377 protein-coding genes and 6 pseudogenes (1 of these 383 cut by a window edge) are annotated in these 461373 nt (G+C 61.4%); 217 read left to right on the top strand and 166 right to left on the bottom strand.

The window, feature by feature from the left end; genetic code table 11:
• The 7 genes from PQR53_RS02685 to PQR53_RS02655 form a co-directional block, all read right to left on the bottom strand.
• Nucleotides 1–1337, bottom strand: partial view of an isoxanthopterin deaminase gene (locus tag PQR53_RS02685; RefSeq protein ID WP_408451164.1) — the 5' portion only. Its footprint begins 43 nt before the window's first position; only the first 1337 of its 1380 coding nucleotides appear in the window; its start codon is at nt 1335–1337; its stop codon lies off the left edge, out of view.
• Between the two features lie 91 nt (nt 1338–1428).
• Nucleotides 1429–2772, bottom strand: a complete 1344-nt coding sequence (locus PQR53_RS02680) for a nucleobase:cation symporter-2 family protein (RefSeq protein WP_408451012.1) — start codon at nt 2770–2772, stop codon at nt 1429–1431.
• A gap of 115 nt (nt 2773–2887) precedes the next feature.
• Entirely contained in the window at nt 2888–4015 is a 1128-nt protein-coding gene (locus tag PQR53_RS02675; RefSeq protein ID WP_408451011.1) for a CobW family GTP-binding protein, read from the bottom strand.
• A 67-nt stretch (nt 4016–4082) separates the two neighbouring features.
• The gene (locus tag PQR53_RS02670) at nt 4083–4679 is read right to left on the bottom strand and encodes a UbiX family flavin prenyltransferase (protein WP_408451010.1); all 597 of its coding nucleotides are present in this window, start codon (nt 4677–4679) and stop codon (nt 4083–4085) included.
• Nucleotides 4676–6073 (bottom strand): UbiD family decarboxylase, encoded by a 1398-nt coding sequence (locus PQR53_RS02665; protein ID WP_408451009.1) that lies wholly within the window; start codon nt 6071–6073, stop codon nt 4676–4678. The genes PQR53_RS02670 and PQR53_RS02665 overlap by 4 nt, the downstream gene beginning before the upstream one ends.
• 113 nt (nt 6074–6186) lie before the next feature.
• Nucleotides 6187–7113 (bottom strand): amidohydrolase family protein, encoded by a 927-nt coding sequence (locus PQR53_RS02660; RefSeq protein ID WP_408426184.1) that lies wholly within the window; start codon nt 7111–7113, stop codon nt 6187–6189.
• Nucleotides 7113–8069, bottom strand: coding sequence for an amidohydrolase family protein (locus tag PQR53_RS02655; protein ID WP_408451008.1), 957 nt, complete (start codon nt 8067–8069; stop codon nt 7113–7115). Before PQR53_RS02655 ends, PQR53_RS02660 begins: the two co-directional genes overlap by 1 nt.
• Nucleotides 8070–8310: 241 nt before the next feature.
• Here PQR53_RS02655 and PQR53_RS02650 point away from each other — a divergent pair, with 241 nt between their 5' ends.
• The gene (locus tag PQR53_RS02650) at nt 8311–9216 is read left to right on the top strand and encodes a LysR substrate-binding domain-containing protein (RefSeq protein ID WP_408451007.1); all 906 of its coding nucleotides are present in this window, start codon (nt 8311–8313) and stop codon (nt 9214–9216) included.
• A 3-nt stretch (nt 9217–9219) separates the two neighbouring features.
• Here the strand turns inward: PQR53_RS02650 and PQR53_RS02645 are convergent, their stop codons facing one another.
• Nucleotides 9220–10116: a LysR family transcriptional regulator gene (locus PQR53_RS02645; protein ID WP_408451006.1), complete on the bottom strand. Its 897-nt coding sequence runs from the start codon at nt 10114–10116 to the stop codon at nt 9220–9222.
• A gap of 136 nt (nt 10117–10252) precedes the next feature.
• Here PQR53_RS02645 and PQR53_RS02640 point away from each other — a divergent pair, with 136 nt between their 5' ends.
• From PQR53_RS02640 to PQR53_RS02630, 3 genes are all read left to right on the top strand, one after another.
• A complete protein-coding gene (locus PQR53_RS02640; protein ID WP_408451005.1) occupies nt 10253–10771 on the top strand; it encodes a (2Fe-2S)-binding protein in 519 nt (172 codons plus the stop codon).
• Nucleotides 10772–13069, top strand: coding sequence for a xanthine dehydrogenase family protein molybdopterin-binding subunit (locus PQR53_RS02635; protein ID WP_408451004.1), 2298 nt, complete (start codon nt 10772–10774; stop codon nt 13067–13069).
• 118 nt (nt 13070–13187) lie between these two features.
• Complete coding sequence (locus PQR53_RS02630; RefSeq protein ID WP_408451003.1) at nt 13188–14132, top strand: cupin domain-containing protein; 945 nt, start codon at nt 13188–13190, stop codon at nt 14130–14132.
• Here the strand turns inward: PQR53_RS02630 and PQR53_RS02625 are convergent.
• Both PQR53_RS02625 and PQR53_RS02620 read right to left on the bottom strand, forming a co-directional pair.
• On the bottom strand, nt 14129–15082 hold the full coding sequence (locus PQR53_RS02625) for a LysR family transcriptional regulator (RefSeq protein ID WP_408451002.1): 954 nt from the start codon (nt 15080–15082) through the stop codon (nt 14129–14131). The genes PQR53_RS02630 and PQR53_RS02625 overlap by 4 nt on opposite strands.
• 110 nt (nt 15083–15192) lie before the next feature.
• Complete coding sequence (locus PQR53_RS02620; RefSeq protein ID WP_408451001.1) at nt 15193–16248, bottom strand: cache domain-containing protein; 1056 nt, start codon at nt 16246–16248, stop codon at nt 15193–15195.
• A gap of 516 nt (nt 16249–16764) precedes the next feature.
• On the opposite strand from PQR53_RS02620, the pseudogene PQR53_RS02615 reads away from it, so the two are divergent.
• Nucleotides 16765–17361, top strand: a pseudogene (locus PQR53_RS02615) (methyl-accepting chemotaxis protein); the annotation flags it as partial.
• Nucleotides 17362–17412: 51 nt separating this feature from the next.
• A complete protein-coding gene (locus PQR53_RS02610) occupies nt 17413–18543 on the top strand; it encodes an EAL domain-containing protein (RefSeq protein WP_408451000.1) in 1131 nt (376 codons plus the stop codon).
• Nucleotides 18544–18545: 2 nt separating this feature from the next.
• Here the strand turns inward: PQR53_RS02610 and PQR53_RS02605 are convergent, their stop codons facing one another.
• Nucleotides 18546–19637 carry a LacI family DNA-binding transcriptional regulator gene (locus PQR53_RS02605; RefSeq protein ID WP_408450999.1) on the bottom strand — a complete coding sequence of 364 codons (1092 nt, stop codon included), beginning with the start codon at nt 19635–19637 and terminating at the stop codon, nt 18546–18548.
• Between the two features lie 271 nt (nt 19638–19908).
• Between PQR53_RS02605 and PQR53_RS02600 the strand changes: the two genes are divergently transcribed.
• The 11 genes from PQR53_RS02600 (at nt 19909) to PQR53_RS02550 (ending at nt 34974) form a co-directional block, all read left to right on the top strand.
• Entirely contained in the window at nt 19909–21213 is a 1305-nt protein-coding gene (locus tag PQR53_RS02600) for an MFS transporter (RefSeq protein WP_408450998.1), read from the top strand.
• Between the two features lie 30 nt (nt 21214–21243).
• Entirely contained in the window at nt 21244–22407 is a 1164-nt protein-coding gene (locus PQR53_RS02595) for a mandelate racemase/muconate lactonizing enzyme family protein (RefSeq protein ID WP_408450997.1), read from the top strand.
• 255 nt (nt 22408–22662) lie between these two features.
• Entirely contained in the window at nt 22663–24219 is a 1557-nt protein-coding gene (locus PQR53_RS02590; protein WP_408450996.1) for a methyl-accepting chemotaxis protein, read from the top strand.
• A gap of 645 nt (nt 24220–24864) precedes the next feature.
• Nucleotides 24865–25971 carry an ABC transporter ATP-binding protein gene (locus PQR53_RS02585; RefSeq protein ID WP_408450995.1) on the top strand — a complete coding sequence of 369 codons (1107 nt, stop codon included), beginning with the start codon at nt 24865–24867 and terminating at the stop codon, nt 25969–25971.
• Nucleotides 25958–27046 (top strand): ABC transporter ATP-binding protein, encoded by a 1089-nt coding sequence (locus PQR53_RS02580; RefSeq protein ID WP_408450994.1) that lies wholly within the window; start codon nt 25958–25960, stop codon nt 27044–27046. The genes PQR53_RS02585 and PQR53_RS02580 overlap by 14 nt, the downstream gene beginning before the upstream one ends.
• On the top strand, nt 27043–27921 hold the full coding sequence (locus tag PQR53_RS02575; RefSeq protein ID WP_408340400.1) for a carbohydrate ABC transporter permease: 879 nt from the start codon (nt 27043–27045) through the stop codon (nt 27919–27921). Before PQR53_RS02580 ends, PQR53_RS02575 begins: the two co-directional genes overlap by 4 nt.
• The gene (locus PQR53_RS02570) at nt 27911–28720 is read left to right on the top strand and encodes a carbohydrate ABC transporter permease (protein WP_408450993.1); all 810 of its coding nucleotides are present in this window, start codon (nt 27911–27913) and stop codon (nt 28718–28720) included. The genes PQR53_RS02575 and PQR53_RS02570 overlap by 11 nt, the downstream gene beginning before the upstream one ends.
• Entirely contained in the window at nt 28720–29001 is a 282-nt protein-coding gene (locus tag PQR53_RS02565; protein ID WP_106313162.1) for a DUF2160 domain-containing protein, read from the top strand. Before PQR53_RS02570 ends, PQR53_RS02565 begins: the two co-directional genes overlap by 1 nt.
• Before the next feature lie 108 nt (nt 29002–29109).
• Nucleotides 29110–30852 carry an ABC transporter substrate-binding protein gene (locus PQR53_RS02560; RefSeq protein ID WP_408450992.1) on the top strand — a complete coding sequence of 581 codons (1743 nt, stop codon included), beginning with the start codon at nt 29110–29112 and terminating at the stop codon, nt 30850–30852.
• Nucleotides 30853–31318: 466 nt separating this feature from the next.
• Entirely contained in the window at nt 31319–31762 is a 444-nt protein-coding gene (locus PQR53_RS02555) for a hypothetical protein (protein WP_408450991.1), read from the top strand.
• Nucleotides 31763–32415: 653 nt separating this feature from the next.
• Nucleotides 32416–34974, top strand: a complete 2559-nt coding sequence (locus PQR53_RS02550; RefSeq protein WP_408450990.1) for a glucose/quinate/shikimate family membrane-bound PQQ-dependent dehydrogenase — start codon at nt 32416–32418, stop codon at nt 34972–34974.
• Nucleotides 34975–35010: 36 nt separating this feature from the next.
• On the opposite strand, the gene PQR53_RS02545 is transcribed toward PQR53_RS02550, so the two are convergent.
• From PQR53_RS02545 to PQR53_RS02535, 3 genes are all read right to left on the bottom strand, one after another.
• Nucleotides 35011–36021 carry a CobW family GTP-binding protein gene (locus PQR53_RS02545; protein ID WP_408450989.1) on the bottom strand — a complete coding sequence of 337 codons (1011 nt, stop codon included), beginning with the start codon at nt 36019–36021 and terminating at the stop codon, nt 35011–35013.
• 18 nt (nt 36022–36039) lie between these two features.
• Nucleotides 36040–37008 (bottom strand): MBL fold metallo-hydrolase, encoded by a 969-nt coding sequence (locus tag PQR53_RS02540; protein ID WP_408451163.1) that lies wholly within the window; start codon nt 37006–37008, stop codon nt 36040–36042.
• 281 nt (nt 37009–37289) lie between these two features.
• On the bottom strand, nt 37290–37841 hold the full coding sequence (locus tag PQR53_RS02535) for a recombinase family protein (RefSeq protein WP_179740153.1): 552 nt from the start codon (nt 37839–37841) through the stop codon (nt 37290–37292).
• 383 nt (nt 37842–38224) lie between these two features.
• Between PQR53_RS02535 and PQR53_RS02530 the strand changes: the two genes are divergently transcribed.
• Together PQR53_RS02530 and PQR53_RS02525 are read left to right on the top strand one after the other, a co-directional pair.
• The gene (locus tag PQR53_RS02530) at nt 38225–38974 is read left to right on the top strand and encodes an EAL domain-containing protein (RefSeq protein ID WP_408450988.1); all 750 of its coding nucleotides are present in this window, start codon (nt 38225–38227) and stop codon (nt 38972–38974) included.
• A 266-nt stretch (nt 38975–39240) separates the two neighbouring features.
• Nucleotides 39241–40578 carry an EAL domain-containing protein gene (locus PQR53_RS02525; RefSeq protein WP_408450987.1) on the top strand — a complete coding sequence of 446 codons (1338 nt, stop codon included), beginning with the start codon at nt 39241–39243 and terminating at the stop codon, nt 40576–40578.
• 111 nt (nt 40579–40689) lie between these two features.
• Here the strand turns inward: PQR53_RS02525 and PQR53_RS02520 are convergent, their stop codons facing one another.
• From PQR53_RS02520 to PQR53_RS02495, 6 genes are all read right to left on the bottom strand, one after another.
• Nucleotides 40690–41874, bottom strand: a complete 1185-nt coding sequence (locus PQR53_RS02520; RefSeq protein WP_408450986.1) for a porin — start codon at nt 41872–41874, stop codon at nt 40690–40692.
• 106 nt (nt 41875–41980) lie between these two features.
• On the bottom strand, nt 41981–42763 hold the full coding sequence (locus tag PQR53_RS02515) for an ABC transporter ATP-binding protein (RefSeq protein WP_408450985.1): 783 nt from the start codon (nt 42761–42763) through the stop codon (nt 41981–41983).
• Nucleotides 42764–42774: 11 nt separating this feature from the next.
• Nucleotides 42775–43500 (bottom strand): ABC transporter permease, encoded by a 726-nt coding sequence (locus tag PQR53_RS02510; RefSeq protein ID WP_408450984.1) that lies wholly within the window; start codon nt 43498–43500, stop codon nt 42775–42777.
• The gene (locus PQR53_RS02505) at nt 43497–44186 is read right to left on the bottom strand and encodes an ABC transporter permease (protein ID WP_408450983.1); all 690 of its coding nucleotides are present in this window, start codon (nt 44184–44186) and stop codon (nt 43497–43499) included. Before PQR53_RS02505 ends, PQR53_RS02510 begins: the two co-directional genes overlap by 4 nt.
• Nucleotides 44187–44246: 60 nt before the next feature.
• The gene (locus tag PQR53_RS02500; protein ID WP_408450982.1) at nt 44247–45035 is read right to left on the bottom strand and encodes an ABC transporter substrate-binding protein; all 789 of its coding nucleotides are present in this window, start codon (nt 45033–45035) and stop codon (nt 44247–44249) included.
• 50 nt (nt 45036–45085) lie between these two features.
• A complete protein-coding gene (locus PQR53_RS02495; protein ID WP_408450981.1) occupies nt 45086–46255 on the bottom strand; it encodes a M20 aminoacylase family protein in 1170 nt (389 codons plus the stop codon).
• 160 nt (nt 46256–46415) lie between these two features.
• Between PQR53_RS02495 and PQR53_RS02490 the strand changes: the two genes are divergently transcribed.
• From PQR53_RS02490 to PQR53_RS02480, 3 genes are all read left to right on the top strand, one after another.
• The gene (locus tag PQR53_RS02490; protein WP_408450980.1) at nt 46416–47369 is read left to right on the top strand and encodes a LysR substrate-binding domain-containing protein; all 954 of its coding nucleotides are present in this window, start codon (nt 46416–46418) and stop codon (nt 47367–47369) included.
• 203 nt (nt 47370–47572) lie between these two features.
• Nucleotides 47573–48733, top strand: coding sequence for a helix-turn-helix transcriptional regulator (locus PQR53_RS02485; protein ID WP_408450979.1), 1161 nt, complete (start codon nt 47573–47575; stop codon nt 48731–48733).
• Nucleotides 48734–49009: 276 nt separating this feature from the next.
• The gene (locus PQR53_RS02480) at nt 49010–49450 is read left to right on the top strand and encodes a hypothetical protein (protein WP_408450978.1); all 441 of its coding nucleotides are present in this window, start codon (nt 49010–49012) and stop codon (nt 49448–49450) included.
• A 56-nt stretch (nt 49451–49506) separates the two neighbouring features.
• Here PQR53_RS02480 and PQR53_RS02475 read toward each other — a convergent pair whose 3' ends face one another.
• Nucleotides 49507–50457, bottom strand: coding sequence for a LysR family transcriptional regulator (locus tag PQR53_RS02475; protein ID WP_408450977.1), 951 nt, complete (start codon nt 50455–50457; stop codon nt 49507–49509).
• Nucleotides 50458–50554: 97 nt separating this feature from the next.
• Here PQR53_RS02475 and PQR53_RS02470 point away from each other — a divergent pair, with 97 nt between their 5' ends.
• Both PQR53_RS02470 and PQR53_RS02465 read left to right on the top strand, forming a co-directional pair.
• A complete protein-coding gene (locus tag PQR53_RS02470) occupies nt 50555–51844 on the top strand; it encodes an MFS transporter (protein ID WP_408450976.1) in 1290 nt (429 codons plus the stop codon).
• A gap of 99 nt (nt 51845–51943) precedes the next feature.
• The gene (locus PQR53_RS02465; protein WP_408450975.1) at nt 51944–52969 is read left to right on the top strand and encodes an SGNH/GDSL hydrolase family protein; all 1026 of its coding nucleotides are present in this window, start codon (nt 51944–51946) and stop codon (nt 52967–52969) included.
• 18 nt (nt 52970–52987) lie between these two features.
• Here the strand turns inward: PQR53_RS02465 and PQR53_RS02460 are convergent, their stop codons facing one another.
• The 8 genes from PQR53_RS02460 to PQR53_RS02425 are packed head-to-tail and all read right to left on the bottom strand — an operon-like array spanning nt 52988 to nt 62508.
• Nucleotides 52988–54205, bottom strand: a complete 1218-nt coding sequence (locus tag PQR53_RS02460; RefSeq protein WP_408450974.1) for an acyl-CoA dehydrogenase family protein — start codon at nt 54203–54205, stop codon at nt 52988–52990.
• A 21-nt stretch (nt 54206–54226) separates the two neighbouring features.
• A complete protein-coding gene (locus PQR53_RS02455) occupies nt 54227–55618 on the bottom strand; it encodes an LLM class flavin-dependent oxidoreductase (protein WP_408450973.1) in 1392 nt (463 codons plus the stop codon).
• 45 nt (nt 55619–55663) lie between these two features.
• The gene (locus tag PQR53_RS02450) at nt 55664–57082 is read right to left on the bottom strand and encodes an LLM class flavin-dependent oxidoreductase (RefSeq protein WP_408450972.1); all 1419 of its coding nucleotides are present in this window, start codon (nt 57080–57082) and stop codon (nt 55664–55666) included.
• A gap of 11 nt (nt 57083–57093) precedes the next feature.
• Nucleotides 57094–58095 carry an oligopeptide/dipeptide ABC transporter ATP-binding protein gene (locus tag PQR53_RS02445; protein ID WP_408450971.1) on the bottom strand — a complete coding sequence of 334 codons (1002 nt, stop codon included), beginning with the start codon at nt 58093–58095 and terminating at the stop codon, nt 57094–57096.
• A complete protein-coding gene (locus PQR53_RS02440; RefSeq protein ID WP_408450970.1) occupies nt 58092–59132 on the bottom strand; it encodes an ABC transporter ATP-binding protein in 1041 nt (346 codons plus the stop codon). Before PQR53_RS02440 ends, PQR53_RS02445 begins: the two co-directional genes overlap by 4 nt.
• Nucleotides 59129–60019 (bottom strand): ABC transporter permease, encoded by an 891-nt coding sequence (locus PQR53_RS02435; RefSeq protein WP_408450969.1) that lies wholly within the window; start codon nt 60017–60019, stop codon nt 59129–59131. Before PQR53_RS02435 ends, PQR53_RS02440 begins: the two co-directional genes overlap by 4 nt.
• Complete coding sequence (locus tag PQR53_RS02430) at nt 60016–60936, bottom strand: ABC transporter permease (protein ID WP_408450968.1); 921 nt, start codon at nt 60934–60936, stop codon at nt 60016–60018. The genes PQR53_RS02435 and PQR53_RS02430 overlap by 4 nt, the downstream gene beginning before the upstream one ends.
• Before the next feature lie 3 nt (nt 60937–60939).
• Entirely contained in the window at nt 60940–62508 is a 1569-nt protein-coding gene (locus PQR53_RS02425; protein WP_408450967.1) for an ABC transporter substrate-binding protein, read from the bottom strand.
• A 219-nt stretch (nt 62509–62727) separates the two neighbouring features.
• Here PQR53_RS02425 and PQR53_RS02420 point away from each other — a divergent pair, with 219 nt between their 5' ends.
• Nucleotides 62728–63060, top strand: coding sequence for a hypothetical protein (locus tag PQR53_RS02420; RefSeq protein ID WP_408450966.1), 333 nt, complete (start codon nt 62728–62730; stop codon nt 63058–63060).
• 100 nt (nt 63061–63160) lie between these two features.
• On the opposite strand, the gene PQR53_RS02415 is transcribed toward PQR53_RS02420, so the two are convergent.
• The 3 genes from PQR53_RS02415 to PQR53_RS02405 form a co-directional block, all read right to left on the bottom strand.
• Nucleotides 63161–63763 carry a cysteine hydrolase family protein gene (locus PQR53_RS02415; RefSeq protein ID WP_408450965.1) on the bottom strand — a complete coding sequence of 201 codons (603 nt, stop codon included), beginning with the start codon at nt 63761–63763 and terminating at the stop codon, nt 63161–63163.
• Between the two features lie 86 nt (nt 63764–63849).
• Nucleotides 63850–64059: a DUF1059 domain-containing protein gene (locus tag PQR53_RS02410; protein WP_408450964.1), complete on the bottom strand. Its 210-nt coding sequence runs from the start codon at nt 64057–64059 to the stop codon at nt 63850–63852.
• A 275-nt stretch (nt 64060–64334) separates the two neighbouring features.
• Nucleotides 64335–65747: a spinster family MFS transporter gene (locus PQR53_RS02405; protein ID WP_408450963.1), complete on the bottom strand. Its 1413-nt coding sequence runs from the start codon at nt 65745–65747 to the stop codon at nt 64335–64337.
• Between the two features lie 438 nt (nt 65748–66185).
• On the opposite strand from PQR53_RS02405, the gene PQR53_RS02400 reads away from it, so the two are divergent.
• Entirely contained in the window at nt 66186–67280 is a 1095-nt protein-coding gene (locus PQR53_RS02400) for a porin (RefSeq protein ID WP_408450962.1), read from the top strand.
• Nucleotides 67281–67320: 40 nt separating this feature from the next.
• Here the strand turns inward: PQR53_RS02400 and PQR53_RS02395 are convergent, their stop codons facing one another.
• A complete protein-coding gene (locus PQR53_RS02395) occupies nt 67321–68373 on the bottom strand; it encodes a LysR family transcriptional regulator (RefSeq protein WP_408450961.1) in 1053 nt (350 codons plus the stop codon).
• 9 nt (nt 68374–68382) lie between these two features.
• Nucleotides 68383–69366: an AraC family transcriptional regulator gene (locus PQR53_RS02390; RefSeq protein ID WP_408450960.1), complete on the bottom strand. Its 984-nt coding sequence runs from the start codon at nt 69364–69366 to the stop codon at nt 68383–68385.
• A gap of 210 nt (nt 69367–69576) precedes the next feature.
• On the opposite strand from PQR53_RS02390, the gene PQR53_RS02385 reads away from it, so the two are divergent.
• From PQR53_RS02385 to PQR53_RS02365, 5 genes are all read left to right on the top strand, one after another.
• The gene (locus tag PQR53_RS02385; RefSeq protein ID WP_408450959.1) at nt 69577–70683 is read left to right on the top strand and encodes an NAD/NADP-dependent octopine/nopaline dehydrogenase family protein; all 1107 of its coding nucleotides are present in this window, start codon (nt 69577–69579) and stop codon (nt 70681–70683) included.
• Entirely contained in the window at nt 70680–71681 is a 1002-nt protein-coding gene (locus PQR53_RS02380; protein ID WP_408450958.1) for a 3-hydroxybutyryl-CoA dehydrogenase, read from the top strand. The genes PQR53_RS02385 and PQR53_RS02380 overlap by 4 nt, the downstream gene beginning before the upstream one ends.
• Before the next feature lie 146 nt (nt 71682–71827).
• Nucleotides 71828–72280 carry a DUF2000 domain-containing protein gene (locus tag PQR53_RS02375; RefSeq protein WP_408450957.1) on the top strand — a complete coding sequence of 151 codons (453 nt, stop codon included), beginning with the start codon at nt 71828–71830 and terminating at the stop codon, nt 72278–72280.
• A 401-nt stretch (nt 72281–72681) separates the two neighbouring features.
• Nucleotides 72682–73515, top strand: coding sequence for an AraC family transcriptional regulator (locus PQR53_RS02370; RefSeq protein WP_408450956.1), 834 nt, complete (start codon nt 72682–72684; stop codon nt 73513–73515).
• 215 nt (nt 73516–73730) lie between these two features.
• On the top strand, nt 73731–74525 hold the full coding sequence (locus PQR53_RS02365; RefSeq protein WP_408450955.1) for a DUF899 domain-containing protein: 795 nt from the start codon (nt 73731–73733) through the stop codon (nt 74523–74525).
• A 157-nt stretch (nt 74526–74682) separates the two neighbouring features.
• Here the strand turns inward: PQR53_RS02365 and PQR53_RS02360 are convergent, their stop codons facing one another.
• Nucleotides 74683–75375 (bottom strand): NnrU family protein, encoded by a 693-nt coding sequence (locus PQR53_RS02360; RefSeq protein WP_408450954.1) that lies wholly within the window; start codon nt 75373–75375, stop codon nt 74683–74685.
• Between the two features lie 264 nt (nt 75376–75639).
• Between PQR53_RS02360 and PQR53_RS02355 the strand changes: the two genes are divergently transcribed.
• Nucleotides 75640–76020 (top strand): DUF1090 domain-containing protein, encoded by a 381-nt coding sequence (locus tag PQR53_RS02355; RefSeq protein WP_408450953.1) that lies wholly within the window; start codon nt 75640–75642, stop codon nt 76018–76020.
• Between the two features lie 93 nt (nt 76021–76113).
• On the top strand, nt 76114–76626 hold the full coding sequence (locus PQR53_RS02350) for a CPBP family intramembrane glutamic endopeptidase (protein ID WP_408450952.1): 513 nt from the start codon (nt 76114–76116) through the stop codon (nt 76624–76626).
• Nucleotides 76627–76763: 137 nt separating this feature from the next.
• Here PQR53_RS02350 and PQR53_RS02345 read toward each other — a convergent pair whose 3' ends face one another.
• On the bottom strand, nt 76764–77681 hold the full coding sequence (locus tag PQR53_RS02345) for an AraC family transcriptional regulator (RefSeq protein ID WP_408450951.1): 918 nt from the start codon (nt 77679–77681) through the stop codon (nt 76764–76766).
• 105 nt (nt 77682–77786) lie between these two features.
• Between PQR53_RS02345 and PQR53_RS02340 the strand changes: the two genes are divergently transcribed.
• The gene (locus PQR53_RS02340; RefSeq protein ID WP_408450950.1) at nt 77787–78536 is read left to right on the top strand and encodes an SDR family oxidoreductase; all 750 of its coding nucleotides are present in this window, start codon (nt 77787–77789) and stop codon (nt 78534–78536) included.
• A 14-nt stretch (nt 78537–78550) separates the two neighbouring features.
• Here PQR53_RS02340 and PQR53_RS02335 read toward each other — a convergent pair whose 3' ends face one another.
• Complete coding sequence (locus PQR53_RS02335; RefSeq protein WP_408450949.1) at nt 78551–79033, bottom strand: YybH family protein; 483 nt, start codon at nt 79031–79033, stop codon at nt 78551–78553.
• A 127-nt stretch (nt 79034–79160) separates the two neighbouring features.
• Nucleotides 79161–80609: a tannase/feruloyl esterase family alpha/beta hydrolase gene (locus PQR53_RS02330; RefSeq protein WP_408450948.1), complete on the bottom strand. Its 1449-nt coding sequence runs from the start codon at nt 80607–80609 to the stop codon at nt 79161–79163.
• 537 nt (nt 80610–81146) lie between these two features.
• On the opposite strand from PQR53_RS02330, the gene PQR53_RS02325 reads away from it, so the two are divergent.
• Nucleotides 81147–82574 carry a methyl-accepting chemotaxis protein gene (locus tag PQR53_RS02325; protein WP_408450947.1) on the top strand — a complete coding sequence of 476 codons (1428 nt, stop codon included), beginning with the start codon at nt 81147–81149 and terminating at the stop codon, nt 82572–82574.
• Between the two features lie 46 nt (nt 82575–82620).
• On the opposite strand, the gene PQR53_RS02320 is transcribed toward PQR53_RS02325, so the two are convergent.
• Nucleotides 82621–83520 carry a LysR family transcriptional regulator gene (locus PQR53_RS02320; protein WP_408450946.1) on the bottom strand — a complete coding sequence of 300 codons (900 nt, stop codon included), beginning with the start codon at nt 83518–83520 and terminating at the stop codon, nt 82621–82623.
• Nucleotides 83521–83675: 155 nt separating this feature from the next.
• On the opposite strand from PQR53_RS02320, the gene dld reads away from it, so the two are divergent.
• On the top strand, nt 83676–85415 hold the full coding sequence (dld, locus tag PQR53_RS02315; protein ID WP_408450945.1) for a D-lactate dehydrogenase: 1740 nt from the start codon (nt 83676–83678) through the stop codon (nt 85413–85415).
• Between the two features lie 252 nt (nt 85416–85667).
• Nucleotides 85668–86648, top strand: a complete 981-nt coding sequence (locus PQR53_RS02310; RefSeq protein WP_408450944.1) for a hypothetical protein — start codon at nt 85668–85670, stop codon at nt 86646–86648.
• A 13-nt stretch (nt 86649–86661) separates the two neighbouring features.
• Here the strand turns inward: PQR53_RS02310 and PQR53_RS02305 are convergent, their stop codons facing one another.
• The 13 genes from PQR53_RS02305 to PQR53_RS02245 all read right to left on the bottom strand — a co-directional run bounded on the left by PQR53_RS02305 (nt 86662) and on the right by PQR53_RS02245 (nt 100447).
• Complete coding sequence (locus tag PQR53_RS02305; protein WP_408450943.1) at nt 86662–87495, bottom strand: AraC family transcriptional regulator; 834 nt, start codon at nt 87493–87495, stop codon at nt 86662–86664.
• Between the two features lie 172 nt (nt 87496–87667).
• Entirely contained in the window at nt 87668–89170 is a 1503-nt protein-coding gene (locus PQR53_RS02300) for a DHA2 family efflux MFS transporter permease subunit (RefSeq protein WP_408450942.1), read from the bottom strand.
• 191 nt (nt 89171–89361) lie between these two features.
• Nucleotides 89362–90039, bottom strand: coding sequence for a glutathione S-transferase (locus PQR53_RS02295; RefSeq protein WP_408450941.1), 678 nt, complete (start codon nt 90037–90039; stop codon nt 89362–89364).
• Between the two features lie 107 nt (nt 90040–90146).
• A complete protein-coding gene (locus PQR53_RS02290; protein ID WP_408450940.1) occupies nt 90147–91370 on the bottom strand; it encodes a dienelactone hydrolase family protein in 1224 nt (407 codons plus the stop codon).
• 38 nt (nt 91371–91408) lie between these two features.
• On the bottom strand, nt 91409–93049 hold the full coding sequence (locus PQR53_RS02285) for an AMP-binding protein (protein ID WP_408450939.1): 1641 nt from the start codon (nt 93047–93049) through the stop codon (nt 91409–91411).
• 76 nt (nt 93050–93125) lie between these two features.
• Nucleotides 93126–93521, bottom strand: coding sequence for a RidA family protein (locus PQR53_RS02280; protein ID WP_408450938.1), 396 nt, complete (start codon nt 93519–93521; stop codon nt 93126–93128).
• Complete coding sequence (locus tag PQR53_RS02275; protein WP_408450937.1) at nt 93518–93961, bottom strand: acyl-CoA thioesterase; 444 nt, start codon at nt 93959–93961, stop codon at nt 93518–93520. Before PQR53_RS02275 ends, PQR53_RS02280 begins: the two co-directional genes overlap by 4 nt.
• Nucleotides 93958–95148 (bottom strand): acyl-CoA dehydrogenase family protein, encoded by a 1191-nt coding sequence (locus PQR53_RS02270; protein WP_408451162.1) that lies wholly within the window; start codon nt 95146–95148, stop codon nt 93958–93960. Before PQR53_RS02270 ends, PQR53_RS02275 begins: the two co-directional genes overlap by 4 nt.
• A 28-nt stretch (nt 95149–95176) precedes the next feature.
• Complete coding sequence (locus tag PQR53_RS02265; protein WP_408450936.1) at nt 95177–96028, bottom strand: enoyl-CoA hydratase family protein; 852 nt, start codon at nt 96026–96028, stop codon at nt 95177–95179.
• A gap of 34 nt (nt 96029–96062) precedes the next feature.
• Nucleotides 96063–96620, bottom strand: a complete 558-nt coding sequence (locus tag PQR53_RS02260) for a MarR family winged helix-turn-helix transcriptional regulator (RefSeq protein WP_408450935.1) — start codon at nt 96618–96620, stop codon at nt 96063–96065.
• Nucleotides 96617–97390: an SDR family NAD(P)-dependent oxidoreductase gene (locus PQR53_RS02255; RefSeq protein WP_408450934.1), complete on the bottom strand. Its 774-nt coding sequence runs from the start codon at nt 97388–97390 to the stop codon at nt 96617–96619. The genes PQR53_RS02260 and PQR53_RS02255 overlap by 4 nt, the downstream gene beginning before the upstream one ends.
• Nucleotides 97387–99759 carry a bifunctional salicylyl-CoA 5-hydroxylase/oxidoreductase gene (locus PQR53_RS02250; RefSeq protein ID WP_408450933.1) on the bottom strand — a complete coding sequence of 791 codons (2373 nt, stop codon included), beginning with the start codon at nt 99757–99759 and terminating at the stop codon, nt 97387–97389. The genes PQR53_RS02255 and PQR53_RS02250 overlap by 4 nt, the downstream gene beginning before the upstream one ends.
• Before the next feature lie 148 nt (nt 99760–99907).
• Nucleotides 99908–100447 carry a carbonic anhydrase gene (locus PQR53_RS02245; RefSeq protein WP_408450932.1) on the bottom strand — a complete coding sequence of 180 codons (540 nt, stop codon included), beginning with the start codon at nt 100445–100447 and terminating at the stop codon, nt 99908–99910.
• Nucleotides 100448–100941: 494 nt separating this feature from the next.
• On the opposite strand from PQR53_RS02245, the gene PQR53_RS02240 reads away from it, so the two are divergent.
• The 5 genes from PQR53_RS02240 to PQR53_RS02220 all read left to right on the top strand — a co-directional run bounded on the left by PQR53_RS02240 (nt 100942) and on the right by PQR53_RS02220 (nt 107022).
• Nucleotides 100942–101841 (top strand): LysR family transcriptional regulator, encoded by a 900-nt coding sequence (locus tag PQR53_RS02240; RefSeq protein WP_408450931.1) that lies wholly within the window; start codon nt 100942–100944, stop codon nt 101839–101841.
• A gap of 289 nt (nt 101842–102130) precedes the next feature.
• Nucleotides 102131–102937, top strand: a complete 807-nt coding sequence (locus PQR53_RS02235) for a hypothetical protein (RefSeq protein WP_408450930.1) — start codon at nt 102131–102133, stop codon at nt 102935–102937.
• Nucleotides 102938–103327: 390 nt separating this feature from the next.
• Nucleotides 103328–104395: an alanine racemase gene (alr, locus tag PQR53_RS02230; RefSeq protein ID WP_408450929.1), complete on the top strand. Its 1068-nt coding sequence runs from the start codon at nt 103328–103330 to the stop codon at nt 104393–104395.
• Between the two features lie 209 nt (nt 104396–104604).
• A complete protein-coding gene (locus tag PQR53_RS02225; protein WP_408450928.1) occupies nt 104605–106539 on the top strand; it encodes a putative bifunctional diguanylate cyclase/phosphodiesterase in 1935 nt (644 codons plus the stop codon).
• 63 nt (nt 106540–106602) lie between these two features.
• Nucleotides 106603–107022: a hypothetical protein gene (locus tag PQR53_RS02220; RefSeq protein WP_408450927.1), complete on the top strand. Its 420-nt coding sequence runs from the start codon at nt 106603–106605 to the stop codon at nt 107020–107022.
• 278 nt (nt 107023–107300) lie between these two features.
• On the opposite strand, the gene PQR53_RS02215 is transcribed toward PQR53_RS02220, so the two are convergent.
• Genes PQR53_RS02215 through PQR53_RS02200 form a run of 4 tightly spaced genes read right to left on the bottom strand, consistent with a single transcriptional unit; the run spans nt 107301 to nt 111744 of the window.
• Nucleotides 107301–107948 (bottom strand): DUF2894 domain-containing protein, encoded by a 648-nt coding sequence (locus PQR53_RS02215; RefSeq protein ID WP_408450926.1) that lies wholly within the window; start codon nt 107946–107948, stop codon nt 107301–107303.
• Nucleotides 107949–107970: 22 nt separating this feature from the next.
• A complete protein-coding gene (locus tag PQR53_RS02210; RefSeq protein ID WP_408450925.1) occupies nt 107971–108618 on the bottom strand; it encodes an OmpA family protein in 648 nt (215 codons plus the stop codon).
• Nucleotides 108615–110969 carry a DUF802 domain-containing protein gene (locus PQR53_RS02205; protein ID WP_408450924.1) on the bottom strand — a complete coding sequence of 785 codons (2355 nt, stop codon included), beginning with the start codon at nt 110967–110969 and terminating at the stop codon, nt 108615–108617. Before PQR53_RS02205 ends, PQR53_RS02210 begins: the two co-directional genes overlap by 4 nt.
• Before the next feature lie 10 nt (nt 110970–110979).
• Nucleotides 110980–111744 (bottom strand): DUF3348 domain-containing protein, encoded by a 765-nt coding sequence (locus tag PQR53_RS02200; RefSeq protein ID WP_408450923.1) that lies wholly within the window; start codon nt 111742–111744, stop codon nt 110980–110982.
• 360 nt (nt 111745–112104) lie between these two features.
• On the opposite strand from PQR53_RS02200, the gene PQR53_RS02195 reads away from it, so the two are divergent.
• Together PQR53_RS02195 and PQR53_RS02190 are read left to right on the top strand one after the other, a co-directional pair.
• Nucleotides 112105–113808: a purple acid phosphatase family protein gene (locus tag PQR53_RS02195; RefSeq protein ID WP_408450922.1), complete on the top strand. Its 1704-nt coding sequence runs from the start codon at nt 112105–112107 to the stop codon at nt 113806–113808.
• A gap of 440 nt (nt 113809–114248) precedes the next feature.
• Nucleotides 114249–115205 carry a PTS sugar transporter subunit IIA gene (locus PQR53_RS02190; RefSeq protein ID WP_408450921.1) on the top strand — a complete coding sequence of 319 codons (957 nt, stop codon included), beginning with the start codon at nt 114249–114251 and terminating at the stop codon, nt 115203–115205.
• 36 nt (nt 115206–115241) lie between these two features.
• Here PQR53_RS02190 and gcvA read toward each other — a convergent pair whose 3' ends face one another.
• Entirely contained in the window at nt 115242–116159 is a 918-nt protein-coding gene (gene gcvA / locus PQR53_RS02185; RefSeq protein ID WP_408450920.1) for a transcriptional regulator GcvA, read from the bottom strand.
• A gap of 109 nt (nt 116160–116268) precedes the next feature.
• On the opposite strand from gcvA, the gene PQR53_RS02180 reads away from it, so the two are divergent.
• The 8 genes from PQR53_RS02180 (at nt 116269) to PQR53_RS02145 (ending at nt 126457) form a co-directional block, all read left to right on the top strand.
• Complete coding sequence (locus tag PQR53_RS02180; protein ID WP_408450919.1) at nt 116269–117114, top strand: transketolase; 846 nt, start codon at nt 116269–116271, stop codon at nt 117112–117114.
• Entirely contained in the window at nt 117111–118109 is a 999-nt protein-coding gene (locus PQR53_RS02175; RefSeq protein WP_408450918.1) for a transketolase family protein, read from the top strand. Before PQR53_RS02180 ends, PQR53_RS02175 begins: the two co-directional genes overlap by 4 nt.
• A 117-nt stretch (nt 118110–118226) precedes the next feature.
• A complete protein-coding gene (locus PQR53_RS02170) occupies nt 118227–118991 on the top strand; it encodes an SDR family NAD(P)-dependent oxidoreductase (RefSeq protein WP_408450917.1) in 765 nt (254 codons plus the stop codon).
• 198 nt (nt 118992–119189) lie between these two features.
• Nucleotides 119190–120233, top strand: a complete 1044-nt coding sequence (locus PQR53_RS02165; protein ID WP_323043415.1) for a TRAP transporter substrate-binding protein — start codon at nt 119190–119192, stop codon at nt 120231–120233.
• A gap of 4 nt (nt 120234–120237) precedes the next feature.
• Entirely contained in the window at nt 120238–122097 is a 1860-nt protein-coding gene (locus PQR53_RS02160) for a TRAP transporter large permease (protein ID WP_408450916.1), read from the top strand.
• A 118-nt stretch (nt 122098–122215) separates the two neighbouring features.
• Entirely contained in the window at nt 122216–124297 is a 2082-nt protein-coding gene (gene tkt / locus PQR53_RS02155) for a transketolase (protein WP_408450915.1), read from the top strand.
• A gap of 40 nt (nt 124298–124337) precedes the next feature.
• A complete protein-coding gene (locus PQR53_RS02150; RefSeq protein ID WP_408450914.1) occupies nt 124338–125306 on the top strand; it encodes a D-2-hydroxyacid dehydrogenase in 969 nt (322 codons plus the stop codon).
• Nucleotides 125307–125782: 476 nt separating this feature from the next.
• A complete protein-coding gene (locus PQR53_RS02145) occupies nt 125783–126457 on the top strand; it encodes a hypothetical protein (RefSeq protein WP_408450913.1) in 675 nt (224 codons plus the stop codon).
• Nucleotides 126458–126481: 24 nt separating this feature from the next.
• Here the strand turns inward: PQR53_RS02145 and PQR53_RS02140 are convergent, their stop codons facing one another.
• Complete coding sequence (locus PQR53_RS02140; RefSeq protein ID WP_408450912.1) at nt 126482–126994, bottom strand: DUF3455 domain-containing protein; 513 nt, start codon at nt 126992–126994, stop codon at nt 126482–126484.
• On the opposite strand from PQR53_RS02140, the gene PQR53_RS02135 reads away from it, so the two are divergent.
• Both PQR53_RS02135 and PQR53_RS02130 read left to right on the top strand, forming a co-directional pair.
• Nucleotides 126906–127109: a hypothetical protein gene (locus PQR53_RS02135; protein WP_408451174.1), complete on the top strand. Its 204-nt coding sequence runs from the start codon at nt 126906–126908 to the stop codon at nt 127107–127109. The genes PQR53_RS02140 and PQR53_RS02135 overlap by 89 nt on opposite strands.
• Nucleotides 127106–128257, top strand: a complete 1152-nt coding sequence (locus PQR53_RS02130; protein WP_408450911.1) for a peptidyl-alpha-hydroxyglycine alpha-amidating lyase family protein — start codon at nt 127106–127108, stop codon at nt 128255–128257. The genes PQR53_RS02135 and PQR53_RS02130 overlap by 4 nt, the downstream gene beginning before the upstream one ends.
• 31 nt (nt 128258–128288) lie before the next feature.
• Here the strand turns inward: PQR53_RS02130 and PQR53_RS02125 are convergent, their stop codons facing one another.
• The 4 genes from PQR53_RS02125 to PQR53_RS02110 form a co-directional block, all read right to left on the bottom strand.
• On the bottom strand, nt 128289–129590 hold the full coding sequence (locus tag PQR53_RS02125; RefSeq protein ID WP_408450910.1) for a TAXI family TRAP transporter solute-binding subunit: 1302 nt from the start codon (nt 129588–129590) through the stop codon (nt 128289–128291).
• Between the two features lie 188 nt (nt 129591–129778).
• Nucleotides 129779–131011: an NAD(P)/FAD-dependent oxidoreductase gene (locus tag PQR53_RS02120; protein WP_408451161.1), complete on the bottom strand. Its 1233-nt coding sequence runs from the start codon at nt 131009–131011 to the stop codon at nt 129779–129781.
• Nucleotides 131012–131148: 137 nt separating this feature from the next.
• Nucleotides 131149–131820 (bottom strand): Vgb family protein, encoded by a 672-nt coding sequence (locus PQR53_RS02115; protein WP_408450909.1) that lies wholly within the window; start codon nt 131818–131820, stop codon nt 131149–131151.
• Between the two features lie 13 nt (nt 131821–131833).
• Nucleotides 131834–133051 (bottom strand): helix-turn-helix domain-containing protein, encoded by a 1218-nt coding sequence (locus tag PQR53_RS02110; protein ID WP_408450908.1) that lies wholly within the window; start codon nt 133049–133051, stop codon nt 131834–131836.
• Between the two features lie 132 nt (nt 133052–133183).
• Here PQR53_RS02110 and PQR53_RS02105 point away from each other — a divergent pair, with 132 nt between their 5' ends.
• Both PQR53_RS02105 and PQR53_RS02100 read left to right on the top strand, forming a co-directional pair.
• Entirely contained in the window at nt 133184–133948 is a 765-nt protein-coding gene (locus PQR53_RS02105) for a DUF899 domain-containing protein (protein ID WP_408450907.1), read from the top strand.
• A gap of 41 nt (nt 133949–133989) precedes the next feature.
• Complete coding sequence (locus PQR53_RS02100) at nt 133990–134841, top strand: DUF2182 domain-containing protein (RefSeq protein ID WP_408450906.1); 852 nt, start codon at nt 133990–133992, stop codon at nt 134839–134841.
• A 26-nt stretch (nt 134842–134867) separates the two neighbouring features.
• Here PQR53_RS02100 and PQR53_RS02095 read toward each other — a convergent pair whose 3' ends face one another.
• Together PQR53_RS02095 and PQR53_RS02090 are read right to left on the bottom strand one after the other, a co-directional pair.
• Nucleotides 134868–135191, bottom strand: a complete 324-nt coding sequence (locus PQR53_RS02095; protein ID WP_408451160.1) for a TFIIB-type zinc ribbon-containing protein — start codon at nt 135189–135191, stop codon at nt 134868–134870.
• A 136-nt stretch (nt 135192–135327) separates the two neighbouring features.
• Nucleotides 135328–136080 (bottom strand): TerC family protein, encoded by a 753-nt coding sequence (locus PQR53_RS02090; RefSeq protein ID WP_408450905.1) that lies wholly within the window; start codon nt 136078–136080, stop codon nt 135328–135330.
• 121 nt (nt 136081–136201) lie between these two features.
• Between PQR53_RS02090 and PQR53_RS02085 the strand changes: the two genes are divergently transcribed.
• A complete protein-coding gene (locus PQR53_RS02085) occupies nt 136202–137083 on the top strand; it encodes a LysR family transcriptional regulator (protein WP_408450904.1) in 882 nt (293 codons plus the stop codon).
• On the opposite strand, the gene PQR53_RS02080 is transcribed toward PQR53_RS02085, so the two are convergent.
• Entirely contained in the window at nt 137056–137517 is a 462-nt protein-coding gene (locus PQR53_RS02080; RefSeq protein ID WP_408450903.1) for a TerB family tellurite resistance protein, read from the bottom strand. The two genes, PQR53_RS02085 and PQR53_RS02080, sit on opposite strands and share 28 nt — an antisense overlap.
• Nucleotides 137518–137738: 221 nt before the next feature.
• Between PQR53_RS02080 and PQR53_RS02075 the strand changes: the two genes are divergently transcribed.
• Nucleotides 137739–138071, top strand: a complete 333-nt coding sequence (locus PQR53_RS02075) for a DUF2322 family protein (RefSeq protein WP_408450902.1) — start codon at nt 137739–137741, stop codon at nt 138069–138071.
• Here the strand turns inward: PQR53_RS02075 and PQR53_RS02070 are convergent.
• Nucleotides 138068–138955 carry a LysR family transcriptional regulator gene (locus PQR53_RS02070; RefSeq protein WP_408450901.1) on the bottom strand — a complete coding sequence of 296 codons (888 nt, stop codon included), beginning with the start codon at nt 138953–138955 and terminating at the stop codon, nt 138068–138070. The genes PQR53_RS02075 and PQR53_RS02070 overlap by 4 nt on opposite strands.
• 112 nt (nt 138956–139067) lie before the next feature.
• On the opposite strand from PQR53_RS02070, the gene PQR53_RS02065 reads away from it, so the two are divergent.
• Complete coding sequence (locus tag PQR53_RS02065) at nt 139068–140090, top strand: aldo/keto reductase (protein ID WP_408451159.1); 1023 nt, start codon at nt 139068–139070, stop codon at nt 140088–140090.
• A 48-nt stretch (nt 140091–140138) separates the two neighbouring features.
• Here the strand turns inward: PQR53_RS02065 and PQR53_RS02060 are convergent, their stop codons facing one another.
• Nucleotides 140139–140495 (bottom strand): DUF934 domain-containing protein, encoded by a 357-nt coding sequence (locus PQR53_RS02060; RefSeq protein ID WP_408450900.1) that lies wholly within the window; start codon nt 140493–140495, stop codon nt 140139–140141.
• The gene (locus PQR53_RS02055) at nt 140492–142279 is read right to left on the bottom strand and encodes a nitrite/sulfite reductase (RefSeq protein ID WP_408450899.1); all 1788 of its coding nucleotides are present in this window, start codon (nt 142277–142279) and stop codon (nt 140492–140494) included. Before PQR53_RS02055 ends, PQR53_RS02060 begins: the two co-directional genes overlap by 4 nt.
• A 292-nt stretch (nt 142280–142571) precedes the next feature.
• Between PQR53_RS02055 and PQR53_RS02050 the strand changes: the two genes are divergently transcribed.
• On the top strand, nt 142572–142760 hold the full coding sequence (locus PQR53_RS02050; RefSeq protein ID WP_408450898.1) for a DUF2970 domain-containing protein: 189 nt from the start codon (nt 142572–142574) through the stop codon (nt 142758–142760).
• Nucleotides 142761–142829: 69 nt separating this feature from the next.
• Here the strand turns inward: PQR53_RS02050 and PQR53_RS02045 are convergent, their stop codons facing one another.
• The 8 genes from PQR53_RS02045 to oxlT form a co-directional block, all read right to left on the bottom strand.
• Complete coding sequence (locus PQR53_RS02045; RefSeq protein ID WP_408450897.1) at nt 142830–144245, bottom strand: aminotransferase-like domain-containing protein; 1416 nt, start codon at nt 144243–144245, stop codon at nt 142830–142832.
• Between the two features lie 186 nt (nt 144246–144431).
• Complete coding sequence (locus PQR53_RS02040; RefSeq protein WP_408450896.1) at nt 144432–146222, bottom strand: chloride channel protein; 1791 nt, start codon at nt 146220–146222, stop codon at nt 144432–144434.
• Nucleotides 146223–146228: 6 nt separating this feature from the next.
• Nucleotides 146229–146642, bottom strand: coding sequence for a MarR family winged helix-turn-helix transcriptional regulator (locus PQR53_RS02035; RefSeq protein WP_179740310.1), 414 nt, complete (start codon nt 146640–146642; stop codon nt 146229–146231).
• A gap of 88 nt (nt 146643–146730) precedes the next feature.
• The gene (locus tag PQR53_RS02030) at nt 146731–147897 is read right to left on the bottom strand and encodes an HPP family protein (RefSeq protein WP_408450895.1); all 1167 of its coding nucleotides are present in this window, start codon (nt 147895–147897) and stop codon (nt 146731–146733) included.
• A gap of 172 nt (nt 147898–148069) precedes the next feature.
• The gene (locus PQR53_RS02025) at nt 148070–148501 is read right to left on the bottom strand and encodes a PAS domain-containing protein (RefSeq protein ID WP_408450894.1); all 432 of its coding nucleotides are present in this window, start codon (nt 148499–148501) and stop codon (nt 148070–148072) included.
• A gap of 106 nt (nt 148502–148607) precedes the next feature.
• Nucleotides 148608–149858, bottom strand: coding sequence for a formyl-CoA transferase (gene frc, locus PQR53_RS02020; protein ID WP_408340583.1), 1251 nt, complete (start codon nt 149856–149858; stop codon nt 148608–148610).
• Between the two features lie 25 nt (nt 149859–149883).
• Complete coding sequence (gene oxc / locus PQR53_RS02015; RefSeq protein ID WP_408450893.1) at nt 149884–151626, bottom strand: oxalyl-CoA decarboxylase; 1743 nt, start codon at nt 151624–151626, stop codon at nt 149884–149886.
• A gap of 66 nt (nt 151627–151692) precedes the next feature.
• Nucleotides 151693–153024 carry an oxalate/formate MFS antiporter gene (oxlT, locus tag PQR53_RS02010; RefSeq protein ID WP_408450892.1) on the bottom strand — a complete coding sequence of 444 codons (1332 nt, stop codon included), beginning with the start codon at nt 153022–153024 and terminating at the stop codon, nt 151693–151695.
• A 580-nt stretch (nt 153025–153604) separates the two neighbouring features.
• Here oxlT and PQR53_RS02005 point away from each other — a divergent pair.
• Nucleotides 153605–154003 (top strand): hypothetical protein, encoded by a 399-nt coding sequence (locus PQR53_RS02005; RefSeq protein ID WP_408450891.1) that lies wholly within the window; start codon nt 153605–153607, stop codon nt 154001–154003.
• A 44-nt stretch (nt 154004–154047) separates the two neighbouring features.
• On the opposite strand, the gene PQR53_RS02000 is transcribed toward PQR53_RS02005, so the two are convergent.
• Nucleotides 154048–154905 (bottom strand): oxidoreductase, encoded by an 858-nt coding sequence (locus PQR53_RS02000; protein WP_408450890.1) that lies wholly within the window; start codon nt 154903–154905, stop codon nt 154048–154050.
• A 116-nt stretch (nt 154906–155021) separates the two neighbouring features.
• Between PQR53_RS02000 and PQR53_RS01995 the strand changes: the two genes are divergently transcribed.
• Both PQR53_RS01995 and PQR53_RS01990 read left to right on the top strand, forming a co-directional pair.
• Nucleotides 155022–155957 carry a LysR family transcriptional regulator gene (locus PQR53_RS01995; RefSeq protein ID WP_408450889.1) on the top strand — a complete coding sequence of 312 codons (936 nt, stop codon included), beginning with the start codon at nt 155022–155024 and terminating at the stop codon, nt 155955–155957.
• A 203-nt stretch (nt 155958–156160) separates the two neighbouring features.
• The gene (locus PQR53_RS01990) at nt 156161–156934 is read left to right on the top strand and encodes a glucose 1-dehydrogenase (RefSeq protein ID WP_408450888.1); all 774 of its coding nucleotides are present in this window, start codon (nt 156161–156163) and stop codon (nt 156932–156934) included.
• Nucleotides 156935–157042: 108 nt separating this feature from the next.
• On the opposite strand, the gene PQR53_RS01985 is transcribed toward PQR53_RS01990, so the two are convergent.
• Nucleotides 157043–157960, bottom strand: coding sequence for a LysR family transcriptional regulator (locus PQR53_RS01985; RefSeq protein ID WP_408450887.1), 918 nt, complete (start codon nt 157958–157960; stop codon nt 157043–157045).
• A gap of 139 nt (nt 157961–158099) precedes the next feature.
• On the opposite strand from PQR53_RS01985, the gene PQR53_RS01980 reads away from it, so the two are divergent.
• Nucleotides 158100–158864, top strand: a complete 765-nt coding sequence (locus tag PQR53_RS01980; RefSeq protein ID WP_408450886.1) for an SDR family oxidoreductase — start codon at nt 158100–158102, stop codon at nt 158862–158864.
• A gap of 129 nt (nt 158865–158993) precedes the next feature.
• On the opposite strand, the gene PQR53_RS01975 is transcribed toward PQR53_RS01980, so the two are convergent.
• Nucleotides 158994–159575, bottom strand: coding sequence for a thioredoxin family protein (locus tag PQR53_RS01975; RefSeq protein WP_408450885.1), 582 nt, complete (start codon nt 159573–159575; stop codon nt 158994–158996).
• A gap of 228 nt (nt 159576–159803) precedes the next feature.
• Here PQR53_RS01975 and PQR53_RS01970 point away from each other — a divergent pair, with 228 nt between their 5' ends.
• The 4 genes from PQR53_RS01970 (at nt 159804) to PQR53_RS01955 (ending at nt 163702) form a co-directional block, all read left to right on the top strand.
• Nucleotides 159804–160175: a GFA family protein gene (locus PQR53_RS01970; protein ID WP_408450884.1), complete on the top strand. Its 372-nt coding sequence runs from the start codon at nt 159804–159806 to the stop codon at nt 160173–160175.
• A 126-nt stretch (nt 160176–160301) separates the two neighbouring features.
• Nucleotides 160302–161042 (top strand): response regulator, encoded by a 741-nt coding sequence (locus PQR53_RS01965; protein WP_179740336.1) that lies wholly within the window; start codon nt 160302–160304, stop codon nt 161040–161042.
• Nucleotides 161039–162358, top strand: coding sequence for an ATP-binding protein (locus PQR53_RS01960; protein WP_408450883.1), 1320 nt, complete (start codon nt 161039–161041; stop codon nt 162356–162358). Before PQR53_RS01965 ends, PQR53_RS01960 begins: the two co-directional genes overlap by 4 nt.
• A 300-nt stretch (nt 162359–162658) precedes the next feature.
• On the top strand, nt 162659–163702 hold the full coding sequence (locus tag PQR53_RS01955) for an alpha/beta fold hydrolase (RefSeq protein WP_408450882.1): 1044 nt from the start codon (nt 162659–162661) through the stop codon (nt 163700–163702).
• A gap of 159 nt (nt 163703–163861) precedes the next feature.
• Here the strand turns inward: PQR53_RS01955 and PQR53_RS01950 are convergent, their stop codons facing one another.
• The gene (locus PQR53_RS01950; protein WP_408450881.1) at nt 163862–164248 is read right to left on the bottom strand and encodes a hypothetical protein; all 387 of its coding nucleotides are present in this window, start codon (nt 164246–164248) and stop codon (nt 163862–163864) included.
• A gap of 202 nt (nt 164249–164450) precedes the next feature.
• Between PQR53_RS01950 and PQR53_RS01945 the strand changes: the two genes are divergently transcribed.
• On the top strand, nt 164451–166652 hold the full coding sequence (locus tag PQR53_RS01945) for a DNA-binding protein (RefSeq protein ID WP_408450880.1): 2202 nt from the start codon (nt 164451–164453) through the stop codon (nt 166650–166652).
• A gap of 63 nt (nt 166653–166715) precedes the next feature.
• Here the strand turns inward: PQR53_RS01945 and PQR53_RS01940 are convergent, their stop codons facing one another.
• From PQR53_RS01940 to PQR53_RS01925, 4 genes are all read right to left on the bottom strand, one after another.
• Nucleotides 166716–167525 carry an alpha/beta fold hydrolase gene (locus tag PQR53_RS01940; protein WP_408451158.1) on the bottom strand — a complete coding sequence of 270 codons (810 nt, stop codon included), beginning with the start codon at nt 167523–167525 and terminating at the stop codon, nt 166716–166718.
• A 149-nt stretch (nt 167526–167674) separates the two neighbouring features.
• A complete protein-coding gene (locus tag PQR53_RS01935; protein WP_408450879.1) occupies nt 167675–167812 on the bottom strand; it encodes a DUF3563 family protein in 138 nt (45 codons plus the stop codon).
• Between the two features lie 540 nt (nt 167813–168352).
• Nucleotides 168353–169186: a class I SAM-dependent methyltransferase gene (locus PQR53_RS01930; RefSeq protein WP_408450878.1), complete on the bottom strand. Its 834-nt coding sequence runs from the start codon at nt 169184–169186 to the stop codon at nt 168353–168355.
• A gap of 142 nt (nt 169187–169328) precedes the next feature.
• Nucleotides 169329–169763, bottom strand: coding sequence for a GFA family protein (locus tag PQR53_RS01925; RefSeq protein ID WP_459251623.1), 435 nt, complete (start codon nt 169761–169763; stop codon nt 169329–169331).
• Between the two features lie 149 nt (nt 169764–169912).
• Here PQR53_RS01925 and PQR53_RS01920 point away from each other — a divergent pair, with 149 nt between their 5' ends.
• From PQR53_RS01920 to PQR53_RS01905, 4 genes are all read left to right on the top strand, one after another.
• A complete protein-coding gene (locus tag PQR53_RS01920) occupies nt 169913–170995 on the top strand; it encodes an AraC family transcriptional regulator (protein ID WP_408450876.1) in 1083 nt (360 codons plus the stop codon).
• Nucleotides 170996–171235: 240 nt separating this feature from the next.
• Nucleotides 171236–171790 (top strand): (2Fe-2S)-binding protein, encoded by a 555-nt coding sequence (locus PQR53_RS01915; protein WP_408450875.1) that lies wholly within the window; start codon nt 171236–171238, stop codon nt 171788–171790.
• Between the two features lie 11 nt (nt 171791–171801).
• The gene (locus tag PQR53_RS01910) at nt 171802–172806 is read left to right on the top strand and encodes an FAD binding domain-containing protein (RefSeq protein ID WP_408450874.1); all 1005 of its coding nucleotides are present in this window, start codon (nt 171802–171804) and stop codon (nt 172804–172806) included.
• Nucleotides 172807–172830: 24 nt separating this feature from the next.
• Entirely contained in the window at nt 172831–175068 is a 2238-nt protein-coding gene (locus PQR53_RS01905) for a xanthine dehydrogenase family protein molybdopterin-binding subunit (RefSeq protein WP_408450873.1), read from the top strand.
• 55 nt (nt 175069–175123) lie between these two features.
• Here PQR53_RS01905 and PQR53_RS01900 read toward each other — a convergent pair whose 3' ends face one another.
• Together PQR53_RS01900 and PQR53_RS01895 are read right to left on the bottom strand one after the other, a co-directional pair.
• Entirely contained in the window at nt 175124–175573 is a 450-nt protein-coding gene (locus PQR53_RS01900) for a type II 3-dehydroquinate dehydratase (protein ID WP_408450872.1), read from the bottom strand.
• Nucleotides 175574–175589: 16 nt separating this feature from the next.
• A complete protein-coding gene (locus tag PQR53_RS01895) occupies nt 175590–176957 on the bottom strand; it encodes an MFS transporter (protein ID WP_408450871.1) in 1368 nt (455 codons plus the stop codon).
• A gap of 229 nt (nt 176958–177186) precedes the next feature.
• Here PQR53_RS01895 and PQR53_RS01890 point away from each other — a divergent pair, with 229 nt between their 5' ends.
• Both PQR53_RS01890 and PQR53_RS01885 read left to right on the top strand, forming a co-directional pair.
• Complete coding sequence (locus PQR53_RS01890) at nt 177187–177969, top strand: IclR family transcriptional regulator (RefSeq protein ID WP_408450870.1); 783 nt, start codon at nt 177187–177189, stop codon at nt 177967–177969.
• 85 nt (nt 177970–178054) lie between these two features.
• A complete protein-coding gene (locus PQR53_RS01885; RefSeq protein WP_408450869.1) occupies nt 178055–178945 on the top strand; it encodes a 2OG-Fe(II) oxygenase in 891 nt (296 codons plus the stop codon).
• Nucleotides 178946–179034: 89 nt separating this feature from the next.
• On the opposite strand, the gene PQR53_RS01880 is transcribed toward PQR53_RS01885, so the two are convergent.
• From PQR53_RS01880 to PQR53_RS01855, 6 genes are all read right to left on the bottom strand, one after another.
• The gene (locus PQR53_RS01880; protein ID WP_408450868.1) at nt 179035–179709 is read right to left on the bottom strand and encodes an SEN1982 family lipoprotein; all 675 of its coding nucleotides are present in this window, start codon (nt 179707–179709) and stop codon (nt 179035–179037) included.
• A 94-nt stretch (nt 179710–179803) separates the two neighbouring features.
• Entirely contained in the window at nt 179804–181261 is a 1458-nt protein-coding gene (locus tag PQR53_RS01875; RefSeq protein WP_408450867.1) for a cytochrome-c peroxidase, read from the bottom strand.
• 188 nt (nt 181262–181449) lie between these two features.
• Nucleotides 181450–183786: an alkaline phosphatase family protein gene (locus PQR53_RS01870; protein WP_408450866.1), complete on the bottom strand. Its 2337-nt coding sequence runs from the start codon at nt 183784–183786 to the stop codon at nt 181450–181452.
• Nucleotides 183787–184222: 436 nt separating this feature from the next.
• Complete coding sequence (locus PQR53_RS01865; RefSeq protein ID WP_408450865.1) at nt 184223–185776, bottom strand: hypothetical protein; 1554 nt, start codon at nt 185774–185776, stop codon at nt 184223–184225.
• A gap of 91 nt (nt 185777–185867) precedes the next feature.
• The gene (locus tag PQR53_RS01860) at nt 185868–186413 is read right to left on the bottom strand and encodes a DinB family protein (RefSeq protein ID WP_408450864.1); all 546 of its coding nucleotides are present in this window, start codon (nt 186411–186413) and stop codon (nt 185868–185870) included.
• A gap of 15 nt (nt 186414–186428) precedes the next feature.
• Nucleotides 186429–187214: a GntR family transcriptional regulator gene (locus tag PQR53_RS01855; RefSeq protein ID WP_408450863.1), complete on the bottom strand. Its 786-nt coding sequence runs from the start codon at nt 187212–187214 to the stop codon at nt 186429–186431.
• A 72-nt stretch (nt 187215–187286) separates the two neighbouring features.
• On the opposite strand from PQR53_RS01855, the gene PQR53_RS01850 reads away from it, so the two are divergent.
• The 3 genes from PQR53_RS01850 (at nt 187287) to PQR53_RS01840 (ending at nt 191068) form a co-directional block, all read left to right on the top strand.
• Nucleotides 187287–188024 carry an enoyl-CoA hydratase/isomerase family protein gene (locus PQR53_RS01850; protein WP_408450862.1) on the top strand — a complete coding sequence of 246 codons (738 nt, stop codon included), beginning with the start codon at nt 187287–187289 and terminating at the stop codon, nt 188022–188024.
• Between the two features lie 108 nt (nt 188025–188132).
• Nucleotides 188133–189536, top strand: coding sequence for an MFS transporter (locus PQR53_RS01845; protein WP_408450861.1), 1404 nt, complete (start codon nt 188133–188135; stop codon nt 189534–189536).
• Between the two features lie 20 nt (nt 189537–189556).
• Complete coding sequence (locus PQR53_RS01840) at nt 189557–191068, top strand: aldehyde dehydrogenase (protein WP_408450860.1); 1512 nt, start codon at nt 189557–189559, stop codon at nt 191066–191068.
• Between the two features lie 127 nt (nt 191069–191195).
• Here PQR53_RS01840 and PQR53_RS01835 read toward each other — a convergent pair whose 3' ends face one another.
• The gene (locus tag PQR53_RS01835) at nt 191196–191873 is read right to left on the bottom strand and encodes a FadR/GntR family transcriptional regulator (RefSeq protein ID WP_408451157.1); all 678 of its coding nucleotides are present in this window, start codon (nt 191871–191873) and stop codon (nt 191196–191198) included.
• Between the two features lie 248 nt (nt 191874–192121).
• Here PQR53_RS01835 and PQR53_RS01830 point away from each other — a divergent pair, with 248 nt between their 5' ends.
• The 4 genes from PQR53_RS01830 to PQR53_RS01815 are packed head-to-tail and all read left to right on the top strand — an operon-like array spanning nt 192122 to nt 197230.
• The gene (locus tag PQR53_RS01830) at nt 192122–193906 is read left to right on the top strand and encodes a gamma-glutamyltransferase family protein (protein WP_408450859.1); all 1785 of its coding nucleotides are present in this window, start codon (nt 192122–192124) and stop codon (nt 193904–193906) included.
• A gap of 48 nt (nt 193907–193954) precedes the next feature.
• On the top strand, nt 193955–195373 hold the full coding sequence (locus PQR53_RS01825) for an MFS transporter (RefSeq protein WP_408450858.1): 1419 nt from the start codon (nt 193955–193957) through the stop codon (nt 195371–195373).
• A gap of 32 nt (nt 195374–195405) precedes the next feature.
• Nucleotides 195406–195960 carry a GAF domain-containing protein gene (locus tag PQR53_RS01820; RefSeq protein WP_408450857.1) on the top strand — a complete coding sequence of 185 codons (555 nt, stop codon included), beginning with the start codon at nt 195406–195408 and terminating at the stop codon, nt 195958–195960.
• 1 nt (nt 195961) lies between these two features.
• A complete protein-coding gene (locus PQR53_RS01815; protein WP_408450856.1) occupies nt 195962–197230 on the top strand; it encodes an MFS transporter in 1269 nt (422 codons plus the stop codon).
• Nucleotides 197231–197260: 30 nt separating this feature from the next.
• On the opposite strand, the gene PQR53_RS01810 is transcribed toward PQR53_RS01815, so the two are convergent.
• Nucleotides 197261–198190, bottom strand: coding sequence for a LysR family transcriptional regulator (locus PQR53_RS01810; protein WP_408450855.1), 930 nt, complete (start codon nt 198188–198190; stop codon nt 197261–197263).
• A 157-nt stretch (nt 198191–198347) separates the two neighbouring features.
• Between PQR53_RS01810 and PQR53_RS01805 the strand changes: the two genes are divergently transcribed.
• From PQR53_RS01805 to PQR53_RS01770, 8 genes are all read left to right on the top strand, one after another.
• Nucleotides 198348–199763 carry an MmgE/PrpD family protein gene (locus PQR53_RS01805; protein ID WP_408450854.1) on the top strand — a complete coding sequence of 472 codons (1416 nt, stop codon included), beginning with the start codon at nt 198348–198350 and terminating at the stop codon, nt 199761–199763.
• Between the two features lie 9 nt (nt 199764–199772).
• Nucleotides 199773–201128 carry an MFS transporter gene (locus PQR53_RS01800; RefSeq protein ID WP_408450853.1) on the top strand — a complete coding sequence of 452 codons (1356 nt, stop codon included), beginning with the start codon at nt 199773–199775 and terminating at the stop codon, nt 201126–201128.
• Nucleotides 201129–201141: 13 nt separating this feature from the next.
• Nucleotides 201142–202665, top strand: a complete 1524-nt coding sequence (locus PQR53_RS01795; RefSeq protein ID WP_408450852.1) for an MmgE/PrpD family protein — start codon at nt 201142–201144, stop codon at nt 202663–202665.
• Nucleotides 202662–204029 (top strand): MmgE/PrpD family protein, encoded by a 1368-nt coding sequence (locus PQR53_RS01790; RefSeq protein WP_408450851.1) that lies wholly within the window; start codon nt 202662–202664, stop codon nt 204027–204029. Before PQR53_RS01795 ends, PQR53_RS01790 begins: the two co-directional genes overlap by 4 nt.
• A gap of 63 nt (nt 204030–204092) precedes the next feature.
• A complete protein-coding gene (locus PQR53_RS01785) occupies nt 204093–205484 on the top strand; it encodes an MFS transporter (protein ID WP_408450850.1) in 1392 nt (463 codons plus the stop codon).
• Nucleotides 205485–205511: 27 nt separating this feature from the next.
• Complete coding sequence (gene tcuA, locus PQR53_RS01780; protein WP_408450849.1) at nt 205512–207011, top strand: FAD-dependent tricarballylate dehydrogenase TcuA; 1500 nt, start codon at nt 205512–205514, stop codon at nt 207009–207011.
• 89 nt (nt 207012–207100) lie between these two features.
• Nucleotides 207101–208204 carry an ornithine cyclodeaminase family protein gene (locus PQR53_RS01775; protein WP_408450848.1) on the top strand — a complete coding sequence of 368 codons (1104 nt, stop codon included), beginning with the start codon at nt 207101–207103 and terminating at the stop codon, nt 208202–208204.
• A 197-nt stretch (nt 208205–208401) separates the two neighbouring features.
• Nucleotides 208402–208989, top strand: a complete 588-nt coding sequence (locus tag PQR53_RS01770; RefSeq protein WP_408450847.1) for a hypothetical protein — start codon at nt 208402–208404, stop codon at nt 208987–208989.
• 9 nt (nt 208990–208998) lie between these two features.
• On the opposite strand, the gene PQR53_RS01765 is transcribed toward PQR53_RS01770, so the two are convergent.
• From PQR53_RS01765 to PQR53_RS01740, 6 genes are all read right to left on the bottom strand, one after another.
• Entirely contained in the window at nt 208999–209535 is a 537-nt protein-coding gene (locus PQR53_RS01765; RefSeq protein WP_408450846.1) for a cytochrome b, read from the bottom strand.
• Nucleotides 209532–210593 carry a catalase family peroxidase gene (locus tag PQR53_RS01760; protein ID WP_408450845.1) on the bottom strand — a complete coding sequence of 354 codons (1062 nt, stop codon included), beginning with the start codon at nt 210591–210593 and terminating at the stop codon, nt 209532–209534. Before PQR53_RS01760 ends, PQR53_RS01765 begins: the two co-directional genes overlap by 4 nt.
• A gap of 271 nt (nt 210594–210864) precedes the next feature.
• Nucleotides 210865–211653: a P-loop NTPase family protein gene (locus tag PQR53_RS01755; RefSeq protein WP_408450844.1), complete on the bottom strand. Its 789-nt coding sequence runs from the start codon at nt 211651–211653 to the stop codon at nt 210865–210867.
• 96 nt (nt 211654–211749) lie between these two features.
• Nucleotides 211750–212985: a chromate efflux transporter gene (chrA, locus tag PQR53_RS01750; RefSeq protein WP_408450843.1), complete on the bottom strand. Its 1236-nt coding sequence runs from the start codon at nt 212983–212985 to the stop codon at nt 211750–211752.
• Nucleotides 212986–213131: 146 nt separating this feature from the next.
• Nucleotides 213132–213677 carry a c-type cytochrome gene (locus PQR53_RS01745; RefSeq protein WP_408450842.1) on the bottom strand — a complete coding sequence of 182 codons (546 nt, stop codon included), beginning with the start codon at nt 213675–213677 and terminating at the stop codon, nt 213132–213134.
• Between the two features lie 346 nt (nt 213678–214023).
• A complete protein-coding gene (locus PQR53_RS01740) occupies nt 214024–215124 on the bottom strand; it encodes a helix-turn-helix transcriptional regulator (protein ID WP_408450841.1) in 1101 nt (366 codons plus the stop codon).
• Nucleotides 215125–215510: 386 nt separating this feature from the next.
• Here PQR53_RS01740 and PQR53_RS01735 point away from each other — a divergent pair, with 386 nt between their 5' ends.
• From PQR53_RS01735 to PQR53_RS01725, 3 genes are all read left to right on the top strand, one after another.
• Entirely contained in the window at nt 215511–220016 is a 4506-nt protein-coding gene (locus PQR53_RS01735; protein WP_408450840.1) for a putative Ig domain-containing protein, read from the top strand.
• A 145-nt stretch (nt 220017–220161) separates the two neighbouring features.
• Nucleotides 220162–223095: a hypothetical protein gene (locus PQR53_RS01730; RefSeq protein WP_408450839.1), complete on the top strand. Its 2934-nt coding sequence runs from the start codon at nt 220162–220164 to the stop codon at nt 223093–223095.
• Between the two features lie 51 nt (nt 223096–223146).
• Nucleotides 223147–224469 carry an HNH endonuclease gene (locus PQR53_RS01725; protein WP_408451156.1) on the top strand — a complete coding sequence of 441 codons (1323 nt, stop codon included), beginning with the start codon at nt 223147–223149 and terminating at the stop codon, nt 224467–224469.
• 55 nt (nt 224470–224524) lie between these two features.
• Here the strand turns inward: PQR53_RS01725 and PQR53_RS01720 are convergent, their stop codons facing one another.
• Nucleotides 224525–225271, bottom strand: coding sequence for an SDR family NAD(P)-dependent oxidoreductase (locus tag PQR53_RS01720; RefSeq protein WP_408450838.1), 747 nt, complete (start codon nt 225269–225271; stop codon nt 224525–224527).
• A gap of 185 nt (nt 225272–225456) precedes the next feature.
• On the opposite strand from PQR53_RS01720, the gene PQR53_RS01715 reads away from it, so the two are divergent.
• The gene (locus PQR53_RS01715) at nt 225457–226380 is read left to right on the top strand and encodes a LysR family transcriptional regulator (RefSeq protein ID WP_408450837.1); all 924 of its coding nucleotides are present in this window, start codon (nt 225457–225459) and stop codon (nt 226378–226380) included.
• Between the two features lie 170 nt (nt 226381–226550).
• Here PQR53_RS01715 and PQR53_RS01710 read toward each other — a convergent pair whose 3' ends face one another.
• A complete protein-coding gene (locus PQR53_RS01710) occupies nt 226551–227291 on the bottom strand; it encodes an SDR family NAD(P)-dependent oxidoreductase (protein ID WP_408450836.1) in 741 nt (246 codons plus the stop codon).
• A 358-nt stretch (nt 227292–227649) separates the two neighbouring features.
• Here PQR53_RS01710 and PQR53_RS01705 point away from each other — a divergent pair.
• Both PQR53_RS01705 and PQR53_RS01700 read left to right on the top strand, forming a co-directional pair.
• Nucleotides 227650–227901: pseudogene (locus PQR53_RS01705) on the top strand (helix-turn-helix domain-containing protein); the annotation flags it as partial.
• A gap of 95 nt (nt 227902–227996) precedes the next feature.
• Nucleotides 227997–228323 carry a hypothetical protein gene (locus PQR53_RS01700; RefSeq protein WP_408450835.1) on the top strand — a complete coding sequence of 109 codons (327 nt, stop codon included), beginning with the start codon at nt 227997–227999 and terminating at the stop codon, nt 228321–228323.
• A gap of 157 nt (nt 228324–228480) precedes the next feature.
• Here the strand turns inward: PQR53_RS01700 and PQR53_RS01695 are convergent, their stop codons facing one another.
• Nucleotides 228481–229332, bottom strand: a complete 852-nt coding sequence (locus PQR53_RS01695; RefSeq protein WP_408450834.1) for an alpha/beta fold hydrolase — start codon at nt 229330–229332, stop codon at nt 228481–228483.
• 126 nt (nt 229333–229458) lie between these two features.
• On the opposite strand from PQR53_RS01695, the gene PQR53_RS01690 reads away from it, so the two are divergent.
• From PQR53_RS01690 to PQR53_RS01670, 5 genes are all read left to right on the top strand, one after another.
• Nucleotides 229459–230280 (top strand): LysR substrate-binding domain-containing protein, encoded by an 822-nt coding sequence (locus tag PQR53_RS01690; protein ID WP_408451155.1) that lies wholly within the window; start codon nt 229459–229461, stop codon nt 230278–230280.
• 627 nt (nt 230281–230907) lie between these two features.
• Complete coding sequence (locus PQR53_RS01685; protein WP_408450833.1) at nt 230908–232188, top strand: efflux RND transporter periplasmic adaptor subunit; 1281 nt, start codon at nt 230908–230910, stop codon at nt 232186–232188.
• Nucleotides 232189–232203: 15 nt separating this feature from the next.
• Nucleotides 232204–235335, top strand: a complete 3132-nt coding sequence (locus tag PQR53_RS01680; protein WP_408450832.1) for an efflux RND transporter permease subunit — start codon at nt 232204–232206, stop codon at nt 235333–235335.
• Nucleotides 235332–238655 (top strand): efflux RND transporter permease subunit, encoded by a 3324-nt coding sequence (locus tag PQR53_RS01675; RefSeq protein WP_408450831.1) that lies wholly within the window; start codon nt 235332–235334, stop codon nt 238653–238655. The genes PQR53_RS01680 and PQR53_RS01675 overlap by 4 nt, the downstream gene beginning before the upstream one ends.
• A complete protein-coding gene (locus tag PQR53_RS01670) occupies nt 238655–240178 on the top strand; it encodes an efflux transporter outer membrane subunit (RefSeq protein ID WP_408450830.1) in 1524 nt (507 codons plus the stop codon). The genes PQR53_RS01675 and PQR53_RS01670 overlap by 1 nt, the downstream gene beginning before the upstream one ends.
• A gap of 86 nt (nt 240179–240264) precedes the next feature.
• Here PQR53_RS01670 and PQR53_RS01665 read toward each other — a convergent pair whose 3' ends face one another.
• A complete protein-coding gene (locus PQR53_RS01665) occupies nt 240265–240840 on the bottom strand; it encodes a cytochrome b (RefSeq protein ID WP_408450829.1) in 576 nt (191 codons plus the stop codon).
• A 435-nt stretch (nt 240841–241275) separates the two neighbouring features.
• Between PQR53_RS01665 and PQR53_RS01660 the strand changes: the two genes are divergently transcribed.
• Nucleotides 241276–241509, top strand: a complete 234-nt coding sequence (locus tag PQR53_RS01660) for a hypothetical protein (RefSeq protein ID WP_408450828.1) — start codon at nt 241276–241278, stop codon at nt 241507–241509.
• 180 nt (nt 241510–241689) lie between these two features.
• Here PQR53_RS01660 and PQR53_RS01655 read toward each other — a convergent pair.
• Nucleotides 241690–241896: pseudogene (locus tag PQR53_RS01655) on the bottom strand (alpha/beta hydrolase fold domain-containing protein); the annotation flags it as partial.
• A 30-nt stretch (nt 241897–241926) separates the two neighbouring features.
• On the opposite strand from PQR53_RS01655, the gene PQR53_RS01650 reads away from it, so the two are divergent.
• On the top strand, nt 241927–242181 hold the full coding sequence (locus tag PQR53_RS01650) for an ANTAR domain-containing protein (protein ID WP_408450827.1): 255 nt from the start codon (nt 241927–241929) through the stop codon (nt 242179–242181).
• Nucleotides 242182–242351: 170 nt separating this feature from the next.
• Complete coding sequence (locus tag PQR53_RS01645; protein WP_408450826.1) at nt 242352–242924, top strand: hypothetical protein; 573 nt, start codon at nt 242352–242354, stop codon at nt 242922–242924.
• Nucleotides 242925–243118: 194 nt separating this feature from the next.
• On the opposite strand, the gene PQR53_RS01640 is transcribed toward PQR53_RS01645, so the two are convergent.
• The gene (locus PQR53_RS01640) at nt 243119–243589 is read right to left on the bottom strand and encodes a hypothetical protein (RefSeq protein ID WP_408450825.1); all 471 of its coding nucleotides are present in this window, start codon (nt 243587–243589) and stop codon (nt 243119–243121) included.
• A gap of 943 nt (nt 243590–244532) precedes the next feature.
• On the opposite strand from PQR53_RS01640, the pseudogene PQR53_RS01635 reads away from it, so the two are divergent.
• The 5 genes and pseudogenes from PQR53_RS01635 to PQR53_RS01615 all read left to right on the top strand — a co-directional run.
• A pseudogene (locus tag PQR53_RS01635) lies at nt 244533–244604 on the top strand (SEC-C metal-binding domain-containing protein); the annotation flags it as partial.
• A 153-nt stretch (nt 244605–244757) separates the two neighbouring features.
• Entirely contained in the window at nt 244758–245669 is a 912-nt protein-coding gene (locus tag PQR53_RS01630) for a hypothetical protein (protein ID WP_408451173.1), read from the top strand.
• A 178-nt stretch (nt 245670–245847) separates the two neighbouring features.
• Entirely contained in the window at nt 245848–246636 is a 789-nt protein-coding gene (locus tag PQR53_RS01625) for a hypothetical protein (RefSeq protein WP_408450824.1), read from the top strand.
• 858 nt (nt 246637–247494) lie between these two features.
• Nucleotides 247495–248664 carry a reverse transcriptase family protein gene (locus PQR53_RS01620; protein WP_408451154.1) on the top strand — a complete coding sequence of 390 codons (1170 nt, stop codon included), beginning with the start codon at nt 247495–247497 and terminating at the stop codon, nt 248662–248664.
• Nucleotides 248651–248866, top strand: coding sequence for a cold shock domain-containing protein (locus PQR53_RS01615; RefSeq protein ID WP_408450823.1), 216 nt, complete (start codon nt 248651–248653; stop codon nt 248864–248866). Before PQR53_RS01620 ends, PQR53_RS01615 begins: the two co-directional genes overlap by 14 nt.
• Before the next feature lie 888 nt (nt 248867–249754).
• Here the strand turns inward: PQR53_RS01615 and PQR53_RS01610 are convergent.
• The 3 genes from PQR53_RS01610 to PQR53_RS01600 all read right to left on the bottom strand — a co-directional run bounded on the left by PQR53_RS01610 (nt 249755) and on the right by PQR53_RS01600 (nt 252908).
• Nucleotides 249755–250606 (bottom strand): carbohydrate ABC transporter permease, encoded by an 852-nt coding sequence (locus tag PQR53_RS01610; protein WP_408450822.1) that lies wholly within the window; start codon nt 250604–250606, stop codon nt 249755–249757.
• On the bottom strand, nt 250603–251493 hold the full coding sequence (locus PQR53_RS01605) for a carbohydrate ABC transporter permease (RefSeq protein ID WP_179740425.1): 891 nt from the start codon (nt 251491–251493) through the stop codon (nt 250603–250605). The genes PQR53_RS01610 and PQR53_RS01605 overlap by 4 nt, the downstream gene beginning before the upstream one ends.
• A gap of 182 nt (nt 251494–251675) precedes the next feature.
• A complete protein-coding gene (locus tag PQR53_RS01600; protein WP_408450821.1) occupies nt 251676–252908 on the bottom strand; it encodes an ABC transporter substrate-binding protein in 1233 nt (410 codons plus the stop codon).
• 337 nt (nt 252909–253245) lie between these two features.
• Here PQR53_RS01600 and PQR53_RS01595 point away from each other — a divergent pair, with 337 nt between their 5' ends.
• From PQR53_RS01595 to PQR53_RS01585, 3 genes are all read left to right on the top strand, one after another.
• Complete coding sequence (locus PQR53_RS01595; protein WP_408450820.1) at nt 253246–254019, top strand: SDR family oxidoreductase; 774 nt, start codon at nt 253246–253248, stop codon at nt 254017–254019.
• 97 nt (nt 254020–254116) lie between these two features.
• The gene (locus PQR53_RS01590; RefSeq protein ID WP_408450819.1) at nt 254117–255199 is read left to right on the top strand and encodes an ABC transporter ATP-binding protein; all 1083 of its coding nucleotides are present in this window, start codon (nt 254117–254119) and stop codon (nt 255197–255199) included.
• Nucleotides 255200–255292: 93 nt separating this feature from the next.
• Entirely contained in the window at nt 255293–256156 is an 864-nt protein-coding gene (locus PQR53_RS01585) for a MurR/RpiR family transcriptional regulator (protein WP_179740429.1), read from the top strand.
• A 59-nt stretch (nt 256157–256215) separates the two neighbouring features.
• Here PQR53_RS01585 and PQR53_RS01580 read toward each other — a convergent pair whose 3' ends face one another.
• Entirely contained in the window at nt 256216–257247 is a 1032-nt protein-coding gene (locus tag PQR53_RS01580; protein ID WP_408450818.1) for a MerR family transcriptional regulator, read from the bottom strand.
• A gap of 192 nt (nt 257248–257439) precedes the next feature.
• On the opposite strand from PQR53_RS01580, the gene PQR53_RS01575 reads away from it, so the two are divergent.
• Entirely contained in the window at nt 257440–258192 is a 753-nt protein-coding gene (locus PQR53_RS01575) for a PA3715 family protein (protein WP_408450817.1), read from the top strand.
• 76 nt (nt 258193–258268) lie between these two features.
• Here the strand turns inward: PQR53_RS01575 and PQR53_RS01570 are convergent, their stop codons facing one another.
• From PQR53_RS01570 to PQR53_RS01550, 5 genes are all read right to left on the bottom strand, one after another.
• Nucleotides 258269–259363: a type VI secretion system protein TssA gene (locus tag PQR53_RS01570; RefSeq protein ID WP_408450816.1), complete on the bottom strand. Its 1095-nt coding sequence runs from the start codon at nt 259361–259363 to the stop codon at nt 258269–258271.
• On the bottom strand, nt 259360–260421 hold the full coding sequence (gene tssG, locus PQR53_RS01565; protein ID WP_408450815.1) for a type VI secretion system baseplate subunit TssG: 1062 nt from the start codon (nt 260419–260421) through the stop codon (nt 259360–259362). The genes PQR53_RS01570 and tssG overlap by 4 nt, the downstream gene beginning before the upstream one ends.
• Entirely contained in the window at nt 260421–262301 is a 1881-nt protein-coding gene (gene tssF, locus PQR53_RS01560; protein ID WP_408450814.1) for a type VI secretion system baseplate subunit TssF, read from the bottom strand. Before tssF ends, tssG begins: the two co-directional genes overlap by 1 nt.
• Before the next feature lie 51 nt (nt 262302–262352).
• Nucleotides 262353–262859 carry a type VI secretion system baseplate subunit TssE gene (gene tssE / locus PQR53_RS01555; RefSeq protein WP_408451153.1) on the bottom strand — a complete coding sequence of 169 codons (507 nt, stop codon included), beginning with the start codon at nt 262857–262859 and terminating at the stop codon, nt 262353–262355.
• 82 nt (nt 262860–262941) lie between these two features.
• Nucleotides 262942–263577 carry a TagK domain-containing protein gene (locus PQR53_RS01550; protein WP_408450813.1) on the bottom strand — a complete coding sequence of 212 codons (636 nt, stop codon included), beginning with the start codon at nt 263575–263577 and terminating at the stop codon, nt 262942–262944.
• A 304-nt stretch (nt 263578–263881) separates the two neighbouring features.
• Between PQR53_RS01550 and tssH the strand changes: the two genes are divergently transcribed.
• The 17 genes from tssH (at nt 263882) to PQR53_RS01465 (ending at nt 286075) form a co-directional block, all read left to right on the top strand.
• Nucleotides 263882–266581: a type VI secretion system ATPase TssH gene (gene tssH, locus PQR53_RS01545; RefSeq protein ID WP_408450812.1), complete on the top strand. Its 2700-nt coding sequence runs from the start codon at nt 263882–263884 to the stop codon at nt 266579–266581.
• A gap of 79 nt (nt 266582–266660) precedes the next feature.
• Nucleotides 266661–267197, top strand: a complete 537-nt coding sequence (gene tssB / locus PQR53_RS01540; protein WP_408450811.1) for a type VI secretion system contractile sheath small subunit — start codon at nt 266661–266663, stop codon at nt 267195–267197.
• A gap of 38 nt (nt 267198–267235) precedes the next feature.
• Nucleotides 267236–268729: a type VI secretion system contractile sheath large subunit gene (tssC, locus tag PQR53_RS01535; protein WP_408450810.1), complete on the top strand. Its 1494-nt coding sequence runs from the start codon at nt 267236–267238 to the stop codon at nt 268727–268729.
• Between the two features lie 126 nt (nt 268730–268855).
• Complete coding sequence (locus PQR53_RS01530; protein WP_408450809.1) at nt 268856–269215, top strand: tlde1 domain-containing protein; 360 nt, start codon at nt 268856–268858, stop codon at nt 269213–269215.
• Nucleotides 269212–269715, top strand: a complete 504-nt coding sequence (locus tag PQR53_RS01525; protein WP_408450808.1) for a hypothetical protein — start codon at nt 269212–269214, stop codon at nt 269713–269715. Before PQR53_RS01530 ends, PQR53_RS01525 begins: the two co-directional genes overlap by 4 nt.
• A gap of 92 nt (nt 269716–269807) precedes the next feature.
• Nucleotides 269808–270290, top strand: a complete 483-nt coding sequence (locus PQR53_RS01520) for an Hcp family type VI secretion system effector (RefSeq protein ID WP_323045403.1) — start codon at nt 269808–269810, stop codon at nt 270288–270290.
• A gap of 85 nt (nt 270291–270375) precedes the next feature.
• The gene (gene tssJ, locus PQR53_RS01515; protein ID WP_408450807.1) at nt 270376–270891 is read left to right on the top strand and encodes a type VI secretion system lipoprotein TssJ; all 516 of its coding nucleotides are present in this window, start codon (nt 270376–270378) and stop codon (nt 270889–270891) included.
• A gap of 15 nt (nt 270892–270906) precedes the next feature.
• On the top strand, nt 270907–272253 hold the full coding sequence (tssK, locus tag PQR53_RS01510) for a type VI secretion system baseplate subunit TssK (protein WP_408450806.1): 1347 nt from the start codon (nt 270907–270909) through the stop codon (nt 272251–272253).
• A 69-nt stretch (nt 272254–272322) separates the two neighbouring features.
• Entirely contained in the window at nt 272323–273558 is a 1236-nt protein-coding gene (tssL, locus tag PQR53_RS01505; RefSeq protein WP_408450805.1) for a type VI secretion system protein TssL, long form, read from the top strand.
• Between the two features lie 38 nt (nt 273559–273596).
• On the top strand, nt 273597–277640 hold the full coding sequence (gene tssM / locus PQR53_RS01500; protein WP_408450804.1) for a type VI secretion system membrane subunit TssM: 4044 nt from the start codon (nt 273597–273599) through the stop codon (nt 277638–277640).
• Between the two features lie 196 nt (nt 277641–277836).
• On the top strand, nt 277837–280014 hold the full coding sequence (locus PQR53_RS01495; RefSeq protein ID WP_408450803.1) for a type VI secretion system Vgr family protein: 2178 nt from the start codon (nt 277837–277839) through the stop codon (nt 280012–280014).
• Between the two features lie 54 nt (nt 280015–280068).
• Nucleotides 280069–282564, top strand: a complete 2496-nt coding sequence (locus tag PQR53_RS01490; RefSeq protein ID WP_408450802.1) for a hypothetical protein — start codon at nt 280069–280071, stop codon at nt 282562–282564.
• 124 nt (nt 282565–282688) lie between these two features.
• Nucleotides 282689–283549 (top strand): hypothetical protein, encoded by an 861-nt coding sequence (locus PQR53_RS01485; RefSeq protein WP_408450801.1) that lies wholly within the window; start codon nt 282689–282691, stop codon nt 283547–283549.
• A complete protein-coding gene (locus PQR53_RS01480; protein WP_408450800.1) occupies nt 283527–284306 on the top strand; it encodes an RHS repeat-associated core domain-containing protein in 780 nt (259 codons plus the stop codon). The genes PQR53_RS01485 and PQR53_RS01480 overlap by 23 nt, the downstream gene beginning before the upstream one ends.
• A 10-nt stretch (nt 284307–284316) precedes the next feature.
• Nucleotides 284317–284634: a hypothetical protein gene (locus PQR53_RS01475; protein WP_408450799.1), complete on the top strand. Its 318-nt coding sequence runs from the start codon at nt 284317–284319 to the stop codon at nt 284632–284634.
• A 147-nt stretch (nt 284635–284781) separates the two neighbouring features.
• Entirely contained in the window at nt 284782–285633 is an 852-nt protein-coding gene (locus PQR53_RS01470; RefSeq protein ID WP_408450798.1) for a hypothetical protein, read from the top strand.
• The gene (locus PQR53_RS01465) at nt 285569–286075 is read left to right on the top strand and encodes a hypothetical protein (protein WP_408450797.1); all 507 of its coding nucleotides are present in this window, start codon (nt 285569–285571) and stop codon (nt 286073–286075) included. The genes PQR53_RS01470 and PQR53_RS01465 overlap by 65 nt, the downstream gene beginning before the upstream one ends.
• Before the next feature lie 340 nt (nt 286076–286415).
• On the opposite strand, the gene PQR53_RS01460 is transcribed toward PQR53_RS01465, so the two are convergent.
• Both PQR53_RS01460 and PQR53_RS01455 read right to left on the bottom strand, forming a co-directional pair.
• Nucleotides 286416–287255 carry an IclR family transcriptional regulator gene (locus PQR53_RS01460; protein WP_408451152.1) on the bottom strand — a complete coding sequence of 280 codons (840 nt, stop codon included), beginning with the start codon at nt 287253–287255 and terminating at the stop codon, nt 286416–286418.
• A gap of 101 nt (nt 287256–287356) precedes the next feature.
• A complete protein-coding gene (locus PQR53_RS01455) occupies nt 287357–288214 on the bottom strand; it encodes an IclR family transcriptional regulator (RefSeq protein ID WP_408450796.1) in 858 nt (285 codons plus the stop codon).
• Between the two features lie 279 nt (nt 288215–288493).
• Between PQR53_RS01455 and PQR53_RS01450 the strand changes: the two genes are divergently transcribed.
• From PQR53_RS01450 to PQR53_RS01435, 4 genes are all read left to right on the top strand, one after another.
• A complete protein-coding gene (locus tag PQR53_RS01450) occupies nt 288494–289453 on the top strand; it encodes an MBL fold metallo-hydrolase (RefSeq protein ID WP_408340945.1) in 960 nt (319 codons plus the stop codon).
• Nucleotides 289454–289511: 58 nt separating this feature from the next.
• Nucleotides 289512–291221 (top strand): FAD-dependent oxidoreductase, encoded by a 1710-nt coding sequence (locus PQR53_RS01445; RefSeq protein ID WP_408450795.1) that lies wholly within the window; start codon nt 289512–289514, stop codon nt 291219–291221.
• Between the two features lie 51 nt (nt 291222–291272).
• Entirely contained in the window at nt 291273–291497 is a 225-nt protein-coding gene (locus tag PQR53_RS01440; protein WP_408450794.1) for a DUF2783 domain-containing protein, read from the top strand.
• Between the two features lie 83 nt (nt 291498–291580).
• On the top strand, nt 291581–292291 hold the full coding sequence (locus tag PQR53_RS01435; RefSeq protein WP_408450793.1) for a 4'-phosphopantetheinyl transferase family protein: 711 nt from the start codon (nt 291581–291583) through the stop codon (nt 292289–292291).
• A 95-nt stretch (nt 292292–292386) separates the two neighbouring features.
• Here the strand turns inward: PQR53_RS01435 and PQR53_RS01430 are convergent, their stop codons facing one another.
• Nucleotides 292387–293214: a 4'-phosphopantetheinyl transferase family protein gene (locus PQR53_RS01430; protein WP_408450792.1), complete on the bottom strand. Its 828-nt coding sequence runs from the start codon at nt 293212–293214 to the stop codon at nt 292387–292389.
• A 12-nt stretch (nt 293215–293226) separates the two neighbouring features.
• Nucleotides 293227–293706 carry a hypothetical protein gene (locus PQR53_RS01425; RefSeq protein ID WP_408450791.1) on the bottom strand — a complete coding sequence of 160 codons (480 nt, stop codon included), beginning with the start codon at nt 293704–293706 and terminating at the stop codon, nt 293227–293229.
• A 334-nt stretch (nt 293707–294040) separates the two neighbouring features.
• Between PQR53_RS01425 and PQR53_RS01420 the strand changes: the two genes are divergently transcribed.
• Nucleotides 294041–295288, top strand: a complete 1248-nt coding sequence (locus PQR53_RS01420; RefSeq protein WP_408450790.1) for a YbfB/YjiJ family MFS transporter — start codon at nt 294041–294043, stop codon at nt 295286–295288.
• A 118-nt stretch (nt 295289–295406) separates the two neighbouring features.
• Nucleotides 295407–296552, top strand: coding sequence for an alpha-hydroxy acid oxidase (locus PQR53_RS01415; protein WP_408450789.1), 1146 nt, complete (start codon nt 295407–295409; stop codon nt 296550–296552).
• A gap of 129 nt (nt 296553–296681) precedes the next feature.
• Here the strand turns inward: PQR53_RS01415 and PQR53_RS01410 are convergent, their stop codons facing one another.
• Nucleotides 296682–297155 carry an Lrp/AsnC family transcriptional regulator gene (locus PQR53_RS01410; RefSeq protein WP_179740439.1) on the bottom strand — a complete coding sequence of 158 codons (474 nt, stop codon included), beginning with the start codon at nt 297153–297155 and terminating at the stop codon, nt 296682–296684.
• A 693-nt stretch (nt 297156–297848) separates the two neighbouring features.
• On the bottom strand, nt 297849–298904 hold the full coding sequence (locus PQR53_RS01405; protein ID WP_408450788.1) for a LacI family DNA-binding transcriptional regulator: 1056 nt from the start codon (nt 298902–298904) through the stop codon (nt 297849–297851).
• Between the two features lie 197 nt (nt 298905–299101).
• Here PQR53_RS01405 and PQR53_RS01400 point away from each other — a divergent pair, with 197 nt between their 5' ends.
• From PQR53_RS01400 to PQR53_RS01380, 5 genes are all read left to right on the top strand, one after another.
• Nucleotides 299102–300127 carry a TRAP transporter substrate-binding protein gene (locus PQR53_RS01400; protein ID WP_408450787.1) on the top strand — a complete coding sequence of 342 codons (1026 nt, stop codon included), beginning with the start codon at nt 299102–299104 and terminating at the stop codon, nt 300125–300127.
• 131 nt (nt 300128–300258) lie between these two features.
• The gene (locus PQR53_RS01395) at nt 300259–302145 is read left to right on the top strand and encodes a TRAP transporter large permease (protein WP_408450786.1); all 1887 of its coding nucleotides are present in this window, start codon (nt 300259–300261) and stop codon (nt 302143–302145) included.
• Nucleotides 302146–302247: 102 nt separating this feature from the next.
• Nucleotides 302248–302787: a VOC family protein gene (locus PQR53_RS01390; protein WP_408450785.1), complete on the top strand. Its 540-nt coding sequence runs from the start codon at nt 302248–302250 to the stop codon at nt 302785–302787.
• The gene (locus tag PQR53_RS01385; RefSeq protein ID WP_408450784.1) at nt 302784–304082 is read left to right on the top strand and encodes a ribulose-bisphosphate carboxylase large subunit family protein; all 1299 of its coding nucleotides are present in this window, start codon (nt 302784–302786) and stop codon (nt 304080–304082) included. Before PQR53_RS01390 ends, PQR53_RS01385 begins: the two co-directional genes overlap by 4 nt.
• Before the next feature lie 23 nt (nt 304083–304105).
• On the top strand, nt 304106–305509 hold the full coding sequence (locus PQR53_RS01380) for a four-carbon acid sugar kinase family protein (RefSeq protein ID WP_408450783.1): 1404 nt from the start codon (nt 304106–304108) through the stop codon (nt 305507–305509).
• On the opposite strand, the gene PQR53_RS01375 is transcribed toward PQR53_RS01380, so the two are convergent.
• On the bottom strand, nt 305506–306306 hold the full coding sequence (locus PQR53_RS01375; RefSeq protein WP_408450782.1) for an SDR family oxidoreductase: 801 nt from the start codon (nt 306304–306306) through the stop codon (nt 305506–305508). The genes PQR53_RS01380 and PQR53_RS01375 overlap by 4 nt on opposite strands.
• Before the next feature lie 157 nt (nt 306307–306463).
• On the bottom strand, nt 306464–306619 hold the full coding sequence (locus tag PQR53_RS01370; protein ID WP_201073954.1) for a DUF3309 family protein: 156 nt from the start codon (nt 306617–306619) through the stop codon (nt 306464–306466).
• 747 nt (nt 306620–307366) lie between these two features.
• On the opposite strand from PQR53_RS01370, the gene PQR53_RS01365 reads away from it, so the two are divergent.
• The 14 genes from PQR53_RS01365 to PQR53_RS01300 all read left to right on the top strand — a co-directional run bounded on the left by PQR53_RS01365 (nt 307367) and on the right by PQR53_RS01300 (nt 326138).
• Complete coding sequence (locus tag PQR53_RS01365; RefSeq protein ID WP_408451151.1) at nt 307367–308746, top strand: undecaprenyl-phosphate glucose phosphotransferase; 1380 nt, start codon at nt 307367–307369, stop codon at nt 308744–308746.
• A 23-nt stretch (nt 308747–308769) separates the two neighbouring features.
• Complete coding sequence (locus PQR53_RS01360) at nt 308770–311148, top strand: YjbH domain-containing protein (protein WP_408450781.1); 2379 nt, start codon at nt 308770–308772, stop codon at nt 311146–311148.
• A 19-nt stretch (nt 311149–311167) separates the two neighbouring features.
• The gene (locus tag PQR53_RS01355; RefSeq protein ID WP_408450780.1) at nt 311168–311902 is read left to right on the top strand and encodes a carboxypeptidase regulatory-like domain-containing protein; all 735 of its coding nucleotides are present in this window, start codon (nt 311168–311170) and stop codon (nt 311900–311902) included.
• Nucleotides 311903–312016: 114 nt separating this feature from the next.
• Nucleotides 312017–313189: a polysaccharide biosynthesis/export family protein gene (locus PQR53_RS01350; protein WP_408451150.1), complete on the top strand. Its 1173-nt coding sequence runs from the start codon at nt 312017–312019 to the stop codon at nt 313187–313189.
• Nucleotides 313186–313632, top strand: coding sequence for a low molecular weight protein-tyrosine-phosphatase (locus PQR53_RS01345; protein ID WP_408450779.1), 447 nt, complete (start codon nt 313186–313188; stop codon nt 313630–313632). The genes PQR53_RS01350 and PQR53_RS01345 overlap by 4 nt, the downstream gene beginning before the upstream one ends.
• Nucleotides 313629–315839 carry a polysaccharide biosynthesis tyrosine autokinase gene (locus tag PQR53_RS01340; protein ID WP_408450778.1) on the top strand — a complete coding sequence of 737 codons (2211 nt, stop codon included), beginning with the start codon at nt 313629–313631 and terminating at the stop codon, nt 315837–315839. The genes PQR53_RS01345 and PQR53_RS01340 overlap by 4 nt, the downstream gene beginning before the upstream one ends.
• A 64-nt stretch (nt 315840–315903) precedes the next feature.
• Nucleotides 315904–317109: a glycosyltransferase family 4 protein gene (locus PQR53_RS01335; RefSeq protein WP_408450777.1), complete on the top strand. Its 1206-nt coding sequence runs from the start codon at nt 315904–315906 to the stop codon at nt 317107–317109.
• Nucleotides 317106–318413 (top strand): hypothetical protein, encoded by a 1308-nt coding sequence (locus PQR53_RS01330; protein ID WP_408450776.1) that lies wholly within the window; start codon nt 317106–317108, stop codon nt 318411–318413. The genes PQR53_RS01335 and PQR53_RS01330 overlap by 4 nt, the downstream gene beginning before the upstream one ends.
• Complete coding sequence (locus tag PQR53_RS01325; RefSeq protein ID WP_408450775.1) at nt 318406–319749, top strand: glycosyl hydrolase family 28-related protein; 1344 nt, start codon at nt 318406–318408, stop codon at nt 319747–319749. Before PQR53_RS01330 ends, PQR53_RS01325 begins: the two co-directional genes overlap by 8 nt.
• A gap of 67 nt (nt 319750–319816) precedes the next feature.
• Nucleotides 319817–320809 carry a glycosyltransferase family 4 protein gene (locus PQR53_RS01320; RefSeq protein WP_408450774.1) on the top strand — a complete coding sequence of 331 codons (993 nt, stop codon included), beginning with the start codon at nt 319817–319819 and terminating at the stop codon, nt 320807–320809.
• A 36-nt stretch (nt 320810–320845) separates the two neighbouring features.
• The gene (locus tag PQR53_RS01315) at nt 320846–321676 is read left to right on the top strand and encodes a glycosyltransferase family 2 protein (RefSeq protein ID WP_408450773.1); all 831 of its coding nucleotides are present in this window, start codon (nt 320846–320848) and stop codon (nt 321674–321676) included.
• 947 nt (nt 321677–322623) lie between these two features.
• Complete coding sequence (locus PQR53_RS01310; RefSeq protein WP_408450772.1) at nt 322624–324183, top strand: lipopolysaccharide biosynthesis protein; 1560 nt, start codon at nt 322624–322626, stop codon at nt 324181–324183.
• 4 nt (nt 324184–324187) lie between these two features.
• Nucleotides 324188–325168, top strand: coding sequence for a glycosyltransferase family 2 protein (locus tag PQR53_RS01305; RefSeq protein ID WP_408450771.1), 981 nt, complete (start codon nt 324188–324190; stop codon nt 325166–325168).
• A gap of 331 nt (nt 325169–325499) precedes the next feature.
• Nucleotides 325500–326138: a hypothetical protein gene (locus PQR53_RS01300; protein WP_408450770.1), complete on the top strand. Its 639-nt coding sequence runs from the start codon at nt 325500–325502 to the stop codon at nt 326136–326138.
• 211 nt (nt 326139–326349) lie between these two features.
• On the opposite strand, the gene PQR53_RS01295 is transcribed toward PQR53_RS01300, so the two are convergent.
• The 6 genes from PQR53_RS01295 to PQR53_RS01270 form a co-directional block, all read right to left on the bottom strand.
• On the bottom strand, nt 326350–326637 hold the full coding sequence (locus PQR53_RS01295; RefSeq protein WP_408450769.1) for a hypothetical protein: 288 nt from the start codon (nt 326635–326637) through the stop codon (nt 326350–326352).
• A 298-nt stretch (nt 326638–326935) separates the two neighbouring features.
• On the bottom strand, nt 326936–328546 hold the full coding sequence (locus PQR53_RS01290; protein WP_408450768.1) for an MFS transporter: 1611 nt from the start codon (nt 328544–328546) through the stop codon (nt 326936–326938).
• Nucleotides 328547–328577: 31 nt separating this feature from the next.
• On the bottom strand, nt 328578–328862 hold the full coding sequence (locus tag PQR53_RS01285) for a DUF3303 domain-containing protein (RefSeq protein ID WP_408450767.1): 285 nt from the start codon (nt 328860–328862) through the stop codon (nt 328578–328580).
• A gap of 516 nt (nt 328863–329378) precedes the next feature.
• On the bottom strand, nt 329379–329609 hold the full coding sequence (locus PQR53_RS01280) for a hypothetical protein (protein WP_408450766.1): 231 nt from the start codon (nt 329607–329609) through the stop codon (nt 329379–329381).
• Nucleotides 329610–329792: 183 nt separating this feature from the next.
• A complete protein-coding gene (locus tag PQR53_RS01275) occupies nt 329793–330095 on the bottom strand; it encodes a hypothetical protein (RefSeq protein WP_408450765.1) in 303 nt (100 codons plus the stop codon).
• A 97-nt stretch (nt 330096–330192) separates the two neighbouring features.
• On the bottom strand, nt 330193–330468 hold the full coding sequence (locus PQR53_RS01270; RefSeq protein WP_179740463.1) for a hypothetical protein: 276 nt from the start codon (nt 330466–330468) through the stop codon (nt 330193–330195).
• A gap of 415 nt (nt 330469–330883) precedes the next feature.
• On the opposite strand from PQR53_RS01270, the gene PQR53_RS01265 reads away from it, so the two are divergent.
• On the top strand, nt 330884–333067 hold the full coding sequence (locus tag PQR53_RS01265; protein ID WP_408450764.1) for a serine/threonine protein kinase: 2184 nt from the start codon (nt 330884–330886) through the stop codon (nt 333065–333067).
• 17 nt (nt 333068–333084) lie between these two features.
• Here the strand turns inward: PQR53_RS01265 and PQR53_RS01260 are convergent, their stop codons facing one another.
• Entirely contained in the window at nt 333085–335106 is a 2022-nt protein-coding gene (locus PQR53_RS01260; RefSeq protein WP_408450763.1) for an SUMF1/EgtB/PvdO family nonheme iron enzyme, read from the bottom strand.
• A 523-nt stretch (nt 335107–335629) separates the two neighbouring features.
• Here PQR53_RS01260 and PQR53_RS01255 point away from each other — a divergent pair.
• The 9 genes from PQR53_RS01255 (at nt 335630) to PQR53_RS01215 (ending at nt 348272) form a co-directional block, all read left to right on the top strand.
• Nucleotides 335630–336022, top strand: coding sequence for a DUF4399 domain-containing protein (locus tag PQR53_RS01255; protein ID WP_408451149.1), 393 nt, complete (start codon nt 335630–335632; stop codon nt 336020–336022).
• Nucleotides 336023–336068: 46 nt separating this feature from the next.
• Nucleotides 336069–336503, top strand: a complete 435-nt coding sequence (locus tag PQR53_RS01250; protein WP_408450762.1) for a DUF4399 domain-containing protein — start codon at nt 336069–336071, stop codon at nt 336501–336503.
• Between the two features lie 283 nt (nt 336504–336786).
• Nucleotides 336787–337065, top strand: coding sequence for a hypothetical protein (locus PQR53_RS01245; RefSeq protein ID WP_408450761.1), 279 nt, complete (start codon nt 336787–336789; stop codon nt 337063–337065).
• Nucleotides 337066–337230: 165 nt separating this feature from the next.
• On the top strand, nt 337231–338796 hold the full coding sequence (locus PQR53_RS01240; protein WP_408451148.1) for an efflux transporter outer membrane subunit: 1566 nt from the start codon (nt 337231–337233) through the stop codon (nt 338794–338796).
• A gap of 226 nt (nt 338797–339022) precedes the next feature.
• Entirely contained in the window at nt 339023–341632 is a 2610-nt protein-coding gene (locus PQR53_RS01235; protein WP_408450760.1) for an FHA domain-containing protein, read from the top strand.
• Nucleotides 341610–342983 (top strand): beta-barrel domain-containing protein, encoded by a 1374-nt coding sequence (locus PQR53_RS01230; protein WP_408450758.1) that lies wholly within the window; start codon nt 341610–341612, stop codon nt 342981–342983. The genes PQR53_RS01235 and PQR53_RS01230 overlap by 23 nt, the downstream gene beginning before the upstream one ends.
• Before the next feature lie 37 nt (nt 342984–343020).
• Nucleotides 343021–343773 carry a peptidylprolyl isomerase gene (locus PQR53_RS01225; protein ID WP_408450756.1) on the top strand — a complete coding sequence of 251 codons (753 nt, stop codon included), beginning with the start codon at nt 343021–343023 and terminating at the stop codon, nt 343771–343773.
• Nucleotides 343774–343860: 87 nt separating this feature from the next.
• Nucleotides 343861–346917: a peptidase domain-containing ABC transporter gene (locus tag PQR53_RS01220; RefSeq protein WP_408450754.1), complete on the top strand. Its 3057-nt coding sequence runs from the start codon at nt 343861–343863 to the stop codon at nt 346915–346917.
• On the top strand, nt 346914–348272 hold the full coding sequence (locus PQR53_RS01215) for a sigma-54 interaction domain-containing protein (RefSeq protein WP_179740474.1): 1359 nt from the start codon (nt 346914–346916) through the stop codon (nt 348270–348272). Before PQR53_RS01220 ends, PQR53_RS01215 begins: the two co-directional genes overlap by 4 nt.
• A gap of 9 nt (nt 348273–348281) precedes the next feature.
• Here PQR53_RS01215 and PQR53_RS01210 read toward each other — a convergent pair whose 3' ends face one another.
• On the bottom strand, nt 348282–349052 hold the full coding sequence (locus tag PQR53_RS01210; RefSeq protein ID WP_408450752.1) for a PP2C family protein-serine/threonine phosphatase: 771 nt from the start codon (nt 349050–349052) through the stop codon (nt 348282–348284).
• Between the two features lie 5 nt (nt 349053–349057).
• The gene (locus tag PQR53_RS01205) at nt 349058–349345 is read right to left on the bottom strand and encodes a hypothetical protein (RefSeq protein WP_093637794.1); all 288 of its coding nucleotides are present in this window, start codon (nt 349343–349345) and stop codon (nt 349058–349060) included.
• 459 nt (nt 349346–349804) lie between these two features.
• On the opposite strand from PQR53_RS01205, the gene PQR53_RS01200 reads away from it, so the two are divergent.
• Nucleotides 349805–350320, top strand: coding sequence for a lecithin retinol acyltransferase family protein (locus tag PQR53_RS01200; protein ID WP_408450750.1), 516 nt, complete (start codon nt 349805–349807; stop codon nt 350318–350320).
• Nucleotides 350321–350381: 61 nt separating this feature from the next.
• A complete protein-coding gene (locus tag PQR53_RS01195; protein WP_323046269.1) occupies nt 350382–350636 on the top strand; it encodes a hypothetical protein in 255 nt (84 codons plus the stop codon).
• Here the strand turns inward: PQR53_RS01195 and PQR53_RS01190 are convergent.
• Nucleotides 350633–351511 (bottom strand): LysR family transcriptional regulator, encoded by an 879-nt coding sequence (locus PQR53_RS01190; RefSeq protein ID WP_408450748.1) that lies wholly within the window; start codon nt 351509–351511, stop codon nt 350633–350635. The two genes, PQR53_RS01195 and PQR53_RS01190, sit on opposite strands and share 4 nt — an antisense overlap.
• 541 nt (nt 351512–352052) lie before the next feature.
• On the opposite strand from PQR53_RS01190, the gene PQR53_RS01185 reads away from it, so the two are divergent.
• Together PQR53_RS01185 and PQR53_RS01180 are read left to right on the top strand one after the other, a co-directional pair.
• The gene (locus PQR53_RS01185) at nt 352053–352517 is read left to right on the top strand and encodes a DUF4126 family protein (protein ID WP_408450746.1); all 465 of its coding nucleotides are present in this window, start codon (nt 352053–352055) and stop codon (nt 352515–352517) included.
• A 96-nt stretch (nt 352518–352613) separates the two neighbouring features.
• Nucleotides 352614–353378: an IclR family transcriptional regulator gene (locus PQR53_RS01180; protein WP_179740482.1), complete on the top strand. Its 765-nt coding sequence runs from the start codon at nt 352614–352616 to the stop codon at nt 353376–353378.
• Here the strand turns inward: PQR53_RS01180 and PQR53_RS01175 are convergent.
• From PQR53_RS01175 to PQR53_RS01155, 5 genes are all read right to left on the bottom strand, one after another.
• Nucleotides 353366–354190 carry a citryl-CoA lyase gene (locus PQR53_RS01175; RefSeq protein WP_408450744.1) on the bottom strand — a complete coding sequence of 275 codons (825 nt, stop codon included), beginning with the start codon at nt 354188–354190 and terminating at the stop codon, nt 353366–353368. The two genes, PQR53_RS01180 and PQR53_RS01175, sit on opposite strands and share 13 nt — an antisense overlap.
• 2 nt (nt 354191–354192) lie before the next feature.
• On the bottom strand, nt 354193–355392 hold the full coding sequence (locus tag PQR53_RS01170) for a CaiB/BaiF CoA transferase family protein (RefSeq protein ID WP_408450742.1): 1200 nt from the start codon (nt 355390–355392) through the stop codon (nt 354193–354195).
• Between the two features lie 16 nt (nt 355393–355408).
• On the bottom strand, nt 355409–356842 hold the full coding sequence (locus PQR53_RS01165) for an MFS transporter (RefSeq protein WP_408450740.1): 1434 nt from the start codon (nt 356840–356842) through the stop codon (nt 355409–355411).
• A gap of 125 nt (nt 356843–356967) precedes the next feature.
• Nucleotides 356968–357318 carry a response regulator gene (locus tag PQR53_RS01160; RefSeq protein ID WP_408450738.1) on the bottom strand — a complete coding sequence of 117 codons (351 nt, stop codon included), beginning with the start codon at nt 357316–357318 and terminating at the stop codon, nt 356968–356970.
• A gap of 6 nt (nt 357319–357324) precedes the next feature.
• The gene (locus PQR53_RS01155; RefSeq protein WP_408450736.1) at nt 357325–358800 is read right to left on the bottom strand and encodes an ATPase domain-containing protein; all 1476 of its coding nucleotides are present in this window, start codon (nt 358798–358800) and stop codon (nt 357325–357327) included.
• Nucleotides 358801–359183: 383 nt separating this feature from the next.
• On the opposite strand from PQR53_RS01155, the gene PQR53_RS01150 reads away from it, so the two are divergent.
• From PQR53_RS01150 to PQR53_RS01140, 3 genes are all read left to right on the top strand, one after another.
• Nucleotides 359184–360230: a phytoene/squalene synthase family protein gene (locus PQR53_RS01150; RefSeq protein WP_408450734.1), complete on the top strand. Its 1047-nt coding sequence runs from the start codon at nt 359184–359186 to the stop codon at nt 360228–360230.
• Nucleotides 360231–360455: 225 nt separating this feature from the next.
• Entirely contained in the window at nt 360456–361610 is a 1155-nt protein-coding gene (locus PQR53_RS01145; protein ID WP_408450732.1) for an acyltransferase family protein, read from the top strand.
• Between the two features lie 116 nt (nt 361611–361726).
• Nucleotides 361727–361975 carry a hypothetical protein gene (locus tag PQR53_RS01140; protein ID WP_408450730.1) on the top strand — a complete coding sequence of 83 codons (249 nt, stop codon included), beginning with the start codon at nt 361727–361729 and terminating at the stop codon, nt 361973–361975.
• Nucleotides 361976–362220: 245 nt separating this feature from the next.
• Here the strand turns inward: PQR53_RS01140 and PQR53_RS01135 are convergent, their stop codons facing one another.
• The 4 genes from PQR53_RS01135 to PQR53_RS01120 form a co-directional block, all read right to left on the bottom strand.
• Nucleotides 362221–362496 (bottom strand): DUF4148 domain-containing protein, encoded by a 276-nt coding sequence (locus PQR53_RS01135; RefSeq protein WP_408450728.1) that lies wholly within the window; start codon nt 362494–362496, stop codon nt 362221–362223.
• A gap of 271 nt (nt 362497–362767) precedes the next feature.
• Nucleotides 362768–363631: an ABC transporter permease gene (locus PQR53_RS01130; RefSeq protein ID WP_408450726.1), complete on the bottom strand. Its 864-nt coding sequence runs from the start codon at nt 363629–363631 to the stop codon at nt 362768–362770.
• A gap of 16 nt (nt 363632–363647) precedes the next feature.
• The gene (locus PQR53_RS01125; RefSeq protein ID WP_179740497.1) at nt 363648–364442 is read right to left on the bottom strand and encodes an ABC transporter ATP-binding protein; all 795 of its coding nucleotides are present in this window, start codon (nt 364440–364442) and stop codon (nt 363648–363650) included.
• A gap of 53 nt (nt 364443–364495) precedes the next feature.
• Nucleotides 364496–365515 (bottom strand): ABC transporter substrate-binding protein, encoded by a 1020-nt coding sequence (locus PQR53_RS01120; protein WP_408450724.1) that lies wholly within the window; start codon nt 365513–365515, stop codon nt 364496–364498.
• A 292-nt stretch (nt 365516–365807) separates the two neighbouring features.
• Between PQR53_RS01120 and PQR53_RS01115 the strand changes: the two genes are divergently transcribed.
• Together PQR53_RS01115 and PQR53_RS01110 are read left to right on the top strand one after the other, a co-directional pair.
• The gene (locus PQR53_RS01115; protein ID WP_408450722.1) at nt 365808–366485 is read left to right on the top strand and encodes a response regulator; all 678 of its coding nucleotides are present in this window, start codon (nt 365808–365810) and stop codon (nt 366483–366485) included.
• The gene (locus PQR53_RS01110; RefSeq protein ID WP_408450720.1) at nt 366475–367869 is read left to right on the top strand and encodes a sensor histidine kinase; all 1395 of its coding nucleotides are present in this window, start codon (nt 366475–366477) and stop codon (nt 367867–367869) included. Before PQR53_RS01115 ends, PQR53_RS01110 begins: the two co-directional genes overlap by 11 nt.
• A 160-nt stretch (nt 367870–368029) precedes the next feature.
• Here the strand turns inward: PQR53_RS01110 and PQR53_RS01105 are convergent, their stop codons facing one another.
• Nucleotides 368030–368308 carry a transposase gene (locus PQR53_RS01105; RefSeq protein WP_408450718.1) on the bottom strand — a complete coding sequence of 93 codons (279 nt, stop codon included), beginning with the start codon at nt 368306–368308 and terminating at the stop codon, nt 368030–368032.
• A 535-nt stretch (nt 368309–368843) separates the two neighbouring features.
• On the opposite strand from PQR53_RS01105, the gene PQR53_RS01100 reads away from it, so the two are divergent.
• Nucleotides 368844–369617: an EAL domain-containing protein gene (locus PQR53_RS01100; RefSeq protein WP_408450716.1), complete on the top strand. Its 774-nt coding sequence runs from the start codon at nt 368844–368846 to the stop codon at nt 369615–369617.
• A 116-nt stretch (nt 369618–369733) separates the two neighbouring features.
• On the opposite strand, the gene PQR53_RS01095 is transcribed toward PQR53_RS01100, so the two are convergent.
• From PQR53_RS01095 to PQR53_RS01080, 4 genes are all read right to left on the bottom strand, one after another.
• Nucleotides 369734–371002, bottom strand: a complete 1269-nt coding sequence (locus tag PQR53_RS01095; RefSeq protein WP_408450714.1) for an isoprenylcysteine carboxylmethyltransferase family protein — start codon at nt 371000–371002, stop codon at nt 369734–369736.
• A gap of 302 nt (nt 371003–371304) precedes the next feature.
• Entirely contained in the window at nt 371305–373194 is a 1890-nt protein-coding gene (locus PQR53_RS01090; RefSeq protein WP_408450712.1) for a collagen-like triple helix repeat-containing protein, read from the bottom strand.
• A 269-nt stretch (nt 373195–373463) separates the two neighbouring features.
• Nucleotides 373464–374624 carry an iron-containing alcohol dehydrogenase gene (locus tag PQR53_RS01085; RefSeq protein ID WP_408451147.1) on the bottom strand — a complete coding sequence of 387 codons (1161 nt, stop codon included), beginning with the start codon at nt 374622–374624 and terminating at the stop codon, nt 373464–373466.
• Nucleotides 374624–374932, bottom strand: a complete 309-nt coding sequence (locus tag PQR53_RS01080; RefSeq protein ID WP_408451146.1) for a putative quinol monooxygenase — start codon at nt 374930–374932, stop codon at nt 374624–374626. Before PQR53_RS01080 ends, PQR53_RS01085 begins: the two co-directional genes overlap by 1 nt.
• 371 nt (nt 374933–375303) lie before the next feature.
• On the opposite strand from PQR53_RS01080, the gene PQR53_RS01075 reads away from it, so the two are divergent.
• The 7 genes from PQR53_RS01075 (at nt 375304) to PQR53_RS01045 (ending at nt 382438) form a co-directional block, all read left to right on the top strand.
• Complete coding sequence (locus tag PQR53_RS01075; RefSeq protein ID WP_408450710.1) at nt 375304–375975, top strand: RNA polymerase factor sigma-70; 672 nt, start codon at nt 375304–375306, stop codon at nt 375973–375975.
• 130 nt (nt 375976–376105) lie between these two features.
• On the top strand, nt 376106–376363 hold the full coding sequence (locus PQR53_RS01070; RefSeq protein ID WP_408450708.1) for an MbtH family protein: 258 nt from the start codon (nt 376106–376108) through the stop codon (nt 376361–376363).
• A 55-nt stretch (nt 376364–376418) separates the two neighbouring features.
• Nucleotides 376419–377501: a TauD/TfdA family dioxygenase gene (locus tag PQR53_RS01065; RefSeq protein ID WP_408450706.1), complete on the top strand. Its 1083-nt coding sequence runs from the start codon at nt 376419–376421 to the stop codon at nt 377499–377501.
• Complete coding sequence (locus PQR53_RS01060) at nt 377498–378376, top strand: ABC transporter ATP-binding protein (RefSeq protein WP_408450704.1); 879 nt, start codon at nt 377498–377500, stop codon at nt 378374–378376. The genes PQR53_RS01065 and PQR53_RS01060 overlap by 4 nt, the downstream gene beginning before the upstream one ends.
• Nucleotides 378373–380481 (top strand): Fe(3+)-hydroxamate ABC transporter permease FhuB, encoded by a 2109-nt coding sequence (gene fhuB / locus PQR53_RS01055; protein ID WP_408450702.1) that lies wholly within the window; start codon nt 378373–378375, stop codon nt 380479–380481. The genes PQR53_RS01060 and fhuB overlap by 4 nt, the downstream gene beginning before the upstream one ends.
• Nucleotides 380481–381320, top strand: coding sequence for a siderophore-iron reductase FhuF (gene fhuF, locus PQR53_RS01050; protein WP_408450700.1), 840 nt, complete (start codon nt 380481–380483; stop codon nt 381318–381320). Before fhuB ends, fhuF begins: the two co-directional genes overlap by 1 nt.
• A gap of 53 nt (nt 381321–381373) precedes the next feature.
• Nucleotides 381374–382438, top strand: coding sequence for an ABC transporter substrate-binding protein (locus PQR53_RS01045; protein WP_408450698.1), 1065 nt, complete (start codon nt 381374–381376; stop codon nt 382436–382438).
• A 77-nt stretch (nt 382439–382515) separates the two neighbouring features.
• On the opposite strand, the gene PQR53_RS01040 is transcribed toward PQR53_RS01045, so the two are convergent.
• The gene (locus PQR53_RS01040) at nt 382516–384300 is read right to left on the bottom strand and encodes a cyclic peptide export ABC transporter (RefSeq protein WP_408450696.1); all 1785 of its coding nucleotides are present in this window, start codon (nt 384298–384300) and stop codon (nt 382516–382518) included.
• Between the two features lie 293 nt (nt 384301–384593).
• Here PQR53_RS01040 and PQR53_RS01035 point away from each other — a divergent pair, with 293 nt between their 5' ends.
• From PQR53_RS01035 to PQR53_RS01015, 5 genes are all read left to right on the top strand, one after another.
• Entirely contained in the window at nt 384594–394625 is a 10032-nt protein-coding gene (locus PQR53_RS01035; RefSeq protein ID WP_408450694.1) for a non-ribosomal peptide synthetase, read from the top strand.
• 62 nt (nt 394626–394687) lie between these two features.
• Entirely contained in the window at nt 394688–399826 is a 5139-nt protein-coding gene (locus tag PQR53_RS01030; RefSeq protein ID WP_408450692.1) for a non-ribosomal peptide synthetase, read from the top strand.
• 78 nt (nt 399827–399904) lie between these two features.
• Nucleotides 399905–401281 carry a lysine N(6)-hydroxylase/L-ornithine N(5)-oxygenase family protein gene (locus PQR53_RS01025; protein ID WP_408450690.1) on the top strand — a complete coding sequence of 459 codons (1377 nt, stop codon included), beginning with the start codon at nt 399905–399907 and terminating at the stop codon, nt 401279–401281.
• A 45-nt stretch (nt 401282–401326) separates the two neighbouring features.
• The gene (locus tag PQR53_RS01020) at nt 401327–401461 is read left to right on the top strand and encodes a hypothetical protein (RefSeq protein ID WP_408450688.1); all 135 of its coding nucleotides are present in this window, start codon (nt 401327–401329) and stop codon (nt 401459–401461) included.
• Nucleotides 401462–401481: 20 nt separating this feature from the next.
• Nucleotides 401482–402324 (top strand): formyl transferase, encoded by an 843-nt coding sequence (locus tag PQR53_RS01015; RefSeq protein ID WP_408450686.1) that lies wholly within the window; start codon nt 401482–401484, stop codon nt 402322–402324.
• Nucleotides 402325–402570: 246 nt separating this feature from the next.
• Here PQR53_RS01015 and PQR53_RS01010 read toward each other — a convergent pair whose 3' ends face one another.
• On the bottom strand, nt 402571–404130 hold the full coding sequence (locus PQR53_RS01010; protein ID WP_408450684.1) for an MFS transporter: 1560 nt from the start codon (nt 404128–404130) through the stop codon (nt 402571–402573).
• A gap of 292 nt (nt 404131–404422) precedes the next feature.
• On the opposite strand from PQR53_RS01010, the gene PQR53_RS01005 reads away from it, so the two are divergent.
• Nucleotides 404423–405355 (top strand): LysR family transcriptional regulator, encoded by a 933-nt coding sequence (locus PQR53_RS01005; RefSeq protein WP_408450682.1) that lies wholly within the window; start codon nt 404423–404425, stop codon nt 405353–405355.
• Nucleotides 405356–405358: 3 nt separating this feature from the next.
• Here the strand turns inward: PQR53_RS01005 and PQR53_RS01000 are convergent, their stop codons facing one another.
• On the bottom strand, nt 405359–407548 hold the full coding sequence (locus PQR53_RS01000) for a TonB-dependent siderophore receptor (protein ID WP_408450680.1): 2190 nt from the start codon (nt 407546–407548) through the stop codon (nt 405359–405361).
• Nucleotides 407549–407967: 419 nt separating this feature from the next.
• Between PQR53_RS01000 and PQR53_RS00995 the strand changes: the two genes are divergently transcribed.
• Nucleotides 407968–410196: an NADP-dependent isocitrate dehydrogenase gene (locus PQR53_RS00995; protein WP_408450678.1), complete on the top strand. Its 2229-nt coding sequence runs from the start codon at nt 407968–407970 to the stop codon at nt 410194–410196.
• A gap of 169 nt (nt 410197–410365) precedes the next feature.
• Here the strand turns inward: PQR53_RS00995 and PQR53_RS00990 are convergent, their stop codons facing one another.
• A complete protein-coding gene (locus tag PQR53_RS00990) occupies nt 410366–410593 on the bottom strand; it encodes a hypothetical protein (RefSeq protein ID WP_179740520.1) in 228 nt (75 codons plus the stop codon).
• Nucleotides 410594–410990: 397 nt separating this feature from the next.
• On the bottom strand, nt 410991–411797 hold the full coding sequence (locus PQR53_RS00985) for an alpha/beta fold hydrolase (protein ID WP_408450676.1): 807 nt from the start codon (nt 411795–411797) through the stop codon (nt 410991–410993).
• A 1274-nt stretch (nt 411798–413071) separates the two neighbouring features.
• Here PQR53_RS00985 and PQR53_RS00980 point away from each other — a divergent pair.
• Nucleotides 413072–414181 carry an alkene reductase gene (locus tag PQR53_RS00980; protein ID WP_408450674.1) on the top strand — a complete coding sequence of 370 codons (1110 nt, stop codon included), beginning with the start codon at nt 413072–413074 and terminating at the stop codon, nt 414179–414181.
• A 24-nt stretch (nt 414182–414205) separates the two neighbouring features.
• On the opposite strand, the gene PQR53_RS00975 is transcribed toward PQR53_RS00980, so the two are convergent.
• The 4 genes from PQR53_RS00975 to PQR53_RS00960 all read right to left on the bottom strand — a co-directional run bounded on the left by PQR53_RS00975 (nt 414206) and on the right by PQR53_RS00960 (nt 417636).
• Entirely contained in the window at nt 414206–415219 is a 1014-nt protein-coding gene (locus PQR53_RS00975; RefSeq protein WP_408450672.1) for a LysR family transcriptional regulator, read from the bottom strand.
• Nucleotides 415220–415232: 13 nt separating this feature from the next.
• Nucleotides 415233–415409, bottom strand: a complete 177-nt coding sequence (locus PQR53_RS00970) for a TetR family transcriptional regulator C-terminal domain-containing protein (RefSeq protein ID WP_408450670.1) — start codon at nt 415407–415409, stop codon at nt 415233–415235.
• Between the two features lie 8 nt (nt 415410–415417).
• A complete protein-coding gene (locus tag PQR53_RS00965; protein WP_179740523.1) occupies nt 415418–416128 on the bottom strand; it encodes a FadR/GntR family transcriptional regulator in 711 nt (236 codons plus the stop codon).
• Nucleotides 416129–416313: 185 nt separating this feature from the next.
• On the bottom strand, nt 416314–417636 hold the full coding sequence (locus tag PQR53_RS00960; RefSeq protein ID WP_408450667.1) for an MFS transporter: 1323 nt from the start codon (nt 417634–417636) through the stop codon (nt 416314–416316).
• A 265-nt stretch (nt 417637–417901) separates the two neighbouring features.
• Here PQR53_RS00960 and PQR53_RS00955 point away from each other — a divergent pair, with 265 nt between their 5' ends.
• The 3 genes from PQR53_RS00955 to kdgD all read left to right on the top strand — a co-directional run bounded on the left by PQR53_RS00955 (nt 417902) and on the right by kdgD (nt 421703).
• Nucleotides 417902–419233, top strand: coding sequence for an MFS transporter (locus PQR53_RS00955; RefSeq protein ID WP_408450665.1), 1332 nt, complete (start codon nt 417902–417904; stop codon nt 419231–419233).
• 125 nt (nt 419234–419358) lie between these two features.
• Nucleotides 419359–420708: a glucarate dehydratase gene (gene gudD, locus PQR53_RS00950; protein ID WP_408450663.1), complete on the top strand. Its 1350-nt coding sequence runs from the start codon at nt 419359–419361 to the stop codon at nt 420706–420708.
• A 77-nt stretch (nt 420709–420785) separates the two neighbouring features.
• On the top strand, nt 420786–421703 hold the full coding sequence (kdgD, locus tag PQR53_RS00945; protein ID WP_408450661.1) for a 5-dehydro-4-deoxyglucarate dehydratase: 918 nt from the start codon (nt 420786–420788) through the stop codon (nt 421701–421703).
• A gap of 15 nt (nt 421704–421718) precedes the next feature.
• Here kdgD and PQR53_RS00940 read toward each other — a convergent pair whose 3' ends face one another.
• Together PQR53_RS00940 and PQR53_RS00935 are read right to left on the bottom strand one after the other, a co-directional pair.
• A complete protein-coding gene (locus PQR53_RS00940; RefSeq protein WP_408451145.1) occupies nt 421719–423227 on the bottom strand; it encodes an MFS transporter in 1509 nt (502 codons plus the stop codon).
• 264 nt (nt 423228–423491) lie between these two features.
• Complete coding sequence (locus tag PQR53_RS00935) at nt 423492–425312, bottom strand: ABC transporter ATP-binding protein (protein ID WP_408450659.1); 1821 nt, start codon at nt 425310–425312, stop codon at nt 423492–423494.
• A 494-nt stretch (nt 425313–425806) separates the two neighbouring features.
• On the opposite strand from PQR53_RS00935, the gene PQR53_RS00930 reads away from it, so the two are divergent.
• The 5 genes from PQR53_RS00930 (at nt 425807) to PQR53_RS00910 (ending at nt 431252) form a co-directional block, all read left to right on the top strand.
• Complete coding sequence (locus tag PQR53_RS00930; protein WP_408450657.1) at nt 425807–426925, top strand: sensor histidine kinase; 1119 nt, start codon at nt 425807–425809, stop codon at nt 426923–426925.
• A 171-nt stretch (nt 426926–427096) separates the two neighbouring features.
• A complete protein-coding gene (locus PQR53_RS00925) occupies nt 427097–428077 on the top strand; it encodes an ABC transporter substrate-binding protein (protein ID WP_408450656.1) in 981 nt (326 codons plus the stop codon).
• An 83-nt stretch (nt 428078–428160) separates the two neighbouring features.
• Nucleotides 428161–429135 carry an ABC transporter permease subunit gene (locus PQR53_RS00920; RefSeq protein ID WP_408450654.1) on the top strand — a complete coding sequence of 325 codons (975 nt, stop codon included), beginning with the start codon at nt 428161–428163 and terminating at the stop codon, nt 429133–429135.
• A complete protein-coding gene (locus PQR53_RS00915; protein ID WP_408450652.1) occupies nt 429132–429917 on the top strand; it encodes an ATP-binding cassette domain-containing protein in 786 nt (261 codons plus the stop codon). Before PQR53_RS00920 ends, PQR53_RS00915 begins: the two co-directional genes overlap by 4 nt.
• Before the next feature lie 168 nt (nt 429918–430085).
• Nucleotides 430086–431252, top strand: coding sequence for a mandelate racemase/muconate lactonizing enzyme family protein (locus PQR53_RS00910; protein ID WP_408450650.1), 1167 nt, complete (start codon nt 430086–430088; stop codon nt 431250–431252).
• A 140-nt stretch (nt 431253–431392) separates the two neighbouring features.
• On the opposite strand, the gene PQR53_RS00905 is transcribed toward PQR53_RS00910, so the two are convergent.
• Nucleotides 431393–432541 carry an acyltransferase family protein gene (locus PQR53_RS00905; RefSeq protein WP_408450648.1) on the bottom strand — a complete coding sequence of 383 codons (1149 nt, stop codon included), beginning with the start codon at nt 432539–432541 and terminating at the stop codon, nt 431393–431395.
• A gap of 309 nt (nt 432542–432850) precedes the next feature.
• On the opposite strand from PQR53_RS00905, the gene PQR53_RS00900 reads away from it, so the two are divergent.
• From PQR53_RS00900 to PQR53_RS00880, 5 genes are all read left to right on the top strand, one after another.
• The gene (locus PQR53_RS00900) at nt 432851–433993 is read left to right on the top strand and encodes a sigma-54-dependent Fis family transcriptional regulator (protein ID WP_408450646.1); all 1143 of its coding nucleotides are present in this window, start codon (nt 432851–432853) and stop codon (nt 433991–433993) included.
• 81 nt (nt 433994–434074) lie between these two features.
• Entirely contained in the window at nt 434075–435877 is a 1803-nt protein-coding gene (locus tag PQR53_RS00895) for an NAD(P)/FAD-dependent oxidoreductase (protein WP_408450644.1), read from the top strand.
• A gap of 242 nt (nt 435878–436119) precedes the next feature.
• Entirely contained in the window at nt 436120–437136 is a 1017-nt protein-coding gene (locus PQR53_RS00890) for a porin (RefSeq protein WP_408451144.1), read from the top strand.
• Between the two features lie 134 nt (nt 437137–437270).
• Nucleotides 437271–437696 carry a hypothetical protein gene (locus tag PQR53_RS00885; RefSeq protein ID WP_408450642.1) on the top strand — a complete coding sequence of 142 codons (426 nt, stop codon included), beginning with the start codon at nt 437271–437273 and terminating at the stop codon, nt 437694–437696.
• Between the two features lie 54 nt (nt 437697–437750).
• On the top strand, nt 437751–437897 hold the full coding sequence (locus tag PQR53_RS00880) for a DUF3096 domain-containing protein (RefSeq protein ID WP_179740537.1): 147 nt from the start codon (nt 437751–437753) through the stop codon (nt 437895–437897).
• 30 nt (nt 437898–437927) lie between these two features.
• On the opposite strand, the gene PQR53_RS00875 is transcribed toward PQR53_RS00880, so the two are convergent.
• Nucleotides 437928–438806, bottom strand: a complete 879-nt coding sequence (locus PQR53_RS00875) for an NmrA/HSCARG family protein (RefSeq protein ID WP_408450640.1) — start codon at nt 438804–438806, stop codon at nt 437928–437930.
• A 115-nt stretch (nt 438807–438921) separates the two neighbouring features.
• On the opposite strand from PQR53_RS00875, the gene PQR53_RS00870 reads away from it, so the two are divergent.
• On the top strand, nt 438922–439803 hold the full coding sequence (locus PQR53_RS00870; protein ID WP_408450638.1) for a LysR family transcriptional regulator: 882 nt from the start codon (nt 438922–438924) through the stop codon (nt 439801–439803).
• 263 nt (nt 439804–440066) lie between these two features.
• Nucleotides 440067–441983, top strand: a complete 1917-nt coding sequence (locus tag PQR53_RS00865; RefSeq protein WP_408450636.1) for an SMP-30/gluconolactonase/LRE family protein — start codon at nt 440067–440069, stop codon at nt 441981–441983.
• A gap of 1459 nt (nt 441984–443442) precedes the next feature.
• Here the strand turns inward: PQR53_RS00865 and PQR53_RS00860 are convergent.
• A complete protein-coding gene (locus tag PQR53_RS00860) occupies nt 443443–443646 on the bottom strand; it encodes a hypothetical protein (RefSeq protein ID WP_408450634.1) in 204 nt (67 codons plus the stop codon).
• Between the two features lie 41 nt (nt 443647–443687).
• On the opposite strand from PQR53_RS00860, the gene PQR53_RS00855 reads away from it, so the two are divergent.
• Nucleotides 443688–445409 carry a hypothetical protein gene (locus tag PQR53_RS00855; protein WP_408450632.1) on the top strand — a complete coding sequence of 574 codons (1722 nt, stop codon included), beginning with the start codon at nt 443688–443690 and terminating at the stop codon, nt 445407–445409.
• Between the two features lie 167 nt (nt 445410–445576).
• Here the strand turns inward: PQR53_RS00855 and PQR53_RS00850 are convergent.
• Nucleotides 445577–445841: pseudogene (locus tag PQR53_RS00850) on the bottom strand (helix-turn-helix domain-containing protein); the annotation flags it as partial.
• A gap of 4 nt (nt 445842–445845) precedes the next feature.
• Here PQR53_RS00850 and PQR53_RS00845 point away from each other — a divergent pair.
• From PQR53_RS00845 to PQR53_RS00825, 5 genes and pseudogenes are all read left to right on the top strand, one after another.
• A pseudogene (locus tag PQR53_RS00845) lies at nt 445846–445983 on the top strand (amino acid dehydrogenase); the annotation flags it as partial.
• Nucleotides 445980–447110, top strand: a complete 1131-nt coding sequence (locus PQR53_RS00840; RefSeq protein WP_408450630.1) for an aminotransferase — start codon at nt 445980–445982, stop codon at nt 447108–447110. The pseudogene PQR53_RS00845 and the gene PQR53_RS00840, both read left to right, overlap by 4 nt.
• Nucleotides 447111–447802: 692 nt before the next feature.
• Nucleotides 447803–448510 (top strand): dienelactone hydrolase family protein, encoded by a 708-nt coding sequence (locus PQR53_RS00835; RefSeq protein WP_408450628.1) that lies wholly within the window; start codon nt 447803–447805, stop codon nt 448508–448510.
• Nucleotides 448511–448827: 317 nt separating this feature from the next.
• Nucleotides 448828–450414: an alpha/beta hydrolase family protein gene (locus tag PQR53_RS00830; RefSeq protein WP_408450626.1), complete on the top strand. Its 1587-nt coding sequence runs from the start codon at nt 448828–448830 to the stop codon at nt 450412–450414.
• Between the two features lie 177 nt (nt 450415–450591).
• Nucleotides 450592–451833, top strand: coding sequence for a Zn-dependent hydrolase (locus PQR53_RS00825; RefSeq protein WP_408450624.1), 1242 nt, complete (start codon nt 450592–450594; stop codon nt 451831–451833).
• Nucleotides 451834–451922: 89 nt separating this feature from the next.
• On the opposite strand, the gene PQR53_RS00820 is transcribed toward PQR53_RS00825, so the two are convergent.
• Nucleotides 451923–452555: a methylated-DNA--[protein]-cysteine S-methyltransferase gene (locus PQR53_RS00820; RefSeq protein ID WP_408450622.1), complete on the bottom strand. Its 633-nt coding sequence runs from the start codon at nt 452553–452555 to the stop codon at nt 451923–451925.
• Nucleotides 452556–452768: 213 nt separating this feature from the next.
• On the opposite strand from PQR53_RS00820, the gene PQR53_RS00815 reads away from it, so the two are divergent.
• Nucleotides 452769–454139, top strand: a complete 1371-nt coding sequence (locus PQR53_RS00815; protein WP_408450620.1) for a leucine-rich repeat-containing protein kinase family protein — start codon at nt 452769–452771, stop codon at nt 454137–454139.
• A 61-nt stretch (nt 454140–454200) separates the two neighbouring features.
• The gene (locus PQR53_RS00810; RefSeq protein ID WP_408450618.1) at nt 454201–455163 is read left to right on the top strand and encodes a substrate-binding domain-containing protein; all 963 of its coding nucleotides are present in this window, start codon (nt 454201–454203) and stop codon (nt 455161–455163) included.
• 13 nt (nt 455164–455176) lie between these two features.
• Here PQR53_RS00810 and PQR53_RS00805 read toward each other — a convergent pair whose 3' ends face one another.
• A complete protein-coding gene (locus PQR53_RS00805) occupies nt 455177–456079 on the bottom strand; it encodes a LysR substrate-binding domain-containing protein (RefSeq protein ID WP_408450616.1) in 903 nt (300 codons plus the stop codon).
• 137 nt (nt 456080–456216) lie between these two features.
• On the opposite strand from PQR53_RS00805, the gene PQR53_RS00800 reads away from it, so the two are divergent.
• From PQR53_RS00800 to PQR53_RS00785, 4 genes are all read left to right on the top strand, one after another.
• Nucleotides 456217–457344, top strand: a complete 1128-nt coding sequence (locus PQR53_RS00800) for an NAD(P)/FAD-dependent oxidoreductase (RefSeq protein WP_408450614.1) — start codon at nt 456217–456219, stop codon at nt 457342–457344.
• Nucleotides 457337–457630: a (2Fe-2S)-binding protein gene (locus tag PQR53_RS00795; RefSeq protein ID WP_408450612.1), complete on the top strand. Its 294-nt coding sequence runs from the start codon at nt 457337–457339 to the stop codon at nt 457628–457630. Before PQR53_RS00800 ends, PQR53_RS00795 begins: the two co-directional genes overlap by 8 nt.
• Before the next feature lie 5 nt (nt 457631–457635).
• Nucleotides 457636–459072: an FAD-dependent oxidoreductase gene (locus PQR53_RS00790; protein ID WP_408451143.1), complete on the top strand. Its 1437-nt coding sequence runs from the start codon at nt 457636–457638 to the stop codon at nt 459070–459072.
• A gap of 158 nt (nt 459073–459230) precedes the next feature.
• Nucleotides 459231–460004 (top strand): ABC transporter substrate-binding protein, encoded by a 774-nt coding sequence (locus tag PQR53_RS00785; RefSeq protein WP_408451142.1) that lies wholly within the window; start codon nt 459231–459233, stop codon nt 460002–460004.
• Between the two features lie 86 nt (nt 460005–460090).
• On the opposite strand, the gene PQR53_RS00780 is transcribed toward PQR53_RS00785, so the two are convergent.
• Both PQR53_RS00780 and PQR53_RS00775 read right to left on the bottom strand, forming a co-directional pair.
• Nucleotides 460091–460522 (bottom strand): PRC-barrel domain-containing protein, encoded by a 432-nt coding sequence (locus tag PQR53_RS00780; protein WP_408450610.1) that lies wholly within the window; start codon nt 460520–460522, stop codon nt 460091–460093.
• Nucleotides 460523–460677: 155 nt separating this feature from the next.
• Nucleotides 460678–460950: a DUF4148 domain-containing protein gene (locus tag PQR53_RS00775; protein WP_408450608.1), complete on the bottom strand. Its 273-nt coding sequence runs from the start codon at nt 460948–460950 to the stop codon at nt 460678–460680.
• Nucleotides 460951–461373 lie beyond the last annotated feature (423 nt).

Here is a 461373-nt window from a genome sequence, read left to right as displayed (position 1 = left end):
CGAAGCTGTTCCAGATCGAGGCCCGGAATCACACCGTTATCCACCACCACGCGGCCATTCACCACGTTGTAGCGAACCCGAGCCGGTTCACCCGCCGCCACCGGTGCCACTGCCACATCATGGAAGCCGTTGAAGCGCAGATCGCTGATGTCGTACAGCACGAAGTCCGCGGCCTTGCCGACTTCCAGTGTGCCGACCGCGTCCAGACCGAGCACGCCTGCGCCGCCCGCGCTGCCCCAATGAATCGTCTCTTCGACGGTGGTCGCCGACGCGCCTTGCGCCGCGCGATGCACGAGCCACGCAAAGTGCGCCTCATTGGTCATGCTGCCGGATTCGTTCGAAGCCACGCCGTCTACGGCCAGCGACATCGGCACGCCCGCTGCTGCCATCTGCGGGGCGGGCGCAATGCCGCTGCCGAGGCGTGCGTTGCTCACTGGGCAGTGCGAACAGCCGCTGCCGGTTTCCGCCAGCATCGCGATTTCGCTCGGCTGCAGATGCACCAGATGAGCGAACCAGACATCCGGCCCGAGCCATTCGTGATCGGCGACAAACTCGACCGGCAGTTGATTGAAACGCTCTTTGCAGAAGTCGACGTAACGCGTTGTTTCGGAAAGGTGCGTGTGCAACCTCAATCCCATGCGACGGGCCGCGCGTGCGACTTCGGGCAGCAGTTCAGGTGGCAGCGAAAACGTCGGCGTAGTCGGAGCAACCACCACGCGGCGCATCGCAGCCGCACCCGCGTCGTGATAGCGCGACTTGAGTCGTTCGATATCGGCGAGCATCTGATCGAGCGTTTCGGGTTTCAATGCAACTTTGGAAAACCCCGGATGATCGCCCGCCGCCTGCAATGCACCGCCGCGGCACAGCACGAAACGCAGGCCGAACGAAGCCGCTTCGTCGAAGAGCAGATCGCCAGTTTCAGTGCCGCCGTCAGCGTGATACAAGTAGTGGTGATCGGCGCAGGTCGTCACGCCGGATAGCAGGAGCTCGGCCATCCCGAGCCGTGCGGCGACTCGCGCCAGGTCCGGCGTAAACCGCGCCAGACGCGGATACGGCACAGCGGCCAGCCATTCCTGCAAATCGGAATTGATGCCGGACGGTACCGCTTTCAGCAGATTCTGGAACAGATGATGGTGTGTGTTCACCCAGCCCGGATAGACAACGCATGAACGCGCATCGATGACACGTTCATCGGCGCGCGGCTCCAGGTTGGGCGCAATCGTCTCGATACGGCCGTGGCGAATTCGCAGATCGACCTGGCCCAGTCGCGCGTTATCGCCGCTTCGGCCGCTCATCACGGCGACCGGGTTCTTGATCAGCAACGCTTCAGTTTGCATGCTCACGATTCAATGTCCTTTCAGTTGCTGAGAAGCGGCCGCCGGTCTAAAAGAGGGGCGACGGCCGCGCTCGTTCTACTGCGTCACCCGCTTATTCGCGTACCAGGTTGTGCGCCTCGACGACCTTTTCATCTTCATGCGCGCCGTTCAATACCGCGTTCAGCACGACCGACACCAGACACGCCAGCACCACACCGCTATGCAGGAACGGCTGCGTCCAGTCGGGCATGTGCTTGAAGACTTGCGGCGCCATCACCGGAATCAGCGCGGTGGCAATCGTGAAGCCGACAATCAGCACGTTGTAGCGATTGCGCTCGAAGTCCACCTTCGCCAGCGTTTGCACGCCGGCGGCCACCACCACACCGAACATTGCGATACCGGCGCCGCCGAGCGCTGCTGCGGGCGTCGAGGCGACCACCGCGCCGATCTTCGGCACCAGCGCCACCACGCACATCAGCACGCCGCTGATCGCCACCACCCAGCGGCTGCGCACGCCGGTCAGAATCACAAGGCCGACGTTCTCCATGAAGGCGATGAACGGGAAGGCCGCAAACATGCCGGCAATCGCGCTCGCCAGACCGTTCGCACGCATGCCGCGCACCACGTCATCCTCGCTCACGTCCTTGTCGACGATGTCACCAATGGCGACGAACAGACCCATCGACTCGACCATCTGCACCACCATCACGACGATCATCGTCAGTACCGGCACCACCGAAAACACCGGTGTGCCGAAGTGGAACGGCACCGGCAGCGTGAACCACGGCGCTGCGCTCACGCTCGAGAAGTTACCCATGCCGAGCGAGCACGCCAGAATGCCGCCCGCGATCAAGCCGAGCAGCACCGAGAGATTACGCAGGAACGGGCCGGCAAAGCGGTTGATCGCGAGAATCACCAGCGCGACGAACAGCGTGACGCTCAGGAAGGGCAGCGCACCGAACTGCTGCTGCGCCGCCTCGCCGCCACCGGCCCATTGATACGCGACAGGGAACAGTTGCAAACCGATCACGGTCACGATGCAGCCGGTCACCACCGGTGGGAAGAATCTTCGCAAGCGGCCGACGAGCGGCGCCGCGAACATCGTGAAAAGACCGGCGCCAATCACCGCGCCGCACACGCCGGCGAAGCCGACACCCGGACTCATGCCGATCGCGATGACCGGCCCGACGCTGCTGAAGGCCACGCCTTGCAGAATCGGCAGACGCACACCGAACTTCCAGATGCCGACGGTCTGCAGGATCGTCGAGATGCCCGAGCAAAACAGCGCGGTGCTGATGAGCACGGTAGTGTCTGCCGGCGGCATCTTCAGTGCCGACGCGACGATCAACGGAACGGCAATCGCGCCGATATAAGCCACTAGCATGTGCTGCAAACCGAGCGTGATCATCTGGCGCTTCGGCAGAATCCGATCGACGGGATGTATGGCGGTGTTCATGACGTGTCTCCTCCTGTCCCACTCAAGATGGGTACTGCGATTGTCGTGGTCGATCGGAGCGCGCCGCACCAACCTCGCCGTGCGGCATCACATCGCGCGCCGACCGGATCACCCGTCAGGCCGCTACCGGCACGGCAAGACAGGCATGGAAGCGGTCGGTCAGCGCGGCGCGATCGAGATCGCGTCCGATGAATACAATGCGGCACGAGCGAGGTTCACTGCCCCACACCTGCGCCGCGCGTAGTTCGATCACGTTGTGCACGCCTTGCAGCACGTAGCGGTGCGACTGGCCCTGCACGGCGAGAATGCCCTTCATGCGGAACAGGTTGGTGGCATCGGACTCGCGCAGTTCGGTGAGCCAGGCTTGCAGTGCGTCGAGGTCGATGTCGGCGTCGACTTCGATGCCGACCGAGGACACGCTTTCGTCGTGCTGGTGGTCGGCGTGGTCGTCGTCGTGGTGGTCGTGAGCGTGGTGCGCTCCGGGCTCGCCGTCGTGATGGTCGTGCTGGTGTCCGTGTTCGCTTGCATGCTTGTGCGAGTGCTCATCTTCTTCGCGCAAGCCGTCCGTCTCAACCAGAATCTGCGAAAACTCGTTCGCACCCACGCCGAGAATCTTGTCGAGATCGATCTGGGCATAGCTCGATTCGACGATATCCGCCGTGGCATTCAAGCCGCGGATGCGCTGCGTCAGCGAAGCGATATCGTCCGCGGTCACCAGATCGACCTTGTTGATCACGATACGATCCGCGCAGACGATCTGATCGACCGCCTGATTGTCGCTGCCGTCCAGCACCAGATCGTCCAGATGCGCGGCGATATGCTTCGCGTCCACCATCGTCACCACGGCATCCAGCGTGACCTGTTTTGCAATCGGATCGTCGAGAAAAAATGTCTGCGCAACCGGATACGGATCGGCTAGCCCGCTGGTTTCGACGATGATGTGATCGAGGCGGTCCGGTCTTTCCACCAGCATTCTCACGATCCGCACCAGATCCTCACGAACGGCGCCAACGCAGCAAACACAGCCGTTGGTCATTTCATAGATCTCTTCGGTCGATTCGAGCACAAGGCCACCGTCGATGCCGATCTCGCCGAACTCGTTCTCGATCACCGCGATCTTGCGACCATGCTTCTCGCGCAGGATGTAGTTGAGCAGCGTCGTTTTGCCGGCGCCGAGGAAACCGGTCAGCACCGTGACGGGGATTTTCTCGATTTCGTTGTGGGTGGTGTGAATGTGATTCATGGCTCGTCTCCGTTTCTTCGTTCGTGATGCGGTTCGTGCAGTTATTGCAGCTGTTACGATTCGGCTATCAGGCGATATGCGGTGCTTGTGCTGCTATTTCACTTTCTCTCCAGCGTTTGACGGTGCCCGCTTCGAGACCGAACAGATCGAGTACACGGCCTAGCGTGTGGTCGATCATCTGGTCTAGCGAAACAGGGCGCGCGTAAAACGCCGGTACGGGTGGCGCGACAATGGCGCCCATTTCAGTGACGGCGATCATATTGCGCAGATGCGCCAACGTGTATGGCGTTTCACGCGCCAGTAGCACCAGCGGACGACGCTCCTTCAACGTGACATCGGCAGCGCGCGAGATGAGGCTCGACGACATGCCGCTGGCAATCTCGGCAAGCGTCTTCATCGAACACGGCGCGACGATCATCCCCAGCGAGCGGAACGAGCCGCTGGAAATGGCTGCGGCCATGTCGTCGCAGCGGTAGGTGAAACTCGCGAGGGCGCTGACTTCGGCGAACTTGTAGTCGGTTTCGTGCGTCATCGTCAGCAGGGCGCTGCGCGAAACGGTCAGATGCGTTTCGATATCGAGCTGACGCAGCAGTTGCAGCAGCCGCACGCCATACGTGAAGCCGGATGCGCCACTGATGCCGACGACGAGCCGCCGCGGGTTCATCGCTGGGCTCCGGCGGCGGCGCGTGCCAGAATCTCGGCTGCCTGCCGCGATGCCCGCTCGCTGATCTGCGCGCGGATGCCGTCGAAGTTCGAACCGCGTGTTGCATCGATGCCCATGCGCGAGGTCGTGCCCGCTGCGGATGAAGAGGGATCGAGCGGGCTGCCCGGCAAGCCGTCGACGATAAACACGTCCTGATGCGGCTGGAAATGCGTAGCGATGGCCCACAGCACTTGCGAATCGTTGGTGATGTCGATGTCGCTATCCACCACCACCACGTTCTTCAGATACGGATCCCAGCCGAGCAACGCGAGCATGATCTGGCGTGCTTCGCCGTCGCGGGTCTGATTCAGCGCGACGTAGCAGTGGAAATGCGTGCCGGAGTTCGGATAGTGCAAAGCCGTGACCGAAGGAAAGCGCGCTTTCAACTTCTCGCTCATCTCGGCTTCGCGCGGCAAACGGGCGAGCGTCAGATGCTCGGCGTACGGACCGCCGACCACGTCGACGAGCCACGCATCGTTACGGCGCATCATGGTGTCGACGCGCAGCACGTTGTTGGTCGAGCGATCCGATGAATAGCCGGTGAATTCGCCGAACGGGCCTTCTTCAGCGTGGGCGTCCGGGTCGATCGTGCCTTCCAGAACGAATTCGGCCGAGGCCGGCACGCCGATGCCGTAACGGGGCGTGCGCACCAACTCCAATGGCGCGCCGAATAATCCGCCTGCAATCGCACGTTCGTCGGTGCCGAACGGCACGCGCGCCGCAGCGGCCAGCATGAACAGCGGGTGGGCGCCGATCACCATCGCAACCTTGAGCGCGTCGCCGCGTGCCTTCGCGGTTTGCAGCATGCGCCACAGATGTCCACGCGAATGCAGGCTCGTCGCCAACGCATTGCGGGCATGCCGCATCGAACGGTGATAGCTGAGATTCGCGACACCCGTCACCGGATCTTCAGCGACGATGACCGCATTGGTGATGTACGGGCCACGGTCGGTATCGAAGTGGCGGATCATCGGCAATTGTGCGAGATCGATGGCATCGCCTTCGATAACCTGATCCAGAACCGGACCGTGAGAAACGAAAACAGGCGCGATCGGTGTGTTCGCGCGCTGCTGATAAGCGTCGAATAAACCGGCTGCATCGACATCGAACAGGCGGCCGATCCGCGTGCGTGAGGCAAAGAAATTGGTGACCAGCGGCGTGGCAATGCCATCGACCTTTTCGCAGATCAACATCTCATGCCGTCCGCGCGCCGCTAATTCGGCCACGACGGCGGTGACATCCTGGTCGGCGGATACAGGCTGGGTCAGCGTCAATACGTCGTCGGGAAACTGCTCGCGATACGCTTGCGCAAAGCGATGAAAATCCTGCGTGGCGCGGAAAAGGTTATCCGCCATAGTGAACTCCGTCGAAAGCCATAACGAATGCGTGAGCGAAAGCGAACCGGCATAAGCCGAACAAGCGGCAGACGCGGCGCGAACCGCGCCTGCCGTGCAGCGGCTAACGGGCGTTAAGCCGGCTGCGTTACGTCATTGACGTAAGTGGCCTTCAAACGCTTTTCCGCTTCCGCCAGATCCTTCGGCGGCCTGGTCGGCTCGATGCCGACCAGGCGGGCGATGTTGTTGCCCATGTAGTCTTCGAGACCGTCTTCATCCAGATCCATGCCTTGCGGCGCCGGACCACACAGCATTTCCAGCTCTCGCAGCCACATGCCCGGCTCGTTCGGCGGCGAGTCCGTGCCGAACACGATCTTGTTGCGCGGCAATTCGCGAGCGAACTCGACGATGCGCGACTGATAGCACCAGCCCGATTCGCAATACACGTTCGGCGTATCCATCGCCATCCAGAACGATTCGAACGAATAGTTGCCGCCAGTCTGAATCCCGAAGTGACCGATGATGAAATTCACCATCGGGAATTCGCGGATGATCGGATAGAACTGCGTCGGAATCGTGTACGGTCCGTCGCCGGTGTGAATCAGCACCACCACGCCGAGCTCCGCGCACTTCTTCATTGCGGGACGCAACCAGTCGAGTGCACGGTCCGGACGATAACCATGCATGTTCGCGTGCAGCTTGAGCATCTTGAAGCCGTACTCCTTCACGTGGAATTCGAGTTCGGCTGCGCCGTTTTCCGGACCCCAACGCGGGTTGTACGTGAAGTTGCCGATAAAGCGATCCGGGTACTTCTGTGTGAGTTCGGCGATATACGACATGTAATCGCGAATGCCTTCACGGCCGCGGCGATTGCCGTCGCGATAGCCGGTGTTGCCCGGCGGCGGTTGAATAAAACCCATGTCGATGCGGCGCGGCTTGCCGTTGATGATGTACGGACCGTCCATCATCTTCAGCAGGCGTTCGCCCGTGAACGGTTCGCCGGTATGGCGCCACGCTTCGTCGACGAGATTGGTCGGGTGCAGATGGGTATCGATGATCATCAGCGGGCTCCTGCGTAATCAGCCTGGCCGGCGTGTTTGTTCGCGGCTCCGGCATGTTGTTTCAGATAGGCTTGGGCTTCTTCGACGCTTCTCGGCGGCGCGCTCGGCTCGACACCGATCATTCGCGCGAGGTTGTTGCCGAGGTAATCTTCGAGTGTGTCTTCGTCGAGATTCAGCCCTTGCGGCGGCTCGTGGCACAACACTTCGAGCAAACGCAGCCACATGCCGGGTTCGTTCGGCGGCGTGTCGGAGCCGTAGAGAATCTTGTGCGTCGGCAAGACCTTCGCGAATTCGACGATCCGCGATTGCAGGCACCAGCTCGATTCGCAATACACGTTCGGCGTATCGAGCGCCATTTGATACGGCTCGAAGCAATACACGCCACCCGTCTGCACACCGAAGTGCGCCATGATGAAATTCACCGACGGGAATTCCCGGATCAGTGGATACCATTCGCTCGGAATGCTGTACGGGCCGTCGCCAGTGTGCAGCTTTACGAGCAGGCCGAGGTCCGCGCATTTACGCAAAGCAGGACGCAGCCAGTCGAGCGCGCGGTCGGGCCGATACGCATGCATGTTGGCCTGCAACTGCACCATCTTGAAGCCGTGTTCCTTCGCGTAAAACTCGATGGCTTCGGCGCCGTTCTCAGGACCGCAACGCGGGTTGTAGACGAAGCAACCGAGCAGACGGTCCGGATGCTTCTGAACGCATTCCACGGTGTACGCCATGTAGTCGTCGATCGACTCGCGGCCCGAGCGGCTGCCATCCGTCCACGTATAGATGGTGTTGCCTTGCGGCGGCTGAATGAATGCCTTGTCGATGCGGCGCGGCTTGCCGTTGATGATGTAGGGGCCGTCCATCGTCCTGATCAGACGCTCGCCGGTAAACGGCTCGCCGTCATGGCGCCACGCGAGGTCGACCAGATTGGTCGGGTAACAGCTAGTGTCGATGATCATGTACTCGATCTCCTTGAGAGGAACTGGTGTATCCAGTTGCCGGATCGCGGGCAGGCGCATCGATGGAACTCAGCCCGTTGGGCTTGCCCATGCGGCCTTTTGCAAGACGCAGTACTAACGCGCCTTCCCCTCGCCGGCATCGAGTGTCACACTGATGTGCACTGCTGCTTGCGATGCAGTCTCACAAGTTAAAAACGCTCTGTACAATATTTTTTAACCACGATCTTGATACGTTTGCGATATGGACATCCGGCTGTTGCGTTACTTCGCGGTACTTGCCGACGAACTGCATTTCGGCCGGGCAGCCGTACGGCTGCACATTTCGCAGCCCCCTCTCAGTCAGCAGATTCGCATCCTTGAAGAGGAGATGGGAACGGCTTTGTTCATGCGCTCGCAACACCGTGTCGAGCTCACGGATGCAGGGAAAACACTTAAGGAGCAAGTGCCGTTGATTTTCGCGCAGTTCGAACGCGCGATCGATCTGACGCGTTGCGCGGGGCGTGGCGAGGTGGGAAGTCTCGAGATTGGGATCATTAGCTCGGCGATGGTCGAGCCAATTCCGCGCGCACTCAGGGTATTCGCGGGGAAGCATCCGCAAGTGCAGTGGACACTGCATGAGATGACGCCGGCCGCGCAGATTCTTGCGCTCAAGGAGCGTCGGTTGGACGTGTGTTTCTTCCGGGTTTCGCATGAGGACCCGGAGATTCGTAGTGAAGTGGTGATGCGCGAATCGGCGGTGGTGGCGTTGCCGTTAGGGCATCGGCTTGCGGCGCGCGAGGAGATTATGTTGCGCGAGTTGGAGGCGGAGCGTTTTGTGTCGTTTGGTTTGCGGCAGTCGCAGCTTGCGCGCTTTCTGCAGGACTGTTGTGTCGAGGCAGGGTTTACACCGCAGATCGATCAGGAGGTGGTCGAGGTGCATACGCTGTTGTGCCTGGTGCGTGAAGGCTTGGGCGTGGCGTTGCTGCCTTCGTCGGCGCGGCAGCTGTCGACGGGCGGCGTCGCGTTCGTGCAGGTGGCTGCGCCGCGTCCGGAGGTATCGTTGTATGCGCGTTATCGTGCTGAGGAACCGTCGCCGGTGCTTTCGTTGTTTCTCGATACCTTGCGGGAGGTGGCTGCTAGCGTGGACTCGAAGGCCGGAGAACGCTAACGACTAACGCGTGCCGACTGTCTGCGCGACCAGTTCGCGAATCACTTCGATCAACGGCGCCACGCGCGCCGCTTTCTCCCGAGGCCACACCGCGTACAGGTTGTAATGCGTGGGGATTTCCACTTGCGTGAGTTCAACCAGACACCCCTCGCGCCGCCCATCCGCGGCGAGCAGGCCGCGCGCCAAACCCGCGCCTACGCCTGCGCTTGCTGCTGCGATCAACCCGGCGGCGTTATCGAACACGGCCACTGCATCCGGTTCGATGGCAGGTAGGCCAGCCGCGGTGAGCCACGGAATCCACGAGCGTTTCGTATAGCCAAGCAGCGGTAGATCGAGCACCTGTTCCGGCGTAAGGGGGAGGCTCAGCCCGCGCGCCTCAAGAAGCGTGGGCGAACCCACGGCAGTCAGTCGATCGCCGCAAATCAGCGCGTTCTCGAAGCCGTCCCATTCTCCATACCCATACCGCAGTGCAATATCCACGCGCTCGAACGCGCTGCGGTCGTGGCGCGGCGTGGACAGTACCGTCAACGACGTGCCAGTCAACGCGCCGAGCAACGCAGGCAAGCGCGCCGCCATCCAGCTCTGCGCGAGTTCAGGATCGACATCGAGCGTCATCGACTGCTTGACCGTGCGCTCTTTCACCGACGACAACGCCCGATCGATCTGCTCGAAGCCATCGGCCAACTGATTCGCAAACAGCACGCCGGCATCGGTCAGCACGACGCGGCCGCCTTCACGCACGAACAGCGGCTGGCCGACGAACTCTTCGAGCGTGCGGATCTGCTGGCTGATCGCGCTATGCGTGAGCGACAACTGCCGCGCCGCACTCGAAAAGCTGCCGACGCGCGCCGCCTGCAGAAAAGCCTGCATCGACTGGATCGAAGGGTAGCGCTTCAACATAGGTGTTAGCCGGACTTACGGGTGATGGAAGAAATCGTCGCTGGCGTTGTGCTTAACGGTTTTCAATAATGACCGCAAGCACGCGGACCCTTTGAATGACGCGCCGCGCTGCACAACACCAATCAGGAGACAGCGCATGATCGAGATCGTGGTCAACGACACGCGGCACTCGCTCGACAATGTACCGGAAGACATGCCCCTGTTGTGGGTGTTGCGCGACCGGCTCAAATTGACCGGCACGAAATTCGGCTGCGGCGGCGGATTTTGCGGCGCGTGTACCGTGCATCTGGAAGGCGAGGCGGTGCGCTCCTGTTTGCTGCCGATTGCCGCGGTGGCCGGAAAACACATCACGACGATCGAGGGTTTGTCGAAAGACGGCAAGCATCCGTTGCAACTCGCGTGGGTCGCTGAAGACGTGCCGCAGTGCGGCTACTGTCAATCGGGACAGTTGATGCAGGCGGCCTCGTTCTTGAAGGGCAAGCCGACCGTCAACGATGAAACGATTACCACCGCCATGTCGGGCAATATCTGCCGCTGCGGGACTTATTCGCGGATTCGGAAGGCGATCAAGCGCGCGGCGTCGGGCGATGCTTCCTTGGCCGCGGTGATGCCAGTTTGCGCTTCGGTCTGCACCTCTGCCGACGAGGAGGCTTGAATGCATAACGACAAGCAAGCACTGAAAGACGCACGCGGCTCCGCGCGTCGACGGTTCATCAAGCAGAGCTCGGCATTGTTGGCATCGGGTCTCGCGATCGGCTTTCAATTACCCGAAGCATTGGCGGGTAATAAGAACACTAGCGGCGATCCTGAACCGCAAGCCGGCGAGTTCGAACCGAACGCCTGGGTGCGCGTGCTCCCCGACGATACGATCAAGCTGGTCGTCCATAAACACGACTCCGGCACAGGCACGCGCACCGCGCTGGCTGCTGTTGTTGCCGAGGAGCTCGATGTCGATCCGTTTCGCGTCGATGTGATCACGCCGGAGAATCCGTTCTACGCCGACTATATTCATCCGCTGTGGAAGGTGTTTTCGACAGGCGGCAGCACGAGTGTGTCGCTCGAATATGAGCGCTTGCGGCGTGCAGGCGCGACCGCGCGTGCGATGTTGATGGCTGCTGCTGCGAAACAATGGAACGTGTCGCCGTCCGCGCTTACGACAGAAAATGGTTTCGTTATCGACAAGGCTAGCGGCAAGCGTGCGAATTACGGATCGCTGGCGAGTGTGGCGGCGCAATTGCCCGCACCGAAAGATGTCGCGTTGAAAGACTCGTCGCAGTTCAAATACATCGGTAAGTTACAGAAGAAGCGGGGTGCCGATCTAAAAGCGAGGGGCGCGTTTCCGTACAGCATCGACGTGTCGTTGCCTGGGATGCTGGTGGCTGTCGTCACGCGCGCGCCGGTGATCGATGCGCGCGTGCGTAGCGTCGATGCCAAAGCTGCGTTAGCGGTGCCGGGCGTGCGGCAGGTGTTGCAGATTCCTGGCCGTCCTGACATTCTCGGCGGCAATCAGGCGGGCGTCGCGGTGCTGGCAGATGATTATTGGTCGGCGCATCAAGGCCGGGCGGCGCTGAAGGTCGAGTGGGAAGACAGTCCGCTGGAAAACTTCGACAGCAGTACGCTCGCCGCACGTCAGGCCGCATGGCTCGACGATCCCACTGCGCGGGTTGTGCCGACGATTCATACTGGCGACGCGAAGACGGCGTGGCCACATGACGCGCGAGTGATCGAGGCGTCGTATTCGATGCCCTATAAGGCGGCAAATGCGCTTGAACCGATCAATGTCACCGCTTGGGCGAAAGACGGGCGCATTGAATATTGGGGTGGTTTGCAAGTGCCCTCCACGGTGCAGGAAGCGGCCGAGGTGATCGGCGGTATTCCTGCTGAGCGTGTGGTGCTCCATGAGCTTGTTTCGGGTGGCAGCTTTGGCTCGCGGGAAACGAAGTATTGGTTATTTGAGGTGACGTGGCTCGCGTTGAAAGCCGCTAAGCCGGTCAAGTTGATGAATAGCCGCGAAGATGAAATGCGTGCGCTTTTCTATCACTCGGCGAGTTATCACCGTGCCAAAGCTGCGCTCGATGCGCGTGGCAATCTCACTACGCTGCAGTTGCGCGCTGTGATGCCCGCTTCGCCGGAACAATGGGAGCCGGGGTATTTTGATCGTCCGGACCGGATGGACTACAGCACCACTGAAGCTATTAGCAAATACGAGTTTGCTTATGATGCGCCGCATGTCGATATTGGTTGGGTGCGGCATGAAACTGGGGTGCCGACGGGTTGGTATCGGGCGGTGAGTTATATCCCGAATGTGTTTGCGGTGGAGTCCTTTATGGATGAGGCTGCGCATGCTGCGCGGCGTGATCCGGTTGACTTTCGGCTTGCGCATATGAAGGACCCGCGGCATAAGGCTGTGTTGCGTGAGGCGGCGGCGCGGGCTGGGTGGGGGAAGGCGTTGCCCGCCGGTACGGCGTTGGGCGTGGCGACGAATCAGGCGTATAGCAGCTATGTCGCGGTGGTGGCGCGGGTTGTGCGGAAGGGCGATGCGGTTGTGGTTGAGAAGCTGACGTGTGTGGCGGATTGTGGGTTGGCTGTTTCGCCGGGTGGGGTTGAGGAACAACTGTATGGCGGGCTGATGTGGGGGTTAGGGCATGCGACGGCGGATCGTATCGATATTCGGCATGGGCAGGTTGAGCAGACGAACTTTGATACGTATCGGGTGATGCGGATGAGTGATATGCCGGAGGTTGATATTTGGATTGTGCAAGGCGATCCGAATAAACCGGGCGGGGTGGGGGAGTTGTCGAGTCCCTCGGTGGCGCCGGCGGTGGGGAATGCGGTGTTCAGGCTGACGGGGCGGAGGGTGAGGGAGACGCCGTTTGAGTTGGAGAAGGTGGGGGCGCGGGGGAAGGTTGACGAGAAAGCTGCACGCACGGTGCACCCATTTGCGCAAAGGTGATTTCGATGTCCGGCACTTCTGAGGCCGGCGGCCCGCACCTATAGTCGGCTCAGCTTTCGGACGCTAACCCCGACTTCCGGGGTCCACACGAAAGCTTCCCAAAGTTAAGGAGCTGACTATGTTGACCAGGACGTCCCCGACGCCTCTCGCCGAATCCGCCGACGCCACCCTCGACGCGCAATACTTCGAATATACGTCGTCAGCCAATCCGATCGGCGCGAAGCTCATCTCGCGCGTGCCGTTCCGCAATTTCTCGCCTTCGCTCTACGCAACCGGCGCAACCCGCGTCGTACCCCTTGACCTCTCCGCGGAGTTGGGTTGCCCGAGTCCCGCGACCGGTCCCGGCCTGTGCGCCAATTTTCTGCGCATCAACGCGGGGGATGCGTTGACGCTCGCCCCGAACGCAACCTCGCAGCTTTGCTACGTCATCAGCGGGACCGGCAACCTGACGCAGGGCGAGACCGGCTTCCCGTTTGCGCAGGGCGATTTCTTCACGATGCCAGGCGGCGCTGCCGCCGTGCTATCCGCCGACGCGACGGCCACGCTCTACTACGTCAACGACGCGCCGCTGCTCACCTATCTCGGCACGACCGGCGTCGAGGCGCGCTTTGCACCGACGCTCTATCCGGCCGCCCGGGCGCAGGCGGAACTGCGCAAGGTCGCGGAAGAAGCCAATGCGGGTCGCCGCAACCGCATCAGCGTGCTGATGGGCAATGCCAACTTCCCCCAAACGCGAACGGTCACGCATGTCTTGTGGGCCATGTTCGGCATTGTGCCGCCCAACTCAATCCAGAAGCCGCACCGCCACCAGTCGATCGCACTCGACTTCATCGCCGGGGGCCAGCCGGGTGTCTATACGCTGGTCGGTACCGAGCTGGACGACAACGGCGATATCGCGAACCCGACGCGTGTCGATTGGGAAGCCGGGATGGCGTTCGTTACACCGCCGGGATACTGGCACGCGCACTTCAATGAAACGAACGAGAACGCTTATGTGATTCCTATCCAGGATGCCGGTTTGCAGACCTGGCTGCGCACGCTCGATATCCGCTTCGCCCGTTAAGGCTGTAGCGTCAGCGCGAGTCCGTCGTCCCAGTACGGCGGCTCGCCAAATACCCCGGCGTAGAAATCCACGAATGCGCGCACCTTCGACGAGACGATTTTCTTTGGCGGGTAGACCGCCCAGACCGCTGGTTCGGCTCGCCCCGTGCGTGCCTCCCATTCAGGCAGCACGTGCTGCAGTCGGCCTTCGCGCAGGGCCGTGGCCGCGAGCCATGTCGGCAGAAGAGCAAGCCCGCAGCCGGCCACGGCGAGTTCCAGCACCGCTTCAGAGTCGTCTGCGCGCAAGCGCCCTTGCAATTCCACCACCACCGGGTCCGACGTCGCGTGACTATCCGCGGCGTGAGTGAAAGACCATTTGTCGTCGGGCAGCAGGGACAAACGAAGCGCATCGTGCGCGGCCAGATCTTCAGGGACACGAGGCATCCCGCTTCGCTCGAAATACGCCGGGCTGCCGCAGACGATACGACGATGCGGCGCAATGCGTCTGGCCATCAATGACGAATCGGGCAGCACGCCGATGCGGATCGCCACATCGATCCCAGCTTCGATCATATTGAGCGTTTCGTCGGTCGACACGATGTCGAGGCCGATGGCAGGGTAGCGCGTCATGAACGCCGGCAGATGCGGCACGATATGCTGGCGCCCGAATGCCGACGGCATCGTGACGCGTAGCACGCCTTGTGGCGTGAGATTCAGGGAGGACGTGACCTGGCGCGCATCGTCGAGCGCCTGCAGGGCAACCATGGCGTGTTCACGAAATAGCCTGCCGCCCTCTGTCAGGACGAGCCCCCGCGTTGACCGGTTGAACAGGGCAATGCCCAGATCCTTTTCCAACTCGCTCACGTAGCGCGAGACGGTCGAGGTCTTGACCGCCAATTCGCGGGCCGTCTTGCTGAAGCTCTGCAGTTCAGCCGCGCAAACGAAGGCCCTTACCGCCGCAAAATAATCCATGGTATGTCCGACGCGAATTGCGCGTCCTGCAAGAAAACCTCTTTCCGAATCGTGGCTAGGGCCACCGGTGCGGATGACTTAACCCGCGAAGGTACATGCCCATGATACGGTTAGTGGGTTTGATCCGGCTGTTGCTCGATCACGCCAAACCACCCCATACCGCGATACGTTTCATAGCCGGGCGTTAGCGCATATCCTACAAGCGATCCGTTTGCCGTGCGGTAAGTTCCGATATCAGCAGGGTTCGGTGGCAGGTCGAAGTGCATCTCGTCGCGGCCCGCTGTGGCGGAGGAGGCGATCACCCGACCCGTTGCGTCAACGATCATGCAGCGCGTGCGCTCCCGTTCGCCACGGGTCAACCGGACGCCATTGACGACGGTCGACGCCTGCTTGGCCCAATCGAAGAACACGGCCAGCACGCCGACGACCTTTCCGTCGCTCGCACCGTTCCGACGGATCGCCGTCGCGTAGGTGGCAACCTGCGCGCCTTTCAATTCCGCGGCCGTGTCAACGTTAGCGGTTGCGTACTCATCGCCGGAGCGCGTCGCGAGCGCCGCGGCGAACCAGTCATGCTGGGCTGCGTTCACTGTGCCGACGACGGGAAACAGCGCAGGTCTTCCATTCGCAACGACGCGACCCTCGGTATCCAGCACCCAGATGTCGAGGTAAACCGTGTAGCTATCCAGGATGACCGACAGCCGCTTTGCCGCATGCGCGGCAGCCGGCGCCGAGCCATCCGTCATGCAATCGACAACCGCTGCATCGGTTGCCCACCAGCGCACATCGCATGATCGTTCGTAAAGGTTGCGGTCAACCACGTCGATCATGTTCAACGCAAGGTCGGTCAGGCGCTGGCCCTGTTGTCGCTCGAGCTCCATCACCATACGTTCGCTGATGCTGGCCAATTCCTTACCGAGCTCGCCGGTGAGTTGCCCGATCCGGCCGGACACATTCTTGACCTGGTTTGCGACGACCGCAAAGCCGCGGCCTGCTTCTCCAGCACGCGCAGCTTCGATCAACGCGTTGATCGCCAGATAGGTTGCCTCGCGATTGATCAGGTCGATATCGGCGATCTTATCCCGGGATATCTTGCGTACTTCGCGGGTCAACCCGGCGATGATCGCGCCTTCGGACGACTGAGGAGGTTTTGCCTGCTCTATGGACATCTCGTATATCCCAGTGGCGTGCGGGGTGGGGAGCCGGTGGCTCCTCGCCTGTTCGGAGAATTACTCGGGATTAACGGCACTCTGAAGCGGAGACTTAAGGAAAAACGACCGATATATCAATGCTTTAATGCGCCATTTTTGTGCGCACCGACGCTGTGCATTTTTTGTCGTTCAGGGTGCGTGGCGACTTGCGCGCGTCGCCAAGCATTTCTTGCGCCGAGATTATCAGCCGCGCAGCGACAAATAGCCGCAGAGGCCACCATCCGCTCAAGTGGGGCGAACTCGAGCCGATATCCCTGTGATGACTGGGCGATGTATCTTGAATGCAATCTGCATGCTCGTGACATGACAAACGTAAGGAATCCATAGAAATGAAATTGTCTTTCGTCCAGAAGCTTTGGCTGCCACTGATTCTGAGCCTGGTGTGTCTCGCTGGAATATCGATCTACAACGCCTACCAGACTCGAGAAATGCGTCTGGACGAGCGCAGGACGGATCTCAAACACACAGCGGAGATTCCAGACCAATATCCTCGCGCTGAATGCGGCTGTCGAAGCGGCGCGGGCGGGTGAGCAGGGGCGGGGTTTTGCGGTGGTGGCCTCGGAAGTCCGTTCGCTGGCGCAACGCTCGTCGGCGTCGTCCAAGGAAATCAAGGAGCTGATCCACGATTCCGCGGTGCGCGTGCAGGCAGGCGCCGGCCATGTCCGGGAAGCGGGTGCGAAGATGCGCGAGATCACTCACGAGATCAGGCGCGTGGCGGACATCATTGGCGAAATAACCGCCGCCTCACAGGAACAGAGCAAGGGTATCGGCCAGGTCAACCAGGCCGTCACGCAGATGGACGAAGTCACGCAACAGAACGCGGCGCTGGTCGAACAGGCGGCGGCCGCCGCCAGCTCGCTCGAGTCGCAGGCGAGCGATCTGAAAGCGTCCGTTTCGATGTTCAGGCTGAACGTTGTTCGCGAGGCCGGGATCACACGTCCTGCCGCGCAGGCACCCAAGGTGGCTCCAGTGCGCGCGAGAGCGCCGGCCACGTCAGTGCTGAAGCGGCCCGCATCGCAACCCGTTCGGGTGACGCAACCCGCCCGGGCTGAGGAATGGGACAGCTTTTAACGGGTACTGAGCCATTGCCCGCGCGCTACACCGGGCGCGAGCATTCAGGCCATGCTTACCCGAGACGACAGGCTTGCCCAGTACGTTCGCAATGCGTTCTTCGTCAAGAACGATCGCATCTACTGCTCGACCGTATTTGGGAACGAGGACCTCCCGTTGCAGGCGTACCTGATGTCTCCGGGCGCCCCAACCCGGATCGTGATGCATGGCGGTACGCCACATCGTCCACACTGGCGGGCGATGGTGATATACGAGCGCCTGTCGAAACAGAGTGGTATCGGCCTCGTCGTTCCAGGCGCTTACGTCCAGGACATCCTTGCGAGCGTACAGGCGGCTGGCGCGCTATCAGCGGCTGCCATCGGCTCCGACGGCAGCGCGCTCACCAGCGATGGGCGTTTTGTGACCTCTATCCCGCCTGAGGGTGGCTGGGCGAGTTACACCGCTCCCCACGCGATTTTCTCCGTATTGGTAAAAGGAAGCGCCGCATGGCGGCTGCAAGCCCTGATTGATGGCGAAGGCCTGGCTTTGCTGATCGAACTCGTGCTGGGCCTGGCGACTGCCGCCGGCTATCTCGCTCGCAACGGCCCGAGGCAGCGTCTGATCCGTCAGGTCCGTCGAGGTCTCGCACGCGGAGAATTCGCTGTCTTCTATCAGCCTATCGTCGACATGGCGACCGGACAATGGGTGGGCGCCGAGGCATTGGTGCGCTGGCAGCACCCCCGCTGGGGCCTGGTGATGCCGGGCCACTTCATCGGCGAGGTGGAGCGCAGCCCGTTGATCGCGGACTTGACGCAATTCGTCCTCCGGCGGGCGCTCAGCGAACTGGGTGCGATGGATTTGCCAGACGGGTTCAGCCTCACCGTCAATCTCGCGGCGTTCCATGCAGGCCTGCGCGGCTTTCCCAATGACCTGAGCGATATCCTCGCTGCCAGCCAGACCAGACTGCAGGTGGTTCTCGAAATCACCGAACGAGGCTTGCTCGCGGGCGTCGACGGCGTGACGCTGGCGCAAGGCTTTCTGTTCGCGAGGCCGGCTCCGGCCACGGAATTCGCACAAGGCTATACAGCGGCGTCGCATGGTGAGTGCAATCGGCCCGGAAGGGACAGCCGTCATGTCTCGCCGGATGGCGGGTCGTCACCCCATAGCGGCCGTTTGCATGCCAACATAACGCCGCAAAAATGACCTCAGCCCTGCGGGACTTTCATTTTGCGAGCCGTACGTTTTCGATTGGTATCCGAAGTATCCGTTGCTCTCGGAGCGCAACTTGCGCGCGGCTCGAACCATGTTGGAAGAAAGACGGGCTCGTTCACGCCCGGCGTTCCTGGTTGCGCGAGCAACAATTCCGCCGCGCGCTTGCCGAGCAGCGCCGAATCGCGCATGACGGTCGCGATAGGCGGCTGGTGGAAGCGGCCAAGCGGAACATCGTCGCAGCACACAAGAGACAGGTCTTTCCCAAGTTCCAAACCGCGACGATGCACCACGCGCAGCGCACCCTCGAGCAACTGATTGCCCCCAAGAATCACCGCGCTAGGCGGGACGGCGCCAGAAAGCATCTCCTCCAACGCCTGTTCCCCATGCTCTGGCGACAGGGTTCCGCGGTGAACCAGCAGATCACGCGCAATACCCAACCCGTCATAGGCGTCTTCTACGGCACGGACCCGTTCCCTTGTTGGCCGCACGTCGCGCCCCACAACAAGTCCTATCCGCCGATGTCCCGCCGCCAATAAATATCGGCCGGCATCGCCGACGCCACGGTAATGGTCCGACAGCACGTAATGCGCGGGAATGTCCGCGGGCAAGGTGCGATCGATCAGCACGATCGGCGTCTGGGTATGACGCAGCGCGGCGAGTGTGCCGGGATCGTCTTCGAGGGCAGGCAGGACGATCAGTCCATCGACCTGACGCTGCAACAGCAGTTCGATGCGCTCCGCGTCCACGCTCGGAATGCCGCCTGAATTGGTCAGAAGAACCGAAAAACCCGCCAGACTCAGCACGCTTTCCGCCCCGCTCACGATTGAGGCAATCAGTGGATTGGTAATGTCCGATCCGACGAAGCCGATAGAGCGTGTAGTACGGCGGCGCAGGCCTTGCGCGAGCGCGTTGGGTGCATAACCGAGCTGCCGCGCAGCATCGAGCACGCGCTTCGTCAACTGCGGGCTCGATCCGGGCTGTCCAGATAGCACGCGTGAAACGGATGCAATGCCGACGCCGGCAAGCTCTGCCACCGCCTTGATACCCGATCGTCCGCGCGTAGTGCCCGTCGTGTCCTTGCTCATCGTTTCCTCTTGGATCTTGACAGCTCAGTTTACATCATCTATCTTTGGGAAACGTTTCCGGAAACGTTTCCCAATTTGGGTAGCAGGGAAGAGACAGCGCGCTATCGGTGTTGATGGCTGCGAGAGAAGACGGGTTCGCGGTCCTTGTCAAAGGGGTGGATCATTGATGCGCAAGCGCGTGCGGCCCGTCCAATAAATAGAACAGAGGTGACCTTTGCAAAGTGCAGTCCATCAGACGTCCGAAGTCAGGCGCGCCATCCGAAACGCAATCTTGAGCGCGATAGTCGGCACCGCCATGGAGTGGTACGACTATTACCTCTACGCGACCGCCGCAGCGACGCTGTTCAATAAACTTTTCTTTCCGTCCTACGATCACCTCACAGGCACGTTGCTGGCCTATGCGAGCTTTGCGATCGGCTTCTTCGTCCGGCCCGCCGGCAGCCTGCTGTTCGGGCGGATGGGGGATCGCCTTGGTCGCAAGAAGGTGCTGATCATGACGCTGCTGCTGATGGGCGGCTCGACCACGCTAATGGGATTGTTGCCCACCTACGCCGTGATCGGCGCCTGGGCGCCGCTGTTGCTCTGTGTGCTGCGGGCGCTGCAGGGGCTGGGCTCTGGCGCCGAATATGCGGGCGCCGTGCTGATGGTGATCGAAAATGCGCCGCCCAAGCGGCGCGGGCTGTATGGCTCGATGCCGTATATCGGCGTCGCGCTCGGGTTGCTCATGTCGCTTGCGACGTTTCACCTTTCCTCGAGTCTTGCCAAGGGCGCATTCGAAGAGTGGGGCTGGCGTATTCCGTTCCTGTTGAGCGCCGTGGTGGTGGCCCTGGGTCTCATACTGCGCAGCTCGCTCAAAGAGACGCCCGTGTTCCTGCAGATGCAGAAGAAGAATGCGACCGTCAAAGCGCCCGTCACGGAAGTCTTCAAAACGTCGATGAGGCCCATGCTGTGCGCCTGGGGCGCGCGTCTGGGCGACAACTCGCTCGCCTACATTTACGAGTCGTTCGTGATTGTCTACTTCACGCAGCAACTGCACATGGCGCGCGACGTGATCGTGACAGCGCTCATGGTCAGTACGGCACTGCAGTTCGTCACCGTACCGTTGTTCGGCTGGGTGTCGGACAAGGTCGGCCGCAAACCTGTTTACATGGGCGGCGCACTGATCTCGGGTCTATCCATTTTTCCGTTCTTCAGCATGCTCCAAACCGGCGAGCTGGTCTGGATCTATGCGGGATTGTTCCTCGTCTCTTCCATCGCGAAGACGATGATGACCTCGGCGCAAAGTCCGTGGCTCGCCGAAATGTTCCCCTCGCGAGTGCGTTACACCGGCTTTTCGCTCGCACGCGAAGTGACCTCGCCTATCTCGGGCGGCATCGCGCCGATGATCGCAGTCGCATTGCTCGCGGCCGGGCATGGGTCGCCTCGGTATGTAGCCTGGTATGTAGTCGGACTCGGCGTGATCACTGCGTTCTCGGTCTTCATGGGACCCGAGACACGCGGCCGGCCTCTCGATGACGATCCTGCCAGCGTTAAAGATGCATCGACTCGCGCAGAAAGCATTCAGGCCACGCATTAGAACCATTTGTTTTATCAGTCAGGAGTATCAATGAAAATCACCAAGGTGGAACCGCTGCACGTCGGCCAGTTCATGTTTGTCCGGGTGGACACAGATGAAGGCATCACAGGATACGGTGAGGCCGGCGCCTGGGGACATATTGAAGCATCCGGCGCGGCAATCCGACGTTTCGGCGAATACCTTGTCGGTAAGAACGCGTTTGAGATCGAGCATCACTGGAACGTGATGCATCGCTTCAGCTACTTCCAGGGGCTCGCGATCAACGCGGCCATTTCGGCCATTGACATCGCCTTGTGGGACATCAAGGGCCGCGCGTTGAACACGCCGATCTACGAGTTGCTGGGTGGGCCGGTCCGCACAAAAGCGCGCATCTATGGGCATATTTACGAGAACAACATCGAAAAGATGCTCGTGGAATGCAAGGCGAAAATGGAAGCGGGTTTCACTGCATTCGGTCACCTGAACCCGTTCCTCGACGAAGGCAACGATCAGGTCTATTTCAAAACGCATATCAAGAAGATGCGCGATGCCATCGACAACGTGCATCGCATGCGCGAAGTCGTAGGCGATCGTGTGGATCTTCTGATCGAGTTGCATCGGCGGTTGACGCCGGCCGAGGCAATCGTGTTTGCACGCGGCATTGAAGATACGCATCCGATGTTTATCGAAGATCCGATTCGCCCCGAAGGTCCGGACGCAATGGCGCGCGTGGCCGAGAAGATCCATATCCCGATCGCTACGGGTGAGCGCTTCTCGACCATTTACGAATTTCAGGCATTGATGGCTCGCGGTGGCATGGAATACGCGCGCGTGGACCTGTGTCTGTGCGGCGGCATCACCGGCGCACGCAAGGTGGCCGCGATGGCTGAGGCACATCATGTCCAGGTGGTGCCGCACAATCCGTTGTCGCCAATTGGCCTCGCCGCCTGCCTTCAACTGGATGCAGCCATTCCGAACTTTGCAATTCAGGAATACGCGACCGGGTTCGAAGCGGGGATCTTCGAATCGCGCCCAGAGCATTTGGGAACGAACATTGTCGACAAGGTGCCGTTGCCCAAGGATGGTTTCGTCGATATTCCGACGGGACCGGGTCTCGGCATGGCGCTGTTGCCCGACGCTCAGCGTATTCGGCCACCGTTGTCCAAGCCTATCTCCATGCGGCCGCATTTCGACGGGTTCGTTGTCGATCAATAAGGCGAGATTTAATCCGACGGGGCGCGTTGATTGACGAACGGCGCCCCGCCGCGAGATCCCGGCGCGCGGCCAATGCAACAACAAGCAAGCGACACATTAGATGTCGCTGCTGGCGTTCGTCCGTTACCCTCACATAGCCGATGCAGCAACGTCCAATTCTTCTTTCAAAGCAGTGAAGAGTACGAATAGTTATTAAGTTTTCCCATAAGACGGCCGTTAATACACGAGCGGGAAAACTCACTAGGGGATAAGAAGATGGGTCGGCTGGGAATTGCGGGAAAACTATGGACTGCATTAGTCATCATGTGGCTCGGGCTGTTCGTGCTGGGCGGCTGGGCAGCGCTGCAAAGCCGCCGCTCGATGCTGGAAGAGCGACAGGTCGGTGTAAGAAACGTCGTTGAAAGCGCGCTCAGTGTTGTGCAGGTTTACGGTGCAAAGGTCACCGATCACTCCATGTCACTTGAACAGGCGCAAAGCGCGGCCCTAGCGGAACTGGCATCGATCAGATATGGAAAGGACGGTTATCTGTTCGTGTTTGATTCCCGCCCGGTCGTGCTGGCAATCGGTAATGCATCGGTCAAGTCGCTGATTGGCCAGAACGTTGGCGAGCGCGCCGATCCTACCGGCAAGAAGTATTACCTCGAGTTAGCCAAGGCCGCGGCCGCCGGCGGCGGTTACGTGGACTATTTCGGCGTAGCGCCCGATACGGGCGCGCGCGTTCCAAAAGTAAGCTATGCAGGCGCTTATCAGCCGTGGGGCTGGTACGTTGGATCAGGGGTCTTTCTAACGGATATCGACGCTGCGTTCAGGGCAGATCTGCTCGGTTATCTTTTGATCCTCGCGTGCGTGGGCGGGGTTGTTACCACGGTGATGCTGGTGATCATTCGCAACATCAAGCGTAGCCTTGGCGGCGAACCGGCTTATGCAGCAGGAATTGTCGAGCAGATCGCCGCGGGCGATCTGTCGGTTCACGTGGGCGGTTCGCTGATTCACGACGATAGTCTGCTCGCGGGTATGAATCGAATGCAGCAGAGCCTCGCCACGGCAGTGGGATTGGTGCGGCAGAGCGCGAATGCAATCGATGTCGCTTCGCGTGAGCTGGCAACCGGCAATAACAATCTATCTGCACGTACTGAAGAACAGGCGGCCTCGCTGGAGGAAACCGCATCCAGCATGGAACAACTGACTGCCACGGTGAGACAGAATGCGGAGCACGCGCATGAGGCAAGCAAGCTGGCGCAGAATGCCTCCGAACTCACGGACCGCAGTAGCACCTTTGTGGCCGACCTCGTCGCGAGCATGCATACAATCGGCGAGCAATCGAAGCATGTCGGCGACATTGTCGGCACAATCGAAAGCATCGCGTTCCAGACCAACATTCTGGCTTTGAATGCGGCGGTGGAGGCGGCCCGTGCGGGTGAGCAAGGGCGCGGCTTCGCGGTGGTGGCAAGTGAAGTACGGATGCTCGCTCAGCGCTGCGCAGCCGCTGCCAAAGAGACGCGCACCATCATCGACGCGTCCGCGGGCACGGCTTTGAGCGGCTCGAGCACGGCAGACCGTGCGGGACACTCCATGGCTGAAGTGGTTGACGCAATCCGGCGTGTGACCGCTGTGATCACTGAAATATCGGCCGCATCCAGCGAACAGAGCGCGGGCATTGAGCAGGTGCGCCTCGCGATCGATCAGATGGACGAGGTCACGCAGCAAAACGCCGCACTGGTGGAGCAGGCGACCGCGGCGACCAATTCATTGGCGGATCAGACCGGACAACTACAGGCCGCGGTGTCGGTGTTCAAGGTCGTCAACGCGTGACACGAGTCCGTTCCATTGCAGGACTATTTGGTTAGCCCGTTACGGGTGAGCATGGATATATCGGGAATGACCCGATGGCCGATGATGCCCAGGTAACCGTTGCGTTGCTCCGAAGCAAGCAACGGCCTCGATGCAGGGTGACCCGTCACGCCTGGCCCTGAGCTCACCCCGCATAACGCCGCCAGAACTAAAAGAGCCCAGCGTGCTGGCAGCGAAGCATCGCTCGTCACTACGCCTCACGGCGGCATCGCGATGCACCGATCTGAACCGCCAATCCCTGTCCGCACAGCGCCCGCGGGCAATTCGTCAGACTCATTCCCCCATTCTGTTACGCTGACACGCGGATTACGATAAGCGTCAGATAGCCGACTAATAGAAAGCAATCGTTTTCAATTGGGTAAGCTATAAGGAGACTAATTGTCGTCAGATTGTATGGTTAACACCGATTTATACGTAAACGAACAAAAAGGAACATCGAATCCGTTGTTTTGATTTCCTTTTAGAAAAAAGGGCGCGCTTCTCCGTTGGCTCAAAAACACAGAAGAGCGACCGGAAACACTAACACCGTACCCATCAGCATCACCGCCCAATTGCAGCGCCAGGGCCCTGCAGCACCGAAAACGCACTAGAACGAAGGAGAGCGATTTGGTCTTGGAACTGGAGCGGGTGACAGTCGTTTCGGGCGCTCAGACGCATCTGTACGGCGTCGATCTGCGGCTCGTCCCCGGCGCGATCAACGTGCTGCTTGGGCCGACGCAAGCCGGCAAGACCACCCTGATGCGCGTGATGGCCGGCCTCGACCGCCCGGCGTCGGGCCGCGTGCTTGCCAACGGCAACGACGTGACCGGCGTCAGCGTCAGGCAGCGCAACCTCGCGATGGTCTATCAGCAGTTCATCAACTATCCGGCGATGACGGTGTTCGACAACATCGCGTCACCGCTGAAGCTGCAAAAAACGCCCGCCGACGAAGTCAAAAAGCGCGTGCACGAAGTTGCCGCCAAACTCCATATCGATCATCTGTTGCACCGGCGTCCGGCCGAACTGTCCGGCGGCCAGCAGCAACGTTGCGCGCTGGCGCGGGCGCTGGTCAAGCGCTCGTCGCTGGTGCTGCTCGACGAACCGCTAGTCAATCTCGACTACAAGCTGCGCGAAGAATTGCGCGTCGAACTGTCGTCGCTGTTCGCGGACGGCAAGACCACCGTCGTCTACGCCACGACCGAACCGCTCGAAGCACTGCTGCTCGGCGGCTACACGGCGATCGTCGACAAGGGGCGTGTGCTGCAACATGGCCCGACGCTCGACGTCTACAACGCGCCCGCCAATGTCGACGTCGCAGCCGTGTTCAACGATCCGCCGATGAACATGCTCGCCAGCGAACTCACCGCGAACGGCACCGCGCGCCTGCCGATCGGCATCGACGTGCCGCTCGAACGGACGAGCGCGCGCGCTGTCGGCGGCAACGAGACGTTCCGCATCGGCATCCGTCCAGGCCATCTCCGGCTCGCGCCACGCACCCCGCGCTCCGTTGCGGTGCCGTGCCGGCTCGAACTGGCCGAATTGAGCGGCTCCGAAACCTACCTGCATCTGCACACGCGGCAAGGCGGCGTCGATCTGGTCGCGCAACTGCAAGGCGTGCATCAGATCGATCTCGGCACGGAACTCGACGTGTACATCGATCCCGACGAACTGTTCGTGTTCGGTGCGGACACAACCTTGCTGTCCGGCCCGGAGGGCGCTCATGGCGCGCATTGAGTTTCAGAATCTCGCGCATGCGTATGCACCCAATCCCGCCACGCTCGACGATTACGCATTGCAACCCATGAGCATGGTCTGGGAAGACGGCGGCGCGTATGCGTTGCTCGGGCCGTCTGGTTGCGGCAAGTCCACGTTGCTCAACATCGTATCGGGCCTCGTGAGGCCGTCGGAAGGCAAGGTGCTGTTCGACGGGCATGACATCACCGAGATGAGTCCGCGCGAGCGCAACATCGCGCAAGTGTTCCAGTTCCCCGTGATCTACGACACGATGAGCGTGTTCGACAACCTCGCGTTTCCCCTGCGCAACCGGAAAATGACGGCGCGTGACGTGACACACCGCGTTCACGAAGTGGCGGAGATTCTCGACATGACACGTGAGTTGCCGCGCAAGGCGAACAATCTGTCGGCGGATGCGAAGCAGAAAATTTCACTTGGGCGCGGCCTCGTTCGCAAGGACGTCGCTGCGATCCTGTTCGATGAACCCTTGACCGTGATCGATCCGCATATGAAGTGGATCCTGCGCCGTCAATTGAAAAAGATTCATCAGCAATTGAAGCTGACGCTGATCTACGTGACGCACGATCAGGTCGAGGCGCTGACTTTCGCGGACGAAGTCGTTGTGATGACGAACGGCCGCGTGGTGCAGAAGGGCGGTCCGGACGCACTGTTTTTGCGGCCCGATCACGCGTTTGTCGGCTATTTCATCGGCAGTCCGGGGATGAATCTCTGTCCGGTCGATCTGGACGCCGACGGCATCAGGATCGGCACCCAGCATCTGCAACTCGACTCGCATACGCTCGATACGCTGAAGCACGCAAACGGCACGCTGACGCTCGGCGTTCGCCCGGAGTTCGTGCGTGTTGTGAGCGACGGCGAACCCGGCGCGGTGAAAGCCCATCTGCTGCGCGTGCAGCAACTCGGCAACTACCAGCTGGTCACCGCGCAATGCGACGGCCACGTCTTCACGGCCAAGGTCGAACCGCATCTGCGTGTCGGCGAAGGCGCCGTCTGGTTGAAGCTCGCCGCGGCGGAAACCGTGTTCTTCAGCAACGACGAAAGGATCGCGCAATGAACAAGCCCGTCAACCAGAAGGCTTGGCTGCTGGTCGTGCCGGTGTTCATCTGCGTTGCGTTTTCCGCCATTTTGCCGCTGATGACGGTGGTCAATTATTCGGTGCAGGACATCATCAGCCCAACGCAACATGTGTTCGTCGGCACCGAGTGGTTCCGCGCCATCATCAACGACGACGATCTGCGCGGCGCGCTCGGGCGGCAAATTGTCTTCTCCGCCTGCGTGCTGCTGTTCGAAATTCCACTCGGTGTTGGCCTTGCGCTGGCGATGCCCGCGTCCGGCTGGCGTGCGTCGGCGTCGCTCGTCGTGCTCGCCATGCCGCTACTGATTCCGTGGAACGTGGTCGGTACGATCTGGCAAATTTTTGGGCGGCCGGATATTGGCCTGCTCGGTTATGCACTCAATCACGCGGGCATTGAATACAACTACACGGCCAGTCCCAGCGCTGCATGGATCACGGTACTCGTGATGGACATCTGGCATTGGACGCCGCTCGTCGCGCTGCTCTGCTATGCCGGCTTGCGCGCGATTCCCGACGCGTTCTATCAGGCCGCCGAAATCGACGGCGCCAGCCGCTTTGCGGTGTTCCGATATATCGAACTACCGAAGATGCGCGGCGTGTTGATGATCGCCGTGCTGCTGCGCTTCATGGACAGCTTCATGATCTATACCGAGCCGTTCGTGCTGACGGGTGGCGGCCCGGGCGATTCGACCACGTTCCTGTCGCAGTACCTGACGCAAAAAGCAGTGGGCCAGTTCGACCTCGGTCCGGCGGCGGCGTTTTCGCTGATCTACTTTTTGATCATCCTGTTGCTGTGCTTCATCCTGTACAACTGGATGGAGCGTGTGGGCAAAGGAGACGACCATGCGCAATAACCGCTGGATGCGCGTTGTCGTGCTGACGCTGTACATCCTGTTCGCGCTGATCCCGCTCTACTGGATGCTGTCGATCTCGCTGCGCACGAACGAAGAGACGATGTCGGCGTTCGCGATCTGGCCGCATCACGTGACCTTCGACAATTACAAGGTCATCTTCACCGACCCGTCCTGGTACTGGGGCTACATCAACTCGATCATCTATGTGCTGATGAACACGGTGATGTCGGTGCTGGTGGCGCTGCCGGCCGCGTATGCGTTCTCGCGCTATCGTTTTCTCGGTGACAAGCATATGTTCTTCTGGCTGCTCACCAACCGGATGACGCCGCCTGCCGTGTTCCTGCTGCCGTTCTTTCAACTGTATTCGAGCGTCGGTCTGATGGACACGTATATCGCGGTCGCGCTTGCGCACATGCTGTTCAATGTGCCGCTCGCGGTGTGGATTCTCGAAGGCTTCATGTCGGGCGTGCCGCGCGAAATCGATGAAACCGCCTACATCGACGGCTATACGTTCCCCGCGTTCTTCGCGAAGATTTTCCTGCCGCTGATCAAGTCGGGCGTTGGCGTGACCGCGTTCTTCTGCTTCATGTTCAGCTGGGTCGAACTGCTGCTCGCGCGCACGCTCACCACCGTCAACGCCAAGCCGATTGCCGCCGTGATGACGCGCACGGTATCGGCGGCGGGGATGGATTGGGGCGTGCTGTCCGCGGCAGGCGTGCTGACCATCGTGCCGGGCGCGCTCGTCATTTACTTCGTGAGGAATTACATCGCGAAGGGCTTTGCGATGGGGAGAGTCTGATGCTGACGTGGATGTACTGGACAGCCGAAGTCGCGATTTTTTTCGGCTGCATCGTGGTGATGCTGGCGGGCATGACCGTGTGGGAGATCCGCTCGCCAACCGTCGAACGCAAAGGCTTCCTGCCGATCGGAACCACGCGTGGAGACCGGCTCTTTATCGGGCTGCTGATTGCCGCGTACATCAATCTCGCGTGGATCGGCATCAGCGCGGAACACGCGAGCGCGTGGCCCGGTTTCGCGGCGTCGATGCTCGTGCTGCTGATTGTCATGTGGAAGGGATGAATAGCGTTGCGTCCTGAAGGTTTGCGTATCTGGACAGACCGGTTCCGTTGATACCCCGGGCGGACCTCGGCAGTTGCTCCAAGGGGTGCGGAGACACAGGAGAAAGCCATGCAACAGAGGAGACGAATCGTCACGCTCGCCGTGGCGTGCGCTATCGCGACAGGCTTGACGAGCCATGCCGCGATCGCCGGTACGCCCGAAGCGCAGAAGTGGGTCGACAGCGAGTTTCAGCCGAGTACGCTGTCGAAACAGCAGCAGATGGACGAGATGAAGTGGTTCATCGAGACCGCTGCGACGCTGAAATCAGCGGGTGTCAAAGAGGTGCATGTGGTGTCCGAAACGCTCGACACGCATATGTACGAATCGAAAACGCTGGCTAAGGCATTCACCGAAATCACGGGCATTTCAGTCAAGCACGACATCATCCAGGAAGGCGACGTCGTCGAAAAACTGCAGACTTCGATGCAATCCGGTCAGAGTATTTACGACGGCTGGATTTCGGATTCCGACCTGATCGGCACGCACTATCGCTATGGCGTGATCATGCCGCTATCCGACTATATGGCCGGCGAAGGCAAGAAATACACGAATCCCGGTCTCGACATCAAGGACTTTATCGGCACGAGCTTCACGACCGCGCCGGACAAGAAGCTCTATCAGTTGCCCGACCAGCAGTTCGCGAATCTTTACTGGTTCCGTGCCGACTGGTTCGCGCGCAAGGACCTGCAGGACAAGTTCAAGGCGAAGTACGGCTACGATCTCGGCGTGCCGGTGAACTGGTCCGCGTATGAGGACATTGCCGAATTCTTCACGAACGACGTCAAGAATATCGACGGCGAGAAAGTCTATGGCCATATGGATTACGGCAAGAAAGATCCGTCGCTCGGCTGGCGGTTTACCGATGCATGGCTCTCGATGGCGGGTGAAGCCGACAAGGGCATCCCGAACGGCATGCCGGTCGACGAATGGGGTATCCGCGTCACGCCGGACGGCTGTCATGCGGTGGGCGCGTCGGTGTCCCGCGGCGGCGGGACGAACAGTCCGGCCGCGGTTTTCGCGACCACCAAGTACATCGACTGGCTGAAGAAATATGCGCCGCCCGAAGCCTCGGGGATGACCTTCAACGAAGCGGGACCGGTGCCGGCGCAAGGCAAGATCGCCCAGCAGATCTTCTGGTACAGCGCGTTCACCGCCTCGATGCTGAAACCCGGCAACGTGACCAACGCGGACGGCACGCCAAAGTGGCGGATGGCGCCGTCGCCGCACGGGCCATATTGGAAGGACGGCATGCAGAACGGCTATCAGGACGTCGGTTCATGGACTTTTTTCAAGTCGACGCCGCCGAATCAGCGCGCCGCCGCGTGGCTCTACGCGCAGTTCGTTACGTCCAAAACCGTTTCGTTGAAGAAATCGATTACGGGTCTCACGTTCATTCGCGATTCTGATATTCATAGCGATTACTTCACGAAGAACGCGGACAAATATGGTGGCCTGATCGAGTTCTATCGAAGCCCTGCACGCGTTGCGTGGACGCCGACCGGTAACAACGTGCCTGATTATCCGAAGATGGCGCAACTCTGGTGGAAGAACGTCGCGACGGCCGTCGCCGGCGAAAAGCCGCCGCAAGCCGCAATGGACAACCTGGCGAAGGAAATGGACCAGGTGCTGGCCCGTTTGCAGCGCGCGGGAATGAAGGTTTGCGCGCCGGAGTTGAATGCGGAAAGCGACCCGGCGAAGTGGTTGTCGGATCAGCACGCGCCGTGGAAGAAGCTTGCGAATGAGAAACCGAAAGGGGAGACGGTTAAGTATGAGCAACTGCTGACTGCGTGGAAGGAGGGGAAGGTGCGGTAGGGGAGTCGATGCGGTTGTGACCCGTTGGGTGACCGCGCCGCCGATCAGCGTGATTGGTTTCGGCGGCGTGGTCGTCACGCCTGGATGGAGTCAGCTTCGGCTGACTCTTTTTTATGGCTGTTTGCCAGGACGATTGTGTTGCCTCTACTCGCCTTATCCGATTGGCCAAATCGAACCTTTGGCCTACAACGTTGGACGCAATGTGGGCGGTCTCCCTTATAATTACCAAGTCGTCGGGAAACACTCTTCGACCAGGTTTAGCAGCCTGTTGCTTGAAACCGCACTCCCGCTCAGGCGGGACGTGCGTCTACCTCTGCACGTCAATATTTCAATGGGCGGGCCGTGGTGGGGAGCCGCAAGGCTCGCCGGTTTGTTTCAAGCCCGGTCTGCTAACCTGCTACGTGCCCGCTCGCCCCCTTTGCAAGCGAGTGTCGGGCGATCCAAGAAGTAACAGGGAGATCGCACCATGAGCAAATCCATCAAAAATCAACCCGACTCACGTCCGCCTGTCGACGCACTCCAGTACGAGAAGCTTGCGCTGTCGGCATTCCGTTTATCCGACCGGCACCTGGATCAACTGGATACTTGGATCACACTTGCGTCCTCGATATGTAGGAATCCTTCTATCACGATCGATGAAAGACGGCGTCGTCAGACGCTTCTTGAATTGCTGGTGGATACGATGGAGCAGTATCAGCAGGAACTCGAATGCGACCGCGAGTTGTACCAGGTGATCGCGCTTGATGCGAAGGGCGTGGCGCAAGGCCGCATCACGGCGCGGCAGGCGGCGAACCTGCTGGCTGAGGCGGCGCGGAGAGCGAAAGAACCGGTAGCCGACGCGAATGCGCTTGAGCGCAAAAGCCCGTCATCGGAAATCGCCGGAGCGCTAAAAGCCGACGCCGTCCAGTGATCGGTTGTCGCGGCACACCAGGCACTGTACTTCGTCATGGAAAACACCCCAACGGTTGGATCGGTGTTCGACTTTTGGGGTGCAGTTCAAAGCGTTGAGATTGCGGCAAGTGCCCAAGCGAAGCGCGGTAGCCTTCTACCACAAATATGTCGTATCGGGCGGCCACTACGCCGACTAATATGGATAGTCAAAGTGCATTCCCGCGTCCCGGAGCATCATGCCGCGACCACGGCCGACAGCGCCGAGCACTACTGGCTGGGCGCCACGTATCAGGTCACGCCGCGGTGGACCCCGACGGCGGCGGCCTTTCATATCCGTATAAGCGAACCCGCCAGAGACGCATCACACAACGCATGCCAGCCATGCCTTGCCATATGCACTGGGAACGACCTATAACCCTAGACGCGCGCACGCTCCTCCAAAGGACCGCCGCCCATATGAACAACAGCAGGAACGGTACGTGCACAGTGTTCGCGCCGCCGCATGATTCGTTCTCGTCGACGAGCCCACAAACCGGCGGATCGCAAGCCGGCGTACACACGGCATGACGCACACGTTCTGCTATCCTTTTCACCGTGCTCCGGCGTATAGCGCATGAATTCGGCGTCGGTCCCACTGGCAGGCGGTATCCACTCAAGAGGGTTGAGATCATCATGACCAGTCAGTCGAATTCGCGTGGCGTCATCGGCATCATCACATTCCTCTTTACGCTGCTGAGCGCGCTCTATCTGCTGATCGGCGGCGCATGGCTGCTCGCGGTCGGCGGTTCGGCGTATTACGTCGTCACAGGCATCGTGCTGTTGGGCGTGGCCTGGCTGCTCTGGCGGCGCAGTCCTGCCGCGCTTCTGCTTTACGCTGTTGTGCTTATCGGCACGGCGATCTGGGCGCTCATGGAGTCGGGTCCCGACTTCTGGGCCCTCGCGCCGCGCTCCGGGGTGCTTGTCATCTTCGGCGTGTGGTTGCTGCTGCTCATGAGCTGGCGGTTGGAAGGCGAGCGTAAGCTGGGTGTCGCCTCGCTCGTCATCGCGCTCGTCGCATGGGCCGGCGTGCTCGTGTACGCGAACTTCAACGATCCGCAGCAGGTCAACGGCACACTCAACGCTGCCGCGCCCGCAAGCGGCGGCACCAGCAACGCGATCGACCCCGCCGACTGGCCCGCCTATGGGCGCACTCAGGAGGGCACTCGCTACTCGCCATTGCAGCAGATCACGCCTGAGAACGCGAAGAATCTCCAGGTGGCCTGGACCTTCCGCACAGGCGACATGAAAGGGCCCAACGATCCCGTCGAGATTACCGACGAAGTCACGCCGATCAAGATCGGCGACCTGCTTTACCTGTGTTCGCCGCATCAGATCCTGTTCGCGCTCGACGCGAAGACGGGCGCGCTCAAGTGGAAGTTCGATCCGAAACTACAGGCGGATCCATCATTCCAGCACGTGACTTGCCGCGGCGTGTCGTACGTCGATCTGTCGGCCAGCACCACGACGGCCGCACCCGCGACTACGCCGGCGAGTGATGCGCCCGCAGCGGCCGCTGCGCCAGCAAGCGGTGCAGCCGCAATCGCCGCAGCTACAGACATCTCAGGCGCAACTGTCAGCGCCGCCCCTGACGCCGCAGCCGCAACTACCCCAGCCGCCGCCGCCTCAGGTCCCGCAACCCCAACCGCCTCGGCCACCGCAACCCCATCCGCCTGCACCCGCCGCATCTACCTCCCAGTCAACGACGGCCACCTCTACGCCCTCGACGCACTAACGGGCCAACGTTGCGCGGACTTCGGCAACAACGGCGACCTCGATCTTCAACACGCCCAACCGGTCACGACGGCGGGCATGTACGAGCCCACCTCACCGTCGATCGTCACCAGCAAGGTGATCGTCGTGGCGGGCTCGGTCGAGGACAACTTTTCGAACCGCGAGCCGTCGGGTGTCATCCGCGGCTTCGACGTGCGCACGGGCGAATTGCTCTGGGCGTTCGACCCAGGCGCGCAGGACCCGAATCACATTCCGGGCCCGGGCGAGCATTACACATGGAATTCGCCCAACTCGTGGGCTCCCGCCGCCTACGACGCGAAGCTCGACATTGTCTATCTCCCGATGGGTGTGACCACGCCAGACATCTGGGGCGGCCACCGCACGCCGGAACAGGAACGCTACGCCAGCGGGCTGCTCGCACTGCACGCTTCGACCGGCAAGCTCGCCTGGTTCTACCAGTCCGTGCACCACGATCTATGGGACATGGACCAGCCGTCGCAACCCACGGTTGCCGACATCACCGACAAGGATGGCAAGACGGTGCCGGTCGTGTATGCGCCGGCCAAGACCGGCAACCTGTTCGTGCTCGACCGCCGCACTGGCGAGCCGGTTGTGCCGGCGCCCGAAACGCCCGTGCCGCAGGGCGCCGCTCCCGGCGACCACGTCATGCCGACACAGCCGTTCTCGCAGCTCACGTATCGTCCATCGAAGAAGCTGACCGACGCCGACATGTGGGGCGCGACGATGTACGACCAGCTCGTATGCCGCGTGATGTTCCACAAGCTGCATTACGAAGGCACGTTCACGCCGCCGTCGCTGCAGGGCACACTCGTGTTCCCGGGCAACCTGGGCATGTTCGAGTGGGGCGGTATTGCCGTCGACACCGACCGCCAGATCGCCATCGCGAACCCGATCGCGTTGCCGTTCGTCTCGCGTCTGATTCCGCGCGGCCCGGGCAACCCGCTGGAGCCGGAGCCGGGTGCCAAAGGTAGCGGCACGGAGTCAGGCATCCAGCCGCAGTACGGCCTGCCGTTCGGCGTCACGATTAACGCGTTCCTCTCGCCGCTGGGCTTGCCGTGCAAGCAACCGGCATGGGGCTACATCTCCGCGATCGATCTCAAGACCAATGAGATTGTGTGGAAGAAGCGCATCGGCACCGTGCGCGACAGTTCGCCGATTCCGCTGCCGTTCAAGATGGGCATGCCGATGCTGGGCGGTCCGATCGTCACGGCGGGCGGGGTCGCGTTCATTGGCGCGACGGCGGACAACTACATCCGCGGCTTCAACGTGAACAATGGCGATCAGGTGTGGGAGGCGCGGCTACCCGCTGGCGGTCAGGCGACGCCAATGAGCTATTCGATCGACGGCCGTCAGTACGTCGTGATCGCGGCGGGCGGACATGGTTCGTTCGGCACAAAGCTCGGCGACTATGTGATCGCCTACGCACTGCCGCAGCAGTAAGCGGCATGCGTCGCTTAGCCGTCGCTTAGGTGTCGCTTAAGCTGCCTCGCGCAGAAAATGCGCGAGCGTTTCCTCGATCACTGACCGCGCGAGACCTTGGACGATGAACACGAGCCGTGTCGTGTGATCGTCGTCGGGCCATGCTTCGAGCCGCAACGGTTCATGCAGCAACTGCTGCACGCCATGGAACACAACCGGCCGCTGTTCGCCGATGAAATTGCCGATCCCCTTAACCCGCAGAATGCGTTCGCCGTGATAGCCGAGCAGGACCGTCAGTGCGGTTTCAAATGCCTGCATCGGCAATGCTTGCGAGTAAGTCAGGCAGAAGCTGTCGATGTCCGGATGGGCCGCGCGTGACGCCGTCGCGCCACGCATCAGCAACTTTCGCGGCGCGGGCTCCGCGCGCAACCAGGGCCGCAAGGCACGCGGTGTCAGGATGTCGAGCAGCTGTTGTGCGTCAATCTCGCCGTTACGCACCGCGATGCGCGGCGCACCCGGATTCAACGCCTCAAGCGCAGTCTCGAGGTCGGCAAGCGCGGGCCCATCGACCAGTTCGGCCTTGGTCAGCAACAGCCGGTCCGCGACGGCCACCTGTTGACGCGATTCCTCATGTCGGGCAAGTTGCGCGGCGCCGTGTTTCGCATCCACGGTCGTCACGATGCCATCGAGTTGCAAACGGCCCTCAAGCGCCGGGTCACCCAGCAGCAACGAGATCACCGGTCCAGGTCGCGCAAGCCCCGTGGTTTCGATCAGAATCCGCTCGAAGGCGGGAATCTCGCCGCGCGCGCGGCGCTCCAGCAAATCGGCCACGGTCGCAGCCAATTCGTCGCGCACGCCGCAACACAGGCAGCCGTTTTCCAGCAACGCGACGGTCTCGTCGCGCGAGGTGCTGACGAACAGATGATCGAGACCGATCGCGCCCAGTTCGTTGATCACCACCGCACAACGGCCCAGCGCCGGTTGCGGCAACAGGCGATTCAGCAACGTGGTCTTGCCCGAACCGAGAAAGCCCGTCAGCAACGTGAGGGGAATCGCAGCGGCTTGCATGGTGGTGTGTCCTGACACTCAGATAACCTGCAGATCTTTGCCGACGATCACCTGTCCGTTGAAATGCTGGCGCGCACCGGCGGCCCACATCTCGTCGGTAATCGCGGGATCGCCGCCCGGCACGAAATGGCTCAGCACCAGCGTCTTGACACCGGCCGCCGCGGCGATCTTGCCGACCTGCTCCGTGGTGGTGTGGCTCTTCATGAGGTGATCGAGCAATGTGGGTGCGTTGTCGACGGTCTTCATGAGCTTTTCGAGCGCGGGCAGGTACATCACTTCGTGCACCAGGACGTCAGCGCCTTTCGCGAACTCGGCCAGCGCCGGGTAGTAGGTCGTGTCGCCGGAGAAGACGACGGTGCGGTCCCGGGTCTCGAAGCGGTACGCGAATGCCGGCTTGATCGTGTAGTGGTCCACCAGGGTCGAGGTGACGCGCACGCGGTCGTCTTCCATCACGAGGCGCGGGCCGTCGAATTCATGGATGTTGAACAGTGGCCGGAACGGCGGACGGCCTTCTTCGCGCATACGCACGTCGAGGTCGATCGCGTTCATGTCGACGAAGTCGTCGATCATCTTTGTCATGCGCGGCGGCCCATACAGGTTGACGGGCGTGCGCAGGCCGGTGGCCCAGGCGAGGAACACGAGGTTGCCGAGGTCGGCGTTGTGATCCGAATGATGGTGAGTCAGGAAAATGTCACGGATGTCCGGCAGCTTGATGCCCGCTTTGGTCAGCTGCAGCGCGACGCCGTTGCCGCAATCGACCACGTACGGCTGACCGTCGACCACCAGCACGTTCGCGGGTGCCGCGCGCAGCTCAGACGGCGTTGGGCCACCCTTGGTACCGAGCAGGATCAGCTGGGTGCCTTTTGTGGGGTGTCCGGTGACGGGTGCAGGGGCTGCGGTGGTGGCGGAGCCGGCTGGCGACTGCGCGTGGGCGTCCTGCATCCACGGCAGCGCCGCGGTGGTGCCTGCCGTCACGGCAATACGCATGAAATCACGACGGGAGCGTCCAAATGGCTGATCACTCATGGATCTGTGTCTCCTGATATTTTTGGTTGGGGTGTGTGCTCGCGCTTCCTGCGTAGCCACGCGCAAAAGCGTGGACTCAAAAACGCGGACTCAAAGGCGCGAACTCAAAAGCGAATGAATTTTAGCGATTTCATGGGCCGGCGGGTCGAACGGATTTTTCGATAGGCAGGGAGCGGATGGTCGCCCCCTGCCTACCCACGGACCGAACTATTCCTGAGATTTAACTGACCGGCCCTGCGGACTTACACGCCGGCCGCCTTCAGACGCAGCATCGTTCTCGGATGAACATTGAACCGGGTTGCCACCTCGGAGGCCGACTGGACGCGAAGTAATTCGAGTGCCTGCGACCGCTGCGTCGGCGAAAGCGCCCGGCGTCTGCCTAACTTACTGCCCCGCGCACGTGCCGCTGCCAGGCCCGCACGGGTTCGCTCGCTGATCAGGTTCCGTTCAAACTCGGCAAGCGCCGCCATCATGTGAAAGATCAGCACGCCGCCGGATGAACTCGTATTGATGGATTCATTTAGCGAGACAAACTCGACGCCTCGCCGCTCGAGGTGGGTGATGAGATCGACCAGTTTGCTTAAGGACCGCCCGAGTCGGTCCAGTCGCCACACGACGAGCGTGTCGCCTTCGCTTGCGGCGGACAGGGCGGCGTCCAGCCCGCGCCGGCAAAACTCCGTGCCTGATACCCCGTGATCAGTGAAGAACTCGTTGCACCCCGCCACGCGCAATGCGTCGAGCTGAAGTGCAAGGCTTTGTTCGTGCGTCGAAACGCGTGCATAACCGATTTTCATAGTGTGTTCCGGTAAAGGATGGCCTCTGCTAACTGGTGGGTGAAGGAGGCGGCATGTTGTGTAGTTCTCCCGGCAGCGCCGACACCATCCAGTTGACAAAAACGGTCCTTTTTGTCTCCCGGCAAATTCACTGGCTCGGGCCATGGCCTTGGGCCGCCCCGCCGTGATTATTTATTCATCTGATGATATTGGCAAAAAGGACCAATTTTGCCCCCCGGAGTTTTGGCAACGATCTGAAGGAATTGTAAAAATTTGTATGCAACGCACCGGGTGACCGTGCGCTTTTGCCCGTCCCCGGAGTCGAAATGTCAGCGATCCAAAGCGCGACCGCGGAAGCCCTGCGGCATACGGGGCTTGCCGGAATGCCTGGTTGCGGAGCAGTCATGCGAGCGTCCCCCGACTGGAAAGTAGTCCGCGAGGTTTACCGGGCTATCGCCGAAGACCGGCTGTTTTTCCAGCAGGAAGCGGTTTGCGCAGTCGACGACCCGACCGACATCCTCTATCGCGAGACGCTGGTGCGCATGAAGGTCGGCGACCGGATTCTGTTGCCTGGCAGCTTCATTCCGGCGGTGGAACGGCTTTCGCTGATGCGATCGTTCGATTGCTTCGTCGTGCGGTGCACCCTTGGAGCGATCAAGGCCACACCTGGCGCGACGCTTGGCTGTAACGTCTCGGCGCAAAGTGCCCGGGACGACCCCTGGTGGCAGCGGATCTTCGTTGAACTGGAAAACAATCCCGATGTTGCGGTCCGACTGGTCGTGGAAATCACGGAGTCCGCGGCTATCTCACCGATCGAGGGGCCCGCGTTTGTCCGGCGTTTGCGAGGCATGGGCGTCCGAGTCGCGGTCGATGACTTCGGCGCGGGTTTTTCCGCCAGCACGGCGAACGCGTGTGAGACCGACATCATCAAGATCGACCGTTCATTTCTCCGGCGTGTGCGGCAAGGCACCCTTCGCGTCGCCGAGCTCAACCGTCTGGTCGGGATAGCTCGAGGTTTGGCCCCACTCGTAGTGATCGAAGGTGTCGAAACGCCCGACGATATCCGGATCGCCCGGGATACCGGTGTCCGCTGGATTCAAGGCTATTACCTCAATGCTCCCGATGCACCGGCCCCACAACCGGCTGGCTTCTGACGTTGCCTTTTCTCAGGTCTCGGTCACGTCCTCGGACGTGACCGGAACCTTTGGCCGGTTCACGCCGGCCTTTTTTATACGTGAGATGCACTCCTCGCGACGCGTGAGAAGTCGTCCCGCAACTAGGGATCGTGATCGATATGAAACCTGGAACAAGGTATGTCGTCGCGGGTCTCCTTTGCTGTTTATGGGGGGTCTGCTACGCCGATAACGAAGTCAGTTTCTTCTTTGTGATCCCGCCACCGATGCGAGTTGGAGATTCAAGCATGGCGAAGCCGGCCGTCTTTCCCGGCGGCCCGTGTGCGCAAGCGGGTGCGTTCCTGCTGCCAGCACCATTTGGCGATGCGGGAATGAGGGAGTTTGCTCACGCTGACGGTACACGCGGCACTTGTGCATTCCACCTCGCGAGCCTGCACACGTCGAGCGCGGGTGTCGCGGTCATAAGCGAGGAACAGCATGACGCCGGAACAGGCCAGATGCAGTTGAATGGATCCCGAGAGAACGCATTGCCCGCTATTTCGGCCAAAGCAGATCCCCTGACGAATGAAGCGGCCCCTCAGACAGCGAAGTTAGTCGCCGCCACTCCGAAGCCGGCGGAGCCTCCCTCCGGAATGTTTGTACCGCGCCCATCGAATCGGGCTCCCGCAGTCAGCGGATCCCACGTGGTGGAGCGGCGCGCCTCGCCTGATCGCTATATCGTGCCCATGGCCGACTACCATTTGTTTCTAGTCATATCCGTCGTGGTTCTGGTACTCGCCCTGCTGGCGCTGCTCGGCGCCGCTGCGGCGTTTCTTTACCTCCGGTGGTTCAGCGAACGCGCGATTCTTGCTCGTGCGATAAGGCGCGGATTGCGACGCAACGAGTTCTCCCTGGAATATCAGCCGGTCTTTTACACGAGGACCCGGAAATGCATCGGTCTCGAGGTGGTGCTGCGGTGGAGAAACGTGGTTTATGGACTTCGGGGCGAGGCCTGGTACATGGACAAACTTGCCGATCGCCGCGCCACCACGAAGATTGTCGCGTTTATTCTGTCGACTGCCGAGAGGGAATTGGGCATTCTCGCCAATGGTCGCAACCTGTATCTGATGGTCAACTTGTGGGCCTCGTGCCTCGGCAATGAAGACTGCCTTTCCCTGATCGTGGCCAAAGCGAAGTCCTTCACGTCCACCCGGTTGGTCTTCCAGATCAAAGCCGACGACCTGCCCGAGCGATTCAGCAGCATGGTGCGCTTGCGTCGTGACAAAGTGCGCGTTGCCCTCTCCGGGGTTCGGACGTCGGCGGCCATCGCTGCCTCGATGCTGCCCGCCGGCTTTGAATTCATCAAGGTAGATCGGGACGTCATGGGGCTGGAGGATTCAGATCGTCTCCAGACGCTGCAGGCAATTGCCGCCATGGGACGACAGCTTGACGTCGCGGTTATCGCGGACGGCATCGAAGGAGTCGCTCAGAACCACGCCGTGGGGCGCGCCCAAATCGAGTTGGCGCAAGGTTTTTTCCTCGGCAAGGCGATTTCGGTCGTTCAGCTTCCGATGCTTTTCGAGAAGCTGGACTGGTGGCAAGGCGTCCACGTTCCACCCCCCAGCGTAATCAGTCTCTCTCGATGACGAATACGGCGTCTTCGCGAATGCGGGTGCCATCAACTTCGGGCTCGCGATACTCACGCCCCGGGTCGGCGGCTCGCTTGCCGTCGCCGCAGCCCGGACAGCGTGACATCGTCAGAAGCTATGACGAAGCGCGGCGCGGACGAGCACCTGACGGGACGTCGATGACAGGTCCTGTGCACCCGGCACGTAGGCGCGATCCAGCGATGAACCGGTCTGATCGCCGGCTATCAGCTGATACACGCCTTGCAGATAGACATCCGTTCGCTTCGACAGGTTGTAGTCGGCCATCAGCCCAATAGTGTGAATGCCTGGCTTCGCGCGGCCTGTCGTCGCGTCGAAGTGTTCGATCGTGTAAACGTACTCTCCACCAACAAAGAACGCCGGCGTGAATTGATACTTGCCGTTGAGTTCGAAGTTCTGGAATTTAAGCGACGTCAGCGTGCCGCCGACTAGCACCCCGGCGACGGGCTGGATCGTTTCCGCGCCGCTCAGGTACGCGACGTTCGCAGTCGGCTGGTCGATGCTGGTATTGGTGTAGGCAAAGCCGATCGTGGCCGCCCCCGCCGTATAGTTGACCCCGGCACCGAATATCCGCAGCTTCGACGAAACGAAATTTCCATCGGCGCCGAGTGACCCGCCTGCACCGGCGATGGCGCCGCCAGACGTCGTACCCGGATTGTCCGCGTTAAGGTAAGACGCGGCAAAAAGCCAGTCGCCGATCGTATATTGGGCGCCCACGCTTATCTGCCGATTGTTGGCGAAGCCGGTGTCGTTGCTGAAGCTATAGGTTCCGCCGAACGCGAAACCGCCAAAGCTGGGGCTCGCGTATTTGATCGTATTGTTCAGGCGAAATGTATTATCGGTGTTGTCGTTGTCGTAGGGATGCGAAAACATATAGCCGCCCCAGTTTCCGTTAGCGGTGGTCAGTGCCAGATAATCGACGACAGCATCGTATTGGCGACCGAGCGTGACCGTCCCGAAGCGCTCGCTGGACAAGCCGACGAACGCCTGACGCCCGAACTCGCGGCCCCCTTGTGCAAGCGCTCCATTATTGACATTGAAGCCGTTCTCCAACTGGAATACCGCGCTCAAGCCGCCGCCGAGATCTTCGGTTCCCTTCACGCCCCACCGGCTCCCTTGCGCATATCCGCTCGTCATCTCGACGACGTGGTGACCGCCCGCGTTGTTCGTGAAGTCGACACCTTCATCGATCAGACCGTACAGCGTCACACTGCTCTGGGCGAATGCGGGGAGGGCGACGCCGCACATCACGGCAGCCGAAAAGATTTTCTTCATGGGTTTTCCAGTTTTTATAAGTGATGCGAAATAATGTTATGAAAAGATGAAGTGCCTGATTTTTCATTGCGAGACTCATACCGCCCGCCTCCCCTGGCGCGCCTCCCTACTTCAAATTGCCCGACAGGAACTGCGCGAGGCGCGTGCTCGTCGGCCGCACAAGTACCTGTGCCGGATGGCCTTCTTCTTCGACCTTGCCCTGATGGAGGAACATCACGCGATTCGAGACTTCCCGTGCGAAACCCATCTCATGCGTAACGACCACCATCGTGCGACCCTCTTCGGCGAGCACCTTCATCACGCGTAGCACCTCGCCGACCAGTTCCGGGTCGAGCGCCGAGGTGGGCTCGTCGAAGAGCAACACATCGGGCTCCATGGCCAGCGCCCGCGCAATCGCGACGCGTTGTTGCTGACCGCCCGAAAGATGGGCCGGATAGCTTGCGTGCGTCCGGACATCCAACCCCACCTTGTCGAGGTAGTGACGCGCCCGCTCGCGCGCCTCGATGCGATTCACGCCGAGCACGCTGGACGGCGCTTCTGCGACGTTTTCGAGCACCGTCATGTGGGCCCAGAGATTGAAGTGCTGGAAGACCATCGCGAGCCGGGTGCGCATGGTGCGCAGCTGTCTCTCGCTCGCCACGCGTAAAGCGCCAGAAGCATCCGCGACGGTATGCAAATACTCTCCGTCCACCGCGATCGAGCCGGACGTTGGCCGTTCAAGGAAATTGATGCATCGTAGAAAGGTGCTCTTGCCCGAGCCGCTCGATCCGATGATGCTGATGACATCGCCCGCCCGCGCGTGCAGCGACACGCCCTTGAGTACTTCATGCTCGCCGAACCGCTTGTGCACGTTCTCGACGGCGAGCTTGTAAAGAATCGATGTGGCCATGCTTGCCTGTGTCAATGCTGGCGGCCAGCGGCCGCGGGTTTCAGAAAGGACAGCCCGCGCGCTTCCAGCTTGCGGAACGCCCAGACGAGCGTGAAAGCCATCGTGGCGTAAAGGCCGGCGGCGATACCGAATGCGGAGAACGAAGCGTACGTCGCCGAATTGACGTCACGGGTCACTTTCATCAGGTCCGGAATCGTTGCGGTGAAGGCGAGCGTCGTCGAGTGCAGCATGAGAATCACCTCGTTGCCGCACATCGGCAGGGCGCGGCGCAGCGCCGATGGCATCACGACGCGCCGGTACAGCGTCAAGCGTGACATGCCCATCGCTTGTGCCGCCTCCACTTCGCCATATGGCACTGCGCGGATCGCGCCCGCGAGAATCTCGGTCATGTACGCCCCCTCGTTCAGGGCGAAAGCGAGGAGGGTGCAATTCATTGCGCTGCGGAAGAAGTCGGCAAGCAGAGCATGCGTCTGGACGATCTGCAGCGCATAGAGCCCGCTATAGCACAGCAGCAGTTGCACATAGAGCGGCGTGCCCCTGAAGACATAGGTATAGAGCCCAATGCCGTACGACAGCCAACGGTTCGACGACGCGCGTGCAACGGAAAGCGGAAGCGCCAGCAAGAAGCCGGATGCGATCGACGCTGCGAGCAGCCATAGCGTCACGACGAGTCCGGTGTACTGATAGCCGTCCGTGAAAAGGTAGTTGCGCCAGTATTGCTGAACGATGTCGATCATGCCGTCGCTCTCCGCGTGCCCGCCGAAAAGCGCACTTCCAGCCACGCGAGCAGCACGTGCGAGGCAGTCGTCATACACAGGTAGACGCCGCCTGCGACAATCGTGAAGAAGAAAAAGCGTTGACTCGACCGGCCCGCATCCTGCGTTGCCTTCACGATATCGGAGAGACCGATGATGGACACGAGCGCCGTCGCCTTGACGATCACTTGCCAGTTGTTGCCGATGCCCGGCAACGCCAGGCGCATCATCTGCGGGAACAGGATGCGGCGAAATATCCGCCACCGGGACATGCCGAATGCCGCGCCCGCTTCCAGTTGACCGTGCGGCACGCCTAGAAACGCCCCGCGGAATGTCTCGGTGAAGTACGCGCCGTAAATAAAGCCGATCGTCAACACGCCTGCGGCAAACGGATCTATATCGATCTGGGCGACGCCGAGAGCGTCCGTCATTTCATTGAGTAGCATCTGGATGCTGAAAAAGAGCAACAGCATCAGCACGAGATCCGGCACGGACCGTATCAACGTTGTATAAGCCATGCCGATCGCGCGTGGCAGCAAGTGCTGGGAAAGCCTGGCCGAAGCGCCGGCGAGTCCCATAACGAACGCCAACCCCAGCGCTAACGCGGCGAGCTTTACCGTCGCCCATGCTCCATCGAGCAGGCTGGGCCCGAATCCTCCAAAATCCATCACGTCTCCTTTCATGTCGGACGTCGCCAGTACGCCTCGTTGGCGAAGTGAAAATGCCGCTTACTTTGCGCCGTAGATGTCGAAATCGAAGTACTTGCCGTTGATGCGCGCGTAGGTGCCATTCGCCAGGATCGCGGCGAGCGCCTCATTGAAGGCATTGCGCAACGCGACGTCCTGTTTGCGCATTCCGAGGCCGTCGCCCAGGCCGAAATATTTCGGGTCGCCGATCGAAGGACCTGCGAACGCGAAGTCCTTGCCTTCAGGCTTCTTCAGGAAACCGTCGCTTGCTTCGATGGATGCCTGAAACGCCGCATCGAGGCGCCCCGAAGTCAGATCCGCGTAGACCTGATCCTGGTTCTGGTATGCCACGACTTCCACTCCCGCCGGTTGCCACTTCGCCCGCGCATAGTCTTCCTGACTCGAACCCTGCTCGACGCCAACGCGCTTACCCTTCAGGGACGCCGCATCCGGCAGCAACGGCGAACCACGCCGTGCCACGAGGCGCGCAGGGGCGTTCGAAATCTTGCTGGAGAACGCGATCTGTTCCATGCGCTTCGGCGTAATCGTCATTGACGACGAAATCACGTCGAATTTGCGCGCAAGCAGACCCGGAATCATGCCGTCGAAGCTCGTCTCTACCCAAACGCACTTTGCATGCATCTGCGCGCAAAGCGCGTTCGCGATATCCACGCCAAAACCTGCGAGCTTGCCGTCCGCCGTCTTGTACTCGAGTGGTGGATAAGTCGGGTCGACTGCGAGCCGGATCTCCCTGCCGGCCCAGTCCGTTGCGTGCGCCATGCCCGACATGGCCGCGCAGGCGAGCGAAAACGCGATCGTCCACTTGTTCATTTGTCTATCTCCTTCCGTTGGATTGATGGTGCTGCCGGCACGTGTGCGCGTCACTGCAGAATCCGCTCGGCGAGCATGACCCAATAGTTGGCGCCGATCGCGAGGCAATCGTCGTTGAAATCGTATTCGGGGTGATGAAGCGAGCAGCCGCGGGCGCCGTCGCCGTTACCGATCGACAGATAACTGCCCGGACAACGCTCGAGCATGTACGCAAAATCTTCGCTGGCCATGAGCGGGTGCAAGTCGTCGATCAACGCGTCCGGGCCGCCCCAATCCAGCGCCACTTGACGGGCGAACTCGGTCTCCTCCGGATGATTGACCAGTACCGGGTAGTCACGGCGATAGTCGATCTCCGTGTGAGCACCATAGGCCGCTGCCTGACCTTGCACGATCTCGCGAATCCGTTTTTCGAGCAGCGCGCGCACTTCTGGCGAGAGTGCCCGCACGCTTAGCGACAGGTCCGCGTGCGACGGGATTACGTTGGAGGCGGTTCCCGCATGCATCGCTCCAACGGTGACGATGGCCGGATGCCGAGGATCGATGTTGCGCGCCACGATGCTCTGCAATGCCATGACGATCGACGCACAGACGACGACGGGGTCGATCGTATGCTGCGGCGACGCGCCATGCCCGCCGCGGCCGACGACGCGAATCCTCACTTCATCGGCCGACGCCATGAAGGGGCCGCTATGAAAGCCAAGGCGTCCGGTGGGGAAACCCGGCACGTTGTGCATCGCATACACGGCATCGCACGGGAAGCGCTCGAATAGTCCGTCTTCGATCATTTTGCGGGCGCCGCCTAACCCTTCTTCGGCGGGCTGGAAAATGAGGTTCAGCGTACCCCGCCATTGCGCTCGTTCCGCGAGGCATTTCGCGGCGGCCAGAAGCATCGCCGTATGACCGTCGTGCCCGCATGCGTGCATCACACCGTCGATACAGCTTGCATGCGGCAGTTGCGTTGCCTCCTCGATCGGCAGCGCGTCCATGTCGGCGCGCAAGCCTAGACTGAAGCCACGATCGCGCGTGAGCGTGCCGATCACACCCGTTTCACCCACGCCGCGCGTAACGCGATATCCCCATTCGGCGAGCAACGTCGCGACGAGTTCGCTCGTAGCATGTTCCTCAAAGCCGAGCTCTGGATGTGCATGCAGTCTGCGGCGTATCGCGATCATCTCGCTTTCGATCGCTGTGATCTGCGGTAACACACGTTCTCTCTTCATTACTTCCCTTGGCATGGAATCGTCGTTTGGCGTCCCAATCCGCTTTCGCGGGCCCGTGCCGGCGACGCATCGTGAAGCGGATCGTATGCAGCGAAAATACGTGGAACCAGCCAGCGGTTTGTTATGATGACAACCTCTCGTTGTCACCCCGTCCCCTGCCATGAAGTTGCATCAACTGGAAGCGCTCGTTGCGAGCGCCGACGCTGGCAGCATCCGCGCTGCGGCGCGAACTCTCGGGTTGTCGCAAGCAGCCGTCACGCGGGCCCTTCGCGAACTGGAGGCAAGCGAGCGCTTGCCCCTCCTGATTCGCGCGCCGGAGGGCATCGGTTTCACCGAACATGGCAGAGTCCTGCTTACGCATGCGAGGCTTGTGCTGAACCAGCTGGAGCATGCGCAAAGCGATCTCGAGCGGTTGCGTGGGCGCGTTGAAGGACGCCTCATGGTCGGCGTGACGCCATGGGTCACGCTAACTTTCCTCGCGGAAGCCGTCCTGCTGTTTCGCAAGCAGATGCCTGAAATTCGCCTTGAACTCTTTGAGGGACTGATGGCCGTCGCCCAACCGCTGCTGCGTGAGGGCAGCATGGATTTCGCGATTGGGCAGTTGCAACCGGCTGCCGGCGCTCAGGAATTCGCCTGCGAGCCCGTGCTTACCTATGAGTCGTCGGTCATGGTGCGCGCAGGTCATCGGCATGAACGAGCGCGGTCGATTCACGAGCTCCTCGAGAATGACTGGGTGCTGAACTTTCCACTCGATGGACAGGCTGGATTGGTCGACTATCTATTCGCACGACATGGCGCGCAGATCGACGAACGCCGTATTGTGCGTGCCCAGTCGGTGGCCATGTTGCAGACCATGGTCGAGCAGGCCGACATGTGCACCTGGAGCCCTACCATCCTGAGCCGTGTGCCGCCATTCGGCGGGCGGCTGCGCCCACTCGCGTTGCGCGAGGATTTCGAACCCCGACAACTCAGCATCGTCACGCGCCGCAACAGCACGCTGAGTAATGCGGCGGTGTGTTTCGTCGAATGTTTCCTGAAGGTGATCCGCCGGCATGCACGGTCTGCGAGGAAAGAGGATCTCGCGTTGTTCGAGACGCTGGCCCTGTTGATATAGGGATGCGAATCGCGATTACCTTTGCTGGATCGGGATCCTTACAACGAAGTTTCAGAGGTTGTGTACGGTAGCGCACATATAGGAATGCGCACTAAAAAATTCTGGGAGGACAATTGCTCAACCTCAAACAATAGATGGAGCGGACGGCCTTCCCTACACGCCAGGCGGTCCTGAACTCCCAACCCAGACGCGATGCAAAGACCATGAACGCAGCGGGCAATGCGGGACGACTCGAGGAGAAGCTCGGTTCGGTGGTCGACCTGCTGTACGACGCCGCGCTCGATGAACTCAGATGGCAAGGGTTCGCCACAGCCGTCGCCGACGCGTTTGCCTCTACCAGCGCGGTGCTCAAGACCTGCGGCGGCCCGCTTGGCCCCCAACTCGAAAGCGTGACCGATAACCTGCGGATATCTGCGCAGGAGCAATCGTGGGCCGACCACTGGCATCGCAACGACCTATGGGTCGAGCGTTCCGCGCAACTCGAACTGGGCCACGTGTTCACCAGCCAGAGCCTGATGCCGGATGCGCAGTTCGAGCGCACGGGCTTCTATCAGGACTGGACACGGCGACTCGACATCTATCACATGGTTGGCGTGCTGTTTCCCACTGGCCACGGTGAGACCGGCGTGCTGGGCGTGCACCGGGCACGTGCCGCCGGTCCCTATGGCGAGGCTGATCGCCGTGCGCTGGAGGCGCTATGCCCACATGTGCGCCGCGCGCTCACCCTGCGCGACCGGTTGGGTAAATCCGCGCTGGCACAGAGCGCCGCTCTGGCAGCGCTTGAGCGCATCGAGACCGGGGTCCTGGTGGTCGATGCGTGCTGCACGGTGCTCTATGCCAACCGGGCCGCCGAACGGGTGCTCCAATCGTCGGGCGAAATCCGCACTCAGGCGCAACGGCTGCGCATTGACGATTCCGGGGTGAACAACCGGCTGGCGCGGCTCGTCCGGGAGGCGGTAGAGACCGCTGCTGGCGAGATTCACCTGCCGGGCACGGCAATCGCAGTGGCGCGCCCGGGGCGGTTGCCGGTCACGCTGCTGGTTTCGCCGTGGCGTGCCACCTTGGCACCCGCCGATATCGCGCAACCTGCGGCGATGATTTTTATCCGTGATCCGGAGGCTTCGGGGTCGGCCACCGGCCAGACACTGCGCGAGCTGTTCGGACTGACACGTGCGGAAGCCGCGATTGCCGTGGCTATCGGCGAAGGCCAGTCGCTGGAGCACATTGCCACTGCGTTGGGCGTAGGCCTTGGCACCGTGCGTACGCATCTGAAAAAAGCGCTGGCCAAGACCGGTACCAGCCGGCAGGCCGCGCTCGCCGCTCTGGTGGCGCGCAGCGTGGCCGGCATTTCAACCCACCTTTAATTTCTATCCTATCTGGGAGACGACCGTGCGATGGCCCGGTCGTAAATTGAAATTGTCTTGCCCTCCAATGACTGAATTGTCCGGTGGTGCAGGTGCCACAAGCGAGCGTTGCAAGCGAGCGTCGAAACACCACAGTGAGGGGTGTCTGCGATGGACAGGCGAAAGAAGGTGTGTGTTTCGGCCGATACGCATCCGCGTGGCCATTCCATGAGGACGTCTGCAACGTGGCGCCATCTCCGTGTAGCGGCTTTATTCTGCGCGATCGCCGCGACGTGCATGCACGCCGATGCCGAGGCGCCGGTTAAGATTCCACTCACCCAGGATCAGATCGACAAGGGTGCGAAGGCTTACTACGACAACTGCGCAATCCACACGACCTATCTTCGAAATCTGCACGATTGCAATTGTCTGACCGAAGGCTACAAGCAGGCCGCGACCGCGAGACGCAGTACGCAGCTTTCAACCGAGGACCAATACCGGATCGGGCAGACCTGTCCTGCGCCTAAGGCGACGACGTATGCGTGGGTCTACAAGACCTGTGACGACTACATGCAGCATGTCCGGACGGATCACGCAGAGTTTTGCGGGTGCACCGCTGAGCGGTTTTCCAGCACGTTTCAGAGCCAGCCGAATTCGAATTTGCGCAAGGTCGAAGCCTTGAGAGCGGAATCGATGAAAGCGTGCGGGCTGGCTGATCGATCGCACAACCTGCATTGAATGGTGCGACGCGCGGTGCTGGGTGTCGCCGTCGCTTTTTCCCGCACCACGCTCGCCTACGTCTCCCCCCTCATAGCCGCAGAATCCACCCCCTCCCCATACATCGCCATTCCGCTTTCAGCCAGCACCTCAATCAGCGACCGACGCAACAGCTCAACAGGCCGCATAAGCCGCCCAGGAAGCGCCCCATGAATGAACCACACATCGATGCTTGCGCGAAAGTCCGAGGTCTCGACGATCCTCAATTCAGGGCGATGGACCGAACGTTCCAGCAGATCCGGCGTGACGAGTCCAATGCCGATGCCGCGCGCAACCAGCGAGAGCTGCAGCTCGGAGCCAAACGCCTCGACGGCCACATTGAAGGGAAGTCCCGCTGCCCCTAGCGCCAGTCTCAGCGCCGAGCGCATTCCACAGCCATCCTGATTGAGGATCCACTCTCGCTGGGACAGATCCGCGAGCGTCATCGGTTTATCGGGTAGGCCGAGCGAACGCGCAGCGACGATCACAGTCGGCAGGAACGCGAGCGGCGTAGCGTGCAACGTTTGAGGTGGCGAGAAGCTCGACGGCATCAGCACGATCGACGCGTCGAGCGACGCCCGCTCGACACTCTGCACGAGACCCGGCGACCAACCCGCCGTGACGCGCAGCGTCAGCCGCGGAAAAGCACTGCGCAGAAGATCGACGGGTTGTTCCAGCGCCACCTCCGCAAGAAACGGTGGCATGCCGATTCTCAACTCGCCGGCAGGCTCGCTCCCCGGCGACGCAACCGACAACAGATCGTCCACCGCGCGCAACACGGTGCGCGCGAGCGCATAGACCTCATTGCCCGCCGCGGTCGGCTTGAGCGGCTTGCTCTGGCGATCGAGCAGCTCGTTACCCAACGTGCTCTCAAGGTTTTGCACCCGACGTGTCAGCCCAGGCTGCGTGAGATGAAGCTTTTCGGCGGCGCGCACCATCGAACCGCTTTCGACGACGGCAACAAACGCCTCCAGATCGCGCGTATTCAAAGTGAACTCGCATAATCATTATCAACATATTTCAATTGTCGCATATTGAGCGGCTCGTTAGGATGGCTTTTTACATCCGTCCTGAGAGCACCGTTCGATGAACTCATCCGCCGAAAACCCCGCCAGCGTCGCGACGCAGGAGGCTGACAGCCCGCAGCAACTCACCCCGCTGCTAACCCTCTTTTTCGCCATGGCCGTTGGCGTGATTGTGATGAACCTGTTCGCCGCGCAGCCATTGACTGGTGCGATCGGCCGCAGTCTGCACCTTGCTCCCGAGTTGGCGGGTCTCGTTGCCATGCTTCCGCAACTCGGCTATGCGACCGGGCTCGTGCTCCTCGTGCCCTTGTGTGATTTGCTGGAGAACCGCCGCCTGATCGTTCGGACACTGGCGTGCTGCGCCGTCTTTCTCGCCGTCGCGATGTTCACCGATTCGCGATGGGCGTTTCTGCTCGCCCTATTCCTGGCCGGCGCGGCATCCAGCGTGATTCAGATGCTGGTGCCAATGGCGGCTTCGATGGCATCGGAAAGCCATCGCGGAAGAGCCGTCGGCAACGTGATGAGCGGTCTGATGTTCGGCATCCTGTTGTCGCGTCCGGCTGCGAGCGTGATCGCGGGGGCGATCGGCTGGCGTGCTTTCTACGGTCTTGCCGCGTTAATCGATGCATTACTCGCCGTGGTTCTTTACGTGAAGCTGCCCGCTCGCCTGCCGGTTGTCGCCACGCGCTATCCGGCGCTGCTGCGCTCGCTGTGGACCTTGCTGCGCACTGAGCCGGTATTGCAACGCAACGCTGCATCAGCTGCGTTGGTGATGGGTGCATTCAGCGCGTTCTGGACCGCCATCGGCTTACGGCTTGCACAGCCGCCGTTCAGCTTCGATATGAACGGCGTTGCGCTGTTCGCACTCGCCGGCGCGGCGGGTGCGATCGTTACGCCGCTTGCGGGGCGCGCGGGCGACCGCGGGATGGGGCGCAAGGCACTGATTGCGGGCCATCTGATCATGCTCGTCGCCCTCGTGGCAATGGGCGTGGCAGGCGCCGGCTGGGGCGGCTTTTCAGCAAGTACCCATCCGACGCTGGCGGTTGCGTTGCTGGTCGCGGGCGCGGCCGCACTCGATGCCGGTGTGGTCACGGACCAGACGTTAGGCCGGCGCGCGATCAACCTGATGGATCCCGCCGCGCGCGGAAGGCTCAATGGACTGTTCGTCGGGGTGTTTTTTATCGGCGGTGCATTGGGTGCGATGTTTTCGGGGGCGGCGTGGTCGTTGGCCGGTTGGACCGGCGTCTGTGCGGTGGGCTTTGCGTTCACCGGCGTCGCGTTGGTTCTCATGCTGATTGGATTGGTTCGCGGCACATCGCACGCGGCACGCCGGCCTTCCCCAACGCGATAACGCATAGTTTTTGCTTAAGGACAGTGCTTGTCGGGAGCGCACCGCGCGATAAAGCCGCAACGTGGCCGCAGATCCCCAGTCGGTCCTCGAGGAGTCGCCATGCGTAGAATAAATGACACGGTACGCGCTGCAATTTTTGCCGTTGCAATCTCAGTGTTTTCAGGTTGCGGCGGGGGCGGAGGCGGAAGCTCCTCGAACAATGGCAGCACAGCCACACCGGCAGGCGGCATCAATCTGCAAATTGTCTCGTTCGGCGACAGCCTTTCAGACGTCGGCACCTATGCGCCGCTCGCGAGTGCGGTGGGCGGCGGACGCTTCACGACCAATCCCGGGCAAGTGTGGACTCAGGATGTCGCGCAATATTACGGCGATACGTTGAGCGCCGCGTTTACGATCGACATCACGCACAAACTCTCTGCGCAGAGCGGCCTCGGTTATGCGGAAGGGGGCGCCACAGTGGCGACGCCTGCAAACCAGTCCGCTTTTCTGACCGACGTGATCGGCGACGTCGAAATGCCCGTCAATCAGCAGATTTCAAGCTATCTGAGCGCTCACGGGAGCTTTAAATCCAATCAACTGGTGCTCGTGTGGGCCGGTGCGAACGACGTACTGCGCGCCGGGGCGCCGCCGGCCGCAACGCAGATCGTGCAGACGGCGGCCACCACGCTCGCTCAACTCGTTGGGCAGATCGTCCAGAACGGCGGTACGCATGTCGTAGTAGTCAATCTTCCGAACATCGGCCTTTCGCCGGACGGCCTCGCCTCGTCCGACGGCGGGGCAAACTTCACCCAGCTATCGGAGCTCTTCAATAGCACGCTGACTGCGGCTTTGCAGACCGATGGTCTGCAATCCAAGGTCATCCAGGTTGATGCGTATACGTGGTTGAACCAGATCATCGCGAACTTTCAGGCCAATGGCTTCGCGGTGTCGAATACGGGTCAGGCGTGCGACCCCAAGAAAACGCCCGATAACACGTCATTGCTATGCTCGCCTGCAACCTACGTGAGCGCTAATGCGGACCAGACGTACATGTTCGCCGACGATCTTCATCCGACGACGCACCTGCATACGCTGTTCGCCCGATTCGTGGAGCAGCAGATCGCCAAAAGTGGTCTGGGCCATTGAGTCCCGAGCAAGCCCAGCCTAGAACGTGCGTCCCTCGACCAGATGGGTCTTGACGTCGTTGAGCACATAATCGCCGACCACCCTCGCTTTGTGACTAAGCGGGTTGTGGCTGAAAATGGTGCGCAGGTTGCGCCAGTGCCGGTCGAAGTTGTATTTGCGCGAGGTAGCCGAAGCGCCGCCCGCATCGAACAGCCGCTCGCCCGCCTGCAACGCGAGCTTGCCCACAACAATCTGCGTGCGCGCCGTCGCGAGCGCACTCTCCAGCACCAGTTGGTCCGCTGCCGGGTCCGCATGGAGGATTGCATCGGACGAACGGCCGAGCGTGCGCGCGTTTTCGCGCACCAGCACGTCGATCGTGTGGCTCAGCGCGGAGAGTTCGCCCACCACCTGCTGGATGAAAGCGTCGTCACGCGCGCTCGGTGCCGCCGAATGCAATACCGGGCGGCCATGCGCTGTCACGTACGATCGCGCATCCACGACGATATTGCGCACGATACCGGCCGCCACCGCCACCAGATGGAGCTGACGATAGGCGCCGCCATGCCGGCCGATCAGAGACGGATAGCCCTTTTCCACCACTTCGTTCGGATCGACCTTCACGTCCTCGAACACCACGCTGCCGCTCGCCGTCATGCGCTGGCCCATGCCGTCCCAGTCGTCCAGCACGGTCAGTCCTTCGGACCGGACGGGAATGATCGCGGTCACGCCTTTGCCCTGCTCGTTCACGAGATTGGTTCGCACGAAGTCCGCATAGGCGGTGCCGGTCGTGTAGTACTTCTTGCCGGTAACGCGAAAGTGGTCGCCCTCTCGGCGCAGTACCGTCTCGATCTCGCCTGCGCGCGCCGTGCCCTGTTCGCCGGATGCGCCGCCATACAGCGCGCCTTCGACAATTCGGCTCACCTGGCGGTCATGGAAGGGCGTGCGTGGCGCGAGTCGCATCGATTCGACCACATCGAAATGCACGCGCAGTGCGTGGGCGACGTTCGACTCGGCGGCGGCCAGCGTCGTAATGACGTGGATCGCGTCTTCGAGCGAGCCGCCAAGTCCGCCGCGTTCGACGGGAAGGCGCAGCGCACCCAGGCCGGCGCGCCGGAACGCCTCGAAGGCCGGAAACGGCAGCTCCCGGCGTATCTCGCGTTGTGCGGCGTCGACGCCGATTTCGTCCGCCAATGCGGGCAGTGCGGCCAGCGCATCGCTCAGGCGCGTGGCGGCGTGTTCGTACAGGGCAGTGCTCATGCTGTGCTTTCCATTAAAAATTCAGGGCCGGCGGCGAAAGGCCGCGCCGGGATGGCGCTCGTCGAGTCCGCTGCCGCGCCCGCCCAGCTTCTCTCGCAAGGTGCCCGGCGCGTAGCGCGTCTTGTAACGGCCACGCGCCTGCAGTTCGGGGACGATCAGTTCCGCGAAGTCTTCGTAGGCTTCGGGGGTCACGGCATAGCTCAGATTGAAGCCGTCGATGTCGGTCTCGTCCATCCACGCTTCGAGCGCGTCGGCCACTTCGCCGGGTGCGCCGATGAAGACGGGCCCCCGGCCGCCGATGGCGTTGTGCAGTGCCAGTTCACGCACCGTCCAGACACGCTCCGGATCGAGGCGCGTAAAACCCTCCAGCGCGGAGGACGTGCCCGCGTCGAGCTGCATGTAACGGATCGGCTCGTCAGGGTCGTAGGTCGAGAAATCGATGCCGGTCCATCCCGAGAACATCGCGAGCGCGGCTTCGGGCGTCACGTAGCGGCGGTAGTCCTCGTACTTGTCGCGCGCCTCGCGGGTCGTGCGGCCGGTGATGATGGTGGCCATGGTGAAGAACTTGATGTCGCGTCCGTCGCGGCCGGCCTTCAGCGCTTCTGCACGCGTGCCGGCCACCACCGGCGTCAGTACTTTTTTGCTCGGTCCGCTCAGATAGATTCCCTCGGCGTGCCGGCCGGCAAAGCGCTGGCCGCGCGCCGACGAGCCCGCCTGAAACAGCACCGGCGTGCGTTGCGGCGAAGGCTCGGTCATGTGAATGCCCTGCACCTTGAAGTACTTGCCCTCGTGGTCCACGCGGTGCACCTTCGACGGATCGACGAACACACCGGTGGCCGCATCGCGCACCGGCGCGCCGTCTTCCCAGCTGCCTTCCCAGAGCTTGTAGACGACGTCCATGTATTCGTCCGCGATGTCGTAGCGTTCGTCGCGCGACGCGATCGCGTCCTTGCCCAGCACCTTGACGCTGCTCTGCGCGAAGCCGGTGACGATGTTCCAGCCGATGCGCCCGCGCGTCAGATGATCGAGCGTCGACATGCGGCGCGCGAACACATAGGGCGGCTCGTGATTGGCGTTGCTCGTCACGCACAGGCCGAGATCACGCGTGGCGTACGCCATCGCGGAAAGCGACATGACCGGATCCTGCTTGGGCACCTGCGCGCCATGACGCAAGGCGGTGTCGATGCTGCCGCCGTAGACGTCGTTGACACCGATGCTGTCCGCCATGAAGAGCGAATCGATCAGGCCACGCTCCAGCGTTTTCGCGAGATCCACCCAGTAGTCGAGTGTGTTGTAGTGCCGCGAGCGGTCGCGCGGATGCCGCCACATCCCCGGCGAATGATGCACCGGACTATGCAGCGCGAACGCGTTCACGCGGATTTCCTTCTTGGGATGCGCTGATTCGGATGTCATGAGTAAGACCTGAGCGGTGGCACGGTGAGGGACTGCAAGTCAGCTTCAGACATGGGTTGCGGTATCGATAGGCAGGCCCGGTTGAGCCGCGGGTGAGTGGGCGGCACGGTGCCGGGCTGCGGGATGCGGATGCGCAATGAGGGCGGCGCCTTCGCCATAGAGCTTCTCGCGCAACGTGCCTGGCCGGTATGCCGGCTTATAGATGCCGCGGCGGCGCAACTCCGGCACCACGAGGTCGACGAAATCCTCATGCGTGCCGGGCAGCAGCGCGTGGCTGAGATTGAAGCCGTCCACGTCCGTTTGCGCTTGCCACGTTTCGAGCGCGTCGGCCACTTCAGTCGGCGAGCCGATGAACACCGGCCCCTTGCCGCCGATGGCATTGAAGATCGCCAGCTCGCCGATCGTCCAGACGCGGTTCGGGTCGGCCGTGGTGAAGCCTTCGATGGTCGACTGCATGCCCTCGGTCTGAACATAGCGCAATGGATCGTCAGGGCTGTACTTCGACAGGTCGATGCCGCTCCAGCGCGAGAACAGCGCAAGCGCGCCTTCGAGGTTCACGTGCCGGCGGATGTCTTCCCACTTGGCGTGTGCCTCGGCCGAGGTCGGCGCGACGATCACCGTCGCCAGCGAGAAGAACAGCACCGAGGCCGGATCGCGCCCGAGCGCGGCGGCGCGGCTGCGGACGTCGGCCACGTCCTTTGCGATCACCTGCGCGCTCGGCGCGCTCAGGAACACGCATTCGGCGTGGCGCGCAGCGAACTCCTTGCCGCGCTTCGACGTGCCTGCCTGGTAGAGCAGTGGCGTGCGCTGCGGCGAAGGCTCGGCATAGTGCGTGCCTTGCATCGAGAAATACGGGCCTTCGTGGCGGATTTCGTGCACACGCCGCGGGTCGGCAAACGTCACCGTCTCACGGTCGCGCACCGCGGCGCCGGCCTCCCAACTTTCTTCCCACAGACGGTAGACGATCTCCATGTACTCGTCGGCGAGGTCGTAGCGTTCGTCGTGCGGGCGCGCGCCCTGATGACCGATCGCACGCGAGCCGCTTTCGCCGAAGCTCGTCACGATGTTCCAGCCGATCCGTCCGCGCGTCAGATGATCGAGTGTCGACATGCGCCGGGCGAACAGGAATGGCGCTTCGTAACTCACGCTGCTGGTGACCGCGAAGCCCAGATGCTCGGTGACCTGGGCCATCGCGGAGACGAGCAGCAGCGGATCGAGTCGCGGAAACTGCAACCCGAGGCGCACGCCGGTGGCGTTGGAGCCGCCGTAGACGTCGTATTGGCTGATGCCGTCGGCGAAGAACAGCGCGTCGTAGCCGCCGCGTTCCGCCGTGCGGGCAAGCTCGGTCCAGACGGACAGCGTGTTGTAGTCGAGCGAGCGGTCGCGCGGATGGGCCCACAGACCCGGCGAAAGATGCGTCGGCGCGAAGGCCAGAAACGCGTTGATGCGGATTTCTCTCGACATGGCAAAAGCCTCTAGGTCTCGATGGGTTGAACGGCTGATACGATCGGAAAATGGCACGTCACGCGGTGCGTCGTGGAGAGCGCGTGCTGGGGCGGCGCGTGCGTGCGGCATACGTCGCGGGCAGCCGGACAGCGCGTATGGAAGACACACCCGGCTGGCGGCGCCAAAGGCGAAGGCATTTCTCCGCCGATCGGCTGAACCTGAAGCGCGCCGGGCTCGGATGCGGCGATCAGCGCGTGCGTGTACGGATGCGCCGCGCGCTCGACGATGTCCTCGCGCGTGCCCTGTTCCATGAAGCGGCCAAGATAGAGCACGCCGATGTGGCTGCTCATGAACGCGACGACCGCCAGGTCGTGCGAGATCAGCAGATAGCTCAGACCGAGCGTGTCCTGCAGGTCTTTCAGGAGATTGAGCACCTGTGCCTGAATCGATACGTCGAGCGCGGAGACCGGTTCGTCGAGCACCAGAATCTCCGGCTCCAGCACGAGCGCGCGGGCGATGACGACACGCTGACGCTGTCCGCCGCTCAGCTCGCCGGGCCGGCGATGCTTGAAACTGGCAGGCAGGCCGACCTGCGCGAGCAGCGCGTCGAGGCGCTGCTCCAGCACATCGCGCGCGAACTTGCTGCGCTGAATGCGCAACGGTTCCAGCACGAGCTCGCTGACTTTCATCTGCGGGTCGAGCGAAGCGGACGGATCCTGAAGTACGGCTTGCACCGCGCGCTGGCGCCAACGGGTGTCCTCCGGGCGGGCATGCTTGCCGAACGGCCGGCCGTCGATGCGAACTTCGCCCCGGCTCGCGGTCTCGGCGCCCAGCACGATCTTCGCGAGCGTGGATTTACCGGAGCCCGATTCGCCGACCAGCCCGAACGTTGCGCCGCGCGGCACCACGAATGAGGCGTCGGTGACGGCGTGCAGATCGCGTGCTCGTGAAAAGACGCCGTTGCGCACGGCAAACGTTCGTCCCACGTTCGACACCTGAATGGCTGCTTCCGCTGATACGCGTCCACTCATGATGCGACCGCCACAGGACGAGATTCACCGTGAACCGGCGCCGGGACAGGGACAGGTTCCGGATGCCAGCAGGCGACACCGCGTCCGGGATGAAGCTCCCGCGCCGTCGGATAGCTCGTCAGGCAATCGGCCTGCGCGCGCGGGCAACGCGGCGCGTAACGGCATCCTCGTTCGATGCTGCCAGGCGACGGCGGCTGCCCTGCGATCACCGTGAGCCGCCGCTGCGTATCGCGCAGGCGCGGCACGGCGCCGAGCAAGCCCTTCGTATAGGGATGGCGCGGCTCTCTGAAGACCGCTTCGACGGGGCCGTTCTCCACGATGCGCCCGGCGTACATGACCGCGACGTCGTCGCAATAGCGGCGCACCAGATGCAGGTCATGCGTGACAAGTACGATCGCGGTTCCGCGCTCGGCTTGCACTTCGCGCAACAGGTCGAGGATCTGCAGACGCACGGTGATGTCGAGCGCGGTGGTCGGCTCGTCCGCGATCAGAAGCCCCGGGTTGCAGGCGAGATTCATCGCGATGGCCACGCGCTGGCGCATACCGCCGCTGAACTGATGCGGATAGCTCTTCAGCCGGCTCTCGGGCGCGGGAATCCGCACCCGCCGCAGCAGCTCGATTGCGCACGCCTCACGCTCGCTGCGGCTTTTGACGCCGTCGCGATAGCGGAACATCTCGGTGATCTGCCGGCCGATCGTCAGCAGCGGATTGAGCGAGCTCATCGGGTCCTGGAGAATCATGCCGATCTCGCGGCCGCGCAGCGCATTCAATTCAGCGGATGTCTTCTCTCGCAGGTCGGCGCCGTGGAGCAGAATGCGGCCTCCCGTGACGCGCACGCCGCGTGGCGGCAAGCCCAGTAGAGAGAGACACGTCACGCTTTTTCCGGAGCCGGATTCGCCGACGAGTCCCAAGGTGCGCCCTGCACGCACCGAAAAGCTCACGCCGTCGACGAGCCGCGTCGCGCCATCCGGCGAGTCCGCTTCCGCCACGAGATTGTCGACTGCGAGCACCGGCGCCTTTTCCGTCAAGCCGTTCATCGCCGTTCTCCTTGCGTGCGTTCGCCGCGCTGGAGCGATTCGCCAATCCGGTTGCCGCACAGCACGGTGGCGATGAGCACGAGCCCGGGCAGCGCGGACAGCCACCATGCGGTATCGAGGTAATTGCGGCCGTCGGCGATCATGCCGCCCCACGACGGATCGGGTGGCTGCACGCCGAGTCCGACGAAGCTCAAAGCCGCTTCCATGAAAATGACGAGACCGATGTCGAGCGTCAGCAGCACCACGAACGTGTTGCGTACGTTGGGCAGCAGGTGATGCAAGGCCACATGCAGCGGCGAGGCGCCAGCGAGCCTGGCAAGCAGAATGAAGTCACGCTCGCGCAGACTCAACGCTTCAGCACGGATGATGCGGGCGAAGCGCCCCCAGTTCGCGAGCGTCACGACGACGATGATGTTCGTCATGCTCGGCCCGCAGATGCCAACGATCAGCATGGCGAGGAACACGGGCGGCAGCGCGTATTGCGCATCGACGAGACGCATCAGCGTCGCATCGAAACGTCCGCCGATATACGCTGACAGCAGCCCTGCCAGCGCGCCGAAAAAGCCGGCCAGCAGCACGGCGCAAAAAGCGATCAGGAGCGAGATGCGGCCACCGTACAACGTACGTGTGAAGACGTCGCGGCCCATCTGGTCGGTGCCGAACCAGTGATGCAGGCCGGGTGACTGAAACGTCGACGAGAGATCGATCCCATTCGGATCGATGCGGGTAAGCCAGGGCGCCAACGCCGAGGCGCAGACAATCAGCACGAACACCGCGACGTAGGGCGCGACGTCCCGTCGCCGCCACGCTGCATTGGCGAACGCGCGCAGACGCGCGCCGTGCGTTGCTGCCTGCGCGGCATCCAGGGAGGGAAGGCGGGCGCTCATGAGCGGTACCTGATGCGCGGATCGACCAGCGCACACAGCACGTCGACCACGAGATGGATGGCGGCGAACAGCACCACGGACACGATGACGGCCGCCTGCACGACGGTGAAGTCGAGTGTGCTGATCGCCTCGACCATGAGACTGCCGAAGCCGGGCCACGAGAACACCGTTTCGATCGATACGGCGCCGCCGATGAGCACGCCGAACTGCGAGGCCGTGTAGGCGACGATAGGCAGGGCCGCGTTCCTGAGTGCGTGCGTGCCGATCACCACGTGTTCGGGCAGCCCCTTGATGCGCGCCATGCGGACGTAATCGGTATCGAGCACGCTCAGCAGATTGGTGCGGGTGAGGCGCGCGATGCCCGCTGCCGAATACCACGCGAGCGAGGCCACCGGCAGGATCAGGTGACGCCAGCTGCCATGGCCGCCCGTGGGTAACCAGCCCCATTGAACGGAGAACAGACGGATCAGTAGCAGGGCGACGAAGAACGGCGGCGCAGCCTGGCCCAGCACCGCGAAGATCGACGCGAAGCGGTCAATCCACGAGCCTCGCGCTACCGCCGACGCCACGCCGAGCAGCAGTCCCACGGCAAGCGCGAGCGCGAGCGAGATGCCGACCAGAACGAGACTCGACCCGAGGCGCCCGAGCGCCATGTCGAGCGCGGGCACGCCGAAGTGAAACGAATTGCCCATGTCGCCGCGCAGAATACCCGCCAGAAAGCGCGCATATTGCACGGGAACCGGATCGGCAAGACCGAGCTGCTCGCGAAAGAGCTGGCGGTCCGCCTCGGTGGCCTCCGGCGGCATCAGCAGATAAGCGGGATCGCCCACCATCCGCACCAGCACGAAGATCAGGATCGACATCAGCCACACCGTGACCAGTGCCGATCCTACGCGGCGAAGAACATAGGCAGGCATGGGCTATTTTCCGGCCACCGTCTGCGGCGCCCATTGAATCGTGCGGAAGTTCAGGAACCCGCTGCCTTGCTGCGGCTGCCACTCCAGCGTCTTTTTCTTCGCGTACACATACGTGAACTCGGAAATGAAGAAGGCCGCCGCATCGTCATGCAATTCCCGGCCGATGTGCTGGAACACTTCACCGCGTTGCGTCGTGTCGCTTATCTTCGAGACGTCCGCGAGCAGCGCATCCACCTTGGGGTTTGAATAGTCCGACCAACTGCCGTTTGACGCGAACGCACCGGAAACCGGATGAACCGGATCGTACAGCGCATTGGTGAACTGACTCAGCGCGAGCGGCCCGGACGTATGCGTGTTGTTCAGACGCTGGAAGGTTGCGTAAGTCAGGCGATTGAGTTTGACCTTTACACCGACCTGCCCCCAGTAGGCCGCAATCGCTTCGGCCACGCCTTGCGGTATATCGCCCTGAATATTGAGCGTGGTGTCGAAGCCCTTCGGATAGCCGGCCTCGGCGAGTAGCGTTTTTGCCTTGGCGGGGTCGTACGGATAAGGCTTGATCGAGTGGTCCGCGCCATACGGGTAGTAGTTCGAAATCATGGTCCCGAGCGGTTCGCCCACGCCGTACAGCACGCTTTTGATAATGGCGTTCGTATCGAGCGCGTAACTCAACGCCTGGCGGACCTTGACGTTGGCAAAGGGCGAGTCCTTCGTGGTGGTGTACACGCGGACATAGACCGGCGAGGCCACCCGGCTCTGTATCACGTCGAGCCCGCTTTCTTTCTGGAGCCGTGCATAGTCGGAGAAGGGTAGCGCTACTGACAGATCGACCTCGCCGCGTAACACCGCGTTGACGCGGCTCGACGGATCGGTAATGACGCGGAAGATGAGTGTCTTCACGCGGGGTTTCTCGCCCCAGTAGTCGTCGAAGCGTTCCAGCACGAGTTCATTGCCGCCAGGCGAGAGCGACTTGAATTTGTACGGCCCGAGCGAAATCGGTTTTTGTGCGAAGGCGTCCGGGTTGGGCAGGCTCGCGAGATAGTCGGCCGGGATGATGTACAGATAGCCCGCAATCTTGTTGGCAAAGGCGCCGTCAGGCACTTTCAACTTGAACACGACCGTGAGATTGTCCGGCGTCTCGACAGATTCCACGACCGGCGCGAAGAACGGACGGCGTGTGCTCTTGCTGCGCGGATCCAGAATGTGTTCGAGGGAGGCTTTTACATCGCGCGAGGTGAGCGTCGCGCCATTGTGGAATTTGACGTTGGGACGGAGCTTGTAGGTGAAGGTCCGGGCATCTTCCGATGCCGTCATGCTCGTTGCAAGTCGCGCAACGAGATTGCCTTTGAGGTCGAAGCCGTAGAGGGTGTCGTAGATCTGCCAGCCGTAGCGCAGTGAGTCGCCGCTCACGGCGACGAGACCGTCGAGGTTATAGAACTCCTTTTCGACGCCGATCACGACCGTGTCGCGGTCGACCGCGGGGGCGGTGCTCGTTGCGTAAGAGGGTTCGACGAAGGCGGCCAACAATGTCGTGGCCAATACCAGGCCGCGAACGACTGACGAAATTTTGTACATGGGCGGGATGTTGTGACGAGTGAGGCAGCGCCTCGGCCAGCCAGAGGAACTGTGAACAGGAGCACTCGATCATGACGTCGTCCATTGCGAATCGACAACGACTTAAATCGCATATCGATATCAATGCGGAAGTCAGGAGGTTTTCAGCGAGGGTGCTGAAGGAAGCAGGGAAGAGGCGGGAGTATGATTCGTCAACCTCACTCGAGCAGGAGTCACTCCATGGCACTGCGTGCTCAGCTTCTCTTCATTACCGCATTCGCTGGTCTATTGTTGAGCGCTTGCGCGCAGACCGGCCCCGTCGAGTTTTCCGCGTCGGGTGCCAATGCGCCGATGCTCAATCAGGCGAGCGATATGGACTTCGGTCCGATGGACAGGACGATCGCACAATGCAAGGTAGTCTCGAAGAACGCGGGTCCGGATCAATGCTCGAAAGTTCGTGCGTATGAGTCGTGTATGAAGAGCAAAGGCTACATCACCGTACTCGGGCCGGAGAACCCGAAAGGTTGCGGCGATCCGGAGTGGGAGAAAGACGTGAGGAAGTGGCTTCAATGACGGATACGTCGCAGCGGCCAGGAGCGATCAATGATCAACTCGCACTGCGCGCAGTGCAGCGGCTGCGTTGCTCCGAAAACCGCCAGAATGTCAGCCCAGGCTAGCCAAGCAACAGCAGGGCATCAGCGAGCGTGAGCACCGTTGTGCGCGAATCGAACGCCGTTGAAAAAAGATGATCGTGCACGACCGGGTCCGGGTCGTAGCAGCAATCCCTGACCGTGAATAAGCGGTAGTCCGCATCGCTCGCATACGCAACCGACGACAGCACGACACCGGTTGACGCTATGCCCACCATGAGCAACGTATCGATCCCCCGCGCGGAAAGCTGTGCCTGCAGATCGGTACCAAAGAACACGCTAGCACGATGCGCGATGATGAGCGGTTCAGTGGCCTGCTGGCCGAGTTCCGGCGCGATCTTGTCGTCGACGAAAAGACCAAGTTGCTTGATTCCCTGCCCGTTTCTGTTCAACGGACTGACTTCCGGATAGCCTGGACTAAACTGGATCTGGGCGAAATAGACGCTGACACCTTTGGCTCGCGCGGCGTCACACAGCTTGCGCGTATTGGCGAGCAACGTGGGCGCGACCGATGGAAATAACCTCAGGATGTCAGTCTGATAATGCATGACCACTAGAGCGGTTTGCGCCGGGACGATTGCTGGAATCTGCATGTTCACGTTTTGCGCCGCGGCGGCGCGTCCCATGCCCTGTTGATGATCCGCCGGATCGACGGGTCCAGTTTCAATGCGTGGCGACGTACGGCAAACTCACCGCGCAAACCGGCGAACGCTCAGAGTTCAGGCGTTGCGTCCCATTTGGGTTTCATTTCTTTACCCCATTTGTGCGGATCTTGTTTGTACATCTCTTCCATTTCCTTGGCAACATCCGGATGCTTGTCCATGACATGTTTCGTCATGGCTTTCACCATGTCGTCCCATGATTCAGCCGACAATTTTTGATCACATTTGCCGGCGAGCTCTTTGCACGTCATGGTTTTCATCTGGAATCTCCTTCCAACTATCTAAAGATAGCATGGGCGCGAGATGACACACCTCGGACACGCGACGGCAGGCATGTTCCCGGAACCAGCGACGCATGCTGGATGCGTCGTTGAATCTCGCAGCAATTACTGGACCTGCGAATCTTCGGGATCGAGCGCAAGTGAACCTTAGCGAAAGGTGGCCAGGCGTTGAACCGATGTCGGAGTCGCCCAGACACCGGTCATTCAGATCACGCGGCCGAAGGGCGGCTCTGGATCGACCGAGTCAAACCTCGTCATCGTTCCACTTGTTCCGGCACGAGCGCTGCCACGGTAACCTCCAAAGTCCGCGCATCGTTCATGCTCTTGCGAGCCTCCTCGCGCTCAAGACTCAGTCGGTACTGCTTGCAGCCAAACCAGAGCAGTCCCACCGCCAACGCCGTTGCGACCAGGTTGACGAGCGACATCGAATTGCCTACCGCCTTGGGAGAACCGAACACCTTGTCGGTCAGAAGCGCGACGAGTGTCGTACCGATACCCAACGCGATCAGATTCGAAATTAGCAGGAACACGGCGGAAATTTGTGCGCGCATCTGATTCGGCGCCAAGGTCTGCATGGCGGCCGTGGAAGTGGGCATCGGGAACGAGGCGAAGAACATGGCAACCACCAGCAACGTGAGCGACAGGCCAAGGCTGCCGACCTGCGTGAAAGCGACCGCCGGTACCAGAAGACCGGCCGCACCGATGAAGCCCGCGAGCATGGGGCCGTCCGTGCGGCCTTTCTTCAACAGCCAGTCGTTGAGCCAGCCGCCGCAAAACACCCCGGCGGTATTCGCGACGAGAAGTATCGCGCCGAGCGTATAGCCCGCCTCGACCGGTGTGAGCCCGAAACGACGAATATAGAACGCGGGCGTCCAGCTCATCAGGCAGAAGAGCGTCATCGCGTAGAACGAAAAGCCGAGGTAATGGCAGAAGAACGTCTTGCCGTGCGTGCCGATGAAGCGCAGCGAATCGGCCATCGACACGCGCTTTGCGTTGCCGGCAACATCCTGCTCGAGTCCTTTGCGTTGCGGATCGCGCACGGTCAGAATGAACAGCAGCGCGACGAGGAAGCCGGGCAACCCGACGATGAAGAACGTCAGTTGCCACGAGCGAACGTCGCCGATGAACGGCAAGGAGAAGGTCGTCATCTGTTTGAGCAGGGCGATCACGTAGCCGCCAATCAGGAATGCGATCCCGCCGCCGATGAACGAGCCCAGCGAATAGACGCCCGCTGCGCGGCCAAGCCTGTCCTTCGGAAAGTAATCGCTCAACATCGAATAGGTGCCGGGAGAGAGTGCGGCCTCGCCCACGCCAACGCTCATCCGCGCAAGAAACATGTGGATGAAGCTTTGGCTAAGACCGCAAGCAGCGGTGGCGAAGCTCCACAGCGCGATGCCGGTCGCGATGATGCGTGGACGAGCGAAGCGATCGGCGAGATAGGCAAGGGGCATCCCCATCACCGCGTAGAACAGAGAAAACGCGAATCCGTGCAACAGGCTGAACTGCGTGTCGGTCAGATGCAGGTCTTGCTTGATCGGCTCGATCATGAGCGCGAGGACCTGTCTGTCCACAAATGAAAGCACATACGCAAGCATGCAAATCACAACCACGTACCACTCGTACCTGTAGCTCTTGTCCTCAGGCTTACTGCTCGTCGATGCGGCCATCTCGGTTCTCCAATTGGTCGGTATTCAGCGCTGCACGTTTGCGATGCTCGCGATATGCGTCGTCTGGCATGAGAAAAGATCGCCATGCGGTGTTCCGGAAATGCAGGGTACGTAAACAAATTTCCGAAACATATGCGCAAATCCGGTCGCGACGTTGCGGCATTCACCTGGTCAGCTAAAGATTTTCCCAGGGTGCGGGCATTGGAGCGGCGTCACATAAGGCGTGCCGAAGCGTAGCGTGCTGTTCGAATGCGCGTCATGCGCACTGTCTATAAGTGTTATACCGGCGCGTTGATCGACGCTGGATATTGATCTTCCTAGACTCGCTTCGTTTTCTGCATCGTTCGGCGCAGTTCGTGAACGACGGGGAAAAAATGTGCCGTGTGGTTTCGTATCGCACGGCTGAGGAAAGATCAATCTCTGGCTGGAACGATAAGAATGAATAACTGGAAGTGGTGCGCGTCACTGCTGAGCCTGGCAGTGGCGCCTGCGTTCGCGCAGTCGGGTGTGACCTTGTACGGACGCATCGATACATCGATCGAATACACGAACTTCGGTCCCAATCATGGGGTGCGCATGGGCAGCGGCGATATCTTCGCGAGCCAGTGGGGATTGAAAGGCGCCGAAGATCTGGGCGGCGGATATCGCGCGATCTTCAAACTGGAAAATGGCTTCAGCTCTGCCAATGGCGCGCTCGGCAACAATGGCGCGTTATTCGGGCGGGAGTCGTGGGTCGGGCTGTCGGGGCCGTTTGGCGCATTGCAGGCGGGCGTGAATTACACGGTCCTGCACACCTCGTTCGTCACCTACAGTCTGCCGGGATACGGTGCGGGCCTGGCGTGGGGAAATGCGGCGAACAATTTCGTTGGACCGGCGTTTCTGCGTGTCAACAACTCGGTGCGTTACTCGTCGCCGCGCTTGGCCGGTGTGCTGCTGAGGGCGATCGTGGCCCGTGGCGCGAACGGCGCAACGAATGTGCCGTCAACGCTCGGCGACACCTACGGTGCGTCGCTCAACTATGTGGCCGGCAGTCTTTCGGTCGATGTCGACTATCTGCAGCAAACCTTCAGCCCGGCGAGTGCCGCCGCGCTGAACGCGAATAGCCAGACGGCTCCGGGCAACTACGCGCTCGGCGCGGTTTCCTACGATTTCGGTTTCATCAAACCAGCGTTCATCTATATGCGCCACCGTGGCGGTCCGGACGTGGCCACCGGTGTGAACGCCGCGGTTTCGAATCCGCATAGCGATCTGTTTGAACTGGACGCGACAGTGCCCGTGGGCAATGCGCTGGTTCTGTTGAGTTACGGTCACTACCGCAAGGTTGCCGACAGCGAAGGCAATGCCGACTCGTTCGCCGTGCGCTACGACTACCCGTTATCAAAGCGTACCGTCTTGTACACGGGCGCGGCGATGATCCGCAACGGCGCACACGCGTCCTTCACGGTCAATGGCGCGGCCGGCGGTGGTGTAGCGGTGGCGAAGCCGGGCGCGACCGCGAGTTCGGTGGTCGCGGGCATCATGACCGCATTCTAGGCGGCGCGCGGCCTGAGATTCGCGTCGTCGCCGGCTTGCGTCACGCATCCTGAGCGCGCTCAGGATGAAGGTCGAGTGGCTCCGCGAGCCAGCTTTCAAAGGGTTCGCGCGTGCCGATGCGGAATAGCTCCATCAGCAAGCCGCGCAGCCAGCGATGTCCTGGATCGGCATCGAAGCGCCGGTGCCAATAGGCATTCACGGGCCACGTGGCGGCGTCATCGATCTCGAAGGCGGCGGAGTCGCCGAGTGTCAGAAAAGCTCGTGCCACGGTACGCGGCAGAATCAACGCATAATCGCAACGGCTCAGAATGGCAGGCACCACCATGAAGTCGGGCACTGCAATTCGCACACGGGAGGTGAGTCCGTACCGTCGAAGCAGTTCGCCCGCTTGCGGATGCGAAGTCACCGCGATGAAATGCAGTCCGGCGGGGACGGGCTTGCTGCCCAACGTGAAGTCCGCTTCCAGTTCGAACTGTTGTGCCGCGCGCCGTGCCATCAATAGGACATAGCGCTCCTGAAGCAGTTCACTGTGGTGAAAGTGGCTCGATGCATGGGGGAAATGCCCGAGCGCGAAGTCGATCCGGCCGGATTCGAGCTCGACGTTGAACTGGCTCTCGTCGATATGATGTGTTTCGATCACCACGCCGGGCGCACGTGTGTCGAGTTCGCGCATGAGGGTGGGCAGAAACGCGCTTTCCGCAAAGTCGCTCATATGCAGACGGAACACTCGGCGCGACGTTGCGGGACCGAACTGCGACCCTTCATCAAGCGCTTCCTGAAGCAGACTCAGGACACGATCGATCGATCCCGCCAGCCTTTCCGCACGCGGCGTCGCTTCCACGCCGCGTGCGGTGCGCACGAACAGCGCGTCATGAAACACCAGCCTCAGCCGGCTCAACGCGTGGCTCACCGACGGCTGTGTCATACCCAGGCGGAGCGCGGCGCGGCCGACATTTTTCTCCACATGCACGGCGTGAAACGCCTTCAGCAGATTCAGATCGAGATCCTGGACGCGCGGCGCGCCGTCCGCGTGAGGAATGGGCAGGATCTCATGCGTATGCTCGTTCGCCGTGGCGGTCGTGTCGCTGTGCATGGCGCTGTATCAGTGGCGTGCGGAGCGCTTGCCGGTTGCCGACGGCAGGTAGCCGAAGCGCCGCGCGTAGGCCTTCGCAAAATGGCCGAAGCTTTGAATGCCATGCGCAACGAGGATGTCGGTGACCGAACGTTCAGCGTCTGCCTGCAGGGCGCGATGTACCGCTTCCAGACGCCGCTCGCGAATGTAACCGCCGGGCGACGTGGCAAGAAATTGCGCGAAGCCGTTTTGCAGCGTGCGCGTCGACACGCCGGCGGCGCGGGCGAGATCGTCGATGCGCAGGGCTTCGTCGAGGTGGGCGTCGATATAGTCGCGCGCGCGGCGCACGTGAACCGGCAGCGGCGAAGGCGAGGCTTTCGCCAGCGTCAGGCTGTATGAATGCGGCAGTTGGCTCAGCAGTACCGTCATCAGCCATTGCGTGAGGTCAGGGCCGAAGATTCTGTGTTGCGCGGGTTCATCGAACTGGTCGCACAGATTGCATAGGTAGCGCAGTGTCGACAGAAAGATGGTCGTGCCGGTGTGCATGCCGTCGACAGACATGTCGAACACCAGGGGTTGCCGCACGCTGTCGTTCAGCATGTCGGCAAGTTTGACTTCCAGCGCGGCGCGATCGATGCGCAGCAGCAGGTTGCGGCACTCGCGATCCGTATCGATGCGGCTCGTACGCGTGGGCGACGATACGCTCAGACTGCCCGCACGCAGCGAAACACGCTCATTCCCAGATTCAAGCGCGCACTGCCCGGAGAGCGTGGTGCGAAACAGATAGTGATCGCTGAGATCTCCGGCGTCGATGTGCGTTTCGCGGCCATAGTGGAGTTCGAGAAGCGATGCCTGGTGCAGCGCAATGCCATACAGTTCGGCGTTCAACGGTCCTCGACCGGCCACTTCCATCCGGTGCGGGCAGAGCGCGCGCGAGACTTCCCGTTCGATCTCCTCGCACGCATGCGATGCGAGAAGACGGTTACGGTATTTGCGGGAAATCGCAATATCCATTCATGGACCTCGAAGCATGAAACAGGTGACATCCGCATCATGCGGCGGTCAAATTTAGCGTGCAAGACGGATCGACCCGTACGGCGCAATGAGAGACGCTGACTATCACGCGTCGTGCAGTTGCCGGATTTGAATGCGGATTGCGCGCCATGAAGCGCTCTTGCCGTGTCGTCCGCGTAGCCTGAGCGGTATCCAATCAGGAGAACTGCGATGAATGTGAGCGTATTGGGCGGCGGCCATGGTTGCTATGCGGCGGTAGTCGACATGCTGGAAAAAGGTCATCGCGTGACGTGGTGGCGCCGCGATACGACAGCCTCCGCGCAACTGCGCGAAGGCGGCTCGTTGAAAGTGAAGGATTTCCGCGGCGAGCGGCGGCTGCCGTTGGGAGAGGCTGCGGGAGCCGTGCGGATCGTCGACGACCTCGCGGACGCTGTCACGGGCGCGCGGCTGATCGTGATTCCATTGCCTTCGACCACGCACACGGCGCTGGCGACACAACTCGCGCCGCTGCTTCGCGATGATCAGGTGGTGTTCCTGCCGCCAGGCACATTCGGCAGCTATGTATTCGCCAAGGCCATGCATGACGTGGGCAACACTCACCGGGTCGCATTTGCCGAGACCGGTACGTTGCCGTATCTGGCGCGTAAGCACGCTGACGACACCGTCGTGGTGAGCGCGTATGCGACCCGTTTGCCGACCGGCGTTTTTCCCGCGCAACACGCCACGTGGGCGGTTGGCATCCTGAAGGAAGGCTACCCGTCGGTCGAGCCGATCGAAGATGCGTTGAGCGGCGCCTTGATGAATGCGGGACCGGTGATCCACCCGCCGCTGATCATGATGAACGCGGGGCCACTCGAGCACTTCGACGCATGGGATATCCATAACGAGGGCACCCAGCCGTCCATCCGCAGGGTGACGAGCGCACTCGACGCCGAGCGCATCGCAATTCGGGAGGGGCTTGGCTACGGCGCTCCGCACTTCCCGCTCGCGGACCATTACGCCAGCGACGGCGACGAATGGATGTATGGGCGAGGGGCGCACGGCAAGCTGACGGACAGCGGCGACTGGCGCGAGGACATCGACCTGAAGACGCATCGCTACATGCTGGAGGACACTCGCCTCGGCTTGTCGTTTCTGGTGTCTGCGGGCCGCTGGGCTGGTGTCCCCACGCCGATTGCCGAAGGCCTGCTGAGCGTGGCAAGCGCGGTGTCCGAGCGCGATCTGTATCGTGAAGGCCGAACGCTTGAACAGCTGGGTCTCGCCTCGCTTTCGCGCGATGAGATGACCGCGTTGCTCCAGCGGGGTTTTGACCAATGAGCACGAGCGCGGCGATTGAGCGGGTTCATATCCTCGGTGCGGGTCGCATGGGCCAGGGCATCGCACTTGCCTTCGCATACGCGGGCCTGAACGTCACGATGATCGACTTCAAGGAGCGCGACGCGCAGGCCCGCGTCCAGTTCGAGAAGACTGCGCGCGGCGAAATACTGCGGCAGTTGCAGTCCCAGGTGGCATTTGGGCGGATTACCGATGCTCAGGCAGCCGAGACGATCGGGCGCGTCCTGATCGTGGATCGCGCGGACGCGCGGTTGAATCTGGCTGCGGCGGAGATCGTGTTCGAGGCTGTTCCCGAGGTGATGCAGGCGAAACAGACGGCGTTTGCCTGGCTGTGTGAGCATGTCAGCGCTCAGGCGTTGATCGCGTCGACCACGTCGACGTTTCTCGTCACGGAGTTACAGCGAATCGTCCCGCACCCGCAACGGCTGCTCAACGCGCACTGGTTGAATCCCGCTCATCTCATGCCGCTTGTCGAGGTGAGCCGTAGCGACCTGACTGCTGAGACGGCGGTGCAAAGCGTGGTTCAGTTGTTGCGTCGGATCGGTAAGGTACCCGTGGTGTGCGCACCGTCGGCGGGTTACATCGTGCCGCGCATCCAGGCGCTCGCGATGAACGAAGCAGCCCGGATGGTCGAGGAGGGGGTCGCCAGTGCGGAAGATATCGACATCGCGATTCGTACCGGTTTCGGACTACGCTTCTCAGTGCTGGGATTGCTCGAATTCATCGATTGGGGAGGCTGCGACATTTTGTACTACGCGTCGCACTATCTCGCGAACCAGATCGATCCGCGGTTTTTGCCGGCGCAGATCGTCAGTGACAACATGCGCGAAGGCCGGGATGGACTGCGCGATGCGCGTGGATTTTATGACTATGCGCATGTCGATGTGCCGGCGTATTTGCATCGACGGCTTGGCGAGTTCGGGCGTTTGCTCGACAGTTCGGGACTGTTTCCCGCGTTCAATGCTGCGTTGAAAGATTGAATGATTGAATGCGGGCTAAGTGGGGTACTTGTTCGACTGTTTCATCGCCGCCGACACACCACCTCGGCTCGCTGCAAAATCGTCCAATACTTTCGGCCTGAATCTACCTAGCATCTCCCCATCGATTGTTTTCCTGGAGAGATGCTTTGTTATTACAGAACGAACCGGGCGACGCTATCGCCATTGAAGCCCCGCTCGAGCCGCAGCGTTGCGTCATCGTCGTAGACGAATCGCTCCCGCCCGGCAAAGCCTCGAACGCCGCGGCCGTGGTGGCGTTCACGCTGGGCCAGCGCCACGGCCATCTCGTCGGAGAGCCCTTGCGAGAGCAGGACGGCACGGCGCACCCGGGTCTCATTCCTATCGGCATCCCGATTCTCAAAGCCACGGCTGATCAATTGCACGCGCTGCGGCAGAAATCGTTGGCGTATTGCGACGTGGTCGATTTTCCGGTGCAAGGGCAGGCCACCGTCGACTACGGCGCCTTCCTGGACGCGGTGCATGCGCTGCCGGGCGAGTCGCTCCAGTATCTGGCAGTCGGGCTGGTCGGGCCTAAGAAGCGGGTCGGCAAACTGGTCGGCGGCTTTTCGCTGTTTGCGTGATGAGTGCAACACTCACCGCGGAGCTGCACGGCCAGGTCTGGTCCGTGGGCATAGACCCGCCGAGGCACCGACAGCGCTGCAACGTATGCGATCTCTGCTGCTGGAAGGCGCTACGCTGTCCGCCGGCGAAGCTATCCAGCGTAAGCTTGCGCATCTGAATCACTTCATTCCCGCCGTTACCTGGCGCTCGATCCCTCATGTATAAAGTTCACGTCGTCCATGCCCACCCGGAGCCGCGCTCCTTCTGCACGGCCATGGCCCATGAAGCCCAGCGCCTGCTGGAATTGCGCGGCGACGATGTGAGCTCTTCCGATCCGCCTCGACGAGCAGCCGCGCATGCCGATGCCGCGGCTAGAGGACTATGATGAGATTTTTCAGCCCCTTCCAGGAGCAGCCTCGTCATGAACACCCATGGAGCGACGCGCTCGATCAAGCTCTGGCACGCGCCGGACGTCATGGACGCCGTCATGCTCAAGGGCCGCTTCGTCGGCCATCGTTATCCGCCGCACGCGCACGACACGCATTGCCTTGCGGTGATTACGGGCGGGGCGCTGGCGGTCGAGGTTCAGGACCGGCGGCACGTGTGCCGCCGTGGCGACGTGATCGTGATCGACGCCGACATAGTGCATGCCGGGTCGGCCGCGGGCGACGGGCAATGGAAGATGCGCGTGGCCCATGTGCAACCGGCAGCACTCGCCGCCTATTGCGAGAGGCTTGGCATTCCCCGGCGCGAGCGGTTCGACATGCCGAGTCCGTTCGTCGTCGACGCTGAACTTTCGCAGCAGCTTTACGGTGTGAACTGGTGTTCCGAAGTAGACCACGACGGCTTCAAGCGCAGTGAAACGCTGGCCGGCGCCGTGATCGGCTTGCATACACGGCATGCGGGCCGGGCTGCCGCGCTGCCGGTAGTGCGCCCCGAGCCTGCGCTGGTGCGCGCGGTCAAGTCTCGCCTGCGCGACGACCTGCACGCACGCCTGACGTTGTCGACGCTGGCGGGCGAGTTTGGCGTAACGCCTTTCGTGCTTCTGCGAGCCTTCGTGCGCGAAGCGGGCCTGAGCCCGCATGCCTTCCAGCAACAGGAACGCGTGCGCGGTGCCATGCCGTTGTTGCGAGTCGGCAGGCCAATTGTCGAGGTGGGCACGCGAATGGGTTTTGCCGATCAATCGCACTTCACGCGCGTGTTCAAACAGCAGACCGGCGTGACGCCGAAGGTCTATCAGGCCGCCTTCCAATGATGCGGCGTTTCTGCCACCACCGGCGACGCCCCGGGCACATGCATTGCAGCGACGACCGGAAACCGCATCGGAATACCGCCACACTTGTTACTCCCAACGTTCGATCTCCGGTGCAAAACTGTCTCATAGCCAACGATGAGCGTTGCGCAACGAATGGGGTCGCGTTTCATCCATGAGGCGCGGCAATTCACCCGAACCAGGAGATAGCAAAGATCATGACTACCGCAACCAGCAACGGACAGAAAGACGGACAGCCTGCCATGCAGACACCACCGGTCGTCTCGGCCGAGGCGTGGGAGGCGGCCCGCGAGCAGATGCTCGTGAAGGAGAAAGCCCATAGCCGCGCCCGTGACGCGCTGGCCGCCGAGCGCCGGCGCATGCCGTGGATCGCGGTGGAGAAGGCGTACGCATTCGAAGGGCCCGCAGGCAAGGCCAGTCTGCTCGACCTGTTCGAAGGCCGGCGTCAACTGATCGTGTACCGCGCGTTCTTCGAACCGGGCGTGTTTGGCTGGCCCGATCACGCCTGCCGGGGCTGTTCCATGGTGGCCGACCAGGTCGCGCACCTCGCTCATCTGAACGCCCGCGATACCACGCTCGTGTTCGTCTCGCGAGCGCCTCAGGCGGATATCGCGCGGCTGAAGGCGCAGATGGGCTGGGAGATACCGTGGTTCACCGTCACGGACAGCTTCGACGCCGACTTCGGCGTCGCGGAATGGCACGGCACGAACGTGTTCTACCGGGACGGCGACCGCGTGTTCCGCACGTACTTCATCAACAACCGTGGCGACGAACAGATGGGCGGTACCTGGAACTACCTCGACATCACGCCGCTGGGGCGGCAGGAGGCTTGGGAGGACTCGCCCGCAGGCTATCCGCAGACACCGACCTACAAGTGGTGGAACTGGCACGACAGCTATGCCGCGGACGCCGAACCCGACAAGAAGTGGGTTGAGGTGTCGGATGCCGGAGAGGCGGCGTTCCGGAACCAGGAAGGAAACGCGAAACCGTGAGCCAGAGGCCGGTTCCAACGGAGCGGGCGGACGGCGCCGGCGACGGCCGGTCTGAGGTGGCTGCGACAGGAGGCTATGGCGCGATAGGCCGAGATCGGCCATCGCGCGAAGGTCCGCGATGAAGAGCGGTCGCTAAGGCCAGGCGCCCGGAATAGAGCTACAGCCAGCGCCAGATGCCCGCGGCCCAACCGGTAAGCGGCCTATGAGCCCAAGTCGCGACGAGCCAGACGACGAGGCCGCCCAACAGCGCGTGCAAACCGAATCCGCCCAGCCGCGCCCGGCCAGCGGCGATCGCCGCGAACGGCAAGTAGCTCGTCTTCGACTCCCACGCGGGCCAGAGATCGGGCTGGAGCTGCTCCTTCTTCCGGTCCTGCAATGCGGCGCCGACCAGCGCGAGAATGACAATCGCCGCTGCGAGGATGATGCTCCTGGCCACCGGAAATACCGCGACGTGACATAGCCCCCAAAGCGCGAACGACCACATCATCGGGTGGCGCGTCACGGCGAACACGCCGAGCGCGATTTCCGGGAACGGGCCGGGTCGGCCGCCGGTGGGCAGCGCCGGATTGCGGATCAGCGACCCCATCAGGAGGATCGACGCGATCAGCATGACCACGGTCACTAATGCCCAGAGCGCGTCTCCTACCGGCCATAACGGCGCCGTCAGCGGTGCTTTCAGGTAGGCCCAGATCAGCCAGCCGAACGTCAGGATCGCGACCAGCGAATACACGCCCAGAAACCCCACTTCGCCAAGTGCGCGGGCCAAGGGCCTGCGCAGCGGATGGGACAAGACAAAGTGACTGCCCACGAAGACGACTGCCGCCGCCACAACCGCATTGGTGCTTCCCATAGGTCGGGCTCCTCAAGTTATATTGTCGGCTGACCGCGTTGCCCTTATTGACGAAGCTATCTGACAGGCCCGACTCGATGTAGCCGGCCTAGCCGCGCTCCGGTATTAAAGGGGCATTCAATTGGACATTCCGTCATTGCAATTCACGCCGCTATAGCGGGGCGGGAATTTGGCATGGTTCGATATCCAGTACTGAAGATTACTACTTTGCGTGCAGTACAACGCGCGATGAACGAACGATACTCCACTACTTTGAGGTCTCTCATGAATACGGCGATCAAGGCAGTCCTGTTCGGCATGATGGTCTATCCGATGGTGTGTTCCGCGCAAACAAACGGTTGCGATGCGAAGCGCAGTTCGATCGAGGCAGAAATCGCCTACGCGCAAGCGCACGGCAATGCAAAACGCGTCGATGGCCTTGAAACCGCGCTCGCTCAAATGAACGCAAATTGCACGGATGCGGTGCTGCGCAACGAGGCGCAACGCAAGGTGGCCGCCGCGCAAAAGAAACTCTCTGAACGCCAGCACGATTTGCAGGAAGCGAAGGCCAACGGCAAGAGCGCGAAGAAAATCGCCGAGCGGCAACACAAGGTCGACGAGGCCCATGCGGAGCTTGAAAAAGCGCAGATGGAAGCGTCGCAGTGATCGGTCTTCGCGCTGATCCGCGCTGACGGTTTGTCCCGTCAGCAGCAGCGAGCGGATGGGCCAGCGCCATAATTAGAAAAGACCGGAGAGAACATGCAATCATCAAACGCGGGGATGTCGTCAACTTTAAACGGCCCGTTATTCGGGCTCGGGCTTAATACACCGCCATGGCTGATGATTCCTTTGGCGTTGCTGGCCAGCGAGCTGTTGCCGCTGCCGCTCGACTATGCCGCCGATCTATTCTTTCCGCACCAGAAGATGGGCGGCCCGGAACTGCACTCACATGGCATTGTCATTGCGTTGATTGTCGGCTGTCTGATCGGACCGCTGGCGGAAACCGCATTCCATCAGTGGGGATGTATTACGTTGCTCCGCAGGAAATTGGGTGTAGGTCCCTGGGCGGCGGTCGTGTTGTCTGCGGCGCTGTTTGCGTCGATGCATTTTTACAGCTGGAAATACGTGCTCACTACGTTTCCTGTGGGCCTTGTGCTGGGTTACGTATTCGTAGTCGAACAAACGCGCCGGGGCCGAGCGTTCGGGATGGTTACCTTGGTTCATTCGTTGCGAAATGCCATTTCTATCGCGCTTATTTTTTTCCTGACGTGAAATTAGCGTGAGCACAGATGTGTGCCGCTTGCGCTTATCGATCCGCGAGCGGTGGATGTCAATGAGGTTGTCGTCAGCTCGACGGTCATGCGGTGACCTTTTTCAAGCGCTGTGCGCGGCGGCTCGTCTGCGCCGTCCTACGCGCCATTCACGGCCGCCTGCTCCTCGCGGGCATACTGCGTAGGCGGCCGGCCAACGTGCCGCGTGAAGGCCACGCTGAAGGTGCTGGCGGAGCTATAGCCGACGCGCCGCGCAATCTCGGCGATACGGCCTTCATTGCGACGCAGCAGGTCCTTCGCGAGTGCCATGCGCCAGGTGAGCAGATATTCCATCGGCGCAACGCCGACCGCGCGGCTGAAGCGCTCGAAAAAGCTCGAGCGCGACAGCGCGGCCTCTTTCGCGAGTTCGGCCACTGTCCATGTGCGCGTCGGGTCTTCGTGCATGCCGCGGATCGCGGCCGCGAGACGGCCGTCCGAGAGTCCACGCACGAGACCCGGCGACGCGCTTGTTCCTGCCGTGGACCGCAGCGCTTCGATGAGCAGCACTTCGAGCAGTCGCGAGAGCACGACCTCGCGCGCGGGCCGCTGCTCGCGTGATTCCTCTCGCACGAGTTGCACGAGCGTGGCCAGTCGCTGTTCGCCGCGGACATGCACGAGTTGCGGTAGCAACGAAACGAGCAGGGATGCATCCGATGAGCCGAAGCTGCAGTGGCCCGCCATCATTCGCGTGTCGACGGGACTATCCGGGGCGCCGATTCTGAATTCCCCGTTGCCGAGCGCGATCGGCGCCGCCGTCTCGACACCCGGTGGCGGCGGCTCGAGGCTGGACATCGCGACGCCGTAGGCCGCGGGAATCAGCACGAAGTCGCCCGAGAGAAGCTCGATGGGCTCGTGTCCGTCGATCGCGATGCGGCACCCGCCCTCGAGGATCACGCAATAGAACGGCTGGCCGGCATCAGAACGGCTGATGCGCCACGGGCTGGCGCCGAGGACGAGTTTGGAGAACCGGGCACCCGGCTGCAACAGCGTCACGACTTCGGCCAGCGGATCGATCATCGCCGGACTCCTGCAAATGAAATTCGGATGATTGATTGTAGCGAGTACGGGCGCGGCGATCTATCGTAGTGGCACACGAAAACCACTTCACAGGAAAGCATTCCCATGAAAACCGTCATGATCACCGGCTGCTCTTCCGGATTCGGCCTTGAGACCGCTCGCTACTTCCTCGCCCGCGACTGGCAGGTCGTCGCCACCATGCGCACGCCGCGCGCCGACGTGCTGCCGCCGTCAGACCGCCTGCACGTGCTGGCGCTCGACGTCACGAATCCGGAGAGCATTCGCCAGGCTGTCGAGGCTGCGGGCCCGATCGACGTCCTCGTCAACAACGCGGGCTTCGGTGCGGCTTCACCGGCCGAACTCGTGCCGATGGCGACGGTGCGCGAGGTCTTCGAGACCAACACCTTCGGCACGATCGCATTGACGCAAGCGGTGCTGCCGCAGTTTCGGGAGCGTCGGGCCGGCGTCGTCGTGAACGTCACGTCGAGCGTAACGCTGAAGGCGTTGCCACTGCTCGCCGCTTACCGCGCAAGCAAGGCAGCCGTGAACGCCTTCACCGAGTCGATGGCGCTGGAGCTCGAGCAGTTCGGCGTGCGGGCGCGCCTGGTATTGCCCGGCCGTGCGCCCGGAACCCGCTTCGGCGAGAACGCGCGCGCCCATATGCACGGCTTCGACCATGAGGCCTATGCCGGTCTCGTCAAGAAGGTCGTTGCGGAGTTGGGGGACACGTCTTCCCCGATCACCCAGGCGCAGGACGTCGCTGAAGCTGTGTGGCGCGCGGCGACCGACCCGTCATCCCCGCTGCGTATTCCGGCCGGCGCCGACGCCGAGGCATGGGCGGCCGAGGTTCGCTGATCCTGACGGCCGAATTACTCGAGGACCTGATTCGGCGCGGTGCTAAATGACATGAACCGGGCGATGGACCATTTGCCGTCCGCTTGTCGTTTGAAAATGTCTATCCCTGCTTCATGGGTCACGCTCTGCTCGGCACCCTTGCGGGCGGAGAGCGTCCAGAACAGCCGCACGACGGCGATATCCCCGGACACGATGATTTCGCGGATGTCCGGGTGGTCGTAATGGAGGTTCAAATCCGGTTTCGCCAGCAGGGTAGCGAGTCTTTTGCAGAGCGTGTGCCGATTGCCGTCGAGCACTTCAGGAACGGTTGAGACCAGATCGGCTGCGAACACATCGCAGACGCCTTTGGCATCGCGAGCGTTGAACGCATCCGCCCACCGCGACAGCCGTTCCGTGATGGCGGCCTTGTCCGAGTCCACGTCGGCGCGAGCAGGAGTGGGCGTCGCCATCACGACGCCCGCTGACACCACAGCAATCGTAAGCAGCCGTCTGATCATGGAGATTCTCCCAGTCGAAAGAATCCATCATAAGCTTCGGAGTTCCAACGGACGCAAGAAGCCTCCTGTGTTGGACGAGCGACAACTCGTGGTCGTCTCTCGTCCGCGTCACGGGCCGTTGCGCTTTTTAACTGCTTGCGCAGCTATAGCTGGCCGCCTGATTGATGTTTCCTGAGCCGTTGTAGTGCGGCACCGTCGGATACGGGCAGTCAGGAAGCGTGGCTGTCACGTTGCCATTGGTGTCGAATTTGGTCATCGTCAATTGACCAGGCGCGACGCCTTGCTCGACCCACGCGATCATGGGACCCACGTAGTCGAACTGATCCGGTCCATTGCCGCCGGTGACGTGACCCACCCCGGCCTCGCGGTAGAACCGCGCGTTACTGGCCGCGGATCCTGCGAGTTGCGTCATGGCCAGCCAGTTGCGGAGATGGTCGCGAGGCGACAGCAGCGGATCAGCACCGCCGTGGAACGAGATCAGTTTTTTGCCCGCGACCAGATACTGTGCGATGGCCTGCAGGCTGTGGTCCGCACCGGCGCTTTGCAAACCTGCGGCGATGACCGGATAGGCGGTGTCGACGTTAAAGGTCGCTTGCAAACTTCCTGGTGCGGTTGCCGGCAAGAGCCAATTGGCATTACCTGTCGCGATGCCGGCAAATCCGCCTCCCAGTACCGTATATCCACCGACGCCTAACGGACTGCCGAAGTCGGCCCAATCGTAGCCGGAATAAAGCAGGGCTCCGCCGCTCGTGTCCAGCGCGCCAATCTCTTGCCGGACGGTTTGCAATTGTGCGGGCGTGAGGCATGTCGCTGCCGGCGCGCCTGCGGTTCCGCATTGCAGCGGCGCGGGATCGTAGGTGCAGGCCTCGGGGTTCAGGATCACCCCGTTTGCGTTCCCGCACTGCTGCACGGCGGCCTGATAGGCGGCCGTCCATTGGGCGGGGCTGGGCATGGCGGGTGTTCCGGCCTTGGCAGCCATGTTGAGCCATGCCATGGTTTGCGTTGCCATGTTCATGGTTTCCGAACCGGCGATGATGCCGTCGTAATCGCCCGGCCAATCCTGTGCGACGAGGTAAGCGTTTCGGCCGCCGTTCGACGCGCCCTGGAAGTAGGTGTACTTGGGTGCCTGACCGTAGAAGGCTGCAATCACCGCTTTGGCAAAATGGACAGTGGTGCCGAGTGCTGCGTAGGAGTAGTCCTGTTTCTGGGTCGCGTTGTTAATGAAATCGACAGGATTACCGTCCCGGTTGCCACCGTTTGAAGCGGTGAATGCCATACCGCGTTGCAGCGGCTGGGTGAGAGGAAGTTGCTGGTTGATCGATTCGACCGTCGGAATGGTGCCGTCGAAGCCGCCGCCGCCCGCATGCAACAAGCGGTTCGCGTAGTTGTCCGGAAGGTCGACCTCGATGTCGAGCGTGGTGCTGTGGACGCCGGTCGCGCTCACCTTGCAGTAGGCCGGAAGTCCACCGCTCGCCTCGGTGCGCTTCGTGGCTGTAATCAGGATGCCGCCGACGGTCTGGCCGTTAAGCGTCGTGCATCTGGAGGCATTGCTCACGGGCGGCGTGCCGCCTGCCACGTCATCCCCGCCGCACGCGGTGACCAATACGCTACAGAGACCAACAACCCCCCACACCATGCACGACTGGACGATCCGCCAGCGCGCGCCGCTAGAACTGATCTGCACATCCTCATTTGCCATTTCGCATCTCCTGGGTGACCACATAAGGTTCTTTTATTAATTAACCGACCGGTCGGTCTAATCGGCAAGATGGAGGATAGTTGGTCAGTAATCGCGCGGATACCAACGTTAACCCTGCAGGGAGTGTGTCGAACGGAGGCACCGAAGAAGTCGAAAACCTGAGCTTCGCTAGCCGGGACTGCACCACTTTTATTTGTCTAAAGAATCGCTCACGCGTGCCGTTATGCATCTGCGTCATGCGTGGACAAGGCCCACGGTCGGCAATCCGGGGCACTCGCGACGTGTCCCAAAGTATGCGAGTGAACCCGGCCGCGATTCTCATCTGTGCCTGCGGACCTTATGCAACACTGCCTCCGGAAAGCAGGCATGGCGCACCGGTACCCAACCTATAAAGAACAATTCCTGAGAGACCCCATGAAACAGCCGGACGAGTTGCTGCACACGGTCTATGTGAAAGCCGACCGGCTCATGATCGCGGTCGTATGGGGCTTGTTTGCGATCTCTTGCCTATTGGCGATACGCGACTACAACATGCGCGCCGTGCTGTGGGTTGGCTTGCCTACCGTCGCCGTTGCGTCGACGCTGACTTACTGGCGCTCAGGCGCACTCGTGACGCGTCTCTTCCTCGCTGCCAGCCTGATGACCCTCGCTGCGTTGCAGATTCATCAGGAACGCGGCCTGACGGAGTTGCACTTTGGCATCTTCGTGCTGATGTCGTTCCTGCTGGCCTATCGGGATTGGCGCCCGATCCTCTGTGCCGCCTGCGTCATTGCAGTGCATCACTTCACGTTCAATTATCTGCAGCTTGCCGGCCTGGAGGCCTATTGCTTCACCGAGCCCGCGTGGTCGACCGTGTTGATCCATGCGGCCTACGTCGTCGTGCAGGCCGGCTTGCTGATTTTCATTGCGCGGCATATGAAGGCCGATGCGCAAACGGGCCGGGAACTCGCGGTACTTGGCGAAAACCTGTCGCGGCAAGCGGGTCAATTCGATTTGCGCCTCCCGGCCATGAAGCTCGAAGGTGCCAGCAGCCGCACCTTCAAGGACACACTCAACGCCATTCATGACGCGATGCGCGAAATCACCGCGACGATCGACCAGATGGCGGTCTCATCGGACAGTATCGCTGCCGAAAATCACACCTTGTCGCAGGAATTCGCCACCCAAGCCGAAACGCTCAACGCGACCAACACGGCAATGGAGCAGATCGCGCAACGGGTCAGGGAGAGCGCGGAACATGCGGCCTCGGCAGACAGCCTCGCGCGGCAAACCTCAACCGCGGTGCGGCAAAGCGAACAGGTTGTCAGCGAGGTCGTCGCCAAGATGACCGAGATCGATCAGGCCGTGCATCGGATGGGCGACATGATCGCGATGATCGAGAGCATCGCGTTCCAGACCAACCTCCTCGCGCTCAACGCATCGGTCGAGGCGGCCCGTGCCGGTAGTCACGGACGGGGCTTTTCGGTGGTCGCCGAGGAGGTCCGTACGCTCGCCCATCGGAGCGCGAGCGCCGCGCGCGAAATCAAAGGCCTGATCGGCGATTCGTTGCAGCGCGTCGAGCACGGCTCGACGCTCGCGACCCGCGCCGGCGAGGCCATGCGGCGCGTTGTCGGCGATGTGGCGGACGTCGCCAGATTGATCGAGCATATCAGCGCATCGAGCGATGCCCAGAGCCACGACGTCGACCGGTTCAGTCAGGGCATGGGCAAGATGGACGCGATGCTGGAGCGCGATGTCCAGCACGTGAAGGGCGTCGCTTCAGCGTCGGCAGGCTTGCGGGAGAAAGCGCGCAGTTTGCGTGAGGCGACGTCGATTTTTCTCGTCGAGCACGATGTGAAGTGAACCCGGCGGTGGGCGCAAGAAGAGGTCTTTAGTCAAGGCGCCACCGTCACCTCGCACGGGCAGCGACTCTTTGCTGCCGCAGAATCCTGACAAAGTTCTGTACGGTCGGCGATTTCTCGCGCTGCCGATGAACTAATGCGATCCCCGTCGAAAGCGGATTGCCCCGCAGCTCGTGATACGACACGCTTTCGACCTGGATCTGCCGGATCGACGCGGGAACCACCGCAACGCCGAATCCGGCCGCCACCAGATTCGCCGCCGACGAAATCTGCGGCGACTCCATGCCGATCGAGGGCGCGAAGCCGGCTTCGCGACAGGCGCCAATGATCGAGTCGTATAGATCCGGGCCAATGGGGCGTGGAAAGAGAATGAACGGATCGTCCGCCAGGTCCGCCAGATCGATACGCCGCCGCCGGTTCAAGCGATGGTTCGCAGGCAACACCGCCAACATGTCTTCGTCGACGAGCGGTTCGACGATCAGCTCCCGGCAGTTCAGCGGCATGCGCACCAGCGCGGCGTCGAGCTGCCGCTCGGCGACTTTGTCCAGCAGCAGCGAGCTGTTGCTCTCCTCGCAACTGATCGACACGCGTTCATAGGCGTGCCGGTAGCGCTGCATTGTCATCGCGACTTCTGGATGAAACACCGTTGAACCCGCGAAACCGAGCGACAGCCGCCCAGTCTCTCCGCGTCCCGCGTTCTGTACCTCGACGAGTGCCTGCTGCGCGTCCTCGACAATGCGCAGCGCGCGTTCACGAAAGAGCCGGCCTGCTTCAGTCAATTCGACGCGACGTGGATGCCGGATGAACAGCGGCGTGCCGATTTCGCGCTCGAGCTTCAGGATCTGCTGGCTCAATGGCGGCTGGGCGATTCCCAGATGGGTCGCGGCTTCGGTGAAGTGCAGATGCTCGGCGACGGCGAGGAAGTAACGCAACTGGCGAAATTCCATATGTTTTTCGTCTCCAAATAGCGACTTCAAGATATTGGACTAATGACCGGACTGATTTTAACCTTCGTGTCAACCTGATGCGCTCAAAGGTCGCAGTCGAAATGACCTGACGAAGTCGATGCGCGTCACGCTCAACATTTCCTGAGGAGAATTCGATGTCAGCAACGCGCACCCCCGTGGCAGCCCTTCCGGGCAACCGCGCTCACACGTTGATTGCGGATTTACGCAGCATCGTCGGTACGAGGCACACCCTGACCGATGAAGGCGCGACCCGCCGTTACCGCACGGGTTTTCGTTTCGGTGCGGGCAACGCGCTCGCGGTGGTATGCCCGGGCACGATCGTCGAACAATGGAAAGTGCTACAGGCGTGCATCGCGGCGAACGTGATTGTGATCACGCAGGCGTCGAACACAGGTCTCACCGGAGGCTCGACACCGGACGGCAACGACTATGATCGCGACATCGTGATCGTTAGCACGAGCCGCATGAAGAAGGTGTTTGTGATTGACGACGGCAAGCAGGTCGTCTGTCTTCCCGGCGCGACACTGGACCAGCTGGAACAAACGCTGAAACCCCTTGGCCGCGAACCGCATTCGGTGATTGGCTCGAGCTGCATCGGCGCGTCGGTATTCGGCGGCGTTTGCAACAACTCGGGCGGCGCGCTGGTGCATCGTGGTCCGGCGTACACGGAAATGGCGGCATTCGCGCAGGTGGATGCAAGCGGCGGACTGAGTCTCGTCAACCATCTCGGGATCGAGCTCGGCGAGACGCCCGAGGATATCCTGGGCCGGCTCGAGCGCGGAGAGTTCACGGATACCGATGTCCGCCACAACGCGGGCGCCGGATCTGACCATGGCTACGCGAGCCACGTGCGCGAGATCGATGCCGATACGCCGGCGCGTTTCAACGCCGATCCGCAGCGCCTTTATGAAGCGTCTGGCTCGGCTGGCAAGCTGATGGTGTTTGCAGTGAGGCTCGACACGTTTCCGATCGAGCAGGACGCCAAGGTGTTCTATATCGGCACGAACCGGCCCGAAGAGCTCACCGAGATTCGCCGTCATGCGCTGCACGACTTCAAACACCTGCCGATCTCCGGCGAATATCTGCATCGCGACGCCTTCGACATTGCTGAGGAGTACGGTAAGGACACCTTCCTCGCGATCAACTATCTCGGCACGTCCCGCATGCCCGTGCTGTTCGGACTGAAAAGCCGGTTCGACGCCTTGTTCGATCGACTCGGCTTTTTTCCCTCGCATTTGACCGACCGCGTCATGCAGGCCGCGAGCCGGCTGTTCCCTAGCCATCTGCCGCCGCGAATGAAGCAGTATCGCGACAAGTACGAGCATCACCTGATGCTGAAGGTGGCGGCCGACAGTGTCGAAGAAACGCGTGCCTTCCTCTCGGGCTACTTCGAAACCGCCAGCGGCGGTTATTTCGAATGCACCGACGAAGAAGGCAGGAAAGCGTTCCTGCATCGCTTTGCCGCCGCCGGTGCCGCGGTTCGCTATCGCGCCGTGCATCCCCGCGAAGTGGAGAACATCGTCGCGCTCGACATCGCGCTGCGCCGCAATGATCGCGACTGGATCGAAACGCTGCCGCCCGATATCGAGGAGACGATCTCCATCAAGCTGTACTACGGACACTTCCTGTGTCATGTGTTTCACCAGGACTACATCGTCAGGAAAGGCAACGACTGCCTCGAGGTCGAACACAAGATGTGGACGCTGCTGGATCGCCGCGGCGCCGAATATCCGGCGGAACACAACGTAGGTCATCTTTACCGCGCGAAGCCACAGCTTGCGGCGTTCTACCAGCAACTCGATCCTTGCAATTGCTTCAACCCGGGAATCGGACAGACCTCGAAATTCGCGAACTACCGGGAAGCGGCGGTCTAGTCGGCCGCTATTGCCGATAGATCGAGCTGCCGGTCGCTATTTAGCCGGCCTATTCCATTCGCATAAGGAGTGTCTGCGACTAACTGCCCTAAGCTTGACGGATGTCATCGCAGTAAACTGAAGAAATACACCCGGTCGCCTTTCAAGAGTTGTTTTACGCGAAATCCTGTCACAATGGCCGCGAGCAACTGCCAGAACGTCGCGTCACGAGGCTCGCGCGCTTTCCGTCACGACCGAAGATCTCAGATAACAATGAAAGGTAACTGGACTCTCGCGTTAGCTGCCGCAACGCTTTGCATCTGGACCGCCCCTGCGTCGGCCCAGGAATTCGCGCTATACACCGGGCCGTTGACTGGCGAACATAGCCATTCCTACGCGTGGTCGATGGACTATACGGAAGGATTCGGCCAGTACCTTGCCGGCAGCATTACCTGGCTCAACGAAGGGCATATTCCCAATCATCACCGCGATGGCCAGCTCGTGCAGGTGTGGGGAAGACTTCCGCTTGCACAACGGCGCTTCGTGTTCGCACTGGGTGTGGGCCCCTATCGTTACTTCGATACGGAAGCAGCCGCGCAGTCCGAGGGCTATTCGAATACGCATGGCTGGGGCGTCGTCTACAGCGCGCGCGCCACATGGTATTCGTCCCACCGCTGGACCGCGAATCTGCAGCTCAACCATGTGCAGGTGGCGAGGGGGCCGTCGACCACGGCGATCATGCTTGGCATCGGCTATCAACTGGACGCACCCGGCACGCCCGGGGCGCGTGATTTTGCACTGCCGCGCACGCAAAAGGTCACGAACAATGAAATTACGCTGATGTCCGGCGTCACGATCCTGAACAGCCTCGAGTCGCAAACGTCAGTGGCGGAGGCGATCGAATATAGGCGTGGGCTGACGAACTATCTCGACGCGACGCTCGGCTACCTGCACGAAGGCAATGGCCTGACCGCTCGGCGTGATGGTGCGACCGCGCAACTCTGGCTCACGCGGGCCTTTTTCGACGAACGCCTGACACTGGGCATTGGTGCCGGCGCGTACGCAGCCATTCATCACGGCGATTCGAACGAAGATCGCGACACGGGCGACGGCGTTCTGTCCGGCCTCGTGTCGGTATCGGCTTCGTATCGCGTCACGCAGCACTGGTCAGCGCGCGTGACGTGGAACCGCGTGGTCACACGCTACAGCCGCGACACGGACGTGATCCTCGGCGGTATTGGTTATCGGTTCTAGAGGCCGAATCGAATCAGGCCTTCAACGGTAACCAGATTTCGAGCCCGCCCATGCCGCTGACCGGATCGAACTGCTCGCTGTAGCGCTCGAAATTCGGCGCGTCCGCAGGCACGTGCCCCGACGCCGGCAGCCATTGATTCCAGATCGTGTTCAGGGTGCGCCGGATCGTCGAGATATGCTCATGATGGCTGAATACCGCATACCGCTGCGCGGCAATGCGTACGCGGCTTAACTCCGCGGGAAGCGCCGGGAACTCGCTGACTTCAACGCCACACAGGTAGTCGAAATTGCCTGCGTCGTCGGCGTTGTAGCAAACGCCGTAGGCCACGCCGCCCACTTGTCCCGGCACCTTGCCGTAGTAAGCGCCAAAGCGCTGCCATTGCGACGGAATGGCCGTGCCGGTGTCGCAGGTATAGCGCTCGCTCAGCCCCGCGACGAGAAACGGTTTGCCGTCTTCAAAGCGCGGCGGTTCCAGATGGGTGAGAAGGGTTTCGTCCATTTTGATCGGCTCCACGATGGCAATATTGTCGAGATGGCCCCGCGCGCGCAGCGCTTCGGGCGTGAGTCCGAATTGCTCGCGAAAGGCGCGCGTGAATGCTTCGTGAGAACCGTAACCGGCGTCGATGGCGACCGTCAGGATATCAGGCGCGCCGCCGGCGAGGCGCCGTGCCGCTTCGCTCAGGCGGCGCGCGCGAACGTAGCGCATCACCGGAAGCCCGGTGGCCGCTTCGAACGCACGCGCCAGGTGAAAGCGCGACACGCATCCGCGGTTGGCGATCTCGTCGAGCGTCAACTCCTGGGCAAAATGGCTTTCGATAAACCAGAGCGCTTTTCCAACCGGGTTCATATCGGCTCTCATGTCTGCATGAAGCCAGCATAGCCAGGCGCGCTCCGGCGTATTTGATCGCGCTTGCGGTTTTTGCAGCAGCGCGCGCGGTGTATGGCAAGCGGCCTGTGGCGTGCGGGGTGCGTTCACGTGGGCGAGACGTCCTCGGCAGGCGAATCGACTCACCCCTGGATCAATAGTTTTCCGTTGCTGCCGCGTTGCCGGTGGGGCGAGCGTGTTCCGATGCCGATGTGCCATGACCGTGCGCGTCCGCCGGAGCATCGGCACCGCCCGGCTGCCCCGGGCGCAACAGCAAGCCCCCTAAAATGCCTGCCGCCGCCGCGAAGATCGCGCCGAACAGGAACGCCACGTGATAGCCGCTATTGAGCGCGGCCACCGCGTTCTCAGTGGCCTGCACCGTGCTGCTGCGCGCGGCAGCGAGACTCGCGAGCACGGCGAGACCCAGTGCGCCGCCCATCATGAACGACGTATTGACGATACCTGACGCGAGGCCCGAATCGCTCGGATCGACGTCGCTCATGGCAGCCAGCAACATGGGATTGAACGCGATGCCCGCACCGAAGCCGAGCAGGAGCATGCCCGGCAGCACGTCGAGCACGAAGCTGCCGTTGACCGGCGCGCGCGCGAACAGCGCAAGGCCACACGCGGCGACCAGCAGCCCGACAGCAAGCGGCACGCGCAGACCGAAGCGCATCACCACGCGCGCCGACAGGCCCAATGAAAAGAACGCCATGATCAGATTGGCCGGCAAAAACGCGAGCCCGACCTGCAAGGGCCGGTAGCCGAGCACGCGTTGCAAATACAGCGCGGAGATAAAGAACCACGCGAACATTGCCGCCGCCCACAGCACGCCGACCACATTGGCGGTCGCGACATTGCGCAAGCGGAACAGACCGAGCGGCATCAACGGATGCTGTACGCGTGCTTCGATGATGAGAAATACGGCCAGCAGCGCCAGCGCGGCGAACAACATGCCAAGCGTCTGCGCGGAGGTCCAGCCGGCTTCGTTGCCGTTCACGACCGCGTACACCGCGAGCATCAGCGAAGCAGTCACCGTCACAGCACCGGCCACGTCGAGCCGTTCGCCATGAGCATGACCGCGTGCCGACGGCAACAGCGCGACGCACAGCCCGTAGACGGCGATACCGATAGGCAGGTTGACGAGAAAGATCCAGTGCCAGCTCAGCAGGTTGGTCAGCAGACCGCCGAGCAACACGCCGATGCTGCCGCCGCCCGCACAGACGAAGCCATAGACGCCCATCGCTTTCGCGCGTTCGCCGGTCTCGGTGAACAGATTCATGATCAGCGACAGCGAAACCGCCGAGACGACCGCGCCGCCCAAACCCTGCACGGCACGCGCGCATACCAGCAGCACTTGCGAATTCGCCATGCCGCACGCGAGCGACGCCAGCGTGAACAGCGTGATGCCGCCGAGGAACAGCTTGCGATGGCCGTACAGGTCACCGAGCCGGCCGCCCAACAGCAGACAGCCGCCGAAGGTCAGCATGTACGCATTGACCACCCACACCAGCGAGGTCTCGGTAAAGCCGAGGTCCGCGGCGATCGACGGCAATGCAACGTTCACGATCGTCGTATCGAGCACGATCATGAGCACGCCGAGGCACAGAACGATCAGCGCCAGCCAGCGTTTGTTGCCGTGGATGGAATGGGTCATGCAGGGGCTCCTTCGCCGTGGTCAAGCGGATGCAAGCGGTGTACCAGCGCGATACAAGCGGATGCCGGACGTGCCGCCGCTCCGCGCGAAAATAGCAACCCGTTCGACAACCCGTTGATGGCAATGGGAAATTGAGTCTAGCACCCGCGGCTTTTGGCCCACAACTACGAATTCCTGGGCGGCGTTTGCCGTCAATCGCCAGTCAGTAATTCGTACTTGCCGCCGCGTTCCAGCGCCCGCTGATAGGCCGGCCGCGCGTGAATGCGCTTCAGGAAATCGACCACGGCTGGAATCTGCCCTTCCATGCCGCCGCGCGCGGTGGCGGCTTCGAGTGGGAAGCTCATCTGGACGTCGGCCGCCGTGAAATCATGGCCGACAAACCAGCCGGTCGCGGTCAATTGCTGATTGATGTAGCCAAGGTGCAGTTTCAACTGCGGATCGACGAAACTCGATTGCAGCGTCGAGGCGATCTTACGGGCAATCGGCCTGGCGAAAAACGGCATCGGCGCACTGGCGATGCGCAGCGCGACCAGTTTCAGCAGCAGCGGCGGCATCGCGGAGCCTTCCGCATAGTGCATCCAGTAGGTGTAACGCAGACGCTCGGGCGTACCCGCTGCGGGCGCGAAACGGCCTTGACCGTACTTGTCGACCAGATATTCGATGATCGCACCGGATTCGGCGAGCGTCTGGCCGTCGTCGGTAATGACGGGCGATTTGCCGAGCGGATGCACGGCACGCAACTCGGGCGGCGCCAGCATCGTCTTCGGGTCGCGCTCGTAGCGCTTGAGCTCGTACGGAACGCCGAGTTCTTCGAGCAGCCACAACACGCGTTGCGAGCGGGAGTTGTTCAGATGATGGACGGTCAGCATGGGGCGAGGGACGTTGGCCTGTGAAGTGTCACATCATAGGGATGTTGTGCCGAGGTGTGGCTCTAGTCGCGAGTCGCCAGGGCCCGGCTTGCGTCCCTCGCCGCGGCTCATACCCGGGACTTGCCGCCCATCAGCTGATTCGACGGCAGCGTTTCGTCGAGCAGCTTGCGCGCGCTCTCGATACCGGCCACCGGCAGGCCCTCGGGATTCAGCAAGCCGACCTGCACCAGCAGCGACGCCTGATCCCAATAGATGTGTTCGTTGTACAGCTTGTCGCCACGGAAACACACTACCGCCAGCATCGGCACTTCGAAATATTTACCGGTTGGCGCGACACCGGGTAGCAGCCAGTCGATCTCGCAGCTATGCGTGCAACTAAAAATGAATTCGTCGACGATGCGATCCGCGCCGATCGTGCGCGAAATCGGAATCAGCTTCGTATCGGCAGGATTCGAATTGACGAAGTGATGCGTGTAGAACCGCTTGAGGTTGTCATGGCCCACACCGCCTGTCATGGTGGGCACATGATTCACATAAGGTTGGGCGACCATGGTCGGCATCACGGCCTCCACGTCGCGCGTGGCGAACTCGTAGTAGCAATGGGCTTCCCACAGCGCGTTCAGATCGTAGACCGGCCCCAGCACCTTGCGCAGCATGGCGAGCGTGCGCGAATAGGCCATCATCGTGGCGGGTTTGTCGTACTGCGGGCGCGACGGTGCGGCGAATGCGTGATCGCAACCGAGGTACACGTATTGCTCGATTTGCGGACACGTGCGCAATGCCGCGCTGATTCGTTCGCGTGTTTCGGGCGGACAGTGCGCGTCGTTTTCGGGGAAATGGAACACCATCGGGCAGCGCACGGCCCGCACTTCATCCAGATACGATTCGAGACCGACGCCGTAATAGCTGACGGCGCAGTCCACGTCGGTGCGCGCCGCGGCGAGAAACGCCAGCTTGCCGCCGAGACAATAACCGACTGCGCCCACCTTGCCGGCCTGCTCGGGCAACGTGCGCAAGGTCGCGACCGTTGCCGCGATATCGTCGACGGCGAGATCGACATTGAAGTGCTCGAGGTGGTCGAGCGCCTGTTTCATGTCGGCTTCGCCATAGCCGAGCGAAATGCCCGGTTTGATCCGCCAGAACAGATCCGGCACCAGCACCACATAACCTTCTTCCGCGAAGCGATCGGCCATCGACTTCATGGTCTCGTTGATGCCGAAAATCTCCTGCAGCAGCACGAGCCCCGGGCCCGAGCCTTGCGCCGGACGCGCGACGTAGGCGTTGAAACGGCCGCCATCCTGGGCGACGACTTCGATGAAAGAGGCGGCCATGCGGTGTGTCTCCGACGGAAAGAGGCTACATGAAGGGCTTATCTGAGCGTGCGCAATTCAAAGCGTTTGAGCTTGCCGGTTTCGGTGCGCGGCAGCGAGTCGATGAAAGCGATGACGCGTGGGTACTTATACGGCGCCACGCTATTTTTCACGAAATCCTGCAGTTGCGCGACCAGTTTGTCATCCGCCGTATAACCCGGGTTCAGCACCACGAAGGCCTTGACGATCTGCCCGCGCGTTTCGTCCGGTTCGCCGATCACGCCGCATTCGGCCACCGCGTCGTGTTGCATCAGCACGCTTTCCACTTCCGGGCCGGAGATGTTGTAGCCGGCGGAGACGATCATGTCGTCGGCGCGGGCCTGATAGAACACGTAGCCGTCTTCGTCGAGATAGACCGAGTCGCCGGGAAGATTCCAGCCGTCGCGGACGAACTTCGCCTGCCTGTCGTCGGCGAGATAGCGGCAGCCGGTCGGCCCGCGTACCGCAAGTTTGCCGATCGTGCCGGGCGCGACGGGTTGCATGGCGTCATCCACGGCTTGCACCACGTAGCCCGGCACCGCGCGGCCAATGGCGTGCGGGCGGATCGCGTCGCCTTGTGCCGAGATGAAGATATGGATCAGCTCGGTGCCACCGATTCCGTCGATCATGTCGATGCCGCTTGCGTCGCGCCATAGACGGCGCGTCGAATCCGGTAACGCTTCACCCGCCGAGACTGTTTTCGTCAGGGTCGAAACGTCGTGATGCGCGATGAGCGGCGCCATTTGCCGGTAGAACGTCGGCGCGGTGAACATGATCGTCGCGTGAAAGCGCTCGACGGCTTGCAGCAAGGTCTCGGGCGTGAGCCGCTCGATCAGCACCGTCGACGCACCCACTCGCAGCGGAAAGCACAGCATGCCGCCAAGGCCGAACGTGAACGCGAGCGGCGGCGTGCCGCAAAAGATATCGCTCGATGAAGGCTTGAGAACGTGACGCGGAAACAGATCGCACATCGCCAGTACGTCGCGATGAAAGTGCATGCAGCCTTTCGGGGCGCCCGTCGTGCCGCTGGTGAAGGCGATCAGGCAGACGTCGTCCGCGGCGGTGTCGCAGGCGGTGAAGCGGTCCGGTTTGTTGATCGCGAGCGTGTCGAGCGAAGCGGCGGAATCGTCGTGAAACAGGAGCGTTTGCTTAAGGCCCGCGCAGTAGAACTCATCCTGAGGATCGTTGCAGCGCGCGAGCTCATCGGTCAGGCGTGCATCGCATAGCGCCGCGCTGACTTGCGCTTTCTCGATGATCTGCTTGAGTTCCTTGGCACGCAGCAGCGGCATGGTGGGCACCACGACGAGGCCGACCTTCAATGCGGCGAGCGCGGTCACCGCCATGTGCAGCGTATTCGGTCCGCGCAACAGCACGCGGTTGCCCGGCTGCAAACCCATTTCGTCGACCAGTACATGCGCGCTGCGATTGACCAGAGCAAGCAGCTCGCCATAGGTGGTGGCTTGCGGTTTTCCGTCCACCTCCGACCAGATCGCCGGCCGATCGCGATGTCCCGCTTCGATAGTTCTGTCGAGCAATTCCGTCGCGCAGTTGAAGCGCGCCGGATACGCAACATCCGGGTTGTCGAGCAGAAAGACAGGCCATTGATCCTGCGGCGGAAGATTGTCGCGCGCGAAGGTATCGACGTGTGCTGACGGTTCCATCATGGTCTCCCGGACGTTGAGCCGGCTAAATGCGCTTCGGTTGGCGTGGTGGCTGGGTGCTTCGTAGGTAGTGGGCTTACTGAGGGATCACAGCCGTCGCTTCGATTTCTACTTTGGCTTCGTCTTCGATCAACGCGACGACCTGGACCGCGCTCATGGCAATGTCGTAGTCGCCGATCAATTCGCGAAACGCACGGCCGATATCTTTCAGCGAGGCGACGTATTCGCGCTTGTCCGTGACGTACCACGTCATGCGAACGAGATGCTCGGGTGTGCCGCCTGCTTCGTGCAGTACGGCGAGCACATTCTTGAGCGCCTGAATCGCCTGCTGTGCGAAGTCGGTGGTCTGGAACTGCGCCTGTTCGTCCCAGCCGATCTGGCCGGCGATGAACACTTGCGTGCCGGTGGCCGCGACGCCGTTCGCGTAGCCGCGCGGTTTGATCCAACCGGCGGGGAGGAGAGCTTTTTTCATGAGCGATGCGCCTCGATGGATTCATGCTGTGGAGCAAACGTCGCGAGCGCGCTCGCGATGTCGGCGGGAATGTCGATGGATGTGCCGCGTTCGAGCGATGTCGTCACGAGCACCTGTTTCGCGCGAAAGCGGATTTCGTCGCCGCCATAGCCGACGATCTCGATACTGATCGAGCGGCGGCCGATCGCCACGACGCTGAGTGCCAGCGTGATCGTTTCACCCATCTGGCTCGGCCGCGAAAACTCGCAATCGAGTTTGACGATCGGCAAGCCGACGCGGCGTTGCGCGATCATCTGCGCATAGTCGATCCGCAGGCCTTCGTTGAACCAGTCTTCGACCAACGCATTGGTCATCACCAGATATTGCGGAAAGAACACGATGCCGGCTGGATCGCAGTGCGAGAAGCGGATACGGACCGGTCTTTCGAAGGTCGTGCTCATTTCGCCGCGTCCCCGATGACTTTCGCAGCGTGGGCCTTCAGGAGGTCGCGGCCGACGATCAATTGCTGCACTTCAGTCGCGCCTTCGTAAATCCGCAGTGCACGAATCTCGCGATACAGCATCTCGACGGGGGTGCCGCTTTGCACACCCATGCCGCCGTAGAGTTGCACGGCGGCGTCGATCACCTGTTGCGCGCCTTCGCTTGCGTGCCATTTAGCCATCGCGGCTTCACGCGTGACGTTTTCGCCTTGATCGCGCAACCAGGCCGCGCGATAAACCAGCAAGGCGCTGCTGTCGATCGTCAATGCCATCTGCGCCAGCCTGGCCTGCGTCAACTGAAAATCGCCGAGCGTCTGTCCGAACATCTTGCGCGACGCGGCACGCGAGAGGCCCTCAGCCATCGCATGTCGCGCGAAGCCCAGCGACGCAGCCGCCACTGACGTGCGGAAGATATCCAGCGTACGCATCGCGAGCTTGAAACCTTCGCCGGGTGCGCCGAGCATCTGGCTGCGCGGCACGCGTGCACCGGCAAAATGCAAACGCGCTAGCGGATGCGGCGCGATTACGTCGATACGTTCGGCGATTTCCAGACCCGGCGTGTCGGCGTCGACGATGAAGGCAGTGATGCCACGCGCGCCCGGCGCTTCGCCGGTTCTGGCGAACACCACATAGAAATCGGCGATGCCGCCGTTCGAGATCCACGTCTTGTCGCCGTCGAGCACATAGGCGTCGCCGTCTTCACGTGCGCTCAATGCCATCGCGGCGACGTCGGATCCCGCGTCCGGTTCCGACAAAGCGAACGCGGCGAGGGCCGTGCCGTTGGCCACGCGAGGCAAATAGCGCGCTTTTTGCTCATGCGTGCCGCCAAGCGAGATCGCGCCTGAGCCGAGCCCCTGCATGGCCAACGCGAAATCCGCGAGACCGGAATGTTTGGCGAGCGTTTCGCGCAGCAGGCACACGGCGCGTGTGTCGATGGAATCGCCGTGGCCGCCGTAGGCCATACCGCCGACACCGTATTTCAGCCAGCCCGCCGTACCGAGTTCACGGACCAGACGACGGCAGGTCGCATCGACGTCGTCGTGCTCTACATGCGAGAGATTCGCACTGCACCATGCTTCGATACCCGCGGCCAGTTCCCGGTGGCGTGGTTCGAAGAACGGCCAGGCCAGCGCGCTGTGCGGATCCATAGCGCCCTTATCGCTGTTCGTGCTCAATTCAATCTCCCTCGAACACTGGGCGCGACTTCGCGGCAAACGCGCTATACGCCCGTTCGAAATCGCGTGTGCTCATGCAGATGGCCTGGGCTTGTGCTTCCGATTCGATCGCTTCGTCGATGCTCATGCTCCATTCCTGGTGCAGCATCTTCTTCGTGATGCCATGCGCGAAAGTCGGGCCGGCGACGAGATCGGCGGCGAGCTTCTGGGCGTCAGCGAGGAGCGCTGCCGGTTCGCACAGGCGGTTATAGAAGCCCCACGCGTGGCCCTCGTCGCCACTCGCCGAGCGGCCGGTAAACAGCAATTCGGCGGCGCGTCCCTGGCCGATGATGCGCGGCAGGATCGCGCATGCGCCCATATCGCAACCCGCGAGACCGACGCGTGAGAACAGAAACGCGAGCTTGCTGCGCGCGGTGCCCAGGCGCATGTCGGACGACATCGCCAGAATCGCGCCGGCGCCGGCGCAAACGCCGTCGACCGCGGCAATGATGGGTTGCGGGCAATGGCGCATCGCTTTGACCAGATCGCCGGTCATGCGCGTGAACAGCAGGAGTTCCGGCATCGGCAGATCGATCAGCGGCGCGATGATGTCGTGCACATCGCCGCCGGAGCAGAAGTTCTCGCCTGCGCCGTGAATCACGACCGCCTTGACGTCGGTCGCGTAGGTCAGTTGCCGGAACAGATCGCGCAATTCCGCATACGACTCGAACGTCAGCGGGTTCTTGCGTTCGGGGCGGTTCAGCGTGATCGTCGCGACCTTGCCGGCGACCGACCAGCCAAAGTGCCGCGCCTCGTAACCGGCAAGTGTCAGGCGGTTGCCGGCCAGCAGGGCGTCGGCGTTGGATCGTGTCATGTGTGTCTCCATGCAAAGCTCGGTTCGGTGCGGCTCAATCTTTCAGACTGTCGAGCAGATGTTGTTTGAGTTTGCCAAGACGCTGATGGGTGCGCGATTTTTCGTCGAGGCTCAAACCGCCGAACAACTCGACGACCCATTGCTCATGCGCCACCGCCATCTTGTCGAACGCCTTGCGGCCTGCCGGCGTTAAACAAACGCTGATCGAGCGGCGATCGTTCGGATCGGTATCGCGCGAAACCAGGCCTTCTTTTTCGAGCTGATCGGTAATGCCGGTGACGTTGCCGCCCGTCACCATCAAACGGCGCGACAATTCGGTCATCTTCAGACCTTCCGGATGACGTTCGAGTTGCGCCATCAGATCGAATCGCGGCAACGTGGTGTCGAATTCGTTGCGCAGGCGTTTGCGCAGTTCGGCTTGCACGAGATTGGTCGTGGTCAGCATGCGCAGCCACAAACGCAAGCCCATGTGACTATCGGCGCCCGTGCTCATTTCCAGATCCACGACGTTCTCCGCTGGTTTGGCAACCCCTTTGCGCGGGGGTTTGCTATCCGCCGCCGTGGGCTTGTTGATGTTCGATGACTTGCTCACATTACTTCTCCACCGGAGATGGAAATGGATTGGCCCGTGATCGCGTCGGAGCCGGGTTGGCAGAGCCATAGCACGGCGTTGGCGACCTGCTCCGGACTCACGAAGCGACGTTGCGGATTCGAGCGCAGCAAGGTTTCGCGCGCCTGCTGTTCGGTGCGTGAGGTCTTGCTGGTGATCTGTTCGAGCGATGCGTGCAGCAGCTGGGTTTCCGTATAACCGGGACAGACTGCGTTGACGGTGACGCCTTTCGTCGCGACTTCCAGCGCGAGTGAACGGGTCAAACCGATTACGCCATGTTTCGCGGCGCAGTAAGCGGCGACGTACGCGTAGCCGATTTGCCCCGCCGTGCTCGCGACGTTGACGATGCGGCCGTGGCCGCGTTCGAGCATGCCGGGCAACACGGCGCGCGTACCGAGGAACACGCCGGTGAGGTTCACGTCGAGCATGCGCTGCCAGAGCGCCATGTCGGTATGCGTGAACGGCGCGGCTTGCGCCTGGCCCGCGTTGTTGACGAGGATGTCGATTGCGCCGGCTTGCGCGAATGCATTGGCCACAGAGTCTTCCTGTGTGACATCGACACTGACGCAGGCAACCTCGCCGAGCGCGTGGATTTTTTCCCGCTGGGCATCCAGACGTTGCGCGTTGCGGCCCATCAAGGTGACGCGCGCGCCGGCACGCAGCAGCGCTTCGGCCACCGCCGCGCCAATGCCGCTGCCGCCACCTGTGACGACGGCATGTTGTCCGGCGAGCGTTCTGCTGAGCGTATTCACGTGGTTCCCTCAGCGCGTTGCGCGCGTTCTTGTGGCGACAGCCCCGCATTCGCGGCGAGCTGGGCGCGCTCACGTTCGAGATTGCGTTCGAGTTGCGACTTCGCTGCCGTGTAAGGCTTCGGCCACATCACATCGAAATAGCCGATTTTTGCGGCCTCATTGAGTGTCCACGACGGATTCGCCAGATGCGGGCGCGCAATCGCGCAGAGATCGGCGCGGCCCGCCGCGATGATGCTGTTCACGTGATCTGCTTCAGAGATCGCACCAACGGCGATCGTCGCAATGCCGGCTTCGTTGCGCACGCGGTCGGCGAACGGCGTCTGGAACATGCGGCCATAGACGGGTTTTTCCTGCTTGCTGACCTGGCCCGACGATACGTCGATCATGTCGGCGCCGGCCGCCTTGAAGGCACGGGCGATTTGCACGGCGTCGTCGGGCGTCGTGCCGCCTTCGACCCAGTCATTAGCGGAAATCCGTACGGAAATCGGTTTGTCTTGCGGCCAGACGGCGCGGATCGCCTTGAAGACCTGCAACGGGTAGCGCAGGCGGTTTTCCAGCGAGCCGCCGTATTCGTCGGTGCGTTGGTTGGTCAACGGCGACAGGAAGCTCGAGAGGAAATAGCCATGCGCGCAATGCAGTTCGAGCCAATCGAAGCCTGCCTCGGCGGACATTTGCGTGGCGCGTACGAACTGCGCTTCGATTTCGTTTAACACGTCTTTTGTGGCTTCGCGCGAATGTTGGCTGATGCCGTTCAAGTACTGCTGCGGTGAAGCGGATACGAGTGGCCAGTTGCCTTCGTCAAGCGGTTGGTCGATGCCTTCCCAGGCCACGCGCGTCGAGCCTTTTGCGCCGGAATGGCCGAGCTGAATGCCGATCTTCGCGTCCGACTGTCCATGCACGAGATCGACAATGCGCTTCCACGCGCCGAGATGTTCCGGCGCATACATGCCGGGACAAGCAGGCGTGATGCGCGCTTCCGGCGACACGCAGGTCATTTCCGTCATCACCAGCGCGGCGCCGCCCATTGCACGTGCGCCGAGATGCATCAGGTGATAGTCGCCGGCGATGCCGTCGACGGCAGAGTACTGCGCCATCGGCGAGACGACCACGCGGTTTTTCAGCGTGACGCCGCGCAACGTGAAGGGCGTGAACATGGGCGGGACGGAGTGCTTGTCAGGCGCGCGGTCAATGCCGGAACGTTGTGCGAGCCAGTCTTCGAAGCCGGACAGATAGCGCGCATCGCGCTCGCGAAGATTCTCGTGCGAAATGCGCTGCGAGCGAGTAAGCAGCGAATACGCGAACTGTTCGGGCTCGAATGACGTATAGCGGTCGACATGCTCGAACCACTCCGTCGAATTGCGCGCGGCGTTCTGAATGCGCAGTACGTCGATACTGCGCACGTCCGTGTAGTGTTTCAGTGCGGCCGGCAAGTCGCCAGGATGCGCGCCGATGCTGTTGGCCAGTTCGATCGAATCTTCGAGCGCGAGCTTGGTGCCCGAGCCGATCGAGAAATGCGCGGTGTGCGCCGCGTCGCCCATCAGCACGATCGGCGTTTGGGTGCCATTTGCGTTATTGCGCCAGTGTACCCATTCCTCGTTGACGACGCGCGGGAAGCGAATCCACTGCGACGAACCCCGCAAATGCGCGGCGTTCGATAGCAACGCATTGCCGTCCAGATATTTGGCAAACAGCTTCTCGCAGAACGCGATGCTGTCTTCCTTGCTCATCTCGTCGAGACCGGCGGCGCGCCATACGTGTTCCGGCGTTTCGACAATGAAGGTGGAGGTCTGATCGTCGAAACGATACGCGTGCGCCTGGAACCAGCCGAATTCAGTTTCTTCGAAGGCGAAGGTGAAGGCGTCAAAAAGCTTTTTGGTGCCGAGCCAGACGAAGCGGCAGTCGCGCATGTCGATGGCGGGCTTGTAGGTGGCCGCGTGTTTCTGACGGACCGCGCTGTTGGCGCCGTCGCAGGCGACGATCAGGTCGGCCTCGTAGGTCGTGTCGTCCGTGACCTGGGTTTCGAAAACCAGCTTGACGCCCAGCTCTTCGCAGCGCGCCTGCAGGATATTCAGCAGACGTTTGCGACCGATGCCGCAGAAGCCATGACCCGACGAGCGGATCTGCCTGCTACGGAAATTGATTTCGATGTCGTCCCAGTGGTTGAAGGCGTCGAGGATCGCGTCTGCGCTCGGGGCGTCGGCGGCGCGCAGATTGCCGAGGGTCTGGTCGGAGAATACGACGCCCCAGCCGAAGGTGTCGTAAGGCCGGTTGCGTTCGACCACTGTGACGTCATAGGCCGGATTGCGGCCCTTCATTAACAGGCCGAAGTACAACCCGGCCGGGCCGCCGCCGATACAGACGATGCGCATGCTGACTCCCCCACGTGAACTTTGCTCTGGAGGGTAATTTAGGTCTAGATAGTTTAGATGTCAAGTAAATGATGGGAGTTACGACCCGGTGGTGACGAGCAGTTCGCCATCCGGGCGCACCCGCAGCGATGTCGCGCTGCTGTTTACCCTATTCGGACCGCAGCGTGGCGGCAGGAACAACGGTTTCGATACGGCCGGTCTTCACGTCGTACACGAGACCGGTCACTGTGAACGCGCCCGGAAAATTCGGATTGGCTTTGAGCGCCGCCACGTCTAGCGCGACGGCCTTGTACGGATCGGTGATCGCGAGATCGTCGAGTTTGTCTTCCGCGACACCCATATATTTCGACAGCAACTTAGGCGCATGATGGTAGCAACCGTTGATTCCACAATCGGTATGCTGCAGGAGGACCAGATTCCAGCCGGCACCCGCTGGCTCTCCCGCCGCTCGCGAAACGGCGCCGAGAAGCGTCATGGTTTCGAGCAGCGCCGGATTCACGCGTCCTCCCACGTTGCGGATCACTGCCGTTTCGCCGGGCGCCAGTTTGAGTACATCCATTGGATCGACACGCGGGTCGACGCAGCCGATGATTATCGTTTTGCGTGACGGCATCATTTTCAGATCGGCGGAGAAACCGCTGTCTGCGAATTCGGCGTTGCGGCTAGCAAGAGTTTCGAGAAAGTCCATGACAACCTCTATCGTTCGATGTGAGAAAGTGAGTTAGGCGCGCAGGGGTAAGCGCGTCACCTGATCCAACACAGATCGTTTGCCGTGGAGCGGATGGGCATTGAGGAGCGCGAACACCAACTTGGACATGATCAATATTCCTTAGTAAATGGATTTGAGTGATTTCGACGTCATTCTGTCTTCAACCTGAGAACGCCATGTGTCGCAACGGCCAACCTCGAAGATCGCTTCCCTTGTTCTCACTATGGTGTACTGCGGGTCCGCTCGGTAGTCCTCGTTTCAGGCTATGACTTATCTTCGAACAGCATGGATCGGCTTGGGTGTCGACCTGAAGACGAACTTCCGCGCCCAGTCGTGCCGCCCCTGATTAGTGCCTTGACGCCACCAGCGGATAATCGATGACGAATTGGGCTAAGATTTATGCTGATCTAGCATCGAGGCGGGCGGCAGTGCCGCTTATCGATCTTGTCGTCCGCGGGAAAAAGGAGGGGAGCTTGAAAGACGTCCTCACGTTCAGGCTTTACACCCGTGTTGCCCGGCTGGGCAGCTTTTCGGCGGCCGCACGGGAATGCGGACTCGCGCAATCGCAAGTGTCGCGGATGATCGCAGAGCTCGAGGCATCCCTGGGCGCACGCTTACTCACGCGAACAACGCGCGCGGTCGTGCCGACTGAAGCAGGCCTCGAATTTCTCGGCCGAATGGAGCCGATACTTGCGGCGATCGACGACGCGGAGAACAGCGTCAGGGAAACCGGAGAACTGCGTGGCGTGCTGCGTCTCGCCATGCCTTCGACCATGGCTATGCGCGTGGTCATACCACGGCTTTCAGCTTTTACCGAACTGCACCCCTTGCTCAGGCTGGAGATCATGCTCGACGACCGGTGGCAGGACATGATTCGTGAAGCGGTCGATGTCGGCATTCGGGTGGGCAGTCTGCCGGACTCCGCAGGCACTGCGAGATTGATTGGCAAGATGCATCGCGTGGTCGTGGCATCGCCTGCCTATCTCGAGCGGCACGGCACGCCGGCCATACCGGAGGAGATTGCGGCGCATCGCGTCGTTGGCGGACCCGCCGGGGCGCGACCGTCGTCGTGGCAATTCGAGCGCGATGGCGAGGCGACCTCGGTCGACGTGCAGCCACACGTGTCGACTAACGACACCTCGGGCGCGCTTGCAGCGGCAGTCGCCGGCCTTGGAATTGCCTCGACGACGTCATGGGCGAGTCGATCGGAGGTCGATCACGGGACGCTCGTGCGGTTACTGCCCGAATGGAAAATGGCCGACTTGCCCGTGCATGCGTATTTCCCGATGGGGCGCACCACCCGGATGGCGGGTCGTGCGTTTGTTGACTTCATCGCAGCTGAATTGAGGAAAGAGCCGTTTGATTTCCGCTGATGGGCGCGATCGACGCCTGGCGCGCGGCCGGTTTTGACGTTGACCCCATGGTGGCGAAGGACATTGCAGAGATGGGCGGGGCACTTCATCTGATCGTGCAATAATTTTCAACGCATCGAATACGCATCGAATACGCATCGAATACGCATCGAATACGCATCGAATACGCATCGAATACGCATCGAATACGCATCGAATACGCATCGAATACGCATCGTCGCTGAGATCGAACATAGCGCTACGGGTTCGATCGTTTTGCAGGCCCCGCCCGAATACCAGGAGTGTTGTCGTGTCTCATCTGAAATCCACGCCGGTTCATGCAAAGACCGCGTGTGTCCTCGTTCTCATGGCGATGTTGGCGCAAGTCGGGACACCAGCGAACGCAGTCACTGTCAACCAGGCGGCAGATGTCGAGACCTCTGCTTCTACCCAATTTTCGGCCGGACGTCCTTTTGTCGGCGACGACCCCGTTGCCATTCGAGATACGTTGGCGAACCAGCACATACATGTTGCCGCGCCTTCCTTACGCGATCGCGTGCAAAACCTGATTCCCATTCCCACCCACAAGCAGCACCCGAATTCCGACCTGGCGGCGGTCAATCTCGACCGCGATCTGTTTTTCCTGGTGCGTGCGCCGTACGGGATCCGGTATCGGACAGAGACGCATCAGTTGACGGTCAACGCCGATCTATCAGGCGGCGAGAATCAGCGAGGCATCCTGCTCAAGGAGACGACGACCGGACCGAGCGGTCGAGGCCTGGTGATCGCACCAGAAGCGAAATCCAAAGGGTTCATCCAGCATATCGATCTGATTGAACTCGAGTCTGGCGAAAGTACGAAAGCCACGGTTCGCGGACGCGCGACGCTCTCACGGACTGCGTACGACGAAGCGAATGGGGACTTCGCGATTGTCCTCGTGGGCCGCCTGGCGCCACCGTATCTTATCGACCAGAGCAATCACAGCGACCCGACCGATGACGAGCCTACTGACATCACGCGACGAATCTCCGGGCTCTACGTCAACGTTCACGCTATCTGGCTGGTGAGCCCACAGCGGGGCATCGTGCTATCAAAGACGCTGCGTCTGTCGAAGTAGCGTCTACTCTAATCGGTACCCGGTTCGTCGACGCACTCGATCTCATTGCGATCGAAAGAGGTAATTCCGCTCGCCCGATTTTTCTCGTGGGACGACGTGGGGAGTCTCTCACTCTCTCGAGGGACATCGCCATGACTGTCCGGCAATCGCTGCATGCGTTGCTGGATTCACATTCGTGGCTGCGGCCTTACGTATCTTCAAGCGGGGCTGGCTCTGACGTGTAGTCGAGCAACAACAAACAGCCGGCAAATAAACCCAAAAATCAAATCAATACAGTAACAAAAACTGGCTTCCGGTAGATACGATAGTGGAAAAAGCTGCCTGTTGACCATAACACGGGTCTTTAACAACGGGCGCCGTTCCATTTCCCATCCAGCCCTCCACGCCCCTATGCCACGCCCGATCGTTGCACTGATTCATCCCGACGCAGTCAGCCACAACCTCTCCATCGTCAAACAGCGTGCACCTCGATCACGCGCCTGGGCCGTCGTCAAAGCCAACGCATATGGACACGGAATCGAGCGCGTCTTCCCGGCACTCGCGAATGCTGATGGTATCGCATTGCTCGATCTCGACGAAGCGGTGCGTGTGCGTGAGTTGGGTTGGACCAAACCGGTTCTACTTCTGGAAGGTGTTTTCAGGCCAGGTGACGTGCAAATCGCTCAACAGTTCGACCTTTCCATGGCGGTGCATTGTCATGAGCAGCTTGATCTGTTGCGCCTCGCGTCATCACGCGAGCGCGTCAACGTGCACCTGAAAATGAACTCGGGGATGAATCGCCTTGGCTTCCGGCCTGACGCGTACCGCGCCGCGTGGGAACGGGCCAGATCGATTCCCGGCATCGCGGACATCACGTTGATGAGTCACTTCGCGAATGCCGACGATGGCGACGTGGCATGGCAGACGGATCGCTTCGATGCAGTGACTCACGACCTACCGGGTCAACGGAGTCTCGCCAATTCAGCGGCCGTTCTGTGGCATCCCCTGGCTCATCGTGACTGGGTGCGCCCGGGTGTCGTGCTGTACGGCGGTTCGCCTACCGGTCAGTCGCGCCACATCGACGACGTGGGCTTGCGTGCTTCGATGTCGCTCACGAGCGAAGTGATCGGTGTGCAGTCTTTATCGGCGCGGGAAACGGTCGGTTATGGCCGTGCCTTTGCCGCGAACCGCGACATGCGTATTGGTGTGGTCGCATGCGGTTATGCGGACGGGTACCCGCGGCACGCATCCACGGGTACGCCAATCGCGATCGACGGCATCATGACGCAAGTGGTGGGCCGCGTTTCGATGGACATGCTCACCGTCGACCTGACGCCGTGCCCGCACGCGCGAATCGGCTCGAAGGTCGAACTGTGGGGCGAGCAGGTCAAGATCGACGACGTCGCTCACGCGTCTGGGACGATCGGGTACGAACTGATGTGCGCCCTGGCAAAGCGGGTGCCGGTTGAAGTCGTTTAATAACGCTTGTCTCGCCGGCGCGTGAAGCTCCGCCGCGGATAATCACGTATTCCGGCGAAATTCGGCTTAATGTGGCGCGACATCGCCGGCTGCATGGGCGTTCCGGGATTTAAAGCGGTGCTATGGCATTGCACCGGATATTGTATGTTTACGTAATAATCGCGAGGCGCGTCCGATTTGACCCATTAACCATTAAAAATGCGTAGGTCATGGCTTTCAGCGAACCAAGGTCTCCATTTTTCAAGTGGGTCGTGTCCTCCGCTCAAAACCTGAGCGCCGACAACCGGCAGATATTGCTCGCCAACCTGTTCACTCGAACCGCATCGATAGTCTTTGCGTCGATCTGCGAAATAAGTGTCTGCGCAACCGCTTATTATCTCTATCCCCGTGCCCTTTACGCGTGGTGGGGCAGCGCCGTGGTCGCGCTGCTGATCGCGCGTATCACGTTGATCCGGCTGTGCTGCCGGCGCAGCGCCCACAACCAGCCGACGCCTACCTCTGCCTTTCTTTTTGCAAGCCTGCTCTGGGCCGTCCTGTTCGGCTTTGGTACTTTCCTGTGCAATACCAGCGGAAACCAGACGCTTTTTCTGCTCGGCAATGTTTGCGCCGTGGGCGTGATCGGCGGGCTGGCCGGACGCAATGCAGGCACGCCGCGGCTCGTGCTTCTCCAGATTTCGTTCATTCTTGCGCTACTGGGTTTGGGCGCGGCGCTTTCGCCTGGCTCCGGCAAGCTCGTTCTGCTGTTTCAGGCGCCGTTTTGCGCGGCCGGCTTTTTTACCGTGGCCCTACGCAGTAATCGCGACACCGTTGCGCTACTTCTGGCGCGCGAAAGCAGTCATCGGCTCGCTCACCATGACAGCCTCACCGGCTTGCCCAACCGCGCCCGCATCACCGAACTCCTCCAGGAGCGCACCGCGGCAGGCTCGTTACAGCAGGATCACTCATTCGCGGTTCTACTGATCGACCTCGACGGCTTCAAGGCGATCAATGACAGCCTGGGTCATGCCGCCGGCGACCAGATCCTTCAGGAGGCGGCGATTCGATTGCGTGAAGTACTGCCTGCCGGCGACCTTGTCGGACGCCTGGCCGGCGACGAGTTTGTCGCCGTCTCCGACGGCCCGGCGTTGGCCCGCGACGTCCATCTGTTAGCGGACCGCATCGTCAAAACGCTGGCGCGTCCCTTCGTGTTAAGCGAAGCGTGGGTGCATATTGGTGCGAGCGTGGGCGTTTCGCTTTATCCGGAGCACGCGGAAACAGGGCCGCAATTGCTGATCTGCGCGGACCGTGCGTTATATGCGGTAAAACGCAGCGGCAAGAGCGCCTTCGCTATTTTTGATGCGGCGAGGCACGCATCCGACGAAAGCTTGAGCCTGCTGCGAAGCGATCTGGAAGGCGCGATGCAGTCTTATAGCGGTTTGAGGATGGAATATCAGCCGATCGTCGATCTTGCTCATGACACGATTTCCGGCCGCGAGGCACTGCTTCGCTGGACGCACCCAACGCGCGGCGAGCTTTCTCCCTCCGCATTTATTCCCACGGCGGAACGGACGGGCCTGATCCTCGCACTCGGGGAGTGGGCCTTGCTGCAATCGTGTATGGAAGCTGCCACGTGGCGTGACGCCGTGAGCGTCGCTGTCAATGTTTCGCCGGTGCAATTGCGGGAGGAAACTTTCGCGTCGACGGTTGCCGCGATCCTTCGTAAGACGGGGTTGCCGCCGGAGCGTCTGAATATCGAAGTCACGGAAACGGTGCTGTTGAGGGACGATACGGTTACCCGGCACAACGTCGAGAAGCTTCGCGCGTTGGGAATCGGGCTGGCGCTCGACGACTTCGGTACGGGCTTCTCAACCATGTCCACGCTCGTGCGCTTCTCCTTCGACAAGCTCAAGATCGACAGTTCGTTCGTGAAGGAGTCCGTGCATCGGCGCGAATCCGCGGCTGTGGTTCGCGGGATCGTGGCTTTGGCGCGGGAAATCGGCATGCCGACTACGGCGGAAGGCATCGAGACGCAAGAGCAGTTGAATTTTGTACGCGTCTGCGGATGCACGCATGCTCAAGGTTTTCTTCTCGGCAAGCCGGTCCGGGGTGAGGAGATCCCGCACCTCGAGCAAAGGCTCGCTGCGCATTCGGCGGATAAGGCGTAAGACGGAGAGCGGCCGCTTCCTTTGCGTGTCTGTGCGCGCAAGTGATTCGATATCGAGGCAGACATGGACCCCGCATTGCAATTTCAGTTAAGGATCGCCGTATCATCCGAACTTGCAAACGGTCTGCGTGCAGACCCATCGGCTGCTTCACATGCCGCGCTTCATCATGTGCTGCGCAAGTACAACGCGGCCCTGAAGTGTCAGTTCGATGCTTTCGCCGATTATGTGAGTGAAGCGGAACAGCAGGGACCGGAGAACTATCCGCTTTATCAGTGGACCCGGGAGACGATCGAGAACCCGGAGAAGAAGGCGAAGTACTTGCAGTCGTTCACGGTCTATGTGGATGGCGGCGAAACATATAGCAAGGAAGTCGCCGACGTGATGGAAGTTGAACTGCTCGCCCTGGTCCACGACCATGGCATCAGAAGCGTGGCCCGGTTCGATACCAATCCCGCGAATAACCCGCAACCGCCCAAGCGTTAGCCGTGTTGGCGGCGAAGAAAATAGCGTGTGCCGCGTGGTTCCGGTAGGCGTTTCGAACGCCCCGTTCTCTGCATTGCCAGCTATCGATAGCAGGGTACCCAGCTTAAAAGCTGGCGATTCAACCGTGCGAATTCGACATTTCTTTCATTGTCATTTCGGTGCGGGGACAGCAGACCCTTGCTTCAGATCGCGATATCGGAAATGGAAATAGCGCAAACCGGCGGATTGTTTTGGGCCGGATCGCGCTGGCGCGGGGTCTCGATTGATCTGCCCGTGCACTAGCGGGGTTTGTTCCGCGTGCTTTTCCTTGCGGTCGCGGCGCGCGGGGCATCTTTAGCCGGCAGGCCGCCGCCGTTCATCTGCTCCATCCATGACAAGGCGTCGACGTACGAGAGGAATTGCTGGAGGTATCCGGGCGACAGTTCGCGCATCAGCGAGAGCGACCGATGCACCAGGCTACTCGAGTTGAGCGGACCGGCATTGCCCGGCGCTTTCTTCAATGACTGCCGTAGCTGTTTCTCGGAGCGGACTTTAGACCACGTCTGCCTGAAGTAATCGAGTGCTTCCAGTTCCGGATACGAGGGGCGCTGGGGCGCTGCATGACCTGCTGTGGGATCGTTGCGGTCTAGCGCTGCATGGCTGGCGATGTAATCGTTCAGTCCGGCCAGCGCTCCGCGCGCGGGTTCGAGGGATGATGCCGCGGTGCCGGTGCCAGCACTACGGGTCTGCGCCCCCGCGCGTTCGAGATCGTCCGCATAAGCCTCGATCAGTCTGGACAGCTTCTCGTCCAGCAGACGCCGCGTCTCGCCGCCGTGAGCAGCCGCGCGCCGATCCAGCGCCGCGATGAAATGAAAGCGGATGGGATCCAGACGATCCGCGCCGCGCTCGCGCCACGCGTCGAGTGTTGCCCGGGCGTTGGTTGTCACGCAGCTTGCGTCATCGCTCAGGCTACTCACGGGGCTTCACCGTTGTGGCGGCAGGTCTCGGGACCGGCGCGATTTCCACGCGCCGGTTTTTCGCGCGCCCCTGGTCGTCGGCATTCGAACTGACGGGCTGCTGGGAGCCGAACGCGGCCGCGAACACGGACGAGGCGGGCACACCTGCATCGATCAACGCACGGGTCACCGTCAACGCACGCTGGGCCGAGAGCTCCCAGTTGTCGGCAAAGCGGCGGTTAGCCTCGCGCACCTGCCGGTCATCGGTAAAGCCGCTCACCATGAGGATCTGGTCATTCGCCCTGAGGTAAGTGGACAGCGGCCCCGCCAGGCTCTTCAAAACATCCCGGCCCTCGGGCTGCAATTGATCGGAGTTCAGTGCGAACAACACGCTGCCGTTGATGCCGATGCGCCCGTTCACCAGCGTCACCCGGCCCGCTGCCAGCGGTCCTGCCAATGCCTGTTCCAGGGTCTTGCGACGCTGCGTTTCCAATTGTCGCTGCTTGACCTCATGCTCCAGCCTGGTCGAAAGTTCCAGTTGCACGCCGATGACGCTCACCAGGATCAGCACGAAGGCGCCCAGCAGCACCGACATCAGGTCGCCGAAGACCGGCCAGATAGGCGCCGCCGTCTCCACGCCACCGTCGATTTCCTCGCTCATGCCGCTTCAACTCCCGCGGAGGCCCGCTTGCCCGCGAGCTGTTGCAGGTCTTCGACGATCTGCTTCTGCGACATCATGCTCAGGTCGATCACTTCGCGCGCTTGGGCCACGTAATAGGCCAGCTGTTCGTCGCTGCGGGCGAGGGATTTGTCCAGTGCCGTTTCGATCCGCTGCAGGTGCGCCACCAGCGTCGTATTCGACTCGCCGAACAACTGAACGGCCGTGCCGAATGCTTCGCCGAGGCTCGCCACTTCGACTGCACTGCCGGTGACTTGAGCGGCAATCGCGCCCAGCTTCCCGGTTTCGAGCTCGACCTTATCGGTGAAACGCGTGCCGACACGATCCAGCAGATCCGCCGACGTGGCGACGAGTCCGTCGACGGCCGAGCGCTGCTCGGTGGAAGCATGGTTCACTGCATCGAGCAGCGTTTCCAGCGTGGCCAGCAGGCGGCTGCGCTCTTCCAGCATCGCGGTGTCGCGGACCATGCTGTCTGAGAGCTTCTGACGCAGTTCGGCGACGACTTCCGCGGCGGCCTTCGGCGCTTCCGACGCGGCTTGCACGAGTTGGCCGATCTCGGCGATCGTGCTGCTCGCATGTGCGTGCGTTTGAGCGGAGATGTCGCGTGCGGTTTGCGCCAGCGTCTCGCAGATTTCCTGTTGCCGGGTTGCGGTGCGCGTGCCCACCTGCTCCCATTCCTTGCTCAACGTGGCGGCCATCGAACCGAGTGTTTCGGTCCAGGCGGCGAGCCGTTGCTGGTCTCGCGCGGCGAGTTCCGCCTGCAAGTCCGCCGCGGCCTGCGGGGCTTGCGCCGCCACTTGTACGAGCCGGTCGATCTCGGCAATCGTGCTGCTCGCATGTGCGTGCGTTTGAGCGGAGATGTCGCGTGCGGTTTGCGCTAGCGTCTCGCAGATTTCCTGTTGGTGGCTCGCGGTGTGCGCGCCGGCTTGTGCCCATTCCTTGCTCAACGTGGCGGCCATCGAACCGAGCGTTCCGGTCCAGGCGGCCAGCCGTTGTTCGTCTCGCGCGGCCAATTCGCTCTGCAAGTCGGTCTGCGACTCTCCTACCGCGCGTACCAGCGACGCCGAGTGCTGCTCGAAGGTTGCCGCGGCCGCGGCCAATGCTTGCTGATTGTGGCCGGCCAGCTTCTCGCCGGCCTGTTCTTGCCGCGACAGCGCCTCGTTCCATGCTGCCGATACATGGCCTGCCGTTGCATCGAGGCGCGCGGCGACGCCATCCAGTAAGCCGGCCGAGCGGTGCTCGAAAGTCTCGGTGAATCGATCTAGCGACGTGCTCAGTTGCTGGGTGAGCGCCTCGCTTGATCGCTGATGCTGCTCGAGGGCTTTGTTCCAGATGCCCGCGACGGTGACGGTGCTCGCTTCGAAGCCAGTCGAGAGCCCGTCCAGTTGCCGTTGCACGGCCTGCGTGACGGTGTCGTGCAGGGCGGCAGTCTCGCGCGCGAGGCCCGCCATCGTGGCGGCCATGACCGGCTGCAGCGCGGCGCTGGCGGCGCGGGTGCTTTCGGCGATGCTCTCCTTCAACGACTGCTCCACGGCGGCCGCGAGGCGCGTGTAAGCGGCCTCTGCCTTGCCGTGGAAGGTGTCCTGACTGGCGATCTGCCGTTCGTTCGAGACGAGGCTCTGTTGCTCGATGGCCGCCATCATCGATTGCATACGATCGACCAGGGTGGGCATCACCTCGGCCTGCCGCTGCAGGAGCTTGAGGCTTTCCTCGCGCTGATGGGTCTGCGAGAAGCTGCGCAAGGTCGTCGCGATCTTCACGTCGAGCACCTGTGCCACCTGGATCCGTTCGCGACGGCACAACGCGGACAGCAGCCCGAGCATCGCGGACGTCGCCACCCCTGCAATCGAGGTGCCGAATGCGAAACCCAGCCCCTTGACCGGCGCGGCGAGCGAATCGCGGATAGCCTGCAGGTCCGTTGCGCTTTCCAGCGCCATGCCGGTGCCACGCAGGGTCGCCACCATGCCGAGCAGCGTGCCGAGCATGCCCAGCAACACGAGCAAGCCGACCAGGTACGGCGTCAGCGCCGGGCCCGGCAAGGCCACGCGCTCACCTTCGACGCGCAGACGCACTGCATTGCGCAGGCTCGGATGCAACGGCTCCAGCCACGCGCCGAGGCCTGGCGGCGGCGCGGACAGCCCCGCGACCGCACGCGCCAGCGTGGTTGTGGCCTGGTCGTAGCGCTGCAACTCGAGCGCGCCTGCCACGTAGCAGACACCGATCAACATCGTGACCGCCAGGGCCAGCGCGTTCGAGCCGACGTAACCCACACCGATCCAGCACACCGCGGCCAGACCTACCAGAAAAACAACGAGATTGAGATATCTGGACATAGTGTCCCAGTTAGCTGGTGCGAAGGGCTGCGAGCAATCCTTCGACCGGTTGTAAACGAACATCCAGTTCAGCGAGCAACACGCTCTGCATATCCTTGCGGAACACGTCCAGCCATGCGCCAGACGGGGTGGGGGCGGCGGGCGCGGCCGTGGCGGCGTCCGCCGAGGCTTCGGCGTCGGTCAGCGTCTGTTGCTCCGCCTCGCGCAAACGCACGAAGTGTCCCGCGAGCAATCCCGGCACGGCGGCCAGCAGACTGTGCTCACGCTCGCTGAGCGCTCGCTCCATGACGGCGTCCACCACCGCGAGCCGGGCCATGGCGGGCGTTTTGGCGGCCAACATGGCCCGCAGGCGGCCGCGCAGGTTGCCGACGCCCGTTTCCATTGCCTGCTGCATGGCGAGGTAGCGTTGACGAAACAGCGCGTAATCGACCGGCGCTTCCGCGTGGGCGTCGGGCGAGAGCGCTTGTGCCGCCGGACCGCGACGCCTCGCGGCGGCGAACACGCTATCGCCGACGATGGCCTTGGCCAACGAAGCGCGCACGCGCTCGCACTCGTTCTCTTCAGCGAGGCCGAAGGCTCGCGCGCCGGCAGCGACGGCAGGCGGCGCGTTGTTCAGCGCCGAGGACAGCGCGATCGCGTCGGTCCAGCCAAGCCATTGGCTCAGCCGGTCCGACAGCGACTGGCTGGATTCGGGAACCTCGACGTCCGTCAGGCGAGCAAGTAGGCGAATGAGCGCCGGGCCACTGAAAGCTGTGCGCTGTGGGGCTTGCACCATACCACCAGAGTCAAAAAAGTCAGCAGTTTACACTTCGTCGGGGTGAGGGATGCAGCCCCTTAATGAGCAGGGCGGCCGACGGTGAGATTTTGACGTGTCGATCGAGGCGACCGGGCGCCGCGATGATGTACCTCACCGACGCCAGGCAACTGCTCGCGCAAGAGGCAGTATGGCATCGTTGAGGTGCGGCTATTTCATCTGGCTGTCATGGCTTCACGACTAGGATGCCCCATCGCTTCAGTCGTGCTTCCGTCGTGCATCTGTCGCGCCCAAGGATGGCATGGCACGCGCTGCCCACCCGGCACCGCGCGCTTGCCGTCCGCGTTGGCGAACTTCCACTCCCATACAAAAACTCCGGACATGTCGAACAAGAAAATCGCCAGGGATTTTTCCGCCGAGCAGGGCGCCGCGATTGTCTCGCGCCGCGGGTTTCTGAAGTTTGCCGGCGCCTCCAGCCTCGCGACGGCCGCGGGCACGCTCGCATCGGCGGCGCGCGCCGCGAACAGCGCGCCCGACGGCACGCCGGAGCAGATCCACCTGACCTGGGGCAACGATCCGACGAGCGATGTCACCGTGTCGTGGGCGTCGCCGGCGCCGGCGGTCAATCCGAAGGTGCGCTTCGGCGGTGCGGGTGCGGGTGCAGGTGCGGCCAGGCAGACGGTGCACGGCGTCCAGAACACCTATACCGATGGCATCAACGGCGAGGTCGTGTTCACCTACCACGCGCGTCTGCGTGGCCTGAAGGCCGATACGCGCTACGAATACGAGGTGAGCGCCGATAACGACAGCAACGCGGCCCAGCCTTTCACGGCGAGTTTCCGCACCGCGCCGCGCGGCCGCGCGCCATTTCGCTGGACGAGCTACGGCGATCTCGCCACGCCCAATACCGGCTGGGTCCTGTCGTCGCCGCAGAGCCGTTTCGCGGTGCAGGCCGTCGAGCGATTTGAGCCGCTGTTCCACCTGCTCAACGGCGACCTCTGCTACGCGAATCTGAACCCGACACAGCAGCCGGAGGTCTGGCGCGATTTCGGCAACAACGCCCAGACCTCAGCATCGAACCGCCCGTGGATGCCATGTCCGGGCAATCACGAACTCGAATTCCACAACGGCGAACAAGGCCTCGCGTCGTATCTGTCGCGCTACACGCTGCCCGAGAATCACACGCGCTTCCAGGGACGCTGGTACAGCTTTCGCGTGAGCTCGGTGTTTTTCATTTCGCTCGATGCGGATGACGTGGTCTATCAGGATGCGGCTGCGTTCGTCGCGGGCCCGAGTCCGCTGGTGCCGGTGGCGAGCACCGGCAATCCGCCGATTCAACCCGGCACGTCGCTCTACGTGCGTGGCTATAGCGAGGGCGAACAAACACGCTGGCTCGAGAAGACCTTGCACCGGGCGGCGCAAGACGACGAAGTCGACTGGATCGTTGTGCAGATGCATCAGGACGCGCTGAGCTCATCGAAGACCGGCAACGGCTCCGATAAGGGCATCCGCGAAGCCTGGCTGCCGCTGTTCGACCGCTATGGCGTCGACCTGGTGTTGTGCGGACATGACCATGATTACGAGCGCAGCTATCCCGTGCGCGGCTGTAATCACAACAAGGGCACCGATATCGCGACGGGGCGCGTGGTCGATACGTTGCAGCCGCAGCCGGTGATGTCGGCGGTGTCGTCGGGCGCCTCGACGTTCGATACGAGTCACGGCACCATCCACCTGATTCTCGGCGGTGGCGGCACGAGTGCGCCGCTCGATGTGTATGGGGTGGACATCGGTACCGGCTTGCCGCAAGCGCGCATCTTCACGCGCCCTAATCGCCCGGTTACCGGAACGGCTGCGGGCACCTTCGTGCGTGCCAATGCGGACGCGGTTGAAGATGCGGTCTGGTCGGCGCAACGGGATACCGGCACGGGCTACGGTATCGCCGTATTCGATCATGATCCCGGCCATTCGGGTGGCGAGACCACGATTACGATGAACTACTATCACGCGCCGGGCGCGGATCAAACACCCACGCAGAACTATGAGTTGTTCGAAACGATCGAGCTGAAGAAGAAGCGGCGCGGGTAGCCGGTCATGCGGCCGGCAGCGCATCCGCGCCGGCCTGCGCGTCCTGATCGGAACACATACCCGACACCCCAATCGCGCGACCACGGCACCCTCGCGAATCAGCGGAATTCCCCCGTCCGGCGGCACGAGGTTCGTCATGCCGAGCAGGCGCAGGTGAAGTCCGCCTTGCGTGATCCACGGCGCGTGCGCACGCTAATCGATTTTCTGGCCGCCCGGCTTGTTCCGGAACCGGCCAAGACGTCACGTGAGAGGCCGCTGAGGGTCATTCATTCATGCCGTGTGCTGCCGGCTGGCGGCTGATCGCGAATGACCGGATCGAAGCCGCGCGCATTACGATGCATCGCCCGCATGACTGAATCTGTTTGCGACCGGCAGCGATTTTTACGGCAAGTTAATGGCGCTTTGGCTAACCTGATAGCAGATAACGCACAGGAGCCGCTATGACTCGCGCGCTGGTTGGTCTACGGACTCTTCTTGGACTGGGTGGACTGGGCAAGCCGCAGCCCCATGCCCGGTCGCGGGCCACACCGGGCCGCAATGTGATGATGCGCGTCACGCTCGACGCCCAGCACGCCACGCCGTTGCGTCAGGCGCTGATCCGGGACTGCGGCGATCAGCAATGGACCATTCGCGTCGCGCCGCTGCACGGAACGGGCCGCGTGCGGCTCTCGCTCTATCTGCCGAGGGACGCAGTCAACGGGGCGATTCAACGGCTCGCGCATCTGGCGCCGGCCGCTGAGGTGGGGCGGCTGCTTGAAATTCCCGACGCGCCGACAGACGCCTGGCGGGATTTGATGGAAGGCGAGCTGCTGCCGCGCGCCGCTTCGCACGCCGATGGCGTTGAAGCGGCTGAAAAAGGGAACACGCTTGCGCAACTGCTTTCACCGCATCATGTTCTGCTCGGTCTGGACTTAGCGGACCGGGAGACACTTTTCGCGCAGTTCGGCAGTTTCGTTGAACAGCACTACGGGTTACCGGCAATGGCCGTGAGCGCGGGGCTCACTGCACGTGAGGCGCTAGGCTCGACGGGTCTTGGCCAGGGCATCGCCGTGCCGCACGGTCAGATACGAACGCTGCGCCATGCCATGGCGTTTTACGTTCGTCCGGCAAAGCCGATTCCGTTCGATGCACCGGATGGCCAGCCGGTCAGCGACGTGGTCGTCCTGCTCGTCCCGGAATGGGCAAACAGCACGCATCTGCGGCTGCTGGCTGATGTCGCGCAGCGCTTTTGTGACCACCGGTTCCGCGAGCTGCTGCATGGCTGTCTCGATCCGCGAGCGGTGTGTCAGCTGTTCGCGAGCTATGAGGAAGCAGACGGCGCGGAACGCGGCACTTCGCACGGCGATCTCGCCCATCAAGCCGGAGCAGTGGGCAAACGGGTTCGCGCGCACAGCTAGGATCGTTCTCCGGCCCCCTCCGGGTGGCCGCGCGCATCACTTCTCAAGTTCAGCAAACAACCAATCCTGGAAGCTACGCAGCTTCGGCAATTCGGCACGCGATTTCAGCAGGTTCAGCGTATAGCCTCGCACAGGCAATCCTTCGAAACCGAATGGCGCCACCAGCCGGCCCGTTTCCAGTTCGCGTTGCGCCAGAAGCAGGCTCTCGAGGCAGACCCCCAGACCGTCGACCGCCGCGCTGATCGCCATGAACGAACGATCGAAACGCGGACCGCGTGCGATGTCGAGCCGCGTCTTGCGATGGAGGCGCATCCAGTCCCGCCAGCCCACCAGACACCCCTCGCTATGAATCAGCGCATGGTGCTGCAAATCCGCGACACTCAGCAGCTGATGCTCGCCCGCCACGAGCGCGGGCGAGCAGAGCGGCACGATCGTTTCGGGCGGCAGCTCGAGCACCATTGTGCCGGCCGGCTGCAGTTTTCTCGGCCCGTAGCGGATATCTATGTCGACCGCCTCCGAGATCAGATCCGCCGCCTCTGACGACGCGTTCAGCCGCACATCGATATCCGGATGCGCCGCGCTGAAACGCGCGATGCGCGGCATCAGCCATTGCGTCGCGAAGCTCGGCGTGCAGTGAATCGTGAGGATGTCGCTCTTGGCGGCGCGCCCGATCTCGCGGGTGGCCGCGTCGATTCGCGAGAACGCCGCGGTGATTTCCTCAGCGTATTGCCTCCCGTAGTCCGTCAGGATCACCGTGCGATGCAAGCGATGGAACAGACGAATACTCAATTGCTCTTCCAGCAGCTTGATTTGATGGCTCACGGCGGAGGGCGTGACGAACAGTTCGTCTGCTGCGAGCGCAAATGAGGAGAGCCGCGCGGCGGCTTCAAATGCCTGTATCGACTTGAACGTGACGCGATTGTGCATGGCAGCACCCAGGTGAATTGAATTCATCCATGGGGCCATCTTAATTCGTTTGAGCGCGTGTGAGTGCGAGATTACGCTTGAGTCACTGGGAACGTCATCACACCGGACCCCGCAAAAGAACCTCAGGAGACAAACAGTGAACATCAGCGAAACCGCACCGTACGCCGCACTCGCGGAGCACGCCTATCAGATTCGCCGCAACGCGCTGCGCATGGGCGAAGTGCAGGGGCAGGGTTATATCGGCCAGGCGCTCGACATTGCCGACGTACTGGCCGTCGCCTACTTCCGCGCTATGCGTTATCGCGCCGATGACCCCGAATGGGAAGGTCGCGATCGCTTCCTGCTTTCGAACGGCCACTACGCCATCGCGCTGTATGCCGCGTTGATCGAGGCCCGCATCATTGCCGACGAAGAACTGGAAACCTACGGCAGCGACGACAGCCGTCTGCCGATGTCCGGCATGGCGAGCTACACGCCCGGCATGGAAATGTCCGGCGGCTCGCTCGGGCAGGGGCTGACGATCGCGGTGGGCCGTTGCCTGGGTCTGAAGCGCAAGGGCTCGGACGCCCGCGTCTACACATTGTTCTCCGATGGCGAACTCGATGAAGGCGCGATCTGGGAAGGCCTGATGTCCGCGGCCCACTGGAAGCTCGACAACCTGATCGCGATGGTCGACGTCAACAACCAGCAGGCCGATGGCCCGTCGTCGAGCGTCATGGCGTTCGAGCCGCTGGTCGACAAGCTGCTGGCGTTCGGCTGGTTCGTGCAGCGCGTTGACGGCAACGATCTCGCGGCCGTCGTCGCCGCGTTCGACGCGGCGCATGCGCATCCCGAAGCGCAACCACGGATCATCGTCTGCGATACGCGGATGGGTTGCGGCGTGCCATTCCTCGAAGCTCGCGAGAAAAATCACTTTATCCGCGTCGATGCGCACGAGTGGCAACTCGCGCTGCAGGCGCTGGAAGCCGGGAGAACCGTATGAGCGCCGCCGCACCGAAACCGCGTCTGAAGACTTCGGCGATGATCGCCTCGATTGCCGGCGAGGGGCAGCTCACGCGCTCCGCGCCGTTCGGCCACGCACTGGTCGAGTTGGCGCGCAACCGTCCGGAAGTGGTCGGCATGACCGCCGACCTCGGCAAATACACCGACCTGCATCTGTTCGCGAAGGAATATCCCGAGCGCTATTACCAGATGGGCATGGCCGAACAACTGCTGATGGGCGCCGCCGCCGGCATGGCGCACGAAGGCGCGCAGCCGTTCGTCACCACTTACGCCGTGTTCGCCGCGCGCCGCGCTTATGACTTCATCCATCAGGCGATTGCCGAGGACAACCTCGACGTCAAGATCGTCTGCGCGTTGCCGGGCCTCACCACCGGTTACGGCCCGAGCCACCAGGCGGCCGAAGACCTCGCGCTGTTTCGGGCGATGCCGAACCTCACGGTGATCGACCCGTGCGATGCGATCGAAATCGAGCAGATGGTGCCGGCCATTGCCGACCATCGCGGGCCGGTGTATGCGCGGCTGTTGCGCGGCAACGTGCCGGTCGTGCTCGACGAATACGACTACCGGTTCGAACTCGGCAAAGCAAAGCTGCTGCGCGACGGCGCCGAGGTACTGATCATCTCGTCCGGGATCATGACGATGCGCGCGCTGGAAACGGCCAAGGCGCTGGCCGCCGATCGCGTCGACGTGGGCGTGCTGCATGTGCCGACCATCAAGCCGCTCGACACCGTCACGCTGTTGCGCGAGGCGCGCCGTTCCGGCCGTCTTGTCGTGGTGGCGGAGAACCACACGGTGATCGGCGGACTAGGCGAAGCGGTGGCCGCCGTGCTGCTGACCAATGGCGTCACGCCGCCGTTCCGTCAGATCGGCCTGCCCGACGCGTTTCTCGACGCGGGCGCGCTGCCGACCTTGCACGACCGCTACGGCATTTCCACCGAGGCGATGTGCGCCACGATCAAAGGCTGGCTGCGGTAAAGGCCTATCAGCGTTCATAGGCTCACACAGAGCGGACATAAAGCGCCGCAAACACACGTAGTCACCGATAGCAAACACCGTAGCAAACCATAAGCTTCAATTCAGGAGATCCGCATCATGTCAGAGTCACGTCTACTCGACGGCAAGGTCGCCGTCATTTCCGGCGGTGCCTCGCCGCGCGGCATCGGCATGGCGACCGCCCGCATGTTCGCCGCGCACGGCGCACGCATCGCCATTTTCGATCTCGACGAAAACGCAGCGGTCGAAGCCGCTGCGTCGATCGGGCCCGAACATCGCGGCTACGTGTGCAACGTGACCGACCGTGGCGCTTGTCAGGCTGCTGTCGAACGCACCGTCGCCGATTTCGGTTCGATCGACATTCTGATCAACAACGCCGGTATTACCCAGGCTGCGAAGCTGCTCGAGATCGATCCGGAAAGCTGGGACCGTATCCTCGATGTCAACCTGCGCGGCGTGCTGTATCTGTCGCAAGCGGTCGTGCCGCAAATGAAGAAACAGAAGAGCGGCTCGATCGGCTGCATGTCGTCGGTCTCGGCGCAGCGCGGCGGCGGCATTCTGGGCGGCCCGCATTACTCGGCGGCCAAAGCCGGCGTGCTGGGTCTTGCCAAAGCGATGGCGCGCGAGCTCGGCAACGACGGCATTCGCGTGAACTGCGTGACACCAGGCCTGATCCAGACCGACATCAATGCCGGCAAGATCACCGACGACAAGCGCGGCGAAATTCTCGCGGGCATACCGCTCAATCGGCTGGGCGTACCCGACGATGTGGCCGGCGCCTTCCTGTTCCTCGCGTCGAATTTGTCGTCGTATATCACCGGCGCGGTCATCGACGTGAACGGCGGCATGCTGATTCACGGCTGAAGAATGGCTGCTTGAGCCTGCTTGAGGCTGCTTGAGGCAAAGCCGGTCCGGGAGGACGGGCCGTCTGGCGGGAGGCCGGCGGCGGCGAGTGAGACCTTGTAGTAGAGAACAGACGACCGCGGCGAGCGATACGTGCAGCCGCCGCGGTTCAGCTTCGCAAACTATAACGACACGCCATCAGAGTTGGAGGAAGACACCATGACTACCCGTTCTAACGCCCCGCAGGGCATCAGCCGCCGCACCTTTCTGAAGGCCGGTGCGGCCATGTCCGCCGCCGCGCCGCTATGGAGCATCTCGCGCAGCGCGATGGCGGCTCCCGAGTTTTCGTACAAACTCGCGACCGGCCAGGACCCCACGCATCCAGTCAACATTCGCGCCCAGGAGGCGATCAACCAGATCCGCGAAGCGACCAAAGGCCGCCTCGATATCAAACTGTTTCCGCAGAATCAGCTCGGCTCCGACACCGATCTGCTCTCGCAGGTGCGCAATGGCGGCGTCGAGTTCTTCAACCAGGCGTCGTCGATTCTGGCGACGCTCACGCCCGCCGCGGGCATCGTCAACACCGGTTTCGCGTTCAAGGACTATGACGCGGTCTGGAAAGCGATGGACGGCGATCTCGGCAACTACGTCCGTGCACAGATCACGAAGTCGGGCATCGTCTCGGTGAGCAAGGTATGGGACAACGGCTTCCGGCAGATCAGTTCGTCAACCAAAGCATTGCGCGCGCCGGCCGACCTGAAGGGCTTCAAGATTCGCGTGCCGCAAGCGCCGATGCTGACCTCGCTGTTCAAGGCGCTCGATGCCGGCCCCGCGCCGATCAACTTCAACGAGCTGTATTCGGCGCTGCAAACCGGCGTGGTGGAGGGCCAGGAAAATCCGCTGCCGATCATCGCGACCGCCAAGCTCTACGAAGTGCAGAAGTACATCAGCCTCACGTCGCATGTGTGGGACGGTTACTGGATTCTCGGCAACCGTGCGGCATGGGAACGTTTGCCGGCCGACATTCGCGCGATCGTCACGCGCGAATTCGAAAAGGCTGCGATGCTGCAACGCGCGGACATCGCGAAGCTGAGTCTGTCTTTGCGCGACGACCTGAAGACCAAGGGCATTACCTTCGTCGATGTCGACCGCACGGCTTTCCGCGGCGCGCTCGCCAAGACGAGCTTCTATCACGACTGGAAAGCCAAATACGGCGACGAGGCGTGGGGCCTGCTGGAGAAATCCGTCGGAAAACTGGGGTAATGCGATGATCTCGATCTCCTATTCGCACGAGCGGCAGCATCGGTTCGCCTGTGCGCTCGACTCCGCCCTCGGTCATCTGGTGGAGATTCCCGCTGCGTTGCTGGTGCTCGCGGAAATCGTCGTGCTGTTGGCCGGCGTGACGAGCCGCTACCTGCTGCATTCGCCGCTGGTGTGGTCCGATGAACTCGCGTCCATGCTGTTCCTGTGGCTCGCCATGCTCGGCGCGGTGATCGCGTTGCGGCGCGGCGAGCACATGCGGATGACGGCGTTGGTCGGCATGGCGCGGCCGGGTGTGCGCGCTTTTCTCGACGTGATCGCGATCGCCGCGCCGATCGCGTTCCTCGTGATGGTGATCGGGCCGGCGATCAGCTTCGCGCAGGACGAATCGTTCATCACCACGCCGGCGCTGGAATTGTCGAACTCGTGGCGCGCGGCAGCGTTGCCGGTCGGCTCGGCCTTGATGCTGCTGGTCGCCGTGGTGCGGCTCGCCCGCATGGGCAACTGGCGGCTGACGCTCGCCGGCGTCGCGACGGTCGGCGCGCTGGTCGGCATCTTCATTGCGCTCGGTCCGCTGTTTCGCGATCTCGGCAACGTCAACCTGCTGATCTTCTTCGTCGGCCTGGTGGCGCTCGGCGTGCTGAGCGGTGTGCCGATTGCCTTCTCGTTCGGACTTGCCACCTTCGGCTACCTCGCATTGACGACCAATACGCCGATGCCGGTGGTGGTCGGCCGGATGGATGAGGGCATGTCGCATCTGATCCTGCTCTCGGTGCCGCTCTTCGTGTTTCTCGGGCAGTTGATCGAGATGACCGGCATGGCCGCGGCGATGATCGCGTTCCTCGCAAGCATGTTGGGTCACGTGCGCGGTGGGCTTTCCTATGTGCTGGTCGGCGCGATGTATCTGGTGTCGGGCATCTCGGGCTCGAAAGCCGCGGACATGGCGGCGGTGGCGCCGGTGCTGTTTCCGGAGATGAAAGCACGCGGTGCGAAGCCCGGCGATCTGGTCGCGTTGCTCGCCGCAACCGGCGCGCAGACCGAGACGATTCCGCCGAGCCTCGTGCTGATCACGCTCGGTTCGGTGACCGGCGTATCGATCTCGGCGCTCTTCACGGGCGGCATGTTGCCGGGCATCGTGCTCGCCATCACGTTGTGCGCGGTGGTGCAGTGGCGCTATCGGCGTGAGGATCTGTCGGCCGTCAAGCGCGCGACCCGTAGCGAGATTCTGCGCAAGCTGGTGATCGCGATCCCGGCGCTCGCGCTGCCGTTCGTGATTCGCGCGGCGGTGGTCGAGGGGATTGCAACGGCGACTGAAGTCTCCACCATCGGTATTGCCTACGCCGTGCTGGCAGGCCTCCTGATCTATCGCCGGTTCGAGTGGAAGCGGCTCAAGCCGATGCTGATCGATACCGCGACACTGTCGGGCGCGATTCTGCTGATCATCGGCGCGGCGACGAGCATGGCGTGGGCGTTGACGCAGTCCGGCTTCTCCGGACAGCTTGCGCAGACGCTCGGTGCTTTGCCGGGCGGCGCGGCGATGTTCATGGCCGCCTCCATCTGCATGTTCGTGATCCTCGGCAGCGTGCTGGAAGGCATTCCGGCGATCGTGCTGTTCGGCCCGTTGATGTTCCCGATCGCACGGGCCATGCACATTCACGATGTGCACTACGCGATGGTGGTGATCCTCTCGATGGGCGTCGGCCTGTTCGCACCGCCGTTCGGTGTGGGCTACTACTCGGCTTGCGCGGTGAGCCGGATTCATCCTGACGAAGGGATGAAGCCGATTCTTGGCTACATCGCCGCGTTGATGGTCGGGCTGATCATCGTGGCGGCGGTGCCGTGGATTTCCATCGGCTTCCTGCATTGATGCGCTGACGGGTGAGGCTGCGCCGCGCAGCCTCGTTTACTGCCTTCGTTCATCCCATTCGATTCGTTTTGATTGCCGCCGCCTCGCATGACGGGGCGGCGTAGAGGAGTCTTTTGCCATGTCCAGCACCCAAGTTCAACCGGCTGCATCGAATGGTTCGTCTGATTCGCTTGCATCGATTACGCTCGCGCCGTTCGTTACGGCGGCGCAAGCCGTAGAAGCAACGCATCCGCCGCCGTTGCCGCTCGCCGACGCGATCCGCTTCCTCTCCATCGATGCGATCTTGCAGGCCGGCGAGGGCCATCAAGGCGTGCCGCTCGGTATGGCCGAAATCGCCACCGCGTTGTTCACCCGCCACCTGAAATTCAATCCCGCCGATCCGACCTGGCCGGATCGCGACCGCTTCGTGCTGTCCAACGGCCACGGTTCGCTGCTGCTGTATTCGCTGCTGTACCTGACCGGTTACGCGGCGATCGGCCTCGATCAGTTGAAGACCTTTCGCGAACTCGGCTCGCATTGCGCGGGGCATCCCGAGTACGAACCGGCGCATGGGATCGAGGCAACCACCGGTCCGCTCGGGCAAGGCATTGCCAACGCGTTCGGCATGGCTATCGCCGAAGCGTATCTCGCGGCGAAATTCGGCAGCGAACTCGTCGATCACTACACGTATGCGTTTGTCGGCGACGGCTGTCTGCAGGAAGGCATCGGTCAGGAAATGATTTCGTTGGCGGGGCACCTGCGGCTGGGCAAACTCATTCTCTGCTGGGACGACAATCAGATCACCGACGACGGCAGCACCGCGTTATCGATCAGCGAAGACGTCGGCGCGCGGTTTCGTGTGGCCGGCTGGCATGTGATCGAAGTCGACGGTCACGATCTCGAAGCGGTGAGCGCGGCGTTGACCCTCGCGCGGAAAGACCCACGGCCGTCGCTGCTGGCGTGCAAGACGATCATCGGCCGTGGCATTGCGCGTTTGCAAGGCCAGCGCGGCGGCCACAGCGGCAAGCTCTTCCAGGCGGACGCCGACGCGGCGCGCGAGCAACTCGGCTGGCCCCATGCGCCGTTCGACCTGCCCGGGGAAGTGCAGAACGCATGGCGCGACGCGGGCCGGCGCAGCAGCGACGAATATGTCGCGTGGCACGCCCGTTTGGCTGCGTTGCCGGACGCGCAGTGCGCCGAGTTCGAACGGGTCATCGCAGGCGGCTTGCCGCAAGGCTGGCGCGACGTGCTCGACGCTTATCGCAAGCGCGCCGTCGAACGCGGCGAGCCGCAAGCGGGTATCACCGTGTCGGGCGAGATCAGCGATCTGTTCGCGCCGCTACTGCCCGAGCGCATGATCGGTTGCGCCGATCTCGAAGCGCCCACCGGCCACAAACGCCAGTTGCACGCTTTCACCGCCGACGACCGCAGCGGTGCCTACGTCCACTGTGGCGTGCGTGAGCATCTGATGGGCGCGATGGCCAATGGCATGGCCGCGCACGGCGGCGTCGTCGCGACCAGCGTCACCTATCTGGCGTTCTCTGACTATCAGCGTCCGGCGATGCGCATGGCCGCGTTGATGGGCTTGCCGGTGCACTACGTGTTCAGCCACGACTCGATCGGCGTCGGCAAGAATGGGCCGACGCATCAGCCTGTCGAGATACTCGCCTCGTTACGCGCGATGCCGAACATGCGCGTGCTGCGGCCCGCCGACGCCGTGGAAGCGGCCGAGTGCTGGGCACTCGCGCTCGAACATCGACGCGGCCCGAGCACGCTGGTGTTCGCGCGCCAGGCGTTGCCGCTGGTGCGCCGCGAGCATAGCGCCGAACCGTTGTCGCAGCGCGGCGCTTACGTGCTGGCCGAGGCGCAAGGCGGCCCGCGCGCAGTGACCTTGCTCGCGACCGGCTCGGAAGTCGCGCTGGCACTGCAGGCGCGCAGCCAGCTACAGGACGAGGGCATCGCGACCGCGGTAGTATCGATGCCCTGCTGGGAAATTTTCGACGAACAGGACGCCGCATATCGCGCCGCGGTGCTGGGTGTCAATACCGTGCGCGTCGGTGTCGAGGCAGCGCTGCGTTTCGGCTGGGACCGCTATCTCGGCGAGCGAGGCGGTTTTGTCGGAATGACAGGCTTCGGCGCTTCCGCTTCCGCGGAGACCTTGTACGAGCACTTCGGTATTACGGCGCAGCACGTCGTGGCCGAAGCGAAGCGGCATCTATAAACCATCGAGGCTTCTTCGAGGACTCATCGAGGAGATAAGCATGCAAAAAATCGTTTTTCTCGACCGCGCGACACTTGCGCCGCAGATCGTATTGCGCGAGCCGCGTTTCGATCATCAACTGATCGAGCACGATCGCACGACGCCTGAGCAGGTGTTGACGCGGCTGGCCGGCGCATCGATCGCGATTACCAACAAAGTGCCGTTGACGAAAGAAGTGCTGGAGCAATTGCCCGATCTGAAACTCGTCGCAGTGGCTGCCACCGGTACCGATTGCGTCGATAAAGCAGCTTGCCAGCAGCTCGGCATCGCCGTGAGCAATATTCGCGGCTACGCGATCAACACCGTGCCCGAACACACCTTCGCGCTGATCCTCGCGCTGCGGCGCAATCTGATCGCGTATCGCGAAGACGTGCTCGCCGGCGAGTGGCAGAAGTCCGGCCAATTCTGTTTCTTCACTCATGCGATTCACGATCTGGCGGGCGCGCGGCTTGGCATCATCGGCGAAGGGGTGCTCGGGCAGCGTGTCGCGGAAATCGGCAAGGCGTTCGGCATGCAGCCGATGTTTGCCGCTCACAAGGGACGTGACGGCCTTGGCCCGCTTTACACGCCGTGGGACGAAGTGCTCGCGACCAGCGACATCATCACCGTGCACAGTCCGCTCACGCCGCACACGCGCAACATGCTGGCCATGCCCGAGTTCCGCGCGATGAAGAAGAAGCCGTTGATCATCAACACGGCGCGCGGCGGGCTCGTCGACGAAGCCGCACTGGTGCAGGCGCTCGACGAAGGGTTGATCAGCGGCGCGGGTTTCGATGTGACGGCAGGCGGCGAACCGCCGCCGCCGGAGAGCCCGCTATTGCGCGCTGCCGGTCGCCCGAATGTGATTTTGACGCCGCATGTTGCATGGGCGTCGGACGAGGCGCAACAAAGTCTTGCAGATCAGTTAATGGACAACATCGAAAATTTCGTCGACGGTACGCCGTCCCATCTCGTGCAAGGGGCGTATTGATTGATGGGGGCACGGCGACATGCCGCGCGCGCCGATCGTCGGCTCATCGGATGAATGGCAGCCGCGACGATCGCGCGGATCGCGTAGAGAACTAGCTCGTTACCGACAAAAAGCTGACCACTCCGGACGAGAAAAGCCGCCTTTCCCCAAGCGAATGTTTCATCACATCTAGCTGTGGTCTCCCGTGGCTGCGGACGTGGAGAATGCGTGCGGCTTGTCGGGCTGTATTGCTCGGACCAGGCGACCTTACAGCACAGATTTCCGTTTCGCATTAGCATACGAGGGTGTCCCGTGCCGTTCGGTGGAATGATTCACCGGACCATTGCCGCGGGACCATCAACGTGTGCGGGTCGCCCGGTTCATACCCCACATCAATCCATCGCAGGCTGACACTGCGAACCCGCCGTTCCACGTGCTCTTCGAGCGAACGGCCATCATCAATCCAATCGCATTGATTGAACGAATCGTTGGTTAATATGAGGAATATACGCACATCATTGATAGTCGGCGTGCTGGTTGTCGAGTTGGTGTTCGGCGTTTTTTTACTGTCACACGAAAGCCATCGCGCGACGACCGATCCCGACGTCGCGACGAGCAGTTCAGTGGAATTGGCCGCGGCGTCTCCGCAATCAGGTGACACGCATGTGACCGCGGGCAGCGTGGTCGGCGCAGCGCCTCTGTCCGGCGCTACAGCAGCCGCCGCGACCGGCGGTAAGCAGTCTACGAGCGGGACCGTGGTGACGGCATCCGACTCGCCCGCCAAAGGTGCCGTGCAAGAGCCGCGACCGAACACGCGTGCCCATGAATCCGTCGCGGTTCATGCTTACGTCGAGCCGAAGACCGCCCCTCTGCCGCAAACCGAAATCGGACGTGACAGTCTGCATCGTCATGGCTCGAATCCGGTCGGAACCGCGATCACGGATGCGCTGGTCAAGGAGTCCGCCAAACTCGATCCGGCACTGCCGCCGCCGACCCAAGCCGTGCAACCGGCTCAACCAATCCAGGCGGCCCAGGCGGCCCCGCCGAGCCTTGACGACTCAACCCATCGCGGCTCGAATCCCGTTGCGGCCGCCATGACTGAACAGCTGGTCAGAGAGTCCGCGAAACTCGATCCGGGACTGCCGCCGCCGAATCAAGCCAGCATGAAGTAGGTGCGCGCCGCGAGGCGTGGGCGATTACCGGTAGAACACGTAGTCCGCGAGGTAAGGCGAGCTGCCGGCTTGATGTTCGGTCGAGCACGGTGCCGTTGGCGCTAACCCGCCGACGGTATGGAGGCGCTGCACATACCGCACCGCTGAAAGTGTGCCGCTGCCGGACGTGCTGTGCGTTTCGAGTAACAGCTGGGGGATGCTCGCCCGTGTGTCGCTGGGCTGCTGCGCGAGCACGCGGCCGACGATCCGGCTTCCATCTTCCGCCTCCCATGACGGTCCCGCGCCATGCCGGACCGCAGCGTGGCCGCTCGCGTCGTAGAGTGTCGCTTGCGGACTCTTGAACACCCATCCCAGACGATGCTGTGCGTCGAATTCACACGAATAGTTCTGCACGCCGGACGCAGCGAGTGTCATCAAGCGCTCGGCTTGAGGTGGGTCGAGGGATACATTGGGTGGACTCGCAGGCGGCGTTGCACACGCGGCTAGCATTGATGCGGCGATGATTGCGAAGCTTGCTTGCGAAATATTCCTGAGCATGGATATCACCTTGAGTGAAGCACCGCGCATGGCGGTTGCAGGGGAAAACCACTATAACGCAATGACTGTCCTCGGTATTGAATGCAACGACACCGAGAGGAAGCAAAGCCAATGAGCGATCAACAGTCATACGCCTGTGTGTGCTGCAGTGACTCCCAAAGCGCTGCCTTCAGCCGTCGCCGCTTCCTGACTCTGGCGGCCGAAAGTGCCGCGGCGCTTGCCTTGTTCTCCGGCCTCGCGTATGCGGAGTCGGTCCCCGGCATTGCTTACGAATCGGTTCCCGATTTTTTACATCTTCCGCGTGACGTTTATTTCGGCGAGTGTTCGGGCGTGAGTTTCAACTCGAAGGGGCATATCTTTGTGCTCTCGCGCGGCAACTCGATTGGCCCTGCCTACGGCGCGGCCGCGGCCCAACTTCTCGAGTTCGCGCCAGACGGTCGTTTCGTCCGCGAAATCGGCCACAACCTGTATGCCTGGTCGTTCGCACACACGGTCAAGATCGACCGGCACGACAATATCTGGGTGACCGACAAAGGTTCCGACATGGTGATCAAGTTCACCCCGGAGGGACGTGTCGCCATGGTTTTTGGCCGTAAGCAGGAGGCGTCGGACGAGGAAACGGGGCCGCTCAAGCATCCGAATCCGCCTTTGCCATCGGAGCCGGGACGCTTCAGGCAGGTCACCGACGTTGCGTGGGACAGCGCCGACAACACCTATATCAGCGACGGATACATCAATTCTCGCGTGGCGAAAGTCGACAAGGACGGCAACTGGCTCAAATCGTGGGGCGATCGCGGCACCGGTCCGGGCCAGTTCCATACGCCCCACAGCATTGCCGTCGATGCGAAAGGCCTCGTCTATGTTGCCGATCGCAGCAACCGCCGCATTCAGGTGTTCGACGGCGAAGGCAATTTCCAGCGGCAGTTCACCATCGACGTACCGGTGCCGCCCGGCGCTCAACCCGCAATCGGCAATGTGCCGGACGAAGCCACGATAGCCGCGGGCACCTTTGCGCCAGGCTCGCCTTGGGCGATCTGCATTTCACCGGGCCCGAATCAGGTGCTTTACAGTTCCGACGCGTTTCCGGGTCGCATCTACAAACTGACGCTCGAAGGAAAACTGCTCGGCGTGCTGGGTCAATCCGGCAAGCAACTGAAGCAGTTTGGCTGGATTCATCAAATGGCCTGTCCGTCCGAGAATGTGCTGTATGTCGCTGAGCTTTTGAACTGGCGAGTACAGAAGCTCCTGCTGCGTCCTTCGTAGCCTGGCAAGCGCCGCACGCGGCGGCTCGCCGCTATGGTTCCCCCGCCACGCGGTAAATTCGGTTCCGCACTACGGCAATCGCCTGTTTGAGTGCGTAAACATCCTGGAAGTAACTTTGCGGCATCCGGATCTGATTGGCATGCGCATCGATGTGCTCGATCTCGTCCTTCCACCGCGCGATCTGGTTTGCGTCTGGATGGCTGTTTTTCCATATCTCATCTTCGAGCGCTTTGATCTCGCGATACCAGACAACCAGGCGCTTCTTTATGCGTGCCTCGACCATGCGCGGCAACGCCTGGAGCAGCCCCAGCAGTAATGCCATGAACGGAAGCAGGATCAGCAGACGTCGTTCGACAAAACTGGCCAGCCAGAATGGCAGGTAGCGTTGCAGGAAGGGGCGCCCTGTTTTGAAGTAACGCTCGCTCTCTTCGGAAACAGGAAATTCCTCGGTGTTCAGATTGGGAAACACGCCACGCGGCGTGAAGTAATCTTCGCCGCCGTGGACGGTTTTAGCCGCGTCCAGCAACAGGTAGACGAGCGCAGGGTGCAGCGAGTCCCTGGCGACGAGCAAGGCCGTGGCGGCGACCAGCGTGACATCTTTTTGTGGCAGATCGTTCACGATACTGGTCGCGGCGCGCGGGAAAATCACCTTGGATAGCGACGGGAATTTCTGCACCAGCGCATCGGCCTGCGCAAAGCTCATCAGTTTGAGATTGCTGTTCAGCAACGTTGCTTGCATGGGCGCATCGGGCCGGCCGATGAAGAAAGCCGCATCGAGTTGACCGTTTTCGAGGGCCTGATAGGCCTTGGCGGCATCCATTTCGAGCAGCGTCGTATTGTTCCGTGTGACACCGCTGTAGCCGAGCAATACCTGGGAGACGTTCAGGAGGCCGCTGCCAGGAACGCCGATGGATATCCTTTTGCCGCGTAGTTGTGCCAGTTGGTTAATGGTGGAATCGGCGGAGCCGCCACGGTAGAACACCCAGATCGGTTCATAGGAGACCGCGGCGATCGTTTCCAGATGATCGGTTTCTTTCGGACTGGTCGTGCCGGACTGGATGAAGCCCACCTCGTATGCGCTGTCCGGATCCTTCAGGCGCTGATAGTTCTCATTTGAGCCCGACGAACTGCGGATATCGAGCGTGATGCCGTCACGTTTCAGGATGGGCGCATAGCGATCCGCAAAGCCGCGATAGATGCCTTTGTCGGCGCCGGTTGTGATGACGATCGTGTGCCGGAAGGCGGGCTCGACGATGACCGATATGCCCCAGCCTAACGCGACGATCAGCAGTATTACGCCGGCGATCAGAAGCCGCCGGCGGCCCGGTGTCATTGGGTGCTTTTCATTGCGAAGAAGCGCAGGGTTGTGCCTGGGCATTAGCGTTGACCTTGCCGCGTCGCTGGTGTTGTTTAATGGTCAGCAGATAATGCAGCGCCTCGAACGCCTTGTCCACATCCGCCCTCGTTGCGGAGCGCCTGGCCCCTGCCCGCAGTGCCGTCGGCGTTGTACCGCTGACCGTTCTAAAACCGCTCCACCCTGAACGGCCGCGTGTCCACGAGCGTCTCTTCGTGCGTCATCATTTCGGCGATCAGCCGGCCCGTGACTGGGCCGAGCGTCAGCCCGTGGTGCGCATGGCCAAACGCAAACCACAAGTTCTTGTGTTGGGTCGCGGGTCCGATAATCGGCATCATGTCGGCTGTGCAGGGGCGCCGTCCCATCCATGCTTCGTCGTCGAGACGCTGGCCCAACGGAAACAGCGTGCGCGCAATCGGCTCGACGGCGGCGAGCTGCGCGGGCGTTTTGGGCGCGTCGCAGTGCGCGATTTCCGCCCCCGTGGTCAAGCGGATGCCTTTGGCCATCGGCGCCAGCAGGTAGCCGTTCTCGACGTCCAGAACCGGATGATTCAGGCGCGCCGATGCCTCCGACGCATAGTGCATGTGATACCCGCGTTTGACGGCAAGGGGCAAGCGGTAGCCGAGCCGTGAACTGACGCGATCGGACCACGGCCCCAGCGCAACCACCGCCGATGAAGCGGCGATCGTGCCGGCTTCCGTATTGACCGCCCAACCCTCACGAAACGAATCCGCGTCGCCGATGAAAAACCGTCCGCCCAGCGCTTCGAAGTATTTTGCGTAAGCGGTGACGAGCGCATTAGGATCGTTCACGGAATCGGATGCCGTAAAACGCAACCCGCCTGACAAGCTCCTGTCGAGATCCGGTTCCTTCTGTTGCAGGCCGTTTGGGTCGAGCGCTTCGAACTCGACACCATATTCCCGATGCCATCGTTCAGCGTTCCGGGTTTCCGCGTCCCGTACCTGTTCGGTGCGAAACACCTTGATCCAGCCCGTCGGGCGCAATAGCGCGCTGGCGCCGGCAGCCGCGGCCAGCGCGCGGTGCTCGTCCACGCAATGCTCGATCAGCGTCGAGTACGACTTCGCGATCGCGGCGTGTTTTGCCGGATGAGAATTGCGCCAGTACTGCCACAGGAACGGCGCCGTCTTGAGGATGGCGTCGGCATGGTAGCGAACGTCCAGCGACTGGTTGCGCGCGTACCGAAGCAAGGTGCCGAGGTCGCGTGGAAACGCATAGGGGTACACGCTTTCGCGCTGGATCAGCCCGGCGTTACCGAACGAGGTTTCGTTGCCGGGCAGTTTGCGGTCGACTAACGCAACCTGGCGGCCGCGTTTCTGAAGATGCACGGCAACGCATACACCGACAATGCCCGCGCCGAGCACGACGGCGTCGAATTTCATGGTGGTCATGCACTCACTCTTTTAGATTCTTGAATTGCCAGCGCCACCGTGCCCCGACTCGTTGAGTGTATGGACAACTCCGCATGGGCGAGTTGCGAGTGGCTCGAGGCTGACGTTGACGCGGCGATTGGGTTCGACTATTCGCTCGCGGATTCGACGCTCGCCTCCGCGTCTCGCCCGGGCCGGCGGACCGCTCTCACTTTCCCACTGGTTCCGCCGCCGCAGAAGAACTGATCGCCGCCATCGGACTCGAGTCCCGACACGTAAACGCCGGGCGGCATCTCGAGGCTCTCCAGAACTTCTCCCGTACGGGAATCGACATGCCGCAATTCGCTTTCGTCACCTTCCCAGGTGGCATGCCAGAGTTCACCGTCGCTCCAGGTGACGCCGGTGACGAAGCGGTTGGAATCGATCGTGCGAAGTATCGCGCCGGTTTCGGGATCGACCTGAAGAATCTGCCGGTCCTGATACCGCCCCACCCAGAGCGTTCCTTCGGCCCACGTGAGCCCCGAGTTACCGCCGCCGCCACCCGGTGCTGGGATCGTCGCGAGTACGCGGCCGCTATCAGGATCGATCTTCTGGATGAGATCGCCGGCGATCTGAAATAGATGCTGGCCGTCAAAGGCCGTTCCTGCCTGCGCGGCGACATCGATCGAGCGCAGCGTTTGGCCGCTTGCCGGATCGAAGGCGTTCAGCTTGTCGCCGCTGGCGATCCAGACGTGCTGACCGTCATAAGTGACGCCATGCACGCTGTCGACGCCCGGAAAGGGTCCATATTCACGCACGATTCTGGCGGCTGATCGGTTCATGTTTCCATCCTGATCACTCAGTAAGGGGAGCGGGGAGTAACAATGTTGTCGTGAATCCGGGCATGGGCGGCGTCATCCAGCGCCGCGCCCGCCCGCGGCCGAACGATTGCACCTTGCCGCCTGCCGCCAGCGCGTCGAGGGCCCGCTGCATGGTGCGCTGGCTGGCGTCCAGCGCAATCGCGAGCGCCGAGCTCGACCACGATTCGCCATCGGCGAGGAAGGCGAGCACCATCGCGTGCGGTTCTTCAACCGGCCGCGCGAGTACGACCACCTCGCGCGCGCCGTGCGGTACCAGCGCGAAGCCACGCTTGGTCGCGTTCACGCCGGCCAGCGTGCCAAGCAACGCGCGAAGCCGCCCGATTTCGACGCGCAGGCGGGCGCGATGCGTTTCATCGGGGTGCCTGGTCCGAAATGCCCGCGCGATGAGTGCGTCCCGCGAGACGTCCTCGGGCCACGCTTCGGCCAGCGCGCGGGCGAGCGCGAACAACACCGGGCGCCTCGCGAGCGGAACCACGATGCGCGCTTCACGCACGACATAACGGCACGCGTCGACGATCAGCGCCTGCGACGCCAGTAACGCTTCAACCTCTTCGAGCAGCAGGGGCCGCTCCTCGCCATGCGCGATCAGACGCGCCGCCGGTGTGTTCAGGAGCAGGCGTGCGCTTTCGACCTCCGCCGTCAGCGCTGGAATCCCCGCATGGTGCGCGGCGCGCTCGGCTCTCGCGAGCGCTGAGCGTGCCGTATTCGTCTGGAGGCGGCGCATGGCGATGCCCGCGACGACCAGCTCATGGGCGGCTCTCAAGGCGGGCGGGAAGGGCGCGGGGTCGAGTCTGGCGAGCAGGCGCTCGGCGTCATCGAGGCGCCCGATCAGGAGCAGGCGCCGGACCTCGAGATACCGCGCATGCGCGGCGTTCACCCGGTCGCCGTGTGCTTCGAGCGTGGCCCGCGCGGCGTCGAGCGCTTTCGCGGGCCACCCCAGATCGCGTGAGGCGAGCGCGATTTCGGCCTCGGCGACCACACATCTCGCGCGGGCCACCGGCTCTTTGGGGCCGAAGGCGCGCGCGGCACTTCGCACGAGCGCTTTCGCCCGAACGAGGTCGCCGAGCTGCGCCATCGCGATGCCTCGCAAAGCGAGCGCAGGCGCGTCTTCGCGCAGGGCGACGCGGTTCAGTGCGCCGAGCGGATCGCCCGCCGCGAGCGCACGCGCCGCGGCTGTCACTAGCGAGTCCATGGTCTATTCAAATCGCGCCACACTTGTCACTCCCACCGTCCGGTGCCCGTGACTAATCTAGCACGACCACCAACCAGAACGTCGTATCGACCACTGAACGAGCGACGAAGGACTCCCAAGGAGGGAAGCAGGATGACAACACATACCACCGGGACACGTGAAGCGTGGCTGGCGGCGCGACTGGAGTTGCTCAAGGCGGAAAAGGCGTTGACGCGGCAGAGCGATGCGCTTGTGCAGCAGCGGCAGGCACTCCCCTGGGTGCGGGTCGACAAGGCATACCGGTTCGAAACCGCTGCGGGAAGCGCCTCGCTGGCAGAGCTCTTCAAAGGCCGCTCCCAGCTCCTCGTCTACCACTTCATGTTCGGCCCCGATTACAAGGCGGGGTGCCCGTCGTGCTCCTCGATTGCGGATGGGTTCGACGGCCTCGTGGTTCATCTGGCGAATCACGACGTCACGCTCATGGCGGTGTCGCGGGCACCGCTCGAGAAGCTCCAGACGTATCAACGCCGGATGGGGTGGACGTTCCCGTGGGCGTCCTCGGCGGGCAGCGATTTCAACTTCGACTTCAACATCGCGTTCACCGAGGCGCAACAGCGCGAGGGCCGCATCGAATACAACTACGAGCGGGGCGGTCACGCGATGGACGAGACGCAAGTCCCGGAGCCCGTCGCCCAGTTCGCGGCCACCTGTGGAACCGACGCGGCGACGTACACGCGTGACCGGCCGGGCTTGAGCGCATTCGTCCTCGAGGACGGCGTCGTCTATCACACGTATTCCACCTATGCGCGCGGCGTGGACGGCATCTGGGGCATGTACCAGTGGCTCGACCGCGCGCCGAAGGGGCGCAACGAGACGGGTGTCTGGTGGAAGCGGCACGACGAGTACGAGACGCGCTGAGCCCGATGATGGAACAGGTTTGCGCAACCGGAGCACGGGCAATGCCGGGACGCTCGATCGACGCGCGAGTTTCGCAGCGGGTGTTCCTCGGCGTCTCGGCGCTGCTCTTCGTCGTGAGCACCGGGGTGACGACCGTCGCTGCAGCGTCCATGTCGGCGATGGGCGAGATGCCGATGCCCGGCGGCTGGTCCATGTCGATGACGTGGCTGCGGATGTGCGGGCAGACATGGCCCGGCGCGGCGGCATCGTTTCTCGGCATGTGGACTGTGATGATGGTTGCGATGATGCTGCCCTCTCTCGTCCCCATGCTGTGGCGTTATCGCGAGGCCGTCGGCGGAATCGGCGCGATGCGTCTGGACTGGCTGACGGTGCTGGTGAGCGCGGGTTACTTCTTCGTGTGGAGCGCGTTCGGCATGGCCGTATTCCCACTGGGCGTTGCGCTGGCGGCGCTCGAGATGGAACTGCCGGCGTTGGCGCGTGCCGTTCCGCTCGCGGCGGGTGTGATTGTGCTGATTGCCGGTGCGCTGCAGTTCACCGCGTGGAAGACGCGCCGTCTTGCCTGCTGCCGTGCGGCGCCGGGACGCTGCGTGATGGTGGCTGCGCCGCTTGCAGCGCCTGCGTTGCCCGCATTGCTGCCTGCATTGCCTGCGGACGCCGTCACGGCGTGGCGACAGGGCTTACGCCTCGGCCTTCACTGTGGCTACTGCTGTGCCGGTCTGACGATGGTCCTGCTCGTTCTTGGGATGATGGATTGGCGTGTGATGGCCGTCGTGACGGCGGCCATCACCGTCGAACGTTTGGCGCCACGTGGTGAGCGCGTGGCGCGCTTGATCGGTGTGGGCGTCGTCGCGACGGGGTGGGTGCTGATCGCGCGAGCAGTCGGGCCTGGATGAGCTGGTGCACGCAGTCGGGGTCACCTTCAGCCGAAATCGAACATGTCGAAGATCGAGCGTTTCTTTTTGTGCCCGCGATAATCCTGTCGGCGATCGTCGTACGCGCGGTTGTTTTCGTATGCATGGTCTCGATCTCGATCGCGGTGGCCGTCCCGGGGGCTGTCGCGGTGACTTTCCCGGCTGACGCGTGCCGACGCGGAAGTATCAGGGTTCTCAACGTCCAGTGCGATCAGCTTGTCGAGTTCGCCACGATCGAGCCATATGCCCCGGCAAACCGGGCAGTAGTCGATTTCAACCGAGCGTCGCTCGCTCATCAGCAGATCGGTGGTCTTGCAAACAGGGCATTTCATTTCGTTGCTCCTCAAAGGTACAAAAACACATCGAACGCTCGGCATACCGAGCTGCCCGACTCCGAAAAAACGATCCGGCGTTACGTCGTTCGAGGACGTCGAACGCTCTTTGCATGTGCGGACGTCATAGCGGTGTTCACGACTCCGCGTTAGCCGTCCGCTTCGATTTCGCCCGGCGCACGAGCATGTTCAAAGCCTCGACAAACGCGGAGAACGCCATGGCCGCGTAGATGTAAGCCTTCGGCACGTGCGAACCAAAACCTTCTGCGATCAGCGTCATGCCGATCACGAGCAGGAAGCCGAGCGCCAGCATGACAACGGTCGGATTGCGATCAATGAAGCGCGACAGCGGGGCCGCAGCAAACAGCATCACCATGACCGCTGCAATGACCGCGATGAACATGATCGGCAGGTGCTCCGTCATCCCGACCGCAGTGATGATGCTGTCGACCGAAAACACGATATCGAGCACGAGGATCTGTCCGATCGCAGCCAAGGCGGTCAACTGCACAGTCGTGTTCGCCTTGTCACGTGCTTCTTCCGAATGGACGACGTGGTGATGAATCTCACTCGTCGCCTTCCAGACGAGAAACAGGCCGCCACCCAGCAGGATCAGATCGCGCCACGAAAACGCGTGGCCGAACAGCGTCACGGCGGGTGCGGTCAGTTGCGCGATCCACGCGACGGTGCCGAGCAGGCCGAGCCGCAGCACGAGCGCGAGCATGATGCCCATGCGCTGCGTGCGCGCGCGTTGCGCTTCCGGCAGCTTGTTGCTGAGGATCGAGATGAAGATCAGGTTGTCGATGCCGAGCACGATCTCCATCACGACCAGCGTGAGAAGCGCAGCCCATGCGGCGGGATCGGCAGTGAGGATGAGTAGGACGTCCATGGGGTTCGTCAACGAATAATCGCCGGTAATGTTGGTATGCCGTCATCATCGCCGTCTTCATGGTGCGGATAAATCAGTGATAATCTGAGCAACATATCGGTTTTTTCGAAGTGTCTAGCCTATGCTCAACTATCGCCATCTCTACTATTTTTGGATCGTCGTGAAGGAGGGCGGTTTTGCGCGCGCGGCCGAGCGTCTCGACATGGCCGTTCAGACGATCAGCGCGCAGGTGCGCGAGCTGGAAAAATCGATTGGGCGTCAGTTGCTGAAACCGGCAGGGCGCGGCGTCACGATGACCGAGGCCGGCGAGACGGCATTCAACCGGGCGGAGCAGATCTTTCAGATCGGCGAGGCGTTGCTCGACGAGATGCGCGAGACGGGCGGCGAAGGGGTTGCGCGGCTCGCCGTGGGTCTTTCCGACGGTATTTCAAAGCTCGCCGCGCACGCGCTGCTGGCGCCGGTGCTCGGCACGCCGTCGCTCAGGCTGCTATGTCACGAGGGGGAACCTGCGCAACTGCTGTCGGAACTTGCGCTCCATCGGCTCGATCTCGTTCTCGCCTGCCAGCCCGCGCCGCACAACGCGGACCTGCGCGTGGTGAGCCAGCGCATCGTGGGATCGCCCGTCGACTGGTATGGCCCCGCGGAGATCGTCCGCAAGGCCGCGCGTGCCGGCTTTCCGCAATGTCTCGCCGATCTGCCGGTCCTCCTGCCCACCGGGCATGGCGCGTTGCGCGCGCGGCTCGACCGCTGGTTCGAGGCCGAAGGGATCCGGCCGCGGATCGTCGGGGAATTCGAAGACAGCGCGCTGATGGCAGTGTTCGCCGCACGTGGTCTCGGCGTGTTTCCGCTCGCGGAACTGGGCGCCGAAGACGCAGCGCTGCTGCGCAGATTGCGCTGGCTCGGGCGGGCGGAAGGCGTGATCGACGAGATCCACGCCATCCGCTCGCGGCGCGGGCAACATCATGCGCTCGCCTCTCAGGTGGTTGCCAGCGCGCGATCCTGATCGCGCGGTGGGCGTGGCGGGGTGCCTTGCCGGCTTGCTGCCCGTGCAGGCGCAAACCCCCACGCGTTGAACACGGCGGCGAGCAAGGCGATTTCGCCGTCCGCCAGATAGTCGTCCGCGATCGTGACGGCAATGCACAGGCGAATCACCTTGCGGCGCAACGCGGGGTCGTCGATCTCGTCGATCAGGGTGGCGAGCAGGGCCGCGTCGAGTTGGCCGACCGGCGGCGCGAATGGCGTGTGCGCGACCGACTGATCCTCGCACAGCGCCTGGACGATCTGCGCGAATTGCGCCGGCGCGAGGCCGAGTTCGTCCGCCATATCCAGGCCTTCGAGTGCGCGCTCTTCCGCGCTGCTGACGTGGCCGTCGGAAGTGAGCGCCAGCGCGACGATGCGTGCGGCGGCTTGAGGACTATTACGCGGATAGGTTCGCATGTTGTGGCTCCTGGCGCGGACCGTGTCCGCAGTGATGGTGAGCCTCAGTTTGGGTGCGGAGGCGGATCGGATAAATCTGTTAATTCAGGAGAGAAGGTTCGGAAAAACCGAAGTGTGCCCGCCAGTCGCCCAGCAAGCCTGATTGTTCTGACGTAATGCCAAAGTCCCCATCGGATAAGATACGGCTCGCCGCAATTTTCCGAACAGAAGGAGTGTTTTCAGTGATTCAACCGAGCAACGTGTTCAAGGACAACCTCGCCCAACTGCCTGCCATCGACGGTATCGAACGTATCGATCTGGTCGACGGCAAAGGCGTCGTGGCGGCAAGCATCGAGAACAAGCCGGGCAAGCAGGGCTCGCTGGCGGTGTACCACTATCTGAAGCAGGCATTCGGCACGCTGGACGCCAAGGCAGCCGAACACGGTCTGCTGCTGTTCGCCGAGCATACGGCCGACGCCCGCAACCGTCCGGGTGCACACCCGAACGTCGACCGTTTGCTCGCGATTGCGGCCGGTGGGGAAGCGTTGCGTATCGACGTCGTCGCAGCGGATTAAGCGCGAATAAAGTCGACGAATGCCCTGAGCGGAGCCGGCATATGCGTCCGGCTCGGGTAGTACAAAAACGGCCCGGTGAAGGATTGACACCACTCGTCGAGCACCCGTACGAGCTCGCCTCGCTCGATTGCCGGCCGCAGGAACTCGTCGAACGAATAGACGATCCCCAGTCCCTCGACGGCCGCGCCTCTTTCCAGTTCGATCACGGAAGCGATCATCGGTCCGTTCGGCTCGATGCGCACGATCTCGTCGCCCCGCCGGAATTCCCATGTCGCGAGCACGCCGCTGTCGAAGCGATGTCCGATACACGCGTGGTTCAGCAGCTCGCCTGGATGTAGTGGCATGCCGCGGGCCGCGAGGTAGGACGGCGAGGCCGCCGCGACGAAATGTTGAACGCGCGGGCCGATCGGCACGGCGATCATGTCGCGCTCGAGGCGTTCGTCGTAGCGGATGCCGGCATCGAAGCCCGCCGCGAGGATATCGATGAACGTGTCGTTGGTGCCGACGTCCACTGTGATACCCGGGTGAGCGGCCAGAAAGCGGGTGAGAAGTGCGGGCAGGATCTCTCTCGCCGCGATCGACGGAACGTTCAACCTCAGCGTTCCAGTAGGACTTTCACGAAAGAGGTTCACCGCATCCAGCGCGATGGCGATTTCGCCGAATGCCGGCGCGAGCCGTTCGAATAGACGCTGGCCGGCTTCCGTTGGCGTGACGCTGCGCGTCGTGCGGTTGAGCAACCGCACGCCGAGCTGCTGTTCGAGCCGCCGCACCGCCTCGCTAAGCGACGAGGCCGACACGCCGCCTGTCAGTGCGGCAGAGCGGAATCCACGTGCCCGCGTCACGGCGACAAAGGCTTTCAGATCGGAAAGGTCGGGTTCCTGCATTGTTCGCTTTTCCGCACAGGTCATCCAGATTGAGACGGATTATCGCACGCGGAAATTCGGCCGATACTTGCGCTCAAGCGCCCTGCGTGCGGCGCAACTAGCGAGGAACATGATGAAGCAACTTCAACTGGGCAAGACGGGTCCGCAAAGCTCCGCCATCGGTCTCGGCTGCATGGGAATGTCGGGCATGTACGGTCCTTCCGACCGCGCCGAAAGCATTGCCACGATTCACGCCGCGCTCGAAGCTGGCATCACGCTGCTCGATACAGGCGATTTCTACGGCTCGGGCCACAACGAAATTCTGATCGGCGAGGCGCTGAAAAGCGCGCCGCCTTCACGGCGCGACGCGGCGATCATCAGCGTGAAATTCGGAGCCATGCGAGATCCCGCCGGCGGCTGGTCGCTTTACGATGCACGTCCGGCAGCGGTCAAAAACTTTCTCGCTTATTCGCTGCAGCGGCTGGGCGTCGATCATATCGACATCTACCGTCCTGCGCGGCTCGATCCCAACGTGCCGATCGAAGACACGGTCGGGGCGATCGCCGACATGATCAAAGCCGGCTATGTGCGGCACGTCGGTTTGTCCGAGGTCGGCGCGACGACCCTCCGCCGCGCTGCGGCGGCACATCCGGTGAGCGACCTGCAGATCGAGTACTCGCTGATTTCACGCGGCATTGAAGACGAGATACTGCCGGTGTGCCGTGAGCTCGGCATTGGCGTCACGGCCTATGGCGTGTTATCCCGCGGCTTGATCAGCGGCCACTGGAGCAAGGACGCCGCGGCCAAAGGCGATTTTCGCGCCATGAGTCCGCGCTTCCAGGGGGACAACGTCGATCACAATCTCGCGCTCGTGGATGCGCTGCGCAAGGTGGCTGACGCAAAAGGCGTTTCGGTTGCGCAGATCGCGATTGCGTGGGTTGCCGCCCAAGGCAGCGATATCGTGCCGCTCGTTGGCGCGCGCCGGCGCGATCGTCTTGCCGAAGCACTCGGTGCGGTTGACGTGACGCTGACGGCGGACGATCTGGCTGAGATCGCGCGAGCGGTGCCGATCGGGGCTGCCGCGGGCGATCGTTACGCGGCGGCCCAGATGGCCCATCTCGACAGTGAGAAGGGCAGTCACGGACACGCTGGCTGATGCATTGACGGGCATTGACGGATCAGGCACAGCGGGTGAGCCGCGCGCTTATTGGTAGAACCCGGGGAAACGTTCGAACTGCCGTTTCGCGTCGGTCGGGTCGACGCCCTCTTTCAGGACGGCGCTGGAAAAGCCGGTTCTTTCCATCTGCACGAGCTGGTCTATCAGGACATCGCCCGTCGCGCGTAAATCGCCCTTGAATCCGAGCCTGCGACGCAGCAGATAGGCCTGGCTGTACGCGCGACCGTCCGTGAAATGCGGAAAGTGCAGGTCGATGCGCTCGATGCTTCCAAGCTGATCGCCGAGTGTTGCCGGGTCGGCGTCGTTGGCGAGTTGAACGGGATTCTCGGCGTTGTCAGCGAGATGCTCTGACGTCGTCAAAATTGTCAGGGTGCCGTTTTTCATAACGAGACCTCGGCTTTGCAGCGGGCGTCGTTGGCTGCGGCCTTGAACGGTTCCACTCCGATGCGCCTTAGCGTTTGAATAAAAGTTTCCCGCGTTGCGCCGGTGCTGCGCAGATCGCGGTAAGTCGAAAGAATCGCCTCGACGACGTCAGGAATCTCGGCGGCGGAGAACGATGGGCCGATCACCTTGCCAGGTTGCGCCGCGCCGCTCGCCTGCTTGCCGTCCGCTCCGCCGAGCGTGACCTGATACCACTCCTCGCCGTCCTTGTCGACACCGAGAATGCCGATGTGACCGCTATGGTGATGGCCGCACGAGTTGATGCAGCCGCTGATGTGCAAATCGACTTCACCTATGTCGTCGAGTTCGTCCAGGTCCTGGTAGCGTTCGGCAATGGCGTGCGCAATGGGAATCGAGCGGGCGTTGGCAAGCGCGCAAAAATCGCCGCCCGGACAGGCGATCATGTCGGTGAGCAGATGGACGTTTGCGCTTGCGAGATCCGCGTCGCAAGCGGACTTCCAAAGCAGGAACAGGTCGTCGGCATGAACCCATGGCAACACGATGTTCTGCGTGTGCGTCACGCGTGCTTCTCCGGCGGAAAATCGCTCGGCCAGATCGGCGACGGTATCGAGCTGATCCGCGGACGCGTCGCCTGGGGCCTGCATCAGGCGCTTGAACGACAGCGTGACGATACGCAGCGCCGGGTCCTTGTGCGGCGCCACGTTGCGCTGCAGCCAACGGCCAAAACGAGGATTGAGTTCCGCTTGCACGCGCGGGTCTGGACGCACGTTCCCATCGCGTTCGCGGGTTCCGCTCTTCAAAGCCGGCGGTATGAACGACGCACTCACACGGTCGAACTCAGTTTGAGGGATGGTGTGCGGACCGCCGTCGAGTTCGACGATCTGACGGAATTCCTCGTCCACCTCGTCGATATATCGTTGGCCCTCGGCCTTGACCAGAATCTTGATACGCGCCTTGTACTTGTTGTCGCGCCGACCGTAGCGGTTATAGACCCGCACTACCGCTTCGATGTAATTCATGATCTGCCGCCATGGCAGAAAATCGCGGAGCACCGTGCCGATCATCGGCGTCCGCCCCATCCCTCCGCCGACCGTTACCCGAAAGCCAAGCTCGCCCGCGTCGTTTTTCAGGAGCCGCAGACCGACGTCATGCCAATCCGTCGCGGCCCGGTCTTCGCTCGCGCCGGTGACCGCAATCTTGAACTTGCGCGGCAGAAACGCGAACTCGGGATGAAGCGTTGTCCATTGACGCATGATCTCGGCGAACGGCCGTGGGTCGGCGATTTCGTCCGGGGCAACGCCCGCGCGTTCGTCGCAGGAAATGTTGCGAATGCAGTTGCCGCTGGTCTGAATGCCGTGCATGTCGACGCTCGCGAGCAGCTCCATCACATCCGCTGCTTTCGAGAGTGGAATCCAGTTGAACTGCACGTTGGTGCGCGTGGTGAAGTGCGCGTAGTGAGTCGGCAGATGCAAAGTGCCGAGCCGCCGCTGTGCCTCGGACGCCAGCCTGTAGACCTCTGCCTCGGGCTCATCGTACTCGCGCGCGACTCGGGCGAGCATGCGCAACTGCGCGCTCGACAGCTCGCCGTACGGGACGGCGACACGCAGCATGGGCGCGTGTCGTTGTACATACCATCCGTTCTGCAGACGCAGTGGGCGAAAGTCGTCCTCGCTGAGTTTCCCAGACTGCCAGCGCTCGAGCTGGTCGCGAAACTGCGCCGCGCGGCTGCGCACGAATGATTTGTCAAACTCGGTGTATTGGTACATGGTCCGGTGCGTCTGCGGCTACCTACGAGGTAGCTTGTCGGGGCGTCGGCTTGGGGAAACTCCAACGGTCGTCTAGCGCGAACGATAGAGGCAACGGCGATCGCCGAAAAGTAGCAGATGCCGTCAAAAATGCGCTAGCAGATGGCGGGCGGGGCTGCAGGCGAGCAACCGGGCGGAAGTGGCAGCGCAAACTGCTGCGCCGGAATTGTTTGCAACTGCTGCTTTTATACCTGGGCCACCCGGCTCAAACTCTCGCGTGAGATGAAACAATCCTGCCTTGAGAGGTGATGCCATGAACCTGTTGAAGATGACGCGAATCGTGCTGTGGAGTTTTTTCGGCATCCGCCGTGGCGCCTCGCACCAGGCCGATATGGTGGGTGTCAAGCTACCGCTGTTGCCGTTCATCGCCGTGGTGCTCGCTGGAGGTTTCGGCGCAACGCTGTTCGCACTCGCGAAGCTTGCGATCAACGTCGCGCATTGAGCAGTGCCGCCGATCGGCCGGTAGACACGAACACGAACATGCCGGCAGCGTGGAGAGGGCGTGCGCTGTTCATTCGCTGGCGCGTTCGAGCAGCGAGCCCAGCGTCTTGATGGCGCTCTCCATCGGGTCGCTCCATGGATGGCCGAAATTCAATCGAACGTGATCCCGGAACGCGTGCCGTGCGGAGAAGATGGGTCCCGGCGCGATGCTGATGCCGTGCTCTATCGCGAGGCGGTGCAGTTGCATGGCATCGACTCGCGGTGGCAGCCGAACCCACAGGAAATAGCCGCCGGACGGCCGCGTCCAGTGCGAATCGTCCGGCATCCAGCGGTGTAACGCGGTATCCATCGCGCTCAGTTGACTACGGAACGAACCCCGCAGTTTCCGTAGATGCTTGTCGTACCCGCCGTGCTGAAGATAGTCCGCGATGCCCGCCTGGGCTGGAATGCTGGCCGACAAAGTGGTCATCAACTTCAGACGCTGGACCTTGTCGGCGAAGCGGCCCGCCGCGACCCATCCAATGCGGTATCCCGGTGCAAGCGTCTTGGAAAACGAACTGCAATGCATGACGAGGCCCTGCTTGTCATAGGCTATGGCGGGTAGCGGGTACGTCGGCGCATGGTGCAGTTCGCCGTAGACATCGTCCTCGATGAGCGGCACGTCGTGCCGGGCAAGAAGCTCGACCAGTGCTTGCTTCTTTTCGAGCGACATGGCCGCGCCAGTCGGATTCTGGAAATTGGTCATGAACCAGCATGCCCGAATCGGGTGTTTGTCGAGCGCATCCGAGAGCGCCTGCAAATCGAGGCCCTCAACCGGATCGACGGGAATCTCCACCGCCCGCAAATCGAGACGCTCAATGGCCTGCAGGGCCGCATAGAATCCGGGCGACTCCACCGCCACGACGTCGCCCGGTCGCGTCACCGCCATCAGACAAAGATTGAGCGCTTCCAGCGCGCCATTCGTGACGACGATTTCCTCCATCGGCTGGGCAATACCCATCGCCATGTACCGCAACGCAATCTGGCGGCGCAGCGCCTCATTGCCGGGCGGCAAGTCGACCACGGTGCTCCAGGGACTGATTAGCCGGCTCGCGTGTCCGAGCGATTTCGCGAGGCGTTGAAGTGGGAAAAGTTGCGGAGAGGGGAATGCCGAGCCCAGCGGAACGATATCGGGATGCTTGGCCGCTTCGAGCACCGAGAAGACAAGATCGGTGATTTCGACTTTGGCTGACTCCAGGGCGGGCGATGGGCGTGGCGTCTTGGGTTGTTCGAGCGCGGCGCCTGGTGCGACGTAATAGCCCGAGCGCTCGCGTGCCCGAATCAAGCCCCACTCTTCGAGCAGATAGTAGGCGCGAAACACGGTGGACTGGCTGACACCGTGCTGCGTGGTGAGCTGTCTCAGCGAGGGCATGCGAGAGCCCGCAGGGCGGCTGCCCGTGCGGATTTCGTTGGCCATGGTGTTGGCCAGCAATTCGAAGCGTTTCATTGAGCGGCCGTGGTTCGCCTGCATTCATTCCGTGAATGTGGGTGGCCGGTGTGGTTCGATACCGCGCCATCAAGCAGGCGATGTTGCCTTGAATGCGAACGTTGGGCAAGTTGTCATGCATTGCGGTAGGCGCGTGGCGGGCGAGTCCGAGTGGCTCGCCCGTAGTACGTCTGACCGGCGGTTCGCTTAAGGAACCGGCGGGAAGTGCCGCTTGCCGGTGTGGAACCGCAAGCGGCGAAAGCGCTCCTTCTTGTGCTCCTCGTCGAAGTGAGCAAGAGACGGTTTGACCAGATCGCTGCGCGACACCATGCCGACCAGTTGCAGCGTGCCGGCGTCCGCGACCACCGGCAGCCGTTCGAGACCGTGCACCGCCAGCCGCGTTGCGACGAGCCGGCAGGTTTCACTGGGCAATGCAAAAGCGGGGGAGCGGTGGCGCAATACGTCGGCGAGGCGCGAGTCGAGCGCATGCTCCGTTTCGTCATCGCGAACTTTTTCGAGTACCGCGCGATCGACGACGCCTGCCAGCACGCCTTCACGCACGACCGGATAGGCGCGATGCGTCTGCGTCGTGCCGAAGTACGTTTCCAGCGCCTCGCCCACGGATAGATCGCCATCGATCGTTTCGACGGTACGCGACATCACCTCGTCGACATGGTGGCGCTCAAGCGGATCGACGCCGTATTCGCGGTAAATGTGATAGCCGCGCCGGGCAATTTTCTCGGTCATGATGGAGCGCTTCATGAAGACCGTGGCAAACCCGTGCGCGACCAGCGTCGCGGCGAGCAGCGGCAGCAACGCGTTGCTGTCGTGCGTGAGGCCGAAGGCAAACACGATGGCGGTCAGCGGCGCGCCCAGCGTAGCGCCGAGCGTGGCCGCCATGCAGACGAGCGGCCACAGCGCAGGCTCGCCGCCCGGCAGCACGTGGCCGAATACGACGCCGAGCCCCGCACCCAGCATGAGCAACGGCGCCAGCACGCCGCCTGAGGTGCCCGAGCCCAGCGCCACGACCCAGATCACCGCCTTCACGACCAGGATCGCCAGCGCGATCTGGATGGCAATGTGCTGGTGCAACAGGTCGCCGATCACGTCGTAGCCAACGCCCAGCGCGCGAGGTTCGAGAAAGCCGCCGATGCCGACGACGAGGCCGCCGAGCGCGGGCCACCACATCCAGTGGATGGGCAGCTTGCCGAACAGGTCTTCGGTCTTGTAGAGCGCGGCGGACAGACCCGATGCGAGCGCGCCGGACATCAACCCAGCGATCACGCAGGACACCAGCGACATGGCGCCAGGAGGCGCCGTCTCGAGCGGAAACAGTGGCCCGGTGCCGAAGAATGCCGCGCGCGCAAAGCCCGCGACCGCGCATGCAAGGGCGACCGGTAGAAAACTGCGCGGACGCCATTCGAACAGCAGCAGTTCGACCGCGAGCAATACGGCCGCCACCGGTGTGCCGAAGACCGCAGTCATGCCGGCTGCGGCGCCGGCAACCAGCAGTGTCTTGCGTTCAGCCGACGTGACCTTCACGCATTGCGCGATGAGCGAGCCTAATGCGCCGCCCGTCATGATGATCGGGCCTTCCGCGCCGAACGGGCCGCCGCTGCCGATCACAATGCCGGACGACAGCGGTTTCAGAATCGCCACTTTCGGCGACATGCGGCTCTTGCCGAACAGGATGGCTTCGATCGCTTCGGGAATGCCGTGACCACGGATCTTCTCCGAACCGTAACGGGCCATGAAACCGACGATGACCCCGCCGATCACGGGAATGATCACCACCCAGATACCCAGCGTGTTGAGGGCCGGCGAGCGGTCCGCAAACGAAAATTGCTGGAAGAAAAACAGATTGGTGAACAGATGAATCAGGCTCAGCAGCACGAAAGCCGCGAGCGTGCTCAGGGCGCCAATCACCGCGGCGAGTGCGGAAATGCCGGGAAGCCGCGCGTTGGTGGAAAAATCGCGCTTATGGGAATCGAGGCTCATGGCGATTCAGTAGTCGATCTGAGGGACGTTAAAGGCACCTTTGAGCGACTTCAGTTCGGCTCGGTGCATCTGGGCGAGACGGGCAAGCACCTGCTCGCCTGCTTTCAACAAATGAACTTCGACCTGGCGGCGGTCGGTCTCGCTGACCTGTCTGCGGACCAGATCGAGCGCCTCACAGCGGGACACGAGCGCGACCACGCCGTGGTGCTGCGCCTGGAGCCGTTCCGCAAGCTCGCCGACGGTTGCCCAGTCGCGCTCCGGATAACCTTTGATGTGCAGAAGCAGCAGATACTGCAACGGGGTAATGCCTTCGCCTTGGGCGGCCTGCTCGGAAAAACGCTCGAAGCGCCGCATCTGGTAGCGAAACTCGGACAGTTGCTCGAAGTCCGCCTTGGTCAGGTTGCGAGCGAGGGTTTTCATCGGCGTCTCGTACACAGAGGTAAAGCGCGGATTATATCATGACGTGATATTTATGTTCGTGCTCAAAACTCGGTGTGCATGACACGGGTTATGCCGCGCGATGTTTTTGCTGAGCGTAAGCCTGGCGATACAGCCCGGCGATCAGGTCGGCTTGCGTGATCATTCCAGCCAGCCGCCGATTCGAATCCAGAACCGGGATATGGTGGTGTCCGTAGTTCGCGAACACCGGCACCAGTTCGACGATTGGCGTGGTTGCGTCGACGGTATGAACGTCGACGTTCATCAGGGCGCCGACCAGCGGCGCCGGTGTGATGCTGCGCCGGAACCAGCGTTGCAAGGGGGACGACAAACCGGCTCCTCTGCTGAACGCGCGTTTGTCGACCAGGTCGGCGCGGGTCACGATGCCGATCACGTGCTGCTTTTCATCAGTGACCGGAAGTGCCTTGATGCGGCGCTGTTTCAGCAGGCTCCACGCGGCGGAAGCTCTTGTGATGGCCGACACGGCGACGAGGGAGCGCGACATGATATCCGCGCAAGTCAGTTCATTGAAGGTGCGGGCGTAGGCTTGCAACTGAACATCGCGCAGCAGGGATTCCAGATCGTCCGTGTCGATATCGAGCAGTTCGCCGCGCCGGTTCAACACCGCCTCGAGGTCTGCACGTGTGAAACCTTCGCTCGGGGGCGCCCCCGATGCCGCCGTGCCTTTGGCCGCGTTCTGCGCGACATGCGGATATCGGTGCCCGGTAGCCGCGTGATAGATGATGGCTGCGCACAACAGCAGCAGCGACTGGATCGCGATCGGTTCGGCCACGAAGCGGTAGCCCAGAGCATGCACTGCCGGACCGCCAAGGACAGCGGTCAGGGCCACCGCGCCCGACGGCGGATGAACGCACCTCAGCGCAAACATTGCACAGATTGCCAGCGCGACGGCGAGAGCTGCGGCGCCGACCGGATCGGCAATCCAGCTTGCACAGGCAACGCCGACCGTAGCGGAGACGAGATTACCGCCGATGATGGACCACGGTTGCGCGAGCGGACTGGCAGGAACGGCGAACAGCAGCACGGCGGAGGCGCCCATTGGCGCCACGAGAAGCGGAATGTTCGCCGCCGGTCCGAGCAGGACGTGCATGGTCCCGCCCGTGAACGCGATCCCCAGCAATGCGCCGAGACACGATCTGAAGCGTTCCGGCCACCGAACGGCCATGGGATGAGGGGCAAAGCTGGAAAACCAGCGGATGAGGGCGTCTCGGGACAAAGGTCGAATAGGAAAGTGGCGGGTATGACGTGGGACGGCACCACACCTTAAGGCCAAATCCTCACGAAACGAAAGAACGCTTCGTCATAATTATATTTCATTGTGATATAAATTGCGGCCGACCTTCTCGCGACGGATGCTTGTTTAACCGTGCGAAATAGCGCGCTCACGCTCACGCGCGCGCGGATGCTTCCAGCTCCGCAAGACGTTTGCGCAGCAGGCGATCTTCCTGGAAGCGGCTGGTTTCGTCGCGGATCACAGCGACGATACCGGTGAGTTCGTTTTGCGGCGAATGCAGCAACGCAACCGTAAAGGCGATCGAGAGTGCCCGCCCGTCTTTATGCACGGCGGGGACACGCAGCACATCGTTGCCATAGCGGGTTTCGCCCGTTGCCATGGTCTTGTGATAGCCGTCCCAATGGCGGCCGCGCAGACGTTCCGGAATGATCAGATCCAGCGACTTTCCCAGTGCCTCGCTTTGCGTGAAGCCGAACATGCGTTCAGCGCCAGGGTTCCACAGCGTAATGCTGCCGCCGGCATCGGACATGATGATCGCGTCGCCGATTGCGTTGACGAGTTGCTCGAAGTCGATGGCTGTTTTCATGGCATTCCCCGAATGTAAAACGCAAATCCTTGAATGGGAGACGGCGCCGCGAAGGACGCCGTCTCCGCAGGCCCAGGCATACCAATGGACCTGCGGCGTACCACCATTAAACCGCTTTGATTTCGTGCAGGTTGAAGATGTCCTGCTTGCTATAGCCCAGGCTCGCCAGCACTTCATCCGTATGCTCGCCGAGCAGCGGCGACGCGGTGACCTCCGGCTTCATGTCCGAGAACTTGATGGGGCTGCCGACCGTCAGATACGTGCCGCGTTTCTTGTGCGGCACTTCGACGATCGTCCCGCTCGCGCGCAACGAAGGATCGTTGGCCAGTTCCTTCATCGTCAGCACCGGCGCGCACGGAATATCGAACTTGCGCAAGATGTCGACCGCTTCGAATTTGGTCTTGTCGGCGAGCCAGCCTTCGATGGTGCCGAAGATCTCGAAGATATGCGGTTGACGCGCTTCCGCGGTTTTGTAGGCGGGGTCGTCGATCCACTCGGGTTTGCCGAGCGCCTTGCAGATCGGCTCCCACGCATGGCCCTGGATCGTGAAGTAGATGTACGCGTTCGGATCCGTCTCCCAGCCCTTGCACTTGAGCACCCAGCCCGGCTGACCACCGCCGCCCGCATTGCCGCCGCGCGGCACCACATCGCTGAATTCGCCGTGCGGATATTGCGGATATTCCTCGAGATAGCCCACACGCTCCAGCCGTTGCTGATCGCGCAGCTTCACGCGGCACAGGTTCAGCACGCTGTCCTGCATCGACACGGCGACCTTCTGGCCCTTGCCGGTTTTGTCGCGCCCGATCAGCGCGGTCAGAATGCCGATGGCCAGATGCATGCCGGTGTTGCTATCGCCGAGCGCCGCGGCGCTGATGGTCGGCGGACCGTCCCAGAAGCCCGTGGTGGATGCCGCGCCGCCGGCGCATTGCGCGACGTTTTCGTAGACCTTCAGGTCGTCGTAGTGATGGCCGTCGCTGAAGCCCTTCACCGAGGCGACGATCATCTTCGGATTGAGTTCGTTCAGGCGTTCCCATGAAAAGCCCATCCGGTCCAAAGCGCCCGGGCCGAAGTTCTCGACCAGCACATCGGATTCGCGGATCAGCTTTTCGAGGACTTCCTTGCCTTCCGGCTTTTTCGTGTCCAACGTCAGCGACTTCTTGTTGCTGTTGAGCATCGTGAAGTACAGCGCGTCGGCGTCGGGAATATCGCGCAACTGGTTGCGCGTGACGTCGCCTGAACCCGGTCGTTCAACCTTGATCACGTCGGCGCCGAACCACGCCAGCAACTGGGTGCACGCGGGACCGGCCTGAACGTGGGTGAAGTCGATGATCTTGATACCTTCGAGCGGTTTGGTCATTTTGTATCTCCGTGGTTGCTGTGGATTACTTTTTCATTGCCGCGCTTTGCGGATTCAGATTGGTCAGGCGGCCGCTTTCGGTACCGGCCGCTTCATCGATGACGGCATTGATCAAGGTCGGCTTGCCCGATGCGATGGCTTCCAGCAGCGCCTTCGTCAGTTCTTCCGGGGTAGTGGCGTGGTGGCCGACACCGCCGAATGCCTCGATCATCTTGTCGTAGCGCGCGCCCTTCACGAACACGGTCGGCGCCACGTCCTTGCCGCCCGTCGGGTTCACGTCGGTGCCGCGATACACGCCGTTGTTGTTGAACACGATCGTGCAAACCGGCAACTCGTAACGGCAGATGGTTTCGAGTTCCATGCCGCTGAAGCCGAACGCGCTGTCACCTTCGATCGCGACAACCGGTTTGCCGCTCGTCACCGCCGCGCCGATCGCGAAGCCCATGCCGATCCCCATGATTCCCCACGTGCCGGAATCGAAGCGTTTGCGCGGCTCGTACATGTCAATGATGCTGCGCGCGTAGTCGAGGGTGTTCGCGCCTTCGTTGACGACATTGATGTCCGGGCGTGTCTTCAGGACATCGCGAATCGCCCGCAATGCGCTGTGGAAGTTCATCGGCGACGGGTTTTTGTCGAGCGTGGCGGCCATCTTCTCGAGGTTCTTGCTCTTGCGCTCGGCGATCGCGCCGGTCCATTCGGTGTTCGGTTTCGCGAAGCCCGCATCGAGACCGGCACGCAGTGCCGCCACGCACGAGCCGATATCGCCGATCACCGGCGCCGCAATCGCGACGTTGCTGTCGATCTCGGTCGGCGAAATATCGACCTGCACGAAACGCTTGGGCGCCGCGCCCCACGTCTTGCCCTTGCCGTGCGAGAGCAACCAGTTCAAACGCGCGCCGATCAACACGACCACATCGGCTTCCTGCAGCACGAACGAGCGTGCCGCCGACGCCGATTGCGCGTGCGTGTCGGGCAACAGGCCCTTGGCCATCGACATCGGCAGATACGGAATGCCGCTTTGTTCGACGAACGCGCGAATCTCCGCGTCGGCCTGCGCATACGCCGCGCCCTTGCCGAGCAGGATCAGCGGACGCTTGGCGCTCTTCAGCACGTCGATTGCACGCTTGACCGATTCGGGCGCCGGCAACTGACGCGGCGCGGCGTCGACCACTTTGATCAGCGACTGCTGCGCCTTCACGACGTCCAGGGTTTGTGCGAGCAGCTTGGCCGGCAAGTCCAGATACACGCCACCCGGACGACCCGACACAGCGGCGCGAATCGCACGCGCCACACCGATGCCGATGTCTTCCGCATGCAGCACGCGATACGCGGCCTTCGCGTACGGTTTGGCTGCGTTCAGCTGATCCATTTCTTCGTAATCGCCCTGCTGCAGATCGACGATCTCGCGCTCGCTCGAACCGCTGATCAGGATCATCGGGAAGCAGTTGGTGGTCGCGTTGGCGAGCGCGGTCAAGCCGTTCAGAAAGCCGGGCGCCGACACCGTCAGGCAGATACCCGGCTTTTGCGTCATGAAGCCGGCGATCGCCGCGGCGTTGCCGGCATGCTGTTCATGACGAAAGCCGATGAAGCGCATCCCTTCCGCTTGCGCAAGACGCGCCAGGTCCGTGATGGGAATCCCGACCAGTCCAAAGATGGTGTCGATGTCGTTCAGTTTCAGCGCATCGATGACGAGATGGAATCCGTCGGTCGTCTCGGTTGCCTGTTGCTTCAGCGTATTTTCTGTTGTGGGGCTGTCGGCTTCTGCCATGATGTCTCTCCTTGGTCGCGGGACGTTATGGGGTTTTTGTCGCGAGCTGCGTGCTCGCGTTGTCATTCATTCAGATGGGGCGCTGGACGACGGGTGCAGCCGCGCTTCGGCGAGAACCGCGCCGGCTGGCGCACCCGAGTTCTCGATCCAGCGCTTTCTCATGGGGGCGAGGATGAACTTCGCGGACACGGCGGCCGCGATCGACACCACCGCCGCCGAGATAAACACGGTGCTCCAGCCGCCGTTCGCGGACAGCACCGATGCGATCGGCACCAGCATCGACGCCGTACCCTTCGCGGTATAAAGCGTCCCCGCATTGGCCGCGGCGTATTTGCTGCCGAAGGTGTCCGCGCAGGTCGCCGGGAAGATCGAGAAGATTTCGCCCCAGCACAGGAACACGGCAGCCGCGAAGAACATGAAGGCGTACGGGTTGTGGCCGAACTGCATCAGTCCGAGCAGCGCGACGCCTTCGCCGAGAAAGATCATGAACATGGTGTTTTCGCGGCCGATGCGGTCCGACAGAAAACCACACAACGGACGCGTGAAGCCGTTGCAGAGGTTGTCGATCGACAGCGTCATCGTGAGCAGCGGCAACGTGACGCCCAGCAGACTCACCGGCAGCTTGGCAAAGCCGTATTCCTTCGCGATCGGCCCGAGTTGCGCGGTCGCAATGATGCCGCCGGCCGCGACGAACACGAACATCAGGTACAGCACCCAGAACAGCGGCGAACGGATCATCTCGCCGGGCGTGTAGTCGATCTTGCTCGAGACCACGCGTTTGGCCGCGACTGCGGTGGCGGGCGGCTTCGGCCGTACCAGCATGATGGCGAGCAGCAGAATGCAGACGCCCTGAAAAATGCCGAAGAACATGAACGTGTACTCGTAGCCCGAGCGCTGAATCATGTTGGCGATTGGAATCACCGTAACGGCAGCGCCGGCGCCGAAACCCGCAGCGGTCAAACCGGCCGCGAGACCGCGCTTGTCCGGAAACCATTTGAGCGCCGTGCCGACGCAGGTGCCATACACGCAACCCGCGCCGATGCCGGCGATCACCGCCGCGACGTAGAGTTCGGCGAGACTGCTCGCATGTGCGTTGATGATCCAGCCGAGCGCCGCGCACAGCGAACCGCCGATCACAACCGGGCGCGGCCCGAACTTGTCGACGAGCCAGCCTTCAACGGGTACGAGCCAGGTTTCCGTGACGATGAAGACCGTGAACGCGGTCTGGATGGCCGCCTGGCCCCAATGGTGGGCGTTGTCCATCGGCACGACGAAGAGCGTCCACGCATACTGCAGATTCGCGACGAGACCCATGCATACGATGCCGATCGCCAGTTGCACCCAGCGGTTTTGCCTGAACGCTGTACTGCCTGTTCCGGGTACGGTGGAATGTCCCATGTCTTTCGTCTCCTGTAGATTCCGTCGTGCTCGAACGGCACGTTGGACTTACGCGATCGAATTGCTTTATCGCCGGTTTTTGTGCGGGCAATGAAGCACCATTGGTCGGCCAGCGGGACTTGCACTAACGAAAACCCTTACTCGTTGCTCGCGCAACTACCGGGTAAGAAGGTGCTTCGCGTGGAGCGCGTCTGAGGGGATGCTGCGCGAGAAGAGTGATAAGTGAAAGTTAAAACATTTTATGATTTGTATTCGGCATCCCTAATAGATAGGGTTTGCCCTTTATGTTGACGCTCTCGCTGAGCGCGATGGGCTGTGTGCCAATTGAAAGTCTTCAAGGAGGTGGGGCGGTGCCGGGGTTGCTGGCGCGCGGTTCGATGAACTGTGTCTCGCGCAGCATGTAGTCGCGCTGAGGGCGCATTGAGGCGGGTTGCTTAGGCATGCCGGAATTTCGCCGCGGCACTAGCGGGGAAAACGATATATAAACAAAACACTATGGTTTTTCGAAAAAACTTTAACTATTGTTTATTCATGCGCGCTCCTATTCTTGGTCCATGCCATTTGCCTGAAGGAGACGACCATGAACACGTCCCAGTTCGATGCTTGCGACAATGCCCATGACGCGGAGATAGAGGCGCAACTGTGCGCCTACAACTGCGCGTTCGACGAACTCGGCCTGCGCTTCCGCTGGGATGCGCGCACGCTGGCGCTGCTTGCCGTGATCGACGGTGAGGAGGCGCGGATTGCCGCCTACATCGAAGCGCACCATGCGCACTTGCTGAAAGCCTATAGCGCCGGATTTCTGAGCCGGGTCATTCTGGAGAGGAAAAACGCTCGCTATCCTGCGTGCTTGCCGACGCGCGTCGAAAGCGCGCCGCATCCGGGCCACGTCGACCACGTGGCGCATCAGTCCCAGATGAACAGCCGGCGCGAGCGCGTCGCGTACGAGGTCGAGTTGCCGGCGCTGGCTGGTGTTTAGATGCGGGTTTAGACGCGGCAACCACCTCGCCGATCTGAAAGCGATCAGGCCGAAAAATCAGTCGATGCCGCCAACGTCCTCCAGGTTTCGGTTTCCTGCGTGACATACGCGTTCTTTTCGGCGATGGCCTTCAGCGTATCGGTGCCTAGCGGCAGCCGAAGCGGAGGTGTTTGTGCGTCGACCAGTTCGACCATGGCGGCCGCGAGCTTCTCCGGGTTGCCCGGCTGGTTGTGGTTCAGGCTGGTAGCGATCCGGCGAACGTTTCCCGACGTCTCGTCGTAGTCCGCGATTACGTTCCCGGCAACCACCAGCGAGGACGCGTCCAGGAAGTCCGTGCGGAAGTATCCAGGCTCCACGACCGTTGCGTGGATGCCGAGCGGCTTCAGTTCGGTATGCAATGCCTCGGTCAAGCCTTCGACGGCAAACTTGGTCGAACAGTAAGCGCCGAATCCGGCGGCGGACCGATAGCCGCCGATCGACGACATATTGATGACGTGGCCGGTCCGCTGCGCGCGCATTACCGGCAGCACGGCGCGCGTGATATTCAGTAAGCCGAACACGTTCGTGTCGTACATGCGGCGCACATCGGCATCGCTGGACTCCTCGATCGCGCCAAGCAAACCGAAACCGGCGTTGTTGACCAGTACGTCGATCCGGCCGAATCGTTCGACTGCGGCCTGAACCGCAGCCTTCGCCTGCGCCTCGTTTGTCACGTCCAATGCCACGGGAAGGAGCGCCGGCGAATCGCCGAAGCGCTCGGTGATCGCCGCGACATTGCGGCCGGCGGCCACGACCGCGTTGCCGTCGGCCAGCGCCGCTTGGGCGATCAGGGCACCGAGACCACGCGCCGCGCCGGTGATGAACCACACGCGCTTGAAGCCATTTTTCGTGTTGCTGACCATGGTGTTTCTCCTACGTTTCGAGTGACAGTGAACGAATAATAGGGAAGGCCATTGGCACAAACTAGACGCCGCCTGGTAGACTGATAATCAACTTTTATTTGCGAATCAGAGCGGCCATGAACGAAGTTCGCGCGATTACGATATTCGTCCGGGCCGCGGCGCTCGGAAGCTTGCGCAAGGCGGCCGTGGACCAGGGGATCTCGCCGCAGGCCGCAAGTCACTCGGTGATGCAACTGGAAAAGGAATTGGGTGTACGGTTGTTTCATCGAACCACACGCAAGCTCAGCCTGACCGAGGAGGGGCAAGGGCTGCTGGATAGCGTGAAACCTGCGTTGGCCATTCTGTCGTCGGCACTCGACGACGCCCGGCGCTCGAAAGACGAGATTGCCGGGCCGCTGCGGGTGAGCGCGCCAAGGGCGGTCGGGCACACCGTGTTGTGGCCTTATTTCATGGAATTCGCCGAACTGCACCCCAATGTGCAAGTGGACGTGCAGTTCGACGACCACTTCACCGACCTTGTCAGCGATCGCGCCGACGTCGGCTTTCGGGGTGGATCTCCACCGTCGGGCGGAACGATTGCGCGACGGCTCCTGCCGATTCAACTGATCGTTTGCGCGTCGCCGGCGTATATCGAGCGGCATGGCGCGCCGCGGACCATCGACGAACTCGACGGGCACCGTTGCACCGGCTATCGGCGGGCCAATACGGGCAAGCAGGCTCCGTGGGAATTCCTGATCGGCGACGAGATCGTCTATCGCGACGTCGCCACAACCTTATGCGTCAATGACACGGACGCGGAGACCCAGGCCGTGCTGGCTGGACTCGGCATCGGTCAACTCGGCAGCTTTTCGGCGACCTTGCCGATCAGACGTGGTCAACTCGTTCCGCTGCTCGTCAAGCATGTCACGCAGCGTGAGGCGATCTACATCTACTATCGCCATCGCACCGAGCAGCCGCTGCGAGTGAGGACGTTCATCGACTTTATGGTCGGGCGCCTCGCGGGGAACAAGGATTTCTATCTGGAGCCGTCGGAACTTCGTGCTGCGCGTTGAGCGATTCGGATAGTGACGCTGTGTATCGGGCTCAAGCAAGTATGTAGACCCTGGCGCGCGAATTGGCCATTGCGCCACCCATGCAACCGCTGCGAACAAAATGATGTCCAACACGTGCAGCCTGAAAGCAGTCATCCAATGGCTGAGCGCGCCGGACAGTGCTGAATCGAAGTCGGACGAATTAGCGTCGAAGAGGAGTTGAGTTGAACAACAATCTGAACCTGTTTGATCTGTCGGGGCGTCGAGCGCTGGTTACCGGCTCGAGTACCGGTATTGGCTATGCGCTTGCCAGAGGATTGGCCGGCGCCGGCGCTGAAGTCATTTTGAACGGCCGTAATGCGCCGCGGCTGGCGGAGGCCGTTAGCCGTTTGCGTGAGGAAGGAGCCACGGTTCATGCGGCAAGTTTCGACGTGACGTCGGCCGCTGAGGTCGACGCGGCGATTGCCGGGATCGAGCGCGACATCGGGGCGATCGACATTCTCGTCAACAACGCGGGCATGCAGCGTCGCGCGCCGCTCGAACAGTTCTCCCATGCGCAATGGGAAGAACTGATGAAGACCAATGTCGACAGCGTGTTCCTGGTCGGCCAGGCCGTCGCGCGGCACATGATTGCCCGCAAGCGCGGGAAGATCGTCAACATCTGTTCGGTGCAAAGCGAACTGGGCCGTCCCAACATCGCGGCGTACACCGCGAGCAAAGGCGCGGTAAAAATGCTGACGAAGGGCATGGCGATCGACTGGGGGCAGCACGGCATTCAGGTCAACGGCCTCGGGCCGGGCTACTTCAAGACGGAGTTGACCGAGGCGCTCGTCAAGGATGAAACGTTCAGCAACTGGCTGATAGGACGCACGCCGTCGCGGCGTTGGGGTGATGTGGAAGATCTCGTCGGCGCCGCGATCTTTCTGGCGAGCAACGCTTCGAACTTTGTGAATGGTCACATTCTTTACGTAGATGGCGGAGTGACCGCGACGCTGTAGTGCGCCGAGCGGATTCGGGCTAACGGTGGCATGTTGCAACAAGCGGGTGAACCTCCCGCTCAAAGCAGATAACAGGCAACAGGCCGCCTCGTTCAAGGAGGTCCGCGCTCAATCTCCGTCAGCCCGATCCCACGGCGGCACGCCGCCGAACGCATCGGCCAGAAAATCGACCATCGCACGTATCTTGGCGCTCAGATGCCGACGGCTCGGATACAACGCGAGTACATCGATGTCAGGCAAGCGATACGCCGGCAATAGCTGAACGAGCTTGCCGGCACGCAGGTCGTTGCCGACCAGAAACGTGGGTTGCCAGATCACGCCTTGTCCGGCGAGCGCCGCGGCGCGTGCCGTATCGCCATTGTTGGAATGCATGTGGCAGTTCACCTTCACGGCGTGAGACTTGCCCTCACTGTCGGCCAGCTGCCACTCGTCGCCCGTGGCCGCATACGAGTAGCCGATGCAGCGATGCTCGATCAAGTCGGCCGGCGCTGCCGGATATCCGCAGCGCGCCAGGTAGTCGGGTGACGCGCACAGGATATTTCTCGATGTGGCGAGCTTGCGGGCTGCGTGGCTAGTCGAACCGGCGCGTGAGATGCGAATGGCGAGGTCGTAGCCTTCATCGACGATATCGACGACGCGGTCGATCAACGCAACGTCGAGTTCCACTTCGGGATACTTCCGCATGAACGCGGGCCACAGCGGCGCCAGGTGCAGAATCCCGAAGCTCACAGGCGCGTTGATGCGCAACCGCCCGCGCGGTTCGACCGATGCGGATGACACGAGCCCCTCCGTCTCGGCGACGTCGTCGAGAATGGATTTGCAGCGGGCGTAAAAGGTCTCGCCGCCCTCGGTGAGAGAAAGCGTGCGTGAGGTGCGATTCAGCAGCCGTGTGCCGAGATGCGCTTCCAAATCGTTCACGTAGCGGGTGACGTTGGCGGGCGACGTCTCGAGCGCATCGGCGGCGCGTGTGAAGCTGCCGCGGCTCACCACGGTCACGAAGACTTCAAAAGCGCGCAGCCGATCCATGCCCGTCTCCGATCATTCACAAATGATGAATGATATACCCATGTTTTATGCCTTCCTGTGCATACGGCTGAAGCCTATATTCCTTCTCATGGACCAAGGCATCGGGCACTGGCCAACCAACTGCAGTAGGAGATTGAACATGCAACGCTTGACAGGAAAAGTCGCCATTGTGACGGGCGCGAGTGCGGGAATTGGCCGTGCCACCGCCAAACTGTTCGCCGCGGAAGGCGCAAAAGTGGTGATCGCAGCGCGCCGCGCGGCTGAACTTGAAACGCTCGCTGCCGAGATCGTCAGCGAAGGTGGTGAGGCCGCGTTTCTGGCGGGCGACGTGCAGTCGGAAGACTACGCGAAAGCATTGGTCGAGCTTGCCGTCAGCCGCTTCGGCCGGCTTGACATTGCTTATAACAACGCCGGTACCTTGGGCGAAATGGGCCCGACCACGAGCGTGTCGGAGGCTGGCTGGTCGGCTGCATTGGCGACCAATCTGACGAGCGCGTTTTTGGGCGCGAAGCACCAGATCCCCGAAATGCTGAAGCACGGTGGTGGATCGATCATCTTCACGTCGACCTTCGTCGGCTACTCGTTCGCTTTTCCGGGCACCGCGGCATACGCCGCGAGCAAGGCCGGTTTGATCGGTTTGACGCAGGCGCTCGCCGCGGAGTATGGCCCGCAAGGTGTGCGCGTCAACGCCATTCTGCCCGGCGCCGTGGACACCCCGATGTATCGCGACATGAACGACACCGCCGAATCGCAGGCCTTCGTAACCGGCTTGCATGCGCTCAAACGGGTCGCTCGGCCTGAAGAACTCGCCCGCTCGGTGCTTTATCTTGCATCCGATGATTCGTCTTTCGTGACAGGTACTGCGTCACTGGTTGATGGCGGCGCATCGATTACGCGCACGTGAAGCCCTTGATGGCGCCCACTATCAGGGGCGCTTTGTTTTGACGAAAACGTCGACGCCGGCCGTTTGCGCCGGGGTCGACGATCGCAATGTCGTGTATCACCGCGACGCATCGATCCATTGCGCCACCCATCACGAGTTTTCCGCCAGCAAGGCCTTGATCTTCGCCTCGGTCTGTTCGTAGTCGCCTTCGCCGAAGTGCGTATAGACCACGTGCCCTTTCTTGTCGACCAGATAAAACGCTGGCCAATACTGGTTGCCGTAGGCGTTCCACGTTGCATAGCGGTTGTCCTGCGCGACCGGGAACGTAATGTCGAAGCGCTTGATCGCCTTCCTGACGTTGTCCGTCTCGCGTTCGAACGGATATTCGGGCGTGTGGACGCCAACCACGACCAGACCCTGGTCCTTATATTTCTGATTCCAGCTCTTTACATAGGGCAGCACGTGGATGCAGTTGATACACGTATAGGTCCAGAAATCGACCAGCACAACCTTGCCGCGCAATTGCTGGAGAGTCAGCGGATCGCTATTGAGCCATTTATCGATGCCGGTGAATTCCGGTGCGGTCGCGTCGTTGCTAATCAGGTTTGCTGTGGGGGTCAAGGCCGCGCTGGCCGCCGGACTTGCAACGAGCGTTGCGATCGCGGCGGCACTGGCTGCCACGGTAGCGGCGAACAGAGCGACGGCCGTGGTGGTTTTGAGGCGGGAGAGCATATCAGCGTCCTTTTGATGAAAGGGAAGAGCCGGGCGTGGATCGGGACGTCGTGCCGGGCATTCCCGTAGTGGGCATGGCTACATTTGAACGCCCGTTCGTATCTGGCTTGTGTCGCCGGGGCGGCTCCGGTGCAATGTTTTGTGTCGGAGGGACACACGGATACATTGGGATACAAAGCGCCGCGCGGACTGGGCTATAAAGCAGCCATGCCTACTCCGGAGCGCCACATGAGTACCGAAATGCTGCAAGGGTCCTGCCACTGCGGGACCGTGAAATTCGAAGTCCGCACCGATGTCCTGCCTGCCTCGCGTTGCAATTGCAGCCTGTGCCGCCGCAAGGGCGCGCTGATGACGCCGCCGTTCGCCGCGGGTGAACTGAAGATCCTGCAAGGCGAGGAAGCGCTGACGCTCTACCAGTTCAATACACGCACAGCGAAGCACTACTTCTGCAAGCACTGTGGCATTTATCCGTTCCACCAGACGCGTAAGGATCCGCAGCTCTGGCGCGCCAACATCGGTTGCCTCGCCGGTATCGACCCGTATACGCTGGAGGCCAGCGTGGCCAATGGCGCCAGCCTGTCCGTCGTGGAGGATGCATGAGACGGCTCATGGCGATTCTCGCCTTTCTGGCGGGCGGATTGGCTGCCGAACTGGCGCATCCCGTGCAGTGTTCGCTGATCAACGTGACCCGGGTGCGCGTGAATCGTCGAAAGGACTGATGCCTTGATGGAAAACACCGACCACGTGCTGATCGTCGACGACGATCGCGGCATCCGTGAACTGCTTGCCACCTACCTTGAGAAGAACGGCCTGCGCGTTTCGCTGGCCGCGAACGGCCGCCAGATGCGTAGCGTCCTCGAGCAGGGCGCACCTGATCTGATCGTGCTCGACCTGATGCTGCCCGGCGAGGACGGCCTCGTGCTGTGCCGCGAATTGCGCGCCGGCAAGTTTCGCGCGGTGCCGGTCTTGATGCTGACCGCCCGCAGCGAGGAGGCCGATCGGATCGTCGGGCTGGAAATGGGCGCCGACGATTACCTCTCCAAGCCGTTTGCGGTGCGCGAACTGCTGGCGCGCATCCGCTCCGTGCTGCGCCGCGCGCGCATGCTGCCGCCCGGCATGCAGGTGACGGAAAGCGCACCGATGATCGGCTTCGGCGATTGGCGGCTCGACACCACCGCGCGTCATCTGCTCGACGCCGAGGGCACCATGGTGGCCCTGAGCGGCGCGGAGTACCGCCTGCTGCGCGTGTTCCTCGATCATCCACAGCGGGTGCTCACGCGGGATCAACTGCTCAATCTGACCCAGGGCCGCCAGGCCGATCCGTTCGACCGGTCGATCGATCTGCTGGTCAGCCGCTTGCGGCAGCGCCTGCAGGATGTGGCGCGCGAGCCGCGTTACATCAAGACGCTGCGCAGTGAGGGCTATGTGTTCTCGGCGGCCGTGACCATGATCGAAGGCGACTCATGAAGCTGAATGCCTTACTGCATTGGCCACGCTCGCTGTTCGCGAGGCTTGCGCTGATTCTCTTTGTCAGCCTTGCGCTGGTGCAAACGCTATCGGTCTGGCTCACCATGACGGAACGGGACCAGAACATGAATAACGTGATGATGGGATACATCGAACGTGAGGTCACCAGTTCCGTCGCACTGCTCGATCATTTGCCCGCTGACGAACGCGCCGCATGGCTGCCGAGGCTCGCGCGGCGCACCTATACCTTCGTTCTGGGACCTGGGGTCGCCGGCGCGCCGCCGGATGCAGCGCTCTCGGAGAGGGTCGCGCAATCCATCGCGGAGGGTATCGGCAAGCGCTATCCGCTCACGGTCAATGCCGTGCCGGGTGAGCCGGATCGCCTGCAGGTTCATTTGCAACTGAGTGACGGTGCACCGTTGACGATCGATTACCGCCCCATGCCCGGCGCACCGCTGTCGCCGTGGTTGTCATGGGTGCTGGTGCTCCAACTGGTCGTGCTGGCCGCGTGCTGCTGGCTGGCGGTACGGCTCGCGACCCGGCCGTTGAGCCAGCTGGCGCGAGCGGCCGATACGCTGGGCCCGGACCTGAAGGCGGAGCGCCTGCCCGAAGACGGACCGGACGAAGTAGCGCGCGCCGCGCGGGCGTTCAACGCCATGCAGGACCGCATCAGGATGGTTATGACCGAGCGCTTGCAGATCCTCGCGGCGATTTCGCACGACCTGCAAACGCCGATCACCCGCATGCGTTTGCGCGTCGACGTGATGGACGACAGTCCGCAGGGCGCAAAGCTGCAGCAGGACTTGCAGGAAATGGAAACGATGGTCAAGGAAGGCGTGACGTACGCGCGGACCATGCACGGTGCCACGGAAGCGCCGCTGCGCATCGATCCGGATGCGTTATTCGACAGTCTCGTGTTCGACTACGTCGATGCCGGCAAGGATGTCCTGCTGCACGGGCGAATCGCTAGCGCGCTGGTCACGCGTCCTCAGGCGCTGCGCCGGATCGTGGGCAACCTCGTCGATAACGCGCTGAAGTTCGGTGGGGCGGCCGAGATCAGTGTCGCCGCGTCGCAGGACGGGCGCGTGACGATCTCGGTGCTCGATCGCGGGCCGGGTATTCCGGCTGAATCACTGGAGGCGGTGTTCGAACCGTTCTATCGGCTGGAAGGATCGCGCAACCGCGGAACCGGAGGGACCGGGTTGGGCCTCGCGATTGCGCGGCAACTCGCCCTGGCGATGGACGCCGGGTTGTCCTTGCATAACCGTCCCGACGGCGGCCTTGAAGCCAGACTCGTGTTGAAAAGCGTCCGCTAGATTCCTGTAGTCCGACAGGCACACTGATTGGATTGCGCTGGATGCCGCGGCTTTTCGTCGATGAAAAACAAATCTCCCTCGTCGCCTCTGTATCGCAATGTATCTGCGCCGTGGGTAATTACATAACGTTGCACTGGCCCGTCTCGCGGACACAAGCCAGATACGTCCGCGGGTTCTAATACTTTCAAGCCCAGATTGTGTGGCTTCGCCAGTCAGGCGGTGAGCCTGATCAACATTCATCGAGCGCATGTGCGAATCGCGCACTGCGCGTGTGGGGCTAATCTTTGAGGAGAATCAGCGATGCCGGACCAGATCAATATTCGACGTCGTCGTCTGCTTGGGACGACCGTTGCAGGTATCAGTTTGATGGAGTTGGGCTTGAGCGGACTCGCCCACGCGCAGTCGAACAGCGCGGCATCCAATCCGAAAACGGCGGGACAGGTCGCTTCATTCGGCACCATCCGCCAGGTCAACGCCGGACCACTCAGTATCGGTTATGCGGAAGCAGGCCCGCGCAACGGACCGGTCGTGATCCTGCTGCACGGCTGGCCCTACGACATCTACAGCTTTGCTGAAGTCACGCCGTTGCTTGCCGCCGCGGGCTATCGGGTCATCGTGCCGTATCTGCGCGGCTATGGTTCGACGCGGTTCCTGTCCGCGGATACGCCTCGCAATGGTCAGCAGGCGGTGGTGGCCGTCGACATCATCGCGTTGATGGATGCGTTGAAGATCGACCAGGCGATCTTTGGCGGTTTCGATTGGGGCGCGCGCACGGTCAATATCATTGCCGCGTTGTGGCCGCAGCGATGCAAGGCGATGGTGTCGGTGAGCGGTTATCTGATCGGCAGTCAGGAAGCGAACCGAGCCCCGCTGCCGCCGAAGGCCGAGCTGGCCTGGTGGTATCAGTTCTATTTCGCCACGGAACGCGGCCAGGCGGGTTATGAAGCGAACCGCCACGACTTCAACAAATTGATCTGGCGTCTCGCATCGCCTAAATGGAATTTCGACGACGCGACGTTCGATCGCTCGGCGGAGTCGTTCAACAATCCGGATCACGTCGCGGTGGTGATTCGCAACTATCGCTGGCGTCTGGGGCTGGTCAAAGGCGAGCCGCAATACGACGAACTCGAAGCGCGCCTCGCGAAAGCGCCGACTATTTCCGTTCCGACCATCACGATGGAAGGCGATGCCAACGGCGCACCGCGTCCTGAGCCGGCCGCCTACGCGAAGAAATTCACCGGCAAGTATGCGCACCGGAATATCGACGGCGGCATCGGACATAATCTGCCCCAGGAAGCGCCGAAGGCATTCGCCGACGCCATCATCGACGTAACCCGGCTTTAACCGGAGTGGACGCGGACCACGAGACGCACCCGATCAGGATCGCGTTGCGCCATCACTCGCGGTGGTCCGCTTCTTCGACCTCCATTTGACCGCTTTGAGGCGGCGGCCGGCCACGCCGCTAAGCGCCAAGAGGCCGGCAGTGCAGCCTTATGTCCTGCGTTATGCCCTTTTAGGCAGCGCGGATTTCCCGCCCCGTTTGCGTGGTTTCGGCTCGACACCCACGCGTGGGTCGCGCGCAAGCACGAGCGCCGTCATCCTTTCCACACTCGGTTCAAATGCCGGATCGTCTTGCGGCACATACAGCCATTTTCCGAGCACCGGATGAGGCCGCAAAGCAGGCACTTCTCCAATCAGCGCGCTGTGACGATCTTGCGATGTGCACACCAGCAAGCCATTCCACGGCTTCTCGCGATCGGCCGCGATCAGACACAACAGGCCATCGATATAGGCGGCATCGCTGCCGAACATCCGTTTGTGAACGTAGGTTGAATCGCGCTCGAATGCGTCGAAGATCCAGATGAGCGAGTTGCGGATGGCAGAGGGCATTGGCGGCGTCAAATCCTGGACAGTAGGACGAAGCCAAGCTTACCTGGTTTCGCAAGCCTTGGCAGACCGTGGCGAAGTCACGGCCTTCCCGCCGACGTGGTCTGAGCGAGCCCGGCGCTCGTTTCATCGGGAATATGGCCGAATGGAGTAACGTATTGGGTACTCTATTTGCTAGTACGTCACAATGAGCTTTGAGGCGCTTATGTCCACGGATGCAGAGACAATCACGGATGAACTGATCGCGGGGATTGCGGATCGTATGGTCGAAGAAGGCCAGAAGGTCTCCCCCGTGACGATCTGGCCGGAGGTCCCCGGCGGGTCGATTGTTGCCATTGCGGCGGCCTTGCAACGCTGGCGCGAAGCGCGACAGCCTGACATCCCTCACGCGCAGGTGCTGGGCACCTTGCCGGAGCACATTGCCGAAACCATGCTGAGCGCCGCGGATCGGCTCTGGATGGCCGCCCAGGGCGAGGCTGACAAGGCGGTCAGCCAGCATCTGAGCGCAGTGAATCAACACCTCGATACCGCCCGCCTGGAACGGGACGAGGCGCTTGCCGAGTATCAAAAGATGCTTGAGGAGCTCGAATCGAGCCGTGAGCGGCATATTGATCTGACGAGTGCGCTCAGTGCGGCGGAGGAGTCGGCTACACGACTTAGGGCGGAACTTTCAGCCGCGTCAGGCCGGGCCGAAGCCGCCGAGGCGCAAGCGGAGGAGCTGGCGCAGCGTGTCTCGGTGGAACAGGCCGCGCTGGAGCACACGAAGGCGGAACTCGACGAGGAACGCAAGGCGCGTGAAGAACTGGCCGCGGCTGTTACGAACCAGAACGATGAGATCGCGCGGATGACGCTGTCGCTTGACGCGGCGCAGCAGGAGATCACCTCGTTGGGCTACGACTGTCAGGCGAAGTCGGCCGAGGCGGATAAAGCGTTGCAGGCCGCCAGCGAAGCTTCGGCGCGCGCGGAAGCGGCTACGGCGCAGTCAGAAGAGCATCTCGCGCGGGTGGCCGCGCTGGAGGGTGAATTGGGCGACGCGCATGTTTCGCTCGAGGCCGAGCGCCGCACAAACGCGGCGCGCAGCGAAGAAGCGTCGCTTCAGCTTGAAGAATTGCAGCGGGTTACCCAGGAACTCGAGGCGGCGCGGGAGCAGGTCAGCGCCCTCACGGAGGCGAAAGCGGCAGTGAGCGCTGAATTGGCTCAGGTTGCGAAGGACGCGTCGGCGGCGAGCGCCGAACTGGCTCGGGTATCGCAAGACGCCTCGGCGGCCAGGGAGCGGGCGGAGGCCGCCGAGCAGCATTCGGCGACTTTGCAGCAGCGCCTCGTCGAAATCGAGCAGGCGAAATCGGCCGAAGCGGAACGATGGGCGCAGGAATCCAGCGTGGTGTCATCGCGCGCGGAAGCGGTCGCGGCGCAGGCGAACGAGAGCCTTGCGCGGATCGCTGCGCTGGAGGCCGAACTGATCGAGACGCGCACTGGACTCGCAGCCGAACTGTCTGAGACGCGCACGCGACTCGCAGCCGAACTGAATGAAACGCGCACGGGACTCGAAGCCGAACTGAATGAAACGCGCACTGCGCTCGAAGCGGAGCGCCGGACCAGCGCGGCGCGGGGCGAGGAGGCGTCGGTCCAGCTCAACAAACTGCAGCGTGTGGCGCGGGAGCGCGAAGAGGCGCGAGAACAGGTGAGTGCCATGACCGAGGCGAAAGCGGCCGCGATCGCCGAACTCGACAAGGTCTCGCAAGAGGTGGCTACCGTGAGCGCTGAACTCTTCAAGGCTTCGCAGGACGCGTCAGCCGCGAAGGAACGGGCGGAGGCCGCTGAGCAGCACGCGGCGACGTTGCAGCAGCGCCTCGCGGAAGTCGAGCAGGCGAAGTCGGCCGATGCGGAACGATGGACGCAGGAGGCCAGCGCGGCTTCGTCGCGGGCAGAAGCCGCCGCGGCCGAGGCGAACGAAAGCGTCGCGCGGGTCGCCGCCCTGGAGGCTGAACGGGATGAGGCGCGCGCCGCGCTCGCGGCGGCGCGTCAGGCGGCGCGTGGCGAAGAGTCCGCGACCGCGGAAGAGATCGCCGAGTTGCAACGCCAGATCTCGGCACAGGCCAAAGCGCACGAGAAGGCCTTCAACGAGCTTCGCACGATTGCCGAACAGTGGGTGGCGCATGCCAAGGACCTCAAAGGTCGACTCGGTTCGGCCCAGGAAAAATTATTGTTCATCGACTCACGCAGCACGGGAGAAGTGGCGTTGATCCGGAAGCTTTCGTCTGAACTTGAGCGGCTTAAGCCTGATAGTGAGCTGGTCTCCCGGGACATGCAGCAAAAACTGATCGGCGCGACGATGGCCGAGCGGCTTTCGCAGAAGGGTTATCGGTATGACCCGGCGACAGCGGTTATGTCGAAGCTCGAGCGGTGAGGTGCGTGGGTCCGGGTTCTCAAGAGGTGGGCTTCGCCAATCCGCAGAAGAGAGGCGACTCATTCAAGCCGCCACTTCCGACTCGACGATATGCCGGACGATGGTCGCGTTGACTTTGTCTGCATGCGTGAGCGGCCCCATGTGTCCCGCGCCCTCGACGATCGCAAGACGCGCCGCGGGCAGCAGCATCGGCAGCCGCTCGGCAATCGCGCGGGTCGGAACGGGCGCGTGCTGGCCGCGCATGATCAGCGCCGGCACACGCAGGCTCGTGTACGCGCTTGCGGGCGTGCGTTCGTCGAGTAACGCGCGGAAGTCGAGCGGCGCCTTCGGCGCCCAGCGCGTGAGCGCGGCCTGCACCGAGGGCCGCAGCGCTTCCCATGAACCCCCGCCGCCCCAGTAATCAACGAACGAAGCCGCCGCGCCTCGATAGTCGCCACAGCTCACGCCTTCGGCGGTGCGCTTCGAGATCGCGATGATTTCCGCAAGCGCATGCGCTCCATGCGCGCCCATCACCTTCAGCAGATGAAATGCCGAGGGCTCGTAAAGCGTGAGGCTCGCGATGCGTTCCGGCCGCTCCACGGCCGCGCGCAATGCCACGCCGCCGCCATATGAGTGGCCGACCAGATGGACCTTGCCGCGCGTGGCGTCGATGATGCCGATCGTCCTCGCCGCCTCGTCGGCGAGCGTGAACGCGCGCTCGCCGCTCCACGGGCCCGTGCTATCGCAGCCGTAGTGCTCGGGCGCGACGAACGCGTGGCGCGAGCCGAGGGCCTCGCCGAGCTTGCGCCATTGCGCCGCTCCAGAGCCGGAGCAATGCAGTGCGATCACCGTCGTGGCGGGAGAGATGAGTTGCGATGCGGTGGTGCTATTCATGTCGTTCATGGAACTCAAGGTTGGGCGCTCGGCTACCGGACCGGGGAATCTCAACGATCGGTGCGGTGCGGGCAACTGGCTATGATCGGGACGCCGCGCGCATGATTCGGTATCCAGACTGATCGGTGCGGGCGCGTTGATTTTTCGTCTCAGCCGTCAATGTCCATCGCATGCATACGGCGTTCGAGTTCGCCGAGGTCGACGGCGGACGCGAGGTATGCGTCTCGACGGCTGTGTTCAGCGCGTTCGAGCGCCTTTCTCAGCAGCAGGAAAAGGTAGATGAACATGATGTCCTCCAGTCGGTGACCTGGTCGATTTCGTATCAGCGCGAAAGGCGCGATACGCGAGTTCCAGGCGTGCATTCGGTGCGGGTGCATCCGGTTCGGCGGATGGCCTCGTGCTACGACTGGACGCTGGGTATCGCAGAGTCCGTGCCACATTGCAGCAAGCTATGTCTGGCGCGCGTTGAGCGGCTTTGAGAAGCGGCGAAGCGGGCGCAACGTCGGAGCGCGGCCAACACGTTATGGAGCGAAAGTTGGGCTGGGATCAACACTTAACGGCGAAGCGTGAATGCCTGTGTTCGGCCCATCCCACGAGCAGACTGCTTCGCCGCGCGCGGACGCAGCGAAGCCATCAAGCTCGGGGCAACGGCATCTAAACAGACAAGCCAAGCGCCGACAAAGCGAACCGGACACTGAAGAAACACACTGATGAGCACAGCGGCACGGCAACCAGCACCGAGCCATGCCGAAGACCCATCAGACAGGCCAAAAACCAGAGGCGCAAGCCGGCGCTGACCAAAGCGGCGACGCTACGCCTGACCTTGTTCATGATCGTTCCACCACGACTTCGAGGTACTCGCTGGGAAGGACGAGTGTCGAATCGCCCGACCGGTTGTGGCTCCCGATCAACGTCAACAGATCGCCGAGCAGCGCCGCCTGCCGCTCACCCTCGAGTGCGGCAAACGCCTTGTTCACCGGCCCGTAGTACGTGCGGAACACGTCCATGAAGTGCGCCGGCGAACGGTAGCGAAACGTGAAATGGCGCCTGTTCGCGACGATCTGCCGGGCGTGGGCGTCGAACAGCGCGTGCAGTCGCGCCTCCGTGCCCCAGAGCGCTGGCGACACCACGCCCGCGGGCGGCGTGAGGTACTTGCCGATTGTCTTGAACACCTGCCCGATGAAGCTCTCCGGCGTCCAGTTGGCGAGACCGATCCGGCCGCCCGGCTTGCACACGCGCGCGAGTTCGGCCGCAGCCTTCTCCTGATCTGGCGTGAACATGACGCCGAATGTCGACATCACGACATCGAACGAGGCATCGGCGTACGGCAGCGCTTCGGCGTCCGCTTCCTGGAACTGCACCGGGAGCCCTTCCGCTTGCGCACGCGCTCGCCCCGACTCCAGCAGTGAGGCGACATAGTCGGTGGAAATGACGTCGCACCAGCGGCGCGCGGCGGCAAGCGTCGCGTTGCCGTTGCCCGCGGCAACGTCGAGCACGCGGCTTCCGGCGCGCAAGTCGAGCGCTTCGCAAAGATTCTCGCCGACGATCTGCAGCGTGGTGCCGACGACGGCATAGTTGCCGGTTGACCAGGTGGCCTGTTGACGAACCTTGATGGCAGCGAAGTCTGTGACGGGCGAGAAAGAGGAATCGACAGCGGACATAAAAAACTCCTGAAAGGCAAAAAGGGCAGCAATGCGGGAATGCATGGTTTTGCTGCCTGTGCTGGCGGCGCCGCGAATTTGCACTTCGAGCATGTCCGCGCGACGATCGGGCAAGTCAAAAAACTGATCCGTGAGGTGGCGGTTATTCAATGACGCTAATGCCGGAGCCGCCCATTTCGCGCGGCAGATCTTTTAATTTGGGCAGGCCGTCGTTCATCGGAAGGACCGACTCCGGGTAGTGAACATGCACACCCGCTTCATACGGGAAATCCGCTATGACGGCGGCGTACACATCGACGAGGCCGAGTCCCGGGTGCGCTGTAAAGAGATGTCCACCGCACGACCTGCACCATTTTCGGTAGCTGTGCGCCGTCTTGTTGTAAGTGCCGATATCATCTGCGCCGCGAGTCACGCGCAACGCTTCAGGCTTCCAGAGCGTGAACGCGTTGACGGGGCCGCCCGACCATTGGCGGCATGACTCGCAATGGCAATAGCCCATTCCCGCCGGTTCTCCGCTCACCGTAAATTGCACGGAACCGCAAAAGCATTGACCACGATAGGTATTTGCGTGACTCATGTCGGTATCCTGATGATGTGTTGATCGAACATTCCACGGTTCGTTGTCGTGGGTTCGCCTGAGTGCTAGTATCGGGACGCAAGCTGCATTGATATATGACCAGGCGTCCAGATGTTTTGCGCAGGACGCCGAAATTGATGGACGCTTTCATGGATGCTCTTTCGGACGTCCTTCGCCACGTGCGTCTGGGCGGAGCGGTTTATCTAAACGGCGAATTCACGGCACCCTGGTGTGTTGCCGGCGAAGCGACGCCGGCGTTGTACGCCACGTTTCTGCCGCGCGCCGAACGCATCGTCTCTTATCACCTCATCACAGAAGGAAGCTGCTGCGCACGCCTCGTTGACGATCCCTCTTTTTCGATCCGCGTCGACGCGGGAGAGCTTCTGGTCGTGCCGCAAGGCGAAGCGCATCTGATGGGCAGCTCGCTCGAACTCGCGCCCGCGCCGTCGGACGAGATGCTGTCGAGGTACCTGAAAACCACACCGGGCGAAGTGATGGAGTTGAGCTACGGCGGTGGCGGAGCACGCACGCGTCTCATTTGCGGCTTTCTTGCCTGCGACGATACATTGACGAATCCGGTGCTTTCGGCGCTGCCACGCATCTTTAAGGTGGACATGCGCAACGATCCGCAATCGGCGTGGCTCGAGTCATCGTTAAAGCTCGCGGCCGTTGAAGCGGGCGAAGGGCGCGTGGGCAGCGCGATCGTGCTCGCGCGTTTGTCGGAGTTGCTTTTTGTTGAGGCCGTGCGGCGTTGCATCGACGCGCTGCCCGACGATCGCAAGGGCTGGCTGGCGGGCGTCAGCGATCGTTACGTTGGCCGCGCGCTCGCGCTGCTGCACGCGCAGCCCGGGTACGGCTGGACTGTCGACGAACTCGCGCGCAAGGCAGGCCTCTCGCGTTCGGCACTGGCGCAGCGCTTCACGCAACTGCTTGGGCAGCCGCCGATGCAGTACCTGGCGCGCTGGCGTCTACAGATCGCGGCGCAGGAGTTGCGCAACGGGACGCGCTCACTTGCGGCCGTCGCGGAGCGGGTTGGGTATGAGTCGGAGGCGGCGTTCAACCGCGCTTTCAAGCGCGAATTTGGCATGCCGCCCGCCAGTTGGCGACGCAGCCATGAAATCGCTGACGGCCGGGAATCGATCTCCAGTACTGACAATTTCAGCGATCTCCCAATCGACCCAATTGCAACGGGTTCCGTTTCGTCGGCGCAAACGCAGCCGGTATGCCGCTGACCAGGGCGTTTCCTGCCGGCCGCGACGCACACTCAATCCTCTGATGTTCAGACGCCAGCTCTGCGGGCATTGCGCTTGCTGCGGTGTCGCTTGCGCGTGCGTGATGCAAGCTCGACGCTCGCCCCCGAACGCCCCCACGACCTGGTCATCAATCGCCACCAGGCCGCGTTTTCTGCTTCCGTCCGCCATGGGCGCGCCGATTCTGGCCGCTCGTGTCGTGTCGTGCCATGAGGAGAATGCATGATGCAACAGACCGCTTCCCCCACTCACACCCCGCAACAGCGCGCTGAGCGCGACGCAAACCGAACCGCTCTCCCGCCTTCCGCCAACCCGACGATGTCAGTCGAGCTGACAGTCAACGGCAATGCCTACAAGCTGTCGCTCGATCCGCGCACCACGTTGCTGGACGCGCTGCGCGAGCTCCTGCACCTCACCGGCACCAAAAAGGGATGCGATCACGGCCAATGCGGCGCGTGCACCGTGCACGTGAACGGTCGGCGCGTGAATGCATGCCTGTCGCTGGCCGGCACTCACACCGGCGACGAAATCACCACCATCGAAGGGATTGGTGAGCCCGATGCGCTGCATCCCATGCAGGCCGCGTTTGTAGAATGCGACGGCTATCAGTGCGGCTATTGCACGTCGGGCCAGATCATGTCCGCAGTCGCGCTGCTCGATGAAACGGTCGGACCCCGCGATGCCGAAGTGCGCGAAGCGATGAGCGGCAATCTGTGCCGCTGCGGCGCCTATCAGAACATCGTCGCGGCGATCCAGCGCGTGCGCGGCCAGGCCTGAGGAGTGCCATCATGGAAATGTTCCAGTTGTCGCGCGCCAACGGCGTGCATGAGGCGATCGCGGCGGGCGCGGCCGGGGTAACGGCGCAGCAAGGCGCACAAGTGCGCTTTCTCGCCGGTGGCACGACCTTGCTCGATCTCATGAAGCTGAACGTCGAACGGCCGGCGCGTGTGATCGACATCAGCCGGCTGCCCCTAGACCGTATCGAAGCGCTGCCCGACGGCGGCGTCAAAATCGGTTCGACCGCGAGAAATGCGGACCTGGCGTTGCATCCGCTGATTCGCGAGCCGTATGCGGTCTTGTCGCAGGCGCTGCTTGCAGGCGCGTCGGCTCAGTTGCGGAACATGGCGACGACCGGCGGCAATCTGCTGCAACGCACGCGCTGTGTGTACTTTCGCGACACCGCGATGCCATGCAACAAGCGCGAGCCGGGCTCGGGCTGTCCCGCGATCAACGGCTTCAATCGCACACTCGCGATTCTGGGCACCAGCGACGCCTGCATTGCCACGAACCCATCTGACATGAACGTCGCGCTGACCGCGCTCGACGCGACGATTCACGTCGAAGGGACGAACGGCGCGCGCAGCATCGCGATTGACGACTTCTTCCTGTTGCCTGGCGCGACGCCGCAGCGCGAGAACGTGCTCGACGCAGGCGACCTAATCACGCACGTGACACTGCCACCGCTGCCGGCGGGCACGCACACGGTTTACCTGAAGCTGCGCGATCGCGCGTCGTACGAGTTCGCGCTGGCGTCGGCTGCCGTGGTCGTGACGCTCGACGGTGGACGCATCCGGCAGGCGCGTATTGCGCTCGGCGGCGTCGGCACCCGACCATGGCATGCGCTCGAAGCGCAGGCGCTGCTGCAAGGCGCGACGCCCGACGCCGCGATCTTCCGCAAGGCCGCGGACGCCGCGCTCGCGAACGCGAAGCCGCAAAGCCAGAACGGCTTCAAGGTCGAGCTGGCGCGCCGCTGCATCATCCACGCACTGACCCAGGCTACGGCCACGACCTGAATCGCCGATCGAGAGGAACGCACCATGTCTACCATGCCCGACTCCGTGCTGTCCGTAATCGGACGGCCTCATGCGCGTGTCGAGGGACCGCTGAAGGTCAGCGGCAGCGCAACCTATACCTCCGACGTGGACCTGCCGGGGCTGCTGATTGCCGTGCCGGTGTGCAGCACGATCGCGAGCGGCCGGCTCACGTCGCTCGACGTCGCGGGTGCCGAGGCGATGCCCGGCGTGCACGCGGTACTGCATCGAGGCAACATCGGCCGCTTCTACCGACTCTCCGGCAACTCGATGGAGACCGGCTATGTCGACGAAGCCCGGCCGCCCTTCGAGGACGACATCATCCGCTACTACGGCCAGTACATCGCGGTCGTGATCGCTGACACTTTCGAGGCGGCCAGCGCGGCGTCCGCGGCGATCAAGGCCGGCTACGAGATCACGCCACATGATGTGCGCGGCGAGCTCGAGCCTGACGACAAGCCCAAGGTCGAGAGCGAGCGCGGCGACCCGGACGGCGCGTTCGACGCCGCGTCGGCGACGCTCGACGCAACCTACGTGACGCCGACAGAGACCCACAACCCCATCGAACTGCACGCGACCATCGCGCAGTGGGACGGCGAAAGCTACACGTTTTACGAAACGACCCAGGCCATTACGGTCCACCTCGGCACGCTGTCGCAGATGCTCGGCGTGCCGAAGGAAAAGATCCGCGTGATCTCCCGTTACCTGGGATCGGGCTTCGGAGGAAAGCTATGGATGTGGCCGCACTCTCTGCTCGCGGCCGCGGCGGCGCGCCAGACCGGCCGGCCCGTGAAGCTGGTGGTGAGCCGCAAGATGATGTTCCAGAATGTCGGTCACCGCCCCGTGACGCAACAGCGCGTACGGCTGTCAGCGCAACGCGACGGCAGGCTCACCTCGCTGCAGCACGACTACGTCAACCACACCGCCATCGCCGACGAGTACCAGGAAGGCTGTGGCGAAGTCACGCCGCTTATCTATAGCACGCCGAATCTGCGTGTGACGTCGGGCCTCGCGCGCCGCAACGTCGGCTCGCCAACCTCGATGCGCGGCCCCGGTGCCGTGCCCGGGCTGTATGCGATCGAATCGGCGATGAATGAACTGGCGCAGGTGCTACACATGGATCCCGTCGAATTGAGGTTGCGCAACGAACCGCGCGTCGACGAAAGCACGGGTTTGCCGTTCTCGTCACGACATCTCGTCGAGTGTTTGCGCACTGGCGCTGAACGATTCGGCTGGTCACAGCGGACGCCCGGCGTCGGATCGATGCAGCGTGACGGGCTGACCTTGGGCTGGGGTGTCGCCGCCTGTGTCTGGCCGGGGATGCGCTTTTCGGCTGCCGCGGACGTCGATCTTCGGGTGGACGGCAGCGCCCGGGTGGTGTGCGGCACGCAGGACATCGGCACCGGCACGTACACGGTGCTTGCGGAACTGGTCGGTGAGGAGACCGGGATTCCACTCGAGCGCATCGAGGTCGGTCTCGGCGATTCGGCGTTGCCGCTGGGACCCATTTCGGGTGGCAGCGCGGCGACGGCGTCGGTCATTCCCGCGGTGCTCGACGCGGTGCGTGCGGCAATCAAGCTGGTGTTGTCGCGCGCGGCGGCCGTCGACGGTTCGCCGTTCAAGGGCGCAGATGAAGAAGGGCTCGCATTCAGTGCGGGTCACGTTCATCGCAAGGGCGAAGCATCGGAGCACGGCGTGCCGTTCGGTCAGATCCTCGAAGCAGCGAAGATGCACGCGGCGTCAGGCAGTGGCAGTGCGAAGGGCGGCTTCGACGATCCGCTCAAAAAGCGCTTTTCCATCTATTCCTACGGCGCGCACTTCGCCGAAGTCACGTGGCAGCCGGAGATCGCACAGTTGCGCGTCAGCCGCGTGGTCACGGTGATCGATGGAGGACGCATCGTCAACCCGCGCGCTGCCCGTAACCAGGTTGAAGGTGCGGTCGTGATGGGGGTGGGCATGGCACTGTTCGAGCACACGATCTACGACCGGCAGACGGGCGCACCGATCAATAGCAACCTGGCCGATTACATCATCGCGTCGAACGCGGACACGCCCGAACTCGACGTGACGTTTCTCGATCATCCGGACACCGTGTTCAATGAACTCGGCGCCAGGGGGATTGCGGAGATCGGCCTTGCGGGCATAGCGGCCGCGATTACCGAAGCGACCCATCATGCAACCGGCGTGCGCGTGCGGAAGTTGCCGATCATGATCGAAGATCTGCTCGCCGCGGAAATTGCCTGAGCGCGGACGTCGTCGCAACGAGTGGGGCGCAACGAGTGGACCGTTTAGCGCCCCATCACGTTTTTGCGCGCTGGATGATGCCGGCGACCGCGCGCACCGCGAGCAGATATCCGTCAACACCCAGCCCGCAGATCACACCGCCCGCGGCCAACGAGATCAACGAATGCCGATACTGCTCGCCCCGTTGATGGATGTTGGTGATGTGCACCTCGACCACCGGTTGACGAATCAGCTTGACCGCATCCAGCACGGGTATCGACGCAAACGAAAACCCCGCTGGATTGATGACGACGGCCGCATCCTTCTCGAAGGCTTCCTGCAACCAGTCGACCATCACGCCTTCGTGATTGGTTTGGCGAAAAACGCATTCGAGGTCGAGCTCGGCCGCCAGCGCTTCAGTGCGCTCTTTCACCTGAGCGAGGGTCGTCGTACCGTACAGGTGCGGTTCGCGCTTGCCGAGCATGTTCAGGTTCGAACCGTTCAGGACGTAAACAAGTGGTTTCATCTGCATTGCCTGTGTTTCAGTGAGAATGGGACCGGGTCGGCACGTGCTCCGATGAGCCAATGACTTCTTCGGCAGAGTCGACCCGGTTCATGTCGATACCCAGTGTTTCGGGCGCGGTGAGGATCGCGATGAGAGAGATGACATTGAACGTGACGCACACCGCGACCACGCCCCACGGCGAGCCGTTGCAAACGGCGAAGAGCCAGACCGCGAGAACCGGCATCGGCCCCCCGGCGACCAGATTCGCGCCGGTATAGGCAAGCGCCGAGCCTGAATAGCGCACGTTGGTTGGAAATGCTTCAGCGAAGGCAACCGGCTGAATGCCACTCTGGAATTGGGTGAAACCGAGAAAGAAGCCCATTGCTGCCAGCATCGGCACGAAGCTCTTCGTATCGAGAATCTGAAAGTACACGAACAGCATGAGCAGGGTGGCGATCGAGCCGATCGCGAGCGCTTTCCTGCGGCCGATCCGATCGCTCAGCATGCCGCCGGCCAGCGCACCGACGATCGCGCACACGTTCGCGCCCATCAATAACAGGAAGCCCGTCTGTTTCGGCACGCCCAGCGTTTTCGTGACATAACTCAACGAGAACACGACGATCAGATAAAAGATTGCCGCAGGGCCGCAGAAGAACAGCATCCATCGCAACACCGTGCGCCAGTGAAGACGCAGTGCATCGCGCAGCGGACTGCCCACATGGGCGACTTCGGTTTTGCGGAGCGCGACGAACGCGGGTGTCTCGCTGACTCGCAGCCGGATATAGATGCCGACGATCACGAGAATGAAGCTCAGCACAAACGGAATGCGCCAGCCATACTCGTCGAATGCCTGCGCCGACATGGTCGATGACAGGGCCAGCAATACACCGTTGGCCATGATCTGGCTGAACGGCGAGCACAAGCCGAGAAGGCCGGAATATTTGCCGCGGCGATCGGGGCTGGCGTGCTCGATCGCCATCAATTGCGCTCCCGTCGATTCACCACCCAGCGCGAAACCTTGCAGGATGCGCAGCACAACCAGCAGCAGCGGCGCCCATACGCCGATGCTCGCGTAGGTCGGCAGGAAGCCCATCATCATCGAGCAGACACCCATCACGGTGACGGTGCCGAGCATCAGATTGCGCCGTCCGAGCTTGTCGCCAAGGTGACCGCAAATGATGGCGCCAAGCGGTCTCGCCGCGAGGCCAACACCGAATGTGGCAAGCGATGCCAGCAACGCGGAGGTCGAATCCATCGAGGGGAAAAACAGCTTGGGCAGCACGGTCGCGGCCAGCGCGCCATATAGCGTGAAGTCAAACCATTCGAGTGCGGTCCCGATGGCCGCGGCGGTCACCGCACGCGTGCGCATCGCCTGCTGCGCGGGTTGGCGTAATTGTTGATCCATGGTGTCTCCTGTTCCAAACCTGTGTCGGCGCCGCGTTCCGGTGGCCCGTGTCATGTCGGGCGCGTGCGGCCCGTCTTTTGTTCTGCGTCTCATGCCGTGCGCGCGGTGAAGCACTCGACAAGATCGCATGCCGCACAGATTAGCAGCGCCGGTGGGACGCCATTCCATGCTGGAATTCGGTTTCGCATTATGCAATCATGCTTGCTCTATTGAGTTGAGAGGAGTCTCCGTGCCGGGCGTGACCGAAAGAACCATGGCGGTGCTCGAGTTTCTTGCGACACAGATGGAAGGAACGCCACTCGCGTTGATCTCGGATCAACTTGAGATCCCGCGTAGCGCCTGCCATCGGCTGCTCGTCGATCTCAAGCAATGCGGCTATATCCGTCAACTCCGTGAGCACGGCGACTATGTGCTGACCACCAAGCTCGCGGGGCTCGGTCTCAGTTATCTCGCGACCTCCGGCATCATCGACATTGCGCAAACCATGCTCGACCGTCTGGCGGAAACATCCGGAGAACTCGTACGGCTGGCGATCGTCGATGGCGACAGGTTGACGTGGGTTGCCAAGTCGCAGGGCGCACTGAAGGGCCTGCGTTACGACCCGGACATGGGGATGGACACCATTCTGTCGTGCAGTGCAACCGGTCACGCCTGGATGATGACCATGACCGACGAGCGGGCGCTCGAACTGGTCACGCGCCAGGGCTTCGGCAAGCCGAAGCAGTACGGACCCAACGCACCGACCACCGTGAAGGCGTTGCTAGGGTTTGTCGATGCCGCTCGCGAGCGTGGCTACGCAACGATTTATGAAGTGTTCGCACCGGGGATGACGGCGATGGCCGCGCCGGTCCAACGACGGGGTTACCCGGCCATCGGCGTCATCAGCATTGCGGGGCCGGCGGTCAGATTGACGGAGAAGCGCATGACGGCGCTCGGTCCTGCGCTTGTGGCGGCTGCCAATGAACTCGCGGCTGCCAGCCTGGCCTCGCCACTTTTTGATCGAGTGCGTTAGTGTGCGGCCCGATCAACTCCGCCAACCGGATTGTCATCGATTCCATTGGATAATCGAAGCTTCCAGCTTATAACTCGACAGTCCGATGTCCATCACCGTTAACTTTCCCGCCGAAGTGCGCGATTGGATCGCACACAATCTCACGCGCGGTGTTTCTCCGCAGGCCATTGTGCGCGAGTTGGTCAATCAAAAGAATGCGATCGAACTTGCAACGGCAATGGTCGATGCGGTCTCGAACTCTTTTTTATACGGCATACCGTTGCCGGGCGAGACGCTCGAAATCGGCGGCGCGCCGGTCACTTACGAACCGGAGCCGCTGCGCGTGCCGGACGGACCGCTGATCCGGCTTGGCGAGCGCAAGACGCGCGTGATTGCGCGGCTGCAGCGGCCCGCCGCGGTACTGCTCGACGATTTTCTGAGTGCGAACGAATGCGAGCAACTGATCGCACTCGCACGGCCGCGTCTGAATCATTCGACCGTGGTCGATCCCGTCACCGGCCGCAATGTCGTGGCCGGCCACCGCAGCAGTGAAGGGATGTTTTTTCGACTGGGGGAGACGCCACTGATCGCCCGCCTCGAAGCGCGCATCGCCGAGCTCACGGGTTTGCCGGCCGAGAACGGCGAAGGCCTGCAACTGTTGCACTACGAAGCAGGCGCCGAATCGACGCCGCACGTCGATTATCTGATTCCGGGCAACCCCGCGAATCAGGAGTCGATCACGCGTAGCGGGCAACGCGTGGGCACGCTGCTGATGTATCTGAACGATGTGGAAGGCGGCGGTGAAACCGTGTTCCCCCAGCTTGGATGGTCGGTCGTGCCGCAGCGTGGCCAGGCGCTCTATTTCGAATACGGCAACCGTTTCGGGCTCTCCGATCCGAGTTCCCTGCATGCAAGCACGCCGTTGCGGACGGGCGAGAAGTGGGTGGCCACCAAATGGATCCGCACGCGCCGTTTCGTGCCGCGTGATCAGGCGTAGCCCGGCATAACGCAGATATAACGCCGGCGTAACCCGGCGGCATAACGACCTCTGCGGGGCGGCTAAACGCGCGCCCCGCGTGCAGCGTTTCAGCGCACGAAGACTTCGTCGGCGACCCAGCCCTTCGACGTCAGATGCACGCCTTCGCGCAACTGCATCGTGCCCGCGCCCTCGATCACGCGCTTGATCATCGGGAACACGCGCTGTGCATCGGCATCCTTGGCCCACGGAGCCGGATCGATCTTGTACGTATAGACGACCGAGGTGGCGGTCTTGCCTTCCACTTGCATCGGCTTTTCCCAACCCACCACCTTGTCGAGCGTGAGCGTGGCTGCACAGAAATCAGCCGGGTGCGTGACGCGCGAGGTAGCGGTCGCGACGACTTCCGGAATGTGCAGATAGTATTTCTGCCCTTCGGTTGTCAACTGGTACTGGCGGGCGTTCGCGGTGATCTTCTTGCCGTTGGCGGGGTCCGTGCGTTCGACCACCATGTCCTTACCCGTCACGATACCGAGCTTCTCGAGCACCGGCAGCTGTACCGCGTCGCGCGTACCGGCGGCGACGTCGTCCGTTGTTACGTAGATCGGCCAGTCGTATTTGGCGAGGCACAAGTGGCCGCGCTGGGCGAGAAAGTCATTGATGGTCGCCGTGAAATTCTCGCGGCTGACGTCTTGGCTCTTGTCGTGGCAGCCGGCGAACAGGGTCAGGGCGCTCAGGGCAAGTGCGCCGCAAGCAAGGCGGGCCGCGGTGGAACGTCGCGTCATGGTTTTAGTTACTCTGGTTAGGTTGCTAAGGTACGGATAAGACAAGGCACGCGGCCTGCCAAGAAGGGCAGGCCGCGTACGAGGATCATCGGGATCAGTTCACGCAGGAGCCGCTGGTGGGCGGCGTGGCGGGCGGTTGATAGCCATCGGTGAGCGTGTTCAGGAAGCAGACCAGGTCGCTGATGTCCTGCTGCGTCAGTTGCGGCGTCGAATGAACCGGGCGCGGCTTGGCACCGTCGGCCGCCGTCGTGCCACCCGCGGCAGTCTGGCCTTGCCCCATGGGCAGTTCTTCGTCGATATTGCCCTGGTAAGCCGCGGGCAGATCGTTGAAGGGTTGAGCCGTCGCACCCGACGCAGCCGTCGGGAACAGCGCGTAGGACGGGTTCGTCACCGGGTGGCTGGCGTCGCCGCCCGTGCTGGGATACCAGTATTCAGGGTTGGTGTCGCGCGTGTTGTAGAAATTGATCACCTGCACGAGCGAGTGGAACACGCCGTTATGGAAGAACACGGAGCGCGTCGCGACGTTGCGCAGCGTCGGCACCTTGAAGCGGCCGCAATACGGATCGGGGACATTGACGCCAGTGAACGAATCCGGACCGGCGCCGCTCGTCGCGGAGCCCGGAATGTGAAGCGTCGCGTACGGTCCGCACAGGCCCATGTCGACGAACGACGCGTTCGCGTTGGCCGGAACCGGATCGGTGTTGTTCGGGATCGACGCGTCGTTACGCGGCGCGCCGATCGCCTGGTACGTGAAGTCGGTCATCAAGGCGACCGAGCCCTGGAAGTTGGCGCCCGCGTAGTGGCAGGCCGCACAGCCGGCGCCGTTCGCGGTGTCATTGAACAGTTTGAGACCGCGCGTCTCGGCGGCCGTTAGCGTGCCGCCGATCTTGTTGCCGATATACAGGTCGAACTTGCTCGAGTACGTCTCGAACGACGGCTCCTCGATCTGGAACTGCTGCAATGCGTCGCCGATGTCGTTGAACGCAGTCATCGTATTGCCGAACACGCCCTGGCCGTACACCTGCTGGAACCGCGCGGCGTACGGTCCGTTCTGCACGGACTTCACGACGGCGTCCGGCGAGCTGTTGTTCATCTCGATCGGATTCAGCAGCGGAAACGCCGGTTGCGTGGCGAGTGTCGTGGCGCGGCCATCCAGCATGAAGCCGCCGCCGGGCGCATTTTGCGTGACGCCGTCCGGGTTCGTCGCGTTGTCGTCGTACGGCGGCGTCATCGCCTTGTAACGCAGCGACGGCACCGCGCGCACACCCGATTGAGACGGGTCGGAGCCGAGCTGCACCGACAGGCTGTTCGGTGGCCCGTACGCGTAGGCCGGGTCATGACATGTCGCGCACGACATGTTCTTGTTACTCGACAGGGTCTTGTCGAAGAAGATCGTTTGGCCGAGCTGGGCCTTCTGACTTAACGTCGAAACTGCGGGCGCCGAGGCGCCCGATGATGGATTTGACGCGTCGCTGCTGGACGAGCTGCCGCCGCTACAGGCGGCCAGCATCACGGAAACGGAGCAGATTAGAGCAAGAGATAGCGTACGCATGGTTGATATTGTTTTCGCAAGGTAAGTCAGTTTCCGGGCAACCCCGCAGTCGCACGAGGCGAGGCGGCCGGGAAAATGTGCGAAAGGTTCAATGAAAGTGCCGGGTAATGCACAAGGCATCCCCGGCATGCAGCTGCGATGGTTTCAGGCCGGGGAAAGGGCGGGCCCTTTCCCCGTGTGCGTGAAACTTACTGAATCGTCCAGATGTTGGTCTGGGTCTTGTCCGGACCCGGCTGGCGATTCGCTTCCTGCGTGCCGACGATGTCGACCGGATTCAGCCTCTGCGTGTAACCCGCCGGCGTGATGTACGCATGGTTCATCGGACGGACCGAGTCGAAGTGCGTATCGGCGCTGTCCGCGAGTTCCGGCAGGTTCAGGATGTTCGCCGTGATGAAGCTCTCGGTGTACTTCGAGCGGGCGATGTACGTGGATTCCTGGCCCGGTGCCGGATCGGCGAGCTGGAACATGTCCTGCAGCGTGCGCACGAGTGCGAAGTGGCTGTACGCGTCGCTGTCCTGGATGCCCTGCGCACCATGGTTCGTGACCACACCGAAGATCGAGTTGCCGTGACCGTGGTTGCCACGGGCGTACTGCACGGTCGTCGTCGGGGTGTACTTGCCGTTCGTCAACGTGAGCGGTTCGGCGGCCGACGTTTGGCTCGGGTTCCAGCCGCAGCACGACGTCGAGCTGCCTTCGCCTTCGTCGAACATCACGACGATCGCGACATGGCGTTTCGGGTTGTTCCAGATCGGTGAAGCCTGGATCTTGGTCACCACTTGCTGGACGTACGCGTCGCCACGCTTCACGAGGGCGTCGCCGGTACAGGTCGGATCGTTACCCGTGCCGTGCATGTCGTCACACTGGTCAGGAACCACGAAGTTGACCGTGCCAACGTCGCCGCTCTGCAGGTCGGTATCGAACTGGTCCACGTTGTAGCCTGACGGAACCGGGTACACCGACGTGTTCTGCAGCGCCGAAGCGTACTGCGTACCGAAGATCGTACGGTTACTGGCGAAGAATTCCGGCAGCGAACGTGCGGTCTGGTAAGCCATGCCCGGGTGGTGCTTCGTCTTGTACAGCGCCGACGGCATTTTCAGAGCCGGGCTGGTCAGGCCGGCAGTGGCGGTACCCGCGATGCCGGTGTAGCCAGCCACGACGGCCGCGTCAGCGATACTGTCGGTACGCGGATCCTGGCCCGGGTTCATCGACTCGCTATACGTGCGCCATGCGAGGCCGGCGCCCGACAACTGCGTGAACAGGTTCGGTTGGACGATGTTGTGCGCAGCGGTCGACCCCGTCGGGCACGTGCCAAAGCCGGTCAGGTCACCGTTCGCGTTGGCCGGAACAGCCGACGTCGCCACCAGCGGCTGACCGTCCGATGCCTTGCCGCCCGGGAACGCGACGTCCTTCAGTGCGGAAGCGTCTACGCCGCAGCCCCACCAGTTGTCGTCGGTGATACCCCAGTCGTCCGCACCGCCGAGCGCGGTGTAGTTCGGTTCCGACGGGTTGCCGGTCGAGTAATAGGTCGTAGCCTGGTTCCACTTGCCCGTTGTGAAATCGAGGTTGCCGGCGATGAACGGCGCGTCGCCCGGGCCTTCGATACCGATCGTGGTGGAGCCCGACGTGGTCGTCGCGGTACCGATCGAGCGGTTCTCGAGCATGACGATGAACACCGCGTCATAGCGCGGAATGCCTTCGACGTTGAACGCAGCTTGCTGCGACTGTGCGAACGTGATCGGTGCCTGCTTCTGCGTCGGCACAACGGTGGTCTGCGCGGTCAGCGTCGTGTTGCCGACGAGCGACGGATCGCCACCCGCAACCGCGAGGTTGTCCGGGAACATGTCGCCGCGATCGAGCTTGGTCGTCGCGTACGTATAGCGGTTCGTCAGTGCATTGTCTTCAAAGAGGACCGCCGACTGCTCGGCGCCCGACAGCTTGTTCACGTCGCCGAGCACGTCGGCGGCCGCGACAGTCGCTGCCGAAGCGGCTACACCCGGGCCGCTCAGGCGCGTCGCGAGGTTGGCCTTCTCGGTTGCGTAGGTCGTGGCGTTGGCTTCAACCAGACGCTGCACTTCGCTCGACATCGGGCTGATCACGACGTTCGTCGCGCCCTGGTCGGCGAGCTGCGCTGCCGAAGCGCGCAGGATCATATGGCTCGGCGCGGCGGCGCCGGTTGCCGTGTTGGTGCCCTTGGTGCTCACATCGGCGATCAGTTGGCCGGTGCCGCTGGTCTTCAGCGTGAAATGGCCCGTGGCTTCGGTCGTCGCGATGGTTTCAGTGCCGTCGCACTTGCCGTTGCCGTTCGCGTCGACGCACACAGTGGCGCCAACGTAGTAGCCAGCCTTGAGCGTCGGATCGCCAGTCGTGCTGCCCGGCACGAAGCCGGCAGAGGCGACGACGCCCGAGATTGTCGTGGTCGGCGCCGACGGCGTGTTGTCGCTATTGCCACCGCAGGCTGCCAGTACACAGGCTGCCGCGATCGAAGTTAGAAGTGGAGTAGTACGTTTTATTGGATTTACCGGCATTGTGGGGTGCCCCTGTAGGTTGCATGTACCGCTTCTTTTTGCGCCATCTATATATGCAGGCGACAGGGGATTATCGAGTCGGTGTATTTATCTCCCGTGAATGGGAACTTTCAATAGAATTACTAGTAAGGAATATTTCTACGCATAGAAATTTTGTTTGTCATCAAAATGGCATTTTTTATCTATCTGGTTCTGCGGCTGCGATTGAAAGCGGCTCGTTTACTGAGGATGTCCGCGCAAAACACACTTGCGCAGAAAACAGTTCTCCTTATAGGCGCTTCCCGCGGCCTGGCTTTGCGATGAGTGAGGAGTAGTTGAAGGTTGAGGTGTGTTTGAAGCGCGGCTATCGCGTCATCGCCAACGGGCGAGCAGCCTCGGCCGACAAGCTTCAGCATTGCGCCGAAGCCTGTGCCGGTGTCCGTTGCCGCCGGCTATTTCAGTTTGCGCCCGCGTTTAGCAGAATCATTCCGTGGATGCGCGAAAGCGCCTGTTGCCACGCGGGAGTGTTCTGTTCGGCCTCGTTATCCGCAAAGAGAGGTGTCAGCAACGCCTGCAGATCTTTCGAAGTGGTCGTGCTCGATGGCGTGGTGACATCCGACGTCAACATGCCTCTCACGTATTGAGATTGGCGGATGGATTGACTGGACGTCTGATTCAGCGTCGCCAGAATCAGGTTGCCGCGTTCCGTCTGGATCTTGACCGTGCTGCTTGCGTCGTCACTGATCTGTATGTAGTTGTAGTTCTGTGACTCTGGCGACAAGCTGAGTTCGACCGGACCGCCGGATAGCGCCTCGTGATAACTTGCGCGCAGATGCGATTGCTGGTTCTGCGAAATCGCGCCGTTCATCAGGTCGCCCTTGGTGCTGGTGCTTTGAGAGACCTGATAGGAGAACGTATCCTTTTGATTGGGCAGCAATGGATTTGACGACTCCGCAGTATCCGTAATCGAGGCGGAGAAATCGCCGAGACCCGTCAACATGGCCTGGTCCGACTGCGCGAGCCACGGCGCATACGCCGTACCGGGAAGCTGTTGCGTCGAGTCCCCATAATCGCTGTTCATTTGCGTGAACGCGTCTTTGAAGATCGACATCAGCTCTTTGTTTCCGTGACCTTTCGCATTGGCGTTGTCGAATTGCGCGAGGTAGCTTGCGATGGCCTGATCGCGTTGCGCGCCCGATCCCCAGATTGCGGAATCGCTCGTATCGACTTTGAGGTTCACCGTGCCGGCCGAGTCCGTGAGGCTCACGCTTTTCGCTGAGCTGTTCTGGGAAAATTCGGCTGAGATGTTGTTTTGCCCAGCGCCAGTCACATTGAACTGCATGTCCACCGACGCCAATACCGACGGGTCGAACTGCGTCAGACCGCTCAGATCGAGTTTCGGCGGGGCAGCACTAAGGCCGTCGATCGCGTTCTGAAAGCCGTCGGCGAGCTTGGCCAGCGCGCTACGCTCGGCGTCACTCAGCGTCCCGCCGCTCTGCACACTGACCCCTAGCGTGCCGTCCCCGCTATCTATTTTAATGTCGACCTCGACGCCACTCGCGGTCTGAATGGTCAGCCTGATATGGTCTTGCGGACCGTGTGACGAAGCGCCCACACCACCGGTTGCACCGCTTGCATCCGCCGAACCGACCGTGACCGACTGCGAGAAATCGCTATCGGTCGTCTTGAAGCGATCGAGCAGCGCGCTTCCCAGGTTGTTGAACTGCCCCGCGGTCGTGCCGGACGTGTAATTGACCGCCATCACCAGAGAGACGGCGTCGGTGTTGCTTTGAGCCCAGGTGACGGTCGGTTCCACACCTGCCAGGATTCCTTGCTGCGTATAGAGCAGGGGCGCTGCGACGACCAGCGAAGGAATCGTGACAATCGTCGACGAGGTCCCGGTGTCGGCACCTTGCGATGCGCGGACGGTCGCAGCAAGGCTGTTCCCCGTGTTCGACAACGGCGTCACCGCCGGAGGAAGGCTTGCGTTCAATGACGATAGGGTGGTCATAGTCCGGTGCTTTGTTGTTTTCGGCGGATGATGGCCGTCCTCTGCGCGGCCACCGGCTTCAGTAGGGTTATCGACAGGAAATTGAAAACCTTTAAGGCAGATCGTGCGACTCGTGCGAGGGGCGCGCGAAACCGGACTCCGGGTGGGTCTTGAGAAAAACAGGCAGATCGGTAGTGGGCGGTTTGGCGGGAACGTCGAAGAACATTTCGCAAACCCACCCGCGATGATACGAAGCGTGATTCACGAGGTGCATGAACATCGCGCCGCGCGACATCGTCGAACGCTCGCCGGAGATGAACGCGAACGACAGTTCCTCAGCCAGCGACGCGTCGGTCTGTGCATCGGCCCAGCGTTCGAACCACGCGTTCATCTCCTGTTGCGCGCGACGCAGGTCGTCGAGTTCAGCGTGCACGACCACGTTGCGCGCCGTGAAGCCGTGGTCCTTGCGTTCGAGGTGTGCCTTCCAGATCAGATCGACCACATAGTTATGGTTTAGCGTACCGATCATCGTTTTGAACAGCGTTTGCCGGACCTTGACGATTTCATCGGGTGGCAACGCACCGGTAGCGTCGAAGAGCACGGTGTCGGCCCAGCTTTTATAACGGGAAAGAATACGGGCGGTTTGCGTATTGAGCATGACTGGTTTCCTCGACTATTCGCTTGCGTCGTTCAACACGTCCAGCGCCGCGCGACACGCGCCGGCCAGCTGTTCGCGCATCAGATCCTGCACATTCGGCGAGTGGTTCACAATGGCATCGCGAATTTTGACCGACTGACTGAACGACGCCTGCATACGGCCGCCGCGCGCCATCGCAATGCGCCGGACGCGCCGCACGGGTCCGATCAAGCCTGCGTGGCTGTCCTGCAGCGTGCGGTTGTCGGCGATCGTCATGACGATGGTGTAGAAGCGGTCTAGCGCATCGACATAACCCGGCGGATCGTCGGCAGCGACACTCACTTGCATCGCTTCGATCACGTCGTCGAGTTGCGCGGTGCCGAGCGCCGTGATGCGCTCCGACGCCAGTTGCACGGCAAGGCATTCGAGCGCTGCGCGCACCGTGTAAATCTCTTCGACATCGCGCAGCGTCACGGCGCGCACGTACGCGCCGACGCGCGGCAACACCGTCACCAGCCCCTCGCGTTCGAGTTGCGCGAACGCCTCGCGCATGGGCGTGCGGCTGACGTTCAACTGGTTGGCGACCTGCACTTCCGAAAGGCGGCTGCCCGGCGCGAGCACGCCTTCGACGATCGCCTCGCGCAACGCGGGCACCACCACGCCTTCGCTCAGTGAATCGCTGGATGCATGCACCGTGCGCATGCGCGAGTGATATTTGCTCGCGATCCTGTCGAGCGAATGGGCGCCTGCCTGCGCACCTTTGGTGGGCTTCGGTGTGGCGGCGGTTTCGTGGGTTTTGAGCGCGGTTTTGCGGGAAGGCATTGACACCTCATGATCATGTGAATACGCTGTATACAGATTATACAACTTCAGTTGCCTCTATGTGGAGCCGTTATGGATCGCAGTCCATTGCCGCAGCCGGTTTTGATCGAACGAACCGGCGACGTGCTGAGTTTTACGCTGAACCGCCCGGATGCAGGCAACGAGGTTTCCGGCGCGATGTTCGATGCAATGATGGCCGCGCTACGCAGCGAAGCTGCTGAGCCGAGCGCGCGCGTGCTGCGCATCCGTGCGAACGGCGACGTGTTCTGTACCGGACGCGAACGCGCCGGGCGCGACGCGGTGTCGATCCGGGCGGAAGTCGCGCGGCTGATCGAATTGAAGCGCCTCGTGCGCGGCACCTCGATGATTTCGATCGCGGAAGTGCAAGGCGATGCGCACGGTTTCGGCTTCGGACTCGCGATTCTGTGCGACTTCACGCTGGTCTCGTCGCGCGCAACGCTTGCGTTTCCCGAGATGCGCAAGGGCTTGCCGCCCGCCGCGATCATGGCCTACGTGGGCCGCTACGCGTTGCCGAAGCCGCTGTTTCCGATGGTGCTGTTCGGCGACCCGCTGACGCCCGCGGCCGCGTTGCAGGCCGGGCTGATCACGCAGGTCTGTGAGCCCGCTGCGCTGTGCAGCGACGCCGACGCGCTCTCCGAGCGCATCCTCGCGCTCGACGACGCGGGCGCGCGCCAGTGCAAGGCGTTCTTTCAGGCAGCGGAAGAAAGTCCGATCGAGCAGAACTTCCGCAGCGCGACGGACATGCTGACCGTCACGAGTCTGCGGCTGATGCAGGGTCGCGGAGTGTGAGCGTATCGGCAGGTTGAAGTATTGCAGTGCATGGCGGTGCAAGCGAACTTCGCGGGATGGTTCGGTTCGCGCAGCGCGCTGACAGACCATCTTGCATGGGAGACAGACATGAACGTCAACGCAGGGCCGCGGCTCGATCGTTTGCCAATGTCGGGATTTCATCGGCGCATCATGTGGTTGATCGGCATCGGCATGTTCTTCGACGGTTTCGACATCTACGTGGCGTCGACCGTGCTCGGTGCAACGCTCAAAACCGGCTTCTCGACACTCGGCCAGAACGCACTGTTCGTGTCGCTGACCTTTCTCGGCATGATGCTTGGTTCGCTCGGCACCGGTTTTCTCGGCGACCGCTTCGGCCGCCGCTTCACGTATCAGGCGAATCTTGCGATCTTTGGACTGGCGTCGCTCGGCGCGGCGTTCGCGCCGACTATGAGCGTGCTGATCGTGTGCCGCTTGGTGATGGGTCTCGGGCTCGGCGCGGAAAACGTCGTCGGCTATTCGACGCTGACCGAATTCGTGCCGCCGCAAAAGCGCGGCAAGCTGCAAGGACTGATGGCCGTGTTCGTCGTGTCCGGCTTGCCGGTGGCGGGGCTCATCGGCTTGCTGCTGATTCCGGCATTCGGCTGGCGCGCGATGTTTGTGCTGGGCGGGATCGGCGCGCTGGGCGTCTGGTATGCGCGCAAGTCGCTGCCCGAGTCGCCGCGCTGGCTCGACTCGGTTGGCCGTCATGCAGAGGCCGACGCGATCCTGCGGCGCATCGAAGACGAGGTCACGCACGCGCGCGGCGGCCAACCGTTGCCGCCGTTTGCGGCCGGAAAGACGTCTGGGCCGGCTGCCATCTTGCTGTCGTTCGGCTCATTGTTCAGCGGCACGATGTTGCAACGCATGATCGTCGGCTGCGTGACGCTCGTGGTCATCAATACGCTGCTGTACGGCTTTGTCACCTGGCTGCCGACCTTTTTCGTGCATCAGGGCTTCAGCATCGCGAGGTCGTTCGGCTTCGCGCTCGTCATGTCGCTCGGCGCGCCAATCGGCTCCGCAATCGGCGCCTTGACGGCGGACTCGTGGGGCCGCAAGCCAACCATCATCGGCGCGTCGCTCGCGGCGATCGTGTTCGGTGCGATCTATCCGTTCGTCTCGAATCCGCTGCTGCTGCCTATCGTCGGCCTGTTGCTGACCATTCCGATCTACGTGCTGGTGGCGCTGCTGTTCGCGATCTACGTACCCGAACTTTTTCCGACCGAAGTCCGGCTGCGCGCATCGGGACTCTGCAACACGCTGGGCCGCGGCGCGACGATCGTCACGCCGTTTATCGTCGTCGCGCTGTATGCGCAGCACGGCATCGTCGGTGTGCTGGCGTTGATGATCGGCCTGCTCGCGATCCAGATCGTCGTCGTTGCGTGGCTCGGCGTCGAGCCGACCGGTCAGCGTCTCGAAGACCTGCAACCCGCTGACCTACAGACACGCGACGTGACGCGCCGCGACGCGCATCATGCCTCGCCTCTCAAGTGAACCACCTGGAACCGATCTCTATGGACACCGTGAACCCCCAACATTTCGATGCGCAGCTCTTCATCGACGGCGCATGGACCGACGCCGACACCGGCCGCACGCTCGACATCGTCAATCCGGCGACAGGCGAAGTGATCGGCGCGCTCGCGGCCGCGTCGGAACAGGATGTGGACCGTGCGGTGCGCGCGGGGCATCGCGCGTTCGAAGGCGGCGCGTGGCGCGACATGTCGATCCAGCAACGCGCGCGCGTGCTGAACCGTTTCGCCGATCTGTTCGAAGCGGACCTCGAACAGTTCTACAAGCTCGAAACATTGAATAACGGCCGGCCGATCTCGGAGACCCGCGCGCAGATTTCGCGTCTGCCGCAGTTCTACCGTTATTTCGCGGCGCTTGCGCTGACGCGCCGCAGCGACGTGATTCCGATCGAAGGGCCGTACCTGTGCTACACGCAGCGCGTGCCGCTCGGCGTCGTCGCGTTGATGACGTCGTTCAATCATCCGCTGATGATTCTGTCGAAGAGCCTTGCGCCCGCGCTCGCGACGGGCAATAGCGTCGTCATTAAGGCGTCCGAGCAGACGCCGTTGACCACAGTGCGCCTGGTGCGTCTGCTGGATGAAGCCGGTGTGCCGAAGGGGGTGGTCAACGTGGTGAACGGCGAAGGGCGCGAGGCGGGCGCGGCGCTCGCGCGGCATCCGCTGATTCGCAAGGTCGTGTTTACGGGCGGCACGGAAGTCGGCCGCGCGATTGGCGAAGCGGCGGCGCGTAGCTTCGCGTTGACGACGCTCGAACTCGGCGGCAAGGGCGCGGTGATGCTGTTCGACGACTTCGACATGGAGCGCGCGGTGAACGGCGCGGCGTTCGCGGCCTTCATCGGCGCGGGACAGACCTGTGTATGCGGCGCGCGGATTCTGGTGCAGAAGTCGATCTATGCGGCGTTTCTCGAACGCTTCCGTGCGAAGGCGGCCGGCATTCGCGTGGGCGATCCCGCCGATGTGAAAACGCAACTCGGGCCGGTGATTTCCGAGCGCTCGCGCCAGCGCATTCTCGCGATGCTGGACCGTGCGAAGGCCGCTGGCGCGAAGGTGCTGACGGGTGGCGGCGTGCCGTCCGGCCTGAAACAGGGCTTCTTTATCGAGCCGACCGTGTTGTACGACGTCGATCCGCTTTCGGAGATCGGTCAGGATGAAGTGTTCGGGCCCGTGACCGTCGTGATGCCGTTCGACGACGAGGCGCACGCGCTGCGCATCGCCAATGGCACGCAGTTCGGCCTCGCGGCTTCCGTATGGACACAGGATGTGGCGCGTGCGCACCGGGTGGCAAGCAAGCTCGAATTCGGCATGGTGTGGGTCAACGATCACCATCGCCTTGATCCGGCGTCACCGTGGGGCGGCTTCAAGAACAGCGGCGTGGGACGCGAGACGGGGGTCGAATCGTTCGATCAGTTCAGCGAGCCGCGCGCGGTGACGATCAATACCAGCGGCAAAACCGTCGACTGGTATGCGGATGACGGGGAATTGAAGCGGCTCAATTGATTCCACCCGGCGCGCTTCGCTGGCGTGTTGGCGCCAAGGCATGAAGGCGCGGGCGGTGCGTCATTGGCAGTGGTATGCACATGCGATGACGCACCGCCGTCAGACATGCCGTCGCCGGCGTACCGTTTCACGCCTGTTGATCAGCGAGGCCGCTCACCTTGGTGGATGCGCGCAATTGAACGTTCAGCAAATGTTCGCGCATGCATCGGGCCGCTGTTTCTCCATCACGGGATTTCAGGGCATTCACGACCGCCTGGTGCTGCTGGGCGAAATGGTGCCGGGTCTCCTGAGCGGACGTTTTGGTACGCACGTCGGGTTTGACGCGCATGCCATTGATGACTTCCATCAGCGCGATGAGGGCGGGATTGCGGGTGGCCTGGGCAATCAGCAAATGGAATCGGTGATCCCATTGCTGCCATTCCTCGTCGTTATTCGAGGCAGCGTTTTTCCGCGCGCACTTTTCCAGTTCCAGCAGATCGTCCCAACTGGCTTTCGTGGCGGCGAGTTCTGCAAGCGCGGGCTCGAACAGCAGCCGCATTTCAGCGATATCCGCCGGGCTGGTCCCCGCGCGCAGTCCACGCAGCGTGGGACCAAACTTCAGCGGCCGTGCGCCGAGATAGGTGCCGCGCCCGACACCGCGCCAGACCCGGCCCGACGCTTCCATTGAAGCAAGCACCGCGCGCAGTTCCCTTCGACTGACGCCGAGGTCGTCGGCCAGCTTTCTTTCTGGCGGCAGCGCATCGCCGTCTTTGAGTTGATGGTCGGCGATATAGCCGAGCAGACCGTCCAGTGCCGTGTTTTCCATTTTCGTTAACCGAATCAATGAGCGAACCAATGATTGAACCAATGAGAATTGGTACCAACGGTAACAGAAGCGCCGCGCTCTGACGCGCGGATTCCAGAATTTTTTTTGATCCGCTATGTTGCAAGGAGCTTTCGGGTTAGCATCCGGGAAGTTCATAAGTCTTACCCCCATTCTGGTCGTCTGTTTAGCTCGTACCTATGGTGATTGGTTCAGGAACCAATCACCGAAGATTGCACAAGGAGTCGCGCATGTCGTTTACAACCCGCCCGGAACTGATCGGCACATTCGGAATGGTGGCCTCCACGCACTGGCTGGCCAGTGCATCGGCCATGGCCGTTCTTGAGAAAGGCGGTAACGCATTCGATGCAGCCGCCGCCGCCGGTTTTGTTCTGCAGATCGTCGAGCCGCATCTGAACGGTCCTGGCGGCGAACTGCCGGTCGTCTTCTACAGTGCGCGCGAAGACCGCGTGCGGGTGCTGTGCGGGCAGGGCGTGACACCGGCGACCATGACCATCGAGCGGATGCGCAAGTTGGGTCTGGAGGTCGTGCCGGGTACGGGACTGTTGCCGGCCGTCGTGCCCGGCGCATTCGGCGGCTGGATGACCATGCTGCGCGATTACGGGCAGTTGCCGCTCGAGGACGTGTTGAGCTATGCGATCGGTTATGCGGAAAACGGCTACCCGGTACTGCCGCGCATGACTTCGTCGATCCTCGCGATCAAGGATTTCTTCCGGACCGAATGGCCAACCTCGGCCGAGCAATGGCTGCGCGACGGCGACGCGCCCATGCCAAACCAGCTGTTCGCCAACCCGGCGATCGCCAACACGTACAAGCGCATTCTGCGCGAAGCGAACGTCCGCAGCGACCGCGCCGAGCAGTGCGAACGCGCCCGGGAGGTCTTTTACCGCGGCTTCGTGGCGGACGCCATCGACCAGTATTTCCGCTCGACGCCCGTTCTCGACACCTCGGGTCAGCGCAATTACGGCCTGCTCGATGCCGGCGACCTCGCGCGCTGGGAGCCGACCTATGAAGACCCTGTTTCGTACGACTACGGGGACCTTCGTGTTCACAAGACCGGACCTTGGGGCCAGGGGCCGATGTTCCTCCAGCAGCTCGCGCTGCTCAAGGGATTCGATCTCGCGGCCATGGACCCGCTGGGACCGGACTTCGTCCATACGATCATCGAGTGCTCGAAGCTCGCATTTGCCGATCGCGAGGTGTTCTACGGCGACCCCGCGTTTGCGCATGTACCCATGGATGTGCTGCTGAGCGACGCCTACAACGACGAACGTCGCCGGCTGATCGACCCGCATCGCGCGTCACTCGAATTCCGTCCTGGCACGCTGGGCGATAGTGCGCAGCGGGCCGCGCGCATCATGGCGCTGGCTGGAAAGGAACAGTCCGGCGGTTTCGGCCAGGGCGAACCGACGTTCGCGCCTTTGCCTGAACTGCGCGGCGACACGGTCCATCTCGATGTCGTCGACCGTTGGGGCAACATGGTGTCGGCAACGCCGTCGGGCGGCTGGCTGCAGGCGTCTCCCGCGGTGCCCGGTCTCGGCTTCAACGTCACCACGCGCGCGCAGATGTTCTGGATGGAAGAGGGCTTGCCCTCGTCGCTCGGCCCGGGGCGCCGTCCGCGTACCACGTTGTCGCCGACGCTGGTCACGCGCGCAGGCAAACCCTACGCGGCATTCGGCACGCCCGGTGGCGACCAGCAGGATCAATGGTCGATCCAGCTGTTCCTCAAACACGTGCACGCCGGTATGAACTTCCAGGCCGCCGCGGATTCGCCTTCGTTCCAGACCGCTCACTTTCCGGGTTCGTTCTACCCGCGCTCGATGCATCTGGGCAAGATGTCCGCCGAGTCGCGCTTTCCGGAAAGCACGCTGGCCGAGTTGCGCGCGCGTGGCCACGACCTGACTGTGGCCGAACCCTGGGCGTTGGGCCGGGTTTGCGCGGTCGGCATCAGAAACGGTCTGATGCGTGGCGCCGCGACCCCTCGTCAAATGCAGGCCTATGCGGTCGGGCGATAACTTTCGCGTTCCAGAGATCGCGTCCATTCCTTCAGGGAGAACGTTACCGTGTCTGCCGTAGCCGCTCGTCTTGAGAGACTCCCGTTATCGGGCCTTCACCGGAAACTCCTGCTCATCGGTGGGTTGGGGTATCTGTTCGACGGACTCGATTCGTCGTCGCTTGCGTTCCTGCTGCCGGTCGTGAGCAAGCTATGGCATCTGACGAGCGCCGAGACAGGCCTCGTCGCGAGCAGTACCTATATCGGTTACTTCTTCGGGGCCTTCCTGTCAGGCGTATTCGCCGATCTGATCGGCCGTCGCCGCATCATGATGTCGGCGCTCGCGATCTACTGCATCGCGTCGCTCGCGAGTGCCACCGCCACGGATTGGCACACGTTCTTCGCGTTACGCATCGTCGCGGGTTTTGGGTCCGGCGCGGAGACGGTGGTGATCGCGCCGTTTCTGGCGGAATTCGTGCCGCGCCGTTACAGAGGGATGTTTTGCGGCGCGCTGGTCGGCTTCATGTCGTTCGGGTATCTGAGTTCATCCATCCTCGGCTTTGTGGTGGTGAGAAATTTCGTCGATGGCTGGCGCTACCTGGCCGTGGTGACTTCGCTGCCCGTCGTCATGCTGCTCTGGTGGCGCAGGACGCTGCCCGAGTCGCCGCGATGGCTGGAGAGCCAGGGCCGAACGGATGAAGCGAATCGTATCGTGACCACGATCGAGTCGTGGTTTACCGACCGGGGCATTCATCTTCCGCCGGTCGCCTCCGTCGGCGTGATGCCCGCATCGGCATCGGTGCCCGCAAAGCGTAGCGCGTTGCAGAACGTGCTGACGTTGTGGTCGCCGCGACTCGCGCGCTCCACGGCCGTGAGCTGGCTCATGTGGTTCTCGGTTGCGTTCGCGTACTACTCGTTCTTCTCCTGGATTCCGAGCCTGCTCCTCAAAGAGGGGCTCACCATGACGAAAAGCTTTGGCTATTCCATCGCGATCTATGGGGCGCAGATTCCGGGCTATTTCACGGCCGCATGGCTCAATGAACGGATCGGCCGGAAAGGGGTGGTCGCGTCCTACATGCTGCTGGGGGGCATCGCGGCGATCGCGCTGGCGTTCTCTCACACCGGACTCAGCATCATGGCCGCGGGCATCTGCCTGTCGTTCTTCATGAACGGCGCGTTCGCGGGCGTGTATGCGTACACCCCGGAAGTGTTTCCGACGGCGGTTCGCACGACGGGTACCGGATCGTCCTCCTCGTTTGGCCGCATCGGCTCGGTGAGCGCGCCCATTCTGGTCGGCCTGGTCTATCCCGTGTTCGGCTTCCTTGGCGTGTTCGCCATGACCACGACGGTTCTGCTCATTGGGGCGTGTGTGGTTTTCTTCCTGGGTATCGAGACGCGCAACCGCTCGCTCGAAGATATCGAGGCCGAGGAATTCGGGCGTACGCAGGACCTTCGAGGCGCGCTCAATTCCACTGAACTCCGCGGCTGAATGCTGTGATTGACCAACTTCGAATACAGATCATGCAAGGCAACCAAATCGAGACTGCGCCGCCAGCGTCGCAAACGCTGGGCATTTCCAATCTGGAATATCTCGCGCGAGCCGTACGGCTGAATGGTCAGCCGATGGAGATTTTCCGTGCCGTTCATGAGGTGGCGGCAAGCACCATCGGCTTCGGCCTGTTCACGATCATGTCCTACGATGCACAACACCAGGAGGTCGAGCGTGTTTACACGAACATGCCCGACGTCTATCCGGTGGGCGGACGCAAGAAAAAGCACGGCACCCCGTGGGCCAAACAGATACTGCACGATCTCAAGCCGTTTCGTGCACAGACGCCGCAAGGCATTCGCGAAGCGTTCGACGACCACACCGTGATAACCGGCATGGGTCTCGGATCGATACTGAACATCCCGATCGCGTACGACGGCGTGTGCATCGGCACGATGAACCTGACCCATCAGGAAGGGTGGTACACCGCGAGACATGAAGAGTTGGGGTTGCTGATCGGTTCGTTCCTCGCTCCCGCTCTCATTCCGGGCAACACGATATCCGCCGGCAGCTCGACTGCTCTCTGACATGACCACAACCCAACGTGTTGCGACAGCGTCGCCGACGACCCCAACCTCCGCATCGCAAGGCCGCTGGCTGCTTGTCTTCATCCTGGCCTATCTTGCGCTAATGGCCGATGGCGCCGACGTCATGATGTACGGCCTGACGCTCACGCGAATCAAGGACGACTTCGGGCTGAGCAATGTCGAGGCCGGCGCATTGGGCAGTTTGACGTTGCTAGGCATGGCCGTCGGCGGGATTGTCGGCGGCTGGCTGAGCGATCGCGTGGGGCGGGTGAGGGTGGTGGTCTGGGCGCTGGCGTTGTTCTCGCTGGGCGCGGGGATGCTTGGGCTCACGCACAGCTTTCTGGAATTCGCGATTGTCCGGTTCATCAGTTCGTTGGGTATCGGCTGCATGGTGCTGGTCACCACGCTGGTTGCCGAATACGTGCCCACGGAGCGGCGCTCGCTGATTCTTGGCGCATTGCAAACGGGTATTTCGGCCGGCTACATCGTTGTTATCGCGCTGAGCAGCTGGATTTTGCCCCACTACGGCTGGCGCACGCTGTACTACGTGTCGGCGCTGCCGGTGGTGTTCGCGTTGGCGATCAAGTTTGCGGTGCCCGAACCGGCAAGCTGGCGGGCGAGCCGCGACGTCGCCGCGAAGAGCCCGCGTCAATGGCGCGACAGCCGCTACCACGTGATTTTCAGCAATCGACAGACGCGCCTGCTGTTCATCCTGTGGACCCTCGCCTCGATTTTCATTCTTTCCGGTTTCTATGGCTTGAACAACTGGCTCCCGACCTACCTCGAAAAAGAACTGCATCTCAAGTTCAGTTCGTTGACGGGATACATGATTGGGACTTACGTCGTCGCCTTCATCGGTAAAATCTTCGCCGGCTGGCTGGGCGACCGCTGGAGCCGACGCGGCGTGTATGTTCTCGGCTGCGTGGGCGCCGCGCTCTTTTTGCCGGTGATCATCTTCTGGCATACGCGCGAGAATATTGCCGTGCTCATGCTTTTCTTTGGCTTTCTTTATGGCGTACCACTGGGCACGATCGGTACGTTCATGTCTGAGAGTTTCGCCACGTCCATCCGCGGGACTGCAGTGGGCGGCTCCTACAACCTGGGCCGCTTCTGCTCGGGCGCGGCGCCGATTGTCATCGGCTACCTGGCCACACAGTTCTCCATCGGCCTTGGCTTTCTGGTGGTTGGCGCGGTTTTCTTCCTGAGCGGCGTGACGGCGTTGTTCATCCCGGACCGGTTGTACGACACGGAGCAACCGTCCACTGTGTGACGCGGTTTTCGGCGCAACGCGCCGATGCGCTCAGGCAGGTTCGTGCAGAATCGACGAATCGAACGGCGCCATCCTGCGCAGCGCGAGCCGAAAATCACGCGCAACCGGCGAGAGCGCGGCATCGCGCCGGCGAATCAAACCGATGGTTCGCGCCACGGTCGGATCCACCAGCGGCCGGATTGCGATGCGCGCATGCGCATCGCGCGGCGCTGCGCAGCGCGGGATGATGGAGATACCGAGACCCGCTTCGACGAGCCCCAATGACGTGGTCAGATGTTCGATCTCGATCAGCCGGTCGGGGCGCCAGTCGATATCTCTCAACGCGGCGTCGAGCATGCGCCGGTTACCGCTCGACGTACCCGAGACGATCAACGGCCATGGCCGCAACTCCGGCCACGTCACATGTTCGCTCGCGGCGAGCGGATGATCGGCGGGACACGCCAGCACGTACGGATCCACCAGCAGTTCGTCGATTGCAAGCTCAGGCGATTCGTTCACGAGAAACGCAATGCCGAACTCCGCGTCGCCGATCGCGACACGTTGCACGACGGTCGCGAGGTTGGCCTCGATGAGTCTGAGCCGTACCTCGGGACGCCGCTTGTGATAACTGCTGACGATTTTCGGCAGCATGAATTTGGCGACCGTCGGAATACACGCGATGGTCAACTGACCGGTGCGAATCCGTGTGGCTTCGCTCACCAGTTCGAGCGATGCATCGAGCTCACGCAGCACGCCTTGTGCACGCGGCAACAGCAATTCGCCGGAACTGGTGAGCGCGACGTTGCGGGTGGTGCGTTCGAACAGCAGGGTATCGAGCGCTTCCTCGAGCCGTTTGATACGACGCGTCAACGCGGAAGCGGAGAGGTTTAGTTCAAGCGCCGCGTCGTTGAACGAGGCGTGCGACGCGACCGCGACGAACGCTCGCAATGCATCCAGATCGACACCCGGAAAACGGTTCATCGGCACCCCGCTGACTCTTGCATGTGACGCAATAATAATCACGTCGCGTGCAATTCACAAACGCGTCCGGGGTGGGGATACTGAATGCACGACATTTCCGTGCAACGTAATCCGCGCGATTGCACGCGCGATTACACCCGAGACGGCACCCACACCGATGAACCAGCACAACGACGTAGGCACAAACCCTTATACCGGCGGCGTGGCCGCATTCGTCGCGGGCCTGCGGTATGAGGCGATACCGGACGAGGTGCGCGCGCGCATCAAACTGCTGATCCTCGATTCACTGGGCTGCGCGATCTTTGGTGCCGGGTTGCCGTGGAGCCGCATTCTTGCGGATACCTTGCAGCGCGTCGATACGACGCCGGGTTGCCACGTGTGGGGCATGCCGTTGCGCTTGTCCGCGCCACACGCGGCGCTCGTCAACGGCACCTTGATCCAGAGTTTCGAACTCGACGACGTGCATCGCGTCGGTGTGCTGCATGTCGGCGCGGTGACCTTGCCGCCCGTGCTGGCGGTTGCCGAGTTGCTGTCCGCCGATGCGCCGATGACAGGCCGCGACTTCCTGCGCGCCTGCGTGGCGGGCTACGAGGTCGGGCCGCGCGTGGGCATGTGCATGGGACCGGAACACATTGCGCAAGGCTGGCATTCAGGGGCCACGGTCGGCGTATTCTCGGCCGCGGCGGGCGCGGCAGCCGCGCTGCGGCTCGATGCGGAGCAGACGGTGCACGCGCTCGGCATTGGCGGCACGCAGTCGGCGGGGCTGATGGCCGCGCAGTTCGGCGCGATGGTCAAACGCATGCATGCGGGCCGCGCCGCGCAAAGCGGCTTGTACGGCGCGTTGCTCGCGCAAAACGGTTTCACCGGGATTGTCGACGTATTCGAGAACCCGTACGGCGGATTCTGCAGCACGTTCTCGCGATCGTCGGACCGTTTCGATCTGACGCAACTCGTGGATGGTCTCGGCGAGCGCTTCGAGACCATGCGCATCGCGCTGAAGTTCTACTCGTGCGTAGGCAGCAATCACACCACGCTCGACGCAATCCGCGCGATGCAGGCGCGCCATCCGTTCGGTCCGGACGATATCGAACGGATCGTCGTGCATGGTTCGCGCGTGACGGTCGACCATGTGGGCTGGAAATATGTGCCGCAGGGGCTGACCTCGGCGCAACTCAATCTGCCGTATTGTGTCGCGACACTACTGCTCGAAGGCGACGTATTCGTCGACCAGTTCACCGAAGACAAGGTCGCGGACCCTGAGCGCATGGCGCTGGCGGATCGCGTGCAGGTGGTCGAGGATCCGTCGATCACCGCGCGCGGTTCGATGCTGCGGCATATGGTGCGCGTCGAGGTGCTGCTGCGCGACGGCACGCGGCTCGAAGAAACGGTCGAGGCGCAGCGCGGCAGCGAACACGCATTCGCCAGCGAAGGGGATATCGTCGGCAAGATGAGAAAGCTCGCCGCGCATCGAATCGACGCACGGCAAATCGCGCGCATCGTCGATTGGGTGATGCATGCGGAAGATCAACCGGACGCAAGCGAGCTTGCGCGCCTTCTCGCGACCGTTGCCTGAGGAGCCATCGTGGCCGCCACCGCGCACACGCTCACATTGCCCGCCACGTCCGCCGCGCGGCGCGCACGGTTGCGGTCGATTATCGGCGGCAGCGCGGGGAACGTGATCGAGTGGTACGACTTTCTCGCGTATTCGATCTTCTCGATCTATTTCAGCAAGGCTTTTTTCCCGGGCGGCAATCAGACCGCGCAACTCCTGAACGCGGCGGCCGTCGCGGCGATCGGTTATATCGTGCGGCCGCTCGGCAGCTGGGCCATCGGCGCGCTCGCCGACCGGCAGGGCCGGCGCGTGGCGTTGAGCGTCTCGGTCGCGATGATGAGTGTCGGCTCGCTGATCATCGCGTTGACGCCGACGTATGCGTCGATTGGCGTGGCCGCACCCGCCGTGCTGGTCTGCGCGCGTCTCCTGCAAGGTTTCAGCATGGGCGGCGAAGCGGGCACGAGCGCCACCTATCTGAGTGAAATGGCGCCGACGGGCCGGCGCGGCTTCTTTGTCGGCTTCGTCCAGGTGACGGTGGTGATGGGGCAACTGGTGGCGCTCGCGCTGATGCTCATCCTGCAACGGCTCGTGCTGACGCCCACGCAACTCGAACAGTGGGGGTGGCGCATTCCGTTTGCGATCGGCGGCGCGCTGGCCGTGTTTGCGCTCTATCTGCGCCGCGGCATTGCGGAGACCGACGCGTTCGAGCGCGAGGGCGGCGCCCATGCCGGCGCACGGACCCAGACAGAGCGGGGCAGTCTGCTGGTGCTGCTGGTCCAGCATCGGCGTCAGACGCTGTGGACGATTGGCATCAGCGTCGGCGGCACAGTCGCGTTTTACACGTTCACAATCTATTTGCAGAAGTTCATGGTCAACACCACGGGCTTCAGCCGCGATACGGCGACGCTGATCGCGCTCGTGGCGCTCGTGGCGCTCGTGATCTACATGGGTTTTCAGCCGCTCTTCGGCCTGTTGTCCGATCTGATTGGACGGCGTCCGGTCATGATGATCTTCGGGGTGGGCGGCACGTTCCTGACGGTGCCGCTGATGCACGCGCTCGGCGCGACCCATAGCGCGCTCACGGCGTTCGCGCTGAATCTTGCGGCGCTCGGCATTCTCAGTGGCTTTTCGTCGATTCACTGGCTCGTCAAGTCGGAGCTTTTTCCAGCGAAGGTTCGGGCGCTCGGCGTCGGACTGCCGTTCGCGGTCGTGTCGTCGGTAATGGGCGGCACCACCGAATATCTCGCGTTGCGCTTCAAGCACGATGGCCACGAATCGTGGTTCTTCTATTACGTCAGCGCGTGCGCGGCGGTGTCGCTGCTCACGTACGTGCTGATGCCCGAGACGCGTCATCGGTCGGTGATCGACGAAGAAGCGCGTCAGTAATGCGGTCATTGAGGTGGGCACTGAGGTGGTCACCGCGGTGATCACCGAGATGGTCACCGGGTTGATCACCGAGTCGATCGCTAATATGACCACCAAGGTCAACGGAGACGCTTTCATGCAGCCGGCTTCATCCGCTGGGCCCACTGCGGCTCAGTTGTTGTCGGAGTACGCGCTTGGCGTGCGGTTCGAGCAGTTGCCCGCCGACATCGTGCGGCTTGCGAAGGACTGCCTGATCGATGCGATCGGCGCGGCGGTATATGGACACGAGGTGGAAGCGGGGCACGCCGCGCTGCGCTATGTCAGCCATGCGTCCGCTGGCCCGTGCGCGATCCTGGGCGCGAGCCGGCGTGTCGCGCCCGAGGCAGCGGCGTTCGCGGGCGGCGTGCTGGTCCACGCGGCGGAGCTCGATAGCTTGCGGCAGCCCGGCGCCGGCGTTCATCCGGGCGCCGCGCTGGTGCCGGTCGCACTTGCCGCCGCGCAGGTTTCCGGCGCGTCGGGACGCGACTTGCTGGCGGCGCTCGTCGCCGGTATCGAGGTGCTGTTTCGCATCGGCAGCGCAACGAAACACTCCGCTGAAGTACGCGGCTTTCATGCGCCGGGTCTCACGGGGCCGTTCGGCGCCGCGATCGTCGCGGGCAAGCTGGCCGGCGTCGATGCGGATACGCTGCGTCACGCGCTGGGCATTGCCGGCTCATTGAGCGGCGGATTGCTCGAATTCGCGAAGTCCGGCGACGGTGGTCTCGTCAAACGTCTGCACCTGGGGCGCGCGGCGCAATCGGGCATCGTGGCCGTGCAACTGGCACAAGCGGGCTTCGACGGACCGTCGACGGTACTCGAAGGGCGCTACGGTTTTTTGCAGGCGTACTGCGAATCATCGGATGCTGCGCGTTTGACCGAGGGCTTAGGCACGCGCTATGAAACGCCGACGCTGTGCCTGAAGCGCTACGCGTGCCACATCGTGGCACACACCCCGGTCTACGCCGCGCAGCAGTTGCGGGCCGCGCACGGTATCGACGCACAGCGGATCGCCGCGATCCGGATCGAAGGCGCGCCGCGTCTTGCCGCGAATCACGATATCAAGCTGCCGGCCAATCAGGTGCTCGCGCAATACAGCGTGCCGGTTTGCGTGGCGGCGGCACTGCTGCACGATGCCGACGATCCGTCGACCTTCGGCGCCCGCCTGTTGCAAGACCCGGCGATCCGCGAGCTGGCGCAGCGCGTGACGCTGGTCGCGACCGACGCCACCGGCCTTGCCACCGTCACACGCATCACGCTCGACGACAGCACGACCTACGAGCTGGCGCAGACGGATTTCCCGGGCTGTCCGTCGACACCGTTCACCCCCGCGCAATTGCGCACCAAGTTCATGTGGATGACGAAGCGGCTGGGCGCCGCGGCGCACACGCTGTTCGAGCGCCTGGACCGGGTGGAAGACGAAGCGGACCTGCACTGGCTCGATGCGGCGATTCCACCGTCGTCCGAGTCGTTGCACCGATCGTCGCCCGATTTATCGCTGGTAAGAGGAGACCGCGGATGAGCATCGCAAAGACGCTAGGCGAACGCATCGCCGCGTTCACTTCCGCCGACGTGCCCGACGAAGCATTGCACTGGGCGCGCATCGGCATCATCGATACGATCGGCGTGACGCTGGCGGGTGCAGCGGAGCCCTGCGCGCGGATTGCGCGGACCGTGGCGGCGCCGTCGAACGGGGCGGCGCTCGTGATCGGCACGCGCGAGCGGATGAAGCCCAGTGACGCCGCGCTCGTCAACGGCACGGCCGCGCATGCGCTCGACTTCGACGATTGCAGCAATACGCTGGGCGGCCATCCTTCCGCGCCGATCCTGCCGGCGCTGTTCGCCCTCGCCGAAGAAGTGCGCGCGAGCGGCCGGCGTCTCGTCACCGCTTACGTGGCGGGTTTCGAAACGCAGGCGCGCATCGCGCATGCGGTCAATTTTCATCACTACGACAAGGGCTGGCATCCCACCGCGACGCTTGGTGTATTCGGCGCGTGTGCCGCAGCGGCGCATCTGCTCGAGCTCGATGCGGCGCGGACGGCGACCGCGCTGTCGATCGCCGCGTCGTTCGCTTCCGGTATCAAGGCTAATTTCGGCACCATGACGAAGCCGTTGCATGTCGGTCATGCGTCGCGCAACGGCCTGATCGCGACGCTGCTGGCGCGCGAAGGATTCAGCGCCGGCGACGAGGCGTTCGAACACCGCCAGGGCTTCTTCAACGTCTACAACGGCGCGGGCCATTACGACGCCGAGGCGGCGCTGACGCATTGGGCCGACCCGCTCGACATCGTCGAACCCGGCATTGCGATCAAGCAGTATCCGTGTTGCGGCAGCACCCACCCCGCGATCGACGCGATGCTGATGCTCGTCAGCGAATACGGGCTGAAGCCGGACGAGGTTGAGTCCGTGGTGTCGTGGACACATCCGCGACGCCTACAGCACACGAACCGCCCGCAGCCGGCCAGTCCGCTCGACGCGAAATTCAGCGTGCAGTACTGCGTGGCGCGCGCACTGGCGCAAGGACGCGTGGTGCTGTCCGACTTCGAAGGCGGCGCGTACGCCGATCCGGCGATTCGCGCGCTGATGTCCAGGATTGTCGCGGAGCCTGATCCTTTGGCGGACCAGCAGCCGGATCATTTCGGCGCGGAAGTCGTCGTTCAGTTGCGCGACGGGCGGCGTGTGTCGAAATGCGTCGCGCGCGCGGCGGGCAGGACGTCGGCGAATCCGTTGCCGGACGCGCGGATCGAAGCCAAGTTTCTCGACTGCGCGAATCACGCGTTGACGCCCGAGGCGAGCCGCGATGCGCTGGGGATGCTTTGGCGCATTGATAGCGTGGAAGACATTACTACGTTGACCGGAGTACTCGAAGCAGGTTTGCGGCACTGACGCAGGTGTCGGACGAGCAAGACAATCGCGCGGCAATGACCGCGGGAACAATTGGAGACAGGCATGAACGACTCACTCGTCGCCGCGCGCGTCGACCGTTTGCCGAACTCGCGGATGCATCGCGAATGGATGTTCCTATTCGCGATTCCGCTCTTTTTCGATAGCTGCGATATCAACACGTTCGCGTCGGCGGCGCCCGCGCTGATCCGGCATTGGCACATCGCGATCAATGAAATCGCGCTGATCACGTCCGCGAGTTTCATCGGCATGTTCTTCGGCGCGACGCTCGGCGGCTTGCTGTCCGACCGGTTTGGGCGCAAACGCTCGCTGATGCTGTTCGTGCTGATCTCGTCGCTCGGCTCGCTGGCCACGGCGGTCGTGCCGAGCGTCCCGTATCTGTTCGCCGCGCGGGTCGTCACCGGCTTCGGCATTTCCGCGGGCATGGTGACGGTGATGACCTATATCGCCGAGCTGTTCCCGGCGCGCTCACGCGGCACCTGGCAATCGTGGGCCATGGTCATCAACCTGTGCGCGATTCCGCTAACCAACTTCGTCGCGCGGCTGCTCGTGCCGTACGGACCAGACGGCTGGCGCTGGGTCTTCGTGTGGGGCGCGCTTGGCGTCGCGTTTCCACTGCTGGCGAAGCGGCTTCCCGAGTCGCCGCGCTGGAGCGCGCGAGCAGGGCGCTTCGACGAGGCGGAGGCCGCGCTTGCGGCGATGGAGGCAAGGAGCATCGCGGAAGGGAACGTGCTGAGCGTGCCCGAGGTCGCCGTGCGGCCGCCCGACGTGCGCGAACCGTGGATGACGATGTTCAACAGCGTCTACCGCCGCCGCACGCTCACGCTCTGCGCGATCTGGCTGCTGCAGACAATCGGCTTCTACGGCTTTGAAGCATGGGTGCCGACCTTGCTCGTGCATCACGGCATCACGATTGCGCGCAGCCTCACGTACTTCACGCTGATCAACGTCGGCGCGCCGCTTGGCGCATTGCTCGCGGCCTATCCGGCCGACCGTTTCGAGCGCAAACATCTGATTGCGCTCGTCGCGCTGCTGATCGCGGGATTCGGCCTGCTATACGGGCTGAGCTTTACGCCGGTGCTGATCGTGACCTTCGGATTCGCGGTCGGCATGCTGACGCAGACCTTCGCGACCCTGCTCTATTCATACACGCCCGAACAGTTTCCGACCGGAGTGCGCAACAGCGCAACGGGCCTCACGTATGGCGCGGGCCGGATCGCGAATGTCGCCAATGCCTTCGTGATCGCGGCCATCTACACGAACTACGGTTATGTGACCGTGTTCATGTATATCGCGGGCGCATGGTTCCTGACCGCGTTGATCACGCTCGTGTTCGGCCCGCGGACCACCGGCCGCAGCCTCGAAACCCTGAACCCGGTTGTGGATGAAGTGGACGCGGCGTCGCTGACGCCGCTCGCCGAATATCCACGACGCTAGATCACACCGAAACTGGAGAGCCCACTGATGACCCTCGACGAACTCAACGATATCGACGTGCTCGTAATCGGCGCCGGAAACGCCGCGGCCAATGCGGCGCTTGCCGCGCGCGAAGGCGGCGCAAAGCGCATCGCGCTGCTCGAAAGCGCACCGGAAGACGCGCGCGGCGGCAACTCCGCGTTTACTGGCGGGGCGTTCCGCTTCGTCTACGAATCCGTCGACGATCTGTTGAAACTCGCGCCCGATATCGCGGAACTGGATCTGCCGAATATCGATTTCGGCACCTACACGCGCGAGCAGTATTTCGACGATATTGGCCGGCTCACCGAGTTTCGCGCCGACCCGGAACTGACTGAGGTGCTGATCGGCAACAGCTACGACGCGGCGTTGTGGCTCAAGCGGCATGGCGTGCGTTTTCAACCCGCACTGGGGCGGCAGGCGTTTCGCGTGGAAGGCAAGTTCCGTTTCTGGGGCGGGCTGGCCTGCCACATTCTGGGCGGTGGCACGCACCTCGTCGAAACGCTGCACCATGCGTTAAAGGAGGCGGGCATTGGTGTGCTTTACCGCACTCAGGCAATGGGCCTGTTGCACGGTGACGGGCGTATCGAAGGCGTGCGCGCCATGCACGAAGGACGGCAGGTCGACATTCGCGCGAAAGCGGTGGTGCTCGCATGCGGCGGTTTCGAGTCGAGTGCGGAAATGCGGGCGCGCTATCTCGGACCGAACTGGGATCTCGCGAAAGTGCGTGGCACACGTTACAACACCGGCTGGGGCCACAAGATGGCGATGGAAATCGGCGCGGCGGTAACGGGGCACTGGTCGGGCGCGCATGCGGTGCAATGGGATATGAACGCGCCCGAATACGGCGATCTGACGATTGGCGACCGCTTCCAGAAGCATAACTATCCGTTCGGGATTCTGGTGAACGCGAAGGGCGAGCGTTTTCTCGACGAGGGACTCGACTTTCACAGCTTCACGTACGCGAAATATGGGCATGAAGTTTTACGCCAGCCAGGTCTTTTCGCATGGCAGATTTTCGATCAGAAAGTCGTCAAGCTGCTGCGCGACGAATACCGGATCGCGCGTATCACCAAGGAAACCGCGAACACGCTCGAAGAACTGGCACCGAAACTCACGGGCGTCGATCCGGAAGGTTTCCTGCGCACCGTGCGCGCATATAACGACGCGTCGCGACCCGACGTGTCGTTCAATCCGAATATCCACGACGGCCTGCGCACGCGCGGGCTCGCCATCGACAAAACCAACTGGGCCAACCGGCTCGACACGCCGCCCTATGAAGCTTATGGCGTCACCACCGGCGTGACTTTCACCTTCGGCGGACTCAAAGTGTCGACCGAGGCCGAGGTGCTCGACACGTCGGGTACGCCGATTCGGGGGCTGTTCGCGGCGGGCGAGATTGTCGGCGGTCTTTACTATCACAACTACGGCAGCGGCACGGGGCTGGTCGCTGGTGTCGTGTTCGGGCGGCGTGCGGGGGCAGGGGCGGCGCGGCTTGTTGCGCGCTAACACGAACACTAGTTACGACCGCTAGTTAAGACCGCTGATCAAGACCGCTGATCAAGACCGCTGATTCGGACACACGGGGACTCACTACGATGTTGCTTATCGATAACGACTGCGTGGCGCGCGTGCTCACCATGCGCGATTGCATCGACGTGCAGGAACGGGCGTTTGCCGGGTTGCCGGATGGCGCGTCGATTGGGCGTCCGCGTATCGACACCTATGTGCCGACGGCACGCGACGACAGCTACTACCGTTTCGGTTCAGTCGACGGCGCCACAGGCGGCATCCTCGCGGTGCGTCTGAAATCGGACGTAATGGTGTGGCCGCGCGACGCCAACGGCCGCGCGGGCAGCGAGCAGAAGTACTGCGTCGAGCCCGGCACATATTGCGGACTGGTGATGCTGTTCAGTACCGAGAACGGCAAGCCGCTCGCGATGCTCAACGACGGCCACCTGCAACACATGCGCGTGGGCGGCGCGGCGGGACTCGGCACGCGGCTGCTTGCGCGCGAGGACGCGCATGTCGTCGGCATGATCGGCTCGGGCGGGATGGCGGAAACGTTTCTCGAAGCGCTGGTGGCCGTGCGCGACATCCGGCGCGTGCGTGTCTTTAGCCGTCGCGAGGCGAACCGCGTGCGTTTTGCGCGCGACATGGCGGCGAAACTTGGGATCGAAGTCGAGGCGGTCGGCTCGGCCGAGGCGGCGGTGCGCGGCTCTGACATCGTCGCTACCTGCACCGACAGCATGACGCCCGTGATCGACGCCGACTGGCTGGAACCCGGCATGCACGTGGTGGCGCTCACGCCGCGTGAATTCGACGCCAGAGTGGCAAGCCGCTTCGACGTGAGCATCGCGCAAGGCCATGAACGTCTGCCGATGGAGGAGAGCGGGCGCTTCAGCCAGCGCGTGTCGGGCAGCCCGAATGCGTTTATCGGCGGCAGCGACGCGGAACGGATGCGGCTGCCGGTGTCGCGCGGCGAGAGAGTGGATACGACGGGTTGGCCGATCTATACCGAAGTGATCACCGGCCGCGCGCCCGGCCGCACGGACGCCCGGCAGATCACCTTCTATTACACGGTGGGTAACTGGGGGGTCCAGTTTGCGGCGGTGGGCGGGCATGTGTATCGCGAAGCGTCGCGACTAGGCCTGGGGATTCCGTTGCCGGATCACTATTTCCTGCAGTCCATTAGAAATTGAAAGGAAGAGGGGGCGAGTTGCGTGTGGACCGTGCAGAGTTTGCGAGACTCAACCGTGCAAGCCAAAGATTGCGCGGGTGCGCGAAAAGGAAGAGTATCGTCGAGTGGTTGTCCCCGATCAATTCGGCAATCGCCGCAGCAGTTCTGCGGTTGACCGCGCTCGCGAAAGTTTGACGTGCGCGTCAAGTGGAGTATCTCATGTCCAACACCGGCGTAATTGCTCACTGTCGCGTCGACGGCTCTATTAAATATACGTATGGACCGTTCAAGTTCAACACCGATTGGGGAGGTACCTTCAAGGCCTTGGAGATCGCGAACTACCTGGAGAAGATATCAATATCCTCCCCAGAAATTGGTAGCCTTGAGACTGGTGCAGAACTCGTAACGAACATCGAGCTGACAAATCCAGACGCTTCCGATTGGCTTCTAAGCACAACGTCGGCGAAGTATCGAAACGCACCAGGTGTGACGGACAAGGCAGAAAACGTCGCATTCAGGGGACTCCTGAGAGATCTGGAGTACTTGACCATGGATCTTGAACACCTTCAGATCTCAATGGAAACCGTAAAGCGCTTAACCGGGAACGATTTTGATGGGCAGATGATTCGCTTGGGAACGGGGCAAGGAAAAAGGCCAGCACTGCTCATCTCCGAGGCGCTTGTTGACATGCAAATCGGCGGATGGCCTTACTTGAGGCAGATCGTCCGGGCGCTAGGCAAATTCGCGGAAGTCTCTACGGAACGAGACAATGCACACCGATGCATGCACATGTTCTTCACTGCCTAGGCGCACGCCTTATCGCCAGGGCGCCATCGCCTGGAAAACACCGTCACGTCTGACCAGCGCGTGCAAAAGCGCCGCCGCCAGGTGAAGCACGATCAGCGCAAAGAAGCACAGCGCGAGCACCCTATGCGCGTTCCAGAGCAGCGAGTGCAAAGCGTTGCTATGCGGCAGAATGGCCGGCAAATGAATCCCCGCGACCACGACGGGATAGTCCGCCGCCGACAGCATGCCCCAGCCGATCAACGGAAGCCCGATCATCAGCAGGTAGAACGCGAGATGTGAGAGGTGAGCGGCGAGCTTCATCGGCTCCGGCATCGAGGCGGGTAGCGGCGGCGCGCCACGCTTCAACCTCACCACGAGGCGAATCAGCGCCAGCACGAGAATTACGATGCCAAGCGGCTTGTGGATCGACACCAGCGAAAGATAATCCGGCCGAACGGTGGACACCATGCCCACACCGATGAACAACATCGCCAGAATGCAAACCGCCATCAGCCAGTGAAGCGCGCGCTGCAGCGGTGTGAAGCGATCGTGGATCGGGGTCGTCATGGCGTGGCTCCTCCCGCCGGATGGCGCGGATAGTCTTTATCCTCGGCGGTGCGCCGGTCGAACGACACGGCATAGGCGGCGGAGCGCGCGGCGGGAAACGGATCGTCCGAGACGTGCATGCCGGGCGGCAGGACGGTGGGATCGAAGTTGAGATCGCGACACGGCCCGTCGGGCTCGGGTTCGATGGCGTTGACCACCAGCGTTCCGGCTTCCACTTTGCGTCGGTCGTCCGGCCACGCTTTGGTGGGGTCGGCGGTCGGGTCGCCGGGGTTGGCGACCGTGATGACCAGCGTCCAGCGTTGCGGCGCGCTTTGCACCCGCTGCGTGATGTCCGTGGCGAGGAAGTCGGCGCCGCGCGCCTTCAACTGGTCCTTCGTGACGGCCTCGGGCGGCGCGGCCGGCACGAAGGACCAGCGCACCGCCTGGTCCTGTCCCGCAGCATTGGTGAAGATGAAGCTATTGAGGCTGTTGTAGCGCTCCTGCGCGTAAGAGGCCGTCCGCGGTCCGCCGCCGGCCCACGCTGCGAACGCGCCGAACTCTGGGTGCGCGGCGATAAAGTTCTTCATGGCGTCCGGATCGCTTTTGTCCGCCGAGGCCTTAAGGAGAGCGTAGAAGGCCTGTGGTGTGGAGACCGCGAAGATGGGCGCGTCGATCATCGCCGAGCGCCATTCGCTGCCGTCCGGCGCGACGATGCGCACGCTCAGCCCCCGTACCGGAACTGCGGCGTCGGGCGATTTCGGGTCCGGTGTAGCGAGGTTGAAACGCCCGGTGACCGGATAGGAACCAGGCGCGAACATCGGCGCCTTGGACAGGGCCGCAGCCGCGCCATTCGATTCGAAGTTGCCGGTAAAGCAGATGCCTTTGGCGTGATTGCGCCGGAAGCCGAGAGCCGGGCCGCCCGGCGGCGCAAGGCCGTTGACGATCTTTGCCGGCGTGAGGCGCCCTGGCGAGAGCCAGCCGGCCGTAAAGGCGAAGGCCGCGACCAGCGCGACCACGACGACTGCAATCAGGACCAGCGAACGCACGGTGGACGCGTTGGAAGTCGGTCTGTCGGCCATCGATCTCTCCCGATCAATGATTCGGCTGAATAGAAATCTAGCAGGGTGGAGGGAATAGTGCCAGTGATTGGTCGATTGTGCTGGGGAGGTCCGGTGGGGTAGCCCGATCTAGACTCAGGCCGAAGCGCGTGAGGATGTCCCGGTTCGAGAGGCGGCGTCGCCAATGAGCTGAGGATCTGAGTGGAGGCGGCGACTTGGCCGCCTCAGGTTGCGCTTGTTCCGCGCTCTGTTTGGTCAACTGTTGACGCGGCACGTTGGCCGCGATCGATGGTTAGTGCTGCATGGGAATCGGCGGTTGGGCTGTGTCTGTTTCCGCGCTCGTGCTCTTCCTGATTTCCGTGTTTCGAACCGAAAACTGCAACGCGTTCAGAATCTGGCTTTCATATACGGGCCAATCTCTTCCTGAGTTCTCAATCGCGAGCCTGGCTAACGGGAGCTGATGAAACAGATCGTCGGTGATCCGCCGATAATCGCGATATAGGGAGATGAGTCCTTCTAACCCCTCGTAGCCTTTGCGCACGCAGTAAGGACCCGCGAGCTTCCAGTTCATTTGATAGTCGATCCACTCGGGGCCGCGCTCCGCACAGACAGTTCGTACGGCTTTTTCGACATCTTCTTGCCAAAGGTAGAGGACGAACGGATTGAGCGGTGCAATGACTGCGGCCAACGCGTTTACGTAGTCAACAATCATCGCCGAATCGGCGTCCATCAGCAGCAGGTGAGTCAGGTCTCCATGAAAAAGTTGACCGTCCATCACCGGGACCTGGGAATCTTTCTGCGTCGCCTCGACGAATGCGGCCCATTTGGCCAGTGCGCGCTCAGCGAGATGCTGCGCGGTTGCGTCGCGCCACGGCTCGAACCAGTGGGCGAGTTCGTCCGTTGCTCGCACGGGGTGGGGCTCTGTTCTTTCATGTATTGGCAATGCCGGCCGCCCCGAATCTCGCAGGTTCCTGGCGATGAAGCGCATCATGGTTGACTTGCCTGAACCCATGATGCCCTCGACGATCACCAGCCGATGGACGGAAGGCTCCGCATTGCCGGAATTCGTTGGGTCTGCCATTTGCCGACAGCTCCTGGTAAAGTACCCCGGATCGCAGTTCACTAGACGGTTGAGTTCTTGATTTAGATGCTCCACGCTCCCCAGGCAATCATCGATTCAGTGCAAGGTCGCCTCGGCAATGCCGGCCAGCGCACAGAGCACAACGACAGCGAGCGGTGGAATCTTCCAGCGCGTCAGCAGGAAAAAGCCGATGGCTGCGATGGCAAAGTCGAGCTCCGAGAGAACCGCACTGGTCCAGACCGGTGAGTACAGCGCGGTGGCCAGCAGTCCGACGACCGCTGCATTGACTCCGGCAAGCATTGCAGCCATCGACGGGCGGGCGCGCAGCGCTTGCCAGTACGGCAGCGCCGCGAGCACGAGTAACAGACCTGGAAGGAAAATGCCCGTCGTAGCGAGCAAAGCGCCGGTCCAGGGATTCGGTGCTGCGGCCATCATCCAGCCGAGAAATGCGGCGAACGTGAACAAAGGGCCAGGAACGGCCTGCGCGGCACCGTAGCCTGCAAGAAAATCGTTCGGCGAGATCCAGCCGGTCGCGACGGTTTGCTGTTGCAGAAGCGGGAGCACGACGTGCCCACCGCCAAACACCAGAGCACCTGAGCGGTAGAAGGCTTCGAAGACCTTGACCGCCGGTCCCGCGTGGAGTCCGACCAGCGCCGGTAGTCCGAACAGCAGGACACCGAAGAGGATCAACGCGATGGCACCCACCGTGCGGGACACGCGGATTTCGTGACCGTGCTGTGGCACGCGACTGGTGTCCGACGATGCCGTCTTCTGGCACAACGCGAGTCCGAGCGCAGCGCCCAGGGCGATAACGATGAGCTGCGCATAGACGGTGGTCAGAATGCTAAGCACCGCGATTGCGATAAGCGCGATGGCAGCGCGGCGTCGATCCGGACACAGGCGCCGCGCCATATCCCAAACTGCCTGAGCGACGACAGCGACAGCGACGAGCTTCAGGCCATGAATCAAACCGCTACCGACCGGGCCGCCAAGGCCAGGGGCGAGAGCTGCAAAGCCGAGCAGCAGCAGCACTGAAGGCAGCGTAAATCCGAACCAGGCCGCGAGGCCCCCAAGCCACCCGGCTCGCAGGAGACCAATCGAGAATCCCACCTGGCTGCTCGCCGGTCCTGGCAGGAACTGGCAGAGCCCCACCAGATCGGTGAAGGTTTCGTCATCGAGCCAGCGGCGCCGCTCGACGAACTCCCGGCGGAAGTATCCCAAATGGGCTATCGGGCCGCCAAAGCACGTCAGCCCCAACTTGAGAAACACCGCGAGAACCTCTGGCGCGGCACTCGCCTGAGTCGGGTGCGTTGAGGTGATACCGTTTTCCATAAGCTGGCGGTTTTCCAGATTGAGAAGATCAGCGCGCCCGCATGAACCGGACGGTTAAGCGCATCCGCGCAGCACCTGAAGTCCCCAATGCGCAAAAGAGCATTTCCGCCGCCAAGGCCCTTTGCTGCCCGTTCAGCCGGCATAGCCTACGGCGAGGTGTTCGGTTTGGCTGCGCTTAGCTTTTCGAAGTCTTGAGCGGAAATGCCGCGTCCCTTATAAAGGAACGCCGTTAAGTCCCAGATCGTCTGGTCGTCTTGCGTCTTACCGAACGCGGGCATCGCGGTCATTCTCACGCCGTTTTTGATCACCCAGAACATCATCTGAGGATTGTTGCGGCGTGTTGCGCTCAACAATTCCGGCGCTAGCGGAAGGATACCCTGGCCAATCGGGCTCAGCGTTTGTCCCGGCGCGCCGTGACACGCCACGCAGGTGCCCCGGTAGAGACGGGCGCCGGCTTCGACGTTGGCGACGGTCATCAGGTCGGTCGGCACCTGGATAGCGGCCGCATGACGGTGCAGCGACTGCAGGTAGGTCTTATGCAGCGCCCAGGCGACAAGTGGGTTGTGTCCGGATGCGGCCGACACATCGTATAGGCCCGAATACATAAAGCCGAATCCGGCCGCCACGACCGCGACAACGGCTGCAGCGAAAGCGCTCAGCGTGCAATGACGGACAAGAAAAGAGGACTGCATTTGAGCGCGCCTTATTAAGGTTGAGACCGTCGCGTCATTATTGGATCGGGTAAATGACGGCACTCTTGCCCGTTGATTACAGATTCGTTATTGACCGGTAACGACCGGACCTTCGGCAGTCTTTGGCGAACGGATTGAATCGGTCGCGAGGGATCGCCCAATGGCACTTGATCCGTGAAGTGTCCGGCGTCGTGCGCGTCGGCAAAATTTGGCGCGTATTCAGGGTTAAGCTGATTGCGGATAAGACGGGCGCTCAGAGGTAAGTCAGCGTCGCCGCAGATACTTCTAAAGATTCATCTACGGGTGACAGTAAACCTGCTTGGTGACTTTCCTTGAATCCCGGCGGTTAGCGAATCCCTTCCCCGGCTCTGGCATGCAATAACCCGGCCGTGCCCGGATGAGGTGTGCGCAGGTCATCGCCATACTGGCGGATTTCCTGCGGCGCGAGGCCGTACACACGCCGAAACGTCCGGGTGAAATCCGAGGCGCTCCTGAAGCCGTGAGCATAGGCGATGTCCTGCACCGGAATGCCGGGCCATGCGACGAGTTCGGCAGCGGCGCCGCGCAAGCGTGCATGTCGGATATAGGTGCCCAGCCCCCCTTCATGCTGAAAGAGGCGATAGACCGTGGGTCGCGAAAGGCCCAGCAACGCCACGACGCGCTCGGGTGAAAGATCGTCATCGTGCAGGTTCGCCTGCACGTAGCGGCGCGCCTGGTCGAACGCCATGGCCCGCGCGAGCGCCATGGCCCGCGCGAGCGCAGGCTTGCTGCCCTTCAACCCCGCCTGCTCGCCGAACGCGTTTGCGATCAGCATCACAATCTCGCGCAGGACCCGGTGGGCCTCATCGGGCACCATGTTCCGGATGTTGGATGCGAACGACAGGACGCGGCCGACGAGATAACGGACCTCGGGCAGGCGTGGCGAGAGCATGCGTCCGTGCAGCGCCGAGGGGTCAGGAAACACGTCGTGCAGCAACCCACCCGGCAGGAAAATCGTGGCATGCCGGCAGGGCGCGCGCCTGAACTGCACAGGCTGGTCGAGATCGACGGCGAAGATGCCACCTTCGAGCGGCGTGCCCGTGCGTTTGCCCGGATAGACGAGTTCGCTGCCGGGCACGCTATCGAAAAACACGTGAAAGACGATGCTGCGCGCGTTGTCCTGGGAGATCCGCGCGATCGTCCGGTCTTGCGTGATGCGGTCGGTGTAGCAGTCGGCGAACAGGAATTCACCCACGGCGTAGCGGTCGAGCCAGCCGAGAAACGGTTGTCCGTGCCCCTCCCGTTTCGTGAGGAGGTCGACAACGCCGATCATTCGGTCGCACCACGTCAGCAGCTGCTGATGGACCGGCAGCGCACAAACGTCGAAATGCTGGTGCGCAATGTCGAGCTTCTGAGCTGCGCCGAGGGTGACGGGCAGGTCCTGAAAGTGAGTCTTGACGACGGACATGTTGAAGATTGCGGCGGCCGGAAGGTGTTGGTGCGATCAAGCAGTCAGGATTGTACGAGCTTCTTTGGACATACCGGTCGGCGAGACCCGGAACGTCAGGCCTGCAGTTAAATCTGCCAGCGCCAAACCACGCATCCGCTATCCATGCATCGTGCGTGAGTTCGCCCGATACCTTGGACCTGAAAAATTGAGACGGACGGTCAAGTGCCCGATTTAGTCGCCGTTAGGATCCGGCGTCTTTCCTCTCCTGTCCTCAAAATTTCCGTTTTGTTGCCGATAAGACGTAGGTAAGCGGTGTAAAGCTGAAGCGCAAGGCAGGTGGGCTTGGGCGGGAACGAGCCTGCTTGAGCAGGATATTACTAATTATTTACCGTACGTTATAAGTCGTGAAAGATATCGGGGTGGCGTCAAAGGCGTGGTGGCACTGCACGCGTGGAGCAGGCAATCAGATCGCGCTGCGCGTGTTGCTTGGACTGGTTTTTCTCGTGCTGCAGTTCGAGACGTCATCGGCGTTCGCCTTGTCGGCCGCCTGCACGGCGATCAATTCCGCGAGCACGACATCGTACTCGGGCAATTTCACCGGCAGCCAATTTGCGGCCGGCGAATCGGTGACGGTGAGCTTTACCGACAGCGGGGCGAACGCCGGGGGGGCACAGCCCGCCGCCGATTACGTCATGGTCGAGCCGGGGTTTGGCAACGGCGAAATCTACTACAGCAGCTCACCTAATACGGGTTTCAACACCTATTCGACCGGAGCAGCGAATCTCACCTCGACTGGCCTCTTCGTCCACCTGAAGACAGGCACCTATATCACCGGCGTGACGTTGACCTGCACGGGCGGGGCGGCGCCCGTGGCCGGGAGCGTTTCGGCGAACGTCGCAGCCAACAGCACGAGCAATCCAGTCACGCTGGCGATCAGCGGCGGTACGGCCACGTCGGTTGCCGTCAACACCCAGGCGTCCCATGGCACGGCCACGGCGTCGGGCACCGCGATCACCTATACGCCTACGACGGGCTACTCGGGCACCGACAGCTTCACCTATACCGCAACGAATACCAACGGTACGTCGACACCTGGGACTGTGAGCATCACGGTTACGCACCCGGCACTCACGTTCTCGCCCGCAGCGGGCACGCTGGCCGGCGGCACGGTGGGCACCGCCTGGAGTCAGAACGTGAGTGCCGCCGGTGGCACGAGCCCCTATACGTATTCCGCAACGGGATTGCCGCCGGGGCTCTCCATCACACCAGCGGGTGCGATCAGCGGGACGCCGACGACCGCCGGCACCTATAACGCGACCATCAGTGCGACCGACGTGTACGACGCCACGGGGTCCGTCGCCTACACGATCGTGATTGCGGGTGCGGCGCCGGTTGCAGGCGCTGTTTCAGCGACCGTCGCAGCAAACAGTACGAACGACACCATTGCGCTGGCGCTCTCGGGCGGCGTGGCGAATTCCGTCTCAGTCGTTTCGTCGCCGACTCACGGTACCGCGACCGCATCTGGTACGTCGATCACCTATACGCCGACGGCTGGCTATTCCGGCAGTGATAGCTTCACCTACAACGCGACGAATGCTACCGGCACTTCGTCGACTGCGACGGTGACCATCACGGTCAGCGCTCCGACATTGGCGCTGACACCTGCCGCCGGTGCACTCGCGAACGGAACCGTGGGCACGGCGTACAGCCAGACAGTGAGCGCTTCGGGCGGCACCTCGCCGTACATCTATGCAGCGACGGGTCTGCCCGCCGGCCTCATCATCAATACATCGACCGGCACGATCTCCGGCACGCCGACAGCATCGGGCAACTACACGCCGACGATCACCGCAACCGACTCGCACGGTGCGACGGGTTCGGCAAGCTACACGATCGCAATCACAGTACAGGCGCCGGTTGCAGGGAGCGTTTCGGCGACCGTTGCGGCCAGCAGCACGAATAATGCAATTGCGCTGGCGCTCTCGGGCGGCGTGGCGAATTCCGTCTCGGTCGTTTCGTCGCCGACTCATGGTACGGCGACCGCATCTGGTACGTCGATCACGTATACGCCGACCACCGGCTATTCCGGTAGCGACAGCTTCACCTACAACGCCACGAATGCTTCCGGCACTTCATCAACTGCCACGGTGACCATCACGGTAAGTGCCCCGACATTGGCGCTGACACCCGCGACCGGTGCACTCGCAAACGGAACCGTGGGCACGGCGTACAGCCAGACGGTGAGCGCTGCGGGTGGTACCTCGCCCTATTCCTATGCAGCGACGGGTCTGCCCGCCGGCCTCAGCGTCAACGCGTCCAATGGCACGATTTCCGGCACGCCGACCACGGCAGGCAACTACACGCCGACGATCACAGCAACGGACTCGCACGGCGCGATGGGTTCGGCAAACTACACGATCGCAATCGCGGTACAGGCGCCGGTTGCGGGTCCTGTTTCAGCGACCGTCGCAGCCAACAGTACCAACGACCCAATTGCACTGGCGCTTTCGGGCGGCGCGGCGAGTTCCGTCTCGGTCATTTCGACGCCGACTCATGGCACGGCGACCGCATCCGGTACATCGATCACGTACACGCCGACCGCCGGCTATTCCGGCAGTGACAGCTTCACCTACAACGCCACGAACGCTACCGGCACTTCGTCGACGGCCACAGTGACCATCACGATCAACGCCCCGACATTGACGCTCACACCGGCCGCCGGTGCACTCGCGAACGGAGCCGAGGGCACGGCATACAGCCAGACGGTGAGCGCCTCGGGCGGCACCTCGCCGTACATCTATGCAGCGACGGGCCTGCCCGCCGGCCTCATCATCAATACATCGACCGGCACGATCTCCGGCACGCCGACAGCATCGGGCAGCTTCACGCCGACCGTCACCGCCAAAGACGCCCACGGCGCGACGGGTGCCGCGACCTACGCGCTCACGATTGCACCGCTGCCGCCCGTGGCCACTCCCGTCACGGCGACGGTTCCCGCCAACAGCACGAACAACGCGCTGCGGCTGGTCGTGTCCGGAGGCGCAGCGACATCGGTCGCGATCGTCAATGCCGCGCGCCACGGCCTCGCGACGGTGGCGGGCACAACCATCACCTATACGCCGAACGCAGGGTACTCGGGCACGGACAGCTTCACGTACAGCGCAACGAACGCCTCGGGTTCATCCACGGCCACGGTGAATATCGCGGTGACGGCGCCCACGTTGACGGTGACGCCCGCGTCCGGCGCTTCGCTGAACGCGACGACGGGCACCGGTTATACGCAGACCGTCAGCGTCGCGGGCGGCACCAGTCCGTACCGCTTCACGGCGAGCGCGCTGCCCGCGGGGCTCAGCATCGACGCGACGACGGGGACGATCTCGGGCACGCCGACCGCCACCGGCACCACCACCTTCACGATCGTCTCGACGGATGCCAATGGTGTGCAGGTGCAGGCCCGCTATACGCTGACCGTTTCCGGCGTGGCGCCCGTCGCAATCGACCGAAGCGCGACGCTCTACGCGGGACAGACCACGAGCGTGAATCTGACCGACGGGGCGAGCGGCGGCCCGTTCACAGGCGCAGCGATCGTCAGCGCGCCGAGCGCGTCGCAAGGGGTCGCGACGGTGAGCGTCCACGGCGGTGTGTACACGCTGACCTTCGCGGCATCGGCGCACGCGAGCGGGGCGGTGCTGGTCCGCTACACGCTGACGAACGAGTGGGGCACGTCCACGCCGGCCACCGTGACGCTGCAGGTTACAGCGCGCCCGGACCCGAGCAAGGACGCGGAGGTCATCGGCTTGCTGAACGCGCAGGCGCAAAGCGCCGAGCAGTTCGCCAACGCGCAGATCGGCAACTTCAACGACCGGCTCGAGCAGTTGCACGACGAACGCACGCGGCACGACAACGCCTTCAACGTGCAGGTCGGCATGCCGCAATCGCCGGCACAGCAGCAGGGCGCGCGCGCGCCGGCCAGCGACGTCCAGGCTGCGCCGTCCGCATCGGCATCCGCATCCACATCCGCGAACGCCAGCCGTCAGGCGACCCAGGACGCGAACGCGCCGACGCTGCCCCGCTGGATTGCCAACGACAATCTCGCCGTGTGGACCGGCGGCTTCGTCAACTTCGGAACATCGGACAGGGACGCGGTCCAGTTGAGCCATACGCTCGTCGGCCTGAGCGCGGGTGCGGACTATCGCTTCCTGCCTTCGTTCGTGGCGGGTCTTGGCTTCGGCTATGGACGCGACGTCAGCGACGTTGGAAGTTCCGGTACGCAAAGCAAGGGTGAGGCGTTCAGTGCGGCTTTCTACGGAAGCTTCCACCCGGGTCCTGTCTACGTGGATGGTTTGCTGGGCTACAGCCATCTTGACTTCGACAGTCGACGCTACGTGTCGGAGACCGGCGTGTTCGCCAATGGCAGCCGTGCCGGGGATCAGGTCTTCGGCGCCTTGAGCTCCGGTTACGAGTTGCGTTCGGGCAGCGTGCTGGTCGCGCCGTATGCGCGCATGCAGTTCTCTTCGACGACGCTCCAGCATTACGCGGAAACCGGCGCGGGCGCCTTCGATCTTGCGTATGCCGATCAGCGACTCACCACCGTCTCCGGCGTGGCAGGCCTGCGCGGCGAGTACGCGGTTCCCGCGTCCTGGGCGGCGATCAAACTGCGTGGCCGGATCGAATACAGCCATGCCCTGACTGGAGCGAGCACCGCGCGGTTGGGCTATGCCGATACGGACGACAACTCCTACGCAGTGAGCGTGCTCGGTCTGAGCGAGAACCAGTTGACCACGGCCGTGGGCATCGACTTCCTGTTGCCGTACGGCTTGACCACAGGACTGACCTATCAGGGCACGTTCGGGATGAGCGATCACACACGAAATCACACATTCCTCGTTCGGGTATCGCAGCGGTTTTGAGCCAGTAGAAACGTCGGCCGGCGCATCGCCCGGCCGATCGCGCCGGTCTCGTGTGCTTCCGGGCGCGCGGTGCCGGATGTCGTCGGGTGCCCGTGACTGCATCGCCGTCGCATGGGCGCGCCCTTAACACGGAACAATCGAGCACATGACGCAAACTGAAAAACACGCCCCCACGACGATCGACGAAGACCAGGACGCCGCGCTGAAGGGCCTTTTGAGTATCGCAGACAAACTCGGCATCGAAGACCAACCCAAGCCCCCGGTCAAGCCGACGCTCGAGGAGCAAGCGGTCGAGATCAGGGAGAAGGAGTTCGCAGCGGAGATCAACAAGAAGAAACGATCGGTCGCTCAGGAAGAGAAGGAGGCCAAGGATAGGCGCTCCCAGCTACTCAACGCTGTGCGTGTGTCCGCGCCCGAGATCAACAAGCCACTCGTCGAGACGTTTGAAAGGCTGAGCCTCGAGAAACATCAGTTCGCGCAACGGGAGCTTGTCAGGCTGTTCCAGAACGACGCGCAGCTTCAGAACTCACTGGACTTTTTTGATCTGAGCCTCGCGCAGAGAGAGGATCTGCTGGACCGAATCGGTTTCTACAAGGGCATCGTCATCGATCACAGTCTGTCGAACCCAGTCGAGACGGGCTTCCGGGAGGTTCTGAAGCGACAGGATGATCCGCTCGACGGGCCAGGCACAGGTCCGTGCGAAGCCGCCACGCTGCTGTATCGGAAGCCGAGCTTTTCGGGCTATTTCGAGAACTATTACACCTCGTCCGAATCGCTGCATCAGGTTCAGAAAAACGGCGTCACCAACATCAAGGCATCGCTCAGCGTGGTGGCGGGAACCGCTGCTACGGTCGGGGTCGGTGCCTCCGCGGCATATCACAATGCTGAAAAGGAAGGCGGGGGCGAACTCGCGAAGAAAATCTACACCACCGCCAATTTCTTTCTGCCAAAGGTCGAACTCTCGTTTGACGAGTCGAAGCCCTGTGCGAGCGATGAATTCACGCACGCTTGTGAACAGGCGCTAGCCAGGCAAACCGTCGATACACGCTTTTCCGCGCTGCTCGCGGTGTTAGCGAGCTTCGGCCACTTCGTCTCGACGCAGACGCTTGTGGGTGGGCGGCTATTCGCGACCGACGTCAAGGAGTTCACGGGGACCGAGAGCGATTCCAGCATGACAACCCGCTTCGCCGGACAGATCAAGGTGGGGCTGCAGACCTACAGCGCCGAGGTCCAGGCTGAAGTCTCGGCCGAGCACGGCACGCAAAACGATAAGCGCGCGAAAAGTACGACGGAGACACAGACATTCTCCATTCACGCGGTCGGCGGAGAGGGCACGGTCGTTGAGCAAGCCGGCCGGTGGGCGGAATCCCTCTACGAATACAAGCGTTGGGCTGCCGTCCAACGGGAGAAGCTCATCCCCAGCATCGAGGTGCTTGGGAAAGACTTGCGCGAGCTGGCGTGGGCCACGCTGCAGGAATACGCCAAGGCCCATACCGCGATGCATCTGGTCGAGGAGTGTCATGCCTACTTCCTGTTCTACGGTGCGTACGACGTGAGCGTGGGCAGGCTTGCACAGCCGGATCTCGTGACAATCCGAAACCTGGCCAGCAAGCGTTGCCTGTCGATCGCGGGTGAGACGCCTCAAAGCGGAGGGCTGACGGGCAAAGTGTTTGACGGAACGCGTCAGGTCGTCTGGCGTGTCACCGCAGACGGACATCTGGTCAGTGCGGTGCCGGTGACTAGTGGGTTCCCTGGGCGCAAGCGCAATGTCGATTTCGCGCTGACAGTCGTTACGGAAAAAGCCAGGACCACCGCAGAGAAGGACTCGCGAACCGTGGGGTTGCGAGTCTTGGGCTCCTCCGATCGACAGGGGTGGGCGTTTACCGGCGGCGGCGAAATATATAACACCGCGATTGGCCCAGACTATGTGCTCAGCATGACGCTGACGGGCAAGGCAGAGTTCAAGGCCCGCACGGATGACGGGAGTGGTTCCCACCTGTGGGAAGTGGAACAAACAAACGTGTCGGACCTCGTCGCTGTTGCAAAACGCGAGCGCTTTGCGAAGCTGGTGCACCCGAGTGGTCTGGTGCTCTCGATCGAGGGAGCCGAGGCAAGCGACAAGACCTTTGGACGTCAGGAGCAACGCCGGGTGCTCCTGCAACCGGACATTGGCGGCCGGAATCAACTCTGGACGCTGACCGATGACCGCAAAATCCGCTCGGCGATCACGATTGCAGGTGAAGACCTCTCCGAACCTGGTGACGTTTTTCTAACCGTAGGTCAGGGCAACCGGGTCCTTGCGCAGGGACTGAATGGCGGCGCGCGCAAGATCGAACTCCGCAGCGACACCAAGGTTGTCGCATTGAATGATCTGAGCCAGGAGGTGTCGGTGGGCGCCCCGGCCGATATCAATTCGCCGGGCCAGGCTGTCGGACTGACCGGTGCGGCTAATGAGGCACTGAGCTACGTTGAGCTCGCGCCAAACGCCCGGCCGTCTGGATATTTGATGACGGTACCCACCGGAAGTCTGCAAAAAAGCGAATACATCGCAACAGTGGACAAACGTGAGCTCATCGTCGACGGTTATCTCGTCGGCATCGAGTTCATCGTGGAGCGTCGGGGTAAGGGGCGGCTCTCAATGGACGAATACTCCAGGCTGAGAATGCGCATCGATGCGCAAACTCAGGGTGGCGTTGTCAGCGTCACTGAAACGGATGAGCCGGATAAGGACGCTGTCGACAGGGACTGGCTCTACTTCAAAAATCCCAGGGGCGAGGTAGCGGTAGACGAGCGTTTCCTGATTCTGCCCGAGGGGCCCATTTACTCGATCAGGCTGATCACGCACGCGGGACCCGTCAAGCGGCTCGCTTTTGAATATCGGGCGGTAAAGGGCGGAGCGTGGCTCGGACTCTCGGCCGACCACGCCAACGCGGTGCCGCTTGACACGACAGAGCTCAGGGCGCCCGCCGGGAGCGACTCAGAGGGCCAGTCGAAGTCGAGGATCAGGGCGATCGGCCTGGACTACGACGTCAGCGCCCGTACCCTCAGACCCAAGGTATTGCGCCGGATCGTGGGGTAGGACGTCCGCGTTAAAACGTGAAGACCGAGGGGACGCGTCTCGTTGAAGGGCGTGCCCCGAGGTTTGTTAAAAAATCCGGGAAGTCGCGGCAAGCTTGCGTGGCGACTGTCCGTATCCGCATTTTCGGGCACAGAGATGGCGACCAGAGAAGAGACCCACGATAAGTTTTATGGTTACGAGTTAAAAGCGTTTCCCACGCAACACGCCGAACTGAAGCAGGCATCCGGATTCGCGCCGGACGTTCGCTCCTGGTTCCTCGGTACCTTGCCGGAATTTACGATTTCCAAAGAGGTTAAGCTCACAATTTGTCCCTGGTGCTTCGGCGAGGCCGGTCCTCGCTCCACCCAGATTGACCATGTTGTGCCGAAGGCCGTGTACCTGCGTTATCGACTATTTCGTGAGCGAGAATCACTGATCGCGCTCATGGAAGAGCACGACAAGTCTCACTCCGACAGAGTGTCGAGACTCCGGGCGTTTCTTGAGGGGTGTCTTCAAGACCAAAAAAACCTCGTCGCTTGTTGTACCCCGTGCAACAACAGAAAACGAAACACCTTGTTGCCCCTATGGAAAATTGCGAACGCCGACGAAACGCTTGGAAAAGATAGTGAGGATTTTCGAGGCAAGATGAAATGGGTGAGTTCGATCCTTCTCGACTTGCATACGCCTCGCGCGACAGAATATGAAAAGCAGGTAATTTCATACATGCGCTTTGGACCCGGCTTCTCCTCAGGAATGAAGACGCGAAATTCGGAGTCGGGCTTATCGGAGTACTTTGAGCAGGCCGAATATATATTGAGCGGCTGGCTCGCTGTCGGATCGGCTTTCCCCAACACGCTTCCCCTTGTAGCTGATGAAGTGCTGAATGGGCAAAGTGCCGTCTGGTCCGATGGTTACACGGGAAAACTGTGCTTCTACTGTCTAGGGGTCTATCAGGATCATGCGTTCCAGATTGATCACATCGTCGCGCAGAAGAAAGAAATGACAGTGCTCACGAACAACAAAGATAAAAATTTGATACCGGTGTGCAGACGATGTAACGCTACCAAATCCGACGGACGGCTGACACTGGCCTTCCTGCTAAACCGGATAGGCGAGAGACTTCGTCAACGCGGCCCCGGCATTGAAAGTTCGACGTTCTTTGATGTCGATGGGTTCTATCGTGATGATGGAACCCTTGATGTTTTGAGGATACTCGAAGCAGGGATACTCCAGCAGGTTGCGGTCCTTGGCGGTGTTCTTGGAACAAATCGGCATGGCTGGAACGCGATAATGGAAGAGTGGCGACGCGAGTTCGCCGTGGAGTTGACCGTTCCAGCCATGCAAGATGGTGCGCCCCCGGGTGGCCCGACTCAGATGGAAGAAGAATTCCAATAGCCGTAGTTTCCAGGGCGGCGGAAGTGGTACGCGTCAAAAGTCGAATCGGCGACCGTCAACTCGCCGTCTTGCCGCCGTTTACTCTAATGATCTGTCCGGTGATAAACGCTGCCTTGTCCGACGCGACAAAGACGACCGCATTGGCGATTTCCTCAGGCGTGGCGCCCCGCTTCAGCGGTACGGCGGAGTAGAACGCTGCGCTCTTTTCGGTTGAACCAGCGAGGCGGTCCAGCATTGCTGTCTCGGTCGGTCCAGGCGCGACCGCATTAACGCGGACACCGTAAGCCGCAGCCTCGATCGCGGCGGACTTCGTGATCCCTTCCACAGCGTGCTTGCTGCCCGCGTAGAGCGAGAGGTTGGCAGCGCCGCGCTCTCCGAGCGTCGATGAGATGTTAATGACGTTCCCACTACCCTGAGGCTGCATGACACGCAAAGCGTGTTTCAGTCCCCACAGCGTTCCCAGCACGTTGGTGTCGAACAGCGCTGTGTAAGCGTCGGCGGATACATCGGTAACGGGGCCTGGCTTGCCCTCGACGCCCGCATTGTTGACGACGACGTCGAGCCGGCCGAAGCGCGCCACCGCCGTGTCAACGAGGTTGCTCACTTCTTCCTCGCGACGCACGTCAGCAATAACGAACTCGGCCTCGGCACCGAGGCGGCGCAATTCTTCTTCCAACGCTTTCCCCTCGGCCGCTCTGCGACCCGATACGACCACCTGTGCCCCGTCCTGCGCAAAAGCGATCGCCGCGGCTCGGCCGATTCCCGTCAGGGCGCCGGTAATTAAAACAACACGATTCGTCACGTTAAGTCCTCAGAGGTATGGGTTGACCGTTGCTGCCCGGGTTCGCATAGCGTCGTCGCCCGGCCAGATTCGCGGTCAAATTCTGGGTTGAAACTCACATAGGGCTTAAGCGTAGAATGTTTCGGCCGTCCGGCATAAGACTTTGTATATCTGGCGCCATAGTTGGCAGGCATGGAGAGGGAGCAATGGAGCTTCGACATCTTCGCTACTTTGTCGCTGTTGCGGAGACGGGTAGCTTCACGACGGCGGCCGAACAGCGACTGCATACGGCCCAGCCTTCCCTCAGCCGTCAGATCCGCGATCTTGAAGAGGAAGTGGGTGTTGATCTGCTGATACGCGGCGCCCGCGGGGTTGAATTGACGGCGGCAGGTCGCGCTTTTCTTGAGCACGCTCGTGGAACGTTGGCCCAAGCGGAGTCCGCCATTGAAGCGGCTCGACGGGCGGCGCATCGTTTAAAGCCCGTATTTGCGCTTGGATTCCTCACAGGGCAGGAGATCGAGTGGTTGCCGGAGGCGATGCGCGTTCTGCGCGACGAACTTCCTCAAATCGAGGTTACAGTCTCCAGCCAGTACTCGCCGTCGCTTCGCGATGCGCTGGTGAAAGGCGATCTCGACCTCGCATTCATGCGACCGGAGCCGAACGTGCCGGACCTGGAGTACCGGCTTGTTGTCAAGGAGCCGTTGGTTGTGGTTTTGCCAGGTGATCACCCTCTCGCGGCTTGTGAAAAGATCGGTCTTCAGCAATTCATTGGCGAGACGTTCATCACTGTTTCGCACACCGCTCCCACTGTGCGGATCGTTATCGATGAGTTTATCTTGCAGTCGGGCCTGGACATACGTGCAAGCTACGAAGTGGATAACCTCGCGATGGCAGTGTCATTGGTGGCATCGACGCGCGGGCTCGCGTTGCTTCCGTGTTACGCCACGAACATCCTTCCCTCGTCGGTGACAAGCCGTCCGCTTGCTGTTGACCCGCCGACTATCGACCTGGTCATCGGCTATAGCAGAACCAACACTTCGCCCATACTGAGTTTGTTTCTTTCCAGAATCGACCATCTGCTCGCCCGCTGCAGATCGATCGCGGCCGAAACTCGCGCATCGGTAGGATAGCTGCCACGACACAGCGCGGTTGCTCCACGTGAGTCGGTCGACGCACCCCCGCGGTCCGGTGACTATGCGGGGCTTTAACGGAGAGCCGACTGCTTTAGCTCATCAACTCTCCGTTGCGTCCGCACGGACGTCGCCCCTCTTCAAATCCCTGCGCCGAACACGCCCCCGGCTCAGGCATTCATCCCACCATCAACCGTAAGATTCGTCCCGGTAATGTACGCGGCCTCCGGCCCGGCAACGAACGCCACCATCGCGGCGATCTCCTCAGGGCGACCATAGCGATCGAGCGCTGTGGCGGCCTTCTGCGGCACCGCCCAATCGCCCGAGGCGGGGTTCAGGTCTGTATCGATCGGCCCCGGTTGGATGTTGTTGACCGTAATGCCCCGGCTTCCCAGTTCTCTGGACAGCGCCTGGGTGAACATCCTGACAGCTGCTTTCGTGGCTGCGTAGGGCACCAGCCCTGGGGTAATGGCGCGCTCGCCCACCGCCGAACCGATCATGATGATGCGGCCACCCTGACTCAGACGCTTCAGCGCAGCCTTGGTCGTAGCGAACACGCCGCGGATGTTGATGTCGATTACTCTATCCATCTCCTCCAGCGTCGTGTCTTCGAACGGTTTCGGAATGGCCGTGCCGGCGTTGTTCACCAGCACATCGAGCCGGCCGAAGGTCGCAAAAGTTTTTTCAACCGCAGCCTCGACCGCTTTAACGTCGGCAGCGTCGGCCTGGATCGCAACAGCCTTTCCGCCATTGCGTTCGATCTCTTTGACCACGGCCGCAGCCGCGCTCTCGTCCTTCGCATAGGTGAGGGCCACGCTTGCGCCATCCGCGGCCAGACGTTTCGCGATTGCAGCACCGATGCCGCGTGAACCGCCCGTTACGAGGGCCACTTTCTGAGCCAGGTTAGACATGTGATTTCCTAAGGTTTTCGTGAGCGATTCATCGCGTCACGGATTCGGTTGATGATTCATTGACCGTTATCTTTGTCCGGAGCATTTTTAGAACGAACACCTTCCCGGCTCTCACACAATCACTAAGATCGACGAAGACCGCCTATGCGTACTTCCACGCGTCGACGGTCATACACGCCTGGCCTCTGAAGATTTCAGCAATCAGAAAATAGATTCGTGGTACAGATTTTCTATGTTTGGTGCTGGAAGGATTGTAGGTTTCCGCCAGAGGGACCACAAAGACCTTATAAGCAGGGCGGCATGCTTTTCGGGCATGGCAGGAGAGGGCTTCAGATTGTTCTGGCAGATGCGCCGATGCCAGGCAGCAGCAAGCGCGTTGTCGGTCGGACCCTGCACCTTGCAGCGCCGTACCGAGGCTGTGCTCGGCAAGTCACCCTTGGCGTTCTTCCAGGACCTGCGAATCGAACGCGCGCAAAACCTCGTCGCGATTGGCTACGATCTCGAGACAATCGCAAGCGAGGTCGGTTACGCCGACTCGGCGACATTGCGGACCTTACTGCGCCGGAGGCTCGGCCGTGGGGTGAGGGAACCTCGTGCGGAAATGCGTTGATCGTGCCCGCGGCACAGTGATTGCTGCATTTGTGATCAAGCAGGCGATGACCGTCTGTGTCTTTATTCCACAGTCCGATCAAGGAGGGGCAGATCATGAGCAAGGCAACCAGCACATTAATCGCGGCTCTCGCCGCACTCACATTGTCGGGTGGCGCTTATGCACAGGCGGCCGCGGGCTCAAGCGGCAGCGGTTCGGCAGGCAGCACGGCTAGTCCGGCGAACCAGGTGAACCGGGCGAACGATACAACGGGTTACGGGACACCAGGCGCCGCCAACTCGGACAGCGGCATGGCCGCCGGGGCGCCGAACTCGGGCCTGCCGAGTAGCACGAACGGCAACTCGACGACTGGCAACAGCGCGCCTAAGAGCAACAACACGCTCGCAAGGCCGAGCGTAGTGTCGCCGGCGGCCGGTCAATAACAACGGGTAAAGATGACAACCAGCCGCGAATAAGCGCAACGCAAAGCGAATAAGCGCTTCAATCGCATGGGGCGCAAGCCTCATTCGTTATCCGATGTAATAAAGGCCGCTATCCTCACAGACAGCGGCCCTTTTTTATCCCTAACCTCTTGTGCGCTCAAAAACTCGCGAACGCGTGCACAAGCCGATTAAAAGCCCCGGCATTCGACACATTCATCCCATGCGACGCACCGGCGATAGTTTGCTTTTCCGCATAGTCGATCCATTCCGCGAGCCTCTCAACGTTGTTGCGGAACATCCGCGGACTGCGCTGGCCCTCGATCAGCAACGTCCTGCATTTCACATCGCGTGCCGTTTCGCGGGAATAGGCGGGCAACGGATCGCGCAGTTGCTTGGGCAGCGTACCCGCGTTGTCGATCGCCATGGTGCGGAACGCAAGCGGACTCTTGCGCCATGAGCCGGGCACGCTCACCGAGTCGACAAACAATTCGAGTCCCGCGTCGATCTGCTGGCTCTCGATGAGGTCAGCGACCCGCGCGCGCAGCACATTGGTCGTGGCCGGCAGCGACGCGTCCGGCATCCCTTCGAGCTGCAGCGGACCGCCCGGGTCGGCGAGCGTCAGGCTCTTCACGAGCCGTGGATTTTCACGCGCGACATGAAACGCCACACAGCCGCCACGCGAATGCCCGACCAGATGCACGGGCCCAAGATCGATCGCCTCGATGAACTCGGCCAGCTCGGCAACGTGCGTTTGCCAGCCGAATTCCCCCTGAATGCAAGCCTCACTGGCCGGCCAGTAGTGGCTCAAGCTCACCGAGATGCAGCGGAAATGCTGCGACAGCGCCGCGGTCTGCGCATCCCAGTAGCGATAGTCGCAAAGCGAGCCGTGCACGAAGATCAGCGGTTCGCCCTCGCCGCGCTCGAAATACGGCACGCAGATGCCCGAGGCGATGGTCGCAAAGGACAATTCCTGCAGGGCAAGCACTGAGGGGTCGGTACGGGCGTTCATGGTGTGGCTCCTTGGTGATCACTATGCCCGATGCCGCCAAGTTAGAAAATCGCGTAATATTGATCGAATCTATCTATTTTTCTGATACCAGCCCAATTGAAAGCGCTCGACCTGGACGTCATGACGATGATCGTCGCCGTGGCCGACACCGGCAACATCAGCCGGGCGGCGGAAGTCGTGCATCGTTCGCAATCGGCGGTGAGCATGCAGATCAAGACGCTCGAAACCGCGCTGGGCAAGCCGCTGTTCGTCCGCAAGCCCCGGAGTGTGGTGCCGACGCAGGACGGCGAAGTGCTGCTGACCTACGCTCGCCGCATGCTCGCATTGCGCGACGAGGCGTGGGCGGCCGTGGTCAGGCCGGACGTGACGGGGCGCGTGAGTATCGGCGTGCCGGACGATTACGCGTCGTCGCTGCTGCCGCCGATTCTCAAGAAGTTTTCCGCAAGCTATCCGAAGGTGGAGATTCAGGTCGTCGGCTTGCCGAGCGTCGCACTGGCGCCCATGGTGAAAGATGGCTCCGTCGACCTCGTGTGCGCGACGCGGGTCAAGGGCTTGTCAGGCGAGTTCATCCGGCTTGAACCGATGGAATGGGCGGCTGCGCCGAGCGCCAACGAAATATGGCGTGAACGGCCGCTGCCGATCGCCGTGTTCCTGCCGGGCAGCGTCGCGCGGGAGAATGCGATTCGCAGTCTCGAGCGCGCGAAGATTACTTACCGGACCTCGTATGAAAGTCCGAGTCTGCTGGGCCTCCTGTCAATGGCCGAAGCCGGCCTGGCGATTGTCCCGCTCGCACGGTGCGCGGTGCCGGCGCACTTCACGCTCCTTGGACGCGCGCACGGCTTGCCCGAAATTCCCGCGCTCGAAATGGTGCTTGCGCGAAGCACGGCCTCGAAGCGGCCGCCTTGCGATTTTCTGGCGGAGAAGATTCTTGCGGAGTTGCGGCGGTAGCGATGGGTGACGGCTTTCGCGCCGGCCGCGCGATCTTGAATGCATGCCTGCGCGGCACCAATAATTTCAACCAGCTTTCACCGTGCGTCGCCGCTCGCGGTGACTGCAGCCCCGAAGCAACCGTGCCCTTACACGTCTGTTAGCACAGTTCGCCGGCCGAGCCACATCCAGCGAAATCCTTCGCGCCCCAAGATGTTTCAGTCCGGTAACTCAAGCCTTGCGCGGCCCGGGTACATTGTTGCCATGCCTTGTCCAATCGTTGTCTATGCGCTTCCACCTAGCCAAACATGAGCAACCTACGATCTGTCAGCAAAGCCCACGCGATAGCCGTGCGGCTGTCGGCGACGCGCCGCGCCCTCTATTTCGCCGGACCCGCTTCGTAAAACGTTACTGCCCATTACGAAACGCGTTCATCTACACGGACCCTGTCGTCGCGCTTTCAATGTGCTTGCGACTGTCGCGAGTTATGCGGTTTGCACAACTCGTCTCGCTTGCAATTAGCTAACACCATCTAAAAGGCCGTTGATTTGTGACAACGCACGAGAACCGTGGCATGTTCCCAAAAACCCAACAGAGCATCACGCTCCGCCCGATCATCAACGGCAGCATCCGTTTTTGGAGAGACCTATGAGCGAAGCCGTGTCCAACCCACCAAAGCGTTCCCGGCGCGGGCTCATTATCTTTGCGGTTATCGTGCTGGCGCTGATTGCACTTGTCGCTGTCCATCTGTTGACGCGCAAGAAACCTTCACGCGACGTTCCGCCCATTGTCGTCACCGTGGCGAGTGCGACACTCGGCTCGATGCCGGTCACGTTGAGCGAACTCGGCACCGTCACGCCGATCGCCACCGTCACCGTGCTGCCGCAGTTGAGCGGCTACCTCACTGCCGTCGGTTATCACGAAGGCCAGGAGGTGCAGAAAGGCCAGTTCCTCGCGCAGATCGATCCACGCCAGTTTCAGATCAGCAAGCAGCAGGCGCAGGCGACCCTCGCCAAAGACCGCGCGACGCTTGCCCAGGCGCGCGCCGATCTGGTCCGCTTCACGCAGTTGAACGAACACAAATCGATCGCCCAGCAGACCTTCGCGGATCAGCAATTCCTCGTGCAGCAGGATGAGGCGGCAGTCGAGGCCGATCTCGCCAACATCGCCCAGTTCGACCTCGACCTGACCTATTGCCGGATCACCGCACCGGTCTCCGGCAAAGTCGGCCTGCGTCTCGTCGACCCGGGCAACTACGTGACGGCGTCATCGTCGACGGGGATCGTGGTCATCACCACCATCAAGCCGACCACCGTGCAGTTCACAGTGCCGCAGGACTCGCTGGCCTCCATCATGGAGCGTCTGAATGGCGGCGCGACCTTGCCGGTTACCGCCTATAGCAGCGACAACGCGCGCGAGGTGGCCACCGGTACGCTCTATGCCGTCAGCAACCAGATGGCCACGGCCACCGGCACCGTCACCTTACGCGCGACTTTCGCGAACGACGACGAAGCGCTGTTCCCCAACGAGTTCGTCAACGTCAAGCTGCTGGTCGATACGATGCAGAACGCCGTGCTGGTGCCGACCGCCGCCGTGCAAACCGGCGCGCCGGGCGACTTCGTTTATCTGGTCAACGCGAACAACACGGTCTCCGTCCACAAGGTCAAAATCGGCCCGAGCGACGGCAAGAACACGGTCATTGTCTCCGGCCTTTCGCAAGGCAACCAGGTGGTCACGGACGGTACCGACCGTCTGAACGACGGCGCCAAAATCCGGCCGAGCACGCCCAAACCTGCTACTGCCGGCGCAGCCTCCGGTGCATCCGCAAGCGGCGCGGCAAGTGGCGCCGCCGCTGAGCCTGCCGCCTCCGGACCCGCTGCCGCCTCCGCCGCGGCCTCCGCGGCGTCGGCCAATGCTGCTTCGTCGTAGCAGGCTCGCGCGCCGATGAATATTTCCCGTCTGTTCATTCTTCGACCGGTAGCCACGCTGCTGCTGATGATCGCGCTCGTGCTGGTGGGCCTCGTCGCCATGCGCGTGCTGCCGGTTTCGTCGCTGCCCAACGTCGACTATCCGACCATCCAGGTGCAGACGTTCTATCCGGGCGCGAGCCCGGACGTGATGGCCACCACGGTCACGGCGCCGCTCGAGGTGCAGTTGGGCGAGATCCCCGGCTTGCAGCAGATGACCTCGTATAGCTCAGACGGCGCGTCGGTCATCACGTTGCAGTTCGATCTTTCGCTGAATCTCGACATCGCCGAGCAGAACGTCCAGCAGGCCATCAACGCGTCGAACAGCTTCTTGCCCGCCGGCCTGCCGGCGCCGCCGACGTATGCCAAGGTCAATCCGGCCGACCAGCCGATCCTGACGCTCGCGGTCACGTCGAAGTCGATGTCGCTGACCCAACTGGAAGACGTCGCCAACAACCGCCTCGGCACCAAGATTTCCGAAGTGTCGGGCGTGGGCGTGGTCACGACGAGCGGCGGCAATGTGCCGGCCATTCGCGTCGAAGCGGACCCGCAGAAGCTGGCGGCCTATGGCCTGAACATCGACGATCTGCGCACGCTGCTCGGCTTCGTCAACGTCAGCCAGCCGAAGGGCAATTTCGATGGCCCCGACCTCGATTACACGATCAACGGCAACGATCAGATCACCGACCCGAAGGACTATCTCGACACGGTGATCGCGTACCGGAACGGCGCGCCGGTGTTCATGCGCGACGTGGCGCGGGTCAGCCAGGCCGCTCAGGACGTCGAGCGCGGCGCCTGGTATAACGGCAGCCCGGCCATTGTGCTCAACGTGCAGCGGCAACCGGGCGCGAACGTGATCGCGACCGTCAAGCAGATCATGACGCAACTGCCGCAGCTCGAATCCACGCTGCCGGCCGGGATGAAAGTGACCGTGGTATCGGACAGCACGGGCGTGATCCGTTCATCGGTCTCCGACGCGGCGTTCGAACTGATTCTCGCCATCGTGCTGGTGGTGGCGGTGATCTTCGTGTTCCTGCGCAATGTGCCCGCCACGCTGATTCCGAGCATATCGGTGCCGGTCTCGCTGATCGGCACGCTGGCGGTGATGTACCAGCTGAACTACTCGATCGACAACCTCTCGCTGATGGCGCTGATCATCGCCACCGGCTTCGTGGTCGACGACTCGATCGTGATGATCGAGAACATCGTGCGGTATCTGGAGGAGGGCAAGACCCCGCTCGAAGCCGCGCTGGAAGGCGCCGGCCAGATCGGCTTCACGATTCTGTCGCTGACCATTTCGTTGATTGCCGTGCTGATTCCGCTGCTCTTCATGGGCGGCGTGATCGGCCGTCTGTTCAGCGAATTCGCGGTGACGCTCGCGGTCACCATCGTGATCTCCGCGATCGTCTCGTTGACCGTGGTGCCGATGCTGTGCGCGCGCATGTTGCGTGCGCAGGCCGAACGTCATCCGAGTCGCTTCGAGCGGATCAGCGAAGGGCTGTTCGACAAAACGCTCTCCGCGTATGAAAGCGGCCTGCGCTGGGTGCTGGATCACCAGGTGCTGACGCTCGTGGTGGCAATCGGCACGGTGGTGCTGACCGGCATTCTGTACGTGGTGATTCCAAAGGGTCTCTTTCCGGTGCAGGACGTCGGCGTGATCGAGGGGATCAGCGTGGCCGACAATTCGGTGTCGTATGCCGCGATGGTGAATCGCCAGAGTGCGCTTGCCGAGTCGATTCTGAAAGACCCGGATGTCGTCTCGCTCACCTCCTACGTGGGGATCGACGGCACCAACTCGACGCTGAACAATGGCCGCTTCCTGATCAATCTGCGCGACCGCGACAAGCGCTCCGACACGGCGCAAGAGGTGGCCCGGCGTCTGCAGCAGGAAGTCGCGAATGTGCCGGGCGTCAAGCTCTACATGCAGCCTGAGCAGGATCTGACGCTCGACACCACCGTCTCGCCGAACCAGTACAGCTTCGTGTTGCGCGGACCGAGCCAGCAGGCGTTCCAGAAGTACGTGCCGGAACTCATCGCGCGCATGAAGCAGATTCCGTCGCTCGCCGATGTGCAAAGCGACATGAATACCGATGGCCTCAGCGTGAACGTCGAAGTCAACCGGCAACTGGCGGCGCGCTTCGGCATTACGCCCGCGACGATCGACAACGCGCTGTACGACGCACTCGGCCAGCGTATCGTCTCGACGATCTTCGAACAGTCGAACCAGTACCGTGTGATCCTGGTCGCCAAACCGGAGACGTTGCCGAACGTGCAGTCGATCGGCAATCTGTATCTGCCGAGCCAGACCAGCAGCACGGGTCAGGTGCCGCTGTCGGGCATCGCGAAGATCGAGATCACCAAGTCGCCGCTCGTGATCAGCCATCTCGCGCAGTTCCCCTCGGTGACCATCTCGTTCAACCTCGCCAAGGACGCGTCGTTGAGCACGGCGGTCAAAGACATCCATCAAGCCGAGCAGGCGGTGAATCTGCCGCCGTCGATCACCTCATCGCTGCAGGGCGCGGCGCAGGCTTTCGAGGATTCGCTGTCGAGCGAAGTCTATTTGCTGATCGCGGCGCTGGTGGCGGTGTATATCGTGCTCGGCGTGCTGTATGAGAGCTTCATCCATCCGGTGACGATTCTGTCCACGCTGCCTTCGGCGGGGATCGGCGCGCTGCTCGCGCTGATGATCGCCGGCAGCGACCTGGATGTGATCGGCATTATCGGTATCGTGCTGCTGATCGGGATCGTCAAGAAGAACGCCATCATGATGGTGGACTTCGCGCTGGACGCCGAGCGCAATCACGGCAAGCCGCCGCGCGAGGCGATCTTCCAGGCGTCGCTGCTGCGCTTCCGCCCGATCCTGATGACCACGCTCGCCGCTATGCTCGGTGCGCTGCCGATGCTGCTCGGCACCGGCACCGGTTCTGAATTGCGCCGGCCGCTGGGCCTCGCGATCATCGGCGGTCTGACGCTGAGCCAGATGCTGACGCTTTTCACCACGCCCGTGATCTATCTGTTCTTCGACAGAATGGCCGAGCGCACGCGACGCTGGCGCAACCGCAACAAACCGCAGAATCCGCCTGAAGGCGGCGCGGAGGAGGCGCCTTGAACATCTCGGCGTTATTCATCCGGCGGCCCGTCGCGACCACACTACTGGCGATTGCAATCCTGATCGCCGGGGCGCTCGCGTACTTCCGGCTGCCGGTTGCGCCGTTGCCGAACATCGCCTTTCCGGTGATCGTGGTGCAGGCGAATATGGCGGGCGCGAGCCCGGACATCATGGCGTCGACTGTGGCCGAGCCGCTCGAGCGGCGCCTCGGCACGATTGCCGACGTCGAGGAACTGACGTCGATCAGCTACGTCGGTTCGTCGATGATCGTTGTCGAGTTCGGGCTGAAGCGCGATATCAACGGCGCCGCGCGCGACGTCGAAGCCGCCATTCAGGCGGCGCGCGCCGACTTGCCGACCACGCTGCGCGCCAATCCGACCTATCGCCAGTACAACCCGGCGGATGCGCCGATCATGGTGCTCTCGCTGACCTCGGACACGCTCACCAAGGCACAGCTCTACGACTCCGCGGATTCGGTGATCCAGCAGCAGCTCTCGCAGGTCAAGGGCGTGGGTCAGATCACGCTGGGCGGTGGCGCGCTGCCCTCGGTGCGCGTCGAGTTGCAGCCGGGCAAGCTGAACAGCTACGGCATCGGTCTGGAAGACGTGCGCGCGGCGATCAGTGCCGCCAACGCCGACAGCGCGAAGGGCCACCTCGACGTGGGCGGCCAGCGCTACGTGGTCACTTCCAACGACCAGATCACGCACGCCGCGCCATATCGCGATCTGGTGGTCGCCTACCGAAACGGCGCGCCGGTCCAGTTGCGCGACGTGGCGCAGGTCAGGGACTCGAACGAAAACATCCGCAATGCGGGGCTCTTCAACGGCAAGTCCGCCATTCTCGTGATCGTGTATCCGATGCCTGGCAGCAATGTCGTGAGCACGGTCGCGCAGATCCGCCAGGTGCTGCCGGCCATCGAGGCGACATTGCCGAGCAGCGTGCACGTGGGCATTGCGATCGACCGCTCGGAGTCGGTCAGATCGTCGGTGGGCGACACGGAGCGCACGTTGTTCATCGCTGTGCTGCTGGTGGTGGGCGTGGTGTTCATCTTCCTGCAATCGCCGCGCGCCACGCTGGTGCCGGCCGTCGCGTTGCCGCTTTCGATTGTGGGCACCTTCGGGCCGATGTACCTGCTCGGTTACAGCATCGACAACCTCTCGCTGATGGCGCTCACCATCGGTACCGGCTTCGTGGTCGACGATGCGGTGGTGGTGCTGGAAAACATCGTGCGTCACATGGAGTTGGGGCTGAGTCCGAAAGAGGCCGCGTTGAAAGGCAGCGGCGAGGTGGGCTTCACGGTGATCTCGATGAGCCTCTCGCTGATTGCGGTGTTTTTGCCGATCATGCTGATGCCTGGCGTGGTCGGTTTGCTGTTCCATGAATTCGCGGTCACGCTCTCTATCGCCATTCTGATTTCGCTGGTGATTTCGCTGACGGTCACGCCGGCCATGTGCGCGTATGTGCTGAGCCGCGAAAACGCCGGGCATTCGAATCGCCGCTGGGCGACGTGGGTCGAAAAGCAGTTCGACCGTTTCAAGAATGCCTACGCGCGCTCGCTCACGGCCGTCCTGGACCATTCGCTGCTAGTTATCCTGCTGTTGATCGCGCTGCTGGTGGGCAACGTGTTCCTGTTCAAGCTGGTGCCGGCCACCTTCTTTCCTGAGCAGGACACCGGCATTCTGATCGGACAGATCATTGCCGACCAGAGCATCTCCTTTCCTGCGATGCAAAAGAAGCTCACGCAATTGCAGGAGATCGTGCAGAAGGATCCGGCCGTGGCTTCGGTGGCCGGCTTTACTGGCGGTCGCGCGCTCAATACCGCGAACGTGTTCATCGAACTCAAGCCGCTTGCGCAACGGCACGTCACGGCCACCGAAGTCGTCAACCGTTTGCGGCCCAAGCTCAATGCAGTGTCGGGCGCGCGGCTCTTTATCCAGGCGCAGCAGGATCTGCGAATCGGCGGCCGCCAGTCCGCCGCCGAGTATCAGTACACGCTGACCAGCGACGATTCCGCCGCGCTGTTCAAGTGGACACCGCTGCTCGTCGCGGCGCTCGGCAAGGAGCGTGGGCAGTTGCTCGACGTGAACTCGGACTTGCAGCAGAACGGTTTGCAAACCTACGTGAAGATCAATCGCTCGACGGCGGCGCGCTACGGCTTCGCGCCGAACCAGGTCGACAGCGTGTTGTACGACGCGTTCGGGCAGCGGACGGTGTCGACCATCTACAACCCGCTCAACCAGTACTTCGTGGTGATGGAAGTGGCGCCGGATTACTGGCAGTACCCGCAAATGCTCAACCAGATTTACCTGAGTACGGCGGCGGGCAATGCGAGCGGCACGGCGCAAACACAAATGCCGGGCGCAACCGTGTCGGGCGTGACGGTGCCGACCGAAAGCAGCACGAGCATCTCATCGAGCACGAACACGCTCAACTCGAACGCGCAAGCCAACGCGACCAACAACGCCATCGCCAACAGCAAGGGCGGCAGCTCCACCGGCAGTGCGGACAGCACGTCCGCTGAAACCATGGTGCCGCTGGCGGCGCTGGCTTCGTATGCGAACAGCCACACGTCGACCCAGGTGAATCACCAGAGCGGCCTCGTGGCCGCGACGATTTCGTTCAACCTGCCCGCGGGCGGTTCGTTGAGCCAGGCGGCCGTGTCGATCAACAACACGATCCGCGAGATCGGCATGCCTGCCAGCGTCCACGGATCGTTTGCCGGCGCGGCGGCGGCCTACTCGCAGTCGATGGGCACAGTGCCGCTGCTGATCCTGGCGGCGCTCGGCGTGGTGTATATCGTGCTCGGCGTGCTGTACGAAAGCTCGATTCACCCGCTGACCATTCTGTCGACGCTGCCGTCCGCCGGCATCGGCGCGACGCTGGCCTTGCTGATTTTCGGCACGCCGTTTTCGGTGATTGCGATGATCGGCATCATCTTGTTGATCGGTATCGTCAAGAAGAACGGGATCATGATGGTCGACGTCGCGATCCAGTTACAGCGCAATGAGAACATGCCGGCGCGGGATGCGATCCATGCGGCCGCGGTGGTGCGTCTGCGGCCGATCATGATGACCACCTTCGCGGCCGTGCTCGGCGCGGTGCCGCTGGCGATCGGCATTGGCCAGGGCGCGTCGCTGCGTCAACCGCTCGGTATCACGGTGATGGGCGGCCTGATCCTGAGTCAGGTGTTTACCTTGTACACGACGCCGGTGATTTACCTCTACCTCGACCGCTTGCGTTCCAAGCTGGTCAGATGGTCCGATAACCTGCCATGGAACCGCGACGCGCAGCGACCCGGACAACCGGATACGAGGGTGTGATGATGAAGATTGATCTGAAGGGACTTGATGGTAATGGAGTTGGCCCGCTCCGGCCGCTGGTTGTTGCGGTGTTGGCGCTGCTGGTTAGTGGGTGCATGGTGGGTCCGGATTATCATCGGCCGCCAGTTAGCGTGGCCGCTACTTATTCGGAATTGCCGGGGTGGACGCAAGCTGAGCCCTCGGCGGATAAGCCGAAAGGCGACTGGTGGACGGCGTTCAATGATCCGTTGATCGATCAGCTTGAGCCGCTGGTGACGGTGTCGAATCAGACCGTGCGCGCCGATTACGCGAATTATCAGGAAGCGCTCGCCGAAGTGCGGGCGGCGCATGCTGGTTTGTTTCCAACTATTGCGGCGACCGGTTCGGGTACCAAGTCGCGTGGGGCGGTGGGGAATGCGGCGAGGGTGGTGAATTCGGGCTCGCTGGAGGGGAATGTTAGTTGGGCGCCTGACCTGTGGGGACAGGTGCGGCGCACGATCGAAGAAAGCGCCGCCACCGCGCAAGCGACGGAAGCGACGCTTGCGAATGCGACGCTCTCCGAGCAGGTGGCGCTGGCCACGGCGATCATCGAGCTGCGTACTATTGACGCCAACATCGACATTTTGCAGAAGACAGTCGTGGTCTTTCAGCACTTTCTGGACGTCGTGTCCGACCAGGATCAGGCTGGCACCATCCCGCCGTCCGACGTGATCTCTGCTCGCACGCAGCTCGAAACTGCGCAGTCCAATATGATCAATCTCGGCGTGGCGCGCGCCCAAACCGCGCACGCGATCGCTGTGCTGGTTGGGAAGAATCCGGAAGAACTGTCGATTACGCATAGCACCGCCATGCCGACGCTGCCGGGTGTGCCCGTCGGTGTGCCGTCGACACTGCTCGAACGGCGACCCGATATCGCTGCCGCTGAGCGAAAGATGGCGGCGCAAAATGCGGCGATTGGGGTGGCGGTGTCGGCTTATTACCCGACGATTTCGCTATCTGGTTTGGCTGGGCTTACGCAGTCGCCGTTGTCGGGGTTGTTTAACGTGGCTAACTATGTCTGGTCGCTGGGTGGTAGTGCTACTGAGACGCTGTTTGATGGTGGCTTGCGTAGCGCTGATGTGGATGCAGCGAAGGCGGCCTACGACGCGACCGTTGCTAACTACCGGGGTACGGTGTTGACGGCGTTTCAGAATGTCGAAGATGACTTGTCAGGGTTGCGGATTCTTGCCGAGCAATCAGTCGTTCTGGATAGGGCCGTGCAAGATGCTACACGTGGGGCTGAGATCGCCTTCAACGAGTATCAGGCCGGGACGGTGGACTACACGACGGTGGCGACGGCGCAGGCCACGCAGTTGAACACACAGCAGACGGCGTTGAGTGTTCAGGAGACAAGGCTGCTGGATTCGGCGTCGTTGTTTGGTGATCTGGGAGGAGGGTGGTCGGCTGATCAGTTGCATGATCCGAGGCATCCGGATCGGCAGCCGGCGGCGCCTGTGCAGACGGGGGAGGCGGCTTCGGGGATGGGGGATGTTAAGGCGCAGTGAGATGGGGATGTTGCTCCATAAGTGAGTCCATTTTCCTGTCCTGCACAGTGATGCCGTTCTTTGTGAGCCTTGGGCATTGGCAGACCTTAGCGATCTCGAACCTGGTCACGCGACGGCCCTGCGTGGGGCAGCATCCGCTGCAGCACATGGTCTTTCAGAACAAAGCGGTGGAACAACGCTGCGACGACATGCAGAACAATCAATGCGAAGAGCACCCATGCGAGGATGCCGTGCACATCACCCATCTCGTTGCCGAAGCTCGAGCCAGGTTCGCTCAGTGCCGGATAGGGCACGACGCCCAGCAAGCGGACCGTCCAGCCGCGTGAAGACGCGTTGATCCAGCCGAGCAGCGGCACCAGCACCAGGGCGGCGTAGAGCAGAACATGCGTTATGCGCGAGATGACGCTGAGTAGCGGCGGCAACTCGTCCGGCGTGGGCCAGTGCGTCAACCGCCAGATCACCCGGATTGCCATCACGGCGACCAACGTCGCGCCCACGCCAAGGTGCCAGGCGATCAGATTAACGGGCTGCGTGTCCTTGTGGGCATCCGGCATCGTCCAGCCGATCACAAACTGCATAGCGACCAACAGGACGGTTAGCCAGTGCAGCGTGCGCGCGACTGTGTCATATGCCGGACGCTTCACTTCGTCGATCCTGGCCATTCCTGCTCCTCAAGTTGTCACGATTTGATGAATCGATGAAGCGCGCAGCCTGCGAATTTTTGAACCGACTGCACCAAAAAGCACTACACAAATCTAACCGATGCTAGCGACCTTACCTTAAGGAAACCTGATGTTCGGCAGGGGCGGTTCCTGTCGCAGCGTCTTCAGGCGTGTAAAAACGCGAGAAATGCGAGCGCGATCGTCTCGTCGCATGCATCAGGGTCGGCCATTGACTCGCATCAACACCCGTTGTTAACGCGCGCCAGGCACGGAACAAAGCCGGCGCGCAGCCGGATTGACCCCGGCCACGCGTTCTATGCCGCGGTGCATCAGGTTTTCCCTGACCTTAAGCTTTTCTTCAGTATCCCACAGTAAATTGCTGGCGGCAGAGAAACGGAGCCAAAGCTACGGCTACTTATTCAATGGAAACCAACGATGCGACTCCCCAACGGTAGCTTCCGCGTCGACAGCGTTCCCACGTTCTCCGTCGGGCGCTTTTTTGCGCAAGCGCGGATTTTTCGGGTCCAGCCCGGAATCCATGAACAGATCGAGATCTTCGCGGCCATCAACCTTCCAGATTTCGCCACTGAGGCTCAAGCCATTGCATTCTCGAACAAATGGGCGGTGGCGTGGATCAATGAGAATATTCTCGAGATCACTGCCATTTAGGACCCACAACAGCCTCTCGCGGTGGCCGTGACCCACGTCTCAACCTGACCGCAGAGCAGACTCTCGCAACTTTTCCGGCGTCGGCAAGGCAGGATGCCTTGCATGAACGTGAAGTCAAATGCTCCGATAGCCGCGGCACGATGCTGTTACGCAAGTGCGCCGCGGTCGGGGTTGCGCGGCCTACTTCAGACGTGCTTGCAACTCGTTGGCAAGCTGCCTGGTCGCGGCTTTGGTCGGAGCGTCTCCGGCGAGCACGTTAAGCAAGCCAAAGTCGTGGATCGTACCGTTGTAGCGGATCGTGGCGACTTCATTGCCCGCAGCATCGAGTTTGCGACCGTAGGCCTCACCTTCATCGCGCAGCACGTCGAACTGCGCCACGCGCGCCAACAGTGGTTCAATGAACTCGGTCAGCCTGGGTTGTTGACTGCCATCGCCGTCGCGCTCACGCAATTCAAGGCGTCCCGCGCACGTGAGCGATACATTGAGCGACTCGAGCAGAAGCAGGCGAAGGTTCGGGTGATCCAGCAAGCCACGCGGATCGTAATGGACTCGCGCGGCATGTCTGAAGAAGATGCGTATCAGTTTCTGCGCTCAAAGGCCATGCTCAAACGCGAACAGATCGAGACGGTGGCGGGCGACATCGTGAAGGCACACGCAACGCTGAGTTTTTAACCTCGGCGCGGGGGCATCGCGCAGACGCGATTGGGCTGAGTGGCAGTCAGGCGGTCCGCTATGATGTGCGGAACGGTATAACGACTGAAGGATCGATGAAGAGGTTGAATCCGACGGCGGCCCAAAAAATCTCACGTTTTAACTTTTCATTCGCCAGCTAACAATAATCCATGAACGTCGATCTCAATCTGGGCGTCAGCGTTGTCGCGTCACTTGCCGCGCTGCTCTCGTGGCATCAAACACGTCGCATGAGTAACCTCACGGAAATTGCACTGAAAAGCCAGTCATACGAGCAGGTTCTGACGCTGCCGAGTGTCGAAGCGCTGAACGTGATCGAGGTCGACGGCAAGCATCGCGTGAAACTTATTGTATTTAATCAACGCGAAGCGCCAATCCGTATTTACGCCGTTAGATGCTTCCGATATGAGCCCAAGGAACGGAACCTCGCGAACTGGATCCGCAGTAAGCAGGGGCCGTTCGAGTGGGATTACTCTCAGGAGCACATTTTTTGGAACCCGAAAGGTACCTTGGATGATGCGGAGCATTTTTCGGACGTTACGCTGCCGTTTACGCTGGTTAAGGAGACTGAAATTCTCTTGGTAACACTCGAGAAATATCGTCAGTTTCCTTATCAAATATACAGGTTCGAAGTTGTCACTTCGCAGGGGACTGCTTCCTGTGAAGGCCCGCTTCCGAGGGGAAGCACGTCGTTGCCTCAAGAATATGAAATGACAGTTTCTTGAGAGTTTGTCGCTTGTTTCATTGGGCCGAATGCTAATCCCCTTGCCCAACGATGAAATTGCGCGGATGAGGCAGAAGCTCGACAAGGCGTCGCAAATGGGCGGGGCGGAGACGGCTCGTTGGCCGCCTCCGGTTGCGATATCTCCGCGTTTTGCGCGGTCACTTGTTGACGCGGCGCGTTGGCCGCGATTGATGGTTAGTGCTGGACGGGAATTGGCTGTTGGGTGGTGTCGGCTTCTGCACTTGTCGCGGCTTTGGCGGTTGTTTGGTTGCGCTCGCTGGACTTGGTGGTGGACGGCGTTCCCGTTGCTATTTGTGATGCCTCCGCGAGAAGGCGCGCCGCGCGGTTTGCGGTGATGCGGCTTTGCGGGATGCCCTTCGCATCGAGTGCGATCACTTGGTAAAGCTCACGGTCGCATTCGAGCTCTCGATGGTATTGCTCGGCTGTGTCGACGAGCAGTTCAAGCATGGTCTGTTGACGTCGTCTTTCGTCACTCGTGATGGCAGGATTCCTACACATTGAGGACGCAAGTGTGATCAATGTGTTGAGTTGGGTCAATTGACGATTGCAGAGATCGAAAGTCTGCAATGCCAGTTTCTCGTATTGGAGCGCGTCGACAGGCGGGCGTGATGCGGGTTGAGATTGTTTTGTGGTTTTGTTGATCATGGTGCGACCTCCCTGGTACTTCCTGGATCGCCCGACACTTGCTTGAATGAAGTGGGTGAGCGGGCACGTAGCGGGTTTGGAAGACCGGTGTTCTAACGAGCCGGCGAGCCTTGCGGCTCCCCCACCACGGCCCGCCCATTGAAGACAACAGACGCGCAGGAGTAGACGCACGCCCGCCTGGGCGGGTGTGCGGTTAGAACAACAGGCTTCCATACCTGACCACCGGGTGTGTCCCGATGGCTTGTTGATTATAAATGAAGGCAGCGGCGTAGCGGTCAACCAGGCGGGCTAAGTGTTTGCGTTTGGCTGATTGGATAAGGCTTCGACGACGGTTGACGTATCGTCGGAAATTACGAGGCCGCAGAGCGCGCGCGGCTAATCGTTTTTACGCTGACAGGTCAGCACGCAGGTATTCTGCGCCTGGAAGTGTCTCCGAACGTATCAGTCGATGATGGCTCGTCGTCCGTTGCGGACGGTCGTCCATCGACGCCGATAAACCGCACACTGCTACAGATCGATACTCCGCCAGGGCAACGGCGAACGGCCGCTACCGACGTCGTGGGGTGCGTGCTTTCGACCTCAACGGACGTTGCACAGTGCCGTAAATACCCAGTCGCCGTAGAAAATAACGTCGGAGCAACAAAAGTACGTTCATTCTATGCAATGCATTGCCTCCAGTGGTTAAGAGCGAACCGGCGGTTCCTTCTGCCGGTACGCCATGTTGAATAGACAACGCAGCTACAGTAAATGAGTTCGAGAGTCGGCGCGATATCGGTGGTCCAGCGCCTATTGATCGACGAGTCGACCGATAGGCGATCGAATACAAGCGCCCACTCATGGACACATGTTGTGAAATCACTGACAATTTCAATGATACTAAGTCACGCGGGACGGTGGACGCGGGACGGTTCGAGACCATAGGTTTATTTAGGGGGTGTCGCCAATGAATAGTAAAATCGGGCGGAATGATCCATGCTGGTGCGGTTCTGGAATAAAGTATAAAAAATGTCATCTCGACAGAAGCTCCGCAGTACCCTTGACCAGGGCTCAGCTTGAAAAGCACAGGAAGAAGATTTCGTCATTAGAAAAATGCTCAGTTAGCGATACGCGCAAACCGGAATGTAACGGTCGTATAGTGAGCGCTCATACAATATCCAAGAGTGGATCATTGAGGCAGATTGCCGAGCACGGCCACGTAATGGGCACAAAGCCTAGTCTTGGTCAACTTGTTAAAAACAATGGTATGCTTATTTTAACCTCTGTTGGGATAAGTCAGGCATCGACATTCACAGGTTTCTGCGCCTATCACGATAAACACTTATTCGCCCCACTGGAAGATGAGCCGATTACGTTGTCGGATGAGCAACTTTTCCTGCTAGCTTATAGATCGTTAGCTCGCGAGCTTTACGCGAAGGAAGGAAATGCCAAGACAGCGGAACTCATGCGAGAGGTCGATAGAGGAAGAGACAAAGCGGACCAAATCGCAATTCAAACAGCCGCTACCGGTTACGCGACAGGTGTCGACCTTGCGCTCAACGAACTACACCAAGCCAAAGACATAATGGATGGAATGCTTGCGAGCGGCGACTTTGCGGCAATGAACCATTTTATTGTGGAGTTATCACAGTTGCCTAGTGTGCTTGTTAGTGCGAGCACGCAACCGGAATTCGATTTTTCGGGGAATCGCCTTCAGACGTTTGGCTCAAGCACTGACCCGATGAGCCACATAATTTTTAATTGCATAAGTTATGATGCTGTCGGCTGTTTTGTTTTTTCGTGGCTCCAAATACATGATGAAGTGTGTGCGAAATTCATCGAAACCCTTGTCGGCCTAGGCAAGCACGAAATCGGCAATGCGTTGGTCAGGTTCGCCTATTCATTCGCTGAAAATACATGGGCCTCGCCAAAGTGGTGGAACTTGCTAAATAAACAAGCGCGGGACGATGTGTCACTGCGTCTCCAGCATGGGATGTTGATACCTCATTCGCCAGCCTGCCTCCTACAGAACGGTGTGGACTTTGGAGCATTCCATGTTGATAAAGTGAGTTATCGACGTGCAGGAATATCATCGCCCGTGTGATTGGTGGACGGCTTCGAGTATCCTATTGTTAGCAATTTGCCCGTCGGAGTCGTCTGACCGTTGCTGATCGCTCCAACCCCAAGCGAACGTTCCCATACCGTGGCACAGTAGGTGTCTGGGGATGTTCGACTCACAATAAACTTTTGAATACCATCGAAAATCAACATGAGGAAACAGGGTGAATCGGCCAATTGACCCGCCGTTTGTTGTGCCTGACGGTTGGGGTAGTGATGAGCTTTCAAAGTTTGATGCATATGCCTCACAAAGCAGATTTTCGGTGTATTCAGATCTTCCAGAATGGCACTGGGTTTTAAGCGACATTGCCACAGATATGGAATCGCTTTCGCTGTACTTGCTGTCGCGCATCGGGGATTTTTCGGACGTCGAAGGGCCGCTATTACTTGCAACCTCGCGGACGCAATTTTTGGCAGCCGCATCGATGTTGACATCGGGCCACGTATTGGCTTCGCATGCCATTGGACGAACTGTGGTGGAATCAGCCTTGTATGGCTGGTATTTGCTCATATGCACTGGTTCGGCCGAGCGGTGGCGTACGAAGCCTCTCGACAAGACCGCTCGGCGCAATTGGGGGCGAGAATTCAGCTTCTCTGCGCTCACGAGAAAACTGAAAGAGTATGACGAAACAGCCGCTTCGATTGCGCTGAGTCTGCATCAGAGAGCGATAGATTTTGGTGGACACCCGAACGTCACCGTTCTCGGTCCGAATTTGCATGTCAAGAGCGTCGGTGAAGGACAGATCGAAATAAGACTCGCCATATTGCATGGACGCAGTGGCCCGTGGGTGGATGCATTCGAACTCGTAGCGAAGTCGGGCGCATTTGCCATGCTGCTGTTTGCATACGCATTTTGTGACTACGAGGAAGGGGCAACAGCACTTCACGCGGCCTTCCGGTATATGGAAAAACTGAAGGACTTGCTCGATAAAGCAGACCGGGAATGGGCTTAGGTTCAACATGCGAAGCGACAGCCTGTCGACAATTTAGCCCCCGCTTGACCGTGGGCTTTTGGCGGGCAGTACTCGTTCACACAGGGCGGGGAAAAAGCCGCCGTTGAGAGGTTTCTCTCTCGCCTGGTAGACCTGCATCGAACTGGCGCTGTCGGCCACACCCTGCCGTTCAGCGAGCAGGCGAACCTGCCGTTGGAACGGCTGCATTACTCCGTTACCTGACCGACGAGCTACGCGAAGTGCTCCAGTCCCGCCGCTCTTCGTGGTCGTCGGGAAATACATACCGATTTGTCGCAATCAGTTGAATTTTCCGATTAATGCGTGTAAATTCGGTCCCGACTAGGCGTATCGCCTAGGCGATCAGTCTTCTTTAATCGTTGCTTGCTTGAGCGGGAAATCCGAGTCTCGCATGAGACGTTTGGGTCTTTTTTTCAACACCTAAACACGACCGAGACGACAGTGTGTCCGACGCGCTTGTGGCCTTAAGGGCTGTGGCACGGAATGGGCGGATATGTCGGCGACAGTTGATGAGCAATATGCGTGAACACTTGAGTCAGCGATAAGTTTTTGTTTCCGCTCCTTGGTTTGGGGATGAGCAGTTGGGTCTTGAGCCCAACCTAACCGAACTAAAGGGGGATTTATGGAAGTACGTAAACGAAGCACAACGATTGTCAATGTTCGCATTGTCAGGAAGACACAAACTGTAAAGCGGGAGCAGAGCAGTCTTGTAGGTCGCGCTAGTCGCTGGCTCAGCATCGCCCACTTGTTGTACAAGTGTTGGTGGTTGCTTGAATCTCTGCCGTTGCATCATTTGCATCATTTGATCACGTAGAGTAGGTGTTCACGTTTTTTTTAAAAATGCGGCCTCATTACACAAAAAAACCAATAGGCACGTTGCACGCACTCTCAGCAACGCTTCGAGTATCGTTGCCGGTTCTTGAGCATACGTGCTCAAATCTGGAGCGACACTACACGCCGTATCAGATTCCGAAGGCAGACGGTAATCAACGATCAATCGTGATCCCGAGTCTGCATCTTAAGACCATACAAAAACGAATCAATCGTGAGATTTTTTCGCACGTAGTCTATCCGGACTATCTCTACGGAGGTGTCCCAGGAAAGGATTACGTGAGAAATGCCATGCAGCACGAGTCGGCTCGTGTGGTAATCGCATTGGACGTCAAGAATTTCTATCCCTCGATCTCGGCGCTTCGTGCGTCGAACATCTATCAGCACTTTTTTAAGTTTGGCGCTGAAGTGTCAGATCTTTTGTCGAGACTGACGACCTACGAGAACAAAGTCCCTCAAGGGGCGTGCACAAGCTCCCATCTTGCAAATCTGGTTTTGCACGACGTCGAGTCGTCGCTTGTTAGGTATTGTGAGGATTCTGGACTGATTTACACTCGTTTGCTCGATGACATAACGATCTCCTCAGCGCGGGTTCTATCTGAAGCGAAGGTCAAGAAAATTATTGACATGGTCGCAAGGATGCTCAAGGGTAAAGGCCTGAAGCTGAAGCATAAAAAAACAAGAGTCTCAGCGAAATCTAACCCCGAAGAGCTCATGGAAGTGACAGGTTTATGGCTCAATCGTGGTGCCCCTCGAGTTCACTCCGGTACACGCAGGGCAGTTCGTGTTGAAGTGTACAAATGTAAAGAGGCGGCCAAAGTCGATAAAACTGCGACGACTTACCACGATGCGTTTGCTCGCGCGTCTGGTCGGGTAGCCATGCTTTCCTACCTTAAGCACTCGGAATCGGGCAGGCTTCGAAAGTCACTCGCCGACATTCTCCCGGTTTACGACGAAAGGGAGATAACCAAGACGAAAAAAATCGTGAAGATGCTTGGTCGGACTTCAGCGAAAGATCGCAGCAAATATTTCTACAATGTTAGCTATTTTCAAACTATGCAGCGAATCAACATAGTTGCTCGTAGCGAACCGCTACTGGCGCGGACGCTGCGACAACAGCTTTTGTTGTGCAAACCCAAAAACACGTCAAGCGCGGCGCTATATGATGAACCAATCTGAAGAGCTCCATTACGGTACGGTGAAAGCTTACTACCCCATAAAGGGATTCGGGTTCATCACTAGGGGTGCGAAGAAAGATGTGTTCTTCTTCTTTGACGACGTTAAGGATGAAGCCGATATTCTGGAGGGCGTCAAAGTGAAATTTCAGATTGTTGATACAGGTAAAGGGCCTCGGGCGATGAAAGTCGAACGCGTGGGCTAACCCAATACTTGGGTGAAACGCGCGAGACCACGGCGGTCGCATAATCTACTGAATTCGGGCGTATGTACGCTGAAAACTGTTAGATCTGCGCGCTGTAGTCCATCGCTTGATCCGTAGCTATGACAGTCCACAGAAACGCAGGGACGCCTGCGTTCGGGAAGCGTTGGGCAAATGATTGCGCCAGTTTCTGTAAAAGTCCCAAGCCCATTGTCATCAAGATGACTGGCTTGTTTTTCGCCTAGTGCGCGATAAAAGGTGCCGCGTTAGATCACACCATCGACCGTCTGGAGTTCAATTTTGTCCTGCTTCTATATCTGCATCTTTAGTAAGTAACGAGGTTAGTTGCGTTCATGATGTTGCCCGCGTTTTTACGGGTCGCTAGCAGGACACTGGCAACCGCCGCATTCGAAGCGAATTTCTTCAGCGAGCCGGGCACTTGATATGGCCGTTCCAATCTGATATCGGCCGTTGGAACCGCGATGAGCCGACCGTCAGAAATGGGTCGAAAGTACGCGTTCGTTGCAATGGGCAGTTGCCGTTCGCTGTGACCCTCACCAAACGACCAGTCTGTAACAGTGAGCAGGCATCCCGGTGTCGACATGCGAACGCCCGCTAAAGCTGGATTTGTGGAAAAAATCACTGCGCGGCTTTTGCAATCCAGCCGCGAAAATAGGGGACTCTCAGATTGGCCTGCAAACCGCTCGCGAATTTCGGTTAAGGGTACGGAGACCCTTGAAAATCTCGCAAGAAATACGACCAGCAGCCGTTTCTCAAACCTTAAACGGAACTACTTGACAAGCTATGTCAGGGATAACGCCGGACGGCGGAACTGAATAACCAGAATGCCTTCGCGGCGGAACGCCAATTCTGACTGTACGGCGCGAAAAGCTACTTCACCGCCCCCAACGCCAACCCCTTCACCAAGAACCTCTGCAACCAAGCAAACACAATCGAAACCGGCAACGTCGCGCATAGGGTCGCGGCCATGACCAGATGCCATTCAACAACATACTTCCCCGCAACCATATCAGTCACCTGCACAGTAAGCGTCTTATTCTCCGGCGACCGAATCAGCGTATAAACCACCGCAAACTCATTCCACGCATTAATAAAAGTAAAGATCGCAGTAACAACAATCGCAGGCACAGCCAGCGGCAAGAACACCTTAAAAACAGCCCTTGTTCTCCCACATCCCTCAAGCCACGCAGACTCTTCCAAGTCCCGCGGCACCGTCTGAAAGTAAGAAGACAACATCCAAACCGCAAACGCGATATTGAACGCCGCATAAGAAACGATGACCCCAATCTTAGAGTCAACCAGATTCCCATCCCCATAAGGAATCATCGCAGCCAGCCGGAACAGACCAACCACCAGCAAAATCGGCGACAACATCTGGGTCACCAACAAAAACTGCGAATACAGCCCTTTCCCCCGAAACGGAAATCGAGCCAACGCATAAGCCGCCGGCAAACTCACAGCCAACGCCAACGCGGTGGAAAGAAAGCTAATCACACAACTATTCCGCAGCGCGACCCCAAAATTCGCCGCAATCCACATATCCGAAAAATTACTCCACTGCCAATGCACCGGCAGCCACCGCGCCGGATAAACAAAAATCTCCGTCGCCGGCTTGAGCGCAGTAAACAACATCACAGCAAACGGAAACAGCACAGCCACAACCAACGGCGACAGCGCCAACCAGCACCACAACGAGCGCTTCATCTTGACGCTGAGACTCATGACGTCTCTCCTTCTTTCGCCGGTTGCAGACGCAGATAAGCGATCGAGAAAACAAACAACATAACGAGCATGATCAGCGACACCGCCGCAGCTTCACCCGGCCGACCCAGCCTGAACCCAAGCTCATACAGATAAGTAACAAGAATATGCGTCCCGTTATCCGGGCCGCCTTGCGTCATCACCCAAATGATCGGGAAAGAATTGAACACATAGATCACATTCAACAGAATCGTCATGTTGATGAACGGCCGCAAAAGCGGCATCGTCAGCTTGCGAAACTGCTGCCATGCACTGGCACCATCCATACGTGCCGCTTCATAAATATCACCGGGCACCGACGACAACCCGCCCAACAGAATCGTCACCGTAAACGGAATCGACACCAGAATACCGACAGCGATCTCCACAGGAAACGCGAGTTCCGGCGTCGCAAGCCAATGAATCGGGCCACTGATCAACCCCAGCCGCTGCAACGTAACATTGACCATCCCATAGTCATCATTAAACGCCCAGCGCCACACTACCGCAGTCATCGTCAGCGAAACAGACCACGGCAGCATCACAATCGTGCGCGCCACGCCGCGTCCATAGAAATCCTGATTCAGAATCAGCGCAACCGGCACCGAAATCAGCACCGTGCCGCCCACCACGAACACAGTCCAGACAATCGTCCGTCTCGCAGCAGCAAGAAACGCAGGGTCGCCGAAAATCGTATAGAAGTTCTGCAGACCGGTGAAATCGCGGATCGCGCCGAAGCGCGAGACCTCGTGCAGCGATTGCCACACGATGTTGAAAATCGGATAACTGATGATGAAAAGCGCCAACACCAGACTCGGCGCAATCAGCAACCAGGGCGCCTGGAGGCGCGAAGAGGCGGAACGGCTCATGCGTGCTCGATCGTAAGACGCGTCCGCATTAAAGAGGCGGTCGCGACGGGATGGGCCGGATAGTGCATTACGGGCAATACGTGCATCACGTGCGGCAAGTACATGACGACCGAAACGCGCGCCACCTTCAAACCGGCAGCGCGCGTTCCGTGTTCAGCAAATCACTACAAGGCTACACACAATCACTTACCCAGCGACTTATTCGCTTGCGTCGCCGCAGCATTCAACGCATCAGCCGGCTTCGCCTTGCCCAGATAGATCGATTGCATCGCATCAGTCACAGCCTTCGCCGTGTCTTCCCAACCCGTCACAGTCGGCGCAAAGTGAGCCGTCGGCAGCAGCGCGACGAAAGCCTTGGTATCCGGATCGTTGAACGCCGGGTCGGTCGCCTCAGCCTTGGTAGTCGGCAGGAAGCCTTCGGTGGTCGTGAACTCGACGCGCGGTTCCTTCGTGAACAGATAGTCGAGGAACTTCCACGCCGACTTCTTCACCTTCGAGTTCTTGAACATCACGATCGAGTCGGTCACCGCATAGGTGGCATGCGTCGTACCCATCGGGATCGGATCGATACCGTACTTCAGGTTCGGTGCTTCCTTCTTGATCTGCTTGGCGAGGAACGGCGCGGAGATCATCATCGCGACGCGGCCTTGCTTGAACAGGTTCTGCACGTCTTCGCGGCTGTAGCCGGTCACGCCAGGCTGCGTCAGGCCGTCGTCGATCAGAGTCTTGTACAGCGTAGCCGCCTTGATGCCGGCCGGCGAATTGAAGGCCGCCTTGCCGTCCTTGCCGACCACATCGCCACCGTTGGTCCACAGCGCGTAGTAATAGTAGACGTCGGTTTCGATTTCCTTGCCTTGCAGACCGAAGCCGGCAATGCCCTGCGCCTTCAGTTTCTTCGACGCGTCGATCACGTCATTCCACGTTTTCGGGCCGTCGGGATAGCCGACCTTCGCGAGCAGATCCTTGTTGTAGTACAGCCCGCGTGCGGAAGCCGCGATCGGCAGGCCATAAATCTTGCCGTTGATTTCGCCCGGTGCCAGGAACGGGCCGATGAAGCGGGCCTTGAAGTTCGCGTCCATGTAGCCGTCGAGCGGCTCGGCGACGTCGTCCTTCACGAAGTCGAGCAGCCAGCGCGTGCCCACAATCGCCAGGTCGGCGTTGGCGCCGCCGGAAATGTCCGTTTGCAGTTTCTGTTGCAGCGTGTCCCAGTTCACGTCTTCGATCTTGATCGTGGTGCCGGGATTGGCCTTCTCGAAGTTACGGGCCATTTTTTCGAAGTACGGCGCGGTCGCATCGCTGTAATGCGCGACCGTCACGCGGACCGTATCGGCGTGAGCCGCGACGGCAATACCTGCAAACGCGAGCGCCACGGCAACTTTGCCTAGCGCGAGGGAAGCACGGGCATGCAACGACATTTCTCTCTCTCCTGTGTCGATCGGAGTTGGCGCTTTAGCGCGCTTAGTCCGGTCCCATCCAACGATGGTGGGGGGTGGTCTGCTGCCGTCGCCGGCCGCTTGGGTTGAATTGTTTGAAAAAATCCTACATGACGCAAAATAGCTTGTCACGTAGGGTCTGCCATATTTCTTCTGAGTCAGTTTTGTGCATAAGATGCTGTAAAGCAGGGATATTCTGCGCAACGTGAAGTCACGGATACCCAATATTCGGGATGACTAGACAACTACGCCGCAATCGTTTTGTAGGAAATTTACACGCCCTACGGCGCTGCAACAGGGTTGAGGAGCGAGGGCAGACATGAATCGTGTGGTCTTGGTAACGGGCGCTTGCGGTGGCATCGGCAGCGTGTTGTGCAAGCGCTTCGTGGAGCAGGGCGATACGGTGCTGGCGCTCGATATCGACGCGGTCGCGCTGCACGGCTTGACGACGCAACTCGGCGACGCGCATGTCACGCCGATCGCGGTCGACCTCGGCGATGCCGCCGCAGTGCAGCAAGCGGTGGCCGAAGCGGTCAAGACGCGCGGTCCGGTGGACGTGCTGGTCGCCAACGCGGGCGCAGCGAAAGGTCTGACGCTCGCCACGACGGATGCCGCCAGCTGGCAACGCGACATCCATCTGAACCTGAACGGCACGTATCACACGGTGGAAGCGGTGCGCGCGTCGATGATCGAACGGCAGAAGGGCGCGCTGGTGCTGATCGGCTCGGTGAACGGCATGGCCGCGCTCGGGCATCCGGCGTATAGCGCGGCGAAGGCCGGGCTCATCAGCTACACGAAAGCGCTGGCGATCGAACTCGGCCGCCATGGGATTCGCGCGAACATTGTCTGTCCGGGCACGGTGAAGACGCAGGCATGGCAGGCGCGCGTCGACAAGAATCCGCAGGTCTTCGAGGATCTGAAGAAGTGGTACCCGTTACGCGACTTCGCGACGCCCGACGACATCGCCGACGCGGTGCTGTTTCTCGCCTCGCCGATGGCGCGGGTGATTACCGGCGTCGCGTTGCCGGTCGACGGTGGGCTGATGGCCGGCAACCGTTTGATGGCGGAAGAACTGACGCTTGAATCGATCTGAAAACATTGAACGGATAACGCGGCGTGCTGCTTGCTTCGACTTCGATGAAGCAAAGCAAAACCGCACGACCGCATGACAGCACGACGATGAGGACAGCATGGCAGCAGTGCAACTGAGCGGCATCTTCAAACGCTATGGCGACACGCAAGTGGTGCACGGCATCGATCTCGACATCGACGACGGCGAGTTCGTCGTGCTGGTCGGCCCGTCGGGTTGCGGCAAGAGCACGCTGATGCGCATGGTGGCGGGGCTCGAGGAGATCAGCGGCGGCGATCTGATGATCGGCGGCACGCGCGCGAATACGCTTGCGCCGCAGCAGCGCAATATCTCGATGGTGTTCCAGAGCTACGCGCTCTATCCGCATCTGTCGGTCTACGAAAACATCGCGTTCGGGCCGCGGATTCGCAAGGAATCGGCTGCGAGTTTCAAGCCGCGGATCGAAGCCGCGGCGAAGATGCTGAACCTCGGCAGCTATCTGGATCGCTTGCCGCGTGCGCTGTCCGGCGGCCAACGTCAGCGGGTGGCAATGGGTCGCGCGGTGGTGCGCGAGCCTTCGCTGTTTCTGTTCGACGAACCGCTGTCCAATCTCGACGCCAAACTGCGCGTGCAGATGCGCACGGAAATCAAGGCGCTGCATCAACGTCTGAAGAACACGGTGATCTACGTCACGCACGATCAGATCGAGGCGATGACCATGGCCGACCGCATTGTCGTGATGAACGCGGGGCGGATCGAACAGGTGGGCCGTCCGCTCGATTTGTACGACCGTCCGGCCAATCTGTTCGTCGCGAGTTTCCTCGGCTCGCCGTCGATGAATTTTGCTGAAGGGGTGTTGGCCAATCGGGTGGAGGGACAGGGCTTCGCATTAAAACTCACGGACGGTGGCGAGATCGTGCTGGAAGGCGCGCCGGCGTCCGCGGTGGTCGGCGCGAAAGTCACGCTCGGCGTGCGGCCCGAGCACATCGAAACAATGATCGACAAGCCGGACGCCACGCTGGAAGTCGAAGTGGTCGAGCCGACTGGCGCCGAGACCCATTTGTACGGGAAGATCGGCGGCAGCACGTGGTGCGTGACGACTCGCCAGCGCTCGAAAGTCGAGCCCGGTCAGCGCGTCACGCTGCGCCTGCCGGCCGAGCATATTCATCTGTTCGATACGGAGAGTGGACGCAGGCTGGTCTGAACCGCGTGTTGCCTTTTACGGCTGCATGAAGCCGAATAAGCCGATTGAAGCTGCGACGCTGCGCGGATTCATCTAACCCTTAAGGAACACCGGGTGTCCGCACCGAACTTGATTCCCCACATCCGCGGCGCGCTGGACAATCTGCGGCCCGCCGAGCGCAAGGTCGCCGAGATGGTGTTGAGCGACGTCGACTTTGCGATGCGCGCGAGCATCACCGAGCTCGCGCAGCGCGCGGACGTGTCCGAGCCTTCCGTCACGCGCTTTTGCCGCGCGATCGGCGCGCATGGCCTGCGCGACTTCAAGATGCAATTGGCACAGAGCGTCGCCGGTGGTGTGCCGTACGCATCGACGGCGGTTGCACGTGATGATGATGTGCAGACATTGATGGACAAGGTGGGCGAGGCCGCGGTCGATGGGATCACGCATGCGTGTGCTGCGTTGGACCCGGTGGTGGTGGAGAGTGCGATCGCGGCGTTATCGAGTGCGGGGCGGGTTTTCTTCTTTGGCGTGGGTTCGGGGTCGGGACTCGTTGTGCAAGACGCGGCTTTAAGGTTTTTGCGGCTGGATATCGCGGCCACTGCGTTTACTGACGGTCATTTGCAGCGTCTATACGCAGGCCTCATGGAACCGGGCGATGTGGCGTTTGCGATTTCGCATTCGGGCCGCAGCGTCGAAGTGAATGAAAGTATTCAGATCGCCAAGGAACGTGGCGCGACGACGATTGCGCTGACTAATGTCGGCTCGCGCCTGGCGTGGTTGGTGGATATTCCGCTGCTGCTGCGTGTGCCGAGTCCGATCGATCCGAATACGCCCGGCGTGTCGCGGCTCGTGCATTTGTGCATCATGGATGCGCTGGCGATCGGCGTCGCGTTGAAGGCGGGGCCTAAGACGCTTGAAAAGATGCGGCACGCCAAAGCGCGGTTGTCGTCGCATGAGCCGGAGGCGACGGGGGATTGACCAGGAGAGTCCGCGTCAAGAAATCCAGCGACGAACGAACGACACGAGCACATAAACAGTCACGCCGCTTGAGGACGCCAGGCGATCATGCCGGCCGTCCGCGCTCGAACTTCCGGTGAGGCTAAACACGTCGCGACGGCCTCGTATCCCGGCGATCCCGGATAAGGCGCCACGCGAGTGGGCGGGCTGTGATTGGCTGGGCAAAGGATAATAGATTCGTCGGGGCCGATTGCCGCCAGATCCAGAATCGCTGAAGAGCGTGTCATCAGAAACAAAGGACGTGCGCCAAGCCTGGCGCGTTGGCGGAGGTGGACGATCAATGCTTCCTGTGTTGCTTGATCCAGCCCTTGCTCAACCAAATCGACGACCAGCACGTCTGGCCCTTCAGCTTCCAATCCGACGAGCAGCGCAGTTAGTGCTGCCGATTCCGCGGCACCCTCATCAATAAGCCACGCCAGCGTCCGATCCACTCGCGATTTGAGCGCGGCATCGGCTCCGAGGAGTGCTGCGGCATTGCCATCTTTTATCCGTTCAAGACCGAGGAATGCCGCGTTCGGTAGTTTCTCAGCGAGCCCCATAGCCAGCCGTGTCTTGCCACTTCCCAACGGCCCGATGATGTAGTTCAGCGGCCGGATCTCGCCGGTTTCAAAACGTTCACCACCCCAAGGCCAAGGCAGCTCGAAGGACGCGCTGAATCCGGCAGACGGCTTTAGCAGACGCGCCAATTCTCCATCGGCCGGTGCATGCCCACGGGCAAGATCGGCGCGCAGCCTTTGGACCTTGTCGATCGTATTCACGAGGCGGCGGATTTCAGTTTCGAGCGTCGCCTCGTGCGCAGCCAGGGCCGGCTCCAGGCTTTGCGGGTCGCCTTCCAACACACGTGACACTTGGGCAACGCTGAGGCCAAGCGCGCGCAGCGCCACGATCGCCGCAGCCCGAGCCATCATGTCGGGGCCATAGGTTCGGTATCCGGCAGGGGTGCGTTCCGGTGTCAGCAAGCCTCGCTGCTCATAGAGCCGTAGAGCCTTGGTTGAGACGCCGAGTTGCCGCGCTGCTTCGGAAGCATTCAAAAACGGAGTGGAGCAAGCCATGAGTCACCTCTTCGTATGCTGACCACGCACATCATGGAGTTGGCCCTTGGGGCCGAGTCAACAGGATATCGGTAGTGGGGCATCGCTTGCGTGTCATTGTTTTACAACGAACAGCGCGCACCGCTAGAATCCGCGAGGTTGGCGGAATCCATCAAACCACCGCGCATTGTTCGAAAAAAAACCGAAGGGAAAATGAAAAAATTAATAGCTTCAGCCATGCTCTGTCTGCCCCTGTTCGCCCACGCCGCAACTGACGCGACCGCCGACTGCCAGTCCCACCTCGCCACCTGGATGAAAACATTGCATCCCGGCCGGCAACTCGACACTGAACATGCCGCGTGCAAGATCTGGCCCGCCGATCCTTCGCTGACGCTGGCCGTGCAGGCGCTGCCGAAAGCCGGCAATACAGACGACGGAGGCCAGTACGACGTCGAAGTGCTGGTCGCCGACAGCAAGTCGGGTGCGATCATCGCGCATGAATATGAGCCGGCCGCTATCAGCTCCGACGCGATCCGGTTCAGTCAAATCGATCTGGATACCGCTCGCTATCAACTCACCCCGCAATTGCGCGCATTCGGCGTTCGCGTGACCTACGAGGGTTCGTCACGCGTCAATCCGTACGAAGGTCAGGCGCTGAGCTTGTACGTGCTGGACGGCCATACGCTGCGTCGCGTGGTCGACGATCTGGCCGTCCAGAACAATTCCGGCGACTGGGACGGCAATTGCGCCGGCACGTCCTCGGCCATCACGCGCACGCTTGCCGTGGGTCCCGTCAGCGCCACCGGCTATGCGACGTTGCGCGTCGGCGAAACCTCGAAGGAAACGGTCAGCAAGCAGACCAGCAAAGACTGCGTATCGACCGATGGTCCGGCAAAGCGCTCCTCCACGACGCTCGAATATGACGGCACAGCGTATCGCGTGCCGAAAGCATTGCACTATGAATGACGGCGGTTCAGCCGCGCAGCGCTGCGCGCGCCGTGTGCGCCGCGTCGCAGCTGCTGACGCTCGCCGGCGGCACTGGTTATCGATCTACATCCCACTGCGCCAGCAGATCCGCCGGAATGGTCTGCACGATTTCCGCATAGCGCTTGCCAACACAATGCTCCGCGCGCCGGAGCAGTACGGGAATCGGACTGCTTGGCTCATGGGTTTCGAACCACAACCGCGCCTGACGGATTTGCTCCAGCGCAGTGTGCCGGTCGGCTAAGGGCGCAGGCGTGCTTCGGCCGGCCGGTTCCTGATCAGCGAGGAGCGTGGAGACGCCAGAGTGCGCCGGAGCGGATGCCTCAGGTGTCTCATCCGCGTCAGATGCGCAGGCGTCACCGACAATAGTTTCATCCGATTCAGCGTTTGCCCCCGTTTGGGGTTCTGTCGATCGAACCAGCCGCCGCAGCAATCTGTCCAGCGCGGAAAGATCAGGCGCGAACGCCTCCAGATGCGTAGCGTTCCACTTCTCAACGGCTTCCAGGCTGGCCAATGCCTGTCCGAACCCGGACAGCACCGCCGGATTCTGGATCTGTAGATCGTCCAGTTGTCTTGTCACGGATTCGGGCGCAAGCGCATCAGCCGGACGCGGCCGCGCGAACGCGCGCTCGACATCGCGTACCTGCAGGCGCGCCGCCGACGATCGGGTCAGCGCAATCTCTCGCAAGTCGGCTAGCAAACCGTCGCTATCAGTCAGCTCTTGAATCGCATTTGCGCGAATCTCAAGTGCCGCGTCACGATCCGAGTCGACGGCGAGTTGCGGATGAATCGCTTCCGGATAAAGATCAAGCCAGCTCGCGAGCAATGCCAGCCCTTCGCCTAAACCGGCGGCCCCTGCAAGCCGCGTGCGGCAACGCGCGAACAAAACCGCAAGCCGGATATCCTTGCTGCGTAACATCAACCTGCGGCAATCACGATCGATATCGCTCCAGTTGACGGGCTCAGACGAGCCGACGAAATTGCCGTATTGCGCATCCGGCTGCACGATCGTTTTCGCTGACAGGACGACGTACTCCGGGTCGTATTCGAGATCAGCGCCGCACGGCGCGTCTTCCGTGATTGGCGTCAGCCAGTCGTGACTCGAGGTGTCCTGATGCCGCGATTTTCCGGCACCCTGTTTCTTGGCATTCATGGATTCTTCAATGGGCTAGTGTGGGTCAGCACGTAGTGCTCGGGTTCGAAGCGCATGCCCGTAATCGGCTCACCGGTGACCGAACGGCCAAGCCATCCCGACCACCCGAGCCGTTCGGATCCACCAATCACGGCAGGCGGCGCACTCTGAGCCCGAATCCGCAACTCGACTTCCCACGCATACTCGAGCCCGACGAAGGCGCGAACCCACTGCACCAGCAGCGGCAGGTCAGCGCCTTGCGGGGTGAAACGCAGATAGGCGTCGATATCGAGCGGACCGATGACGATACGGAACTTGTGCTGACGGTCCGGGACCTGTTCGCCCAACATCGCGCCTTCCGACATCACGGACGGCGCGCCAGGTTGGCCAAGCATGCTGTATTCAGCGGGATCGACTTCGATCCAGTTCCAGACATATTCATCAATCGCGACGGGCACGCCGAAGAACTGGGCGAGCGTGGCGCGAAGACCGTCGGGATTGCGTGCTTCCCGCACCAGATGAGCGGACGCCGCCATGCGCGCGTGGGCCGGCAAGCGCTCGCGCGCGATCTCGTCCGTGCTTTGCCCGAACAGACTGGCGACGTAAAACGAGAACCGCTCGTTGTCCGGCCGATCCAGTCCTGCGGCAGCTTGCGCGGACGACCATGCGCGGTAGAACAGCGTCAGGTAGCGATGATGGAAGATGTCGAAAAAATCGGTAAGCGTGCTGTCGCGCCGGTTCTCCTTGCGGTCCCGCGCAATTTCCGTGACGTGGATCGGTAGCGGCCCATTCGGGCCGAGCATGCCGAGACCGAATAGCCGCACCTTGAGACGTCCATCGACTTCGCAGACCTCGGCGATCTCGCGCGGCGCGAAGGTCAGGCTCGGTTGCTGGCCAAGACGATACGGTTCCGCCTGCGGACGACGGGCGCAACCGATCGGCGGGATACGCGAATCGGCGCCGAGGCGCCGCAGCAGACTCAGGAAGCCGAAGCGCCATGGTTCGGCGTGCAGCTTTTCAAGCAGTTGGGTCGAGAGCGCGCTGTCGCGTAGCGCGGCAGGCAAGGGCGCGCGGTTCATCAGGCGGCGCCTCGCGTGCCCATGCGCACCGGCCAGCGGGCCACGCGTCCGCGCTGCATCGAATGCAGTTCCGTCTGCGTGAAAACGTTGATGGAGACGTGACGTGCCAGGTAGTGTTCGAGGATCAATCCGAAGAGGTACGGACTGGTGCCGGAAAATCCGCTTTCGTCGACCGTCAATGAACATTCAATCCCGCGCCCAAATACCAGTGGGCCGCCGCCGGGCAGACGCCGTGTGACCGGGCGAGTCTTCACCCCCACCAGGCTTTCGACCTGCCGTCCCTGTGCTTCATCCTGATCGGTCAGGAACAGACGCAACAGATCGCGCAGACCCTGCCCGCCTGCACGATGATCGAGCTCTGCGAGCGGCAGGTAGTTGAAGTTCAACTGCCGGATCAGGCGCCACGCCGTATCACGCTCTGCATAGGGTGCCTTGGGCGCGCTCGGTGGGCGGATCAACCCAGTGCTCTCGACCGGCACCGAGCCGGTCACGCGCAGGTCGCTTATGCCGTTGCGCGGCACGAGGCTGGGAAGATCGCGATTGGTCAGCCACGCGTCGGCCCATAAGTAACGAATCGATTCGGCATACGGCGCTTCGTTCTGATCGACCAGCGAGATGAAGGTCTCCGTGCTGATGTAAGGCGTGCGCGTCCCGTAGCGGCGCACGGAATCGGACAGCAGTCGCCGCTCGCGACGGATCGAGAAATAGCGCCCGTAGTTGCCTTCGTCGTTATTGAGCGTTTGATAGAGCGGCCGGAACGCCAGCGGTTCCGAGGTCGCTTCCACGCGGCCGGTCATTGCCTCGACCGCGAACACCTCATAGTCGAGCGGAAGCAAACGGTCCGGGACCAGGTGAAATTCCGTGTCGCCTTGTGGCAGCTCGATACGGTCGGTGCGCTGGCGGAACAGATTCACGACCGGCGTACAGAACAGCGCAAAACGCGACGCGTCAACCAGATTGGCAAGCGCGCCGGGTACGCGATCCAGCAGGATCACAATTTCCGCTTCTTTTGCTGTGATGCGTCGCAACCCGGGCTCGAGTCCGGTGAGCGAAAAGAAGTAAAAGCGGTTCGGGCACGCGAAATACTCGTGCAACAGGTTGTGCCCATGGAAGCTCGACCAGATCAGCGGCAATAGACCTTGATCCGGCGCCAATCCTTCGTGGTCGACCGCATTGGATGTCACCGCATGCAACGTGCTGCCGAGCGCACCAGGCGTTCCCGTTAGCGACGCAATGCTCGCGGCGTGCAGAAGCTCGAAAAGATGCGACGCGACCTGTTCGTCGCCGGCGAGATAGACCGGCAAGCGGTCGAGACCTCGCAGATCGCTGATGTGAGCGTCGCCGCTCATGCGCAGCCGCAGACGCAGCGCACCACGTACCTGCGTGTGAGCCGGCACGTAACGGTCAAGCGACGGAATGTCCGGCGGAATGCCGGTGAGTTGCGCATCGACAATTTCCAGCGGATACAGCGTCACGTCCTGGCCGCTGCGAAACTGACAGGCGGTTTGTTCGCCGTCAGGCACGTGTGCAACGAACGCCGCGCCACGCGGAAGATGAAAGCCTTCGACCAGATTGCCCTCTTTGACGCTCGGGAAGAGACGGGCGACAGCCATCGACGGTGTCGGCGCAACATAGTTGGGATAGACGACTTCGAGCAGCCGTTCGGTGAAGCGGGGGAATTCGGCGTCGAGCTTGATCTGCATCCGCGCAGCCATGAAACAGAACGATTCGATCACACGTTCGACATAGGGATCGGCGACTTCACCGGCCTGCATCCCCAGGCGCCGGGCGATCTTGGGATGCGCTTGCGCGAATTCACCTGCCATCTCGCGCAGATAGATCAGTTCCTGGTTGTAGTAGTCGAGCAGTCGCGGGTCCATGCAGGGCCTTCCGATGGTTTGCTATGTCTGTTATTGGGCGGGATGCAAGGCTCAGCTCACGCGTACGTTTGCAATGTTCATGCGGCTGGTTTCCAGGTCGATCGAACTCTGCACCAGAAATTCGAGCGGATAGGGATCCATGTGGATCATTCCGCGGATTTCGAACATGAGCACGTTGTAGTGGTTCGCTGCGTCTTCACCGGCGAGCGGCTTCACGGCCAACGAATCCGGAATCAGGCGCGGCTCGAACTCGCGGACCGCGCGCCGGATCATCTCTTCGACGTCCGACCATTTGCGCGAAACCAGATAGGCGCCGGCCAAAGGTGGTATGCCGTAGTTGATGGTTGAGCTGGCGGCGTACGGATAGCGGTCCCTGTCCAGGTCGCTTTCCATGCTGATCGTATTGAGCAGGAACACGAGATCCCGCTGGACGATATCGCGCATCTGCGAGCGCGTGGGTGCGTGGTCCTCGGGCCCTTCGGTGAGCTGTTGCGGCGCGTCGTCACGCAGGCGATCGAGCAGCGTCGGCAGCAGATGCGTGTTGGCACGGCGCGGCATGGCTGGCCGCTCGATGTTTGCACGCGAGCGTCGCGCCGCGCGAGCGGGTTCGTGCAACACCTGCGGCGTCCGTCGGTTCGACTCAGTCATGGGATCGCGCCGGATCGGCTAGAACGTTCGGCACCATAAGCGGACTGTCGATGCTGGTAGCGTGATGTTCACGGCGTACTAGCGCTGGCGGCAGCCGCGATGGCTGTGCCCTGAATTCGGGTGGTGCAAAAAGCCGCAGGATGTCGGGCGCCGGTTCCATTGTCACGGTGGCGGACGGGTCGCCTTCCAGTTTCCCAAACGCCTGCTCGACGCGCTGCGCTCCGGACAAGAGTGCGTCCACGGAAGCGGCCTGCTGCTGCGAGGTGAGGTCCGGAACTTCATGCGACGCAGTTGGGCGCGCGGACGGTGTGGTCCAGTCACCTTCGAGGGAGCTTTGAGGATCGTCGAGCGCCCGGCAATAGCGGTCATACAGCGACGCCATCAGATCGCCGTTACGCAACTGCGCCGGCTGGGTTGTTCCAGCCATCCTGCCTGTTCCGATCAAGGAAAAAATCGTGTCGTCATGGTTCGTGTCTGGCCATGAATTGGCCCGTGTCTCATTGGCAATCGCGGGATATAGGATTGAATAAGAATAATTATCTTTATTCTTAATTTTTATCTCGTTAATAAGATCTATTGCCTCTGATTTTTTATCATTAACGATTGTCTTTCCTTTCGCAGCGTTCATTTTTGTTTATCCGGAAATTAGGATATCTGTGTCTGATGTTTTGTGCGTCAGAAGATTATCTGCAGAAAGCCCATGAATTTCAATAGAGTGGCCTGTTTGTAGGGCTAGTGGCTACATCTGTGTAGGTTCTTCTTGGCTCCAATGTAGGATCAATTCTCTCGTGATGACGTATTAAATTTACATTTGTGATTTTTGTGAATTTAGATGGAATTTACTATTCACAAACGTAGCAAGCCGAGTGTAAATTTCTCGCCGAAATTGTGAATCTCTCGATAAGAACATCAACCCGGGATTGAAACGAGTCATGGGAATTTCGCGGCACGCACTATTCGGCAAACTGGACGGCACACTCTTCCGGAGCGTGGAGTCGGCCACGGCATTCTGCAAACTGCGCGGCAATCCCTATGTCGAACTGGTGCATTGGCTGCATCAACTCATCCAACTGTCCGACAGTGACCTGCATCGCATCCTGCGGCACTGCGACATCGATCTTGCCGGGCTCGAACGCGATATGGCCCGCGCGCTGGCTGCCCTACCTGCCGGCGCAAGTTCGATCAGCGATTTCTCTCACCATATCGAAACGGCGATCGAGCGCGCCTGGGTCATCGCAACGCTCAGCTTCAATGATCATCGCGTGCGGGGTGCGTGGCTACTGGCCGCCTTGGTCAGCACGCCCGAGTTGCGGCGTGTGCTGTTGAGCATCTCGGCGGCCTTCCAGAAGATTCCCGTCGAGGGGCTGAGCGATGTTTTGCCGACATGGATCGAGCGTTCTCCAGAGGCTGCCGACGCGCCCTACGATGGCACTGACTTGTCACCTGCCATGCCGGGCGAGGCAGCGAATGCGTTGCCTTCGCCGGCGAAAGGCAAGCCGCTGGAACAGTTCTGCACTGACCTGACAGCACGCGCGCGTGACGGCGGCATTGATCCGGTCGTCGGGCGCGAACTCGACATTCGCACCATGATCGATGTTCTGCTGCGGCGTCGGCAGAACAACCCGTTGCTGACGGGCGAGGCAGGCGTCGGCAAGACCGCCGTCGTCGAGGGCCTCGCGCTGGCGATCGCGAACGGGATGGTGCCGCCGAAACTGGCGGAGGTCCGGCTACTGACCGTCGACGTCGGCGCATTGCTTGCCGGCGCGAGGATGAAGGGTGAATTCGAGGCGCGTCTGAAGGGCGTCCTCGAAGCGGCGGTCAATTCGCCGGCGCCAGTCATCCTGTTCGTCGATGAGGTTCATACGCTAGTCGGCGCCGGCGGCCAGGCAGGTACGGGCGACGCCGCCAACCTGCTCAAGCCGGCGCTTGCGCGTGGCACGGTGCGCATGATCGGCGCGACGACCTGGAGCGAATACAAGCGTCATATCGAGAAGGATCCCGCGCTCGTACGCCGGTTTCAGGTGCTGCAGGTCATGGAGCCGGAAGAGGCCGCGGCGATCGACATGGTGCGTGGCGTAGCGGGCACATTTGCAGCCCATCATGGCGTCGAGATTCGAGACGAAGCGATTCGCGCAGCGGTCACGCTGTCGCATCGCTACATTCCGTCCCGCCAGTTGCCGGATAAGGCGATCAGTCTGCTCGACACCGCTTGCGCGCGTGTTGCGCTATCGCAGCATGCGCCACCCGGCGAGCTTCAGGATGTGTTGCACCGGCTACAGGTGGCGGAGGTGGAGCAGGCGCTCCTGCATCGTGAGGCGCGCATCGGTCTGGACGCGGGCACGGCGCTCAGCAAGGTGAAGGCGCGGATCGACGCACTCACCGTCGAGGCGCGCGAAGTTGAAACGCGGTGGCAAGGGCAGATGGAGGCCGCGCAGGCACTGCTGCATGCACGCGGATCCGCTATCGGCCGCGTCGATGAAACCGCTCTCGCCGAGGCCGCTCCCGCAGATTCCCTGCGTGGACTCGAGCACGCCCTCGCTGCGCGCCAACAGGATGTTCCACTCGTCTTCACTGAGGTAAGCGAGGCAATCGTCGCTGCAATCGTTTCGGATTGGACGGGCATTCCCGCGGGCAGGATGCTGACTGACGAGGTCACCGCCGTGCTGGCGCTCCCCGCCACGTTGTCGCAGCGTGTGATCGGCCAGCAAGCCGCGTTGTGTCAGATCTGCGAGCGTATTCAGACCGCTCGCGCGGGTCTCACCGATCCGCACAAACCGATTGGCGTATTTCTGTTAGCCGGGCCTTCCGGTGTCGGCAAGACGGAAACCGCGCTCGCCCTGGCGGAAGCGCTCTATGGCGGCGAACAGAACCTGATTACGCTGAATATGAGTGAGTACCAGGAGGCCCATACGGTGTCCGGACTCAAAGGCGCGCCGCCGGGTTATGTCGGCTACGGCGAAGGGGGCGTGCTGACCGAAGCGGTGCGTCGCCGTCCCTATTCCGTGGTGCTGCTCGACGAAATCGAGAAGGCGCACCCGGATATTCATGAAATGTTCTTCCAGGTGTTCGACAAGGGCTACATGGAAGACGGCGACGGCCGATACATCGATTTCCGCAACACCACGATTCTGCTGACCAGCAACCTCGGCGCGGAACTGACAGCTGGCTTGTGCGCGGACCCCATGCTCACGCCTGACGCAGCCGGATTGCGCCGCGCGTTGATGCCGGCACTGCTCGATGCGTTTCCCGCCGCGTTCATCGGCCGTCTGTCTGTCGTGCCGTATCTGCCGCTTGCCCGCGAGACGCTTGCCGATATCGTGAGGCTGCACTTGGGGCGTGTCGTCGAACGGATGGCGGTCCAACACGCCATCACGCTCCGGTTCAGCGAGCCCGTTGTCGACCACATCGTCGGGCGCTGCCTCGTTCAGGAAACCGGCGCGCGCGCCCTGATCGGCTTTATCGAGCAGCACGTGCTGCCTCGGCTCTCCGCCCTGTGGCTGGACGCGCTTTCAGGCAAAGCCACGCTTGTGTCGATTGAAATCGATGTGGCCAATCACGATCAGGATGCCCCTGACGCGCGTGAGGGCCTCACGTTTCGCGCCGAAAGACGGCGAGATTCTGTTCCCGGATAGGCACCCCATCGTTCGTTGTCCTGCGACCGACCAGATTATTTTTGCCCCCCCCAATTTGCCATGCCAAAGGAGCCATGCAATGTCCGTTTCCAACAGTTCGCAGAAGTTCATCGCGCGCAACCGAGCGCCTCGCGTGCAGATTGAATATGACGTCGAGGTTTATGGGTCGGAGAAGAAGATCGAACTGCCGTTCGTGATGGGTGTGCTTGCCGACCTGTCCGGCAAACCGGTCGAGGTGTTGCCGCCGGTCGCGGACCGAACGTTCCTGGAAATCGACATCGACAATTTCGACGAACGCATGAAAGCGATTCAGCCGCGTGTGGCGTTCTCCGTGCCGAACACGCTGGCCGGCGACGGCCATCTGATGGTCGACATGGCGTTCGAGAGCATTGAAGACTTTTCGCCTGCCGCGGTCGCGCGCAAAGTCGATTCGCTCGCCCAGCTACTTGAGGCGCGCACGCAACTCGCGAATCTGCAGACCTACATGGACGGCAAGTCGGGTGCGGAAGGCCTCGTGAACAAGCTGCTGCAGGATCCCGGCTTGCTCAAGGCGCTAGCCGCCGCGCCGAAACCGCAGACCGCGGCTGAAGCGCAAGGCGTGACCACAACCCCCTGATCGACTCGACTGAATCAACGCGCAAGGAGGAATTCAGCATGGCAAAGCAGGACACGCGGCTAGCGGCCACCGGCACGCAGACCTACGATGATTTCACCCATCTTCTGACCCAGGAGTTCAAGCCGAAGACGGAACAGGCTCGGGAGGCGGTCGAGTTCGCGGTGAAGACGCTCGCGGAGCAGGCGCTGCAGCAATCGGTCACCATCAGTGACGATGCCTACAAGAGCATCGAGGCGATCATTGCCGAGATCGATCACAAGCTGTCCGAGCAGATCAACATGATTCTGCATCACGGCGATTTCCAGAAACTGGAATCGGCATGGCGCGGTCTGCATCATCTCGTGTCGAACACCGAGACAGATGAGAAGCTCAAGATTCGCTTCATGGATGTGTCGAAGGAAGAGTTGCGTCGCACGATGAAGCGCTACAAGGGCGCGGCCTGGGACCAGAGCCCGCTCTTCAAGCAGATCTACGAGGAGGAATATGGCCAGCTCGGCGGTGAGCCATACGGTTGTCTGGTCGCCGACTACTATTTCGACCATACGCCACCGGACGTCGATCTGCTGGGTTCGCTCGCGAAGGTGTCGGCGGCATCGCATACGCCGTTCATTTCCGGTGCTTCACCTTCAGTATTGCAAATGGACTCGTGGCAGGAGTTGGCCAATCCACGCGATCTGACCAAGATATTCACGCAGAACCTCGAGTATGCGCCGTGGAACTCGCTGCGTAACACTGAAGATGCGCGCTATGTCGGTCTCGCCATGCCACGTTTCCTGTCGCGTTTGCCATACGGCGCGAAGACAAACCCGGTAGATGAATTCGATTTCGAGGAAGACACCGGCGGCTCCGATCACCGGCGCTATGCGTGGGCCAATGCGGCCTATGCGATGGGCGTGAACATTAACCGCTCGTTCAGGTTGTATGGCTGGTGCACGCTGATTCGCGGCGTCGAGTCGGGTGGCACGGTGGAAAACCTGCCATGCCATACGTTCCCCACCGACGACGGCGGCATCGACATGAAGTGCCCGACCGAGATTGCAATCTCGGACCGTCGCGAGGCAGAACTCGCCCGTAACGGCTTCATTCCGTTGATCCACCGCAAAAACACGGATCACGCGACCTTCATCGGCGCGCAATCGATGCAGAAGCCGGCGGAGTATCAGGATCCCGACGCCACGGCCAATGCGAACCTGTCGGCGCGGCTTCCTTACCTGTTCGCCTGCTCGCGCTTCGCGCACTACCTCAAGTGCATCGTGCGCGACAAGGTGGGTGCGTTCAAGGAGCGCGAGGACATGCAGCGCTGGCTGAACGAATGGATCATGAACTATGTCGATGCCGATCCCGCGAATTCGTCCCAGGAAACCAAGGCTCGCCGTCCATTGGCAGCAGCGGAAGTGATCGTTGAAGACATCGAGGGAAATCCTGGCTATTACCAGGCCAAGTTCTTCTTGCGTCCGCACTTCCAGCTTGAAGGTCTGACAGTGTCGCTGCGTCTTGTCGCGAAGCTTCCGTCCATCAAGGAGGCGGCGTGAATACCTTGAACATGCGTCACGGCCGTGTGAGGTCGATGGCCTTCTGAGGCGGCCTGATCTGCTCTGTTCATTCAGCCGGCAGTCGTATCAAGCGACGTCGGCGACCCCTACACCTAAGAAATAGACATGCCCTGGACATACATTCAATCTACTGGCGTCTTTCAGGACCCACAAGGAAATACCGCGGCCACCGGATACTCAGGGGCAGGTGCCGGACGAAACAATTCGCTGATGGAAAGGGAGCCCAATGTCGGCCCCATTCCGCGTGGCACTTACCGGATCGGAAACGCCCGGCAATCGCATCGGACCGGCGCGGTCTCCATGGATTTGGCGCCGATTGCAAGTACTCAAACTTTCGGACGCAGTGCATTTCTGATTCACGGCGACAACCTTTCGCATACGGCGTCGCATGGTTGCATCATTCTCCCTCGCCTGACTCGGGAACAGATCAATCGCAGTACGGACCGAGAGTTGGTGGTGCAATGAAGCGCGTCCACTTCTCCGCCTTCGTGCTGATCGCGCTAGCTGGCGCGTGTCATGCACAGCCGTTGAGTCCGGCACAGCTCACGCGCGATATCCATTCGCGTGGAGCCAGGACTGTTGTTGAGGAGCTTGATCGCGCGGGGCACTTCGATACGGTGCTCAGCGGGATCGCCTCGGGAAAAGCCGCATGGATTCGCGTCGCGCCGGCGATTGCCAACGGAACCGACGCGGGTGATTCCACCGGTCTAAGCGTTGCGTTGGCCCAGGCGTTGCCGAAGAATCCGCGAGCGGTGTTGCAGGTTCTGAAGGACGGTCCAGTCACGGGCGCCGGGGTCGTGTGCGGTGTCCCGTTCATCGAGCCAACACCTCACGAGGTGGCGGCGTATCTGAACAAAACCATTCCGGCCGTGAAACGCGTTCCGGGATCGGCTCAATTTTCCCAGCGTGGCGCTTGCCTCGCGGCATTGACTCGTGCGCAAGCAAGCTCGACTTCGCGGAATTGACGTCGTCAGATCTGACTGTGCATAGGGATGAATTCGTCCCTCTACACATATGACTACCGTTTGTACCTGAATTAACCACAAAGGAGCGCTAAATGGCACAAGACATTTTTTTGAAGATCAGTGGCATCGATGGTGAATCGCAAGATTCGACCCACAAAAACGAGATCGAAATTGCGAACTGGGGCTGGAGAATCTCGCAGGCGTCGAACATGCACGCGGGTTCGGGTGGCGGCGCCGGAAAGGCGACGGTACATGATCTGGCATTCGAACACTACATCGATCGGGCGAGTCCCAATCTGATGAAATATTGCCTCGGCGGCAAACATATCAACGAGGCCACGCTGGTCGCCCGGAAGGCCGGCGGCAATCCGCTCGAGTATCTGAAGATCACGATGAGCGATGTGATCGTCACCGTGGTTCAACCATCGGGCAGCAGCGAAGACGAGCGCATGCGCGAGCAGGTTCACCTGTCATTTGCGAAGGTCAAGCAGGAGTACGTTGTACAGAATGCCCAGGGCGGCAGCGGCGGCGCGGTGACGGCCAGCTACGACATCAAGGGCAACAAGGAAGCGTAGGGCGGGAAAGGCAATCCCGAGGGCAGTACCCGAGTTGGGCGCAACGCCGTTGTGCCCACCGCCATTCTCTTTGTTGCAGGGCTTTATGCGTTTGTTCAATCCTGTCACCGCGTCGCTCGCAGGTGCATTGGTCGTCGTGTTGGGGGCGTGCGTGAGCAGCAACCCCAACACGCAGGCGGCGAAAGAGCCGATCCGGCTCGATCTGTCGATCAAGGCCGCGAAAGATGTCAACCCGGACGATAAGGGCCGCGCCGCGCCCATCGTCGTGCGGGTGTACGAATTGAAGAACGACGCCGCGTTCGCGGCTGCCGACTTTTTTTCGCTACAGGACAGGGACAAGACCCTCCTCGCGGACGATGTCAACGCGCGTGAGGAATTCCTGCTTCGGCCCGGTGACACGAAGTCCGTGCGTCGCAAATCGAATCCTTCCACGTTGGCGATTGGCATTCTGGCCGCCTATCGTGATTTGCCCAATGCCGTGTGGCGCGAGACCTACCCGTTGCCACCGGCACCGGACGCGGCGTGGTATCGCCGCGCGGGCAAAGTGAAACTGAATATCGACCTCGACGCCAACGCGCTCAAGGTTACCGAAAGCAAGTAGCGGAAACATATCCTCATGAGCTGGCATAACAAGGTTGTCTGGAGCGAAGGGCTGTTTCTGCGCCCGCAATTGTTTCAACAGCAGGAACGGTATCTGGAAAACTACGCGCACAAGCGTGCGGCGTCGCTGTCGCCGTTCTTTTTTGGTTTCAGCCACTACAGCATCGACAGCGAAGCGCTGGCGCTGGGCAAAGTGATCGTCAAATCGGCGGCGGGCGTGTTTGCTGACGGCACGCCGTTCGATACGCCCGCGAGTACGCCGCCGCCCGCTCCTTTGACGATCCGCCCCGAACATCTCGAGCAGCTGGTCTATCTGGCGGTGCCGATCCGCGTGCCCAACGCGGAGGAAACGATCTTCGACGACAAAGCCGATTCGTTGGCGCGCTATGCCGCGTTTGATATCGATTTGCGCGACACGAACTCGGTCGCGCAAGGGCCGAAGACCGTCCAGTTATCCAACCTGCGGCTGCGTCTGTTACCGGAAAAGGAACTGACTGATGCGTGGATCGGCCTCGCGCTTACTCGGGTGAAAACGATCGGTGCCGATGGCAGTATCGAACTGGACGACACTATTGTGCCGCCGGTCAGCGCCTATGGCGCCAGTGCGCTGCTGACGAGCTGGCTCGAGAAGATTCATGACTTGACGCACTTGCGCGCCAACGCGCTGGCGCAACGCCTGACCGGAGGTGATGGCCAGGCGGGCGTGGCCGCGGAGGTCTCCGACTATCTGTTGCTACAGACGCTCAACCGTTATGAGCCGTTATTGCAGCACCTGAGGCGTGTACCGCCAACCTCGCCCGCTGATCTATACGCGTTGCTGCTCAGCATGGCGGGCGAACTGTCCACCTACTTGCGCACTGAAACGCGCCGCCCGCTGGATTCGCATCCTCCTTATCAGCATAGTGCGCCGCATCTTTGTCTGAAGCCTCTAGTCGACGATACGCACCGCCTGCTCAACGCGGTACTCGTGCGCAGCGCACAGAGCATCCCGCTCCAGGAACAGGCGCATGGCATGCGCAATGCCGTGGTCGATCCATCGGACATGCAACGCTTCACGGCCGTGGTGCTGGCCGTGCATGCGCAGATGCCGCCAGATGTTCTACAGCAGCAATTTGCCGCCCAGGCGAAGGCCGGGCCATCCGAACGGTTGCCGGACCTCGTGCGCTCGCACTTGCCCGGCATTGCGCTACAGGCACTCCCGGTGCCCCCGCGGCAGATTCCATTCAATGCCGGTTACGTCTATTACGAGTTCACGCGCGCTGGACCGTTGTGGGATGAGGTCGCGCGTCACGGCGGTTTGGCCTTGCATATCGCGGGTGAGTTTCCTTCGTTGAAACTGGAGTTGTGGGGTGTCCGTGGCTGACATTCCGAAGACCTGCGCCGTCGCGATGGCCCGATGCGCGCGAACCTCCAACCACCTGAATGGCAGCCCATGAGCGCGACGACCTTACCCTGGACGGAATCGGGCAACTCGCGCGAGCCGCGCCTCAGCAACACGAGCAGTGCGGACACGAATTTCGGCGCGCGATTACAAGCGGTCAACGCCGCGCGCAATCCGCTCCTGGAAGCAGGGCGACCGCTGCTGCGCGCGCTGGCGGATATGCCGCAACAACTCGACATCGATGCAATCGACCCGCTTCGGCGTCTGCTCCAGCAGGAAGTTCGTCTGTTCCAGAAGCTTTGCGAGCAGGCCAACCTGCGTCGCGATCACATGCTGGGTGCGCGCTACAGCTTGTGTACGGCACTCGACGAGGTGGTGATGCTGGCGCTCGATGCCAAGAACGTGAGCGCCTGGGCGAACGCGCCGCTTGCGTCCATTTTCCACGAGGACAACCAGGGCGGGCAGAAGGTGTATTTGCTGATTGGGCGCTTGATGACCGAGCCCCGGGAGCATCTGAATCTGCTCGAAGTGATCTACCGCGTATTGAGCCTCGGCTTCGAGGGCATGTACCGGGCGGCCCCCAGCGGGCACCGTCAGCACGACGAGGTGCGTCAGCGTCTGTACACAGAAATCGTCGCTCAGCGCGGCCCGGTTCCGGCGGCGCTGTCGCCGCACTGGACTGGCTCGGCGGGCGGCAGGCGCCACTCGTTTCTCGACGTGCCTGTCTGGGTCACCGCAACGGTCCTCGGGCTGATCCTGCTCGCGATGTTCTGCTACGCAAAGTACGACTTGCTGACGCAGGGCGCGGCCGTTCAGAAGGAGATTGCCGACATTGGCCGCATGACGCCGCCGGCGCCATCCGCGTTGCACCTGCGCGAATTGCTCAGCGCGGAGATCGCAGCGGGCAAGGTCAGCGTCGACGAGGACGCGCGCCACAGTGCGGTCACGTTTCATGGCGACGACATGTTCGTGCCCGGCAACGCTATGGTCAATGCGTCGATGCAACCGCTCGTCGCGAGAATCGCCGCCGAGATCATCAAGGTTCCAGGCAAGGTCACCGTGATCGGCCATACCGACAACATGCCGGTTCGCGGTCGCGTATTTGCATCGAATCAGGCGCTCTCGGAAGAGCGCGCCGCCCAGGTGATGCAGATGTTGCAGGACGCCGGCGTGCCCGCGAGCCGGCTTGAGGCGGTGGGCAAGGGCGACACGAGCCCGATTGCCGATAACAGGACACTTCCGGGGCGCGCGCAGAACCGTCGCGTTGAGATCAACGTCGCAGAGTGAGCGCTGGCAGCGGCGTCGCTGGATTTCGGGACTATTGAATGAAGAAGGTTTTGTCGTTTCTGGCGTCGCGCCTGTTCCTGGCACTGATGACGTCGATCGTCGTGGGTCTGGTCGTCTGGTTCGTCGGGCCGCTGATTGCGTTCGGCGCACTCAGGCCGCTGGCGGGCGCAGGGATGCGGGTGCTCGTGATCGCGTTGTTGTTGAGCGGGCTGTTGCTGTGGCTTGCACGCAAGCCGACCAGCATCGTGTTCGTGGCGGTGCTGTGTTTGCTGATCTGGTATGCGGCGCCGCTGCTCTCCTTCGGAAACGCGCAGCCGCTTGAATCGGCCGCTGCGCGGACGATAGCCATTGCAGTCGTGCTTGCGCTGTTTGCGATCTACGGGCTGTACCGCATGGTGCGCCTGATGCAGAGCGACGCGACGTTCCTGTCGCGAATAATGACGTTCGGTGACAGGCAAGAACCGTCCCCTGCGTCGGGCGCGCTCGTCGAGGTCGGCAGGATGACCGACGCGGCGCTCGATCGCTTGCGCTCGATGCGCACGGGTGCAAGTGGCGTGGGCCGTTTGTTTCAGGGCAAGCGCTATCTGTACGAGTTGCCGTGGTACATCACGTTGGGGTCGAAAGGCGTCGGCAAGACAACGGCGATGCTGAATGCCGGACTCGCCTTTCCGGGCGCCGAGCAGATTCAACAGGCGCTGACGCGGCGCGCCAGGGGTGACGGCACGGCGCATGTCGATTGGTGGCTTACGAACGAGGCGGTGCTGATCGACACCACCGGGCGTTATACGCGTCCCGGGCTGACATACGGGCGTGCTACGGACGCTGTCGTGGATGCCGGCAAGACAGCGAATTCGCCCGTTTCAATCACGTCGACGCATGCGGCACGGAAGGAGGACGCCACGTCGAAACGCGTGGATAGCGACGCGGATGTCCAAGCGGTTGATGTTGCGGAATGGCATGGGTTTCTTGCGTTGCTGCGCAAACACCGTCCGCGTGCGCCGATCAATGGCGCGCTGCTGACAGTCGACGTCGCGGAGATCATCGGTCCGGACGCGCCGACGCGTGCCGCGGCCGCTGCGGCATTGTCCGCGCGACTGGCCGAGTTGCGCCGCGATCTCGGGATCCGCTTTCCGGTCTATCTGATCGTCACCAGGATGGACGCTCTGACAGGCTTTGCCGAATACTTCGATTCGCTGACAGCAGAGGGCCGCTCGCAGGCATGGGGTATGACGTTGCCGCATGATATCCGGGCGATGGCGAAAGTCGGTCTGCGCGAGCGTTGCCAAACGGAACTTGATCTGTTGGCGGCCCGGCTCGCGGACGGTGTCAACACCCGCTTGCAGGACGAATACGACGAGGCCAGGCGTCGCAAGCTGGTGGCATTGCACGAGGAGTTCGCACTGCTGCTTCAGCCGTTGGGCGCGTTGATCGAGCGCGTATTCCTCGATTCCCGATATGACTCGACCCAGCGCGACGCGACCTTGCGCGGTGTCTATTTCACCAGCGCGCGGCAGGACAACCATACGATCGCTGCTGATCGTCACACGGTCATACAGCAACTCTGGACGGAACTGAAGCGTGTGCCCCGCGTCAAGACAGATGACACCGCCAGTCACCAGAGCTATTTCCTGCAGGATGTACTGACCCGCGTGGTGTTTCCGGAGGCCCATCTCGTGCGGCCGAATCTTCACTGGGAGTTCCGGTTCAGGCTGCTGAGGACGCTCGCACACGCGCTGTTGCTCGTGCTGTTTGCGTGGCTGGCGACGGGGGTGTGGACCAGCCTCGGTCACAACCGCGCCTATCTCGACAGTATTGGGCACAAGACCCAGGCGCTGGCCGCCAGGGTCACGCAACTCTACGCAAGCCCGAAACCTGAAGCGGTGCCCGATACGCTCACCGATGCGCAGTATCTGGCCACCTATCCGGGTCTTGATCTGTCCGCCCCTGACAGTGCTTATCGTTATGGTCTTTATATGGCGCGGGATGTGGCCATCGAAAGCCGCCACACCTACAACGCGCTCGAAGACAACCTGCTGCTGCCGCAAATCGTGCGACGCATGGAATCGGTACTGTCTGACGCGATTGCCGGCAAGAACGCCCAGACCGCCTACGACACGTTGCGCGCGTACCTGATGCTGCAGGACAGAGCCCGCTACAACGCCGACGAGGTCAAGGCATGGGTTCTCAACGACTGGTCTCGCACCGACAGCGCGGCGGCGTTTGGCGGGCGAGCCAGCATGATCGAACACGTCCAGCAACTGTTTTCGGGCGAGCGTGTCGTGCAGTCGCCGTTCGTCAGGAACGAAGCGCTCGTCGGGCAGGCACGCGCGTTTCTCGATAGTAACAACGCGACTCAGCGACTCTATGACCGCGCAAAAGCCGCCATGCGCAAAGAAGCGCCGCAAGAGTTCACGCTGTTGCGCGCCGTGGGCCCCCAGGCCGGGACGGTCTTCACGCGCGTGAGCGGTGAACCGCTTACGCGCGGTGTGCCAGGCCTTTTCACGTACGACGGCTACCGCAATCTGTTCGACAAGCGGCTACCGGAGTTTGCCCGCAAGGCCCGCGACGATGACGCGTGGGTGATGGGACGCAGCCTGCTCGGCGATGCTCAATATGATGCTCAAAAAAAAACCGCTGAAATCGTGAACCGGGTCGAGCCTGGCGATGATCCGCTGACCGGTGAAATCCGCCGGCAATATCTGCGCGAATACGCGCAGCAGTGGGATGCGTTTCTCGGCGATATCAGGCCGGTCACGGGGACGAGCCTCGCGTTCGATCTGCAGGTGCTCCGTCGCTTCGCCGCGCCCGATTCGCCGCTTGCGAGGCTTGCGCGCGCGGCGGTGAAAGAGACCACCTTGACCGCTCCGGACACGGACGAGGACCCGTCGTTCCTGCAAAAGGCCGCAGGTCGTTTGACACAGAAAGGCGAGCCGGTTCTCGGCATTCGTGCGGAGGAGCGACTCGAGCGCGAACTGGTCGACGGTCATTTTGCGGCCTTGCGTGAAGTGGTGACCGGTGCGGGCGACACGCCGTCAGCGACGCAAGCGGGCGGGCAATCCGCCGCTCAAGGCGGCGCGTTGCAGCTCGACAGTCTCGCGAGCCAGTTGAACAACTACTACACGGTACTCACGGTCGCAGACAACGCGCTGACCAATAACAGCATGCCGCCGGCGAGCGACGCCGCGCTCAGGCTCAAGCTGACCGCCGATACCTTGCCGGCGCCGCTGCGTGAAGTGCTGCGTGATCTGGCCGTGCAGGGATCGCTCGAGGTCAATCAGGGTATCGGGCAACTGCTGTCCCGGCAGATGGTTGCCACGCTCGGCGATGCGTGCCGGCTCACGGTGGAGGGCAATTTTCCGTTTTCGCCCGATGGCAAACAGGACGTGAGCATCGACGATTTCAACCGCGTGTTCGCGCAGGGCGGCGTTATCGACGACTTCTTTGCTAAAACACTCGCCCCGTTCGTGGACACATCCGCAAAGCCGTGGCGCTACCGGACACTGCCCGGCGCGACAGAACCGGTGCAGGGGCCGGCGTTGCAGTCGTTCGAGCGGGCCAAGGCGATTCGTGATGTGTTCTTTACCGAGTCCGGACAGAAAAAGCTCAGCTGGAAGGCGGACATCAGGATTGCTGAACTCGATCCGGTCATCACGGGTCTCGCGCTCGATATCGACGGCCAGGGCATGCAGTACCAGCACGGTCCCGTGCGCGCGTTTCCCGTGACGTGGCCAGGTCCGCAGGGTGGTGCGCATGCGGAGATCACGGCGAATCCGCGTATCCGTCCCGACACATCGACACTTTCCGTTGACGGGCCATGGGCGCTGATGCGTCTGCTGAAGAAAGGCACGCTGATCGATACCGCGACGCCGGGGCGCACGCGCGTCGAATTCGATTTCGATGGACGCAAGGCGGTGCTCGATATAGCAGGGGCCGGTAGTGTCGCCAATCCGCTGACGAGCGACGTGCTGAGTTCGTTTCATTGTCCGAGCTCCATGCCCACGTTCGGCTTGAACGACAGCGGGCCGCCGACGGGGTTGCCGATGGCGTTGCCAGCGGGCTTGCCGTTTGCCCGGGCGGAGTGATTGCAATGGAGCGAAGCGGGACGTTCGAGGAAGGACAGCGCAATCGCGATTGGGAGTGGTCGCTGGGAATGGCCGCTCTTCATAGGAGATACATGATGAGAGAGACACGGATGGCGAGTCGATGCCGGGGTGCGGTGTGCGCCGCTGGTTTCCGCCAATGGCGTATCGACTCAGGCACCGCCCGGAGGACACGCTAATGCGCGGCATTCCCTCCCTCCGGACGCTGTCAGTCAGTGGCGCGGCATTACCAGCTTCACCCCTGGGCGGTCCAGCCCTCGAACTACGTTCTATCGATGGCGAAGAAGCGCTATCCGAAATCTATACCTACACACTGAACCTGATCACACCCGCCGAGCCGCTGTTTCCAGACCGTGCCGCCGCCAACCTCGATCTGAAGGCGATGATCGGCAAGGAGCTGACCGTGTCGATCCAGCTCGACGGCATGGGCACGCTGGTACCAGGCGGCGTCGGCCTCAGCGGTGCAGCGAACCTCGGCTGTGGTACCCGCGAGATCAGCGGCATCGTGGCCGAAGCAGCGTTTGTGGGGCAGCTGAACCGTCAGAGCGAGTACCGGTTGACCCTGCGGCCGTGGCTCTACCTGGCCGACCAGAGCAGCGACTACCGCATCTTCCAGCAGCGCAGCGTGGTGCAGATCATTGACGAGGTGCTGAAGGACTATGTGTACGCCTACGACAAGCGCCTGGGCGACAGCTATCCGGTGCTGGACTACCAGGTGCAGTACGGCGAGACGGACTTCGCATTTATCCAGCGTCTGATGCAGGAACACGGCATCTACTGGTTCTTCGAGCATTCGAGGGGCGTGCACCGGCTGGTGCTGGTCGATCACGTGGGCGCGCACCGGCCGGTGGAGAGCGAAGCGTACCGGCGCCTGTCGTATTTCCCGCCGGGACACAAGGTCGATGCGGAGTACGTGCACGCGTTCGACACGGTGGAGCTTATCCGGCATGGCCGCTGGGTGACAGACGACTTCGACTTCGAGCGGCCGCAGGCGAGGCTTGCAATGGTTAACACGCTGGCGCGCCAGACGGCCCACAACCAGCTCGAACGCTACGAATGGCCGGGTGACTTCACGGACCCGGACCACGGCCGGCAGATTGCGCGGGTGCGCATGGAGGAGGCGTTTGCATCGGGTGAACGGGCCAACGGTGAGGGCAACCTGCGGGCGGTGGTGTGCGGTACCACGTTCCGGCTCGCGGGCTATCCGCAGGAGGCCGCGAACCGGGAGTATCTGGTGATCAGTGCGCGGCTCACGGCGAGCGAGACGGGGCAGGCGAGTGGCGAGGCGGCATATAGCGTCGTGAGCCGGTTTGTGGTGCAGCCCGCTACGACGATGTACCGGCCGCCGCGCACGGTCAACAAACCACGCACGAGCGGCCCGCAGACGGCGATGGTGACCGGGCCGAAGGGACAGGAAATCTGGACGGACCAGTACGGGCGGGTGAAGCTGAAATTCCACTGGGACCGCTCGGCGGTGATGGATCAGGGCTCGTCGTGCTGGGTGCGGGTGTCGTATCCGTGGGCGGGGAGCAACTTCGGTGGGGTCAACATTCCGCGCGTGGGAACGGAGGTCATTGTGGACTTCGAGAACGGGGATCCGGATCGGCCGATTGTGACAGGGCGCGTATTCAACGCGTTGTCGATGCCGCCGTGGGACTTGCCGGGGAATGCGACGCAGAGCGGGATTCTGACGCGTTCGATGAAGGGGCATTACGGCACGGCTAATGCCATTCGCTTCGAGGATAGAGAGGGTTCCGAGGAAGTCTGGATACAAGCCGAAAAAAACATGCGTACCGAAGTGGAGAACGACGAGTCGCATGTGGTCAGACACAACCGCATGAAGACGGTCGAGAACGACGAGAGCACGACGGTCGGTCACAACCGCACGGAAAGCGTCGGCAACGATGAGCACGTCGATGTCACTCGCAACCGGCGTCACAACGTCGGTCAAGATGCGTTTCTCGATGTCGGCCAAACCCATACGCTACGCGTCGGTAAAGACCGCGTTGAACAGATCGGCAATCACCGCAAGGACACTATCGCGGCGAACCATATTGTCGAAATTGGCGGACATTCCGAGCACACGGTACAGGGGCATTTTCGGCTAGAGGCGGGCCAGGCAATCGGGCTCAAGACCAGCGTCTTCCAGTTGCAGGCCGGTCAATCGGCAAAGTTCATCGGCCCCGCAGGGGCGATCACGCTCGACGGAAATGGGATCACGCTGGAAGCCGTGAGGATCACTTTTAAAGGTCCGATTCAGTCGAGTACAGGATGGGTAAAAAACGCGCTGGATGTCCGTTCGGAAGTGCGGAACGGCGTGCCTTTCGATCTGGCGTTTTTTCCGTTCTCCGGCTAGCTCCGCAATTTCCTGCGCCGCTTTGGCCGTCAGAAACAACCAGCAAGCAAGCTCATGATTATTACGTTTCCGTTTGAGGATGATCCTTACTACAGCGCGGCGCAACCGCCGTCCTATACGCAGTCACAAGGTGCAGCGCTGACTACTCCCGCCTTGGTGCGGAAATACATTGATCTCGCGAAACACGTCGCGGGCGGCGTGTTTCCGGTCGGCATGAACCGTTTCTGGCATGGCGGCGTGCATCTGAGCGGCACGAGGCCCATACGAGCGGTTGCCGACGGCACGATCGTCGCGTATCGACTGGAGACCGACTACAGGGATAGTGCGCTCGCGGCCCTTGTCGCAGCGGCAGAACCCAGGAATTCGAAACCGGCTGCGCCGCGGCAGTTTAGCGGCAGTTTTGTGCTGATACGGCATGAGTGCGAGAAGAACAATGGCGCGACGTCGATCAATCGCTATACAGGTGCGCATTTCTATTCGTTGTACGCGAACGTGATGCCCGCCAGAGAGATGAACGAGAAGCGTGTGCTGCCGCCGTTCGTGACGACTGGCGAAAGTCTGATGTCCGTCAGCGCGCTGCGCGGCGATGAGGTCACGGTGCTGGCGGTGAACGGCGACGGTCACAGAATGACGAAAGTCCGCGTGACGGATATCAACAACCTGAATACCGTCGAAGGCTGGATCGAGCAGATGTATCTGGATATTGATCCTGCCGTGCCGCTTGCTGTTGCGGCGAAAGTCAGGCTTGGATATCCGATTTCTTGGTTGTTCGCCAATCATCCGTCGGAGAAAAAGTGGCGCGCGCTCGACTGTGTCAAACGGATTGAGTATCCGGTGCGTGTCGGGGAAGTGATCGGCTATGCGGGGAAGACGGATACGCAACTCGGCGTTCTTCCGGATAGTTTTCACTTCGAGATATTCACGGCGGAGAACTTGCTTGTGAAGCCGATGAAGTCGTTGCGGCCGTTGGATGTCAGGGATCCCAGTTCGTCGCATCAGGACTATGTGGATGGAAGTAGAAGTGATGGTATGGGGAAGGTTTGGTTGACAAGGAATGCGCATCTTGCAACAGGGAATTTTTCGAGCGCTGGCCGTTTGTCTGCGTCCGACATGAAGTTCTTCCCTGCGGGTTCTTGCTTTGTCTCAGCAATTCCTTGCGCAATGGACGGCTCACAACCGGATGAGATCGATAAATACGTGTGCGTCAGGCTTTACGACCTTAGCGGCAACGGTTATTACGCATTTACCGATCAGACGCGAGCAACGGCTGATAGTCGCAATTTCGTCCACGATTCGTGGGTTACGCTAACGACCGACAGTGACTGGTCCGCTCGGGGTTGGCAATCATACGAGGACAAGGAACTGAACGCCGAGGCGGACGCTTTCGTCGAAGACGACGATGCGATGATGCAGAAGATACTGAGCGCAGCTCATAAATCTTCCGTAAACCTAAACCTTAATGATCTGCACGCCGAGGGCGTGGATGCAATATTACGCAACACTGCGGTCCGCTTTCATACCGAATGGGACAAGGACCACAACGAAGCACGCTATCAGAAACTGAGGACCGGTGCTAACCCGCCTCTTCCCCAACTGACCAGTACACAGTTCAGCGCTTTCATACAGGACGCGGAGAAACAACAATTCTGGTCTGAGGCGCGAGTCAGCAACGACGGGGTGAACGGTGTCAATCTGACACCCTTGTCAACACCGATGGATGCGGAAAACTGGCATTTTCATCCCATCGGATTCCTGGCGCAGATGCGCGAGTGCCTAGCGACTGACGTGAAACTTTCCGAGGAGTACTTCGAGCAGGAAATTCGAGGGAGCTGGAACATTGGTCTGAAGCTGATTGATAAACGACTGGAACAACTCAAGCCGTGGGCCGACTCTCACGCAGTATTACCGACGGCCCCTTCGCCATTACCGGCCATCGTTCGGGAGTACGCGACGCTGCATACGATTCACAACCTTAAATATACGGATTTGTGGTCGAATTTCGAATACTGGTTTGGTGTTACGCCAAATACCCCAACGGGGCCTGAGACGCTACATGGGCCGCTTGCCAGCGCGCCCGCCGGACATCATGTTTATACCTACCTGGTGGGCATGAAGGTATTTTTTAAGCACATTTCAATGCGGCGCGTTATGAAAGGGGCGCTCGGATTTGAAGCAGGCGCATGGGTATATCCTGAGAAGTTTCCTAATGAGACGCTGGCGCCTGCCCAGTCGGGTTTTCAGATGGAATACATCAATATTGGTTGCCAGTACGGCCTGTTCTACCGTTCGTTCAAGAAAGAAGATCCGGTAGACCAGAATCGCATGCAGATACAACTCCACGAAGTGGCGCACTTGAGAAAGACCGCTCATGCGAACGACCACAAGATCAAATTGTCGGCCGTCACATCAGATGCTAATCACTTCGATGATGGAAAAGCTGCATATGGTGCAGCGAGGGCCCGGGTACTTGCCGAGTTCAGTCCGAATCGCGCGTTGGCCAACGCGGAGAACATTGCATTTTTTATTGAGAGCGCCAAGGATGAGCCGTAATCGATCGCTACTGACTTGCACCAGATTCACAATTTCAATATTTGCTGCGACCGCGTTGCTCGCATGCTCGACGTCATCGTCCATGCAGGCTGACGCCTCATCGTCCGAAAAAAAGGATAGTGCCATGACAGACGTTCGAAGTTCCGGCACTGGTGCGAACCAGACGGATGTCGTTCCAGATAACAGAGTCAACTGGATCAAGAATCCATTGATTACTCAGATCAGATTTGCCGGTTCGTCGTTGCTAAGCGACGCCGTCGAGATACGGTATTGGATTTCCGTTACCAACCCCAGCGGGCGCGATGCCAAAACCACAGGTATGCCAACACCTGACGGGCCAAAGGTGCGGCTTTATTCAGAGGGAAAAGAGATACAGCCGTCTCCAACGCGCGATAGTGGGATCTTGCCATATCGTGCCGCTCCGAGAGACGAAGAGATCAAACGATATGCTTATGTGATGAAGGCAAAAGAACTTTGGAAAAGCGACGTGGCCGATGAATTCGTAATTATGAACAGCCAATTACTTACGGGCACGCACGTCTATGAGATTGTCTATTGGCAAAGCCAGCTCGACTGGATCGACGTACGCGAAGTGCTTGACCGTACCGATGCACAGGGCAAAGGTCGGATGCGCTACCCAATCACCGACAACGCACCATCGAACCGTCTTTATTTCAAGATCTATAAGCCGACCGACGAGGAGGCGGCCAAAGGCCAAAAGATCGGGTTTCTTGGCGAGGTCGACGCCCGGACCCAAGTACCGGTATTTCCATATGCACGCCCCGGCGATTTTTCACCACGAACCGGTTACTGGCAAGCCGCCGGAAAGAGCATCGAAGCACTCGGTGGTTATCACGAAGTCTTCGTCAAGGAAGGTAGTTCGATGCCCAATCTGCCGGGCGACGTCGGCGTGGATCCGTTCAGTTTCCAGTGGAAATATGTCGGCGAGCAAGGGCATGCGCATGGTGCAGGTGCTGCGCGATGAGACGGTGCGCACCTATGTCTATTCGCCGGAGTCGGCCTATCAGCCGATGGCGCGGGTGGACCAGACTGTCGTTAGTGTTGACGGGCAGCGTCGCGCGGGTGGGCGACGGGTGGTTTGGCATCATCATGCGCACGATAATGGTCAGGTGTACGACGTTACTGATACGACTGGCGATGTGGTGTGGGAACCGCGATTCTCTGGTTTTGGAGAATTCAGAGGGGCCGAGCGGCGCGGCGACAGGCTGTTCGATGAACCGCTAAGGTTCGCGGGGCAGTATGCGGACGAGGAAACGGGACTGCATTACAACACCTTCCGGTACTATGATCCGGGAACGGGACGGTTTGTTAGTCAGGATCCGATTGGGTTGGCGGGAGGGGTTAATCTTTATCAATATGCGCCCAATCCTCTGCGGTGGATTGATCCGCTTGGATTGATGGTTCTCTACCGTGGCATGAGTCTTTCAGAGTACGGAGACTTAATGACCGATGGTATATGGAAAGCAGGACAAGGCACCATGGAAGGAAAATGGTTTGCCGAGACCTATAAGGATGCCGTCACATGGGGAAATAAAATGGGGCATGGAGGCGATGCCTTTAGAGTCGTACAAGTTGATGTACCAGATAACATTGCAGCCAACATGCACGCGGATCCTCATTTAGATGGAATAGGCCCCGCACGATATGCGCAATTGGAAGATTTGAACAATCCAAAAACAAAGGTAACGTGGAGCAAGGAAGTTTCTGCGTCAAAGTGCTAAGGGAGACGGTATGGGTGATGTAGAGTTGAGATGGTTCCGTGCGGAAGATGGTGGTAGAAAAACCCCTCCTTCAGCGGGACGGTATTTTGCGGTTGCCCGATTTGCTGAAGATGTTCTTTGGCAAAACAATGCGTGGAGCGTTGTTTTTGATTTGAGCGAACCAGTGTTGAAAGATGGTAATTTCATCAGCAAAGGGAGAGTTAGCTTCTTGGTGGATGCGGCACCTAAAGAAAGGCTGTTGACCTGTGGTTCTTTCGATATATACGAAGGGCCGAAGAAAGTTGCAACTGTGCTTCGAGTAGAGAAAAGTGTTTGGTCGTCAGATTAATAATCTCGATGCAAAGGGCTGCTGACACGACCCTTTGTTTCAGCGTTCAGTGATTTGAGCGAGCCATACGCTGCGCAACGGATCACTCTGTGCAGCGTGCGAGCGCTTTATTAACGCGAGACGGGCTTCCTGCAGGGCGCGACCCACGTGGCAAAAGGCGCACACAAGGAAGAGGTGCATCTCCGGGAGGCGCTCGGCCGCCTGACCGGGCGCGTCGGCGAACACAGCCGCACGGCGTACCGGTATGACGCGCTGGGCCAGCTGACAGAAGCCTGCCGCACCCCGACAGAAGCCGGCGTGGCGCTGGGCATCGAATGCGACACGGTGCAGTTCGACTACGACGCAGTGGGCCAGTTGCTGGCTGAGCATGGCGTGCATGGCACGCTGACGTATGAACGTGACGCGCTGGGCAACCCGCTCACACTGAGCCTGCCGCAGGGCCAGCGTATCGGAACCCTGTATTACGGATCGGGCCACGTGCACCAGATGCGTTTCAACGATGCCGTTATCGCGGACTTCGAGCGCGACGACCTGCACCGGGAAATCGTGCGCACGCAGGGGAGGCTGGCCACGCATACCGGCTATACGCAGCTTGGGCAGGTCGCGTGGCAGCGCGCGAGTGTGACGGATCCGGCGCGGCCAGGCATTCCGGGAGAAGCGGAGAGCGAGCTGTGGCGGCGCTATACCTACGGGAGTGATGACGAGCTGAGCGGGATCCACGACCGGCATGCGGGGCATACGCTCTATGAGTACGACCGCGCGGGGCAGCTGGTGCGGCGCAGTGCGAGCGGCTCAACCCGGCGAGCATCGCATCGATATGCTGCCAATGCGGCGCGATGTAGTCGACCACCGGCTGATAGCGCGCAATATTTCCCATGTACACGGGCGAACGGCGGATGCCGTAACGCAGGGCCGACTGCCCGAGGATGCCGCGTTGAAGAACGTCGAGCGTTTCGGCGTCGAACGGATTGGCATGGTGCCCGCATTCGCTTTCCATGACGGCGGCAAAGCGGCGGATTCGATCCTCCTTTTCCTGCTCATGCTCGATCAGAAAACTCGCGCGGCTCTCCTTGACGGTCAGCCAGACGGCGCTGCGCAAAATCAGATCGATGCCGTAAGTCGCTTCCAGTTCGGCGAGCGGTGCGGCAAAGTTGTACGTTTCGGCGCGCTGAACCACTTCGACACGTCGAATCACCGGGCAAAAATCCCGATTGCCCGGCAGATTGTCGCGCACGCGCCAACGCGTGTTGTTGACTGGCGTGCCTACGACGAATTCCTCGGGATTCACTGCGTCGACATAGTTTCCCCGGGACACGCCGGGCGCGTCCAACGGCTCCGGCATGAGCCATTCATAGAAAAAGCAGGCGCGCCGCGCATAGGCGCCGGTGGGTTCGCGGGCGATCCATGCCTCCAGTTCCTGGCGCACGGATGGCGCGCATAGAGCCGCGCGAGGAATTCCAGATGAATGCCCTCGTGCCGGAAGGCGAAAGTCAGGTTATCGGTCACGCTGGCGGTGGGCCGATAAGGCTCGGGGTAAATCTCGCGGCGGATGTTGCCGTCGGTGGACGTTGAGCGAGTCCGGCCGATTTCGCTCTGAACGGCGAACGGCTGGACCGGTACGATGCCGTACCTGTTGGATAGCCATTGATAACCGATCTGCGGCATATTTCGATCCGTTGGCTAAAACGCGCACAAGGACACGTTGTCTCGCTCCGTTTCGCTCCGTTTCTATTACTCGGCTCGCAAAACGATTAGAAAATGCCAGTTTTCTGAAAAAACGATTATTTGTCGCCTGCAGAGGCCGCGTTTTCAGGTTCGGCCGCCCCGACCATCCACCCAAACCGCCGCGACAATCTCAGGGTCGCCGCGCGCAGCGTCTGCGCCGGGCCGCCCGCGAGGTCGCTGTCGAAGCTGCCGCTCGGTCCCATCAGAGCGAGCACGAGGCAGATGCTGCCGGTATGGTCCAGCACCGGCGCGGCCAAGGTATTGATGCCCGGCACTGGGCGGCTCAATGCCGTGTCGATACCGTCCGCGCGAATTTGCGCGAGCCGTTGCGCGTAGGCTTTTGTTAGCTGCGGCTGCGGCTGCGGCTGCGGCTGCGATGGCGATGACGATGCAAAAATCTCCCTCTCCTCAGCCCCCGCCAGCCGCAAATGATCCTGCGCCAGCAGACCATTACGCACATCGTCCGCGACATAAGCCGCGAAGACACGCCCAATCGCCGTATTCACCAGCGACATCACCGTGCCGACCCGCAAGCTCACATGCAGCGGCCGGGCCGATTCTTCCAGGCGCACGACGGTCGGCCCGAGCGGCCCGAGCACCGCCATCGCGACACTCATCCCCGTCGACGTCGCCAGTTCGACCACTTCCGGCTCGGCTTCCCGCGTCGGCGACAACCGTTGCAAGCCGATCAGCCCCAGTTCAAGCGCTAAAGGCCCGGCTTCGAAGCAGCCGGCCGCATCGCGGTTCAGCAAACCGATCTTGAGCAGACTCACCAGATGCGGAAACGCCTTGGCGGGCGGCATGCCGGCAGCCGCCGCCAGATCGCGCAAGCTCAATGGCCGAGCCGCCGCAACGAGCGCACCAAGCAACTCGCCGGTGCTATCGAGTGACTGGATGCCACGCTGCGGTTTCGCATCGACGGACGCAGCGGATGCAGTAGAAGTAGCCGAAGTAGAAGAAGCCCCGGAGGCCGTGTCAGAACGAGAGAGAGAATCGGTCACGATGCAGAAGAAGCGAACAAGGAGGGTACTGCCGCAAGCTCGGCGCTGATATTGTGAGCCGCAGCAAGCAGCGCGCGAGCCGTCGGACCATCGGCGGCGACATCGATCGCGCCCGTCGAGCCGATCGCCGTCAGCGCGAGGCACAAGCGGCCGTCCGCATCGAGCACCGGCACGCTCAAACTGCTGATGCCAGGGCTCGGCGCATCGACGCTGCATTCCAACCCGCGTGCGCGGATGGCATCCAGAACCGCCTCGAAAGCGGTGCATTCATCGGGCGGCGTCATCGCGCTACTCGCAGTACCGGACTGATTCGCCCACATCGCTTCGAGCGCCTCGCCTGGCAGATAAGCGCAAAACACGCGACCCGTCGACGTAGCCGGCAGCGACATCACCGTACCCACATGCAGATTCACATGCAGAGGAAAGCCCGCATGCTCATAGCGGACGATGGTCGGCCCCTGCGGCCCGGCAATACAGATCGCGACGCTGAAGCCGATCGTCTCGGCCAAAGCCGCGACGCGCGGCACGGCGGCGCGAAACGCCGGCTGGTTCTCCAGATGCATCAATCCAAGCCGCAACGACAGCGGCCCCGGTTCATAACGGCCCGACAGCTCGTCGCGTTTGATCAGACCCAAGCGGCTCAAGCTCACCAGATAAGCATGGGCCTGCCCCGGTGCAATCTGCGCGGCGGCGGCGAGATCGGATAAAGCCAGCGGCGTGCGCGCCTGCGCGAGCGCCAGCAACACGCGGCCGCCCACTTCAACGCTCTGAATTCCGCGCTGCGTCTTGCCGCCATCCGTTGTCTCGCTGCCGCCCGCGCCTTTGCCGGCGACCGGTTTCGCTGCTTTGCTCACACCGTGCTCATCCGTAAAAAAGGGTCCATGTTAGCCGAAGCCCCGCGCCAAAATCCGCGCCCTCCTATCCTCATCTTAGGCGTTTATAAATTTGTGTATAGCGATACATTTCGCTATTGACAAATAAACGGGCGCGGCCATAAGATGCATTCACCCCGACGTACCGGTGCAGTCACAGAGTCAAAACGGGGCGAGACAATCCTCCAATACAGTCAGTCCGCGCGTCTGAATGCGCTGCCGGCCGTCTCGCCTCACGTCCAACTTTTGAGGGAGACAAGCATGGCAAAGGCATTCGCATCCCAGGCCGATCTGGAAGTCAAGAAAGTCACATGGACCAAGTTGTCGGAGAACGCCTATGCGTACACCGCGGAAGGCGATCCGAACTCGGGCGTGATCATCGGTGACGACGGCGTGCTGATCGTCGATACCACTGCCACGCCGGCCATGGCGCAAGACCTCATCGCGAAAATTCGCAGCGTCACCGACAAGCCGATCAAATACGTCGTGCTGTCGCATTACCACGCGGTGCGCGTGCTCGGCGCGTCGGCGTATTTCGAGGAAGGCGCGCAGCAGGTCATCGCGAGCCGCGGCACGTACGAGATGATCGTCGAGCGCGGCGAAGCGGATATGAAGTCGGAGATCGAACGCTTCCCGCGTCTGTTTGCCGGCGTCGAAACGGTGCCGGGCCTGACGTGGCCGACGCTCGTGTTCGAAAAAGAAATGACGTTGTTCCTCGGCAAGCTTGAAGTGCGCATCGCGCATCTGGGCGCGGGTCACACGAAGGGCGACACGATCGTGTGGCTGCCGTCGCAAAAGGTGTTGTTCTCCGGCGACCTCGTCGAATACGACGCGGCCTGCTATTGCGGCGATGCGCAACTCGAACAATGGCCGGCCACGCTCGAAGCGCTGCGCGCGTTGAAGGCCGACAAGCTGGTGCCGGGCCGCGGTCCCGCATTGACCACGCCGGAAGATGTCAACAAGGGCCTCGACTACACGAAAGATTTCGTCACCACGCTGCTGCAGCAAGGCCGCGAAGCCGTCGAACAAAAGCTCGATCTGAAGGCCGCAATGGCGCACACGCGCAAGGCGATGGACCCGAAATTCGGCCACGTGTTCATCTACGAACACTGCCTGCCGTTCGACGTTTCACGTGCGTTCGACGAAGCGAGCGGCATCACGCATCCGCGCATCTGGACCGCGCAGCGCGACAAGGAAATGTGGGACGCGCTGCAAGCCTGATAACGGCCTCGAAAGGCCGGAAGGCATCAAGCAGAGCAGAGAAGGACGGAGACACAAGATGAGCATCAACTACCAGACGCTGTCGTTCGAGTATCAGCCGTGCCGCGAACAAAGCGAACAACGCCGTGCGGATGAAGCGCCTTATCCCGTGATCGTGGTCGGCGCGGGGCCGGTGGGGCTCGCCACCGCGATCGATATCGCGCAGCAGGGCGTGCCGGTCGTGCTGGTCGACGACGATTGTTCGTTGTCAACCGGTTCGCGGGCGATCTGCTTCTCGAAACGTTCGCTCGATATCTTCGACCGACTGGGTTGTGGGCAGCGCATGGTGGACAAGGGCATCAGCTGGAATGTCGGCAAGGTGTTCCTGAAAGATGAACTGGTGTACACGTTCAATCTGCAGCCGGAAGCGGGCCACAACCGGCCCGCGTTCATCAACCTGCAGCAGTACTACGTCGAAGGCTTTCTGCTCGAACGGGCGCGGGAGATGCCGAATCTCGAGCTCCGCTGGAAGAGCAAAGTGGTCGGCGTGCAGCAGAACGGCACGCCGGGCACTCCCCAAGCCAGTGTGACGCTGACTGTCGATACGCCTGACGGTCAGTATCCGTTGCGCGGCCGCTATGTGGTGGCCGCCGACGGTTCGCGCAGCCCGATGCGCACGCTGATGGGACTCGACAGCAAGGGCGTCACGTTCAAAGACCGCTTCCTGATCGCAGACGTGAAGATGGAAGCGGAGTTCCCGACCGAGCGGTGGTTCTGGTTCGATCCGCCGTTCCATCCGAATCAATCGGTGCTCCTGCATCGTCAGCCGGATAACGTGTGGCGGATCGATTTCCAGTTAGGCTGGGACGCCGATCCCATGCTGGAAAAAACGCCGGAACGTGTGATCCCGCGCGTGCGTGCATTGCTTGGGCCCGACGCGAAGTTTGAGCTGGAATGGGTCAGCGTCTATACATTTTCGTGTTTGCGCATGGAGCGGTTCCGGCACGGCAATGTGTTGTTCGCGGGCGATTCGGCGCATGGCGTGTCGCCGTTTGGCGCACGCGGCGCAAATAGCGGCGTGCAGGACGCGGAAAACCTCGCATGGAAACTGGCGATGGTGCTCGAAGGTCGAGCGTCCGATGCGTTGCTCGACACGTATGCAAGCGAGCGTGAATTCGCCGCGGACGAAAACATCCGCAATTCCACGCGTTCAACCGATTTCATCACGCCGAAGAGTCCGGTTAGCCGCGTGTTTCGCGACGCTGTACTGAAGCTCTCGCGGCACCACCCGTTTGCGCGGCAGTTGACGAATAGTGGCCGCCTGTCGGTGCCGGCGGTGCTGCGTGATTCCCCGCTGAATACATCGGACGGCGACAGCTTCGAAGGGTTGATGGTGCCGGGTGCATCGTGCGTCGATGCGCCGGTTCATGTGGGCGGGCAACCGGCATGGCTGCTTCAGCAGCTCGGCCAGCAATTCACGGGCGTGTTGTTCTGCGGCTCGCAAGCCATCGATCAGGCGACGCTAGCTGCGTTGGATGCCTTGCTTAGCGGTCCGATTCCACTGAAGCTGGTCGTGGTGACGAGTGGCGATGCACAGGCCGCTGCGGCTTCGGATGCAAATGTGGTGCACGACGTCGATGGTCTCGCAACCGCGCGTTATGACGCCAAACCCGGCACGTTCTATTTGATCCGCCCGGACCAGCATGTCTGCGCGCGTCGGCGGCAACTCGATGCGAGCTTTGTGATGGATGCGTTGAAGCGGGCGTTGTGCGTGGAAGAGACGGCCTGAGCGTACCGGCACATGCAGCACATCGGTACAAAAAAATAGCAGGAGACAGTCATGGCATTGAACACGCAACCCAATCTCACGCGCCCCGACGATTTCTACGAGGCGTTGATCGACATGCATCGCGATCTGGACGATGCACAGAGTCAATCGGCCAATGCGCAGCTGATCCTGTTGCTCGCCAACCATATCGGCGATCACGCGACGCTGCTCGAAGCGATGCGGCACGCACGTGAGGGCGTGATTGACGGCATGCCGAAGGACGCGAAGCGCATCTGAAGATCGACTCGGATCGGACGTCATTTCGGGTACAGTCGCGCATATTCCCTTGCGACTGCACGTTCAACATCCGAACCTTCGCGATGTATTCGATCGAACCTATTCCATTGCCGCACGACGGCCCGTCCGACATTTCGTTGTGGCGGGTCGATTTCGCCTTCGACACGCCTTTGGACAATGCAGCCTTCGCGCCGCTCAGCGACGAAGAACGCGCGAGAGCCCAAAGCTTTCGCCGCCACGAAGACGCGTTGCGTTTTGCAACGGTGCGCGCGGCACTGCGCGAACAACTCGCGCGGCGTCTCGGCATCGCCGCATATGCCGTTCGGTTCAATCTCGATACGAACCGCCGTCCTCATCTCGCCAATTCCAGCGCATACGATTTCAACGTCTCCCACGCGGGCGCGCATGGATTGATCGCGATGTCGCCGTGCCGGCGCGTCGGCGTCGATATCGAGCAGTACAGCGATAAATTCGATTGGCGTTCGATTGCGTCGTTGACGCTCGATGCCAGCGAGGCAGCGTGGATCGAGCAGCTAGGCGTCACGCAGCAGATCGCCGCGTTTTACGACGCATGGGTCGCGAAGGAGGCGCTCGTCAAAACCACCGGTGTGGGTATCACGCGCGGTTTGCAGCATCTGACGGTGCTGCCGCGTGATCGCGCCGAGGTGAGGCTGCGCAATCGGATTCCGGATGACATGCGTGAGATTGCAGCGCAGTGGGTGGTGGCACCGCAGGCTTATGCCGCATGCGTGGCATGGTCAATGACCACGTTCCCTCAAGAGATCCAGGGTTGAACGCGGACCGCCTCGCTCGATCCGCCTACCAGGTGGCCAACCGCATCGCCGCGCAGCTCGTCGATGCGTCCGATTTGCGCCACCGGCACGCCACACTATGCAGCGGGCTTGCCAAACACCAACGCCTTCGGCCATCCAAAAGCATGCACGTGCGTGACCGGCTGCGCGAGTGCAACCGCCGCGCGAATCTTGCCCGACATCGGCAGATCGAGCACATGCCACTGGCCATGGTCGGCAAGGTCGAACGCGCTGGCTGTGGCGTCGCTCGACAGCAGACCCGGATCGATATCGACGGGCGCGTAGCGTAACGCGTTGCATAAGCTGCCGTAACGCGCGCGTCGGCGTGAGTCTTGCGGTGTGTCGTCGAGCGCGGCGCCCGGTGACGGGGCGACGACACTCAGACCGAGCGTCGCGGAGGCAACGCCGACGACGATCCAGATCCCGCCGTACGCGATATCGATGGTGATGCCCCGCCCGTCATGCGGATGACGCGCGCGCAACTTCTCATTGCCGTCGCCCTGCAAATCCACGGCGCGCGGGTCGCAGTCGAACAGATTCGCGACGATCCAGCGCGTCACCACGCGGGCGCTGATAAAGCGTTTGCGTAACGCCGAATTCGGATGAAGCCGTGCCCGCTCGCGCTCTGCCTTCGACAGCCACATGTCGCCTTCCTGTACCGCCACCGGCAGCCATTCGCAACGGAATCGCCACAGGTGCAACTCACCCGCGCGCGGCACAGCGACGCTGCGCGGATAGTGGCGAGTCAGCGAATGCGAGACGAATTGCGGCGCGGCCACGCCGACGATAGCGTGTGCGTGTCGAGCAGGTTGATCGGCTTGCAAGCCGTCCGCGTGATTCGTTGCCTGCGAGTCGACGCTGTCACGCACACGCGACAGCGAGACATAAGCGAGTTCCAACGTCATACGCTCGGGTCCTCAATGCATATACGTGACGCGGCGCGCTTGCACGTCGAGTTCGACACCGGCGTCGAGCAGATCGATGGCGAACCAGCGGATCAGCTTCAATACGCCGCTGACGGCCGGCGCCGGCAACCATTCGTTCAGCATGCGCAACGCAGCGCCGCTGTGCGTTTTTTGGAGCAGCGCGATGGTTTGCAGAATCACGGCTTCGTCCTTGCCGAGATCGCTGGCGCAGCGGCATCGCATGTCGAGCGGACGGTACGACACGTGCATCAGCGAACGCATCAGCAGGTCGAAATGTTCAATGCCGTCTTGCCGCAAGCCCACGCCGCTCAGGATGTCGCGCCAGTTCACGCCGCCGCGCGCCGTTTCACATGCCGGCCGCAGCCACGTGCGTACGGCGCTCAGGACCGTGCGGTCGGGCGCGTCGGGGGTGTCCGTGACGTGATCGTCGACCAGTTCGGGACGGCTGCTGTACTGAGAGCGGAAATCCATGGTTGCTCCTGAATGGACACGGTCCAATGAATCGCGCTGGGCGGATCGGCGGAGTGCCGCGTCGCGGGCCAGTGCTTGTCGCTTGCGACGCGAAGGCCCTGACGCAAGGCTTGCGTCAAGGCGTGCTAGCGGGATCATGAAATCGGTGTCTGGTGGGATGGCACGGGCTTCATCATGCGTTAATTTCCTCGTAAATGCAAATCATTCGCATTTACGAGGTCAAACGGCACGGTATTCAACCCGCAACTAACGGTCAACTCCTCGAGGCATCCACAGATATGATGGCGAAATGCCGCAGCAAGGCTGCCGCATCCTTGTTTATCCAAGCTAGCCAATGTCCACGAAATCTTTCGACGCCGCATCGACCGTCACGTCCACCTCAACCTCCGCCGCAGCGGCGCAGCGCCTTCCCACTTTGCTGCTGGCCGCCGGCCTGTCGTTAGGCAGCGCGATCGCGCTGGGTCTTGCGCGCTTCGCGTACGCGCTGCTGTTGCCGTCGATGAAACTCGATCTCGGCTGGAGCTTCGCTCAGGCCGGCGCGATGAATACCGCCAATGCACTGGGCTATTTGCTGGGCGCGCTGGCTTTTCCGCGGCTCGCGCGCCGCTGGTCGGCCGCTGCGTTGTTCGGCGCCGGTTGCGTCGCCACTGCGGGTTTGATGGCCGTCAGCGGTCTGCTTGCCGATACCCATTCGCTACTCGTGTTACGCGTGATTACCGGCGCGAGCAGCGCGGCGGTTTTCATCAGCGGTGGCGTGCTGGCGGCGCGGCTCGCGTCAGCCAGACCATCCGACGCGGGGCTCGTGCTCGGCCTGTATTACGGCGGGACCGGTTGGGGCATCGTCGCTTCATCTGTGCTGGTGCCGCTGACGATTGTCAACGGCGCGCACGGCTGGCAGTTTGCGTGGTTCGCCCTGGCGGCCGCATGCGCCGCGTTCGCCGCCGTCGCGATCGGCGCAGCGAGGAAAATCGAAAGCGTGCACGCGATTGGGGCTTCGACCGCACAGGCAAACGACGCAACCGACGCGCCGCGTTGGCCACGTTTCAGTCCCGCGCTGGCAGGCTATGCACTGTTCGGTGTCGGCTATATCGGCTACATGACGTTCATCGTCGCGCTGCTGCGCAACGCGGGGATGAGCGCGGTGGTGGTAACGGGCTTCTATCTGTTGCTTGGCGTAGCGACCGTTGTATCGGCACGGCTGTGGTGCGGTTTGCTCGACCGGATGCGCGGCGGCCACGCGCTCGCGATCCTCAACGCGTTGCTCGCGGTGGCGACGCTGCTGCCCGCCTGGTTCACGCAACCATGGGTAGCGTTTGTCTCCGGCGTGCTGTTCGGCGCGACGTTTCTCTCGGCCGTCGCGTCGACCACGGCTTTTGTGCGCCACAATTTGCCGGTGAGTCACTGGGCCAAGGGCATCAGCGCCTTCACGATCGTGTTTGCGTTCGGCCAGATCGTCGGGCCGATGGTGATCGGCTGGGTCTCGGATGGCGCCGGTCTTGCACGTGGGCTGGTCTATTCGGCATTGCTGCTTGCGGCTGGCGCGGTGCTGGCCGCTTGCCAGAAGCCCTTGCGCGGAGTCTGAGCCGGCTCAGCGAGGCCCCCGCGAAGCCGTTTTGAATTGTCCCCAGGAATTCCCGGAATACCGGACAACGGGTTTAAGAACGTACACTCACGGCTTGTTCCCCACGCTGAGAGAAGCCGTGCCTGCCATCACCTGCATCGAAGATTTACGCGTACTTGCCCAACAACGCGTGCCGCGCATGTTCTACGACTACGCCGACAGCGGCTCGTGGACCGAAAGTACCTACCGCGCCAATGAAAGCGACTTCCATCGCTTGCAGCTACGCCAACGCGTGGCGGTCAACATGGCCGGCCGCAGTACGCGCACGGAAATGATCGGTCAGGAGGCTGCCATGCCCGTGGCGCTCGCGCCGACGGGGTTGACCGGCATGCAACATGCCGACGGCGAAATCCTCGCGGCGCGCGCGGCGGAGAAGTTCGGCGTGCCGTTCACCTTGTCCACGATGAGCATCTGCTCGATTGAGGACGTGGCCGCCCAGACCAGCAAGCCATTCTGGTTCCAGCTTTATATGATGCGCGACCGTGATTTCATTGTGCGTTTGATCGAGCGCGCTCGCGCGGCGCGGTGCAGCGCCTTGATGCTTACGCTGGACTTGCAGATCCTCGGCCAACGCCACAAGGACATCAAGAACGGCCTGTCGGCGCCCCCCAAATTGACCCCGGCGAACCTCATCAACCTCGCGACCAAGCCGCGCTGGTGCCTCGGCATGCTCGGCACCCGGCGGCGCACCTTCGGCAACATCGTCGGTCATGCGAAGGGCGTGGGCGATCTGTCGTCGCTGAGCTCGTGGACCGCCGAGCAGTTCGATCCGGGGCTGAGCTGGGCCGACGTCGAATGGGTCAAGAAACTGTGGGGCGGCAAACTCATTCTGAAAGGCATCATGGATGTCGAAGACGCGCGCCTTGCCGCCGACAGCGGCGCCGACGCGTTGATCGTCTCCAACCACGGCGGCCGTCAACTCGACGGTGCACCCTCGTCGATCTCGGCGTTGCCCGAGATCGCACGCGAGGTCGGCTCGCGCATCGAAGTGTGGATGGATGGCGGCATCCGCAGCGGTCAGGACGTGCTGAAAGCCGTTGCGCTCGGCGCGAAAGGCACGCTGATCGGCCGCAGCTTCCTCTATGGGCTGGGTGCAATGGGGGAGGCCGGTGTCACGCAGTGCCTGCAGATCATCCAGAAGGAACTGGACATCACCATGGCCTTTTGCGGCCACACTGATATTCGTCAAGTGGACGAGCGGATCCTGCTGCCTGAGAGGCGTTGAAGGCAGACGCCTGGCGGCGGATTCTGGTTACCAAGGCAAGTCGCTTCTACGCTACCTGCGAGGCGCTCGTAGATCTCGAACTAGCTTGTTCCAGGGTCCGCCCGCGGCGATGGCGAACGCTTCACGGCGCTAAATCTGCACCGACGGAATGCTCTTCATGCATCGCAGCGCAAACATCGAGCGGCTGTGACGGATGCCGGCGATCTTGTAGAGCTTCTCGCGTAGAAACCGCTCGTAGCCGGCCGTACCGTCGACGGCCACTTTGACCAGGTAGTCGTACTCGCCCGACACCAGATACGCTTCCAGCACTTCAGTCAACGTTGCCAGTTCGGCACCGAAGCGGGCCAGGGCGTCGTCGTCGTGGCGGTCGAGCGTCACCTCGAGCAGCACCACGTCGGCGAAGCCGAGCTTCTGCTGATCGAGCAACGCGACGTAGCCGCGAATGTACCCCTCGGTTTCCAGTTGACGTGTGCGATTCCAGCACGCGGTGGTCGACATGCCGACCAGTTCGGCGAGCTCGGCGTTGCTCAGGCGCGCGTTCTTCTGCAATTCGCGCATGATCTTCCGGTCCTGGTTGTCGAGTGGGCGATTTCGGGTGGTCATGGCATTCTCGGAAGAATATTCGGATAAATGCCATTCTAGATGAAGATCGTTCTGAAATCGATGAACCGGTAGATTGCTTTAAGAAGCATATCCAGCCTGCGCCCGGGTATATTTTCAGGGTGCATTCGTGCCCGGGACAACCGTCTGGGCCGCCGGCCTCGGGCCTGCGGTCTGACGCGGCCACAAGCTGCCATCCGGTGTCTCGCTGCCTTCACAGGAAGGTGGCACGCGGGCGAATTCCGGCGTTACCCACGCCGGGAGACGCGCTCGCCGGGCATGGAGCATTTTTCCTAGCCGAATGCTTGTTGGCACCTACCGTCCGTACGCTGTCCTCGAACGATCGAATGAGCGCAGTAACGCCGGCAAGGGCAGGTGCGCCGACGCACGAAGGAAGCGGGCGCAAGAAGACACCCATGAGGTGGGTGTCATTGAGACGCGCGGTCGCCGGAACTGGCGGCGCCGCGCGCAATGACCTTCAGGTGAACTGCTTATGTTGCAAAGGATCAGTGGAAAATGAGGTACAGGATGACCAGTACGATCAGCGGGACGCCAAGAAGCCAGCCGAGAAGATAAGGCATGATGTGATCTCCTTTCGTATCGAAGTTTGAATACGATGGTGATTCAGCATCCGGCGTGCCTGACGGTAGTCGCTCACATCCACGCGCCTGCTAAAAAGGCCGAAACCCCCGCACATCAAGGCAGATTCTCCCTCAGCACAATGCTGAACTGCACCGGCTTCACATCACTCATCGCATCACGTTTTTCCCGTACGTTGCGGAAAATCCGCAAACAATTCCCCACCATGGCCTGCGGTGTTTGCGTGATCAATGCATCCATGGTTCCGTCGATCAGCAACGCCCTCGTGTCAGGCGTCAAGCCGTGTCCGACAAACAGAATTTTCTGCTCGGAACGCGCTTCGGCAATTGCGCGAGCGACGCCGTCTGATCCGCCGCCACTGTTGTAAATCCCGGCGAGATCGGGGTGCTGTTCCAGCAGCTTGCGGGTCTGCGCATAATTGCGCTCGCTGTCGTCGTGTCCTTCACGCAGACCAATTACTCTGACCGAAGGGAACGTCGATTCGATCAGATGCAAAAAGCCGATCTCACGTTCCTCATGCCCGCGATAGTTGAGGCTGCCTGCCAGCATCGCGATCTTCCCGCTCGGCCGCGGCCCCATGAAGCGCCCCAGCAGCAATGCCGCCGTGCGCCCCGCTGCGCGATTGTCGATGCCGACGTACGCGAGGCGCCGCGCATTCGACAGATCGGAAATCAATGTAATTGCCGGCACACCCTGATCGGCCAGCGTATTGACCGCATCGCGCACGACGGGATGTTCGAGCGCCATGAACACCACGCCATCCGCGCGCTGGCCGTAATGCAGCAGACGGTCGGCAAGTTCTCTCGGGTTGAAACTCTCGACGTAATGAACGCGGCACTTCATGTCCAACGCGTTCCACTGGTCGTGCGCGAAGTCGATATAGTCGCCGAGCATGTGCAGATAGCGATTGGTGCCGGCAGGCAGCAGGAACGCGATGCGCATCGGTTTTGAAGCGGGCGTGGCGGGCGCCTCCGGTGTCAGCAGATAGCCGAGTTGCGCGGCTGCTTGCAGGACCCGTTGCGCGGTGACGGCGCGTACTCCTTCGCGGCCATTGAGCACGCGATCCACCGTGGCGGTCGAGACCCCGGCGACGCGCGCAATGTCGGGAATGCGCGCCCGTGCTGCGGCGTTGAGGGAAACCGGTTCGGACATAACAGTCCCTTCGCAGAGTGAAGTCCATCAAAAACCATCAAGTTCGCGGTTTGACGCAGTTGCCGCGCACGCCTAGTCTTGCAGCTATCGCACGACGACTGATACGCAGTGACCGGAAATCAACGCAGTGTCAGCAGGTGATGATGGTTTTTGATGGATTCGACAGTCACATCAATTATAAGCAAGGAGACACCCAAATGACCAACCTCGCGAGACGCACGTTGCTGCGTGCCGCTGCCGCCATGCCGGTAGCCGGCGCGCTGGGCTTTCCGGCGATCGTGCGCGCGGCGTCCGGCCCGGAGTTCGTGTTCAAGTACGGCAATAACCTGCCGCTCACGCATCCGTTGAACGTGCGCTCGCAGGAAGCGGCGAACCAGATCAAAGAGGCGTCGAAGGGGCGCATGGAGATCCGGATATTCCCTAACAACCAGCTTGGCGGCGATACCGACATGCTCGCGCAAGTGCGTAGCGGCGGCATCGAGATGTTCACGCCGTCGGCGCTGGTGGTGTCCACGCTCGCGCCGTCGGTGGCGATCAATGCGGTCGGCTTTGCTTTCAGCGATTACAACCAGGTGTGGAGCGCGATGGACGGCAAGCTCGGCGCCTATGTGCGCGCGGCGATGCAGAAGGCCGGGCTCGAGTCGTTTGAAAAGATGTGGGACAACGGTTTTCGTCAGACCACCACCAGCAACGGCCCGATCACGAGCGCGCAGAACATGCATGGTCTGAAGATCCGCGTGCCGGTGAGTCCGCTCAGCATCGACATGTTCAAAGGCCTCGGTGCTTCACCGACGAGTCTGCAATTCAGCGAAGTCTATTCATCGCTGCAAACGCATATCGTCGATGCTCAGGAGAATCCGCTGCCGATCGTGCAGGTCGCGAAACTCTACGAAGTCCAGAAGTATTGTTCGTTGACCAACCACATGTGGGACGGCTACTGGTTCGTCCTGAACCCGCGCGCGTGGCAACGCTTGCCGAAGGATCTGCAAGGCATTGCAAGCGACGCGTTCAATCAAAGCGCGCTGAAACAACGCGATGACGTTCGCAAGCTCAACGAGGCTGCTGTCGCGGACCTGCAAAGCAAGGGCCTCGCGGTCAATCGCCCGGCACCGGACACGTTTCGCGCGGCGCTGCGTCAAGCAGGCTTCTACGCCGAATGGAAGAGCAAGTTCGGCACGCAGGCGTGGGACCTGCTCGAACAATCGGTTGGCAAGCTGGCTTGAGCGTGAGCCTGGAACCCGCTGTGAACCGTGCGCTGTGAGCCGCGCTGTAACTATAAATACGGAGCCCGGCTGTGCGGCACAGCGGTGAGCATGAGACGAAGCGCGGCGAGCGGCCGCGAGGAGGCACCAGCATGTCGAATCACGTATTGAATCCTGCCGAGGCGGCCGTCGCGTTAGACGCGGCGAGCGTGCCGCGCCGCTGGCTGAGAGTCTTTGATCGCGGCTTGATCGCGCTCGTCGAGGTCTGCGCGGCAGCTTTGCTGGCGGTGGAGATCGTCGTGATGCTGGCGGGCGTGATCTGCCGCTACGTGCTGCACCAGCCGCTGGTGTGGTCGGACGAACTCGCGGGGATTCTGTTCCTGTGGCTCGCCATGCTCGGCGCCGTACTCGCGTTGCGGCGCGGCGAGCATATGCGGATGACGGCTTTCGTCAGCCGTCTTTCGCCGGAGCGCCGCGCGTTCGTCGATACCCTGGCGATCGCTGCGTCGATTGCATTGCTCGCGCTGTTGATCGGCCCCGCCTACGACTACGCGTCCGGTGAGGCGGCGATCGTCACACCCGCGCTGGAGATCAGCAACGCGTGGCGCGCGCTCGCGTTGCCGATCGGTGCCGCACTCATGCTGATCGTCGGCCTGATCCGTCTCGCGCAGGTGAGTCGAATGCGCGATGTGCTGATCGTGCTCGGGATTGCCGCCCTGCTAGGCGTGGTGGCGGTGTTCGGCGCCCCGTGGCTCCAGACACTCGGTAAAGTCAATCTGGTGATCTTCTTCGTGGGCGTGGTCGCGATCGGTATTTTTTCGGGCGTACCCATCGGCTTTTCTTTCGCGCTCGCCACGTTCGGCTATCTCGGCCTCTCGACCTTCACGCCGCTCGAAGTGGTGGTCGGCCGCATGGACGAGGGGATGTCGCATCTGGTGTTGCTGGCGGTGCCGCTGTTCGTGTTTCTCGGCTTGCTGATCGAAATGACCGGCATGGCGCGCGCGATGATCGAGTTTCTCGCGAGTCTCGTCGGTCACGTGCACGGCGGTTTGTCGTTCGTGCTGATCGGCGCGATGTATCTGGTGTCGGGCATCTCCGGTTCGAAAGTCGCGGACATGGCGGCCATCGCGCCGGTGCTGTTCCCCGAAATGAAAAAACGCGGCGCCTCGGAAGGCGATCTGGTCGCATTGCTTGCCACCACCGGCGCGCAAAGCGAAACGATCCCACCGAGCATCGTGCTGATTACGATCGGCTCGGTGACCGGCCTGTCGATCTCCGCGCTCTTCACCGCCGGGATGTTGCCGGGCGCGGTGCTCGCGTTGATTCTGTGCGTGGTGGTGTGGTGGCGCTATCGCAAGGAGGACCTGAGCGGTGCGCAGCGCTTCAGCAAGCGGCAGATCGGGCGTCTGTTCCTCGTGTCGCTGCCGGCGCTGGCGTTGCCGTTCGTGATCAGAATGGCGGTGGTCGAAGGCGTGGCCACCGCGACCGAAGTGTCGACCATTGGTATTGCGTATGCGATGGTGATCGGGCTCCTGGTGTACCGGCGCTTCGAATGGAAGCGCCTCGGCCGCATGCTGGTGGATGCGGCGACCTTGTCGGGCGCGATCCTGTTCATCATCGGATGCGCGACGGCTATGGCGTGGGCACTGACGCAATCCGGCTTCTCGCAGGACCTCGCGCAATTGATGGGCTCGATGCCCGGCGGCGCGTATGGTTTTCTGGCGGTCTCGATCGTCGTGTTCGTGATGCTCGGCAGTGTGCTCGAAGGCATCCCCGCCATCGTGCTGTTCGGGCCGCTGCTGTTTCCGATCGCGCGACTCGCCGGCGTCAATGAAGTGCACTACGCGATCGTCGTGATTCTCTCGATGGGCGTGGGTCTGTTCTCGCCGCCGTTCGGCGTTGGCTACTACTCGGCGTGTGCGATCAGTAAGGTCAATCCCGATGCGGGCATTCGTCCGATTGTCGGTTATATGGGCGCTTTGATTGTCGGCCTGATTCTGGTCGCGGCGATTCCCTGGATTTCTATCGGTTTTCTCTAAGGTTTCTTTTAAGTCTCTTCACGGGTTCGATATTCGGGCGCTGCGTCCCGCTGCGCCGGGGCGTCGCTCGTCTTTTAAAACTGGCAGCATCGGGAGAGTTTCATGAGTCGTTTCTTTGGCGAGATCCGCCAGGCCGGATATGTCGTGCGTGATATCGAGGCCGCGATGGACTATTGGAGCCGCGTGCTCGGCGTGGGTCCGTGGTTCTACAACGAACGCGTGCCGATCGAGAATTACACGTATCGCGGGCAATCGTATGACGTGCATAACTCGGTGGCGCTGGCGAACTCGGGACCGTTGCAGGTCGAACTGATTCAGACACGCAACAATGCGCCGTCCATGTATCGCGACTTTCTCGCCGCGGGTAACACCGGTTTGCAGCACAACGCGTATTGGACCACTTCATTCGACGCGGACCTTGCCCGTTTGCAGGAGCAAGGCTTCAAGGTCGCGATGAGCGGTGAAGTAGGGCGCAACGGCCGCTTCGTCTACTTCGACACGGAAAATCATCCAGGCACGGTGATTGAGTTGTCGGAAATCGCCGGGCCCAAAGGCAAACTATTCGACATGATCCATGCGGCCTCGCTCGATTGGGATGGCCGTGATCCGGTGCGCCGGTTTCCTGATCTGAGCGCGCTATGAACGCGACGCTGCAACGGCAGGCTATCAATGACGATTGCCTCGAAGCCGACTATCTGATCGAGACGCCGCTCGATCCGGCCCGCGTCGCCGACGTGATGGCAGGCGAGCAGTCGAGCGGCACGTTTGTGCGGGTCGCCAACGAGTCCGACGCGCTGCGCGCGCGCAGCCGCGCGAGCGTGGTGTGCATCGAGGAACTCGAGCCGGCCGCACAGCCCAGCTTGCCGAACGCATGGCTCACCCGTCAGGGCACGCCGGGACCGTGGCGGCGCGCGCGCGTCACGCTGTCGTTCCCGCTTGCCAACATTGATGCGAATCTGCCGACGCTGGCCGCGACCGTCGCCGGCAATCTGTATGACCTCGGCGAAGTCACGGGCATGCGGCTGTTGTCGTTGCGCTTGCCGGCGTCTTACCGGGCTCGCTTCGAGTTGCCGCGTCATGGTGTAGCCGGCACGCGGGCGCTGACGCAAGTCGCGGACCGACCGATGATCGGCACCATCATCAAGCCGAACGTTGGCCTGAGCGCGGAAGAAACAGCGGCACTTGTGCGCGAGTTATGCGAGGCGGGCGTCGATTTCATCAAGGACGATGAAGTGTGCGCGAATCCCACGCACGCCCCGCTCGCGGAACGCGTGCGTGCGGTGATGAGGGAAGTGCGCAACTACCGCGAGCGTAGCGGCCGTCCGGTCATGGTCGCCTTCAATATCACCGACGATCTCGACGCCATGCGCCGTCACGCGGAACTCGTCGAGCGGGAAGGCGGTAGTTGCGTGATGGCCAGCATCAACTGGTGCGGCTTTTCCGCGCTCCAGACACTGCGTCGCGCGACACCGCTCGTCCTGCACGCGCATCGCAACGGCTACGGCATGATGTCGCGCGATCCCGCGCTCGGCATGTCGTTCCAGGCGTATCAGACACTTTGGCGTTTGACGGGTGTCGATCATATGCACGTGCACGGCCTCGCCGGAAAGTTCGCGCAGAGCGACACCGAGGTGATCGAGTCCGCGCGCGATTGCGCCACGCCGCTCGCACCGGGTGGCGACGATATCGTGCTGCCCGCGTTTTCGTCAGGACAATGGGCCGGCACCGTGCAAGCGACATTCGACGCCGTGCGCTCCACCGACTTGCTGTTCATGTCGGGCGGCGGCATTCTCGCGCATCCGGACGGTCCCGCGGCAGGCGTCACGAGTGTTCGACAAGCCTGGGAAGCCGTGCAGGCCGGCACGCCGCTGGAGGTCTACGCCGAGCACAATCCGGAATTGCGGCGAGCGTTGGAATTTTTCGGTGGCCGCACGTGAGCGATATACAGGAGGCGAGTGGCATGCGGGATATCAGCGGCGATAACCCTGCCTATGGCTTCTACGGCGACGACTTTACCGGCGCGACCGACACGCTCGCTCATCTCGCCCGCGCCGGTTTGCGCACCATGCTGCTCTTCGCGCCACCGGATGCCGCACGGCTTTCGATGCTGGGCCGGCTCGACGCGGTGGGTATCGCGGGCGCCGCGCGGACCATGCCGCCGCAGTTGCAGCAGCAGGAGCTGGCGCGCGTGGGGGCCGCGTTCGCCGCGCTAGGCGTACGCGTGATGCACTACAAGGTGTGCTCGACTTTCGATAGCGCACCGCAGACCGGCAGCATCGGCGTGGCGATTCGCACGTTGCGCGAATACTGCGCGAATCCGTTGGTCGCGGTGGTTGGCGGTCAACCGAATCTGCGTCGCTATTGCGTGTTCGGCGAACTGTTCGCGGCGGCGGGCGCGGACGATCATCGACAGTCGATTTACAGGATCGACCGTCATCCGACCATGAGCCGTCATCCTGTCACGCCGATGAATGAGGCGGACTTGCGCGTTCATTTGCAGCGTCAAGGGCTGGAGAACGTGCAATCGATCGACTGGCGTTGCTATGCAGGCGATGACGCGACGCTGCAAACGGCGTTGGATTGCCGGCTCGAATCGAAACCGGATGCCGTGCTATTTGATGTGCTCGACGACTCGCATTTGCGCGCGATCGGACGGTTGATCGCTGGTCATGCCAAGGCACAAGCGCCGTTGCTCGCGATTGGGGCGAGCAGTGTGGCGCAGGCTTATGCGAGTGCGCTCAACGAGGCGGGTGAACGGGGAGAAGTCAACGTTGCGCCCCTGTCGCTGGCGCGCGCGCGCGGACCGGTGTTCGTGCTGGCCGGCAGTCTTTCGCCCTTGACCGAAGTGCAGATCGCCGCGGCGCAGTCTTATTTACGCGTGGAACTTGACCCGCTGCAAATGACGGGCGAAGGTGCCGCGGATTATCTGGCCACGCGTGTTGCCGCAATCGTCGGGCCGTTGCGTGATGGACGCAATGTGCTCGCATTCACGACGCGTCGTGCAGTGCATGCAGCCGATGATGCAACCGTCGCGGTCAAAGCCGAAGGCGAAGCACGCCGCGCGCTGCCGCAACTCGCCCATACATGCGCCTCGTTGCTGCGAGAGGTACTCGGCAAGGTGAGATTGCAACGCATCGGGATTGCAGGGGGCGACACATCGAGCTTCGCCGTCCGCGCACTCGACGCCTGGGGGCTGTCGTATCTCGCGCCCTTATCGGCGGGCGTCACGGTGTGCCGCCTGCACGCCGACCGGAGCGAACTCGACGGCATGGAAATCGTGCTCAAGGGCGGCCAGATGGGCGATGCCGACCTTTTCGAGCAACTGCTGAATGGTAATGCCGGCGATGAGGCAGACAGGCACTAACCATTGTCGGCAAAGCCGGGGTATAGCGTCATGCCGCCGTCGACGAATAGTGTCGTGCCCACCACGTAGTCGCTTTCATCCGACGCGAGCCAGACAGCGGCTTTGCCGATATCCTCGGTTTCGCCCATGCGCCCATAGGGAATCAGCTTCAATAATTTCTCGAGCGCGGCTTCCGTATCCCACGCATCCTTGTTGATCGGTGTACGGATCGCGCCCGGTGCAATGGAATTCACGCGAATGCGCTCGGGCGCGACCTCCTGTGCCAGTGACTTCATAAACATCTGAATGCCGCCTTTGGACGCCGCGTAATTGACGTGACCGCCCCATGGGATCAACTCGTGCACTGAGCTCATGCAGATGATCTTTCCAAGCGCTTTGGAAACGGGCCGCGGCCCGCGTCGCCGAAATTCCTTCACGGCTGCCTGGGTCGTCAGGAACTGGCCGGTGAGATTGGTTGCCAGAACGGCTTTCCAATCATCGAGCGTCATATCGGTGAACGCATTGTCTTTCTGAACACCGGAATTGGCGATGACGATATCGACGCTCTCGAAGTGTTTGCGGCACGCGTCGAACATCTTTTCGACCTGAGCGGGATCGGCCACGTCCGCTTGAACGGCGATCGCCCTGCCGCCCGCCTTGCCAATCTTATCGGCGAGCGCTTCTGCCGCTTCGCCATGCGAATGGTAATTCAGCACCACGGCCGCGCCCGCATTCGCCAGCGCTTGCGCCACGCCGGATCCGATGCCCGAACTGGCGCCTGTGATCAAAGCGACCTGATGGTCGAGTAACTTTTCCATTGCGTTCTCCGGTGTAACGACGTGATTTCCGATCGACTGCCGACCGACCCCCAGCCACTACTGACATAACGAGGCCGCCGGATATCCATGCAGAGAACTGCATCGATATCCGGCGGCCGGCTCGGTTCGACCTGCTGAGGCGAGCACTTCAGTCCGTCTATATCACGCCTGCGACGACCAGCACAATCACGACGATCACCACGATGCCGATACCGCCAGTCGGCGCATAGCCCCACGAACGGCTATGCGGCCACGTCGGAAACGCACCGATGAGGAGAAGGATCAGCACAATCAGAAGAATAGTTCCCAACATATAAATACCTCCGCTTGAGTTGATAGGACCTGCCTGTCACGACAGCCATGCAGTGCGCGCCGGGGCGCGCTTGCGAAAAGGCAGTATCGATGTTCTGGGAGTGAGCAAGGCGTGTGCCCAACGTCGGCCGTTACGGGCGGTGTTACGTAACGAGCGCGTTACCCCACGCGATTTCGCGCAATTTTTCCGGCTTGCTGAAGCAGAGTGCCCGCGGCAAACCATATATCCGACAAGGGTTTGCCCGAGTCTCTGAGGCTAATTGTGAAAAGAATCTGAAGATTGGCATGCTTGCTGCTTTAAAGGTTGCGCGGTGCACAACACAGACAAGAGAGGCAGTAAGTGCTGGTGAAGTTCGAGTCAACGACCGGCCTGATCGGGGGTTATCAGGCCGGTCTCCTCAACGCACAAGCGATGTGATCGGCGTTCTGATCTCGACGTGGCGGCGTTTTTCCTGAGTGCCAAGCTTGAACGGGTGCGAGCGGCTTGCAGATCATCCCTCATTGTTGTTCAGGAACGTCCAGTCGCTTGGTTTCGCGCCGGATGAGTGAAATCCAGATTGATTGCATTGCGCGCTTCTTCGCGTGCCGGGGCGGTGTTGTTGTCGCGAAGAGCGTGGTGGTTGAAGGACGAGACGCATGAGCTGTTGAAGCGAACACAGGTTGAACAGCTCGACAAGAACGTTTGGCGCGAGAGACCAGCGCGGGGATAGGAATGGATACGGCGAATTTTGCGCAGCAAAGAAGAACGATACCGGGGTTGCAAAGCCTGATCGCGCGCTTGCTCGATGTGGTGCTCGTCGTTCTCGGGGCGCTGGCCGCTTCGCAAGTGCGATTTGAAGATCTCGCGCAAAGCCGTATCGATACCGCATTTGTTGCGTTGGCCGCGGCTTTTACGCTGGTTCTGTTCCCCGTATTCGGCGTCTACGGCTCATGGCGTGGACGGGCGATGCTGCGGATGACCGGCCAGGTATCGCTGGCCTGGTTCGTGGTGCAGGGCTGCGGGCTCGTGTTGATGTTCTCGCTGCATCGCACGGATTTCATTTCGCGTCTCTGGTTTGCCTATTGGATGGCAATCACGGGCGGCGCGCTGATTGTGTCGCGTCTGGTGGTGCATGCGGTGCTTGCACGCGTCCGGCACGCGGGGATGAATCTGCGCCGGGTTGCCGTGGTGGGATGCGGGCCGCATTGCCACCAGGTAGTACGCAATATCGAAGGCTCGACGGCGAGTGGCTTTCGCGCGGCGGCAGCCTTTGACGTTCGGCCGGTAATGGGAACGATAGGCTCGGGTGTGCCGGTGTACGACGACATCAGCAAGTTTGCTGCGTACATCAGGTCGCACGATGTGCAGGAGTTGTGGCTCGCGTTGCCACTTTCAGAAGAACGCACGATCTCGCGCTTTGTCGCCGAGTTCCGCGACGACCTCGTGAATGTGCGTTTTGTGCCGGATATGCGCAGCGTTGCGCTGTTCGACAGCGGCATGATCGATCTGATCGGAATGCCGGCGATCAACCTGGTTGCGTCGCCGGTGCCGGCTCGCGCGCTGGTGAAGAAAGAGATCTTCGATCGCGTGTTCGCTGCTTGCGCGCTGATTGCGCTGGCCCCGCTGCTGTTCGCGATTGCGATTGCCGTGAAGCTGTCTTCGCGTGGACCCGTGTTTTTCACGCAGAAGCGCAAGGGTGCGGATGGACGCATCTTCAAGATCTATAAGTTTCGCTCGATGCGTCCTCACGCCGTGGAAGCGGGCGTGGTGAAACAGGCGACGCGAGGCGATCCACGTATTACGCGAGTGGGTGCATTTCTCAGGCGCACCAGCCTGGACGAGTTGCCGCAGTTCTTCAATGTGCTGTGGGGCGATATGTCGGTCGTTGGGCCACGGCCTCACGCGATTGAACACGATGAGCTTTATCAGAACGTGGTGAACGGTTACATCCATCGGTACCGGATCAAGCCGGGGATCACGGGATGGGCACAGATCAACGGATTCAGAGGAGAGACAGACCAGATCGAGAAGATGCAAGGACGCGTCGAACACGATCTGTACTACTTGCGCAATTGGTCGTTCGGACTCGACATGCGAATTGTCATGGCGACGATAGCGAAGGGTCTGGTTCATAGCAACGCGTACTGACATCTGCAAATAATAAAAAACACATGGCCTTGACATTACGCGGACAACAACCCGAATCGGCGCCGAGAGCATTGGCGCTTGCTGCGGCGCTAGCGTTTTGCGCCTCGGCGCAAGCGGCCGAGCCGGCGCTCAATGCGCTGGGGCAGTCGGGTGGTTTGGTGATTCCGTACGCGTTTGTACTCCCGGAAGGGACTATTGAAACGCAGTACAACAACTATATTGATCCGCGCTACGGAAAGAAGGCGACGGGTTCGCAAATGTATTGGGGCGCAGTGGGTTTGCTGCCCTATGTCGAGGTGTCCGGTGGACTCGCCAATTACCCGGCTGATGTCCACGCGCCCTTCAGCAACGCGGACCACTTCCTGTTTCGTCACCTGATGGGTGACGTCAAACTCGAAGTGCCGAAGTTCTTTAAGTATCAGCCGAACATTGCGTTCGGCATTAGCGACATTGGCGGCCAGACACATTTCTTCCGCTCGAAATATGGTGTGGTGTCGCAGGCATTTGGACCGGTGACGTTGACTGCCGGTTACGGACAGGGTGATCGACTCGACGGCTTGTTCGGTGGCGCACAAGTCTCGCTGTGGAACACGGGTTTGTCGTTGCTCGCGGAAGACGATTCGAAGACGCCTTACGCCGGTGTGCGTTATCAGTCTCCTCGGATTAGCTGGCTGGCCGATGCGAACGTGATCGGCACGTTCATGCGCGCGATCCGCTCGACCGATGGCGTGTCGCCGCGTACGTCGTTCTCGGTGGGCATTCAGATCCCGCTGGGCAAACGTTTTAGCAGTACGCGTTGTGCCGATGGACTGTGCGAAGGCCCGCAGGTGTCCGCCGCCGGGACAGCGGATGCCGACGATGACGGCCCGATCCGACTTGCCAGTCTGCAACCGGTGGATATGGGCGCTGCCGCTGGTAACGACGGTGCGCTCGCGACCGCGCCGATTACGTATGTGCCGCCGCTGCAGTCGTATGCGTCCGTGATGCTGAGTGACGTGACGGCGGGCAAGTCGTCCGAAGCGCCGTCGCCCGCCATTCCGGAAGCGCTGGACACCTCCGCGCTCGACGAAATCGCCGCGCAGCTCTTTGCTGCGGGCCTCGAGCGGGTGCGCGTTGGGATGAGTGGTCGCGACCTGGTGGTCGAGTACGAGAACCATCGCTACAACCAGAACGAAGCCGACGCGTTGGGCATTGTGCTTGGCGTGGCGAGTGTGAATGCACCGCATGGCACCGACAAGATTCACGTGGTCATCAAGAAGGCCAACGAGCCGTTGGGCGAAGTCATTGTCGATCGTGATGCATTTGCGCAATTCGTTGAAGGCGGTGCGCCGACGGCCGCAGGTGCCTCACTGACGATGCGCACGCGTCCGACCTACGACGCGGATTCGATCGCATGGCATGGCAACGAGCACACGCATGGTCTGACGCGGATTCAGATCGAGCCGATCGTCAGTTATCTGTACGGCACCGAGTACGGCAACTTCGACATTTCGCTCGGCGCCAACATTGAAGGGTTCGTACCACTGTGGCGTGGTGCCGAGTTGTACGCGAGCTATATCGCGCCGATCTACAACACGAAGAACATGGACGAAGGCCGCGTGTTCAGCGATTTCCGGCTGCGCGGCGGTCTCAATGCAGTCGCATTGGCTCAAAGCTTCTGGATCATGCCGCAGGTGTTCAACGTGGCATCGGTCGGCAAGTTCGATTACTCGTATGTCGGCGTGCAGAACGAAACGACCGTGTTCGTGCCGGGTCGCCCGGATCTGATCCGATTGCGGCTTGCCTATTTGCACCATGAGCCGGGCCACGACGAATTGCCGAGTGAGAAGAATGCTGAGCTGACTTACCGCTGGGTTCAACCGTCCTGGAAGCTGTGGATCGAAGCGGGCGTGGCGCGCTTTGTCGGCGGAGACAAGGGGCCGGTTGCAACGCTCACGCGCTGGTTCGACGACGTATCGGTGAGCGTGCATGGCGAGCATAGCGGGCAGGGCACGTTTGTGGGCGCGGCGATCAGCTTCCCGCTGACGTTACGGCAGGGCATGAAGCCCGGGATCAGTCAGGTGTATGGCTCTGAACAGTTCGGACTCGATTTCCGCACGCGGGTTGGATCGACGAATTACCTGTCGGCCAATGCGGCGGAGAACATGGCCTTTCCGTATAGCACGCAGCAGTACCTGTTGAACCAGGGCCGCTTTAGCGGCGAGTACTTCTCGACTCAGCTTTATCGGATGCGCGATGCGTATCTGCGTTACGGGCGGCCTGGTAGCGACGCAACGAAGCCGAAGCCGCAGGTGAGTGTGCCTGTTGTATCGACGGGCGTTGCGCTTTCACATGGCGTCTGCGGAAGCGGTTTGCAGGATGTAGGCGACGGACGGGCGCTGGTGCCGGTCAATTGTGAATGACTTTCTCTGGAGATAGGCGATGAAGCTTTTAAATGGCGCCACGCTGCGCACGCTGCAGTTCGGATCGATAGCTCTGGCAACCAGCGCGCTGGTTGCATGTGGTGGTGGGACCAATAGCGGCGGCGCGCCGGTTGGCAAGGTGAGCGGTACTGCCGCTGTCGGCGCGGCGCTGGCCAACGCGAGCATCACGCTGACCTGCAAGAACGGCTCAGGTAGCGCGACGGCTGATTCCAACGGTGCGTATTCCGCGACGTTTGCGTTTGACGGCCCTTGCACGATTACGGCGAACGGTGGCGCGATCACGATTCATTCGTTTGCAGCTGGTGCGGGTACGTTCAACGTGACTCCGTTGACGGAGTTGCTGCTGGACTACATCGCGGGGCAATTGGGTACGAGTGTGAGCGGATTGCTCGCGGGGATCAATTCCAACCCGTCGTTCCAGAGCGCGCTGTCGAGTAGCACGGTGATTGCGAATGCGCAGGCAGCGATTGTGAAGCTGATCAAGGACACGTACGGGATCACGCTTTCTTCTTCGTCGTTCCTGACTGTTTCGTTTACGCCGGGCGCTGCGGGTGCGGATGCGGATCTCGAAACGTTGCTGGCGGCTGGAGCGATTACGAGTAATGGGCAACCGGCGGCTTCGTTGGCTGCGGCTGCGCAAGCGGCTGGGGCTGCGGCGCCGATTTCGGGTGGTGGCAATGGCGCGACGGGTGGGACGGGGGGGAGTGGGGGGACGGGGGTTTCGACGAAGTAGTACTTAGTGTTTCGTGACCACCAATAATACTTCGCGCGAACAGTTTGGTCGCTATCAGTGACGGCGACCTTCCTTCGAAGACGAGGAACAAGAAGGAAAATCGAGGTGAATGTGATGAGATTGCTTTGGAAAAAACGAGCGGTCGGCGTAGCGCACTCAATATCATTGGTTGCGCGCCGATTCGCTCTGCTCGCTCTTGTGACTACTTTCGCAGGATGCACAGTTGCGCCTGGAATGCGAATGACCGGCCCCGCTTCGTTACCAGTCACGAATGGCGACCGCGAGACACCGCCGGTGGAACTCCAGGTTCCGATCGTCGATATCAACGTCGCGCTTATTAAGCAAACGCGCGATGACGCCGCCAAGGTGGGCAACTCGCAATTGGCGACCCTGCAGGGAACCCCGGGCGCTTATCTCATTGGCGCGGGGGACGTGCTGCAAATTACCGTTTGGGACCACCCTGAATTAGCTGCGGCCTTAGGCACTCAGACGCAGACAAATAGCCGCCCATTTGACCCGGTTCCCGGCTTCATCGTCGACAGCAACGGTAATGTCCAATTTCCATACGTCGGAGCCATTCACGTGGCGGGATTGCGTTCCGATGAGGCGCAGAACAAATTATCTCAAGAACTTGCAAAAGCGTTTGTCAAGCCGCAAGTGACGTTAAGAGTCAACTCGTTTCGCGCACGTCAAGTCTATGTCGATGGGGAAGTACATACGCCAGGTTCAGTTCCCATAAACGACATACCAATGACGCTGTATGAAGCAATCAACCGCGCAGGGGGATTTAGCCCGGCCGCCGATCAGAGTCGAATGGTACTCGTCCGCGACGGGGTCTCTTATCCGCTCGATCTCTCGACGATGCTTGATCGTGGCGAGAATCCTTCAAAAATTTTACTCAAAAGTGGCGATTTACTGCGAATAGTCTCTCGTGACGAAAACGGTGTTTTTGTAATGGGAGAAGTAAACAAGCCGGCAACCGCTATACCGTTACAGAATGGGAGGCTCACGTTGAGTGATGCTATTTCCCAGGCCGGCAGCTTGAACACGAATAGCGCCGACGCCGCCCAAGTCTATGTGATTAGAGGGACATTGGGTACAACGCCTGAAGTCTTTCATCTGGACGCACATTCGCCTGTGGCAATGATATTGGCAAATCAATTCCAGCTGCAGCCCAAAGATGTGGTGTATGTAGACGGGAATGGATTAGTTAGATTTAGCCGCGTGTTAAGCCTTCTTTTGCCAGCTATCAACGCAGGTTTAACCACGGCGATCGTAACGAAATGATTGAAAATATACTGATGGTTTGTGAAGGGAACGTCTGCAGAAGTCCAATGGCGGCGGGCCTGCTGGCGAATGAAATGCCGCACGCATCGGTTTCTTCCGTCGGCATTAATGCGCTGCTTGGTCACAGTCCCGAGCCATGGGCTGTCGAGCTGATGAATCAGCGCGGCATAAGCATCGAAAGCCACATTGCAACGGCGCTCAATGTAAATCATGTCAAGTCAGCACAACTCGTGTTGACAATGAGTACCTCGCAGCGGCAATGGATCGAAGATATATATCCGTTCTCCCGGGGAAAGGTTTACAGGCTAGGTGAGCATGAAGGTTTTGACATCGCAGATCCGTATCGAAGGGGACGTCAAGCCTTCGAGGCGTCTCTAGCTCAAATTGAGCGCGGCCTGCAAGTTTGGATCCGACTAATGAATAGCCTGGCGGTTACCGTATGAACTTTCTATCTGAAAACCGTGCCACTGAATCATTAAACGGCGATGAGGTACATTGGGCAGAGCATATCTCCGTCGTAATGGAGAGCTGGCGATTGATTGTTGCAGTTGCAATGACGGTTCTCTTCGTGGGTGTTGCCTATGTTTTCCTGGCTCGTCCCGTCTATCGTGCAGACGCAATGATTCAAGTCGAAGATAGCGCAAATGCAACGAAGGACGCTTTGGGTGATATTGCGTCCATGTTTGATAACAAGCAGACGGCCGCCGCCGAGATTGAAATCATACGTTCACGCTTGGTTACGGCTCAAACCGTACAGCGACTCCATCTGGATGTTTCGGCACAACCACGGTATTTCCCCATCGTCGGAGGTGTGATCGCACGACACTCAGATACCACGGGCCCAGCTCCTGCCAAATTGGGAATGAGTCAGTTTGCGTGGGGCGGCGAGAGCATTAGCGTGTCCCAGTTTGACGTCCCTTCGGATTTCTACGGGGATAAGTTCATCTTGATCGCCGGGGAAGGAGGCGCTTTTACTCTCCGCGATCCAGACGGCGATGCCATTTTGCGTGGCGTGACGCTCAAACAGCAGATCAGAAAATTTGATCGTGGTGAAGTCCGCATTGTCGTGGACAAGCTCGTCGCTCGTCCTGGCACGCAATTTTTGATCCAGAGATTTTCGACGCTAGATACCGTTGCCAAGCTTCAGGACTCGCTGCTCATCTCGGAGAAGACCAAACTATCTGGCGTAATCGGTGTGTCACTTGACGGATACGATGCACAAGCCGCGGCAGATGTCATCAACGCAATTGCAACAGCCTACGTACAGCAGAATATCGACCGAAAATCTACCGAAGCCCAGAGCACCTTGACGTTTTTGGACCAACAACTTCCTGAACTGCGGAAGCAATTGGATGACGCGGAGGAGCGCTACAACGCTTTCCGTAACAAGCATGGAACTGTCGACTTAACCATGGAGAGCAAGCTTCTCTTGGAACAAGTCGTTGATAGCAAGGCGAAGCTGACTGAACTCAAGCAGCAGCGGTTGGAAATGGCTCAGAGATTTACCGAGACCCATCCGGCAATCACGGGCATTGATGCGCAAATTTCAGCACTCGAATCGCAACAGTCTGACTTCAACGCACGTGTAGCAAACCTTCCGAACACAGAGCAGTCGGCGCTGAGGCTTCTTCGTGACGTTCGGGTTGACACAGAGCTATATACCAATCTGCTCGACAGCGCCCAGCAGTTACGGATCGTAAAAGCTGGCGAGGTAGGAAACGTGCGCGTTGTTGATTTCGCAGTGGTGCCAGAAAGTCCTGTCAAACCAAAAAAGATCCTTCTAATCCCAGTTTTCGGAGTCGCCGGACTGATATTCGGGCTAGTAGCAGCATTTGTTCGCAAGTCCTTGTACGGCGGAGTCGAAAATGCCGAGGCAATTGAGGAATCCATTGGAATTCCCGTTTATGCGGTCATCCCTCGTAGCGAGGCTCAGTTGAAGTTGGCGCGCGCGCTCGAGCGCGGTCGAGCGGGACAGCACGTATTGGTAGTGTCTGCACCCGAGGATGTCGCAGTAGAAGGTGTTCGTAGCCTGCGTACGGCGCTCAAGTTCAATACTGTGGGTGCAAGAAACAATATCGTGATGGTCACCGGGCCACGACCTGAAGTCGGAAAGTCGTTTCTGTCAGTCAATCTAGCCGCGGTGTTGGCTACTGCCGGCGAACGCGTTCTTCTTATCGATGCTGATATGCGCCGCGGCGACATCCACACCTATTTGGGCATCTCAAAGCTTCCCGGGTTGTCCGAGTTGCTTTCAGGGCACGAGGCAGCGAGTCTCCTGAATCGAGACGTGTTGCCGGGCCTGGATGTCATTGTCAAGGGAGCTCTGCCGCAGAACCCGGCAGAACTCTTGGCGAATGGGCGCTTGGATTTGGCGCTGAAATCGTTAGCGTCCCAATACGACGTCGTTATCGTTGATACGCCACCTGTTCTTGCGGTGACAGACGCAACGATAGTTGGGAAATGCGCAGCGACGACTCTTCTTGCAGTACGTCATGGTCGACATCCCATGCACGAAATAGCGGCGAGTGCGAAGCGACTTCGGACTGGTGGGGTCTCGCTAAAAGGGATTCTTTTCACCGATGTACCTTCTCGAAAAATTGGCTACGGAGCGTACAACTCCGGCTATTACGCATACGAGAGCAAGCACTAATGCAATTGTCCATGCAGCGCGGCACACGCCACTTGAATACTCGTGCGAGACGGAGCGACCGGCGATGAAAATACTCTATATATGCAGTCTTTATGATCCGCATATCGGGGGGGGGGCGGAGATCTCGCTTCGAAACCTGGTCAAAGGCATGCGCGCACGAGGCCATGACGTTGCAGTGCTAACAACGGGCCCATCGGCGGGACTCGTCGTAGACATCGTTGATGAGGTGACAATTTATCGGGCCGGTTTGAAAAACACATTCTGGCATCACCCTCTTAGGCGAAGAAATTTACTTGCGCGGGTGTTCTGGCATCTACGGGATTCCTATAACGCGTCAATGCGCAGTTACGTAGGGTCTGTAATCGAAAAAGAGCGGCCCGATGTGGTTAGTTGCCACAACTTGACCGGCTGGTCCATTTCGGCATGGGATGAAATCAAAGCTGCCAAGGTGCCATTCATCCAAGTTCTGCACGATCTTTATCTTGTTTGTGTGCGAAGCAACAGGTTTCGGGGAGGGAGCGTCTGCCAAAAAACGTGCAACGAGTGTCGATTTTTACGAAAGCGTCACGCTCGCGCGTCGATGGCGGCATCAGCCGTGGTAGGCGTTAGTCAGTACATTCTGAACGTCATGCGCGACAGCGGGTATTTTGCAGGCGTAGTAGGTAAAACAATCTACAACGCGAGAAGTATTCCACTTACCGATGTCAGCGCACCCACTCATGGCGTTCCGGTCAAGTTCGGCTACATCGGAACCCTCTCCGAGGCAAAAGGCGTCGAGTGGATGCTCGAGGAGTTTCAAGCATCGAAGGTTGAAGGGACGCTTTATCTTGCCGGCAAAGGAGATCACCAGTATGAGGCGTATTTAAAAAGTAAGTTTGCCTCTTCAAGAGTGGTATTCGTTGGTTATGTTGAACCCCGGAAGTTCTTTAAGACGGTGGAAGTCTGTATTGTTCCGTCGCTCTGGCCCGAGCCGCTCGGAATGGTTGCGGCGGAAGCCTGCGCATATGGCATTCCAGTAATTACGACACGCCAAGGAGGACTCCCGGAAATTATAAAAGACGGCGTCAATGGTCTTTTGTGTGATACAGAGGACAAAAATTCGTTACGCCGTGCGATCGAGAAAATAGCAACTGATCCAGCCGTCTATATTTCATTAGCGGAGAATTCCCGGGTATCGGTCCAAAGTTTCATCGATCCCGATCAAATGCTTGAGAAATATGAAGACCTGCTACGCCACATTCATCTGGCGCACGGAAGGGCCATGAAATGACCGCTTTCGTGCACGACCAGAAGATAAGGCCCCGGGCCTCGCTGTCAAATCGAGGACTCGTTGCGCTTTCTATTGTTTCGCTTTTACTCCTGGCGGAAACATTTTCTGGTGCACTTCGCTTCTATTTCGACCAATTTGGTCTCGGGGCCGCACTCTCAGTACCGAAGGTGTTAGCAATAGTATTTATTTTATTCGAACTGGGTACGCGAAAAAGCACGCATTTCCTATTGTTCCCGATCCTCATCGTCGCAGGGTATTCCTGCGTCGCACTTTTCCGTGGTGTTCCGTTAGAAAATATCTTGTTTTCGTATTACACCTGGTCGCCGATCCTTCTCGGTATCGTGGCACATAAATACGTCCATCAGAAAAAGTTGTTCATATTGATATTGTTGTTTTGTGCGATCGCCTCTAGCGTTGGGGTCCTTGCAAACAATTTTCGGGATCTCCCTTGGCAGGGTTATATGTACAAAATAGGCGACACTCAATTGGAAGGTAGTCGGGATTGGACAACATTTGACGTCTCCAGGTTGGCGGGTTTCGCGCGTATTTCAGTTGCAGCCGCAATTGGGATCGTACTGCCTATATTGTACGCGGCGCCGAATATAAGGAATTTCGTGGTGCGAAATGGGATTTTAGTTATGTCTCTAATTCCAATTTATTTGACCACCCATAAGGCGTCGATTGCGGCTTTGGTTTTGGGTGGGCTGGTATTGAAGACGTACAGAAAGAAGGCGTTCGCTTTGATCGTCTGTGCAACATTGCTCGGAGCAGCAATTTGGCTGCCATTTTCGACCAGTTTCGAAAACTACGTGATAGACATGCATGATGATGTTGATCTTTTGCTCTTCGCGTCCTTTGATGATCGACTAAATAACACATGGCCCGCTTTTATCGACGTGGCAAATCAGTTCGCAAACCCGGTTGTGGGTGTGGGCTTTGGGGCAGTTGGATCATCATTGCGGATATTCGCGGTGCCAGCGCTTTTGGGGCGAGGCGGAGGGGACTTAGCAGTTTCGGATAACACTGCGTTGGCACTCTGGGGCTCCTTTGGAGCCTTGGGAGTGGTAATTTACGCGTCGCTCTTTTCAGTTTTTAGACGTTTATATGACGGTGACGTGAAGGCGTCACGCGGTTTGATCGCCGTCGCGATCGCAATATTCGCCATTGGAATAGTGACGGATATTCCAGAATCGCCGATGTGCATGTTCTTTCTCGGTTTGACGATCGCGCAAAGTAAAGTGCACTCGCAAAAACGCGCTCTACGATTCAAAACATTGCAAAAGCTGAGTCGTCAAAATGCGTGAAAGCCAACTCTGTCTTTACCGCTGCGTCCAATTTTTCCTGGCGCTAGCCATTCTCCATAGTTCGGTCAAATTGGCACACGCCGATATGACCCAGACACTGCAACCAGTCACTGTTGTGTACTCGTCTGTGATTGCGTTGGAAAACGACGCCGCGTTACATCCGAAAGGCGTGGGGATCGCGTTTGCGCTTGGCTACAAGCATCCGGGAGATGGCGGAGGCGGACAATTCTTCTTCAATCCGTCTGATGCTCGAAAGTCGAATGGCGGGACAGTGCTGTCTGTTCGCGGCATCGAGGGTGCGCGTTGGAACCGCTTATATTCCGGTGCGAGATATGTTACTTACTTCGGCGCGACAGGCGACGGTAAGACCGATGATACCGCGGCCATTCAGGCCGCCGTTGACGATACTCCCGACGGTGGGCAATTGGTGTTTCCGCTTGGCACATATGTGGTTTCGGGAATTCGGGTCAGCCGTCCAATAAAACTTCTTGGTGAGGGCGTTTCAAAATGGGATTCGCATGGAGCAGAATTAATAGCTAAGGGGGATCAGTCGTTCGTCTTGGCATTTACCCACGAGTCGGAGACGGTTCCGGGCGTAGCGCTTGGTGGTGAGGTATCGAATCTTGCACTTGAAGGCGGCGGACACCAGCTAAGTGAAGGTGTATTCGTGGGGCTAGGATTCTCCGAAGTAACGATCCGGAACCTCGAGATTGGCCACGCTATTGGAAATGGTGTCCGACTTCAGCATTGGTTCGAGGGTAAATTTGAAAACGTGTTCTTCAATTCCATAGATGCGAGCCATAGCGATGCGGTTTTTTTTGTGGGGCCAATCGCGCTCAAAAATCTGGCTGCAAACGTCAATAATCTTCGAATATATGCATCCCGATTCGAAAGTAATTTCGGGACATATATTAAATCTGATCCTAAGGCGAATATGGACATCTTTGTGTTGTCCAATTGCAAATTCGAATGGTCTGGTCAGACTTGGCACGCCGCCGAGCGCTTTCCATTGTTCGATCTGGACTCCGCCTTCCGAGTGCAGATTTTCTCTAATTCAATCACCCAATTCCGGTTTGGGAGAAATTATTCCACGATTCTGAAGGTGGCTGCGGGAAGTGGAAGTCCGGTAAGCTCCAGAGGAGCGGGAATTAAATTCTTTAATAACGATTTTAGCGGGCTTGATAATGAAACAGTCTTGTTGGATTCGCGAAGTGACGCCGCTGTTCAATGGTCAAGCAACACAATAATTGATTCGTCATTTTCAAAAAAAATCGCACCCGAGGCACCGCAGAAAAACATATCAATGGATGGATTTCTGAAATACAACCATTTTTAATGGATTTTATCGTCGCGCAAGTTTTGCAAATTTACGTGATTTTTAAACTAATTTAAATATTTCGAAAATGATCTATGCGGATTTGCGTTGGCCGCCCCACACGGGCATCGGAAACGTGATGTCGGCGTACCTTAGTCGACGTCCGGCTTCCATGCAATTGAAGCAACTGGACCTCGTGACGAAGATTGGAAGTCCGTTGTCTCCGGTAGCGATTGGCTATGGACTCAGAAAAACGCGAGATGCGGGCGTGTTTTGGAGCCCAGGATTTGTGCCGCCTTTGCACTCACCGTGTCCGAGCGTGGTCACAATTCACGACCTAACTCATCTTCACTTTTATTCGAGATGGCACAAGGCCTACTATGAAATCGTGTTCAAGAGGTTGCTGTTGGAGTGTGCCGCTATTGTGTGTGTTTCAGAACATACTAGAAAAGAATTTCTGGAATGGTCAAATATGGATCCGGATAAAGTCCATGTTGTTTTAAATGGGGTGCACGAAAGCTTTTTTGACGTCCATGAGCCGTTGCCTTATCAGTTCGAATATATCTTATATCCGGGGAACCGTCGAAAATATAAGAATCTGGACCGTCTTTTAAGGGCCTACGCCGCTTCGATGTTGCCAAAGCAAAATATCAAATTGATGCTTACCGGCGACGCTTCTGCAGAACTGACGTTGCAAGCAAGGAGGTTGGGCATCGAAAACAGCGTCGTTTACTCCGGGTGGGTAAATGACCGGGATATGCCACGTCTTTATCGTGGTGCATTGATGGTGGTTTTCGTTTCTTTGTATGAGGGCTTTGGACTGCCGATTGTTGAGGGGATGGCATCAGGTGTTCCTGTGATCACGTCGAATGTGTCCGCAATGGCTGAGATTGGAGCGGGCGCGGCAGAACTGGTTGATCCGTATTCGATTGAGTCTATAAGGGATGCGATTGATAAGGTCGCGACAGACGAAGAAAGACGGTCGGATTTGATTGATAAGTCAGCGTTACACGTCAGGAAGTTCAGTTGGGATAAGTCCGCTTTCCGACTTTGGGAAATCGTGGGCAAGTTTGAAAAATAAAAGAAATGGCCGATGCGAGGTTGGACCGGGGGGAATATGAGTGTATTCGAAGGAATAAACGCGATCATAGTGAATTATAAGACGGCTGATTTGACAAGAAAATGCGTCGAATCAGTAATCGCGATGAAGATTGCCACGCCGGAAGACGTGGTAGTGGTGGACAATTCATCGCCTGATAATTCTTTTGAGCGGCTTAAAAAATCACTTCCAAAGGGCGTTCGTTTGGTGCGAGCTTCGATGAATCGAGGTTTTGGATCCGGCGTTAATTTTGGCATGGTTGCATGCAGACATGACCTGGTAGTCGTGCTGAATCCCGATACATACTTCACCGACAGAAGTATCGAGCGTGCAATAAACGTAATGAACAGTGAGTCCGACATCGGGCTTGTGGGTTTAGACCTGATATACCCGAATGGCCGGCGCCAATACTCTGCGCGGCGGTTCTATTCGGTTCTTGATATCTTGGCTCGCCGGTCACCCTTGGGAAAATTAAACGGTTTTAGGGAGCGCGCTGAAATTCACCTGATGTACGACTCCTGGCGGCAGGGTTCGCCTTTCGACGCCGAGTGGGTGATGGGAACAGGATTCATTGTCCGGCGAGAAATTTTTGAAGACCTCGGCGGCATGGATGAGAGGTATTTCCTGTACATGGAGGACGTCGATTTCTGTGCTCGAACTTGGCAAGCCGGGTACAGAGTCGTCTGTGTCCCCGGCGCAAATCTGACTCATGAGCACCAGAGAGAATCCGCAGCTGGAGTTTTCAGCTGGGCAGGACGTAAGCATCTTAAAAGCCTTTTACTCTTTCGAAGCAAATATCGTTTGCCTTGGGGCCGGCGGCCGGGCGTCGAGGGACTCGTGCGCAGATAGAGCAGTGTGCATAGAGAAATGGTGCGATTTAGTTGTTCGACTACCAAGGGCTTCTGATACCTTGATCGGATCGGACATGTGTTCGAACTTGAGAGTCTCGCAACTTTCTTTTGGAGGCCAACAAATGAAACGCATTGCCGATCTTATCGACATCGGTGACGTCTGCAGGATCGTTACTCCCAGAGTCCAAAAGCGGGTTAATGCTTGCCGCCAGTTCGAGAGGTGTCATTGGATAGCGCGTATCCAGTCTGCTAGTCGAGAGCAGATCGTCAGATGGTCCTCCGAGCAGTTGCTCGTCGCGGACAATCTGCTGATGTAGGCCTGACGTCGTGCTTTGGTCCGCCTGCGGCTTTACGTTGTGGCGGGACTGCGGGTCAATCGAGCGTCTGAGTAGAGCGGAATATGACTGTGAAAGGTCGTTTGCCGATCCGTCCGTTGTGTAAGGCGATCCCTGGTCGAGCGCCTGACCAGATGCGAAGCAGGATACCGTCAAGATCATTACGGCGGCGATTGTTTTAGATTTGAATTTTGATGACATCGTAGTCCAGAGCCTTTGGATAAGCCACGTTTTGACGGTTCACGGATCATTGTCTAACAAAAGGGATTGTAAAAGGTCGAAATAATTTTGAGTACTTGAAAATTTCTTTAGCACCGGTTAAAGAAACTAGGGCGCTGACTCTAATCCTGCGAGCGAAGAAAGGTGATGTCTGGGTATCAGAGGGGTATCCGAAATCAGCGCAGTTATGTATGGCGGGAGATTTGCGACTGCCCTTGCCACGTGTTTGGATATGGCACGTCGAATAAAGGCGCTTCGAACGCTTCGACGGTGAACTTCCTTCAATATTGGGATGAAATTTACGCAGAAAAAGTGCCCGGATAACGCAGTAGATCGTGTAAAAAAACGACAGTTAATTTAAATTCCATTCAACACACATCGCGTAATGAATATGCAGCCAGATCGAACCGAGGGTGATTCTCGTTTTAGAAAGATGGCAAAAAACGCCCAGGTGAGCCTATTTTTTTTAATTTTAGTTCTGGCTGCTACATTCGTATCGAGGGCTGTTTTCATCCATAAGATCGGAGCCGATTTTATTGGACTAACAACTACGATTGTGAACATCGTCGGATTTCTGAACCTTGCTGAAATGGGTTTTGCATCAGTCGTTGCATTCGCTCTCTACGGTCCAATACACGACAAAAATCGAGCGGAGATATCCGCGATTGTAACTGTATTTGCCTATATTTACCGGCGAGTCGGTCTCGTGGTAATGATTGTTGGAATTGCTGTTGGCGTTTTCATTCCGCATTTCTTCCGATCGTCCGGTTTTTCTGAGGAAACGATTCTCTTTACTTATTTTATTTACTTGTCAACCACCCTACTTGGATTTTTCTTTAATTATCGTGAAATTCTATTAGTTGCTGATCAGAAAAATTACGTCAAAGTTGGAATCTTTAATAGTTTGAAGCTACTGAAGCTTGGCGCGCAGGTAGCTGCTGTTTCATATTTTGATCAAAAGATTTTGTGGTGGCTGGCGCTGGAATTTATTTCGTTGGCGGCTTACGCAAATCTTCTTAATATAAAAATATCACGGGTTTATCCGTGGTTGAACGTGAATGTTCAATCTGGAAAAAAGCATTCGCGCGACTACGTGATTATATATAAAAAATCAAAGCAGGCTTTTGTGCATAAACTTGCCGCTGTCGTGCTTCAGCAAACGAGCCCAATATTTGTATTTGTATTCCTCGATCTCCACCTCGTTACAAAATACACTAATTACACCATAATAATAACAGCATTGACCTCCATAATTGCCGCGCTGTTCGATAGTACCAACGCTGGGGTCGGGAATCTGGTTGCAGCACGGAATTTAAAGCGGACATTGGGCGTTTATTGGGAGCTTCAGGCCTCGCGCTTTTGGCTAGCAGGTGTTGCAGCATACACTTTGTTCAGCACTGTTGATTTGTTTATAAGAGCATGGGTCGGTGAGTCATATGTCTTGCAGAAACCGGTAGTTGCGGTATTGGCCATTGGTTTTTTTATCACAGTAGTGAGAAAGACAACAGATGAATTTATCTCGGCATCTGGCCTTTATCATGATACGGCGGCTCCCTTGTTTGAAGCTGTGATAAATATTTCGACAACAATAATATTGGGAAAATCGTACGGTGTCTTTGGCATTGCGATGGGGTCGGTCTGTAGTCTCTTGGTTATTGTCGGCTTGTGGAAGCCTATATTTTTGCATAAAGAGGCGTTAGGTGGGAATGTCCAAATCTATTTCATGAAGACTGGTGGATTTCTGCTGATACTGCTGCTTTCCACGTTTGTCACGAACAGGGTAGGGGTCTTTCGATTTGAGTCGCCGGGAATATTAGATTTCCTGATTGTATCGATTCAGCGGTGTGCTGTGTTTGGGTGTATTTCATTTAGCCTATTTTTTGTATTATTCAATGATATGCGAATACTGAGTCGGCGAGTTCGGCAGCACGTTTTCTTGAGGCGAGGATAGACTTATGTCTTGTAAGAAAATACCAATTTCAATAATCGTCCCGGTTTTCAACATCGACGCATATCTGAGACGTTGCCTGGAAAGTATAAAGTCACAGACCTTTGCAGAATTTGAAGTCATACTGGTGAACGACGGTAGTACCGACAGATCCCTTGAAATATTGGAGGAATTTTGCAGGCTTGATAGTCGATTTAAGATTTTCAGCAAGAAAAACGAAGGCTTGGCCCGTGCAAGGCAGGACGGATTTAGGCTGGGTTGTGGTGAATATATTTTCAATCTGGACGGTGATGATTTTATTCCGCCAACAACACTTGAGATTTTACGGTGTAGAGCAGATAAAAGTAATGCGGACATTGTAGGGGGAAGTCATCAGCGATACTTTGAGAATCGAGGTAGCGAGTTAGTTGTACGGCGCGAAGGGGGTTTGACTCGCGCGGAATTGCTGCACATGATGTTTTCGGAAAACTATTTCTATGTGTGGGGGAAATTGATCCGGAGGACCTTGTTTTGTCCGGAGCTGCCCGTATACGACGGTATTACATATGGAGAGGACACGGTTCTCATGACACAGTTGACCCTACGCGCAGAGTCAATAGTTTTCATTGAAGATGTTGTCTATTTTTACCGAATTAGAGAAGACAGTTTATCTAATCGGCCTACCGGCGCTGCTATAAATTCGCGATTGGCGGCTACGAGGTTGGCCTGCGCGGGTGTGCGCGAGGAGACGTTGGGAAGGGAGGTTTATGATGAAGCTAACTTATACTTTCTACGTCAGCTTTATAGGCATTTGAAGGATGGTGGAAAGCTCTATAGTCAGGAAAAGAGCGAAATTAAACTCGAACTCAGAAATTCGTTAAATGGCGAAGTGCAGAGGAAAATTAAGGAGGTAAATTTAAAAATGTTTGTTGCTCTTTGGATTTTAAAAGCAAACATAAATCTGTTCAATTTATTTTCTTCGTTATTTTCTTTGAAATCTCGCTATTGAACGATTTTGCTGGACTGGACTATTTGTCAGGTTATTAATGATTGGTTTGATCGATTTCGTAACATTCAAAAAAGAAGTGTGGGGGTATAGTATGAAGACAGTAACTTTCTGGTTTAGGGTTAAGCGTAGATTGCGGCGTGATTTTTCTCATTTTGTCTCGTTTATCTTTTCATATATATACTCCTGCATCAATCGTTGGTCGCAGAAGTCGATTGTGACCGCTGAAGGGAGTATTACAGTCTCGCTAACCTCACATGGCTCGCGTATAGAGACTGTATTCTGCACGCTAGAATCAATTGGACGGGGGACTTGTAAGCCTGGGCGATTGATCTTGTGGGTAGACGAACCAATAATTTTTGAAAATTTGCCCGAAACTCTCAAACGCCTCCAGCGAAGAGGGCTAACGATAGCGCTTTGCGAGAATTTCGGCCCGCATACAAAGTATTTCCCGGTCGTGGAATCTGGCTCATTGCCTGAATTATTGGTTACTGCTGACGACGATATTTTCTATCCAAAAAAATGGTTAAAGCGGCTCGCGGATGAAAATCGTCGGACGCCAGACATGATAGTTTGTTATCGCGCACATCGTGTAGACGTAAGTGAAGTCGGCATCGCGCCGTACCAATTTTGGCAACCGTGCAATACTTCTGAAGCTAGCTATCTGAATTTCGCTACAGGGGTTTCTGGGGTAATTTATCCGAAGCGCTATTTGTTATGTCTAAAATTGGCCGGCCGAGGATTTGCGTCTTGCGCACCGCGTGCCGATGACGTTTGGCTCTATGCGACGGCGATAAGGAATGGATTTGAGATTCGCCAGATCTTTCGCCGCCCCATCCATTTCCTTGAACATCCGCGATCCCAACACATTGCCTTGCACCTCGACAATGTATTGGGGGGAAGGAATGATGTTCAGATTGCTAATACGTGTACCCCCAGCGATATTGAGTTTCTTTTGGGAAGCGTCAGGTAGCTGGTCGTCGAATTATTGCGCAACCCGAGATCCGCATGAACCTACTATCGGAACGCAGACAACATTCTGGGGGATATTTCGTATCCGCGGTCTGTGACCTGGGGGAAGAGTCTGCGTTGTCGCCGGACGTACAGTGCTTGCGACGCCGTGTGTCTCTTTGCCAACCGCAGATACCCATAGTGCAGTCACCGGCGAACCGCCTTTCCGCCCTCTATCGCCCGCCACATCGCTCCGCCTCAAACCGATCCAACTCCCCCAGCAAATGTTTGATCTGAAACGTCTGCATCGCGGTTAGCGGAAACTCATCCTGTATGCGTTGTAACCGCTTTCGCCAATAAGCCGGTGGCAACACAGGTTCACCACGAAAGGCGCGCAGCGACGGCGCCATCACACGCGCGACGTGCGCGATGTCTTCATCCATTGTCATGCGAGAGCCCCGAAAAACCTCGATGTTTAGTTTTGTTTTTTCTGTGTGCGCTTTGAGTGACAACGAGTTCATAGTGGCTGCGCAAACGTCGACGCTTATAGTAAGAAATCAGAATCGCTGGGTCAAGGTTTCCGACCGAATTTTCGCATGGACGGCGCTTAGAATTTGCCTTGATTTCAGGGCTATTTCGATCACGCCGGGATTTCAATGGGTCGTTCTCCGGGTCTTCAATAGCCGTCATCTACTCGCGACATTGCGCCGGCCCGACACGCGTCAAACGGCGCAAGTGAGTGCCTCCAAACCCCGAGACGCAGCTAACCCGAGCAACAAAGTCAGACATAGTTCAAAGCGCCTTCCCCCGCGACGGCGGCTAATCCTCTTGCGCCTGTCCACCGCTCACCACCTCCACTTCCGGATAACCAATCCGCACCGGCGGCACAAACCACGCAAGACACAACCCAACCAACGCAGCCGCGCCCGCCACCAGAATGCCGATATGAATCGACTCCACCAGCGAATCTCGCGCGGAATTCATCATCGCATCGCCCGCGTGCCCGGCGCTCACCAGACGATTGATCAACGCTGCCTGCTCGGCGCGGTCTACTAGCAGTTCGGGACTCGCGAACGACTTGAACCACTGCGTCGCCTGATACGACGCGAGAGAGCGATGCACACCCTGCGTGTAGAGATGCCCTAGCAGTGCACCCGTCATCACCGTGCCCAGCATCCCACCAAACGTCCGCAGCGATTGCAGCAAAGCCGTTGCCGCACCAAGCTGATCGCGCGGCACGATCTGTTGCGAACAGACCGTCAAGCTGGTCGCCACCAGACCGAGTCCGAGCCCACTGAGACCCATGCACGACATCCACACCAGGTGCGGCTCGGTCCCTCTGAGTACGACCACACTCAAACACGCCAATGCGGACAGCGCAAAGCCAACATACATGATGCCGTTCGCGCGGCGAATCCGTGTGACGATACGATTGTTCAGCACACTGCCAACCGTCGTGCCGAGCAGCAGCGGCGTAATCAGCATGCCCGAATCGTGCGCGGACATCGCGTAGCCGCCCTGAAACAGCAGCGGCACATAAAACACCAGCGAAAACAGCGCAAAACCGCCGAGCACTGACATCGCAAAGAGCGCGGAGAGCTTGCGGTTCAACAGCATATCCACTGGAATGATCGGATAAGCGATTCTCCGCTCCCACAACCACAGCGTCATTGCAAAACTCGCCGCCACGACGGCCAGCACGATTGTTATCGTGTCGACGCCGTACTTCGGAAACAACTCGATCAATAACTGGAGTGAGCCGAACGTGACCGCAATCACGAACGCGCCGAGCCAATCGAGTCGTATCGGGCCTTTACGCCGCAAATGATGCAGCGGCGGCAGAAAACGCTGCACGAACAGCAGCGACGCGAGGCCAACCGGCACATTGACAAAAAACACCAGCCGCCAGCCGCCGTATTGCGTGAGCATGCCCCCGAGCGTCGGCCCGACCATATTGGCGACGCCGAATGCGGACGTCACGAACACGAGCCAGCGCAACCGCAGCTTCGGATTGGGGAACAGATCGGCGACGGTGGCGAACACCGTGCCGATCAGAATGCCGCCGCCGATCCCCTGCAGGCCGCGCGAAATCACCAGTAGCAGCATGCTGGTGGCGAGGCCGCACAATACCGACGCGCCGGTAAACAACAGAATCGCGGCGATCAGAAACGGCTTGCGCCCGAACAGATCACCCAGTCGTCCGAAGATCGGAATCGTGATCACCGAAGCCAGCATGTACGCGGTCGCGACCCATGCGTACAGATCGAAGCCCTTTAGATCGGCGACGATGCGCGGCAGCGCGGTACCCACAATAGTTTGATCGAGCGCCACCAGCATCGAGACGAAGGCGACACCGAGCATCGCCAGCAACGACTCGCGAAACGGCAGCAATTGTCCGCCGGGTAGAGGCGCGTCGAGATCTGGAGTCATGACAGTCTTTTTTGGGCGCGCATGCATCCACTTACTTGCCGGCCGCCTGATGCGCGCCCAATGCCGCGCCGAGATCCTCGTCGGTGGCCGCCGGGAAGATGCTCATCGTCAGCAAGTCACCCCATTCGAGCGCCAGCGCCGACAGTCCTCGCGTATCGTCCGCCTCGACGATCGCAAAGCCATGCAGTCCGCCGATCGCGTGCCAGCGCCCCAGCAATTTGACACCTTCAGGCGCCCGTCCGCCGGTTTTCATAAAACGCTCGATGACAGAGTTTTCCGCAGTCGGCAGGCCATTCCATTGCACGATGAATTTCATTGCATGTCTCCAATTTGGTTTGGCGATGCCGGCTCGTGGCGCGCTGCAATCGTCCTCAGTGCTGTGAGACGCATTTGCTTGCCTCGCGCCTTGAACACTTTTGCGCCAGGATGCTATCCGGTTAGCACGTGCGCTATCCGCGGACGGTATAAAACCACGTGGCGTCTTAAACAGCATAGGTGAGCGCACGCTCATCAACGTCGCCCCATGCGGACATTCACCAGGCCAATTGAACAATGCGCATTGCCGGGAAAGCGTGACGGGCGCGTCTGTTTCCAATTGCGGCCATCTCGCGCGTCCTATAAGAAGGAGCTTTTTATGCGGCTGTCGAGAATCTGGATGTCGATCGGTCTTAAAGCGCACCGCGCAATGCGCCGGCACGACCGGCACACGTGCGGATGGAAAACGGAACCGGCGAAAACGCGTCAAATAAAGCAAACGCAAACGGCACGCGTGGCAAACGCGTGCCGTTGTAGCTGCTGTTGCTGCTGCTGTTGCGAGCGTCCGAACCGGGCTCTAGCTGCGCGGCAAATTGCGCGGCACTGCAATAACGGGTGCACCGGCAATCGCCTGACGCGCTGCGGGAAAACCCGGTGGATATTCGACGACGCGCGTGGAACCCGGCGCGACCTGTACGGCGACGCTCACAGCATGCGCACCGATCCGTGCGCCGCCAACAATAGCGGCCATCGCCTGGCGGTCGAGTTCGACGCTGTCAGTAAGATCCTTGATGACAAGCTTTGCCATGACGGCTCCGGGGAAGAGACCGAGCCGGCGGCTGGTGCGATTCTCCAGTCGCCGCCCGGGTGTGTCGTTAAATGTGTTGAGGTCTCGTCGCACTATCAGTATAGGAAATCTGTTTGCAGCTCGCCTGTCGGAAGTGAACAGGCGGCAATAGGGAAGCCCCCGGCTCCACACTACTGCATGCCCTTAAACGTTGGCGTAATTGGCGCCCCACAGCGACGGGCTGACATTCAGCTTCAACGGTACGAGGCCCGCGCCGATCACGCCGATGTTGTTGAGCGCGGCGACGTTGACGGTTTGTATCTGACTGAGGTTCTGGACGACCGAGACGTTGACATTGGCAACGCCGCCAAGGCCGCCAAGGCCGCCAGGGCCGCCCATCGACGGCAAGCCGGGCACGCTGCTGCCGGTGCCGCCGGCCACCGCCGACATTGCGCGGCGGTCGAGCTCGCGGGTGCGGGACAGATCGCGAATCATGAGGGATGACATGGTGATTCTCCAAAGGTGCGCGGAAGACGGGCGTGATCGAAGCGAAGCGGAGATGGCCGGGCGGCCCTCCGCTTCGCCGAATCAGGCTTATCGGGCTTTAAACATTGATGTTGTTGCTCGACGTGATGCAGGGAACGATCGAGGTATCGATGCCGGCTGCGAACGCGACGTTGTTGCCGTTGGCGTTCTGCACATTCACTGCGTTGCTGATCAACTGTGTGGCGCTGACATGCTTGCTGTTGTTCGGCGCGACCACCGGGCTGAAGTTGAAGTACGACGAGGACGGGTAGCCGAAGCCGCCGCGCACGGCGCTCATGGCCTTGCTGTCGAGTTGTTCGGTGATGGACAGGTCTTTGATCATCAGCGTGTTCATGGTAAATCTCCTGGAAGGGAACATCACAGTGTTTCGGTTGGGGTCGAGCATCTTGTCTGCTCGAGTGTCACTAATGCATGGGCTATGCCAGGTTTATTCGTGGCTCCTAAGAAAGTTGCTGAACGCTTGATGCGCAAGGCTTTCGCGTGGCGCCGCAGTGTTGGAGCCGCAATATGGGCAGCAGCAGACGATCAACGCCTGACGGGACGGAGCCAACAACGCACCGGATTCTGTTGGATGTCGCAAGACACGCGCGGGGCATGCACGCAGCGGGCCAATCCTGGTTTGCGAAAGCGCGGGTCGGGAGCTAGTATCGAAGCGGCACATGTAACTGATTACGACAGGTTTTCTATCAGCCCGAGGGTTGCCGGTTGCATGCGATGCGGCTCAACGGCAGCGGGGGCGCTTCGCACAAATGGCTAGCCTTGCGCATGTGATTCGCGACTATCAGAGCGGCGAGCTGTCACGTGACGAGTTCGTCGCTCAACTCGACAGCACGTTGACGACCGAAGGACTCGGTCCAACGCGGCTGCTGGAAATGCTCGGCGTAGCGCATCACAAAGCCCCTCTGCCCGACGATCTCTACGCCGAAGTGCGGCGCCGCATCGAACAGTTGCGCGTCTCGAACGTGGCGGCCGGCGGCGAGGAAACCGGCATGCAGACCACCGTCGAGATACCGTCTGTACGTTCGGCAAGCTCGGCAGGCGCGGCAAGCTCGGCAGGTGCAGCGAGCGCTGCCGGCGCAGCAGGGCAGGATCAGATCAAAGGCACCGGCGACACGCTGAATAACCGCTTCGTCCTCGAGGAGTGTCTGGGCGTCGGTGGAATGGGCACCGTGTACAAGGCGCTCGATATGCGCAAGCTCGAAGCGTCGGATCGCAAACCGTATGTCGCGATCAAGGTGCTCAACGTCCAGTTCCGCGGCAACCCGAATTCACTCGTCGCGCTGCAGCGCGAGGCGCGTAAGGCGCAGGTGCTCGCGCACCGCAACATCATCGCGGTGTACGACTTCGACCGTGACGGACCGATCGTCTACCTGACGATGGAGTACCTCACCGGCAAGCCGCTCAGCCAGCTATTGCGCACGCCCGGCTATAAGGGTATGCCGGTTCGCGCCGCGCTGCCGATTGTGCGCGGCATGTGCAATGCGCTCGCCTACGCGCACGAACACGGCTTCGTGCATTGCGATTTCAAGCCCGCCAACGTCTTTCTCACGACGAATGCCGAAGTGAAGGTGATCGACTTCGGCATCGCCCGTGTGTTCCAGCGGCCGGAGGAGGAGAGCGACGCGACTGTTTTCGACCCCGGCAGTCTCGGCGCGTTGACGCCTGCCTACGCGAGCCCGGAGATGATCGAACATCGTGAGCCGGACCCGCGCGACGATATCTACGCGCTCGGCTGCATTACCTACGAGTTGTTGACGGGCCACCATCCGTTCGACCGGCTATCGGCGACGCAAGCCCGCAATGCCGACTTCAAACTTCAACGTCCACCCAATCTCGACGCCAAACAGTGGCGCGCGTTGCGCACCGCGCTTTCGTTCGATCGCGACACGCGCATGCCGGGCGTCGTGCGCTTCATCGCGGAGTTCGACAACGAAGCGCGCGCGGAGAAGTCGGGTACCCTGGTCAAGGTAGGGTTCGCAGGTTTTGCTGTGGTGTGTGCCGCGGCTGTCGGCCTGTTTGCCTTGCGCTCGGCACCGAATCGACAAAGTGGGACGCAGCCGGCTGCCGCGACGTCCGGGGCGTCGGCGGATCAGGCGGTCACCGCGTCGTCTCCGGTGGCCACCGCGGCGGTGGCGAGCTCGCCTGAGCAGCCGGCCTCCGCCGGGCCGACAGCAGCGCCCACGGCGCCTATATCGCCCACCACGCCCACAACACCGCCGATAGCGCAGGCGCCCACTCCACCCGCGTCCAAACCCGCCCTTACCCTGGCCGCGGTTGCACCGGTACTGGCACAAGTACCGTGCTCGGCGCTATCTGCTTCAACCCAGGACCACACGTTGGCGGTGCGCGGCTACGTCTCGCAACGCTACGGTGCAGCGCACCTGAAGGACACGCTGACGGCATTGCCGGGCGTCGATGCGCTATCACTCCAGGTGGAACCGCTTGCCGACGACAAATGCGCAACGATCAAGGCGCTCGCCCCTTATTGGACCCGCAACTGGCAAGCAGGTCATGTTGCCTCGCTGCATGTGCGTCCGCCTAGCGGGCAGTTGAGCGAAGGCGATCCGCTGGTCGTCGACGTGACCACGCCCCCTTACGACTCGTACGTGAACCTCGACTACTATCAGCTCGACGGCAGCGTCGTGCACATGGTGCCGAGCCCGCGTGCGAAGGACAATCAGGCGCCCCCGCACTATGCGGCCACGATCGGCAGTGCGGGTGACTGGATCATTTCGAAGCCGTTTGGATCGGAGATGGTGGTGCTGTTGATTACGCCGGCGCCGCTATTCGACAAGCTGCGGCCCGAAAGCGAATCACGCGCCGATTATCTGCGTGCGCTGGAGACGCGCCTCACGCAGATGGCCGGCAAATTCGGTCAGGATCATATCGTCGCCGATTTCGCGCCGATCACGACGAAGCCGCGCACGCCTTAGCGAACGCAGCACCCGCATTACTTAAGGTCTTTCACCACCCTGAAACCGTCCTGCGACTGCCGCACGCTCGCGCTGTACTTGAAGCGTGTCGCACTCAGCATGTAGCTCCCGCCTTCGCGCCATGAGCCGCCGCGAATCACGCGCATGTCGCAACTGGGGCTGTCCCACGCGTGGCCGTCGGCGGGCGCGCCCTGATAGGAGTTGTGCCAGCAATCGGCGACCCACTCCCAGACGCTGCCGTTCATGTCGTACAGGCCGAGCGGATTCGGTGCGAACGAGCCGGCTGTTTCCGGGCCGTCCTTGTGCCAGGGATCGCCGCAGTCCTTGCAATTGGCGTTGCCCTTGCGCATCTGATCGCCCCACCAGTAGGCCGTCGTGGTACCGCCACGGTCCGCGTATTCCCATTCGGCTTCGGTGGGCAAGCGGTACGGTTTGCCGGTCGTTTTGCTCAGCCACTTCAGGTACTGCTGCGCGTCTTCCCAACTGAGGTCGCGTGCCGGCGCGACTCTGTTCGTATTGCTTTCGGGCGTCAGCTTTTGACAGGCATTCGCCGCGACGCACGCATTCCATTGCTCGACAGTCACCTCGTACTTGCCGATCGCGAACGGCGCGCTAATGGTCACATGATGGACGGGCTTTTCGGAAGGGTCGTCGGTGCTGCTGCCCATTGAGAATGCACCCGCAGGCACGGTGATCATGATCGGGCACGTGGCGCAATCGCGGCTCTCGCCGGCGCTCGGTGGATGCGCCGCGGGCTTTTGCGCGACTGCCGGCGCGGGAGGGGCAGCGGGTGCTGCGGGCGTCGGCGTCGGCGCTGCGGCGCGCGGATGGTCTTGCGGTGCGGCGCTGGCGGGCGTGGTTGAGCGCGTGGCTTGCGGTGCCGGCGCGACCGATGGTGCCGCAGAAGGTGCGGCCCCTGGCGAAGCGGACGGCGCACTCGCCGAAGCGGCGGCGCGCAGCCGGTCGATACGTGCGTGAGCGAGCGCGGCGAAGCGGCCATTGGGATAGGCCTTCAAATAGGCCTCGTAATCGCTCGCGTAGTTGCTGTCCTTGATGGAATTCCAGAAGGTAATTTCGTATTGCTCGCTGCTGTCCTTCGGCAGAATGCCTCTGCTGTGCAAGACGGCAATGGGTTCATCGCTGTTGGCGGAGATGAGCGCCGTGCTAGCTCCACGAGCTGCGGCAGGCTCGCTCAAGCTCGCGGTCCTGGCAAGCGATGACGCGATCCAGGGTATTTGCTTAGCGCTGGTGACCGCGCTAACGGTCGTCGCTACGCGTTGAAACATTCCCGCAAGGTTCTGTGATGAAGAAGCGTCGTTGAGCGCGCCCAGCAATGCATTGGTATAGACGCCGTGACGCATGCCGTCAGCCGCAAATCCGCCCGGTGCTGTCGCGTACGCGACCACGGTGTTGGCGGGCAAAGCGGCCGCATTGAAGGTGACGTCGGCTGAGAAAGGATTGTTCAGGCAAGCATCGAGAATCAAGACATTCATCTGTCCGGCACGCGGCGCGCGCATTGCCTCTAATACGCTATCCAGATCGACGCCCTCGCTAATCAGCCGTGCAGGCGCACGTGCGTCGAGGCCTGCGGGCACGAGCAGCGTTTGCCGGCCGATTTGCAGGCCGTGTCCAGCGAAATAGAAGAGTCCGATGCCGCCGTCCCGCAGACGTTGGCGGAATTCGCTGATGGCTTCCCGCATCTGCTGTGGCGTCGCATCGGTGCGCATGATGACGTCGAAGCCCCGAGCGCGCAGCGTGTCGCGCATGGCCTCAGCGTCGCGCGGTGCATTGTCGCGAAGCGGGTCCGCGTAATTCACGTGATCGGCGTGATCGCCATACGCGCCGTTGCCGATCACCAGTGCAATGCGTGCAGGCTGCGTATCCTTCGTGTGCAGTGCGGGCGGCGCGATGGACGCATCCGTCGTGCGTGGAGCCGCCGCCCCATGCTCCGCGGCGTCACGCTGCGTCGCGGCATGGACATTGCCCGCCTGCGCCTGAATTGCCCCGGCCATGCACACCAGCAGGAATGTTCGCCACATATTCGTATCCTGTTTGTTCCGGACAGAACATAGGGTTTCGACGACCGCGACGCCCGCGTCAGCCGTTGAAGCGGATCGCACACAGCATCGATGCCGCGCGCGACTCTCCATCGACAACCTATGAATAACGATAGCACGCGGTTTGCGCGCCACAACTGTCCGCACATCGTCAATGCGTTATACGGTTAACGAGTGTGGCGTATCTTTTTGGCAAGTTACGGCCTAAGCTGATTCACAAAGTAGGGCACTACGGCCGTTTTAATCAATGTGGACGCTCATCTACGTCAATCCGCCACGTGAATCCACGCGCATCCACGTGAACCACGCGAGCGCCCGCGACATCCAGTCGGATCGTCCGGCCTGCGCTTTACGCGGCCGAGGCGGCCTCGATCCATCTTCGGGAGAGTGCGCAATGCGAAGACTCCTCACACCTGGCGTGCTCGACATTCGTTATGGAGCGAATGTATGGCCTGCAGCGCTTCGCCCGGCCTGGCGCGTCGCGCTCGTCATCCTGTTATGCGGCATGTCACTGTGCGAAGCCGCGCTTGCCGAGCAAACCCCTTCGCCGCCCGGCGCCGAGGAATACATCATCTGGCCATCGGATGGCACCGTGATTCACGGCGGCAAACTGTGGGTCCGCATGGGCTTGCGCAACATGGGCGTGTGCCCGAAGGGTGTCGCGGTTCCGAACACCGGTCATCATCATCTGTTGATCGACACCGACTTGCCGCCGCTCGACCAGGAAATTCCGTCGGACCGCAACCACCTGCATTTCGGTGCGGGTGAGACCGACGCGCGAATCGAGTTGCCACCGGGCAAGCACACGTTGCAACTCATTCTCGGCGATCACAATCATGTGCCCCACGTGCCGCCGGTGTATTCGAAGAAGATCACGATCACCGTACTAAAAGACTAGCTGGCCCGTTCATTCAAAGCGGGTCCGTCAGGACGGAGAGACCAACATGTACAAGATCATCGCGCTCGCGGCGTTTCTGGCATTGGCGTCACTGGCCGCGCCGAATCCCGCCACGGCCGGCACGACACCGGCGCCTGCTGGCGCGCATGCCTATATTGGTTATCCGAACGATGGGCAGGTCGTGCCGGCCAATAAACCGTTTCGGGTGTGGTTCGGCTTGCGCTATATGGGCGTCGCGCCGAAAGGCGTCAAGTATCCGAACACGGGGCACCATCATTTGCTGATCGATACTGATCTGCCGCCGATGGACCAGGAAATTCCCTCGGACCGCAACCATCTGCACTTTGGCGCGGGTGAAACGGAAACGATGATTCAACTGCCGCCCGGCAAGCACACGCTGCAACTGCTGATGGGCGATGACATGCATATACCGCACAATCCGCCGGTGTACTCGAAGAAGATCACGGTCATTGCACGTTGATGCGATAGCGGCGCCACGCAGTTCCACTTCAGTGTCACGTCGAAGCCAACACCGTGGCGCCCATTGTTGGCTACGATCCACCAGTGCCAACCTGTCGCGCCGTAGCCGTCGCACCCCACGCGACGATCTGCCATCCGCGAAACCCTTTATTTACAGCCGTTCTGAACATTTCTTAGGATCGGAAAGCAAAACTGGCACAGCCCATGCATTAGTGACACTCGAGCAGACAAGATGCTCGAACCCAACCGCAAGACTGTGCTGTTTCCCTTCCAGGAGATTTACCATGAACACGCTGATGATCAAAGACCTGTCCATCACCGAACAACTCGACAGCAAGGCGATGAGCGCCGTGCGCGGCGGCTTCGGCTATCCGACCTCGTCGTACTTCAACTTCACGCCGGTGTATGCGCCGAACAACAGCAAGACCGTCAACGCCACCCAACTGATCAGCAACGAATTGAACATCCAGAACGCCAACGGCAACAACGCGGCGTTCGTCGCCGGCATCACCACGACGATCGACCCGCACGTGAGCTCGAGCAACAACATCAACGTGCACTGAACGGCGTAGGCCGCCGCGGAGGCGCTCATGCCTCCGCGGGACGCGCAAGCCTCGCGCGTCAAAAAGATTTCGCATCCAATCGTTCTTTCCACACGACCCCAGCGTCACCGCCCGATCCCCGCGCCGACCTTCCCGTACCGCTTCGATGGTGAAGCCGGGCAGGACATGCTTTACTTAAATAGCGCGTTCTCCTCGTGCAACGTAGCGGCGTCATCGGAGAAAATCGTGTCAGCGTTGCTTGATTCAATCGGCGGTCAGCGCCTTTTCAATGCTTCGTCGCCTGACTGTCCGGAGCGTCGATCGGCGCGTCCGAACAGTGCGGCCGCGGCGCTGCGTGGACTCTGTGCCGCAACGCTCTGCGCGCTTTCGCTGTGCGCGTGTATCGATGTCAGCATGCCCGACTACAAGCGGCCCGACACACCCGCCAAGGCGTCGTGGTCGGATCAGAAAGGCGCGCCGGTATCGGCGGCCGCAACCATCGATCCAGAATGGTGGAAAGGCTTCCACGATCCCTACCTGGACACACTGATCGCGAAAGCGATCGCGAACAACTTCGATATCAAGGTGCTGGCCGCGCGGATTGACGTGGCAGGCACGCAAATCGGCGAGGCCAAAGCAGGCGCGTTGCCGACCATGGATCTCGGCGCTGGTGCCGATTTCGAAAAGACCACGGGTCAGACGTTTGCGAAACAGTACAACGTCGGGACGCAGGTGAGCTGGGACATCGATATCTGGGGCAAAGTGGAGAAGGGCGTGCAGGCGCAAAAGGCCGAATTCCACGCCAGCGAGGCGGACTGGCGCGCCGGCTATCTGGAACTCGTGGCGAACGTCTCGAGCACCTATTTCCAGATTCTCCAATTCGACGACCAGATCGAGCAGCAGCAACAAACGCTCATCACCAACCGCCAGATTCTCACGATCTACGACGGCCAACGCCGCAACGGCCTCGTGCCGCAAACGCAGGTGTTGCGCCAGCAGGCCGAAATCAACCGCCTGACGAATCAGTTGCTCGAACTGCGCCGTTCGCGCGCTATCGCGAACAACGCGTTGTGCACACTGCTTGGCGTGCCGGCGGGCGAATTTCAGTTGCCTCAAGGGCATTTGCAGCAACGCGTACAACTGCCGGCCGTGCCGGACGGCCTGCCCGCGCAACTCCTCGCGCGGCGTCCCGATGTGGTGGCTGCGGAATTCCGGGTACTGGAAGCCTACGACCTGGTGGGTCAGGCCAAGCTCGCGCAATTGCCTACCATCAACCTCACCGGCCACGGCGGCACAGCGAGTTTCGCGCTGACCGATCTGCTGAAGTCGTTCACGTACGGATTCATGCCCAGCATCAACATTCCACTGCTCGATCCCGGTGTGCGGGCGCATGTGAAGGTCACGCAAGCGCAATCGACGGTCGCCGAACAGCAATACCGCGTGGCCGTCATGGGCGCATTCGAGGAAGTGGAAAACGCACTGGTCAATCTGAGCTCGCACAAGGCCCAGCGATTGGAATTGCAGCAGGAGGTATCGCGGCTGCAAATCGTCGCGGATCAGATCCAGTCGCAATTGCGTCTGGGCGTGGTGTCGCAGCTGGAGGTTTTCGAAACCGAGCGGACCTTGCTTGAGGCGCAACAGGAATTGCTCGCCAACCACCAACTGATTCTGTCCGACACGGTGTTGCTGTACAAGGCGCTGGGTGGCGGCTGGCCGAGCGTGGACGTGCAAACGGAAGTAAAGGAGCACTGAGCTAATCCGGGGCACGGCGCCCGCGGCGTATTTCGGCTGCATACGACGCATGAATGGCCCCTACAACCGACGATCTGAAAATTGACACTTGCCATGTGTGACTTAATATTTGTAAGAAGCCGGATTCTGCGCGGCTCGCCAAATGATCCGTCATTCGCCGTAGTTCTTCTTTCCGTTTCCGTTGCGCTTTCTCCGCAGCGGGTAAACGATTAGTGATCCAGATAAAATGACTGCTGGCGAAGCTTCGATTGCTGAGATGCGCGCGACCCAGGACGCCACGTTCGACGTGGTACTGTCCCCGGTTGCGTCCGCGCAGCGTCCCCCGCTCGGCGCGATCCGGATCGTCGACAGTCTGTTCGCGATCGGCCGCAGCGAGGTGCCGTTTACCGACTACCCCGCCGAGCGGATTACCCGTCTGTCACGCCGCCATGCGCGGATTTTCACGGAACACGGCGCCGTCTATGTGGCCGATCTCGGCAGCAAGAACGGCACGACGCTCAACGGCGTCGCGGTGCGGCAAGCCCCGGCGCGGGTGCGTGGCGGCGACGAATTGTGCTTCGGCGGCGAGCTCTGCTATCGCGTGGGTATCGAACCGCGCGCGCGGATCGTCGCCGCCGCGAGTGCGCCGCCCGTGCCAGGCCTGCTGCTGGAGCCGCAGCGCGACGACCTCGGCCTCCAACCCATCGAAGTGCAGGCATTTCCGTTTCTCATCAGCAAGGCCGACGAAGTCTTTTCGCGCTACAGGGACCGCTATCCGCATCAGGTCAACTACATCTCGCGCCGTCATGCGCACATCTTTCTGAAGGGCGGCGAGCTCTACCTTGAGGATCTCGGCAGCACCAATGGCACATTCGTCGGCGGAAAGCGGCTCGACGAAACCGCTGTGGCGCTGGTAGAGGGAGACCTCCTTGCATTTGGCGGCGACCACTTCGTCTACAGGGTGACGCTGCAAAAACCCCCTGAAGTCGAGCCGACCGTGACCCAGCTATTCGTCAACCCCGCTATCGACGACGCCGCCGATCCCGACAAGACCACGTTCGTCGGCGCCGCGCATTCGTTCCTCGATATCTTCTGCGTCGACCCGGCGCTGCAACGTGAAGACGAAGTCAACGAGGCGGCGCAGGCCGCCTCCGCGCAGGCGAAGCGCGACACGCTGACGGGCGGTGAAAACGGCAAGAACGGCACGAAAGGCAAGAACGGAACAAACGGCGCGCAGGGCACCAGCAGCACGCATGCAAGACAAGGCACCAAGGCAGCGAAGGGCCGCCCGCAGCGCTGGCGTCTGGTCGCCGGCGAACTCAGCAACGCCTTTGCGGGCAGCGATCACACAATGGCGCGTCGCGCCGTATGGTGGGGTGGCGCGGGCGTCGCCATTCTGGTTGCGATCGCGCTGACGCTCTACATGCGTGGCTCATCGGAGCGCGAGTTGAGAAACCTGCTAGCGAGCGGCGATTACAGCGGCGCCGTGACGGCGGCAAACGGCTATCTGACGACTCATCCCGCCGATACGAAAGTCAGCGCATTAGCGACCGAAGCGCTGCTGAAAGCAAAAATTCCCGGCTGGCTGAACGCGCTGCAAAAGGCGCAGTTCGACCAGGCCGACGCACTGCTCAAGGAGATGAGGTCGTTGAGTGCGAGTAACGCGGACGCTTCCGCGCTGGTCGGCGAATTGCAATGGGTGGGCGACCTGGAGCGGTTCGTGGCGGGGCGCGGCGGCGTCGACGCGCCGATCCGTATGTACGCCGACGAGGCCACCATCAGCGGCCTGCTGCAACGCTGGGAGGACGACACGCGCAGCCACCAGCGCGCTCTGGACCGCATCGCGTCATACGTGCCTGTTTTTGCGGAGCCGTATGCGCAGGCGCTGAGCCATCTGCGCAAACTGGAAAGTGACGACTCCGTGTACCTCGCTGCCATCGATCGCCTGAACGGCACGATTCGCACCGAACTGGCGCGCGACAAGCCTGAAGCGCTGCCTGCCGTACTCGACGATTACGCGCAGCGCTATCCGCGTCTCGCCGGCCTCGACCGTGTACGGGCAGATCTGCGGCAATACACCGACGTGCTGAATGCAGCGCTGAGCCGGCAACTGACGCCGTTGCTCGCCTTGATCAAGACAGTGCGCTTCAGCACCCCGCCATTTCAGGCGCAGTTTCAGCAACTGGCCGCGAGCCGTCTGCCGTCGCCGGACGTCATTCAGCGCCATGACGCGGCGAGCGCGGCATGGCAACGCGGCGACGCGCAGCAGGCGCTGGGCGATTTGCAGGCCATGCCTGCCGGGCCTTGGTCCGATGTGATTGCAGCGGAACTGGCGCACAAGAAAGCGCTGCTCGACCAATTCGCAGATCTGCAGAAAACGCGCGGAAGCAAGGACTACGACCAACGCGTGCTGTCGTTCTACGCCAGTCTCGATCCGACGGCGGACGCCTGGTTCGTGCAATCGACCCAGAAAGACGTCGCCGCGTTGCACGACAAAGCGCTGGCGCGCGCGCAAGACCTGCTGCTGCGCGCGCAGAGCCTCTGGAAACAGTATCGGGCGAGCGGTCCAATCGGCGGCACGCAACGGCTGGAAGCGGGGATTTCGCCCGGTTTTCGCAGCGAGGCGCGTCTGCTATCCGATGCGCGGTCCGCCGCGCAACAAGGCATGCGCATCTATACCCAGCTGAACGCCGATCATCCCGCCGACTTCGACCGCCTGCTCGCGGATATCGAAGCCGAAGCGGATTTGCAGCGCCGCTCGCTGACCGAGTTGCGCATGGTGCTGGACCCCGGGCTGCTGAAGGCGAAGCTGGCGTTGATCGGAGGCGAGCAGAGTGAAGCGCGACAGTCACCCTAGATCGTTGTCGGAGGCGCTGGAGGACCACAGCGTCGAGGGCATCGCAATTCTGACCGCGGAGCCGGTACGGCTCGCGCGTGCGCTGATCTGGGCGATGGTCGCGCTGGTGGTGGCCGGTTTGTTGTGGTCGTTCGTGGGTCGCGCCGATGTGATCGTCAGCGCGCAGGGCACGCTCTCGCCGGAATCGGAGGTGCGCCGCATCTACGCGCCGATCGACGGCGAACTCGCCGATCTGTACATCGCCGAGGGGCAGCCGGTGCAAAAGGGCGATGTGCTGGCGCGGCTGAATGCGCGCGGTGCGATCGAGGCAGCGAGCAACGCGCTGCAGGCGCAACTCAAACTCGAAGACGCCGAGCGGGACTGGAAACAGTTCCCGGAGAAGAAGGTGCTGATGGAGCGCAAGGCAGCCGCGCTGAAGGCGCAGATGGAAGTGGAAGCCCATCTACACGAGAATCGCGTCTCGGAAGGCACCAGCAAGCTTGCCGAAGGCCAGAAGGCCGAACTCGACGAAGCGCGCAGCGTGCTCGACAATGCGCGCCGCACGCGTGAAGCGGCGCGTCAGGAACTGGACCGCTATTCTCGGCTTTTCGCGCAACCAGGCGGCGGTGGCATCGCCGAATTGCAGGTGGAGCAGAAACGCACCGCCGCGATGGAAGCGGATAACGCTTACCGTGTCGCCCAATCGAAACTCGCTGAACTGGATTTCCGCTTGAGCCACGAATACGCGCAGGCCAATGCGCAACTCGAAACCAGCGGCCAGCAGACCACCGACCTGCAACTCCAATACGACTCGGCCGTCCGCGACATCACCGACGCGGAAGACAAGGTGCGCCTGCAACTGCAGACCGCACGCCTCGTGGCTGAAGCCGCCGCGCGAATCCGCTTCGAGAACATCGACAAAGACAATTTCCTGCTGATCCTCGCGCCGGTCTCCGGCGTCATTACCGACGTGACCTCTACGCAACGGGGCGACAAGATCCAGGCGAACGCGCCGCTCGGCGGCATTGCGCCGAAAGATGCGAAGCCCGTGCTGAAGATCGAAATCGCTGAACACGACCGTGCTTTTCTGCACGAAGGCCAGTCCGTGAAGCTGAAATTCAACGCGTTCCCGTATCAGCGCTATGGGCTGATCAGCGGCACGCTGGCCTATATTTCGCCGGCCACCAAACCGTCCTTGCAGGACAAACAACCGGTGTACGAAGGCCGCGTCACGCTCGACAAGAACTACTACCAGATTGCCGACACCCGCTATCCGCTGCGCTATGGCATGACGGCGAGCGCGGAAATCGTGGTGCGCGAACGGCGCCTGATCGATCTGGGTCTCGATCCGTTCAGGCAGGTGGCGGGTTGAGCGTGCCGACTACACGTCAATTAAAGGAGCGGATGACATGACCGCGATAGTACGAATCGATGACGAAGTGGTGGACGTTTCCGAGTTCATTCGTCTTCTGAAATTGACTGGCCAGTTCGAGAGCCTGATCGAGCAGATCGTGCGCGACAAGCTCACGGTGCATGCGGCGAAGAAACAGGGCATTGCCGTCACGGCGGACGAAATTCAGGAACGCGCCGATCAGTTTCGCCGCGTGCGCGGCTTGCATCGCGCGACGGATATGAATCAATACCTCGATGCGCTCCACGTGAGTCTCGACGAATTCGAGGCTTTCATTACCGACGGGCTGTATCAGGAGAAGATGCTCGACGCGGTCGGCAACGAGGCCGCGATCAAGGATTACTTCGCGCTGAATTCGCCGAAGTTCGACGCGATCGAAGTGAGCCATATCGTGCTCGACAGCGAAGGCAAGGCGAAGGAAATGATTTCGTACCTGCATGACGATCCCGACAGCTTTGCCGACATGGCGCGCGAGCATTCGATCGCGGATACGCGCGAAGCGGGCGGCGTGATCGGCAAGGTGTTGCGGGGATCGTTGAAGGCGGACATCGAGGCGAAGATTTTCAATGCCGCGGTGGGCGATCTGCTCGGGCCGTTTGCGTCGGCGGATCGCTCGTGCTTCGAGATTTTCGCCGTGACCGCGAAATATCCGGCGACGCTCGATGCCGATGTGGCCGCCGAAGTCAGGCGTCTGTTGCGTGAGGGCTGGCTGATTGCGCGCGCACAGGAGCATGTGATCGAAGCGCGCTAGCCGCGTAGTTCGCATCGCAGCGCGCCGCAACATCGAAATACCAGGCAACACCAAGCAACGCAAAGCCGAACCGAGGTCCGCAAGCCCATGGATGCACCCCAGACCGCGCCTTCCGCTGCCGAGTTTCTGACCTCGGTGGAAATCCTCTCGCCGTTTTCGCGCGACGAGATCGAGCGTCTTGCCGAGTATGCGCAGGCACGTTTCTATTCGTTCGGCGAAACGGTCTGCTCGGTGGGCGAGACGGCTGACGGTCTTTATGTGGTTCGCTCGGGTTCGGTCCGTATCTTCACCGAGGAACACGGTAAGGAAACCAGCATGGGCGTGCGCAAGGCCGGCGAGATCTTCGCCGACATTGCGATGTTGCGCTCGTATGTGCACGAGGCTTCGGTACGGGCGTCCGCGAAGACCGAGTTGCTGTTCATTCCCCGTGCCGCGATCGAGCCGGTGATTGCCGGCAACCAGGCGGCGTTGGCCTTTATCGCGAGCTACGTGGCGATCAGTTCGGCCGGTGGCTTCGTGGCACAGTTGTTCGATCTGCGCGGCAAGCTCAACAAGGCGGAACTCGAAGAATATGTGCGCAGCGTCGGCGTGAAACGGGTGGCCGCGGGCAAGGAAATTCTCAAGCAGGACGGGCGCGACGACCGGCGGCTCTACGTGGTGCGGCAAGGCGGAGTGCGTATCGTCCGTCATGAGGAAGGTCACGACTACACGCTGGCGACGCTGGGCGAAGGCGAAATCTTCGGCGAAAAAGCCTGTTTGATGCGTCAGGAGCAAATGGCGTCGGTGGTGGCAACGACCGAAACGCGGCTGCTGGTGATCCCTGAACGCACGGTCCATTTCATTCTGGAGCGCAATCCCAAGCTGCGCGAAGTGCTGGACGAGCGGATTCGTTACGGCGACCGTGAGTTGCAACGGCAAAAGCGCCTGGAACAGCGGCGCAAGTTGCCGTTGATGCTCGATCTACAGACCAAACCCGAGTTCGGAGAAAAGGTCATCAAGCGCTTTGCGCTGGTCGAGCAGGCTGAAGAAATGGATTGCGGCGCCGCGTGTCTCGCGATGGTATGCCGCCACTACAACATTCCAATGACGCTCGGCAAACTGCGCGAACTCGCCAACGTCACGACGCAAGGCGCGACGCTCGACAGTCTGGCGCGCGCCGGCGAATCGCTCGGCTTCACCGCGCGTGGCGTGCAATGCACCTTCGATTCATTGCGCGGTTTCGATCTGCCCTTTATCGTGCATTGGGAGGGATACCACTATGTGGTGGTGTACGGGCTTTCGAAGGAATATGTGTGGGTCGCCGACCCGGCAATCGGCTTCAGGAAAATGACGGTTGAGGATTTCGAACGCGGCTGGAGCGGCACATGCCTGCTCTTTACAGGTGGCCCGAATCTTTTGCAGATGTCGGCCGCGCGTTCGCCATGGATACGTTTTGTCGGCTACCTCCGGCCGTACAAGAAGATTCTCGGCCACCTGTTCCTTGCCACGTTCGTGATTCAGGTACTCGGCGTGATTCCACCGCTGATCATCCAGAATATTCTCGACGGCGTGATCGTGCATCAGAACGTCAGCTTGCTGCATCTGCTGATTGGCGGGCTGATCATCGCCAATGTGTTCTCGCAATTGATGTCGTCGATCCGCGCGTATCTCGCCAACTTCATGGTGCGCAACATGGACTTCGCGATGATGTCGCAGTTCTTCAAGCACACCATGTCGTTGCCGTTTTCGTTTTTCGCCAAACGAAAAACCGGCGACATCTTCGCGCGCTTCCAGGAGAACCAGACCATCCGCGCCTTCCTCACCGAATCCACGGTGACCACCGCGCTGAATCTGCTGATGGTGTTCATCTACTTCACGATCATGTTTGTCTACAACGTGAAGATGACACTGGTGCTGATCGCGTTCGTGATTCCGATCATGGCATTGACCGCACTCGCCACACCGAAAATCAAGAATTACGCGCGTGAGGTGTTCACGGCGTCAACTGACTCGAAGTCATTTCTGATGGAAGCGCTTGCCGGTGTCGAGACCATCAAAGGCATGGGCATCGAACGGCCGGTGCGATTGCGCTGGGAGAAGAAATACGCGAAGGCGCTCGAAGTGCAATACCGGGCGCATGCCTTCAGCATTCTCGTCGGCCTCGGCAGCCAGTTGCTGAATGCGGCGACCACGATCGCGATCCTCTGGGTCGGCGCGAATCTGGTGCTGGCACGCGAAATGACCATCGGTCAGTTGATCGCGTTCAATGCGTTCATGGGCAGTGTGCTGGGTCCACTGATGGGATTGGTCGGCTTATGGAGCATGCTGAACGACGCGGGCGTGGCGATGGAACGCCTCGGCGACGTGCTCGATATTGAGCCCGAGCAAAAGCCGCAGGATCTGCCTTCGCGCGTGATGCTGCCGGAACTGCAAGGCGAGATCAGCCTCAACGGGGTGTACTTCCGCTACGGCGAGAACGATTCGGCCTATGTACTGGAAAACATCAGCTTCGACATCAAGCCCGGCGAACTGGTGGCGATCGTCGGCCGCAGCGGATCCGGCAAGACGACGCTTGCCAAACTGCTGGTCGGCTTTTACGTGCCGACCGAAGGCAAGATGACGATCGACGGTTACGACCTCGGCGTGGTCGATAAAGCCTATTTCCGCGCACAGATCGGCTATGTGATGCAGAGCAATCTGCTGTTTTCCGGCACGATTGCCGAGAACATTGCAAGCGGCGACGACGCGCCCGAACGGCGCCGCATCGAGGAAGTCGCGAAAATGGCCGACGCGCACGCGTTCATCAGCAAGATGCCGCTCGGCTACGAACAGATTGTCGGCGAACGCGGCATTGGGCTATCTGGTGGCCAGATCCAGCGGTTGTGCATCGCGCGGGCGCTGTATCACGATCCGCGTCTGCTGGTATTCGATGAGGCGACCTCGGCGCTGGACTCGCAATCGGAGAGCAATATCCTCGGCAATATGCACGACATTCTGAAGGGCCGCACGGCGGTGATCATCGCACATCGGCTCAGCACCATCATGCGTGCGGACAAGATTCTGGTGCTGTACGAAGGGGCGATTGTCGAACAGGGCCGTCACGATGAACTGATCCAGCGCGGCGGCATGTACTACCAGCTGGTCCAGAAACAGTTGAGCGCGTGATGAAGATACTCGACCAGGTAGAGGAAGCCAGCCCGGCGATTTCATACGCGGGGCTGATCGAGCGCATCGAGATTTTGCGCTCGACGCTGCGCTGGTCGTCCCGGCTCGAGCGCGCCGACATCGACAAGCTGCTCCGCCAAGCCACCTCATTGCGCGACGAGGTCATGCAACTGTCGCACAAGGAGCGCTTCGTGCAGGCCGCAACGGCCGCCGAACCCACGGCACCTGCCGATCAATCGCGTGGCGCGCGTAGAAAGGCGCTGATCGAGCGCAGTTTCATTTTCGAGGGGACCTTCGGCGACAATCCGCGTTTGCTCGAATCGCTCGAAATCGCCGAGAAAGCCGCGCCGACCGATTTGCCGGTGTTGATCGACGGCGAAAGCGGCACGGGCAAGGAACTGATGGCGAAGGTGATTCACGCGAATGGCTCGCGCCCGGACAAGCCGTTTATCTCCGTGAATTGCGGCGCGATTCCAGACAATCTGCTGGAGTCGGAATTGTTCGGGCATCGCAAGGGCGCGTTTACGGGCGCCTCGAATGACCGCAAGGGAAAATTCGAAAGCGCGCATACGGGCACGATCTTTCTCGATGAAATCGGTGAGTTGCCGCTGGCCGGTCAGGTGAAGCTGCTGCGCGTGCTGGAAGCGCACGAGATTCAGCGCGTGGGTTCCGATGAAACGATCGCCGTCGATACGCGGATTGTCGCGGCGACCAATCGCAATCTGCGACAGCTCAGCGAAGAAGGCAAATTCCGCGAGGATCTGTTCTACCGGCTGAGCGTGATTCACGTCACGTTGCCGCCGCTGCGCGAGCGGCGCGATGAAATACCGCTGCTGATTGCGTGGTTCGGCGACGAGGCCGCCGGTACGCTGAAACGCAGGCCTGTCAGATTGACGCCGCGTTTGCGGGACTTTCTGCTGAACTATGCGTATCCGGGCAATATCCGCGAATTGCGCAACGTGATGTATCGCGTGTCGTGTCTGGCAGGAGAGATGGCGGATATCGATCATCTGCCGGTGGACATGCGGCCGGCCGCGCCCGGGTCGGCGGCGGCTTTGTCCAATGCGGCCACGGCGACGGGGCAGGAGCCAATCAGCGTAGCGAATCTAATGTCGCTAAGCGACGCGAAGCGCGCCGCGAGTGACGACGCGGAAAAAGCCTTCCTGGAACGCGGCCTTCGAGAAGTGAGCGGCACGGTCGCGGAACTGGCCCGGCGGATCGATATGAACCGCTCGCATCTGCAAATGCTCCTGAAGAAGCACGGCCTGCATTCGAAGGATTTTCGCAACCGCAATGCGCCATCCCCGAGCAAGAACGGGGCTGACGAACATGATGACGAGGATAGCGATAGCTGAGCCGCGCTTTCAGGGCGCCGGATTCAGCAGGGTTTTATCGGATGCATACGGATCTTCCGCTCGCACCACCACCGCGGTGACATTGTCACGTCCACCGCGCGCGATGGCCAACTCGACCAGTTCATCGGACGCGCGTTCACACGCCACCGAGGTCAGCACCTCCAATATTTCCGCATCGCTGATCTCGTTGCTCAAACCATCGCTGCATAGCAGAAAGACGTCACCGTCCGCGACTTCGATTGCATCGTCATCGAGTTCGAGTACATCCGTGGCGCCGACCGCGCGAGTGATCATGTGCTGCGCCGGATGATGGCGCGCTTCTTCGTCGGTAATCACGCCGAGCGACTTGAGTTGTTCCACCTGGCTATGATCGCGCGTGAGTTGCCGCAATTGCCCCGCGCGATACAGATAAAGGCGACTGTCGCCGGCCCATAGATAGCCGCAGAAGCGGTCGCAGGCGAGCAGCACGATGACCGTGCTGCCGATCCGCTGCACCTGGCGGCGCGCGGCTTCATTGCGCAGTTGGCGATTGACCGCTTGCAGCCGGGCCCGCGCGTCGGCGATACCGGTTTTCATGGCGAGCGGCGGCGCGAGCCGGCTCAGTGTATCGATCACGAGGCGGCTCGCCAGATCGCCGACCGCGTGCCCACCCATGCCGTCGGCGACGGCCCAGCGGCCGGGTTCGGGCTGGGCGAGGCAGGCATCTTCGTTGATTTCTCGGATACGTCCGGCGTCGGAACGCGCGGACGACATCCATCGAAATTGGCTCGGACAGGTCACAAGGGCTACACCATATCGTTTCTGCTGCGCGCATCCGGGGAAACGTTGATATTCGAGTTCGCGCCGGTGTTGCGCACATCCACCGACTGGAACGTGTTGATCATCTGGTTAGCATAGAAGTTGTTCGAGATGTCGTACAGGTTCACAACCGGACCGATGCTCGGCGTTTCCCGCACATAGGGCTGAATCCAGCCGTACACCCACGGCGCACCGCCGCCGCCGCGGATCGCCGCCATCGCTTTACGGTCGAGCGCGAGGTTTAGGGAAAGGTCATTCACTGTGATGGAAGCCATGTCGTTCTCCGGTTTGCCACGTGCGTCTGGCGCGCGGTTGAAAAGGAATGAACGTGATGGTGCAAGTGCCATGCCAATTTGCGGCTCGCCCGCGCACTTTATCGCAACGCGTTGATAGCGCGGCGATTCCGGGTGCTGGCGGATGCCGCATGGGTTCATGTGGCCGCGCGGAGGTCGGAATGCAACCAACATCCGTGCGTGTGCGTGGGTGCAGGACCCAACACATCGGCCCGGGATCACAGACCTTGATCGACCCGCTCGTGGCCGCTCAGCCAGCGCTCCAAATGATCGACCAAGGCCAACACATCGATGTGTTTTCTGTCGGCTCACAACGCACACCTGGCGCGCTGAAAACACCTCGTCATTCCGGTCAGTCCTTTAAATAAAGGCTTTTCGGTACATGGCCCGGATGATGCAAAAGCTCTCGCAACAGTGTTGGATATTGAAGCGAGACCAGCCATGAACACGAACCCACTTCCGGCGAGCAGCGAAGATCACGACGAATGCCGCGACGCTTGCCCTGACGACGTGTCGACCATCGACCTGCCGATCGGCGCGCATCTCATCACGCAACGGCGGGGCTACGAACACCACGGCATTTACGTCGGCAATGGCCGCGTGGTCCATTACTCGGGCTTCGCGAGTTCGGCGCATCGCGGCCCGGTGGAGGAAGTGGACTTGACCCGCTTCGCCGCCGGCCATTCAATGACGATCCGCTCGACGTCGAGCGCCCGCTACGTCGGCGACGAAGCCGTGCGCCGTGCGCGCTCCCGCCTCGGCGAAAACCGCTACCGCCTGCTGACGAACAACTGCGAGCACTTCTGCGCATGGTGCCTGTTTGGCGAGAGCCACAGCGAACAGGTGCATTGCTGTTTGCGGCATCCCCGCACCGGCATGCACGCGCTGGTGTGTCTGGTGAAGGCGTTTGTCGAAAGCGTTGCGAAGGATGGCCACGTTGCCGCCCAACTCGCGTGAGCGAGCGGTAACGAGTTCAGGCGTTCACGAATTCATTAATTCAAGGATCAGGGAGCACATCATGGTTGCCGCGGAAAAGACCTTGCACTGGGCCGTCGATAAATGGCTCGCACCCACCCCGTCGATGCCCGCGCGCGTCGTGCGGTTCTGCCACAGCGCATCGCAACATCAACGCTACGTCTGCGTGGAAGCACTGCGGCCAGGCGGCTTGCTGTCGATCTTCTTCTTCCGTCACAACGACGGCTCATGGAACGTGTTTCCGCCGCAAGCCGAGCGGCCCGCGATGAACGGCCATCGTCTCGCGTCGGTTTGCTAGCCTGGTATGTGCGAGGCCGCTTCCTTCATGATCCACTGACTGAACAGCAGCATTGCCGGCGTCATCGCTTTGCCCTTCAGCCACGTCAGCCAGTAACTGCCGGCATGCACTTCCACCTCGAACGGGCGCACCAGCCGGCCCGTATTGATCTCATGATCGAACATCAAAGCCGGCGCCAGCGCGATACCCGCACCTTGCATGGCCGCTTCCACCATCAGCCGCGATGAATCGAACACCGGTCCGCGAATCGGCCGGGGCGGGATGCCGGCGGCCGTGAACCACGCCATCCAGTCGTCGACGCGATAGGAGCGCAGCAAGGTTTCATTGGCGAGATCCGTGGGTTCGGACAGACGTTCGGCGATCTCCGGCGCGCACAGAATCGCGAGCGGCGCATCGAGCAGCCGCGTGGCGAGCGAACCCGGCCAGGTGCCGTCGCCGAAACGGATCGCGAAGTCGAGGCCTTCGGTGGCGAGATCGACCAGATTGTTGTTCGTCAGCAGCCGCAACTCGACAAACGGATGCGCGTCGCGAAACGATTTGAGCCGCGGCATCAACCAGCCCACCGCGAAGGTGCCCACCACGCCGACCGTCAACACCTCGTGAAAATGGCCGCCGTCGAACTGCTTGAGCACGGCTTCGATGCGGTCGAACGCATCGGTGAGAACCGGGCGGAGCGCCAGGCCTTCGTCCGTCATGGCCAGTCCGCGGGGCAGACGCTTGAAGAGCGCGGTGCCCAGCCGTTCCTCCAACGCTCTGACCTGCTGGCTCACGGCCGCCTGGGTGACGTTCAATTCGAGCGCGGCGCGCGTAAAGCTCAGATGTCGCGCGGACGATTCGAAGGCGCGCAGCGCATTCAACGGGAGATACGGTCTCATGGCGAAGGCATAAGATTTTCTTGGGAGCCGACTAACTTATCATCGTTTGTCAGTCAGCGCCGGAAAACCGATAGTTGCGGCTTCACATAAGGAGCGGCGATGATCGCAAGACGGAAGTTCGCGGGCGCGATGCTAGGTGTTTCAATAGCTGGGGTTGCGCTTGGCAGTGGCGGCGTCGGTCTGACAGTGAGTACGGCATGATGCGAAAGCCCGGCATGAACTGATGGATCATGGGTTGCGCGCATGAACCGGTTCGTCGCGCCAATCCGCTGCCAATTGCGCAAAAGTGGCCCATGTCCTTTGCTTACGGTTGAAAGTCGAATCGTGCGACACTAGGGCCACACCGAAAGGGAGCGATGAACCAGGCAATTGAGCAGGCAATTGCGGGCTCAGACCGAGCCGGCAACTGCGGATCGGCCTCGACTTACGCGGTGAGAAGTTGACTGTGCATGTGAATGCTTGACACCTTCCGCCGACGTTCGTCCTGTTAAGCCGTCGGCTTGTCCAACCACGCAGTATTGGCCTTGGTTCGGAGTCCCCTATGTCTGTCTATGTCCTTGCATTGCTAATCGGCGTGATAGCCGGCCTTCGTGCGATGACCGCGCCCGCGGCCGTCAGTTGGGCGGCGCATCTCGGATGGATACCGCTGCAGGACACGCCGCTGGCATTTCTCGGCTTTACTGCCACACCGTACATCTTCACGGTGCTCGCAATCGTCGAACTGATTACCGATCAATTGCCCAAAACCCCTAGCCGTACCGTGCCGATGCAATTCGGCACCCGTATTGTGCTGGGTGGATTGTGCGGCGCGGCGATTGGAGCGGCGCATGGCGGCCTGCTCGGTGGCCTGATTGCCGGGGTGGTGGGTGCGGTGATCGGCACCTTGGGCGGCGCGAAGGCAAGAGGTGCATTGGCACGCGCGTTTGGCCGGGACTTGCCGGCCGCGCTGATCGAAGACGCGGTGGCGATCGTTGGTGCTGGGTTGATTGTGATGGCGTTGCGTTGATTGCAGTGAGCTTTTGAGGCACGGCAGGTATGACAGCCCCCCGTCATAGCGTAAAATTTCCGCTTCGATATGAAGCAACGCTTACCAAGCCAACTCATGCCAACGCCTGCGGACAAATCAAACTCAAAGGAAAGCGAGGGCGTTGCCGTCATCGATCGTGCTTGCGCGATTCTGTTCGCGTTCCGGCCGGACGACGCCGCGCTCACACTCGCCGAACTCGCGGCACGCACGGGGCTTTACAAGAGCACGCTGTTACGGCTCGCGGGCTCGCTGATCCAGCACCGCCTGCTGCTGCGTCTCGACGACGGCCGCTATCAACTCGGCTCCGCAACCTTCATGCTCGGCGCGTTGTATCAGCGCAGCCTGAACGTCGGCGATATTCTGGTGCCGCTGATGCGCGAACTTGCGGAAACGAGCGGCGAAAGCGTGTCCTTTTACGTGCGCGACGAGGCGGTGCGTGTGTGTCTGCATCGTGTGGACTCAACGCATGCAGTGCGTTTTCATGTGCGCGAAGGAGATGTACTGCCGCTGGAAAGCGGCTCCGGCGGCCTTGCATTGCTGGCGTTCGGCGGCATGCCGGGCGAGCCGTACGAGAAGATTCGCGAGGACTTCTATTGTGTATCGATCGGCGAGCGCGATCGGGAGACGGCTGGGATCTCGATGCCGGTATTCGGTGTGCGTCAGAGTTTGCGTGGCGTGCTGACGCTCGCGGGCCCAAGCTCGCGCATCGATCAGGCTTTCTTCGAGCGCAATCTCGCCGCGCTGTTCGATTGCGCCGCGCGCGCAACGGATGCGTTAGGCGGCGACTCGCGCGCCATGCGCAATGCGCAGCGGCGCGCGGCCGAAGTTCAGGACAGGTGACGCTCGGGCTTCCCGGTATAGGTGTAGCTCATCTGGCGCGGCATCGGGCCTTTGTTGCGCTCGTTGCGTCCGCGTTGCTCCCATGCATGCGACAGAATGCCGACCGCGCGTGACAGGCAGAACACGCCGCGTGCCAGTTCCGGCGCGAAACCGAGTTCAGCGTAGATCACGGCGGTTGCACCGTCGATATTCATCGGCACAGGTTTGTTCTTGCGCTGCTTGAGCAAGGCTTCAATGCCGCGCGCGATAGCGGCGTATCGTCCGCTGATACTTTTCTGCTCGACGCCGTCGTCCACGAGCGAAAGAAGCCGGATTGCCCGCGGATCGACCGGATGAAAACGATGCCCGAAGCCGGGCAAATACTTGCCATGTTCGGCGGTAAAAGCATCGACACCTTGCTCGACGGCTTCCTCCAATGCGGCGCCTGCTTCCATGCGTTCAGCAATCGAGTCGTACAGTTCGACCGCCTGCTGACCCGCACCGCCATGCACGTCATCCAGCGCGTTGATCGCCGAGGCCATCGCGCCGTTCAACGGCAAACCACAACTGGTCGCCATCCGCGAGATCGCAATCGACGGCGCATGCGGACCATGATCCACCGACGCCACCAGCGCCGCCTCGAACAAACGCGCTTGCGCGGCGTCAGGCAATTCACCGCGCAGCATGAGCCAGATCATCTGCGGGAAGCTGACGTTGCCGATCAACTCCTGAATCGGGAAACCGCGCACCTTGATCGAGCCGGGATGAATATCGATGATCGAGGTGCTCCAGTACTCGGCGGCGAGCTTGGCGGCGTCGAATGCTTGCGTCATGTTCAGATCACTCCTTCGGAGCGTAGGTGGTCGATTTGCGCGTCGTCGTAACCGAGCGAGGCGAGATACTCACGCGTGTGAGCCGATAAAGCAGGTGCGGGTGTGGTCGGCGCCGTGTCACCGTCGGAGAGACGAAAGCCCGCACGCGTCACGCGTTGCCGCTCAGCGCTGCCGTCGGCGGCGAATTCGCGGATGAACTCACGCGATTCCAGATGCGGATGCGCGAGGATCTCCGGCACCGACATCACGCGCCCGGCGGGCACGCCTGCTTCGAAGAATTTGGCTTCCCAGTTCGTTGCGCTGTCACTTGCCAGCGCTGCTTCGATCTCTGCCTTCAATGCCGCGCGATTGATCTTGCGTGCGTTGCGCTCGGAAAAACGCGCGTCGTCGAGCAGATCGGCGCGGCCGATCAGATGGCAGAGACTCGCGAACTGCTTGTTCTCGTTGGCGGCGATATTGAGCGGCCCGTCGCCCGTTTTGAAAGTGCCCGAAGGCGCGGCGGTGAAGTTCTCGTTGCCCATTGGCTCCGGCGTGACGCCAGCGTTCAGATAGTTCGATACCACCCAGCCCATCGTCGCCAGCGTGGCCTCCAGCATCGAAACGTCGAGCATGCGGCCGTGTCCGCTCGCGCGGGCATCGACCAGCGCGGCGCAGATGCCGAACGCGGCCGTAAGACCGCCCACCGTGTCCGACACCGGATAGCCGACGCGTAACGGCGCGCTATCGGCATCGCCGGTCACGCTCATCACACCCGAGATGCCCTGGATGATCTGGTCGTAGGCGGGGCGTTTCGAAAACTCGCCGTCCATGCCGAAGCCCGAAATCGCGCAATAGACGAGTTTCGGATTCACCTCGCGCAACGCGTCGAAATCGAGGCCCAGCCGCGTCATCACACCGGGCCGGAAATTTTCGACCAGCACGTCCGCGGTTTTGACGAGGTCGCGCAAAATGGCCTTGCCGCGCGGGTCTTTCAGATTGAGCGTGATGGACTGCTTGCCCGCATTCACCGCAACGAACGAAGCCCCCATATTGCGCATCGAGGCGTCCTTGTCGGCGCCTAATCGTCTTGCAAGATCGCCGCCTTCGGGATGCTCGACCTTGATCACCTCCGCGCCGAGCAGCGCGAGTTGATACGCGCAAAACGGTCCCGCCAACACATTCGATAAATCCAGTACCCGCACTCCAGCCAGCGGCAGCGTCATCTTTGAAGCCTCTTGTTCAATGCGAAATTTCGTCGAGATTGCGGTTGTTGGTACGCGGCCCGAAGATGCCGATCGCCCCCATCACCATCACCATCGACACGGTGATCAACGCGAACACGCCTGGCACCTGGAAGTGGCGCAACGCAAAGGCGATCATGAAGCCGGAAAACATCGCGGATAAACGCGACATCGAGTACACGAAACCCACGGCGCGTGCCCGCAAGCGCGTGGGGAACAGTTCGGTCTGGTACGCGTGATAGCCGACCGAGAGCAGCGTGCCGCAGAGTGTGATCAGCACACCGAGCGTCATCAGCATCGCGGGCGAGGTTTGCGTCGCGAACAGGCTGCCGAATACGGCGATGCCGAGCGCCGACAGCACGATTAGCGTCTTGCGTTCAATGCGATCGGCGATCGCCATGCCGATCAGCGGTCCAAACGGATTCGAAATCGCGATTACGAACGAGTACAGCAAGCTGTGCGTGATCGTCACGCCTTTGGAGACCAGCAGCGTCGGCACCCATGACGCGAAACCGTAGAAGCCGATTGCCTGGAACAGGTTGAACACGAGCATCGTGATCGCGCGTTTGCGATACGGCGGCTGCCAGATTTCGCGGAAGGCGGCCTTGGTGGTGGCCGGCTCGACAGTCGGTACCGCTGCGGGCAGCGGCTTGCCGTATTGGCTGGCGATTTTCGCTTCGAGTGCTTGCAGGACTTTTTCCGCTTCGGCGGCGCGGCCTTGCTGCGCGAGCCAACGCGGACTTTCCGGCACGCGTCGCCGGATGGCCCACACCACGACCGCGCCGAGCGCGCCAATGATCACGACCCAGCGCCAGCCATCGACGCCGAACGGCGTTTGCGGCACCAGCCACCACGCCAGAAAGGCGACCGATGGCACGGCGGTGTATTGCACCAGATGAACGAAAGCGAACGCACGGCCGCGTAGATGTTTCGGCACGAGTTCGCTGACGTAAGTGTCGATCGTCACCAGTTCGACGCCCACGCCAATGCCCGCGATCAGGCGCCACAGGTTGATGGCCGGCGCGGTGGTTTGCAACGCCATGATCAGCGTCGCCGCGGAGTACCACAGCAGCGAAACGGTAAACACAGTCTTGCGGCCATAGCGATCCGCCATGCCCGCAAAAAAGAACGTACCGATGAAGAGCCCGGCGAACGACGCCGCTACAAAGGCGCCGAGTCCGGACACGCCGAAGAACGACGCGGTCGTCGTCGCATAGAGCCCGCTTTTGACGAGGCCGGGGCCGACATACGCCGTAAAGAAGAGGTCGTAGAACTCGAACCAGCCGCCGATGGACAGCAGGAACACCAGCATCCATACCGTGCGCGTCGCGGGCAGACGGTCGATGCGCGCGTTGATGCCGGTCGTGAGTCCCTGCGCACCGGCGCTTGAATCGGGCGACGCGCCAGGTGCGTCGATCGGCAGGCTTGCCATGGAATGCTCCTTCAAAAGTCTCTCGCATCCATCGTTCTGTGTGACAGAACGATGTTCTATTAAATGAATGCGCCGAGGTTAGTCTGTGTGACGCTTGCCAGGAATTCGGGGTTTTACCTAGTCAGTCAAACGGCCATCCGCTCCAGCATCGCGAGAAGGGTGTCGAATGAAAGCGGCTTGCGCGCGTACTCGATGGTCGGATTCGGCTGCACGGGGATATCCGCGGCGGCGCTGCACAGGATGATCGGAATGGCGCGCAGATCGGGGTCGTTGTTCAATATGGCGCACAGTTGCAGCCCCGACATGATCGGCATCATGCAGTCCGACACGATGATGTCGGGCCGGGTCTTGCGGATCAGTTCCAGTGCGGCGGCCCCATTGGACGCCGTCAGCACGGTATAGCCGTGCCGCTCCAGCAACAGTCGCCAGACCGTAAGGATGTCGAACTCGTCGTCCACGACCAGGATGGTTTTCATGAGCGGCTACGTATCTCGTCGCGGTGTCAGCACGGCAGCGAGGCCTTGCGGGGGAAACACGCCGGGCGTGCCGCCCGGGTCGCCGATTACGTCGAGGCCCTGCGACGAAATCACGAGTTCGCGCAGCGACGTGTCGTGCGCGCTTTCGCGCTGCTTGACCACGGAGATCATGCGTCGCAAACCCGTTTCCGTTTCGGCGTAGCGCAAGAGCACGAGGTTCTCGGTCAACGCGGAGACCCGCACGCTCTTCGCGTGGCCGGGGCCGGCATAAAGCGGCAATTCTTCCGTCAGGATCGTGGTGACGCAGGCTTCACGCAGTTGATGAAGCAGCGCGTTCAGTAACAGGCCGAAGCGTTCGGTCCGCAGGGCCGAGTCGCGAAAGCCTTCCACGCCGTCGATCACGAGCCGCTTCGCTCCGGTCTGCCTGACCATGGCCAGCGCGTTCGCCGCGACTTCGTCGACTGCCAGTTCGATGGCCGGCTGCCATTGAATCATGAGGCGGCCGTCGTGGTAGGCGTCGGCGAGAGCGATCGAGACAGCCTCGGCTTTGCCGATCAGCCGCTGCGGGCCTTCATAGAACCCCAGATACAGGCAGGGTTCGCCGCGCGCCACGCCGGCTGCGAGAAACTGCAGACAGAGCAAGGTTTTGCCGACACCTGATTGCCCGATCAGCGTGGTCGTGGAGCCTTGGGCGAAACCGCCGCCAAGCAGGTTGTCGAGATGCGGGAGGCCGAAGCCGAGCCGCGTTTTCAGATCGACCGGACCCGATTGCACCGCGCCCTTCGACTCCAGACGCGGAAACATCAACAGTCCGCTTTCGGCGATGCGAAAGAAATGCTTGCCCATCAGATGGTTGCGCGCCCGCATCTTGTGCACTTCGATTTCGCGTGCGCGGCGCATGCCGTCGTTATAGCGGTTCAGTTCGATCAGGCCGTCGACCAGCGTGTGCTCGGGATGCGGTTCGTTGCCGGACAGCGGCGCGAGCAACAGCGTGGTGCAATTCATGGCCGCGACCAGCGCATTCAGTTCGTGGATGAACTTCGACAGCGACAACTCGGTTTCGCTGAATTCGCGTGCACTGCGAAAGCCGTCGATGATCATGAGGCTCGGCCGGTAGTCGTAAATGCTCGACGCAATCAGCTTGAGGAAGCCATCGAGACCGCCCTGCATCAGTTCGTGATAGCCGGAGACGAACAGCATTTGCTGGGCGACCGCGGTTTCGTCGAAGAAACTCAGGCCTCGGAGATGCGCCAGCAATTTGTCGTGCGACTCGGCGATCAAGGTCATGTACAGCACCTTTTCGCCCCGGCTCACACGATGAAAACCGATCTGGCTGGAGAGAATCGTTTTGCCCGCGCCGGCCATGCCTTCCAGCAGATACACGCCGCCGCTGACCAAGCCTCCACCCAGAATTTCGTCAAGACCGGGGACACCTGTTTCCACGTTGGACCGGGAGGATGTCTGAGAGTCGCGGATAGTCATTGTCGGTATGTCGTTCAAAATGCGGAGGTGCGATAGCGTGCAACGAGACTGCGCATCGCTCAAACTAACCGTGTCAGCAAGCTGCGTTCCAGCGCGGGGGCCGCATGGTGCGTGTCGGCCGCGGGTGCAGGGGACCCCGCCTTGGCCCGCGCCCACATGGCCGACGAGGTATCGGCGCGCATCGCAATGCGTGCGCGAAGGGTGCGGGCGACAGGCAGGTATTGGCGCAGTGCGGAAGCGGTTTTTTCAAAACGATGCAAATCTGCAGGCGACGGCGATTGCCGCGGCGCCACGACAGGACCGCTGCCGCACGGCAATCGCGCTTCGCCGTATACAATTCGGCTGCGCCTGATTTCCGCCCAATACTGACCTGATCCAAATCCATGCCGAATCCGACCCGGGCCTTTCTTCTCGGCCCGCTCCTGAAAGGCGTTTCACGCTCCTTCTATCTCACCCTGCGCGTGCTGCCCGTCGGGATGCGCGATCCGATCGGCCTCGCGTATCTGCTGGCGCGCGCGGCCGACACGATCGCGGACACCTCGCTGATCTCGCCCGAACAGCGCCTTGCATTGCTGTTGTCGCTGCGCGACCAGGTCAACGGCACGTCGGACGACGGCGCGCTGTTCCAGCGCATGGCTGCTGAAGTAGCGGGCCAGCAGGTCCAGTCGGATGAAAAGGTCTTGCTGGAATCGCTCGGTCCCGCGCTCAAGGTGCTTGCGCAACTGAGCGAGTCGGATCGCAAGGCGGTACGTGAGATCGTGTCGACGCTGACCGAGGGCATGGAATTCGACCTTCGCACATTCCCCGACGAACGTTCCGGCCAGATTGCCGCGCTGCGCGAATACGACGAACTCGACCGCTATACGTATCTCGTCGCGGGCTGCGTCGGCGAATTCTGGACCACCATGACCTACGCGCACCTGCCCGGCACGCTGAAAGAGCGGCCCGACACGATGGCGCGCCGCGGCGTACGTTTCGGCAAGGCGCTGCAGATGACCAACGTGCTGCGCGATTGCGGCAAGGATTTGCGAATCGGCCGCTGTTATCTCCCGCAGACGATGCTCGACCCTTATGGCCTCAGTGCGCAAGATCTGCTCGAGCCGGCGAATTCTCTTCGCGCCCGGCCTCTGATGATCGAACTCGTGCGCAAGACGCTGGATCATTTCCGCGAGGCCCTGGACTACACCCTGGCGATTCCCGCGTTGTCGGTGCGTTTGCGCCTTGCCTGTTTGTGGCCGATTCTGATTGGCCTCGATACGCTGCTGTTGCTGGTGGATAACGATGCCTGGCTCGACCCGGCCAAGGTCTCTAAAGTGCGGCGCAATCAGGTGTATCGGATCATCGCGTCGTCGCTGCTGCTGGTGCCCTCGAATGGCCTGGTACGCAAATCGGTTGAAGCGCGGATCGAGCAGATCGAGGCCCGGCTCTGAGCCTCTGTTTCGCGATACGAAGTAGTTCGCTACGTCGCGCGCGAACCTGATCGGCCAACAGTACCCCAATGGATATCGCGTTTGCGTGCGGCGCATGTACCTCGTATGTGCCTCGTACGTGCCTCGTACGTGCCTCGTACGTGCAGTGTGGGCGAGCGTACTGAATAAAACCCCCACGGGCCGTAGTTTGGCGGACAAAACCTCCTTGTCCGATTCCAGACTTCCATGGCACCTACCGGCAAACAACAACATTGCGACACGTTGGACCTGATCCGCGCGCTGGCGGCAGGCGTGGTGTGCGTCAGTCATTTGCGCAATCTGATGTTTGTCGACTACCGCGCTAGCACGGGTATCGGACTCGCGGGCAAGGCCTTCTATTTCATCAGCAACTACGGTCACACCGCGGTGATTGTTTTCTTTCTGCTGAGCGGCTATTTCGTCGGTGGCTCGGTGCTGCGGCAGGTCGAAGCGCGAACATGGAGCTGGCAGCGCTATCTGACCGAGCGCATGTCGCGGCTATGGATCGTGCTGATTCCGGCCTTGCTGCTGACGTTGTTCTGGGACCGCATGGGCATCGCGCTCGCAGGCGGGCCTTTTTATCTCGGCACCGAAGGCACCTTCGACCAGCAGATCAACGTCGCCTCGCATCTCGGCCAATCGACACTGCTGTGCAATCTCGTGTTCTTGCAGACGCTCACGTGCGGCACCTACGGCTCGAACGGACCGCTATGGAGCCTTGCCAACGAGTTCTGGTACTACATGTGGTTTCCCGCCTGCTATGTACTGTTGCGCCAGCGCCGTGGCTTCAGTGCGATCGTTGCAGGGGTGCTCGCGCTGGGCACGATGATCGCGTTTCCGTCGCTCCTGAGCGGATTCGGATTGTGGATGCTTGGCGTCGTACTCGTGTTGCTTGAAAAGCGCTTTCCGGCGCGCAGCGCGCGCACGGGTTTGCCGTGGTTCACGCTTGCCAGCGGGGCCGTTTTTCTTGCGGCACTGGTGTTGGCGCGCGTACTCCTGTTGAGTAACGACTGGATCGTCGGTGTGCCGTGTTTCGTATTCCTGCGTTGCATACTCTGGGAAAACGTTCGCCTGGGTCCCGCGTCCCTATCGCGAGTCGCGATTATCTTTTCCGGCTTCTCCTATTCGCTGTATCTGACGCACTTCTCATTCATTCTGTTTGTGGCTGCGGTCGTGTTCGGGCAGCGCATCCAGTTCGACGGCCGCGGCGCGCTGGTGTTCGTGACCATGCTGCTTGTCTGCTATGGGTACGCGTTCGCGGTGTACCTGCTGTTCGAACAGAACACGAAACGGGTGCAACGTGGTATTCGGCAGTTCCGTTTTCTGCGGGCCAAGCCTGATCCAGCCACGCCGCATAGCTGATCTGTGTAGCATTGCCACGCGATTTAATCTGCATCACGGAATGGCCATCAATCGGGAAACCCCTAGCATCCTGCATCGATGGTTCGCGTTAGTCTCTTCAAAAGAGGAGACAATCCATGAGACAAGCGTTCAATATTGCAGTGGTGTTGTTGCTTGGCTATCTGATGGCGGATAGGGCGCTGATGCGCGCCCAAGCGGGAGAAATGGGAACAATAACGTGCCATCAGGGCGCGGAACTGGTTAAGTCGAATGCGTTGAAAAAAGGTTTCGGTGACGTCGGCGCCAGCAGTCAGGGAGAAAATTTCCTGTCGAGCTGTCTCGTCACGGGGCGTGGCCAGGTAGGCGACCTGATCGCCCGCGAATGATGCAAACAGCGCGGGGTCACTGAGGCTCCGTCGAGGCGTAGCGCATAGAGAGAAAAAGTGCCCAGCCCGTGAGGGTTCAGGCGCAGTCGTCGGGAGCTCGATGACAGAGGTATCGGATACAGAACTGGCCCGCGATTGGGAACATTCGATCGCGGGCCAGTTCATTTGAATCAGGGCGCGCGGCTATTTGCGCGCTTAATTGCCGAAGTAAATCGACTTTGGATGGCGCGCTGGCGCCTGGTGGCTTAGTGGCCCGACTGCGACGCGCCGCTTACCCCACCGCCGTAGCTGGCTTGCGCCCCTTGTGCGGTGGCGTTTTGCGCGGCGACACGCGCTTGCGCAGCCTGGATGTCATTCGGGTAGTACGGGTCGGAGAAGTTCGGCCGGTAGCCGGCCTTTTCGAGTTGAATCAGTTCTGCGCGCACCTGGGCGCGGGTCACGGGCTGATTGGACTGCGCAAACGAGACAACGGGAGCGGCCAGCACAGCGGCGACAACAACTGCTTGAATGAGCGATTTCATGATGAATTACCTCCAGTTCGGTCTTTTTGGTGCTACGAGCGATCTTGTTCGCACTCAGTGATTACATTGTAGTTTTGCGATCTGGCGGGAGTAATCACTAATTCAGGCAAGGTTTGTTGCTAAATTTGATACAAAAGACGAGGCTCGAGAGAGGGGAAGTATCTTGCCGAGGAGCCATTCAAGTATCGACCACGCATTCTGAATCGGAAAGCGCGAAATGAAAAAAGGGCGCCGCCGGCGCCCTTTCTCTCTACACGATCTGCCAGTCGACTCAAACCGCCGCCGGCCGCCACTTCAACAATCTGTGTTCAACCGCGGTCAACAGATAGTCCGCAGCCAGCGCGACCACCGCCAGCACGATCATCGCCGCGAACACCCCGCTTGCATTGAACGCGCCTTGCGCGGTGGAGATCAGCAGACCGATCCCTTGCTTCGAGCCGAGGAACTCGCCCACCACCGCACCGACCAGCGCAAAGCCGAAGCTCACGTGCAAGCTGGCAAGAATCCAACTCAACGCCGACGGAATCACCACCGAGGTCGTCACCTGACGGCGCGACGCACCCAGAATCTGCGCATTCGCGATCATGTAGCGGTCCGCTTCGCGCACGCCCTGAAACGCATTGGCGAACACCACGAAAAACACCATCACCACCGCCAGCGCCACCTTCGAAGCCATGCCAAGACCGAGCGCAATCACGAACACCGAGCCGAGCACCACGCGCGGAATCGAGTTGGCGATCTTGATGTAGAGGCTGAACACGTCGGAGAGCAGCTTGTTGCGGCCGAGCACGATGCCGCAGAACACGCCCGCCACCGAACCGATAATGAAGCCGAGGCCGGTTTCCTCGAGCGTCACCCAGACCTGTGTCAGGAGCGGTCCTTGCGACGTGCCGTTCACGAACCAGTCGACGATCTGATCGAAGATCGCCGTCGGCATCGAGAAGAAGAATGGGTCGATCCACTTCAGGCGCGCGGACAGCTCCCACCCGCCGAGCACCACCACCAGCACGACAATCCGCAGCGTGATCACGAGCGCATGGCGTTGCCGGATGCGTTTTTGCGCGATGCGTTCGACTTGTGCGAGCGAGCTTGCATCAATACCCGAAGGCATCATGTGTTGAGGGGTCGTAGACATGTTTGCCGTTCCTTGATTAACCGATCTGCACTTCTTCGCGCAGGTCATGCCAGATGTCGCGCGAGATTTCGATAAAACGCGGGTCGTAGCGAACCTCCGACGTGACGCGCGGACGCGGCAGGTCGATTTCGTACACTTTCTTCAGCGTCGCCGGGCGCGCGGTCAGCACGAACACACGATCCGCGAGCGCAATTGCTTCTTCGAGATCGTGCGTGACGAATACCACCGAGCCCGCGCCGCCCCACAGTTGCAGCAATTCATCCTGCATCAGCGTGCGGGTTTGCATGTCGAGCGCCGAGAAGGGCTCGTCCATCAGCAGGATTTCCGGCTTGTTGATGAAGGTTTGCGCCAGCGCCACGCGCTTTCTCATGCCGCCCGACAGTTGATGCGGATAGTGCTTGCCGAACTTGTCGAGACCGACACGGCGCAACCATTCGTTTGCTTCGTCGTAGGCGGCGGATTTCGAGCGGCCGCGATAGAGCGGGCCGGCCGCCACGTTGTCGATCACCGAACGCCACGGAAACACCGCGTCCGCCTGAAACACGAAGCCGATACGCGGATCGATGCCGTCCACCGGCGCGCCCATCACGCGCACTTCGCCGGTGGTCGGCTTCAGCAAGCCGGTGATCATGCTGAGCGTGGTCGATTTGCCGCAACCCGTCGGCCCGACAACCGCGACAAACTCGCCGCGCGCCACCGACATGCTGAAGTCGCGCAACGCGATCGTCGCCTTGCCATCCGGAGAAATGAAACGGCACGATACGTTGCGCAGCTCGATGGCGGGCGTATCGCGTGACATAGGTTGATTCATCGGCTGGGGCCTCGCGGTTTGCTTGATGTTGATAGGGCGTTGCTTCCAGGGCGTTATTTCGCCGCGGTCTTGACCGCCGCCGACACGTAGTCGTTGGTGTAGGTCTTGGCGAGGTCGATATGCTTACCCTTCACTGAAGGATTGAATGCCGATAGCACCTTCAGGACGGTATCCGGGCCGTCCGCGGGCATCTTGCCGTCCTTCGTGAACATCGGCAGAGAGGCCTTCAGCGCGCCCACGTACAGATCCTTGTTGTTGCCGTAGTAGTCCTTCGGCATCTTCGCGGCGATCTCTTCCGCGCTGTGCGTGGCGATGAAGTTCAGCGTCTTCGCGAAGGCATGCGAGAGCTTCGCCGCGTCGTCCTTGTGCGACTCGGCCCAGGCGCGCTGCACGTAGAAGCTCGAAGCCGGATAGGTGCCGCCGAGCGCGGCGCGCGTGCCTTCCAGCGTGCGCATGTCGACCAGCACCTTGGCGTCGCCGGTCTTCAGCAACTGCGAGACGGTCGGCTCGGTGGTCATGCCGGCCTCGATCCGGTTCTGCTTGATGGCGGCGATGAAGCTGTTGTCCGCGCCCACCGGCAGCAGCGTGTATTGCGTCGACGGCACGCCCGCGCGTTGCGCGAGGTATTGCGTGAGGAAACTGGTTGACGAGCCGAGACCGGTCACGCCGAGCGTCTTGCCCTTCGAGTCGGCCATGCTCTTGAACGTGTCCGCTGCCTTGGTGGAGACCATTTCCACTTCACCCGGCACCTGGCCGAAAATCACCAGCGCCTGGATTTCCTTGCCCTTGCTCTGCAGGTCGATGGTGTGATCGTAGAAGCCCACCACGCCTTGCACCGCGCCCGCGAGCAATTCGTTTTCCGCATCCACGCCGGCCGGTTGCGAGAGGACTTCGACGTCGAGGCCTTCGTCCTTGAAGTAGCCGAGCTGTTCCGTGAGCTTGGCCGGCAAATAGATGATCTTGGTAGCGCCGCCGACCATGATCGTCAGCTTCTCGGCATGGGCCGCGGCTGATGCGGCGGCAAGGGTGAACGCAACACCTGATACAGCGGCAATCTGGCGCAAGGTACGCATGAAGCAGTCTCCTTAGGTTTGTTCGCCGCGGGATGCGGAAATGCGGCGCTTTCTGATGAATGACGGGGATTATAAAAATTGGAAACCTTCTGGCAGCTTTCGGGGCAGTGGGCAAATCATGGGTGTTAACCCGAGAATTCACCACAACCTCGTGGTGTCCCCGTGGAAAACCCCATGACGTGTGACGCAAACCCCACGCCGCGCGCAAAGCCCTTGTTTTACGGCACAATCGGCGTCCTGACTTTTGCCGCTCTTTTGCCGCTCATTTGCCCTCCTATTCGCCGTTCCCGCCATGAAGCTGCTGCTCATCGAAGACAACCCCACGCTGGCGCACTGGCTCGCGAAGATGCTGGAGCAGGAGGCGTTCGCGCTCGACGCCGTGCAGGACGGTGACGCCGCCGACCGCTTGCTGCGCACCAATCACTACGATGTGATCCTGCTCGACCTGAATCTGCCGAAGCTGTCAGGCAAGAATGTGCTGCGCCGTTTGCGCCAGCGCGGTGACGCCACGCCGGTGCTGATCCTGACGGCGAGCGGCTCGATCGATGAAAAAGTGGAGCTGCTCGGCGCCGGCGCGGACGATTACCTCGTCAAGCCTTTCGAGGTGCGCGAGCTGATTGCGCGGATCAAGGTGGCGATCCGGCGTCAGTCACCGTCGAAATCGAGCGAGGTCGTGTGCGGCGATCTCGCGTTCGACATCGACACGCGTCAGTTCACGCTGAAGGGCGCACCGCTGAACGTCACGCCGCGCGAGCGCTCGGTGCTCGAAACGCTGATCCTGCGGTTGGGCAAGACGGTGACGAAGCCGGCACTCGTCGACGCGATCTTCACGCTCGCCGACGAGCCGAGCGAGGACGCGCTCGAAATCTACATTTCGCGGCTGCGCAAGAAGCTCGACGGCAGTTCGGCAGCGATCGTCACGTTGCGTGGGCTGGGTTATCTGCTGCGCAAGAAAGAAGATGACCAATAGCCTGCGCATGCGTCTGCTGTGGTGGCTGCTGCTGCCGCTCGCGTTATACGTGTTCGTCACCGGCAAGGCGGAGTACGACAACGCGCGGCGTACGGCCGATCTCGTCCAGGACAATCAGCTCATTTCGTCGGCACGGATGATCGCGGGCGAAGTGGAATGGGTAGACGGTTTTCTGCGTGTGGACGTGCCGCCCGCCGCGCTGGAAGTGTTCGTGTCGCCGTATCACGATCAGGTGTTCTACAGCGTGAGTGTCGACGATGGCCGGCTGCTGGCGGGCATACCGGATTTTCCGCAGCGCGCGCCGCTCTCGCCCGACACGGCCGATCACTACGACGCCGAACTTAACGGTCAGCCGGTGCGCGCGGTCGGCCTCGTGCGCCTGATGTACGACAACGGCGCGACGCGCCGCGTGCGAGTCACAGTCGGCAAGACCGTACGCTCGGGCGATGCGATGGCGCAGCAGTTGTGGCAGCCGCAACTCGTGCGGCAGATCGAAATGATCGTGCTCGCGGTCGCGCTGGTCTGCATCGGCCTCACCTTCGAACTGCGGCCGCTGATGAAGGTGAAGGAGGACGTGGTCGACCGTGATCCGATGCAACTCGAGCCGATTCGCGTCGAGCGCCTGCATACCGAGTTGCGGCCTATCGTCGAAGCGATCAATCAATGCATCGCGCGGCTCGGCGTTCAGGTGGCCGCACAACGGCGTTTTATCGCCGACGCCGCGCACCAGTTGCGTACGCCGCTCACGTTGCTCGGTACGCAGTTGCAGTTCGCGCGTCAGCAGGACGGCCTGAATCCCGCGCTCGACGAAGCGCTCGCCGCCATGCACCGCAGTAACCGTTCGATGGTCGGACTCACCAACAAGCTGCTGTTGCTCGCGCAGGCCGAAGCCGCCGACAACACGCAACTCGCGGTGGAGGCTGTCGATCTGGTGTCGCTCGCGATGGAAGTGGTGGAAGATCTTGCGCTGCTCGCGCAGGCCCGCGACATCGATCTGGGCGCGGAGCTGAATGGCCCCGCGCAGTTGGCCGGGCATCGCGGCCTGCTTCAGGCGCTGATCGCCAACCTCGTGGAGAACGCAATCCGCTATACCGGCAGCGGTGGCCATGTCACCGTGGCGGTCAGTGGGCAGGCCGACACCGTCACCGTGTCGGTGCTGGACGACGGCCCCGGCATTCCGGCCGAGTCGCGCAGCCGCGTGTTCGAACCATTTTTCCGGGCGTCGGCGGATACCGACGGAACCGGGCTGGGTCTCGCGATCGTGCGCGAAATCGCGGACGCGCATCACGGTGAGATTGTGCTCAAGCCGGGCGACGGCGGTAAAGGCGTGCATGTAAGCGTCTCGTTTCCGCGTGCGGCGGCGGAAGGACTTCGGGCCGAATAAATCGGCCGTTTTAAATCGATCGCTTCCGCTTTAAAGCCTGGCGAACCTCGGCGGTTGCGAAGTGCGCGCAATAAAGAATAAAGGCCGGCCGAAGACCACCGGCGAACCAATGGTTCGCCGGTGAATCGATATGGGATGCGAAGCAATACTTGCCAATAATTCAGCAGGTCGCAAGCGCCGAGCCGCACAGGGGCAGGCGCTCATTCACCTGATCTAGCAAGCCTGATCGCTTCCAGGTCATATATCGAAGATAGCAAGTCTGTTGCGGCGGAAAGGTTGCTGGCAATCTGTGCCATTTTTCTTTTGTTTGCAGAACCCAGAGTATTGCGTCGAGAATTTCACGATCGCTGCGACGGGGTCGCCCGCGTCCGGACGGAGCCACTGGAAAAAGACTCTGGACACGCGCCCAATCGGCGTCGGTGAGAGGAATCTGGAGCATCTGCTGCCTTGTGTGACTGTGTGGGGTCGCAGTTATTGCATGCTGCGTTGTTGCCGATACTAGTAAATCTTTTTTTTCCGGTCAAATTATATTGGTGCAGCGCGATATCTTAAGTCAACGCTTGTTGTATGGCTATCTTGTTCGGGATGCTTCATACCGTGTTGGAGCGCGTGAAAAGATGGATCTGTGATAACGGTTTTCAGCTCGCTACGCAAGGCAACCGTAACGTCGACGCAGAACGCCACGTAACGTTCGCATTCGTACAAACGTTTGCCAATAGACATTACGTTTAGACAGGTTTGATCGTATCGCTGCAAAGCATTGTCTAATAAGGTTTATTGACGCGTGTCGCCGTTTAGTTGCAAAGTGAACGCATTTCTTGGCACGACATGTGCATACGTTTGCGGGGTTAAGAATTTGCGTTTCCACCATGCTCTCGCTCAACTATGAAAAGCCTGTGTCGCTCGTCACTCCGTTCAGTGCACGGACCCCTTGCGTTGAACAAACCGCTTGGGACGACTCGAGCGATGATTCCATGGCGCTGAGCGAACTTGAACGCCGGGTCCGTGAAGGTCTGCGCGCCGGCGAGTTTCATCTTGTGTTTCAGGGTGTTTACCGCACGGCGAGCGGAACGCTGGCGCGCCTCGAAGCGCAGGTCCGATGGACGCACCCCGACTACGGCGTGCTGCTGCCAGGCATTTTCATGATGCCGCTCGCTCACCCGCAGGTTGAACGGGAGATGACCTTGTTCGTCATCGACAGCGTATGCCGTGAGTTGCGCGGCTGCCTCTCGTCGAAGATGGCGCTGCCGCCGGTCGCGATCACGGTGCCGGCTCAAGTGGCCGTACTCGAAACGTTTGCCGGCGAGCTCGCAGACATCGCGCGCTCGTATGGTGTGCCGGCTAATCGGCTTGAGATCGAAGTGCCCGATAGCGCGGATGCTGCACGTCTGCTGTCGTTGCGTACCTTGACGGCAGGCCTTCGCTCGACGGGAGCCGGCATCGCGCTGGGCAAGTGGGGCAGTGGAGCGTCTTCGCTGGCGCTGCTCGGCGCACTCGACGTGGACACCATCACGCTCGCGCCTGAACTGATGGCCGCAGTGCCGTGTGATCCTCGTGCCTGCGTGGTGATATCGGCGGTACTGGATTTGCTCGACGTCCTTGACGTGCAGGTCGTGGTGAACGGCGTCGAAACCCGGACGCAGTTGCAATGGCTGAGTTCGTGGCCAAAAGCCTTGGCGCAAGGGTTCCTGTTCTCGCGTCCACAAGCTGGCTTGGCCAGCGTGCTCGCACCGGATTGCGAACCGTGACCACGGCACAGGACCTCCGTAATGTCTTGTGTGCAATACCGTTGAATCGAGCATCCGCTGCTCGCTGAACATCGCGCGTGCTCTCGCCTTTCATGCGGCTGACGTGAGCGTCTGTCTTATTCGAACACACGTCCAATCCTCGCGAACAATCCATTCCTCGCGATCCATTCCGCGTAGGCACGATAGTCGGGATCGTTCATCAGATGCCGTTCTTCGGTTTTGGCGCGCAGGAAGTACAGCAGGTTCACGGCCACGAGTGCGGCGCAGTGCGTGAGCGCCGGGCGCCAGCCCAACGGTTCGATGAATGGCACCGTGACCATCCAGTAAGACAGATTCTTCGTGAGATAGGCAGGATGCTTGGTGAAGCGGTATGGACCCGAGGTGATGATGCCGCGATTGGTGAGGTTCGAAAATCGCAAGCCGAACGAGATCGTGGCGAGCGCATAGCACAACAGCAAGGCGATGATAACCGTGCCCCAGATCACCCGGACAAGCGGCAGCGAAGCGAGCCAGCTGTCCCATAGCACTGAGCCTTCATAGTGAATGTACTGGTTTGCAATCAGCGACCAGAACGGCTGATAGCAGATCAGTGCCGCGAGCCAGCCGAGCGTGGTCGGCTCCGCGCTGCGCACGTGACTGTCGAGTATGCGTAGCGTGCACAGATAGCCTACCGTGCCGACCATCAGGTCCATCGCGAACGACAGGTCGTACATGAACCTGAACGTCGCGAGCGAAAACGGCGCGTTCAGCGCGTCGGTCAGCAACGCATTGAGATGATCCGCATTGCCGGCGAGATAGACGATCATCAGCGGCAGGAAGAACGCCTTCACCATCCAGCCGGCCAGCATTTCGCGCACGGGCCGCCAATTCGCGGGACGTTCGCCGCGAAACAGCAGACGCGCCCACAGGAGATACGCGTCGTCGGCTTCGCGCTGATGCCGGTCCATCCATGCAAAGTAGAACGGCGCCGCGATGATCACATACGGCGCGAGCGTGCTGAGCAACGACCAGAAGGGGTCGTAGAACGCCCCGTGATATTCCGGCAACAGCCAGTAGAGCAGACCGATGCCTGCATAGACGGACGCCAGCGCGGCAAGGCGCAAACCGATTCGCGCGAGGCTCAGGGGCCGCACCGCGTTGGCGGCAAGACCGGCGCTCGGCCGCAGATAGACGCGCGCGACGAATAGCTCGTAGGCGGCGATCGGAACGATGATCGCGAGACAGGCGACGGTGCTGCGCGCCGCGCCGTCCAGTGCGGTGCTGTCGCGCAGCAGCCAGAGCGTGACAAGGCCGGCGACGATCCCGATGAGGCCGACCGAAAACGGTGTTGCCGAGCGCGGACGTGAGTCTTGTATGTGCGCTACGGTGTCGAAGGTGGAGTGCATGTCATCCTCGTATTCATGACATAGAAGGCGGCCGGACTTTTTATTTTTTAAGGCCCGGCCGCCGCGCCGAAGTCGTTGTTGCGAAGTACTGTTGCGAAGCCGTGCAGCGAAGCCGTGCAGCGAAGTTCTGCTGCGAATGCTGCTGTAGAGCTACTGCCGCGAATTGCTGCTGCGAACGCTGCTGTAGAACTACCCTTGCGAATTGCTGCGGCGGCATTACTCCCTCGAATTGCTGCCGCAGAATTCCTGATGCGAATGGCGCCGCGCATGGCTCTCGCAGCGTCACTGCCGATTTGCCAGCCTTATTTGCTAGCGGCAACCCCGCCGAGCAAACCGCCGACAAGATTCGTCACCGGCGCCAGCGGATTCGTGCTGCTCGAACCGCCGCTGCCGGCACCGCCGGTCAGACCCGTCACGATGCCGGTGACCGGCGCGAGCGGCGAGTTCTTGCCGGCTGCGCCGCTGACCGTCGACGTGAGCGTGGAGACGAGACCGGTCACCGGTGCAAGCGGTGACCCTTGCCCGCCGGCGCCGCCCAGCGTCGAAGTCAGCGTAGTGACGAGACCCGTGACGGGCGCAAGCGGACCGCCTGCGCTGCCTGCTCCGCTCGAGCCACCGAGCGAACCCAGACTGCCGAGCAGTCCAGTGACCGGCGCGAGCGGATTGCCGCTGCCGCTCGAGCCACCGAGCGAACCCAGACTGCCGAGAAGTCCAGTGACCGGAGCGAGCGGATTGCCGCCGCTGCCCGAGCCACCGAGCGAACCCAGATTGCCGAGAAGTCCGGTGAGCGGTGCAAGCGGGTTGCCGCTGCCGTCCTTGCCGCCCAACGATCCGAGGTTGCCGATCAGGCCGGTCAACGGCGGGATGCTGATGCCGCCGCTGCCCGTGCCGCCGAGGCCGCCAAGCGGTCCGAGCAGACCCGCGATCGGGCCGAGCGGATTGGTGGTCGCGCCGGTGAACAGTCCGCCGGTATTCGTGACGGTCTTGCCCAACTGACTCACGATGCCGCCGACATCCTTGCCTGTCTGATCGCCGGTCGCGCCCGACACTTTCACGCCGGCCGAGTCGAGTCCGTTGCCGAGTGTGCCGAGCAGGGTGTTGAGCTGCGCGCCCAGACCCGTGGCGTTGCCGATTGTTTGTGTCGTGTTCGAGATCGCGGTGGTGATCGGGTTGATCGCCGTGCTGAGTTGCGTCTCGATTTGCTGGACCGGTGCGCTGGTGAGGGCCTTGTTCAATCCCGAGCCCACGGCAACCACGCCGCTGCCTACGCCACCGACGACGCTGCCCAAAGTCGACGTCACCGGAGAGAGTGGCGCGAGCGGCCCGCTGCCGAGGCTCGACACCACGCCGCCGACCGATTTGACGGCGGCGCCGGCATCGGAGACGACACCCGACGTGGAGGTCAGTGTCGGTCCGAGCGGATTGGCCGAGCTGCCCAAGGTGCCCAGACCGGCGGCTACGCCGTTGCCCAGGCCTTTGACGCCGTTGCCGAGGTCGGTGACAGCGTTGCCTAGATTGGTGGTGGTTGCGCTGTTGACGCCGGGCACCGACGTGCCGCTGATCTTGCTGCCCGTATCGGCGACCGTCGTGCCGACTGCGGTGATGAGATTGCCGCCCTGGGTGATGACATTGCCGATCGGGGTGGAGGAAGTGCCTGAGGTGGTGCCTGAAGTGGTGCCCGACGTCGTACCGGAGGTAGTCCCCGAGGTGGTGCCCGACGTCGTACCGGAAGTCGTACCTGACGTGGTGCCCGAGGTCGTACCGGAAGTCGTACCTGACGTGGTGCCCGAGGTCGTACCGGAAGTCGTACCTGACGTGGTGCCCGAAGTCGTACCGGACGTGGTACCCGAGGTCGTGCCTGAGGTGGTACCCGAAGTCGTGCCGGACGTGGTACCCGAGGTCGTACCTGACGTGGTGCCCGAAGTCGTACCCGACGTGGTTCCCGAGGTCGTACCTGACGTACCACCAGAAGTACCTCCCGACGTACCTCCCGACGTACCTCCCGAAGTCCCCCCCGAAGTCCCCCCCGAAGTCCCCCCACCCGAAGTCCCAATGGCTCCGCCCGAAGTTCCACCGAGCCCACCCCCACCAAGCCCGCTACCGGGGGTATTAAGACTGGAACCGCAACCATACAGCGCGAGTAACGTAGACGCCGCAACAGCGATAGCTGTCCGGCCGATGATTTTTTGCATGATGGCCCCGTAGAATGACTATTGGTGGGGCCAACGCTGCAAGTTGTGCGCCAATTGCGATTTATAGTTTCATATTGACAATTGGTTGCATATAAATCTGAATAAATAAAAAAACAAAGAACTTATAGCGCCAAAAACACGGTTTTTCCCAAACGGACCGAGCTGTGTTCCGCGCGCGTGCTACGTAACGTGTCCGCTGTCCGTAACGGCGCGCGGAGCCGCCGCCAAACACCGCAGCGACTCCGCCCCCCACCTGCTCCACACGCTGATTAAAACGCAGCGGTATAGATAGCCAACGCGTCGGCCTCGGTAACAGCGCGAGGGTTATTCACCAGAAGCCGTGTTTGCAACATCGCATCGCTCGCCATCCGCTCGAGTCCGCTACGTTCGATGCCGACATCGCGCAAGCGCGCCGGAATCGCGGTCGCGGCAATCATCTGTTCGAGCCGTTCGATCAACGCCAGCGTCCTGCTTTCGGCGCTACCCGTCAGGCCCGGCACGACCACATCGGCGAGTTCAGCATAGAGATGAGCCGCCGCGTCGGCGTTGAAGCGCAACACATGCGGCAACACAAGCGCATTCGAAAGACCGTGCGGGACGTGATAAATGCCGCCGATCGGATACGCGAGCGCGTGCACCGCGGCCACCGGCGAATTGGCGAACGCCTGGCCCGCGAACGCCGCGCCGAGCAACATCGCTTCGCGCGCTTCGCGGCTCTGGCCGTTTTCGCACGCGGGCAGCAGATTGCGCGACAGGAGCTCAAGCGCCTTCACCGCCAGCAGGTCGGAAATCGGGTTCTTCAAATGCGCGGACGTGTACGCCTCGATCGCGTGAACCATCGCGTCGACGCCGGTTGCCGCGGTTGCCGCAACGGGCAGCCCGAGCGTGAGTTCCGCGTCGAGAATCGCCAGATCGGCGACCAGCTGCGGCGCGACCACACCCATCTTCTTCGCTTCGCCCACGGTCACGATCGACACGGCAGTGACTTCGGAGCCGGTGCCCGCGGTGGTGGGCATCTGCACGAGCGGCAAGCGCGACACCGTGACCTTGTTGACACCGTACATCTCGCTGAGCGCCTGCTGCTGTTGCGGAGCCAGCACGGCGATCAGCTTCGCCACATCCATCGACGAACCGCCGCCCAGTCCGAGCACGATCTCCGCGCCGGCCTGACGCGCGCGCGAGGTTGCCTCGAGCACGATGTGCTCGGGCGGATCGGCGATCACGTCCTCGATCACGGTCGCGTTCCAGCCATGCGCGGCGAGATCGGCGAGCGCCGGATTCAGCAACCCGCTCTTGTGAAGGAAACCATCCGTCACCACGCACAAGCGTGTGAGCGACGGAAATTGCGCGCGCAACAAGGCGCCGAGGCGGCGCGCCGCGCCGAACTCGACGACCATCGTCGGGACGGTTTGAAAGCGGAATGCGCTCATCATGCGGCGTCTCCAGGCACCATGTGGCTCGTGACTTCGCGCCGGTCGAGCAGCGGAATGATGGTGCCGACGCCGAGCCTCTGGAAGTGCGGCGTATCGCGATGCACGGCCAGGCCGTCGGCGTCACTGTACTGTTCGAGAATCACGAAGTGATCGGGATCGACCGGCGAACGGAAGAATTCGTAGTAGAGATTTTTCGGCTCCCCGCGGGTTGCCGCCGCGAGTTCCGTAAGGGGCTTCACAATCGCGTCGCCGTTGCCAGGCTTGGCGAAATAATGCGCGATCACCTGCAGATAAGCATGGGCCATCAATCAATTACTCCAACAAGATGGGACCTTCAACGTTCAGGGTCCGGATTCCACAATTCGCTGTCGTTGGCGAAACCGCGAGGGCGCCGCGCGTCAACGCATCGGCCGCGTCGCCCTGATTGCAGACGAACCCGAGATGACGATCGCCGACAAATCCTTGCGGTCCCGCGCGGCCCGATGCGAGCGCATCGACGCAGACCTCAGTTGTACCAGATTCGGATGGGGTCGCACGCTCCCACAGCCCGACCAGCAGGATCGCAATTTCATCAGATGAAGCTATCAAAAATGTAAGGTTATTCTAAATCTTGATTGAGAATGATTCGCGTTTACGTTAGATTGACGGCCTTCCTTCAGAAATTCGGAGCGAATCCATGGCTGAGGTGCTCATCCGGCGGGAGCCTTCCACAGCGATACCGATGTCTGTTTTCAACGCCGGCGACGCCTGTCCTACAGGGCAGCGGCGGGCGCGCAGCCACTCCCGCACTGTCGATCTGGAACACGACACGCTGCTTGGCGTGCTGATCGCCAACCGGCCCATGCTTGTCAATCTGGCGCGCGGCTTTGTGGGCTGCGCGAGTCTCGCGGAAGACGTGGTGCACGACGTCTTCATCAAACTGGTGGACTTCCCGGACCAGGATGCTGTGCGGCAACCCCTGGCCTATGTCACCCGCATGGTGCGCAATGCGTCGATCGATGCATTCCGCCGCCAAAGCCTCGAAAACACGTATCACGCCGACGAAGACGACGGCCTGCACGTGCCATCGCCGGAGCCTTCGCCTGAAGCGGCGCTGCTGGTGCGGGACACGCTGCGCCATGTCTACAACGCGCTCGAGCAACTGCCGCCGCGCAGCCGCGCGGCGTTCGAGATGGTGCGCTTGCGTGAGGAAACGTTGCAGAGCACGGCGCGCGCGCTCGACGTTTCGCAAACGCTCGTGCATTTCATGGTGCGCGATGCCGAGAAGCATTGTGCCGACTGCCTCGACGCCAGCAATCGCGGCGTGGCGGGTCCCGTCTTCTGCAGCGGCCGCGCCCGGCGGCGGTAAAAAAGCGCGCGCATCAAACGTCAATTGAGTAGAGGCGGCAGGCGAGCGAGATGCTGCCGCCGCTGTTCCGGAGTAGCGCATCGGCAATCTGCTGAGGCATCCTGACCATTCATCGACTGGGCCATTCATCATGACGCAAGCACAGCAAACCCCTTCCACCGCAGCAGGCGAGGCGGACGATCCCGTCTATACGGTCGTTATCAATGACGAAGAACAGTACTCGATCTGGCCGACGTTCCGCGCGGTGCCGGCGGGCTGGCGCGAAGTGGGCGTGAGCGGACCGAAGGCCGCCTGCCTCGCGCATATCGACACGGTATGGACCGATATGCGTCCGGCCAGCTTGCGCCGTCACATGGACGAGGCCGCCTCGAAGGCGAGCGCAGCGTAAATCGGACACGTCCGGACCCGCGCCGGGCCACGTCGCTTCTGCAAGAGGATTTCGCATGACCATGCTTTCGATGCCGCTCCCCACGCTTGCCGACCTGTTGATCGAACCGGGTTTGCCGACTGTCGTCTCGCCGCGTTCAGGCGTGGAGATTTCACTGGAAGAGGCCGTGACGCTGCTGCATGCGATCGCCGACGACACGCTCGAGCGGGCCGGCGGCGTGTTGTTCACCGGCTTTCGCGTGGCCTCGATCGATGTCTTCCAACGCTTTGCCGGTTCGTTCGGGCATCCGTTGATCGGCTACGAATTCGCGTCCACACCGCGCAGTCAGGTGGAAGGCGCGGTGTACACATCGACGGAATATCCGCCGCATCGCTCGATTCCCTTGCACAACGAGCAGTCGTACACGCGCGAGTGGCCACTGCGCATCTGGTTTCACTGCGCGCTCGCCGCGCGCGCGGGCGGCGCGACGCCGATTGCCGACAGCCGTGCGATCTATCGGGCACTCGACCCGGCGCTCGTCGCACGCTTTGCGAAGCGCGAGCTGCTGTACAGACGCAACTTCGGGCAAGGGCTCGATCTGCCGTGGGAACAGGCGTTCGGTTCGGAGGACCCGAGCGTGGTCGAGCGGATTTGCCGCACACGTGGCATCGATTGCGAATGGCGCGACAGTGAAGACGGCGAACTGCTGTTGCGTACGCGCGAACGCTGTCAGGCGGTCGCGCGCCATCCGCGCACCGGCGAGATGGTCTGGTTCAATCAGGCGAATCTGTTCCACCTTTCGTCGCTCGATGAAGACATGCAGGAAGCGTTGATCGATTCGGTCGGACTTGAAAACGTGCCGCGCAACGTCTATTACGGCGACGGCGAACCGCTCGAAGCGCAGGCGCTCGCGGAAATCCGCGGCGTGCTCGATCAGCAGCGCATTGTGTTTCCCTGGTTGACGGGCGATGTGCTGATGCTCGACAACATGCTGACGGCGCACGCGCGCGATCCGTTCGAAGGGCCGCGCAAGGTGGTCGTCGCGATGGCGCAGAGCTATAGCGAAGGTCGCGGCAAAGGCGTGGGCACGGACAACATCGAAGCTAAAGGCGCGGTCGCGGATAGAAGCGAAGGCGGCCAGTGGACGGCCGCGCAATGACGAAAAAGCAGGGCGCGGCACTCGCGGCGCATTCGCTGACGGTTGGCTACCGCGATCATGTGGTGCTCCACGGTCTGAACCTGACGATCGCGTCTGGCCGCGTCACCGCATTGTGCGGCCCGAATGGCTGTGGAAAAAGCACGCTGCTGCGCACGCTTGCCGGTTTGCAGCCGGCGCTTTCCGGCAGCGTCGAAGTGGATGGCAAGCCACTCGCCTCATACCGTCGACGCGCATTGGCACGCACGCTGACGATGCTCGCGCAATTCAACCAGATTCCTTCTGGATTGACCGTACGCGAGTTGGTCGCTTACGGCCGCTACGCATACGGCGGCTGGATGCGCGGACTGTCGCGCGCGGACCACGCGGCCATCGACGAAGCGCTCGTCACCAGCGGTCTGGCCGACGACGCCGCGCGCGACGTCGCCGCGCTGTCGGGCGGTGAACGCCAGCGAGCATGGATCGCGATGGCGCTCGCGCAGCAGGCGCCGATCGTGTTGCTCGACGAACCGACCACCTACCTCGACATCCACCATCAACTGGACATCCTGCGAGAATTGCGCCGCCTGAACCGTGAACGCGGCCTGACGATCGTCTGGGTGTTGCACGACCTGAACCAGGCCGCGGCCTACAGCGACGAAATCGTGCTGATGCGCGCGGGCCGCGTCATCGCCCATGGCTCACCCGACGCGATGCTCGACCCGCGTCATCTGAACGACACCTTCAGCGTGCCGATGCTCAAGATCGCGCATCCGCAGACAGGTGCGCCGATGTGCGTGCCGGCCTACGAGGGCGACGCCGCGGATCTCGCCGGCGTCGAATTTCAGCACGACGCATTGTGCGGTTCCGCGTCCACGAGCAAGGGCCTCGCCGCATGACGACGCTTGCAGCGCGCAAACGCCTGCGCCGTCGCGAGCCGGCAATCGATAGCTGGCGCGCGCCCGTGAAAAACCGCACGGGGCTGATCGGCGGCGCGCTCGTCGCGTTGATCGTGGTGGTGGCGGCATTGCGTCTCGCGCCGGGATTTCGCGCGTGGCTCGCCGCGCCCGCGGGCAGCGACGCCGCGCAGCTCGCCGGCATTCTGCTGTTCGACCTGAGCGTACCGCGCATCCTGGCGGCGCTGGTTGCAGGCGGCTGCCTCGCTATCGCGGGGACGTTGTTCCAGTCATTGACGCGCAATCCGCTCGCTTCGCCCGACCTGCTCGGCATCACCGGTGGCGCCCAACTCGGCTTGCTTGCCGCGATGCTGGTGCCCTCGCTCGCGGGTGTGCCGTCGGTGCCGCTGCTGTTCGTCTGCGGCCTCGCTGCCGCCGCCTGCGTGGGCGCCGCAGCAGGCGGCTGGCGCGCGACGCCGTTGCGCCTCGTGCTCGCCGGCAGCGTTTGCATGCTGCTGTTCTCGGCGCTCACCACGCTGATTCTGGCATTCTTCGAGCAAAGCATCGTCGGCGTGTCGCTGTGGGCGAGCGGCAGTCTCTATCAACCGGGCGCGGCAGGTCTGACGATCGCGGCTGGCTGGCTCGTGTTGCCGCTCATCGCATTGCCATTCGTGATCCGCCCGCTCGACCCGCTCGCACTCGGCGACGACGCTGCCGCGGCGGCGGGTGTGCGCGTCGATGCGACGCGGCTGGCGGCGATGGTGGTGGCAGTCGGTTTCGCGAGCGTCGCGGTGAGTGTGGCGGGACCGCTGTCGTATGTCGGGCTGATTGCACCGAATCTGTTGCGGCAGGCACGCGGCGCAAAGGCCTCGCGACTAACCGCGCTCGTGCCGTTGTCCGCGCTGGTGGGCGGCGCGCTCGTGCTCGTCACCGATAGCGCGGTGCAGGCACTCGATCTCGACGCAACCCTCTCGACCGGCGTGGCGATCGCGTTCGTCGGCACGCCGTTGATGCTGGCGATGATTCGCAGCGGCGCGGCGTGGTCGGGCGCCTTGCATGCCGGGCAGGATCGTCCGGCGGTGCGTGCCGGGACGCGCTGGGTGCGGATGCTCGATGCGTGGCCCTGGCCGCTGGCAGCGACAGTATTGCTGTTATTCGGCATCCTGATCGTCGGCGCCGGCGCCTCCTTCGGGCCGACGACGATCGGCGTGCATCGCTGGTTAGCCGTATTGGATCAGCGCGACGAACTCGCGCGGATGCTGCTCGATTTGCGTCTGCCGCGCCTCATCTGTGCGTTGCTGGCGGGCGCCTTGCTCGCCGCAAGCGGGGTGTTGATGCAGAGCATCGTGCGCAATCCGCTTGCCGGGCCGGAAGTGCTCGGCGTCACGCAGGGCGCGGGCCTTGCCACGCTCGCGGCGCTCGTCGCGTGGCCGCTCGCTGGACATTCGACGCTGGCGGTTGCCTCGCTCGCGGGCGGCGGGGTGACGCTGGCGCTCACGCTCTTGCTCAATCGACGGCATCGCTACGCGCCGCTCGCGGTGGCGCTGACCGGCATTGTGATCGGCACGCTGTGGACCACGCTATCCCAATGGCTCATCACGCAGCAAAGTGTGCAGCCCGCGCGTTTCGTGGTGTGGCTGGTCGGCGGTACGTACGGGCGCAGCTGGGGCGAAGTGACGACGCTGCTGCCGTGGTGCGTGCTGGCGGTGCCGGTGTTCGCGCTGCTGGCACGGCCGCTCGACCTGCTCGCGCTAGGCGACGACCAGGCCGCGGCGCTCGGATTGCCCATCGGCGTTTTGCGTCCGTTGGTGCTGACGGTGGCGACGCTGGCCGCATGTGCCGCGGTCGCCGCGGTCGGGCCGGTAGGCTTTATCGGTTTGATGGCGCCGCATCTGGCATCGATGCTTGGGGCGCGCGCCCATCGTACGCGTTTATGGCTTGCTGCCGCGTGCGGCGCGCTGGTGCTGGTGGTCGCGGATATCGCGGCGCGCACGCTGCTCGCGCCGCGCGAGATTCCTGCGGGCGTGCTGACAGCGTTGATCGGCGCGCCTTACCTGCTTGCGTTGCTGATCGTGGAGGCTCGGCGCGAGAAGCGAGGAAAACGGTGATGGGATCACTAGCCGTGCTATCAACGGTCGCAAACAGGTGCGGCCCGCACGCGCGGTGCTTCGCCGCGTTCGCGCCGGAATCGGTCGCGCATTATCTGGAACACGTGTGGCTCGGCATGCCTGAGGTGAGCGACGAACCCGCGCTCGCGGAAGACGAAACAGGCAAGCCGGTCGTCGTCGCCGTGACGGAACTAGCGAACCATCGCGCCGTCCTGCTCGATGCGATGGTCAAGCTCTACGGCGGTGAGCGCGAAACGCACGCACGTGCGTTGTTGTCGCAATGGAGCAAGTACTACTTCGGCTTCGCTGCGACCGCCGGCTTTGTTGCTTCAGCGATGCTGGGCCGTCCGCTCGACATGTCCGCGGAAAAGACTCACGTCGTGCTGCGAGACGGCCTGCCTGTCGCGCTTTATTTCGCTCGAGACGCATTGCAAGCACCCGCAACCGCGCCTGCGAGTCGCTACACGCCGCTCGTCGACCATCTGAACGCGGTGATCGGAACCCTGGCTGCGATGACGAAAATCGCGCCGCGCGTGTTGTGGAGCAACGCGGGCAATCTGCTCGATTACCTCTTCGAACAATGCGCGTCGTCATTCGATTTAAGCGGCGACGCCGCGTGGCTGTTTGGCCCGCTCGCCGCCGGTGGCGAGGCGAATCCTCTGCGTATGCCCGTGCGTCTTGCCACGCCCCGCGCCGCGAGCTTGCCGAACCCGTTTAGCGCACGGCGCGTGTGCTGCGTACGTTATGAAATTCCTGGAGAGACGCAACTGTGTGGACGCTGCCCCTTGCTATTGACCATGAGCGATGCGGAAATCGCCTTGCAGGACGCTTCGCATTGACGGGCCGCACGAGGCCAACGCAACAGTTCAGACGAGTGTGCGCAGCCACGGCGATGGCAGTCGCGCTGCTCGCTCATTCGTATGCATTCGCGCAGGGTGGTGCAGATGATGCAAAGGCCGCCGCGAGCGCAAGCCGCGTTGCCGACGGAGCAGAGGTGATCAATGCAAATCTCGTGGCGCGCACCGTCAATGCAGGAGGCACGCAACAAACCTGCGCATCGCTCGCCGATAACCCAAGTGTCTCGCAAGCAAGCCCCTCGTTGCCCGCACGACCGAAGCGCATCGTCGTGCTCGAATTCATGTTCGCCGAAGATCTTGCCGCGCTGGGCATTACCCCGGTCGGCATGGCGGATCCCGAGTACTACCCGGTGTGGATCGGTTACGACGAAGCACGCCTCGCATCGGTGCCGGACATCGGCACGCGTCAGGAGCCGAGTCTCGAAGCGATCGCGGCGGCCAAACCGGACCTGATCCTCGGTGTAGGCCTGCGTCATGCGCCAATCTTTGCGGCGCTCGAACGGATCGCTCCCACCGTGCTGTTCAAATACGGCCCGAACTTCGCCAAAGACGGCGCCCGCGTGACGCAACTCGATTGGGGCCGCACGATTCTGCGCACGATCGGCTGCCTGACGGGCCGCGAGGACGCGGCGCGCGCTGTCGAGGCCAAGGTGGAGGCAGGCTTTGCCCGCGATGCGCAACGCCTCGCGCAAGCCGGCCGTCGAGGTGAGCAGATTGCGTGGCTCCAGGAGTTGGGCTTGCCCGATCGATACTGGGCCTTCACCGGCAACAGCACGGCAGCCGGCGTCGCGCATGCGCTTGGACTCGAGTCGTGGCCCGCGGAGCCGACGCGAGAAGGCACGTCGTATGTGACGTCGGAGGATCTGTTGAAGAAGCCGAACCTCACGGTGTTGTTCGTCAGCGCGACCGAACCCGGCGTGCCGCTCGCGGCCAAACTCGATTCGCCGATCTGGCGTTTCGTGCCGGCCCGCAGCGCGGGGCGTGTGGGTCTCGTCGAACGGAATATCTGGGGGTTTGGTGGGCCGATGTCCGCGCTGCGGATGGCCGATACGATGACGGAAACACTGCTGTCGCTGCCGGCTCCGGCCGCGAGCAAGTAAGCGGCATGCGGTATGTGTATTACCGCACGCCGGGCGCTTGACCAAACACACCCGGCGTCGATTTCATATAACTCGACTCAGCCCACCGTACCGTTAGCAACGGCACCATTATTCTGCAAGGCCTGCGCCACGCCATAAGTCTCGCTGACGATACTGCCGTTATCCAGCTTCAACACGCGATCCGCGAGATGGAAATAGCGATCGTCATGGCTGATCACCAGCACGGTCTTGCCGCGCGAGCGCAATTCCGGCAGCAGTTGCTCATAGAACACGGCCTTGAACTGCGGGTCCTGATCCGCGGCCCATTCGTCGAACAGGTAGAACGGCCGGTCTTCCAGATACGCGACCACTAACGCGAGACGCTTCCTCTGCCCGGTGGAGAGCGCGCGTGTCGAGAATGCGCCGTTCACCACCTGCACCTTGTGGTCCAGCGCGAGCTTCGCCACCAACGCGTTGGCGCGCGCGTCGGCCTGCGCACGCGATGCATCGTTTGGATCGACGATCCCGAGCAGCGCGTCGAATAGATGGAAGTCGTTGAACACGGCAGTGAAGCGCTGCCGGTACGCGGCGCGTTCGGCGAAGCCGACCGGCTTGCCGTCCAGTTCGATCGTGCCGTCTTCCGGTTCGTACAGGCCCGTGAGCACCTTCGCGAGCGTCGTCTTGCCGCTGCCGTTGCCGCCGACGATGAACACCAGTTCTCCCGGCCGGAACGTCAGATTGACGGGCCCGACGCGGAACATCCGCTCATCGCGTTCATGGAAGTACGAGTGCGTGACGTTGCTTAGCGTGAGCGTCCGGTACGGCGCGTGCGAGGTTTTTTCATCCGGCGGCGGGGCGGTGCGCAGCGCGCCGAACTCGCTCATCACCTTTTCGATCCGGTCGAGCGACACGCGCGCCGCATTCAGCGTGGGCACGTTGTTGAGCAGGCCGTCCAGCGGCAGCAGCATGAACAGGAACACCACCACGTAGCCCGATGCCGACGGTGCATCGGCATGGACACCCAGCGCGGGCCAGAACGCCGCGACGCCCAGAAACACATAGAACAGGAACACGATCCAGCCGACCCCGACCGCATACGCGCTGAACGCGCGGCGCCGATGGTCGCGCACCTCGCCGATCGCGGAACCGAGTTGGCCGTCGACGAATTGACGCGAGCGCGCCTGATGCAGCTTCAGTTCCTTTGCGCCCGTAAACAGCGCGCCGAGATAGCCGAACAGTTTGTCCTGCGAGCGGCCGGCGGCTTCGAGCGAGGCGATTGCCCGCTTGTCGCCCGCGTGATAGCCGAGCGAGCCGACCAGAATCGCGGCGAGGGCGAGCAGGCAGACCGGCCACGACAACCACGCCAGATAGCCGAGGCAGCCGAACACGATCGAGCCGTGCATCACCAGATTGGGCAGCGCGAAGAACAACATCGAGACGTTGGTCGCATCGTCGGTCAGGACCGACTGCACGGGCGTCGCGCCGATCCGTTCGACATCGCGCAGTTCGGCCTCGGCGACGCGCCGCGCGACATGCTCGCGCAACTGCGCCATCGTGTCCTGCGAGAGACGCGCGAACAGCACGCCGGTAATCACGCGGGTGACGAGCGCAAGCACCGCGCATAGCGCAAAGCGCATTGCGAGCGACATGTCGGCGGCGCCTGGTTGCGACAGCGCGCGGCTCAAGGTCGCGACAAGCAGCACGCTCGCGATCCCGTTCAGCACACAGGCGGTGAGCGCGATCGCGAAGGCGCCGCGCGAGCGCTTGAGCAGCGCCACGATCAGGCGCATCGCGGGCTTCCCGGGCGCATGAGCGGCAGCATGAGCAGTGGTTGAGGGAGAGGGCGAGGGTGGCGCGTCGTAGCGCTCGTTGGCAGCGGTCATCGGCAATGGGTCGCAGTGGGTCGCAATGGATCGGTGAAATGCAGCGCATGCGGGCGGCAAATCAGCGGGACGCAAAGACGCGCCCCTCGCCTGATTGACGAACGGGCGTTGCAAACATTTACCGTCTGGTGCCGATTGGCTTTGCTTACGACCGTCCGCGACTAAAAAGATGCAGTCCGAATAAATCGACGACGGCGGTAAAGATTTGCGATTGCGGATCGTCACACCAATGAAGCGGCCCGTTGCGGCCTGCGACTTGGCCGACGCGGCCAGTTCTAACGGATTTCACGCCCATGACGAGTTTCCCGATTGCCTTGCACCATCGAATCCGCGCTTTGGCGCGCATCGAACCCGATGCGCCCGCGCTTGCATCGTTCACGCCGCATACCGTGCGGCTGACGCGCGGCGAGTTGGACAGCCGCGCCGTGCGGCTTGCCGCACAACTGCGGGCAGCAGGCGTCACGACGGAGGTGCGCGTGGGGGTGTGCGTCGCGCGTTCGTGCGATCTGTTCGTCGCGTTGCTGGCGGTGCTGAAGGCGGGCGGTGTGTTCGTCGCGCTCGATCCGCGTCATCCGGCGGCGCGTCTCGACTGGGTTGCGCAGGATGCCGAACTTGCGCACGGCATTGTCGACGCGTCCGCCGATGCGGCCATGCGCACGCGTTTCGCGCAATGTTTCGACGTCGCAAGCGTCGCTTTGACAGACGCAGACGCAGACGCAGACGCAGACGCAGCGCGTTTCGATGGCGACGACGAGCCCGTGCATCCGCGCGCGGCCGCTTACCTGATCTACACGTCCGGCTCGACGGGCACGCCGAAGGCAGTGGCCGTCGAACACGGACCGCTCGCCGCGCATGGCGACGCGCTCGCCGAATCCTTGCCGATCGACGGCAGCGATCGCGTGTTGCATTTCGCCTCGGTGAATTTCGATGTGTCGATCGAAGCATGGCTGGTGCCGCTCGCGGTGGGCGGCAGTGTGGTGATCAGCGATCCGCCGCCGTTTGCGCCGGAGGCCACGCATGCCTTCATGCTGCGCGAGGGCGTGACCAATACCACGCTGCCGCCGGCTTATCTGCGCGAATTCGCCAACGTTTGCGAACGGCTCGGCGTACCGCCTTCGCTGCGCGTGCTGCTGTTCGGCGGCGAAGCGATGTCGCAGGACAGCTTCGACGACATTCGCCGCGTGTTTCCGTCGATCCGCCTCGTCAATGGCTATGGGCCGACCGAGGCAGTGATTTCGCCGATGCTGTGGCCGGTCGATCCGGGCATGACGGCGGCGCTGGAGGCGGGCAACGGCTATGCGTCGCTGCCGATCGGCTGGCCGATCGGGCGCCGGGTGGCGCGAATTGAGGGCGCGGCGCGGCGCGGTGAGCCGGGCGAACTGCTGCTCGGTGGCGTGTGTCTCGCGCGGGGTTATCACGGCCGCGCGGCGCTGACCGCCGAACGTTTTTTGCCGGACGCAAACGGCGCGCCGGGTGAGCGGATCTACCGCACCGGCGATCTCGCGCGTGAACGCCGGGATGGCTCGTTTGACTATCTCGGCCGCATTGACGATCAGGTGCAGGTGCGCGGCGTGCGGGTGGAACCGGGTGAGATCGCGGCATGTTTGCTGACGCATCCGGCAATCGCCGATGCCGGCGTGCTGGCCGAGACAACGGGCGGCAGAACGCAACTGATTGCTTGTGTGGTGCTGAAAGAGGGCGTGGCCGGACAGCTACGTGGCGACGTGGCGCGCGGCGATGCAACACGCGGCGGCGCCGTATGCGGTGAAGAGTCCCGCGACGAAACAGCATCCAGCGACAACGCATTGCAGGCGCACCTCGCCGCGCATTTGCCGCAGGCGTGGCTGCCGCATCGCTTCGCGCGCTTTGCCCGTCTGCCTTATACGCTGAACGGCAAGCTCGATCGCGCTGCTTTGCGCGATGCGGTGGCAGCACTGCCGGTTGCGGCCGCGGCCGACTATGTCGCGCCGCAAACCGTCACGGAGCAACGCCTGGCCGCTCTCTGGCAAACACTCCTGAACGACCCCGCGCCGATCGGCCGCACGGATCGATTCTTTTCGCGCGGCGGCGATTCGCTCGCGGCGATGCAGTTGCAGTCGGCGATCCGGATCGAATGGCGCGTGAATCTGCGGCTTGATACCTTGTTCGAAGATCAAGCGCTCGAGATGCTCGCGGCGCTGATCGACAACAGCGAAACGGAAACCGCGGTAGAGCGACATCAGCAGATCACGGTATTGCGGCCGGTAACCGCCGCGTTCGTCGACCGGGCTGCCTCATTCGCGCAGCAGCGCTTCTGGATCCTTGCGCAAACACAGGACGCCGGCTCCGCGTATCACGTTGCCGTGCAATGGGACGTGCAGGGCGCGCTCGATCCCGCCACCTTGCAACGCGCGCTCGATTGTCTGATCGAGCGTCAACAGGCCTGGCGCACGACGCTCGTCGAAAACGACGATGGCATCGTCATGCAGCGCATTTATGCTGAATTGCCCGTGCGAATTGCCGAAATCGAACTGCATACCAGCAGTGAGGCCGAGCGCGCGTCGCGGCTCGCGGCGTTGACGGAGCAACACGTCGGCGCGGCGTTCGATCTGTCGAATGGTCCGCTGGTGCGCGCCACGCTGATCACGCTGACCAACAACGCGCAACGCTTCCTGTTGACGACCCATCATGCGATCAGCGACGGCTGGAGTTCGCGCTGCGCCTTCGACGAACTACAGGCAGCCTACACGGCATTCGCGACAGGACGTGCGCCGCAATTTCCCGCGCTGCCGGTCCAATACGCCGACTATGCGCAATGGCAGCGCGACTGGCTCGCCGCAGGCGAAGGCGAACGACAGCTCGCGTATTGGCGCGAAGCGTTGCGCGCCGCGCCGCAACCGCTGCCATTGCCGCTCGACCGGCCGCGTTCGCCGCAACGCGACTATCGCGGCGGCCGGCTCGCATTGCGGTTGCCGCAGGCCGTCTCCGCCGCGGTGCGCGAAACCGCGCGGCGCGCGCAGGCCTCACCCTTTACCGTGCTGTTGGCCGCTTTCGACGCGTGGCTCTATCGGTTGAGCGGCGCCACCGACATCGTGGTAGCCGCGCCGATTGCGCATCGGCAGCGTGCGGAAACCGCGCCCCTGGTCGGTCTGTTTCTCAACACGCTGGCATTGCGCGCGCGCGTGGCGCCAGACCAATCGTTCGCTGCATTGCTTGACGACGTACGCCGCTCGGCGTTCGATGCTTTCGCGCATCAGGATGTGCCGTTCGATCAGGTGCTCGACGCCGTCAAGCCGCCGGTGCGGCGCGGTGAAGAATGGCTGAAGGTCAAGTTCGCGCAGCAGTTCGATCTGGCATTGACGGCTGAATTGCCGGGTGCGTCGGTGCGGCTGTCTGCGGGGCTCGATCTCGCCGCGCGCTTCGATCTCGCGCTTGATTTCACCGATGATTCGCGCGGGATCGAACTGGTGGCCGCGTATGCGCTCGACGGTCTCGATGAAACAACCGCGCAGGCGTGGCTCAATAGTTATGGCGCGCTCGTTGCCGACGCGGTGCGCGATCCGCAGAGAGCGATTGCTGAACTCGATTGCGCGGATGGGGTTGGGTATGACGCGGCGCGATACGGGCGCGTGCTTCAGCATGAGGCGGACACCGTGCTCGCGCTTTTCGCGCGTCGCGCGAGTGAAACGCCGCATCGCATCGCGCTTGCGGACGCTGACACGCAGATCACCTTCGCCGAACTCGACGATGCGTCGGAGCGCATAGCGCTCGCGTTGCAGCAACGCAAAGTTGGCGCGGAGCAAGCGGTTGTGGTGTGTATCGAGCGTTCGGTGCGATTCGCGATTGCGGTGCTCGGCGTGATGAAGTCCGGCGCTTACGCGGTGCCACTCGATCCTGTCGCGCCGCACGAGCGCATGGCGGCTGCCGTGGATGCCTGCGGCGCGCATTGGATGCTGACTGCGGGCAGCCAGCAGGCCATCCAGGCGGTAGGCGCTGCAAAGACGCTCGATATCGACTTGCTCATGCAGTGCTCGTCGAGTTTGAGCACGAGTGCCGACGCTAGTGCGCGTGAGGGAGTCGACGCGAAAGCGGAGTCGGCGGCGAACGTGGAAGTTCACGCCACCGACGCTCCGCGTCTGGCACCGCTGCCCGACCAGGCTGCCTATTTGATCTTCACCTCAGGATCGACCGGCGTGCCCAAGGGTGTCGTGATCTCGCATCGCGCGCTGGCTGACTACGTCGAAGGCATGCTGGATGAACTCGCCTTTGCTGCCGACTCTTCGATGGCGATGGTCTCCACCGTCGCCGCCGACCTTGGTCATACGACGCTATTCGGAGCGCTCTGCTCGGGCCGCACGCTGCATCTGTTGCCGGCCCAATGCGCGTTCGATCCCGATCGCTTCGCGCATGAGATGCGCACGCGCGAGGTTGGTGTCTTGAAGATCGTGCCGAGCCATCTGCATGCGCTGCTCGACGCGCAGCACCCGGCTGACGTGTTGCCCACGCACGCGTTGGTGACGGGCGGCGAGGCGCTGCCGTGGTCGCTGGTCGCGCGGATCGCGGCGCTTAAACCGGCGTGCCGTGTCATTAATCACTACGGGCCGACTGAGGCGACGGTTGGTGCATTGACCTTTGATACATCGGCGCCCGCGCAAGCTGGATTGCGCTTGGCAGATGTTCTCGCTGAGCGAGGGTGGCATTCCGCGCAAGCTGCGGAGTCCGCGCAGGTCACCCCATTCGCGCAATCCACGCAAACCGCACAAACCGTCCCCCTAGGCCTGCCGTTGCCGAACGCATACGCATGCGTGCTCGACAGCCACGGCGCGAGCGTGCCACCCGGCGGAATTGGCGAACTTTACCTCGGCGGACCGGGCCTCGCGCGCGGCTATCTGAAACGCGCTGCTGCCACCGCCGAGCGCTTCGTCCCGCATCCGTTCGCACCGGGTGAGCGTCTTTACAGAACGGGCGATCGCGTGCGGCTGCGTGCCGATCGTCGGCTGGATTTTCTTGGGCGGCTCGATGATCAGGTGAAAATTCGCGGTTATCGTGTCGAACCTGGCGAGGTCAGTGCGGCGCTGCGCGCGCTCGCAGGCGTCGCTCAGGCGGAGACGCTTGCCGTGGAGCATGAAGGACGTTTGCGCCTGGCATCGTTCGTTGCGTCGTCTAACGGCGCACGCCTCGACGAACCGGCACTACGCGCGGCGCTGATCTCGCGCTTGCCGGATTACATGGTGCCGGCCGTGTTGCTGATCGTCGCCGCGTTACCGGTGACCGCGAACGGCAAAGTCGATCGAGCGGCATTGCGCGCGCTTGCTGCGACGCCGATGCCATCTGTCGCTGAAGGTGACGCGCCGCAAGGGGCGACCGAAGAAGCGCTCGCCGCCGTCTGGAAGGAAGTGCTCAAGGCTGGGCGAGTAGGCCGCGACGATAACTTCTTCGAGTTGGGCGGCGATTCGATTCTGGTGTTACAGGTGATCGCGCGCTCACGTAAGCGCGGTGTGCGCTTTACGCCGAAGCAGTTATTCGACGCGCCGACGCTGGCACTCCTCGCCTGTGTTGCAACAACGGTAGATGCCGCCGTATCGGCCGCACCGGTTGCATCGAAAGCGCAGTCCGCGCCGCCCGCATCCAGCGCTCAGGTATCGCAGGCAGCGTTCGAGCAAGCCACGATGCTCACCCCAGCGCAACTACGCTTCTTCGCGCTGGATATCCCCCAGCGTGGTCACTGGAATCAATCGATCGAACTCGAGACCCAGGCGCCGTTCGACGCTGATGCCTTTGCGGCCGCATTCGAAACACTGTTGACGCATCACGAGATATTCCGTCACCGTTTCGCCCCGAGCGGTCCCCATGGAGATTGGCAGCTCACGTTCGCCGCGCGCGCGTTCGATGCATTGCCGCTAGCCGTTGCGTCCGCGCGCGACGAGCATGACGCGCTTGCCCAGTTCGACGCGTTGCAAAGCACACTTGATCTGACGTACGGCCCCCTTGTCTGCGCGCTCGCCGCGCTGTTGCCGGACGGGACGACAAAGCTTTATCTGGCGATTCATCACTTGATCGTCGACGGCGTGTCGTGGCGTGTCTTGCTGGACGATCTCGATGCTGCCTATCGTGCGGCGCGCGAGCGTCGCACGATACGCGTTGCATCGACGGGCACGAACGCGCAGGAATGGGCGGCCCGGCTCGCTCGCGCGGCGTCCGACACAACGAACTCCCCATTCGCCGCCGAAGTGCCGTATTGGACCGCCCTCGCGGCGCCTTGCGACGACCTGCCGCTCGACCAGCCGCAAGCCAGGGCGACCAACGCGGACGCGCAATCCGTCATCCAGACGATCGACGCCGATCTGACGCGCGCCACATTGACCGAGGCAAACGCGGCCTACCGCACGCAGATGATCGAATTGCTGCTCGCGGCGTTGGTGCAGTCGCTCGGGATGCCTCGCTGCCGCATCGAGCTCGAAGGCCATGGCCGCGAGGCGTTGTTCGACGACGTCGACGTGAGCCGCACGCCAGGCTGGTTGACGAGTCACTATCCTGTGCAGTTCAGCGTCGAAAGCACGCCGGCGGCGACGCTCGGCGGGGTCAAGGACACGCTGCGCGCCGTGCCGAACAAGGGGCTCGGCTTCGGTGTGCTGCGTCACTACGGCGATGCGGCGACGCGTGCGGCGCTCGCCGCCGTGCCGCGGCCCCATGTGACTTTCAACTACCTCGGCCAGTTCGATGCACCGCGCGAGGCTGCGCTCGTACCGCGTTTCGGCGGCGTGGGCTGCGAGCGCGATCCCGCTGGGCCGATCGGCAACGCGCTGGCGATTCACGCGTATGTCGACGGCGATGCCGCACGCACGCTGAGAATCCATTGGGTGTATGGCGCGACGCAGTTCGAGCGCGCGACGATTGAAGCGCTTGCGCAGCGTTTCGAATCCGCGCTCGCCGGGTTGACCGCCGCATGCGCGGCCCGTCTCGCGCAACGTGGCGGCGGAGCGACGCCTGGCGACTATCCGCTCGCGCGCGCGGGAGGTCTCACGCAGGCGGCATTGGAGCGCTTGCCGCTCGATCTGCGCACCATCGACGATATCTACCCGCTCTCGCCGATGCAGCACGGCATTCTGTTTCACTCGCTGTTCGCCCCCGAGCAATCGACGTATGTGAATCAACTGGTCGCGACGCTGATCGACCCGGATGTCGGGCGTTTGCGCGCCGCATTCGAGGGCGCTGTGACACGCCACGACATCCTGCGCACAGGATTTACGCCGGATGAAGCCACGCCGATGCAGATCGTGCATCGTCAGGCGCGCATGCCGGTCGAGCTTCTCGATTGGCGCGATCGAGGCGAGGGTGCGCTCGATGCTTTCGAAACGTGGCTCACGGACGACCGCGCGCGCGGTTTCGATCTGAGCTCGCCGCCTTTGATGCGCGTCGCGTTGATCCGCATCGGGGATGAGGTGTGGCGTCTCGTCTGGACCCGTCATCATCTGTTGCTCGACGGCTGGAGCACGGCGCGTTTCTTCGCTGACGTGCTGCGCGACTATATCGAGCCGCGGCGTGCGCAACCGTTCGCCGCACCTGCCAGAGCGCGCTACCGCGATTTCATCGCGTGGCTGGCGGCGCGGGATGTGGAAGGCGAACGTGCGTTCTGGCTGCAACGGCTTGCGCTTATCGACGAGCCGACGCTGGTGGCAGATCGTGAGCGCGAACATGACCGCGTTCACGAGCACGAGCACGAGCACGACAGCGAACGCGACCATGAGCGCACCTCCCAGACCCAGTGCATCGCCAAACATCTGACGCGCCGCGAATCCTTCGACGTGGACACAACGGCACGTCTCACCGAAACCGCGCGCCGTCTGAAGATCACGCTCAACACGATGGTGCAGGGCGCATGGGCGCTCGCCCTGCAACGGATGACGCATCACACCGCCGTCGCCTTCGGCGCAACCGTGGCAGGCCGCCCTGACGCGCTGCCCGATGTCGACACCGTGCTGGGTCTTTTCATCAACACGTTGCCGGTCATTACCGCGCCGTTGCCGCAACGCCGTGCATCGGCATGGCTGCAGGAATTGCAGCGCGACAATGCCGCCGCGGCGGAACATGCGCATACGCCGCTCTACGAAATCCAGCAGTGGGCGGGGCAAGGTGGCGGCGCGCTGTTCGACACGCTGGTCGTATTCGAAAACTACCCGGTCGATGAAGCCTGGCAAGGACGAGACGAACGCGCCCTCAAGCTGCGCGACCTGCGCAATATCGAAGCGACCGATTTCGCGCTGACCCTCGTGATCGAAGTCGGCGCGACGCTCACGATCGACTATGGCTATGACACCGCGCAAGTCGACGAAGCACGCGTGGCTGCCTTGCATCGCGCATTTGCTGCATGCCTGGCGGGTTTGATCGCCGATCCGCACGCATCGCTAGGCACGATCTCGATCGCCGGCGCCGACGATCTCGCCACGCTGGCGAACGCCAATGCGACCACCCAATCCTGGCCGCGGGCGCAAGAGCAGTCGCTGCATCGGCAGTTCGAGCAGGCTGCTCTCGCATCGCCCGACGCAATCGCGCTCGAGTTCGTCGACCCACAAGGACGCATGCAGCAGATGAGCTACGGCGAGCTCGATGCAAACGCGAACCGGGTCGCGGCCGCGCTCGTCGAAGCAGGCGTACAGCCGGATACGGCGGTGGCGTTATGCGTCGAGCGTTCGTTCGACATGGTGGTGGCGCTGATCGGCGTGTTGAAAGCGGGCGCGGCGTATCTGCCGATCGATCCCGACTATCCGGCCGAGCGGATTGCGTATCTCCTCGCCGACGCGAGCCCGGCGGTCGTACTCACGCAACCGCATCTGCGCGGCCGTGTCGAGGCGGCGGTCGAAAGCATCGACGTCCGGATTCTGACCGTCGACGAACTGCTCAGCGCCGACGCTGCGCTCGCCGCACCGGTGGAGGTCGCGCCCGAACAACTCGCTTACCTGATCTACACGTCGGGTTCGACCGGCAAACCGAAGGGCGCCGGCAATACGCATCGCGCGCTCGCGAACCGGATCGCGTGGATGCAGGACGCCTATCGACTGAACGCTGAAGACGTCGTGCTGCACAAGACGCCGTTCGGCTTCGACGTGTCGGTATGGGAGTTTGTCTGGCCGCTCGCCGTCGGCGCGAAACTCGCGATTGCGGCGCCGGGCGATCACCGCGATCCCACACGTCTGGTCGCGGCCATCGAAACGCATCGCGTCACGACGCTGCATTTCGTGCCGTCGATGCTCGCCGCGTTCGTTGCGCATCTGGAAGATTTCAACGCCGCGGCCCGCTGCTCGAGTATCGAGCGGATCGTGGCAAGCGGCGAGGCGCTCGCGCCGGAACTGGTGGCGCGCGTCGCGCGGCATTTGCCGCATGCGCGCCTCGACAACCTGTATGGCCCGACCGAAGCCGCCATCGACGTCTCGCACTGGCGTTGCGATGCACGGGATAGCAACACAGTGTCCGTGCCGATCGGCCATCCGATCGCGAATCTGCAACTGCATGTACTCGATGCGGCGCTCCAGCCGCTGCCGTCGGGGGCAATCGGCGAACTCTATCTCGGCGGGGTGGGACTCGCGCGCGGCTATCTCGGCCGTGCCGCATTGACGGCGGAGCGCTTCGTTCCCGATCCCTTCGTTGAAGGCGCACGTCTTTATCGAACCGGCGACCTCGCGCGCCGTCGCGCGGACGGTGCGCTCGATTATCTCGGCCGTATCGATACGCAAGTGAAGCTGCGCGGTCAGCGCATCGAACCCGGTGAAATCGAAGCCTTGTTGCGGGCGGAACGCGGTGTACACGACGCGGTGGTGATGGTGCGTGACGAGCAACTGATCGGCTACGTCGCGCGAGGCGTGGGCAACACGATCGACACGGAAGCCCTGCTCGTTGCACTGCGTGCCCAATTGCCCGTGTACATGGTGCCTTCGCAACTGATCGAGCTGGATCTGCTGCCTGTCACGCCGAACGGCAAGTGTGACCGTCATGTGCTGCCGGCTCCGGTGCGTGGTCCTTCTTCCGGCAAGAGCGCGGTGGCATCGCCGCAAACCGATACCGAGCGGGAACTCGCCGAAATCTGGAAGCGCGTGCTGCGTCTGGAGGCGATCGGCCGCGATGACGACTTCTTCGCCTTGGGCGGTCACTCACTGCTTGCGACGCAGGCCAACGCGCAGGCCAATCTGCATTGGGCGCTGATCCTGCCGCTGCGCACGCTATTCGACGAACGCACGCTGCAACGCTGCGCCGCCGCGGTCGATCGCGCGTTGGCAGCGCGCGACGCGGGTGCCGGAGGCGACACCGCGAGCGCGATCGATGCACTGCTCGGCGAATTCGAACTGCAATAAGCGAGCACGCCATCACGCTACTACGCCACCAGCACTGAGCACCAGAACTGAGACAACCTCGCATGACGACAGCCAAACCGGATCTGCTTTCCCTCGCGACGCGCTTCGCGCTTTTGCCGGACGCGCAGCGCAAAGCGTTTCTCACGAAGCTCGACGCAGCCGGCATCGATTTTCGCGTGTTGCCGATTCCGCCGCGCGCCGAGCGGACCGCCAGCGTGCCGGCTTCGTTCGCGCAAACGCGCCTGTGGCTGCATGCCCGCATGATCGACGAGCCGGCGGCGTATCACATCACCGAGCGTCTGCGCCTGGACGGTGCGCTCGATGCGAATGCGTTGCGTCTTTCGTGCGATGCGCTGATCGCGCGGCATGAAGCGTTGCGCACGACGTTCGCGGAGAGCGCGGATGGCGTGTTGCAGACCGTGCATGCGCCGTCGCGTTGCACGTGGCATGCGAGCGACGTGAGCACCTTGCCCGTGCACCAGCGCGAGGCACGCTCGGCCGCGATTGCACAAGCGGATGAAGCGCAGGCCTTCGATCTGTCGGTCGGTCCGCTGATGCGCGCGCATTTGATCCGGCTCGATGCGACGACTCACTGGCTCGCGTTGACGACGCATCACATCGTGTCCGACGGCTGGTCCGCGGACGTGATACTCACCGAGTTGGCCTCGTTCTATCACGCGTATGCGAAGAACGAAGCCGTATCGCTGACATCGCTGCCGATCCAGTACGCGGATTACGCGCTGTGGCAGCGCCGTTGGCTCGACGCGGGCGAGCGTGAGCGGCAGTTGGCATTCTGGCGTGGCAGGCTGGATGCGAGCCGCGACGTGCTGATGTTGCCAGGCGCCGCACCGCGTCCGGCCCAGCGGAGCGCGCGTGGTGGGCGGCACCGGTTCGTGCTGGACGCCGCGCTTGTCCGGCAGGTCAAAGCGCTCGCCAATGCGCAGCGCGCAACGCCGTTCGCCGTGCTGCTCGCGGCGCTCAACGCCGTGCTCGCGCGTTCATCGGGTGACGCGCAGATTCAGATCGGCGTGCCCGCTGCGAATCGCGAGCGCGGGGAAGTGGCCGGCCTCGTCGGTTTCTTCGTGAACACGTTGACGCTCGCGACCTCGGTTCCCGTCACGCAACCGTTTGCCGCACTGGTCGACGCGACCCAGCAAACGCTCATCGACGCCCAGTCGCATCAGGATGTACCGTTCGAACAGGTGGTTGAAGCGCTGGGTGTGGTGCGCAGCGCAAGCCACCATCCGCTGTTTCAGGTGATGGCGGCCTATGGCGCGCGTCGTCGTTTGCCTTCACTCGCCGACGTGCGGGTGACCGAGTTGCCGTCGGGCGCGCCGTTCGCCAAGTTCGATCTGACGCTGAGTTTCGAGGAACGTGACGACGGTTCTATCGATGCCTACCTCATCTACGCGCTCGATCTCTTTGACGCGGATGCGCTCGAGCGGCTCGCGGGCCGCTTTGTCGAACTGCTGTCGAATGCGACCGCGGCGCCTGGGACCGCGGTTGGCGATCTGCAATGGTTGCCCGAAGCCGAGCGTGTGCAGTTGGATGCGTGGAACTGCACGGCGGCCAGTCCTGAGGAAGCCTTCAGGCCGGTGCATCAGCGCGTGGCCGAGCATGCCCGCGCCCGGCCCGATGCGCGTGGCGTAGCTGACCTCGAAAGCTCGCTCACACGCGGCGAAGTGGACACGCGCGCCACGCGGCTTGCGCAGCGACTCGTCGCAGCCGGTGTGAGCGCGGAGATGCGTGTCGGGGTGGCGCTGGGCCGCTCGGTCGATCTGCTGGTCGGGCTGATTGCCGCGCTGAAGTCCGGCGGCGCGTTCGTGCCGCTCGACCCGAGCCATCCGCGCGAGCGCCTTGCACAGATTCTCGATGACGCGCAGATCACGCATGTCATCACCGAACGCGCCAGCCTGGCGGCGCTGCCGGCGTCGGATCGCTTGCGTTTCTGGCTGATCGACGAGGCGTCGCGGGATGATGATCCATCGACCTTGCCGACCTTGCCTGCAGTGCCGGTAGCGTCGACAGCGTCAATCGCGTTGACCTCGCCCAGTTCGCCGAGTTCGCCGCCCGAGTCGGCCTCGTCGACGATCTTGCCCACCGTCTCACCACACCAGGCGGCCTATGTGATCTACACATCGGGCTCGACCGGCAAACCGAAGGGCGTCGTGGTCCATCACGCGTCGTTCGCGCGGCACTGTGCGGCAATTGCCGAACGTTACGGCGCGGGTGAAAGCGATGTCTTCCTGCTGTTTCAGTCGGTCAATTTCGACGGCGCCCACGAAGGCTGGTTCTCGCAGTACATGTCCGGCGCCGCGGTGGCCATTACCGCCGACACGTTATGGCCGCCCGCGCAAACCTGCCGGATGATGGTGCGTGAAGGCGTGACGATGACCTACGTGCCGCCCGGTTGCGCGACGCAGCTCGCCGAATGGTCGCTTGCCCACGGCGCGCCGCCGACCTTGCGCTCGCTGACGGTGGGCGGCGAAGCGACCTCGCGCGAAGCTTTCGCGCTGCTGCGCCGCGCGTTTCCCGATGCGCGCATCGTCAATGGTTATGGGCCGACCGAGACGGTCATCACGCCGATGCTGTGGATGTTCTATCCGGCCGACGATGTCGCGAAACTTGCCGACAGCGCCTATCTGCCGATCGGTACGCTGGTCGGCGCACGCTCCGCCCATGTGCTCGACGCTCGCCTGAATCCGCTGCCGGTCGGCGTGATCGGTGAGCTGTATCTGGGCGGCGAGGGCGTGGGCGTCGCACGCGGTTATCTCGACCGGCCCGCGCTCACCGCCGAGCGCTTCGTGCCGGATCCGTTCGGTGCACGAGGTGCACGGCTCTATCGCACGGGCGACCTCGTCAAGCGGCGCGCCGATGGCGTGTTCGATTTTATCGGCCGGGTCGATCATCAGGTGAAGCTGCGCGGCTTGCGTATCGAGCTGGGCGAAATCGAGGCGCAGCTCGCCGCGCATCACGATGTGCGCGAGGCCGTGGCGATCGTGCACGGCAAGGGAGCGCAAGCGGCCCTGGTGGCGTATGTCGAGTTGAGTGCCGAAGCGCGCGGGCGCAACACGCGCGCGGACGCCGCCGAGCTCGACGCGCATTTACGTCATACGTTGCCCGATTACATGGTGCCCGCGCATATCGTCGTGCTCGATGCGCTGCCGCGCAACGCGAACAGCAAGGTGGACCGCGCTGCTTTGCCGGAGCCGCAGCGCGTCGCGCGGGCCTATCAGGCGCCCGCGGCCGGCCTCGAAACGGCGCTTGCCGCGATTTTCCGCGAAGTACTGGGCGTGGAGCGGGTCGGTCGTGGCGATCATTTCTTCGAACTCGGTGGACATTCGCTCGCGGCCGTGCGGGTGGCGACGCGCGTAGCCGAGCGGCTCGGACGGGATGTGCCGGTGCGCTCGCTTTTCGAAGCGCCGATCCTCGCTCAGTATGCGCAGCGCGTGATGGCGGCGGCGCGGAGTGACGCGGTGGTCGAAGCGGATGTCGAGTCGGGGTCGCAGTCCGGGTTCGTGAGCGGAGCGGCGAATCCGCGCGTGTCTGCCGATGCACAAGGCGTGTTGCCTTTGTCCGCGGCGCAATTGAGCCTGTGGTTCTTGTGGCGCGCACAGCCAGACAGCGCGGCCTACAACATTCCTGTCGCGCTGCGTTTGCATGGGCCGCTCGACGTCGATGCATTGCGTGAAGCGTTTGCTGTGGCCGCTGCGCGACATCCGGCGTTGCGCACGCGGCTCGTCAAACGCGAAGGGCAATTGCCGGGACAACGGATCGCGGCGACAGTGCCGTTCGAACTGCCGGTGATCGAAATGTCCTCATTCGAAGCGAGCGACGCAGCGGCCCGCGAGGCTGCGGCCGTTACGCTTACCGACGACGATGCGCTGACCCCCTTCGATCTGCTCGACGATGCGCCGCTGTGGCGCGTGCGACTATTGCGTCTCGGCGAGCACGATCATGTGCTGTCGCTGGTTGTGCATCACATCGTGTCGGATGGGCAATCGATCGATCTGTGGCTCGACGAGGTCCGCACGATCTATGTGGCGATCGCACGCGGTGCGTCGCCGGCGGCTTCGAACCCGTCTTCGCCTGTGGCGCATGCGCCGGTCCTGCCGGTCGCCGCGTCGCGCGCGCGTCTGTCGTTCTGGCGCGACGCGCTGTCCGGCGCACCCGCGCACGTTTTACCTGCGCCGTCGTCGGGCCGGTCCACGGCGCCATGCTGGAGCGCAGGCCGCCTCGCGTTCGAACTCGCGCCGGACGTGGTGCGCGGCGCCCGCGCGACGGCGCTCGAAGTTCACGCAACGCTGCCGATGTTGCTGCACGCGGCGCTGAACGTCGCGTTCTATCGTGCGACTGGTGTAACCGATCAGCCGGTCGGCGTCCTCGCATCGACGCGCGAATTGACCGGCGAGTCCGCACGCCGCGCGCTTGGGCTCTTTATCAATGCGGTGGTCGTGCGCACCCGGCTCGCCAGAACGCACACGCCCGCCACGCTGCTCGCTGAAGTTCGCGATTCGGCGCTCGCGGCCTATTCGCACGCAGATACGCCCTTCGCCGACGTAGTGGCGGCATTGCGTGCGCCGCGCCCGGAGCCCGGCAATCCGCTCTTCTCGGTGATGTTCAACTATCTCCGGCCCGCCGGCACAGCGGGCCGCGACTGGGACGGTCTCACGCTCGACGATTTCAATGACGTGCGGCATCGCGTCGTGTTCGAACTGGAACTCGACGTGGTCGAACACGCGGATGGGCGCGTGACGGGTGCGTTCTCGTATGCGGACGAACTGGTCGACGGCCGGTTCGTCGAGGCGTTGAGCGCCGACTATCTGGAGGTGGTGCAGCAATTTGTCGACGCCCCGCATGAAGCACTCGGCGCGCCGCCGGCGCGCTTCGCACTTGCAACGCCCAGCGATGTTGTTGACATGAACCGCCCCGGCGCGCTTCACGATGAAGCGATCCAGCTCACAAAGGCGCTCGAACGTATCTGGAGCGATCTCTTCGAAGGCAACACGCCTGCGCATCACGACGATCTATTCGAAGCCGGCGCGACCTCGTTCGACATCGTGCGCTTTGTCGACGCAGCGCTGGCAGCCGGTCATGACATTTCGATTGCCGATGTATTCGCCGCGCCGAGCTTCGCCGGGCTGAGCGCACGAATCGCTGCGAGGGCATCGGCGGTTACCGAGCTGCGCGATGCCGGATAAAGCCCGCGCAACTCGAAAAACATTTTTCTCCGGCCAGCGCATCCGGCGCGCCGGCTCACACCGATAAGGACCTGCGACATGCACAGAGACACCGTATTTGATCTGATCGGCATCGGCTTCGGGCCGTCGAATCTGGCACTTGCCGTGCGCCTCGCGGAAGAGGCCGGCAAGGCGGACTGCGCGGAGCTCACGCATTGCTTTATCGAGCGCCAGCCGGCGTTTGGGTGGCATCGCGGCATGCTGCTCGACGACTGCCGGATGCAGATTTCCTTTCTCAAGGATCTCGTCACGTTACGCGATCCGAAGAGCCGTTTCACGTTCATCAACTATCTGTTCGAGCGGGGACGTCTGGCGGATTTCGTGAATTTGAAGAGTTTCTATCCGACGCGCGTCGAATTTCACGATTACCTGAGCTGGGTCGCCGCGGCGTTCGACGAGCGCGTGCATTACGGTCAGACGGTGACCGGCATCGAAGCGGTCAAGGCCACCGGTCACGCAAACGAGGTCGAAGCGCTACGCGTGTTTTCGCGCGATGAAGAGGGCCGCGAGTGGCAGCGCGTGACGCGCGCGCTGTCGGTCGGCATCGGCGGCGGTGCGCAGGTGCCGGAGGCGTTCACCGCACTCGGTTCGCACAATATCGTGCATTCGTCGAAGTATCTGACCTCGATCGATCGCGTGGTGGGTCGTGTCGACGGCCCGCGTAAGCGCGTCGCTGTGATCGGCGGGGGGCAGAGCGCGGCGGAAGTGTTCGTCGATCTGACGCGGCGCTATCCGCATGTCGACGCGAGTCTCGTGATCCGTTCGAGCGCGCTCAAGCCCGCCGACGACAGCCCGTTCGTCAACGAGATCTTCAGCCCGGCTTTTACCGATGTCGTCTACGCGCAGCCGAGAGACGGCCGCCGTTCGCTGATTGAGCGCTTTCGCGATACCAACTATGCGGTGGTCGACCGTCCGCTGATCGAGCAGATCTACGAAATGCTCTACATGCAGAACGTTGCGGCAGAGCCGCGCCATCGGCTGCTGGCCAACACGGGCATCGAGACGGCGGTGCGCACGGCCGGCGCTCAGATAGAACTCACGCTGCGCGACCGCCTCAGCGGTCATGCACGTGCCGAGCAATTCGATGCGCTCGTGCTGGCGACGGGGTATCGCCGCGACACGCATTTCGACTTGCTCGAAGGCCTCGCGCCGCATCTGGGCGATGCGCTCGCGGAGGGCAACGTCGAACGCGATTACCGCCTCGCCACCCCCACGAGTTTCAAACCACGCATTTACCTGCAAGGCTGCTGTGAAGACAGCCACGGGTTGTCCGACACGCTGCTGTCGGTTCTCGCGTTGCGCTCCGACGAAATCGCCGCGTCGCTCGCGGGGCACACCTCACAAGACCGGTCGGCCAGCCGCACCACACAGGAACAAAGCGGGACGAGCAAGGGCCGCTTGGCCTTCGCTCTTTGATAAAACGTGGCCGCCTGGCCGAAAGGCAACCTGGGGCACTGAGAGATGGAGTGGGCAACAAGCACGCGTCGGCATGCGATCGCCGCTGCGGCAAGCGTGGCGTTTTACGCGGCGGCAGCGGGTTATGCAGAGGCGCAGCACGTGACGCAACCAGCGGCGCTTATCTATCGCAACTACTGATGCTCATTCGGAGCCAAACTATGTCGAAGAAAAAACTTGTTTATATCTGGTCGCTTAGAAATGCCGCAGCTGATAAAGCGGGGCAAGATGTCGCTTATAAGAGCGGCACGCGGTATATGAAGTCCGTGCTGGAATCGCTGGTCGAGGCGCTCAACGATACTGAGCTTGGCGAGCTCTATTCTTTGGAGAAAGTGATCTATGACGATGATGCGGGCTCGGCTTTGGATCGCGAGAAGCTGAAGGAGTATGGGTTTTCATATGAGCCCGGTAAGCGTTGGTTCTATCCGCCGGGTTTGCGAGTGCAGGGGAGGCCTGTCAATGATCTGTTGCTGGCTATTCCTTCTGAGTATCGGCGGGAGCCGCTGGGCGCGGTTGGGCGTGGGGCTGGCAAGAGCCGGTTTGAAAAGCAGTTGCTTGAGACGCTTCTTCAGCTTAAGGCCGATGTCGTCTTGCTGGACGGGTTGTTGATCATCCTCGATGAGTTGGTTCGGCCAGGCGCGCCGTTCTATCGCAAGATTGTGAATATTCATCCGGGCGTGACTCACGCGGAATCGCCTTATGAGCGGCGAGGTGCGTATGCGACGCTCGATGCTTTGTATGGGGCAAGAGGGAAGAAGGTGGTGGACTGGAGGACGATGGAAACCGTCGACGTTGAGCCGCTTTTTCTCACCGGAGCGTCGTTTCATTATGTTGATAATGGAATCGATTCGGGTGAGGTGATTCATGATGTGCTGAACACCCAGATTGATAAGGACGATACGATTCTTGAATTGCGGTGGAATAATTTTAATCGCAGCCTGTTTCCTGCGTTGCGGGAAGGGTTGGGTATGTTGGCTGGACATGGGGTCCAGGTTGAGGTTTGAGATTTTTTTGCTTGTTCGAGGCTTGCTTTTCTCTGTGCTTGCGGTGTTGGCCTTTCCTTGATTTGTTATTGGTGTATTAGCGTCGCCCCTGTGCGGGGCGGCACTTACTTTCTTTGCCGCGGCAAAGAAAGATAAGCAAAGAAAGCCGCTCACCCCGCCAGCTCATAAGTGGGTCCCCCGCACAGTTGCGGTAGTGGTGCATCTGGAATCCGTGCTCTCGCACATTCGGCGTGAGTGACAAGGGCGTCATACTTCCGGCGGCGCTGCGCGCGCCGATGCGTATTTCTTAACCCCAATCTCCGCTTTTCTTAGCCGCCTCGATGCGCTGCCCGAAATCGCGAAACTCAATGCCGCAAGCACCCATACGCCAGTGCCGCCGTATAGCATCACCCAGCCGAAGCCTTCCATCAATGCAGCGTGAATGGCACTGCCCGCCGGATCGATTCGCTCCAATGCCGGGATTGCTGTTCTGACGGCGTCGGCGTCGCCCGCTGCAATCTTCTCCGCCAGTCGGCCGAGCATCACGGTGTCGAGCGTCGCCGGGAGTTTTGACTTCAGGCTGGATAGCGTGCCCGCCACCAGGATCGCACCCATCAACGCAATGTTGATCGCAAGCGTAATCATCCGGGCACTCATGTCAATGCCAGAAGCCATGCCCGCCCGCTCGGAAGGAACCGCACCTGTTGTCGTGTTGGTGACAGGTGTGTTGGTCAAGCCCAAGCCGGCGCCGGCGAGTACGCAGCCCGGCATCATGCTCAGCACACCCGGATGCGCCACGCCGCTTCCGTGTCGCATCAGCAGGAAGCCAAGGCCGATCGTAAACAAGCCCACAGGTATCGCGATTCCTGATCCGTAACGTAATGCGAGACGCTCGCCGAGTGGCGGAAATAATAGCGTCGGTAGCGTGTAGGCGAGGAGCGCCATCCCCGCGCTCACGCTGTTGTAGCCAAGGCCGATCTGGAAATAGATCGGCAGATAAATCATGAACGGCCAGAAGCTGAAATTCATGCCCGCGGAACCCATCAACGCGCCAGAAAACTGCGGAATCCTGAAGACCGAAAAGTCGAACATCGGTCGGGCGCTATGCTGCTCCGCCCAAAGAAAGGCCGCGAATGCCATCAGCGTCGCCACGATGATGAAAATCGCACGCGGACTCGTAAAGCCGAGATCCGAGCCCTGCGTGATGAAATACACGAGTCCGAATACCGCCAGCGAAAGCGTGACAATGCCGGCAACGTCGAGCGTATGCGCGTGCGGATCGCGAGACTCCTGCACGCCGCTGAAGACCAGCGTCAACGTCACGATCGCAAGCAGCGCATGCACCCAAAAAACCCATTGCCATCCCGATACCGCCACGATCATCCCTCCAATGATCGGCCCAAAACCCAACCCAATGCCGAAGATAATGCCCCACGCGCTAAACGCGCGGGCGCGCTCAGCACCCTGGCTGAACTGGTGCGAAAGTACGGCCACCTGGCAGATCAACATCACGCCGCCACTCGCCCCCTGCAACAGACGCGCGACAACCAGCGTCGGCACGCTCTGCGCAAGTCCGCAAATCAACGACGTCACGCCGAACAACGCAATCCCGATGACAAAGATCCGCCGGCGCCCATATCGGTCCGCCAGCGTGCCCGTCGCCATCAGCACAGTCGTCACGGCGAGCGTGTAGGCGTTCATGATCCACTGCATGCCCTTGAAGTCGCCATGCAGGAGCCGTTCAAGCGTCGGCAGGATCACCGGCACACTCGAAATTTCAAGGCCGAACATCAACGAAGACAGGCACACGGCACCCAGCGCCAACATGTTTCCGGGAATCGGGAACGGACGGGACGCTTGAGTCGCGTCGCCAGAAACCGGCTGCGCGACCGGCATTTGGCGCGAAGTAGGTCGATGTTCTGTTGCGGCGGCCACGGTGGGCTGGCGGGCGCGCTCCGGCGTTGCCGCCCGGGCGTTGCGATACCTGAACATAGGAATTCACCTCGATAGTCGATGGGCTCAACCATCCTGAAGTGGGTAATATAGAGGGAATCCATGTCCCGATTGACGCGTAAAGAGACCGGAAATGAGTCCGCTACGGAACCAATAAGGCAAAGCAATGAGCGACATCCTGGATGGTGTGACCACCTTCGTGCGCGTCGTGGAGACGGGCAGTTTCGCTATGGCGGCGGAGCGCTTGAACCTGACGCGCTCAGCCGTCGGCAAAGTGATCGTGCGGCTTGAAAAGCGTCTGGGGGTTCGCCTGCTCAACCGCACGACGCGCAGTCAAAGTCTCACCGAAGACGGGCAAGCCTATTACGACCGCTGCGTGCGCGCACTCGCCGAACTCGAGGCAGCGCAAGCCGATCTGGACTCAGGCCGGCGCGAGCCCAAAGGGCGTTTGCGGGTGAGCGTGCCGCAAGCCTTCGGCCATCATTGCGTGGCGCCGGTGCTGCTCGGCCTCGCAAGCAGGCATCCGCATTTGAAGATCGATATTTCGATCAGTGATCGTTTCGTGGACGTGGTGGAAGAGGGCTTCGATCTCGTCGTGCGGATCGGGCCGCTTCCCGACAGTACGAGTCTCGCGGCGCGGCGGCTGGGTGTGCAATACGCAAGCATCGGCGCGGCGCCGTCCTATCTCGCGCAACGCGGCAAGCCTTGCAACGTGGATCAATTGCGCGGACACACCATCATTGCTTACACGCGGGCAGGCGTGCCGCAACCGTGGGACGTGGTCGATGTGGACGGGCAAATCCGCCGTGCCCAGGTCGAGCCGCAACTCGGCTTTGACGACGTGCAAGGAATCGTGGACGCCGCGATTGCCGGCTTTGGTCTGGCGTGGCTGCCGTGCTGGTTGCTGACCCGTTATGTGCAAACGGGCCAGCTGGTCGCGGTCATGGAGAACTGTTTTCGACCGTTGCAGGAGATCAACGTGGTGTGGCCGAAGAGCCGATATCTGGCCTTGAAGACGCGCGCGGCAATCGATGCGCTGGTGGCCGAGATTCCCGCCAGGCTCAGGGCGCCCGCCGTGGACGCCCCGCTCGACGCATAGTGCCTAGAACTGCATCGTCGCGCTAGCCACAGCCGTGCGGGTCGGCGAAGGCGAGACGAAGGAGCCCCACGCGGTGGTCCAGTAGCGGCGGTTGAACATGTTGTTGATCCCCGCGCGCAAGGTCACGTCCTTGCCGGCGATCTTCGTCTCGTAGCGGCCGCTCAGGTCGAAGGTAGTGTAGGCCGGCACGAACTGTGAATTGGCCGCGTCCACCGCCTGGTTGCCGACGTACTTGCCGCCGAACGCCAGCGTCAGCGGACGCAGATACGACGGGTTGTATTCGATACGGCCCGTGAACGTGAAGCGCGGCGCGCCATAAATACGCTTGCCTTCAACGCTCGGATCGTCGATATCGACAGCCTTCGTATCGAGCCACATCATGCCGCCCATCACACGCCATTCGTTCGTCAACGCGAGCCAGCCGCTCGCGTCGATGCCGGTGAAGCGCTGGGTGCCGTCCTGCACGAACACGTTCGCCGTGTTCGTGTAGTTGTAGCCCCGGTCGACGCGGAAGAGTGCGAGGTTGGCGCCCCACTTGGCGTGATCCGTCTTGAAGCCGAGTTCGTACTGCTTGCTGCGCAACGGGCCGTATGTCTGCGGGTAATTGAGGTTGGTGTTGCCGGCGGAACCGCCTTGTTCGAGCGACTCGACATAGCTCGCATAGACCGTCGAATACGGATCGGTCTTGAACATCAGCGCGAAAGTCGGCGTGACCGGATTCGCGCTGTATTGCGACGTCTCAGCGCTCGACGGGGCGTACTGATACTGGCGGAATTGTGTGTAACGCACACCGAGCAGCGCCGACAGACGCGACGTCAACTGCACGGTATCGCTCGCGTACAACGCGGCCTGCGTGATGCGTTGCTGACGATAGAGATCCTCGCCGATGCTGACTTCGTCATTGGTGAGCAAGGTGCTGCTGTACAGATTGCCGTTGCCGAGGAAAAAGCCTTCGTTCCAACCCGTGCTGTTGCTGTACTCGGCGGTTTGCGTCTGGTAGGCCGCGCCCACCACGACGTCATGTTTGATGCTGCCGGTGGCGAACGTGCCCTGCACCATCGCGTCGACGTTCTGATAGAAGTAACGCGTCATCGCCGCATAGAGCGTGTTCGCATAGTTGCCCGCGTTGTCCTGAACGAAAAGGAAGCTGTCCGAGTTCGTGCGGTTTTCCTTGGCAAAGCGGTACTTCACGCTCGCATGCCAGTTCTCGGAGAGGCGGTAATCGAGGCCCGTGCCGAACGAGGCCATCTCGGTCTGATAGTAATTTTGCGGCTGCGTCAGCGCATGGGTGACCTTGCTCGCGTCGGGAATGCCGACATCGGTGCCGAAGCCTATGCCGAACAGCGTGCCGTTGGTTTTGCGCTTCTGATAGAAGGCGTCGACCGTCCAGGTCAGGTCCGGCGTGATGCGGAAGTCCAACGCGAGCGAGGCGACCTGGCGGCGAATGTGGCCGTTCTGTTCGGCCGTGTTGCCGTCTTCGTTGACGAGGTTCAGGCGGTAGCCGAAGCGGTTGTCGTTGCCGAAGCGGCCGCCCAGATCGACCGCCTCGCTGAACACGCCAGCCGATCGGTAGCCGACCGAAATGCTGCGGTACGGATCATCGGTTGGCCGTTTCAGCACGAAGTTGACAATGCCGCCCGGCGAGCCGAAGCCGTACATGAAGCCGGACAGGCCCTTCAACAATTCCACCTGCTCGAACGGTTCGAGCGGCAGGTCGGTGTCCCAGGAAGGGAACGTCTGGCCGTCCACCTTGATGCTGTTCAGCGTGTCGATCGGCATGCCGCGCACCTGGAACATCGAGTTTTCGGCGAGCGCGTTGTCGCTGCTGATCGATACGGCCGGGTCGTACTTGAACAGGTCGTTGGACGTTGTCGCGAACAGGTCCTTGCCTTCCTCGCTCGTCACGGTGTGGACCGAAAACGGCGTGTCCACCGCCTTGCGGGTGCCCAGCGCGCCGGCGCTGACGGTGTCGGCCTGCGCCACGGTGGTCTCTTTTGCGGCCGACACGCTGACGGCCGGCAGGGTGGCCGACGCGTCGCTCGCCGCAGCCTGTGCCCATCCGGACGACGACAACGTGGACAACGATAGACCTACGCTAACGAAGAGCCCGGCGCTGAGAAGCGACGGCGTGCGTCGCTGGCCGCGCGTAGGAAGAGGGCGCGCTGGCCGCTTTGCTACATAGAGTTTCTGCATATTGTTCGAATTAGACGTGGCGCCGCCGCGCACCAGAAGTGTGCGGAAATGGCATCGGTGGTCGAGCGAATGTGGTTAAACGGATAGTTCAGGCTGCGAAGCTTACAGATGATAATGCATCTGATTCTCATTAACAATCTTTTTGAAATCTCAAGTCATCTATAAGACATCTGTCTTAAGGCGTAGGGTAATTGGCTGTAAGCCTTGTCGGGCGGGGCTTGACCCCGTTGAGGACAGCGTGGAGATATGTTTGTTTAGCAGCGAGTAGAGAAAAACGCGCATATACTCACGGTCGGGCCGTAAAAGTAGTGCCGCGGGTCCCGCTGCGTTTTTGTTGCTTTGTCGCAACTCTCGTCGCAACTCGCGGGCTCAGCGCCACGAACGCTCTGTCTACCCCCTCACCTAGCAAAGCACCAAACATGTCCACACCGCCGAAGATCATCTACACCCTGACTGACGAAGCGCCGGCTCTGGCGACTTACTCGCTGCTGCCGATCGTCAAGGCGTTCACGCGCTCGTCCGACGTGATCGTTGAAACACGCGATATCTCGCTTGCTGGCCGGATCATTGCTGCATTTCCGGACTACCTGACCGCGGAACAGAAGGGTTCCGACGATCTGGCGGAACTGGGTGGACTCACCACGCGTCCGGAAGCGAACATCATCAAGCTGCCGAACATCAGCGCTTCGGTGCCGCAACTGAAGGCCGCGATCACCGAACTGCGAGATCAGGGCTACAAGCTGCCGCCCTATCCGGATGTCGCCAACACCGACACGGAAAAAGACGTCAAGGCTCGCTACGACAAGATCAAGGGCAGCGCGGTGAACCCGGTGCTGCGTGAAGGCAATTCGGATCGTCGCGCGCCGCTGTCGGTCAAGAACTACGCACGCAAGCACCCGCACAAAATGGGCGCATGGAGCGCGGACTCGAAGTCGCACGTGTCGCACATGAGCGGCGGCGATTTCTATGGCAGCGAAAAATCGGCGCTGATCGCAGCCGCCGGCGCGGTCAAGATCGAGCTGACGGCCGCTGACGGCACGAAGACGGTCCTGAAAGAAAAGACGGCTGTGCAAGCGGGCGAAATCATCGACGCTTCGGTGCTGAACAAGAACGCGCTGCGCAGCTTCATCGAAGCGGAAATCGCCGACGCGAAGGCGAAGGGCGTGCTGTTCTCGGTGCACCTGAAAGCGACCATGATGAAGGTGTCCGATCCGATCATCTTCGGTCACGTGGTGTCGGTGTTCTACAAAGACGTGCTGACCAAGCACGCTGACGCGCTGGCGCAAGCCGGCTTCAACCCGAACAACGGTATCGGCGACCTGTATGCGCGCCTGAAGGACCTGCCGCAAGCCACGCGCGAAGCGATCGAGGCCGACATCAAGGCGCAGTACGCGCAGCGCCCGCAACTGGCCATGGTCAACTCGGACAAGGGCATCACCAGCCTGCACGTGCCGAGCGACGTGATCGTCGACGCGTCCATGCCGGCCATGATTCGCGAGTCGGGCAAGATGTGGGGCGCGGACGGCGCACTGCACGACGCCAAGGCGGTGATTCCGGACCGTTGCTACGCCGACGTCTACCAGGCTGTGATCGAAGACTGCAAGAAGAACGGCGCCTTCGACCCGGTCACGATGGGCACGGTGCCGAACGTCGGCCTGATGGCGCAAGCCGCTGAAGAATACGGTTCACACGACAAGACGTTCCAGATCCCGGCGAACGGCGTGGTCCGCGTGACCGACGCAGCCGGTACGGTGCTGATCGAGCAGGCGGTTGAAGCCGGTGACATCTGGCGCATGTGCCAGACCAAGGACGCGCCGGTCCAGGATTGGGTCAAGCTCGCGGTGAATCGCGCACGCGCGACGAACACGCCGGCCATTTTCTGGCTGGATGCGGCTCGCGCGCACGACGCCCAGATCATCAAGAAGGTCGAGCACTACCTGAAGGACCACGACACCAGCGGTCTGGACATTCGTGTCATGACGCCGGTTGAAGCGACGAAGTTCTCGATCGAGCGCATCCGCGCCGGCAAGGACACGATCTCGGTCACCGGCAACGTGCTGCGCGACTACCTGACCGACCTGTTCCCGATCATGGAACTGGGCACCAGCGCGAAGATGCTGTCGATCGTTCCGCTGATGGCAGGTGGCGGCATGTTCGAAACCGGCGCCGGCGGTTCGGCACCGAAGCACGTTCAGCAACTGGTCGAAGAAGGTTTCCTGCGTTGGGATTCGCTCGGTGAATTCCTGGCGTTGGCGGCTTCCCTCGAACACCTGAGCGGCGCGTACCACAACCCGAAGGCACAGGTCCTGGCGAAGACGCTGGATCAGGCAACCGGCAAGTTCCTCGACAACGACAAGTCGCCGGCGCGGAAGATTGGCGGTATCGACAACCGCGGCAGCCACTTCTACCTCGCCATGTATTGGGCCGAAGCACTCGCCGCGCAAACCGAAGACGCCGCGTTGCAGGCGCAGTTCGCCGGCGTGGCAAAGGCAATGGCCGACAACGAAGCGAAGATCATCGAAGAGTTGGCGGCAGCGCAAGGCAAGCCGGTGGATATCGGCGGTTACTACCGTCCGAACGTCGAACTGACGAGCAAGGCCATGCGCCCGAGCGCCACGCTGAACAAGATCGTGGACGCGGTCGCGTGATTTGCCAGATGCGGTGCTGAACGAGGCGCTGAACGCGGTCCTGAATGAAGTCCTCAGGCTGCTCAAGGTACCGAAGCAGGCACTGAAGTAAGCAGTAAGCAAGACGATGGCGCTCTTATGGAGCGCCATCGTTGTTTCTACTCGCACGTAAGTGGCAGTCATGCCGCCATCACACGTGAACGATTTCCCAATCGCTGAGTTTTTCTGGAATCTCGAGCGTCGACGTGTCGACTTCGGACAGGTGCGGGCAGGTCAAGCCGCGCGCGACTTCATCGGCGGCTTGTTGCGGGCTGGAAAATTCTCCCAGCGTTTCGTTGCCGTAGGTTGCCTCCCAACCATCCTGGCCCGGCATGATATAGAACGCTCCCTGGGTCGAACCAAAGCGAAAGCCTTTCATTTTTAGTCTCCCAATTACCATTTAAAAACCGCTGTGCCGCAGCGGCTTCATGCAGGGAGCGGGGGACATACTGCAACTGCGTTTTCGTCCCGTCTATTTCGCTGCACCACATGAAGCGTCGGCTCTTGTAAAAGAGTCTACGTCAGTAAGTCATGGTGCAAGGGCTCGTTAGATGGTTCGTTCGATCAAAAAATATCGTTTAAAAATAATGTGTTAGTCGCTTAATTTCATGATGTGCAACGTGGGGCACCATTGCGAAATGGCGAATTTGTGCCACGCACCACGATTTTTTACGAAGCAACGGCGCATGTCACATCGTGAAATTTTCAGGGTTTCGCCAAATAGTGGGGCGTGATGGGCATGTGGCGAAGCGAGCCTCCGCGTGCGGCGGTCCTGTTCAGGAAAGCACCCGGTTCAGGAAATCGAGCATCACCCGGTTGAACTGCTGGGGCCTTTGCAGCGGCGCGAAGTGGCTCACGCCCCGCAGAAGAATCAGCTCCGCGCCGGGAATACTGCGAGCCAGATAGTCGGCGTGTTCCGGCTTGATGAATTCGTCGTGCTCGCTTTGCACGATCGCAACCGGAGCGCGAATCTGGCCGAGATCGTGCGCCGAGTAGTTGGGCTGCGTTTTCATCATTTCGCTGACCGCGCCGACGAAGGCGTCGAAGTCGCCAGGCGTCGCCGACAGGAGCGCGTAGTCCTGGGTATGCCGGCTGAAGCAGCAGTCGATGACGGGCGTCGGCACGAATTCTTTTGTGCCGCTCGGGTCCATGTTGCAGCCGAAGAAGAACACGCCGGCCACGCGCTCGGGGGCCTGGCTGGCGAGTATCAGCGCGACGCAGGCGCCGTCGCTCCAGCCCACCATTGCGGCTCGATGGAGCTTCAGCGTGTCCATGACGGCCAGCACATCCGAGGCCATCAACTCGTAGCTGTAGGGGCGCGCATCACGGGTGCTTCGGCCATGGCCGCGGCTATCGACGACCACTACGCGATGTCCGGTGCCGACCAGCGCCGGGAGCTGATAGCCCCAGTTGCCGCTGTGCCCGAGACCGCCATGCAGCAGGATTACCGGTGTGCCGCTGCCGTATGACGCGTACCAGATACGCGCGCCTTCGTGGTCGACGTAGCCGTGCTCGGTTGAGGGTGGCAATGGGGCTGCGCCATGGGATCTGAAATGGGTGAGGGTGTCGTCGCGGAATTCCATGAGGTGCTTCCCGTTCGGGGGCTCGCAGTGCGAGGATCTCGTAGGGTGCCAGCGGAGCTGGCGGGAAATCAAGGTTATTACGGGTTTCTGTTTTTTTTTGCCTGTGCGGCGCTTGTTTGGCTGTTTGCCTACGGCGTTGGCCTTTCCTTGAACTGGTTGCTGCGGGCGCTTGTTTGTCTGTCTGCCTACGGCGTGGGCCTTTCCTTGTTTTCTTATTGGTCTATTAGCGTCGCCCCTGTGCGGGGCGGGCACTTACTTCTCTTTGCCGCCGCAAAGAGAAGTAAGCAAGAGAAAGCGGCTCAAACCGCCAGTTCTTAAGCGGGGCCCCCGCACAGTCGCGGTAGTGGTGCATCTGGAATCTGGGTTCTCGCACATTTGGCGTCAGTGACCAGGCAGTCATACTTCCCGCCTCGCACTGCGTGCTCGCCGGAGCGGGACATCGGGGAGATCGGCGGGTTTGTCGTTTAGCACCGTGTGTTGCCGTGTATCGCCTCTTCGCCTCTATTGATCCTCTCGCTTGCCGCTGTCGCCTGGGCGTATCGCCGGGGCGAAGCCGATGGCTCCCCACCACGCGCAAACGAAGCCGCTGGTTTCCCATGCAGACCGATCCGCGACGCACGCAGTGCGGAGTGGGCGCTGATGAGCGCTTTGTCACAGGCGTTGAATGTGCGGGGGCACGGATTCCAGATGGACCACTACCGTGACTGTGCGGGGGACCCGCTTAAGAATTAACGGTTTGAGCCGCTTTCTCTTGCTTACTTCTCTTTGCGGCGGCAAAGAGAAGTAAGTGCCTGCCCCGCACAGGGGCGACGCTAATAGACCGATAAGAAAACAAGGAAAGGCCAACGCCGTAGGCAGACAGACAAACAAGCGCCCCGCAGCAACCAGTTCAAGGAAAGGCCCACGCCGTAGGCAACCAGCCGAATAAGCGCCGCGCAGCAACCAGTTCAAGCCACCGGCTGCCAAACAAATGCCGACGCGTCAGATAGATCGCCCGAATCGGCAGTGGCTCCATTGCAAACGCTTGCAGCAGGGATTGCAGACGGCCACGCCGAAGAACGGTGAAACACAGTTACCGCGCCATCACAACAATCGCTCGCTACCGTGCAGCCCAGCAGCGACAAGGGTTCAGCGCATTGCGGACTGCCCAGTCCGAGATCTTCGGAGGGGCACCCCGTTTTTTCGCGCGACCCGTCCCTATAGATTGACGTCAACCCCGGAGAACGCATAGCGCGACCGGCACTCATTCACTGGATCACATTCGAGAAAACATCATGAACAAGCTTTTTAGCACCGTCAAAGTTGGACCCTATGAATTCACGCACCGTGTGGTGCTCGCGCCGCTGACCCGCATGCGCGCGGAAGAGGGCGCGCAGCCCGGCCGCCTGATGGCCGAATACTACGCACAACGTACGTCGCCCGGCGCGTTGCTGATCGGCGAGGCAACCATCGCCGCCGCGAACGGCAACGGCTATCTCGGTGCCCCCGGCCTCTACGACGACAGCCAGATCGCCGGCTGGCGTGAAGTGACGGACGCGGTTCACGCGAAGGGCGGCAAGATCTTCCTGCAGCTGTATCACGCCGGGCGCCAGTCGAATGCCGAACTGCAACCCAATGGCGCCCGGCCGGTAGGACCGTCCGAAGTGCTGCATGGCGGCGTCGCTTATACGGATGCGGGCTGGGTTCCCAACACGCCGAACCGCGCGCTTGAAACGCACGAGATCGCCGCGATCGTCGAGAGCTTCCGCACCGCGGCTGAACGTGGGGTAAAGGCGGGTTTCGACGGCGTCGAACTGCATGGCGCGAACGGCTATCTGTTCGACCAGTTCCTGCAGGACGGCAGCAACAAGCGCACCGATGCCTACGGCGGTTCGTTCGAGAATCGCGCGCGCTTCCTGATGGAAGCCACGCGTGCGGTGATCTCGGTGTGGGGCAGCAACAAGGTGGCCGTGCGGCTCGGACCGAGCGGATCGTTCGGCGATATGTCGGATAGCGATCCGATCGGGCTCTTCACGTATGTCGCGTCGGAACTCGCCACACTCGATCTCGCCTGGCTGCATCTGATCGAGCCACGTATTGTCGGCAACGTCGAGGACGAAAGCCGCGACCAAAGCCCGGTCGCCACCCAGACGATCCGCCGTCACTACGCCGGGACGATCATCGCCGCCGGTGGTTTCAAGCGCGACTCGGCGGAAGCGATCATCGCGGCCGGCGATGCCGACCTCGTCGCCTTCGGCCGCGATTTCATCGCCAATCCGGATCTGCCGGAACGGCTGCGCCGCAATCTGCCGCTCAATGCGTATGACCGTCCGACATTCTTCGGCGGCACGGAAATCGGCTACACCGATTATCCGTTCCATGCGGAAGAAGCGGTCACCGCGTAAGCGGCAGCGGCCTTGAGTTCCACCTCAGACATTCGAAGCCGGTGCCGAAGCCGGAAAAAGATGCTGACTCAGAAAGTCCACAAACACCCGTGCCTTGGGTGCGATCTGCCGCCCCGACGGCCACAGCGCGCGAAACGTGCTGGGGCTGTCGAGATACGGCTGCAATACCGCCACCAGCGACCCTTGCGCGAGTTGCGCACGCACGGTGAAGTCCGGCGCGCAGGTCAGGCCCATGCCCTGCTCGGCCAGCGAGGTCAACGGTTCGACGGCGGTGGCAATCGCAATGGTCGGCAGCTCGATATCCAGCGTCTCGCCATCGCGGCTCAGGGGCCAGCGGCGCAGTTTGCCGGTGGTCGGAAAACGATGCTGAAGACACACGTGATCGCGCAGTTGCTCCGGTTCCTTAGGCACGCCCTGCCGCGCAAAGTACGCGGGCGAGCCGACGATCACCTGCCGGAACGTGCCCATTACACGGGTCACGAGTTGTGAGTCGCTCGCGTCGCCCGTGCGTGTCACGACGTCGAAACCTTCTTCGATCACGTCGACCACGCGGTCCGAGAAATCGATATCGAGCGTGATGTCGGGGTACTTTCTCATGAAGGCGCCGATCACCGGCATCATCAGCGTGCTGACCATAGGCATGCTGACGCGCAGGCGTCCGCGTGGCTCAGCCGTGGTGAGAGCCAACTCCGTTTCTGCCGCTTCGATCTCGCAGATGATGCGCTGACAGCGTCTGAGGAAAGTCGCGCCCTCGGGCGTGAGCGCGATGCTGCGCGTGCTGCGATGAAAGAGGCGCGCACCCAGCCGTCCTTCGAGCCGCGCAATCGCCTTGCCGACCGCGGATGACGAAATGCCCAACTGGCGTCCCGCTTCGGTGAAGCTGCGGGTCTCGGCGGCGCGCACGAAGATGTTGAGCGAGCCGAAGCGGTCCATCGCGCTGGATGCGCCGCCGCTCTCGCCCGTTGCCGCGCCGGACGATTGCGCCGAGGCTTTGGCATCGGCCTTTGCGTCGCGGCCGGCGTGGTTGGGCGGCGTCATGAGGTGCTCCTTGTTATGCGCGTTGCAAAACCCGGGTGAACAGCACTTCCTTCAGATGGACGACCGGCGCGGGATCGCGCTGTGCTTTCGCGAGCAGAAACGCGCCCTGCATGGACGATACGATGAACGGAGCGAGTTGCTCGCAGTTCGTATTGGCGCTCAACTCGCGCTCAACTCGCGCGCAACACACGCCGCCTGTCAGCCGCCCGCTTTGCTCAACTCGTGCGCGCGTCGCAGTCTCTCGCGGCTGTTACTCAAATGCATCCGCATCGCGGCGCGCGCGTCGTCGGCGTCCTGACGTTCGATGGCCCGATAAATCAACTGGTGCTCGCTGAGCACGTTGCGCAGGTGTTCGATATGGTCGAGCTCCGCGATCTCGGCGGAGCCGAGGCGTGTACGCGGGCTCACCGCACGGCCGAGCTGGCTGAGAACATCGAAGAAGTAGCGGTTGCCACTCGCGCGCGCGATCTGCAGATGAAACTCGATGTCGTGCGCCAGCGTGTCGGTGCTGCCCCGCTCGAGTTCGGATTCGAAACGCTCCAGCGCGCCGCGAATCTGCTTGAGATTCTGCTCGGTGCGTCGCGCGGCCGCGAGCGCCGCCGAAGCTGCCTCGACGTCGATACGGAATTCGATGATCGCCATCACGTCGAGCATGCTGGACAGGTCGGCGGCGGCCAGTTGCATGGACTTTTCCGTGGCCGGCTCGAGAACGAACGTGCCGATGCCATGACGCGTCTCGACCACTTTGGCGGCCTGCAGACGTGAGATGGCTTCGCGAACCACAGAGCGGCTCACCGAGAGCTGTTTCATCATCGCGACCTCGGTGGGGATGCGGTCGCCCGGCCGCAGGGCGCCGCGGCGGATTTCATCGGAAAGGGTGGCCACCACCTTCTCAGTTAAGCTGCTCATTTCTGTGGCTTGTTGACTAATCGGCTGGAAATACGCACGTTGCGCGCGAGTGACGTCATGTGAAGTCTCGACACGGGCATCATAGCGCCAGTCAGAATCGCGAGCGACCCGAAGGGCAAGATTCGATTCGGCGACACGACCTGTCCCGCGGAATCGAATCTCGCGCTCCCGGTGCGCACGTCAAATCACCTGTTGACCAAACGCGCGGGCGTCACCAGCGCGAGAAGTCCACCCAGCACCATGAAGCCCGCGAGCAGAAACATCCCGGCCGAGGTGCTGTGCGTGCGCGCCGTGAGCAGGCCGAACAGCGACGGCGAGAAGAGTCCCGCCAGATTGCCGAGCGAACTGATCATCGCGATGCCGGCGGCAGCCGCTCCACCGCTCAGCAATGCGGTCGGTTGAGCCCACAGGAGCGGCGCCACGGCGAACACGCACATCGACGCCGCGGTCATCGCTACGACCGTCATCGTGAGGTCGTTGCTCCACAGCGTACTCAGAGCCAGCAGCGCGGCGCCGGCAAACGCGGGCACGGCGAGGTGCCAGCGGCGTTCACGCCGCTTGTCCGAACTCATCGACAGGGCCACCATCGCGACCGCCGCGAACGCGTACGGAATGGCGGTCAGGAGGCCGACGTTGAGCGCGCTGCCGTGGCCCGCGCGCTGCACGACGGTCGGCAGCCAGAAGCTGATGCCCATATTGCCGGTGGCGAACGCGAACAGCATCAGGCTCATCAGCCACATGCGGCCGCTCGTGAATACGCCGCGCGTGCTGGAGGTGGGCTTCTGCGCATCCTCGCGCGCGATATTGGCGGCGATCACCTTCTTCTGTTCATCGGAGAGCCAGCGCGCGTCGGCCACCCGGTCCGGCAACACAAACCAGATGACGACGCCGATCACAACCGCCGGCAGCGCCTCGAGGAAAAACAGCCATTGCCAGCCGTGCAGGCCCGACACCCCCGTGAAACGCTGCATGATCCAGCCCGACAGCGGACCGCCGACCAGCCCGGAAATGGGCAGCGCCGCCATGAACATCGCGACGATCCGGCCTCGGCGGTGCGCCGGGTACCAGTAGGTCAGATACAGGATGATGCCTGGAAAGAGGCCGCATTCGGCCATCCCGAGCAGCAGTCGCAGTGCGTAGAACGAGGCCGGCGTGCTCACGAACAGCATGCACATCGACACGAGGCCCCACGAAACCGCAATGCGCGCGATCCAGCGGCGCGCGCCGACCCGATGCATGATGAGATTGCTGGGCACTTCGAAAATGGCATAGGCGAGATAGAAAATGCCCGCGCCGAAACCGTAGACGGCGTCGCTGAAGCCCAGGTCGGAAGCCATCTGCAACTTGGCGAGGCCCACGTTGATGCGGTCGAGATACGCGATGCAGAACGCGGTCAGCAGAATCGGCATGAGCCTGCGCGTGACCAGCGCATAGAGGGTGTCTTCCTCGGCCATGGCGGCCGTCGCCGTTTGAGGCTCGTTGGCGGGTGTCGTCGCCAGGGTCTTCATGGGTCTCCTCCAAGGTATCGTTTAAGTCATCGGACGTCTTAGTTCGAGCTGGCTGTGCGGCGTCAGGGGCAGTATATTCGCGCCGCGGGCGCGCCGTATAGCGCGTAGGCGGCAGGGTAAACACTGCATTGGAGACAATGACTCGCTCGATGTAGACTGTCGTCAGACAACGTATCACGCGTTTTCGGGGCGGATCAGCCGCCTGTTCGAATACACCGCGTTGCATTCGATCCGGTCGCCCGGGTGGCCGAAACTGGAGACAACCTTGACATCTGTTCCCGCCACGGCGACCGGCCCGCTCGAATCCGCCGTTTCGAAGGTCAAGCGGCACATCCTGCCGCTATTTCTGATTATGTTCATCGCGAACTACATCGATCGCGTGAACATCGGTTTCGTCAATCCCCACATGCAGACGGACCTCGGCATCGGCGCGGCCGCTTACGGTTTGGGCAGCGGCTTGTTCTTCGTCGGCTACGCGTTGTTCGAAGTGCCGTCGAATGTGTTGATGCAGAAGTACGGCGCGCGCGCGTGGCTGACCCGCATCATGGGCACGTGGGGGCTGGTCGCGGCCGCCATGGCGTTTGTCTGGAACGACACCTCGTTCTATGTATTGCGCTTCCTGCTCGGTGTCGCCGAGGCCGGCTTCTTCCCGGGCGTGGTGTTTTACTTCACCCAATGGCTGCCGCAGAAAGAACGCGGCAAGGCCGTCGCGGTGTTTCTCGGGGGCTCGGCGCTCGCGTCCGTGTTGTCCGGTCCGATCACGGGCAGCCTGCTGTCCATTCGCGGCTTCGGTCTGCACGGCTGGCAATGGATGTTCCTGATCGAAGGCGCGTTTTCGATCGTGCTGTGCGGGGTCAGCTGGATGCTGTTGAAGTCGCGCATTCGCGATGCCTCGTGGTTGACGGCTGAAGAGCGGACGATCCTCGAAACGTCGATCGCGGCGGAGCAGGCGGAGCGCGAGGCGCACGGCGGCGCGCATCTGCCGACCATGAAGCTGCTGAAAGACCCGCAGATTCTGCTGTTCTGCTTCCTCTATTTCGCGATTCAGCTAACCATTTACGCGGCCACCTTCTGGCTGCCGACGATCATCCGCAAGATGGGTGGACTCTCGGACTTCGAGGTCGGCATGCTCAATGCGATCCCCTGGCTCATCGCCATGTTCGCGATGTACTGCTTCGCGATGCTGTCGGCGAAATGGCGTTTCCAGCAGGCGTGGCTGGCGGTGGCGCTCGTGATCGCGGCGTGTGGACTGTTCGCTTCGACGTCAGGCAATCCGGTGCTGTCGTTCGTCGCGATCTGCTTCTCGGCGATTGGCTTCAAGGCGGCGGCTTCGCTGTTCTGGCCGATTCCGCAGGGCTACCTCGACGCACGCGTGGCTGCCGGGGTGATAGCGCTGATCAATTCGGTAGGCAACCTCGGCGGATTTTTCGCGCCGGCTGCGTTCGGTTATCTGCAGCAACACACCGGCTCGATTACCGGCGGACTATACGGCTTGGGCGTGGCTTCGCTGATCGCAGCCGCGGCCGGCTTCCTGACGCGCAATCGTCGCGTGAATCGCGACGCGCTGCCGGAGTCTTTGCATCGCGAAGCCCACTGACGGGCGAAAATCGTCGACCATGAATGACACGTTTCCCACTTTCTGTCCGGCACGGGGCTCGAGCGAGTTTGTCCAACGCGCGGATTCCCACTTGCTGGCTCACTAACTCAACCGGGCCTACTCTCATGTCCACCAACACATCCCAATCGAACGCGACGCCGATCGTCACCGAACTGCGCGTCGTACCCGTCGCTGGCCGTGACAGCATGCTGATGAATCTGAGCGGCGCGCACGGGCCGTTCTTCACGCGCAACATCGTGATTCTGCGCGACAGTGCCGGCCATATGGGCGTCGGCGAAGTGCCGGGCGGCGAGAGCATCCGCAAGACGATCGACGATGCGCGCCCGCTGGTTGTCGGTCAGTCGATCGGCAATCTGCAAGCTATCCTGAACAAGGCGCGTACCCAGTTCGCCGACCGCGACGCCGGCGGCCGCGGCCTGCAGACTTTCGATCTGCGCACCACGATTCACGCGGTGACCGCGCTCGAAGCCGCGCTGCTCGATCTGCTCGGCCAGCATCTGGGCGTGCCGGTCGCGGCACTGCTCGGCGAAGGCCAGCAGCGCGACGAAGTGGAAATGCTGGGCTACCTGTTCTATATCGGCGACCGCAACAAAACCGATCTGCCCTATGCCAGCGGCGCCGAAGGGCGTGACGACTGGGAGCGCGTGCGCACGGAAGAAGCGATGACGCCCGAGGCGGTGGTGCGACTCGCCGAGGCCGCGCAAGCGCGCTACGGCTTCAACGATTTCAAGCTGAAGGGCGGCGTGTTACCGGGCGATGCGGAAATCGAAGCGGTGACGGCGCTCGCCGAACGTTTCCCCAACGCCCGCGTCACGCTCGATCCGAACGGCGCGTGGTCGCTTGCCGAAGCGGTTCGCCTGTGCCGCGACAAACACGACGTGCTGGCTTATGCGGAAGACCCGTGCGGTGCGGAGAACGGCTATTCGGGCCGCGAGGTGATGGCCGAATTCCGCCGCGCGACCGGCTTGCCGACGGCGACCAACATGATCGCCACCGACTGGCGTCAGATGGGTCACGCGATTCAATTGCAATCCGTGGATATTCCGCTGGCCGATCCACACTTCTGGACCATGCAGGGCTCGGTGCGCGTCGCGCAGATGTGCAATGAGTGGGGCCTCACGTGGGGCTCGCACTCGAACAATCACTTCGACATTTCGCTTGCGATGTTCACCCATGTCGCCGCCGCGGCGCCCGGCAAGATCACGGCGATCGATACGCACTGGATCTGGCAGGACGGTCAGCGTCTGACGCGCGAACCGCTGCAGATCGTCGGCGGCAAGGTCAAGGTGCCGCAGGCCGCGGGGCTCGGCATCGAGCTGGATATGGATGAGATCGAGAAGGCGCACGCGCTGTATCAGCAACATGGCCTCGGTGCGCGCGATGACGGCGTGGCCATGCAGTACCTGATTCCGAACTGGAAATTCGATAACAAGCGTCCGTGTCTCGTACGCTAAGTCTCTAACGATACAGATGGCGGTCCATGCGGTCGCCCGGTTTCGCCACCATTCACACACTTCACGCTACTTACGCTATGACCTCACCTCAAGAACTCAAGGCGATTGTTTCCGAAGGCCTGCTGTCGTTTCCCGTGACCGACTTCGACGCACAAGGCGAGTTTCGCGCCGACACGTACGCCGAGCGCCTCGAATGGCTCGCGCCATACGGCGCCACCGCGCTGTTTGCCGCCGGCGGCACGGGCGAATTTTTCTCGCTGACCAAAACCGACTACACGAACGTGATTCGCACGGCCACCGAAACCTGCAGAGGCAAGGTGCCGATTCTCGCCGGCGCGGGCGGCCCGACGCGCGTCGCGATCGACTATGCGCAGGAAGCCGAGCGTCTCGGCGCAAGCGGCGTGCTGCTGATGCCGCACTATCTGACCGAGGCGTCGCAGGAAGGCATTGCCGCGCACGTCGAGCAGGTGTGCAAGGCGGTAAAGAACATCGGTGTGATCGTCTACAACCGCGCCAATTCGAAACTGAATGCAGACATGCTCGAACGTCTCGCGGACCGTTGCCCGAACCTGATCGGCTTCAAGGACGGCGTAGGCGAAATCGAGGCGATGGTGACGATTCGCCGGCGTCTCGGCGACCGCTTCTCCTATCTCGGCGGCTTGCCGACCGCGGAAATTTACGCCGCGGCATATAAGGCGCTGGGCGTGCCGGTGTATTCGTCGGCGGTGTTCAATTTCATTCCGAAGACGGCGATGGCGTTTTACCGCGCGATTGCCGCCGACGATCACGCCACCACCGGCAAGCTCATCGACGAATTCTTCCTGCCGTATCTGGCGATCCGCAACCGCCGCCAGGGCTACGCGGTGAGTATCGTGAAAGCGGGCGCGAAACTGGTGGGCCGCGACGCGGGTCCGGTGCGCGCGCCGCTGACCGATCTGAGCGAGGAAGAGACGGCGCAGCTCGACGCGCTGATCAAAAAGCTAGGCGCGCAGTAAGCGGCGCAAAGGGGCTCAGCTGCGGCGAAACACAACATGCGAGATGCGCTGCACGAGCAACGCGGCGGCAAGCGCCGCCACCGCCGTCAGCCAGACACCGATATGAATCGACTGCACCAGTGCATCGCGTGCGGTGTCGATTAGCGCGACCGTGTTGAGCCCCGACGTCTTCATATCCGCGATCAGTTTCAGACGCGACGCTTCGTCGATCAGAATGCGCAGATCGACGAAGCGCGGCTGCCATTGCGATACGGCCGGTTCGCCGAGTACGCTCATCGTGCGGGTGACCACGGCGCGGTAATGGTGTTGCACCGCGGTTGCCACAATGCTGGTGCCGAGCATGCCGCCCACCATCCGCGTGGATTGCAGCAGCGCCGTCGTGATGCCGAAGCGTTCACGCCCGGCAATCTCCTGGCCGAACACATTCAGATTGTTCAGGATGAATCCCAGGCCAATGCCGACGGCCGCCATCGGCAATTCGATCCCCATGTGCGGTGTCTCTGGATTCGCGAACGCCAAGGCGATCGAGGCGAACAGCAGCAGCGCGAAACCGATCGACAGAATCCGCGTGGGCTTCTTCATATGAAGGACGATGCGCGTATTCAGCAGGCTGCCGAGGGCGATGCAGGCGGCAATCGGCGTGGCGAGCAGCCCGGCTTGCTGGGGCGACAGCCCGAAGCCGCCTTGCAACAAAAGCGGCGCGAAGAAGATCAGCGAGAACATCACGAAGCCGGACAGGAAGCTGAGAATGAAGAGCGTGACGAGCTGCGCGTCCTTGAACAGGTCGAGCGGAATGATCGGATGCGTGGCGCGTTTCTCGCACACCAGCAGCGCGATGGTGCCGGCGATCACGAAGGCCGCCAGCGTCAGGTTGCCGGCCGTCAGACCGTGTTTCGGCACGGCTTCGATGAAAGCCTGCAGGCTGCCCAGCACGGCTGCAACCAGCGCGGCGCCGAGCCAGTCGATCTTGACCTCGCCCTCGTGCGGACGCTGAAAGTTGGGCAGATGCGCCCAGATGAAATAGAGCGCCGCGGCGCCGACCGGCAGGTTGATCAGGAAGGTCGAGCGCCAGCCCCAGTGCTCGCTCATCCAGCCACCCAGCGAAGGTCCCGCCGCGGTGCCGATGCCGTACGCCGCCGCCATGACCACTTGCCAGCGCACCCGTGCGCGCGGATCGGGAAAGAGGTCGGGTATCGACGCGAATGCCGTGCCCACCATCATCCCGCCGCCGACCCCTTGCAAGCCTCGCGCGATCACGAGGAACAGCATGTTGTTCGCGACGCCGCACAGCACTGACGCGACCGTGAACGTGATGACCGCGGCGATCACGAAACGCTTGCGGCCGAAATAGTCGCCGAGACGGCCGAACACGGGGACGGTCACCACCGACGCCAGCAGGTACGCGCTGGCAATCCACGCGTAGTACTCGAAGTCATGCAGTTCAGCGACGATCGAAGGCAGTGCGGTGCTGACGACGGTCTGGTCGAGTGCGACCAGCATGTTGACGAGACCGATGCCGAGCATGGCGAGCAAGGCGTTGCGGAAAGGCAGGGCAGTCGTGGTTGGGTTCACGTAAATGGGAGAAAAGGGCTTTCAGGGTTGGCGCCGCGCGGACGGGGCGCGAGCCAGGGTCTTGACGACTATCTTGACAGCTATTGTCTTAGTTGTCTGACCTCTTGTTTGCGATTATACGGGTTTTCCCTTAATGAAAACTATTCGAATCGGGCAGGGACGGTACTCTCCGCTTACTGGACGCTTGCTAACGGCTTATTGCGTCACATGCCTTCCTCAGCCCGCCGGTACACGTTTGCGCTGCCGCTCGAGTGTCTCGCGATAGATGCCGGGCACGCTTGCCAACTCCGCCGGCGCGCCGTCCTGAACCACGCGGCCCCGATTGATGACGACGATGCGATCGAAGGTCTGCAAAGTGGAAAGCCGGTGCGCAATCGCGATGACCGTGCGATTTTTCATCAGCCGTTCGAGTGCTGACTGGATGGCGAGCTCGGACGCGGTGTCGAGCGCCGAGGTGGCTTCGTCGAGCAACAGGATCGGCGCGTCCTTGAGAATGGCGCGTGCAATCGCGATGCGCTGCCGCTGACCGCCCGACAGCTTCGTGCCACGGTCGCCCGCTATCGTCTTGAGGCCGCCCGGCATGGCGGCGAGGAAATCGAGGCAGTTTGCGTCTTCACACGCGCGGCGTACTTCCTCGTCGGTCGCCGTGGGCTTGCCATAGCGGATGTTATCCAGCAACGATCGATGAAACAGCGAGACGTCCTGCGGCACGATTGAAATCGCGGCTTGCAGGCTTTGTAGCGTGACCTGTGAGATATCCTGGCCGGAAATGCGCACGCAGCCTGACTGCGGTTCATAGAAGTGCTGGATCAACGCGAAAATCGTCGACTTGCCGGCACCGGATGGACCGATCAGGCCGATCCGCTCGCCCGCGCGAATGTGCAGGTTGAAGCCGCTGAGAACTGGCCGCCGTCCAGCATAGGCGAAGGTGACGTTATCGAAGTCCACGGTCGCTTCCTGAATTTGCAGCGGCGCCGTGTTGCCGCGCTCAGCCATCTCGTGCGGTATCAGCAGCGTTTGCGTGGCCTCGCCGAGACGGGCGACGTGCTGGGTCAGATCGACCAGCGCCACGGCCAGATCACGCGTGCCATGCAGAATCGCAAAGCCCAGCGAGCCGACCAACACTACGTCGCCGGTGGTGGCGCGATCCTGAGTCCATAGCCACAGCGTCCAGCCAAGCAGTCCGGCTGAGAGTACCGTTGTGGCGAACGAGTGCAGCAGCCGCAGTTTTTCGAGGTACAGCAGGCTCTTCGTGCGTGCGCCGCCCTCAGTTTCCAGATGTCCGTCGAGCCGTTGTCGCTCGCTGTCCGTCGCGGAGAACGTGCGCACCAGGCCCATATTGCCGATCACGTCCACCAGTTCGCCGTCTACCGAGGCGGCACGCGCGGCGAACGCCTGGTGCCGCGCCGTTCCCTTGCTCGCAAGCACGAACAGGCCGCAGGCGAGCGCGGCCGAAATGGCCGTGAGCGCGAGACTCATCGGTATGCTGACGACGCCGATCATGGCAATCGCGCCGGCAACCGTCAGACAGGGTGGCAGCGCGGTCCACGCGACGGTGTTTTCGATGGTGTACACGGCGTTGGCCATCGCCGACACGCGGCTGGAGAGAACGCCGGGCTGCTTGTCCGCGAAAAACACGGGAGCGTGCGCCGTCAGATAGCCGAACATCTCGTTTCTGACGTCGCCCGTGACCGCGACGAACGCACGCGCGGCGATCCACCCGCCGATTCGCCAGAACAGGTTATCGGCGAGGATCAATACGACCAGGATCGCGAAGGCCCGGATCACCGTGTCCGGATGGGCTCGTCCGGCGGGCAATGCGTCGACGAGATTCTTGATTCCATACTGCGACGCCAGTGCGCAACCGACGGCAATCAGCACACTTGCGAGCACGACGGCATGCGCCGTCTTGCGCCGGCCGACATAGCGCCATAGCAGCCGGATCGGCTTGCCGGCATAGCGGGAAATCTCGCGTGAGCGCCTGCGCCGCCGCACGCGTCCTGCGCGACTCATGTCGGCATCGTCTGCAAGTTGCATCGCTTCGCGCTCCTGGGCAGTGACGGAAGCGATAACCTGTTTGCGGCATCACCTTCGACGGCGGGGACAAGCAAGATGGGATGGGATTCGCTCCCGATACGCTAGTGCGCAACCGCCGTGCCAACCGGGGTGTCGGGCCCCGAAGGCGCTCGGTTGACTGGACCTTCATGCTCAGAAGCCAGTTGAAACGGTCGGACGGCTACGCATGCGCCGAATGAAATCCCTGAGCGATCGCGGCACCTCGAGGCCGACTTTGCCCGCTCAAAGTAACATGGTGGCGAGGTAGGCATCCGCCACGCTGACTGCTGCGCCGGACAGGGGCGCCTTACGTCGACGTCGGCAGCAACGGGAAACGCCGGCCGCCGAAGCATGGTGTGCCGCCGCGAGTGGCAACTCACGGACCCGGCGGAAAGGACGCAATCAGTTTGCGTGCATTAATGAACTCCGCAAGAATGGCCACGTAGGTTCTCTTTTTCGTCATTTCCGGGGTAGACATGAGATTGGCTGACTTCATCCTGCATGATATGGAAGCCATTCTGGCGCAATGGGAGGCGTTTGCCGGCACGCTTGTGCCGGCGGCGGCCAACCTGAGACCGCTGGCTTTACGCGACCATGCGCAGCAAATTCTGGAGGCCGTGGCAAAAGACCTGTCGACCTTCCAGAGCAGGGCGGCCCAGATCGAGAAATCAACGGGGCAGGCGCCAAAACGGCCGGACGCTCCAGAGACGGCGGCGCAGACCCATGCCCTTTTGCGCGCGCGCGGCGGGTTCGACATCAACCAGCTGACTGCCGAGTATCGCGCCTTGCGAGCCAGCGTGCTTCGCCTGTGGATGGACGCGTGTCAGCCCGACGCCCCTCATCTGGACGACATCATCCGTTTCAATGAGGCGATCGATCAGGCCATCGCCGAATCGGTCGGCTTTTTCAGCGCGCAGGTGGAGCAGGCCCGCAATCTGTTGCTGGGGATGCTGGGCCACGACATGCGCAGTCCGCTCCAGACCATCCAGATGACCGCTTCGTATCTCGCCGCGCTGAACGCCGGCGATAAGGTGTCAGGCGCCGCATCACGGTTGATCAGAAGCGGCGCGCGCATGCAGGCGCTGCTGGACGATATGCTTGATTTCAATCGAACCAGGCTGGGCCTGGGCATCAATATCGCACCGGCCGAGACTGATCTGGCGAAGCAGCTTGCCGACGAACTGGACCTGATACGAGCGGTGCACCCGGACCATCAAGTCGATCTGAGCCTGGTTGGCGACTGTAAAGGAGTTTGGGATGGCCAGCGTCTGCAGCAGTTGCTCGGCAACCTGGTTCTGAATGCGATCAAATACGGCGCGCCTGATGCGCCGGTGCGGGTGTTCGTGACCGGTGAAGAAGCGCAAGTCCGCCTGGAGGTGAAAAACAACGGGCCCGCAATCGAGCGCTCAACCCTCGAACGTATCTTTGATCCGCTCCAGCGTGGCCTGAACCATCAGGCGATCAATGCCGACAGCAGTCTGGGGCTTGGGTTGTATATCGCGCGCGAGATCGCCAAGGCCCACGGGGGAAACATCGAAGCGCACTCCGACGAGACGGAAACGGTGTTCGTGGTGCACTTGCCTCGTCGGCAGTAGCAACGCCGTACACCATCAAGCGGGACTATGCGGAAACGATGCAGGTAAACACTACGGTCGCGGCTGACGCTCGTCAGTATACTGGCCAACTGCCGGACGCCGTCACTTCAGGAAGGTCAGAACGAATCAGCTCAGGCGCCGTTCGTCGGACTCAACAGGAGGAAGACAAAAATGAAGCGCATCGTTTCCCACTATCTGGTTGCTCTTGCAACGATCGTGACCGGTTCGTTCACGGCACCGGCGCACGCGGATGCCGCGCATCCAGTCGTCGCGTTGCTGCCGGGCGTCACCGATCCTTTCTATTTCACGATGCACCGCGGTGCCGAGCGGGCCGCGAACGAAGAACACGTCCAGTTATTATTCCAGGTGCCCAAGGCGTGGAACACCACGGAGCAGGTGCCGATCCTCAAGGCGTTCATTGCCAAACACCCGGATGTGCTGCTGGTTTCACCGGTCGACAAGCAACAGTTGATCGGACCGCTGAAGGAGGCCGCTGACGCAGGCATCAAGGTCATCACGGTCGACACGTATATCGGCGACGGCCACTATCAGACCGGTAAGGGCGACGCGGATTTTCCGTTGTCTTACATTGCTTCGGATAACCTGGAAGGCGGGCGTGTGGCGGCGCGATCGCTGGCGAAGGCGATTGGCGACAAGGGCACCGTCTACTGCGAAAACAACAAGCCGGGCATCTCGAGTACCGACGCGCGTGCCGAAGGTTTCATGGACGAGCTGAAGAAGCACCCCAATATCAAGGTGCTGCAAACCCAATATAACGAGGACGATGCGAACCGCGCGGCATCGCACGTCGCCGCGGTGCTGGCGCGCAACCCCGACCTTGCCGGCGTGTTCGGCGCGAACACCTTCTCCGGCAGTGGTGCCGCTCAAGGCGTCAAGGCGGCCGGCAAGCAAGGCGTAGTCAAGGTCGTGGTGTTCGACGCTGTGCCTGGCATCGACCAGCAGATCAAAAGCGGCCTCGTCGACATCGCGATCGCACAGCGCCCGGATGAAATCGGCTACTACGGCGTGAAGTTCGCAGCGGATGTGATTCACGGTAAGAAGATTCCGCCGTTCAAAAGCACGGGCTTCGTGGTGCTCGACAAGACGAACATCGACCAGCCGGACATGAAGCAGTACATCTATTCGAACTAGGTCAGCGCTGTCGAACGAGTACGTATGCCCGCGTGCGCCGCTGCGCGCACGCGGCTGCCGTTGCCGATTTCCCGGACGACTTCATGGACAACTCACGACTCGACCGGCTCGCTCTGATCAGCAGAGTCTGGCCTTGGCTCTTTCTTGCCGCGCTACTGGTGTTTTTCGAAGTCTGGGCACAGGTGTCGGATCATCGCTCGTTTATCTTCAACGCGTATAACCTGCAGTCGATCGGTCTGGCGGCCAGCGCGCCATTACTGCTCGCGATCGGCCAGACGTTCGTGATCATCACGGCGGGCATCGATCTGTCGGTCGGATTTGTCATGGGACTGGCGGCAGTGTGTGTCGCGCAATTCACGCTATTGGGCAGCGGCTCGCCGTGGATCCTGCTGTTTTCCATTCCGCTGACGCTCGCGGTGTGCGCGATTCCGGGCTTGGTCAACGGCGTGCTGATCGCGCGGCTCGGCGTGCCAGCCTTCATCGGCACGCTCGGCATGTATGGCGTCGCGCGCGGGGCGGGCTTTCTGGCGGCGGGCAGCGGCATGACCGTGGCAGTGGACAATGCCGGCCTCGCGTGGCTTGGCCGTGGCTGGACGCCGGTGGCGCTGACGGCGGTCTTGCTGATCGTCATGCATGTCGTGCTGTCGAAGACGCGGTTCGGCCAGTACACCTATGCCATCGGCGGCAATCCGCAGTCGGCGGTCCGCGCCGGCATCAATGTCAAACGTCATCTGCTGGTGATCTATCTGATCGCCGCTGCGTTTGCCGCTGTCGGCGGCGTCGTCTATACGGCGCGGTTTGCGGCGGGCGCTGCCAATGCCGGCGAGCCGATGCTGCTCGACTCGATTGCAGCGGTGGTGATTGGCGGAGCGAGTCTGTTCGGCGGGACCGGCAATGTGATCGGCACGCTGATTGGCGCGTTGATCATCGCGGTGATCGAATTCGGCCTGGTCTTCATCGACGTCAACGCGTTCTGGCAGTTCATCGTGGTGGGCATCGTGATCATCATGTCGGTGCTGATCGACCAGTACAAGGAACGGCTCGGAGGCGCCCAATGAGCACGCCGATCCTCGAGGCGCGCGACATCTCGATCCGTTTCGGCGGCGTCGAGGCGCTCCGGCGCGTTTCGCTGCAACTCATGGCGGGCGAAGTGCTGGCACTCGCCGGCGACAACGGCGCGGGCAAGTCGACCCTCATCAAGATCCTCTCCGGCGTCTACCATGCCGATGCCGGCAGCTTGCTGTTCAACGGCGCAGCCTTGCAACTGCGCGACCCGCAGGACGCTCGCGCCCAAGGGATCGAGACGATCTATCAGGATCTCGCGCTGGCGGACAACCTCGACGTCGGCAGTAACATTTTTCTCGGGCGCGAGCCGACGCGCCGGCAATTCGGACTTCAGGTCATCGACCGGCCACGCATGGCGCAGGTCGCGCGCGAAGTACTCGAACGTCTCGACATCGTGATTCCCGAGCGCAAGCTCAGCGGTCCGGTGAAGATGCTGTCCGGCGGCCAGCGGCAGGCGATTGCGATCGGCCGCGCGATCTACTGGAATGCGCGTGTGTTGATCATGGACGAGCCCACCGCCGCGCTCGGCGTACCTGAACAACGCAAGGTGATGGAGTTGATCGCCGCGCTGAAAGCCCAGGGCGTGTCCGTGATTCTGATCTCGCATAACCTTCACGATATTTTTGCCATTGCCGATCGCGTGGTGGTCCTGCGGCGCGGCGAGGTTGCCGGCGAACGGCTCGTGGCCGCGACCAACGGCGACGAGATCGTGCATCTGATGGTTGGGAACACGTATGCGAAGGCGGGTAGGTCGGGCACTGAGGGGCGCGAGTAAGGCCCGCCTTCGAAATCGGACGCCGGGCCGGTTGTCATTCTATTGTTCACCTGGAGTAAAGAATGAAATGAATCAAGGTGAATTTAAACGCCCTGTTTCGCGGATAAGCTAGTTTTCATTGCGGCCCGACGCATGCGAACACGCTCCCAGAACTCAGGAAACACCGTCATGAGAATCGTTGAAATCCGCGAAAAGACTGTCCCGATCAGCTCGCCCATCCGCAATGCCTACATTGACTTCAGCAAAATGACGCTGAGTCTCGTCGCCGTGGTGACGGATGTCATCCGGGACGGAAAGCCGGTTGTGGGTTACGGCTTCAATTCCAACGGCCGTTATGGCCAGGGCAAGCTGATGCGCGAGCGCTTCATTCCACGCCTCGTCGAAGCCGACCCCGCCACGCTCGTCAACGAGGCTGGCGATAACCTCGATCCGCACAAGATCTGGGCGACCATGTTCATGAACGAAAAACCGGGCGGCCACGGCGAGCGCTCGGTCGCGATCGGCACCATCGATATGGCGGTCTGGGACGCGGTGGCAAAGATTGAAGGCAAGCCGCTGTTCCAGTTGCTGGCCGACCGTTACGGCAACGGCCAGCCCGAGCGCAAGGTCTTCGTGTATGCGGCGGGCGGTTACTACTATCCCGGTCAGGATCACGAAAGGCTGAAAGACGAAATGCGCAGCTACATCGACCGCGGCTATACGGTCGTGAAGAAGAAGATCGGCGGCGCCTCGCTCGACGAAGATCTGCGCCGCATCGACTCGATCCTGAGCGTACTCGGCGACGGACAAAAACTCGCTGTCGACGCCAATGGCCGCTTCGATCTCGACACCGCGATCCAGTACGCGAAGGCACTCTCGCAATACGACCTGTTCTGGTACGAAGAACCGGGCGACCCGCTCGACTACGAGTTGCAGGCGACGCTGCGCAACTACTACGACAAGCCGATGGCGACCGGCGAAAATCTGTTCTCAATGCAGGATGCCCGCAATCTGATCCGTTACGGTGGCATGCGCGCTGATCGCGACTGGTTGCAATTCGACTGTGCGCTGAGCTATGGCCTCGTCGAATATCTGCGTACGCTCGACATGCTGCATCAACACGGCTGGTCACCCAGCCGCTGCATTCCGCACGGCGGACATCAAATGTCGTTGAACATCGCGGCCGGGCTTGGCCTGGGGGGCAACGAATCCTATCCGGATCTGTTCCAGCCGTATGGCGGCTTCCCCGACGGCGTGAAGGTGGAAGACGGCTTCATCACGATGCCCGATCTGCCGGGCATCGGCTTCGAAGGAAAAGCGGATCTCTTCGCCGAGATGCAAAAGCTGTCCGCGTAGTCTTCAATCGACAATACGCGCCGACAAACAGCGTCGGCGCAGCGTTCTATAAAAATAGATTAAAGGAACGCAGGCGAAATCGGGCCGAGCTCGCCGCCACGGTGGCTCTGCGGCCATGAATAAGCCGTACTTTCCCGGCCTCAGGCCGCCGGTGCCGCCGGCGCATTCGCCGTGTATTTCCGTAGCCGCTGGGAAATCAGATGCGAAGGCCTTTCGATCATCCGGTAGAACGCATAGCTGATCGCGAAGGCCAACGCCACCTGAATGAACCATGCGAAGCGGGATGTCTCGTCGAAGCCGGTCATTTCCAGCAGTGCAAGCGACATCTTGTGGCAAAGGTAGAGGCTATAAGACCACGCCCCGAGCGCGGCCAGTTTCGACCAGACGCCAGCTTTGGAAGGCGTGGCGGTTTCAGCCGCGATCCAGACCGCTGCGAGGAACTGAAATAGCGGAAGCGTGATATCAGGCGTAATCACGGGCACGATCGCCGGTTTGAGATTCGATTCGGATAGCAGGATCATGACTGCCGCACCGGCCGCCACAACCGTCACTCTCAGCGCGACGAGATGGTTTGCCAGGTAGCGAGTGGAGCGATCGAGGCCGCGTTTGATCGTCATGGTCAGCGGCGAATACGCGCCGCGAACGTGAAACTGGTCCGCGTTGCGCTGCGTTTCCGCTATCAGGCAGCCGAAAATCCATCCGGCTGCATACAGTAACGCCGTGCCCGGAATTCGATAGGTCTCGTAGACGCAGCTATGGCAAATCGGATGTCCAGACAGACGGACCACGGCCACCATCACACCGGCCGCTAGCGCGCTGCCAACGATCATCTCGCCAAGGTAGCGAAAGCGGGGCCGCAAGAGCGGATAGATGGCGTAGTACACCATTTCGCAGTAAAGCGACCACAGCACGGACTCCAGATAATTTTGCCCCGTCGGCAAAGGTTGCACGAGGCACAGCAGGACAACCAGCGGTAATCCGATGCGAATGAATCTGGACGCGTAGTAGTTGACGGGCTTGAGCGTGACATCCTTTTGGTACGCGTTGTGGATGCAATAGCCGGAAATGACAAAGAACACGATGACGGCCGCGGGACCCGCAAACAGCGCAGTCGACCCCGACCACAACGCGCCGCCGACGAAGGCCAGCCGATGAGGCAGAAGCTCTTTGAATGCGGGCGGACGAAAGTGATACATCAGAACCCAGACAGCCGCGAGGAATCGGATAGCGTCGATCTTTAACGACTTGTTCAGATGTGCGGAGGCCGACAGGTTCAAGGTGAGCGCCACTTTTTTCCCCTTCTTCTATTCAGGCTGCGGCGATCTTAACTCCGTGGTAAACGACAAAAATCGAAAAAAATGCGGAAATTAATGTGGCGTGAAGTCTCCCGACGTCTGCCGCATTAACGGGTGGAATCGAGCATTCCACGCCGCTGACTGGGCCAATCGTCCTCCGCAATCAGAGCGCAAAAAAGACTGAGACAAAAGTCTCATCCGGTTGGATGCTGCACTGCAATGTGCTCTTCCGGAACCCGCATGCTACAAGTCATCCTGAGCGCGCCCCTGATGCGAGGTGCGCCGAGCCGAACGGAGACATGCATGCCCTATGTTCCGCAAGTGAGACACATCGACCGGATCCGGAGGTTGATTGAGGGCCGAATGCCGGATCGCGGCGGTGACGCCACGCGGCTGGCTTCATCGTATTGGCGCTCGCTCGAGCAATATCATCTCGATCCTGGCCTGACAGTGGGGCCGCGCATTCTGACCGCCCCGGAATTGCGCGACGTACAACACCGCGAAGAGTCGGTTTTGCGCGCTTCAGGTGAATGTCTTTCGCGTCTGCACGAGACGGTTCGCGAAGCGGACTACTGTGTGATGCTCACTGACGCGGAGGGCGTGACGATCGATTACCGCGTCGATCGGGATCGGCGCCACGACTTCAAACGAGCAGGTCTGTATTTAGGCTCGTGCTGGTCCGAACAGCAAGAAGGAACCTGCGGCGTCGCGGCCGTGCTGCTCGACTCGCAACCGATCACCGTGCATAAGACCGATCATTTCCGCGCCGCATTTACCACCTTGACGTGCAGCGCGTCGCCCATCTTCGGGTTGGACGGGGAACTGATCGGCGTGCTGGACGCATCGGCGATTCACTCGCCTGACGAACGCGAAAGCCAACGTCTGATCAATCACATCGTGCGTCATAGCGCCGTGTTGATCGAGGACAGTTTCTTTCTCAACGCGACCACGCATTGCTGGGTGTTGCTGGCGCACCGGAACCGCCACTATGTGGAAACCCAGCCGGAAATTCTGATTGCCTTCGATGCTCGCGGCAATGCAGTCGCGGCAAATCGCCGGGCCAGGGAGTGCATGCCGGGTCTTGGTCAGTTGCCGCGGCCTGTCTCCGAACTATTCGACGTTCGTGCCGAACGCCTGCTGGATGTCAGGCCCGGCCGCGATATGGTCTCGATGAAATTTGCGGGCAACGGCTCGCCGCTATACGCACGCGTTCGGCCGCCCGTCAATCGCGCGCAACGGCCGGCGCCGCGTAAGCCCCGCGCGCCCGCAGCCGACGCGCAACCGGCTTTGAACGAGATCGACGCGCTTGAGCGCGATCGCATCGTCGCCGCCCTGACCGATGCGAAATGGCATGCGGTCGAGACAGCCAGAAGCCTGGGCATCTCGCGCGCCACGCTTTACAGACGGATCGCGAAGTTCGGCATTGTCCCGCCTCATCGGCGCTAGCGGTCCGCGGTTATCCAGCGGGCACAGAACCCGCGCATTACTTCGACGTTTCATTGATCCGTATCGAATGGAGGAGCAACCATGCCTGAAAATAATGCAACCGAGACGATCACCCATGTTCTCGAATCTCTGGAATCAGCGCTTAAACGGGGGGATACGGCTGCGGCCGTCGCATTGTTTCAACCCGAGTGCTACTGGCGTGATCTTGTGGCGTTCACATGGAATATCAAAACCATGGAGGGCCGCGACCAGATCGCCGCGATGCTCGACGCGCAAGTCGACGCGATCAGGCCCAGCAAGCTGAAGATTGCCGACAATGAACCACCGACCGAGGCCGACGGATTAGCTCAGGCGTGGATCACCTTCGAGACGGAGGTTGCCCGCGGCAGCGGTTTTATCCGCGTGAAGGACGGCCTGATCTGGACCTTGCTGACCACCATGGGTGAACTGAAAGGCCATGAAGAGCCCAAAGGCCAGCGGCGTCCGATGGGCGCGGAACATGGCGCACGCATGGAGCGGACGAGCTGGAAGGAGCGTCGTGAAGCCGAAGCGCAAGCGCTGGGCCGCGCGGAGCAGCCGTACTGTCTGATCGTGGGTGGAGGCCAAGGCGGGATTGGCTTGGGCGCGCGTTTGCGGCAACTGGGTGTGCCGACCATCATCGTCGATAAAAACCCGCGTCCCGGCGATGCCTGGCGCAACCGCTATAAATCGCTGTGCCTGCATGATCCGGTTTGGTACGACCACATGCCTTATTTGCCGTTCCCGGACAACTGGCCGGTTTTTACGCCCAAGGACAAGATCGGCGACTGGCTCGAGATGTACACCAAAGTCATGGAGCTGAACTATTGGGGATCGACTGTTTGCAAGTCCGCGCGATACGACGAAGCGGCGGCCGAATGGGTGGTCGAGGTCGAGCACGACGGCGAGACGCTAACGTTGCGGCCCAAGCAGCTTGTGCTGGCCACGGGTATGTCGGGTAAGCCGAATATCCCCTCGTTCAAAGGCATGGACGTGTTCAAGGGCGAGCAGCATCATTCGTCGAAACATCCGGGACCCGACGCGTACAAGGGCAAGAAAGTCGTGGTGATCGGCGCGAACAATTCGGCGCATGATATTTGCGCGGCGTTGTGGGAGGCGGGCGTCGATGTGACGATGGTTCAGCGTTCGTCCACGCATATCGTGAAGTCGGATTCGCTGATGGAGTTTGCACTCGGTGATCTTTATTCCGAGCGCGCGGTGGCGTCGGGCATGACGACGTCGAAAGCCGACCTGACGTTTGCGTCGATCCCGTACAAGATCCTGCACACGTTTCAGAAGCCGGTATTCGATGCGATTCGAGAGCGCGACGCGGAGTTCTACGACCGCCTGGAAAAGCGGGGCTTCATGCTCGATTTCGGGGATGACGACTCGGGGCTTTTCATGAAATATCTTCGGCGCGGCTCGGGTTATTACATCGATGTCGGCGCCGCCGATCTGGTAGCCGACGGCAAGATCAAACTGAAGAGCGGCGTGGATGTAGTCGAACTGAAAGAACACGCTGTCCTGCTGAGCGACGGCACCGAGCTCGACGCGGATCTCGTGGTCTATGCCACCGGTTACGGATCGATGAACGGCTGGGCCGCCGATCTCATCTCGCGAGAAGTGGCGGATAAAGTGGGCAAGGTGTGGGGTCTGGGTTCGAGTACGACGAAGGACCCCGGACCGTGGGAAGGCGAGCAACGCAATATGTGGAAGCCGACGCAACAGCCCGCTTTATGGTTCCATGGCGGTAATCTGCACCAGTCGCGCCACTACTCGCAGTATTTGTCTTTGCAACTGAAGGCGCGCATGGAGGGGATTGCGACGCCGGTTTATGGTCTGCAGGAAGTGCATCATCTTTCCTGACATCGGCTTGTGGTCCGTAAGGGCGCTGCAATGCTGAACTGGAGCCGCTTCACATTAGAGTGTGAAGCGGCCCACGCATCATAGTAAGCTTGCCTTACGACGATGCCCACTCTGGCAACGTCATCTTCCAGAAAACTTATGGACGAACCCATCTTTGCGGCATCGGCCGGTTGGGCGTTGAATCATCGTCACACAAGCGCAATCCGGTGAGGCGCGGTGGCTGGTGGATTCATCGTGTGGTGATGTGCGTGAGCATCGGCAGCGCCGGATTGCTTGCGTGCATGCGCGTCGCCGCTGCGCAGCAGGAAGGTGCCGTCACGCTGTATGGCGTGGTGGACACCAGCATCGAGATAACCAATCCCGGCTCCGGGTGGACTCCGCGTCTCGACTCCGGTGCCTATCGCGGCTCGCGGGTCGGACTTCGCGGCAGTGAGCCGATCGGTGCCGATACTGCGGTGGTGTTCGTGCTGGAAAACGGCTTTGGCAGCAACGACGGTTCACTCCAGACGCCCGGCGTTCTCTTCAATCGTCAGGCATGGATTGGAACGCATAGCACGTGGGGAGAGATCAGAGTGGGCCGGCAATACTCGCCGATCTACATCCCGTTCAAAGGCAGCCTCGATGCGTTTGGCGCCGGCACGATTGCGTCAGGACTCAACAACCTGTCGAAGATCACACCATACTCGAATAACGCGATCACGTATCTTTCGCCGGTTATCGCCGGCTTCGACACCACGGTCATGTTCGCCACGCGCGATCCGTCGGAAAACGACGGCAACGGTATCGACGGATATTATGTTACTGCCGAATATCAGATCGGCACGTTCAAGCTTCTCTATGCACGTCAGCAGACGCATGGTGACGGCGCGCTGCGCGCCAATCTCGGCGGGGTGACGCTCGGGACTGAGAGAATCCGTGTATGGCTGAACTTCTTCAACGGCGATGGCGGTACGCCGCTCTATCACGGCGCGGGCGGTTCCCTTTCGGCTCAATACAGCTTTTCGCCGTATGCGCGGGCGTCGGCCGGCTATGCCCACGTGCGTGATTTTACGGGGGATGGGGCGAGCGCCGACCAGTTCAGTGCGGCCTTCGAATATGATTTCTCGCGCACGCTGCTGTTCTATTTCAGCGCGGCCTATCTGGCGAATCACGACGATGCGCGCTTTACGCTGCGCGGTGTCAACGTGACCGGGCTGCCGGTCGCTTATCCCGGGGCGCCGGTCAAGGGCGTGCAGCTTGGATTGATCGAGCGATTCTGAGCGCCACCGTACAGACTCGCCGGATCAGCCGTATGATTCTGGGATCTCAACGATCTGCTGGTGATTGTCCTCGAGCGTGTTGGGCAATCCAGCAGAACGATCGCGCCACTACGATGAAACCGCCCGTTCTCCGCATGCTGATCGCCCTTGCGTCGCTAGGCGTGGGATTCTCTCCAGCCGTGTGCAATGCCGACGCGCTCGATTCAAAACTGGATTGCCAATCGAGCCCGCATGATTTCATTGCCGCACTGCTGGACGAACAGTCGATCGATCCAAAGCCAATGCGCATCGAAGCGAACTCAGTCAACGCATTTCGACCCATGCACGGCAGCAACCTGACGGCATTTGGCTTTCATGTCTATGCTGTCTTCGGGTATGAAAAAGACGATCCCATCTTTAAACAAGGCAGCGGCCAGCCGGTCAAGCACTCAACCTATGGCGTGGTGGTGACCGGCTCGGCCACGTCGGTCGCGGCGAGTGCACGCCGGGCGGGCAGCGATGCTGTCGTTCACGAAGTGATTCCGCTTGTTCTCGCAGCTGTTTACTGCAATGGGGATTGATATCCGTACTTCATTGGATCGAGTCGTGGCAGGCAATCGAATCAGGAGACAATCATGCATATGCTCACCAGTGCCGGTCCGCTGGCCTCATTGATCGCCGGCATTCTGATTCTTGTCGTGCCGCGTCTGTTGAACTACATCGTGGCGATCTACCTGATCGTGATTGGACTGCTGGGGCTTTTTGGAAGCCACCTCCGTTGAGCGCACGTGCGTTTCATTCTTCCTGTTCAATCACCCTTTCGCCCACTCCGCAGCCGTGGCAATTGCAAAGTCCCGATAGGATCTCGGCTGCCGCCCGAGCAGTCCCGCGAGGCGATCCACTTCCGCTTTCGAAGCGACCGCGCCGTCCTGTTGATACCGGCGCATCATCAGGCGCATGTCGTAGGCGAGCCAGCCGGGGGCGACCGCCTTGAGACGCTGTTCGAGCGTGTCGAGATCGTCGCCGCCATAGCGGACAGGACGTCCCAGCGCCTCGGCCCAGATCGCCGTGATGGTGTCCGAAGTCAGCGCGTCAGGACCGACGAGTTCGTAGGTTTCACGCGGCAACGGACGGGTGGCACGTTCCCGGCGCAGAAGTTCGCGTGCCGCGGCCTCGCCGATATCACGCACATCGACCATCGAAATACCTTTGCCGCCAATCGGCATGCCGTAGACGCCGTGTGTCAGCAGCGGGTCTTTCTGCTTGACGTCGTTCTGGATGAAATAAGCCGGGCGCAGTACCGTTGCCGGCAGGTCGCTGTGTTCGATCATGCGCTCGACTGTGTGTTTGCCGGTGAAGTGAGGCACATCGACATATTCCGCGCCCTTGAAAACCGACAGATAAACAATGCCTTTCACGCCGGCTTCCCGCGCGATGCTCAGGGTCTGCAATGCCTGGGTCAGTTCGTCGGCGGCATTGGGGGCCAGCAGGAACAACGTGCTGATACCGTTCATTGCGCGCCGCATGGCGTCGACGTCGGACAGGTCGCCCTTGATCGCGCTGACGCCAGCGGGGAATTGGGCCTTCTCAGGCGAGCGGGTCAGTGCCCGCACTTCGAAGCCGCCGTCGTTCAGATGGCCGAGAACCTGCTTGCCTATGATGCCTGTGCTACCGGTTACGAGAATTGCCATGACTTTCTCCAGGGGTTGAATGGACTAGGTTACTCCGTGAGATAAACAATAGTCGTTCCATGGGTTGGGCGAAAGTGCCAGAATTCAGACACCTCGTCTCATAGATGGAACGATCATGGATTTGACGTCACTGGCGGATTTCAATGCGGTCGCGCTGCATGGCGGCTTTGGACCGGCCAGTCGCGCACTGGACCGCCCCAAGGCTACCTTGTCGCGGCGTGTGGCTGAGCTCGAAGAAGAGCTCGGCGTGCGGCTGATCGAGCGGGGCGCACGCAGGCTGCGTCTGACCGAGGAAGGTGTCGCACTCCACGAGCGCACGCGCGGGCTCATGACGGAGATACAGGAGGCGGGTGAAGCGGTCGCGTCGCGTGCGCCGCTCCCGCGCGGACGCTTGCGTATCAGTGCGCCCGTCGTTTACGCGCACGTCGCGCTGTGCCAGACCGCTGCGCGTTTTGCGCTGGCCTATCCGCAGGTCGAACTCGAAATCGTTGCTGAAGACCGCGTCGCGCATCCGGTCGAGGACGGTTACGACCTGGTGATCCGTATCGATCCACCGAATGACGAACGACTCGTCGGGCGGCGCATTCTCGGTGACGAGCGCCTCGTGGTCGCTGCGCCGACCATGTCGATACCGTCGATGCCTGCAAGCGAAACAAACGAACTGCAGGTGCGGGCCGTCATGTCGATTGCGGCGCCCCCTGGCATGCTCTGGAACATGCGCACGGAGGCCGGCGGCGTGAGGGTTATCAAGCCGGTGCCGGTTCTGCGAATGTCATCGCTAATGATGGTGCGCGAGGCCGTGTTGCAGGGTGTGGGCGCGGCTCTCCTGCCGCGTTTGCTGGTCGAGCAGGATGTGTCGGCGGGGCGGCTCGTTTGCTGGGGAGCGGAGGCGGGTCCGCCTGTAGAAATCTGGGCACTTTATAGTTCGCGCCGTTTGCTGAGCGCCAAGGTGCGGGCGTTCATGGATATGCTGAAACCGGACTCTGTCAGGGTCTGACGGGCTGCTCCCTGAACATGGCTCGAAGCGCTTCAGACCAAGCCGGCCATGCGCAACGGTCTTTGCAAGGTGCATCGTGGTCTTCCGCGATAGGCATGTTTGCTGCTGTGAAATCGTTTCGACACGCAGCGGCCATAACCTGAGCGATACTCGCGAACTTGCGACTAGCCGGCAAAGATATGCCTACTGCATTTTCCACATTTCACCCCGTAATTTACGGTGATTTATGTTAACGAGGAACAGCTGTCAGGAGAGCATCACTCATGGTCAAGAAACGAATTCGTGCTGCGCTGTTTGGCGCGCTGATCGCGGTGGCTGCGTCGGCATGTCAGGCGCAATACACCACCGACTGGCTCGCGAACACGTTCGGCACGCTTGCCGCACATGTGGGCAACACGGCGCGCTCGATGTGGGTCGCGCCCGAAGGCGTGATCTACACGGCTTCGCTATGGGATGAAAACGAGGGTGGCGTTGCGATCTATCAGAACGGCAAGAGCATGGGTTCCATGGGAATCAACAGCGAATTTCAGGGAGGGGCCATCACGGGGAATGCCACGTCGATCTTCGCTGCGCTGCAGTTCAACAAAACGTATGGAAGCGGAGTGGTAGGACGGTATGACCGCGCGACTCAGAAACGCGATCTTCTCATCCACGTGAGCACATGGAACGCCATTCAGCACGCCGATGTGATCACCGGGCTGGCAACGGCCGGCTCACTCCTTTATACGAGCGATTTTTTTGGCAATCGCGTGCGGGTCTACAGCACCGACGGTGTGTGGCAGCAGGATATCAACGTATCGAGTCCCGGTGCACTTGCTTTGGATGGCGCCGGTAATCTCTGGGTCGCGCAGCAAAGCGCGGGCGCTATCGTCGAATTCAGCCCGTCCGGCGCGACGTTGAACACCATCCAGATGCCTGCGGCCTCGCGCCCGTCCGCGCTGTATTTCGATGCGTCGTCGGGACGGCTCATGGTCGGCGACCAGGGGCCCGACATGAACATCAAGCTCTACAACGTCTCGGGTACGCCGACACTGGCCGGTACGTTCGGCATTCAAGGCGGTTATCTCGACACCACCACCGGGATTAAAGGCCAGGTTGGCGACAAGCGCTTCACGCGTATTGTCGGCATCGGCAAAGATGCTGGCGGCAACCTGTATGTGCTCAATAATCCGTGGGGCGGAGGATGGGATCTTGGCCGCAATGGCGGCACCGACCTTCACGCGTACAACAGTGCCGGCAACCTGCAATGGAAACTTCAGTCCCTCAACTTCGAGGCAGTCGCAGCGCCGGACCCAGTGACGGATGGCACCTATTTCTACAGTGGCACCAATATCTACAGCGGCACCGCGGGTGGCACCTTCGTTGCGAATACCGTCGACCCGTTTAGCTATCCTTCCGATCCTCGGCTCAACATGAACGACACGCAGCGCGACGAGCATTTTGGTCAGCTTGTCAGCGTCGGTGGAAACCGGATCCTCGTCGCGTCGGGCCAGAACCCCGGCATCTTCTATTTTTTCCATTTCAACCCGGCGAGCGGTTACATCGCCATTCCCGATGCGTCGATTCCAGGTCCCGCGTTCGATACGACGCGCTCGGTCACGGGTGGATTTTGTATCGATAGCAGAGGGGATGTATGGGCCGGTCTGGACCGGACGAATCACATCTATCACTATCCGCTGCTAGGGTTCGACGGTAACGGCAAACCGACATGGGGTCCGGGAATCGCCATCTCCATTCCGCAGAGCATCCGGCCATTGACACGCATCATCTACCTGCCGGAGAGCGATACCATGATTCTCGCGCAAGGCATTGCCGGGAGCTGGGATTGGACGGCGATGCAATCAAGAATCGAGGTGTATCACGGTTGGAGCGCGGGCAATACCACGAGGCCCGATCCGGTGATCAACCTCACCAGTGCGAATCCCAAGTCGATCACGGCCGCCGGGAATTATCTCTTTGTCGGCTACGTGCATACGGTGCCCAACATCGACGCCTTCAACCTCACTACCGGTCACCTCGATACGACACTGATCAACTCGAGCGCGGGCACGGTGGATGTGGGTAACGACGTAGATTCCATGTACGGTTTGAGGGCATACCTGAGAGCGGCGGGTGAGTATGTGATCACGAAAGACAACTACAACGGTTCCAGTATTGTTGTTTATCGCTGGACACCTTGATCGCTTGATTCCGGGTCAACCATTAGACGAAAAACACTGCGATGCGGATTCCTGATTTCGTCGAAATTCGCATCGTTGACTTCTCGCATGAAGACGTCGACAAGGTTCGCCACTATTTATATTATTAATATAAAATGAATGGCAATATTACTGGTCTCGACAGCGAACCCTCGTTCGACAAGAGTTAAATACTTGCGTTTTCCTCGCGCCACTGAGGCAGAATTTTCCATTTCACCTTCTTTCGAAAACCATCGGAAGTATTTCGTGGAAGTTCCTTGGAAGTACTACTTATCACCCTCGACTGTGGCAACGTTACACGGATGAAACGTTTATAATTCGTCTGCCAAACGTTGATGTAAGTAATACCGGGCGCGCGCCAAAACCCTTTCGATTCAGTAAAGATTGCGTGGGCGGGTTTGTGTGTGGCGCTGGGATCAGCGTCCTCAGATTGCGACTGAGTCGATCGACTTGGGCGCGGCTTGTCATCGTTATTCACGCGTGCTGTCTCGTCCGAATTAGGCTCGAAACCCAATTTGTTTTGTGTTTGCCACGAGGATTTTCCTCGCGGATTTGATTTGGCCAATGTGTGTCCGTGGTTGACGCCGGGATGCATCGCCAGGAGTGAAAAGGAGCTGACAGAGCGTTCAGTCATCCTAAATTTAGAGATTTAGTGTGGCGAAGAAAAGTCGTTTTTCGCTTCAACGCTGCGCTGGACTTCCAGTGCGCAATGGACCAGTTTTTATTGGTCAAATCGTCGGCGCGCCGTCGATCGTTCGTGCAAGTTTTCGTCCGTTTCGCCAAGCGGCTGGATGGTGATGCCAGCTACGCGGAACGTTGACAGAATTCGTCACGCAATGGGTATGTTGAGCACGGGTCGCAGCTGTGTGTCGATCTGAATGCTCGGCGCGGCAGATCAGAAAGCGTCATCACTGACAGGACATCGTCGAGTGAGTTTTTAGTTGATAGTAAGTATTGCGTAATAAATACCCGTTGTCTGGTGACAGGTCGAAATGTCCAGCGCTGTCGTAGCGATCAGCGCGCGTTCGAATGCCTGACGGCATCTGTTAACGGATAGCGGCACATCGGAAGCGCCAGCTTCATCAGCAATGAACGCAATCATCGCGTTCGCCGCTTCAACTCTCTCTGTACTCAAAAAAACGCCACGGCGGGACGGCTTAGTTCGATCCTGCTCATTCTCGGGGATAACCTGCTTTTCACCGATACATACGGACAATGACGAGAAATTTCAAACTTCTAGGGGTTGCGGCAGCAACCGTGTTGGCATGGTTTGGTGCAGAAAATGCGCAGGCTCAGGCAAGCACCATCACCGTCTCAGGGCAGCAATACACGTTGTGCGCACAAGAGAACGGCAGCTGCAAATTCCTCGGAACAGGCTCAGTGGTGTTCGGCGCAGTGCCGCCTAACACGCCGTCGGTCATGTTGACGGCCCCGCGTACCTTTAGCAACGGCGTCGGATGTTATGTTGGCGCAGTTTCACAGACAGATCCCGCATACGGTTACGGCAAATCATGCTGGGTGAGAGCGGTTGCCGCCAGCCCGACGCCGGCACCGACACCGACACCGACACCGACACCAGCACCAACGCCATCGCCGACGCCATCGCCAACGCCATCGCCAACACCAGGCAGCTCGACCCTCTCATGCGGCACACCCACTCACACGGCTGGCGGGACCGCGAAGGGCGTGATCAGCGCCGACACCCCCACCACCGACGGTATGCGCATTTTCCAGAACAACGCACCGTTCAAGCTCGCGATTACAACGAACGCACCCAGCGCGGATACGGTCGTCTGGTCCGTAGCGGATTCGACTGGCGCGATCAAGACGCAGGGGAGTTTTGCCGTGAGTGCCGGCGTGCAAACCAACTCGATTCCGTGTACGTCGACGTGGTCGGGCTATGGCGCGTTGACCGCGACGCTGCGCTCGAACGGCGGAACGTTGCCGAACACCGGAACACGTCCGGTGGGGATCGCTACGTTCGGCGTGCTGCCAAACCTGACGCCGGTGCTCGGCACCGTCACGTACGCTCATCAGGATCAGCATCGCTTCGGCATGCAGGGCTTTAACGGCAACATCGCCGCGCTGCACGATCTGGGCATCTCATGGACCATCGACGACCGTGAGGTATCGGCCATGGAACCCAATGGACCCAATACGTACACGCCGAGCGTGAACGATCTCGATCCGTTCTATAAAGCGAATCCCGATCAGATGCGCATCGTGCGTCTCGATGGACTGCCTGCATGGGACTCGAAGACGGGTCAGTTCAACGACAGCTATTACGCGCCGTTGAACATGCCGGAATTCCAGAGCTTCATGGCCAAGGTCGGTACCGATACGAGCCTGATCCGCGCTGCAAACTACCCGAACCAGCAAAAGAATTACTATCAGGTGACCTGGGAGCCGAGCCTCGGTTGGGCGGATAGCGACGCGAATTTCGTCGCCATGTACAAGGCCGCGTATCAGGGCATTCACTCAACCGATCCGAATGCCGTCGTGATGGGTACCGGCAATCCGTTCCCCTCGAATTGCGACACCTGCACAACCGGCTATCTGCAGAAGTTCGGTGCGCTGGGCCTGTGGAACTACATCGATGCAGTCTCGACGCATGGCTACTGGAACGCGGGCACGTATCCGGCTCATCCGCCTGAATTGCAGGACTCGGATCCGAATCCGGCGAACCAGGCGAACGCGCTCGACAACCAGATGACGCAGTTGCGTTCGGTCATGCAAGCAGGCAAGCCGAACATGAAGCTGTTCTTCACCGAAGCAGGCACGAGCTACGATCCGGGTCTTAACTACGGCCCCACGGTGCCGTCGCAGAACCAGCTGTTCGCGCATGCGGCGGTTGGCGTGCGCTCGCACATCATCGTGCTGGGCGGTGGCGCGCAGTTGACGACGCTCTTCTACGGTCCCGACTATCCGGGCGAAGTGGGATACGGCTCGTTCTTCGATCTGAATGACGCACAAGGCGCGTACGGCGCAACAAACCTCTCGCCGAAGCCCGAGGCAATGGCATTCGCCACGATGACTCGTGTGCTGGATGGCACGAATACGTTGGGCCGGGTCACGGGTGCGCCCGCCGGAACCTTTGCGTATGCGTTCCAGCAACTCGGCAATGGCAAGGTGGTGACTGCTGCGTGGGCGCACAGCAATGCGCAATGGCCCACCGGCAATGGCCTCTATAGCCAGACATACTCGACGAGCTATTCGCTTCAGGTCGACAGCGCCGGAACGTCTGGCAATGTGACGAAGATCGATGGTTACGGCAATACCAGCACGGTTGCCTATACCAACGGTAAAGTCACGCTGACCCTCACCGAGGTGCCGCAGTACATCGTGTCGAACAACGCGACGGTGGCCAAGGCCAATTCGACTGTGCCGGTCGGGTACACGGGCCAATAACACCGGCCAATCAGGCCGGGTAGAATCGACGCGCCGTGGGTGAAAGCGGCGCGTCGATCAACCTTTCCGACAAAAAGCCGATCGCAAGGCCTGTTGCTCGCGCAACGATCAGGCAGCGCGGCGTGTCGTCACCCCCATCGAATGCTTGCAGCCTTATCCGCGTCTTTTCAGGCTGCCTTGTCCCGCAGATCTCTTATGTGCTGATACACGGCGGCGCGTCCCATCCCTGGTACGTTTGCCACATAGTTTGCAGCACTTTTCCCCTTGAATGCGCCTTCTGCCCAAAGGGCTTCGACTAATTCACGACGGTTGGTCGCGGGTCAGCGAATTCAACGCCAACTGGCGCTCCAGAAGCCATGCGTGAAGAAAAGGGTTGATCCGTTCTTGCCAGTCGTCCTTGAACAATTCCTCGGGCTGGCTGATCATGCCTGCGTCGGTCTGGTTTGCGTTTGGCCACAATCGCCACGGATTGATACTCGGTCCCGTGACGGTTCGTTTGCTCGCGGAAATGATGACAGGCGCCGAGCCTTGCGCCGATCCCTATCCGATCGAATCACAAAGGAGAGTGAAATGAAGATCAAGGACTTCGGCGTCGAACGCTGGATGGATCTCTACGAGAACCAGTGCACGTATAACCTCGCCGAGACCTGCATCGAATCGCTGACGATCGATCAATTGCTCACGCTAGCGGACAAGCAGGACACCATTCTCGACGAGCTAAGGCCACTCAGGCTGACGTACGGCGCGATCGAAGGCTCGATGCGGTTGCGCGAGGCGATTGCGTCGATGTACACACGCCAGACGCCCGACAACCTGATCGTCACGCACGGCGCGATCGGCGGCAACGCGTTGGTCTATCAGACCCTGGTCGAACCCGGTGACACGGTGATCTCCGTGCTGCCTACCTATCAGCAGCATTATTCGATTCCCGAGAGCTACGGCGCGGACGTGCGGATCCTGACGCTGCGTGAAGAAAACGGCTTTCTTCCGGATCTCGCTAAATTCCGGAGTCTCGTCAACGATAAAACCAGACTTATCGCGATCAACAATCCGAATAACCCAACCGGCTCGCTGATGGACGAGCAGTTTCTGGCCGACATCGCCGGGATTGCGCGGTCGTGCGGCGCCTATGTGCTGTGCGACGAGGTCTATCGCGGTACGGATCAGGTCGGCAACGGCTATACGGCTTCGATCGCCGACATTTATGAGCGAGGCATCAGTACCGGCAGCATGTCCAAGACATACTCGCTTGCCGGCCTCCGGCTCGGCTGGATTGCCGGTCCAAAGGAGTTGATTCGCGCCGTTGCGATTCATCGCGACTACAACACGATCAGCGTCGGCATGATCGACGACCATTTCGCTTCTATCGCACTTGAAAACCGGGCGGCGATTCTTGCCCGCAATCACGACATCGTCCGTACCAATCTGGCGATTCTGGACGCATGGGTGGCGAACGAGCCGGCTATTTCGTATATCAAGCCGAAGTCGGGAACGACTGCGCTGCTGAAATACGATCTTCCGATCTCGTCACTGGAATTTTGCACCGCGCTGATCGGACAGACCGGTGTGATGTTTACGCCGGGCAGTGCGCTGGATATGGAAGGCTACGTGCGGATCGGCTATGCGAATAACCGGCATGTGCTTGAAACAGGACTCGCCAGGGTATCGGAATTTCTCGCGAATTATCGGGTGCGGCAATAAGCGCTATAGGCATTGTGTGTTGTGGGATTGATAGTCTCGCCATGCAATGCTATATAACGGCACATGGTCGAAAGAAAATTTTAACTATTCTCAAAAAGGCTTTCGAGAGATCTGATTTCTCTATTGGATTAATGGTTTTTAAAATCAGCGAGTGAAGTTTTTTTCAGGTAATTCAGCGGCACGAAAAAAAGGCCGACACATCGTGTCGGCCTGAAAGACTCTGGCGTCCGACGATTGCCAGAACCTGAGAGACGGTGATCAGTCAATTTTACAGGTAATGCTTACGAAGATCGGGCATTTTTGCCACATACTAAAATTTAACAATTTGACGGCATGATTCCGCTAAAACAGGGTGATTTTAGTGGCCAACTTCGTTTGGGGGGTGATCATAAACGAAAAGGCTCCACCAGCATAAGGGTGGAAAAAAATTGTCAGCTTGGCGTGGTGGACTTCATGGTCAGGTAATCCCAAAGTTTGAAAGAATTTGCCCGATTGAATTTCGCCCAGTACTGATTTGGAATGAAGGCGACCCGGTGCTTACGAGCCGTAGGATCCAGGTCGAATGAAATGGAATACCTGCATACTTGCCGACAACAGACGGGATATCGGCCGGTTGGCGGCGAAGCCCGGCTCAGCGGAACTTGCCACACTGGCGCTATGCTAGCGGCTTCGCCTACCTCGAGGAGCAACTGATGAAACCGACTACGGGATCGATGATCACGTTTAACCGCCCTGACGGCAAAGATGTTCAGGGTTATCTGGCCAAGCCGAAAAAACCGGAGGGCGCGCCTGCCATCGTCGTGATTCAGGAGTGGTGGGGTTTGAACGACCAGATTCGCGGCGTGGCCGACCGGTTGGCGCAGGCCGGTTATCTGGCGCTGGTGCCCGATCTCTACCGCGGCAAATCGACGGTGGAAGAAGAAGAGGCGCACCATCTGATGAGCGAACTCAACTTCGGCGACGCCGCCACTCAGGATGTGCGGGGCGCGGTCCAGTATCTGAAGCAGCATTCGACGAACGTCGGCGTCACCGGCTATTGCATGGGTGGCGCGCTTACGCTGCTCGCGCTATGCAATATCCCTGAAGTGTCGGCCGGTGTGGTCTGGTACGGCTTTCCGCCGCTTGAGTACATCGACGCGTCGAAAATCAAAGTGCCGGTTCTCGGTCACTGGGCGACGCAAGACGAGTTTTTTGCGGCTGAAACGGTCGACGCCCTGGAGGCCAAGCTTACCGCGGCCAATGTCGACATCGAGTTTCATCGCTATCTCGCGCACCATGCGTTCGCGAACGAAACAGCGGTCGGCCCGGGCCGTATCGCCAAGACCCAGTTCGACCCGGTGTGGTCGCAGCAGGCCTGGGACCGCACGCTGACATTCTTCGGCCGCACACTTTGGAAGTAGCAGGAAAGCGCGAGGCTGTGTCGTAAGGTACTCAGCCAGCGGCGAGCGTACGCGCCGCTGGCTGAGCGACCACAGGTGCACCGTTTTCGTGGAGCGTTCGCCTTTGATGCTGCGCGTCAATCCGGATGCCTAATCAAATGTATCTCCCGACGACACCGAAAATGCGCCTGAATGGTCGCGCTTGGAGCTTCGAGCCGCCGTCGCCATGCAGCGTTTCACCGGGCTGCGAACCGACCGCGGCTTTCCCACGCCGAAGTGCTGACGCCTGCCAAACGCAACCAATCGTCGCAATCGATACCAACATGACGGAGCCTCACATGCCTCTAGCGATGCGAACTGCGGCCCTCATGCTGCTGACATGTTTGGCGTTGGGTGCCAGTGCTGATGTGCAGGCCGGTTCCGGTTGCGATGAGGGTTGCAACACTCGCGGCCAGCTCCTCGATCATCGCGTCACGTTACGGCTCAGTGCAGCGGCATTGTCGACCTTGCTTGCATCGACCGCATCCGGCCGGCAACTCGAGCAGATCGCCGGCGTGCCCGCTTGCAGTGTGGAGATCGTGACCTTCCGCTACCGGACCATCGGCGGCGCGGGCGAGCCCACCAACGCGAGTGGCGCCTTGATGATTCCGGGCGGACAGTCGGCCGCGTGCAGCGGACCGCGTCCGCTGATGCTTTACGCGCATGGCACCAGTGCATACCGCAACTACAACATCGCCGATATCACCCGAACGGATCCGGGCAACGGCGCCGGCGCGGGGGAAGGCATAGCCGTCGCCGCCATGTACGCGGCCCAAGGCTATATCGTCGTGGCGACCAACTATGCCGGCTACGCCGGCTCCGATCTCACGTATCACCCTTATCTGAACGCCGGCCAGCAATCCGCCGATGTGATCGACTCGCTGCGCGCGTCCCGCGCCGTCCTGAAGGAAGCGAAGCCGCAAAGCGGGACGCGCGAGAACGGCAAGCTGTTCGTCACCGGCTATTCGCAAGGCGGCTTCGTGGCCCTGGCGACGCATCGTGCTTTGCAGGCGGCCGGGGTCAAGGTCACCGCATCCGCGCCGGGGTCGGGTCCCTATGCGCTCGCCGCCACCGCGGATGCGCTCATCGAAGGCGAAGTGAATCTGGGTTCGACGCTGTTCACGACCTTGATCGTGACGGGCTACCAGCATGCTTATCAGACTATCTATCGCAAGCCTGACGACTTCTACGAAGGGGCCTATGCCCCGAACATCGAGAAGCTTCTGCCCAGCGTGCAGCCGCTCGATACACTCATCTCGCAGGGGAAACTACCCTCGGCGCATCTCTTCAACAGCGTTCCTCCCGCGCCGCAATTCGAATCGATGACGCCGCCGGCGTCGCCACCGCTCGCTCCGTCCGCGCTGATCCCTTTGTTTGCCGCCGGATTCGGCAACGCCAATCTCGTGCGCAACGCCTATCGCCTGAGTCTGCTGGAAGACGCCGCGGCCAATCCCGACGGTGCGTTTCCGAACAGCACGGTTGCCATGACGCCGGCGGAAAATCCCACGCATCCGCTGCGTCAGGCGTTCAAGCGCAATGACTTGCGCAACTGGGCGCCGCGAGCGCCGGTTCTGTTGTGCGGCGGCGGCTCGGATCCCACTGTGTTTTTCTTCAATGCACCTATTGAGCAGGCCTACTGGCAGAACGCCAAAGTGCCGGCAGGGCTGACATCCGTGCTGGATGTGGACTCGGCGGCCGGCGAGTCCAATGATCCGTACGCGCCCATCAAGCAGGGCTTCGCCAGTGCGAAGGCGACGCTCGCGAATCGAGCGGTGGCAGGCGGCGCAACCGACGGCGGCGCTTCAGCCGTGCTGCGGGCCTATCACGGCGAACTGGTCGCGTCGTTCTGCATGCTCGCCGCGCGGGCTTTCTTCGCTAAATTCTGAGCGTCGCGGGGACGTATCGATGCTATCGAGCGTGCCGCCGATCTTCGCGGACCAAACGCTAGCTGCACGCGCGAGCGATCGATAGAATCGCCCAGCACCAGGCCGTGTAATCTTCTCCATGCAGCATGTCGGCAGACCCGTCGTGCGACATTGGCAAACATCAAAGGAAATCTGAACGTGGTGAAGATCGATCCAGACCGGTTACTGACCGATCTCAAACAGCTGCGCAGCTTTGGCGCCACGGGACCTGGCGTCGTGCGTCTCGCGCTCTCGCCGGTGGACCTGGCATCGCGTCGATGGCTGGCCGGGCGCATGGCGCAGGCGGGACTCGATGCCGTTATCGACGGCGTGGGGACCGTGTTCGGCCGCTCGCGCAAAAGCGGTCCCGCGCTAGTCGTCGGCTCTCATACCGATACGCAGCCCACCGGCGGTTGGCTCGACGGCGCGATGGGCGTCATCTATGGGTTGGAGATCGCTCGCGCGCTGGGCGAGAACGAAGCGACGAGCCACCTTGCCGTGGATGTGGCGTCCTGGATCGATGAAGAGGGCACCTTTTCAGGTTTGCTTGGCAGTCGCAGCTTCGTGGGCGATCCCGTCGATGCGACGATTCGAAGCGCCACGAACCGGGAAGGGCAGCGCCTGCAGGACGTGCTCGAAGCCGCCGGCCTTGCCGGCTTGCCACGCGCCCGCTTCGAGCAAGGCCGCCATGTCGCGTATCTCGAGCCGCATATCGAACAGGGCGGCCGTCTGGAAGCCATTGGCAAGTCCATTGGTGTCGTCACCACGATCGTCGGGCTGCGCGAATTGCGGTTGCGTTTCACGGGGCAACGCAATCATGCCGGCACCACGCCCATGTCGATCCGGCGGGACGCCGGCGCGGCGCTGGTTGCATTTATCGCGCGGATGAACGAAGCGTTCGCGCAACTCGCGGACGCCGACACCGTGTGGACGGTGGGACGCATCGACCTCGATCCGGGGTCGCTCAGCGTCGTGCCGGGGCAAGCTGATATGTATCTGCAATTCCGCGACGCGAACGCCGCGCGCCTGCAGGCGATGGAGGCGAGACTGGCGGAGCTCGTGCGGGACTGCAACGCAGAAGGTCCTGTGGGCGTGGAACTGACAACCGCCGACGAAGCCATGAAGCCGGTGACGATGGACCCGGCGCTCGCGGAGCATCTCGCCCGCGTGGCCGAGGCTGTGGCGCCGGGCCAATGGTTGCGCATGCCGAGCGGGGCCGCGCACGACGCCCAGGTCATCGCCCGTTGCATGCCGGCTTGCATGATGTTCGTGCCGAGCATTGGCGGCGTGAGCCACGACTTCATCGAAGATACGGCCGAGGAGCATATTGTCCTCGGTTGCCAGGTCGCGGCCACGGCGGCGGCCGCGATTCTCCAGGAACAATGGGCGAAGCGATCGTGATAAAGCCGGGCGGGCGATGCGATTTGACTCGACGTGTTTAGCGGCGCCGCATAAGGCCACCGCTGCGTTTCGACTCGGCCCGATTCAGTTCAGTTGCCGAATAACGAGGCCTGCGTCCCGCGAGCGGGCGCCGGGCGTGCCGGTTTCACCAGCGCGTCCCGGTCGACCCTTTCCGGTGCGGCGGCCGAAGCCGCAGCCACAGGCCCAGATACAGCCGAATCCGAAGCCGCTTCCAGCGAGGTCTGCCCGGCTTCGAGCGAAAGAAGAAACATCTTGTTCGCCAATCCACCTGCAAAGCCGGTCAGATCACCGGACGCGCCGATCACGCGATGACACGGCGCCACGATCGAAATCGGATTTCTGCCGTTCGCCGCGCCCACGGCCCGCACGGCATTGAGGTTGCCGATTTGCGTGGCGATGTCCGAGTAGCTGCGCGTCTCGCCGAACGGGATTGTCAGGAGCGCCGCCCAAACCTTCTTCTGGAAGTCCGTTCCCTGGAAGTCGAGTTCAAGATCGAACCGGTCTCTCGTCCCCGCGAAATATTCGTTCAACTGCCGCCTGGTTTCGATCAGGATCGGGCGTTCGTCCGCCTCGACTGTCTCCGGCAGACGCACCCGGTTCGGCTTGTCGTTTTCCCACAGAATGGCGGCGAGCCGGTTACCGTTTGCAACGAGCTTCAGTTCGCCGACGGGCGAATTCATCAACATGTAGGCGTAGGTCATTTTGCTGGATTCCTGGCTGGCTGGAGGCTGACATCGCTCGATGCGAGTCTGCGAAACTCGCTCTCCAATGGCTCCGATACCTGACAGCTTAACCCCCGTCCCCGCCGAGGTCACGCCGGATCTTGCTATCCAATTCCGCGCGTGGCTCGCGACTCAGTAGAATTGAACCCTTGGCACATCGCTCACCGGCAACCGGACATCTTTTTCACGACTGTGACTACTCCCCTCGAACAATTGCGGGCCGGACAACTGGCGGGTACTCGCCGGCTCAAGCTGGCGTGCGGGCTGAGCGAATTTCCCCGCGAGATTTTCGATCTGGCCGACACGCTGGAAATTCTCGATTTGTCGGGCAATGCGCTCACGTCGCTGCCCGACGATTTACCGCGTCTCAGCAAGTTGCGCATCCTCTTTGCTTCCGACAACCCGTTCACCGAATTGCCGGAAGTGCTCGGGCAGTGCTCGCAGCTGAGCATGGTCGGTTTCAAGGCAAACCGCATCCGCAAGGTGTCGGGCACATCGCTGCCGCCGCTGCTGCGTTGGCTGATCCTCACCGATAACGAGATCGAAGCACTGCCGCCGGAAATCGGCGCCTGCACCCAGTTGCAGAAGTTGATGCTCGCCGGTAACCGGTTGCGGACGCTGCCCGAGGAATTGGCCGCCTGCTCGCGGCTCGAACTGCTGCGTCTCGCGGCCAATCAACTCGGCGAACTACCCGTATGGCTGCTGCGTCTACCGCGGCTTTCCTGGTTGGCATTCGCCGGCAATCCGTTGAGCGAAGCACTGGAAACGGCGGCATTGATCGATACGCCGATCGCCCATATTGGATGGGACGAATTGAAACTCGAACAGCAGCTCGGCGAAGGGGCGTCCGGTGTAATTTATCGTGCGGCACTTCTGGCTCGTGATGACGAGACGAAGCGGCCCGTAGCCGTCAAATTGTTCAAGGGCGCCGTCACCAGCGACGGCTTGCCGGACTGCGAGATGGCGGCCTGTATTCGCGCCGGCGATCATTCGAACCTGATTCCGGTGGTGGGTAAAGTGAAGGACCATCCGGCAGGCGCGCATGGTCTGGTGATGGAGCTGATCGATCCTCAATTCACAAATCTTGCCGGACCACCGAGCCTCGAGTCATGCACGCGTGACATTTATAGCGCTGACACGCGCTTCGAGTTGGCTTCGGCGTTACGTATTGCATCCGGTATCGCGTCGGCAGCGTGTCATCTGCATCGGCAAGGCGTGATGCATGGCGATCTGTACGCGCACAATATTCTGCATGGCGGCAACGGTCGCGCGCTGCTGGGCGATTTTGGCGCGGCGTCTTTCTATGCCACGGATCGTCGCGACCTCAACCCCGCGTTGCAGCGCGTGGAAGTCAGGGCATATGGTTGCCTGCTCGAAGAGTTGATCGAGCGATGCGACTGGCCGGATGCGGAAGCGTCCATCGCGGCGAAGCTGGTGGCGTTGAAAGACAATTGCTTGAACGACGATATCGGCAGCCGGCCGCTATTCGACGACATCGTTGCCGCGTTGCGGCAACTAGCGGGCGCAGGCGACCGGGACGCGGCAGCGTTGGCGGCCGTTTGATCCGATGATTGTGTGAGCGCAATGCAACCATTCGTCCGCCGTGCCTAAGGAGACACAATCAATGACGCAGAAGATGCGCCGCCGCGTGCTGGTTGCCGGCACGCTTGCTGCGGCAGGCCTGACAGGTGCGGCTCATGTCGATGCCATACAGAGCGGCAAGCTGAAGATCGCCCTCGTGCTGAAGTCGATGACCGACCCGTTCACGGTAGCAATGGCAAACGCCGCGCGCAATTACGAGAAGCACTTTCCGTCGCAGTTCGACTTGACTGTGCGCGGAACGGCAGCGCAGAGCGACACGGCCGCGCAGATCCGCATGGTGGACGAGTTGATCAAGGCCCGGATGAACGCGATCGTCATCGCGCCGACCGACTCGAAGGCGCTGACCGCTATCGTGGCGCGAGGGATCAAGGCCGGCATCATCATGGTCACGATCGATAACCCGCTCGATGACGCGTCGCAAGATGCCGCCCACATTTCTGTGCCCTTCGTCGGCCCGAATAATCGCAAGGGCGCGAGGCAGGTGGGCGATTATCTGGCGAGACGGCTCAAGCCAGGCGATCAGGTCGGCATCATCGAAGGGATTTCCGCCGACCGCAATGCGCGCCAACGCACGGCGGGCGGCCAGGATGCAATGAGCGCGGCCGGCGTGAAGCTTGTCGCCATCCAGGCCGGCAACTGGGACTACGGGAAAGGCCGGGACGTTGCAGCGAAGATGCTCGGGGATTATCCGCAGCTTCGTGCGTTGATGTGCGGCAACGACAATATGGCGATGGGGGCGGTGGATGCCGTTCGCGACGCTGGCAGAACCGGCGGTGTGTATGTCACCGGCTATAACGACAGCGACGCGATCAAGCCGCTGCTCGCGGACGGCCGCGTGCTCGCGACGATGAACCAGTTTGCCGAACGGCAAGCTGTGTTCGGTGTTGATGTCGCGTTGAAGGCCGTGACTGAACAGAGAAAGCAGAGTGAATTGTCGCGGGTGATTGAAACACCCTTGCAACTGGTGACTGGCGCGAATGACTGAAAGATCGCCCTTCTCAAGTGACCAGATCCCCCAGCGCCTTGCGCGCACGCACCACAAACGCGGAAGCCACCGCTGACAGCGATTGCGCTGCCGCACTCGCGAGATAGACCGGATCGCGCAGTTCCGGCTCGAACGGCCGCACGGCCACCTCTTTGCCCGCGTAGGCCGCGGTCACCGCATCGATCAGCGCGACGCCCGCGCCGTTCGCAACCAGCGACACGACCGTGCGCGACAGTTGCGCCTCAACGATCAATTGCCGTGGCACCTCGTGCTCGACGAACACCCGGTCTATAGCGTTACGCGCGTCGAACGAGCGGGGAAAGGACACGAACGGTTCGTCGCGCAGATCGGCCGGCCGCAGCACGCGCTTCTTTGCCAGCCGATGCCCGAACGGGACGATGCAGCGCATCGGGGCGTCGGTCAGCCGTTCCAGCCGCACGGCCTGATGCGGAATCGCCTCCGCCACAAAGCCGACATCACACCGCTGCGACGCCACCAGTTCGACCACCGTTTGCGCACTGTGCGTGAGCAGCGTGACGTCCACGCCGGGATGCTCGCCGATAAAGCCCGCGACGACTTGCGGCAACAATTCGAGCGCCACGGCGGGCGAGCCCGCGACAGTCAGCGAGCCGCGCCGCATCGCTCGGATTTGTTGCGCTGCGAGCGCGATGCGGTCCAGCCCGACGAACGCGCGTTCCACTTCGTCGTACAACACGCGGGCTTCGGCGGTCGGCACCAGCCGGCCTTGCTGACGCTCGAACAGCATGAAACCGACGCCGGTCTCGAAGTCGGCTAACAGCCGGCTCACGGCGGGTTGAGACACGTGCAGCGCCTGGGCGGCGCGCGTTACGGTCTGCCGTTGCATCAGCGCGCGAAACGCTTCCACCTGGCGAATTTTAAGGTCCGATGAGGGCATAACATTGACGCATGGAGAGCAAAAAAAACGGCATTGGACGCGTCATTTTGACCGCGCCAAGCTTCGCATTAGCTTAATTTAAAAGGGATTTGTCGCGTGAGCCGTATCCATAATATCCGATCGGTCGGGGCGTGCCGTTGAGTACGCCGCGAACCTTCGACATCGTCGTTGCCGGCGGCGGACTCGTCGGCATGGCGATCGCGTACGGGCTGGTGCGCAGCGGCGCACGGGTCGCGGTCTGCGATGGCGACGACACGGCGTTTCGCGCGGCACGCGGGAATTTCGGGCTCGTCTGGGTGCAGGGGAAGGGCGCTCGCTGTCTGCCTTACGCGCAGTGGTCGCTCGGTTCTTCTGAACGCTGGGGCTCGTTTGCCGTGCAGTTGCAGCGTGAAACGGGCGTCGATCCCGGTTTCGATCGACCGGGCGGGATCGAGTTGTGCGAGACGGCGGCTGAACTGGAAGCGGGCCAGAAACTGCTCGAATCGCTGCATCAACGCGAAGCGGGGCTCGGCTATCGGGTGTTCGATAACGCGGCGCTGCGCCGGCGGATTCCGGCGGCCTCGTCGGCGCTTGCCGGCGCGCTCTATTCGCGCAACGACGGCCACGCTAGTCCGCTGTTCACGTTGCGTGCCTTGCATCAGGCGTTTCAGTTGGGCGGTGGCGTGTATCTGCCGCGTCATGACGTGACCGAGGTGCGCCCCCGTTCAGGGCGTTTCGATGTCGTCACGTCCGGCGGCACGTTCGAGACCGGCCGCGTGGTGCTCGCCGCGGGACTCGGCAACGCGCGGCTCGGGCCGATGGTCGGCCTGCATGCGCCGATTTCACCGTTGCGCGGCCAGATCATGGTGACGGAAAAACTGGCGCCATTCCTCGACTATCCGACGCTCGTCGTGCGGCAAACCCGTGAAGGCTCGGTGATGCTCGGCGATTCGGCGGAAAACGCCGGTTTCGACGACGGCACGACGCGCGACGTGATGGCCGACATCGCCCGCCGCGCCCGCACCGCGTTTCCGATGCTTGCGCACGCCCGCATCGTGCGCGCGTGGGGCGCGCTGCGCATCATGACGCCTGACGGCTTGCCGGTGTACGAAGAGTCGGCCACTCATCCGGGCGCCTTCATCGCCATTTGCCATAGCGGCGTCACGCTGGCCGCCGCGCATGCGGATACTCTCGCGCCGTGGATTGCAGGCGGCGCGCGTCCTGCGGTGATCGAACCGTTTGTGACAGCGCGCTTCAAACCATCGATAGAGAGTTGCCATGTTTGAGTTATTGCCACTTTCCACGGCCGAGACAGTGTCCGTCGATATCGACGGCAACGATAGTCAGGTTCCCGCGCACTTTACGGTGGCTGAAGCGCTGCTCGCGGGCGGCAACACCACGTGCCGCACGTCGCAGGTCAGCGGCGAGCCGCGCGGACCGTTTTGCATGATGGGTGTGTGCTTCGAGTGCCTGGTCGAAATCGACGGCGTGCCCAATCAGCAGGCCTGTATGACCGCCGTGCGGCCGGGTATGCGCGTGCGCAGCATGCGCGGCAAAGCGAGGCTCGCATGAGCAGCTTGAGCGAACCGCAATGCGATCTGCTGATTGTCGGCGCGGGTCCGGCGGGCATGGCCGCGGCGATCGAAGCACGCGGACGTGGCTTGTCGGTGATCGTCGCCGATGAAGGCGCGCATGCGGGCGGGCAGATTTATCGGCAAGCGGCCCACTCCCGCGTCGCTGACACCGAGCGCGTGCTCGGCGCCGATTACACGGCGGGCCGCTCGCTGATCGCGCGCTTCATGGCGAGTGGCGCGCAATACTTTCCGCAAACGCTGGTCTGGCAGATCGAACCGGGCGCGACGATTTCCGCGATGCTCACGCGTCGTGGCGAGCAGGGCGGCACGACGCGCGTGCAGTCGCAAGCGCTGCTGCTCGCAACCGGTGCGCAGGAGCGCCCGTGGCCGGTTCGTGGCTGGACGCTGCCGGGCGTGATGGGCGTCGGCGCGGCGCAGACCATGCTGAAATCGGGCGGCCTCGTGCCGGGCCCGGACACCGTGCTGGCGGGCAGCGGGCCGTTGCTGTGGCTGTACGCGTCACAGGTCTTGCAGACCGGCCGCACGTTGCGCGCGATCGTCGATACCACGCCCCGTGGCGCGTCGCTGAGCGCGTTGCGGCACCTGCCGCGTGCCTTGCGGGCGAGCGAATACTTGCTCAAAGGGCTGCGCATGATGCGCGCCGTGCGGCGCAGCGGGATCGAGATTTATCGCGCGGCCCATAATGTCGAAGTGCTCGGCGATGCACAGGCGAGGGGGTTGCGGTTTCGTGTCGGCGATCAACAGCATGAGGTCGCCGCGGGTCTGATTCTGCTGCATCAAGGCGTCGTGCCGGGCAGCAACGCAGCGCGCTCGACAGGTTGCGCGCATCAATGGGACGAGGCTCAGGCGTGCTGGCGTCCGCGGCTCGACAGTTGGGGCCGCAGCAGTGTCAAACGCGTGTGGATTGCAGGCGACGGTGCGGGCATTGGCGGCGCGAAAGCCGCCGAACATGCAGGTCAATTGGCGGCGCTCGACATCGCCGCGGATCTCGAACGCATTGCTTTGGCGGTGCGGGAGCGCGATAGCCACAGCGCTCGCGCCGCGCTGGATCGCCATCTGGCGATTCGTCCGTTGCTCGACGCGCTCTATACCCCATCGCCGTCGCTGCGCCGTCCCGCCGATGACGTCATCGTGTGCCGTTGCGAAGAGGTCAGTGCGGGCGAGATTCGCCGCATCGCACGGCTCGATTGCGCCGGCCCGAATCAGATGAAGGCGTTTTCCCGCTGCGGGATGGGGCCTTGCCAGGGACGCTGGTGCGGCACGACGGTCAGCGAACTGCTTGCCGAAGTGCAGGGGCGTCAGCCCGAGGAGGTTGGCTACTACCGCATCCGCGCGCCGATCAAACCAGTGACGATCGATGAACTCGCCACTGCGCTGCCATCCGATAACGATTTCGTGCGCGGTGAGTTTCCGAGTTGATGGTGTGCGGGCCGCGCGGCGCGCTTTGAAGGGGCGCGCGATAGAGACGGTATGCCTTCTTTGCCCTTCGCCTTTTGTCTTTTGCCTTTTGCCTTTGCTGTTCCCTTTCCTGATGTGTTCCTGCCTGGAGTGCGGTGATGAAACGTAGCGTCAAACTAATGGCTTCCTGTGTATTGATGGCGGCGTCGCTGGCGATGTCGTGCGCGGCGTCCGCGAAGGACTGGTCGACGATACGCGTCGGTATCGATGCGACCTATCCGCCGTTCGAATCGCTTGCCAAGGACGGTTCCGTGGTGGGCTTCGACGTCGACCTCGGCAACGCACTGTGCGCGAAGCTGAAGGCCAAATGCGTGTGGGTGCAAACCAGTTTCGACGGTCTGATTCCCGGGCTCCAGGCACGCAAGTTCGACATGATCCTGTCGTCGATGGCGGCGACCGCGAAACGTCGCGAGCAGATCGACTTCACGGATCGTCTCTATCGCAACCAGACGCGTCTGATCGGCAGCCAGAAGGCCGCGTTGCAACCTGTTGCGGCGAAGCTGGCGGGCAAGAAGATCGCGGTCGAACAAGGCACGGTGCAGGAGACCTACGCACGCGAGAAGTGGGCGCCGGCCGGTGCTGAGGTGGTCGCGTATCAGAACTACGATCAGGCCTACGCGGACCTGAGCACAGGCCGCGTGGACGGCGTGCTGATGGACGCGGTGCAGGGTAAGCAGGGCTTTCTCGACACGCCGGGCGGTGCGGGTTTCGCGTTCGCCGGAGACACGGTGTACGACCCGAGGATCATGGGCGACGGCGATGCAATCGGCGTGCGCAAGAGCGATGCCGATTTGCGCGCTGCGTTGAATGGCGCGATTGCGGAGATTTTGCGCGATGGTACGTACCGGAAGATCGAAGCGAAGTATTTCAGCTTCGATATGTATGGGAAATGAGAGCTTGAACTGACGAGGCTCGCGTTATGACGCGCGAGCCATCGAACGAGAGGACGGCGATAACACCGTTAGCACCATTAACGCCACTATTCGGTCTTGACCTTATGCGGCTTGGTCGCCTTTTCGAGTTTGTTGTATTCGAACTCCGGCACGGATTTCAGTGCGTCCTTCGTCGCGCCGGCGAGGAACAGGTTGCCGTCGCGGATTTCGAAGTGGTCGACCGGAATCGCCACGTAGTGCTTGCCCATACCGAGGAAGCCGCCGACCGACACGACCGCGTAGGTCGCTTTACGGTCCGGCGAGATGATCACGTCATAGATGCTGCCGATCTTGTCGTTGAGATCGTTGTAAACCGGTTCGTCGACGAGCGCACGGCGCACGCTCCAGCCCTTCAATAGCGCGTTGGTCTGCTCGACCGTGCCGCCGAGCGGTTGCAGCCCGGCGACTTGAGCGATGGCGCCTTGCGAGGCGCAGATCGCGGTGAGAGCAGCAGCGCAGATCAGTGTTTTTGCTTTCATTTTCGGCTCCTGGTTGTCCGTCGAACAATAAGCTTCGTACCAGGAGTAGGGGGAAGCACGCGGTGTGCCTGGACGCTGCCATCACGTCCTTTACGTCCTCCGTCTTGGCGGGCGCGATGGCTTGGGCGAGCGTGTCCTGTGGCGTGGTCACTGCTTCAAGGCGTCGGTTGCGTCTGCCCGTTCTGACTCGCGCTCATTGCCGCGTCTCTTTCCGCTCGATGTTTGGCGGCAACCCTCTCTTCCGCAGCCTGAAGATCGGCAGGGTACGAACTGTCGTCGCCTTGGGCCGGGTCGTAACCCGCCGCTTCCAGTTCCTCGAGTTCATGCCTGACCTCGGCACGCGTGACGCGATGCGTGTCGTTTTGAGCAAATGCACTCGACAGGGTGAGTGTGGTCAGTGAAACAGCGATCACAATAGATTTAATCACTTTAGACTCCTGAGTGTTGGGTGAGTGTGGTGCGATGTGCACTGAGTAGACTCTGCTTCGTCGCTGGATATTCCCGCGCTTCCGAAAGAGATCCGGTTCGATCTGAGCACCTTGAATAATCTCGAGCGAGGTCGGAATAAATGTGCGGCGGCGCTGGTAAACGCCGTTATCCGGCCGCGATTATCGTGATCGCGAGTCGCTGCGAAACGGATGTTTTGGGTTCAGATGTGCCGACTTCCCGCATGAACACGCCGTACGCTCCAGATGAAAGAGGCGGCAACAGACAAACCGAACCTACTGCTACCGCGCCACATCTCTACCCGACAAGATGCTTTCGACTTTTTCTGTAGCGGCCATTCGCGGGAGCGTCTTTCATGCTCGAACGAACGACTGCTTCGGTGGGCATTTGCCGTGCGACCTGAC

It is taken from the genome of Paraburkholderia fungorum (assembly GCF_046027605.1).
GTDB classification, from domain to species: Bacteria; Pseudomonadota; Gammaproteobacteria; order Burkholderiales; family Burkholderiaceae; genus Paraburkholderia; species Paraburkholderia fungorum_F.
This window is presented reverse-complemented; position numbering and strand designations above follow the sequence as displayed.

Coding starts and splice junctions, on each gene's coding strand:
- PQR53_RS02680 (WP_408451012.1), bottom strand. CDS start 2,772: ATGAACACCGCCATACATCCCGTCGATCGGATTCTGCCGAAGCGCCAG.
- PQR53_RS02675 (WP_408451011.1), bottom strand. CDS start 4,015: ATGAATCACATTCACACCACCCACAACGAAATCGAGAAAATCCCCGTC.
- PQR53_RS02670 (WP_408451010.1), bottom strand. CDS start 4,679: ATGAACCCGCGGCGGCTCGTCGTCGGCATCAGTGGCGCATCCGGCTTC.
- PQR53_RS02665 (WP_408451009.1), bottom strand. CDS start 6,073: ATGGCGGATAACCTTTTCCGCGCCACGCAGGATTTTCATCGCTTTGCG.
- PQR53_RS02660 (WP_408426184.1), bottom strand. CDS start 7,113: ATGATCATCGATACCCATCTGCACCCGACCAATCTCGTCGACGAAGCG.
- PQR53_RS02655 (WP_408451008.1), bottom strand. CDS start 8,069: ATGATCATCGACACTAGCTGTTACCCGACCAATCTGGTCGACCTCGCG.
- PQR53_RS02650 (WP_408451007.1), top strand. CDS start 8,311: ATGGACATCCGGCTGTTGCGTTACTTCGCGGTACTTGCCGACGAACTG.
- PQR53_RS02645 (WP_408451006.1), bottom strand. CDS start 10,116: ATGTTGAAGCGCTACCCTTCGATCCAGTCGATGCAGGCTTTTCTGCAG.
- PQR53_RS02640 (WP_408451005.1), top strand. CDS start 10,253: ATGATCGAGATCGTGGTCAACGACACGCGGCACTCGCTCGACAATGTA.
- PQR53_RS02635 (WP_408451004.1), top strand. CDS start 10,772: ATGCATAACGACAAGCAAGCACTGAAAGACGCACGCGGCTCCGCGCGT.
- PQR53_RS02630 (WP_408451003.1), top strand. CDS start 13,188: ATGTTGACCAGGACGTCCCCGACGCCTCTCGCCGAATCCGCCGACGCC.
- PQR53_RS02625 (WP_408451002.1), bottom strand. CDS start 15,082: ATGGATTATTTTGCGGCGGTAAGGGCCTTCGTTTGCGCGGCTGAACTG.
- PQR53_RS02620 (WP_408451001.1), bottom strand. CDS start 16,248: ATGTCCATAGAGCAGGCAAAACCTCCTCAGTCGTCCGAAGGCGCGATC.
- PQR53_RS02610 (WP_408451000.1), top strand. CDS start 17,413: ATGCTTACCCGAGACGACAGGCTTGCCCAGTACGTTCGCAATGCGTTC.
- PQR53_RS02605 (WP_408450999.1), bottom strand. CDS start 19,637: ATGAGCAAGGACACGACGGGCACTACGCGCGGACGATCGGGTATCAAG.
- PQR53_RS02595 (WP_408450997.1), top strand. CDS start 21,244: ATGAAAATCACCAAGGTGGAACCGCTGCACGTCGGCCAGTTCATGTTT.
- PQR53_RS02590 (WP_408450996.1), top strand. CDS start 22,663: ATGGGTCGGCTGGGAATTGCGGGAAAACTATGGACTGCATTAGTCATC.
- PQR53_RS02580 (WP_408450994.1), top strand. CDS start 25,958: ATGGCGCGCATTGAGTTTCAGAATCTCGCGCATGCGTATGCACCCAAT.
- PQR53_RS02575 (WP_408340400.1), top strand. CDS start 27,043: ATGAACAAGCCCGTCAACCAGAAGGCTTGGCTGCTGGTCGTGCCGGTG.
- PQR53_RS02570 (WP_408450993.1), top strand. CDS start 27,911: ATGCGCAATAACCGCTGGATGCGCGTTGTCGTGCTGACGCTGTACATC.
- PQR53_RS02565 (WP_106313162.1), top strand. CDS start 28,720: ATGCTGACGTGGATGTACTGGACAGCCGAAGTCGCGATTTTTTTCGGC.
- PQR53_RS02560 (WP_408450992.1), top strand. CDS start 29,110: ATGCAACAGAGGAGACGAATCGTCACGCTCGCCGTGGCGTGCGCTATC.
- PQR53_RS02555 (WP_408450991.1), top strand. CDS start 31,319: ATGAGCAAATCCATCAAAAATCAACCCGACTCACGTCCGCCTGTCGAC.
- PQR53_RS02550 (WP_408450990.1), top strand. CDS start 32,416: ATGACCAGTCAGTCGAATTCGCGTGGCGTCATCGGCATCATCACATTC.
- PQR53_RS02545 (WP_408450989.1), bottom strand. CDS start 36,021: ATGCAAGCCGCTGCGATTCCCCTCACGTTGCTGACGGGCTTTCTCGGT.
- PQR53_RS02540 (WP_408451163.1), bottom strand. CDS start 37,008: ATGCGTATTGCCGTGACGGCAGGCACCACCGCGGCGCTGCCGTGGATG.
- PQR53_RS02535 (WP_179740153.1), bottom strand. CDS start 37,841: ATGAAAATCGGTTATGCACGCGTTTCGACGCACGAACAAAGCCTTGCA.
- PQR53_RS02530 (WP_408450988.1), top strand. CDS start 38,225: ATGCGAGCGTCCCCCGACTGGAAAGTAGTCCGCGAGGTTTACCGGGCT.
- PQR53_RS02525 (WP_408450987.1), top strand. CDS start 39,241: ATGGCGAAGCCGGCCGTCTTTCCCGGCGGCCCGTGTGCGCAAGCGGGT.
- PQR53_RS02520 (WP_408450986.1), bottom strand. CDS start 41,874: ATGAAGAAAATCTTTTCGGCTGCCGTGATGTGCGGCGTCGCCCTCCCC.
- PQR53_RS02515 (WP_408450985.1), bottom strand. CDS start 42,763: ATGGCCACATCGATTCTTTACAAGCTCGCCGTCGAGAACGTGCACAAG.
- PQR53_RS02510 (WP_408450984.1), bottom strand. CDS start 43,500: ATGATCGACATCGTTCAGCAATACTGGCGCAACTACCTTTTCACGGAC.
- PQR53_RS02505 (WP_408450983.1), bottom strand. CDS start 44,186: ATGGATTTTGGAGGATTCGGGCCCAGCCTGCTCGATGGAGCATGGGCG.
- PQR53_RS02500 (WP_408450982.1), bottom strand. CDS start 45,035: ATGAACAAGTGGACGATCGCGTTTTCGCTCGCCTGCGCGGCCATGTCG.
- PQR53_RS02495 (WP_408450981.1), bottom strand. CDS start 46,255: ATGAAGAGAGAACGTGTGTTACCGCAGATCACAGCGATCGAAAGCGAG.
- PQR53_RS02490 (WP_408450980.1), top strand. CDS start 46,416: ATGAAGTTGCATCAACTGGAAGCGCTCGTTGCGAGCGCCGACGCTGGC.
- PQR53_RS02485 (WP_408450979.1), top strand. CDS start 47,573: ATGAACGCAGCGGGCAATGCGGGACGACTCGAGGAGAAGCTCGGTTCG.
- PQR53_RS02480 (WP_408450978.1), top strand. CDS start 49,010: ATGCACGCCGATGCCGAGGCGCCGGTTAAGATTCCACTCACCCAGGAT.
- PQR53_RS02470 (WP_408450976.1), top strand. CDS start 50,555: ATGAACTCATCCGCCGAAAACCCCGCCAGCGTCGCGACGCAGGAGGCT.
- PQR53_RS02465 (WP_408450975.1), top strand. CDS start 51,944: ATGCGTAGAATAAATGACACGGTACGCGCTGCAATTTTTGCCGTTGCA.
- PQR53_RS02460 (WP_408450974.1), bottom strand. CDS start 54,205: ATGAGCACTGCCCTGTACGAACACGCCGCCACGCGCCTGAGCGATGCG.
- PQR53_RS02455 (WP_408450973.1), bottom strand. CDS start 55,618: ATGACATCCGAATCAGCGCATCCCAAGAAGGAAATCCGCGTGAACGCG.
- PQR53_RS02450 (WP_408450972.1), bottom strand. CDS start 57,082: ATGTCGAGAGAAATCCGCATCAACGCGTTTCTGGCCTTCGCGCCGACG.
- PQR53_RS02445 (WP_408450971.1), bottom strand. CDS start 58,095: ATGAGTGGACGCGTATCAGCGGAAGCAGCCATTCAGGTGTCGAACGTG.
- PQR53_RS02440 (WP_408450970.1), bottom strand. CDS start 59,132: ATGAACGGCTTGACGGAAAAGGCGCCGGTGCTCGCAGTCGACAATCTC.
- PQR53_RS02435 (WP_408450969.1), bottom strand. CDS start 60,019: ATGAGCGCCCGCCTTCCCTCCCTGGATGCCGCGCAGGCAGCAACGCAC.
- PQR53_RS02430 (WP_408450968.1), bottom strand. CDS start 60,936: ATGCCTGCCTATGTTCTTCGCCGCGTAGGATCGGCACTGGTCACGGTG.
- PQR53_RS02425 (WP_408450967.1), bottom strand. CDS start 62,508: ATGTACAAAATTTCGTCAGTCGTTCGCGGCCTGGTATTGGCCACGACA.
- PQR53_RS02420 (WP_408450966.1), top strand. CDS start 62,728: ATGGCACTGCGTGCTCAGCTTCTCTTCATTACCGCATTCGCTGGTCTA.
- PQR53_RS02415 (WP_408450965.1), bottom strand. CDS start 63,763: ATGGGACGCGCCGCCGCGGCGCAAAACGTGAACATGCAGATTCCAGCA.
- PQR53_RS02410 (WP_408450964.1), bottom strand. CDS start 64,059: ATGAAAACCATGACGTGCAAAGAGCTCGCCGGCAAATGTGATCAAAAA.
- PQR53_RS02405 (WP_408450963.1), bottom strand. CDS start 65,747: ATGGCCGCATCGACGAGCAGTAAGCCTGAGGACAAGAGCTACAGGTAC.
- PQR53_RS02400 (WP_408450962.1), top strand. CDS start 66,186: ATGAATAACTGGAAGTGGTGCGCGTCACTGCTGAGCCTGGCAGTGGCG.
- PQR53_RS02395 (WP_408450961.1), bottom strand. CDS start 68,373: ATGCACAGCGACACGACCGCCACGGCGAACGAGCATACGCATGAGATC.
- PQR53_RS02390 (WP_408450960.1), bottom strand. CDS start 69,366: ATGGATATTGCGATTTCCCGCAAATACCGTAACCGTCTTCTCGCATCG.
- PQR53_RS02385 (WP_408450959.1), top strand. CDS start 69,577: ATGAATGTGAGCGTATTGGGCGGCGGCCATGGTTGCTATGCGGCGGTA.
- PQR53_RS02380 (WP_408450958.1), top strand. CDS start 70,680: ATGAGCACGAGCGCGGCGATTGAGCGGGTTCATATCCTCGGTGCGGGT.
- PQR53_RS02370 (WP_408450956.1), top strand. CDS start 72,682: ATGAACACCCATGGAGCGACGCGCTCGATCAAGCTCTGGCACGCGCCG.
- PQR53_RS02365 (WP_408450955.1), top strand. CDS start 73,731: ATGACTACCGCAACCAGCAACGGACAGAAAGACGGACAGCCTGCCATG.
- PQR53_RS02360 (WP_408450954.1), bottom strand. CDS start 75,375: ATGGGAAGCACCAATGCGGTTGTGGCGGCGGCAGTCGTCTTCGTGGGC.
- PQR53_RS02355 (WP_408450953.1), top strand. CDS start 75,640: ATGAATACGGCGATCAAGGCAGTCCTGTTCGGCATGATGGTCTATCCG.
- PQR53_RS02350 (WP_408450952.1), top strand. CDS start 76,114: ATGCAATCATCAAACGCGGGGATGTCGTCAACTTTAAACGGCCCGTTA.
- PQR53_RS02345 (WP_408450951.1), bottom strand. CDS start 77,681: ATGATCGATCCGCTGGCCGAAGTCGTGACGCTGTTGCAGCCGGGTGCC.
- PQR53_RS02340 (WP_408450950.1), top strand. CDS start 77,787: ATGAAAACCGTCATGATCACCGGCTGCTCTTCCGGATTCGGCCTTGAG.
- PQR53_RS02335 (WP_408450949.1), bottom strand. CDS start 79,033: ATGATCAGACGGCTGCTTACGATTGCTGTGGTGTCAGCGGGCGTCGTG.
- PQR53_RS02325 (WP_408450947.1), top strand. CDS start 81,147: ATGAAACAGCCGGACGAGTTGCTGCACACGGTCTATGTGAAAGCCGAC.
- PQR53_RS02320 (WP_408450946.1), bottom strand. CDS start 83,520: ATGGAATTTCGCCAGTTGCGTTACTTCCTCGCCGTCGCCGAGCATCTG.
- dld (WP_408450945.1), top strand. CDS start 83,676: ATGTCAGCAACGCGCACCCCCGTGGCAGCCCTTCCGGGCAACCGCGCT.
- PQR53_RS02310 (WP_408450944.1), top strand. CDS start 85,668: ATGAAAGGTAACTGGACTCTCGCGTTAGCTGCCGCAACGCTTTGCATC.
- PQR53_RS02305 (WP_408450943.1), bottom strand. CDS start 87,495: ATGAACCCGGTTGGAAAAGCGCTCTGGTTTATCGAAAGCCATTTTGCC.
- PQR53_RS02300 (WP_408450942.1), bottom strand. CDS start 89,170: ATGACCCATTCCATCCACGGCAACAAACGCTGGCTGGCGCTGATCGTT.
- PQR53_RS02295 (WP_408450941.1), bottom strand. CDS start 90,039: ATGCTGACCGTCCATCATCTGAACAACTCCCGCTCGCAACGCGTGTTG.
- PQR53_RS02290 (WP_408450940.1), bottom strand. CDS start 91,370: ATGGCCGCCTCTTTCATCGAAGTCGTCGCCCAGGATGGCGGCCGTTTC.
- PQR53_RS02285 (WP_408450939.1), bottom strand. CDS start 93,049: ATGGAACCGTCAGCACACGTCGATACCTTCGCGCGCGACAATCTTCCG.
- PQR53_RS02280 (WP_408450938.1), bottom strand. CDS start 93,521: ATGAAAAAAGCTCTCCTCCCCGCCGGTTGGATCAAACCGCGCGGCTAC.
- PQR53_RS02275 (WP_408450937.1), bottom strand. CDS start 93,961: ATGAGCACGACCTTCGAAAGACCGGTCCGTATCCGCTTCTCGCACTGC.
- PQR53_RS02270 (WP_408451162.1), bottom strand. CDS start 95,148: ATGGATCCGCACAGCGCGCTGGCCTGGCCGTTCTTCGAACCACGCCAC.
- PQR53_RS02265 (WP_408450936.1), bottom strand. CDS start 96,028: ATGACACGATCCAACGCCGACGCCCTGCTGGCCGGCAACCGCCTGACA.
- PQR53_RS02250 (WP_408450933.1), bottom strand. CDS start 99,759: ATGCGCATCGTCTGTATCGGCGGCGGCCCGGCCGGGTTGTACTTCGGC.
- PQR53_RS02245 (WP_408450932.1), bottom strand. CDS start 100,447: ATGGACTTTCTCGAAACTCTTGCTAGCCGCAACGCCGAATTCGCAGAC.
- alr (WP_408450929.1), top strand. CDS start 103,328: ATGCCACGCCCGATCGTTGCACTGATTCATCCCGACGCAGTCAGCCAC.
- PQR53_RS02225 (WP_408450928.1), top strand. CDS start 104,605: ATGGCTTTCAGCGAACCAAGGTCTCCATTTTTCAAGTGGGTCGTGTCC.
- PQR53_RS02220 (WP_408450927.1), top strand. CDS start 106,603: ATGGACCCCGCATTGCAATTTCAGTTAAGGATCGCCGTATCATCCGAA.
- PQR53_RS02210 (WP_408450925.1), bottom strand. CDS start 108,618: ATGAGCGAGGAAATCGACGGTGGCGTGGAGACGGCGGCGCCTATCTGG.
- PQR53_RS02205 (WP_408450924.1), bottom strand. CDS start 110,969: ATGTCCAGATATCTCAATCTCGTTGTTTTTCTGGTAGGTCTGGCCGCG.
- PQR53_RS02200 (WP_408450923.1), bottom strand. CDS start 111,744: ATGGTGCAAGCCCCACAGCGCACAGCTTTCAGTGGCCCGGCGCTCATT.
- PQR53_RS02195 (WP_408450922.1), top strand. CDS start 112,105: ATGTCGAACAAGAAAATCGCCAGGGATTTTTCCGCCGAGCAGGGCGCC.
- PQR53_RS02190 (WP_408450921.1), top strand. CDS start 114,249: ATGACTCGCGCGCTGGTTGGTCTACGGACTCTTCTTGGACTGGGTGGA.
- gcvA (WP_408450920.1), bottom strand. CDS start 116,159: ATGAATTCAATTCACCTGGGTGCTGCCATGCACAATCGCGTCACGTTC.
- PQR53_RS02175 (WP_408450918.1), top strand. CDS start 117,111: ATGAGCGCCGCCGCACCGAAACCGCGTCTGAAGACTTCGGCGATGATC.
- PQR53_RS02170 (WP_408450917.1), top strand. CDS start 118,227: ATGTCAGAGTCACGTCTACTCGACGGCAAGGTCGCCGTCATTTCCGGC.
- PQR53_RS02165 (WP_323043415.1), top strand. CDS start 119,190: ATGACTACCCGTTCTAACGCCCCGCAGGGCATCAGCCGCCGCACCTTT.
- PQR53_RS02160 (WP_408450916.1), top strand. CDS start 120,238: ATGATCTCGATCTCCTATTCGCACGAGCGGCAGCATCGGTTCGCCTGT.
- tkt (WP_408450915.1), top strand. CDS start 122,216: ATGTCCAGCACCCAAGTTCAACCGGCTGCATCGAATGGTTCGTCTGAT.
- PQR53_RS02150 (WP_408450914.1), top strand. CDS start 124,338: ATGCAAAAAATCGTTTTTCTCGACCGCGCGACACTTGCGCCGCAGATC.
- PQR53_RS02145 (WP_408450913.1), top strand. CDS start 125,783: ATGAGGAATATACGCACATCATTGATAGTCGGCGTGCTGGTTGTCGAG.
- PQR53_RS02140 (WP_408450912.1), bottom strand. CDS start 126,994: ATGCTCAGGAATATTTCGCAAGCAAGCTTCGCAATCATCGCCGCATCA.
- PQR53_RS02130 (WP_408450911.1), top strand. CDS start 127,106: ATGAGCGATCAACAGTCATACGCCTGTGTGTGCTGCAGTGACTCCCAA.
- PQR53_RS02125 (WP_408450910.1), bottom strand. CDS start 129,590: ATGACACCGGGCCGCCGGCGGCTTCTGATCGCCGGCGTAATACTGCTG.
- PQR53_RS02120 (WP_408451161.1), bottom strand. CDS start 131,011: ATGAAATTCGACGCCGTCGTGCTCGGCGCGGGCATTGTCGGTGTATGC.
- PQR53_RS02115 (WP_408450909.1), bottom strand. CDS start 131,820: ATGAACCGATCAGCCGCCAGAATCGTGCGTGAATATGGACCCTTTCCG.
- PQR53_RS02110 (WP_408450908.1), bottom strand. CDS start 133,051: ATGGACTCGCTAGTGACAGCCGCGGCGCGTGCGCTCGCGGCGGGCGAT.
- PQR53_RS02105 (WP_408450907.1), top strand. CDS start 133,184: ATGACAACACATACCACCGGGACACGTGAAGCGTGGCTGGCGGCGCGA.
- PQR53_RS02100 (WP_408450906.1), top strand. CDS start 133,990: ATGCCGGGACGCTCGATCGACGCGCGAGTTTCGCAGCGGGTGTTCCTC.
- PQR53_RS02095 (WP_408451160.1), bottom strand. CDS start 135,191: ATGAAATGCCCTGTTTGCAAGACCACCGATCTGCTGATGAGCGAGCGA.
- PQR53_RS02090 (WP_408450905.1), bottom strand. CDS start 136,080: ATGGACGTCCTACTCATCCTCACTGCCGATCCCGCCGCATGGGCTGCG.
- PQR53_RS02085 (WP_408450904.1), top strand. CDS start 136,202: ATGCTCAACTATCGCCATCTCTACTATTTTTGGATCGTCGTGAAGGAG.
- PQR53_RS02080 (WP_408450903.1), bottom strand. CDS start 137,517: ATGCGAACCTATCCGCGTAATAGTCCTCAAGCCGCCGCACGCATCGTC.
- PQR53_RS02070 (WP_408450901.1), bottom strand. CDS start 138,955: ATGCAGGAACCCGACCTTTCCGATCTGAAAGCCTTTGTCGCCGTGACG.
- PQR53_RS02065 (WP_408451159.1), top strand. CDS start 139,068: ATGAAGCAACTTCAACTGGGCAAGACGGGTCCGCAAAGCTCCGCCATC.
- PQR53_RS02060 (WP_408450900.1), bottom strand. CDS start 140,495: ATGAAAAACGGCACCCTGACAATTTTGACGACGTCAGAGCATCTCGCT.
- PQR53_RS02055 (WP_408450899.1), bottom strand. CDS start 142,279: ATGTACCAATACACCGAGTTTGACAAATCATTCGTGCGCAGCCGCGCG.
- PQR53_RS02050 (WP_408450898.1), top strand. CDS start 142,572: ATGAACCTGTTGAAGATGACGCGAATCGTGCTGTGGAGTTTTTTCGGC.
- PQR53_RS02045 (WP_408450897.1), bottom strand. CDS start 144,245: ATGAAACGCTTCGAATTGCTGGCCAACACCATGGCCAACGAAATCCGC.
- PQR53_RS02040 (WP_408450896.1), bottom strand. CDS start 146,222: ATGAGCCTCGATTCCCATAAGCGCGATTTTTCCACCAACGCGCGGCTT.
- PQR53_RS02035 (WP_179740310.1), bottom strand. CDS start 146,642: ATGAAAACCCTCGCTCGCAACCTGACCAAGGCGGACTTCGAGCAACTG.
- PQR53_RS02025 (WP_408450894.1), bottom strand. CDS start 148,501: ATGAAAACAGCCATCGACTTCGAGCAACTCGTCAACGCAATCGGCGAC.
- frc (WP_408340583.1), bottom strand. CDS start 149,858: ATGACCAAACCGCTCGAAGGTATCAAGATCATCGACTTCACCCACGTT.
- oxc (WP_408450893.1), bottom strand. CDS start 151,626: ATGGCAGAAGCCGACAGCCCCACAACAGAAAATACGCTGAAGCAACAG.
- oxlT (WP_408450892.1), bottom strand. CDS start 153,024: ATGGGACATTCCACCGTACCCGGAACAGGCAGTACAGCGTTCAGGCAA.
- PQR53_RS02005 (WP_408450891.1), top strand. CDS start 153,605: ATGAACACGTCCCAGTTCGATGCTTGCGACAATGCCCATGACGCGGAG.
- PQR53_RS02000 (WP_408450890.1), bottom strand. CDS start 154,905: ATGGTCAGCAACACGAAAAATGGCTTCAAGCGCGTGTGGTTCATCACC.
- PQR53_RS01995 (WP_408450889.1), top strand. CDS start 155,022: ATGAACGAAGTTCGCGCGATTACGATATTCGTCCGGGCCGCGGCGCTC.
- PQR53_RS01985 (WP_408450887.1), bottom strand. CDS start 157,960: ATGGATCGGCTGCGCGCTTTTGAAGTCTTCGTGACCGTGGTGAGCCGC.
- PQR53_RS01980 (WP_408450886.1), top strand. CDS start 158,100: ATGCAACGCTTGACAGGAAAAGTCGCCATTGTGACGGGCGCGAGTGCG.
- PQR53_RS01975 (WP_408450885.1), bottom strand. CDS start 159,575: ATGCTCTCCCGCCTCAAAACCACCACGGCCGTCGCTCTGTTCGCCGCT.
- PQR53_RS01970 (WP_408450884.1), top strand. CDS start 159,804: ATGAGTACCGAAATGCTGCAAGGGTCCTGCCACTGCGGGACCGTGAAA.
- PQR53_RS01965 (WP_179740336.1), top strand. CDS start 160,302: ATGGAAAACACCGACCACGTGCTGATCGTCGACGACGATCGCGGCATC.
- PQR53_RS01960 (WP_408450883.1), top strand. CDS start 161,039: ATGAAGCTGAATGCCTTACTGCATTGGCCACGCTCGCTGTTCGCGAGG.
- PQR53_RS01955 (WP_408450882.1), top strand. CDS start 162,659: ATGCCGGACCAGATCAATATTCGACGTCGTCGTCTGCTTGGGACGACC.
- PQR53_RS01950 (WP_408450881.1), bottom strand. CDS start 164,248: ATGCCCTCTGCCATCCGCAACTCGCTCATCTGGATCTTCGACGCATTC.
- PQR53_RS01945 (WP_408450880.1), top strand. CDS start 164,451: ATGTCCACGGATGCAGAGACAATCACGGATGAACTGATCGCGGGGATT.
- PQR53_RS01940 (WP_408451158.1), bottom strand. CDS start 167,525: ATGAATAGCACCACCGCATCGCAACTCATCTCTCCCGCCACGACGGTG.
- PQR53_RS01935 (WP_408450879.1), bottom strand. CDS start 167,812: ATGTTCATCTACCTTTTCCTGCTGCTGAGAAAGGCGCTCGAACGCGCT.
- PQR53_RS01930 (WP_408450878.1), bottom strand. CDS start 169,186: ATGTCCGCTGTCGATTCCTCTTTCTCGCCCGTCACAGACTTCGCTGCC.
- PQR53_RS01925 (WP_459251623.1), bottom strand. CDS start 169,763: ATGAGTCACGCAAATACCTATCGTGGTCAATGCTTTTGCGGTTCCGTG.
- PQR53_RS01920 (WP_408450876.1), top strand. CDS start 169,913: ATGGATGCTCTTTCGGACGTCCTTCGCCACGTGCGTCTGGGCGGAGCG.
- PQR53_RS01915 (WP_408450875.1), top strand. CDS start 171,236: ATGATGCAACAGACCGCTTCCCCCACTCACACCCCGCAACAGCGCGCT.
- PQR53_RS01910 (WP_408450874.1), top strand. CDS start 171,802: ATGGAAATGTTCCAGTTGTCGCGCGCCAACGGCGTGCATGAGGCGATC.
- PQR53_RS01905 (WP_408450873.1), top strand. CDS start 172,831: ATGTCTACCATGCCCGACTCCGTGCTGTCCGTAATCGGACGGCCTCAT.
- PQR53_RS01900 (WP_408450872.1), bottom strand. CDS start 175,573: ATGAAACCACTTGTTTACGTCCTGAACGGTTCGAACCTGAACATGCTC.
- PQR53_RS01895 (WP_408450871.1), bottom strand. CDS start 176,957: ATGGATCAACAATTACGCCAACCCGCGCAGCAGGCGATGCGCACGCGT.
- PQR53_RS01885 (WP_408450869.1), top strand. CDS start 178,055: ATGTCCATCACCGTTAACTTTCCCGCCGAAGTGCGCGATTGGATCGCA.
- PQR53_RS01880 (WP_408450868.1), bottom strand. CDS start 179,709: ATGACGCGACGTTCCACCGCGGCCCGCCTTGCTTGCGGCGCACTTGCC.
- PQR53_RS01875 (WP_408450867.1), bottom strand. CDS start 181,261: ATGCGTACGCTATCTCTTGCTCTAATCTGCTCCGTTTCCGTGATGCTG.
- PQR53_RS01870 (WP_408450866.1), bottom strand. CDS start 183,786: ATGCCGGTAAATCCAATAAAACGTACTACTCCACTTCTAACTTCGATC.
- PQR53_RS01865 (WP_408450865.1), bottom strand. CDS start 185,776: ATGACCACCCTATCGTCATTGAACGCAAGCCTTCCTCCGGCGGTGACG.
- PQR53_RS01860 (WP_408450864.1), bottom strand. CDS start 186,413: ATGCTCAATACGCAAACCGCCCGTATTCTTTCCCGTTATAAAAGCTGG.
- PQR53_RS01855 (WP_408450863.1), bottom strand. CDS start 187,214: ATGCCTTCCCGCAAAACCGCGCTCAAAACCCACGAAACCGCCGCCACA.
- PQR53_RS01850 (WP_408450862.1), top strand. CDS start 187,287: ATGGATCGCAGTCCATTGCCGCAGCCGGTTTTGATCGAACGAACCGGC.
- PQR53_RS01845 (WP_408450861.1), top strand. CDS start 188,133: ATGAACGTCAACGCAGGGCCGCGGCTCGATCGTTTGCCAATGTCGGGA.
- PQR53_RS01840 (WP_408450860.1), top strand. CDS start 189,557: ATGGACACCGTGAACCCCCAACATTTCGATGCGCAGCTCTTCATCGAC.
- PQR53_RS01835 (WP_408451157.1), bottom strand. CDS start 191,873: ATGGAAAACACGGCACTGGACGGTCTGCTCGGCTATATCGCCGACCAT.
- PQR53_RS01830 (WP_408450859.1), top strand. CDS start 192,122: ATGTCGTTTACAACCCGCCCGGAACTGATCGGCACATTCGGAATGGTG.
- PQR53_RS01820 (WP_408450857.1), top strand. CDS start 195,406: ATGCAAGGCAACCAAATCGAGACTGCGCCGCCAGCGTCGCAAACGCTG.
- PQR53_RS01815 (WP_408450856.1), top strand. CDS start 195,962: ATGACCACAACCCAACGTGTTGCGACAGCGTCGCCGACGACCCCAACC.
- PQR53_RS01810 (WP_408450855.1), bottom strand. CDS start 198,190: ATGAACCGTTTTCCGGGTGTCGATCTGGATGCATTGCGAGCGTTCGTC.
- PQR53_RS01805 (WP_408450854.1), top strand. CDS start 198,348: ATGAACCAGCACAACGACGTAGGCACAAACCCTTATACCGGCGGCGTG.
- PQR53_RS01790 (WP_408450851.1), top strand. CDS start 202,662: ATGAGCATCGCAAAGACGCTAGGCGAACGCATCGCCGCGTTCACTTCC.
- PQR53_RS01785 (WP_408450850.1), top strand. CDS start 204,093: ATGAACGACTCACTCGTCGCCGCGCGCGTCGACCGTTTGCCGAACTCG.
- tcuA (WP_408450849.1), top strand. CDS start 205,512: ATGACCCTCGACGAACTCAACGATATCGACGTGCTCGTAATCGGCGCC.
- PQR53_RS01775 (WP_408450848.1), top strand. CDS start 207,101: ATGTTGCTTATCGATAACGACTGCGTGGCGCGCGTGCTCACCATGCGC.
- PQR53_RS01770 (WP_408450847.1), top strand. CDS start 208,402: ATGTCCAACACCGGCGTAATTGCTCACTGTCGCGTCGACGGCTCTATT.
- PQR53_RS01765 (WP_408450846.1), bottom strand. CDS start 209,535: ATGACGACCCCGATCCACGATCGCTTCACACCGCTGCAGCGCGCGCTT.
- PQR53_RS01760 (WP_408450845.1), bottom strand. CDS start 210,593: ATGGCCGACAGACCGACTTCCAACGCGTCCACCGTGCGTTCGCTGGTC.
- PQR53_RS01755 (WP_408450844.1), bottom strand. CDS start 211,653: ATGGCAGACCCAACGAATTCCGGCAATGCGGAGCCTTCCGTCCATCGG.
- chrA (WP_408450843.1), bottom strand. CDS start 212,985: ATGGAAAACGGTATCACCTCAACGCACCCGACTCAGGCGAGTGCCGCG.
- PQR53_RS01745 (WP_408450842.1), bottom strand. CDS start 213,677: ATGCAGTCCTCTTTTCTTGTCCGTCATTGCACGCTGAGCGCTTTCGCT.
- PQR53_RS01740 (WP_408450841.1), bottom strand. CDS start 215,124: ATGTCCGTCGTCAAGACTCACTTTCAGGACCTGCCCGTCACCCTCGGC.
- PQR53_RS01730 (WP_408450839.1), top strand. CDS start 220,162: ATGACGCAAACTGAAAAACACGCCCCCACGACGATCGACGAAGACCAG.
- PQR53_RS01715 (WP_408450837.1), top strand. CDS start 225,457: ATGGAGCTTCGACATCTTCGCTACTTTGTCGCTGTTGCGGAGACGGGT.
- PQR53_RS01710 (WP_408450836.1), bottom strand. CDS start 227,291: ATGTCTAACCTGGCTCAGAAAGTGGCCCTCGTAACGGGCGGTTCACGC.
- PQR53_RS01700 (WP_408450835.1), top strand. CDS start 227,997: ATGAGCAAGGCAACCAGCACATTAATCGCGGCTCTCGCCGCACTCACA.
- PQR53_RS01695 (WP_408450834.1), bottom strand. CDS start 229,332: ATGAACGCCCGTACCGACCCCTCAGTGCTTGCCCTGCAGGAATTGTCC.
- PQR53_RS01690 (WP_408451155.1), top strand. CDS start 229,459: ATGATCGTCGCCGTGGCCGACACCGGCAACATCAGCCGGGCGGCGGAA.
- PQR53_RS01685 (WP_408450833.1), top strand. CDS start 230,908: ATGAGCGAAGCCGTGTCCAACCCACCAAAGCGTTCCCGGCGCGGGCTC.
- PQR53_RS01680 (WP_408450832.1), top strand. CDS start 232,204: ATGAATATTTCCCGTCTGTTCATTCTTCGACCGGTAGCCACGCTGCTG.
- PQR53_RS01670 (WP_408450830.1), top strand. CDS start 238,655: ATGATGAAGATTGATCTGAAGGGACTTGATGGTAATGGAGTTGGCCCG.
- PQR53_RS01665 (WP_408450829.1), bottom strand. CDS start 240,840: ATGGCCAGGATCGACGAAGTGAAGCGTCCGGCATATGACACAGTCGCG.
- PQR53_RS01660 (WP_408450828.1), top strand. CDS start 241,276: ATGCGACTCCCCAACGGTAGCTTCCGCGTCGACAGCGTTCCCACGTTC.
- PQR53_RS01645 (WP_408450826.1), top strand. CDS start 242,352: ATGAACGTCGATCTCAATCTGGGCGTCAGCGTTGTCGCGTCACTTGCC.
- PQR53_RS01640 (WP_408450825.1), bottom strand. CDS start 243,589: ATGATCAACAAAACCACAAAACAATCTCAACCCGCATCACGCCCGCCT.
- PQR53_RS01620 (WP_408451154.1), top strand. CDS start 247,495: ATGCGGCCTCATTACACAAAAAAACCAATAGGCACGTTGCACGCACTC.
- PQR53_RS01615 (WP_408450823.1), top strand. CDS start 248,651: ATGAACCAATCTGAAGAGCTCCATTACGGTACGGTGAAAGCTTACTAC.
- PQR53_RS01610 (WP_408450822.1), bottom strand. CDS start 250,606: ATGAGTCTCAGCGTCAAGATGAAGCGCTCGTTGTGGTGCTGGTTGGCG.
- PQR53_RS01605 (WP_179740425.1), bottom strand. CDS start 251,493: ATGAGCCGTTCCGCCTCTTCGCGCCTCCAGGCGCCCTGGTTGCTGATT.
- PQR53_RS01600 (WP_408450821.1), bottom strand. CDS start 252,908: ATGTCGTTGCATGCCCGTGCTTCCCTCGCGCTAGGCAAAGTTGCCGTG.
- PQR53_RS01595 (WP_408450820.1), top strand. CDS start 253,246: ATGAATCGTGTGGTCTTGGTAACGGGCGCTTGCGGTGGCATCGGCAGC.
- PQR53_RS01590 (WP_408450819.1), top strand. CDS start 254,117: ATGGCAGCAGTGCAACTGAGCGGCATCTTCAAACGCTATGGCGACACG.
- PQR53_RS01580 (WP_408450818.1), bottom strand. CDS start 257,247: ATGGCTTGCTCCACTCCGTTTTTGAATGCTTCCGAAGCAGCGCGGCAA.
- PQR53_RS01575 (WP_408450817.1), top strand. CDS start 257,440: ATGAAAAAATTAATAGCTTCAGCCATGCTCTGTCTGCCCCTGTTCGCC.
- PQR53_RS01570 (WP_408450816.1), bottom strand. CDS start 259,363: ATGAATGCCAAGAAACAGGGTGCCGGAAAATCGCGGCATCAGGACACC.
- tssG (WP_408450815.1), bottom strand. CDS start 260,421: ATGAACCGCGCGCCCTTGCCTGCCGCGCTACGCGACAGCGCGCTCTCG.
- tssF (WP_408450814.1), bottom strand. CDS start 262,301: ATGGACCCGCGACTGCTCGACTACTACAACCAGGAACTGATCTATCTG.
- tssE (WP_408451153.1), bottom strand. CDS start 262,859: ATGCCGCGCCGTGCCAACACGCATCTGCTGCCGACGCTGCTCGATCGC.
- PQR53_RS01550 (WP_408450813.1), bottom strand. CDS start 263,577: ATGAACGCTGCGAAAGGAAAGACAATCGTTAATGATAAAAAATCAGAG.
- tssH (WP_408450812.1), top strand. CDS start 263,882: ATGGGAATTTCGCGGCACGCACTATTCGGCAAACTGGACGGCACACTC.
- tssB (WP_408450811.1), top strand. CDS start 266,661: ATGTCCGTTTCCAACAGTTCGCAGAAGTTCATCGCGCGCAACCGAGCG.
- tssC (WP_408450810.1), top strand. CDS start 267,236: ATGGCAAAGCAGGACACGCGGCTAGCGGCCACCGGCACGCAGACCTAC.
- PQR53_RS01530 (WP_408450809.1), top strand. CDS start 268,856: ATGCCCTGGACATACATTCAATCTACTGGCGTCTTTCAGGACCCACAA.
- PQR53_RS01525 (WP_408450808.1), top strand. CDS start 269,212: ATGAAGCGCGTCCACTTCTCCGCCTTCGTGCTGATCGCGCTAGCTGGC.
- PQR53_RS01520 (WP_323045403.1), top strand. CDS start 269,808: ATGGCACAAGACATTTTTTTGAAGATCAGTGGCATCGATGGTGAATCG.
- tssJ (WP_408450807.1), top strand. CDS start 270,376: ATGCGTTTGTTCAATCCTGTCACCGCGTCGCTCGCAGGTGCATTGGTC.
- tssK (WP_408450806.1), top strand. CDS start 270,907: ATGAGCTGGCATAACAAGGTTGTCTGGAGCGAAGGGCTGTTTCTGCGC.
- tssL (WP_408450805.1), top strand. CDS start 272,323: ATGAGCGCGACGACCTTACCCTGGACGGAATCGGGCAACTCGCGCGAG.
- tssM (WP_408450804.1), top strand. CDS start 273,597: ATGAAGAAGGTTTTGTCGTTTCTGGCGTCGCGCCTGTTCCTGGCACTG.
- PQR53_RS01495 (WP_408450803.1), top strand. CDS start 277,837: ATGCGCGGCATTCCCTCCCTCCGGACGCTGTCAGTCAGTGGCGCGGCA.
- PQR53_RS01490 (WP_408450802.1), top strand. CDS start 280,069: ATGATTATTACGTTTCCGTTTGAGGATGATCCTTACTACAGCGCGGCG.
- PQR53_RS01485 (WP_408450801.1), top strand. CDS start 282,689: ATGACAGACGTTCGAAGTTCCGGCACTGGTGCGAACCAGACGGATGTC.
- PQR53_RS01480 (WP_408450800.1), top strand. CDS start 283,527: ATGGTGCAGGTGCTGCGCGATGAGACGGTGCGCACCTATGTCTATTCG.
- PQR53_RS01475 (WP_408450799.1), top strand. CDS start 284,317: ATGGGTGATGTAGAGTTGAGATGGTTCCGTGCGGAAGATGGTGGTAGA.
- PQR53_RS01450 (WP_408340945.1), top strand. CDS start 288,494: ATGGCAAAGGCATTCGCATCCCAGGCCGATCTGGAAGTCAAGAAAGTC.
- PQR53_RS01445 (WP_408450795.1), top strand. CDS start 289,512: ATGAGCATCAACTACCAGACGCTGTCGTTCGAGTATCAGCCGTGCCGC.
- PQR53_RS01440 (WP_408450794.1), top strand. CDS start 291,273: ATGGCATTGAACACGCAACCCAATCTCACGCGCCCCGACGATTTCTAC.
- PQR53_RS01435 (WP_408450793.1), top strand. CDS start 291,581: ATGTATTCGATCGAACCTATTCCATTGCCGCACGACGGCCCGTCCGAC.
- PQR53_RS01430 (WP_408450792.1), bottom strand. CDS start 293,214: ATGACGTTGGAACTCGCTTATGTCTCGCTGTCGCGTGTGCGTGACAGC.
- PQR53_RS01425 (WP_408450791.1), bottom strand. CDS start 293,706: ATGGATTTCCGCTCTCAGTACAGCAGCCGTCCCGAACTGGTCGACGAT.
- PQR53_RS01420 (WP_408450790.1), top strand. CDS start 294,041: ATGTCCACGAAATCTTTCGACGCCGCATCGACCGTCACGTCCACCTCA.
- PQR53_RS01410 (WP_179740439.1), bottom strand. CDS start 297,155: ATGACCACCCGAAATCGCCCACTCGACAACCAGGACCGGAAGATCATG.
- PQR53_RS01405 (WP_408450788.1), bottom strand. CDS start 298,904: ATGTCCGAACCGGTTTCCCTCAACGCCGCAGCACGGGCGCGCATTCCC.
- PQR53_RS01400 (WP_408450787.1), top strand. CDS start 299,102: ATGACCAACCTCGCGAGACGCACGTTGCTGCGTGCCGCTGCCGCCATG.
- PQR53_RS01395 (WP_408450786.1), top strand. CDS start 300,259: ATGTCGAATCACGTATTGAATCCTGCCGAGGCGGCCGTCGCGTTAGAC.
- PQR53_RS01390 (WP_408450785.1), top strand. CDS start 302,248: ATGAGTCGTTTCTTTGGCGAGATCCGCCAGGCCGGATATGTCGTGCGT.
- PQR53_RS01385 (WP_408450784.1), top strand. CDS start 302,784: ATGAACGCGACGCTGCAACGGCAGGCTATCAATGACGATTGCCTCGAA.
- PQR53_RS01380 (WP_408450783.1), top strand. CDS start 304,106: ATGCGGGATATCAGCGGCGATAACCCTGCCTATGGCTTCTACGGCGAC.
- PQR53_RS01375 (WP_408450782.1), bottom strand. CDS start 306,306: ATGGAAAAGTTACTCGACCATCAGGTCGCTTTGATCACAGGCGCCAGT.
- PQR53_RS01370 (WP_201073954.1), bottom strand. CDS start 306,619: ATGTTGGGAACTATTCTTCTGATTGTGCTGATCCTTCTCCTCATCGGT.
- PQR53_RS01360 (WP_408450781.1), top strand. CDS start 308,770: ATGGCCTTGACATTACGCGGACAACAACCCGAATCGGCGCCGAGAGCA.
- PQR53_RS01355 (WP_408450780.1), top strand. CDS start 311,168: ATGAAGCTTTTAAATGGCGCCACGCTGCGCACGCTGCAGTTCGGATCG.
- PQR53_RS01350 (WP_408451150.1), top strand. CDS start 312,017: ATGAGATTGCTTTGGAAAAAACGAGCGGTCGGCGTAGCGCACTCAATA.
- PQR53_RS01345 (WP_408450779.1), top strand. CDS start 313,186: ATGATTGAAAATATACTGATGGTTTGTGAAGGGAACGTCTGCAGAAGT.
- PQR53_RS01340 (WP_408450778.1), top strand. CDS start 313,629: ATGAACTTTCTATCTGAAAACCGTGCCACTGAATCATTAAACGGCGAT.
- PQR53_RS01335 (WP_408450777.1), top strand. CDS start 315,904: ATGAAAATACTCTATATATGCAGTCTTTATGATCCGCATATCGGGGGG.
- PQR53_RS01330 (WP_408450776.1), top strand. CDS start 317,106: ATGACCGCTTTCGTGCACGACCAGAAGATAAGGCCCCGGGCCTCGCTG.
- PQR53_RS01325 (WP_408450775.1), top strand. CDS start 318,406: ATGCGTGAAAGCCAACTCTGTCTTTACCGCTGCGTCCAATTTTTCCTG.
- PQR53_RS01320 (WP_408450774.1), top strand. CDS start 319,817: ATGATCTATGCGGATTTGCGTTGGCCGCCCCACACGGGCATCGGAAAC.
- PQR53_RS01315 (WP_408450773.1), top strand. CDS start 320,846: ATGAGTGTATTCGAAGGAATAAACGCGATCATAGTGAATTATAAGACG.
- PQR53_RS01310 (WP_408450772.1), top strand. CDS start 322,624: ATGCAGCCAGATCGAACCGAGGGTGATTCTCGTTTTAGAAAGATGGCA.
- PQR53_RS01305 (WP_408450771.1), top strand. CDS start 324,188: ATGTCTTGTAAGAAAATACCAATTTCAATAATCGTCCCGGTTTTCAAC.
- PQR53_RS01295 (WP_408450769.1), bottom strand. CDS start 326,637: ATGAACTCGTTGTCACTCAAAGCGCACACAGAAAAAACAAAACTAAAC.
- PQR53_RS01290 (WP_408450768.1), bottom strand. CDS start 328,546: ATGACTCCAGATCTCGACGCGCCTCTACCCGGCGGACAATTGCTGCCG.
- PQR53_RS01285 (WP_408450767.1), bottom strand. CDS start 328,862: ATGAAATTCATCGTGCAATGGAATGGCCTGCCGACTGCGGAAAACTCT.
- PQR53_RS01280 (WP_408450766.1), bottom strand. CDS start 329,609: ATGGCAAAGCTTGTCATCAAGGATCTTACTGACAGCGTCGAACTCGAC.
- PQR53_RS01275 (WP_408450765.1), bottom strand. CDS start 330,095: ATGTCATCCCTCATGATTCGCGATCTGTCCCGCACCCGCGAGCTCGAC.
- PQR53_RS01270 (WP_179740463.1), bottom strand. CDS start 330,468: ATGAACACGCTGATGATCAAAGACCTGTCCATCACCGAACAACTCGAC.
- PQR53_RS01265 (WP_408450764.1), top strand. CDS start 330,884: ATGGCTAGCCTTGCGCATGTGATTCGCGACTATCAGAGCGGCGAGCTG.
- PQR53_RS01260 (WP_408450763.1), bottom strand. CDS start 335,106: ATGTGGCGAACATTCCTGCTGGTGTGCATGGCCGGGGCAATTCAGGCG.
- PQR53_RS01255 (WP_408451149.1), top strand. CDS start 335,630: ATGTCACTGTGCGAAGCCGCGCTTGCCGAGCAAACCCCTTCGCCGCCC.
- PQR53_RS01250 (WP_408450762.1), top strand. CDS start 336,069: ATGTACAAGATCATCGCGCTCGCGGCGTTTCTGGCATTGGCGTCACTG.
- PQR53_RS01245 (WP_408450761.1), top strand. CDS start 336,787: ATGAACACGCTGATGATCAAAGACCTGTCCATCACCGAACAACTCGAC.
- PQR53_RS01240 (WP_408451148.1), top strand. CDS start 337,231: ATGCTTTACTTAAATAGCGCGTTCTCCTCGTGCAACGTAGCGGCGTCA.
- PQR53_RS01235 (WP_408450760.1), top strand. CDS start 339,023: ATGACTGCTGGCGAAGCTTCGATTGCTGAGATGCGCGCGACCCAGGAC.
- PQR53_RS01225 (WP_408450756.1), top strand. CDS start 343,021: ATGACCGCGATAGTACGAATCGATGACGAAGTGGTGGACGTTTCCGAG.
- PQR53_RS01220 (WP_408450754.1), top strand. CDS start 343,861: ATGGATGCACCCCAGACCGCGCCTTCCGCTGCCGAGTTTCTGACCTCG.
- PQR53_RS01205 (WP_093637794.1), bottom strand. CDS start 349,345: ATGGCTTCCATCACAGTGAATGACCTTTCCCTAAACCTCGCGCTCGAC.
- PQR53_RS01200 (WP_408450750.1), top strand. CDS start 349,805: ATGAACACGAACCCACTTCCGGCGAGCAGCGAAGATCACGACGAATGC.
- PQR53_RS01195 (WP_323046269.1), top strand. CDS start 350,382: ATGGTTGCCGCGGAAAAGACCTTGCACTGGGCCGTCGATAAATGGCTC.
- PQR53_RS01190 (WP_408450748.1), bottom strand. CDS start 351,511: ATGAGACCGTATCTCCCGTTGAATGCGCTGCGCGCCTTCGAATCGTCC.
- PQR53_RS01185 (WP_408450746.1), top strand. CDS start 352,053: ATGTCTGTCTATGTCCTTGCATTGCTAATCGGCGTGATAGCCGGCCTT.
- PQR53_RS01180 (WP_179740482.1), top strand. CDS start 352,614: ATGCCAACGCCTGCGGACAAATCAAACTCAAAGGAAAGCGAGGGCGTT.
- PQR53_RS01175 (WP_408450744.1), bottom strand. CDS start 354,190: ATGACGCAAGCATTCGACGCCGCCAAGCTCGCCGCCGAGTACTGGAGC.
- PQR53_RS01170 (WP_408450742.1), bottom strand. CDS start 355,392: ATGACGCTGCCGCTGGCTGGAGTGCGGGTACTGGATTTATCGAATGTG.
- PQR53_RS01165 (WP_408450740.1), bottom strand. CDS start 356,842: ATGGCAAGCCTGCCGATCGACGCACCTGGCGCGTCGCCCGATTCAAGC.
- PQR53_RS01160 (WP_408450738.1), bottom strand. CDS start 357,318: ATGAAAACCATCCTGGTCGTGGACGACGAGTTCGACATCCTTACGGTC.
- PQR53_RS01155 (WP_408450736.1), bottom strand. CDS start 358,800: ATGACTATCCGCGACTCTCAGACATCCTCCCGGTCCAACGTGGAAACA.
- PQR53_RS01150 (WP_408450734.1), top strand. CDS start 359,184: ATGCCGAATCCGACCCGGGCCTTTCTTCTCGGCCCGCTCCTGAAAGGC.
- PQR53_RS01145 (WP_408450732.1), top strand. CDS start 360,456: ATGGCACCTACCGGCAAACAACAACATTGCGACACGTTGGACCTGATC.
- PQR53_RS01140 (WP_408450730.1), top strand. CDS start 361,727: ATGAGACAAGCGTTCAATATTGCAGTGGTGTTGTTGCTTGGCTATCTG.
- PQR53_RS01135 (WP_408450728.1), bottom strand. CDS start 362,496: ATGAAATCGCTCATTCAAGCAGTTGTTGTCGCCGCTGTGCTGGCCGCT.
- PQR53_RS01130 (WP_408450726.1), bottom strand. CDS start 363,631: ATGTCTACGACCCCTCAACACATGATGCCTTCGGGTATTGATGCAAGC.
- PQR53_RS01125 (WP_179740497.1), bottom strand. CDS start 364,442: ATGAATCAACCTATGTCACGCGATACGCCCGCCATCGAGCTGCGCAAC.
- PQR53_RS01120 (WP_408450724.1), bottom strand. CDS start 365,515: ATGCGTACCTTGCGCCAGATTGCCGCTGTATCAGGTGTTGCGTTCACC.
- PQR53_RS01115 (WP_408450722.1), top strand. CDS start 365,808: ATGAAGCTGCTGCTCATCGAAGACAACCCCACGCTGGCGCACTGGCTC.
- PQR53_RS01110 (WP_408450720.1), top strand. CDS start 366,475: ATGACCAATAGCCTGCGCATGCGTCTGCTGTGGTGGCTGCTGCTGCCG.
- PQR53_RS01105 (WP_408450718.1), bottom strand. CDS start 368,308: ATGCTCCAGATTCCTCTCACCGACGCCGATTGGGCGCGTGTCCAGAGT.
- PQR53_RS01100 (WP_408450716.1), top strand. CDS start 368,844: ATGGCGCTGAGCGAACTTGAACGCCGGGTCCGTGAAGGTCTGCGCGCC.
- PQR53_RS01095 (WP_408450714.1), bottom strand. CDS start 371,002: ATGCACTCCACCTTCGACACCGTAGCGCACATACAAGACTCACGTCCG.
- PQR53_RS01090 (WP_408450712.1), bottom strand. CDS start 373,194: ATGCAAAAAATCATCGGCCGGACAGCTATCGCTGTTGCGGCGTCTACG.
- PQR53_RS01085 (WP_408451147.1), bottom strand. CDS start 374,624: ATGAGCGCATTCCGCTTTCAAACCGTCCCGACGATGGTCGTCGAGTTC.
- PQR53_RS01080 (WP_408451146.1), bottom strand. CDS start 374,932: ATGGCCCATGCTTATCTGCAGGTGATCGCGCATTATTTCGCCAAGCCT.
- PQR53_RS01075 (WP_408450710.1), top strand. CDS start 375,304: ATGGCTGAGGTGCTCATCCGGCGGGAGCCTTCCACAGCGATACCGATG.
- PQR53_RS01070 (WP_408450708.1), top strand. CDS start 376,106: ATGACGCAAGCACAGCAAACCCCTTCCACCGCAGCAGGCGAGGCGGAC.
- PQR53_RS01065 (WP_408450706.1), top strand. CDS start 376,419: ATGACCATGCTTTCGATGCCGCTCCCCACGCTTGCCGACCTGTTGATC.
- PQR53_RS01060 (WP_408450704.1), top strand. CDS start 377,498: ATGACGAAAAAGCAGGGCGCGGCACTCGCGGCGCATTCGCTGACGGTT.
- fhuB (WP_408450702.1), top strand. CDS start 378,373: ATGACGACGCTTGCAGCGCGCAAACGCCTGCGCCGTCGCGAGCCGGCA.
- fhuF (WP_408450700.1), top strand. CDS start 380,481: ATGGGATCACTAGCCGTGCTATCAACGGTCGCAAACAGGTGCGGCCCG.
- PQR53_RS01045 (WP_408450698.1), top strand. CDS start 381,374: ATGGCAGTCGCGCTGCTCGCTCATTCGTATGCATTCGCGCAGGGTGGT.
- PQR53_RS01040 (WP_408450696.1), bottom strand. CDS start 384,300: ATGACCGCTGCCAACGAGCGCTACGACGCGCCACCCTCGCCCTCTCCC.
- PQR53_RS01035 (WP_408450694.1), top strand. CDS start 384,594: ATGACGAGTTTCCCGATTGCCTTGCACCATCGAATCCGCGCTTTGGCG.
- PQR53_RS01030 (WP_408450692.1), top strand. CDS start 394,688: ATGACGACAGCCAAACCGGATCTGCTTTCCCTCGCGACGCGCTTCGCG.
- PQR53_RS01025 (WP_408450690.1), top strand. CDS start 399,905: ATGCACAGAGACACCGTATTTGATCTGATCGGCATCGGCTTCGGGCCG.
- PQR53_RS01020 (WP_408450688.1), top strand. CDS start 401,327: ATGGAGTGGGCAACAAGCACGCGTCGGCATGCGATCGCCGCTGCGGCA.
- PQR53_RS01015 (WP_408450686.1), top strand. CDS start 401,482: ATGTCGAAGAAAAAACTTGTTTATATCTGGTCGCTTAGAAATGCCGCA.
- PQR53_RS01010 (WP_408450684.1), bottom strand. CDS start 404,130: ATGTTGGCGCTGGGTGCCGTGTGCCTGTCTTCGTTGATGTTCGGCCTT.
- PQR53_RS01005 (WP_408450682.1), top strand. CDS start 404,423: ATGAGCGACATCCTGGATGGTGTGACCACCTTCGTGCGCGTCGTGGAG.
- PQR53_RS01000 (WP_408450680.1), bottom strand. CDS start 407,548: ATGCAGAAACTCTATGTAGCAAAGCGGCCAGCGCGCCCTCTTCCTACG.
- PQR53_RS00995 (WP_408450678.1), top strand. CDS start 407,968: ATGTCCACACCGCCGAAGATCATCTACACCCTGACTGACGAAGCGCCG.
- PQR53_RS00990 (WP_179740520.1), bottom strand. CDS start 410,593: ATGAAAGGCTTTCGCTTTGGTTCGACCCAGGGAGCGTTCTATATCATG.
- PQR53_RS00985 (WP_408450676.1), bottom strand. CDS start 411,797: ATGGAATTCCGCGACGACACCCTCACCCATTTCAGATCCCATGGCGCA.
- PQR53_RS00980 (WP_408450674.1), top strand. CDS start 413,072: ATGAACAAGCTTTTTAGCACCGTCAAAGTTGGACCCTATGAATTCACG.
- PQR53_RS00975 (WP_408450672.1), bottom strand. CDS start 415,219: ATGACGCCGCCCAACCACGCCGGCCGCGACGCAAAGGCCGATGCCAAA.
- PQR53_RS00965 (WP_179740523.1), bottom strand. CDS start 416,128: ATGAGCAGCTTAACTGAGAAGGTGGTGGCCACCCTTTCCGATGAAATC.
- PQR53_RS00960 (WP_408450667.1), bottom strand. CDS start 417,636: ATGAAGACCCTGGCGACGACACCCGCCAACGAGCCTCAAACGGCGACG.
- gudD (WP_408450663.1), top strand. CDS start 419,359: ATGTCCACCAACACATCCCAATCGAACGCGACGCCGATCGTCACCGAA.
- kdgD (WP_408450661.1), top strand. CDS start 420,786: ATGACCTCACCTCAAGAACTCAAGGCGATTGTTTCCGAAGGCCTGCTG.
- PQR53_RS00940 (WP_408451145.1), bottom strand. CDS start 423,227: ATGCTCGGCATCGGTCTCGTCAACATGCTGGTCGCACTCGACCAGACC.
- PQR53_RS00935 (WP_408450659.1), bottom strand. CDS start 425,312: ATGCAACTTGCAGACGATGCCGACATGAGTCGCGCAGGACGCGTGCGG.
- PQR53_RS00930 (WP_408450657.1), top strand. CDS start 425,807: ATGAGATTGGCTGACTTCATCCTGCATGATATGGAAGCCATTCTGGCG.
- PQR53_RS00925 (WP_408450656.1), top strand. CDS start 427,097: ATGAAGCGCATCGTTTCCCACTATCTGGTTGCTCTTGCAACGATCGTG.
- PQR53_RS00920 (WP_408450654.1), top strand. CDS start 428,161: ATGGACAACTCACGACTCGACCGGCTCGCTCTGATCAGCAGAGTCTGG.
- PQR53_RS00915 (WP_408450652.1), top strand. CDS start 429,132: ATGAGCACGCCGATCCTCGAGGCGCGCGACATCTCGATCCGTTTCGGC.
- PQR53_RS00910 (WP_408450650.1), top strand. CDS start 430,086: ATGAGAATCGTTGAAATCCGCGAAAAGACTGTCCCGATCAGCTCGCCC.
- PQR53_RS00900 (WP_408450646.1), top strand. CDS start 432,851: ATGCCCTATGTTCCGCAAGTGAGACACATCGACCGGATCCGGAGGTTG.
- PQR53_RS00895 (WP_408450644.1), top strand. CDS start 434,075: ATGCCTGAAAATAATGCAACCGAGACGATCACCCATGTTCTCGAATCT.
- PQR53_RS00890 (WP_408451144.1), top strand. CDS start 436,120: ATGTGCGTGAGCATCGGCAGCGCCGGATTGCTTGCGTGCATGCGCGTC.
- PQR53_RS00885 (WP_408450642.1), top strand. CDS start 437,271: ATGCTGATCGCCCTTGCGTCGCTAGGCGTGGGATTCTCTCCAGCCGTG.
- PQR53_RS00880 (WP_179740537.1), top strand. CDS start 437,751: ATGCATATGCTCACCAGTGCCGGTCCGCTGGCCTCATTGATCGCCGGC.
- PQR53_RS00875 (WP_408450640.1), bottom strand. CDS start 438,806: ATGGCAATTCTCGTAACCGGTAGCACAGGCATCATAGGCAAGCAGGTT.
- PQR53_RS00870 (WP_408450638.1), top strand. CDS start 438,922: ATGGATTTGACGTCACTGGCGGATTTCAATGCGGTCGCGCTGCATGGC.
- PQR53_RS00865 (WP_408450636.1), top strand. CDS start 440,067: ATGGTCAAGAAACGAATTCGTGCTGCGCTGTTTGGCGCGCTGATCGCG.
- PQR53_RS00860 (WP_408450634.1), bottom strand. CDS start 443,646: ATGAGAGGGTCGAGCTGCCTGGTGTTGGCGATGGCGTTGGCGATGGCG.
- PQR53_RS00840 (WP_408450630.1), top strand. CDS start 445,980: ATGAAGATCAAGGACTTCGGCGTCGAACGCTGGATGGATCTCTACGAG.
- PQR53_RS00835 (WP_408450628.1), top strand. CDS start 447,803: ATGAAACCGACTACGGGATCGATGATCACGTTTAACCGCCCTGACGGC.
- PQR53_RS00830 (WP_408450626.1), top strand. CDS start 448,828: ATGCCTCTAGCGATGCGAACTGCGGCCCTCATGCTGCTGACATGTTTG.
- PQR53_RS00820 (WP_408450622.1), bottom strand. CDS start 452,555: ATGACCTACGCCTACATGTTGATGAATTCGCCCGTCGGCGAACTGAAG.
- PQR53_RS00810 (WP_408450618.1), top strand. CDS start 454,201: ATGACGCAGAAGATGCGCCGCCGCGTGCTGGTTGCCGGCACGCTTGCT.
- PQR53_RS00805 (WP_408450616.1), bottom strand. CDS start 456,079: ATGCCCTCATCGGACCTTAAAATTCGCCAGGTGGAAGCGTTTCGCGCG.
- PQR53_RS00795 (WP_408450612.1), top strand. CDS start 457,337: ATGTTTGAGTTATTGCCACTTTCCACGGCCGAGACAGTGTCCGTCGAT.
- PQR53_RS00785 (WP_408451142.1), top strand. CDS start 459,231: ATGGCTTCCTGTGTATTGATGGCGGCGTCGCTGGCGATGTCGTGCGCG.
- PQR53_RS00780 (WP_408450610.1), bottom strand. CDS start 460,522: ATGAAAGCAAAAACACTGATCTGCGCTGCTGCTCTCACCGCGATCTGC.